The 461,373-nt window shown below is 60.3% G+C and carries 350 protein-coding genes, 2 tRNA genes, 65 pseudogenes and 2 riboswitches (2 of these 419 running past the window's edge); of the genes and pseudogenes, 149 read left to right on the top strand and 268 right to left on the bottom strand.

The annotated features are described in order from the left end of the window. From NLY36_RS22780 to NLY36_RS22770, 3 genes are all read left to right on the top strand, one after another. A protein-coding gene (locus tag NLY36_RS22780; RefSeq protein ID WP_023681878.1) for a glutamine synthetase family protein crosses the window boundary here: on the top strand, positions 1-271 show its end. Its footprint begins 1,166 nt before the window's first position; 271 of the gene's 1,437 nt are visible here — the last part of the coding sequence; its start codon lies beyond the left edge, outside the window; its stop codon occupies positions 269-271. A gap of 134 nt (positions 272-405) precedes the next feature. After that, the gene (locus NLY36_RS22775) at positions 406-1,692 is read left to right on the top strand and encodes an NAD(P)/FAD-dependent oxidoreductase (RefSeq protein ID WP_023697305.1); all 1,287 of its coding nucleotides are present in this window, start codon (positions 406-408) and stop codon (positions 1,690-1,692) included. 275 nt (positions 1,693-1,967) lie between these two features. After that, the gene (locus tag NLY36_RS22770; RefSeq protein WP_023697306.1) at positions 1,968-2,813 is read left to right on the top strand and encodes an SH3 domain-containing protein; all 846 of its coding nucleotides are present in this window, start codon (positions 1,968-1,970) and stop codon (positions 2,811-2,813) included. 21 nt (positions 2,814-2,834) lie between these two features. Here NLY36_RS22770 and NLY36_RS22765 read toward each other — a convergent pair whose 3' ends face one another. The 3 genes from NLY36_RS22765 to NLY36_RS22755 all read right to left on the bottom strand — a co-directional run bounded on the left by NLY36_RS22765 (position 2,835) and on the right by NLY36_RS22755 (position 6,437). Then, positions 2,835-4,130, bottom strand: a complete 1,296-nt coding sequence (locus NLY36_RS22765) for a Mur ligase family protein (protein WP_023697307.1) — start codon at positions 4,128-4,130, stop codon at positions 2,835-2,837. An 84-nt stretch (positions 4,131-4,214) separates the two neighbouring features. After that, entirely contained in the window at positions 4,215-5,510 is a 1,296-nt protein-coding gene (locus NLY36_RS22760; RefSeq protein ID WP_023697308.1) for a Mur ligase family protein, read from the bottom strand. 180 nt (positions 5,511-5,690) lie between these two features. Continuing rightward, on the bottom strand, positions 5,691-6,437 hold the full coding sequence (locus NLY36_RS22755) for an SDR family oxidoreductase (RefSeq protein ID WP_027049416.1): 747 nt from the start codon (positions 6,435-6,437) through the stop codon (positions 5,691-5,693). Positions 6,438-6,758: 321 nt separating this feature from the next. Between NLY36_RS22755 and zwf the strand changes: the two genes are divergently transcribed. The 3 genes from zwf to edd all read left to right on the top strand — a co-directional run bounded on the left by zwf (position 6,759) and on the right by edd (position 10,814). Further along, positions 6,759-8,228: a glucose-6-phosphate dehydrogenase gene (gene zwf, locus NLY36_RS22750; protein WP_023669307.1), complete on the top strand. Its 1,470-nt coding sequence runs from the start codon at positions 6,759-6,761 to the stop codon at positions 8,226-8,228. Next, the gene (gene pgl / locus NLY36_RS22745; protein WP_023697310.1) at positions 8,210-8,926 is read left to right on the top strand and encodes a 6-phosphogluconolactonase; all 717 of its coding nucleotides are present in this window, start codon (positions 8,210-8,212) and stop codon (positions 8,924-8,926) included. The genes zwf and pgl overlap by 19 nt, the downstream gene beginning before the upstream one ends. 64 nt (positions 8,927-8,990) lie before the next feature. Next, a complete protein-coding gene (gene edd / locus NLY36_RS22740; protein ID WP_023697311.1) occupies positions 8,991-10,814 on the top strand; it encodes a phosphogluconate dehydratase in 1,824 nt (607 codons plus the stop codon). 77 nt (positions 10,815-10,891) lie between these two features. Here the strand turns inward: edd and NLY36_RS22735 are convergent, their stop codons facing one another. The 4 genes from NLY36_RS22735 to NLY36_RS22720 form a co-directional block, all read right to left on the bottom strand. Then, a complete protein-coding gene (locus NLY36_RS22735; RefSeq protein WP_023697312.1) occupies positions 10,892-12,556 on the bottom strand; it encodes a vWA domain-containing protein in 1,665 nt (554 codons plus the stop codon). Positions 12,557-12,705: 149 nt separating this feature from the next. Further along, positions 12,706-13,704 (bottom strand): GlxA family transcriptional regulator, encoded by a 999-nt coding sequence (locus NLY36_RS22730; protein WP_032888631.1) that lies wholly within the window; start codon positions 13,702-13,704, stop codon positions 12,706-12,708. A gap of 17 nt (positions 13,705-13,721) precedes the next feature. Next, the gene (gene folD, locus NLY36_RS22725; RefSeq protein WP_023669302.1) at positions 13,722-14,621 is read right to left on the bottom strand and encodes a bifunctional methylenetetrahydrofolate dehydrogenase/methenyltetrahydrofolate cyclohydrolase FolD; all 900 of its coding nucleotides are present in this window, start codon (positions 14,619-14,621) and stop codon (positions 13,722-13,724) included. A 355-nt stretch (positions 14,622-14,976) separates the two neighbouring features. Continuing rightward, positions 14,977-17,265 (bottom strand): GumC family protein, encoded by a 2,289-nt coding sequence (locus NLY36_RS22720; RefSeq protein WP_023692390.1) that lies wholly within the window; start codon positions 17,263-17,265, stop codon positions 14,977-14,979. A gap of 198 nt (positions 17,266-17,463) precedes the next feature. Here NLY36_RS22720 and NLY36_RS22715 point away from each other — a divergent pair, with 198 nt between their 5' ends. Beyond that, positions 17,464-18,759 carry a lipopolysaccharide biosynthesis protein gene (locus NLY36_RS22715; RefSeq protein WP_023669300.1) on the top strand — a complete coding sequence of 432 codons (1,296 nt, stop codon included), beginning with the start codon at positions 17,464-17,466 and terminating at the stop codon, positions 18,757-18,759. On the opposite strand, the gene NLY36_RS22710 is transcribed toward NLY36_RS22715, so the two are convergent. Genes NLY36_RS22710 through NLY36_RS22700 form a run of 3 tightly spaced genes read right to left on the bottom strand, consistent with a single transcriptional unit; the run spans position 18,756 to position 21,639 of the window. Then, the gene (locus tag NLY36_RS22710; RefSeq protein WP_023669299.1) at positions 18,756-19,679 is read right to left on the bottom strand and encodes a DUF6492 family protein; all 924 of its coding nucleotides are present in this window, start codon (positions 19,677-19,679) and stop codon (positions 18,756-18,758) included. The two genes, NLY36_RS22715 and NLY36_RS22710, sit on opposite strands and share 4 nt — an antisense overlap. Further along, the gene (locus NLY36_RS22705) at positions 19,676-20,470 is read right to left on the bottom strand and encodes a WecB/TagA/CpsF family glycosyltransferase (protein WP_023669298.1); all 795 of its coding nucleotides are present in this window, start codon (positions 20,468-20,470) and stop codon (positions 19,676-19,678) included. The genes NLY36_RS22710 and NLY36_RS22705 overlap by 4 nt, the downstream gene beginning before the upstream one ends. Further along, a complete protein-coding gene (locus NLY36_RS22700; protein ID WP_023735747.1) occupies positions 20,467-21,639 on the bottom strand; it encodes a glycosyltransferase family 4 protein in 1,173 nt (390 codons plus the stop codon). Before NLY36_RS22700 ends, NLY36_RS22705 begins: the two co-directional genes overlap by 4 nt. A 173-nt stretch (positions 21,640-21,812) precedes the next feature. On the opposite strand from NLY36_RS22700, the gene NLY36_RS22695 reads away from it, so the two are divergent. The 3 genes from NLY36_RS22695 to proC all read left to right on the top strand — a co-directional run bounded on the left by NLY36_RS22695 (position 21,813) and on the right by proC (position 25,002). Then, positions 21,813-22,811: a glycosyltransferase family 2 protein gene (locus NLY36_RS22695; RefSeq protein WP_023735748.1), complete on the top strand. Its 999-nt coding sequence runs from the start codon at positions 21,813-21,815 to the stop codon at positions 22,809-22,811. Further along, positions 22,780-24,099 carry an O-antigen ligase family protein gene (locus tag NLY36_RS22690; RefSeq protein WP_023735749.1) on the top strand — a complete coding sequence of 440 codons (1,320 nt, stop codon included), beginning with the start codon at positions 22,780-22,782 and terminating at the stop codon, positions 24,097-24,099. The genes NLY36_RS22695 and NLY36_RS22690 overlap by 32 nt, the downstream gene beginning before the upstream one ends. 87 nt (positions 24,100-24,186) lie before the next feature. Next, positions 24,187-25,002 carry a pyrroline-5-carboxylate reductase gene (gene proC, locus NLY36_RS22685; protein ID WP_023735750.1) on the top strand — a complete coding sequence of 272 codons (816 nt, stop codon included), beginning with the start codon at positions 24,187-24,189 and terminating at the stop codon, positions 25,000-25,002. Positions 25,003-25,024: 22 nt separating this feature from the next. Here proC and NLY36_RS22680 read toward each other — a convergent pair whose 3' ends face one another. From NLY36_RS22680 to NLY36_RS22650, 7 genes are all read right to left on the bottom strand, one after another. Beyond that, on the bottom strand, positions 25,025-25,924 hold the full coding sequence (locus NLY36_RS22680) for an MBL fold metallo-hydrolase (RefSeq protein ID WP_023735751.1): 900 nt from the start codon (positions 25,922-25,924) through the stop codon (positions 25,025-25,027). Positions 25,925-26,187: 263 nt separating this feature from the next. Beyond that, positions 26,188-26,580 (bottom strand): type II toxin-antitoxin system VapC family toxin, encoded by a 393-nt coding sequence (locus NLY36_RS22675; RefSeq protein WP_023689346.1) that lies wholly within the window; start codon positions 26,578-26,580, stop codon positions 26,188-26,190. Further along, entirely contained in the window at positions 26,580-26,822 is a 243-nt protein-coding gene (locus tag NLY36_RS22670; protein ID WP_023697316.1) for a type II toxin-antitoxin system VapB family antitoxin, read from the bottom strand. Before NLY36_RS22670 ends, NLY36_RS22675 begins: the two co-directional genes overlap by 1 nt. 72 nt (positions 26,823-26,894) lie before the next feature. Then, the gene (locus NLY36_RS22665) at positions 26,895-28,217 is read right to left on the bottom strand and encodes an NAD(P)H-dependent oxidoreductase (protein ID WP_023689348.1); all 1,323 of its coding nucleotides are present in this window, start codon (positions 28,215-28,217) and stop codon (positions 26,895-26,897) included. Between the two features lie 152 nt (positions 28,218-28,369). Then, complete coding sequence (locus NLY36_RS22660) at positions 28,370-29,764, bottom strand: multicopper oxidase family protein (RefSeq protein ID WP_286461429.1); 1,395 nt, start codon at positions 29,762-29,764, stop codon at positions 28,370-28,372. 182 nt (positions 29,765-29,946) lie between these two features. Beyond that, entirely contained in the window at positions 29,947-33,783 is a 3,837-nt protein-coding gene (locus NLY36_RS22655; RefSeq protein ID WP_023697318.1) for a caspase family protein, read from the bottom strand. Between the two features lie 400 nt (positions 33,784-34,183). After that, positions 34,184-34,258: transfer RNA gene (locus NLY36_RS22650), tRNA-Thr, on the bottom strand. Positions 34,259-34,408: 150 nt separating this feature from the next. Between NLY36_RS22650 and NLY36_RS22645 the strand changes: the two genes are divergently transcribed. The 11 genes from NLY36_RS22645 (at position 34,409) to NLY36_RS22595 (ending at position 42,048) form a co-directional block, all read left to right on the top strand. Beyond that, positions 34,409-34,603, top strand: a complete 195-nt coding sequence (locus tag NLY36_RS22645) for a hypothetical protein (RefSeq protein ID WP_023669287.1) — start codon at positions 34,409-34,411, stop codon at positions 34,601-34,603. 142 nt (positions 34,604-34,745) lie between these two features. Then, complete coding sequence (gene murA / locus NLY36_RS22640) at positions 34,746-36,038, top strand: UDP-N-acetylglucosamine 1-carboxyvinyltransferase (protein WP_023697319.1); 1,293 nt, start codon at positions 34,746-34,748, stop codon at positions 36,036-36,038. Positions 36,039-36,205: 167 nt separating this feature from the next. After that, complete coding sequence (locus NLY36_RS22635; RefSeq protein ID WP_023697320.1) at positions 36,206-36,640, top strand: DUF2948 family protein; 435 nt, start codon at positions 36,206-36,208, stop codon at positions 36,638-36,640. A 134-nt stretch (positions 36,641-36,774) separates the two neighbouring features. Continuing rightward, complete coding sequence (gene hisD / locus NLY36_RS22630; RefSeq protein ID WP_023697321.1) at positions 36,775-38,067, top strand: histidinol dehydrogenase; 1,293 nt, start codon at positions 36,775-36,777, stop codon at positions 38,065-38,067. 6 nt (positions 38,068-38,073) lie between these two features. After that, the gene (locus NLY36_RS22625; protein ID WP_023669283.1) at positions 38,074-38,559 is read left to right on the top strand and encodes a UPF0262 family protein; all 486 of its coding nucleotides are present in this window, start codon (positions 38,074-38,076) and stop codon (positions 38,557-38,559) included. Positions 38,560-38,600: 41 nt separating this feature from the next. Further along, on the top strand, positions 38,601-39,011 hold the full coding sequence (locus tag NLY36_RS22620) for an arsenate-mycothiol transferase ArsC (RefSeq protein ID WP_023669282.1): 411 nt from the start codon (positions 38,601-38,603) through the stop codon (positions 39,009-39,011). 185 nt (positions 39,012-39,196) lie between these two features. Then, entirely contained in the window at positions 39,197-39,415 is a 219-nt protein-coding gene (gene infA, locus NLY36_RS22615) for a translation initiation factor IF-1 (RefSeq protein WP_006200926.1), read from the top strand. A gap of 19 nt (positions 39,416-39,434) precedes the next feature. After that, the gene (locus NLY36_RS22610) at positions 39,435-40,061 is read left to right on the top strand and encodes a Maf-like protein (protein WP_023735752.1); all 627 of its coding nucleotides are present in this window, start codon (positions 39,435-39,437) and stop codon (positions 40,059-40,061) included. Beyond that, a complete protein-coding gene (gene yacG, locus NLY36_RS22605; protein WP_023669280.1) occupies positions 40,058-40,249 on the top strand; it encodes a DNA gyrase inhibitor YacG in 192 nt (63 codons plus the stop codon). Before NLY36_RS22610 ends, yacG begins: the two co-directional genes overlap by 4 nt. A 215-nt stretch (positions 40,250-40,464) precedes the next feature. After that, a tRNA-Phe gene (locus tag NLY36_RS22600) sits at positions 40,465-40,540 on the top strand. Positions 40,541-40,752: 212 nt separating this feature from the next. Next, positions 40,753-42,048: a tyrosine-type recombinase/integrase gene (locus NLY36_RS22595; protein WP_023735753.1), complete on the top strand. Its 1,296-nt coding sequence runs from the start codon at positions 40,753-40,755 to the stop codon at positions 42,046-42,048. A gap of 302 nt (positions 42,049-42,350) precedes the next feature. Here NLY36_RS22595 and NLY36_RS22590 read toward each other — a convergent pair whose 3' ends face one another. Beyond that, positions 42,351-43,712: a type II toxin-antitoxin system HipA family toxin gene (locus NLY36_RS22590; protein WP_050591499.1), complete on the bottom strand. Its 1,362-nt coding sequence runs from the start codon at positions 43,710-43,712 to the stop codon at positions 42,351-42,353. Next, the gene (locus NLY36_RS22585; protein ID WP_023735755.1) at positions 43,713-44,006 is read right to left on the bottom strand and encodes a helix-turn-helix domain-containing protein; all 294 of its coding nucleotides are present in this window, start codon (positions 44,004-44,006) and stop codon (positions 43,713-43,715) included. A gap of 455 nt (positions 44,007-44,461) precedes the next feature. On the opposite strand from NLY36_RS22585, the gene NLY36_RS22580 reads away from it, so the two are divergent. Next, positions 44,462-44,653, top strand: a complete 192-nt coding sequence (locus NLY36_RS22580) for a hypothetical protein (protein WP_156933198.1) — start codon at positions 44,462-44,464, stop codon at positions 44,651-44,653. Between the two features lie 38 nt (positions 44,654-44,691). On the opposite strand, the gene NLY36_RS22575 is transcribed toward NLY36_RS22580, so the two are convergent. The 13 genes from NLY36_RS22575 to NLY36_RS22515 form a co-directional block, all read right to left on the bottom strand. After that, positions 44,692-44,970 (bottom strand): DUF2274 domain-containing protein, encoded by a 279-nt coding sequence (locus tag NLY36_RS22575; RefSeq protein WP_023689356.1) that lies wholly within the window; start codon positions 44,968-44,970, stop codon positions 44,692-44,694. A gap of 13 nt (positions 44,971-44,983) precedes the next feature. After that, on the bottom strand, positions 44,984-46,201 hold the full coding sequence (locus tag NLY36_RS22570; RefSeq protein ID WP_023735756.1) for a TraB/TrbI/VirB10 family type IV secretion system protein: 1,218 nt from the start codon (positions 46,199-46,201) through the stop codon (positions 44,984-44,986). A gap of 10 nt (positions 46,202-46,211) precedes the next feature. Then, positions 46,212-47,240, bottom strand: coding sequence for a P-type conjugative transfer protein TrbG (gene trbG, locus NLY36_RS22565; protein WP_023735757.1), 1,029 nt, complete (start codon positions 47,238-47,240; stop codon positions 46,212-46,214). After that, positions 47,230-47,961, bottom strand: coding sequence for a conjugal transfer protein TrbF (trbF, locus tag NLY36_RS22560; RefSeq protein ID WP_023724108.1), 732 nt, complete (start codon positions 47,959-47,961; stop codon positions 47,230-47,232). The genes trbG and trbF overlap by 11 nt, the downstream gene beginning before the upstream one ends. Further along, positions 47,962-49,284 carry a P-type conjugative transfer protein TrbL gene (gene trbL, locus NLY36_RS22555; RefSeq protein ID WP_023735758.1) on the bottom strand — a complete coding sequence of 441 codons (1,323 nt, stop codon included), beginning with the start codon at positions 49,282-49,284 and terminating at the stop codon, positions 47,962-47,964. It lies immediately after the preceding gene. 37 nt (positions 49,285-49,321) lie between these two features. Next, on the bottom strand, positions 49,322-50,047 hold the full coding sequence (trbJ, locus tag NLY36_RS22550; protein WP_023735759.1) for a P-type conjugative transfer protein TrbJ: 726 nt from the start codon (positions 50,045-50,047) through the stop codon (positions 49,322-49,324). After that, complete coding sequence (trbE, locus tag NLY36_RS22545) at positions 50,044-52,494, bottom strand: conjugal transfer protein TrbE (RefSeq protein ID WP_023735760.1); 2,451 nt, start codon at positions 52,492-52,494, stop codon at positions 50,044-50,046. Before trbE ends, trbJ begins: the two co-directional genes overlap by 4 nt. After that, positions 52,488-52,760, bottom strand: coding sequence for a VirB3 family type IV secretion system protein (locus tag NLY36_RS22540; RefSeq protein ID WP_023735761.1), 273 nt, complete (start codon positions 52,758-52,760; stop codon positions 52,488-52,490). Before NLY36_RS22540 ends, trbE begins: the two co-directional genes overlap by 7 nt. Beyond that, positions 52,760-53,068 carry a TrbC/VirB2 family type IV secretion system protein gene (locus NLY36_RS22535; protein WP_023735762.1) on the bottom strand — a complete coding sequence of 103 codons (309 nt, stop codon included), beginning with the start codon at positions 53,066-53,068 and terminating at the stop codon, positions 52,760-52,762. Before NLY36_RS22535 ends, NLY36_RS22540 begins: the two co-directional genes overlap by 1 nt. Positions 53,069-53,079: 11 nt before the next feature. Then, positions 53,080-54,048, bottom strand: coding sequence for a P-type conjugative transfer ATPase TrbB (gene trbB / locus NLY36_RS22530; protein WP_023735763.1), 969 nt, complete (start codon positions 54,046-54,048; stop codon positions 53,080-53,082). Next, positions 54,045-54,458 (bottom strand): hypothetical protein, encoded by a 414-nt coding sequence (locus NLY36_RS22525; RefSeq protein WP_023735764.1) that lies wholly within the window; start codon positions 54,456-54,458, stop codon positions 54,045-54,047. Before NLY36_RS22525 ends, trbB begins: the two co-directional genes overlap by 4 nt. 120 nt (positions 54,459-54,578) lie before the next feature. Next, entirely contained in the window at positions 54,579-56,609 is a 2,031-nt protein-coding gene (locus NLY36_RS22520) for a conjugal transfer protein TraG (RefSeq protein WP_023735765.1), read from the bottom strand. A gap of 594 nt (positions 56,610-57,203) precedes the next feature. Next, on the bottom strand, positions 57,204-57,494 hold the full coding sequence (locus tag NLY36_RS22515) for a DCL family protein (protein WP_023735767.1): 291 nt from the start codon (positions 57,492-57,494) through the stop codon (positions 57,204-57,206). 70 nt (positions 57,495-57,564) lie between these two features. Between NLY36_RS22515 and NLY36_RS22510 the strand changes: the two genes are divergently transcribed. The 3 genes from NLY36_RS22510 to NLY36_RS22500 are packed head-to-tail and all read left to right on the top strand — an operon-like array spanning position 57,565 to position 62,564. Next, positions 57,565-58,353 carry a hypothetical protein gene (locus NLY36_RS22510; RefSeq protein WP_050591500.1) on the top strand — a complete coding sequence of 263 codons (789 nt, stop codon included), beginning with the start codon at positions 57,565-57,567 and terminating at the stop codon, positions 58,351-58,353. 8 nt (positions 58,354-58,361) lie between these two features. Next, positions 58,362-61,511: a DEAD/DEAH box helicase gene (locus NLY36_RS22505; RefSeq protein ID WP_198020835.1), complete on the top strand. Its 3,150-nt coding sequence runs from the start codon at positions 58,362-58,364 to the stop codon at positions 61,509-61,511. A gap of 12 nt (positions 61,512-61,523) precedes the next feature. Continuing rightward, positions 61,524-62,564 (top strand): AbiJ-NTD4 domain-containing protein, encoded by a 1,041-nt coding sequence (locus NLY36_RS22500; protein WP_023735770.1) that lies wholly within the window; start codon positions 61,524-61,526, stop codon positions 62,562-62,564. A gap of 9 nt (positions 62,565-62,573) precedes the next feature. On the opposite strand, the gene NLY36_RS22495 is transcribed toward NLY36_RS22500, so the two are convergent. Further along, entirely contained in the window at positions 62,574-62,843 is a 270-nt protein-coding gene (locus tag NLY36_RS22495; protein ID WP_023735771.1) for a hypothetical protein, read from the bottom strand. Positions 62,844-64,277: 1,434 nt separating this feature from the next. Here NLY36_RS22495 and NLY36_RS22490 point away from each other — a divergent pair. Further along, on the top strand, positions 64,278-64,832 hold the full coding sequence (locus NLY36_RS22490; RefSeq protein WP_156933199.1) for a hypothetical protein: 555 nt from the start codon (positions 64,278-64,280) through the stop codon (positions 64,830-64,832). A gap of 338 nt (positions 64,833-65,170) precedes the next feature. On the opposite strand, the gene NLY36_RS22485 is transcribed toward NLY36_RS22490, so the two are convergent. The 4 genes and pseudogenes from NLY36_RS22485 to NLY36_RS22465 form a co-directional block, all read right to left on the bottom strand. Further along, positions 65,171-68,467 carry a metallophosphoesterase gene (locus NLY36_RS22485; protein ID WP_023735774.1) on the bottom strand — a complete coding sequence of 1,099 codons (3,297 nt, stop codon included), beginning with the start codon at positions 68,465-68,467 and terminating at the stop codon, positions 65,171-65,173. Between the two features lie 386 nt (positions 68,468-68,853). Next, positions 68,854-69,731 (bottom strand): annotated as a pseudogene (locus NLY36_RS22480) (IS91 family transposase). Continuing rightward, the gene (locus tag NLY36_RS22475; protein WP_348524905.1) at positions 69,653-70,615 is read right to left on the bottom strand and encodes a tyrosine-type recombinase/integrase; all 963 of its coding nucleotides are present in this window, start codon (positions 70,613-70,615) and stop codon (positions 69,653-69,655) included. Before NLY36_RS22475 ends, NLY36_RS22480 begins: the two are co-directional and overlap by 79 nt. A gap of 223 nt (positions 70,616-70,838) precedes the next feature. Further along, entirely contained in the window at positions 70,839-71,132 is a 294-nt protein-coding gene (locus NLY36_RS22465; RefSeq protein ID WP_245260242.1) for a hypothetical protein, read from the bottom strand. Between NLY36_RS22465 and NLY36_RS22460 the strand changes: the two genes are divergently transcribed. Both NLY36_RS22460 and NLY36_RS22455 read left to right on the top strand, forming a co-directional pair. After that, entirely contained in the window at positions 71,101-71,589 is a 489-nt protein-coding gene (locus NLY36_RS22460; RefSeq protein WP_245260230.1) for an E2 ligase fold family C protein, read from the top strand. The two genes, NLY36_RS22465 and NLY36_RS22460, sit on opposite strands and share 32 nt — an antisense overlap. After that, on the top strand, positions 71,471-72,235 hold the full coding sequence (locus NLY36_RS22455; RefSeq protein WP_245260231.1) for a ThiF family adenylyltransferase: 765 nt from the start codon (positions 71,471-71,473) through the stop codon (positions 72,233-72,235). The genes NLY36_RS22460 and NLY36_RS22455 overlap by 119 nt, the downstream gene beginning before the upstream one ends. A 317-nt stretch (positions 72,236-72,552) precedes the next feature. Here NLY36_RS22455 and NLY36_RS22450 read toward each other — a convergent pair whose 3' ends face one another. Together NLY36_RS22450 and NLY36_RS22445 are read right to left on the bottom strand one after the other, a co-directional pair. Next, positions 72,553-73,968 carry a mannose-1-phosphate guanylyltransferase/mannose-6-phosphate isomerase gene (locus tag NLY36_RS22450; RefSeq protein ID WP_023735777.1) on the bottom strand — a complete coding sequence of 472 codons (1,416 nt, stop codon included), beginning with the start codon at positions 73,966-73,968 and terminating at the stop codon, positions 72,553-72,555. Between the two features lie 195 nt (positions 73,969-74,163). Next, on the bottom strand, positions 74,164-75,195 hold the full coding sequence (locus NLY36_RS22445; RefSeq protein WP_023735778.1) for a nodulation protein NodZ: 1,032 nt from the start codon (positions 75,193-75,195) through the stop codon (positions 74,164-74,166). A gap of 973 nt (positions 75,196-76,168) precedes the next feature. Between NLY36_RS22445 and gmd the strand changes: the two genes are divergently transcribed. The 3 genes from gmd to NLY36_RS22430 all read left to right on the top strand — a co-directional run bounded on the left by gmd (position 76,169) and on the right by NLY36_RS22430 (position 79,957). Continuing rightward, positions 76,169-77,239 carry a GDP-mannose 4,6-dehydratase gene (gmd, locus tag NLY36_RS22440; protein ID WP_023692482.1) on the top strand — a complete coding sequence of 357 codons (1,071 nt, stop codon included), beginning with the start codon at positions 76,169-76,171 and terminating at the stop codon, positions 77,237-77,239. Further along, positions 77,239-78,183, top strand: coding sequence for a GDP-L-fucose synthase (gene fcl, locus NLY36_RS22435; protein ID WP_023689384.1), 945 nt, complete (start codon positions 77,239-77,241; stop codon positions 78,181-78,183). Before gmd ends, fcl begins: the two co-directional genes overlap by 1 nt. A 352-nt stretch (positions 78,184-78,535) precedes the next feature. Further along, a complete protein-coding gene (locus NLY36_RS22430) occupies positions 78,536-79,957 on the top strand; it encodes a phosphomannomutase (protein ID WP_023735779.1) in 1,422 nt (473 codons plus the stop codon). Positions 79,958-80,125: 168 nt separating this feature from the next. Here the strand turns inward: NLY36_RS22430 and NLY36_RS22425 are convergent, their stop codons facing one another. From NLY36_RS22425 to pdxR, 4 genes are all read right to left on the bottom strand, one after another. Then, entirely contained in the window at positions 80,126-82,522 is a 2,397-nt protein-coding gene (locus tag NLY36_RS22425; protein ID WP_023735780.1) for a transketolase, read from the bottom strand. Between the two features lie 51 nt (positions 82,523-82,573). After that, a complete protein-coding gene (locus NLY36_RS22420) occupies positions 82,574-83,524 on the bottom strand; it encodes a PDR/VanB family oxidoreductase (RefSeq protein ID WP_023735781.1) in 951 nt (316 codons plus the stop codon). Positions 83,525-83,530: 6 nt separating this feature from the next. After that, complete coding sequence (locus NLY36_RS22415) at positions 83,531-84,022, bottom strand: MOSC domain-containing protein (protein ID WP_023735782.1); 492 nt, start codon at positions 84,020-84,022, stop codon at positions 83,531-83,533. Between the two features lie 159 nt (positions 84,023-84,181). Beyond that, positions 84,182-85,687 carry a MocR-like pyridoxine biosynthesis transcription factor PdxR gene (pdxR, locus tag NLY36_RS22410; protein ID WP_031249775.1) on the bottom strand — a complete coding sequence of 502 codons (1,506 nt, stop codon included), beginning with the start codon at positions 85,685-85,687 and terminating at the stop codon, positions 84,182-84,184. A 74-nt stretch (positions 85,688-85,761) separates the two neighbouring features. Here pdxR and NLY36_RS22405 point away from each other — a divergent pair, with 74 nt between their 5' ends. Further along, on the top strand, positions 85,762-86,994 hold the full coding sequence (locus NLY36_RS22405) for a trans-sulfuration enzyme family protein (protein WP_023672390.1): 1,233 nt from the start codon (positions 85,762-85,764) through the stop codon (positions 86,992-86,994). Positions 86,995-87,046: 52 nt separating this feature from the next. Continuing rightward, on the top strand, positions 87,047-87,949 hold the full coding sequence (locus NLY36_RS22400) for a dihydrodipicolinate synthase family protein (protein ID WP_023735784.1): 903 nt from the start codon (positions 87,047-87,049) through the stop codon (positions 87,947-87,949). Positions 87,950-88,202: 253 nt separating this feature from the next. Here the strand turns inward: NLY36_RS22400 and NLY36_RS22395 are convergent, their stop codons facing one another. Further along, positions 88,203-88,343 (bottom strand): hypothetical protein, encoded by a 141-nt coding sequence (locus NLY36_RS22395; RefSeq protein WP_023689392.1) that lies wholly within the window; start codon positions 88,341-88,343, stop codon positions 88,203-88,205. A gap of 3 nt (positions 88,344-88,346) precedes the next feature. Next, on the bottom strand, positions 88,347-88,727 hold the full coding sequence (locus tag NLY36_RS22390; protein ID WP_023689393.1) for an ATP-dependent DNA ligase: 381 nt from the start codon (positions 88,725-88,727) through the stop codon (positions 88,347-88,349). Positions 88,728-89,118: 391 nt separating this feature from the next. Between NLY36_RS22390 and NLY36_RS22385 the strand changes: the two genes are divergently transcribed. The 3 genes from NLY36_RS22385 to NLY36_RS22375 all read left to right on the top strand — a co-directional run bounded on the left by NLY36_RS22385 (position 89,119) and on the right by NLY36_RS22375 (position 94,995). After that, complete coding sequence (locus tag NLY36_RS22385; RefSeq protein ID WP_023689394.1) at positions 89,119-89,577, top strand: (2Fe-2S)-binding protein; 459 nt, start codon at positions 89,119-89,121, stop codon at positions 89,575-89,577. Positions 89,578-89,580: 3 nt separating this feature from the next. Further along, complete coding sequence (locus NLY36_RS22380; RefSeq protein WP_023735786.1) at positions 89,581-91,791, top strand: xanthine dehydrogenase family protein molybdopterin-binding subunit; 2,211 nt, start codon at positions 89,581-89,583, stop codon at positions 91,789-91,791. Positions 91,792-92,931: 1,140 nt separating this feature from the next. Beyond that, complete coding sequence (locus NLY36_RS22375) at positions 92,932-94,995, top strand: carbamoyltransferase family protein (protein WP_023735787.1); 2,064 nt, start codon at positions 92,932-92,934, stop codon at positions 94,993-94,995. A 181-nt stretch (positions 94,996-95,176) separates the two neighbouring features. On the opposite strand, the pseudogene NLY36_RS22370 reads toward NLY36_RS22375, so the two are convergent. From NLY36_RS22370 to NLY36_RS22360, 3 genes and pseudogenes are all read right to left on the bottom strand, one after another. After that, positions 95,177-95,844 (bottom strand): annotated as a pseudogene (locus tag NLY36_RS22370) (transposase); the annotation flags it as partial. Between the two features lie 816 nt (positions 95,845-96,660). Beyond that, the gene (locus NLY36_RS22365) at positions 96,661-97,299 is read right to left on the bottom strand and encodes an FMN-binding negative transcriptional regulator (protein ID WP_023729033.1); all 639 of its coding nucleotides are present in this window, start codon (positions 97,297-97,299) and stop codon (positions 96,661-96,663) included. 48 nt (positions 97,300-97,347) lie between these two features. After that, positions 97,348-97,992 (bottom strand): helix-turn-helix domain-containing protein, encoded by a 645-nt coding sequence (locus NLY36_RS22360; protein ID WP_023735791.1) that lies wholly within the window; start codon positions 97,990-97,992, stop codon positions 97,348-97,350. A gap of 89 nt (positions 97,993-98,081) precedes the next feature. Here NLY36_RS22360 and NLY36_RS22355 point away from each other — a divergent pair, with 89 nt between their 5' ends. Beyond that, positions 98,082-99,227, top strand: coding sequence for a trans-sulfuration enzyme family protein (locus NLY36_RS22355; protein ID WP_023735792.1), 1,146 nt, complete (start codon positions 98,082-98,084; stop codon positions 99,225-99,227). A gap of 549 nt (positions 99,228-99,776) precedes the next feature. Beyond that, a complete protein-coding gene (locus NLY36_RS22350; protein WP_023735793.1) occupies positions 99,777-101,423 on the top strand; it encodes an MFS transporter in 1,647 nt (548 codons plus the stop codon). A gap of 159 nt (positions 101,424-101,582) precedes the next feature. Here the strand turns inward: NLY36_RS22350 and rlxS are convergent, their stop codons facing one another. The 9 genes from rlxS to NLY36_RS22305 all read right to left on the bottom strand — a co-directional run bounded on the left by rlxS (position 101,583) and on the right by NLY36_RS22305 (position 108,599). Continuing rightward, positions 101,583-103,553 carry a relaxase/mobilization nuclease RlxS gene (rlxS, locus tag NLY36_RS22345; RefSeq protein ID WP_023735794.1) on the bottom strand — a complete coding sequence of 657 codons (1,971 nt, stop codon included), beginning with the start codon at positions 103,551-103,553 and terminating at the stop codon, positions 101,583-101,585. A gap of 185 nt (positions 103,554-103,738) precedes the next feature. After that, positions 103,739-104,245, bottom strand: coding sequence for a lytic transglycosylase domain-containing protein (locus NLY36_RS22340; RefSeq protein ID WP_502882021.1), 507 nt, complete (start codon positions 104,243-104,245; stop codon positions 103,739-103,741). A gap of 167 nt (positions 104,246-104,412) precedes the next feature. Next, positions 104,413-104,961, bottom strand: a complete 549-nt coding sequence (locus tag NLY36_RS22335; RefSeq protein WP_023735796.1) for a S26 family signal peptidase — start codon at positions 104,959-104,961, stop codon at positions 104,413-104,415. Next, positions 104,958-105,227 carry a helix-turn-helix transcriptional regulator gene (locus NLY36_RS22330; RefSeq protein ID WP_023735797.1) on the bottom strand — a complete coding sequence of 90 codons (270 nt, stop codon included), beginning with the start codon at positions 105,225-105,227 and terminating at the stop codon, positions 104,958-104,960. Before NLY36_RS22330 ends, NLY36_RS22335 begins: the two co-directional genes overlap by 4 nt. A 169-nt stretch (positions 105,228-105,396) precedes the next feature. Further along, entirely contained in the window at positions 105,397-105,720 is a 324-nt protein-coding gene (locus tag NLY36_RS22325) for a DUF736 domain-containing protein (RefSeq protein ID WP_023735798.1), read from the bottom strand. A 654-nt stretch (positions 105,721-106,374) separates the two neighbouring features. Further along, entirely contained in the window at positions 106,375-106,590 is a 216-nt protein-coding gene (locus NLY36_RS22320) for a hypothetical protein (protein ID WP_198020838.1), read from the bottom strand. A gap of 83 nt (positions 106,591-106,673) precedes the next feature. After that, on the bottom strand, positions 106,674-106,868 hold the full coding sequence (locus NLY36_RS22315; protein ID WP_023735800.1) for a hypothetical protein: 195 nt from the start codon (positions 106,866-106,868) through the stop codon (positions 106,674-106,676). Next, positions 106,865-107,827 (bottom strand): ArdC family protein, encoded by a 963-nt coding sequence (locus NLY36_RS22310; protein ID WP_023735801.1) that lies wholly within the window; start codon positions 107,825-107,827, stop codon positions 106,865-106,867. Before NLY36_RS22310 ends, NLY36_RS22315 begins: the two co-directional genes overlap by 4 nt. Positions 107,828-108,365: 538 nt before the next feature. After that, complete coding sequence (locus tag NLY36_RS22305) at positions 108,366-108,599, bottom strand: helix-turn-helix domain-containing protein (RefSeq protein WP_023735803.1); 234 nt, start codon at positions 108,597-108,599, stop codon at positions 108,366-108,368. A 104-nt stretch (positions 108,600-108,703) separates the two neighbouring features. On the opposite strand from NLY36_RS22305, the gene NLY36_RS22300 reads away from it, so the two are divergent. Beyond that, positions 108,704-108,985, top strand: a complete 282-nt coding sequence (locus tag NLY36_RS22300; protein WP_081731037.1) for a DNA -binding domain-containing protein — start codon at positions 108,704-108,706, stop codon at positions 108,983-108,985. A gap of 94 nt (positions 108,986-109,079) precedes the next feature. On the opposite strand, the gene NLY36_RS22295 is transcribed toward NLY36_RS22300, so the two are convergent. From NLY36_RS22295 to NLY36_RS22230, 13 genes are all read right to left on the bottom strand, one after another. Further along, on the bottom strand, positions 109,080-110,990 hold the full coding sequence (locus NLY36_RS22295) for a putative bifunctional diguanylate cyclase/phosphodiesterase (RefSeq protein WP_023735805.1): 1,911 nt from the start codon (positions 110,988-110,990) through the stop codon (positions 109,080-109,082). Positions 110,991-111,280: 290 nt separating this feature from the next. Continuing rightward, positions 111,281-112,462 (bottom strand): 5-demethoxyubiquinol-8 5-hydroxylase UbiM, encoded by a 1,182-nt coding sequence (gene ubiM, locus NLY36_RS22290; RefSeq protein WP_023735806.1) that lies wholly within the window; start codon positions 112,460-112,462, stop codon positions 111,281-111,283. Positions 112,463-113,154: 692 nt separating this feature from the next. Then, the gene (locus NLY36_RS22280) at positions 113,155-113,553 is read right to left on the bottom strand and encodes a BON domain-containing protein (protein WP_245260241.1); all 399 of its coding nucleotides are present in this window, start codon (positions 113,551-113,553) and stop codon (positions 113,155-113,157) included. Then, on the bottom strand, positions 113,553-113,732 hold the full coding sequence (locus tag NLY36_RS22275) for a CBS domain-containing protein (RefSeq protein ID WP_286462603.1): 180 nt from the start codon (positions 113,730-113,732) through the stop codon (positions 113,553-113,555). Before NLY36_RS22275 ends, NLY36_RS22280 begins: the two co-directional genes overlap by 1 nt. A gap of 162 nt (positions 113,733-113,894) precedes the next feature. Then, a complete protein-coding gene (ccoS, locus tag NLY36_RS22270; RefSeq protein ID WP_023735807.1) occupies positions 113,895-114,065 on the bottom strand; it encodes a cbb3-type cytochrome oxidase assembly protein CcoS in 171 nt (56 codons plus the stop codon). Next, complete coding sequence (locus NLY36_RS22265; RefSeq protein ID WP_023735808.1) at positions 114,062-116,344, bottom strand: cation-translocating P-type ATPase; 2,283 nt, start codon at positions 116,342-116,344, stop codon at positions 114,062-114,064. Before NLY36_RS22265 ends, ccoS begins: the two co-directional genes overlap by 4 nt. Continuing rightward, on the bottom strand, positions 116,341-116,838 hold the full coding sequence (locus NLY36_RS22260) for a FixH family protein (protein WP_023735809.1): 498 nt from the start codon (positions 116,836-116,838) through the stop codon (positions 116,341-116,343). Before NLY36_RS22260 ends, NLY36_RS22265 begins: the two co-directional genes overlap by 4 nt. Continuing rightward, positions 116,835-118,394, bottom strand: a complete 1,560-nt coding sequence (gene ccoG / locus NLY36_RS22255) for a cytochrome c oxidase accessory protein CcoG (protein WP_023735810.1) — start codon at positions 118,392-118,394, stop codon at positions 116,835-116,837. Before ccoG ends, NLY36_RS22260 begins: the two co-directional genes overlap by 4 nt. A gap of 129 nt (positions 118,395-118,523) precedes the next feature. Continuing rightward, positions 118,524-119,387: a cytochrome-c oxidase, cbb3-type subunit III gene (gene ccoP / locus NLY36_RS22250; protein ID WP_023735811.1), complete on the bottom strand. Its 864-nt coding sequence runs from the start codon at positions 119,385-119,387 to the stop codon at positions 118,524-118,526. A gap of 2 nt (positions 119,388-119,389) precedes the next feature. Further along, on the bottom strand, positions 119,390-119,539 hold the full coding sequence (locus NLY36_RS22245) for a CcoQ/FixQ family Cbb3-type cytochrome c oxidase assembly chaperone (protein WP_023735812.1): 150 nt from the start codon (positions 119,537-119,539) through the stop codon (positions 119,390-119,392). Between the two features lie 11 nt (positions 119,540-119,550). Continuing rightward, positions 119,551-120,282, bottom strand: a complete 732-nt coding sequence (gene ccoO / locus NLY36_RS22240; RefSeq protein WP_023735813.1) for a cytochrome-c oxidase, cbb3-type subunit II — start codon at positions 120,280-120,282, stop codon at positions 119,551-119,553. 11 nt (positions 120,283-120,293) lie between these two features. Further along, positions 120,294-121,904 carry a cytochrome-c oxidase, cbb3-type subunit I gene (ccoN, locus tag NLY36_RS22235; RefSeq protein ID WP_023735814.1) on the bottom strand — a complete coding sequence of 537 codons (1,611 nt, stop codon included), beginning with the start codon at positions 121,902-121,904 and terminating at the stop codon, positions 120,294-120,296. 551 nt (positions 121,905-122,455) lie between these two features. Further along, positions 122,456-123,202: a Crp/Fnr family transcriptional regulator gene (locus NLY36_RS22230; RefSeq protein ID WP_023735815.1), complete on the bottom strand. Its 747-nt coding sequence runs from the start codon at positions 123,200-123,202 to the stop codon at positions 122,456-122,458. 154 nt (positions 123,203-123,356) lie between these two features. On the opposite strand from NLY36_RS22230, the gene hemN (NLY36_RS22225) reads away from it, so the two are divergent. Continuing rightward, positions 123,357-124,706 (top strand): oxygen-independent coproporphyrinogen III oxidase, encoded by a 1,350-nt coding sequence (hemN, locus tag NLY36_RS22225; protein ID WP_023735816.1) that lies wholly within the window; start codon positions 123,357-123,359, stop codon positions 124,704-124,706. A 335-nt stretch (positions 124,707-125,041) separates the two neighbouring features. Here hemN (NLY36_RS22225) and queE read toward each other — a convergent pair whose 3' ends face one another. From queE to queC, 3 genes are read right to left on the bottom strand one after another with little or no spacing between them, the layout of a single operon-like run. After that, the gene (queE, locus tag NLY36_RS22220; protein WP_023735817.1) at positions 125,042-125,776 is read right to left on the bottom strand and encodes a 7-carboxy-7-deazaguanine synthase QueE; all 735 of its coding nucleotides are present in this window, start codon (positions 125,774-125,776) and stop codon (positions 125,042-125,044) included. After that, complete coding sequence (gene queD / locus NLY36_RS22215) at positions 125,773-126,129, bottom strand: 6-carboxytetrahydropterin synthase QueD (protein ID WP_023735818.1); 357 nt, start codon at positions 126,127-126,129, stop codon at positions 125,773-125,775. Before queD ends, queE begins: the two co-directional genes overlap by 4 nt. Then, positions 126,129-126,827 carry a 7-cyano-7-deazaguanine synthase QueC gene (queC, locus tag NLY36_RS22210; protein WP_023735819.1) on the bottom strand — a complete coding sequence of 233 codons (699 nt, stop codon included), beginning with the start codon at positions 126,825-126,827 and terminating at the stop codon, positions 126,129-126,131. The genes queD and queC overlap by 1 nt, the downstream gene beginning before the upstream one ends. 403 nt (positions 126,828-127,230) lie before the next feature. On the opposite strand from queC, the gene NLY36_RS22205 reads away from it, so the two are divergent. Continuing rightward, positions 127,231-127,620: a hypothetical protein gene (locus NLY36_RS22205; RefSeq protein ID WP_023735820.1), complete on the top strand. Its 390-nt coding sequence runs from the start codon at positions 127,231-127,233 to the stop codon at positions 127,618-127,620. A 924-nt stretch (positions 127,621-128,544) separates the two neighbouring features. On the opposite strand, the gene NLY36_RS22200 is transcribed toward NLY36_RS22205, so the two are convergent. The 4 genes and pseudogenes from NLY36_RS22200 to NLY36_RS31825 all read right to left on the bottom strand — a co-directional run bounded on the left by NLY36_RS22200 (position 128,545) and on the right by NLY36_RS31825 (position 132,462). Beyond that, on the bottom strand, positions 128,545-128,799 hold the full coding sequence (locus NLY36_RS22200) for a helix-turn-helix domain-containing protein (RefSeq protein WP_023735822.1): 255 nt from the start codon (positions 128,797-128,799) through the stop codon (positions 128,545-128,547). A 519-nt stretch (positions 128,800-129,318) separates the two neighbouring features. Beyond that, positions 129,319-131,139 carry a glutamine--fructose-6-phosphate transaminase (isomerizing) gene (gene glmS, locus NLY36_RS22195; RefSeq protein ID WP_023735824.1) on the bottom strand — a complete coding sequence of 607 codons (1,821 nt, stop codon included), beginning with the start codon at positions 131,137-131,139 and terminating at the stop codon, positions 129,319-129,321. Between the two features lie 422 nt (positions 131,140-131,561). Further along, on the bottom strand, positions 131,562-131,738 hold the full coding sequence (locus NLY36_RS22190; protein WP_023735825.1) for a methyltransferase domain-containing protein: 177 nt from the start codon (positions 131,736-131,738) through the stop codon (positions 131,562-131,564). A 315-nt stretch (positions 131,739-132,053) separates the two neighbouring features. After that, positions 132,054-132,462, bottom strand: a pseudogene (locus NLY36_RS31825) (nitroreductase family protein). 611 nt (positions 132,463-133,073) lie between these two features. On the opposite strand from NLY36_RS31825, the gene NLY36_RS22180 reads away from it, so the two are divergent. Together NLY36_RS22180 and NLY36_RS22175 are read left to right on the top strand one after the other, a co-directional pair. Next, positions 133,074-133,595 carry a hypothetical protein gene (locus NLY36_RS22180; RefSeq protein WP_156933200.1) on the top strand — a complete coding sequence of 174 codons (522 nt, stop codon included), beginning with the start codon at positions 133,074-133,076 and terminating at the stop codon, positions 133,593-133,595. Next, entirely contained in the window at positions 133,534-133,965 is a 432-nt protein-coding gene (locus tag NLY36_RS22175; RefSeq protein ID WP_286461397.1) for a hypothetical protein, read from the top strand. The genes NLY36_RS22180 and NLY36_RS22175 overlap by 62 nt, the downstream gene beginning before the upstream one ends. A gap of 487 nt (positions 133,966-134,452) precedes the next feature. Here the strand turns inward: NLY36_RS22175 and NLY36_RS22170 are convergent. From NLY36_RS22170 to panB, 7 genes and pseudogenes are all read right to left on the bottom strand, one after another. Continuing rightward, positions 134,453-135,250, bottom strand: a pseudogene (locus NLY36_RS22170) (hypothetical protein); the annotation flags it as partial. A 158-nt stretch (positions 135,251-135,408) separates the two neighbouring features. Then, the gene (locus NLY36_RS22165) at positions 135,409-135,819 is read right to left on the bottom strand and encodes a DUF2285 domain-containing protein (protein WP_023735833.1); all 411 of its coding nucleotides are present in this window, start codon (positions 135,817-135,819) and stop codon (positions 135,409-135,411) included. Positions 135,820-135,877: 58 nt separating this feature from the next. Further along, complete coding sequence (locus NLY36_RS31665) at positions 135,878-136,252, bottom strand: transcriptional regulator domain-containing protein (protein WP_352487474.1); 375 nt, start codon at positions 136,250-136,252, stop codon at positions 135,878-135,880. 22 nt (positions 136,253-136,274) lie between these two features. Continuing rightward, entirely contained in the window at positions 136,275-136,907 is a 633-nt protein-coding gene (locus NLY36_RS22160) for an acyl-homoserine-lactone synthase (protein ID WP_023735834.1), read from the bottom strand. Positions 136,908-137,000: 93 nt separating this feature from the next. Further along, positions 137,001-137,726 (bottom strand): LuxR family transcriptional regulator, encoded by a 726-nt coding sequence (locus tag NLY36_RS22155; protein WP_023735835.1) that lies wholly within the window; start codon positions 137,724-137,726, stop codon positions 137,001-137,003. A 92-nt stretch (positions 137,727-137,818) separates the two neighbouring features. Beyond that, complete coding sequence (gene panC / locus NLY36_RS22150; protein WP_023735836.1) at positions 137,819-138,682, bottom strand: pantoate--beta-alanine ligase; 864 nt, start codon at positions 138,680-138,682, stop codon at positions 137,819-137,821. After that, positions 138,679-139,539 (bottom strand): 3-methyl-2-oxobutanoate hydroxymethyltransferase, encoded by an 861-nt coding sequence (panB, locus tag NLY36_RS22145; protein ID WP_023735837.1) that lies wholly within the window; start codon positions 139,537-139,539, stop codon positions 138,679-138,681. The genes panC and panB overlap by 4 nt, the downstream gene beginning before the upstream one ends. A 169-nt stretch (positions 139,540-139,708) precedes the next feature. On the opposite strand from panB, the gene NLY36_RS22140 reads away from it, so the two are divergent. The 11 genes from NLY36_RS22140 (at position 139,709) to groL (ending at position 151,677) form a co-directional block, all read left to right on the top strand. Beyond that, on the top strand, positions 139,709-140,677 hold the full coding sequence (locus NLY36_RS22140; RefSeq protein WP_023735838.1) for an NUDIX hydrolase: 969 nt from the start codon (positions 139,709-139,711) through the stop codon (positions 140,675-140,677). A gap of 67 nt (positions 140,678-140,744) precedes the next feature. Then, positions 140,745-141,719, top strand: a complete 975-nt coding sequence (gene nadA / locus NLY36_RS22135; protein ID WP_023735839.1) for a quinolinate synthase NadA — start codon at positions 140,745-140,747, stop codon at positions 141,717-141,719. Beyond that, a complete protein-coding gene (locus NLY36_RS22130) occupies positions 141,716-143,257 on the top strand; it encodes an L-aspartate oxidase (RefSeq protein WP_023735840.1) in 1,542 nt (513 codons plus the stop codon). The genes nadA and NLY36_RS22130 overlap by 4 nt, the downstream gene beginning before the upstream one ends. Continuing rightward, a complete protein-coding gene (nadC, locus tag NLY36_RS22125; RefSeq protein ID WP_023735841.1) occupies positions 143,257-144,111 on the top strand; it encodes a carboxylating nicotinate-nucleotide diphosphorylase in 855 nt (284 codons plus the stop codon). Before NLY36_RS22130 ends, nadC begins: the two co-directional genes overlap by 1 nt. A 94-nt stretch (positions 144,112-144,205) precedes the next feature. Then, positions 144,206-145,204, top strand: coding sequence for a biotin synthase BioB (gene bioB / locus NLY36_RS22120; protein ID WP_050591511.1), 999 nt, complete (start codon positions 144,206-144,208; stop codon positions 145,202-145,204). Then, positions 145,201-146,349, top strand: coding sequence for an 8-amino-7-oxononanoate synthase (locus tag NLY36_RS22115; protein ID WP_023735843.1), 1,149 nt, complete (start codon positions 145,201-145,203; stop codon positions 146,347-146,349). Before bioB ends, NLY36_RS22115 begins: the two co-directional genes overlap by 4 nt. Continuing rightward, positions 146,346-146,981: a dethiobiotin synthase gene (gene bioD, locus NLY36_RS22110; RefSeq protein WP_023735844.1), complete on the top strand. Its 636-nt coding sequence runs from the start codon at positions 146,346-146,348 to the stop codon at positions 146,979-146,981. The genes NLY36_RS22115 and bioD overlap by 4 nt, the downstream gene beginning before the upstream one ends. Then, the gene (locus NLY36_RS22105; RefSeq protein ID WP_023735845.1) at positions 146,981-148,246 is read left to right on the top strand and encodes an adenosylmethionine--8-amino-7-oxononanoate transaminase; all 1,266 of its coding nucleotides are present in this window, start codon (positions 146,981-146,983) and stop codon (positions 148,244-148,246) included. Before bioD ends, NLY36_RS22105 begins: the two co-directional genes overlap by 1 nt. Next, a complete protein-coding gene (bioZ, locus tag NLY36_RS22100) occupies positions 148,243-149,226 on the top strand; it encodes a 3-oxopimeloyl-[acyl-carrier-protein] synthase BioZ (protein ID WP_023735846.1) in 984 nt (327 codons plus the stop codon). The genes NLY36_RS22105 and bioZ overlap by 4 nt, the downstream gene beginning before the upstream one ends. Positions 149,227-149,656: 430 nt before the next feature. Next, the gene (gene groES, locus NLY36_RS22095; RefSeq protein ID WP_019863563.1) at positions 149,657-149,953 is read left to right on the top strand and encodes a co-chaperone GroES; all 297 of its coding nucleotides are present in this window, start codon (positions 149,657-149,659) and stop codon (positions 149,951-149,953) included. 65 nt (positions 149,954-150,018) lie between these two features. Next, a complete protein-coding gene (gene groL / locus NLY36_RS22090; RefSeq protein WP_286461394.1) occupies positions 150,019-151,677 on the top strand; it encodes a chaperonin GroEL in 1,659 nt (552 codons plus the stop codon). Positions 151,678-151,688: 11 nt separating this feature from the next. On the opposite strand, the gene NLY36_RS22085 is transcribed toward groL, so the two are convergent. Together NLY36_RS22085 and NLY36_RS22080 are read right to left on the bottom strand one after the other, a co-directional pair. Further along, entirely contained in the window at positions 151,689-151,922 is a 234-nt protein-coding gene (locus tag NLY36_RS22085) for a hypothetical protein (protein ID WP_023736372.1), read from the bottom strand. Positions 151,923-152,182: 260 nt separating this feature from the next. Then, positions 152,183-153,175 carry an IS481 family transposase gene (locus NLY36_RS22080; protein ID WP_286461393.1) on the bottom strand — a complete coding sequence of 331 codons (993 nt, stop codon included), beginning with the start codon at positions 153,173-153,175 and terminating at the stop codon, positions 152,183-152,185. Between the two features lie 300 nt (positions 153,176-153,475). On the opposite strand from NLY36_RS22080, the pseudogene NLY36_RS22075 reads away from it, so the two are divergent. The 4 genes and pseudogenes from NLY36_RS22075 to NLY36_RS22060 form a co-directional block, all read left to right on the top strand. After that, a pseudogene (locus tag NLY36_RS22075) lies at positions 153,476-153,863 on the top strand (DDE-type integrase/transposase/recombinase); the annotation flags it as partial. 1,031 nt (positions 153,864-154,894) lie between these two features. After that, positions 154,895-155,905 carry a PLP-dependent cysteine synthase family protein gene (locus NLY36_RS22070; RefSeq protein ID WP_198020878.1) on the top strand — a complete coding sequence of 337 codons (1,011 nt, stop codon included), beginning with the start codon at positions 154,895-154,897 and terminating at the stop codon, positions 155,903-155,905. Positions 155,906-155,937: 32 nt separating this feature from the next. After that, positions 155,938-156,561, top strand: a complete 624-nt coding sequence (locus NLY36_RS22065; protein WP_023737172.1) for a class I SAM-dependent methyltransferase — start codon at positions 155,938-155,940, stop codon at positions 156,559-156,561. 3 nt (positions 156,562-156,564) lie between these two features. Further along, entirely contained in the window at positions 156,565-157,548 is a 984-nt protein-coding gene (locus NLY36_RS22060; protein WP_084026298.1) for a DMT family transporter, read from the top strand. A 522-nt stretch (positions 157,549-158,070) separates the two neighbouring features. Here NLY36_RS22060 and NLY36_RS22055 read toward each other — a convergent pair. The 6 genes and pseudogenes from NLY36_RS22055 to NLY36_RS22030 form a co-directional block, all read right to left on the bottom strand. Continuing rightward, positions 158,071-158,177, bottom strand: a pseudogene (locus tag NLY36_RS22055) (transposase domain-containing protein); the annotation flags it as partial. 112 nt (positions 158,178-158,289) lie between these two features. After that, a pseudogene (locus tag NLY36_RS22050) lies at positions 158,290-159,289 on the bottom strand (tyrosine-type recombinase/integrase). Next, positions 159,286-159,579 carry a site-specific integrase gene (locus NLY36_RS22045; RefSeq protein WP_023737168.1) on the bottom strand — a complete coding sequence of 98 codons (294 nt, stop codon included), beginning with the start codon at positions 159,577-159,579 and terminating at the stop codon, positions 159,286-159,288. Before NLY36_RS22045 ends, NLY36_RS22050 begins: the two are co-directional and overlap by 4 nt. Positions 159,580-160,742: 1,163 nt before the next feature. Beyond that, positions 160,743-161,270: a GNAT family N-acetyltransferase gene (locus NLY36_RS22040; protein ID WP_050591567.1), complete on the bottom strand. Its 528-nt coding sequence runs from the start codon at positions 161,268-161,270 to the stop codon at positions 160,743-160,745. 34 nt (positions 161,271-161,304) lie between these two features. Next, on the bottom strand, positions 161,305-162,000 hold the full coding sequence (gene hisG / locus NLY36_RS22035) for an ATP phosphoribosyltransferase (RefSeq protein WP_023737166.1): 696 nt from the start codon (positions 161,998-162,000) through the stop codon (positions 161,305-161,307). Then, positions 161,997-163,145 carry an ATP phosphoribosyltransferase regulatory subunit gene (locus tag NLY36_RS22030; RefSeq protein WP_023737165.1) on the bottom strand — a complete coding sequence of 383 codons (1,149 nt, stop codon included), beginning with the start codon at positions 163,143-163,145 and terminating at the stop codon, positions 161,997-161,999. The genes hisG and NLY36_RS22030 overlap by 4 nt, the downstream gene beginning before the upstream one ends. A gap of 584 nt (positions 163,146-163,729) precedes the next feature. Between NLY36_RS22030 and NLY36_RS31820 the strand changes: the two are divergent. Next, positions 163,730-163,925 (top strand): annotated as a pseudogene (locus NLY36_RS31820) (Mu transposase domain-containing protein); the annotation flags it as partial. A gap of 314 nt (positions 163,926-164,239) precedes the next feature. On the opposite strand, the gene NLY36_RS22025 reads toward NLY36_RS31820, so the two are convergent. Then, positions 164,240-165,106 carry an NAD(P)-dependent oxidoreductase gene (locus NLY36_RS22025; RefSeq protein WP_023737163.1) on the bottom strand — a complete coding sequence of 289 codons (867 nt, stop codon included), beginning with the start codon at positions 165,104-165,106 and terminating at the stop codon, positions 164,240-164,242. A 155-nt stretch (positions 165,107-165,261) separates the two neighbouring features. Between NLY36_RS22025 and NLY36_RS22020 the strand changes: the two genes are divergently transcribed. After that, positions 165,262-166,212 carry a LysR family transcriptional regulator gene (locus NLY36_RS22020; RefSeq protein WP_050591566.1) on the top strand — a complete coding sequence of 317 codons (951 nt, stop codon included), beginning with the start codon at positions 165,262-165,264 and terminating at the stop codon, positions 166,210-166,212. Between the two features lie 268 nt (positions 166,213-166,480). Beyond that, a pseudogene (gene argE / locus NLY36_RS31815) lies at positions 166,481-167,611 on the top strand (acetylornithine deacetylase); the annotation flags it as partial. A gap of 397 nt (positions 167,612-168,008) precedes the next feature. Here the strand turns inward: argE and NLY36_RS22010 are convergent. From NLY36_RS22010 to NLY36_RS21970, 9 genes and pseudogenes are all read right to left on the bottom strand, one after another. Next, a pseudogene (locus tag NLY36_RS22010) lies at positions 168,009-168,222 on the bottom strand (DUF1028 domain-containing protein); the annotation flags it as partial. A 7-nt stretch (positions 168,223-168,229) separates the two neighbouring features. Beyond that, positions 168,230-168,996: pseudogene (locus NLY36_RS22005) on the bottom strand (flavin-containing monooxygenase); the annotation flags it as partial. Positions 168,997-169,106: 110 nt separating this feature from the next. Continuing rightward, a pseudogene (locus NLY36_RS22000) lies at positions 169,107-170,248 on the bottom strand (amidohydrolase); the annotation flags it as partial. A gap of 532 nt (positions 170,249-170,780) precedes the next feature. Next, positions 170,781-172,940, bottom strand: a complete 2,160-nt coding sequence (locus NLY36_RS21995) for a dipeptide ABC transporter ATP-binding protein (protein WP_023737154.1) — start codon at positions 172,938-172,940, stop codon at positions 170,781-170,783. A gap of 67 nt (positions 172,941-173,007) precedes the next feature. Then, positions 173,008-174,165: an ABC transporter permease gene (locus NLY36_RS21990; protein ID WP_023737153.1), complete on the bottom strand. Its 1,158-nt coding sequence runs from the start codon at positions 174,163-174,165 to the stop codon at positions 173,008-173,010. A 12-nt stretch (positions 174,166-174,177) separates the two neighbouring features. Beyond that, positions 174,178-175,215 (bottom strand): ABC transporter permease, encoded by a 1,038-nt coding sequence (locus tag NLY36_RS21985; RefSeq protein WP_023737152.1) that lies wholly within the window; start codon positions 175,213-175,215, stop codon positions 174,178-174,180. A gap of 405 nt (positions 175,216-175,620) precedes the next feature. Then, entirely contained in the window at positions 175,621-176,883 is a 1,263-nt protein-coding gene (locus NLY36_RS21980; protein WP_023737151.1) for a M24 family metallopeptidase, read from the bottom strand. Then, positions 176,876-178,516 (bottom strand): ABC transporter substrate-binding protein, encoded by a 1,641-nt coding sequence (locus NLY36_RS21975; RefSeq protein WP_023737150.1) that lies wholly within the window; start codon positions 178,514-178,516, stop codon positions 176,876-176,878. Before NLY36_RS21975 ends, NLY36_RS21980 begins: the two co-directional genes overlap by 8 nt. Before the next feature lie 59 nt (positions 178,517-178,575). Further along, positions 178,576-179,796: a M24 family metallopeptidase gene (locus NLY36_RS21970; RefSeq protein ID WP_050591565.1), complete on the bottom strand. Its 1,221-nt coding sequence runs from the start codon at positions 179,794-179,796 to the stop codon at positions 178,576-178,578. Between the two features lie 60 nt (positions 179,797-179,856). Between NLY36_RS21970 and NLY36_RS21965 the strand changes: the two genes are divergently transcribed. Together NLY36_RS21965 and NLY36_RS21960 are read left to right on the top strand one after the other, a co-directional pair. After that, the gene (locus tag NLY36_RS21965) at positions 179,857-180,450 is read left to right on the top strand and encodes a TetR/AcrR family transcriptional regulator (protein ID WP_023724247.1); all 594 of its coding nucleotides are present in this window, start codon (positions 179,857-179,859) and stop codon (positions 180,448-180,450) included. 564 nt (positions 180,451-181,014) lie between these two features. Further along, complete coding sequence (locus NLY36_RS21960) at positions 181,015-182,319, top strand: M24 family metallopeptidase (RefSeq protein WP_023737148.1); 1,305 nt, start codon at positions 181,015-181,017, stop codon at positions 182,317-182,319. Positions 182,320-182,399: 80 nt separating this feature from the next. Here NLY36_RS21960 and NLY36_RS21955 read toward each other — a convergent pair whose 3' ends face one another. From NLY36_RS21955 to NLY36_RS21885, 15 genes and pseudogenes are all read right to left on the bottom strand, one after another. After that, entirely contained in the window at positions 182,400-182,510 is a 111-nt protein-coding gene (locus tag NLY36_RS21955; RefSeq protein ID WP_280814131.1) for an ATP-binding cassette domain-containing protein, read from the bottom strand. A 306-nt stretch (positions 182,511-182,816) separates the two neighbouring features. Beyond that, positions 182,817-183,513: pseudogene (locus NLY36_RS21950) on the bottom strand (IS6 family transposase). Between the two features lie 178 nt (positions 183,514-183,691). Further along, positions 183,692-184,378 (bottom strand): response regulator, encoded by a 687-nt coding sequence (locus NLY36_RS21945; protein ID WP_023737144.1) that lies wholly within the window; start codon positions 184,376-184,378, stop codon positions 183,692-183,694. A gap of 719 nt (positions 184,379-185,097) precedes the next feature. Then, entirely contained in the window at positions 185,098-186,138 is a 1,041-nt protein-coding gene (gene virB11, locus NLY36_RS21940; protein WP_023737143.1) for a P-type DNA transfer ATPase VirB11, read from the bottom strand. Next, positions 186,122-187,258, bottom strand: coding sequence for a type IV secretion system protein VirB10 (gene virB10, locus NLY36_RS21935; protein WP_031249470.1), 1,137 nt, complete (start codon positions 187,256-187,258; stop codon positions 186,122-186,124). The genes virB11 and virB10 overlap by 17 nt, the downstream gene beginning before the upstream one ends. Beyond that, positions 187,251-188,135 carry a TrbG/VirB9 family P-type conjugative transfer protein gene (locus NLY36_RS21930; RefSeq protein WP_023737141.1) on the bottom strand — a complete coding sequence of 295 codons (885 nt, stop codon included), beginning with the start codon at positions 188,133-188,135 and terminating at the stop codon, positions 187,251-187,253. Before NLY36_RS21930 ends, virB10 begins: the two co-directional genes overlap by 8 nt. Next, positions 188,132-188,845 carry a type IV secretion system protein VirB8 gene (locus NLY36_RS21925; RefSeq protein WP_031214019.1) on the bottom strand — a complete coding sequence of 238 codons (714 nt, stop codon included), beginning with the start codon at positions 188,843-188,845 and terminating at the stop codon, positions 188,132-188,134. Before NLY36_RS21925 ends, NLY36_RS21930 begins: the two co-directional genes overlap by 4 nt. Beyond that, positions 188,842-189,000, bottom strand: coding sequence for a type IV secretion system lipoprotein VirB7 (locus NLY36_RS21920; RefSeq protein ID WP_081731114.1), 159 nt, complete (start codon positions 188,998-189,000; stop codon positions 188,842-188,844). Before NLY36_RS21920 ends, NLY36_RS21925 begins: the two co-directional genes overlap by 4 nt. Positions 189,001-189,027: 27 nt before the next feature. Next, positions 189,028-189,915, bottom strand: coding sequence for a type IV secretion system protein (locus NLY36_RS21915; protein WP_023737139.1), 888 nt, complete (start codon positions 189,913-189,915; stop codon positions 189,028-189,030). Between the two features lie 55 nt (positions 189,916-189,970). Further along, positions 189,971-190,654: a TrbJ/VirB5 family protein gene (locus NLY36_RS21910; RefSeq protein WP_023737138.1), complete on the bottom strand. Its 684-nt coding sequence runs from the start codon at positions 190,652-190,654 to the stop codon at positions 189,971-189,973. A 13-nt stretch (positions 190,655-190,667) separates the two neighbouring features. Then, entirely contained in the window at positions 190,668-193,037 is a 2,370-nt protein-coding gene (gene virB4 / locus NLY36_RS21905) for a type IV secretion/conjugal transfer ATPase VirB4 (RefSeq protein ID WP_023737137.1), read from the bottom strand. Further along, positions 193,037-193,363 carry a type IV secretion system protein VirB3 gene (locus NLY36_RS21900; RefSeq protein WP_023679584.1) on the bottom strand — a complete coding sequence of 109 codons (327 nt, stop codon included), beginning with the start codon at positions 193,361-193,363 and terminating at the stop codon, positions 193,037-193,039. Before NLY36_RS21900 ends, virB4 begins: the two co-directional genes overlap by 1 nt. Next, a complete protein-coding gene (virB2, locus tag NLY36_RS21895; protein WP_023673707.1) occupies positions 193,363-193,668 on the bottom strand; it encodes a pilin major subunit VirB2 in 306 nt (101 codons plus the stop codon). Before virB2 ends, NLY36_RS21900 begins: the two co-directional genes overlap by 1 nt. 74 nt (positions 193,669-193,742) lie before the next feature. After that, positions 193,743-194,528, bottom strand: a complete 786-nt coding sequence (locus NLY36_RS21890) for a type IV secretion system lytic transglycosylase VirB1 (RefSeq protein ID WP_023737136.1) — start codon at positions 194,526-194,528, stop codon at positions 193,743-193,745. Between the two features lie 450 nt (positions 194,529-194,978). Beyond that, positions 194,979-195,194: a hypothetical protein gene (locus NLY36_RS21885; RefSeq protein ID WP_023737135.1), complete on the bottom strand. Its 216-nt coding sequence runs from the start codon at positions 195,192-195,194 to the stop codon at positions 194,979-194,981. A gap of 625 nt (positions 195,195-195,819) precedes the next feature. Between NLY36_RS21885 and virG (NLY36_RS21880) the strand changes: the two genes are divergently transcribed. Next, positions 195,820-196,545 (top strand): two-component system response regulator VirG, encoded by a 726-nt coding sequence (virG, locus tag NLY36_RS21880; protein WP_023685159.1) that lies wholly within the window; start codon positions 195,820-195,822, stop codon positions 196,543-196,545. 693 nt (positions 196,546-197,238) lie between these two features. Here virG (NLY36_RS21880) and virD4 read toward each other — a convergent pair. The 3 genes and pseudogenes from virD4 to NLY36_RS21865 form a co-directional block, all read right to left on the bottom strand. Beyond that, complete coding sequence (gene virD4 / locus NLY36_RS21875) at positions 197,239-198,984, bottom strand: type IV secretion system ATPase VirD4 (protein WP_023766569.1); 1,746 nt, start codon at positions 198,982-198,984, stop codon at positions 197,239-197,241. A gap of 247 nt (positions 198,985-199,231) precedes the next feature. Then, entirely contained in the window at positions 199,232-200,008 is a 777-nt protein-coding gene (locus NLY36_RS21870) for a hypothetical protein (RefSeq protein ID WP_245260339.1), read from the bottom strand. Between the two features lie 301 nt (positions 200,009-200,309). Next, positions 200,310-200,579: pseudogene (locus tag NLY36_RS21865) on the bottom strand (integrase core domain-containing protein); the annotation flags it as partial. A gap of 443 nt (positions 200,580-201,022) precedes the next feature. On the opposite strand from NLY36_RS21865, the gene NLY36_RS21860 reads away from it, so the two are divergent. Continuing rightward, positions 201,023-202,942 (top strand): potassium transporter Kup, encoded by a 1,920-nt coding sequence (locus NLY36_RS21860; protein ID WP_286461387.1) that lies wholly within the window; start codon positions 201,023-201,025, stop codon positions 202,940-202,942. Between the two features lie 127 nt (positions 202,943-203,069). On the opposite strand, the pseudogene NLY36_RS21855 reads toward NLY36_RS21860, so the two are convergent. The 3 genes and pseudogenes from NLY36_RS21855 to NLY36_RS21845 all read right to left on the bottom strand — a co-directional run bounded on the left by NLY36_RS21855 (position 203,070) and on the right by NLY36_RS21845 (position 204,606). Further along, positions 203,070-203,779 (bottom strand): annotated as a pseudogene (locus tag NLY36_RS21855) (IS6 family transposase). A 75-nt stretch (positions 203,780-203,854) separates the two neighbouring features. Further along, positions 203,855-204,106 (bottom strand): annotated as a pseudogene (locus NLY36_RS21850) (DUF1403 family protein); the annotation flags it as partial. A 122-nt stretch (positions 204,107-204,228) separates the two neighbouring features. After that, complete coding sequence (locus tag NLY36_RS21845) at positions 204,229-204,606, bottom strand: hypothetical protein (protein WP_023679574.1); 378 nt, start codon at positions 204,604-204,606, stop codon at positions 204,229-204,231. Between the two features lie 294 nt (positions 204,607-204,900). Here NLY36_RS21845 and NLY36_RS21840 point away from each other — a divergent pair. The 3 genes and pseudogenes from NLY36_RS21840 to NLY36_RS21830 all read left to right on the top strand — a co-directional run bounded on the left by NLY36_RS21840 (position 204,901) and on the right by NLY36_RS21830 (position 206,424). Further along, a pseudogene (locus NLY36_RS21840) lies at positions 204,901-205,631 on the top strand (IS6 family transposase). Then, entirely contained in the window at positions 205,628-205,807 is a 180-nt protein-coding gene (locus NLY36_RS21835) for a hypothetical protein (protein ID WP_031194388.1), read from the top strand. The pseudogene NLY36_RS21840 and the gene NLY36_RS21835 overlap by 4 nt, the downstream one beginning before the upstream one ends. Beyond that, positions 205,807-206,424, top strand: a complete 618-nt coding sequence (locus NLY36_RS21830) for a hypothetical protein (RefSeq protein ID WP_023737119.1) — start codon at positions 205,807-205,809, stop codon at positions 206,422-206,424. Before NLY36_RS21835 ends, NLY36_RS21830 begins: the two co-directional genes overlap by 1 nt. 105 nt (positions 206,425-206,529) lie before the next feature. Here the strand turns inward: NLY36_RS21830 and NLY36_RS21825 are convergent, their stop codons facing one another. After that, the gene (locus NLY36_RS21825) at positions 206,530-206,730 is read right to left on the bottom strand and encodes an acyl carrier protein (protein WP_196813804.1); all 201 of its coding nucleotides are present in this window, start codon (positions 206,728-206,730) and stop codon (positions 206,530-206,532) included. 154 nt (positions 206,731-206,884) lie between these two features. Here NLY36_RS21825 and virG (NLY36_RS21820) point away from each other — a divergent pair, with 154 nt between their 5' ends. Beyond that, complete coding sequence (gene virG, locus NLY36_RS21820; protein ID WP_023685159.1) at positions 206,885-207,610, top strand: two-component system response regulator VirG; 726 nt, start codon at positions 206,885-206,887, stop codon at positions 207,608-207,610. A 152-nt stretch (positions 207,611-207,762) separates the two neighbouring features. On the opposite strand, the gene NLY36_RS21815 is transcribed toward virG (NLY36_RS21820), so the two are convergent. Then, positions 207,763-216,237 (bottom strand): Ulp1 family isopeptidase, encoded by an 8,475-nt coding sequence (locus NLY36_RS21815; protein WP_286461386.1) that lies wholly within the window; start codon positions 216,235-216,237, stop codon positions 207,763-207,765. A gap of 658 nt (positions 216,238-216,895) precedes the next feature. Then, positions 216,896-217,430: pseudogene (locus NLY36_RS31810) on the bottom strand (aldehyde dehydrogenase family protein); the annotation flags it as partial. A gap of 507 nt (positions 217,431-217,937) precedes the next feature. Here NLY36_RS31810 and NLY36_RS21805 point away from each other — a divergent pair. The 3 genes and pseudogenes from NLY36_RS21805 to NLY36_RS21795 all read left to right on the top strand — a co-directional run. Next, positions 217,938-218,296 (top strand): annotated as a pseudogene (locus NLY36_RS21805) (DDE-type integrase/transposase/recombinase); the annotation flags it as partial. Between the two features lie 267 nt (positions 218,297-218,563). Then, positions 218,564-218,941, top strand: a pseudogene (locus NLY36_RS21800) (type IV secretory system conjugative DNA transfer family protein); the annotation flags it as partial. Between the two features lie 641 nt (positions 218,942-219,582). Next, positions 219,583-222,117 carry a two-component system VirA-like sensor kinase gene (locus tag NLY36_RS21795; protein ID WP_031249525.1) on the top strand — a complete coding sequence of 845 codons (2,535 nt, stop codon included), beginning with the start codon at positions 219,583-219,585 and terminating at the stop codon, positions 222,115-222,117. A gap of 855 nt (positions 222,118-222,972) precedes the next feature. Here NLY36_RS21795 and NLY36_RS21790 read toward each other — a convergent pair. Beyond that, positions 222,973-223,593, bottom strand: a pseudogene (locus NLY36_RS21790) (oxygen-independent coproporphyrinogen III oxidase); the annotation flags it as partial. A 909-nt stretch (positions 223,594-224,502) separates the two neighbouring features. After that, entirely contained in the window at positions 224,503-224,661 is a 159-nt protein-coding gene (locus tag NLY36_RS21780; RefSeq protein WP_198020887.1) for a hypothetical protein, read from the bottom strand. Between the two features lie 225 nt (positions 224,662-224,886). Between NLY36_RS21780 and NLY36_RS21775 the strand changes: the two genes are divergently transcribed. Both NLY36_RS21775 and NLY36_RS21770 read left to right on the top strand, forming a co-directional pair. After that, complete coding sequence (locus NLY36_RS21775; protein ID WP_023737288.1) at positions 224,887-225,339, top strand: Fic family protein; 453 nt, start codon at positions 224,887-224,889, stop codon at positions 225,337-225,339. A 23-nt stretch (positions 225,340-225,362) separates the two neighbouring features. Continuing rightward, the gene (locus NLY36_RS21770) at positions 225,363-225,782 is read left to right on the top strand and encodes a Fic family protein (protein WP_023737287.1); all 420 of its coding nucleotides are present in this window, start codon (positions 225,363-225,365) and stop codon (positions 225,780-225,782) included. A gap of 77 nt (positions 225,783-225,859) precedes the next feature. Here the strand turns inward: NLY36_RS21770 and NLY36_RS21765 are convergent, their stop codons facing one another. Then, positions 225,860-227,353 carry an NAD-dependent succinate-semialdehyde dehydrogenase gene (locus tag NLY36_RS21765; protein ID WP_023737286.1) on the bottom strand — a complete coding sequence of 498 codons (1,494 nt, stop codon included), beginning with the start codon at positions 227,351-227,353 and terminating at the stop codon, positions 225,860-225,862. Between the two features lie 123 nt (positions 227,354-227,476). Further along, complete coding sequence (locus NLY36_RS21760; protein ID WP_023747618.1) at positions 227,477-228,856, bottom strand: aminotransferase; 1,380 nt, start codon at positions 228,854-228,856, stop codon at positions 227,477-227,479. A 161-nt stretch (positions 228,857-229,017) separates the two neighbouring features. Here NLY36_RS21760 and NLY36_RS21755 point away from each other — a divergent pair, with 161 nt between their 5' ends. From NLY36_RS21755 to NLY36_RS21740, 4 genes are all read left to right on the top strand, one after another. Further along, entirely contained in the window at positions 229,018-229,836 is an 819-nt protein-coding gene (locus NLY36_RS21755) for a transketolase (RefSeq protein WP_245263162.1), read from the top strand. Next, positions 229,833-230,813 (top strand): transketolase family protein, encoded by a 981-nt coding sequence (locus tag NLY36_RS21750; protein WP_023737064.1) that lies wholly within the window; start codon positions 229,833-229,835, stop codon positions 230,811-230,813. Before NLY36_RS21755 ends, NLY36_RS21750 begins: the two co-directional genes overlap by 4 nt. 33 nt (positions 230,814-230,846) lie before the next feature. Beyond that, positions 230,847-232,160 (top strand): aspartate aminotransferase family protein, encoded by a 1,314-nt coding sequence (locus tag NLY36_RS21745; protein ID WP_023737065.1) that lies wholly within the window; start codon positions 230,847-230,849, stop codon positions 232,158-232,160. Between the two features lie 88 nt (positions 232,161-232,248). After that, entirely contained in the window at positions 232,249-232,932 is a 684-nt protein-coding gene (locus NLY36_RS21740; protein WP_023737066.1) for a GntR family transcriptional regulator, read from the top strand. A gap of 44 nt (positions 232,933-232,976) precedes the next feature. Here NLY36_RS21740 and NLY36_RS21735 read toward each other — a convergent pair whose 3' ends face one another. The 7 genes and pseudogenes from NLY36_RS21735 to NLY36_RS21705 all read right to left on the bottom strand — a co-directional run. Beyond that, a complete protein-coding gene (locus NLY36_RS21735; protein WP_023737067.1) occupies positions 232,977-234,770 on the bottom strand; it encodes a hydantoinase B/oxoprolinase family protein in 1,794 nt (597 codons plus the stop codon). Positions 234,771-234,802: 32 nt separating this feature from the next. Beyond that, the gene (locus tag NLY36_RS21730; RefSeq protein ID WP_023737068.1) at positions 234,803-236,863 is read right to left on the bottom strand and encodes a hydantoinase/oxoprolinase family protein; all 2,061 of its coding nucleotides are present in this window, start codon (positions 236,861-236,863) and stop codon (positions 234,803-234,805) included. 16 nt (positions 236,864-236,879) lie between these two features. Then, the gene (locus tag NLY36_RS21725) at positions 236,880-237,869 is read right to left on the bottom strand and encodes an ABC transporter permease (protein ID WP_031204409.1); all 990 of its coding nucleotides are present in this window, start codon (positions 237,867-237,869) and stop codon (positions 236,880-236,882) included. Beyond that, positions 237,862-238,836, bottom strand: coding sequence for an ABC transporter permease (locus NLY36_RS21720; protein ID WP_023737069.1), 975 nt, complete (start codon positions 238,834-238,836; stop codon positions 237,862-237,864). Before NLY36_RS21720 ends, NLY36_RS21725 begins: the two co-directional genes overlap by 8 nt. Next, on the bottom strand, positions 238,833-240,317 hold the full coding sequence (locus NLY36_RS21715) for a sugar ABC transporter ATP-binding protein (RefSeq protein WP_286461382.1): 1,485 nt from the start codon (positions 240,315-240,317) through the stop codon (positions 238,833-238,835). Before NLY36_RS21715 ends, NLY36_RS21720 begins: the two co-directional genes overlap by 4 nt. A 92-nt stretch (positions 240,318-240,409) precedes the next feature. Beyond that, positions 240,410-241,480 carry a TMAO reductase system periplasmic protein TorT gene (gene torT, locus NLY36_RS21710; protein WP_023707089.1) on the bottom strand — a complete coding sequence of 357 codons (1,071 nt, stop codon included), beginning with the start codon at positions 241,478-241,480 and terminating at the stop codon, positions 240,410-240,412. Positions 241,481-241,955: 475 nt separating this feature from the next. Next, positions 241,956-242,462: pseudogene (locus NLY36_RS21705) on the bottom strand (ISNCY family transposase); the annotation flags it as partial. Between the two features lie 365 nt (positions 242,463-242,827). On the opposite strand from NLY36_RS21705, the gene NLY36_RS21700 reads away from it, so the two are divergent. Continuing rightward, positions 242,828-243,580, top strand: coding sequence for an SDR family NAD(P)-dependent oxidoreductase (locus NLY36_RS21700; protein WP_286461381.1), 753 nt, complete (start codon positions 242,828-242,830; stop codon positions 243,578-243,580). Between the two features lie 11 nt (positions 243,581-243,591). On the opposite strand, the gene NLY36_RS21695 is transcribed toward NLY36_RS21700, so the two are convergent. Further along, positions 243,592-244,260, bottom strand: a complete 669-nt coding sequence (locus NLY36_RS21695) for a GntR family transcriptional regulator (protein ID WP_032904552.1) — start codon at positions 244,258-244,260, stop codon at positions 243,592-243,594. Positions 244,261-245,107: 847 nt separating this feature from the next. On the opposite strand from NLY36_RS21695, the gene hemA (NLY36_RS21690) reads away from it, so the two are divergent. The 8 genes from hemA (NLY36_RS21690) (at position 245,108) to NLY36_RS21655 (ending at position 253,766) form a co-directional block, all read left to right on the top strand. After that, positions 245,108-246,319 (top strand): 5-aminolevulinate synthase, encoded by a 1,212-nt coding sequence (gene hemA / locus NLY36_RS21690; protein WP_023737076.1) that lies wholly within the window; start codon positions 245,108-245,110, stop codon positions 246,317-246,319. Between the two features lie 570 nt (positions 246,320-246,889). After that, positions 246,890-248,194, top strand: coding sequence for an ATP-grasp domain-containing protein (locus tag NLY36_RS21685; protein ID WP_023737077.1), 1,305 nt, complete (start codon positions 246,890-246,892; stop codon positions 248,192-248,194). 223 nt (positions 248,195-248,417) lie between these two features. Next, a riboswitch (TPP riboswitch) is annotated at positions 248,418-248,534 on the top strand. 103 nt (positions 248,535-248,637) lie between these two features. Next, positions 248,638-250,473: a phosphomethylpyrimidine synthase ThiC gene (gene thiC / locus NLY36_RS21680; RefSeq protein WP_023737078.1), complete on the top strand. Its 1,836-nt coding sequence runs from the start codon at positions 248,638-248,640 to the stop codon at positions 250,471-250,473. Then, the gene (gene thiO, locus NLY36_RS21675) at positions 250,470-251,471 is read left to right on the top strand and encodes a glycine oxidase ThiO (protein ID WP_023737079.1); all 1,002 of its coding nucleotides are present in this window, start codon (positions 250,470-250,472) and stop codon (positions 251,469-251,471) included. Before thiC ends, thiO begins: the two co-directional genes overlap by 4 nt. Beyond that, positions 251,440-251,637, top strand: a complete 198-nt coding sequence (gene thiS, locus NLY36_RS21670) for a sulfur carrier protein ThiS (RefSeq protein ID WP_023737080.1) — start codon at positions 251,440-251,442, stop codon at positions 251,635-251,637. Before thiO ends, thiS begins: the two co-directional genes overlap by 32 nt. 1 nt (position 251,638) lies before the next feature. After that, the gene (locus tag NLY36_RS21665) at positions 251,639-252,412 is read left to right on the top strand and encodes a thiazole synthase (RefSeq protein WP_023737081.1); all 774 of its coding nucleotides are present in this window, start codon (positions 251,639-251,641) and stop codon (positions 252,410-252,412) included. Next, positions 252,409-253,014 (top strand): thiamine phosphate synthase, encoded by a 606-nt coding sequence (locus tag NLY36_RS21660; RefSeq protein WP_023737082.1) that lies wholly within the window; start codon positions 252,409-252,411, stop codon positions 253,012-253,014. Before NLY36_RS21665 ends, NLY36_RS21660 begins: the two co-directional genes overlap by 4 nt. Further along, the gene (locus NLY36_RS21655; protein ID WP_023737083.1) at positions 253,005-253,766 is read left to right on the top strand and encodes a hydroxymethylpyrimidine/phosphomethylpyrimidine kinase; all 762 of its coding nucleotides are present in this window, start codon (positions 253,005-253,007) and stop codon (positions 253,764-253,766) included. The genes NLY36_RS21660 and NLY36_RS21655 overlap by 10 nt, the downstream gene beginning before the upstream one ends. Positions 253,767-253,787: 21 nt before the next feature. On the opposite strand, the gene NLY36_RS21650 is transcribed toward NLY36_RS21655, so the two are convergent. The 3 genes from NLY36_RS21650 to NLY36_RS21640 all read right to left on the bottom strand — a co-directional run bounded on the left by NLY36_RS21650 (position 253,788) and on the right by NLY36_RS21640 (position 255,158). After that, positions 253,788-253,961 (bottom strand): hypothetical protein, encoded by a 174-nt coding sequence (locus tag NLY36_RS21650; protein WP_023737084.1) that lies wholly within the window; start codon positions 253,959-253,961, stop codon positions 253,788-253,790. 106 nt (positions 253,962-254,067) lie between these two features. Next, positions 254,068-254,910, bottom strand: coding sequence for a hypothetical protein (locus NLY36_RS21645; protein WP_023737085.1), 843 nt, complete (start codon positions 254,908-254,910; stop codon positions 254,068-254,070). A gap of 23 nt (positions 254,911-254,933) precedes the next feature. Continuing rightward, positions 254,934-255,158, bottom strand: a complete 225-nt coding sequence (locus NLY36_RS21640) for a DUF6471 domain-containing protein (RefSeq protein ID WP_023737086.1) — start codon at positions 255,156-255,158, stop codon at positions 254,934-254,936. Positions 255,159-255,263: 105 nt separating this feature from the next. Here NLY36_RS21640 and NLY36_RS21635 point away from each other — a divergent pair. The 3 genes and pseudogenes from NLY36_RS21635 to NLY36_RS21625 all read left to right on the top strand — a co-directional run bounded on the left by NLY36_RS21635 (position 255,264) and on the right by NLY36_RS21625 (position 257,143). Next, positions 255,264-256,231, top strand: a pseudogene (locus NLY36_RS21635) (IS1595 family transposase). Positions 256,232-256,377: 146 nt separating this feature from the next. Continuing rightward, entirely contained in the window at positions 256,378-256,764 is a 387-nt protein-coding gene (locus tag NLY36_RS21630; protein WP_023737087.1) for a type II toxin-antitoxin system RelE/ParE family toxin, read from the top strand. Beyond that, entirely contained in the window at positions 256,751-257,143 is a 393-nt protein-coding gene (locus tag NLY36_RS21625; protein ID WP_023737088.1) for a helix-turn-helix domain-containing protein, read from the top strand. Before NLY36_RS21630 ends, NLY36_RS21625 begins: the two co-directional genes overlap by 14 nt. Positions 257,144-257,153: 10 nt before the next feature. On the opposite strand, the gene NLY36_RS21620 is transcribed toward NLY36_RS21625, so the two are convergent. Further along, a complete protein-coding gene (locus tag NLY36_RS21620; protein ID WP_084026287.1) occupies positions 257,154-257,384 on the bottom strand; it encodes a VOC family protein in 231 nt (76 codons plus the stop codon). Here NLY36_RS21620 and NLY36_RS21615 point away from each other — a divergent pair. Further along, complete coding sequence (locus NLY36_RS21615; RefSeq protein ID WP_084026288.1) at positions 257,383-257,550, top strand: YegP family protein; 168 nt, start codon at positions 257,383-257,385, stop codon at positions 257,548-257,550. The two genes, NLY36_RS21620 and NLY36_RS21615, sit on opposite strands and share 2 nt — an antisense overlap. Before the next feature lie 85 nt (positions 257,551-257,635). Here the strand turns inward: NLY36_RS21615 and NLY36_RS21610 are convergent, their stop codons facing one another. The 3 genes from NLY36_RS21610 to NLY36_RS31640 form a co-directional block, all read right to left on the bottom strand. Next, a complete protein-coding gene (locus NLY36_RS21610; RefSeq protein ID WP_023737089.1) occupies positions 257,636-258,010 on the bottom strand; it encodes a hypothetical protein in 375 nt (124 codons plus the stop codon). Between the two features lie 378 nt (positions 258,011-258,388). After that, positions 258,389-258,910: a hypothetical protein gene (locus tag NLY36_RS21605; protein WP_023737090.1), complete on the bottom strand. Its 522-nt coding sequence runs from the start codon at positions 258,908-258,910 to the stop codon at positions 258,389-258,391. Positions 258,911-259,323: 413 nt separating this feature from the next. Next, entirely contained in the window at positions 259,324-259,890 is a 567-nt protein-coding gene (locus tag NLY36_RS31640; protein ID WP_348524918.1) for a hypothetical protein, read from the bottom strand. Between the two features lie 501 nt (positions 259,891-260,391). Between NLY36_RS31640 and NLY36_RS21595 the strand changes: the two genes are divergently transcribed. The 4 genes from NLY36_RS21595 (at position 260,392) to NLY36_RS21580 (ending at position 264,203) form a co-directional block, all read left to right on the top strand. Continuing rightward, positions 260,392-260,607, top strand: a complete 216-nt coding sequence (locus NLY36_RS21595) for a hypothetical protein (RefSeq protein ID WP_156933278.1) — start codon at positions 260,392-260,394, stop codon at positions 260,605-260,607. Positions 260,608-260,816: 209 nt separating this feature from the next. Next, on the top strand, positions 260,817-262,472 hold the full coding sequence (locus tag NLY36_RS21590; RefSeq protein ID WP_031249454.1) for an MFS transporter: 1,656 nt from the start codon (positions 260,817-260,819) through the stop codon (positions 262,470-262,472). A gap of 256 nt (positions 262,473-262,728) precedes the next feature. Further along, positions 262,729-263,409: an NAD(P)/FAD-dependent oxidoreductase gene (locus NLY36_RS21585; RefSeq protein WP_156933279.1), complete on the top strand. Its 681-nt coding sequence runs from the start codon at positions 262,729-262,731 to the stop codon at positions 263,407-263,409. A gap of 602 nt (positions 263,410-264,011) precedes the next feature. Next, entirely contained in the window at positions 264,012-264,203 is a 192-nt protein-coding gene (locus tag NLY36_RS21580) for a hypothetical protein (RefSeq protein ID WP_023685615.1), read from the top strand. Positions 264,204-264,379: 176 nt separating this feature from the next. Here the strand turns inward: NLY36_RS21580 and hemN (NLY36_RS21575) are convergent, their stop codons facing one another. Continuing rightward, entirely contained in the window at positions 264,380-265,741 is a 1,362-nt protein-coding gene (gene hemN, locus NLY36_RS21575) for an oxygen-independent coproporphyrinogen III oxidase (RefSeq protein WP_023737094.1), read from the bottom strand. A gap of 1,001 nt (positions 265,742-266,742) precedes the next feature. On the opposite strand from hemN (NLY36_RS21575), the gene NLY36_RS21570 reads away from it, so the two are divergent. From NLY36_RS21570 to NLY36_RS21550, 5 genes and pseudogenes are all read left to right on the top strand, one after another. Further along, on the top strand, positions 266,743-267,900 hold the full coding sequence (locus tag NLY36_RS21570; protein ID WP_023737095.1) for a porin: 1,158 nt from the start codon (positions 266,743-266,745) through the stop codon (positions 267,898-267,900). Between the two features lie 18 nt (positions 267,901-267,918). Beyond that, positions 267,919-268,182, top strand: a pseudogene (locus NLY36_RS21565) (thiazole synthase); the annotation flags it as partial. A gap of 75 nt (positions 268,183-268,257) precedes the next feature. After that, complete coding sequence (locus tag NLY36_RS21560) at positions 268,258-268,524, top strand: beta/alpha barrel domain-containing protein (RefSeq protein ID WP_245260332.1); 267 nt, start codon at positions 268,258-268,260, stop codon at positions 268,522-268,524. A 71-nt stretch (positions 268,525-268,595) separates the two neighbouring features. Continuing rightward, positions 268,596-269,129 (top strand): bifunctional hydroxymethylpyrimidine kinase/phosphomethylpyrimidine kinase, encoded by a 534-nt coding sequence (locus NLY36_RS21555; protein ID WP_245260333.1) that lies wholly within the window; start codon positions 268,596-268,598, stop codon positions 269,127-269,129. Positions 269,130-269,604: 475 nt separating this feature from the next. After that, complete coding sequence (locus NLY36_RS21550; RefSeq protein ID WP_031246656.1) at positions 269,605-270,099, top strand: MaoC family dehydratase; 495 nt, start codon at positions 269,605-269,607, stop codon at positions 270,097-270,099. Positions 270,100-270,895: 796 nt separating this feature from the next. Here NLY36_RS21550 and NLY36_RS21545 read toward each other — a convergent pair. Both NLY36_RS21545 and NLY36_RS21540 read right to left on the bottom strand, forming a co-directional pair. After that, positions 270,896-271,372: a type II toxin-antitoxin system VapC family toxin gene (locus tag NLY36_RS21545; RefSeq protein WP_023737098.1), complete on the bottom strand. Its 477-nt coding sequence runs from the start codon at positions 271,370-271,372 to the stop codon at positions 270,896-270,898. After that, positions 271,369-271,671 carry a hypothetical protein gene (locus tag NLY36_RS21540; RefSeq protein ID WP_023737099.1) on the bottom strand — a complete coding sequence of 101 codons (303 nt, stop codon included), beginning with the start codon at positions 271,669-271,671 and terminating at the stop codon, positions 271,369-271,371. The genes NLY36_RS21545 and NLY36_RS21540 overlap by 4 nt, the downstream gene beginning before the upstream one ends. 397 nt (positions 271,672-272,068) lie before the next feature. Here NLY36_RS21540 and NLY36_RS21535 point away from each other — a divergent pair, with 397 nt between their 5' ends. From NLY36_RS21535 to metE, 7 genes are all read left to right on the top strand, one after another. Then, positions 272,069-272,413: a recombinase family protein gene (locus NLY36_RS21535; RefSeq protein WP_023737101.1), complete on the top strand. Its 345-nt coding sequence runs from the start codon at positions 272,069-272,071 to the stop codon at positions 272,411-272,413. Positions 272,414-272,650: 237 nt separating this feature from the next. Further along, positions 272,651-273,007 (top strand): ArsR/SmtB family transcription factor, encoded by a 357-nt coding sequence (locus tag NLY36_RS21530; RefSeq protein ID WP_084026290.1) that lies wholly within the window; start codon positions 272,651-272,653, stop codon positions 273,005-273,007. A 28-nt stretch (positions 273,008-273,035) separates the two neighbouring features. Further along, positions 273,036-274,373, top strand: coding sequence for a serine hydroxymethyltransferase (gene glyA / locus NLY36_RS21525; RefSeq protein WP_023737102.1), 1,338 nt, complete (start codon positions 273,036-273,038; stop codon positions 274,371-274,373). A gap of 53 nt (positions 274,374-274,426) precedes the next feature. Beyond that, a complete protein-coding gene (gene metK / locus NLY36_RS21520; protein ID WP_023737103.1) occupies positions 274,427-275,599 on the top strand; it encodes a methionine adenosyltransferase in 1,173 nt (390 codons plus the stop codon). A gap of 106 nt (positions 275,600-275,705) precedes the next feature. Further along, the gene (locus tag NLY36_RS21515; RefSeq protein ID WP_023737104.1) at positions 275,706-276,698 is read left to right on the top strand and encodes an adenosine kinase; all 993 of its coding nucleotides are present in this window, start codon (positions 275,706-275,708) and stop codon (positions 276,696-276,698) included. A gap of 1,100 nt (positions 276,699-277,798) precedes the next feature. Beyond that, positions 277,799-279,292 carry an alpha,alpha-trehalose-phosphate synthase (UDP-forming) gene (locus NLY36_RS21510; protein ID WP_084026291.1) on the top strand — a complete coding sequence of 498 codons (1,494 nt, stop codon included), beginning with the start codon at positions 277,799-277,801 and terminating at the stop codon, positions 279,290-279,292. Positions 279,293-279,860: 568 nt separating this feature from the next. Further along, positions 279,861-280,062: riboswitch (cobalamin riboswitch) on the top strand. A gap of 119 nt (positions 280,063-280,181) precedes the next feature. Further along, positions 280,182-282,509: a 5-methyltetrahydropteroyltriglutamate--homocysteine S-methyltransferase gene (gene metE / locus NLY36_RS21505; protein WP_023737106.1), complete on the top strand. Its 2,328-nt coding sequence runs from the start codon at positions 280,182-280,184 to the stop codon at positions 282,507-282,509. 443 nt (positions 282,510-282,952) lie between these two features. Here the strand turns inward: metE and NLY36_RS21500 are convergent, their stop codons facing one another. Further along, positions 282,953-284,008, bottom strand: a complete 1,056-nt coding sequence (locus tag NLY36_RS21500; RefSeq protein ID WP_023737107.1) for a cytochrome-c peroxidase — start codon at positions 284,006-284,008, stop codon at positions 282,953-282,955. A 955-nt stretch (positions 284,009-284,963) separates the two neighbouring features. Between NLY36_RS21500 and NLY36_RS21495 the strand changes: the two genes are divergently transcribed. Next, the gene (locus NLY36_RS21495) at positions 284,964-285,317 is read left to right on the top strand and encodes a hypothetical protein (RefSeq protein ID WP_023737108.1); all 354 of its coding nucleotides are present in this window, start codon (positions 284,964-284,966) and stop codon (positions 285,315-285,317) included. A 137-nt stretch (positions 285,318-285,454) separates the two neighbouring features. Here NLY36_RS21495 and NLY36_RS21490 read toward each other — a convergent pair whose 3' ends face one another. After that, the gene (locus NLY36_RS21490; RefSeq protein WP_084026292.1) at positions 285,455-286,423 is read right to left on the bottom strand and encodes a glycosyltransferase family 10 domain-containing protein; all 969 of its coding nucleotides are present in this window, start codon (positions 286,421-286,423) and stop codon (positions 285,455-285,457) included. A 159-nt stretch (positions 286,424-286,582) separates the two neighbouring features. Then, positions 286,583-287,207 (bottom strand): annotated as a pseudogene (locus NLY36_RS21485) (ISL3 family transposase); the annotation flags it as partial. Between the two features lie 398 nt (positions 287,208-287,605). Between NLY36_RS21485 and NLY36_RS21480 the strand changes: the two are divergent. Next, positions 287,606-288,076: a Ros/MucR family transcriptional regulator gene (locus NLY36_RS21480; RefSeq protein WP_023737111.1), complete on the top strand. Its 471-nt coding sequence runs from the start codon at positions 287,606-287,608 to the stop codon at positions 288,074-288,076. A gap of 218 nt (positions 288,077-288,294) precedes the next feature. On the opposite strand, the gene NLY36_RS21475 is transcribed toward NLY36_RS21480, so the two are convergent. Next, the gene (locus NLY36_RS21475; protein WP_023737112.1) at positions 288,295-288,507 is read right to left on the bottom strand and encodes a cold-shock protein; all 213 of its coding nucleotides are present in this window, start codon (positions 288,505-288,507) and stop codon (positions 288,295-288,297) included. A 345-nt stretch (positions 288,508-288,852) separates the two neighbouring features. Between NLY36_RS21475 and NLY36_RS21470 the strand changes: the two genes are divergently transcribed. The 4 genes from NLY36_RS21470 to NLY36_RS21460 all read left to right on the top strand — a co-directional run bounded on the left by NLY36_RS21470 (position 288,853) and on the right by NLY36_RS21460 (position 292,404). Beyond that, entirely contained in the window at positions 288,853-289,107 is a 255-nt protein-coding gene (locus NLY36_RS21470; protein WP_023671853.1) for a hypothetical protein, read from the top strand. A 1,004-nt stretch (positions 289,108-290,111) separates the two neighbouring features. Beyond that, positions 290,112-290,354, top strand: coding sequence for an insulinase family protein (locus NLY36_RS31805; protein ID WP_023737115.1), 243 nt, complete (start codon positions 290,112-290,114; stop codon positions 290,352-290,354). 52 nt (positions 290,355-290,406) lie between these two features. Beyond that, on the top strand, positions 290,407-290,616 hold the full coding sequence (locus tag NLY36_RS31800; protein ID WP_502882019.1) for a hypothetical protein: 210 nt from the start codon (positions 290,407-290,409) through the stop codon (positions 290,614-290,616). A gap of 330 nt (positions 290,617-290,946) precedes the next feature. Beyond that, positions 290,947-292,404 (top strand): NAD-dependent succinate-semialdehyde dehydrogenase, encoded by a 1,458-nt coding sequence (locus tag NLY36_RS21460; RefSeq protein WP_198020876.1) that lies wholly within the window; start codon positions 290,947-290,949, stop codon positions 292,402-292,404. Positions 292,405-293,095: 691 nt separating this feature from the next. Here the strand turns inward: NLY36_RS21460 and NLY36_RS21455 are convergent. The 8 genes and pseudogenes from NLY36_RS21455 to NLY36_RS21425 all read right to left on the bottom strand — a co-directional run. After that, positions 293,096-294,081, bottom strand: a pseudogene (locus NLY36_RS21455) (IS481 family transposase); the annotation flags it as partial. A gap of 184 nt (positions 294,082-294,265) precedes the next feature. Then, on the bottom strand, positions 294,266-296,269 hold the full coding sequence (locus tag NLY36_RS21450; RefSeq protein WP_023736371.1) for a class I tRNA ligase family protein: 2,004 nt from the start codon (positions 296,267-296,269) through the stop codon (positions 294,266-294,268). A 331-nt stretch (positions 296,270-296,600) separates the two neighbouring features. After that, the gene (locus NLY36_RS21445) at positions 296,601-297,380 is read right to left on the bottom strand and encodes a phytanoyl-CoA dioxygenase family protein (RefSeq protein ID WP_023736370.1); all 780 of its coding nucleotides are present in this window, start codon (positions 297,378-297,380) and stop codon (positions 296,601-296,603) included. Between the two features lie 510 nt (positions 297,381-297,890). Continuing rightward, complete coding sequence (locus NLY36_RS21440) at positions 297,891-299,195, bottom strand: lysine N(6)-hydroxylase/L-ornithine N(5)-oxygenase family protein (RefSeq protein ID WP_023736369.1); 1,305 nt, start codon at positions 299,193-299,195, stop codon at positions 297,891-297,893. Between the two features lie 1,094 nt (positions 299,196-300,289). After that, entirely contained in the window at positions 300,290-300,646 is a 357-nt protein-coding gene (locus NLY36_RS21435; protein WP_023736366.1) for a hypothetical protein, read from the bottom strand. Positions 300,647-301,311: 665 nt separating this feature from the next. After that, the gene (locus NLY36_RS21430; RefSeq protein WP_245260282.1) at positions 301,312-301,821 is read right to left on the bottom strand and encodes an IS110 family RNA-guided transposase; all 510 of its coding nucleotides are present in this window, start codon (positions 301,819-301,821) and stop codon (positions 301,312-301,314) included. Between the two features lie 9 nt (positions 301,822-301,830). After that, on the bottom strand, positions 301,831-302,013 hold the full coding sequence (gene tnpB / locus NLY36_RS31635; RefSeq protein ID WP_353620214.1) for an IS66 family insertion sequence element accessory protein TnpB: 183 nt from the start codon (positions 302,011-302,013) through the stop codon (positions 301,831-301,833). 18 nt (positions 302,014-302,031) lie between these two features. Continuing rightward, positions 302,032-302,385 carry a transposase gene (locus NLY36_RS21425; RefSeq protein WP_198020854.1) on the bottom strand — a complete coding sequence of 118 codons (354 nt, stop codon included), beginning with the start codon at positions 302,383-302,385 and terminating at the stop codon, positions 302,032-302,034. A gap of 409 nt (positions 302,386-302,794) precedes the next feature. Here NLY36_RS21425 and NLY36_RS21420 point away from each other — a divergent pair. The 4 genes and pseudogenes from NLY36_RS21420 to NLY36_RS21405 form a co-directional block, all read left to right on the top strand. After that, positions 302,795-304,837 (top strand): annotated as a pseudogene (locus NLY36_RS21420) (prolyl oligopeptidase family serine peptidase). 170 nt (positions 304,838-305,007) lie between these two features. Then, complete coding sequence (locus NLY36_RS21415) at positions 305,008-305,703, top strand: OmpW/AlkL family protein (protein WP_023736364.1); 696 nt, start codon at positions 305,008-305,010, stop codon at positions 305,701-305,703. Between the two features lie 530 nt (positions 305,704-306,233). Then, complete coding sequence (locus tag NLY36_RS21410) at positions 306,234-306,446, top strand: amino acid kinase family protein (protein WP_023736363.1); 213 nt, start codon at positions 306,234-306,236, stop codon at positions 306,444-306,446. 209 nt (positions 306,447-306,655) lie between these two features. Continuing rightward, positions 306,656-306,870 (top strand): annotated as a pseudogene (locus NLY36_RS21405) (IS21 family transposase); the annotation flags it as partial. Positions 306,871-306,978: 108 nt separating this feature from the next. On the opposite strand, the pseudogene NLY36_RS21400 reads toward NLY36_RS21405, so the two are convergent. Next, positions 306,979-307,169: pseudogene (locus NLY36_RS21400) on the bottom strand (transposase); the annotation flags it as partial. Between the two features lie 99 nt (positions 307,170-307,268). Continuing rightward, a pseudogene (locus tag NLY36_RS21395) lies at positions 307,269-307,715 on the bottom strand (PALP domain-containing protein); the annotation flags it as partial. Here NLY36_RS21395 and NLY36_RS21390 point away from each other — a divergent pair. After that, positions 307,713-308,502 (top strand): annotated as a pseudogene (locus NLY36_RS21390) (IS110 family RNA-guided transposase); the annotation flags it as partial. The pseudogenes NLY36_RS21395 and NLY36_RS21390 overlap by 3 nt on opposite strands. Positions 308,503-308,961: 459 nt before the next feature. Here the strand turns inward: NLY36_RS21390 and NLY36_RS21385 are convergent. The 3 genes and pseudogenes from NLY36_RS21385 to NLY36_RS31795 all read right to left on the bottom strand — a co-directional run bounded on the left by NLY36_RS21385 (position 308,962) and on the right by NLY36_RS31795 (position 318,110). Beyond that, positions 308,962-309,444, bottom strand: a pseudogene (locus tag NLY36_RS21385) (transposase). A 195-nt stretch (positions 309,445-309,639) separates the two neighbouring features. Continuing rightward, complete coding sequence (locus NLY36_RS21380) at positions 309,640-317,235, bottom strand: non-ribosomal peptide synthetase (RefSeq protein WP_286461376.1); 7,596 nt, start codon at positions 317,233-317,235, stop codon at positions 309,640-309,642. Positions 317,236-317,861: 626 nt separating this feature from the next. Continuing rightward, positions 317,862-318,110: a TOBE domain-containing protein gene (locus NLY36_RS31795; protein WP_502882018.1), complete on the bottom strand. Its 249-nt coding sequence runs from the start codon at positions 318,108-318,110 to the stop codon at positions 317,862-317,864. On the opposite strand from NLY36_RS31795, the gene NLY36_RS21370 reads away from it, so the two are divergent. From NLY36_RS21370 to NLY36_RS31625, 3 genes and pseudogenes are all read left to right on the top strand, one after another. After that, entirely contained in the window at positions 318,060-318,974 is a 915-nt protein-coding gene (locus tag NLY36_RS21370; RefSeq protein ID WP_156933286.1) for a mandelate racemase/muconate lactonizing enzyme family protein, read from the top strand. The two genes, NLY36_RS31795 and NLY36_RS21370, sit on opposite strands and share 51 nt — an antisense overlap. Continuing rightward, positions 318,975-319,448 (top strand): annotated as a pseudogene (locus NLY36_RS31630) (SMP-30/gluconolactonase/LRE family protein); the annotation flags it as partial. It abuts the gene before it with no gap. 131 nt (positions 319,449-319,579) lie between these two features. Beyond that, positions 319,580-319,852 (top strand): SMP-30/gluconolactonase/LRE family protein, encoded by a 273-nt coding sequence (locus NLY36_RS31625; RefSeq protein WP_353620111.1) that lies wholly within the window; start codon positions 319,580-319,582, stop codon positions 319,850-319,852. Between the two features lie 335 nt (positions 319,853-320,187). Here NLY36_RS31625 and NLY36_RS21360 read toward each other — a convergent pair whose 3' ends face one another. The 5 genes from NLY36_RS21360 to NLY36_RS21345 form a co-directional block, all read right to left on the bottom strand. After that, complete coding sequence (locus NLY36_RS21360) at positions 320,188-320,802, bottom strand: 4'-phosphopantetheinyl transferase family protein (RefSeq protein ID WP_031249486.1); 615 nt, start codon at positions 320,800-320,802, stop codon at positions 320,188-320,190. 198 nt (positions 320,803-321,000) lie between these two features. Next, complete coding sequence (locus NLY36_RS21355; RefSeq protein ID WP_023737178.1) at positions 321,001-321,597, bottom strand: UPF0149 family protein; 597 nt, start codon at positions 321,595-321,597, stop codon at positions 321,001-321,003. Continuing rightward, positions 321,594-322,265, bottom strand: coding sequence for an IS66 family transposase (tnpC, locus tag NLY36_RS21350; RefSeq protein ID WP_023737177.1), 672 nt, complete (start codon positions 322,263-322,265; stop codon positions 321,594-321,596). Before tnpC ends, NLY36_RS21355 begins: the two co-directional genes overlap by 4 nt. Then, positions 322,265-322,393: a hypothetical protein gene (locus NLY36_RS31620; protein ID WP_084026301.1), complete on the bottom strand. Its 129-nt coding sequence runs from the start codon at positions 322,391-322,393 to the stop codon at positions 322,265-322,267. The genes tnpC and NLY36_RS31620 overlap by 1 nt, the downstream gene beginning before the upstream one ends. 58 nt (positions 322,394-322,451) lie before the next feature. Further along, a complete protein-coding gene (locus NLY36_RS21345; protein ID WP_245260341.1) occupies positions 322,452-322,880 on the bottom strand; it encodes a transposase in 429 nt (142 codons plus the stop codon). A gap of 527 nt (positions 322,881-323,407) precedes the next feature. Between NLY36_RS21345 and NLY36_RS21340 the strand changes: the two are divergent. The 3 pseudogenes from NLY36_RS21340 to NLY36_RS21330 form a co-directional block, all read left to right on the top strand. Beyond that, positions 323,408-323,955, top strand: a pseudogene (locus tag NLY36_RS21340) (transposase); the annotation flags it as partial. 423 nt (positions 323,956-324,378) lie between these two features. Beyond that, positions 324,379-325,333, top strand: a pseudogene (locus NLY36_RS21335) (IS481 family transposase). Positions 325,334-325,371: 38 nt separating this feature from the next. Continuing rightward, positions 325,372-326,324 (top strand): annotated as a pseudogene (locus NLY36_RS21330) (IS1380 family transposase); the annotation flags it as partial. Between the two features lie 1,054 nt (positions 326,325-327,378). Here the strand turns inward: NLY36_RS21330 and NLY36_RS21325 are convergent. The 4 genes and pseudogenes from NLY36_RS21325 to NLY36_RS21310 all read right to left on the bottom strand — a co-directional run. After that, positions 327,379-328,785: an aminotransferase gene (locus NLY36_RS21325; protein ID WP_031249535.1), complete on the bottom strand. Its 1,407-nt coding sequence runs from the start codon at positions 328,783-328,785 to the stop codon at positions 327,379-327,381. A 163-nt stretch (positions 328,786-328,948) separates the two neighbouring features. Then, on the bottom strand, positions 328,949-329,224 hold the full coding sequence (locus NLY36_RS21320) for an Lrp/AsnC ligand binding domain-containing protein (protein WP_023737328.1): 276 nt from the start codon (positions 329,222-329,224) through the stop codon (positions 328,949-328,951). A gap of 485 nt (positions 329,225-329,709) precedes the next feature. Next, positions 329,710-331,046: pseudogene (locus tag NLY36_RS21315) on the bottom strand (IS1380 family transposase). A gap of 135 nt (positions 331,047-331,181) precedes the next feature. Beyond that, positions 331,182-331,352 (bottom strand): annotated as a pseudogene (locus tag NLY36_RS21310) (IS630 family transposase); the annotation flags it as partial. Positions 331,353-331,418: 66 nt separating this feature from the next. Here NLY36_RS21310 and NLY36_RS21305 point away from each other — a divergent pair. Further along, a pseudogene (locus NLY36_RS21305) lies at positions 331,419-332,428 on the top strand (IS110 family RNA-guided transposase). A 73-nt stretch (positions 332,429-332,501) separates the two neighbouring features. Here the strand turns inward: NLY36_RS21305 and NLY36_RS21300 are convergent. The 4 genes and pseudogenes from NLY36_RS21300 to NLY36_RS21285 all read right to left on the bottom strand — a co-directional run bounded on the left by NLY36_RS21300 (position 332,502) and on the right by NLY36_RS21285 (position 335,940). Next, positions 332,502-333,023: a transposase gene (locus NLY36_RS21300; protein ID WP_286462614.1), complete on the bottom strand. Its 522-nt coding sequence runs from the start codon at positions 333,021-333,023 to the stop codon at positions 332,502-332,504. 253 nt (positions 333,024-333,276) lie between these two features. Then, positions 333,277-333,468, bottom strand: a pseudogene (locus NLY36_RS21295) (helix-turn-helix domain-containing protein); the annotation flags it as partial. 406 nt (positions 333,469-333,874) lie between these two features. Beyond that, positions 333,875-335,067, bottom strand: a pseudogene (locus tag NLY36_RS21290) (IS91 family transposase). A gap of 13 nt (positions 335,068-335,080) precedes the next feature. Next, positions 335,081-335,940: pseudogene (locus NLY36_RS21285) on the bottom strand (site-specific integrase). A gap of 581 nt (positions 335,941-336,521) precedes the next feature. Between NLY36_RS21285 and ltrA (NLY36_RS21280) the strand changes: the two are divergent. Further along, positions 336,522-337,391 carry a group II intron reverse transcriptase/maturase gene (gene ltrA, locus NLY36_RS21280; protein WP_023737250.1) on the top strand — a complete coding sequence of 290 codons (870 nt, stop codon included), beginning with the start codon at positions 336,522-336,524 and terminating at the stop codon, positions 337,389-337,391. A 152-nt stretch (positions 337,392-337,543) separates the two neighbouring features. Further along, positions 337,544-337,639 (top strand): annotated as a pseudogene (locus tag NLY36_RS31615) (group II intron maturase-specific domain-containing protein); the annotation flags it as partial. 58 nt (positions 337,640-337,697) lie between these two features. Here the strand turns inward: NLY36_RS31615 and NLY36_RS31610 are convergent. Then, positions 337,698-337,784 (bottom strand): hypothetical protein, encoded by an 87-nt coding sequence (locus NLY36_RS31610; RefSeq protein ID WP_353620213.1) that lies wholly within the window; start codon positions 337,782-337,784, stop codon positions 337,698-337,700. Between the two features lie 40 nt (positions 337,785-337,824). Further along, on the bottom strand, positions 337,825-338,001 hold the full coding sequence (locus NLY36_RS31605; RefSeq protein WP_023737251.1) for an SDR family NAD(P)-dependent oxidoreductase: 177 nt from the start codon (positions 337,999-338,001) through the stop codon (positions 337,825-337,827). A 333-nt stretch (positions 338,002-338,334) separates the two neighbouring features. Here NLY36_RS31605 and NLY36_RS21270 point away from each other — a divergent pair, with 333 nt between their 5' ends. Beyond that, a complete protein-coding gene (locus tag NLY36_RS21270; RefSeq protein ID WP_023737253.1) occupies positions 338,335-338,787 on the top strand; it encodes an acyl-CoA thioesterase in 453 nt (150 codons plus the stop codon). 282 nt (positions 338,788-339,069) lie between these two features. On the opposite strand, the gene NLY36_RS21265 is transcribed toward NLY36_RS21270, so the two are convergent. From NLY36_RS21265 to NLY36_RS21220, 9 genes are all read right to left on the bottom strand, one after another. Beyond that, entirely contained in the window at positions 339,070-339,567 is a 498-nt protein-coding gene (locus tag NLY36_RS21265; protein ID WP_023737254.1) for an Lrp/AsnC family transcriptional regulator, read from the bottom strand. Positions 339,568-340,066: 499 nt separating this feature from the next. Next, positions 340,067-341,611 carry a fumarate hydratase gene (locus tag NLY36_RS21260; RefSeq protein WP_023737255.1) on the bottom strand — a complete coding sequence of 515 codons (1,545 nt, stop codon included), beginning with the start codon at positions 341,609-341,611 and terminating at the stop codon, positions 340,067-340,069. A gap of 6 nt (positions 341,612-341,617) precedes the next feature. Next, positions 341,618-343,051: an NAD-dependent succinate-semialdehyde dehydrogenase gene (locus NLY36_RS21255; protein ID WP_023737256.1), complete on the bottom strand. Its 1,434-nt coding sequence runs from the start codon at positions 343,049-343,051 to the stop codon at positions 341,618-341,620. A gap of 196 nt (positions 343,052-343,247) precedes the next feature. Then, a complete protein-coding gene (locus NLY36_RS21250) occupies positions 343,248-344,174 on the bottom strand; it encodes a LysR family transcriptional regulator (protein WP_031249512.1) in 927 nt (308 codons plus the stop codon). 125 nt (positions 344,175-344,299) lie between these two features. Further along, positions 344,300-345,202 carry an HpcH/HpaI aldolase/citrate lyase family protein gene (locus NLY36_RS21245; RefSeq protein ID WP_023737258.1) on the bottom strand — a complete coding sequence of 301 codons (903 nt, stop codon included), beginning with the start codon at positions 345,200-345,202 and terminating at the stop codon, positions 344,300-344,302. Between the two features lie 133 nt (positions 345,203-345,335). Beyond that, a complete protein-coding gene (locus tag NLY36_RS21240; protein ID WP_023737259.1) occupies positions 345,336-346,487 on the bottom strand; it encodes a CaiB/BaiF CoA transferase family protein in 1,152 nt (383 codons plus the stop codon). Positions 346,488-346,502: 15 nt separating this feature from the next. Further along, positions 346,503-347,753, bottom strand: a complete 1,251-nt coding sequence (locus NLY36_RS21235) for a methylaspartate ammonia-lyase (RefSeq protein WP_023737260.1) — start codon at positions 347,751-347,753, stop codon at positions 346,503-346,505. 572 nt (positions 347,754-348,325) lie between these two features. Next, on the bottom strand, positions 348,326-349,408 hold the full coding sequence (locus NLY36_RS21225) for a M24 family metallopeptidase (RefSeq protein ID WP_031249513.1): 1,083 nt from the start codon (positions 349,406-349,408) through the stop codon (positions 348,326-348,328). A gap of 311 nt (positions 349,409-349,719) precedes the next feature. Further along, a complete protein-coding gene (locus NLY36_RS21220) occupies positions 349,720-350,481 on the bottom strand; it encodes a class I SAM-dependent methyltransferase (RefSeq protein WP_023737279.1) in 762 nt (253 codons plus the stop codon). A gap of 986 nt (positions 350,482-351,467) precedes the next feature. Between NLY36_RS21220 and NLY36_RS21215 the strand changes: the two are divergent. The 4 genes and pseudogenes from NLY36_RS21215 to NLY36_RS21200 all read left to right on the top strand — a co-directional run. Continuing rightward, positions 351,468-351,566: pseudogene (locus NLY36_RS21215) on the top strand (electron transfer flavoprotein subunit beta/FixA family protein); the annotation flags it as partial. Next, positions 351,563-352,336, top strand: a pseudogene (locus NLY36_RS21210) (electron transfer flavoprotein subunit alpha/FixB family protein). The pseudogenes NLY36_RS21215 and NLY36_RS21210, both read left to right, overlap by 4 nt. Before the next feature lie 11 nt (positions 352,337-352,347). Beyond that, on the top strand, positions 352,348-353,202 hold the full coding sequence (purU, locus tag NLY36_RS21205; RefSeq protein ID WP_023737274.1) for a formyltetrahydrofolate deformylase: 855 nt from the start codon (positions 352,348-352,350) through the stop codon (positions 353,200-353,202). 393 nt (positions 353,203-353,595) lie between these two features. Continuing rightward, entirely contained in the window at positions 353,596-354,543 is a 948-nt protein-coding gene (locus NLY36_RS21200) for an IS630 family transposase (RefSeq protein ID WP_031249521.1), read from the top strand. A gap of 73 nt (positions 354,544-354,616) precedes the next feature. Here NLY36_RS21200 and NLY36_RS21195 read toward each other — a convergent pair whose 3' ends face one another. The 17 genes and pseudogenes from NLY36_RS21195 to NLY36_RS21115 all read right to left on the bottom strand — a co-directional run bounded on the left by NLY36_RS21195 (position 354,617) and on the right by NLY36_RS21115 (position 376,156). Then, on the bottom strand, positions 354,617-355,051 hold the full coding sequence (locus NLY36_RS21195; RefSeq protein ID WP_286461375.1) for a hypothetical protein: 435 nt from the start codon (positions 355,049-355,051) through the stop codon (positions 354,617-354,619). Positions 355,052-355,349: 298 nt separating this feature from the next. Continuing rightward, positions 355,350-356,336 carry an ABC transporter permease gene (locus NLY36_RS21190; protein WP_023737270.1) on the bottom strand — a complete coding sequence of 329 codons (987 nt, stop codon included), beginning with the start codon at positions 356,334-356,336 and terminating at the stop codon, positions 355,350-355,352. After that, a complete protein-coding gene (locus NLY36_RS21185) occupies positions 356,329-357,336 on the bottom strand; it encodes an ABC transporter permease (RefSeq protein WP_031249519.1) in 1,008 nt (335 codons plus the stop codon). The genes NLY36_RS21190 and NLY36_RS21185 overlap by 8 nt, the downstream gene beginning before the upstream one ends. Before the next feature lie 83 nt (positions 357,337-357,419). Then, positions 357,420-359,120 (bottom strand): peptide ABC transporter substrate-binding protein, encoded by a 1,701-nt coding sequence (locus NLY36_RS21180; RefSeq protein WP_023737268.1) that lies wholly within the window; start codon positions 359,118-359,120, stop codon positions 357,420-357,422. A gap of 121 nt (positions 359,121-359,241) precedes the next feature. After that, positions 359,242-360,261: an ABC transporter ATP-binding protein gene (locus tag NLY36_RS21175; protein ID WP_023737267.1), complete on the bottom strand. Its 1,020-nt coding sequence runs from the start codon at positions 360,259-360,261 to the stop codon at positions 359,242-359,244. After that, a complete protein-coding gene (locus NLY36_RS21170; RefSeq protein WP_245260348.1) occupies positions 360,251-361,276 on the bottom strand; it encodes an ABC transporter ATP-binding protein in 1,026 nt (341 codons plus the stop codon). The genes NLY36_RS21175 and NLY36_RS21170 overlap by 11 nt, the downstream gene beginning before the upstream one ends. A 418-nt stretch (positions 361,277-361,694) precedes the next feature. After that, complete coding sequence (locus tag NLY36_RS21165; protein WP_286461374.1) at positions 361,695-362,891, bottom strand: IS256 family transposase; 1,197 nt, start codon at positions 362,889-362,891, stop codon at positions 361,695-361,697. 283 nt (positions 362,892-363,174) lie between these two features. Beyond that, positions 363,175-364,516 (bottom strand): annotated as a pseudogene (locus NLY36_RS21160) (IS1380 family transposase). A gap of 660 nt (positions 364,517-365,176) precedes the next feature. Then, positions 365,177-366,259: a M24 family metallopeptidase gene (locus tag NLY36_RS21155; protein WP_031249513.1), complete on the bottom strand. Its 1,083-nt coding sequence runs from the start codon at positions 366,257-366,259 to the stop codon at positions 365,177-365,179. 239 nt (positions 366,260-366,498) lie between these two features. Continuing rightward, the gene (locus NLY36_RS21150) at positions 366,499-367,005 is read right to left on the bottom strand and encodes an aminomethyltransferase family protein (RefSeq protein ID WP_023737307.1); all 507 of its coding nucleotides are present in this window, start codon (positions 367,003-367,005) and stop codon (positions 366,499-366,501) included. Beyond that, positions 366,998-370,036, bottom strand: a complete 3,039-nt coding sequence (locus NLY36_RS21145) for a sarcosine oxidase subunit alpha family protein (RefSeq protein ID WP_023737306.1) — start codon at positions 370,034-370,036, stop codon at positions 366,998-367,000. The genes NLY36_RS21150 and NLY36_RS21145 overlap by 8 nt, the downstream gene beginning before the upstream one ends. After that, positions 370,033-370,299: a sarcosine oxidase subunit delta gene (locus NLY36_RS21140; RefSeq protein ID WP_023737305.1), complete on the bottom strand. Its 267-nt coding sequence runs from the start codon at positions 370,297-370,299 to the stop codon at positions 370,033-370,035. The genes NLY36_RS21145 and NLY36_RS21140 overlap by 4 nt, the downstream gene beginning before the upstream one ends. Before the next feature lie 17 nt (positions 370,300-370,316). Continuing rightward, a complete protein-coding gene (locus NLY36_RS21135) occupies positions 370,317-371,573 on the bottom strand; it encodes a sarcosine oxidase subunit beta family protein (protein WP_023737304.1) in 1,257 nt (418 codons plus the stop codon). Between the two features lie 917 nt (positions 371,574-372,490). After that, positions 372,491-373,671, bottom strand: a pseudogene (locus NLY36_RS21130) (IS1380 family transposase). 38 nt (positions 373,672-373,709) lie between these two features. After that, positions 373,710-374,664 (bottom strand): annotated as a pseudogene (locus NLY36_RS21125) (IS481 family transposase). A gap of 166 nt (positions 374,665-374,830) precedes the next feature. After that, positions 374,831-375,175 (bottom strand): hypothetical protein, encoded by a 345-nt coding sequence (locus tag NLY36_RS21120; protein WP_023737241.1) that lies wholly within the window; start codon positions 375,173-375,175, stop codon positions 374,831-374,833. After that, positions 375,172-376,156: pseudogene (locus NLY36_RS21115) on the bottom strand (IS5 family transposase). Before NLY36_RS21115 ends, NLY36_RS21120 begins: the two are co-directional and overlap by 4 nt. A gap of 207 nt (positions 376,157-376,363) precedes the next feature. On the opposite strand from NLY36_RS21115, the pseudogene NLY36_RS21110 reads away from it, so the two are divergent. Then, positions 376,364-376,860: pseudogene (locus NLY36_RS21110) on the top strand (transposase); the annotation flags it as partial. Between the two features lie 869 nt (positions 376,861-377,729). On the opposite strand, the pseudogene NLY36_RS21105 reads toward NLY36_RS21110, so the two are convergent. The 9 genes and pseudogenes from NLY36_RS21105 to NLY36_RS31790 all read right to left on the bottom strand — a co-directional run. Beyond that, positions 377,730-378,245 (bottom strand): annotated as a pseudogene (locus NLY36_RS21105) (IS66 family transposase); the annotation flags it as partial. A 66-nt stretch (positions 378,246-378,311) separates the two neighbouring features. Then, the gene (gene tnpB, locus NLY36_RS21100) at positions 378,312-378,593 is read right to left on the bottom strand and encodes an IS66 family insertion sequence element accessory protein TnpB (protein ID WP_023737233.1); all 282 of its coding nucleotides are present in this window, start codon (positions 378,591-378,593) and stop codon (positions 378,312-378,314) included. Positions 378,594-378,657: 64 nt separating this feature from the next. Next, positions 378,658-379,005 (bottom strand): IS66-like element accessory protein TnpA, encoded by a 348-nt coding sequence (gene tnpA / locus NLY36_RS21095; RefSeq protein WP_031249506.1) that lies wholly within the window; start codon positions 379,003-379,005, stop codon positions 378,658-378,660. Between the two features lie 361 nt (positions 379,006-379,366). Next, entirely contained in the window at positions 379,367-380,479 is a 1,113-nt protein-coding gene (locus NLY36_RS21090) for a mandelate racemase/muconate lactonizing enzyme family protein (protein ID WP_031249504.1), read from the bottom strand. A 139-nt stretch (positions 380,480-380,618) separates the two neighbouring features. Next, entirely contained in the window at positions 380,619-381,722 is a 1,104-nt protein-coding gene (locus tag NLY36_RS21085; RefSeq protein ID WP_023737230.1) for an ABC transporter ATP-binding protein, read from the bottom strand. A gap of 4 nt (positions 381,723-381,726) precedes the next feature. Beyond that, a complete protein-coding gene (locus NLY36_RS21080; RefSeq protein ID WP_245260345.1) occupies positions 381,727-382,575 on the bottom strand; it encodes an ABC transporter permease in 849 nt (282 codons plus the stop codon). After that, positions 382,562-383,389, bottom strand: coding sequence for an ABC transporter permease (locus NLY36_RS21075; RefSeq protein WP_023737228.1), 828 nt, complete (start codon positions 383,387-383,389; stop codon positions 382,562-382,564). Before NLY36_RS21075 ends, NLY36_RS21080 begins: the two co-directional genes overlap by 14 nt. A gap of 66 nt (positions 383,390-383,455) precedes the next feature. Next, positions 383,456-384,541 (bottom strand): ABC transporter substrate-binding protein, encoded by a 1,086-nt coding sequence (locus NLY36_RS21070; RefSeq protein WP_023737227.1) that lies wholly within the window; start codon positions 384,539-384,541, stop codon positions 383,456-383,458. A 932-nt stretch (positions 384,542-385,473) separates the two neighbouring features. Next, positions 385,474-385,732: pseudogene (locus NLY36_RS31790) on the bottom strand (IS630 family transposase); the annotation flags it as partial. 48 nt (positions 385,733-385,780) lie between these two features. On the opposite strand from NLY36_RS31790, the pseudogene NLY36_RS21060 reads away from it, so the two are divergent. After that, positions 385,781-386,799 (top strand): annotated as a pseudogene (locus tag NLY36_RS21060) (IS110 family RNA-guided transposase). A gap of 194 nt (positions 386,800-386,993) precedes the next feature. Here NLY36_RS21060 and NLY36_RS21055 read toward each other — a convergent pair. The 9 genes and pseudogenes from NLY36_RS21055 to NLY36_RS21015 all read right to left on the bottom strand — a co-directional run bounded on the left by NLY36_RS21055 (position 386,994) and on the right by NLY36_RS21015 (position 400,017). Further along, positions 386,994-388,772, bottom strand: a complete 1,779-nt coding sequence (locus tag NLY36_RS21055) for an ABC transporter permease subunit (protein WP_023737220.1) — start codon at positions 388,770-388,772, stop codon at positions 386,994-386,996. A gap of 22 nt (positions 388,773-388,794) precedes the next feature. Further along, the gene (locus NLY36_RS21050) at positions 388,795-389,862 is read right to left on the bottom strand and encodes an ABC transporter ATP-binding protein (protein WP_502882040.1); all 1,068 of its coding nucleotides are present in this window, start codon (positions 389,860-389,862) and stop codon (positions 388,795-388,797) included. Between the two features lie 189 nt (positions 389,863-390,051). Continuing rightward, a complete protein-coding gene (locus tag NLY36_RS21045) occupies positions 390,052-391,152 on the bottom strand; it encodes an ABC transporter substrate-binding protein (protein ID WP_023737218.1) in 1,101 nt (366 codons plus the stop codon). Between the two features lie 71 nt (positions 391,153-391,223). After that, a complete protein-coding gene (locus tag NLY36_RS21040) occupies positions 391,224-392,393 on the bottom strand; it encodes a M20 aminoacylase family protein (protein ID WP_023737217.1) in 1,170 nt (389 codons plus the stop codon). Between the two features lie 283 nt (positions 392,394-392,676). Then, the gene (locus tag NLY36_RS31785; protein ID WP_023737216.1) at positions 392,677-393,603 is read right to left on the bottom strand and encodes an IS91 family transposase; all 927 of its coding nucleotides are present in this window, start codon (positions 393,601-393,603) and stop codon (positions 392,677-392,679) included. Positions 393,604-393,844: 241 nt separating this feature from the next. Next, on the bottom strand, positions 393,845-394,837 hold the full coding sequence (locus NLY36_RS21030) for a succinylglutamate desuccinylase/aspartoacylase family protein (protein WP_031249500.1): 993 nt from the start codon (positions 394,835-394,837) through the stop codon (positions 393,845-393,847). Positions 394,838-395,413: 576 nt separating this feature from the next. Then, positions 395,414-396,595, bottom strand: a pseudogene (locus NLY36_RS21025) (IS1380 family transposase). A gap of 578 nt (positions 396,596-397,173) precedes the next feature. Then, positions 397,174-398,349 carry a M24 family metallopeptidase gene (locus NLY36_RS21020; RefSeq protein WP_023737056.1) on the bottom strand — a complete coding sequence of 392 codons (1,176 nt, stop codon included), beginning with the start codon at positions 398,347-398,349 and terminating at the stop codon, positions 397,174-397,176. A 468-nt stretch (positions 398,350-398,817) separates the two neighbouring features. After that, entirely contained in the window at positions 398,818-400,017 is a 1,200-nt protein-coding gene (locus tag NLY36_RS21015) for an IS256 family transposase (RefSeq protein ID WP_023737058.1), read from the bottom strand. A gap of 793 nt (positions 400,018-400,810) precedes the next feature. On the opposite strand from NLY36_RS21015, the gene ltrA (NLY36_RS21010) reads away from it, so the two are divergent. After that, positions 400,811-401,689: a group II intron reverse transcriptase/maturase gene (gene ltrA, locus NLY36_RS21010; protein WP_286462591.1), complete on the top strand. Its 879-nt coding sequence runs from the start codon at positions 400,811-400,813 to the stop codon at positions 401,687-401,689. Here ltrA (NLY36_RS21010) and NLY36_RS21005 read toward each other — a convergent pair. The 4 genes and pseudogenes from NLY36_RS21005 to NLY36_RS20990 all read right to left on the bottom strand — a co-directional run. Then, positions 401,679-402,002 (bottom strand): annotated as a pseudogene (locus NLY36_RS21005) (MFS transporter); the annotation flags it as partial. The gene ltrA (NLY36_RS21010) and the pseudogene NLY36_RS21005 sit on opposite strands and share 11 nt — an antisense overlap. Positions 402,003-402,613: 611 nt before the next feature. Next, complete coding sequence (locus NLY36_RS21000; protein ID WP_286461365.1) at positions 402,614-403,993, bottom strand: aminotransferase; 1,380 nt, start codon at positions 403,991-403,993, stop codon at positions 402,614-402,616. Between the two features lie 204 nt (positions 403,994-404,197). Beyond that, complete coding sequence (locus NLY36_RS20995; RefSeq protein ID WP_286461363.1) at positions 404,198-404,554, bottom strand: hypothetical protein; 357 nt, start codon at positions 404,552-404,554, stop codon at positions 404,198-404,200. Positions 404,555-404,608: 54 nt separating this feature from the next. Beyond that, positions 404,609-405,031 carry an SDR family NAD(P)-dependent oxidoreductase gene (locus NLY36_RS20990; RefSeq protein WP_023737332.1) on the bottom strand — a complete coding sequence of 141 codons (423 nt, stop codon included), beginning with the start codon at positions 405,029-405,031 and terminating at the stop codon, positions 404,609-404,611. Positions 405,032-405,410: 379 nt separating this feature from the next. On the opposite strand from NLY36_RS20990, the pseudogene NLY36_RS20985 reads away from it, so the two are divergent. Further along, a pseudogene (locus NLY36_RS20985) lies at positions 405,411-406,161 on the top strand (SDR family NAD(P)-dependent oxidoreductase). Between the two features lie 6 nt (positions 406,162-406,167). On the opposite strand, the gene NLY36_RS20975 reads toward NLY36_RS20985, so the two are convergent. After that, positions 406,168-406,851 (bottom strand): FCD domain-containing protein, encoded by a 684-nt coding sequence (locus NLY36_RS20975; protein ID WP_286461361.1) that lies wholly within the window; start codon positions 406,849-406,851, stop codon positions 406,168-406,170. Between the two features lie 408 nt (positions 406,852-407,259). Between NLY36_RS20975 and hemA (NLY36_RS20970) the strand changes: the two genes are divergently transcribed. Together hemA (NLY36_RS20970) and NLY36_RS20965 are read left to right on the top strand one after the other, a co-directional pair. Further along, entirely contained in the window at positions 407,260-408,471 is a 1,212-nt protein-coding gene (hemA, locus tag NLY36_RS20970) for a 5-aminolevulinate synthase (protein WP_031249533.1), read from the top strand. Positions 408,472-408,818: 347 nt separating this feature from the next. After that, a pseudogene (locus tag NLY36_RS20965) lies at positions 408,819-409,128 on the top strand (IS256 family transposase); the annotation flags it as partial. Here NLY36_RS20965 and NLY36_RS31780 read toward each other — a convergent pair. Continuing rightward, positions 409,126-409,489: pseudogene (locus NLY36_RS31780) on the bottom strand (transposase); the annotation flags it as partial. The pseudogenes NLY36_RS20965 and NLY36_RS31780 sit on opposite strands and share 3 nt — an antisense overlap. A gap of 186 nt (positions 409,490-409,675) precedes the next feature. On the opposite strand from NLY36_RS31780, the gene NLY36_RS20960 reads away from it, so the two are divergent. After that, the gene (locus NLY36_RS20960) at positions 409,676-410,911 is read left to right on the top strand and encodes an ATP-grasp domain-containing protein (RefSeq protein ID WP_023737321.1); all 1,236 of its coding nucleotides are present in this window, start codon (positions 409,676-409,678) and stop codon (positions 410,909-410,911) included. Between the two features lie 591 nt (positions 410,912-411,502). Here NLY36_RS20960 and ltrA (NLY36_RS20955) read toward each other — a convergent pair. Both ltrA (NLY36_RS20955) and NLY36_RS31775 read right to left on the bottom strand, forming a co-directional pair. Further along, the gene (gene ltrA / locus NLY36_RS20955) at positions 411,503-412,993 is read right to left on the bottom strand and encodes a group II intron reverse transcriptase/maturase (protein WP_286461360.1); all 1,491 of its coding nucleotides are present in this window, start codon (positions 412,991-412,993) and stop codon (positions 411,503-411,505) included. 501 nt (positions 412,994-413,494) lie between these two features. Next, positions 413,495-413,725, bottom strand: a pseudogene (locus NLY36_RS31775) (IS110 family RNA-guided transposase); the annotation flags it as partial. A 1,005-nt stretch (positions 413,726-414,730) separates the two neighbouring features. Between NLY36_RS31775 and NLY36_RS20950 the strand changes: the two are divergent. Further along, positions 414,731-416,392 carry a N,N-dimethylformamidase beta subunit family domain-containing protein gene (locus NLY36_RS20950; RefSeq protein ID WP_245260342.1) on the top strand — a complete coding sequence of 554 codons (1,662 nt, stop codon included), beginning with the start codon at positions 414,731-414,733 and terminating at the stop codon, positions 416,390-416,392. Between the two features lie 25 nt (positions 416,393-416,417). Here NLY36_RS20950 and NLY36_RS20945 read toward each other — a convergent pair whose 3' ends face one another. Beyond that, on the bottom strand, positions 416,418-416,777 hold the full coding sequence (locus NLY36_RS20945; protein ID WP_023737195.1) for an FCD domain-containing protein: 360 nt from the start codon (positions 416,775-416,777) through the stop codon (positions 416,418-416,420). Between the two features lie 340 nt (positions 416,778-417,117). Between NLY36_RS20945 and NLY36_RS20940 the strand changes: the two genes are divergently transcribed. Next, on the top strand, positions 417,118-417,927 hold the full coding sequence (locus tag NLY36_RS20940; RefSeq protein WP_023737194.1) for a helix-turn-helix transcriptional regulator: 810 nt from the start codon (positions 417,118-417,120) through the stop codon (positions 417,925-417,927). Between the two features lie 371 nt (positions 417,928-418,298). Here NLY36_RS20940 and NLY36_RS20935 read toward each other — a convergent pair whose 3' ends face one another. The 4 genes and pseudogenes from NLY36_RS20935 to NLY36_RS20920 all read right to left on the bottom strand — a co-directional run bounded on the left by NLY36_RS20935 (position 418,299) and on the right by NLY36_RS20920 (position 422,702). Continuing rightward, a complete protein-coding gene (locus NLY36_RS20935; RefSeq protein WP_023737193.1) occupies positions 418,299-419,132 on the bottom strand; it encodes a 2OG-Fe(II)-dependent halogenase WelO5 family protein in 834 nt (277 codons plus the stop codon). Then, complete coding sequence (ectB, locus tag NLY36_RS20930) at positions 419,125-420,381, bottom strand: diaminobutyrate--2-oxoglutarate transaminase (RefSeq protein WP_023737192.1); 1,257 nt, start codon at positions 420,379-420,381, stop codon at positions 419,125-419,127. The genes NLY36_RS20935 and ectB overlap by 8 nt, the downstream gene beginning before the upstream one ends. Before the next feature lie 947 nt (positions 420,382-421,328). Continuing rightward, positions 421,329-421,598, bottom strand: a pseudogene (locus NLY36_RS20925) (transposase); the annotation flags it as partial. A gap of 140 nt (positions 421,599-421,738) precedes the next feature. Further along, positions 421,739-422,702: pseudogene (locus NLY36_RS20920) on the bottom strand (1-aminocyclopropane-1-carboxylate deaminase). Between the two features lie 104 nt (positions 422,703-422,806). Between NLY36_RS20920 and NLY36_RS20915 the strand changes: the two are divergent. The 3 genes and pseudogenes from NLY36_RS20915 to NLY36_RS31770 all read left to right on the top strand — a co-directional run. Next, the gene (locus NLY36_RS20915; protein WP_023736360.1) at positions 422,807-423,157 is read left to right on the top strand and encodes a transposase; all 351 of its coding nucleotides are present in this window, start codon (positions 422,807-422,809) and stop codon (positions 423,155-423,157) included. An 81-nt stretch (positions 423,158-423,238) separates the two neighbouring features. Continuing rightward, positions 423,239-423,352, top strand: a pseudogene (locus NLY36_RS20910) (IS3 family transposase); the annotation flags it as partial. A gap of 64 nt (positions 423,353-423,416) precedes the next feature. Further along, positions 423,417-423,617: pseudogene (locus tag NLY36_RS31770) on the top strand (integrase core domain-containing protein); the annotation flags it as partial. Positions 423,618-424,139: 522 nt separating this feature from the next. On the opposite strand, the gene NLY36_RS20905 reads toward NLY36_RS31770, so the two are convergent. From NLY36_RS20905 to NLY36_RS20785, 26 genes and pseudogenes are all read right to left on the bottom strand, one after another. Next, a complete protein-coding gene (locus tag NLY36_RS20905; protein WP_245260297.1) occupies positions 424,140-424,244 on the bottom strand; it encodes an exopolysaccharide production repressor protein in 105 nt (34 codons plus the stop codon). A 128-nt stretch (positions 424,245-424,372) separates the two neighbouring features. Continuing rightward, positions 424,373-424,690 (bottom strand): ferredoxin III, nif-specific, encoded by a 318-nt coding sequence (gene fdxB, locus NLY36_RS20900; protein WP_023736356.1) that lies wholly within the window; start codon positions 424,688-424,690, stop codon positions 424,373-424,375. Further along, entirely contained in the window at positions 424,687-424,890 is a 204-nt protein-coding gene (locus tag NLY36_RS20895; RefSeq protein ID WP_023736355.1) for a CCE_0567 family metalloprotein, read from the bottom strand. Before NLY36_RS20895 ends, fdxB begins: the two co-directional genes overlap by 4 nt. Positions 424,891-425,045: 155 nt before the next feature. Next, positions 425,046-426,215: a TlpA disulfide reductase family protein gene (locus tag NLY36_RS20890; RefSeq protein WP_023736354.1), complete on the bottom strand. Its 1,170-nt coding sequence runs from the start codon at positions 426,213-426,215 to the stop codon at positions 425,046-425,048. A 1,324-nt stretch (positions 426,216-427,539) separates the two neighbouring features. Next, on the bottom strand, positions 427,540-428,181 hold the full coding sequence (locus NLY36_RS20885) for a universal stress protein (protein WP_245260281.1): 642 nt from the start codon (positions 428,179-428,181) through the stop codon (positions 427,540-427,542). A gap of 340 nt (positions 428,182-428,521) precedes the next feature. Continuing rightward, complete coding sequence (locus tag NLY36_RS20880) at positions 428,522-429,307, bottom strand: response regulator transcription factor (protein WP_031249271.1); 786 nt, start codon at positions 429,305-429,307, stop codon at positions 428,522-428,524. Positions 429,308-429,334: 27 nt separating this feature from the next. Continuing rightward, on the bottom strand, positions 429,335-429,814 hold the full coding sequence (locus NLY36_RS20875) for a NifX-associated nitrogen fixation protein (protein ID WP_286461357.1): 480 nt from the start codon (positions 429,812-429,814) through the stop codon (positions 429,335-429,337). Positions 429,815-429,831: 17 nt separating this feature from the next. Continuing rightward, positions 429,832-429,930: pseudogene (locus NLY36_RS20870) on the bottom strand (nitrogen fixation protein NifX); the annotation flags it as partial. A gap of 31 nt (positions 429,931-429,961) precedes the next feature. After that, positions 429,962-430,441 (bottom strand): NifX-associated nitrogen fixation protein, encoded by a 480-nt coding sequence (locus NLY36_RS20865; protein WP_286461356.1) that lies wholly within the window; start codon positions 430,439-430,441, stop codon positions 429,962-429,964. Positions 430,442-430,458: 17 nt separating this feature from the next. Continuing rightward, positions 430,459-430,956, bottom strand: coding sequence for a nitrogen fixation protein NifX (nifX, locus tag NLY36_RS20860; protein WP_023736349.1), 498 nt, complete (start codon positions 430,954-430,956; stop codon positions 430,459-430,461). Beyond that, the gene (nifN, locus tag NLY36_RS20855) at positions 430,922-432,304 is read right to left on the bottom strand and encodes a nitrogenase iron-molybdenum cofactor biosynthesis protein NifN (RefSeq protein WP_023736348.1); all 1,383 of its coding nucleotides are present in this window, start codon (positions 432,302-432,304) and stop codon (positions 430,922-430,924) included. Before nifN ends, nifX begins: the two co-directional genes overlap by 35 nt. Positions 432,305-432,313: 9 nt before the next feature. Next, entirely contained in the window at positions 432,314-433,804 is a 1,491-nt protein-coding gene (gene nifE / locus NLY36_RS20850) for a nitrogenase iron-molybdenum cofactor biosynthesis protein NifE (RefSeq protein WP_023736347.1), read from the bottom strand. 56 nt (positions 433,805-433,860) lie between these two features. After that, a complete protein-coding gene (nifK, locus tag NLY36_RS20845; RefSeq protein ID WP_023736346.1) occupies positions 433,861-435,402 on the bottom strand; it encodes a nitrogenase molybdenum-iron protein subunit beta in 1,542 nt (513 codons plus the stop codon). 126 nt (positions 435,403-435,528) lie between these two features. Continuing rightward, positions 435,529-437,031, bottom strand: coding sequence for a nitrogenase molybdenum-iron protein alpha chain (gene nifD, locus NLY36_RS20840; RefSeq protein WP_023736345.1), 1,503 nt, complete (start codon positions 437,029-437,031; stop codon positions 435,529-435,531). 98 nt (positions 437,032-437,129) lie between these two features. Beyond that, positions 437,130-438,023, bottom strand: coding sequence for a nitrogenase iron protein (gene nifH / locus NLY36_RS20835; RefSeq protein WP_023706403.1), 894 nt, complete (start codon positions 438,021-438,023; stop codon positions 437,130-437,132). Positions 438,024-438,496: 473 nt separating this feature from the next. Continuing rightward, the gene (locus NLY36_RS20830) at positions 438,497-439,753 is read right to left on the bottom strand and encodes a type II toxin-antitoxin system HipA family toxin (RefSeq protein ID WP_023736344.1); all 1,257 of its coding nucleotides are present in this window, start codon (positions 439,751-439,753) and stop codon (positions 438,497-438,499) included. Next, positions 439,728-440,054: a helix-turn-helix domain-containing protein gene (locus NLY36_RS20825; protein ID WP_084026245.1), complete on the bottom strand. Its 327-nt coding sequence runs from the start codon at positions 440,052-440,054 to the stop codon at positions 439,728-439,730. Before NLY36_RS20825 ends, NLY36_RS20830 begins: the two co-directional genes overlap by 26 nt. Positions 440,055-440,624: 570 nt before the next feature. After that, on the bottom strand, positions 440,625-441,728 hold the full coding sequence (fni, locus tag NLY36_RS20820) for a type 2 isopentenyl-diphosphate Delta-isomerase (RefSeq protein WP_502882039.1): 1,104 nt from the start codon (positions 441,726-441,728) through the stop codon (positions 440,625-440,627). Between the two features lie 28 nt (positions 441,729-441,756). Next, entirely contained in the window at positions 441,757-442,659 is a 903-nt protein-coding gene (locus NLY36_RS20815) for a terpene synthase family protein (protein WP_023736342.1), read from the bottom strand. Further along, the gene (locus NLY36_RS20810; RefSeq protein WP_023736341.1) at positions 442,656-444,206 is read right to left on the bottom strand and encodes a hypothetical protein; all 1,551 of its coding nucleotides are present in this window, start codon (positions 444,204-444,206) and stop codon (positions 442,656-442,658) included. The genes NLY36_RS20815 and NLY36_RS20810 overlap by 4 nt, the downstream gene beginning before the upstream one ends. 145 nt (positions 444,207-444,351) lie before the next feature. Next, on the bottom strand, positions 444,352-445,341 hold the full coding sequence (locus NLY36_RS20805) for a polyprenyl synthetase family protein (RefSeq protein WP_023736340.1): 990 nt from the start codon (positions 445,339-445,341) through the stop codon (positions 444,352-444,354). Between the two features lie 147 nt (positions 445,342-445,488). Further along, positions 445,489-446,832 carry a cytochrome P450 gene (locus NLY36_RS20800; protein ID WP_023736339.1) on the bottom strand — a complete coding sequence of 448 codons (1,344 nt, stop codon included), beginning with the start codon at positions 446,830-446,832 and terminating at the stop codon, positions 445,489-445,491. Then, positions 446,832-447,674 (bottom strand): SDR family oxidoreductase, encoded by an 843-nt coding sequence (locus NLY36_RS20795; RefSeq protein ID WP_023736338.1) that lies wholly within the window; start codon positions 447,672-447,674, stop codon positions 446,832-446,834. The genes NLY36_RS20800 and NLY36_RS20795 overlap by 1 nt, the downstream gene beginning before the upstream one ends. 168 nt (positions 447,675-447,842) lie before the next feature. Then, positions 447,843-447,968, bottom strand: a pseudogene (locus NLY36_RS31585) (ferredoxin); the annotation flags it as partial. A gap of 1 nt (position 447,969) precedes the next feature. Continuing rightward, a complete protein-coding gene (locus NLY36_RS20790; RefSeq protein ID WP_023736337.1) occupies positions 447,970-449,259 on the bottom strand; it encodes a cytochrome P450 in 1,290 nt (429 codons plus the stop codon). Positions 449,260-449,348: 89 nt separating this feature from the next. After that, positions 449,349-450,551: a cytochrome P450 gene (locus tag NLY36_RS20785; protein ID WP_023736336.1), complete on the bottom strand. Its 1,203-nt coding sequence runs from the start codon at positions 450,549-450,551 to the stop codon at positions 449,349-449,351. A gap of 1,638 nt (positions 450,552-452,189) precedes the next feature. Between NLY36_RS20785 and NLY36_RS20780 the strand changes: the two genes are divergently transcribed. The 3 genes from NLY36_RS20780 to NLY36_RS20770 all read left to right on the top strand — a co-directional run bounded on the left by NLY36_RS20780 (position 452,190) and on the right by NLY36_RS20770 (position 455,504). Next, positions 452,190-452,723 (top strand): peroxiredoxin, encoded by a 534-nt coding sequence (locus NLY36_RS20780; RefSeq protein WP_023736335.1) that lies wholly within the window; start codon positions 452,190-452,192, stop codon positions 452,721-452,723. A gap of 69 nt (positions 452,724-452,792) precedes the next feature. Beyond that, positions 452,793-454,229 (top strand): RNA polymerase factor sigma-54, encoded by a 1,437-nt coding sequence (gene rpoN, locus NLY36_RS20775; protein WP_023736334.1) that lies wholly within the window; start codon positions 452,793-452,795, stop codon positions 454,227-454,229. 57 nt (positions 454,230-454,286) lie between these two features. Beyond that, positions 454,287-455,504 carry an MFS transporter gene (locus tag NLY36_RS20770; RefSeq protein WP_286461352.1) on the top strand — a complete coding sequence of 406 codons (1,218 nt, stop codon included), beginning with the start codon at positions 454,287-454,289 and terminating at the stop codon, positions 455,502-455,504. A 77-nt stretch (positions 455,505-455,581) separates the two neighbouring features. Here NLY36_RS20770 and NLY36_RS20765 read toward each other — a convergent pair whose 3' ends face one another. Next, complete coding sequence (locus NLY36_RS20765; protein ID WP_156933230.1) at positions 455,582-456,004, bottom strand: hypothetical protein; 423 nt, start codon at positions 456,002-456,004, stop codon at positions 455,582-455,584. 70 nt (positions 456,005-456,074) lie between these two features. On the opposite strand from NLY36_RS20765, the gene NLY36_RS20760 reads away from it, so the two are divergent. Together NLY36_RS20760 and NLY36_RS31765 are read left to right on the top strand one after the other, a co-directional pair. Continuing rightward, the gene (locus tag NLY36_RS20760; RefSeq protein WP_245260280.1) at positions 456,075-456,305 is read left to right on the top strand and encodes a type II toxin-antitoxin system RelE/ParE family toxin; all 231 of its coding nucleotides are present in this window, start codon (positions 456,075-456,077) and stop codon (positions 456,303-456,305) included. A gap of 108 nt (positions 456,306-456,413) precedes the next feature. Beyond that, entirely contained in the window at positions 456,414-456,620 is a 207-nt protein-coding gene (locus NLY36_RS31765) for an XRE family transcriptional regulator (RefSeq protein ID WP_023736332.1), read from the top strand. Positions 456,621-456,782: 162 nt separating this feature from the next. Here NLY36_RS31765 and NLY36_RS20750 read toward each other — a convergent pair whose 3' ends face one another. The 4 genes from NLY36_RS20750 to NLY36_RS20735 all read right to left on the bottom strand — a co-directional run. Then, on the bottom strand, positions 456,783-457,700 hold the full coding sequence (locus NLY36_RS20750) for a recombinase zinc ribbon domain-containing protein (protein WP_245260279.1): 918 nt from the start codon (positions 457,698-457,700) through the stop codon (positions 456,783-456,785). Between the two features lie 292 nt (positions 457,701-457,992). Next, positions 457,993-459,507: a DUF6602 domain-containing protein gene (locus NLY36_RS20745; RefSeq protein WP_023736330.1), complete on the bottom strand. Its 1,515-nt coding sequence runs from the start codon at positions 459,505-459,507 to the stop codon at positions 457,993-457,995. A 244-nt stretch (positions 459,508-459,751) separates the two neighbouring features. After that, positions 459,752-460,399: a DUF2971 domain-containing protein gene (locus NLY36_RS20740; protein ID WP_023736329.1), complete on the bottom strand. Its 648-nt coding sequence runs from the start codon at positions 460,397-460,399 to the stop codon at positions 459,752-459,754. Positions 460,400-460,527: 128 nt separating this feature from the next. After that, positions 460,528-461,373, bottom strand: partial view of a CRISPR-associated endonuclease Cas1 gene (locus tag NLY36_RS20735; RefSeq protein WP_023736328.1) — the final stretch only. The gene runs 1,044 nt beyond the window's last position; the window shows 846 of its 1,890 coding nt (coding positions 1,045-1,890); the start codon falls outside the window, past its right edge; the stop codon is at positions 460,528-460,530.

Genomic DNA, 461,373 nt, shown 5'->3' with positions numbered 1-461,373 from the left:
GCTGGCGGCCTCACTTGCCTGCGGGCTGATCGGCATCACCAACAAGATCAAGGCCGAGCCTCCGGTGCTGACCACCGCAAACGCCGATGAGATCGACCTGCCACGCGGCCTGCTCGAAGCCGTCGACCTTTTCGAAGGCGACGAGGAACTATGCGCTCTTCTGGGCAAGTCCTTCGCCGCAACCTATGCAGCGATCAAGCGGGCGGAGTTCGAGACCTTCATGGAAGTGATCAGCCCGTGGGAGCGGGAGTATCTGTTGCTCAACGTGTGAGCGGCGACTTCGTCGTGTGAATGGTGAATAGTGAATGGTGAGTAGTTTCATATTGGATGGATGAGCGCAGACGTCGTGCGTCTCGCAGCCATTCACCATTCACCATTCACCATTCACCATTGGCTGGTGTCCCCATGCCTTACCAATCACCTATCTCCCCCGGTCGCTCCTGGTACGAAGACACAGCCGGACCACGCCCTGAGTACCCTGCCCTGGACGGCGGCCGCAGCTGCGACGTCGTCGTCGTCGGCGGTGGCTTCACCGGGCTGTCGGCGGCCGCTCATTTGGCGAAGGCGGGAGCCGACGTCGTTCTGATCGAGGCGCATCGCTTCGGCGACGGCGCTTCAGGGCGCAATGGCGGCCAGCTCGGCACGGGCCAGCGCGCCTGGGCCGAAGAGATGGAGGCCGAATACGGCTTCTCCCGCGCCAAGGCGCTGTTCGACCTTGCCGAAGAGGCGAAAGCGCACCTGCTCGAATTCGCCGCCGTCAACCAGATCGACATCGACTATATGCCCGGCCAGTTGTCCGTGGCGCACAAGCCGCGTTATCTCAACGACTACAAGGCGCATGCCGAGATCATGGCCAGCCGCTTCAACTATCCGCATATCGCCTTCATGGATGCAAGGGAAACGGCCGAACGGCTGGGCTCCATACGCTACTTCGGCGGCACCCGCGACACCGGCACCGGACACATCCACCCGATGAAGCTGGTGATCGGCACGGCAAAGGTCGCGGCAGCGGCCGGCGCGCACCTGTTCGAGCAGACACTATCGACCGGTGTTACCTCCAGCGGCGGCAAGGTCAGGGTGACGACTTCGAGAGGAACCATCACCGCCCAGAAATGCCTGATCGGTGTAAATGCCTATGGCGGCACGCTCGAGCCGGTGAGTGCCGCGCACATCATGCCCATCGGTTCCTTCATCGGCGCGACGGTGCCGCTGGGCGTCGATTCGAAAGTGCTGCCGGGCGGCGAGGCGGTCGACGATTCGCGTTTCGTCGTGCGTTATTTCCGCAAATCCAGGGATGGAAGGCTGCTGTTCGGCGGGCGCGAGGTCTATGGCGTCAACGATCCGAAGGACATCCATGTCCATATCCGCCGGCAGATAGCCGAGCTTTATCCGGAACTGAGCGATGTCGAGATCACCCATGGCTGGGGCGGCTATGTCGGCATCACCATGCCCAGGAAACCGTTCGTGCGCGAGGTGATGCCCAATGTGATCTCGGCCGGAGGCTATTCCGGCCACGGCGTGATGCTGTCGAACTTCTTCGGCAAGCTCTATGCCCAGACCGTCGCCGGCAACCGCGACAGACTGAAGCTGATCGAGGACCTGAACATCCCGGCTTTTCCCGGCGGCCGGCGATTTAGAACGCCATTATTGTTCTTGGCACTGAACTGGTTTTCCCTGAGGGACCGAATATAGAGAAAGTATCTCATATCGGCCGTGGCTGGTACTGAGCTGATTCTATTGAGCTGTTGGTTGCCGCAGCGAGACGTTGCAGAATCCTTAACAAGAGCGCACAATTCCCCTGAGGGCGCACTGATGCCACAATCAAGGGCAAAGGATGCCGGTTCTGGGCGATTGAACGGGGATTTCTGCGGGCCTGCCCGCTTTGTTGTTGGGACCGATGCCGATCGAATGCCGGGCTGCCGGCGCCGATCGAAAGAACACCGGCTCATCTTTTGGAGGTGGCAAGAGTGAACGAGCCCTTCAGTTTCGGCGCGCCGGAACGTCGGCGCTTCGCCATGCAATTCGGCTATGACATGCGGCCCTCCTTCTGGCAGGGGGTGCGCACGAATTCGCATCTGGTGATCGCCGCGGTCGGCACCGCAGCGCTGCTTGGCGTGGCGGGCATAGCGCTTTGGCTGGCGTTGCCGGCCAGCGACCGGCAAGCGATCGCCAGCACACAGCAGAACGTTCCGACTTTTCCGGTCAAGACGACCAAGATTGCCCCGGTCGCGGCCACGGCTGCCGCGGTAGCGGCGCCACAAGCCGCGCGCAAGGGCGATGCGGTTTCATCGACGGTCGCTGCCGGTGGGGCTGCCATGCCGCCGCTGTCGGCGAACGATCCGCGCTGGACTGCGGCGCAATCCAACAGCGACCCTGCCGCGACGCCATCCGATCAGGCGCCTGCCGAGCAGGCTGCCGCCAAACCGTCTGATGCCGCGGCATTCGAAGAACCGGCGGCGCAGAGCGACGCCACGACGCAGCTGTCAAAGGTCGCTGCTCCCGCCAATGACGACGACGCCGAGACCGCCGCCATACCGACGCCAAAACCGCAACTTCCAAACGAGCAATCTTCCGCCGCAACGGACGATACCCAGGCCAAGGCCAAGCCACAGAAGGTGGCTGCTGCCGCCGGCACCGGACGCATCCTCAGGGCGGTGACAATGCGCAGCGGTCCGCAGAAAAACGCCGCCGCCATGGGGACCGTGCCCGCCAAGTCGTCGGTGCAGGTGATGAGTTGCAAGAAATGGTGCCAGATCGTCTACAACGGCAAGCGCGGCTGGATCTACAAGAGCTACATCAAGACCGGGGATTGACACGCAAGCCGCCAGATCTGGTCAGCCGCCGAGCAACCACCTGAAACGGTGTCTCCTGCGAGCAAGTTTGCGCTTCGCCAGGAAATCCCGCTGTTCCTCGAACGGCACCTCGTAGAGGCCGCACATTTGGCAGCTTTCCGACTTGCGGCATATCGGGACCCAGCATTTGACGTCGTGTGTCCAGGCGAGCGCGATCCTTTCCAGATGAAGGTTGGACGAACTTTTCAGCAGAATCAGTTCTCCTGGGACTGCCGTCCGTTTGATATGATCCGAAACTTCCTTGGCAGTGCGAAGCTCAATGAAACGGCCGCTGTCGCGGTCGGCCTGGCTGGCGCGCGAGCGATGCGCATTGTCGCCGGTATAAATGACCTCATCGGCGATTTCGCGCGCGATGTTGTAGGCGGCGCCGTATTTCCTCGACGAGCCGGCGTAGTCGGATATCTGCCCCAGCACAATGCGCTTGCGAGCACCCTTGGCCTTTGCAATCATCTCCAGAGCAATGTTGAGCGAATGCCAGGGCGCTTTGGCCGTATCGACCAGGAATTTCGGGCCCGCGGATACCTCTTGCACCGTAGAGCGGTTGGGCAGTGGTGCAAACGATGCCGTTCTCGCTACGACTTGCTCTGGCGGGACGCCAAGTTCCAAGGCGGCGGCAACAGCCGCTGCAGTCGGCAGCCAGAATTGCTCGCCGGGAAAAGGCGCTTGAATATTCAGGCTGCCACCGCGCCAATGAAGGGTGAACCGCAGCAATTCCGGATACGCGGCATGCACGTCACTCACGCGGTAGTCTGCCTCGCCGGACTGGCCGAAGGTCGCAATCCGGCATTTCGCGCCAGACGCCATGCCGATCACCAGTGGGTCATCGCAATTGAGAACCGCAAGTCCATCAGGTTGGAGTGCCCCGACCAGCGCCCGCTTCTCTCCCGCCACAGCTTCCAGAGTCTTGAACTTGCCGAAATGCTCCAGACGGATCATCGTAACCACCGCCACACTCGGCTTCAGCATCTGCGCCATGGCGCTGATCGTGCCGAAGTCGGAAGCGCCGGCTTCGAAAACGACGTAATCGACTTTGCCGGCCTTCCTCAGGCGCTTGTAAAGCGTTCGGATGAGCGCAGGCATTGTATTGGCCTGGGCCTGTAGATGCACCTTGCCTTGGGCGGCCAGTATGTGTGCAAGCAGGCTGGTGGATGTGGATTTGCCGGAGCTGCCGGTAATGCCGATGAACGTCGCCTTGTTACGCGCCCGCACCCAGCGCGCCTGCAGCCGTCGCAGCGCCCAGCCCAAGTCCTTGCGAATTTTCAGCAATTCCAGTTTCACACCCCGCCAGCTTTTAGCCAGCCTAATATGCGTCGTGCCAAGTTCCAGAGTCAAACGGGCGCTGGCGTGCTTCAGCCAAAGATTCTAGCGGCCGAGGAGCCGCAGCAGTCTGTGCTTGCGGCGCTTCGATTTTCTCTGCGCCACAAACTCACGGTGCTGCTCAAACGGCACTTCATAGAGGCCGCATTGCTCGCATCCCTCGGTCTTGCCGCATACCGAAACCCAGCACTGGACGTCGTGGGTCCAGGCAAGAGCGACACGCTCGAGGTGCAGATTGGACGAGCTCTTGAGCAGGATCAACTCGTCAGGCTGCGCGGTTTGGGCGATGTAGTCCGACACTTCCCTGGCCGTGCGCAATTCGATGAAGCGGCCGCTGTCGCGATCTGCCTGGTTCGCCTTGGAGCGATGGGCATGATCGCCGGCATAAATCACCTGGTCTGCAATCTCGCGCGCGCTGCTGTAAGCTTGGGCATATCTGTTATTCGAGCCGGAAAAATCCGATAGCTGGCCAAGAACGATACGTTTTCGCCCAAATGTCGATCCGGCTACCATGTCGAAGGCAAGGCTCAGCGAATGCCAGGGCGCCTTTGCGGCATCCACGATGAAGTGGGGGCCACCCGCGGGGACGAGCACCTGGCCGCGATTTTCCAGAGGCTGGAACGTCGCGATCCTGTGCTTGACCATCTGCGCAGGCACGCCCAGCTCAAGAGCGGTTGCCACCGCCGCTGAAGTCGGCAGCCAGAAATGCTCGCCGGGGAACGACGTCTCGATATCGAGCACACCGCCGCGCCAGTGGAGCGAGAACCGCAACGGCTTGGGATAGGAGGCCTCGATATCGCTGACGCGATAATCCGCCTGCTCCGATGTGCCGAATGTGACGGAACGGCAATCGCTCGCCGAGGCCATGCCCATCACAAGAGGGTCATCGGCATTGAGCATCGCGAAGCCGCCCGGCTCCAGCGCCGCGACCAGGGCGCTTTTTTCTCGTGCGACGTTTTCGACAGTCTTGAAACTGGCGCGATGCTCCAGCCGGACCATTGTGACAACAGCCACGTTGGGGCGAAGCAATTCGGCCATGGGCTTCATTGTATCCGGGCCGAATGCAGCAGCCTCGAAGACGACGTAGTCGGTTTTGCCGCCCTTTCCCATTCGCCTGGATAGCGTCGAGACCAACAGTTTCATCGTGTTGGCCAGAACCTGTGTATGGACCGAACCATGACCGGCCAGGATGTGTCCAAGCAGGCTTCCCGCCGTGGTCTTGCCGGAGCTTCCGGTAATGCCGATGAAAATTGCCTTGCTTCGCGCCCGCGCACGCGTGGCCAGGTAAAGCCGCAGCCGCCATCCCAGATCATAGCGACTTTTCTGCTGCCTGATCTTCATCACCCGCCAACACTATCCACGATCCCGTTATGCCTTTCGGGTGATCGAGAAGTCAAACTGGGGTCCGGCATGACGACGTCAACTGTTCGTTCCTCGGCCGGCCGGCGCACCGATGCGAACTCTTGCCGACATTGCTCTGTCTGCCATGCATTGCGAACAGCGAGGTACTTCCCGAATTGCTCAAATGCAGCGGCCGCCGTCGACCTCCAGCGCCACACCGGTGATGAAGGCGGCTTCGTCCGACGCAAGCCAAAGCGCAGCGTTGGCGATATCGAGCGGCGTCGACAGACGGCCGAGCGGTATCGAGGCACGGAATTTCTCGCGGATCTCCGGCGTGTCAGTGCCCATGAATTTCTCCAGCATGCCGGTCTCGCCGGCGACCGGGCAAAGGCAGTTCACGCGGATGTTCTTGGGCGCGAGTTCGACCGCCATCGACTTGGTCGCGGTGATCGCCCAGCCCTTCGAGGCATTGTACCAGGTGAGCCCCGGCCGCGGCCGCAGACCGGCGGTCGAAGCCGTGGTCAGGATGACGCCGCCGCCCTGCCGCTCCATGATCGGCACCACGGCAAGTGCGGCGTGATAGATCGCCTTCATGTTGACTGAAGTGATCAGGTCGAAGGTCGCCTCGTCGACGTCGAGCATGTCGCCATTGCGATGGGTGTAGCCGGCATTGTTGACCATGATATCGATGCGGCCGAAGGCGCTTTTTGCGGCATAGACCATCTCGTCGAATTCGGAACGCTGCGAAACGTCGGTCTGGGTCCAGATCGCGGCCTGGCCGATCTCTGCTGCAACGCGCTCCGCGCCCTTGGCGTTGAGGTCGGCGACGACGACCTTGGCGCCCTCTTCGGCAAAGCGCCTGGCCATGCCTTCGCCGAAACCTGACGCAGCACCCGTGATGACGGCAACCTTGTTTTCCAGACGCATGCTTTTTCCGCTCATTGAAGACCCACCTCGCAAGCGCATTTTCCTTTTTGTTTGATGCGTGTCTGTCTCCCAGAACCGCTTCGCACTTCTGGGCGACACGCATTAGCTTTCGTCACATTCCCGCTTTATGTTGCAGGCGCGAAAGCCCCGGGACCATCGCTTGACGAAAAGCCTCCGGGTGGCAGCCAGTGTCAAGGCACATTTGGAGCGAATCAATATGCAGTGATTTGGCCTCGATGTGACACCATGGCACTGGATAGTTTAAATCGATTAGATTATATCCTGCCGCGTCACAGCGAGCGGCGTCAAAGCGGACAGACCATGACCAGCCAGATCATTCCCGTCGAGCCTTTCGACTTCATCATTTTCGGTGGCACCGGCGACCTGTCGGAACGCAAGCTGCTGCCCTCGCTCTACCACCGCCAGCGCGACCACCAGTTTTCCGAGCCGACCCGCATCATCGGCACCTCGCGCTCCAAGATGAGCGACGAGGAATTCCAGGCTTTCGCCAAGCAGGCGATTTCCCAGCATGTTAAGCCGGCCGACATCGACGCCGAGGAACTCAAGACATTTCTTGCCCGGCTGTCCTACGTATCGGCCGACGCGACGACGGGTGCCGGCTTCGACAAGCTGAAAAAGGCGATCGGCGAAAGCGACCGCATTCGCGCTTTCTATCTGGCGGTTGCGCCGGCGCTGTTCGGCGACATCTCGCACCAGCTGAAAGCCCACAATCTCATCACGCCGAATTCGCGCATCGTGCTGGAGAAGCCGATCGGCCGCGACCTCGATTCGGCGCGCAAGCTCAACGACGTGGTTGGAGACGACTTCCACGAAAGCCAGATCTTCCGCATCGACCACTATCTCGGAAAGGAGACGGTGCAGAATCTGATGGCGCTGCGCTTTGCCAACGCACTCTATGAGCCGCTTTGGAATTCTGCCCATATCGACCATGTGCAGATCACGGTGGCCGAGACCGTCGGTCTTGAAGACCGCGTCACCTACTACGACAAGGCCGGCGCGCTGCGCGACATGGTGCAGAACCACATGCTGCAGCTGCTCTGCCTGGTTGCCATGGAGGCGCCATCGTCGATGGATGCCGATGCCGTGCGCGACGAGAAGCTGAAGGTGCTGCGGGCGCTGAAGCGCATCAACGGCAATGAGGCACCCAAGCACACCGTGCGCGGGCAGTACCGCGCCGGCGCCTCTGCAGGCGGCGCGGTGAAAGGCTATGTCGAAGAACTTGGCAAAGACAGCTCCACCGAGACTTTCGTCGCCATCAAGGCTGAGATCGGCAATTGGCGCTGGGCCGGCGTGCCATTCTATCTCAGGACCGGCAAAAGGCTGGCGACCCGCGTTTCGGAAATCGTCATCGAGTTCAAGCCGATCCCGCATTCGATCTTCGGCGACAGCGCCGGGCCGATCTCAGCCAACCAACTGGTGATCCGGCTGCAGCCCGACGAAGGCGTCAAGCAGTTCATCATGATCAAGGATCCAGGCCCGGGCGGCATGCGGCTGCGCCAGATTCCGCTCGACATGAGCTTTGCAACATCTTTCGACGGCCGCGCGCCGGACGCCTATGAACGGCTAATCATGGATGTTATCCGCGGCAACCAGACGCTGTTCATGCGCCGCGACGAGGTCGAGGCGGCATGGAAGTGGATCGACCCGATCCAGAACGCCTGGGAAAGCGCCAGGCAGGAGGCGCAAGGCTATACGGCCGGCACATGGGGTCCCTCGGCCTCGATTGCGCTGATCGAACGCGACGGGCGGACATGGCACGAAAGCAATTGAGCGAGCCCGTCTACAACTGGAACGGCTTTGCCGGGCGCCAGGATCTGGCGGCAACCCTTGCCGGCAATGTCGCGGCGCGCCTGACCAAGGCCATCGACGAGCGCGGCACGGCCCTGCTTGCCGTTTCCGGCGGCACCACGCCGGCAAAGTTCTTTGCAGCACTTTCGGCCATTCCGATCGCCTGGAACAAGGTGACGGTGACGCTGGTCGACGAACGGTTCGTGCCGGCCTCCTCGCCGCGCTCGAATGCGGGGCTGGTCGCGGCCAACCTGCTGCAGAACAAGGCGGCTGCCGCGCACTTCGTGCCGCTCTACCATGAGGCGGCAAGGATCGAGACCGCCGCGGCGGCCGACGATGCGGCGCTGAAGGCTCTGCCCTGGCCCCTCGATGTCGTCGTGCTCGGCATGGGCGGCGACGGCCACACCGCCTCGTTCTTTCCCGACGCCGAGAATCTACCCGCCTTGCTCGATCCAGCTTCGCGCAGGATCGTGCTGCCGGTGCATGCACCAAGCGGCGGCGAGCCGCGGCTGACTCTATCGATGGCGCGCATCGTCGCCGCCGGCTTCATCGCGCTGCATATCGAAGGCGAGGACAAGCGCACCGCTTTCGAGGATGCGATGGGACCGGGTGCGAAAAAGCCCATCCGCAAAGTCCTCGAAGCGGCACCCACCCCGGTAGAGGTGTTCTGGGCACCCTGATTTCACGCAAAGCAGTCCCGGCAGACGGTGGAGGACGTTCTTCCGGGGCTCGAAAGGACCGACCATGACAGCCAGACGCGACATCGAAGTCATCACGGAACGCATCCGCCAACGCTCGAAAGCCGGCCGCGAGCGCTATCTCGGCCGCATCGCCGAGGCCTCCAGCCGCACCGCCAACCGGGGCGTCCTGTCTTGCGGCAACCTCGCGCATGGCTTTGCCGTCTGCAGCCCGTCTGAAAAGCTGGCGCTCGGCGCCGACAAGGTGCCGAACCTCGGCATCATCACCTCCTACAATGACATGCTGTCGGCGCATCAGCCCTTCGAAACCTTCCCGGCGCTGATCAAGGAAGCCGCGAAGGAAGTTGGCGGCATCGCGCAAGTGGCCGGCGGCGTGCCCGCCATGTGCGACGGCGTGACCCAGGGACAGCCCGGCATGGAGCTGTCGCTGTTTTCGCGCGACGTCATCGCCATGTCCGCGGCGATCGGCCTGTCGCACAACATGTTCGACGCCGCCGTCTATCTCGGCGTCTGCGACAAGATCGTGCCGGGGCTGGTGATCGCGGCTCTCACCTTCGGCCATCTGCCGGCGGTGTTCGTGCCGGCCGGGCCGATGACGACGGGCCTGCCCAACGACGAGAAGGCCAAGGTTCGCCAGCTCTATGCCGAGGGCAAGGCCGGACGCGCAGAACTGCTCGAAGCGGAGTCCAAATCCTATCACGGGCCGGGCACCTGCACGTTCTATGGCACCGCCAATTCCAACCAGATGCTGATGGAGATCATGGGCCTGCATACGCCCGGCGCGTCCTTCGTCAATCCAGGCACGCCGCTGCGCGACGCGCTGACGCGCGAGGCGACCAGGCGAGCCCTGGCGATCACCGCGCTCGGCAACGCCTACACGCCGGTCGGCCGCATGATCGACGAGCGCTCTTTCGTCAATGGCGTCGTCGGCCTGCACGCCACCGGCGGCTCTACCAACCACACCATCCATCTCATCGCCATGGCCGCCGCGGCCGGCATCACGCTTACCTGGCAGGACATTTCCGACCTGTCGGAAGCGGTGCCGCTTCTCGCGCGCGTCTATCCGAACGGGCTTGCCGACGTGAACCATTTCCATGCCGCCGGCGGGCTCGGCTTCCTGATCCGCGAATTGCTCGACGAAGGCATCCTGCATGAGGATGTGCAGACGGTATGGGGCGAAGGCCTGAGGCCCTATGCGGTCGAGGCCCGGCTCGGCGAAGATGGCGGCGTCGTGCGTGAAGCCTCGCCGCTGCAGAGCGGTGACGAGAAGGTGCTGGCGCCGTTCAAGAAGGCCTTCCAGCCGACCGGCGGCCTGAAAGTGCTCGCCGGCAATCTCGGCCACGCCGTCATCAAGACGTCCGCCGTGAAGCCGGAACGCCGCGTCATCGAGGCGCCGGCCAAGGTGTTCGACAGCCAGCAGGGACTGAACGAAGCCTTCAAGGCCGGCACGCTGACCGGCGACTTCATCGCCGTCATCCGCTTCCAGGGCCCAAAGGCAAACGGCATGCCGGAACTGCACAAGCTGACCACCGTGCTCGGCATCCTGCAGGATCGTGGCCAGCGCGTCGCGCTGGTCACGGACGGGCGCATGTCTGGCGCTTCCGGCAAGGTGCCGGCGGCGATCCATGTAACGCCGGAAGCGGTCGAGGAAGGGCCGATCGCCAGGATCCATGACGGCGACATCATCCGGCTCGACGCCGATGCCGGCACGCTGGAAGTGCTGGTGCCGGGGCCCGAGCTCGCGCTGCGCCGCACGGCCGACATTGATCTCATCGGCAACGAGTTCGGTTTCGGCCGCGAGCTGTTCGCCGGTTTCCGCCAGCTGGTCGGCCGCGCCGACCACGGCGCCAGTGCTTTCGGCACGGCCTGAGGCATCATTGCCTATTTTGTAAAAAGGGCGGCTCGAGCTCGGTTTGAGGCCGCCCTTTGGTGAGGGATGGATGGCGATTACGGCTGAACCGTAATCTCGCTCCGTTCGCCGGCCTTGACCGTCACCGGCATTTCCTTGTCATGGCCTTGATCGGGCATGTGGCGGAGGACGACATAGTCACCGGCCGGGATAGTCTGCTGCCAGGTGTCGCCATAGTTCAGGCCGAGCGCCTTGCGGTTGCCCTGGATATCCTTCTTCGACGACAGCACCTCGATCGAATAGGCGCCCGGCGCCGACATCACCAGCACGCCGGCATCGAGCGTCACCTTGACGTCCTTGACGTCGCCAACCTTGACGCTGAAAGGCTGCTCGACGGTTGCGAGCTCAAGCGAGGTGACCGCGACATAATCGTCCGGCGGCAGCCAGAATTTGCTGTCGGGCCCATAGGAGTGGGCGACATCGTCACGCGAGCCGTCGATCTTTTTCTTGGCCTTGACGATCTGGACGCTGATGCCCGAGGAGTCGGCCTTGTCGCCACCTGCAGTGTAGTAGGCGTTGACGGCGGCATGGCCGACGCCGACGACTATGTCTTTTTCCACAGTCTGCCCGGCGGCGAGCTGGATGTTCTCGGTCACCGAGCCGCTGCCGATCGCAACCGTCACCTTCTGCTCACCAGCCGGCACGATGATCCTGGTGTCGCCATAGTGGGTGGTGCTGCCGCCCGGGAAGGCGAAGTCGACATCGGCTTCGTCACTGATCTCGGCGCCCTGGCTTGGCTTTGGATGGATGAGCATGGTGCCGGCGTTCAAGGTGAAGAGCGGCTTGTAGACCTGGCCCGCCTCGATCTTGACCTTCTGTTCCGCCCGAGCTTCGTCGGCGCGCGCGACGACGACATAGTCGCCCGGCTCGAGATTGGCCTCGTAGTTGTTGTACTGGGTGGTGACGGCCTCGCCGTGCGTGCCATCGGCCTTGGCCTTGTAGACCTCCCAGGCATTGCCGTCGGTGATCGGATCGCCGCCTTCGGCCATGACCACGCTCGGGATGAAATTGAATTCGGGCTTTGCCGGTTCAGGGGCTGGAGCTGGGGCTGGCGCCGGTGCGGGTTCAGGTGCCGGAGCCGGCGCGGCGACGGTTTCGACCAGTGCTTCCTGCAGCGCCTTCTCGTCCGAGGCCTGGATATATTTGCCGCCGGTGTTGTCGGCAAGGCAGGCGATCTGCTTGCCCTCGTCAGCGGTCAGGCCGAAGCCGACGACGTCGACTGTGAAATCGACGCCTGAGGCCTCCAGTTCCTTGCCCAGCGCGCACGGGTCACCTTCGCAGGTTTCAAGCCCATCGGTGATGAGGACCACGGTCGCCTTGTCCTCGGTGTATTTCAGAGCTTCGGCCGCCTGCTTGACGGCTGCGGTCAGCGGCGTCTTGCCGAGGAATTTCAGGCTGTCGGCAGCGGCCGAAATGGCGCTAGCCGAGCCGGCTTGCGGCGGCACGATCAGTTCGATGTCGTCGCAGCTGCCCTTTTCGCGGTGGCCATAGGCCATGAAGCCGATCTCGTCGTCGCCCGGGACCGACTGCAGCACGGTCCTCAGCGATTCGCGCGCGATCTCGAGCTTCGGCTTGCCGTCGATCTGGGCCCACATCGAGCCCGAAGCGTCAAGAATGATGATGACCTTGTTGGCGGCAAAGCCGAGCGAAGTCATCGACAAAAGGAGCAGCGCCGCAGCGACGCTCCGCAAAAGTCCCGCCATGGAAATCTCCTTGAGACCGCCCTCTGATCCGCGCCGGAAGCTATTTGACGGCGCGTCCGGGCACAAGCCCCGGAGCGGGTTACGAACGGTTGCCGTGTAACAGGATCGGCGCCGGCCGAGGCCTGTTCCGAGGCCGGCTCAGCACCGCGTCAGTACGTGGTGCGCCGCTCTTCGGAAGGCGGACGGCCGAACTGCAGCCGATAGCTCTGCGCGAAATAGGAGTGCGAGGTAAAGCCGGTGGCAATGGCCACGTCGAGGATCGGCATGTTGGTCTGGCGCAGCAGTTCGCGCGCCCGCTCAAGCCTGAGCCGCATGTAGTAACGACCGGGCGTGACGCTCAAATGGCGCAGGAACAAGCGCTCGACCTGGCGCACCGACAGGCCCGCCGATTTGGCAAGCTGCACGGCTGATAGCGGCTCGTCGAGATGGTCGGCCATCAGTTCGACGATGCGCCTTAGCTTCTCCGACTTGCCGGTCAGGTCGCGCTCCGGCCCGACGCGCTGGCGGTCGCCGGCGGAGCGGATGCGCTCATGCTGGAACTGGTTGGCAACGCCGTTGGCGAGGTTCGAGCCGAAGTCGCCACGCACGATCTCCAGCATCAGGTCGATCGAGGTGGTGCCGCCGGCGCATGTGTAGCGCTTGCGGTCGATCTCGAAGACGTTGCCGGTGCAATTGATGTCGGGAAAGCGCTCGACGAAGCCGGCGCGGTTTTCCCAATGGATGGTGCAGCGATAACCTTCGAGCTGACCGGCTTCGGCCAGGAGGTAAGAGCCCACCGACAGCGCGCCGAGCGCATTGCCGCGCCGGCCCCAGCTGCGCAGCGCCGCCAGCACCTTGCTCTTGCCGGGGAACTCGACCGACAGGCCCACCGACACGAACAGGATATCGACCGGCGGCAAATCGGCGACGGCATAGTCGATCTTGAGCGGCAGGCCGTTGGAGGCCATGACGGGATCGCCGTCGGCCGAGACCGTCGTCCAGCCATAGAAATCGCGGCCGAGCAGGCGGTTGGCCGAGCGGAAGGTATCGATCGCCGCTGCCAACGAAAACATCGAAAACTTGTCGACCAGCAGGAACGCGAATTGCCGGCCCCCTTGAACGGGATCATCCACGACCGGCCGTTCAGAGGGAATAGTAAGGTTCGGCAAAGAAGCTGCTTTCTGGGTCAGAAGGAAGGCCGCTTCAAGCCGGCCGCAAGGTAGGCTGAGGCTAACGTATTGGCCATCAGCATGGCAATGGTCATCGGTCCGACACCGCCGGGCACGGGGGTGATGGCGCCGGCGGCCTTGGCCGCTTCGGCATAGGCTACATCGCCGACGAGGCGGGTTTTGCCTTCGCCTTTCTCGGGTGCGGCAATGCGGTTAATCCCGACATCGATCACGGTGGCGCCGGGTTTGACCCAGTCGCCCTTGATCATTTCGGGCCGGCCGACGGCGGCAACCAGAATGTCGGCTGTGCGGGCCAGCGCCGGCAGATCCTTGGTGCGGCTGTGGGCAATGGTGACGGTGCAGTTGGCGGCAAGCAACAGATTTGCCATCGGCTTGCCGACGATGTTGGAGCGGCCGACGACGACCGCGTTGAGGCCGGAAAGATCCTTGCCGCGCACGCGTTCGATCAAAAGCATGGAGCCAGCCGGCGTGCAGGGCACGAAGGCTGTTTCGAGTTCGCCGGTGCCGAGCTTGCCGACATTGATGAAATGAAAGCCGTCGACATCCTTTTGTGGCGCGATGGCCTGGATGATCTTGCCGGCATCGATATGGGCGGGAAGCGGCAGCTGCACCAGAATGCCGTTGATGGCCGGATCGGCGTTGAGTTCGCCGATGATCTTCAGCAGTGCCGCTTCGGACGTGTCGGCCGGCAGTGTGTGCTGCAGCGAATGAAAGCCGCATTCCTTGGCGGTGCGCGACTTCGACGCGACATAGACCTGGCTTGCCGGATCCTCGCCGACGATGACCACCGCCAAGCCGGGCTGGGCCTTTCCCTTGGCGACCAGGTCCTCGGTCAAGGCCTTGACCTTCTGAACCACGTCTGCGGCGACGATCTTTCCGTCAATCACTTCGGCCATGAACCATCCTCGACATCATTCCAGCCAAGGCGCGGCGCGCGCCTTGAACGTTGCTTCGTGCATGTCGTTGTTCCAAACGTTCCGCCCATTCGGGTAAAGCCCGACGGCAGCGTTTTTTGGGCGCCATGCTGCGCGGCATTGTCACGAAATTTGGCCTAAGCAATCCCGTCAAAGCGCCGTCACATGCCGTAAACTCGAAACCGGCAGCTTTTATTCTGTGCTGACGGGCTCAGAGCGACTCATCCTTTCACGGAAAGGCTGAACCGCTCTATTTCTTGTTTTGACGCAATTCCCAAGGGAAAGCGCGCTACGCGCTTTTCCCGGGAAAACCGTTTCACACTTTTCCTGGAATTGCTCAGAAATAGCGGCGGTGCGAACGGCTTTCGGTGAGTTCGCGCACCGCTTCGCGAAATTCGCGCAGGCTGGCGCGGATATCGTCGATTTGCGCCTGCTGGTCTTCCGGCGCCGCCCCAGCGGGCTGCGGAGAAGACCACGGCCCGGACGCCGCGGGCATCGGCTGAGCCTGCGAATAGGCATAGTCAGCCGGCTGACGAGGCTGCGCGTAGCCAGGCTGCTGCGCAGGGGAATTGGCGTGCGGAACCTCGTTCCGGAAGTCCGGCTGGCGATAGCCCACAGGCTCCTGCACCGGCCTTGTATATTCGGCGGCTGGTTGGGCGCGGTAGGTCTCGACGGGTTCGCCTGACGTCCCGCTACCCGGCGCGGCTTTGCGCATCGCCGAGAACAGTCCGTCGAACAGACCTGGGCTCCGGGCGGGAGCGGCCGCGGTCGGCAACACCGGAGGTGCTGCCGGTGGCGGCGCCACAGGCAGCGGCGCGCGATAGACCTTGTCCTCGACCGGAGGGGGGCGCTCGTCCATTCTGCCGCGCGAACGCGAATTGGCAGCGCCGCGCAGGCTGGCAAAGGCGCCGCGCATGGCGCCGACACCGATGCCCGAAGCAAGCCCGAGCAGCAGGCCGGCCATCGCTATTACAGCCCGCGACGGTCCGTTGGGTTCGAGCGGCGGTTGCGCGGGGGTCATCAGATTGATGTTGGTGGTGTTGATGTTTTGCTGTTCGCCGGTCTCCTTGGCGCGCAGAAGGTACTGTTCGTAGACGGAGCGTTTGGCCGTGGCGTCACGCTCCAGTTCGCGCAGGCTGACCAGATCGCTGTTGACGTCGCCGCTCTGGACCTTTGCCTGAGCCAGGCGGGAAGCGAGATCCTGCTCAAGCTGAACCGAGCGCTTCAAATCGACCTGCAGCGACGAGGCGATGCGGCGCAGTTCGCCTGCGATGCGCTCGCGCGAGCCGTCGAGCTGGGCGTTGAGCGCCTGGTATTCGGGATGACGCGGTCCCAGACGCACGGCGGCGCGGTCGGCCTCCTGCTTCAAAACTGCATATTGCGCGCGCAGTTCGCTCATCGTGTTGGAATTGATTTCTTCCGGCAAGGTGCCGTTGATGACCGAATTGACGTCCAGCGAACGCGCCGACGCGGCCCGGGCATTGAGTTCCAGCGTACGGGCCCGGGTGACTGAGAGCTGCTCGTTGAGCTTCAGCATCTGGTCGTCGCTGATCAGATGGCCCTGCGCGTCGACGAGATCATGCGTGGCCCTGAAATCCTCGACCTTGCGCTCCGCTGTCTCGACATTCTTGCGCAGGTCATCGAGCTTGGCCGTCAGCTGGTCCGTCGCGCGCCCGGCCATCCCGAACTGGTATTGGGCCGCCTCCTGCTGGAAAACGTCCCTGGTCGTATTGGCTATCTTCGCCGATTTGTCGGCGCTTTGAGTGGTGGCGCTGATGGAAACGACAAAGCTCTTGCCGCTGCGCTCAACCGACAGGCTCTTGGCCAGATTGCCGACCGCCAGCGCCTGGCGGCGCACTTCACCGCCGCCGCCAGGGCCATCCTGGCGCGACAGTATCGAGCGAATGAGCGACAGGACGCCAAGGCCGCCAGAGCCCTGTCCGTTGAATTCCGGATCGTCGACGAGATTGAGATCGGCCACGACCTTGTCGAGGACCTTGCCGGATGTCACCATCTTGATGCGGGTTTCGACAACAGCCAGCGCCGCATCGGGCTGCCCGACCGGTTGGGTGAGATCGTTGTCGGAAAGCTTCAGGTCGCCTGGCTCGATGACCATCTGTGTGGTGGCTTCGTATTTCTTCGGTGTCGAAACGGCGACGGCGACGCCGAGCACCGTGCCCAATATCGTAGTCGAGACGATCAGCAACTTGGAACGACTAATGCCGCGGACGACCTGGAGCGGATCGATCAGCGGCTTCCATTCCTGCCCGTCATCGTCGTCGCGGTCCGGTCGCTGCTCGTGGAAAGAGCGGAGCTCATAGGCGGCGTGCTGCTGACGCCGGCCGGAAACAGGCTCCTCACGCGCGCTGGCGGCCGAAACGGGTTCGCCGTCGGCCTGGAACTGCGGCGGCTCGGGCGGTGACGTTGGCGCCGGATTCGACCGCGCCTCGCGTTGCGAGCGGGCTATGCGGTGACGCGTGGCGGCGTCCTCGCGCCATGACGGATCCACCCGGTCACCGATCGAGACCGCCGACGCATCCGCCGCCTCATCGCCGCGCACGGCTTTGCCGAGCGCCAGGAGGGAGCGCTCGCGCCTCCAGTCTTCACGGTTTTCCCTGTCGACCATTGTCTCGAAACTTTACCTTCGACGGCGCAGGAGCGGCGGTCGGCCAATCGTTAAGTCACGCTAAACAGGCATGGGAAACAAAAGGTTAATTTCCTAAGTCTGCAAGTGAAAGTTTCTCGCTTCGCCACGCATTGCCGGGATCTGTAAAATGGCGTCAGAACCGCACGTTAAGCTTTGCGGCTTACGGCTTTCCTCGATATGACGCAGGCCAGCGACATACCGCAAAGGCGGACACTCGCCCGCATCGGCACCTTCCTCGCCGAAAGACGGGGGCTGGTTCGCGACTATCTTTCAGCCATCAGCGGCGCCGGCGGGCGGCTGGTGTTCTCGCTTGCCTATTTCATCGCACTTGCCAACACGCTGTCGATTGCCGAGTTCGGCATGTTCGCCACCGCCTCGGCGGCCGGCGTCATGCTGTCGCGCATCCTCGCTTTCGGCTTCATCTCGGCGCTTTACCGCACAGCCACCATCCGCCCCAATCTGATCGGCACCTTCACCGCCGGCTTCCTTTTGCTTGGCGCCGTGTCCTTACCACTGCTGGCGGCGGCCTCCTGGGGCGTCTACCTGATCTTCTTCGCCAGCACCGTTCCGCTGGCCGTCTTTGCCGCAATCGTCTTTGCAGAGGCGCTTTTGTGGCGGCCGGTCGAGGTGGTGCTGATCGTCAACAACGGGCTCGGCAAATTCGGCCGCGCCGCCGTGCTGTCGATCGTGGCCACGGCGTTCCGCGCGCTGGGCGCCGTGCTGTTCATGCTATCGGGCCAGCACAGCGTCTGGATCTGGTCGTTGTTCTACATCGGCGCCAACGCCGCCTCGCTGCTGCTGGCCTTCGGCTTCTATTATCCACGCCAGCGGCTGAGGCTGCGCACCGAGCTCTATCTCAGGCGGCTTGCCGATTCGATCTATGTTGCAGGAGCCGAAGTGCTGTTCTACCTGCAGTCGGAATTCGACAAGCTGCTCGTGCTGGCGATCGGCGGGCCGCATCTGGCCGGCATCTATGCCATCATCATGCGGCTGGTCGACCTGACGGCAATCCCGATCCGCACCTTCTCGATGATGCTGGTGCAGAGGATGATGCGGGCGCCGGAGCTGTTGTCGCGACTGCGGGTCAAGAGCGGTATCGAAGCCGGCGTGTTCCTGGTGTCGACATTGGCACTGGCCGCACTCGGCATCGTGCTGCATTTCTTCCCCAATGCACTTGGCCGGAATGTCGCCGAGGCGGCGCCCTTGGTGGCGTTGGCAATCGGCGTGCCGGGACTGCGCAACCTGGTCGAATACCAGGCCGAGCTGCTGTTCGCGCGCGGCCAGACCGCGCTCAGGGCGCTCAACCTCGGCCTGCTGGCGGGGCTGAAGGCGGTGCTGTTGACCTATGTGCTGACCACGATTGCCGACACGCCCAGGCTTGTCGTATCGCTCAATGTCGTCTTCCTGCTGCTCTATCTCGCCTCGGCGCTGCTAACCTATTCGGCGCTGCGCAAGCCCGCCAAGGCAATCTAAGCCAATCCGATCAGGCGGCGGATGCGGCCGATATCGGTGCCGATGAAGGATTGCATGCCGATCGCCACCTGCCCCGGTGCCATAGCGGCGACGAAGCTGCGGAATTCGTCATCCGACAGCGCCTCCCCGGTCCAGTGCACGCGGCAGAATTCCTCCGAGCCGTGGAAATGGCCGGCGCCCCCCAGCACATCGTCGACATAGCGGCCATAGATCATGCATTCGGAGAACCGGCGCACTGAAGCGATGACCTCGACCCAGCCGCGCGCGTGCACCTTCTCGATCTCGGCGCACATCGCCGTCACGGTCTGACGGCGCCAGGCGATCAGCGTCGAAATATAGTCGTGGTTCGAAACCTCGGATGCATCGATACCAATCGCCGAGGCCGCATTGCGCGACCAGATGCGATGCTCGTCGTGACCGTCGCTCGACAGCACGCCGTCGCGCCGGAACAGCCGCACCTTGCCGTCGCGCCAGAAGGCGCTCAGATCGAATGGCTTGAGGAAGGCGACGTCGGAATCGCAGAAGACCAGCACGTCTTCTCCAGCATGCGCAGCGATGGCGATGCGGCGCAGCTGCTGCACATGCCAGCCGCGCAGCGGCTGGGTCTTGAGACTGAGCCAGATGCGACGGCGAAAGAGGCTCATCGGATCGTCGAACACACGCAGCCAGCGCGGCAGCAGGTCGCGCTCGTCGACAACGCTGCGGCGGTCGTTTTCCAACTGGCGAAACAGCGCCACGTCGCGGTGCTCGACCAGAATGTAATGATGCGCCAAGCCGGAGACATGGCGGTCGAGGGTCTCGCACAACAGGCGGCAGCGTTCGAAATCCGGCGCATAGCTGGCGGTCACCACCGCCGCCGTCGGCGTTTGCGGCAGGGCACCGGTCTCGGCTGCAGGGCTCGGCACGACGCGGCTGTTCACCGCAACTCTCCGGCGGGCTCGGGCCGACGCGAGAATTTCTGCCTGACGACACGCAGCAGGAACACCGGATTGCCGACGACGTAGCGGCGCCACAGCCGGCCGGGCTCGATGCACAGACGGAACAACCATTCGAGCCTCAGCTGGCGCATCCACAGAGGCGCCCGCGGCACCGTGCCGGAGAGAAAATCGAGCAGCGCGCCGACGGCGATCGGCAGCGTGCAGTGGCGGGCATCGATATGACGGGCGATCCACAATTCCTGGCGCGGCACGCCCATGGCCACAAGCAGCACGTCGGGCCGCAATGCCTCGATGCGATCGACGATCGCCTGCTCTTCGGCGGGGGAGAAATAGCCGTCATGGATGACGACGAATTCGTGCTGCACCGCCAGAGCGGCTAGCCTGACCGACGCCGCCTCGGCGTTGGCGCGGGTGGCGCCAAGCAACCCGACGGTCAGCGGCCTCGCCGATGCCTGCAGAAAGGCCGGAATGAGATCAGTGCCGTTGAGATTGTCCGGGAACGGCGCGCCGTAGAGCAGCTTTGCCGCCAGATCGACGCCAACGCCGTCAGGCAGGATGAGGAAATCGTCGAGCGCCTCGGCAAAGACCGGATCGGTAGAGGCGATGTTGGCGTTGTGAGCGTTGAGAAAACTGACCTTGGTGAAGCGCCGCTCGGCAATCAGACGAGCGAGCAGCGCGATCGCGTCATCCCAGCCGATGGCAAGGACCGAAATGCCAAGGATCGTCTTCAGCGTATCGAGCCCGAAGGCGGCGCGGGCGGTGTGCATGTTCATGCAAACACCTCCTCCCCCACCGACCCGAGCTTTTCCAGGCCGAGCCTGATGGCGGCATCCAGTGCCTTGATCTGCCGGCGGTGAAAGGCGCTGCCATCGACATCCCTGACATCGGCCGCCGCTGCCTCCAGCGCGCCGGCGAAGGCGGCCGGATCGTCGGTGACGAAGCAATTTGCCGGGCGATGATCGATGCCGCGCAGCGAACGGCTGGTGGCGACCGACGGCAGGCCGAGCTCGAAGGTTTCGATGGTCTTGAGCTGAACGCCGCTGCCCGTGGTGCTGATCAGTGGAATGACGGCGGCGCCGCGCACGAAATTCTGGGCGTCGGACACGCGGCCGACAAATTCGACACCGGGATGGGCAGAGGTGATATCCGACGGCATGTTGCCGGCGACCCTGATGCGAAAGCTCCGGCGAAGATGCGGCACGACTTTTTCCAGGAACCAGTCGAGGCCGATGCGGTTCGGCTGCCAGGTCCAAGTGCCGATCAGCGCCGCGTCGCAATCGATGCGGCGCGGCTTGACCGGCTTTGGCGCCGTGGCAGTGGTCACCAGCGGCAGCACCGCCGAGCGGTCGTCGCTGGCAACGCCGAGTGCGGCGCGGTCTTCCTCGGCCAGCGTGAAGACGAAGCGAGCCCGGCGGCAGAGCCGCTCCTCCATGGTCTTGAGCAGCCTGGCCTCGCGGGCAAACAGCAGGCGCTGGAAGCGACTGTTTGCTGCTGCCGCATTCTCTTTGGCCGAACCATGTTCGACATTGTGGGCGACGAAAATCGAGGGACGGTCGGCGAACAGTTTTTCAAAGGCGCCGGCGAACTGCACCGAATTCAGGACATAGCCGTCGAAGGGACCGGCGCGCTCGATCGCGGCACTGACTTCGCTGTCGGAAACCGCGCGCAGCTTCACGGAAGCGAAGGTGAGCCCTGACAGCACCGCCTTGCCAAGCCAGGCGAGCTTCTGCCGCGCCGAGGCGCTTTCCGTGCGCACGTCGACGGCGCCGAGCACGATGGTGTTTTCGGGGTCGCTGGGCGCCTTGCCCGGCCAGATGAAGCCGATGACGGTGAGGCGCACGCCGGCGCGCCGCAAGGCGGCGATGATCGCAGCGTTGGCGATCTCATAGCCCGAAGCGAGAGCGCCGTCGGGCACGATCGATGTGGCGAACAGCAGATGCATCTCACCTATCCAAGCGTCAGCCACTAGCAAAGCTGGGTGAACCCTTGATTAAATCATGCGACGCAACGGCTGAAAGGCGCGGACCGGCAGGCGCCGCTGCGAAAGGTGATTAACGAAACGTTATCGTCGCGGTGTTATCAAAAAGCCAGATTTAAAACATGCGGCTGGAGCGGATGATCCCTTTGCCATCGGACGGTTCGGTATCGATTGCGGGACGCTCTCCGGGGCTCGCCGCAGAGACGATCGAAGCCGTCGTCACGCTGCCGACCTTCATGCGGCCACAACTGCTGCTGGAAACGCTGGCGTCGCTGAAGGCACAGCAAACCAGCCGGCGCTTCGCCGTCATCGTCATCGAAAACGAAGCCAAGGCGCGTGAGGGCGCCAAGGCGGCCGTGCCGCTGTTCGAACGCGACGATATGAAAGGCATGGTCATCATCGCGCACGAGCGGGGCAATTGCAGTGCCTACAATGCCGGCTGGCAGACGGCGATCCTGCATTTTCCGGATTTCCGCCACCTGCTGGTCATCGACGATGACGAGATCGCCGACGCGGACTGGCTGGAGCGCATGTGCAAGACGGCGGAGACGCTTGGCGCCGACATTGTCGGTGGCCCGCAAGTGCCAGTGTTTACCGATCCTGCTCACGCCAAATGGGCCGAGCACCCCGTGTTTGCGCCGCCCTATCGCCAGACTGGACGCGTGGCCGCACTCTATTCCTCTGGCAACCTTCTGGTCGGGCGCAATGTGCTCACCATCATGGGGCCACCCTTCCTCGACCTGCGGTTCAACTTCATGGGCGGCGGCGATTCCGACTTCCTCAGCCGCTCGGCGCAGAAAGGTTTCGTGCTTGGCTGGTGCGCCGAGGCAAAGGTGCGCGAAGGCGTTCCAGCCCGGCGCGTCGAGGCTGACTGGATCCGCGCCCGATCCTTACGCAACGGTGTAATCTCGACGCTGGTCGAAAAGAAGAAGCGCGCCGGCACGCCATTCGCCGGCGCCAAGGTGTTTGCAAAAAGCCTGGCGCTGCTGATAGCCTCGCCCGTGCGCGGCGCAATCAAATTGGCGCGGACAGGATCGCTGTCGACGGCGCTTTACCCCGTCTATGTCTCGCTCGGCCGCGTGCTTGCCGAATTCGGATACGCCAATGAGCAATACAGGCAGCCTGAGAAGAACTGACGAGCTGATGCTGGGCGGCATCGTCACCCGCGACGGCGTGGCGACGGCAATTGCCGCGCTGTTGTTTGCCGTCGTCATCGTGTCGTTCCGGCCGTTTCAACCGGCAGGCGCGGAACTGACCGGCGACGGCGGCGACATCGTCAACCAGCTCGGCTTCAGTTCGCTCGGCGCCATTTCGATCTTCTCACTGCTGACGTTCGCCGACCCCAAGGTGGTGCGCTCGCTGCTCAGCCCGTCCTGGATTCTGATGCTCGGCTTTTTCATGCTTTCGGTCATCAACGCGACCGACCCGTCCTCGGCCATGCGCGCGGCCTTCTTCACGCTGCTTGGCGTTCTGACGATAGCGACGGTCCTGGTGCTGCCGCGCGATGCCGACAGTTTTTCGAAAGTCATCATATTCTGCGCGATCGTCGTTATCGGCCTGTCCTATATCGGCCTCATCGTCTTTCCGCATGAGGCCCTGCATACGGCCGATTCGCAGGAGCCCGAACATGCCGGCCTGTGGCGTGGTGTGTTCGCCCACAAGAACATTGCCGGACCAATCATGGCCTGCTTCAGCTTCGCCGGCCTCTATCTCTTCCGGCGCGGCCAGAAATTCTGGGGCGTGGCGATCTTCGGCGCGGCGATGATCTTCATGCTGCACACCGGATCCAAGACGACGGCCGGCCTAGTGCCGTTCTCGATCCTGATCGTCGTGCTGCCGGGCCTGATCGGCATGCGGTTCGGCACGCCGATCCTGTTTGCACTGGCGATCATTGCGACGGCCATCGGTACCTTAGGCATCGTCTTCATCCCCCCGGTGAAAGAACTGGCGGCCACCTATTTCCCCGACCTCACCTATACCGGGCGCACGACGCTGTGGGAGTTCTCCGGCGAGATGCTGGCGAAGAAGCCCTGGACCGGCTACGGCTATGAAAGCTTCTGGGGCACGCCGCTGCTGCTGAGCCAGGACCAGCCTTTCGACCGGGCCTGGGACATCCGGACCATCGTGCATGGCCATGACGGCTATCTCGACATTGCGGTGCTGATGGGCATCCCGGCGCTGTGCGTTGCCGTCTACACTTTCGTGATCGCGCCGCTGCGCGACTACATGCGCATCCCGCCGCGCAAGGAGAACATCTATCTCGGTGACTTCTTCATGATGGTGGTGCTGTTCACGGCGCTGAACGCTTTCCTCGAAAGCTTCTTCTTCCACCGCGGCGACCCGGTGTGGCTGTTCTTCGTGCTCGGCGCGCTTGGCCTGCGGCAAGTGTCGCTGCGGCCGATCGCGGTGCGCCGGCGACCTTGACCGGCTGGCCTGATCCAGCACCCCTTGAGGGGCTTTCCCGTCTGCCCGCTAGCGTCTAAGGAGAACCCTTGTCTCGGAGGGCTCTCAATGACGATCAGGCTTGTTCTCGCCGGTTGCGGCAATATGGGTTACGCCATGCTTGCGGGCTGGCTGAAATCCGGCAAGCTTGCCCCGCAAGCCGTGTTCGTGGTCGAGCCCACTGCCGAATTGCGCAAGCGCGCCGAGCACCTCGGTTGCAGTGTCGCCGCGGACGCGAACGGGATCCCCGCCGACGCAGAGCCCGACCTCGTCGTCATCGCCGTCAAGCCGCAGGTGATCCGCGACGTCACCGCCGCCTACAAGCGCTTCGGCGACGGCAGGACCACCTTCGTCAGCATCGCCGCGGGCACGCCGGTCGCCACCTTCGAGCACATACTCGGCCATCTCGCGCCTGTTATCCGCTGCATGCCCAACACGCCGGCCGCGATCGGCAAGGGCATGATGGTGGTCTATTCCAACCCGCTGGTGAGCGACGACATCAGGCGTTTCGTTGCCGAGCTGCTGTCGGCGAGCGGTGTGGTGACGACGGTCGACGACGAAGGCCTGATGGACGCGGTGACGGCGGTTTCGGGGTCCGGTCCGGCCTACATCTTCCATTTCATCGAGGCGCTTACGGTTGCAGCCGAGAACGCCGGGCTGCCGACCGAGACCGCCAGGCTGCTTGCCATGCAGACCGTCTATGGCGCTGCTGCACTCGCTGCCGAAAGCGGCGAGGAGCCTGGCGTCCTGCGCCAGCAGGTGACCAGCCCCAACGGAACCACGGCAGCAGCCCTTGCCGTGCTGATGGGCGAGGACCGGCTGACGAAGCTGCTGACCGAGGCGGTGGAAGCCGCGCGGCTGCGGTCGGTGGAATTGGGGAAGTAGCCCAGACGCTCGCGGGGCCGTATCAGCCCCACTTCATCTCACCCTTGGCGACCTTTGCGCCCAGTTCCAGGGACGAGACGTCCAGAAGATCGGGATAGCGCCGCTTCATCGCTGCAATCAGCTCGACGCTGGATTTCGCTTTTTCGGCTTCCTTATTGAAAGCTTCGAGGTAGGCGCGGGTGAATTCCACGGCCGCCAGACCGTCCGGTGCACCGGCTACCTGATGGGACGGCACCACGATGTTGGGTTTGCGGGACGCGATTTCGTTGAGCGCGGCAATCCATTTCTTACGGTCGTCTACGGTTGGCTCGTCGGCAACCCAGACATGTACGCCGGACGAGATCAGCACGCCGCCGAACACCGCTTCAAGGCTGGGCACCCAGAGATACCGCCGGTCTTTCAGATCGGCGACGGTGACGATCTCGATCTTGTTTCCTTCGATTTCAAGTGAGGTAATATCGGAAGCCTCGGGAATGACGACATCCGCCAGGACCTTCGGTCCATTGTCCTTGAGCTGCGGGCCCCAGACATCCAGCTTGGCTTGCACATTGGCCTTGATGGCCGCCACCGTCGCAGCGGCCGCGATGATCTTGGCGCCGGGGAAAGCATCCGCGACGGGACGCAGGCCAAAATAATAGTCAGGGTCGCTGCAACTGACATAGATCGTCGTCAGGGTCTTGCCCGTCGGCTTGATCGCATCCGCGACCGCACGGCCATCGGACAGGGTAAATCCGCCGTCGAGGAGGATGGCTTCTTTTTCCCCGGTCAGCAGCACCGGCGTGCGGCGGAAACCATTCTCGTCAGCCTGAAAATAGGTCCATTCCAGCTTGGCGGCGGCCCTGGCTGCAAAAGCCAGAGGCTGAAGCATGGCAACCATGCCCGTTGCCAGAAGGGTTTTCATCGTCTCGCGTCTTGTCCAAATGGTTTGCAAGATTTCAATCCTCAATGGGGGTTCAGCTGATCGAGATTGGCATCTCGGCATCGTTTGAAAAACCCGGATCAAAAAGACAGACTGTATGAATCGATCATACAATGGCAGCCGATGGTCTGCGTCGTCAGCACGAGCGCAATGATCATGCGCGAGCAGGTCAACAGCCCCATCGCGCGAGCGCGGCAGCATTTGGCCTGCTGGGCGGGACCGGCTGACGAAGCTGCTGGCCGAATCGTAGAACTGGGGGAGTAGGATCAGGCCAGATCGGTGTGGGAAAAGTCTTTCCCTTTGTAGAGCAAGGGCATCCCACAGCTTTTTGCCGAGGCATATGACAGGCAGTCAGCGAGATTGAGCTGAGCCGGGTGGCCGCGACCTTTGCCATAGGTCGAAAAAGCCTGGATCGCGAGCTTGGCATCACCGATTTCGATCGGAACCACCTCGATCTCGGCCTCACGCAGGAAGTCCTCTATCGCCTTTTCGGCGAAGAGCGGCTCCACCACCAACTTCGATGAAAGCCGCATCGCCGCTTCGAGCACGACCAGCGGAGATGTGATCCGTACCGAGGCCTGCCCGATCCGGCGGCTCCAATCGGCGGCGTCTTCCTCTCCGGCGAGGACAGCGATCACCACCGAGGTGTCGATGAACATCAGGAATGTCCCCACATCTCGTCGATCTCATCCTTAGTCAAATCCCTGCCGCCCCTTCCCGCCTTGGCCTTCAGATCGTTCGATATGGCGGCCAGCCGCTCAGCCAGCGGAACTCGTTCACGTTCGCGCTGAAGCTCGGATTCGAGCGCTTCGATCACCGCTTCGGTCAAGGAAATCTTTCGCTTTTCGGCAAGCTGCCGGGCGAGGTCACGGGCGCGCGGGTCTCTGATCTGGAGATTCATTCTGGAAGCCTCCGTTTCGCTGTCACTACAATATAGTGATCTTGTCATGACAAAGCCAGAGAGCTGGCCTGTTCATGCCATCTCAGCCCCGTAGAGCATATCATCCTGCAGCTTCCGCAAAGCGAACAGCCTCGTCGTGCGGTCGGGCGTAGCATTGTCGGCGGTGAGCAGTTCGCCCTTCCTCACCGGTTTCAGCACCTTGCCGCCTTCGAGCAGGCCGACCGGCACTGCGCGATTGGCGCGCGCCTCTTCGACGGTCATGGTCCATGAGCGGTAGCAAGTCTCGCCGATGGCATCGAAGGTCTCGCCCATGGCGAGATCGCGCTTGGCCACCGCGCAGACCTCGGCGACCGGCCTCGGCAGCGGCACCATGTCTGGCCGGCCATAGAGCATGATGCGCGCCGCGGTCAGCGGCACTTCCAGCGAGGTCAGGTGATACGGCCGGAAGAAGCTGTAGTAGGGGCCGTGGCCGATATGCAGATCGTCCATGCGCTCGACGATGCGCGGATGCGTCGCCTCGACGATGACGAAGACGCCCGGCGCCACACCCTTGCCGATCGTGTAGTCGACAACACCCTTCTTCGACAGGATGCCGCCATCGGCGCGCGGTATCAGCACCTTGGCCAGCTGGTCGCGGTCGGCCTTGGGCCCGTGCATGCCCGGCACATCGGGCACCAGCCCGGTGGCGTTGGCGATGGCGCACATCTCGACCATGGTTTTGGAACCGTCGACGAATTCGACCAGCATGCGCGGGTTCATGTTGCGGCGGATCGCTTCCTCGCGATAGTCGTCCGGAACGGCATCGTGGTTGAGCGGGTTGTTCTTGCCCTTGCCAGCCGAGACGATGGTGTAGCCGAGCGCTGAGGCAAACTCGATCAGCTCCATGCAGCTCGACGGCTCGTCGCCGGCGCCGACCGAATAGACGACGCCGAGCCGGTCTGCCTGCTGCTTGAGGTAGCAGCCGATCGTGACGTCGGCCTCGACATTCATCATCACCAGGTGCTTGCCGTGCTCCATCGCCTTCAAGTCGAAATCGGCGGCGACACCAGGCTTGCCGGTGGCGTCGATCACGACGTCGATCAGCGGATTGGTGACCAGCATCTCGTTCGAGGTGATGGCGATTTTCCCGGCCTCGATCGCCGCGGTGACTTTCGAACCCATGTCGGCCTCGACCGCCATCGCCTCGTCGCCATAGGCGATGCGGATGGCGTCGCGCGCCGTGTGCGGACGCCGCGTCGAGATGGCGCAGATCTCGATACCGGGCATCAGCATGCCTTGCGTGACCAGGTCGGTGCCCATTTCGCCGGAGCCGATGACGCCGATGCGCACCGGGCGGCCCTCGGCGGCGCGCCTGGCGAGATCGCGGGCCAGTCCGGTCAGGGCGACATTGGTCATGCAAGCGTGTCCACGGCTTCTTGATTGCAGGCGGGAATAGCAGGGAACGGCCCCGCTTTGCCAACGAAACCAGCGGACGGCGGCAATTTCTCCGGCAACAGGCCCGGCAGGTGAGGCCAACCCCAGTAGAGGCTGATTGACCCGCCTCGGCGTCAAACCACCCTGATATAGCTCGTCATGCCGGTTTTCTGATGTTCGATGATGTGGCAGTGCAGCAGCCAGTCGCCGGGATTATCCGCGACGAAACCGAGCTGAACCTTCTCGTTGGGCTGCATGAGATAGGTGTCGGAGATGACCGGCTGAACCTGGCGTGTCGACGACGACAGCACCTTGAAGCTCATGCCGTGCAGATGCATCGGATGCGATTGCGGCGTCAAATTCTCCATGTCGATGACATAGCTTTTGCCGAGCTTCAGCTCGGCCAAAGGCGCGGTCGGGTCCGGCGTGTCGCCCGGCCACGGTACCTTGTTGATGGCCCAGAAGGAGTAGCCTAGCGTGCCGCATATGCTGTCGCTCGGCACGTTTTCCGCCGTGGCGCTGAGCGAGAGCGCGATGTGTTTCGCGCTGGCGAGATCCACCTCCGGCACCGGGTTGGCCTCCAGCGGTGCGAGGTCTCGCAAATCGCGCTTGAGCGAGCTGCCGGTGGCGCGCAAGGTGGCGAGGACCTTGGGTTTGGTGCCTCTGATGTCGCCCAGGCTGACGATCGCGCCCTCCTGGTCAGGCATGCGGATGGCGAGATCCATACGCTGGCCCGGTCCGAGCAGCAAGGCATCGGGCGCAAAACGCTGCGGCACCGGATTGCCGTCCAGCGCGATGACCGCGGCTTGCGCACCTTCGACGCGAAAGGCGTAGATGCGGGTGACATCGGTGATGGCGACCCGCAGCCGCACCAGCCCGCCGGCCGGCGGGTCGAATTGCGGCTGGTCAAGCCAGTTGGCGGTGCGCACCGTGCCATAGGTGCCGGTTTTCGCGGCATCGCGCGGCCGGAACTGCTGGATGAACTGGGCGTCGTCGCCGAGCCGCCAGTCGCGCAGGTTGACGACGGCTTCGGCGTCGAATTTTGGATCGTTGGGGTTCTCGACCACGATCACGCCGGTGAGGCCATGGCCTATCTGCTCCAGCGTGTTGCAATGCGGGTGATACCAGAAGGTGCCGGCGTCGGGCGGGGTGAAGGCGTAGTCGAAATGATCGCCGGTATAGACGTAGGGCTGAACCAGGAAAGGGACGCCGTCCATCTTGTTTGGAACGCGAATGCCGTGCCAGTGGATCGTCGTCGGATCGTCGATGCCGTTGACGAGGCGGGCGGCGAAAGGCTCGCCCTTTTTCATCTTGAGCACCGGCGGCATTCCGGCCTCTCCATAAGTCAGCACATCGCGGGTCTGGCCGATATCCATGAACCTGGCCTGGATCTTTGCCGTCTTGAGAACCACCGGCTCCGGTGCGGCCGCGGCCCAGCCACCAAGCCTGGCCATCGCTGCAAGGCCAACGCCGCCGACGCCGGCAACCGCAGCCGTTTTCAAAACCCTGCGGCGGGTGAGTGAGGTCATCTGGCGCTCCAACGGAATATGATTACCTGCCGCCCTGAATGACGGGCGGCGACCGGCGCACAAGCCGATACTGCCACATCGCATCTCTGTCACGCCATGGCGAGCCGATGACGTTTGCTTGCGCAACAGCGTGAACGCTGGCGTGCCCACCATTCGCCCGCATCCGGGAGCGCGGGCTCGGATTAATGCAACTCGGCCAGCAACGCCTGTGCCTCGGCGAGGTTCTTTTCGGAACCGGCGGCGAGATCGTCCATCTTACGCTCGCGGAAGACAACGAGCGCGTCCTGGCATGCGGCGATCGCTTCCTGTGCCATCGCCTTGTCCTTGTGGGCGGCGCCCAGATCGACCAGCACGTCGCACAGGCTGTCCTGCGTGAAGGCGACGGCCGGCACCGAATTGATCTTCTTTTGCACGACGATCGCCTCGCGCAGGACCAGCACCGCCTCCTCGAAATGCCCGACATTGTTTTCGGCGCGGCCGGCCATGGTCAAGGCATAGCCCATCTCGTTGCGCGCATTGGCCCAACGTTCGGGATCGCGCTCGCGGCCGATCTGCTCGGCAAGCGCCCGGTTGACGACAATCGCCTCCTCGTACAATTCAGCCGAAGGCTCGCGGGCCGCGATCATGCTCAGCGTCTGCGCGAGACTGGTCTGGTTGGTGATCCAGAGATCGGGATCGCGGGCGATCGTTCGCACCGTGGCGAGGTCGCGGTAGATCTGAGCGGCTCGTTTCAGCTTGCCGACATCGTTCGCCCAGTAACCAAGACTCGACAGCCCGCCGGCGAGATTGTTCTGATTGTTCTCCCAGACAGCCAGCGCATTCTCGCGCGTTACCACGCTGAGCGCTGCGTCATAGGCGGCAATCGCGCGGGTGAGCAACTCGACGTCCTTGCCGTCCGCGGCCATCACCAAGGCATTGCCGATATCGCCCTTGGTGCGCGCCCATTGCATGCGGTCGGGAAAACCGTCGTAGATCCGCGCTGCCCTCTCGAAGCTCTCCACGGCCTTGGCGTAGAACGTGGCGTCGCCACCAATCCGGCCCTGGCTGTAGAGGGCAAAGCCGAGGTCGTAATTGATATTGGCCCACTCCTCCGGGTCGGCGTCCTTGGAGTAGGCGGGGAGCGCGGCTTCCAGCATGTCGGCTGCTTGCGCCAGCAAGTCCAGGTTGGATGTATTGTCGCCCAGGATCGACAGGGTCTGGCCGAGCACGCGCCGCGTTTGGCCGATCTCCGTGACATCACCGCCTTTCGTCTGCCCGTCGAGCGCCGTCCGCAGCGCGTCGACCGATTGCTGCAGCAGTAGATCGTCAGAGGCCAGCTTGCCTGACATCATCAATGCGCAGCCGAGGCGGAATTCCGTCTTGGCCCAATTGGCTGGGTCCTTGTCGCGGGTGCGAACCCTGAGCACCTGACCGTAGACATCGATCGCCTGCCGCAGGGTCGAGATGTCCCCCGCGCGTTCGCCCCAGTTCGATAGCGTGCCTGCAAGGCTGTAGCCGATCGAAGCGAACTCGCCCGGCGCGGCGGTTGCGGTATAGACCTCCCATGCCTGACGATACGCGGTCACCGCCTGAATGTAGTAATCGGTTCCCGTATCGAGATCGCCGAGCGTGTCGTTGACCGATCCCAGATTCTGCTGCAGCGAAGCCCAGTCAAGCGGCAGTTTCTCACGCGGATATTCGGACAGAGCGGCCTGGTACGCGGTGGCTGCCTGCAGCAGCAGTTCCTTGTTCTTCTGCTTGGCGCCGAGGCGCTGCAAGGCGTTGCCGAGCGTCAGCTGGCCGTTGGCCCAGCTCGCCGCGGCGTGCTCGCGCGTCCAAACCGTAAGCGATGCCAGGGCGGCGTCGCGCGCCTGCTCAAGCGTGGCGACATCGCCGTTAATGGTTCCGATCGATTCCAGCGCCGTGCTCAGATTATTCTGGATTGTCGCCCATTGCGCCGGCGCGCGTTCCCTGGTCATTTCGCCGGTCGCCGCCTGATAGGCAGCAACCGCCTGCTGCATGGTCGCGATATCCTTTTCGCGCTCACCGAGGCGGTAGAGCGCAGCACCCAGATTGACCTGGCTCAGCGCCCAGTCGAGCGGCACGCGCTCTCTGTTGTATTCCGTCAATGCCGCACGATGCGCTTCGATTGCGGCGCGAAAACTGTCCGATGTGGTCTGGCGTTCGCCGATCTCGGACAGCACGATGCCGAGATTGTTCTGCGTCGCCGCCCATTCAAGCGGCAGTTTTTTCGACGACTGTACCTCGAGCGCCGAGCGGAAGGCCCCGACTGCCCGCTCAAGCAGTGCCGTCCCGTTCTCGCGCTGGCCGAGCCGCCAGTAGACCGTGCCCAGATTGCCATAGGTCGATGCCCAGTCGTCAGGGTAGGCGTCATGCGTATAGACGGTCAGCGCCTGCTCATAGGCGGCAGCTGCCTTGTCGAGGTTGTCGCGGCCGGCTTCCCGTTCGCCCAAAGTAGCAAGCGTGGCGCCCATATTGTTCTGGGTGGCCGCCCAAAGCAGCGGCAACTTTTCGCGGGTGACATAGGTCAATGCCTGTTCATAGGCTGTCAGGGCCTGGGCGAGATACGCATTGTCGCCGGAGAAGTCCCCTTGTTCCGACAGAGCGTTGGCCTCTGCCGCCTTGTAGTAGAACGCGTCTTCGTCGCTCCATTTGGCAGCCTGCTCGAAGGCCTTGGCGTAATCCTGCGCCGCCTCCTTGAAGTTGAAGGAGATTTCATAAGTCCTGGCACTGCTGGCGAAGACCTTTGCGAATTCCAGCCGCTTTGCCTTCAGCTCGGCCTCGGCCTGGTCGACCGTAGACGAAAGTTCGCCGATGCGGGCCTTGGCCTGCTCGTTGAATTTCTGCGCCGCTTCGAGCGCGCCTTCCTGAACCGCCTGTTCGGCGAGTTTCGATAGCCTGGCAATTTCGGGGTCCGGGTTTTTCAAAGTCTCGCGTTCGGCCAACACGTGTTTCAGCCGTTCGGTCTGGCCACGCAGCAGCTTGTCGAGCTCAGCCGGATCCTTGGGTATGTCGACCCCGAGCGCCTTCAGCATGGCGTAGAGCCCATCCATCGGCACCTTGCCGTCACGCGCTATGGTTTCGATCTGGCGGCGCTCCGGATCGGGTAGCGTCGAGATGGTCAGCAGGAGCTGGCGTCGCTCCCTGAGGATTTCGCCCTCATCACCTTTCGGCGCCTCGGCGGGGGTGCCGAAATAGAGCAGCCGGCGCAGGCTCTCATTGACCCAGGGCCGCTGCTGGCCGTTGGTCTTGAGATAGACCTCCTCGCCGATCATGCGCAGAACGGTGCCGAATTCCTCGCCGCCCACCGTGTCGATGTGGCGCAGGATCGCTGCCGCATAGGGGCTGTTGCCATCGGCCGGACCGTCCAGCGCAACCTTGCCGGGCTCGGCGGCAAAGGCGATGACCTGGCCGAGGCTGTCGTCGACCGAGCCCTTGGCCTCGGCGCCACCTTTCAGGGAAACCACGCCGCGCGTTTCGCCGAGACCGCCGGCGCCGATCGGCTTGCCTTCGTCGCCCGGCGCCAGCTTCAAGAGCGTGCCCGGCGGGAACGGATCGTTGCGGCAGGCGTCCAGCAGAACGATGGTGACCGGCACCTTGGCCTTCAGTTCGGCGACGATGGACGACAGCGGCACCAACTTTTCGCCGGCATTGTCGAGTGCCGAAATATCGGCATCGACAGGGACCAGATAATTCTCGCCGCCGGCTTCGATGCCGTGGCCGGAATAGTAGATGATGGCGACATCGGCGCCCTCGGCATCGTCGACGAAGCCTTCGAGATCGCGCCGCAATTTGCGTGTGTCGCGATTGGTGGCGACATTTGTCTCGAAGCCGAGCTTGTCGAACATCTCCTCGATGGCGCGGGCGTCGTTTTCCGGATTGGGCAGTTTGCCGACATGCTGGTAGTCGGACTGACCGATGATGAGCGCGACGCCTTTCAGCGCCTTCGGCTCTTCAGCCAAAGCGGGGCCAAACGCGCATAGGCACAGCGCCAGTGCCGCAGCGATTGCCGCGCACATGCGCCCTGTCGCACCTGCCGTTCGCCCAAAGAGCATTCTCTACCCCAAAACCCAACGCTATCTTCCGCAGGCGAGATGGCATCATGATGGCCGGCTGATGGCAAGTCCTTGGGCGAGCTGTGTTCTTGTGGTGGATATGCGTACGAGGCGGCTGGCTTTCAGCGTGCGAGCGGTAGTGTTCAGCATGCCGGATACGGCCAGTCCGGCCTGTTCATGAGTTGACAGGTCCGGACTTGTTGAGCAGTCGTCCGGCCCCGTAGAGCCTCTTTCTCTCAATGTTTCCGGGCGAGGGGGCCACGGTTGGATGCGCGGGATTGGCACTTTTGCGTCAGCCGGCTTTTTTGGTCCGCAACGAGACCCCGACTTCGCGACTGCATCTTTTAAATCAAAGGGAATGAACTGGTGCTGCGAGAGAGGATTGAACTCTCGACCTCTCCCTTACCAAGGGAGTGCTCTACCACTGAGCTACCGCAGCCGCTGATGGCGGGGCTTCTGCCATATAGAACCGGCAAGCGCAAGGCGTCTGTGAACGGCTTTGCCAGACAAGTTTCGCTGACACGGCGGCGCCACAATGCTAGCTATCCCTTGAACGGCAGGCCCTGCCAGTTGCGGGCGGGACGGAACGATGGACGAGAAGACAATTCCACCGAAAAAGGCTGATCCGGAAAAAAAGGACGGGACTGACCGCAAGGACCGTCTGGCCGAGCAGCTGCGCGCCAATCTCATGAAGCGCAAGACGCAAGCGCGCTCGCGGCGCACCGGTGATCCTGACCAGCGGCCCGAAGGACTGCCGGCTGCTGAAAAAATGCACAAGGACTGACCGATATCAGCCACACTGGCCGGTCACCTTGGCCAAAGGGGCTCAGAAATCCTATTTCTTGAACCAAGCCGGCCAATGGTCTAGACGGGCCGATACTCAAACTGACGAAAACCGGCCTATCGGGCCGAGGGGACATTCTCTCATGGATCGCATCAGAATTGTCGGCGGCAACAAGCTCGCCGGAAGCATTCCGATTTCGGGCGCGAAAAACGCTGCTTTGCCGCTGATGATCGCCTCGCTGCTCACCGACGACACGCTGACGCTGGAAAACGTGCCGCATCTGGCCGATGTCGAGCAGCTGATCCGCATTCTCGGCAATCACGGCGTCGACTATTCGGTCAACGGCCGCCGCGAGAAGCAGAATGAGGGCTATTCGCGCACCATCAATTTCTCGGCCCGCAACATCGTCGACACGACCGCGCCTTACGAGCTGGTGTCGAAGATGCGGGCGTCGTTCTGGGTGATCGGCCCGCTGCTGGCCCGCATGGGCGAGGCGAAAGTGTCGCTGCCGGGCGGTTGCGCCATCGGCACGCGCCCGGTCGACCTGTTCCTCGAGGGCTTGCAGGCGCTGGGCGCCGACATCGATGTCGACACCGGCTATGTGCTGGCAAAGACCAGGAATGGCCGCCTTGTCGGCAATCGCTATGTGTTCCCGAAAGTCTCCGTCGGCGCCACCCATGTGCTGATGATGGCGGCGGCGCTCGCCAAGGGCGAGACGGTGCTGGAAAACGCCGCCTGCGAGCCCGAAATCGTCAACCTCGCCGAATGCCTCAACGCCATGGGCGCAAAAATTTCCGGCGCCGGCACGCCTGTTATCACCATCGATGGCGTCGAATCGCTGTCGGGCGCGCGAGTGCGCGTCATCCCCGACCGCATCGAGACCGGGACCTATGCCATGGCTGTGGCCATGACCGGCGGCGATGTCGTGCTCGAAGGCGCCCGCCCCGAGCTGCTACAGACCGCGTTGGATGTGATTGCCCAGACCGGTACCGAGATCACGCCGACCAATTCCGGCATTCGCGTCCGGCGCAACGGCGCCGGCATTTCGCCGGTCGACGTAACGACGGCGCCGTTCCCGGCCTTCCCGACCGATCTGCAGGCGCAGTTCATGGGCCTGATGACCATGGCCAAAGGCAAGTCGCGCATCACCGAGACCATCTTTGAAAACCGCTTCATGCATGTGCAGGAACTGGCCCGGCTCGGCGCCCACATCACGCTGTCCGGCCAAACGGCGATCGTCGACGGCGTCTCCAAGCTGAAGGGCGCGCCCGTGATGGCGACCGATCTGCGCGCCTCGGTGTCGCTGGTCATCGCCGGTCTGGCGGCCGAAGGCGAAACGACGGTCAACCGTGTCTACCACCTCGACCGCGGTTTTGAGCGGCTGGAAGAAAAGCTCTCCAATTGCGGCGCGGTGATCGAGCGGATTTCGGCTTGACCGCACGGCAGTTGCTTCAGACAGACAGGCGTCTGGTGCTGCCTTCATTCACCGCCAACACTTCAAACCCGAGGCGCTAGCCTCGGGTTGAATTTGTGTCGCGGTTGCACGGACCGGAAAGACCGCCTAACAGAAGGCTGAAACCAACTTTCAGGTGTGCATTCGGCATGGCAGCCCTCAAACTCATTGCGCTCGACGATCAGGATCTGAGCATCGTCTCGGCTCACGTCCAGGACGCCGTGATGAAGGTCTGGGATCTCGAATACCTGCCTTCGGCCAAGCGTTTCATATTGACCATGAACCGCTTCGTCTGGGAGGCGAAGTCCGGGCTGTTCAGCCAGCACAATGAGCGGCGCCAGGCGGTGTTGCATTTCGACCGCGTGCTCGGCGCCAAGACCAGCGGCATTGCCCGCGATCGGCCGGCCGAGGTGCTGTCGCTTCTGGCAATCAGCTTTATCGAAATCAGCAAGCCGGCCGGCATCGTCGAATTGGTCTTTTCCGGCGGCGGCGCGATCATGCTCGACGTCGAATGCATCGAGGCGCGGCTTGCCGACATAGGCGGCGCCTGGGAAGCCACCTCGCGTCCGGTGCACAGGGTCTAGAGCATGATCCCAAAAAGTGGGTGCCGGTTTTTGTTGGACAAAACGGGAATCGTTTGTCCAGAGATCTTGCTCCAACAAAGGGTTAGATCGTGATGAGATTTCAACCAAGTCTCATCACGATCTAGACGCAGCCGATGGCCATTACGCTTATCCAGTCCGATGCCGGTTTCGAGCAGCGTTTCGCCGCCTTCCTGACCACCAAGCGGGAGGTATCGGAGGACGTCGACACTGCCGTGCGCGCCATCATTGCGCGGGTTCGTGCCGAGGGCGACGCTGCCCTGGTCGACTACACGCTGAAATTCGACAAGGCCGACCTCAATAGCCTCGGCATTGCCGTGTCGAAGGACGACATCGCGCAGGCCTACAAAGACGCCGATCCGCAGACGGTCGATGCGCTCAAGTTCGCGCGCGACCGCATCCGATCCCATCACGAGCGACAAATGCCCAAGGACGATCGCTATACCGATGCCGCCGGGGTCGAGTTGGGTTCGCGCTGGACGGCGATCGAGGCGGTCGGGCTCTATGTGCCGGGCGGCACGGCAAGCTATCCAAGCTCGGTGCTGATGAACGCCGTGCCGGCCAGGGTGGCGGGCGTCGAGCGCATCGTCATCGTCGTGCCGGCGCCGGGCGGCATCATCAATCCGCTGGTGCTGGTGGCAGCCGATATATCAGGCGTTTCGGAGATTTACCGCGTCGGCGGCGCGCAGGCGATTGCCGCCCTTGCCTATGGCACGCAGACGATCCGGCCGGTCGCCAAGATCGTCGGGCCCGGCAATGCCTATGTCGCCGCCGCCAAGCGCCAGGTGTTCGGCACGGTCGGCATCGACATGATCGCCGGACCGTCTGAAGTGCTGGTCGTGGCCGACGGCAGCAACGATCCCGACTGGATTGCCGCTGATCTTCTCGCTCAGGCCGAGCATGACGTGTCGGCGCAGTCGATCCTCATCACCGACGATCCGGCCTTCGGCAAGGCCGTCGAACAGGCGGTCGAGCGGCAGCTGCAGAGCCTGTCGCGCGCCGAGACGGCGGCTGCCAGCTGGCGCGATTTCGGTGCGGTGATCCTGGTGGAGACCATCGAGGCCGCGCTGCCGCTGGTCGACCGCATCGCCGCGGAACATGTGGAACTCGCCATCGACGATGCCGAGGGCTTCCTGGCCAGGATGCGCAATGCGGGTGCTGTGTTTCTGGGACGCCATACGCCCGAAGTCATCGGCGACTATGTCGGCGGCTCCAACCACGTGCTGCCGACGGCGCGTTCGGCGCGCTTCTCTTCGGGCCTGTCGGTGCTCGATTTCGTCAAGCGCACCTCGATCCTGAAGCTCGGGCCGGAGCAGCTGAGAGCACTTGCGCCGGCGGCGATTGCGCTGGCCAAGGCGGAAGGCCTCGACGCGCATGGCCGCTCCGTCGCCATCCGGCTGAACATGTAGGCGGCGATGGCGGACGGCGATCAAACCCGCGCAAGGCTGATCGATGTCGAGCTCGACGAGTCGATCGGCCGTTCGACGCCCGATGTCGAACATGAGCGCGCGGTGGCGATCTTCGACCTGATCGAAGAAAACAGCTTTCAGCCGGTCAATGATGACGGCGCCGGGCCTTATCGGCTGAAGCTCTCGCTGGCCGAATCCCGGCTGGTGTTTGCGGTCGCCCGCGAGGATGGTGCTGATGTCGTCACCCATATCCTGTCGCTGACGCCGCTCAGGCGCATCGTCAAGGACTACTACCTGATCTGCGAAAGCTATTACGACGCCATCCGCTCTTCGACACCGAGCCATATCGAGGCGATCGACATGGGCCGGCGCGGCCTGCACAATGAAGGCTCGCAGACGTTGATGGACCGGCTGGCCGGCAAGATCGACATCGACTTCGACACGGCGCGGCGGCTGTTCACGCTGGTCTGCGTGCTGCACTGGCGGGGTTAGACCTGACTGGGGCGCCCCGCTCGATCCTGTTCTTGTGCGGCATGAACGCCGTGCGCTCACCGATGGCCGAGCAGCTGGCGCGGCGCATGCTGCCGCCGGCCACTTTCGTCGCCTCTGCCGGCGTGCACAGGGGCGAGCGCGATCCGTTCGTCGACGCGGTGCTGGCCGAAGAGGGCCTGACGCTGGGCGAGCGCCAGCCGCGCTCGATGGACGATCTCGAGGACGATTATTTCGACCTGATCGTCACCCTGGCGCCGGAAGCCCACCACGCCGCGCTCGAACTCACCCGCTCGCTTGCCGTCGACGTCGAATACTGGCCGATGCCGGATCCGACCGATGTCGGCGGCAGGCGCGAGCAGATCATGGCCAGCTATCGCGACGTGAGAGAACGGCTGAAAGCGCGCATCAGCCGACGTTTTCTGCTTCCGGAGGTAAAAAACGCGGCGGATTGATGCATGTCGCTCAAAAGCGGTCCCGGTTTTGAGACAACGACATGCATAAAACGAAACCTTGGAGCGCGTCGCATATGACGCGATCTAAGCGTGTTCACAAGCGCACGATTATCATATAGGTTCCGCCGAAATTCCGGCCTGGGCGCTCCAGGGCGCCGGAACTGCAATCCAAGCAAAGGTATCGAATGCCGAAGGAAGAAGTCCTCGAGTTTCCGGGTGTCGTGACGGAATTGTTGCCCAACGCGATGTTCCGGGTGAAGCTCGAAAACGAACACGAGATCATCGCCCATACGGCTGGCCGCATGCGCAAGAACCGCATCCGTGTGCTGACCGGCGACAAGGTCCTGGTCGAGATGACGCCCTATGACCTGACCAAGGGCCGCATCACCTACCGTTTCAAGTAACAGTCCGGCGCGAACCGCGATGAGCATCCTGCAGAAGCTCGTGCTTGCCTCTGGTTCGCCGCGCCGGATCGAACTGTTGCAACAGGCCGGCATCGAGCCGGACCGCGTGCTGCCAGCCGATGTCGACGAAACGCCGCTGCGCGCCGAACATCCGCGCTCGCTGGCCAAGCGGCTGTCGAAGGAAAAGGCCGAGAAGGCGCTGGCCTCGCTGAAAAGCGAGGAAGACTATGCGCTAAGTTTCGTGCTGGCCGCCGATACGGTGGTCGCGGTCGGACGCCGCATCCTGCCCAAGGCCGAGACGCTGGACGACGCCGCCAATTGCCTTGGACTGCTTTCGGGCCGTTCGCACCGGGTCTATTCCGGCATCTGCCTGATTACGCCGGGCGGCAAGCTGCGCCAAAGGCTGGTTGAATCCAGGGTACGCTTCAAGCGGCTTCCACGCGAGGAGATCGACGCCTATGTCGCCTCCGGCGAATGGCGCGGCAAGGCCGGCGGCTATGCCGTCCAGGGTCTCGCCGGTTCGTTCGTCGTCAAGCTGGTCGGCTCCTACACCAACATTGTCGGCCTGCCGCTCTACGAGACGGTGGCGCTGCTTTCGGGCGAAGGCTTCAAGGTCCACACCAGCTGGCATACCGCGCGGCCATGAGCCTGGACGATAAGGTCACACCACTGCGCCCGAAGCGCCCCTGCCCCGAATGCGGCAAGCCGTCGGCGCGCGAGACCTATCCGTTCTGCTCTAAGCGCTGCAAGGACATCGACCTCAACCGCTGGCTGAAGGGCGCCTATGTCATCACCGCGCGGGATGACGAGGACGAGAGCGACGAGCCGAAGTAGGGTTTGGGCGGTGCCGGCCGCGCAATTCCACTTCGCCGACCTTACGCAATTGCTGCTTTGCCGGCGTCGGTATTGTCTGCGACAATTGCCCCGGAAAATCAGCGCTTAGGCGCTGGACAGGCCGGATTCCCGTGCTATAACCCACGCGCTTTCAAGGGGTGCTCCACGGCGCTTTCCTGAAAGTCCGGTCAGGCGATGTCTCGTTTGTCGGCGAGGCCCAGATAGCTCAGTTGGTAGAGCAGCGGACTGAAAATCCGCGTGTCGGTGGTTCGAATCCGCCTCTGGGCACCATCCCCTCTTCTCCCGACACTCCGTTTAGCCGAACCGTCTACGCTGCAGCTTCTGCAAGCGACTGGAATTATTGATCTTTTGCTGTCGCATTGCGCATTTAGGCGTGACAGAGAGCGCTTCGGGCGCATTTGATCCAACGAGGCGGGGGGATGGTATTTCCGTTGGTATTCGACATCCTGATGGTATCGAAACAGCCAAGGGAGACCTGACGAATGGCCCTATCCGACGTGAAATGTCGAAACGCCCGCCCTGCTTCCAAACTCGCGAAATTGTCTGACGGGGGCGGGCTGCAGCTATGGGTACAGCCCACGGGCTCTCGCCTCTGGCGGCTCGCCTACCGCTTTGACGGCAAGCAGAAACTGCTCGCGCTGGGCAGCTATCCCCTTATCTCTCTCGCCGAGGCACGGGAGGCGCGCGATGATGCTAAAAGGCTCCTGCTAGCTGGCGTCGACCCTGGAAAGGAACGCAGCTTGCGGAAGGCCGATTCGGCAAAGGACTCCTTTCGCTCAATCGCGGACGAATATGTTGACAAGTTGAAGAAGGAGGGACGTGCCGACCGGACGATCAGCAAGGTCAAATGGCTGCTCGACTTTGCCTATCCGATAATCGGCGACAAGTGCATTCGGGAGATCGAGCCGGCCAGCATCCTTACCGCCCTCCGTCGCGTGGAGGTTCGCGGTCGGTATGAGTCGGCCAGGCGACTGCGCTCCACCATCGGCAGCGTGTTTCGATACGCGATCGCGACCGCACGCGCCGAGACAGATCCGACCTTCGCCCTCAGAGGCGCACTCATCAGTCCGAAGGTAACGTCTCGCGCCGCGATTACCGATCCGAAGGCCTTGGGCGGTTTGCTGAGGGCGATCCATGCATTTGACGGACAGCCTACAACCCGAGCCGGTCTGAAGCTGATAGCGCTGCTGTTTCCCCGCCCAGGCGAGCTTCGCGCCGCTGAATGGGAAGAGTTCGATTTTGAAAGCTCGGTGTGGACGATCCCTGAAGCACGCATGAAAATGCGACGGCCGCACCGCATACCCCTATCAAAGCAAGCGATCAGCGTCCTGACTTCACTGAGAGAAATCTCTGGTGATGGATCGCTGCTGTTTCCTAGTGTTCGATCGGCTTCGCGTCCGATTTCCGACAATACCCTTAACGCCGCACTGCGTCGTATGGGTTACAGCAAGGAAGAAGCTACCGCGCATGGTTTTCGAGCAACGGCATCAACTCTGCTGAACGAATGCGGCAAGTGGCATCCGGACGCCATAGAGCGGCAGCTGGCCCACATTGAGAACAACGACGTTCGGCGCGCCTACGCCCGGGCAGAGCACTGGGACGAGCGCGTGAAAATGATGCAATGGTGGGCCGACTATCTGGATGAACTCAAGAGCAAAAACCCGCGGGTGATCTCAATCGAGGGACGTCGCAAGCCAACGCGACCATCCACTTTGAACCCAACAGCGGCCGTTCACCAAACGCCGATGCAAATCTCTAACCGCCGGAAATCATACTGACCGTCGAAAAACGCCGAAACTCGCGCCAAATCGTCGGCCCGGAGGATCAACTTTCTCTCCGGGGAATCAATAAGGTTCGTGAATGATGACGGTTGGCCGAGAGCGGACTGGACTGGCCGCTCTTGGGCAACGTTCGGCGGGAAGCTGCCGTTCTGCAGCCGACCCCATTCCCGTCATTCAAGATGCCGGATGGCCGGTTCCGAAACCGGCCATCTACCCGGCCCGGGGCCGCGCTACTAGAGCGAGAATCCCTTGGGCAGTGTGCGGTCCGTCCGTTTCGCCGGCATTAGTCCGTGGATCCGCTATCCCCGCCCGACTTTCACCTCCACAACCTCCAGGGGCTCCGCGGCGGCTTCCTCTCCATAGATCCGGGACAAGCTCTTGATGCGCGTCGCGATCGCGTCGACGAGGCGAGCAACGATCTCATGGATGATCCCCTCTTGGCGAAGCTCTTGGGCGCACTCCGATGCCATATCGGGCATCACCGCGAGCTGATGGCGGATCGTCCGCACCGTGTACTCGGCGCCGACCTTTGCTGAGGACGCACAGCGCCCCCAGTGGCGCGGCATGATCTCGTCGATCGGGTAGACTCTGTCGATCTTCATCGCCAGTTTAAGGTCGCGCATCTCAGCTTGGATCTCTCCCTCGCCGAGGTGCGGCAGAATGGAGGAGATGTCGTAGAGCGGAGCTAGGCGGGCCTCGCCCTGGGCACCGAGCAGCATCGAGTAGTTCTTTGCATGCGCGTCCGTGCCGGCGATGATCCAGTTGAAAACGTTCGCGGCCATGAAGGTCTGACGGTCTTGGACGGGGTCGAGGGAGGCCGACAGCACCTTTTTGGAGATCGTCGTGATACCTGGCCCACCCTGGTTCTCGTACTTTAGCGTCGGCATCACCGACAGGGCCTGGCACATGTCCTCCTGATGGATGCGGATGGTCTTGCCGTCGATGTTGCGGCGGTCGTAGCGCTCGAGAACGATCGCCTTTTCGCCTGCAAAGTCGAGAACCTGGCTGTGTGCAGCGTCCATGCCGAGCTTGCATGCAAGCTGCAGGCAGAAATGCTCGTTCTCAGTATGCCCGTGCAAGTGCGGCAAAGGCGGCTTTAAGATGTGTGTCGTGGGCGTGTCGCCTAGAGGAATACCCCAGCGATTGCTGCCCGTGTCGAAATGGAACGCCGTCTTTGCCTGCGCACCAGCGAGACTGAACTGACCAGGATCGCCGATTCGCCGGGTCGCTGCACCATCCTTGCGCAGATCGCGCAGGCGGTCGCCGATCTGCGCCTCGGTGAGCAACTCCACGTTCTCGCCGCGGGAAATCTGGTCGCCACGCGAAAGGAACTGGACGGCGCCGGCGCAGTCGCGGCCGACATTCTTGAGCAGGGCAAACGGGTTTCGGGCGGAGACCTGGAACCTCTGCGCCCATCTGGCGAGGGTCTGCTCATTATCCGGCAGTAGGCCCCAGAGGAATGCCTCGACGACCTTGCCCTCGTAGGTCCTGGTGATCGTCGGCATGGACAGGGAGAGCGGGATCGCCACCCGGCCTTCCATCCATGCCTCGTGATAGGAGAACGAAAGCTTGCCGCCCTGCAGGTGGTGGAGCCCCCCAACCGGTCTGCCAGCGATATAGACGTCGAGGGTGTCGATCGGGTTCATCATGATCATCGTCATCTAGAGCTTGTAGGGAATCTCGTCGTCGTCATCGTCGACATGCCGTTCATCGGCATTATGATGATGATCAGCCGACGTCGGCGCCGGCGGGATCTGAAAGTCCATCTCCACACCAAGCGTGGTCAGCGCCAGCAGCACGTTGCCGATCTCGGCGCTGGGCTTGCCGTTCTCGATCCACGACACCCACGTCTGCGTCGTGTTGATCATTTTGGCCAAGGCAGCCTGTGACAGGCCGCGCCGGGTGCGGGCCTCCTTGATCAGGATTCCAATGTCGCGAGCTGTTCTGATCTTCATGGCGTATACGATTTCTGTATGAGCTAGCCTGATATAGGCTCGTATATGACGGGCGTCAATATACGTCCCTATATCAATTTAACGCTATATAGGTTCACATATCGGCAACCTTCATATACTAACCTATATAAAATCATTGCGCCACGCAACAATGTGCGATCGACCTTTCGCTACGGTACAATCGAGAATGACCGCTGGTCGAGAACTCAACAACTTGTCGGGGCCGGGAGCGGTCTGGTCCGCTATTCAATTACTGTTGGCGAGAAGCTGTCATTCAGCATCCGGTCTGGCGGCATCGTGACAAGATCGATTTTTTGTCCGAAGAGAACGAGGCCGGCCGCAAGAAAAAGCCACGGCTTTTATGCACTTATTGTCTAGCAGGCTTAGTTGTTCCCCTGAAACTTGAATCTCCCTCAGACTCAGTGTCTTCTCAGGGTAACCGCTGGGAATTAGACATGCCTTCAGGCTCGTTTCAACACCGCGTGTGGCAATGGATTGTCGCGTGCTTTCCGACGCCGGCGCACCTCGATGTACAGGAGCGCAATCATCGCTTCCTTGAAGAGGCGCTCGAACTCGCTCAGGCGAATTCCTGCACAAAGGAGGAGGCACTCGAACTGGTGGAGTACGGACCGGCGGCAACGCGGTAGGATCAAGAACCTAGCGTGCTCCAAAACGACACCAAGCGCTAACCGTTGTCCAGTGTGGAAGATGATTGCCTTCGTGGTTTCTCCGACGCGCCGGCGCCCGGCAGACCTTCCTTTCTGGCCTTGGCAAACGCCCGGTCGCCTTCCAGGAACCCGACCAGCATAAAGGGGATCAGTTCCGCCACCGTTTCGGACTCGCCATAGGTCTCACGGTAAAGTGCGGCATAGTCGTTGAGTGCTTGGCTCAAGTCGGCGCCAACGGTGATGGTGATCTTCGAAGGTGTCCGGTCCGGAAGTTTTCCGAGTTTCAGGTTAGCCATGAAGTCCTCCTGTTCACCCCGTGTATGGCCGCAACACGAGGTCCTTGTGCACGATGACGCGCAACGGCCAACCAGGGCGCACGGTGATCGTGGGTTGGACGTTCAGGTTCTTTTCAGTGATCCGTTGGCCCGCTTGACTGACGTTCTGCTGGGTGGATTCACGAATTGCCTTGACCAAGTCGCTTTCATTTTCCCCAAAGCTCAACTCGGTACCAACCCCCAGCAATGTGGCCACCGCGACGCCCTTGATCAACTGCCAAGTATGGAAATCCACCTTGTCCTCGAGCCCGGCGTAGCCGGCCGCGTCGGTCACGGGCAGATTGTCGATTTCGATCGATGAGCCGTCCGGCATCACAATGCGTTGCCACACCAACAGAGCGCGCCTTTGGCCAAAGGCTACAACGCTATCGTAGGTGCCGATCAGCCGGGAGCCCTGCGGGATGAGCAGGATGCTGCCGGTGACGCTGTCGCGCACATTCTCGGTAACCTGCGCGACGACGAGGCCGGGCAGATCGGAATTGATGCCGGTGATCAGGCTTGCCGCAATCACGCTGCCGGCCATGATCTGATACGGCGAAGCCGGCGTCTGCAGTGCATGCGGGTTGTAGATCCCGCCGGTGTTCCGTTGATCGATGAAATCGAGCTTGCGCTGTTGGTTGTTCTGGTCGCCCTCGGCCGGCGCGACGGAAGCTCGCTGGCCTTCAGTGTCTGGCTGCGGAGACGCCGTCTCGAAAGGTGAACGTCCGCCCTGCCCATTGCCAAAAGCTTCCGTCTGCTGGGGCCGGTTTTCGATGCGGAAGAGGACTTGCGACTCGCGCGCCTCAATCGCTTGTTGTGCAAGCCGCTGCGCCTCGGCGGAAACGTCTTGCCCAGGGGCGATGCCAAGCTGGCGCTGGTGCTCGAGAATAGGACGGCCGAGATCCCCGGGCAGCGGCGGTCCAAGCACCGGAGCCTTCGGCTTGCTCCCGGAATAGTCCTTGGGCAGCGATTCAAGTCCCTCGGCGGTCGGCTTGCGGTCCGTGCTGTAGAGCTCTTCGGCCTGCTGTTTCAGGCGCAATGCGGGTCCCCGCAGCGCCATCATCGTGACGCCAAAAACAGCGCCGGAACCAACAGCAGCGATCGCGACGATTATGCCGCGCCTGAACCGCACCGCTCGGCGGGGCGAGGCTCGCAGCTGCAGCTGTTCGGGATTGAGCTTCGGCGGAGCATTCGGATGGGAAGTATCGGTCATGAGCCTCCCCTCACCTGCCAAAACGCGAAAACAGCGAAACCCGGCGCGGCGGTTGCTGACCGTCGGTTCTCGTAATGCGCACCACCTGCTGCTGTTTGGTGCCCAGCCTTAGCTCGGCCGCAGCAAAGAGGCGATCGACGATGTAGTAGTTGCCGCGCATGCGATAGTTGACGAGCTGGTTGTCCCCGTCGGCTCCGACGATGAAGAGCGGCGGCGCCTCACCTTGGTCGATACGGCGCGGGAATTCGATATAGACCCTGCTGCCATCATCAAAGGCGCGCGTCGGTCTCCACGGTGGCGTGTCGCCGGCGATCGAATAGCGGAAGCGGATGTTTTCGAGTGCTACGTTCGAGGCCGCGGGCATTTCAGCCTCGGCCTGAGCGTTGCGCCGCCGAAGCGCCACGAGTTGGTCTTCGCTGTAGGTCCAGGAGATGGCCGCCATGGCGGTCTTCTCCGTGCTTTGAAGCTGCAGGTGATAGGATCGGCGATCCGTCGTGATGACCAGATTGGTGGCAAGCCCCGGCGCGAATGGCTTCACCAGCACATGAGTGCGCTGGTCATCGCCTGAGCCACTAACGGTGTCACCGATCACCCAACGGACCGTATCGCCGGCTGAGACCGAGGTCAGCTTCTCGCCCCGCTGCAATGAGATATCGGTGACGCGCTCCGGCGCGGCGTAGAGCTGGTAGAGCGCGCCGTCGGCAAAGGGGTAAACCTGCACCGCATTGACATAGCCAAACTTGGTGGGTTGTTGCGTCGCCGCCTTGTTGGCATCGGCGACCTGTTCTTCCGGCGAGCGCTTATCTGGGGCGGGCTTGCCGGGTCCGGGCATCAACTGACCAGGCAACGGTAACGGCTTCGGCACTTCCACGACCTTGACCGGCTTCTCCGGCGCCTTCTCGATCGCGGCTGGTTTGAAGTCCTCGTGGTCATAGGAAATCTGAGGCGGCGGCACTGGCTTCGAGGCACAGGCCGAAAGAACCGCAGCAGACGCCGACAGGATCAAGGCAGCACGAAGCAATGGGGCTCTATTTGTCATTGGCGGGCTCCTTAGGGGAAACGGGGGTTGGCGCGGCGCTGTCGAGCTCGCGCGACCAGTCGATGGCGTTGATGAAGACGCCGAGCGGGTTCTTGCGCAGCTGCTCGGTTGTCCTAGGCGGGCGGATGAGGATGGTGAGGATCCCGATCCAGCGCGTCGTGCTGGCGAGGCTGCCGCGCTCGAACACCTGCTCGGTCCATTTGACCTGGAACGAGCTGTCGGAAGCCCTGACCACGCTGGTCACCTGCACTGACACGCTGCGCGTGCCGATTTGGCCGAAAGGGTCGTTCGCCTTGGCATATTCGTTGAGGAAGAGCGCCGCTCGGTCGGTGGCGAAGTCGTAGGCCGACAGCCAATTCTGCCGCACCAGAACCGCATCGGTGGAAACCGAACGAACATTCTGGATGAAGCGGCTGAGATGCCAGGCGATCTGGGCATCGTCGGGCTGGTAGTTTTGGACTGCCGGCGCGACCGCGTGCGCCTCGCCAAAGCGGTCGACCTCGACGACATAAGGCACGACGCGGCCCTGCATCGACTGCCACAGAAGCCCACCGGAAAGCCCCGTCGTCAGAGCCAGGCAGCCAAAGGCCATGAAGCGCCAGTTCTTGGCCTGGACGCGCGCCGTGCCGATGCGCTCATCCCAGAGTTGGCTGGCCTTCTGGTAGGGTGTTACGGGTTCGGGCGTCTTTCCATAACGCTGAACGGGTCGCTTGAAGAGCATCTAGTCTTCCTTGTCATTGAGGGAGGGATTGGCGCCGCTTCCGCCCCGATCTCCATCGCGCACCGCCTGCGTGGCAGCATTGCGATGGGCGCGTGCGGTCTGTTCGGAACGCAGACGCCTTACCCAGACCGGCGCAGGGTCAGAGGCTGCAGCGGGCGAGGTTCCTGTCTTTGACGCGGTCGGCATGCCGCCGGTCGCGGTCCAGCCGGCATCGCGACCGGCGTCGGCACTACGGCGGAATGGTTCTGCTGCGGATCGCATTCCCCGCATCGCGGCGCCGCTAGCGGCACTCGCAACCCCCTGCAGCCCAGCAGCTACCCCGGACAGCCCGGACTCGGGCGATGTCGCGCGCCCCGTCTGCCAAGCGACGGTGGCAGCGGACCCCATGGCGGTGCCGGCACGGACTGCGGCGAGGCCGCCGCCTGTTGCCATGCGCGCGCCGGCAAACGCAGCGCCTCCGGCAACGAGCGTTGATCCAGCTGCGGCCGCCATTGTTCCAAGTGCCGCGCCGGCTCCAAGCTGCGGCGCGCCGGAAACAAGACCCGAGGCAATCCCGGGGCCGAAAATGCCGAGCCCAAGCAGCGCCAGCGCACCCAGCACCTGAGACATGGCCGCCGCCAGGTCCGGCTCCTGGCCCTGCAGGGCGGAAGCGAACTCGCCAAAGAGCGTGGAGCCGATGCCGACGATGACGGCAAGCACCATCACCTTGATGCCCGACGAAATCACATTGCCGAGCACGCGCTCGGCCAGAAACGCCGAGCGGTTCCAGAGCGCGAAGGGCACCAGGACGAAGCCGGCCAGCGTGGTGAGCTTGAACTCGAGGATGGTGATGAAGAGTTGGATGGAAAGAATGAAGAAGGCGATGAGGACCAGGAACCAGGCCAGAAGCAGCACGAAGATGGTGAGCGCGTTACCGAAGATCTCGGGGAAGCCTACTAGCTGGCTCGCTTGATTAAGGAGCGGCCAGGCGCCCTCGAAGCCGGCCGCGGCAATGCGGCCTGGCCGCAGGAGACTGTCGGCGGGCAGGTTGCCGGCCGATGCGTTTAAGCCGAGACCGGCAAAGGAGCGGTAAATTATGTCGGCGAGGTTCTTGAAATTGTTCAGGACGAAGGCGAAGGCGCCGACATAGAGCACTTTGCGAACAAGCCGGCCAAGAATGTTGGGCTCGCCGCCGAACGCCCAGACCAGGCCCGCGAGCGTGATGTCAATGCCGATCAGAATGGTGGTGAGAAAGGCAACGTCGCCCGAAAGCAGACCGAACCCACTGTCAATGTAGCGGGTAAAGGTCTCCATGAAGCGATCGATGACTCCGAGGTCGTTCATGTCGCCGCCTTCCTCCGTTGTCTTGAAGAACTGCCGATCAGTTGCCGGGATAAGCCGTGCCGGTGCCCAGGAAACGCTTCGTCGTCTCGCGAGCGGCTTCCTCGGACTGCGCCTTGCGCGCCGCATCCTCGGCCTCGGCCCGGAACTGGGTCGCAAGCAGCGTCTGGATCTGCATCTGCTGCTTGGTCGAAAGCGCGATCAGCTGATTGGTGGCCTGGCTTGCCTCGAGGGCACCTGCCGCGCCCTGACTGCGATGGACGAGGTCGGTAAGCAGGTCGCCATCGGCCTGCACGTTCTCGACGATCTGCGACTGCGCGCTCATGGTCTGGCGGAACGCCTGCATGGCGCTCTGCCAGCGCTCGCGCGCGGCGCTCGCCACATCGCTGACCTTGATGGTGGCGTCGTAGCTTTCCGGATATTGCCGGCGCCACTGGTCCTGCAGCTTATCGAGATCGAAGCTCAGGCCGCTCGCCTGGGTCATCAGACCGTCAATCCGTTGGAGCGAGCCGGTAAGCTGGCCCACGGAAGAGAAATCCAGGCGCTGAAGGTTGCGCGCCATGTTCTGCAGCATGGTCGCCTGGTTCTGAAGCGACTGGATTTGGTTGTTGATCTGCTCCAATGCGCGTGCTGCCGACAGCACATTCTGCGTATAGTTGGACGGGTCAAACACGATGAGCGCATAGGCCGGCTGGACGTAGTCAGCCATCGGTTTGGCGATCAGGGAAACGGTGACCAGGCTAGTAAAAAGGCGGCGTCCGATCATGACGATTGCTCCTTGTTAGGTTGAGGAAATTGCTGGAGAAGCTCGGCAGCCCAATCCAGGCCGCGCGCACTGAAGAAACGGGCGGCAAAGCTGCCTCGCCCTTCTTCGGAAAGAATATTGTCGATCAGGGTCTGCGCGGCCGGGTCGGAGGCGCCGCAAAGCGCAAGAGCGATCGGGCCTAGCCCGAGCTCGAAAAGGCGATTGCCGCGGCGCGACTGCAGATAGTAGTGGCGCTTCGGCGTGGCGCGGGCGACCAATTCGATCTGTCGCTCATTAAGACCGAAGCGCTCATAGGCTGCCCGTGCCTGCGGCTCCACCGCACGATCATTGGGGAGAAAAATGCGCTGCGGGCAGCTCTCGATGATTGCGGGTGCGATAGAAGAGCCGGCGATGTCGGCAAGCGACTGCGTCGCGAAGATGACGGAGACGTTTTTCTTACGCAGCACCTTAAGCCATTCGCGGATGCGGGCGGCAAAGAGCGGGTGGTCGAGATAGACCCAGGCCTCGTCGAGCATGAGCAGCGTCGGCCGCCCGTCAAACCGGTCCTCAAGACGATGGAACAGATAGGTGAGCACAGGCAGCACAGCGCCTTGGCTGTGCATCAGCTCCTGGGTCTCGAAACACTGCACATCCGAGATGGCCAGCCGGTCGTCATCGGCATCGAGCAGCCGGCCGAATGGACCGTCGAGCGTGTAGGGCATCAACGCCGATTTGAGCGCATTGGACTGAAGCAGGACCGACAGGCCAGTCAGCGTGCGTTCCTGCGCCGGCGCGGTGGCGAGGCTGGTGAGCGCCGACCAGATTGCCTCCTTCACCTCCGGGGTGACGGTGACATTCTCGTGGGCAATGAGGCCGGCGATCCATTCGGCCGCCCAGCTCTGTGTGGCCGGGTCGTCGATGTGGCGCAGCGGCTGGAAAGCAAGCGCACCATTCGCACCCAACGCATGGTGGTCGCCGCCCATGGCAAGCGCGGCGGCGCGGGCCGAATTGCCTTTGTCGAAGACATAGATTTGCGCGCCAGCGTAGCGCCGGAACTGCAAAGCGATCAGGGCAAGCAGAACCGACTTGCCGGCACCGGTCGGCCCGACAATCAGCATGTGGCCGACATCGCCGATATGGGTCGAAAGCCGAAACGGCGCCGAGCCGCTGGTTTCGGCGAAAAGAAGCGGCGGAGCGTAATCGCCGGTGACCTCGGCAAGATGCTCGTTCTCCGCTGGACCTGCCCACACGGACGACAGCGGCATGAGATGGGCAAGGTTAAGCGTGTGAACGAGCGGCTGGCGAACGTTGGCGTAGACATGACCCGGCAATGAACCAAGCCACGCTTCGACGGCATTGATGCTTTCGCGAATGGTGGTGAAGCCGAGCCCGTTGACGATCCGCTCGACGGCGCGAAGCTTTTCCGCGGCGGCTTTATGGTTCTGATCCCACACCGTCACCGTTGTGGTGAGATAGCCGAAGCCGACATGATCGCCGCCCAATGCCTGCAGTGCTGCATCGGCATCGAGCGCCTTGTTGTCGGCGTCGCTGTCGACGAGAGGCACCGGTTCGTTGGTCACCACCTCGCGCAGAATAGCCGCGATCGATTTGCGCTTGGCAAACCACTGCCGGCGGAGCCGAGTCAGCGTCTTCGTGGCTTCCGCCTTATCGAGTGGAATGAAGCGCGTCACCCAGCGATAGGCGAAATCCTGGTTATTGAGCGCATCGAGGATTCCTGGCCGGGTGACGTTCGGAAAGCCGAGAACTGTCAGCGTGCGCAGATGCTGTTCGCCCAGCATCGGCTCTAGGCCGCCGGTCAGCGGCGCGTCAACCAGGACGCCGTCGAGATACATTGGCGTTTCAGGCACGGCAACGGGATGACGGCGGGTCGAGATCGTGCCGTGCAGGTACGTCAGGGTCTCGGCATCGTCGAGCGCGCGCACCTCGGGCACGAAGCCCGAAAGAAGATCGAGAACGCGGTCAGTCTCGTCTCGGAACCGGGCAAGCTCCTGGCGCCAGTCTCTTTCCCCTCCCAAGTGATGCGAGTCGACGAGAGCACTTTCCGCGCGCGCTTGGCCATCGGGCCCAGGCAGGAAGACCAAGGTCAGATGATAGATGCTCTCGAAATGCGCGACCTTGCCCTCGAAGGCCGCGCGCCGTTCCTCATCGATCAGCCATGAGGCAGCATCGGGAAGGGCCGAGCTCGGATAGCCCAGCGCTTCGATGCGCTCGGCCTCGAAGAACAGCGCCCAGCCAGAGCCGAGCCTTCTCAGCGCATTGTTTGCCCGCGCGCATATGCCGATAAGTTCGGCCTCCGTGGCGCTTTCAAGGTCGGGGCCACGAAACCGCAATGTCCGTTGGAAGCTGCCATCCTTGTTGAGCACGATGCCGGGCGCGACGAGTGCTGCCCAGGGCAGATGGTCGGCAAGCCGGTCGGCTTTGCCGCGGTATTCGGAAAGCTTCAGCATGCAAGCCAGCCCTTCTGACGAAGATGACGGACAAGTACGCTGGCAAAGTCCGGGTCGCGCCGTGCGGCAAAGACCGCGAGCGTGTGGCCGGCGATCCAGAGCACTAGACCGCCAATCCACTGCTGCAGGCCAAGGCCGATTGCGGCGGCCGCGGTGCCGTTAAGGATCGCCACCGCCCGCGGCGCGCCACCGAGCAGGATCGGCTCAGTCAGCGCCCGGTGGACGGGCACCTCGAAGCCTTGGATATGCTTCTCTCCCATGGCCATCAGACGAGCGCCCCGCCACCAAAGGAGAAGAAGGAGAGAAAGAAGCTCGAGGCCGCGAAGGCAATCGACAGGCCAAAGACGATCTGGATCAGCCGGCGGAAACCGCCGGCCGTGTCGCCGAACGCAAGGGTAAGGCCAGTGGTTATGATGATGATCACGGCAACGATCTTGGCCACCGGCCCCTGCACCGATTCCAGGATCTGCTGAAGCGGCTGTTCCCAGGGCATGCCGGAGCCGGCAGCGTGAGCCTGGGCCGTGAGAAGAAGCGCGACGGCGGCGGACGAAAGAAAGCAAATTTTCTTGCGCATGAGATGACCTTTCAAAGCTGCTGGAGTTGCGGAAGAGTGAGCTGGCCAACGGCGTAGTCGCCACTGCCGTCGAGGCCTGTGACCTCGGCAATCGCGTCTATGCGGCGCGACGATCCGCGTCCGGCGATGAAGACAATCAGGTGGACAGCATCGGCGATCAGCCGGCGGGGAACGGTGACGACCGCTTCCTGGGCGAGCTGCTCGATCCGGTAGAGGGCCGAGCGCGCCGAACTGGCGTGGACCGTGGTGATGCCGCCGGGGTGACCGGTGTTCCACGCCTTCAGCATGTCGAGCGCTTCCGCGCCTCTGACTTCGCCGACGATGATGCGGTCGGGCCTCAGCCGTAGGGTCGAGCGTACGAGATCGGCAAGTGTGACGGAGCCCCGCCTCGTCCTCAGCGCAACACAGTCCTTGGCCGCGCATTGCAGCTCGCGGGTGTCCTCAATGAGGATCACCCGCTCATCGCATTCGGCGACTTCTGCCAGAAGAGCATTGGCAAGGGTCGTTTTGCCCGATGATGTGCCGCCGGCGACCAGGATGTTGCGCCGCTCGCGTACCGCCTTCCTCAGGACATCAGCCTGCAGCGGGAGCATGATGCGATCGGCGACATAGTTGGCCAGCGTGTAGAGTTTTGCTGCCGGCTTGCGGATGGCAAAGCATGGCGCCAAGACGATTGGCGGCAACAGGCCCTCGAAACGCTCGCCTGAGGGTAGTTCGGCACTGACGATTGGGTTGTCCGCATGCGCCTCGGCGCGCACGTGAGAGGCAACGAGGCGGACGATGCGTTCGGCCTCGGAAGGATGCATATGCACGCCGGTATCGACCCGGCCTTCTCCCAACCGGTCGAGCCGCAGCGCGCCGTCGGGGTTGACCATCACCTCGATGACGGTCGGATCGGCAAGGGCCTCGGTGATCGCGGGCCCCATGGCTGTGCGCAGCATGGCGCGGCGGCGGTGGTCGGCTGCGGGATGAGAGCTCATCCTTCGCCTCCATTGCCATTGCCATTGCCAAGCGAGCGCGTCCCGGAGGCGATCTGGCGACCGACCTGCTCGACGAATTTGTCAAAGCGCTCTTGGGCAATCGCCTGTGTCGCCCGATCCGGGACCGGCGTGTGGGAATGAAGCGTGATCGAAAAGCGTATGAAGAGTGCGAGGCTCTCCAGGATCACCTCGACATCGGTTCGGATATGGTCGAGGTCGCGGGAAAGACGGTCGAGACGCCTGCCATAACGATTGTCGAGTTCGTTCTCGCCACGCCGCTCGATGAAGGCCTCGACCGCTTTCGCAACGATCGCCGATTTTGTGGTCGACGGGTTGCGGCTGAGCGTTTCCAGCTTCTCGCTTAACGCGGGTTCGAGCAGAAACTGGTGGCGAATGCGATGGGGCTTCATGGGGCTCGTTCCGACTGGCCGGCGCTGATGCGCCGGCGGCGGGAACGAACATCGCCGATATCTGAAAAATCGCTTATGGGCGTTATCTACGCTGAGATACGCCTGAGCTGCGAAAGCGCTTTAGAAGCCGGGGATGATGTCCTTGTCGTCGCCCCTTCCCTCGTTGATACCGTAGGCGCTGGCTGCGGTGGAAACCCGGTCCATGACGCGCTTGTCTGCGAGTGCCTCGGCGTCATCGTCCGCCAGATTGAAGAGGTCGTCTTGATCAGGCTCCTGACAGACGACGACGTGGTCTTCAGGCAGGCCGGGATGACGCTGCTGTTGCACGCCGCCGTCTTCTTCGATTGCCGCGCCGGCGTTTTCGTCATCTGCAGCGAGACGGCGGTCAACACTGCGGACTAGTCCGCTCCAATCGTCGGGGCGCGACGCAGGACAGTCCGCGTACAGACCGTCGCGCAACACCGGCGCCGGCAGCACCCGTTCGGTGAAATTCTGGTCCTCGTAGTAGCGGAGCTTGTTCGCACGGATCGGCGGCAATCCTGATATCAGCACCAGCTCGTCCAAAGGCGGCAATTGCATCACCTCGCCTGGTGTCAAAAGCGGTCGCGCAGTTTCCTGGCGGCTCACCATGACGTGCGAAAGCCAGGGTGCCAGCCGATGGCCGGCATAGTTGCGCATGGATCTGAGTTCCGTCGCTGTACCGAGCGCGTCCGAGATGCGTTTGGCCGTGCGCTCGTCATTGGAAGAAAAGGAAATCCGCACATGGCAATTGTCTAGAATGGCGTTGTTCTCGCCATAGGCCTTGGAGATCTGGTTCAAGGATTGAGCGATCAGATAGGCGCGGATGCCGTAGCCTGCCATGAAGGCAAGCGCGGTCTCGAAGAAATCGAGGCGTCCGAGCGCCGGGAATTCGTCGAGCATCATGAGGAGTTGATGCCTGCGGCTCTTCTTCGGGTCACCCTCCAGGCGCTCAGTCAGCCTGCGGCCGATTTGATTGAGCACCAGTCTCACCAGCGGCTTGGTGCGCGAGATGTCCGACGGCGGCACGACCAGATAGAGCGACATCGGCCGCTCGGCATCCATCAGGTCCGCAATGCGCCAGTCGCAGGTCGATGTTGCCGCGGCCACTGTCGGATCACGATAGAGCCCGAGAAACGACATCGCGGTCGAGAGCACGCCAGAACGCTCATTTTCCGACTTGTTCAGCACCTCGCGCGCTGCGGAGGCCACGACCGGATGGACCTGGGGCTTGTCCGTCGTGCCGAGGTGATTGGTCGTCATCATCCGCTGCAGCGTCGCGGCAAAGGAGCGTTGCGGATCCGACAGGAAGGTGGCGACCCGGGCGAGCGTCTTTTCCTCTTCGGCATAGAGCACATGCAAGATGGCGCCGACCAAGAGTGAGTGACTGGTCTTCTCCCAATGATTGCGCCGCTCGAGCGCACCTTCCGGATCCACCAAGACATCAGCGATGTTCTGGACATCGCGGACCTCGTTCACTTCTTTGCGCACCTCAAGTAGCGGATTGTAGCGTGCTGACCTCGGATCGGTCGGATTGAACAAAAAACAGTACGAGAACTTCGACCGCCAGCCGGCGGTCAGCTGCCAGTTCTCGCCTTTGATGTCGTGAATGACGGCCGAGCCGGTCCAGGAAAGAAGCGTCGGAACAACCAGTCCAACACCCTTGCCCGAGCGCGTGGGAGCAAAGGCCATTACGTGCTCCGGCCCGTCATGGCGAAGATAGCGGTCCTTCAGCTTGCCAAGGAAAACACCGGCTGGTCGAAACAGCCCTGCCTTCTCGATCTCCCAAGACGCGGCCCATCGCGACGAGCCATAAGTGGTGACTAGGCCGCGCTGCCGCGCACGCCAGAGGGAGCCAGCGATGGCGGCCGCGCAGCCCATGAAGCCTGTGGTGGCCGCAAGCATCCCGGCCGTGTCGAAGACCTCGGGCGCGTATGCGTCGAAATGGAACCACCACTCGAACAGTTGCCACGGCTTGTAGATCGGCCATCCGGCTGCGACAAACCATGGGGGTCCGAGTTGCGGCTGATAATCTAAAGTTTGGGCGCACCATTGAGTCGCTGTCCATACGCCGAGAATGACGATGGCGAACACAATGACTATCTGACCGACAAGGAGCTTCGTCGGTGTCATGGGCGCAGCCTCCGAGTTTTGTTAAACGGAAGCAGGATGGAGTGACGTTTCAGAATATTGAAGATACCCAATATACGCGCCCGTGCGATGCAGTGAACGTTGCAGGCTTGGAAGATTGGGGGCGCCAAGAAATTGTCATCGCGAAGGCACGAGCGAATGACTTGTATTGGGCCGTCAGCAGACCGGCAGGCTTTCGGCACGCTAATATGGAAAGCTGCCGTTGAACCTATAATGGGTGCTAGAAAGCTTCGCGCTCCACTCGGTCGTTTTTGGAAAGCTCCGCGAAGTACCGCTCTGCTCTGCTCTGCTCTGCTCTGCTCTGCTCTGCTCTGCTCTGCTCTGCTCTCGAAAAATTAAGCATAGTTTTCCCATTCTTCCCAATATTTTTTCCCATTCGGGCAACCTTAGTTTTCCTACTTGCTGCTACCAATTGACGGCCTTACGGATATCCGGCAACAAGCTGAAAGGATGGGCCGGCTGGCTTGCTGCCTTGTTCGCCGGAGGAATGTGGCACGAATGTCGTGGTGTGCAGGTCGACCCGAATGGACCGAAGCCAGCACTGTATCATGACGGGCAGGACGATAAGCTCGACAGTCAAAGACACTCTTTGTACGAGAAACGCTCGGTCGATCCGTCCGTTCTCACCACCCAGAAGCACTTGGTGCCGTAATCGGCGCTGCGCACCATGAAGTGGTCCACGCCTGAACCTGTCTTGGAGGCGGAATCGGGGTGCCTAGCCAGCAAGGCGCGCAGAAGCGCCTCATCTTCATCCGCGACGCGCTGCCCAGGAGGATACCTCTGCAGCCTCGCCCTGACATGGAGCAGCGCATCGCCCTTCTTGGCGAAATCCCTCCCGGCCAATTGCAATGGTATCGCCTTCGCCATCCGTGCCGCTCAATCCTTTGGTTGCGATTTGCGATCATAAAGAGATAATCAGCGATCGACAGGGGAATCGATGCCGCTCGAACTGAAGATCACCAAGGCCTATCCGAACGATTTGGCCACCGACTGCTGGCGTGGTCTGGTGATAGACGACCATGCCGAGTTCGACTTATATCTGCGCGGCCCGGTCTGGGAGCGCGTTACCGATGCCGCCTTCGAAAAAGAATTCTCCGCTGATTTGGATGCCTTAGCCACGACAGGCATGGCCAGTGACACCCTAAGCGCTCTGCTGGATGCGACCGTCGAGCCGCTGGATTGGGAAATCGGCGAGGCGATGGCCGAATGTCTATTAATGGACGAGCACGGTGCCGTGTGGCCCTGGAACGAGAACCGCGATCGAAAGACGCCGAAGGCGTCGCTGCCCGGCGCCGATATCGTCGGTTTCCTCGGCAGTGGACCGGACAGGGTTTTCCTATTCGGCGAGGTGAAGACTTCGTCGGACAAGGACAATCCGCCCGGCGTCATGGCCGGCAGAGGCGGTCTTGCCCACCAGATCGATGCACTTGCCAATCACAAGGATGCGCAGAACACGCTTCTGAAGTGGTTGTACGCCCGTTGCACAACCGCCGAGCTGATGGCGATGTTCAAGGTCGCAGCGGCGAAATACCTTAGCTCGGGAGGCAAAGACTTCGCCGTCGTGGGCGTGTTACTACGCGACACTCCTGCACATCGCGACGATCTGCGTACCCGGGGCACAGCTCTGGAAGACGGCACCGGCAGCCCACGCATGCGCCTCGATGCCTGGTACACGCCACGTCCTATCGCCGATTGGCTCTCGATCGCCAAGGTGTCGCCAGCATGACATCATGGATGATCCAGGCACTGGGCGACGAACGACGTCGGAGGGTCGATGTCGCTGTTGGCGAACACCTGTTGGCCGATGTCGGCTTCGAGCCCAATGACCAGCCGGAGGACTACAGGTTTACCGCGAACGGCTACGGCCTGGCCGTCCATGCCCTGCTGGGCGATGTAGAAGCCGCTGGCGAATTGCGCGAAACCGCCGAGATGGCATTCGAGGCATCGAGAGCATCGGACGTTCCAAAGAACACCGAAGCACGGGCACTGCATCTGCTACAAGCCGCCTGCTACGGCGTGCTCGGCGATCGCACGCCCGACGTGTCGCGGTATCTGCGCACCCATGCGCTTCCTCCCGAACCGGATGAAGCTGCGAACTGGGGTGCTAGGGTGCGCCAGAGCGTCTATCGACTTTGGCTGCTGGTGCTGCGCAAGGACGGGTGGGCGGATCTGGACGCGGTTCTGGCTGAGATCGTCGGCCTGCGCGAGGCGCAGAAATCCGGAGAGGCACAGTTCTTGGAGACCTCCGATACACCCCGCTCGGATGCATGGCAGCTCATGGCCTCCTATCACCTGTCCAAGGCCGCAGAGCTGCTCGCCACCTATTCGGCCCAAGGTTCGGTGGCTGGCGGGTTCAACATCCGTGAGCAGCTGCAGGCGCAATTCGATCGCAGCCAGATCGCCTGCGAACGAGGCGAACTGATCGGCTTGCACGCCACCGTCCGGCTCCTGTCCGAGACCGCGGAACGGATGGTTGCCAACAGCATCTGGTCAGTCACCAGAGGCGCCAGCGCTCGCATCGCTCGTTTCGTCGAGAGCATGGCTGCGAGGACCAGGGACAAACCCGTCTTCGAGATGCTGCCGCCCCAGCGCATCGCTCTTCGGGATCAGGGACTGATGAATTCGGGCGCGCGTTCGGTGGTCCTCAGTCTGCCGACGTCGAGCGGGAAGACCTTCATCGCCCAGTTCCGTATCCTCCAGGCCCTCAACCAGTTCGAGGCCGAAAGGGGCTGGGTCGCCTATATCGCGCCCACACGCGCCTTGGTGAATCAGGTGTGCGCGAAGCTTCGCCGCGATTTCTCGCCGCTCGGGGTAGTCGTGGAGCGCGTCAGCCCTGCCCTCGACATCGACGGCGTCGAGGCCGAGCTGCTGGCCGACAAGGACCCACGGACGGCTTTCCGCGTGCTGGTCGGAACGCCCGAGAAGATCGACCTCCTGCTGCGCGGCGGCTGGGAGGCCAAGATCGGCCGTCCGTTGACGCTGGTTGTGGTCGACGAGGCGCACAATCTATCGAACAAGGGCCGCGGTCTGCGGCTCGAGCTAATGCTGGCCACGATCAACCGCGAATGCAGAAACTCCCAGTTCCTGCTGATGACGCCTTTCATCGAGAACCGCGGCGAAGTCGCCAGATGGTTGTCGCCGGACAGCTTCGCGGACATGACGGTCGAGTTCAACTGGCGCCCGAACGACAGGGCAATCGTCATCGCACAGCCCTCCAAAGCGGAGCGCGCCGGCGAATACGAGATATCCCTGCAGACCATCCACACATCCAAGTCCACGATAAAGATCGACCACCTCGTTCCGCTCTGCTCGGGGCGAGAGCTGGGCCTGACTTGGTCGCAAGTGCGTCCTTCCCTTTCCAACGTCGCCGCCGTCACCGCCAGCTGCCTCAATCGTCGTGGACCGGTCATCGTTGTCGCCGGAAAGGTCAAGGACACCTGGGGCCTGGCCCGCACGATGGCCAAAGATCCGAAACTGGCCGAAAAGCTGGAGCAGCGGCCTGGATCCAAGGACATGTCCAATATCGATTTCGTCGCAGATTTCGTGGCAGAGGAATTCGGTAGGGATTTCGAACTCATCGGGCTGCTGAAGAAGCGCGTCGGCCTGCATCACACCGGACTGTCTGACGACACGCGCGTCCTGATGGAATGGCTGATGGAGCTGGGCGAGCTCGACACCATGGTCGCCACCACCACCATCGCGCAGGGTCTGAACTTCCCGGTCACCGCAGTGGTGATGGCATCCCACCAATATCCCTATGGCCTCGACATGCCGCCCGAGGACTTCTGGAACTTGGCTGGACGCGCTGGCCGTGCCGACCAATCGGGCACCGGCGTGGTGGCATTGGCCGCGACAACCGACGATAGGGTGGCGCTGCTGTCCGACTATGTCGGACGAAACGTGTCCCACCTGAACTCGACACTGATCGACATGGTGCGCTCCGCCCTGGCCGCCGGATCCCAGCTCGAACTCCACACGCTCTACTACATGAAGGAGTGGTCCGCGTTCCTGCAGTACCTGGCCCACTCGTACCGCCAAATAGACGACCATGCCACGTTCGCCAGCCAGATCGAGCAGGTGCTGCGCGGCAGCTTCGGCTTTCAGAAGCTGCGTCGCGAGGATCAGACCGTGGCGAACAGGCTGGTCGCTGCGGTGACCGACTATGCGGCGATCATCCGAAACCAGCCACTTTCTCTGGTGGACACCACCGGTTTCTCCTGGGAAAGCGTCAGCCGTGCCTTGGCCGGCGCGCGCGCTGCAGGCATCGATTCCAATTCCTGGGATGCGTCGACCCTGTTCACCGCGAACGATCGCACGCTGCAGAACGCCTTCGGCGTCCTTCTTCAGATCCCGGAACTAAAAGCGGAGTTGGCCGAGGTCACTGGCGGCGGACGCGGCAATGGCGACCTTCTCGCCCGCATCGTCAAGGATTGGGTCAACGGTGCTTCGTTGGCCGAAATGGCCAACGAGCATTTCCGGGGGCCCAACGACAGTCCGACCGATGCCATGTCGAAGGCGTGCCGGCTCGTATATGGCAAGATGACCTCCACAGCCTCCTGGGGACTTTCGGCTATCCAGAGCCTGACCATTCGCGACGGGCTCGACAGGATGACAGAAGAGGAGCGGCGCACCTTCCGCAACCTGCCTTCCCGAATCTACTACGGCGTTAATTCCGACATGGCCATCGACCTGCGCCTGATGGGTGTACCGCGCAACGCCGCCCAACCTCTTTCCGACCATCTCTCGAGGCAGAACGTCGGCACCGGCATCAAGTCGATGCGCGCGGCCCTCGAAGGCCTGAGCGATGCCGATTGGCATACTGCGGTGGGTGCCGCCGGGCCGACCTATCAGAAGGCCTGGAAGATATTGGAAGGCCTCGCCTGATTAGGACGCAACATGCTGACCGATACTTTCCACGAACGATACTTCAACCGTGCGATCTGGACCGACCACACCGCAGGAGACGACCGCCTCAATGTGAAGCTCTATCGGGTCATCGCGGAGCGTCTGTTTCCGCCATTCGATTGGCAAGGTGCCTCTATCGCCGCCAACCTACAGCACTGGAAGAACCTGGACAGCAAGCTCAGCATGGAGCTCGGCCGGAAGAACCTCTCCCAGACGTGGGCGGGTTCGGGCAACAGCACCTTCATGCTTTCGCCTGCCCAGATATGCGAGAATTTCATGTGCTCACCGTTCAATCCTAATGTCGACGAAGCCGACGAATTCATGAAGCAGAGGGTCAGCTTCGTTGAGCTGGCACTGCGAGAGAAAGCCGCCGATAACGCCTACAAATCCTCCGAGGCATACGACAAACTGGAGGGTCTGCTTTCGTTCGGTCGATCCGGAGGAGTCAGAATTCCCGGCGACCCCGAGGACGCACGTCGGGCAAGGATCAAGGCTAGGGACGACGAACTCCAGGGTGCGATCAACGAGATCAATGCGCGTTTCGCCGCTGCGCGCAAGCCGCTCAACTACCACAACGGCTTCGTACAGATATCCACCGATGAGGTGATCCAGAAGGTCGTCGAGCAGCCGTTCTGGCAACTTGTCGCCGACCCGAGGTGGACGAACGTCGACACTGACATCAAGCAGGCCATGGACCTGCGGGACAACGGTGGCCGCGACCCGTCCCTGTACGCCGCTAAGGCATTGGAGAGCGTCATCAAAATCCTGTGCAGCAACCTCGGTGCCAGCACGGGTAAGGAGAATGGCGCCCACGCCTATATAGACAATCTCATTAGTGAGCGTAGCGGACGGTTCATCGAAGCATGGGAAGGCGCGCAGTTGAAGTCGTTTTTCACCTCGGTGCGAAACCCGCTAGGCCATGGTCCCGGGGGCGAGCCCATGCCCAAGCTCTCGCCCGCCCAGGAGGATTGGGCCATCGAGTTTGCCATGATTTGGACCAAGAGCCTGATCAATCGGCATAGGTTGAACTGACCGACCCTACTAGATGTGTATCTTGTGTTGGCCGGACGCCGCCACCGGGCCGAGCTTGTCAACTATGTCGGTGGCGAACACCCAACAGGCAAATGCTATCTCCCCGATCCGCTCCGGCTCGACCTTCACGGTCTGGCCCAAATAAAACGTCGTCTTCCGCACTGCGACTTCGACTTTCACGGTCGAAGTCTCCCGAACCGCCATGCCGATCTCGAACGGCCTGACCGCGCCGCTGGCGTCGATGACATCGACCTTCAGGTAGGGCAGTCGGAGGATCATCGTGTTCGTTTCATCGACATCTTGGGGGCCGACAATGCCGCACCGGTGCTCGAGACAATTGCGCAGTTTCTGGAAGGAAGACAGTTCGGGCGTCCATGACAAGGATGCCCGAAGTTCCTTTGGCTACTTTCGCCACAAGCTGAGGGTGCCGCATGCCTGCACGCTGTCGCAATGCTTCCTGCTGTTGACCGGCTGCCGACTGGATCGCGGCCACCACGGCGTCTTCGATATCATCCCCTATTTCGTCGCGGATAGGTCCGGCGATAGCTCGTTGATAAGGTCTAGATGCGTCGCTGCACCTTCGAGCGATTGGCGGACGCCGCGCGCAAGGTCGGCGATGCACATGGCGATCAGCCGGCGATTGATGGATGCTAGATCCTCACGCGCCGTTCGGCCGAGCACGTCCATCTGATGATGCATGCTCGAATGTTGGACAGGTCTGCAGTCTGGATCGCAGGGTATGCCAGGGCGAAGATGCCATAAACCTCTTTGGCCGCCATTTGCGCAGGGACCCCAACGCCCCTCGCGTTTAATGTGATGGTCACCAACGGTGAATATGCACCGGTCATGCTGCTCCCGTGTGATCTTGCGATACTAAACCCTTAAGTTCCGCGCGTTCTTGTTCTTCAGCTGCTTCTACGTCGCATAGTATCTTGTCGATCGTCCAGTTGGCGATGTCAGACAACCTCGACGTCCCTAACCGCCGACCTCGACCAAGAGGACGACGCGCAGCGTGGCGAGATGCCAAAAAGGGTCCAGTCCTCTGCAGCGCTGCCAGGGTCGCCAGCGTGGTGCCGGTTAACCGAACAGGCTGATACGAACCGCTGCGGCGGTGGACGTCCGCTTTTGGGAGCGAGCGAGGCTAGCTAAGCGGCTGGAATCAGGCGCGTTCCCGCCTGGCAGCTTTGGGGCCGTTTCCGGACCGTCAGGTCTAGGCTGCAGTTGTGCACATAGCTGCCGATTGGCTTACGACCTTGTTGCGGACCGTCATGCTAGGCGGTGTATGGTCTTAAAGGTAACGTCGCGCTGACCGGAAAGCTCCAGAGCTTGACGGTTCGATGCGCTGAACCCTGAAGAATTCTTAGAGCGCCCTTGCGTCCATATCGCAGATTTCAACGGCGCTTCGGACGACGCATAGGTCGACGGGCGCTCCAGCTGTCTTTGAGACGAAAGAGTTCCGAGAATTGACCATACCCGATCCCTCGTCCCGGTTTGGGACACGCCGTGACGTCGCGGAGCGCGACGCGGAATGCCTCGCCCACACGGAAGGCACCTCTTAGCATCTCGCGCACACGCGCTCCTTACTGCGCAAGGAATTATGACCGAATGGTCGTGACGGGTTCACGCCTCGGGGCAATGCTCCAGAGCCAGCTCCGCCGGTGGATGCGCCCGAACCCCGAGTAATCTAGGGTAGACATCGGGCAGGAGGATATTATGCGTCGAACTTTAGAAGACGAATTCAATATCATCGAATACGTGCTGGGAGACTCGCGGTGTCGATGCGTTTTGCCTCGCGTGGATCAAATACGAGCGGCAACAACGGAAGATCTGCTCTTTTCTGGTATTCCAAGCCTCGGCGATCGGACCGGATCAGCCTCGTCTGTGCGCCAAGCGCTCGCCAACAAGGGCATAGCCCACACAGGCTTTCGCGGTCGGATACAGCGGCTGACCGGCCTTCGCTTCAAGGACGAATTCGGCGATCGCTATGGGCCGCTCAACGCCGCGCTCGATCACGCTTGGAAAGCCCGCGATAAGATTTTCCACGGCCAGCAAACCGGGCAAGGCTATTCGAGAGAGCAGCTACTCGCAAAGGTCGATAGCATTCGCGAGTGGTGCGGGCTACTCGCAGCGCTCGGGGCTGCCAAATTCGGCTATGATGGCTTTTCTGCCACAAATTCAATGTTCAAGGCAAAGAACGCGGAGCTGACGGCCGCCATCGACAAGGCACTGGGGAAGCTCGGCTGGGAAGCTTTCATTAACCAGCTTTAGTCGTGCACAGGATGAAGACGTTATGGTAGGGAGCAGCCTTTCCACGCTGCGATAATGATGCGTTCATGTAGCGCATTCGGGGAGGCCCTCGATGAGCAGATGTCCTACGTCGGGACGGTGAATGCTGTAATCCTGGAAGCCTCCGGAAGTTTCCAAGGTAACAATTGGACAATCCGACGCTCGGCAATCTGAGGGTGGAGAATGTCCGTCTTCAGAACATCCGTTTTTGCGGTGAACGGCCAGGTTAAGGAGGTTTGCGGCCCACCGGAGACAGTGGACGGTTCGTCCAGATCGCCGCTGCAGCCTTGGCATAGCCTGTCGCCGGCCGCGACCGCCAGTCAGCCTTCGATCGCAAGTGGAGCGCTGGCAGTGGAATGTAAGCGTGCCTTGAAATAGCTTCCGTCACGATTCTCCGGAATTGCACTATTATCTTCCTTGGCTATCGACGCCAGCGAAGAGATGTACTGCTCCTCCTTTTCTCCCACGCCCCTAATCCTCCAGATGAATGAGCTGTTACGGAACAACGCGAAGAGGTTATTCATCTCGCGGCGTCTGGCAAAGCTCTTCCAGAGTGCCCGGTGGCACCTGTCGAAAAGCGAGGGTATCCGTTGGATGAACAGGTACTGGTAGGCCGCGATGAGCCGGGAATGGTCTGCATTCGAAAGCGCTTCGCCGCCCTCGAGGACTTGCTCGGCCAAACTGACCGCGGCCCTCGCCAGGTTGTATATGTCGTCCGAATCCTTCTTTGGGCTCAGCACCTCATTCAAATACCTGTCCGCAACCCCCTTGTCGTCGCTCTCGCTTGCCAACTGAAGTGCCAGATTGTTCGCGACGATATGCGATTTTTTCTTGCGCGCCTCTAGCTGCAGCCTCACGAGTTTGGCCGTGCGCTCCGGGCTTGCCGGCTCGCTCTGGATGATGATCGATCTCGCCTGCAGCTTGTAAGAGTTGTCCTTAGTGGCCTTGAGAAGCTTCTCGGCGTATTCCTTAGCCTTCGGATCTCCGCCGTGAGCCAATGCCAGCGAAAGCCAGAGGGATTCGCGATCTGATCTATCAAACTGTGAGGGGTCCAGCTCTTCCAATATATGGATCGCTCTGGACCGCTCTCCAGTCAGCCGCAGCGCCTGGCCATAGTTGAGCCGAACGCGAGCGACCATATCGTCGGCGACATCGGCCGGTGCCGTGTGCAAGAACGACGAGGAGAATTCGGAAGCACCGTAGTAGTGTGATCCTGAGTTGAGAGCGTCGGCAAAGGCTGCGCTCAGGTGCATCAGCGCGATAATCTCCTCCATGTCGCCGGCCCGCAACGCCGTTTTTAGTAGGCGCAATAGAATAGCCGAAGCATTCGCGATCTCATGGTGCGAACACTTCGGACTGGAATACTTTCGGTCAGGGGGCCAACTAGTGGACCCAGCTCGCCAATTTGAGCCAAAATATAATTCCGCCGCGCGCCTGTTGTGCTGATTGAGAAGCTCTTCGGACATCTGCCCACGCACGACGTCGCGCACCGTGCGGGGAACGGTCAATATCCTGCGGATTTCAGCCTGACTCTGCTGCTCCAGTCCCGGAAGAGTAGAAGTGACTATAAGCGCGCGATGGCGAAGCTCGGTTGCATTGGTGGGATAGAATCCGTTGACCCCGTTGAAACGCTTGATGTGCTCGAATTGAGCTCCATGAGGAAATGTTGCCAGCGCTTGCAACATCTGCAGAGCGCGCTGCAGCATTGGCTGAGTGGCGGCGCCCAAGTCCTCGATCGCTCGCCGGAGACCTTGGGAACCGCTTGAAGGTTCGTTCTCGCCAGTCTCCTGATGGCTCGCGACCAGCTCGGACAAAGTTACGACTTGTAGTGCCTTTAGCGCTTGGTCCACCTGATCAGGAACGCCGCCGGTGATGAGCAGCAATTTGGCAACTGCATCCTGAGCCGCCAGCTCGATGCCGCCTTCTGGACTATTGGCGATGTAGGCTTTGAGATCGGGCTCGTCTAGGGCTCCGATCTTGACCTTCCCGAACTGGCTATTCGCCGGATCAGAACTGGTGCGCAACAGGATTGCTATGCCGGGGCAATAGTCGAGGATGGCTTGGGAAAGCGCCTCTAGCTCTGCCTCTCTAGGCATCGTGCCCTGCACTCGTTCTCCCAGGACTAAATCGTCCAGGAGCAGGACGGCCGCTTCGCCAGTCGCAAGCTCGTCCGATATCTGCTGGATCTTGAAGCCTAGCCTGACCTCGACTTCCTGGGCAAGATCGCTGCCGGCGGACATTTCGCTTAAGTCGAACCGGAACACAGGCCAGTCCGACATCTCATGCATTTGCAGGACGGAAGACACAAACTCGTCCGAACCCAGCCCCCAATCGGCAATGATCCACAATGCGCGCTTTGTCAGCGCGTTGGCAGCAATGTCTTGCTCCTCCTTCCTGACGAAGGCGTGGGGCCCGGGTGGCAGAAGGTGATGCCCGAATCTTGAAAGGAGGTTCGTCTTTTCTGTCCACGCCGTTGCGACGAATGCTTCCTCTCTTGCTGCCTGCGCGACAGCCGAGACGGAACTCACCACCCCAGCGGCTGCGGACTTGATCACTTGCTTGTCAGGTAGTTGCGTCACCGTGCTCTCATTATCGGGCAAGATGAACTCGAAATTGGGAGTGACCCGACCCTGGCCTGATCTCGTGGCTTGGTACGTCCGGGGCCAGATCCTGAGCTGCCGCCCCTTCTCGTTTATGACAAGCGCGCCGGCACTATAGCCGTGGATGCGTTGGGTCCTACCGTCGCCGAAATGCTCCAGGCCAAAAAGGGACGGCGACTGAAATATGGCCACCGGGGACGAGCCCATCTGCGACAGGCTGCTTGAGAGAGGCTCGTGCATGTGACCGAACAAATGGAGATCGAAACGGCCAGGCGGAGCGATCTCCTTCTTCCATGTGTCCAAGCTGCCTGGCGTCAACCACTCTGCCGGTTGATGGGTGACCAGAAGATTGAAGTCGTTTGCGCGGCACCAGCCTTCCGCATCCGGCAGTATCACTGAAAGCTGCTGATGGTCCACGTGCAGATCGCCGGCCTTGTTCTCCTTGCTCAGTTGAAGCCATGTGGAGTTTAGACCGATCAGGCCGAGCTGCCTCTCGTCCTTGGCGAACCTGACGACCTGATCGCCAGGCAGGAAGCCATGGGCCGCATCAACGACGGATATCCCGACCGCGCCAAGCGCTTCGTACCAGGCCTGGTAGTTAGCAAAGGCGCTCCTAATGGTTTCTCGATAGGGACCAGTAGGGTTGTTCAAGAAATCATCGCGGACATTGTGCTTCTTCGACCAGTCCTGCAGCAACATCGCGGACATATCGCTGGCGCTTGGGCGAACGAGGTCATGGTTCCCTGGAACCGCCATGAACTTGGGCGAGCAATCCAAGTCCGTCAACTTTCCGTAGAGTTCCACAAGCGCAGCCGTTGCGCCCTTAAATTCTTCGGCGTCGCCCTTCTGCACTATGTCACCGGAGAAGATCAGGAGATCCCACGGCCCCGACTGACGATGCAACAGAGGAAGGTCGTCGTAGAAATGATGCTTGAGGTTGGCCCAGAGCGGTGCTTGGCCTTTCATGCCGAAATGAAGATCTGACAAATGGAGCCAGCGGAAACTTACGTCAGACATCAATCAGCTATTCAGGTTTTCTCGTGATCCGACTCATCGGCTTAGACAACAGTCTGTCATTAAGCTTTACGCTCCGAAAGTGTCCCGGCAAATAAGTGAGGGATTTGGCTGACGTTCATCCAATGGGGCGATAGGAGGAGCTGCCAATCCGGCGAGGGGTGGTTGAGATTTGCATTTCGGGGTGTGCCAGCGCCTGTCGCGAACTTCCGCATAGAGTGCGAGGGGCATGTCGTGGAAGCGTCTTCCGGGCCAAGTCGCAGAGCCTGTAGCGTTGATTCCGACGGGATTGGTATGCGTTACGACCGGCGCCACGGCAACGTGCACATAGCCTCCCGTTGACCGGCGCCAGCGTGGCGCGGCCGTGTGGACAAACGGTCCATGCCGGGTCATGGGGCGTTCTCCCGGTTCGGCGCCCTTGAGGCAGGCGGTGCACGAGGCTGGCACCACCGTTCGAACCTCTCGATGACGACCATGCGTCCGCCGCAGCAAGGGCAAGGCCGGCGGACGTCAGGCCGGTTCTTCCGAGGTGTCGTCTTGGGACGGCAGATCGACGTTCAGCAGTTCGCGCGCGAGTGCGAGGCTTGCCTTGCGGGCGGAGCTGGCGAGCAGCCCATAGTGACGGATGCGGTGGAACCCACGCGGCAGGACATGGAGCAGGAAGCGGCGGATGAACTCGTCGGCGGCAAGCGTTTGGCGCGATGGCGCTCGACACCATCGCGGCGATAGTCCTTGTAGCGGAAGGTGACTCCAGCCTCGTCGAAGGCGATCAGGCGGCGGTTCGAGATGGCAACCCGGTGCGTGTAGCGCGACAGGTAGGCGAGCACCGCCTTCGGCCCCGCGAACGGCGCCTTGGCGTAGACCACCCAGCGCTTCTTCCGGACGGCAGCAAGCTGGCGCAGGAAGGCGCGTCGCTCGGTGAGGTGCGCCATCGACCCGAAAAAGGTGAGACGGCCGGCATCGTGCAGCGCGACCAGCCGGGTCAGGAACAGTCGGCGGAACAGCGCCCCAAGCACTCGCACCGGGAGGAGGAAGGCCGGGCGCCCTGGCACCTGGGACAGTGCCGGTTACGGCAGCTGTTATAGGCGATCCGCCATTTGCCGCAGTCCGCACAGACTTCGACGTGACCACCCAATGCAGCGGTGCGACACTGTTCGATCGCTGACATCACGTTGAGCTGCTGCAGGCTCAGACGCCCGGCGTGGGAGACCCGGTATCCGGGGCCGGCAGCACTGAAGATATCGGCGACCTCCAGGTCGGCGCGCACCGGTTCAGCCGGACGGCGTTTTGCCTTCCATGAGAGCCATCAGCCGGTCGAGCGACCCTGCGACCGCGTGGATCATCCGGGTCGAGACCTTGGTGTAGAGCGCTGTCGTTTCGAGCTTGCAGTGCCCGAGCAGCACCTGGATGACGCGTATGTCGACATCCTGCTCGAGCAGGTGGGTGGCGCAGCAGCAGAGTATGCGGGCTGACGCGCTTGCGGATCCCGGCGACTTCGGCGGCTTCCTGAACCGCGCGATGGAGTTGCCGCGACGAGATCGGATCGGTGCAACTGCGCCCCGGGAACAGCCAGCCATGCGGAAGCATCACCCCGCGCCGCCTGCCTTCGCGCCACCACAGCCGCAGCAGTTCCAGCAGTTGCGGCGAGAGCATGGCGTTGCGATCCTTGCGTCCCTTGCCTTGTTCGACGCGGATCAGCATGCGTGTGCTGTCGATATCATCGACCTTGAGGTGCGCGACTTCGGACACGCGCAGACCCGCGCCATAGGCGACACCGAGCGCAGCCTTGTACTTGATGCCTGGTGCTGCTTCGAGCAGCCGCGCCGCTTCCTCCACGCTCAGCACATCCGGCAGCTTGCGTGGATGGCGCATGATCACCAGCACACGTGCCAGATCCCGACGCTTCAGCGTCACCAGGAACAGGAACCGCAGTGCCGAGACCGCGCCATTGATCGTCGCAGGGCCGACGCCGCTCTCATGCTGATGCAGCTGGAATCGACGGATGTCCTGTCCCGGGCCGCGCCGTATCGTAGCTCGCCCAGCTAGAGCGGAAAAAGACCGCCTTGTGCTTCGCTTCGCTGTGTTCCTTGGCCGCTCGCCCGACACTGCAACGGCTGCCGCACCCTTCCCATCTTCGGTGTCGAGCAGCATCGCTATCGTAGTAATGCCGCGAGAGATATTGCGGCGTCGGCGTTTCCTCGGGCCTGTGCGCCTCGGCATGGAGGGCGGTTATCTTTCCCATAAAGTCCGCCGAACCGACAACACGGTCACTGTGGAATCCGGATCCTCGAAGAAATCTGGAAAATCTTCCGCCGCATAGGAACGGGTCGTCTTCTGTTCGGAAGATGGGTCGCCACGGGCGCCGAACTCGAGCTTAATTCGCCGAGTGAATGTAGGCCATGCCTTCGTACTCTTCCGCGGCTAGCGCGGTCGGATAATGAAAGTTGATCGTCTGTAGATCGCCTGCGTCGATCTTAACGGACCATTCGCCCTTCGTCGGCTCGCCGAGATGTCCGCCGATTGCGGCGCGTAGCGCCGGCAGCAGCTTCTCTGCGACGTGCATTTCGACATCGCCGACGAGCTCCTCGACAAGCCTGTGTGCCGAGGGCCAGGCGACGCGTGACCTTACGGTCAGGTTGCTTGCCAGACTGTATCCGGTTCTGGCCATAGTCCCCCTGGATATGGTCGCGAGCTCTCAAGCCCAAGCGCTCGAGCGCTTGGCAAAGTCGATCAATCCAAAATTCAGCATCCGGCGTTCCGGCAAGTATGCGACGGTCTGTGTAGCTGCAGGCGCGGTGCACCCATCACTTCGGTGCCCAACGTTTTTCATGGGATCGCAGGGTTGGGCGGCAAAGCTGTCGCGTACGGACCCGGTGGGCTCTGGCTCGAGCTTGCTGCCCTTTGGAGCTGGCGCCGCAAGCTGCTTCGCCGCGGCCAACGTCTTTCGAACCATCTTTGCTTCCCAGCTGACCGGCGCTCGAGCTGGACGAGAACATCGACCTCTCTTTGTGCACCTACAACAAGATTGGCGAAACGCACCTCATTGGGCTCGGCGCGATAGGCCAAGGCTCGCTCTGGGCGCTGGCGAGGCAATCCGGTCTGTCGGGGCGCCTGCATGTAGTTGATCACGAAGCTATCGAACTCTCAAACCTGCAGCGCTACGTGTTGGCAGGTCAGGCGGAGGTCGGCCTCTCTAAGGCGGCCCTAGCAACCCACGCCCTTCGGTCCACCGCCCTTGAGGTCGAGGCGCACCCTATGAAGTGGGCAGAATATGTTGCGCGCCGGGGCGACTGGGTATTCGAACGAGTGGGTGTGGCGCTTGACACCGCCGCCGACCGTCTAGCTGTCCAAGGTGCTCTGCCCCGATGGATCGCGAACGCCTGGACTCAGGAGCAAGATCTAGGCATCTCGCGGCATGGTTTCGATGACGGCCAGGCTTGCCTTTGCTGCATGTACATGCCGACCGGGAAATCCAAGGACGAACACCAACTGGTCGCGGAGGAACTCGGAATGCCGGAAGCACACGAGGAGGTAAAAGCGCTCCTGCAGACCAATACCGGAGTCCCCAATGAGTTCGTAGCTCGGGTGGCTACGGCGATGGCTGTGCCGTTTGAGCCGCTCGCCGCGTTTGTTGGCCAGCCCCTCCGTTCCTTTTATCAGCAGGTTATCTGCGGCGGCCTGGTGTTCCAGCTTAGCGATGGAAGTCGTCTCGTTCGAACTGTGGTTCCGATGGCCTTTCAATCAGCGCTTGCCGGGTTCTCACCTCCATGATCCGAAAGCCAAAGATTCCAGCGGCCGCTGCATCTGCAGCGATGAGGATTTCGTTGCCGCCTACAGGCTGAAATACGGCTGTGCCGTTGAACAGCTGAGCAACGGGTCCGCCTAAAAAGATCTGAAGTCTTCGTTACCGCGGACGGCGCGCTGTCAAGCGCTCACCGATGTTTTCGACCACGATCGAGTGCCTGATGAGAGTGCGGGGCGGATACTATGACACGCTCGGCCCGCTGCTTTGTCAATGTTAGGCCCAGAACCCACGACAGAGATCCTTGAGCGACGGCTCGCCGTTTAACTTTTTTTTGTACTGTTATCTACGTTCGACCATATTGGTCGTCGAAGCGAACGATATCATCCTCGGCGAGATAATCGCCGCTCTGCACTTCAATGATAACCAGGTCAATTCTGCCTGGGTTCTCGAGCCGATGCTTATGGCCGCAGGGGATGTAAGTAGATTCGTTTGTCCCCAGGAACAACTCCTGCTCGCCATTGACGATTTTGGCGGAGCCGCTGACCACGACCCAGTGCTCCGAACGATGATAGTGCATCTGCAGGCTCAACTGGCGACCGGGCTTCACCTCGATGCGTTTGATCTTGAAGCGCTCGCCTTCCTCCAGAACCGTATAGGTACCCCAGGGCCGGTGTACCGTGCTATGGACCAGATGAGCTTCATGTCCCGAAGCCTTGAGGCCCTCGAAGAGCTTTTTAACGTCCTGAACGCGGTCGCGGGATGTGACAAGCAAAGCGTCCGGGGAATCCACGATCACCAGATCGCTTACGCCCACCGTGCCGATGACGCGCTTGTCGGAGCTCACATAGGTGCCGGTCGTGTCGACCATGTGCACATCGCCGCGTATCCTGTTCCCGCTTTCGTCGGGGGCGATCAAATCGGCCATTGCGTTCCAAGATCCGATGTCGTTCCAATCCATGTCGCAGGGAATCACGGCAAGTCTGTTAGTCTTCTCCATGACAGCGTGGTCGAGCGAGATTCGCGGCGCGGAACCGAAATGCTCAGGCGCGAGTTCGATTTTGGCAAAGCCTTGGCATTGACTGGCGCGGCCGTTCTCATAGCTGTCGGCGACGGCCTGGAGCACCTCGGGACAATGCAAAACCATCTCGTCGAGCATGGTTTGCGCACTGAAGCAGAAGATGCCGGCGTTCCAGAAGAAGCGTTGAGACGCGACATAGGCTTTGGCTGTCTCCAGATCCGGTTTTTCAACGAAACGGACGACGTTCTCACCATCTGCTTCGATGTAGCCGAATGCTGTGTCCGGTCTGGTTGGGGTGATGCCCAATGTGGCGATCCGCCCGAGCTTCGCATGTTTCATGGCCAGGCCCATGACGTCTAGAAACGCAGGCAGATTGCCAATCAGGTGATCGGCCGGGAAGACGCACAGGATCGCGTCAGGGCCTTGCGTTGCCCTCGCATGGATCGCGGCTGCAGCCACGGCGGCGGCCGTATCGCGAGGTTCGGGCTCGAGCAGAAAGGTGCGTGGCAGGACCACGGAATCCAGTTCGTCAAATTCGTCCTTGGTCAGGAAGAGGTGGTCCCCGGATGTCACAGCGACGAGTTCCACGACACCTTCTATCGAAGCGGCGCGCAGCACAGTGTGCTGAATGAGAGAATATCCATCCGCTACTTTGAGGAAAGGTTTGGGGTGCGATTGCCTTGAGGCGGGCCATAGCCGCGATCCGGCTCCGCCGCTGATGATCACGGGAATGACTTTCATAACCAACCTCAATCTCGTCTCTGGAGTGATCGCCCGCGTTCTTTCGAGCGTCAGCGTCACGATCGCCGTCGCTCTGGCTTGTCTGCGGCCCCCGCGTAACAGCGAAGTTCTGGCGCGTTGCGGGCGGCGTCAGATGACGACGCTATCGGTAATGTACGACGCCTCCACTGGCGTCGGTGAGAAATGCGCATTCAACTATGCCTGTTGGTTGCGTCTGCCGAATTGCGCAGGTGGCGGGTCATAACTGAGATCAGAGACTTGGCTGTCTTCTATCAAAGTCAAACGACTTGGCTCTTTCAGATCGAATTCAATTACCCGTGGTGCGAAAAGGCGTGCATATCGTGTAAAGGCGCTCGTCGGGGGAAACCGAATTACGGTATCGCAGCGCCCGAGAAGATACATCTCAACGAGGGCGGAAATTCCGCCGTCAATCCCGAGTGCTGCAGTGTGTAAGGGGCCAGCTTGATTGGGTCCGAAGTGCTTCGGGACAGTGAGCAGATCGGGAAACCTGGCCGACAGAAGATCCAGTATCCGCGCGCTGTCCGTGCATAAGAACAGCCGCACAGGCCTGGGGTGCGGTAACGCCTTAGCCTTGTCAATTGCAGCGCACACTTGCCGAACGGCGAGCTCCGGATCGGCCCAGTAGGGCGCATGCTCCATGATGTCTTCACCGTTACCGTGCCGAACATGAATCCCGATGATGCTGTGCCCCTCAAAACGTTCCTGATAAATGGCATCTATGCGGGCTTGAATTTCTGGCCGAGGCTGGACACTCTGGAACACCTGCCGCTCTGCATCCTCATCGCACCGCCACATCAGACAAGCGTCACACACTACTGTGTTCGCTTCGACATCGTGTTCGGCCTGAAAGAGCTCGCCCAACTCATCGCGCTCTTGGAAAATCTGCTCATCTGGCCGGTAAAGGCACTCGATCGCCGGCCTGTTCCACCACTCCGGGAAGAATGGACCAGGGAAGGAAACGTCGTTGATCCGGTCGTCGGAAATAGCCGGCACGCCAGCGATGTCATTGATCGGCTGGAAGAACACCGGAAACGCATTTGTGAAGGGTTGGTCGAGGTAGCAGGCCCCCCGCCAGTCGATGACTAGAGTTCGTCCCGACCGCTGCGCGTAGCGCCAAGCGGCCGCCAATGACCACAGACAATCACCGAACCCCGTACGCCTCCGAGAGACGACGAACCGGCGCTTTTCCAATCCACTAACATGCATTTTCGGAAATCTCGTTCAGAGAGGAGGTTGCCCGGTTTGGTATCCTTAGTCGACACGTAGACCCTGACGCCGGGCGCTTGGCAGAGGCCGGGCCATAGGGCAGAAGAGCTCACTCAGCACTGCCCACTAATCCCGTGACGCTCGCACAGCTTGAAGCCGATGCCCTCGCTTCCGGTTCCGCCTTCTCTACTGGGCCTCCGCGGCATATGTAAAATCTATTGAGTGGATGCCGGCCATCCATGTGTTGGATGCCATGATGAAGGGGCTCGGCTGACGCGGGCCCGGCCAATAGAGCCGAAACAGCCGGGAAACGCTGCGACACTGCCTGCCGGAGCAAATCGTTCCGTCGACGCCATACGCCAAGGGTTCAAGGCTGCATACAGCAACCGGTACCGGGCGAGATGAGGTCGACAGCTCGACGCGCCTGGAACCAGCTGATCGACAGAATCTGCAGTCTGCTCCCAAAGTTCTGCACGACCTGTGCCGGATGCTGTGGTGAGGGCTCGCGGCCACGAACGTCGTCCTCGCCCCGAACGGAAGCTCGCGCCTACGACTCCGGGCCGGCGATGCGCCCCCGCTGCTCGGTCGGACCATCCATTCTGTGGATGCACTTTATCCAAACAATCGATTTCACTGATCCAAACAATTCCCATTAGAAGACGCTGAAGCAAGAAAGAAAGGCGTCCTCACTCGCTGATGGATGAGCAAATCAGCTGCAAGGTGCTGGGAGTACATGTCGCTCACGGCGTGAGCTGAGCGGCACTCAGACCGCATGTACGAAGCCGACAGGTTAGCGGCGCAACTCTATTTTGCTGTGACTCCAAGCAAGAGGTGTGCTCGGCTGGCGGACTGTCAATGACGAGCTTCGCGCCGCATCTGTCGAAGTGCTCCATAGCGCACGGGGCTGGCCGCACATTCTGTCGGCCTGGCGAGCCGGAGCCGAAACTTTAAACTTTAATAGGGCAGGAATAGAATGGGCGATAGCAGGAAAGTTGCTCTTATTACGGGCATAACTGGACAGGATGGTGCCTATCTTGCCCGTCTTCTTCTCAAAAAAGGCTACATCGTTCATGGGATTAAGCGACGTTCCTCTTCCTTCAACACGGGTCGTATCGAAGACCTCTACCAAGACCCGCACGAATCCGATCCGCGCCTGATCTTGCATTACGGTGACCTCACTGATTCGACTAACCTCATCCGCGTGGTTCAGGAATCTCAGCCAGACGAAATTTACAACTTGGCTGCTCAGAGCCATGTGCAGGTGTCGTTCGAAACACCTGAGTACACAGCGAACGCGGACGGTATCGGTACATTGCGACTTCTTGAGGCGATTCGCCTCCTCGGTCTGACGGACAAGACCCGCTTCTATCAAGCCTCGACTTCGGAGCTATACGGCCTCGTGCAGTCCGTACCGCAGAACGAAACGACGCCCTTTTATCCGCGCAGCCCTTACGCCGCCGCCAAGCTCTACGCCTACTGGATGGTCGTCAATTATCGCGAGGGCTATGGTATGCACGCTTCCAACGGCATTCTTTTTAATCACGAAAGCCCCCTTCGTGGCGAAACTTTTGTGACGCGCAAGATCAGCCGCGCTGCCGCTGCTATCTACCTGGGCAAGCAGGACAAGCTTTATCTCGGCAATCTCGATGCTCAACGCGATTGGGGCCATGCGCGTGAGTACGTGCGAGGTATGTGGATGATGATACAGCAGGATCAACCGGATGATTACGTGCTGGCTACGGGCAAAACGACTCCTGTCCGCCAATTCGTCGAGTGGGCTTTCGAAGATATCGGCGTCGAGATCGAATGGCGTGGCAAGGGTGTCGGCGAAAAGGGCTATGATGTAGCGAGCGGCAGATGCCTAGTCCAAGTGGACCCACGCTACTTCCGCCCCACGGAAGTCGATCTTCTCCTGGGTGACGCTACCAAGGCGAAGGAGAAGCTCGGCTGGGTGCATGAGACATCCGTGCGCGAGCTTGCTGCGGAAATGGTACGCGAAGACCTGAAGGTCATGCAGACATCTGTAGTCATGAAGGAAGCGTAATGTATGATCTGAACGGAAAAACCGTGTGGGTCGCTGGCCACAAAGGTATGGTGGGCAGCGCTGTTGTACGCCGACTCGCGTCTGAAGACTGCAAAGTTGTGGCCGCCCCTCGGGGAGAGCTAGACCTCAAGCGACAGACCGAAGTTGAAAACTTCGTGGCAGTGATGAAACCGGACGCTATCATTATGGCGGCGGCAAAGGTAGGTGGTATTCTCGCGAACGCCACCTATCCGGTCGACTTTCTTTACGACAATCTGATGATCGAGGCCAATATCTTCGCGGCAGCCCACGAAAACAATGTCGACCGCGTCCTCTTCCTCGGCTCGTCTTGCATCTATCCGAAGATGGCACCACAGCCCATTCCTGAAAGCGCGCTTTTGACCGGGCCACTAGAGCGCACCAACGAATGCTACGCCGTCGCCAAGATCACCGGCATCAAAATGGCTCAAGCCTATCGCCAGCAATACGGCCGCGACTACATCTCCGCTATGCCGACGAATCTCTACGGGCCAGGCGACAATTATGACTTGCAGTCAAGCCACGTCATCCCAGCGCTGATCCGGAAAGCGCATGAAGCTAAGCTCATAAGTGATAAGCAAATCACCATCTGGGGCACGGGCACACCACGTCGGGAATTCATGCACGTCGACGACTGCGCCGACGCATTAGTCTTCCTTCTGAAGAACTACTCTGACCATGATCACGTCAATCTCGGCTGCGGACAGGACATCACGATCCTAGAGCTGACTAGAATGATCTGCCGTGTAGTCGGATTTACCGGGGAGATCGCGCATGATCACTCTAGACCTGACGGTACACCGCGAAAGCTGATGAGCGTCGACAAGCTGCGCACTTTGGGATGGGCAGCAAAGATCACTCTCATGGAAGGCATCGAGAGTGTCTATCATGCATTTCTAAACGGGAGCTACACCGAACGGCGATAGATAAGAGGATTTGCTGCGTCTCAGGCCTGTACGCGCTTTCGGGACCCAGAGCTAATGTAGACTGAGACAATCACTCGATGGCGATAGCGCTCATGTGAGCCAGCCGCGAGGAGCCCCGCCGGACCCGGACCCCATCCGCTCCAACCTCGTCGCCGTGAAGGTCACGGTGCGCTGCCCACGCCGACGCCGACTGCGTCAATCCTCACAAGGGTAACCGTCGATAACCGAACGCGTCTACGGTAACCGAATGTACTTCTTGTTCTCGTCCGAGGGATCTGTCGATGGGCATTCCGGACGAGCCAAAGTTTGAGCATGTTACCTTCAAAACCCGGTTAGCAACGTCGGATTTGGTATGAAATTCGGAACAAGTGGATTACGGGGCCTGGCGACAGAATTGGCAGGAGCCGCCTCTGCCCTATATGCAACGGCATTCGCGACATTCCTGCTGGAATCCGGCCTGGCCAGAATTGGCGACGAGATACTCATAGGGCGCGACTTTCGCGCCTCGAGTCCGGCCATCGCCGCCGTCTGTGCGGCGGCACTGTCCGCGCTCGGCTTCATCGTAGTCGATTGCGGCGCAGTCCCCACCCCTGCCCTGGCACTGTATGCTCAGGCGCGTAAGAGTGGTTGTTTGATGATCACAGGCTCGCACATTCCGGCCGACCGTAATGGAATAAAATTCTATCGACCCGACGGTGAGATCGACAAGGGTGATGAGCGGGAGATAACGCGCATCGCCTTGCAGTTGGAGAAGCGCGGATACGTCCTTGAAGGTGCTGTTGCACGTCGGCAGCACCGGGAGGCCGAATGCAAGGCCTTTTTCATGGCGCGCAATCGAAAGCTTATGGAGATTAATGCTCTAAAGGGCTTAACGGTGGGCGTATATCAGCACAGCACAGTCGCGCGCGATCTCTTAGTTGACATTCTCTCATATCACTGTGCGACGGTCGTAACCCTGGGACGTTCGGAAGGTTTCATTCCTGTCGACACTGAAGCGGTCTCTGACGAGACTGCTCAACAGTTCAAGCTCTGGGCCAAAGAGCATCGGCTTGATGCGGTCGTCTCGGCAGATGGCGATGGTGACCGCCCACTGGTAGCTGACGACCACGGAGACCCCCTTCGCGGTGATTTGTTAGGCCTGATTACGGCGAACTTCCTGCAAGCGAAGGCAGTCGTCACGCCGGTCACATCAAACTCTGGTATCGAGACCGCAGGTTCTTTTAAAGTCGTGCGTACCAAGGTTGGATCGCCATTTGTTATTGCTGCCATGCTCGATTTGGTTGCGTCGGGTCACGAGCGCGTGGTTGGTTTCGAAGCAAACGGTGGTTTGTTGACCGGCACGGACTTTGACCCGAACGGAACTAAACTGACAGCGCTACCTACACGCGACAGTTTTCTCCCCATCCTTGCGGCACTTTCCCTTGTTAGTACAAGTGGGCAGCCACTGTCGGAGATTGGCAGTTCCTTTCAATTGCCGGCAGCGGCGGCGGATCGCTTGGAAAATTTTTCCGTCGAAAGCAGCACTCGCCTCATGACATACCTTCGTACAGCGGAAACTAACATCGCCGCCTTCGTCGGGTCGATAGGAGTGGTAAGCAAGGTTAGCGATGTTGACGGACTTCGTATCACTCTCGCGGATAAGCGTGTCTTGCATTTGCGTCCATCCGGAAATGCCCCGGAAATGCGGTGCTACGTCGAAGCCGAAAATCGGGAGGACGCGGAGCTTTTGCTCCGGACTGGATTGGATCGAATTCGTAATTGGACGCAAGGCTAAATAAAAGCCGCCTCCCTGCGTATTCCAGGTGACCCTGGGGGTCGCACAAGCTACTCAAGCGCGATCAGAACGTCCACAGTGTCCCGGCCCTGTCCGCTTTGAAGCAAACCGGAACGCCCGTGGAAACAGCCGATCCGTACCAGCCACGGAGCATCCGGTAGCTCATGGTCAAGGCAGCGCCTTCCGGTAGCGAACAGCCGGTCCCGCACTCACCGCCTGTGCCGCATGTACGATGGCGTTGGTGTCCAGGCCGTGGTGACGGTATAGGTCCGCAATAGTCCCCGTCTGGCCGAACTGCTCGACCCCGAGCGCCTTCACGCGATGCCCGTTAACCCCACCGAGCCACGCGAGCGTCGCCGGGTGGCCGTCGATCACGGTGACGATGCCGCAGTCACGCGATAGCGGCGCGAGCAGCCGCTCGATATGACTCAGGGCGCCAATCGCGCCACGCTGCCGGGCACGTTCCGCCGCCTGCCAGCCCGCATTAAGCCGGTCCGCGGAGGTGATCGCGAGCAGCCCGACATCGCGCCGGTCCTCCGCCAGAAGACCCGTCGCGGCAATCGCCTCCGGCGCGACGACGCCTTGATAAGCAATGACGACACTCGCGTTGGGCCCAGGCGGACGCAGCCAATAGGCGCCATTGACGATGTCCCGCGCGAGCGCCGGGTTCATGTCGCGCGGCGGCTGCTCGAGCGGCCGGGTTGACAGGCGAAGATAGACCGATCCTCCGGTCTGATCACGCAGCCACGTCGTCTCATCCGGATCCCCCTCGCCATTACGTTGCATGTAATCGAAGGCAAAGCGCATGATCACGGACAGTTCGTCGACGAAGGCCGGTTCGAAGGCGCAAAGCCCATCCTGCGCCATGCCGATCAATGGGGTGCCGATCGACTGGTGTGCTCCGCCCTCGGGCGCTAGCGTCACGCCCGAGGGCGTTGCGACCAGCATGAAGCGCGCATCCTGATAGCAGGCGTAGTTTAGCTGGTCGGCCGATCGGTAGATGAAGGGATCATAGACTGTCCCGATCGGCAGCAGGCGCACGCCATTGATCGAGTGCGAGAGACCGAGCGCCCCGAGCATGATCATCAGGTTCGACTCGGCGATCCCGAGCTCGAGGTGCTGCCCCTTCGGCCCAAATTCCCAGGTAAAGGTCGACGGAATGCGTTCGGCCTTGAAGGTGTCCGCCATGGTCTCCCGGGCGAAAAGGCCGCGCCGGTTGACCCAGCCACCGAGATTGGTCGAGACCGTCACATCGGGCGAGGTGGTGACAATGCGATCGGCAAGCAGACTGCGCTCGCGTGCGATGTCGTTCAGGATCTGTCCGAACCCCATCTGGGTCGAGAGCGGCTTGCCGGGCTGCCCCGGTGACGGAAGGGTTTCAGGCACCGGCACCGACGGCGCAGACAGCCTCCTACGCCCCTCACTGAAGAACGGCGCCTTTGCGAAGAAGGCGTCAAGTTCCGCTTCCGGCAAGGTGGCGGCCGCCCATTTGTCCCACTCCTCACCCCGCTTTACGCCCATTTGCAGGCGGTAGTCTTCCATCTGCGTGGGCGTCATCTGCCCCGCGTGGTTGTCCTTGTGTCCGGCAAGCGGCAGACCGTAGCCCTTGATGGTGTAACAGATGAAGCAGACGGGACGGTCATGCCTGGACGCCGCCTCGAAGGCTTCGAGGAGGCTCGGCATGTCATGCCCGCCAAGGTTCGTCATCAACGCCTGCAACTCGTCGTCGGAGCGGCGTTCGATCAGAGTGGTGACCGGCCCTTGGTCTCCGATCTCGTCGAGCAGCCGCTTGCGCCAGGCAGCACCCCCTTGGAAGGTCAGCGCCGAATAGAGCTGGTTCGGACAGCGCTCTATCCACTCGAGCAGCTTCTCGCCCCCCGGCTCGGCAAAGGCAGCCTCTTGCAGAGCCCCGTGGCGCAGGACCATCACGTCCCAGCCGAAGTTGCGAAAAATCTGCTCGAACCGCTGCCAGAGGCCCTCCCGGATCACGGCGTCGAGCGACTGGCGATTGTAGTCGACCACCCACCAGCAGTTCCTGAGCCCGTGCTTCCAGCCTTCGATCAGGGCCTCGTAGATGTTGCCCTCATCCATCTCGGCGTCGCCGATCAGGCTGACCATTCGGCCCTCGGCACGCTCCTTCATCCAGCCGTGACCCGAGACGTAGTCCTGCACCAGCGACGAGAACAGCGTCTGAGCAACGCCGAGACCCACCGACCCGGTCGAGAAGTCGACATCGTCGACATCCTTCGTCCGCGAAGGGTAGCTCTGCGCGCCCTTGTAGCCGCGGAAGTTCATGAGCTTTTCGTGCGTCTGGTTGCCCGCCAGATACTGAAGTGCATGGAAGATCGGCGCCGCATGGGGTTTGACCGCCACTCGATCCTGCGGGCGCAGGACCGAACCGTAGAGCGCGGTCATGATGGTACTCAGCGACGCGGACGAGGCCTGATGCCCCCCGACCTTGATCTCATCGCCCTCGCGGACGTGGTTGGCGTGGTGGATCGTCCAGGCTGCGAGCCAGGAGACGCAGCGCTCGATCTCGTGCAGATATTCCAGTTTCCTCGTCATTCAGTTTCCCGCAAATCAGCTGCCGGTCTCACAGGACCCCCGCCCAAATGGTCAAAGATCGAGTTTCAACACACCTGTCGCGCGCGACACACAGGGGATGAAGCGGTGGTCGCGTGCCTCTTTGGACAGGACGGCATCCCGATGGATCGGCTGTCCCGCCAGCATTGCGCATTCGCAGGTCCCGCACACCCCGTTCTCACACGAGGCCATCAACGGCACACCGGCCGCACGCAAGGCGGCCAGTGCCGTGGTCTCAGCCGAAACCTCAATCACCCTGCCCGCACGGAGTTCTATGACGAATGGTTCCGGTGGCGCGCCATCAAACTCGGGAGGCTGGAAAGTTTCGAAATGAACCGTGCCCTCGGGCCAGGGTTCAGCCGCCCGCCCCACGGCGGCCATGAATCCGGGCGGCCCGCAATAGTAAACCTGAGCCTCGGCCGAACGGTTCGCCAGCAGCGCGGCGATGTCCTGGCGGGTCGCCGGCTCGTCGTCGAAATGGATCCGCACATTGCCGCCAGGAAGATCGCTCCCGATCGCCGCCAAGAGTGGGGTGAGCGCCCGGCTGCGGGTGAAATAGTGCAACTCGAAGGGCTTGGCCTGCCGGGTGAGCGCGCGCGCCATGGCCAGAATCGGGGTGATCCCGATTCCCCCTGCCAGCAGCAAAGTCGGCCCCTCGCCTGGCTTGAGCGCAAAATGGTTGCGTGGCGCGGAGACAGGCAGTGTGGAACCGACGGCAATGGTTTCGTGGATCCACGCCGAGCCGCCACGGCCGTCATTCTCGCGCTTCACCGCGATGGTGTAGCGGCCAAGCTCGGTCGGGTCGCCGCAAAGTGAATACTGACGCACCTTCCCTTCAGGCAGATGGACGTCGACGTGAGAACCCGCTTCGAACGCCGGCAGCACAGGTTTGCGTGGGTGTTTCAGGTCGATGACCAGCACCTCGCCCGGCTCCTTGCGGGCGGCGGTCACGGTCAGCTTCATGATGATGCGCGGCGAGGCCATGGCGTTTCACTCGTCGATGGGCAAGATCAGATCACCGGGGCGGATCACGCCCCCGACCTCGATTGTGCAGTTCAGGCCGGAGCGGTTCAGAAGCCCCTCGTAGAGACCCGGAAGCCCGAGCAACTCCTCGATATACTTGCACGGCACATTCATCCGGGCGGCCCTGAGAATCGTTTCCCCGACCCGGAAGCGTTTGCCGACAAGATGGCTAAGCGGAACGCCTCGTGTCGTCAGATTGCGCCGGTGATCTTCGGGTCCGAGCTTGGCCTTGAAGCCCGGAATCCTGGGCTCGCCCTTCGCGATGGCGTCCAGAACTTCAGCTTCGATCAATGTCACCTCCCGAACGTCGGGACGCGCCGAATAGGTCCCCGTCCCCAGGTAGTAGCGGTCTCCGACAATGCCTTGGCCGGCAATAAGCTGCGCCTGCGCCAGCTCCTCCATTTCATAGGAGGCGGCAGGCGCGATATGGACGTGAAGCAGCTTTCCTCGCCAGGTCATCATCGCTCTCGGAAATTCGTCTCGTGGAAACCTGCTGCAAAACTGGCCTGATCAACAGCGCCAGTTGCATGGCATTTTCCCGGTCCAGTTGGCTGTTTGGAAAGAAATACGGCGGGCCCTCGGACCGTTTTCAGCGCCAGCTTTCGGCGTCGCCCCGTCTCAGTTGTTCCGCGCCGGCATCGCGTCTTGCACCTGCTTGACAACCTCTCGCAGGACCTCAACGCCCTTCCCGATCTGCCGAATGCTCAAGGCGGCATAGCCCATGACAAGTCCGACGCGATCGGTGCGGCCTTGGTCCGATGGCCGTTCGTAGAGCGGCGAGATCAGGTGTAGCCCCAGGCCAGCGTCGCGGGCGGATTCGACCAAGGCCGTTTCCCGCGATCGTGGCAGGTCATTGAACCAAACCGCGACGTGCAGTCCCGCATCTGCTCCCTGGACAGTGATGCGATCCCCGAAGCTGTGCTGCAAGGCACCCAACAACGTTTCCCGACGCTCGCCGTTCAGCCTGCGCACACGGCGCACATGGCTTTCGTAGCCGCCGCTCTCGATCAACGATGCCAGCGCTTCCTGTTCAGCGACCGGCGAATGCCGGTCTGCGAATTGTTTGGCGGTTGCGAAGACCTCCTGCAATTCGGGCGGGACGACGAGGTAGCCGATGCGCAGCATCGGCGAGAGCGTTTTGGAGATCGTGCCGAGGTAGATGACAGCCCCGTGGTCCTCGAGACTGTGCAGCGGAGGGACCGGATTGATGTCGTAGCGATATTCGCTGTCGTAGTCGTCCTCGATCACATAGGCGTTGTTGTGCCGCGCCCATTTCAGAAGCTGATGGCGGCGCGCGATCGGCATGACGCCGCCAAGCGGAAACTGATGCGATGGCGTCACATACGCCAGTCGTGCTCCGATCCCCGCCAGCAACTCGGTCCTCATCCCGTCTTCGTCCACGATGACCGGGATGGGTGAGGCACCCGTACTGGCAAAGACCTGACGCGCCATCCTGTAGCACGGATCCTCGATGACGAAACGGTCGGCGGGATCGAGAAGCAGGCGCGCGCACAGATCAAGGCCCTGCTGCGAACCGTTCACAACTATGATCTGGTCGAGGTCGCAGCTCAGGGTCCGGGCGCGCCAGAGATAGCCCTGAAGCGCCTGGCGAAGCCGGCGCGAGCCGCGAGGATCGTCATAGGCAAGACGCAGCGGGCGCTGCCCCATCGCCTCGTTCATCGCGCGTTTCCAGACCAATGAAGGGAAATCCGACGGCGCGAGGTCGCCATAGCGGAACTCGACCTTCAGCCCAGTCGGCAGATAATCTGGCCAGGGTGACGTCGCGCGCAGCCGCTCGCCATATGCGGACAGGTGGATCGGGCCGACCCGTTGCGCGTGAGTGCGCCCCGTCCCATGGCCCATCAACGAAGACGCAACGCGAGGTCGTGCGCCTTGACGGACTTCGATGAAACCCTCCGCAGCCAGTTGCTCATAGGCGACCGTCACCGTGGTTCGCGAAACGCCGAGGTCATTTGCCAGGGCCCGGGAGGATGGCAACTGACTGCCGGTTTCGTAGACGCCGCCGAGGATTTGCTCGCGAAGGGCTTCGTATATCTGGCGTGCACCCATCGCGTGCGAGCGCGCTGCAGACCCGGCACTTGAAGACTGGACCATCTCTTTCATCGCCAACTGGATATTTCACATTGGCCAGGTTGCCGTCAATCTTTCGGAACCCCAAGAGAGATCGCAGAGGCCGAATGACCAGCTCCCATCAATCCGAAACCGATGCTCCCACGGGGTCGCTCAACCGCACCAGCCCCGGATTTGCCACCCGGGCGATCCATCATGGCTACGATCCGGCCGGCTTTTCCAATGCCGTCCAGCCGCCAGTGTTCCTGACGTCAACCTATGGGTTCGAAAGCGTGGCAGCAAACGATGCCGCCGCCGCCCTTGGTGGACGGCTCTATGCGCGCGAATACAATCCCACGACCGAGATCCTCGAGCAGCGGCTCGCGAATCTGGAAGGAGCCGAGGCGGGGCTGGTTGTTGCCTCGGGGATGGCGGCCTTCGGCACTCTGATCCTGTCGCTCCTGTCCCAGGGCGATGAACTCATCGTCCACAAGACGCTTTATGCGAACACGCTTGCCATGGTCGAACAGGCGGTCCCCCGCTTCGGCATCAAGGTCGTCGCGGTCGATCTGTCAGATCCCCAAAATCTCGATGCCGCGATCACCGAGCGGACGCGGCTGGTTTTCTTCGAGACGCCGGTGAATCCGCTGAGCCGCATCGTCGATATCTCTGCCATTGCCAAGCGCGCCCACGCGCGCGGTGTGAAGGTTGCCGTGGACAGCACCTTCGCCTCGCCCGCGCTCCAGCGACCGCTTGAGCACGGGGCGGACATCGTGCTCCATTCGCTGACCAAGTACATCAATGGTCATGGCGATGCGCTTGGCGGGGCGCTTCTCGGCGACGCCCAAACGCTCCGTACGCTGCATGAAACGGGCCTGCGCTACATCACCGGCGCAGCGCTCTCGCCCATGTCAGCTTTCCTGATCCTGCGCGGTCTGAAGACGCTGACGCTGCGTATGGAACGGCACAGCGCCACGGCCCTTGCGGTGGCTCGGGCGCTGGAAGCGCACCCGGCGGTGGCATTTGTGAGTTATCCGTTCCTCGACTCGCACCCTGATCAGGTGACGGCGCGAAAACAGATGTCCAACGGATCGGGCATGTTGGCCTTTGGCCTCCACGCTGGATACGAAGGAGCGCGCCGGATGATGGACCGGCTCAACCTGATCATTCGCGCCGTCAGCCTCGGCGATGCCGACAGCCTCATCTATCATCCAGCAAGCCTCACCCGTGCTCGGCAGCCGATCCGCAAGGATGCCCATTTGGCCGATGGAGTCGGCGAGGATCTCATGCGTCTCTCGGTGGGGCTTGAAGACGCTGATGACCTGATCGCCGATCTGCGGCGGGCTTTGGACGTCTTGTAATGACCTGGCGTGCGGCCATCTCTGCGCTCACACATAGATCTGGAGCCTTGCCATGGCATTCCTGAGCGGTCTTTCCGCGTTCCCCATCACCCCGACCAATCGTGACGGCCGCGTCGATAGCGTTGCCCTGCGCAGGCTGATTGCTCGGCTTGGCATTGCTCAGGTCGATTCCATCGGTCTTCTCGGCAGCACCGGCACATACATCTATCTGTCGCGCGAGCAACGGCGGCGGGCGCTCTCCGAGACCTTGGATCAAACGGCGGGGCAAATGCCGGTCGTGGTGGGTGTGGGCGCGCTGCGCACCGATGAAGCCGTGGGGCTCGCGCAAGACGCCAAGGCCCTTGGAGCAGCTGCGGGTTTGCTTGCCGCCGCCTCCTACACCCCGCTTACTGATGACGAGGTGTTCGAACATTTCTCCACTGTGGCGCGCGAAAGTGGCCTGCCGATCGTCGTCTACGACAATCCAGGAACGACGCATTTCCATTTCAGTCCACCCCTTGTCAGCCGCCTGGCAAAGGTGGCTGGGATTGTCGCCATCAAGAATCCGACAGACAAAAGCGATGCGATCAAGAACCACCTGACCGCCCAGAGGCGCACACTGCCGGAAGGGTTCTCGATTGGCTACAGCGGCGACTGGAACGCCGCCGAGGCCATGATCGCCGGCGCCGACACATGGTACAGCGTCCTTGCGGGCATCCTGCCCGAGGTCTGCATGACGATCGTCACAGCGGCGCAACAGGGCGATGCGGCCGAAGCGCGACGGATCAATGCCGCGCTGGTCCCGATCTGGAGCCTCTTCAAGGAGTTCTCGAGCCTTCGCGTCGTCCATGCACTCGCTGAATTGCTCGACGTTTGCAGTGCCGAACCCCCGCGTCCCATCCTGCCTCTGCCCCCAGCAGCGAAGCGCCAGATCGCCGCCGCGTTGAAAGGTTTGCCATCGGATGCCAGCCGGTGAACAGCAAACCCCGTTCGGCAAGTGAAAGGAAGTGCATGTATTTACCCGCTCATTTCGAGAATTGATCGAAAACAACGCACTCGGCGTGCTGATAGCCATGGCTGGAGCGGTCTCGACGCCAATCACACCCCTTCGAACTCGACAATCGACTGCGGAGGTACAGACTGCGCAGGGCACTCCGCCCATGCCGCACCGTTCGCCTTCAAATTAGGAATCGGTGGTTTGTCCATTTGAATGGCATCGAGCCGGCGCTTTACTCCGGCCCGGTGCGCGCATTGAAGCCGGTGCCAATGCCGCCGGCGAACACCAGATTTCCGTCCTCGACATTCGCCAGAGCACGCTTCCCGACCGCCGTAACTGTTGCCGGGTTCGCAGCCGATGACGATGAACTCATCACTCAGCACGCATTTTGTCTCACCCATTCTTGGCGCCGGCCGGATCGATATGGACTGACACGCAGCTTGGAGACGATGCCGTCGAGGCCGAACTGGCAGACTTGCGCGAGAATGTCGCTGCCGCCGCTGATCTCGTCGCTCAGAACGATGCCGTTTGGGCGGCGTCTCAGCAGGTTAACTAGCGCTTTGCGCCGATCGACGAGTGGCCGATCGCGAAGACCCTCGCCGTCGATCTTGAGCAGGTCGAAGCCGGCAAGCATGGTCCTGACGTCTCCCGCCGCGGCCAAGAACCCGCTGAAGACTGGGAATGCGCGACAAGCCTTCTGGTCAACGACGAACGCCTCACCGTCTATTATCGCGTCCGAGGCGCCGAGCTCGGCCACCGCCCGGGACGATAGTCGGAAACCTGAGGGTCCAGTCGTGGAGGTTGCGGGTCGAGGTAGGCCCCCATCGATAGTCGTCCCATTTCATTTCGTGTAGCCAATCAGGGCCCTGCCGGACGCGGCCGACCAGCGGTCGATGTTCGCGACGACCCGAATGTCCAGTCTCGTGTAACTCAGCCTAAAGCGGCCTGTCCGCCCAAAAAATGACATTCAGTTGCCTCCAGCCTTTCGACACGACCCACTTCACGATCTCGTAACTCGCCAACCTAGCGGCTTGTTGCTTGAGCTGCGCGTTCCTAGGGTGTGGTCGCTAGGCCTCAGCAACAAGAGCTGGTTGCCAGGCGGGCGGAGGCTCAACGAGATAGCCAGCTCAGGACAAGGAGAGCAAGCAATGGTCGCTTTTACCCTCAATGGCGAGGCGCGAACACTCGACGTCGATCCAGAGATGCCGCTGCTCTGGGCGGTCCGTGACGTCATCGGACTCACGGGAACGAAATTCGGTTGCGGGCTTGCCCAGTGCGGCGCTTGCACGGTTCACGTTAACGGCATGCCGACGCGCTCGTGCCAGACCGCAGTCGGCGACATCGAAGGAGCCTCGATCACCACCATTGAGGGTGTGTCGGGCAAGATAGGCGAAACGGTCCAGGCCGTGTGGGCCGAGTTCGACGTACCTCAATGCGGCTATTGCCAGTCTGGCCAGATCATGTCGGCCGTGGCCCTCCTTACAGAAACGCCTAAGCCGACGGACGATGATATTGATTCGGCGATGAGCGGCAATCTCTGCCGCTGCGCCACCTATCATCGCATCCGCGCGGCCATCCACGAGACCGCCAACCGGCTGGAGACTTGAGGCATGTCGCAGTTTCTCTCGAAGCATAACTCCGTGCGGCCCACGCGCCGCCGGTTCCTCGTCGGCGCGGGCGTCACCACCGCTGGCCTCGCCGTGGGCTACCGGCTAGTGCTGGCGGCGTCCGACATCGCACAAACGACTACTGCAAAGGTTCAGGCGAACCCCTTCCAGACCTATGTCGAGATCACAAAGGAGAACCGGATCATCATCTACTCCTCGCAGTTCGAGATGGGACAAGGCTCCTATTTCGGCATCGCCACCCTGGTTATGGAAGAGCTCGACGGCGACTGGGCGCAGGTGGACGTGGTCGGCGGATATGGCAATACCGCGCTCTACGGCAATGTCGCCTGGGGCGGGGCCGCACAGGTAACTGGTGGCTCCACGTCGATGAGTTCGTCGTGGGAACGCTACCGCAAGGCGGGTGCTGCCGCACGGGCCTTGCTGGTGGCGGCCGCGGCGCAGCGGTGGGATGTGCCAGCCGGCGAGATCAAAGTCGCTTCCGGGGTCGTGTCGCACGCCTCAGGGATGCAGGCGCGCTACGGTGACCTGGCTGAAGCCGCAGCGGGAATGCCGGTTCCCGACGACGTGCCGCTAAAGCCGCGCGACAAGTGGGCCCAGATCGGATCGGACAGCCTCAAGCGCTACGATTCCGCCGGCAAGACCAACGGCGCGCAGACCTACACGATCGACCTCATGATGGAGGGACTCCAGACGGCCGTTATGATCCATCCGCCGAAGTTCGGCGCCGAGATCGAGAGCTTCGACGCAACCAAGGCCAAGGCACTCGACGGCATTGTCGATGTCGTCCAGACGCCGCGAGGCATTGCCGTGGTTGGCAGGGACACCTGGACGGCGCTGAAGGGCCGCGACCTCGTGGAGGTGACCTGGAACGAGGAGAAGGCCGAAGAGCGCGGCACGGCCGAGATCATGGCCGAATACAACAAGGCAGCAGACGATCTGGGCGCGGCCACCGCGCGCGACGACGGTAACACTCCCGCAGCGTTCGCCAGTGCTGAGAAAATCATCGAGGGGCACTACGAATTCCCCTATCTTGTCCATGCTTCGATCGAGCCACTCAACGCGGCCGCCCGAATCAACGAAGACGGCACCATCGACGTCTGGGGCGGACACCAGATGCCCGACCTTTATCAGGCGGCTGCCGCTCAGGTAGGCGGCACCACGCCGGACAAGGTGAGGCTGCACGTGATGAAGACCGGCGGCAGTTTCGGCCGCCGCGCGGTCTTGGATGCAGATGTCATCATCGAAGCTGTTTCCACAGCGCGTGCACTGGGACGCGGCAAGCCAGTGAAGGTGCAGTGGACCCGCGAGAATGACATGCGGGGTGGGCGGTACCGGCCGGCCTATGTGCACGCAGTCAAGGCGGGGCTCGACAAGAAAGGCAATGTCGTCGCTCTCCATGACCACATCGTGGGCCAATCGGTCTTGGGCGGTTCGACCTCTGCGGCGATGATCAAGAACGGCATCGATCCAACCTCCGTAGAGGGCGCCACCAACCTGCCCTATGCGATCCCGAACCTGAAGGTCGAGCTGACCACCACGGACGTGAACATCCCGGTGCTGTGGTGGCGTTCGGTAGGCTCCACCCACACCGCTTACGCGGTGGAAACCCTGATCGATGAGCTCGCCGCCGCTGCGAACCGTGATCCGGTCGACTTCCGCTTGTCAATGCTCGGTCACCATCCACGGCATGCCGCCGTGCTTAAAGTGGCTGCTGAGAAGGCAGGCTGGGACAAGCCTCTGCCGGAAGGCCGTTTCCGCGGCGTGGCCCTGCATGAAAGCCTCTCGACCTATGTCGCCGATGTGGTGGAGATCACCCTCAACGATGAAAATGGTTTCAAGGTCGACCGCGTCGTCTGCGCGGTAGATTGCGGCACCGCGATAAATCCTGACCAGGCTCGCGCTCAGATGGAGGGCGGTATCGGATTCGGGCTAGGCGCGATCCTCCAGGAGGAGCTGACCCTGAAGGGCGGTGTCGTAGACCAAGAGAACTACGATACCTATACACCGCTCAGGATCGAGCAGATGCCGCGAGTCGAGGTGCACATTGTGCCGTCCGAGGAGCCGCCCACGGGAGTTGGTGAGCCAGGTGTGCCGCCGATCGGCCCGGCCGTCGCCAACGCGCTACGGGCGGCGACGGGCAAGACTATCCGCAAGCTGCCGATTATAAAGAACATGTCAGGAATGACACCATGAAACAGCCGCGATGAAGATCGCGCCGTTTTCGAACGCCTCCTGACAGGCGCTCATTTCCATGGGTCAAATTCCGGCGGCTGCCCGCTCCAATAGCCGGTTTGGAGACGGCACCCCGTGTTCTGAACGACCACAGACGGGCCTTGGCGCCGGTTCCACTGAAGAACCGCTTTCGAGACGCAAATGCGTCCACTCCATTGAAGAGCACAACCGTATAGCACCAGGAAGGCTAGCTACCTCCATCGCTTCGGAGACCCAGGAACCCTCAGAAAACCGAACCTCCCGAGCTCAGAGGCGCTCGTGATCACAATCGCGCTGGTGCGTGGATCATTGTTCAAGGGTTTGCCGATAGGCAGGCGAGATGGCCGATCGACATGATCTTCGCCCGATGCCCTACAAACACAATGCCAGCCGCTGTCACGGAGTCGCGAAGACGAAGGCAATGAGGGTCGACGCCGATACTCGTCGTTTGGTTGACAGAGCGCTTGGAATGCCATGCGCTTCACATCGGAGTAGCCATCCGGGAAGCCTGAAGCGCTTTGAAAACGCATGTGCTGCGGCTGTTATTCATAGCGTGGATGACTTTGATCAAAACAATCGATTTCATCACTCTTCCGGAATCGTGCATGGACAAAAAAGAGCCTCACGCACCAATCACACGCTGCTCTATCGCGTGACGAAAGCTGCCTTAGGAACAATCCAAAGGAGAAAATCTTCGATGCGCCCTGACGTGCAGTGGAGGTCGTGCCGAGAAAGTGAGTTGCAACTGGCCGACAATGTCGGGCGGTGCGACCATGGTCGCTTCGGAGAATGAAATCGGGCCAGTTCACGGGGGCGGTACTGTTATTCGTCGACGGCCGCCCTTCCCAAGACAGGCGGCATCGCAAGTTGGTTCTGCCGATGAAAACAACATCGCCGGATACATGTCAGCAGCCGCTCAGGATTGGATGATCCAGCCAAGCTCTCGGCGTGATGGCACCGTAGGCGTCACAGTCGAAGCATCTCATTGATCGTTTATGAGGCTTTCTTCGATGCCGCTGATGCCTGACGGGCGGTCGCAGCTGCAGGCGACAACACGGCCTATTTAGTTGGAAACAGTCGAGGTAAGCCAATTTGGCTTCCCGTTACTATCTGGAGAAAGAAATGCTGTGCCTAGGAATCAGCGGCGGACTTGACCAAGTCCATGAAAACCGATTCGAGCGTCCGAACGCCTTTATGCACGATGGCGCCGCGGTGCTCGTCCGAGACGGAAAGGTGATAGCCGCCGTAGAAGAGGAACGCCTCAATCGAATCAAGCACTCGAACAAGCTGCCAAGTGGTTCGATTCAATACTGTCTCTCGACGGCCGGGGTTCAGCTCAGCGACATCGATCGTGTCGCGGTCTACGCCAGCGAGCCCTATGCCAACGCCATGCTTGAAGGTATGTCCGCTTCCCAACCGGACATTCTCTCCACTCCGTTGGATGCTAAAATGTTGGTGCAGAACCTGTTAGCGCGTGAGTTCGGCACTAAGTTGGACAGTTCGCGTATTTCATTCGTAGGTCATCATCAGGCGCACGCCGTGAGCGCCTTTGCAATGTCGGGCTTCGAACAAAGTCTCATTCTAGCGATTGATGGCTGTGGTGATTTCCTGTCGGGCCTTGTGGCGATAGGGTCTGGCACAGAAATTACGCAAATCGAGGCTTTCCCGGAGGACAATTCTCTTGGGCTGTTTTATCTCGAGACGATCCGCTGTCTCGGCTACGGCATGTTCGACGAGTATAAGGTAATGGGACTCGCGCCCTATGGCGACCCCGCTCCCTATCGCGAGCTCTTCGAGCAGTTCTACGAGCTCTCCGCCAACGGTGGCTACCGTGTTCACCTCGACCGCATCGGTCCGGCGTTGCTCCGCAACATCGAGATCAGGCGAAAGGGAATGCCTTTCACCCAGCAGCATCGAGATGTGAGTGCGTCACTGCAGGAAGCGCTTGAGCGGATCGTGTTCCACATTCTCCGGCACCACCGTGAGGCCACCGGCATGAAGCGGTTGTGTCTGGCGGGAGGGGTAGCCCACAACTGCACGATGAACGGCAAGCTGCTGTATTCAGGGCTTTTCGAAGACATCTTCGTGCAACCCGCGTCTCACGACGCTGGCTGCGCATTGGGAGCTGCGCTGATAGTCTCTAACGAGATGGGCCGCCCCGCGCCGCGTGAGCGACTGCAGGAGGTCTATTGGGGTCCTGATCTCGGGAGCGACCGCGCCGTGGAACAGGAACTGAATGCATGGTCCGGACATCTCGAGGTTGAGCGCTCTTATGACGTAGCGAGCAGTGCAGCCCACTGGATCACCAACGGCGCCGTGATCGGCTGGGTGCAGGGTCGTTCGGAGTTTGGGCCACGTGCGCTGGGCAACCGCAGCATTCTTGCCGACCCTCGGCCCGCTGCAAACAAGGACCGGATCAATGCCATGGTCAAGAAGCGCGAAGGCTATAGGCCTTTCGCACCATCTGTGCTGGAAGAGGATGCGAGCGAATTTTTCGACCTCCCGGACGGTAAACACGAATTTCCATTCATGAATTTCGTCGTTCGCGTGCGTGACTCAAAGCGCGCCTTGTTGGGTGCCATTACGCACGTCGACGGTACGGCTCGGCTGCAAACAGTATCGCGCGATGCCAACCCCGCTTACTGGGAGGTCATCAATGCGTTCAAGAAGCGGACAGGCACTCCAATTCTGCTCAATACGTCCTTTAACAACAATGCTGAACCGATCGTGGATACGGTTGCAGACGCGATTGCCACATTTTTGACGACAGAGCTGGATGGACTTGTGGTCGGGCCCTTCCTGGTAAAAAAACGGGCTGCAACGCTGCAGGATTGGACTGCGCTTTCGATTTCATTGCCTCCCTCAGTCTCCCTCCATCAAACCCGTGCTTACACAGCGCGAGATCATCAGGAGACTGTCTGCGAGATTATTCCGAACCACTCCAGCATTGACAGTGTGCGAATTTCAAACGACCTGTTTAATCTGCTGATGCGGATTGAGGGCGAAGCCGTGTTAAGCGATCACCTCAATATAATTGCGCCGGATCAGGCTGAGCATGAAGCTCTGATGGAGGACCTGCGAAGACTGTGGGAGCAGCGCCTGGTTCGGCTGCATCCCTCACAAGCTGCTCGGATGGATCATGGGTCCGAGCAAACGCCGGACCAGCCTAATAGGCTATCAATGTGATAGAGATGCCGCTCAAGCTCGGCCTCAATAGTGTTCATCGACCCCGCCTGCGAGCTCACCGCTGTGATTAGGGGGGTCGAGGTCGCCCTGGTCAGTATCCTTAGGAATGCTGAATGGGTCGTGTGCTTGCTGTGAGTTTTCGGGAGGTTGTCCATTCAGACCGAACCGGGGAGACTGGGTTGGAAAGGCGGGTCTGGCCTCGATATTGACCGGACTTCTGTGTCGAGAGGTCCAGCCCGCAGAACTTTAAAAACTGGCGATGATGACCTAAGCGGCGAGGATCGCCGACTTCGGCAATGACGGTCAATGCCTTGATCGGTCCGATGCCCGGGATTTGTCGCAGGAGCTGATAATCCTGGCTGTGCCGCAGCAGATCGTCGGCCTGTGCTTCGATCTCATTGCGTTGCCGGATCAGGCTGCGTGCTTCGTCAATGACCATCCGGAACATGCGAACGGCAGGCGCATCAAGTGGCAGCGGCAATCCGATCGATGGGCGCGCCGTCTCGAACATCCATCAGAATCTCGTCTTGCTGACCTTGCGGCCGACGACATCCCAAGCTGCTGCCACAAACTCCTCCTTCGTCAGCGCCGTGATGCTTGCTGGGGTCGAAAAGGCATCGAGGAAGGCAAAGAACCGATCGCTGCGGCTGTTCCCCCGGAAGCGATCGATCTCGGGAAAATACAGCGGCAGGTAGTTGTCAGGATGCGGTGCTGGATCTCGGTCTAGGCCCTGGCGATCGCTTCATGTGTCTTCGACAGTTCCTGCACGTCGTTGATGCCGGCTCGCAGCGGATCATGGTAGACCTGCGTCGCCTGGATCCTGAGCATGTGTAGGATCACCTGGGCATCGATCTTCTTGCCGAATATGACGCCGAAGGCGTTAAGAAGCCCAGGCATCTGTTCTCGATTTTGCCTACTAGGCTGACGAGAAGGTCGCGTGCCGACAGCAGCACCCGCACGACACAGGTGCCGTGGCTCTTGGTGCGAACCTGCTTAAACCATCCGGCCGTCCGATCTGGCAAGGCCCGCCGCTCGTGGGGGCCCGATTTGTCCGGCATCATCGAGAGGGCGGCGCTTGACACGATCGGAAGTCCGCGCTTCGTTAACTCGTTCCAGAGCCAGACCGCAAGCGGTCACGGCTCCATGCCGATCCGCTCCGTCTCCGCAGTTCCACAGTCCCGCCCGCATCTCCCGGTCGGGCCCGGGTAGCCATTGCGCTGCAAGGCGGGTCTGATCGCTACGGCGGCGCCCGCCACCATCTCCATCATCGGTTCGGCGACATAGCCAATCATCTCCCGTAAGAGAAGTGCTTTCAGGCAAGTTCCGCAGGTTCAAGGAGATCGTTGACGGCGCCGCCACTTGGGAGCTGCGTCGAGTGCATGGTCGAGCTTGCCGCCCAAGGTACGTGGCTTCGAAACGCGTGGAATGCGCCTCATTCAAGACCGGTAGCGGATGGTCGCCGACATACAACGGGGCGCAGGCGACTGAAACGAACCCGTCGGCCGCTACGGAGCAATCCTGCCGCCTGACCAGGCGCGTGGGAAAGTATCACAACGGTGACCACAGCGTCGCTTGAGGCCGTCAAAAGCTATTGCCGTGCGTCAAGGCGGGCTAGGTGACCCGTCGGAAGCCGGCACCAGCGGCTTTGTCGGGACAAGACACATGCTATTGGGATTTGGCCGCCGCAGCCGCGAGCATCGCTTCTCCCATCGCAATGGCCCCTTGGGCACGCAGCATTTCACCAGGGTTCTGAATGTCGCGCACCTCTTTGTTCTGGCTGAGTTTTGATTTTCCAACCAGGCCGGTGATCTCGATCTCCAGGGCGACGATTGCCTTGACCATCGTGTCGATGAAGTCCCTCGGCGCGTCGCCCATCTTCCATGGGACCGGCTGGGAGGTTTCTTGCATATGAGTGAGCTTCGCCACGTTGCGGCGCACATACCGCTCATCATCCCGGACAGTGATGCGTCCGTGGGCATGGACGACGAGATAGTTCCACGTCGGCACCTGCTTGTGGAATTCATGCTTGCTTGGATACCAGTTCGGCGAGATGTAAGCGTCGGCCGCACGGAAGATTACGAGAACCTCATCGCCATTGGCGACTTCCTCCCAGACTGGATTCTTGCGGGCAACATGGCAATTGAGGACGCCCTTGTCTCCCTTCGAGCGGTCGAGCTCAAAGGGGACGTGGTTCGCGTCGAGGATGCCTTTGCTGTGGGTGACCAGGATACCGAGCGGGTGTCTCTCGATAAGCTCGAACAGGGCGTTCTGATCGGGGACGGCAAAATGTGGCGGAACGTACAACGCTAAATCTCCTGTCGTGAATGGCGGCTGTTAGTGATCGGCGAAATCTTACGGAACGGGCCCCTGAATCTTCGCTGCCGTCGACGAGTGCCCCGGATCTCGATGTCCACTACGCTCAAGCACCGCCATCGTGAAGTGGGCGGGCACATCAGATGCCGCCGCATATGAGTGCGGTTGGTCAGTGACAAGCCGCGCACTCTCGCCTTCGCTTAATATTACCACATGGGCACCTACCACAACGCTCAGGGCACCCTGACTGACCGAGATCAGCTCGCGCGTATCCGGACTATGAGCGTCCGCGGAAAACACGTCGCCCGGCATAATGACCCAGCTCCACAATTCGAACATCGTGCGCCCCGAGGTCGATGAATGAAGTTGTGCAAAGCTTCCCTTGGCGCTTGTCCAAAGTGTCCTTGTCTCTGTCCGCTCAATAGGAAGGCGAACTGTGGAAGCCTCGTCATTCAGCAAATCGGCCACGGAGAGCGAAAACGCCGCCGCCAGTCGGCAAAGTATGCCGATACTAGGGTTCGCCTTGCCTTGCTCCAGCGAGACGACGGTTCCTTTGGACAAGCCGCTCAGTTTTGCCAGTCGATCCAGGGTCAGATTTTGGTCGCGCCTCAAGTCTCGGATTCGAACCGCTATAGCTTTGCCAAGCACCTGCTCGGAACCCATCGCTGTCGTAACATCGGTCATTATATTGACTTAGGACCTCGGCTCACCTATTGTGGTCAGTATAATGACCAGGCCGAAATTGCAACTGCCCGTTAGGAAGGAAATGACCGATGCGTTTTGAGACGAAGGCGATCCACTGCGGCCGAGGGGTCGACGAGTCCACGGGGGCCGTATCCATGCCGCTGCACACCAGCACGACGTTCGAACGCGGTGTCAACGGGTCGTTTCCGTCCGGCTTCGAATACACAAGGGATGGAAATCCTACACGCAATGCGTTCGAGGCGGCCATGGCGATGCTTGAGGGAGGGGAAGACGGCATCGCCTTCGCTTCGGGCATGGCCGCAATCGCTGCAGTTTTCGAGAGCCATCCGTCGGCGGGTCGGATCGTTCTGCCGGATGACATGTATTTCGGCATTCGTTCGCTGATCGAAGAGACCGACATTGGGTCTCGCTTCGACTTTGCCCCAGTCGACATGCGCGATTTGGACGCTTTGCGCGCCGCGGTGACATCGAAGCGGACTGGCCTCGTCTGGATCGAGACGCCGTCAAACCCGATGATCCGCGTTGTCGACATTGCGGCCATCTGCGCAATCGCGCACGAGGCCGGTGCCTTGGCGGTGGTGGACAACACCTGGGCCACCCCAGTGCTTCAACTGCCACTCGAAATCGGGGCAGACGCGGTAATGCACTCGGCGACAAAGTACATTGGCGGCCACTCGGATTTGATGGCCGGAGTAGTCATTGTCCCAAACGCGTCACCCCTCGGTCGCCCATTGCGGATGGTCCAGAAACACAAGGGCAGCGTTGCAGCGCCCTTCGACTGTTGGCTGGCGTTGCGGGGCCTGCAGACATTGCCGGTCCGCATGCGCGCCCATTGCGAAGGCGCCCAGAAAGTGGCCGAGGCCCTGGCGTCTCATCCGCGCGTCGAAAAAGTGCTCTTTCCTGGTCTGCAAACTGATCCGGGACACGATCTTGCTACGCGGCAAATGAGCCATTACGGAGCGATGCTATCCTTTATCGTCGAGGGCGGAGCCGATGCTGCAATGGCCGTGGCCGGCCGCCTGAAGATTGTTGTCCGGGCGACAAGCCTTGGCGGGACGCATTCTCTGATAGAGCATCGCGCATCCGTTGAAGGTGCGAAGTCCAAAGCGCCAGGCGGATTGCTGCGAATTTCTGTAGGGCTTGAACATCCTCAGGACATTATCGATGACCTGATGCAGGCCCTAGGCGAAACCTGCAAAGCGGGAGTCCAATGACGCGTGCAAGAACTCTGGCGCCGCTTTATGTGGCTGCTGGCGCAGCCGACGATCGGCAGAACAATGTTCCTGCTGAGCAGAACGCACGTCCTCTGGTGAACCGCTATCGCCGTGTCGCATCGTCTCGGGCGCGTGGTCGCATGGGTGATGAACGTCTTCGGGTTTCTGGACGATGGCCACGCGCTCGACCGGAAGCGGAAATACCCAGATTTGCCGTTGACCTACTGCTGCTCGACCTCGTCGGAGATCGCGTTCAACAGATGGGATGGATGTGCTGGCACTACGGCAGTTTGACAAGCCGGCCATCGGGGCGCTAGCACCGTCCAAAGCCAAGAGTCGCAGGGCAGAACCGACCGCACCAAGCGGGCTGCGGGACTCATCAGCTAACGGCCAGGTTGGTACCTCAACGCGCATCAGCACCGTGGATGCGACATTGTCCTTGTTGCGAGCGCGATCTCGGAACTTCGTTGTGACGCAGTCTGTGCAGAGAGCGCACCGCTGGTAAGCAAAATGAGCGGAAGAACGACACCCAGTGGAGGTGAAGAAGTGATGCGGCGTCAAGATCCTCCGCGCTTTGCGGCAAACACACTGATCCCTCTTCACAACCCGGTCTTTCGTTCTATCTGGACAGCCACGCAGATATCCAGCCTTGGCTGGCTGGTGCAGAGCGTGGCTATAAGCTGGCTCATGGCCACGATTTCAGCCTCCGATCTGATGGTTGCGCTCGTACAGGCTGCATCGACACTGCCCGCGTTCTTCTTGTCGATCCTTGCTGGAGCCATTGCAGACAGCTTCAGCCGCCGTGGCGTGATGCTTGCCGGACACTGCCTGATCGCACTGGCATCCACGGCGCTGGCACTCTCTGTGGGACTGGGCTTTGCTAGTCCATGGCTAATCCTGGGACTGAGTTTCTTGGCCGGATGCGGCTTTGCCTTGAACGATCCAGCCTGGCACGCCTCGGTCGGCGATATCCTGGAAAAGCGCGACATACCCGCTGCAGTGACGCTGATGTCGGTGGGGTACAACGTGGTTCGCAGCATAGGACCGGCGCTGGGCGGTGTAATCTTAGCTTTGCTGGGCCCCCTTACGGCTTTCGCCCTCGCTGCGCTAAGTGACCTGGTCCCGTTGAGCGCTGTTCTGCGCTCACAATGGCAAGTTCGCTCTTCGCCTCTTCCGCGCGAGCGGATGACTACGGCCATTCATGATGGCATGCGATTCACGGCGATATCCTCAGAGATCAGAGTGGCGATCGTGCGTGCAACCCTGTTCGGGCTATCAAGCATCTCGATCCTTGCTTTGCTCCCCCTCCTGGTTCGCGACCAGCTGGCGGGAGGGCCAATTGTGTACGGCGTGCTATTGGCCGGCTTCGGCACAGGCGCCTTCATCGCCGGCATTGGCAGCAGCTACTTGAGACGCATCACGTCCCAGAACCGATTGATCACGCTCGCATCCGTTGCTTGCGCAACGTGCTGCCTTTTGATGGCCCTCACATCGTCGGTGGCTGTGGCGGCGATCGCGCTTGCAATCGGTGGCGCTGGCTGGGTTGTCACCTGGACCGGAACCGACGTGTGTGTGCAGTTGGCAAGCCCAAGGTGGGTCGTTGGTCGCACCCTGTCCATCTATTACGCCCTGACCTACGGCGGCATGGCAGCGGGTAGCTGGATCTGGGGTGCTGTCGCGCAGTACTATTCGCTGACGTGGGCTTTGGAAGGTGCTGCAGCGGCACTGTTGCTGGTCGCGGCTGTGGGAAAGCTATTGCCGGTGCGGCTATGGGAGGAATCGGATCAAGCGGCCGTCGACTTCAGGCCACCAGAACTGGCCCTCCCTTTGAAGCCCAGGAGCGGTCCGATCGTGATCAAGATGGAGTACTCGATACTCGAGGAGAGTATCGATGAATTTCTGAGCTGCATGCGCGAAAGGCGGCGCGTTCAGAGCCGCGCCGGTGCGCGGGACTGGACCCTCCAGCGCGACCTTCAGAAGTCGACGCTTTGGACCGAGACATTCCGCACGCCGACATGGACGGACTATCTTCGTCTAAACCATCGGCTAACGGTGAATGACAGGGAGGTAGGCGAGCGCCTTGCCGCTCTGCACATGGGTGATTCTCCGCCTCGCATCTCACTTTCCATCGAGCGGTCGACAAGCCCCGCCTCCGACAGCCAAGTCCAGCCTGTGCCTTTTGTATCGCGCCCGTGAGAAAACCAAGGCTTGTCTGGGCTTGGACACGGAACGAGCTAGTCCTTAATGCAGAACACTGACTCTCCGCCAAATGAATGCTGCGAGCAAGCAGCAGGCGGAGGAACTCCGTCTGGGCTGAGTATGTGTTTCAACGCGGACAAATAAATTGTAGCCAGTTCACGAAACGCCGGGCCCGCTCCTCTGGCGTCCGATCGTCCAGGAAATCCCCTCGGCGCGCACCACGCCAGACACCTCCTTACCGATATGATGCTCAAGCACCGGCCGCCAAGGCACCAGCGTGAACTCGCGCGATTTCTCGATGACACCGTATTTTCCGCCGGCGAGCTCGACGCAGCGGCGCAGCGTTCCGTCTATTCGATTGCCATGCTGCGCTTCAGAATACGAGAGCCCGAGTTCGTCCGAGAGCTGACTGGCAACACGGTTCAGCTCTCGTTGGCGCAGCATTGAAAGCATGTTGGCGCGATAGATGACCCGATCCTGCGCATCATGGGCAAGACCTTGCGCGATCAGCCACTGCTGTCGGCGGGCCTGGACCTGACGTACTTCGCGACCGAAGCCAGAGTCGCGCAAGGACTCAGGGTGGGCTGATACCAGCTCCTGGTCGATCCAGGTGGCGCCGTCGAAGCCTACTTGGCTCTCCAGCGGCATTGATGAGAGCTTGTCAACGACAACAGGCTGGGCCCTCGCTCGCTGACGCTCGTAATCCGCGACGCGGTTGAGATGGTCGGGCGCGACTGTCCATGTGCCGTCCGGCTCGCGCTCGACGCCACCGGTCGCACGGCGGATCGCCTCCAGTCGCCGCACGTGCGTTTCGGCAAAGCGTTCGGTGGCCGAGTGGTCATGCTTGAGATGTATATCGATGCTGTAGCGCCCGTCGTTGACCGTGGCGATGCCGGCAATTGTGCGGTCGACTTTTCTTGGCCCGGTGTCCCTCGGCCTGACCCGCACTATGCAGCCCTCTGGTGTCGGTTGGGCGGCCTCGCCTTTGCCGATATCAAAATAGTGGCTTTTGCCGTCCACGCCGTCGACGACGAGGTAATGGCGGTCAGTCATTTCGTCGGCCAGCCCGCGCCCGACGACACGTCCGACCACGGTTTGAGCCGACCCGTCGCATCGATCGTGGATAAGATGGTCGGCGGCACTGCGGACGAGCCCCTTGCCGGTCAGCTCGCGATGGATGGTCTTGACGATGTCGCCGCGCGCGCCGATGCGGCGTAGCGTGGCTTCGAGCTCATCCTCCAGGCGCCAGCGACCGGCAGGCATCTCCTCGGCGAGGCCCATCCGCTCGAGCTTGCGCAGGCGGCCCTGGTGCAGCGTCTGGCGAAAGGTGTCTCGGCTGGCCAGTGAGACACACCCCTCATCGTCGCGCATGCGCATCAGCTGCCGGTCGATGCTGGTGAAGCGTTCCTGCTCCATCTCCTGGCGCAAGCGCTGCTCGATCTCGCGGTCGGTGCGCGGGCCAAGGTCGAGGCTAACCAGTTCGGCTGCGCGCTCGCGCAAGCCAGAGGAGATGTAGTCCCGCGCTATGACGAGGTTTTCGCCGTGATTGTCCCTGCCGCGCACGATGATGTGGGTGTGGGGATGGCCGGTGTTGAAATGGTCGACGGCCACCCAGTCTAGCCTGGTGCCGAGGTCTTCTTCCATTTGCGCCATGAGGCGACGGGTGAGCGGCTTCAGGTCATCATACTCGATACCGTCTTCAGGGGCGACGATGAAGCGGAACTGATGACGGTCACCGTTCGCGCGATCGAGAAAGGCCCTGCCGTCCGCGCGGTCATTGTCGGCAGCGTAGAGCTCGCCACGCTCGCCTTCCCGGGTGACGCCGTCGCGCTGGAGGTAGCGGAGGTGCGCACGAGCCCCGTCGACTCCCTTGCCGGCCAGCTTGACGATGCGTGCCTTGACGACTGCGCGCCGCTGCCGAAACGCCGCGTGGCGGTCGCGCGCTCTAAGAACGGCGGCAGCGGCCCCGCCGCGCCCCACCCGGCTTCCGATGAAGCGGCTGCCACGTCCGCTCCTGCCGCCTGCTCGGTTGACCGCGGCCTGCACCTGGCCAGCGTAGCGTTTGCCCGCCTTCGAGCCGCGCGAGCCAATTTTGCCGAGCTTCGGCGTGAATTCGTTATCCTGCATGCGGCCTCCGATGAACCAGCAGCAAAATCAGAAGCTTGCCCGCCACACCCTCCTGGACTCGGAGGCAACCTCCGGGGAAAACGATGTGCAGACAGACACTTCGCCGCCTCCAGGAGGCGCTGCCTTTATCTTGCCTTCCGCCGACCTGCCTCCCTGCCCCGCCCGAACCACGGTAGCCGCTGCCCTCACCTGCGATCCGGCCGGCCTGACCTTGCTCGCTCCGATCCGAGCGGCACCAGGAGTTGGCCATTCGGGCCGGTCACGGAAACACCGTTTCGGAGAAAAAACAGCGACTGCCCGGACGGGATTCCCGGCGCGCTTTTGGAACGGGATTTGCCGGTGAGCGCGTCCATATCGGCGGCCGAAATGCCCGCCGCCTTGATCTCTTCCAGATACGAAACCGTCTCGCTGGGCAGCGGTCGCCCGCGCTGCAAATGCTGCTCGTAGCGCTTCGGCCCGGCGTTATAGGCTGCAAACAGGCCTGGAAATCCGAAGCGGTCATACATGGCGCGCAGATAGGCAGTGCCTGCCAGAATGTTGTCGCGAGGGTCGTGCGGGACGGCTCCCAGGCCAAGCTCTGCGCGCAACTCCTCGTAGGTGGCTGGCATCACCTGCATGAGGCCAATGGCGCCGGCGCTCGACGTGACCGGCCGCCCATTGAGCGTCGTCTGCCCCCGGCTTTCGGCATCCATGACGGCATAAATCCAGGTCTGTGGAATGCTGAAACGCCGGCTTGCTTCGGCTACGAAGGGCTGCCATCTTGCAAGCTGCGGACTATGGGAGATGACGACCGGCTTCGTGTTGGTCGCGGCGGAACAGGAGCATGGTGCGAGACACGCCATGCTCAGCATAAGGAGGGTCACTCGGTCCATAGCGGCACGAGCCTCCCGATGATGTTTTCGGCCGGCACCGGCCCGAAATAGCGGCTGTCGAACGAACGATCTTTATCGCTGCCGAGCAGGAAAACCTCGGCGGCGGCGAGTTTTCGGCATGCATTCCACCAAGGCAGCGGACGGTGCTGCGTGTCGGTTGCAAGCCGGCGCGCGGCTATCTCGCCGCCGATGATGATGGCGTCGCCGAAGGTGCAGACATGCTCGCCGGGCAGCGCCGCAAGGCGCTTGATCAGCGGCACGTTGCTGGGCAGATAGAAGCGTTCGGCGGCGAGATCGGCGACCGGTCTTGGTGGGCGGACGAGTACGAGATCACCACGAGCGGGCGATCCGGATGCGACGCGATAGAGGCCGACCGGCGCACTCGCCGAGGCGTTCCAGACCAGCCAGGGCGATGGTTTGCCGAAGGCGGCGAAGCCGATCAGGCCAAGGCCGATTGTGGCAACGACGATCGTCTTGCGGGCTCGAATGCGCCGCAGATGGCTGCCGATCAGACGGATGGTGGGACGCCGGCTCATGAGCGGCCTCCCTCACCGGCCGAGCCGGATTCGTGCGCGCCATCCTCGGGCGCGGTCTCCTGCGCGTGCCCCTTCGACCAGTCGTCGAGTTCGTCGATGTGATAGCGGACATAGCGGCCGTGCTTGCGGAATTGTGGGCCACCGCCTTTGAGGCGCATCTTCTCCAGCGTGCGCTGGGACAGCCCGATATAGAAGGCCGCCTGCGCGGTGTTGAGAAACGGACTGCCCTTCTTGGCGCGGGCTGCGCGTTCGTTTTCGTCGTCCATGATGATCCTCGGTTCGTTACGGGCAAGCGAGGCGAGGATCGGCGAGCGAGATCGTTTTGGGGACGGGCGAAGAGTGGGGGGCGAGTTTTCGCCGCCCCTTCGGCGGCCTCACGGGTCCTGAGAGAGGCCCTGCGCCGGTGGGCGGCGCAGGGCTTTGCGGGTCGGCCGGTCAGTCGACCGGGTTCCAGATGATGGCGTAAGTGTCGTCGTCATCCTGGCCGGCGGCGCGGCCCAGATTGGCGTAGAGCTTGCGCGGGCCAAACTCGGGGGCCGCAATCGACAGGCTCACATAGTCCTTGCCGGAGGTCTCGCCGGTGCGGATCCAGGCCGCACCCACTTCGACCCCTTGCGTCAGCACCCGGTAGTCCGGATGGGTGTCGGCGCTCTTTGCCTGATTGGGCACGATGTCGATGTCGGCGCGGACGCTGAGCGTCTTGAGCTGGCCCTTGTAGCCGCCGTTTTCCTGTTTGGTCACGTATCCGATTGCGGTCATTTTCAGTCTCCTCTTGGTGCTCGCAGGGGACCATTCCCCTGCGATGGCGGACCGTGATGGGCGCGTCCGGACCGCCGGAACCGGCACGGCCGCAGCGCCAGCGGAGGACCCGAGCGGGGAGTTTTTTTGAAGCGAAGCGGCGCGAGGAAGCCGCCGCAGGCGGCGGGGAAAAAAGCTGCCGGCGAGGGTTTCGAGCGGGCCGGATCCGCCCATAGGTCGTCAAGCCAGGCGCAGGGGAATGGTCCCTGAGACACAATGGAGACAGGTTGCGCGATCGGGAGCACAATAAGCAGGCGGCAATATGCGGGGGGCCGGCGGCGCGGGCTCTCTCGGCAATCGGATTGGCAATTGGACCCACGCGCCTAGCGCCTCAGCAAGCAATCCGGGGCGGTGCGGGGCTGCCGAAATGGGGGCGAATTGGCGTTGGAATTTATCGCACGCGGCACTGGCTCGGCAAGACGATCAATCGGAGCCGGCGCGGCCCGGAGCGGCGCGCGCGTCCTTAGCGGCAGTACTCGAGAAAACGCCGCTCGGGCCCTGATCGACTATTCGCCACGAACAGCGACTGCTTCCTTGCGCACAGATCGGCGAATAGGAAGGCCTCGCGGCTGGGCAGCTTTCGGCCGGGAATTTGATCCAGCGTGCAGCCAGGCCTCAACTTGAGGCGGCGGCCATTCTCGCCACCAGGAAGCCGCGGACCTCCCAGGCGAAACTGCTGTCCGCGCCATGCTTGCCGCCGATCTCGGCGAGCATCGAAACGGCGATTTCCTTGTCGCGCAAGCGATCGAAACGCCATTGTCCGGTTGCCGCCATATGCCGACGACGCGCACGATATTGTCGTCGCCAAGCGCCCACCTTGCGCGCGAACATGCCGGCGGCAGCAAGGGGTCGCGATTGCCGCCGGCCACCACCGGGCAGGCCAACAGCTTGTGCCGCATTTGCCGAATGCGGCGTCAGGCTTGCAGCCGGCAAGGCTGGCAGTCACTGTCTCGTTGGCTGCGCGCTGCGACCCGGGGCGCACCTTGGCGATGCAGATCGGCATAGTTCTGCATCGGGGCGGGTGAGTCCCGGGCGCCGTCGGGAATGGGCATCTCCTCGCTATCCGGCGTCGGCTCGGTCGTGGCCAGTTGAGCATCGGGCATCGTCATGCCGCAGTCCCTTCTTGCGCCTCGCCTTCCGCATCGGCCTGAAGGCCAAGCAGGAAATCGGCGGCCTTCGAGGCGAGGCTGGCGGCACGGAAAATGGCGCGGTTGTCCTCGCGCAGCACCTTCAGCCATGAGCCGATGTAATCGGCGTGACGCACGGTCGGCTCGATGCCGAGATTGCTGCAGACGAAGGCGGCAGTGATTTCGGCGACCAATTCTTCACGCGCGTAAGCCTTGGAGCCGAAGGAGCCGGAGAGGTCGCGACCAAGCCGCGTCGGGTGGCCGGTCCAGTGGCCAAGCTCGTGAAAGCAGGTCCGGTAATAGTCGATCTGCTGATGGAACGCCGGCTGCGGCGGCACCTGAATGTGGTCGCTGCCCGGCATGTAGAAAGCGCGATCGCCGCCGACCCTGAAATCCGCACCACTGGCGCGAATCAGCGTTTCGGCCTGCGGCACGATCTCGCACTGAGGCAGCGGCTCGGCGGGGGCATGGAGGTGTTCCGGAAGATTGTCGCACTGCGCGACATTAAAGACGGTAAAGCGCTTCAGAAAAGGCACGGCCTGTGGTGCATCGCCCTCGTGGCGTGCGCGCTCCTTCTCGTCCTTGGGGACAAAGCGGTCGGCATGCACGATGGTCGTGCCGCGCTCGCCTTTCCTGACATTGCCGCCCAGGGCAAGCGCCTGCCGGAAGGTCAGCCAATTCTGGCTGGGATAGCTGCGCTCGATGACGGCGCCCCACAGGATGAGGATATTGATGCCGGAATAGCTGCGCCCCGTGGACGCATTCCTCGGCAGGCCGAGGCCTGCTTTTGCGCTGCCCCATGGCTTGACCCATGGCACGGTACCGCGCTCCAGCTCGGCAATGATGCGGTCGGTGATCTCCTGATAGAGGCTGGCGCCCGGGCGCCTGCCCTTGCCTGCGCCAGCCTCTCCGCTGGTGGTACGCTTGCTGTTTGCACGCATGTGTTATCCTCCGCTCACCAATCGCCGCGCCTTTCCCCGGAAGCGGGGTGGGCGGCGAGTCGCGACCGGAAGGGCCCGCCCAGTAGGCGGACCGCATCCGAAGGACCGTAACGAAGAGGAGGACCCTGAGCGGCACGCGAAGGGTTGCGGGCTGCCGCAGCGGGTCTAGAAGGGAGTGCCGCCCGCCCCGCGCCACCGGGAAAGGCCAACAGACAAACCGCGCCGCCCGCAAGGGCGGCGGCCGTCACAGCCCGAAGGGCTGCCCACGCCAAGGGGCGAAGCCGAATGGCCGAGACCGCCTGAGCTTGCCGAAGAAAAGCGGGCTCGGTTCACGAGCACCTGGTGCGCGTCGTCAGGCGCGCGGGCGCGCGCCAAGTTTTTTCGCACATGGTCAGGCGGCGCAGTTGCGTCGAGGAACCCGACGGCATCGGCGCCGTGCGCGCGGCTTCCTCCGAAAACCAGCGCTCGCCTTTCAACAAATTGAGGCATTGTCCTAGACAATATTCCTGTCCGGATCATGATAGATGCGGCGCGCCCGCTAGGACCGGAGGCTGGACAGAATCTCGCACGGATCAGCGTCAATGGCCGCAGTTATGTCGAGAAACTCGATGACGTCGAGACGCCGCTCTGCGCCCTCGTACTTGGCCACGAAGGATTGGGGACGACCAAGCTTGTCAGCCAGCTGCTCCTGGGTCAGGCCTTTGGCCTTGCGCAGCGAAACCAGCTGGGCCAGAAACCGCTGGTGGCGGGGCGATCGAAGGGATTTGGGCATGGAGGCGAACCGGTCGGGTAAAGACCGGATCAGCGACTAATCCCGGTTTCGGATTATCCCATTTTGGGATATACTGCGTGCGCTCACAGGCGAGGTTCGCAGGCATGAATGGACCAATGGGAACAGATGAGACTCGAAGCTCAACTTTGAGCGATGAAGTCCCCTGGTCGGAGAACCTCACGAGCTACGACAGGGAGCATTTCACGATCTACCTGCGGATCCTGGATGCCTGCGCCGACAATGCCAGCGAAAAGGAGATGGCCGAGCGCATTCTCGGCATCGACCCGTCCATTGACCCGGTCCGCGCCCGCAAAGCTCTTCGCAGCCATATCGACCGTGCGAACTGGATGGTGACGACCGGCTACAAGGAACTGTTCGCCGGCTGATGCACAACGCCCACTGCCACGTGTTTCGAGCAGGCAAGTCTCTGTAGCCAAATTCGGCAGCGCACGGCCGCGACAGCCGGCGCGGCGGGAGCGGTCACAACTGGTTCGCGTGCTGTTTGACTGCCATTTCCAGTGCTTGCATCGACGGCACAGCCTTGGAGAAGAGGAAGCCCTGAGCGGTTCGGCAGCCAAGCTTGTGCAGGGTTTGCCGATCCGCCTCTGTTTCGACGCCCTCGGCCATGACCTCGATCCCGAGCATGTCACCGAGTTCGATGACCGATTTGACAAGCAGTCGGTCCTCTCGGGACTTGGCCAGGCCGCGAATGAAGCCCTGGTCTATTTTCACCTTGCGTATCCGACGGTCCTTGAGAGATGCCAAGGTAGAAAAGCCGGTGCCGAAGTCATCGAGCGCGATGGAAATACCGGCATGTGAAAGCCGTCCGAGCTTTTCATCCACTCTGTCCGGGTCCACCGGCGATTCTTCGGTAATCTCGATTTCGAACATCGTCGCAGGCAGGCCTCTTGCCGCCAGACCATCCAGAACCATGTCGTCGATATCGCCGGCTTCCAGTTCGCGAGGGGAAACATTCATCGCCACACGAATGTCACGACAGTCAGCTTTCACCAAGCCGTCGATAAAAGCACAACAGTCGGCGAATACGGTTTGCGTCAGCAGCTGAAGCATTCCGGTTTCGCGTGCGGCCGTGATGATTTCGGGTGGAGAGATGGCACCATGCGTCGGATGGGACCATCTCAGCAAGGCTTCAAAACCGACCACGGTCTCGGTTTCGAGTTTCACGATCGGCTGGAACCAAGGTTGCAATTGTCCCGTCTTTATCGCCGAATGAAGATCCCGTTCGATCGACTGGCGACGTTGCAGTTCCCTGTCGAGTTCGGCATCGAACAGGCAAAATTCGTTCCTGCCATGGCGCTTGGCCGTATACAGGGCGATATCCGCCCGCAACAACATTTCAGTCAGGCTCGGCGTCTGCGCCAAGTATATCCCTATCGATGCCCCGACCCGAACGGACGCGACCTCGATATAGGGGCGAGCAATTTTGGCTATGATATTGGAGGCGAGATCACTGGCAGAAAGCGAAGCTCTCGTTGAGGGAAAAACCAGCACGAATTCATCGCCGCCGATACGAGCGAGCGTTGAGCCTTCGGGTGCTTCCTGCTCTATGCGGCGGGCGATCATGACAAGCAGTTCATCACCGGTCCTGTGACCGTAGGTGTCATTGACAGATTTGAAGCCGTCCAGATCAATCAGCATTGCCACGAAGGGGCCATCCGCGGTCTTGAACCGACCGATGGCGTGTTCAAGGCCCCGCCTGTTGAGAAGGGCGGTCAGATGGTCCTCCCTGGAGTTGCGCTCCATTTCCGACGCAAATCGCTCTGCCTCATGTCTCAGGCGGCTTGCTTCGCGGAAGCGCGCCTGCCCAACAAACGAAGCTCGGACCAAGCCGCCCATGAAGAGCAGAACGGTGAAAGCCAGAATGTAGCGTTCAAAATTGCCTTTCGCCAAAAGGCACGCCACCGTGATGAGGAGTGGAGGTGTGATGAAGCTGGTCGCCGCCGCGGCATACGAACTGCCATATGTAACCGCACCAGCTGAAATGCCCGCCAGTATGACCAGATGCATCGGTGCTTGTGGTGTTGTGTATCCAACAGTCAGCACGGCCGGGAAGGACCATGCAAACCCTGCCAGAAGGGCAAGGACGCCAAACATGCGAAGGCGCGGCAAAACGCCAAGCAAATCCTGATGGCGCCCCGTTTCCTTTAGCTGAAAACGGGCGAGTGCAAGCCGGGCGGCATTTAGCGCATTGACGACCAGGAACCAGCTGGCAGCGGCGAAGCCGCCGCCAGAAAGGGCCTGCACCGCGCAAATCAGGCCTGACAGGATCGCGCTTATCGGCATCGACACGAAGAGCCCGGCCCTCAGGTCAGCAAGCTGATCCTGACGGATTTTGGCCTCCAGCGATTCTTCTTCCTTTAGGGGTGCCATGAATGGACCAGCTTGCTTGCGTCGTTGTTCGCGAGGACCAAATCTATGCAAGCCCACTGAAGGACGGGTTAACTACCCAGCGAGGGTAACCAGTGCGCTCACCATGCTTCGGGTCACACCTTTGGCTTGCATTGCGGAATCATCAAGGCTTCGCCCGCGCGCGTGCCTTGATCCGAATCATGCCATGAGGCAACGTCACCAGGAAGCAGCCGTGCCCGCGACGACGCGCGCCAGCAAGACAAGGAAGCCTCGCCGAGACAGCGTTCCAGAGCGGCAGCGCTCTGTGCGATTCACCGCCTGAGCATGGCCGAAATGCCATGGCGGACAAAGGGAAGATGTTGGGCAAAGCGGAGCGCAGCATGTCTTGCAAGCCGTGCCGCCGGGTGCTCGCTTGAGTAGAGACCGACAAGCATGTTGGTGGCATGATAGAGCGGCCCCGCCGACAGCCGCAGCCGGCTTTCGTATCTGCCGAGCATGTCGGGATCGGCAATGTCGCGGCGGGCGCGACATGCTGTCAGTATTTTATGAGCGAGTTGCTTCTGGCCGCTGAGGCCGATGTTAAAGCCATGCGCGGTCACCGGGTGCATGCCGATGGCAGCGTCGCCGATCAGTGCCGCACTCGGAGCCGAGAACTTGTGCGCCCAGGTCGTGACCAGCGGATAGGCATGGCGGGTGCTTGCCAGGGTCATCTGCCCGAGGCGTCCTCGACACCTGTTCATCAATTCCATGCGGAACAATTCGTCATCGAGAGCAGACAGTCTGTCGGCCTCGCTTGAGCGCAAAGTCAGAAGCAGCGACGACACGCCTTCCATGAGCGGCAACATCGCTATGGTCTGATGGTGGTCGAACCATTCGACCGCGATCTGGTGATGGACGCGCTCGTGCCTCACTCGGCAAATCAGCATGGAGTGGCCAAGCGGATGGATGGTGGCGCCAATGCCGAGCAGGTCGCGCATCGCGGACAAACGCGAATCCGCTGCTACGAGCAGCCGAGCGGCCAATTGCCTGCCATCAGAAAGCGTTATGACCGCCTCGTCTTCGCTATTTGTTGCATTGACGACCGAGTTGCCGCACAGGAGCCGGGCATGATCCTGGCAGTGGACAATTTTGAACAGGGCATCGCGGATCCGACAATTTGGGACCAGAAATCCGAGTGGTTCCCCAGATCCGCTGGGGCCATCGAAGCTCAGGGCGAAAGGGCTGGATCCGTTGAGCACGCGCGCGCCATGAAGCGGTGATTTGTCCGATGCGGGGATGGCATCCCAGGCGCCGAGCTCGCGAAGGATTCTCACTGATGCGTGGGTCAGCGCGATCTCGCGACCGTCGAAAGCCGGATTCGCCAGGCTGTCGAGCGACTGCCGTTCAACCACTGCCACCTTGAGTCGGCTCCAGGCGAGCGATGCTGCGAAGGCAAGTCCGACCGGCCCAGCTCCGACGACAATGATGTCGAATTTGTCGACATAGCCGGCCATCAGCGTGCCGCCATAGCGGCTATCTTCGATACGAAGCGCTCTTGAAGCATCGCAATCACCCACGGTTTGCCGCTCATCTCCCCAACTCGATAGACATGCGTTCTCCGTTGGAAGCCTGGTCAATGAAACCATGCCGATGAAGAGATAACGCTGATCTGGATCAACCAGGCTCGACAAACCCGGCAGCGGCGGGTTCACGGTCGAGTGGTCGATTGCCGTGAAAACGTCTGCATGTCTGGGCATTCTGAATGGTCGGCTTCCCAATCGCGTGCCCCTCCTGGCCAAAGGTTCGGCAACGTATTGTGGCTGATCCGTTCTTCGCACGCGCGCCTCGCGGGCAATCGCCAGCAAAGATTCGGTCGACTGACGACCAGCATCCGCACAGTCGTTGGCGCCGCCAACCGGTTCAGCCTCGCGGCTCTTCCCGATCGATAAGGACCCGCTCGGCGGAGCCGTCGAGATCTTTGTATTGGCCGCTCTACAAGATCCACCGGAAGCCCCGGTCCAAGCCCCACCAAAACAGGCAGCGGCCATCGCATTTCCGTCAGGACGGGCGTCTTGCTGCCGACAGCGTGCTCTCCGACCATAACGCGCTAGACGCCGAAGGAACTCGCCGACGGCCTCATGTCCAAATGATGTGGGAAGGGAGCAAACCAAAGGGACTCTGCTTGGCGTCCCCGCTTTTTTCGCAGCTATGAAACCATCACTGAGAACGGATCCGTACTGAGGAGGAGGCGGTCCTTGACTTGCCCGACGCCGGCAACCTTCTCGGCCGCAACGATCGCTGCCTTCCGCTGACGCTCGTCGACAATCGCCCCCTTCAGTTCGACAAGGCCGTCGCTGACCCTCACATCGATCACGTCACCACCGCTCCAGGTTTGTGGCTGCAGTTCGGCAAGGATAGCCTTGCGGATCAGTTCGTCATCGGGTGGCGTGGTGCCCTGTTTCGACATGGCGCGGATCAGGACAAGCAGCAAATCAGTTCGCGTGATGATGCCGACGACCCTTTCCCGATCGACAATCGGGACATTGTTGATGCGGTGTTGCATCATGAGGTCGACAGGAGGCGCCGAGATGACGTGTGTGGTCATCACCTGATGGATAATCCGTCCATTCGAGCGCACACATAGTCATTGGCGGTTGTGCCCGGGCCAAGATCAAGCTCCAGCCAGCGCGGACGCACACGCTGGGTTCCGAGTTCCTCTCGGCGCAAGAAGTCGCTTTTGCTTACAATGCCAACCAAGGTGCCGTCGCTGGTCGTTACCGGCAGGCAGCTGACTTTGCTTCAAAGCATGACCGCTTCGGCGATCGTCGCGTTCGCATGCGTCGTGATGACTGGCTTTGTCATTAAGGATTCGGCTTGCATCCTCACCCTCCTGATCTTTCGTCGGACGACGATAGGACATCCCGACCCGCGGCGCGTTGATCTGAGTCACGTGGAACCAGTGGCATTCTCCGCGCCGTCGTCGCTGTCGATGAGAATGCGCTCCGCCGCGCCATCGAGATCCTCGTACTGGCCGCTTCTCAACGCCCAAAGGAAGCCGGACAGGCCGAGTGAGCCGAGGAATAGCGCTACGGGGATGAGGTAGACGAGCGTCGTCATGACGATTGAGCCAAGGCGCCGGCCCGCGCGGGCCTGTCTTGCCGCGCAATTGCGGACGACGCACCCGTTGCGAAGCCTTGCAGACGCATGGCATTTCCAACCACGAGCAATGACGAGGCTGACATCGCGACCGCGGCGATAAGAGGCGTAACATGGCCCAGAATGGCGATCGGCACGGCAACAGCATTATAAACGATCGCAATTGTTATGTTCTGTCGGATCAGGGTTCCCGCCTTGCGCGATACGTCAACAGCCAGCGGGACCGCCAAGAGGCTTTCGCGCAGGACAACGAAGTCGGCTGCATTGCGGCCAATGTCGGCGGCGGTGGCGGGTGCGATCGAGACATGCGCAGCGCTCAGCGCCGGCGTATCGTTGAGCCCGTCGCCAACCATCAGAACCTTGTGCCCGTCCCTCGCCAGCGTCTCGATGCGTTCAACCTTGCCGGACGGCAGCAGGCAGGGAACGAAATCATCGACACCAAGCCCGTCCGCAACCTCGGCGCAGGCTTTCGCGGTGTCGCCCGACAGCATCTCCACGCACATACCAGCGTTGTGCAGTTGATCGATGGCTGCCCTGGCGTCGACGCGCAGCGCATCCTCGAAATCGAAGGTCGCGACAATGATCCCGTCTTTCGTCAGAACCGTCCCGCCATAGCCATGTCTGCCTTCGCGGCCGGTGCGGGCTTTCCATCCTCCGCGTCGACCCAGCCGCCAGGTGCTACCGGCGGCAGCGGCTTCGATGCCGAATCCCGGCTGCTCGGTGACGGCATCGAATTTGTGCTGCCCGCCAAGGCGGGCAAAGCCGGCTATGGCCTTTGAAAACGGGTGACGCGAGTGCGCAGCCATGTCTCCCGCGATTGCCAGCATGGCCGGATCAATCGAGTCCGCATTGACCAGCCGGGGCTGGCCGAGGGTGAGCGTTCCGGTCTTGTCGAACACCGCTCTATCAATCGTCGCCAGGCGCTCCATGGCCGAACCGTCCTTGACCATGATGCCGTTCTCGAACAGGCGCCGCGCCGCGACCACCTGGACGATCGGTACGGCGAGGCCGAGCGCGCACGGGCATGTGATGATGAGAACGGCAATGGCGATGGTTATCGCCCGGTGCCAGTCACCGGTCGCCGCCATCCAGCCAAGGAACGTCGCGAAGGCTGTGAGATGAACCACCGGGGCATAGAGCGCTGAAACACGATCGGCGATCCGGCGATAATGCGCGCGGCCGCCCTCTGCGGCTTCCATGAGCCGAACCATTTCCGCCAGAAACGAATCTTTCGCGGCGGCTGTCGCCTCGATCGTCAGCGGGCCGGTTAGGTTGAGGATACCGGCCTGAACGGCTTCGCCTGCTGCAACGCTTCGAGGCGTGCTCTCGCCGGAAACCAACGAGCAGTCCAGATCCGAGGCCCCTTGAATGATCTTGCCGTCGACGGGGATTCTCTCGCCGGCAGCGATCAACAGCAGCATGCCGGGTTCGATCTCGCCAACCGGCAGATAGTCGCGTGCACCATCGCCGCGCAGCACCATGGCGCCACGTGCGGCCAACTGGGACAGGCCTTTCACGGCGGTCCGGGCACGTTCGCGCATGACATGATCCAACGTGCGGCCGATCAACAGGAAGAACAGCAGCGACACCGATGCGTCGAAATAGGCGTGGTCGCCATGGGTGATCGTCTCATAGAGGCTCATGGCGTATGCCAGCGACACCCCGACCGCGATCGGCACGTCCATGTTCATGCGACCGTGGCGCAACGCATTCCAGGCCGAGCGGAAGAAGATGCCGCCGGCGAAGGCTAGTGCAGGGATGGCGATAAGCGCCGAGACCCAGTGGAACAGGTCGCGGGTAGCGCCTTCGGCTCCGGACCAGACCGAGACCGAAAGCAGCATGATGTTGCCCGCCGCAAAGCCCGCAACAGCGACGGCGCGGATGAGCTCCGAGAGCGTCTTGTCCTTTGTATCGGTGTCGGCTTCGAACAGATGTGTCTGGTAGCCCAGGCGTCCGAGGATAGCGACGAATGGCGGAACGTCGTCGCCGCGCCAGCGGATAGACACCCGCCTCGTTGACAGGTTGACGCGGGCGGCTTCGACATGATCGAGCTTTCCCAATGCCGTCTCGATAGTCTGAATGCAGGCACCGCAGCGAACGGCCGGTATCGAAAGCTCGGTCTGATGAAGGTCGTCGCCAAGTGATCGGCTCGCCAGCTTGATTTCCTGGCTGGACGGCAGGGCCGAGGTCACGCTGACCATATCCAGCGCCATTTCAGCACCCGGCGTACAACAGCTCATTGCAGCGCTCCATGGGAAATCACGATCCTGCGCACGTCGCGATACGGTTTATCCAGGCCGGCATCGGCGTCGACTTCGACGATCCAGACACCATCCTTCGGCAAATGCTGGGCGGCGAATTCCTGACCCGAGGCGAGGACGAGCTTGATGGATTCATCCTCTTTTTCGTAAGCGGGATGGCGAAACAGCGCCTTCACGCTATGCAAGGGAACCGGTTTGCCGGCGGCGTCGATGAGGCCGTAGCGGACTTCACCCGATGCGATGGTCAGCTTGCCGGTCCAGCCGAGGGCTGCCTGCGCCCGCCCTTCCTCGGCCTTCCTGTTGAACTGCTGGCTCGCCACATAGGTGTTTTCGACGACCAGGCCGGTCCAGCTCGTGTTGGCAAGCGTCGCCATGGTCAGATTGACCGCGATGACCACACCGAAAAAGGCCAGGATGATGGCCAACATGTGCCTGCCGGTGAATTCGCGGGTTTTTTGTGTTCTGGCGCTCATCTGGCAGTCTCCGGCGCGTTGAAGGTGGCGGTGTACTCGTTCGACTCGAAGCTGGCTCTGTCCTCGACGCGGAACTTGAAGGTCTGTGCCGGAGCGCGGATCTGGTCCGCCGGCTGGCGAACGAAGACCCTCAGCATTTTCAGGCGGTCGGGTTCGACCGGAATGGCGAAGGAACGGCCTGCGGGGATGTCGTCGCCGACGACGACGATGTCAGCGCCTTCAAGGCCCTGCATGGTTACGACGATCGTCCTCGGCTCGGGGATCATGTTGAGCAGCTTGACGGTGTAGCCGTTGCGGATCGAGCCGTCGGAGAGCGTCACGAATTGTGGATTGCGGTCGTGCAGGACATTGATTTCGAGCCGGTCGCGCGTCAGCAGCGAGTAGAGGAGGCCCAGGCCGATCAGCGACCACATAGCCATGTAGACATAGGTGCGTGGCCGAAAGATCTTGCGGATGTGGAAATGCGCCACTCTGTCCGAAAACAGGCCGTCATCCGTCCTGACCAGCGCCGGATTGACTGAGCTGGACCCGCCTGCAGTCGCCAGCATCATGTTGGCGTTGTAGTCGGAGAGCGTCGCATAGGCGATCAGCCCACGCTCCTTCCCGAGCTTGTCCATGACGCCGTCACAGGCGTCGATGCAGAGCGCGCAAGTGATGCATTCGAGCTGCTGGCCATAGCGAATGTCGATCCCCATCGGGCAGACCGCGACACAGGCATTGCAGTCGACGCAGTCGCCGACGGACTGCCCTGCAGCTTGCACCTTCTTCGCATGACGCCAACGCGGTTCGCCGCGCCAGTCATTGTAGGTGACGGTGAGCGAACTTTCATCGAGCATGGCTGCCTGGATGCGCGGCCATGGGCACATATAGGTGCAGACCTGCTCGCGCATCAGCCCGCCGAACGTGTAGGTCGTTGCCGTCAGCACGGCGACGGTGATGTAGGCGACGGGGGCTGCCGTGCCGGTGAAGAGTTCGCCAAGCAGGCTGGGCGCGTCACCGAAATAAAAGATCCACGCGCCGCCCGTCAGCGCGCCTATGGCCAGCCAAATGGCGTGTTTCGATACCCGCAGCACAAGCTTGCGGGGAGTCCAGAGACCGGCATCAAGCTTGATACGAGCGTTGCGGTCACCCTCGATGGCTCGCTCGACGACCAGGAACAGATCGACCCATACGGTCTGCGGGCATGTGTAGCCACACCAGGCACGGCCGACAGTCGAGGTGATCAGGAAAAGACCGACGCCGGCCATGACCAGAAGGCCGGCGACATAGTAGAATTCCTGCGGCCATATCTCGATGAAGAAGAAATAGAAACGCCGGTTGGCGACATCGAGCAGCACGGCCTGGTTCGGGCTAAACGAGCCCCGATCCCAGCGCAGCCACGGCGTCAGATAGTAGATGCCGAGCGTGACCGCCATCACCAGCCATTTGAACTGGCGAAAGCTGCCCGAGGCCCGCTTCGGGAAGATCTTCTTGCGCGCGGCGTACATTGGCTGACGCACCTTGGCGGAGTCGACCGGCGTGGGTTCGATCCTTTCTATTTGCGAGTTATCAAGCACGAGAAGCTCCAGTCACCAGCGACGATTTCGCCGGAAACCGACTCATCGGTTCTGGATGATGCCGAGGCCCGGCTTGCGCCGGGCCTCGTCGCTTGGCGGGAGGGGGAGGACGAGAATAGGCTTCTGCTCCTATTCTCCGCCGCCAAGCGAATGGATGTAGACCGCCAGTTCCTTGACCTTGGTCTCGCCGAGGCGCGCGCCCCAGGCCGGCATCACGCCCTGTTTCGGCGCGGTGACCTGGGCGGCGATGGCCGCTTCGCCTGACGCGTAGAGCCAGATGGCGTCGGTCAGATCTGGAGCGCCGAGTTCCTTGTTGCCTTTTGCATTGTCGCCGTGACAGGCCACGCAATTTTCGGCGAAGACCTTGGCGCCGGGCGCGACCAACGATTGATCCCCGACAGTGCCGGACAGGCTGGCAACGTAGGTGCTGACCTGTTTGATCTGATCGGCGGTGATGATGTCGCCAAAGGCCGGCATTTCCGACAGGCGCGTAGCCGGGTCGGAGGCGAAGCGGATGCCATGAGCGATCGTCTGCTGGATCTGGTCCACCTCGCCGCCCCACAGCCAGTCGTCGTCATTTAGGTTCGGAAAGCCCTTGGACCCTTGGGCGCCAGAACCGTGGCACTGCACGCAATTGACCTTGAACGCGGCGGCGCCGGCAGCGACGGCGAATTCGCGCAGCGTGTCATCCGCAGCAATCTCCGAAACACTTTTCGACTCTATTGCGGCGACATATTTGCCCTTTGCCGCTTCGGCCGCGGACAACTCGTTCTTGACTTCGTTGCGGCTGGAATAGCCAAGTACGCCCTTTGTCGCGGAGTGCAACAGCGGCCATGCCGGGTAGGCAATTGTGTAACCGATCGCCCAGACTATGGTCATGTAGAAGGTGATGACCCACCAGCGCGGGAGCGGGTTGTTGAGCTCGCGAATGCCGTCCCACTCATGACCGGTCGTCGAGATGCCGGAAACCTCGTCAATGTGATCGCTGCTCATGATCAGTCCTCCTTCAGAGGAATTTGAGCTGCTTCGCCGGCTTGCCTGCGGCTGCCGGGGCGAAGTGCAAAGGCAACGGATCCGATGAAGAAAAGAGCGATGGCAAGCAGGCCCCAGCTGTCAGCAAACTCCCGCATGAAATTGTACGTCATCGCCATTGTCCTCAGCGGTAGCCGGCGGTCTCATCGTAGTTCTTGAAATCGACAAGCGTGCCGAGCATCTGGAGATAAGAAACCAGGGCGTCCATTTCGGTGACTTGCTGCGGATCACCGTCGAAATCGCCGATCCTGGCCTTGGGGTAGCGGGCCTCGAGGCCGGACGTGTCGGCATTGGGATCAGCCTGCGCCATCAAATCAGCATTGGCGTTAGCGACCATGTCGTCGGAGTAGGGAACGCCGACGCGCCTGTTGGCAACCAGATGCGTCGAGAAATCCTTCACCGCGATCGGCGTATCCTTCAGAAAGCCATAGCTCGGCATGATGGATTCCGGCACCACGGAACGAGGGTCCGTGAGGTGCTCGACATGCCAAAGATTTGAGTAGCGATCGCCAACCCGAGCGAGGTCCGGTCCGGTGCGCTTCGATCCCCACTGGAAGGGATGATCATACATCGACTCGGCCGCCAGGCTGTAATGCCCATAGCGCTCGACCTCGTCACGGAACGGGCGGATCATCTGGCTATGGCAGAGATAGCATCCCTCACGCACATAGATGTTGCGCCCGACGAGTTCGAGCGGCGAGTAGGGCCGCATGCCTTCGACCTTCTCGATCGTGTTGTCGAGATAGAAGAGCGGCGCGATCTCGACGATGCCGCCGATTGTCACGACCAGCAGCGACCCGAGGAGAAGAAGTGTAGCGTTCTTCTCGATGACCGCGTGTCTGTTCATCAACCTCATTTTCTGTCTCATCATCGCGCAAGCTGGAGGGCGGGAACGGAGCCGGGCATCGGATCCTCCTCGCGCCGGTAGCCAAGGATGGTCATGGCGATGTTCCACGCCATGATCAGGGCGCCGGAAAGGTACATGGCTCCGCCGATGGCGCGCATGATGTAGTAGGGGTGCATGGCGGCCACGGTTTCGGCGAAGGAGTAGACCAGGAAGCCCTGCTCGTCGTATTCGCGCCACATCAGGCCCTGCATGATGCCGGACACCCACATGACCGACGCGTAGACAACGATGCCAAGCGTCGCCAGCCAGAAGTGCCAGGTAACGAGGCGCAGCGAGTAGAGCCGTTCACGGTTCCACAGCTTCGGCACCATGTAATAAAGCGCGCCGAACGAGATCATGCCGACCCAGCCGAGTGCGCCCGAATGGACGTGTCCGATGGTCCAGTCGGTATAGTGCGACAGCGAGTTGACCGTCTTGATCGACATCATCGGGCCCTCGAAGGTGGACATGCCGTAGAAGGCGATGGCCATCACCATCATGCGGATGATCGGATCGGTGCGGAGCTTGTCCCAGGCGCCCGACAGCGTCATCAGGCCATTGATCATGCCGCCCCATGACGGCATCCACAGCATGATCGAGAACACCATGCCGAGCGTCTGCGCCCAATCGGGCAAGGCGGTGTAGTGCAAATGATGGGGTCCAGCCCAGATGTAGAGAAAGATGATTGCCCAGAAATGGACGATCGACAGCCGGTAGGAATAGACCGGCCGGTTCGCCTGCTTGGGCACGAAATAATACATCATGCCGAGAAAGCCGGCGGTCAGAAAGAAGCCCACGGCGTTGTGGCCATACCACCATTGCGTCAGAGCGTCCTGGACCCCGGAGAAAGCCGAATAGCTCTTCGAGCCCAGGAAGGAGGCGGGCATGGAGAGGTTGTTGACCACATGCAGCATCGCGATGGTGACGATGAAGGACAGATAGAACCAGTTGGCGACGTAGATATGCGGTTCCTTGCGCTTCAGGATCGTGCCGAGGAACAGGATGAGATAGGCGACCCAGACGATGGTCAGCCAGATGTCCACATACCATTCGGGCTCGGCGTATTCGCGGCTCTCGGTGATGCCGAGCAGGTATCCGGTTGCGGCCATGACGATGAAGAGCTGGTAGCCCCAGAACACGAACCAGCCGAGATCGCCGCCGAACAGCCGGGCGCGGCAGGTGCGTTGCACGACGTATAGTGACGTGCAAAGCAATGCGTTGCCGCCGAAAGCGAAGACGACTCCCGACGTGTGAAGCGGGCGCAGGCGACCGAAGTTGAACCAGGGCTGGATGTTGAGATCGGGGTAGGCAAGCTGCAGCGCGATGACCACGCCGACCAGCATGCCGACGACACCCCAAAACATGGTGGCGATGGCGCCGTAGCGGATTGGACCGTCCATGTAAGCGGACGGGTCGATCGGAGCGGCAGGCTTGAACTCAGTGTTGCGCAACAGGATCGCAGTGAAGCCAGCCAAGGCGAAGAACAAGACCCACATATGCTGGCGAAAGGGTTCATCCACCCCAGCGCCAGCGGCCACCAAAGCCGCGAATGCGAACAGGCTTAGAAGCACGATTTCTTTGCCGAATTTCATCGCAAGCCCCGATTTCCAATTCCGGCGGATGCCAAACCGCGGTGCCTTATTGCGCAGCCGTCGCCTGCTCGCCCTGATCCATGTCAGAGCCGCACCATTTTGCTTCGAGCAGCATCGAGTTCGGTGCGATCAGACTGTGTCGAATGTGGAAGTGCAGCACCGGCCGACGGTTTATGGACAGGCCCGGCGTCCCCAGTCGGGGCCCGGGTAGGAGGCGACCGCGGGCGTGTGGGGAAGCGCACCTTCTGTGACGCTGGTAAGCAGGCCGATGCCTTACCGAACGTCGATCGTTTCAATGCCTTGGAACAGCCAGCGCCAGCGTTGCGCTGCCTTCGCGACATTTATAGTTTGGGGAGACGGCGATTTTCGCCTGCGTATGAGGCATATTGACTTCGGCCAAGTGTGGATGCTTCGCCGACGAGCCGAAACGCAACTGGCGTATACGATCGGATGGAGAACGGGCTGTCGCTACGCGATGTCTTCTGAGCCCAACGCGAGCATGCCCTGCCCCGAATGAAGTAAGTGGCGTGGGCCATGCAGCTCCGTGTCATTCAAACGGCTATTGCGCCTCGGCCGCCGCAGCGCCGTTCCAGCCGGCTCATGCTGTCCACGGTGACGCGGCGGTTGTTCTCGATCCGAATCACGCCGTCCATTCTCAGGCTGGTCAGCTGACGGCTCACGGTCTCGTTTGTGATGCCAAGGAAATCAGATATGTCGGCACGCGTCATCGGCAGCTCGAAGCATGCCGACATAGCCGCCGGGTCAACATTGGAGTCGATGTTCCGGGCAATCATGAGGAGAAAGCTCGCCACCTTCTCTGGTGCGGTCTTGCGCCCCAGAGTCACCATCCATTCGCGGGCCTCGTCAAGTTCGTTCAGCGCCTGCTTGAGCAGGCGATGCACAAATTCGGGTGACTGCTTCATCATCCGTTCGATGGCCGCTCTCGGAAACGAGCACAGCGAGACAGCTGTTGCCGCTTCCGCATTGATCGCACTTTTCATCTTGAAGGGCCGTCCCAGAAAATCCGGCGCGAACTGGAGACCGACGATCTGCTGGCGGCCGTCCGAAAGGCTCTTCGTGAGCTTCACCACGCCTGAAAGCACGTTTGAATAACAGTCCACCGCCTCGGCGTCGCCGATCAGTTCGACCCCCGGCTCGATATTGTGCCGCGACGACGTCTTGGCGAGCTGAGCCAAATCGTCTGGCTCGAGCGCGCCACAGACACCGCGGCGCCGTGCCTCGCAAGGCAGGCAAAGAACGGGAATGCCGGAACTGTGAATATCCTGCCGTAATGTCATTCGATCGCTCTACCGGTCCAGTGCGGGCAGGATAGCAATCCACGGTAGAAAAATCCTTGCGGCAGTTTGTCCGTGCTGAAGGTTGATCGAAATCAGGGCTTAGGCTCATCCAAGCATCCACAGTTCGGGCGACGCAAACACGGTGGACCACGACATGCGACAAAAGCTAGCTGCCAGATTTGGCGAGAACGTCCCGCGCTATACCAGTTATCCGACTGCGCCCCATTTCCATGCGGGCGTCGATGCCGTCGTTTACCGAGGCTGGTTGGAGGCGCTCGAAGGTGGTGACGAGATATCGCTTTACCTGCATATTCCCTATTGCGACAGGCTCTGCTGGTTCTGCGCGTGCCATACCAAACAGACCCGCCACTACGAGCCGGTGGCCGCTTATCTGCGCTCGCTGTATGCGGAGATCGCCACGGTTGGCGGCCTTGTTACCGGCAAGGGCCGAGTTCGCGCGGTTTATTTCGGCGGCGGTTCCCCGACGATGCTGGAACCTGAGGATATAGTGGCGCTGGGAAGCCTCCTGCGCAACAGCTTCGCCTTTCTTCCCGGCGCCAAGATCAGCGTTGAAATCGAACCCAATGATATGGACGATGCCCGCCTCGATGCGCTTGCCGAAATCGGCACGACCCGTGCGAGCCTCGGCGTCCAGGACTTCGATCCGAAGGTTCAGAAGGCAATCAACCGCGAGCAGAGCTTTTTGCAGACCAAAGCGGTAGTCGACGGTGTTCGTTCGCGCGGCGTCGAATCGGTCAATCTAGACCTGCTCTACGGCTTGCCGCACCAGACGAGGGAGAGCGTCTCCTCCACCGTCGCGCAGGCGCTGACCTTGGAACCCGACAGGATAGCGCTTTTTGGCTACGCCCATGTGCCGTGGTTCAAGAAACATCAGACCATGATAGACGAGGCATGGCTGCCCGGTCCCGCGGAGAGATTTGCTCAATTGCAACTGGCGGCGCGGGCGATCGTGGACCAGGGGTACGAAGCAATCGGCCTCGACCATTTCGCCAAACCCGGCGATGCCCTGGCCCTTGCCGCCCGCGCCGGAACACTGCACCGGAACTTTCAGGGTTACACCGACGATTGCTGCGAAACCTTGATTGGGCTAGGCCCATCGTCCATCAGCCAGTTTCGGCAGGGCTATGCGCAGAACATGCCTTCGACCAGCGAATATCGATGCACGGTTGATGACGGCGGGCTGGCCGCTGTTCGGGGTATCGCACTTTCCAACGACGACCGCGTTCGCGGCTGGATCATCGAACGTTTGATGTGCGACTTCGCCTTCTCGGCCATCGATCTGGTGGAACGCTTCGGCGAGGCCGGCCAGAGGCTCCTCCTTCAGTCAAGTTCCATGGCCCTCCACGATCCGGTTCGATTGCTTGAACTTGATGGCGACAGATTCGTTGTGCCGGCTGAAAGTCGCCCTTTCGTCCGAAGCATCGCGGCCAGGTTCGACAAATATTTCGAAACCGGAACGGCCAGGCACTCGGCGGCAGTCTGAGCACCGCAGAGGAACGGTCATGGCTCTCACTCGATCGTGAACCGATTGCGATCGTTTTCCACTGTTGACCGGCGACCGTCGGCCGAGACGGTTCGAAGCGGACCAGACGCGTCTTGGCATGGCGACGATGTCGCCCGCTCATGCCCTGCCTGTGAGATCATGGTTGTCGGCGACAGCTCCCTTCGACCTTGCAAGGAGAATGCAAGGTGCCGTGCAAGCGGCTGACAACACTTGGGCCGGTGGCAGAAGTCCGCAAGCACCCCGGCAGCGCGGTCAACGTTGAACCACCCGTTCACCCGAATATGCCGGTGCAGTTCCGGTGGAAAGGGCTTGGCCTAGACGGCTCTCTTGTTACCCCAGAGCATAACGTGCAGCTGCGGTAGCACGCGGGCTTCGAACCATTTGTCGCGGGTCACGCTGTCAACCAGCCACTCCATGCGCTTCAATATTCCGTCAAGGTCGACGGGCGCGTCATCATTTGCCGGGTGTGGCGGCGTGTGATTGCCGGGTTGCAGATAGATCGGAAGTTGCGGAAATTGCGCAGCGGCGTCTTTCGCGTAGGCGTAGTCCCTTTCGTCGAAAACAATGAGCTTGAGCACGATTTGGGGCTTGCCTTGTGCCGCCTGGAGGCACGCCTCGACAGCGGCCCAATCTGTCGTCATTTGGCTTGACGGCGGCTTTGGGCTGAGGATCAGCACGTCAAGGTGCGCAAACCAGTCCCTGGCAAGCGAACCTTGGGTTTCCAGCGCAAAACGGTAACCGTCACCATGGCCTCGGTCGATGAGCGCGCCGAGCGGCTGGATGGCCGGATTGCCGCCTGACAGTGACACCATAAGCGGGCGGCCACCGGAAAGCGCAAGCACATTTTTCCACACCGCGCCGACGGACATCATCTCCCATTCATGGCGGAATTGATTGTCCACAGCATGCAGGCTGTCGCACCAGGAACAGCGAAAGTCACACCCGCCGGTTCTGACGAAGATCGTCGGCAAACCTATGAGCACGCCCTCGCCCTGGATCGTCGGCCCGAAAATCTCGCTAACGCGGATTGCGGGATGCGTATTGGTCATGGCCGGTATTCCGCCCAGGTTTTCGGCGTTTCGCTCACCCGCACGGCCGCGGTTTCGCTCAGGCGTGCCTTGCACCAGTCGTAGAAATGTCTGGCCAGATATTCCGCCGTGACTTGCTCGTGTCCCAGCACGTCGTTGAGATGTCGGTGGTCGAAGCTCTCGTCGATGTAGCGTTTGAATGGCGCCAAATCGTGGTAGTCGCGCACGAAGCCGTGATCGTCCAGTCCATTCGCTGAAAGCTCCACTTCGACGATGTAGTTATGTCCGTGCAGGCGCGCGCATTGGTGATCGGGTGGCAATGAGGTGAGCTGATGCGAGGCTGAGAAGTGGAATTCCTTGGTGATGCGGAACATTACGCGGTGGTCCTTCGCAGCGCTCCGAGCCAGAAGTCGGAGTCCTCGTACTCGGTTGGGTCCGGGTGCCCAGCGATGTGGAACCCCTCACGCCGCTCGACGCAGGTCCCGCACCTCCCGCAATGACGCTCGGCGCCCTTGTAACAGGACCAGGTCTGCGCAAAGGGCGTGCCGTATGTGGCTCCATCCCTAACAATGTCCGCCTTCGTCAGGTTCACATAGGGTGCATAAAGGCGAATCTGCGCGTAGCCGTCGAGCGCGTGGTCCTGCATCATCTGGAAAGCATCGATGAAGGCCGGACGGCAATCGGGATAGACAATATGATCCCCACCATGCACGGCCGTCGCCACCGCGTCAGCGTCTTGCGCTGCGGCGAGGCCGAAGGCAATGGCCAACATGATGGCGTTCCGGTTGGGCACCACCGTTACCTTCATCGTATCTTCGGCATAGTGCCCATCGGGCACGTCCACATTGTCGGTCAGCGCGGAGCCGGAAAGGCCGCCGCCGATCTCGTGGATGTCGATGATTCGCTGCGGGACGCCCAGGCGCTCCGCGCAAAGGGTGGCGAAGCCCAATTCCTTCCTATGCCGTTGGCCGTAATCGAACGATAGCAGGCCGGTAAGCTGGTGCTCCGCTGCCACCTTGTGAGCAAGAGTAACGGAATCCAATCCGCCGGAGCAGACGACGAGAGTCTTCATCGTTGGGTCCTTGTTTTAACCGGGTAGGCTGCGACCGGAGATTTCTCTGCGCTCCAGTACTTCAGGAAAACCATTTTGTGAAGTGAACGGAGACCAGTTTCGTGCGCTTGCGTGCGGTGCGCAAAACGCCCTCGCGGTGAGCTGCAAGGACACGGACTGATGAGACGTCACGCTTCAGCGGAATGCTCAAGCGGCCGCTGCTCGCGGACAAAGTTCTCGACGAGCAGAGCCTGGCGGTTCCGAGCGCCGAGGGACGACACTGCAACGGTTGCAGGGTACAAGGAGCCCGGATGGCTTGCCGCAAAGATGACCGGCAAACCCTGAATAACCGGTGATGAGCCGACATCTGTGAACAAGCGGTGTGGTCGATTGCAATCACCCATGTCTTGCGCACAGGTACCTTATGTCAGTGGATGAACTGAACTTGATGGTTTTACAGATGGCAGTCGAAAGCGTCCGCTCGCTCTCGTTGAGCTTCGCTGAAAAAGCCGCCGAGATAGCCACCAGGAGCCGCGGAATCCTGCTTTTCGACGTGCGGATCGACGGTGACGCGCAGGTCCAGCGGGTCGCAGCCATCCGATATCACGGCGGCCAATTCGGCGTGCTGGCGTTGGATGTACACGGCCTAGTTACCCACTATTGCATCGTTAACGGTATGTTCTCACATTACATTGCGTCCTTGGAGAGCTGGCACAGGATGCCCCTGTCGATGCAGGCCAAGATGGATGCCAACGGCAATGCCCGTCTCTTCGTAGCCGCGTTGCGGGATGCCGGACATATGCTGGGCACCTAGCATTGGGCGAGAATGCATCTGTGAATTTTGCATGTGCGTCACTGCGATGGCGCCGGCATGATCGTCATGCTCCAAAACGGCTGCGGCCCCCGCGAAGCGGTCGCCGCGATGATGGTGATCAACGGCGTTGCATCGATGCGAGCGTAGACAGAGGTCTCCTCCTGGCATCGAGCGCATGCAAGGAGCTACGCAAGCGCAGCTGCATCAAGTATTTTGAAGGGACGACCTCATGCATGGAGCTTGCGCTGCATACGGGCGGCGCGAGCCGCGTTGCCATCCAGCAGAGAGGGTGCTTGCGGTACTCTCAATGACCCGAGATCGCAAATGGACGTGGGTAAGCACCAGAACTGCAACACCCATGGTGGTCCGCTGGACTCGCTGGAGGAAGCACAAGGTGTCGGCGGGCAGAGCGCAGCGAGTGCCTACCTCGATCTTTCTAGAAGCGCGCCGGCAGCCTGGGCGGGGGGGCTTGGGGTTAGACTGCCGGCGCACGCCACTCACGAAGAGCGGCCCCTTTTCGTGGTTCGAACACCCATAGTCAACCCGGAAACGTCAGGATGCCCGCCATGTTATTTTCAGAGCGGCGCGATGCCGGCCATGTTGGCCGATTCAGCCTAGGAGTAGCCACTCTCGTAGGCCGAGTTGATGCTCAAGCGCCAGCATCGCCTCGCCGAACTACCAAGAGTTCGCCGTTACAATCCTTCGTCGCGAGCCGATGCCCTCGTGCACGTTTCGTAGCACTCCGGGCGGCTATATCGCGTTGTTGTTCGCGAGCCCATGTGAAGGGTTCCTGCATCGGAAAGTTGACGAGATTCTCTTGGCGGTACTGCGCCAGAGGCATCCCAACGGAATCAGCGTCTACAATCAGCCGCAAGCTTCACATCACAAGAGCGGTAGTCCACCCATTGCGGATCATCCGACTGATCAGGCGGCGTCCGAAATGTGCGACTCTGCCTCAAGGATTCCCACAGGTATGGAAAGCGATCTCGCTATCCGATCCCGATATCCCTTGTTGTACCTCAGACCTCGCTCGATGTTTTGAATTTCCTCAGCGGCAAGCCCGCTCGCGACCGTCAGGTCCTCGATCGAATACCCAAGGTGCTCACGATAAGCGCGGACGATGTGGGTCCCCTGCGACATAGCCGTCAAGACTGGTTCGGGAATGCGCGAATCGTTCATAAACATCTCCAAGAACATGGGAGCTCCCTCGGGAGATACCCCCCGGCGGCGCAGACCAAGCAAATCAAAAAATGGACGTCCATTCAGCCGGACCGGCCTCATCCATGGAATGGGCCGCCTGAATTAGGAGCTGGGTCGGAATATGGCGGCTCACCTCCTTCTAATCAAGAAAGCCAACGGCGAGAATTATTCGCGAAGGATCGCAGGTCGGATGCGCTACAGCCGATCAGGCCATCTCAGGAGGGGGCCCTGGAACTCTGAACACCAACTCGAACTCCCGGTACGGACACTGCTTCCTTCGGCCAATCTCCACCGGCGGGGGAGCGAAAGACCCACTCTTGAAAGCCCCCGGCTGCGTGCTGACGTCGGCTCTAGGAAGCTCGATCGCCCTGTGCCCCGATCGACCGGCCGAAAAAAGGGATTCCAAATTCCAGCAAACACTGGTCATCTGGTTTTCATCCGGATCCAGACAAAGGGTAGCTTTCCATCGAGAGCTTCGCCATCTGTACAGGTTCACAATCATTCGACCGTGACCGATTTTGCGAGATTGCGCGGCTGGTCTACATCTGTCCCCATGAAGAGCGCCGTGTGGTAGGCAAGAAGCTGTATCGGCAGCGAGAAGATCATTGGCGCGATAATCTCGTCGACTACCGGCAGCACGAGCGTGTGCATGGTGTTGAGTTTCGATGCGGCTGCCCCATTTTTATCGGTGATGAGGATAATCCGCCCTCCACGGGCAGCCACTTCCTGCATGTTGGAGACGGTCTTGTCGAAAAAGCGGTCATGGGGCGCGATGACGATCACCGGCATGTTCTCATCTATCAATGCAATTGGCCCGTGCTTCAATTCACCCGCTGCATAGCCTTCGGCATGGATGTAGGAAATCTCCTTGAGCTTCAGCGCTCCTTCCATCGCTAGCGGGAAACTGGTGCCACGGCCGAGATACAGGACGTCACGACACTTTGACAGTTCGCGCGACAAGAACTCGATCTCCGGCTGGATGCTGTTGAGTACCTGGCCCATGACGCGCGGCAATTCGGCGAGGCTCCTGACGAGTGCCTGCAGCTCGCCTTCGGGGACGGTCCCGCGGGCTCTGGCGGCGCTGATGGCGAGTGCGGCTAGAACGGCAAGCTGGCAGGTAAAAGCCTTGGTAGAGGCGACGCCGATCTCCGGTCCGGCAAGGATCGGGAAGACCGTATCGGCCTCCCGAGCGATGGTCGATTCGCAGGCATTGACGATAGCGCCAATTTTCAGCCCACGCTCCTTGCAGTACCTCAACGATGCAAGCGTATCGGCGGTTTCGCCGGACTGCGAAATGAAAAGAGCCGCGGACTGCGGCGGCAAAGGGATCTCGCGGTAACGGAATTCAGACGCAACGTCGATTTCAACCGTCAGGCGCGCATAGCGCTCGAACCAGTATTTTCCGATCAGTCCGGCCAGATAGGCGGTCCCGCAGGCAGAGATCGCCAAGCTCGGAACCTTGGCGAAATCGATGCCAGGAACCATGTCGCGACCCTCTATGATGTTGATGTAACGACGAAGAGCATGGGCGACGACCTCGGGCTGCTCGTATATTTCCTTCTCCATGAAATGGCGATGGCTGCCCTTGTTGGCCAGATCGGCCGCGGCCGTGGAGATATGGCGCGGACGCTCGACGGGATGGCCGTCGATATCGAAGATATGGGCGCCCGAATTGCCGACAATGGCCCAGTCGCCGTCCATGAGATAGGTAATTTCATTGGTGAAGGGCGCAAGAGCGATCGCGTCGGAGCCCAGGAACATCTCGCCGTCGCCGTGACCGATCGCCAGCGGTGGTCCGTTGCGAGCCGCCGTGATGGTCGACGGTTCATCTTCGAAGAGGATGGCAAGCGCATAGGCGCCCCTGACGCGTTTCAGCATGGCACGCGTGGCCTCTTGCGGCCTCATGCCCTCGCGGCGGTATCTTGCCAAGAGATGCCCAACGACCTCGGTGTCGGTGTCGGTCTGGAACTCGGCGCCATCCGCCGCCAATTCGTCCTTCAGCTCGGTGAAATTCTCGATGATGCCGTTATGGACGACGGCGACACCGTCGGTAAAGTGCGGGTGCGCATTGCGTTCCGTCGAGGCCCCGTGGGTTGCCCAACGCGTGTGGCCGATGCCGACTTTGCCGCTCAGCGGCTCTTCCTTCAGTCGCCTCTCGAGATTGACGAGCTTGCCCTCGGCGCGCCGGCGGTGCAAGGCACCGTCGATGATCGTCGCAACGCCGGCGGAATCATAGCCGCGATATTCCAAACCCTTCAACGCGCCGATCAACCGATCCGACACCGCCTGTTGCCCAACGATGCCAACAATCCCGCACATGTTCGTCTCCGCATTTTTGCAGGCAGCATCAGCCCACGCGAGACGGATACCCATCCGGCCGCTTTAAGTGGCGGCCTTGTAGTAGTATTCCATGATATTGGTACAATTGATTGTAGTGATCACTACCATCCACCCCATGGATAGGTCGGCTGCTGTGGGGACCTAAAGTTCTATTCGCGCCTGACGCTCTTATGAGAATCCCAGACTCACCCGCGGCAAGATCACGGCCTCAGAAACGGCCAGCAGGCCTTGGACAGTGGACGGACGACCGGCCTGCGAGCCCTAGTCAGGCAGTCCGGCATGTAGAAGCATTGTGCCGCCGACTTCGGCATCGGCGATGGTCTGTCTCGGCGACAGCCTGAGTTCGCTTCGCGGGCCGCGCGGCTCGCCCAGGACCGTCGTCGTCTCGCGCGGCGCCGGTGTCAGTTGACGATGGCATAATGCCCGCCGGGGGCGAGCGCCTCGCGCACGGCACGTGCCAGCCGCGGTCGGTCCGGGGCGCCATGGAAAGCGTTGGCCATGAAGACGAGGTCGACGGGGCGTGACACCAGAGTAGCGAGTTCATAGGCGTCGCCGGCGACGAATTCGCAATTGGTCACGCCGGCGCCGGTAGCGGCGCTGCGTGGCCTCCAGCTGGTCGGCGTCGATGTCTATGGCGACGACATGGCGGGCGACCGTGGCGATCGGCACAGCCGTCGCCGCAGCAGAGGTCGACCACCTCCATGCCCGGCTTCAGCCCGGTTGCCGCCAGCGCCATCTTCGCTGCGGTCCGGTTTGTCAGTGCTCTTTCCTGGCCTTGGCAAGAACACGAACTTCGGCTTCGGTCCGGAATGGCAATGTACCCCGATGGCGAAGGGCGACCCGATCTGCGTCAAGCTCATCGCCAGGGAAGAGACGAAGTGATGGGCACCCCCCTACCGCTGATTACCACCGGCGGCCGCCTCGCGTTCCAAGGTGGGCATGTCGTGCTCCTCGCAGGCTAGCCGAGGCAGAAATAACCGATCAGCGTCCACTCGGGCGGCGTGTCGAGAATCTCGGCCATCTCGGTCGCATCGAGGATCGACACCCAGCCCATGCCGATGCCTTCCCGCCGGCATGGTTATGCGACCGAGCCCAAGGAAGCGCCAGGGCTGGCTGAGGCCAATGGAGGGCGCAATGCTGGCGAGCTCGAGCAGCCGTTCCAGCTTGCCCTCCGGCAGAGCCGTCGGCTCGAAGCGCCGCACATCCCTGCCAGCGCAGCAGCGTGATCAGCCCGGCGCGAAAATCGTCGGCGAAATCGGGAGGTGACGGTCCGACAAGCGCGCCATGCGGCCCTAACCGCAAACGATAGAAAAATGTTTCCTGGTGGGCGGCGCTATTACGATGCAATCCAGCAAACCAGTTTCGATCAGCTCGCACGGCGGTGAATCATGTGCCAGGCCTTTGCTAATGCGCCATTGACACTCAGGCGCACCCGTATCGCTCACCAGGCCTCGGAATGCGGAGAACGTCGGCCTAGAACGCGGCGACGGCGACAGGCGTCTCAGCTTGCATATACTCGTTCCTGCCGCACCGCCTGTAACTCATTTTGCTTCCGACCACGTCGGCCTCGACGTCCCCGAAGGTTCCCCAGGTCATTCGGCAGATACCATCGTCTGACGTCATAGCGCCGGACCAGCACCAGCTGCCCAATTTCATGGGCATTGCTGAGCTTCCAGTCGCCCTCAGTTTCGCCTTCCACCAGTGTCAGGCATCACCCAATTGGGACTCATCCCTCTCACAGTCAATTCGCGGTTGACTTATTTGTCTCGGGCGAAGTGCGACAGCTGCTCGTATCCAGCAGCGTGAGCGATAGTTGATCAAATGCTGCCAATGAGTTTTGATACTGCAATCTTTAGACAGCCGCCTACCATGAATGTGCCATCGCGTTTCGGCGATCGAAGGAGCGAAGCCGGGTGTCCAGTCGTCATTACATATTCCCGGAGAACAGCGAACCTCTGCGGCTATCGCGGCGGCTTGTAGAGGGAATGATCTTCGGAAAGGACGCTCTCCCGCAATACGCCGGCACACGCCAGCGGGTCGTCTCGGTGATAGTTGAGAACGAAGGCACCGCGCCGAATCGGATTCTAGATGCCCGAGGAGCCTATTGGGTTTTCGATGCTGCGGGCGATATCCGAAAAGGCCTCACACGGTCGACTAGCGACATTATGAGCGCCACCTTCAATGATTCCGACAACAAGGGAACGGTGGTGGCACTTCAGCCAAAGCTCTCCAAGAAGAGGGCTGAGGAGGAGCACCGCTGGGTAGTGGGCAAGGCCGAACTCGACAGGATTGCCGCAGACATCTGGCCGAAGGTGAAGTCGGACAAGATTAGATCCGCGCAGGGGGTTTCGGTGAAGCGACCGCCGCTTACCTATGATGCTCGGCACGCACTCGGCTACCGCAAATCTGTGGAAGATTTCACACGCAGTAGCTGAACTTAAGGAGCCTAGCCTGAAGGGCTTTGCCCATGAGGCTCGTTCGAGAGGTGCCGACCGCCCGGAGCACGAACTTCTCTACCAAGCCATCGCCCAGTTGGCAGATCAGCGACTCGAAATTCTGCGACGTCGCAGGACCGGGAAAGGCGTCTGGTATGCCATAGTGGGCGTAATAAAATGGAACGGCGACCACGTAGGCCAGAGCGTAGCCAGGTTCCACGAGAAGTGCGAAGGAAAGCGTTCAGCGGTCGTCGCGGCGAGAAAGCTTCTCGCCGAACATGCCGGTGAATTCGCGGAAAATATGACTGTGGAGGCCGAAGTGCTGACTGACCTTGAATGGCAGGGCAGGCTCCCTGAAGTGGAAGATTGAGGGTCGCGCCATGGCGGGCTACTTGATTTCGGTGTCGCAGATGCGTGGCCAAAGACCGACACATACTGCCAGGCATATGCATCTGCGGACGGGTTTGACTTTTGATATTGGGATAGGCAGGAAGGAAGGTCGCTTGCTGTACAGACGAGCTTATCGGCGAGGTCGGGAATCCTAGTACCGGTCAATGGTAGTGCATCCACAGCAGTCTGATTTCGACAGCCGTCGTCGAGCCGGAGTGAGCACCGGGGCAAAATCAAATGCTTCGGGCAAAAGCAGATGGACATCATTGGAGTGCAACACGAACGCGGCAAAGCTGCGCAGGTGATCATGGGCGGGCGATGGTAGCCTTCAAGGCCGACAAGCGGCAAACGCTCTGGGATCGTGTGCAGGGCAAGGTCGGCGGCCCGGTTCCGAAGTGACGTAAGGAAGACAAGGCCGAGGGGCTGAAGCTCGACTGGTCGGCCGGGTCAAGACCCTTGGGCTAAGCGAAGCTGCGACACGTCTCTTGCGCGGGATGGCCGACGACAAGCGTAAGTTGGTGCTTGAGGGCGCGGCGATTATGGCTGCCGCGGACATAGACATGCGGACCGGTCCCCTCGTCGACAGGCACCAGATAGAAAAAGAACTTCGGCATCCGCCAATCATCCAGGTCGAAGTGGTATTTGCCGAGCGAAGCCAGGTTCTTGTCGGCGTCCGACGCCTGGCCGGTCGGGAAGCTCCACCAGACGCGCGTTGTGATCAGCGTCGCCTGGCCGCCGAGATAGTGCGCCGCGATATCCACGAGCAGCGGATCATTTTGGATGGCAACGGCCGAGTTACAGCCCAGAATGCGCTCGAAATAATGACCGCTGAGCAACGGACGGCCAAACCGCGCCTCAGCCTCCGCATGCTCCGCCGGCATGAATTCGAGTCGGCGATCGAAATTGCCGAAACAAGGTGTGCACCTGGCGAATGCGGCTACATCTTCAGCCACCAGTGTTGGCAGGACGAGGCCGGGAAAAAGCCCATCCATCCGCAGCGCGTCGACAACGTCCTGGCAATTGATACCGGCAAACATCGTGTCCTGGGCTCTTTGCGACCTTCGGACCGGCTTTGCACCACGCCAGTGCATTCTCCGTGCCGGCATGGTGCGCGCCAACATGAACATTGGCAGCCACGCCGGGTTCTCGCGAATATCCGACAGGTAGGTCGGAATGCGTACGGCTATGCGACGCAGCATGCTGCCGTTTCGCGCGATCGTCTCAAGGCTTGCCGCGCCGGCTTTGTCGGGGTTCATAACGGTCATCGGGATCCTCAAGGCATGAATGCACTCATCGACGAAGGTTGGGTCCCAGTGCTTCGCCGCGCCGGAAGAACTAGGCGCTTGCCACGTTTTGTACAACGCACAATTGCACTCAGAAATGGAGGTTGCGCGTTCGAATAAGACAATCGCAACCACCCCAATTACCTCAGGAACTGTCTGTAGCCGCCGCCCATCAGGTAGCGGCCACGTTGGATGGCGCGACGTACCTGATCGCGAAGATGGCCACCTGGATGACGCCAATCTTCTTCGACGCGGCGTGTCCCGAACAAGGCAATGGCGACCTCCTGATGAGATGCTCCGGCAAGCGAGCCGTCCAAAGCCTGGAGTACGATACGCAGACGCGCTCCGCGGTGTTCCGGCGGAAAGCAAGCAGTTGACAGGCGGGCGCAACCATTGACGTGGTTCAAGAACTGAAGGGCAGCGACATGGAACTTGAGGTGCTGCGGCTGAACGATCGCGTCGACATATAGCCGCAACGGGCGGAGGACGGACGCACCGGAAACGGCGATCTGCAGACTCCGGCAGTTCTCCCTCAGCAGCACGTGCTGCACGCCCGCAGCTGTCAGCAGGATGTCCTTGCAGCATGAGAGCGAAGAAAGGTGAAGCGGTTCAAAATCGTGGTCGAGCCCAAGCGGCTCCGCGGCCGCTCGTAGAATACAGGCGCAATCGCGCGGATCCCAAAAGACCCTTGCCGATGTAGCGTCCGAAAGTGGCGCGTCGGCGAAAAAGAAGGCTCCATTGTCTTAGGAGAGCTGATCCTGTCGTCAACTCGATTATCTGCATGTCGCCTTGGGGTCCGACAATGCAGGCGGACGGTGCCATTTTGGCGTGGTCGCGCTGGAATTGTGGATTGCGCCGAAGAAACTCCCAGGCCCAGCCAGTGCGTGGCAATCGTCTGGCATAGTGGTAAGCGTCGTGGCGACGCCAGTCCGGCCAGCATACAAGGCCGACCGTCGCTTCCTTGGACAGACCAGCATCCTTCATGGCTCAGGTGTCCACTATGGCGCTATGCCGACGGGCCTACAACCGGTTGCCACAGTACCGGTCCAATCAGACGTCCCCTGCTGCGGATGCGCAAAAGGCTCGCGTGGGAAATCTCGAGAAACCCAGCCACCGCCTGCGTTTTGCCGACGCACTTGGGTTCTCCGATGCGCGACAATGGCCACGTAGCCAGGCGGAGGATCCGCTCCATGCGCGTATCCGTCACCGTTACTATCCGGGTCAGATCCTTGGCCAAGCCGAACTCGATCATGCCCGCGAAGAGCTCGTAGGTCGCCTGGGCCAGCCCGCCCGCAGCCTTGGGCGCCGACGGAGGAAGATCGAGCGCGAAACGACTGCTCTCCCATATGTCGGTGGTCGAGGGCACGACGTCAGCACCCAGCAGCACCGGGAAGGTGTCGCGCAACATTGTGGGTCCGGTGCTGGGCAGAAGACGCACGCAACCGCGAATTCGCCAGTCGGATCCTTTGAGGAGCAGATAGACGGGCTTCAGAGCATCAAACGAATCGGATTCCATCTGGTCTTCGGTATCAACTTCCCAATCGAGCCTTTCCTTGAACACCCGAAACCTGAGCCCGTGCATCTCTTTGAGTTCGCCTGCAAACTCGTTGTAAAAGTCTGGTGTTATCAGTTGCATCATGGTCGCCTCCATGTGGGATGTGTTCCCGCCATCGAAGGGCAAAGCTGACAGCGATGCAGCCTGTAGAGGTTTACAGGTATCGTGGCTGAAGAATCAGGATCTCGTCTGGCCGGAGGCAGCCATGCGTGCAACGGCCTGGTTGATCGTTCGAACGCCAAACTTTGCCTTGGCGTTTTCCAAGTGAAAAGTCACGGTGCGCTTTGAGACGCCGAGAAGCTGGCTGATATCCCAAGCCGACTTGCCGCGCGCTGCCCATTTCAGGCACTCGAACTCCCGCGGGGTGAGCGTTACACCATCCACCACGCGATCATCGGCGAGCCTGCGCCGGACATGGATATGAAAGTTGATGGCCACCAGCTGCAATGCTTTTTCGTAACGTGCCAGTGACCGCAACAGAAGCGGACGGGACTCGTCGGAAGCAAAGGTCAGGGCAGCAAACCGGCCGAGATGATCATGCATGGACATCGTCAGGCCGCCGCAGATGCCAAACTCAGCCGCACTCTCCAGAATTTGTTGCTGCGAATTCGGCAGACAGTGTCGAGCGCGGTCCACACCCCAATCGAATGTATCCCAGCCTTGCAGCCCGCGCAGGATGACCGGATCAAGACTGTGGTACCGCTGTTGCAGATAACGTGATGTCCAGGATGAAGGATAGTTTGAAATCAATTGGGGGGCGTCGCCGGAGGCCGACGGGTAAGTGAAATAGGCGAATAGCGGGAAGTCGAAGCCGGCTGCAGCGGAGGCCATTGCCTCACAGAGATCGGCAGCATCAACACTTGCAGACAGTTGCTCGACGAAGTTCTCAAACACGCGATGCATTTGCCCTGTGCGTAACCTCCGTTCGCTCAATGCCAGGCAGAGACCTTGTTTTAAACGATCCCGGACGGATACAGCGCGTGCCGAGAACGTGGCTAATCTGTTGAACCAATCCGAAATAGTCTGACGTTGTCTATGAGACGTGTGCCGCCGAGCCAGGCCGCCGCAAGCAACCGTGCCGGTCGATCAAGGCTTGTCATCGGGTGCAGATCTGCCTCTTCGCGAAGTTCCAGGTATTCGACCTCGCTATAGCCTGCAGCCAGAATTGCTGCGCGAGATTCTGCAAGCGTTGGCAGGACGGGTGAGCCGCGCCCAAGCTGCTCAGCCGTCTTGAGCAGGACCGATGATAGCTTGGGAGCAACAGCGCGTTGCGCTGGCGAGAGCCGCACATTGCGCGATGATAGCGCAAGACCGTCGGCTTCACGGACTGTCGGACAGGCAACAATGGTGATTGGAATATCCAGATCCCGGGCCATGCGCCTGACCAGGTGAATTTGCTGAAAGTCCTTTTCGCCAAAGAAGCCGAAGTCAGCGCTGGTCTGCAGGAAGAGCTTGGCGACGACGGTCGCCACGCCATCGAAATGTCCCGGCCGGAAGGCACCGCACAGGCCCTCGCTGACACCGGACACCGAAACGGTGGTGGCGAAGCCCGCCGGATACATCTCCTCTGCATCTGGCGCATAAAGCAGGTGCGCGCCAACCGGTGCCAGCTTGGCGGCATCCTCGTCCTCGGTGCGCGGATACGCGGCAAGATCGGCCTGGCTATTGAATTGCTTCGGGTTGACGAAGAGCGTCACGATCACACGGTCTGCTTTCTTGAGTGCAGCGCGCACCAGGCTGAGATGGCCCTCATGCAGGACGCCCATCGTTGGCACCACGGCAATCCTCACGCCCTCGCGGCGCCATGCGGCGACGATTTCGCGAAGCTGGTCAACGCTCCTGACGATCGGCACGCTCACGCTGCTTCTCCGCTCTTGGTGGCGTCCGTGTCGGCGGGCTTGGGCGCATCGGCAAACACGTGCTTGGCGGCCGGAAACTGGCGCTCCTTCACCTCGTGCGCATAGGAAGCGATTGCAGCCGCAGCCGCCTCCCCCAGTTCAGCATAGCGCTTGACGAACTTGGGTCGGAAGTCGCCGAAGAGGCCCAGCATGTCGTTGACGACGAGAAGCTGGCCGTCACAGGCTGCCGAGGCACCGATGCCAATGGTCGGGGCCGCCACCTCCCCGGTGATCCGGCGGGCGAGCGCTTCAGGAACCTTTTCCAGGACGACCGCAAAGGCGCCCGCTTCGCTCACCGCAATTGCGTCGCGCCTGATGCGCTCGGCATCCCCGCCCCTGCCCTGCACGCGGTAGCCACCGATGGCGTTGATGGCCTGCGGCGTCAAGCCGACATGAGCCTTGACGGGCACGCCGCGTGCGGCGAGGAAGCCGATCGTCTCTGCCATCGTTTCGCCGCCTTCGAGCTTGACGGCAGTGCAGCCGGTCTCCGACATGACGCGCGCAGCATTTCGGAAAGCCTGCTCTGGGCTTTCCTCGTAGGAACCGAACGGCAGGTCGACCACCATCAGCGCCTGCTTGATGCCACGGCGCACCGCCTGGCCGTGCGTGATCATCATCTCCAGCGTGACACCGAGCGTCGAGGGCAGGCCGTGGAGAACCATGCCGACGCTGTCGCCGACGAGCACCACATCACAATGGGGATCGACAAGCCGGGCGACTGGGGTGGTGTAGGCGGTAAGGCAGACGAGCGGCGTCCCACCTTTGCGCGAACGAATATCCGGCGGTGTGATCGCCTTGGTATCACCAAACGCGCTCAATGGATCCTCCTTCCCCTACGTTACCGCGGGTGTCGCCTTTCGCACATTTTTGTGCAGGTGCGAAGAGCTAAAAAATGGCCGTGCAGCTGTGGGGTGTTGACGTGCCGACAGGCGCGCTTACACTAAATCGATTAAGGTGCCCCCCGAGCTGGCAGACCAATTCGCGAACATGGACGATCAGGCAATACGACTCAGGAAAGACAGAGCCGCCGTGAATGCCGACGACGTCAAAGTGGACCTGATCGCCTTTGTGGTCGCCGTAAACGACAGTGAACCCTGTGTGCTCACCATCGGCCAGGCGGACACCTTGCCCTCCGGTCCCTTTGCGCTTGAGCACCGATCGCTGCAATCCGGCTTGAGGGGGTGGGTCGAGCAGCAGACCGGCCATCGGCTGGGGTACATTGAGCAACTCTACACGTTCGCTGATCGGGATCGCATCGGCGCCGAGCGCCAGCAGCGCGTCATCTCCATCAGCTATCTTGCATTGACCCGCAAGGAACAGGCAGCGGGCCCGCCCAAGTGCGGATGGCAGAGTTGGTATGAATATTTTCCATGGGAGGACCATCGCTCCGGCACGCCTCCGGTCGTGCTGGATGTTCTACGACCACGCCTGATTGAATGGGCAAACGGCGTCCGCGATGCGGCCACGCGACGTGAACGCTGGCAGCGGGCGACGATAGCCTTTGGCTTCGACGACCGCCTTTGGAACGAGGAACTCACGCTGCAACGCTATGAGTTAGTTTACGAAGCAGGCTTGGTCCAAGAGGCCGTAAGAGGGCGGGACGGGGCGCCCCCTCCGCTGGTGCCCAGCAAGTCCATGGTCGCCGATCATCGCCGCATCGTGGCGACCGGCATTGCGCGGCTGCGCTCCAAGATCAAATACCGGCCGGTCGTCTTTGAGCTGATGCCGACGGTCTTCACGCTTTTGCAGCTGCAGCGAACCGTGGAGGCGCTCGCCGGCAGGCTCATCCACAAGCCGAACTTTCGCCGACTGATCGAACAGCAGGAACTGGTCGAGGAGACCGGAGAGGCCACCACTGAGACCGGCGGCCGGCCAGCGAAGCTTTTCCGTTTCCGCCACGCCGTTCTCGACGATAGGCTCATCGCCGGGACAAAATTGCCGCTGGCGCGGGGTTGACATCCCTTATACTCACAGCAAGTATATGCTGGTTATTTTCAATTAGAGTATAAGCGGGAGGGGGTTGATGAGCGCCATGCTGCCTGCGGCCGCGTTGCTCTACGAGCGCGTCCGGCGAGTGATCCCGCCGATCGAATGGCCGGCTTTCGTCGACGATATCGAGGCGATCCTTGCACTGAAGCGCGAGCGCAACGCCATCATCCTGGCGCACAACTATCAGACGCCCGAGATTTCCCATTGCGTGGCCGACATCGTCGGCGACAGCTTGGCATTAGCCCGCACGGCTGCGACGATCGAGGCGCAAGTCATCGTGCTGGCCGGCGTCCATTTCATGGCCGAAACGGCCAAGCTCCTTAATCCGGACAAGACCGTGCTCATTCCGGATCTCAGCGCCGGTTGCTCGTTGGCGGAATCAATCACGGCAGAAGACGTGCGCTTGATGCGCCAGCGTTATCCCGGCGTTCCGATCATTACTTATGTAAACACGTCGGCCGAAGTGAAAGCCGAGTCGGATATCTGCTGTACATCCGGCAACGCCAAGGCGGTCGTCGAATCCCTGGGGGTTCTCCGGGTGATCATGTTGCCGGACGAATATCTGGCCCAGAATATCGCCGCCCAGACCGATGTGCAGATCATCGCCTGGAAAGGGCATTGCGAGGTGCATGAGCGCTTTACACCGGCCGACATCCGCGAGTTGCGCGAAAGCCATCCCGGCGTGGTCGTGCTCGCCCATCCCGAATGCCCGCCCGGCGTCGTGGCTGAAGCAGATTTTTCTGGCTCGACGGCTGCCATGTCCGACTATGTCGACAGGCAAAGGCCGCCACGTGTCGTGCTAATGACGGAATGCTCGATGAGCGACAACGTCGCGTTAGCGCACCCAGAGGTCGAGTTCATCCGGCCCTGCAATTTGTGCCCGCACATGAAGCGGATCACGCTTGCCAACATCCGCACGGCGCTCGAGCAGAACCACCATGTCGTAACCATCGAACCCGGGATCGCCGGGCGCGCGCGGCTTGCGGTCGAACGGATGCTGGCAGTTTGAGCGCCGACCTCCGCAGCTTCTTCGGGCGTCCCATCATCATCGGCGGCGGCATCGCCGGACTGATGACCGCGCTTCAACTGTCGCCGGAGCCGGTGCTTCTTCTGTCAAGGTCGCTGCTGGGAGCTGACAATTCGAGCACCTGGGCACAGGGGGGTCTGGCTGCAAGTTTCGGCGAAGACGACGATCCGGCAATGCACCTGGCCGATACGCTTGCTGCCGGGGATGGTCTCTGCGACAGAGACGTGGCGAGCCGCATCCTCCAAGCCGCGCCCAAGGCGATAGAGGGGCTTGCGGCCTTTGGGGTTCCCTTTGACCGCACGCCGAAAGGATCACTGTGCCTCGGATTGGAGGCCGCACACAGCCGACGTCGCATCGTTCATGCGCATGGGGACGGCACCGGGCGTGAGATCATGCGTGCCCTGATCGCGGCTGTGCGTTCCACTCCGTCGATAGTTGTCGTGGAGGGCGTGGAAGCGCGCCGGCTGGCCGTGCGAGAGAATGCGATCCGGGGCGTCTGGGCGAGCTGTTCGATCGGACCTTTCTTCTTCGGCTCACGGCGGGTCGTCCTCGCCACCGGTGGCATCGGGGGACTGTTTCTCGACACCACGAACCCTTGGGGAAGTTGCGGACAAGGCCTTGCACTTGCGGCCCGCGCTGGAGCTGTCCTAGCCGACCTCGAATTCATCCAGTTCCACCCGACCGCGCTTGACGGCCCGGAACGCCCTATGGCGCTGGTCAGCGAGGCTGTCCGAGGCGAAGGTGCTGCCCTGATCGATGAAACCGGCCAGGCTTTTCTCCAGAGCGTGCCAGGGGCGGAACTTGCGCCTCGCGATGTCTTGGCCCGGGCCGTGTGGAACCATCTTGCGGACGGCCACCGTGTTTTTCTCGACGCCCGACAACGGCCTGGCCCGGCATTCGCTCGACATTTCCCGACAATCGCATCAGCCTGTCGTGGAGCGGGCATCAATCCCGCCCGCGATCTCATCCCCATTCGGCCGGCCCAACACTACCACATGGGTGGCGTTGCCGTGGACAGCTCCGGCAGAACCTCCGTCAAGGGGCTGTGGGCCTGCGGTGAAGTCGCTTCGACAGGACTGCATGGCGCCAACAGGCTCGCCAGCAATTCCTTGACAGAAGCCATCGTGTGCGCCCGCTGGGTCGCTGAAAGTGTCGCCGGGGCGCCTGCGCGCAGAACAAGGCCTGCGTTTGCCAACGTTTACCCACCGCCCGCTCCCATACCCGTGCGTGTTTTCCTGTCGCGCGCACTCGGCATCGTCCGGGATGGTGAAGGTTTGAAAGCAGCCACACGTGCCTTATTGCCGCTCGCGGAAAGCAAGGACGCGGCCTCGGATCCGGCGGCTGTCGGGCTAATGATCGCGGTTGCCGCCTTGTTGCGCGAAGAAAGCCGCGGCGCTCATTACCGGACAGATTTTCCTCATCATGCGACTGCCGCCCGACGGTCCGAAATCACCCTCGAAGCCGCCTTGGCTACAGCGCGGGGACTCGGACACTCGCCAAGTCTCGAAGGGCCGAAGTGATGACACTTTCACCGCTACCCACGGTCGTGCTTGAGCCGCTTGTACGGGCAGCTCTTCTTGAAGATCTTGGCAGAGCCGGCGACTTGACCACGCAGGCCATCGTCCCGAAGGAATACCAAGCGGGAACCGTGTTGGTGGCGCGACAGTCCGGAGTTGTCGCCGGCCTCGATCTGGCGATGCTCGCTTTCGGCTTGATTGATCCTGCTGTCGAAATCTCGGTGGAGCGCGCAGACGGCTGCAATGTCGTGGATGGAGAGATCATTGCATCAGTGGTTGGCCCGGCCCGGGCCATTCTCACAGCCGAAAGGACGGCACTCAATTTTTTGTGCCATCTGAGCGGCATCGCCACGGCAACGGCATCGATCGTCGCTGCGGTTCGTGGGTATGGCGCGAAGATCGTCTGCACCCGCAAGACGACGCCCGGATTGCGGGCAGTCGAAAAGTATGCCGTGCGCGCAGGTGGCGGGTCCAATCACCGCTTCGGTCTGGACGATGCAATTTTGATCAAGGACAACCACATCGCCATCGCAGGCGGCGTCCGCCCAGTGCTCGAGCGAGCACGAAGAGCGGCCGGTCATCTCGTCAAGATCGAAGTCGAGGTCGATACTCTGGCCCAGTTGGAGGAGGTACTTGGCTTCGCTCCCGATGCGGTTCTGCTCGACAACATGTCCCTCCCCGATCTTCGCCGCGCCGTCGCAATGGTCGGTGGCCGCGCTATCACCGAGGCTTCTGGCGGGATCACGTCCCATACAGCGCGGGCGGTTGCCGCGACCGGCGTTGATCTGATTTCGGTCGGCCGACTCATCCACAGCGCGCCGATCCTGGATATCGGCCTCGACCATCGGGGCTCATGATTGTCTGAGTCAGGATTGGGTCAACTGTCCTCTCCGATCGTCAACAGTCAGATAGCAAAGACCCCGCAAGACAGACCGGAGGAACAGCATGGACATGCAAACGGCAAGTTCAACGCAGACATCGCCACAGGCTCAATCCCCTGACCCCGGAGCGTGGACCCTGGAGAAGGCTCAGGCACTTTACCATGCCCCCTTCAACAATCTCCTCTTCCTGGCGCAAACGGTGCACCGCCAGAATTTCGATCCAAACAAGGTCCAGCTCAGCCGGCTGCTCAGCATCAAGACGGGAGGATGCCCGGAGGATTGTGGCTATTGCAGCCAGTCGGCGCGTCACGAAACCGGCCTGAAGGCGTCGAAGCTGATGGAGGTCCGGCGCGTCATCGCCGAGGCGACCAAGGCGCGTGATGCCGGCGCCACGCGTTATTGCATGGGCGCGGCCTGGCGAAACCCCAAGGCGCGCGACATGGATGCGGTGGTGGCGATGGTCGAAGGCGTCAAGGCGCTGGGCATGGAGACCTGCATGACGCTCGGCATGCTCGATCTTGAGCAAGCCGCTCGACTGAAGCAAGCGGGCCTCGACTACTACAACCACAACATCGATACGTCGGAACGCTACTACAGCGAGATCATCAGCACGCGCGGCTATGCCGAGCGGCTCGACACGCTTGAGCAGGTTCGTCGATCCGGCATCAAGGTCTGCTGCGGCGGCATTATCGGCATGGGCGAGGAGCCGGTGGACCGGATCGACATGTTGGTGACGCTGGCCAATCTGCCGGAACATCCGCAAAGCGTTCCGATCAACATGCTGATTCCGATCGCCGGCACGCCGCTTGCCGATGCCAAGCCCATTGAGCCGATCGAATTCGTGCGCGTGATCGCGCTGGCGCGCATCATGATGCCGAAATCGCATATCCGTCTCTCCGCCGGCCGTATGGCCATGACCGACGAGATGCAGGCGCTGTGCTTTTTTGCCGGCGCCAACTCGATTTTCGTCGGCGACACGCTGCTGACGGCGGACAATCCCGGTGAGGACAAGGATACCCTGCTGTTCCGGCGCCTTGGCATCGAGCCGATGGAACTCGAAGCGCAATGAACGGGGCGCCGCTTGCCAGTTATGATGCGACCTTGAAGAGGCTGGCGCGCAAGGACCGGCTGCGGACGCTTTCGCCCCGCGCCGGGCTGGACTTCTCGTCGAACGACTATCTCGGGCTGGCCTCGTCCAGGAGACTTGGCGATGCTGTTGTGGCGGCGATTGCGCGGGGCACGCCGGTTGGCGCCACCGGGTCGCGGCTGTTGCGCGGCAATGCACCGGAACACGAGCAGCTCGAGGCAGACGCGGCGGCATTCTTTGGAGCCGACCGCGCGCTGTTCTTCGGCAGCGGCTACATCGCCAACTTCGCTCTGCTGAGTGCCCTGCCGCAGAAAGGCGATCTTTTGGTTCTCGATGAGCTCGCCCATGCCAGCATGCATGAGGGTGCGCAGGCCGGGCGCGCACAGTTCGTGCTGGCTGCGCACAACGATGCCACCGCTGTTGAGGATGCGATCACACGTTGGCGCGCCGCAGGCGGCATGGGATGCGTCTGGATCGCGGTGGAAAGCCTTTACAGCATGGATGGCGACTGCGCGCCTTTGGAGAGCCTGGTCGCGCTTGCCGATCGGCACGGCGCATTCATCGTCATTGACGAGGCGCATTCGACCGGCGTCTGGGGACCGGACGGCCGGGGGCTTGCCGCCGCTTTCGAGGGCCGCGACAACATCGTCGCGCTCCACACCTGCGGCAAGGCGCTCGGCGCATCTGGTGGGCTCGTGACCGGGCCGAGGACACTGTGCGAGTATCTGATCAACCGTTGCCGGCCATTCATCTACGCCACCGCGCCATCGCCGCTGATGGCAGTGGCAGTGCGCGAAGCACTCGCAATGCTCGCCGACGAGCCTATGCGGCGTGTTCAGCTGCATGAACGCGTTGCCCTCGCCGGCCGCCAGCTGGCCGAGCGCTGCGGCGTGATACCCAGCGGCTCGCAGATCCAGCCCCTCGTAATCGGCCATGTCAGGCGCACCATGGCAGTGGCGGCGCGCCTGCAGGCCCGCGGCTTCGACATACGCGGTATTCGTCCTCCGACCGTGCGCACGTCGCGGCTGCGCATCTCACTGACGCTCAATATCGGCGAAGCCGACATTTCCGCCATGGTCGAGGCGCTGGTCGAGGTGTTGGCCCAAAGATTGCCGGAGGCGATATGACCCAACGCATCGTCATCACCGGAACCGACACGGGAGTTGGCAAGACCGTGTTTGCGGCTGGGCTCGCCGGTTTGCTCGACGGCTTTTACTGGAAACCGGTGCAATCGGGCCTCGACGGCGAGACCGACAGCGAGGTGGTCGCGCGGCTTGCCGGCTTGCCCTCAGAGCGCGTGCTGCCGGAAGCCTACCGCTTGCGGAGCCCGCTGTCGCCGCATCGTTCGGCCGAGATCGACGGCGTGGCGATCAAGGCTGCCGATCTTGCTTTTCCCGTGCTACCGACGCCGCTCGTCATCGAAGGCTCCGGCGGCCTGATGGTGCCGCTTAACCGGCGCACAAGGCTCATCGACATCTTCGCTGAATGGCGGCTGCCCGTCATTCTGTGCGCCCGCACCACGCTCGGCACCATCAACCACACCTTGCTCTCGATCGAGGCGCTCCGCGCCCGATCCATCCCGTTGGCCGGCATCGCTTTCATCGGCGATGAGATGGCCGATACGCAACGGACCATCGTGGAATTCAGCGGTGCGCCGCAGCTCGGCAGGCTGCCGCACCTCGATCTGCTGACGGGCAAGACACTGAGGGACGCAATGATTGCCGGCTTCGCCTTCGCCTCGATTACTGGAGGTGACTGATGTCGCAGTCTCATGTGTGGCATCCCTTCACCCAGCACGCGCTCGAGCCTGCGATCCCAGAAATCGTCCGGACTGAAGGCGCCTATCTCCGCAGGGCGGACGGCGCCCGCATCCTGGACGCCATCTCCTCCTGGTGGGTCGTCACACATGGCCACCGCCATCCCCGCATCATGAAGGCAATCGAGACAACCGCGTCGAGCCTCGACCAGATTATCTTTGCGGGCTTCACGCACGAGCCGGCAGAGCGCTTGGCCAAGGCGCTTGTCGGCCTCGCTCCCGCTGGACTCGACTGGGTGTTCTATTCCGACAGTGGCTCGACCTCGGTCGAAGTAGCGCTGAAGATGGCACTCAGTTATTTCCGCAACATCGGCGCCCCACGCTCGCGCATCGTCGTCATGGATCACAGCTATCATGGCGACACGATCGGCACGATGAGCGTCGGTGCGCGTGGCGTGTTCAACGCCGCCTACGAACCCTTGCTGTTCGAGGTCGACACCATCCCCTTTCCGGCAGCGGGGCGCGAGCAGGAGACGCTGGATCGTTTAGAGGCTGTGACCCGCGATCGACGAGCCGCAGCCTTAATCGTCGAGCCGCTGGTGCTGGGCGCCGGCGGCATGCTGATGTATCCGGCTTCAGTTCTGGCCGAATTGAAGAAGATCACTGAGGCCTCCGGCACGCTGCTGATCGCCGACGAAGTGATGACCGGCTGGGGGCGGACCGGAACCATGTTCGCCTGCGAGCAGGCATCGATCTCTCCAGATATCCTGTGCACCTCGAAAGGCCTGACCGGCGGCGCCATCCCGCTGGCCGTAACGCTTGCCACCGATGCCATCTTCCAGGCTCATTATTCCGAGGGCCGGAAGAAGACGTTTTTCCATTCGAGCTCGTACACTGCCAACCCGATTGCCTGCGCGGCAGCACTTGCCAATGTCGAGATCTGGCGGGACGAGCCGGTGGCCGAGCGCATTGCGGCCTTGAGCGCAATGCAGGCCACCGGGCTTCGACGCTTTCGCGACAACAGCTTCTTCACCGACTGCCGGGCGACCGGCACGATCGCGGCGCTCGACCTGCGAACCGGTTCCGCAGGTTATCTCGCCGAGATCGGACCGAAACTGCGCGCTTTCTTCCTCGAGCGAGGGCTACTTGTGCGCCCGCTCGGCAATGTCCTCTACCTTCTGCCACCCTATTGCATCACCGGCGACGAGCTCGAGCGCCTCTATGACGCCATTGAGGAGGCGGGCGAACGCTTCGGGTCCAGGCCGTGAGCAAGTCGTCGCGCATTCTCGGGTTTGGCCATCATGCGCCTGGGCGAAAGGTGGCGAATGACGAAATCGAGAGCAATCTCGGTCTTGATCCAGGCTGGATCGAAAGGCGTACCGGGATACGGTCGCGCTTCTGGGCAACCGACGAAGACACGCTGTCTGGTCTTGCTGCGCAGGCCGGCGACATGGCGCTGGCGAACGCCGGTATTGCGCGCCACGACATCGGTCTGCTGTTGCTTGCCACCTCGACGCCCGACCATCTTCTGCCGCCCAGCGCGCCGCTGGTCGCACACAAGCTTGGCCTTGGCCGCGCAGGCGCGGTGGATCTGACCGGCGCCTGCGCCGGCTTCATCTACGCGCTCATGTTCGCGGACGGATTTACCCGCCTGCACGGCAAAGCGAGCCTTGTTATCGCCGCCAACATCCTCAGCCGCCGCATCAATCCAGCCGAGCGCGCAAGCTCGGTCCTGTTTGCCGATGCCGCCGGCGCCCTGGTGATCGGTCAGTGCGATGATGCTGATCGGGGCATTCTCGGTGCCTCGGTGGATTCGGACGGCTCGCGATACGGGCTGATCCAGATTCCCGCAGGAGGAAGCAACAAGCCGTTCCACGGTGACCTCGATCTCGCGCAAACCCGAATGAGGATGACGGACGGCCGCGAAGTGTTCGCAATGGCCGTGGAGATGATGACCGATTGCTCGACAAGCGCTCTAGCCGCTGCCGGAGTGCGGCCACACGATCTCGGCCGGTTCGTGCCGCATCAGGCCAATACTCGGATTTTCGACGCGGTCGGGAGGAACCTCGGCATCGCGGACCAAGCAATTGTCAAGACGATTGCCGAATACGGCAACTCTTCGGCCGGGACGATCCCGCTGTCGCTCTCGCTCGCCAACCAGACGGAGCCATTCCAGCGTGGAGAGAAAATCCTTCTGTCGGCGGCGGGTGCGGGTCTCAGCGGCGGCGCTCTCGTGGTTGGAATCTAGCCGGCCGGCTCACGCGCGCAGGACTGGTCATGAATGGCAATAGGGCAACAGAACCAATGCCAAAATGGCCTTCTGAAGCTCGACATGACCGAGCTGACGCAGCACGACCCCGTGCGAGCCTCTGGATGAGATCAAATGCATCACCCGTTGCATCATTCGTGCCATCTGAATAAAGCTCAAATACAAAGGGTGAGCCGCCCCATATATGTCTGATACCCGACATTGTTCACACAAAAGGCTCGATGCTTACACGCTCTTTGCTCTCTTCTCTTTGCTGTCTGCTCTTTTCTCTTTGCTCTTTGCTCTTCCGTCTTGACTAGCAGGAGCATGCGGCTTATCTCATTGCCGCGTTAGCACTCGCTTCCGCTGAGTGCTAAGCACGCTCCGGCAACGGAGAACCGTTCAACATCCGCACCAAGGACATCCAAAAATGGCAAAGTCGAATTTCCGGCCGCTGCATGACCGCGTGGTCGTTCGCCGGGTCGAATCCGAATCCAAGACCGCCGGCGGGATCATCATCCCGGATACGGCGAAGGAAAAGCCGCAGGAAGGCGAGATCATCGCTGTCGGCTCCGGCGCTCGTGACGAAGCTGGCAAGCTGGTCCCGCTGGACGTCAAGGCCGGCGACCGCATCCTGTTCGGCAAGTGGTCGGGCACCGAAGTCAAGCTCAATGGCGAAGACCTTCTGATCATGAAGGAATCCGACATTATGGGCATCATCGGCTGATTATCGGCCTCACCGTCAACTGAATTCCCGGGCTTGAATCGCAAGCCCCTGCCAGGAGCTAAAAAATGGCTGCTAAAGACGTAAAATTCTCCCGCGACGCCCGCGAGCGCATGCTTCACGGCATCAACATCCTCGCCGACGCGGTGAAGGTGACCCTCGGCCCCAAGGGCCGCAACGTCGTCATCGACAAGTCGTTCGGCGCACCGCGCATCACCAAGGACGGCGTCACCGTCGCCAAGGAAATCGAACTTTCCGACAAGTTCGAAAACATGGGCGCGCAGATGATCCGCGAAGTTGCTTCGAAGACCAACGACATCGCCGGTGACGGCACCACGACGGCGACCGTCCTGGCGCAGTCGATCGTCCAGGAAGGCAACAAGGCCGTTGCCGCCGGCATGAACCCGATGGACCTGAAGCGCGGCATCGATCTGGCCGTGACCGAAGTCGTCGAGGCGCTCGGCAAGGCTGCCAAGAAGATCAAGACCTCCGAGGAAGTTGCCCAGGTCGGCACGATCGCCGGCAATGGCGACGAATCTGTCGGCAAGATGATCGCCGAAGCGATGCAGAAGGTCGGCAACGAAGGCGTCATCACGGTTGAGGAAGCCAAGACCGCCGAGACCGAACTCGAAGTCGTCGAAGGCATGCAGTTCGACCGCGGCTATCTCTCGCCGTACTTCGTCACCAACGCCGACAAGATGGTTGCCGAGCTCGAGGACGTCTACATCCTCCTGCACGAGAAGAAGCTGTCCAACCTCCAGGCCATGCTGCCGGTCCTCGAAGCCGTCGTGCAGACCTCCAAGCCGCTGCTCATCATCTCGGAAGACGTCGAAGGCGAGGCTCTGGCCACGCTGGTCGTCAACAAGCTGCGTGGCGGCCTTAAGATCGCCGCCGTCAAGGCGCCGGGCTTCGGTGATCGCCGCAAGGCCATGCTGGAAGACATCGCCATCCTCACCGGTGGCCAGGTCATCTCGGAAGACCTCGGCATCAAGCTCGAGAATGTCGGCCTCAACATGCTCGGCCGCGCCAAGAAGGTGTCGATCTCCAAGGAGAACACCACCATCGTCGACGGCGCGGGCAAGAAGGCCGAGATCCAGGGCCGCGTTGCCCAGATCAAGCAGCAGATCGAAGAGACCACGTCGGACTACGACAAGGAGAAGCTGCAGGAACGTCTGGCCAAGCTCGCCGGCGGCGTTGCGGTGATCCGCGTCGGCGGCGCGACGGAAGTCGAAGTCAAGGAAAAGAAGGACCGCGTCGATGACGCCCTCAACGCGACCCGCGCGGCCGTGGAAGAAGGCATCGTTGCTGGCGGCGGCGTCGCTCTCCTGCGCGCTTCGGCCGACATCAAGGTCACCGGCGTCAATGCCGACCAGGCCGCCGGCATCAACATCGTTCGTCGTGCGCTGCAGGCTCCGGCCCGCCAGATCGCGGCCAACGCCGGTGCTGAAGCTTCGATCGTTGCCGGCAAGATCCTTGAGAACAAGGGCTTGACCTACGGCTACAACGCCCAGACCGGCGAGTATGGCGACATGATCGCCATGGGCATCGTCGACCCGGTCAAGGTCGTTCGTACCGCTCTCCAGGACGCGGCTTCGGTCGCCGGCCTGCTGGTCACCACCGAAGCCATGATCGCGGAGGCTCCGAAGAAGGAGTCGGCTGGCGGCGGCGGCATGCCTGGTGGTATGCCCGGCGGCGGCATGGGCGGTATGGGCGGTATGGATTTTTAATCCAGCCCCTATCAACTTACAGCGGAAAGGGCGGCAGCAATGCCGCCCTTTCCTTGTGTGCCGAACATGATCGACACCTTGGAGTGCGTCCCGAGGATCTCGTTCGAGCCTTGCGCACCAACGCACATGGAGGAAAAACGCTCGGCCAGACGGTTCGCTGACACGACCGTTTCGTCCACCGAATCCGTTGTGGAGACGGTCGCATCTGGCTTTTCGGCCGGCGAAGCTGACACGTTGACCGGCAAGCTGGCTCGATCGGATGCGTCACTTGCCACCGACAGTTGCCGAGCGTTCCCGAGGGCTTTGCACGCGAGACAGCACTGGGCGCCTCAGCGCCGAAGGTTCGCGCCAGTACGTTCGCCACGTCCGAAGCCCGCCGGTACAGCAGTGGACGCACGTGAATGTTTGCCGTCGCCTGCGACGCACTATCCAGTTTGAGGACCGCCTGGCGGCTGCTTGAGAGCCGCAGGATCTTCTGCCACGACCAGGATACCATTCAGTCGCTCTAGATGTTTAGTCCCGGCATTTGCTGGAGCGGATCGAGTTTGAAGCGTTCCGGTTGTGACGCCCACGCCTTGCAGATGAACTCGTAGGGCGTAAGGCCTTTGAGGGTCTTGAGCCTGCGACCGAAGTTGTAGGCCGAGGTGAAGTCGGCAAGGTGCTGGCGGAGTTGGTCGTGGCTCTCGTAATAGAAACGCCTGACGGTTGCATCCTTGATAGTCCGGTTCATCCTCTCGACCTGGCCGTTGGTCCACGGATGCCTTGCCTCGGTCGTTCGGTGCTCGATGTCGTTCGTGGCGCAAGCGTATTCGAAGGCATGGGCCCAGAAGCGTTCGCCGTTTGCGATGGCCTCCTTGATCAATGGCACGGCCGAACCGCCGGCGCCGGGCGTCGTGAACTGGATACCGTTGTCGGTGAGGACAGTGTGGATCTTGTAGGGCACGGCCGCGATCAGGCGCAGTAGGAAGTCTCTCGATATGGCGGTGGTGGCCTTCTCATGCAGTTCGACGAAGGCGAATTTCGAGGTGCGGTCGATAGCGACGAACATGTGCAGCTTGCCCTGTTCTGTGCGCACCTCGGCGACGTCGATGTGGAAGTAGCCGATCGGATAGCTCTTGAACTTCTTCTTCGCCGGCTTGTCGCCTTCTACGTCCGGCAGGCGGCTGATGCCGTGGCGCTGCAGGCAGCGATGCAGTGATGAGCGCGTCAGGTGTGGGATCGTCGGTTGTAAGGCATAGAGGCAGTCATCGAGTGGCAACAGAGTGTAGCGCCGGAAGGCGACTATGACGGCCTCCTCCTCGGGCAAGAGCACTGTCGCTCTAGGCTCTCTCGGACCGGTCGGCAAATCTGCCACCGAGGTCCGTTCCCGCCATTTGGCAACAGTCTTTTGGTTGATCCCGTAGCGCTTCGCCAGCGCCCTCAGGCTCTCTTGACTATGCTGTATCGCTCGACGGACCGCCTCTGTCGTCGTGGCGCTCCCATGAAGAACCTGGCCCATAGCGCATCCCTTGATTCGGAGGACAAGGATGCCCCATCAAAATCTGGGATCAAACATCTAGCGCCGCAAATTGGACAATCCTTCCTTCTTGCCCATTCCGCGTAAACAACAAACCGACAGCAGGACCGGCCGCGATTGGCGCGCCAAGTCTATGGCGGCAGCATGGCAACTTTGTTTAAAATCCAGCGATTTGTAGGCGGGCGTCCAGCAAACGGCCGTCAGCATCAACCGCACTCTCAGGCATCGGCACGGTGGTATCGCATTGATTGAGGGGTAAGGAGTTGTGGCAGCAGCGCGCCTATGACAGTGAGTGCACCGACCTACAAGAACCACCGCTGTCCGATCGAATCGTAGCCCGCGTTGTCTGGCTCTACTTCCCCTTCAATCTGAGCTTGCGCGAGGTCGAGGAAATGTTGCGTGATCGCGGATCCGTCGTTTCCTACGAGACCATCCGCCTATGGTGCCGAAAGCACGGCCCTGGTTATGCGCGCCGCATACGCCGCAAGGCGCCGACGAAAGATGATATCTGGCACCTCGGTGATGTCGTGGTGCGCATCAACGGTCAGAAATGCTGGTTGTGGATAGCGGTTGATCATGACGTCGTCCAGACGCCGCAACACCAGGGCCGCGAGGCGTCTGCTGACGCGACTTCTACGAAGCAGGGCTGCCCCCAACCCGTATGATCACCCGATGGCCTTGAAGGTTGGCTGCGCGAGAGGTTGATTCCGCATCGCCGCAATGCGGACATGGTGCGCCAGGACTTTTTGACCGAGCAAGGCGTGGCAGTTGGCCCGCGAACGCTGCAACGTGCCGTACAGCCGTATCGCGTTGTGCTTCAAACATTATGTCGGGAATCGGACCACGCGAGATCAACTGTTGGTGTGCGAAACGGCTCGCATTCCGCTCTGACCGGGCGAGCCGGGACGCCTCAGGCTGGCACGACGTTTGCTTGATGAGGGCTGGACCGGGACATCGGTTCATTAACGAGAGGAAGTGATGCATGACCGGTGTTGCCGCAGCGTTTCTATGCCCTTCAAGCAATTTAGGGGCGACGGCTTATGATCGGCTCAAGCACATGGTCCCGAAACTTGCACATCGTGGGCAGGCGGGAGTCAGTGTTGCCGCTTTCACGCAGAAGGACGGTATTCGATATGCGAGAGCGCCTCAATCATCATGGGATTCACTGCGGATTGAGCACTATGAACAGGATTCCACTTTTAGGCCCCATGTTGCAATCGCCCATCTCCATAGCCAATGTGACCGAATCAACGATGACCGCGACGTTCAACCAAGTCACAAGAATGCGGGGACCAGCCGCCACCTGGCAAACGCTTTGGATGGAGCGTTGGTCAACGGCAGCGAGCTCAGGGAAGAATTGCCTGCCCAGGGCCACACGCCAGACGACGACACACGTGCTGAGCTCTTGCTCAACTTGATTGACCGCTCTTTGAAGACTATCGGCTGTACGGTCCGCTCATCGACTGCGAAAACATCTTTCGCGACATTGACGGTCGTATCGATGGCGCGATCACCGCGCTTCTCCTGGATGAGACGGAAAATCTGGTTGCATACCGTAATCGATGTGGTTTGCGACCCTGGAAACTATGCAAGTGGACGACGGGTTCTTGCTCTTTGCTTCAGAAATTGTGCGTTTGTGGGTCAGGGGAAGCCACCCAGTGAATCCACAGGTGGAATGCAACGGTTAAAATGGAGACGGTCGTGACGAATGCACAAGAAAAAGCCGGGGCCCACGCTCCGCGCGCGCCCATCCCATCGAAAGAAATAGCCGGCCTTATCGGAAATACACCGCTTGTAAGAATAGGAAGTCTTACTGGCCATGTATCTCACAATCTTTGGGCAAAATGTGAATTTATGAACCCGACGGGTTCCGTAAAGGATCGGGCCGCAATTGCGATGATCCGAGCAGCAGAGCAAGCCCGGCAAATAGTGCCCCATGCATCGGTCCTGGTCGAGGCAACGGCAGGAAATACAGGAGTTGGATTAGCAGCAGTTGCCGGGTCACAATACCGCTTGAAGTGTGTTCTTACTGATAAATTTGGTCCGGACAAAGTCAACTTGTTGCAAGCGTGGGGCGCCGAAGTAATAATCTGCCCGTCTAACGTGGACCATTCCGACCCACAGTTCTGGCTAAATACGGCGCAATCATTGGGCAACGAAGACCATCATTTTTATATTGATCAATTCCGCAACCCGGCTAACCCCGAAGCACACTATCGCACTACGGGTCCTGAGATTTGGGAACAAACATCCGGGAAAATTGACGCGGTCGTCGCAGGCTTCGGTACGGGGGGCACTCTGATGGGAGTAGCTCGTTTTTTGAAAGAAAGAAGGCCGGAAATAAGGATCATAATTGCTGATCCAATTGGCAGTATTCTGAGATGTCCGCCGGAAGAACTCACTCCAAAACCATACCTCGTGGAAGGAATTGGAAGCTCCTTTTTTCCTACATTGTTTGACCCAACGCTTGTCGATCAAGTCATCAGCGTGTCCGACGTGGAGTCGTTTGAAATGTGCATTAGATTGGCGCGGCAGGAGGGGCTCTTCGTCGGAGGCTCTGCCGGGTGCGCGGTTGCGGCTGCTGTTAAGTACCTTTCCTGTTTGTCTAACCGACCCGCTAATGTTGTGACTATTCTACCGGATGGTGGTGACAGATATATTTCCACGATATATTCGCCAAAATGGCGACAGGAGAAATGCCAAATGATCTAGACCAAGCGCCCTGGCCTTTTTGAGGAAAATTAATGGTGAATGTTGTAGAAAAACTTAACCGGTGGTATGACGAAGGTCATTACTACTACCTCGACTCAGATGAGGCGCGGATTCTGTATATGCACGCGGGTAAGATTATCTCGGATAGCAGTTGTAAGAAGGTCCTTGATATCGGCGCCCATCACGGAAACGTAGTTCCTCATCTTAACCACGAAACGTTGGAGAAATACCTTGGTATAGATATTTGTTCTAGAGCAGTTGAGGAGGGGGCAAAAAGATACTCCAGCGACCGAAGGATTAATTTTTCTGTGGTGGACTGGAATGATGTTGACAAGATTAGTAATCTTGGTGCGTTCGACGCGTTGTACCTCAGCGGCGTTCTTTTCTATATTCCTGAACCGAAAGACGATTTCATTGAATCTATGGTTCGGGCGACCGGTGCGCGATTAGTGGTAATTCAGGATCTGGCCATCACGGATCTAACTGGCATTCGCCAAGCTCGCGAGGCTTTTTACGACGAGGGCTATTTTATAGACTTCGACTTTCCTCCCACTGAGTGGGGATCTGAATGGCGGGAGAGGTTCGAATGGAACAAGGATTGGAGCGTTAACATCCTTAAGGAACGAACGCTTCTGGCTTTCAATACTCAGGTGTGACTCGTGCTACCTGCGCAGCGCACAACAGAAGGGTCGATCGTAGACCCGCGGGCTGGCTTTAATGGGTATCTCCTTAGCCTGGTAACGGCCACCATCTTTGCCGGCAGCACGATTGCTGCGAAGTTCGTATCAGCGTCATTAGATCCAATATCTATCATTCTACTACGGTCGCTCATTGCACTGGTTGTTCTGTCGGCTTTGGTTACTATGAAAGGTTTGAAAGCAATAGCGGTTGCGCCAAGAGACCTCTTGCCCATGATGGCACTTGGCGCGACTGGGATCGTTGGATACGCCTACTTCTCACTGCTTAGTCTTGAAAGCACCACGGTGGCTAATGTCGCCATAATTTCCTCCCTGAGCCCCGCCATAACAGCAATCGTGGCCGCCATTCTCATGAATGAGCGGTTATCGGCAACTGATTATGTTGGTGGCCTTTTGTCGTGTGGCGGCGCTCTGTTGCTACTGTTTAAGGGAGACTGGGAGCGCATCAGCGCACTTAGGTTGAGTGATGGTGATTACTTGATGCTGATTGCCGTGTGCTGCTCTGTCACAAATGGGCTTGTTGCCAGCGCCTTAAGCCGCCGATATCTCCCGATTACATTGACTTTTTACATGACGTTGACGGCTTGTGGTATTTTGATACCGATAGCAGACTGGTCGGATGTGCCCGCAGCTAAGTCCTCATTTGCGGAACTGTGGCTAGTAATACTGTTCATGGGTGTTGTGTCGTCATCATTGGGGTACTGGCTTTTTAACGTCACGGTTTCGTCCGTTGGTCCGACGCGGGCATCATGTTATGTATACAGCTCGTCCCCGGTGATTTCCTCTATGCTTGGAAAATGGTTGTATGGCGACGCGATTACGACACTGTCCGTTGTGAGCAGCGCTGTCATTGCGACTGGTTTGTATCTCATGGTACATGACAAACAGGCACCTCAGGGGGGGATGGTGCCGGGGTCAGCGGAACGGGATCGCGATCCACCTTGAAGGGTGGGGCGTGGCCGCCATAGGCATCAGCTACAGAATACCTGGGGAAATATCGACGCTCGCGCCCGTGCGACCTGTCGCTCAAGAGAGAGTGGATGGAATTACGCAAACATCCGGTAGGGCTTCCGATTACCCGCATAGTCGGCGGGCCTATTGCCGCGCATGAATCTGCCGTGATTCTGTCTGTTACCCGAATCACGGAGGCGTCACGGATGCGAGACACGACGATCAGGAGCGAAGCCGCTTGGCAGGAGGAAGACCTTTCTGCCGCGGGCCTTCCCGACAAGCGTCTGGCCCGTCGACTGCAACGGTTACTGGGATCAGATGTCAGCTGCGCCGGGCAAGCCAATCCCGGCGGCCTGCGGCGACTGGGCGCCGGCGAGGCGTCTATTGCTTTTTTGACAATGCGCGTGTGACCGAACATAGCGTTTTGGCTGGCCATTTCGCCGCCACCACGGCGCCCGTTGCGGCGAGCGAAGGTCCGATGTGGTAAGCGGGTAGCTGATGCCGTTCAGCGCTGTCGTTGCAAGGCATGAGCGCCTCTCAATATCGCTGTTTGGCCAGCCATTGGCGATGCGCTCGAGGGTCTGGGTGAGCCAGGGGCGCGGATCGACCTGGTTCATCCTGGCGGCTTATGCCGACCGCCGAAGCCGAGCGCCTCTTCCGACCATGGCGGTATGAAGCGCTTTGCCCGCCATTTCGACCGAGAATCGTCGTTGACACTCGGCATAGTTCTCATGCTCAAAGGGCGTTCAGGAATTCAAGAAGTCGGTCGTTTGGCCGAAATCGTTCGGCCTTTGCGCGTTCGTATGGCTTCAACTTGCCAAGTGCGGATTCCTTCAGCTCAAGATGTGCGTGAAGATAGGTCAGCGTCGTTTCCATCGCCTCATGGCCAAGCCATACGGCGATGACCGAACAATCGACGCCCGCCTGCAGCAGCTCCATGGCAGCGCTGTGCCTCAAAACATGAGGCGACACCCGCTTCGAGCGGAGGATGACGCAGTGTTCGCGAGCGTTGGCGACATGTCTGATCAGCAGCGCCTGCACGCCGTCGGCGCTCAGCCTGCCGCCGTGCATGTTCGGAAAGAGAGCCGTTGCGCCCCGTTTCCTGGGCTCGTTGAGCCAGCCCCGAAGGGCTTGCTGTGCAACCTTGGTGAGCGGCTTCGCTCCTTGCGGCCCTTGCCAACGCATCGCACGTGGGCACCGTGCCCCAGCATGACCGAGTCCCGGTTGAGATCGATGATCTCCGAGACCCGCAGGCCTGTTTGCGCGGCCAGCAACAGCAGAGTGTAATCACGCCGTCCCAGCCATGTGCTGCGATCGGACAGGCCAGGATCGCTTCAATCTCGGGCCTGGTGAGAAACTGAAGCTGTCGCTTGTCGCATCGCTTGCTCGGGATCGCGAGCACGCGTTGAATCTGAGCGCTATGGGCCGGCTCCTCGAACGACGCATATCTGAAGAAAGACCGAATGGCTGTGAGGCGGAGGTTCCGGGTCCTCACTGAGGCGGACCGCAGTGTCTCGAGGTAGTCCTCTAGAAATGCGCCGATGAAAGGCGCGTCCAAATCCCGCAGTGTCAACTGCGTCGGAGACCTGCCAAGGCGTGTCTGCGCGAATGCAAACAGGAGCCGGAAGGTGTCGCGATATGAGGCCATGGTGTTGGAGCTTACGCCTCGATGTCGCATGAGCCGATCGGTGAACCACCGCTCGATCAGCACGGCTAAATCCCTCGAGGCCCTCATGAGCGAACCTCCCACCGCTCATCCAGCAGTCGCGCAGCATGGGTCATTAGCTCCGGCGCGGCGGATAGATACCAGTAGGTGTCGCGAACATTGGCGTGGCCGAGAAAGGTCGAGAGGACCGGCAGTTCCCGCTCGACATCTTCGCCCGCACGATACCAGTTGGTCAGGGCCTGGACGGCGAAACGGTGACGAAGATCGTGAACCCGCGGACCATTGCGCTGTCCCCGCTGCCGCAGACCGATCTGTCGCGACAGCTGCCAGAACACCCGGTGCACGTATTGGTGCAGCAATCTGCCGCCCTGCTGCGAGATCGACGTCGTCTCGGCGCAGGTCCAGCGCTTCGGAACCGGCGACCGCTATCAATCCGAACAGGCAATGATATGTCCAGCGACGGAGGGAGTTGGCCGGCGGCAGCGCCAGTGCCGCCGCCAGAAGCGCCGTGATCTCAGCATCCGTATAGATGTAGGGCTTTGCCCGCCGCGCCGGCGGCACAGCGTCTTGAGGTGGCACTTCCGTCATGGTCAGGTGGATGGACCAACTCGGTTGTCGGCCGATCAACGTCACCCACTTCATTGCCAACGCCGTGGTGGTGGTCTCGGCGCCACGAGCCTCCATGAAGGTGACGAAATCCGACAACCGTCGAGCAGGGCCATGATAGTTGTATCCCAGTCCCGGCGCATGCCACATAGCGCTCGAGCGCTGTTCGAAGACGTTGGACACCTCCCGGCCAGGGCAGGCTCAGTTCGCGCAGCTTCTCGATGTCGCGCTTGGCATAGATCCTTGTGCTGTCGATGCTCCGGTGACGAAGCAACTGGCCGATCTCGGCAAAGCTGGCCCCGACCGCAGCAGGTCGGTCGCAAGGCTGTGGGGGAAGAGGTGCGCGCCGTGGTGCGCATAGCCGTGAATACCCGCCCGCTCGAGGGCCTCCTTCGCGATCACGGTGAAGCCGGTCGCCCATGCCGGATGTAGGCGACGATAGCTGCACCGACGTCGTGGCGTAGCGGCATCGAAAAAATAGGGTCCCGATTCCGTGGTCATTGACAGTGATGAGCGTTGACGGTCTTGGTGAAGCCGAGGAGCTTACAGAGTGAATTTCTATGTCTGCGCCTACGCCTGATGATAGAAGTTCCATGTCCTTTAGGCGGTCCCGAACCGGCGGGAGGCAGATTGCCGATTTTGCCCGGCTGCGCGCGGCTGTAGATAAATTCGGTCGTGTCGGCTACAAGGCCGGGCAGCTCAACGCGCTCACCTACGGGGTGCTGATGCATTCGAGCCTGGCCGTCACCCCCTCACCGCACACCCCTCGGTCTGACGGCGGTGAAGTTCTGGAAGGGAAGCCCGCGCTCCAGCGGCACACAATCCTACCCGCGTGCCGGTCGAGAGAGGGAGAGCTACCGAGTGGCCATCCACGCTCCGTAGTAGGCAGCGTCTACTACTCCACATCTCTTTGGGGTCAATGGCGTTTTATGGAACAAGCCATCCACAGCTCGTCATAGTACCTCTCACCCACTTTCAAGGCCCTTCGTTCGAGGCCGTATTTCCTAAATCCATAGTAGGTGTAGAGACGAATGGCTGCTTCGTTGGATGCGACCACCGTGAGGTGGACTTCTTCTATCATTCCTCGCGCCTTATCTAATAAGTGCTCGACCAAAGCTGCAGCTAGTCCTGATCCTCGCGCCCTGGGGCGGACATACATGCCCCAAAGAACGCCTTTGTGCCGTTGCTTCAGCGCATGGTGGAAGCCGAGAGCAGCAATTCCCACAAGTTGACCACTTTCCGTGGAACCAGCCACTATGATATTCTGCTCTAACTGCTCCACGAACCAAGCCAGGGGTTTTTCCGCCTCTTCTTCCCACGATGAGCCAAATGCATTTGGATGATTTTTAAGTCCTTCGAGGCGCAGTTCCCGGAACGCTTCGGCATCTGAAGCGCTTAGACGACGAAGTGGAAAGGAAGAAATTTTGGTAGGCATCTGATCCATTTTGTGGCCTCTGGATAAGGGGATTAAGGCGGTGTTAGGGAGAGCTTAGCTTTCTCGCAAACTCCCAGATTACCCTCTTGTCTGCTTCCGGTCGCTCAATCCGCGAAACCACAAGGCATGCTTCCGACCGCAGAATGACTCCATCCTCGAGTACCTTTAGATGGTTAGCCCGAAGCGTCGCTCCCGTCGTCATGATGTCGACGATCACGTCGGCGGAGCCCCTCGCCAGCGTGCCTTCCGTCGCCCCGGGGCTCTCAACTATCCTGTAGACTTGGATGCCGTGCTGTTTGCTAAAGAACTGCTGTGTGAGCCGCCGATATTTCGTCGCGATCCGAAGTCGCCGGCCGTGACGATACCGAAAATCCGCCGCAACATCGTCAAGATCTGCCATCGTTTGTACATCAAGCCAGACATCGGGAACGGCAACAACGACATCAGCGTTCCCAAAGCCAAGCCGCGCGACAATCTCCATCGATCCATTCCAATCGGTCCAGCTTTCAAAAAAGAGATCCTCACCGGTGATGCCGAGATCGATCCCTCCCCGCCCGAGTTCGACCGCTATTTCGCGAGCCGAGAGGAATAGCACGCGGACATCATCACGGCCATCAAGGCGCGCCAGGTATTTGCGTCCGTCGCCGTCCTGGATAACCGGCAGGTCGGCACTTGCAAGTGCCTCCAGTGCCTGTTCCTTCAGCCGACCTTTCGAGGGAAGCGACAATAAAACCGTCACGCGATCGACTGCCCCAAACTCTGGATCCGGTCGAGCCAAACGGAGAAGCCGACGCCTCGGACCGGCCGTGGGGCGCCCAGGAGCGCGAGCAGCTGATCGTAACGCCCGCCGTCCAACAACGGCTGGTCGATTTCTGGCACGGAAATCTGGAAAGCGAGACCCGTATAGCAGTCGAGCGGCCGACCGTATCCAGCATCATAAATCATATGGCTCGGTAAGCAGTGGTTCGCAATTGCTTCAGCCCTCGCGGCGAAGCAGTCGAGCGCGGCTCCAAGCATCAGCCCTTTCTCCTTGGCGAAGTCGGCTAATTCGCTAGGAGCTCGTTCGAACGGAACCCGTATCAAAAGGAACGTCTTCAGGGCATCGAAAGTGGCTTGTGGTAGGGTCACGCGCGCAAGCTCGGCCTTCTCTATGTGGCGCCTTGCAATCTCCTCGGGCGTGCGTCCAACGGCCGGCGAAATTCCGACAAGCTCCATAGCTGCAGCGATATGAGCCGTCAGCCCCTTCAAGTGGCTGCAGACTACAAAGGGCGTAAGCGAATCCCCGAACTCCTTCTTGGGCATGGATTTTGCAAAATCCGCGAGCACCAGGTTAAGCTGATCCGGCATTCCAAAGACTCGTACCAACCGCCTCTCCCAGATGGGCGGCAGGCCAAGCCCTGCGAGCACTGCCTCGAAGATCGTCTGGTCTCCGATTGTCACTGCAAGCTCTTGACCCGGCAGCAACTGTTCTAGCAATGCATATGCGTCCGCGATCAACCGCGCATCAGTCGCTGCAATATCCGTGTTGCCGAGATCCTCAAGGCCGGCCAGGAATTCGCTGTTGGTTTTCTTGCACTGCCGGAAGATTTCTCCGAGATAGGCGCGGCGCCGCGGGGCTGACACTCTGGTTTTGATGTAGTCAAGACAGGTCGGAAGCCTGAATTCGTGCCTCAGACACAGCGTCTCGCCAGCGTCGCTCCCCGTGAGGAAAATGCGGCCCCGTAAGCCCTCGCCCGCAATGTCCAAGAACGGGTCGGCCGGCTGAATCAGCGGCACATCAATTATGTCGGCGCCGCAGGTTGCAAAAAAACGCAGAATGGCGTGCGCGAAGGAGCAATAATTGAAACCCGCGGGCATGCTGCCATCAGCCACGACGCGTGACATGTGTTCGCATAGAAGCGGGCCGAGCGGTTCCACGGGCGACGACTTTTTTGCTAGACATGATCATAGAACAATCTTTCCAGTTCGCGGCATGTTTGCGGAAAACGCGCATGTATCGTGCCAAGGGGAAAACATATCAAAACAACATAGTTTCTCTCCTTCTGCTGTGTCGCATGTCCGACATCAACGGATCGGGATAGGGGCACCTGGCGAGGCTGCCCCTCCCACCAGAAAGCGGTACATGATCGAGGATACTTCCGGCCCACCGGCTGCAGACACCAACGCCACCGACTGTGAGGACGCGCCGGGCGGCGATCTGATTGGCCCATTGCCAGTGCAACACTTCATCGCCTCGGGACAACGCAGCCCGCAGCCTGGCGCGCGCCCTACACGTGAACCCCAGGCTTGCGCTTCAAGACCTGCGAGGAATTGAGCGCCCGGCTGCAGTTCGAGGACGAAGGCGGCCAAGATGTCGAATACCGCAGCGCCTTTGAGAGATTTTATCCGGTGCCGGCCTCGGTGTCGAACACATGCACGGTGCGGCATCGAGACAATACTCGGCGTAGTCGACGGCAGTCGGCCGCCCGGTCGAGGTCATTGCCTATGTCGGCAAGATCGTCATCCGCCAGGACGGCGTGCTTGTCGCGAACATACCCGCTGCTTCGGGCGCGGCCAGACGATGTATGATCCCTGGCATTACGTCCCTGTGCTGCCCGCAAACCTGGTGCCTTGCGCAATGGCGCGCTGTCCCAGAACCGGGCCCTGCCGTCGGCGATAGTGCGTAACCCGACGCAGAGCTCTGGCCGAATAAATTCGAGGGCATGTGCCATTTGTAAACTTTTCCCGCCCGGCACACTCGGTGGCTTTCTGCACCCGGTGGCTGTGCGTTCACCTTCTACTGTGCTTGGACTCGCGGCGAAAGGGTAACCAGAACGGCCCAAAAAGCTGACGTTTCGAAGGCAGAGGATCTCGTCCTGGCCACAGCCAGTGAATTCTCCTACTGATGTTCCTTTGAATTTCTCGCGACCTTGAGGACAGCAAGGTCAAGGACAAGCAGCCTCGCGACCGTTTCGATATGGACTGCTTGTCTGCATCGCCTACTTTTCCCAATGAGGAATCCAATCGCCTTGGAGGCGCATCGAGAGGCCGGCGTCATCCTCGATGCGCTTGGCAACATGGAGTTCCGCTGCGCCTGCACCATAGCGGCTTGCAGCGAGGGCGAAAGCACCTTCGGCGGCAGTTGTCATAGGCATGGCCGCGCGGACATTGCGGTTGAGTTCCTGAATTAGACGCAGGTCCTTGAGGCAGAGCTCGAGGGAAAACGACGGGTCGTAATGTCCAGCGAAAATGGATGGCGCGTCATGGCGTACAACGAAACTATCGCCGACGCTGTTCTGAATCGCGCCCCAGAGGGTGCCGAGTTCGACGCCGTTAGCGATGCCCGTCGCGAAGCCTTCACCAATCGCTGCCGCGGCGATGAACCAGAGCTGGTTGGTGACGAGCTTGACGACATTGCCAGTGCCAAGCATACCGCAGTGGATTACCATTCCGAGGTTCTTCAGGACCGGTTCCACACGACCGAACGACGCATTGTCGCCACCAACGAACAGCGTCAGTCTTCCGTTCCGGGCGCCATCAACCGCTCCGGTTACAGGAGCGTCCACAACACTGACACCTTCGGGTGCTTCGGCCGCGAGGCGAATCACTAGGTCCTTCCGGTTTGTCGTCAAGTCGATCCAGATACTGCCCAGCTCCAAGTTTTGAAGGGCTCCATTCTCTCCTGCCATTACGGTCTCGACGTGATCCGGCCTTGGAAGTGACGTAAGGAAGATTTGCGCCCCGGCGGCGCATTCCCGAGCCGAAGACGCGGCTTTGGCTCCTCCGGCGACCACTTTGTCCAGGGCGTCCTGATTGAGGTCGAAAGCGATCACAGAATGTCCGGCCGCCAAAAGCCGGAGACACATGGGTCCCCCCATATTTCCGAGGCCAACGAAACCGATGTGTGGCAGTGAAGTCATGTGTATGTCCTATGGATGCTAGGTTGATTTGGTTGTACGTTAAGACGGTTCGCAGGCCTGTAAACCACAGAAAATCTCACGCTTATGAGTAACCAGCAGTTATGAAAAAGTACCGTGTCAGTCTGCCGCCGCTTGATACATTGATCTTTTTTGAAGCGGCTTATCGGGCGGGAAGTTTCACAAACAGCGCCGGTGAGTTGAACGTCTCCCAGGCTGCGGTGAGCAAGCGCATCAGGCAGCTCGAGGACTGGATGGGCGAGTGCCTGTTCGTCCGGGACGGCAGGCGACTTTTGCCGACCCCGCTCGGTGATAAGCTGTTCCAGACCACGAGTATGACCCTGGAGTTCCTCCAGCTAGGAGTCGGCGCGTTGCGCGAAGAAGCGCAGCGGCCACTGTCCATCGGAGCCAACACCGCTGTCGGCATGTTCTGGCTGACGCCTCATCTCCGCGACTTCGGGCTTTCCCAACATGCCTGCCCGACGCGGCTGATCACGTCAGACAACCCGCAAGACCTCTTTAATGACGGTAATGATCTTACAGTGACCTATGGCGACGGTGTCCTACCTGGGCGAAACCCCATTCTGCTATTTGATGAGGAATTGACACCTGTTGCAGCACCGAAGGTAGCAAGACAATTCGGTGACGACCTCCGGACGATCCAGGATATCCCACCTTCCCATAGGCCGAAGTTGTTGAATTGCGGCCGAGCATCTCCGGACTGGGTGGACTGGCGCGTGTGGTTCCAAGGACTGTCCTTCAGCGGTTTTGAAAAGTGGCCCGTGGAGACCCTGTCGACCTACTCGCAGACGATCGGCGAAGCGATCAAGGGCAAAGGAATTGCTCTGGGTAGCGTGTGGCTGCTGCGCGCCGAACTAAAGGCAGAAAGCCTCCAGCGTGTGGGCCGTGACGTCCTCCTCTCAGGTAGAGGGTACTACGTCTCTCACAGCGATCGCTCAATTCTGCCTGACGGTGCGAAGCACCTGGTTGACTATCTCACCGCTGCGGCGCAGCTGGCTCGGAATGAGCGAAACAAGATCACGAGCGATGCGTAGCCCGCGAAGCCGCCAGAACCCGAACGCGAAGATCGACCGACGAAGCTTTCGACAGGTCCGCCGCCTCATCCGACAGACAGCACGGATGATTAGGAATCCCTCTCGATTCAACAGTTGGGCGAACGCTTTCGGACATGCCCAAATCAATCTAATGGAGAGCGGCATCTGCTGTTTAAGCTGAGACGAAATCTCGGATGAATCAAATCCGACGCCGGCTCTTTGCCGCGACTGGTGCTAGATAGCGGCGGGTCAAACAAAGGTTCCAATCGTGGACAGCATCGAAATTCTACGAAAACTAATTTCCTTTCCGACCGTCAGCCGAGATTCGAACCTCGAGCTGATCGGCTATATCGGGGAATTGCTTGATGCGCACGGCATCCCCTTCAAGCTCATTCAGGACGAGGACCGGAGAAAGGCCAACCTCATTGCCACCGTCGGACCGACGCGACGCGCAGGCATCATGCTGTCGGGCCATACAGACGTCGTCCCGGTCGACGGCCAGAATTGGAGCGTGCCGCCTTTCGAGATGACGGAGCGGACGGACGCCTTCACGGTCGTGGTGCTGCCGACATGAAAGGGTTCATTGCCTCCGCGTTGGCAGCCTCGCTGCGCGCATCCAAGATGGAGTTGAACACCCCCTTTACCTTGCGCTTTCCTATGACGAGGAGGTCGGCTGTCTCGGAGTGCGCAGCCTGATTCAAATGCTGGCGTCGACTCCCGTCCGGCCCCTACTCTGCATCGTCGGCGAACCGACCGGCATGGCGGTAGCGACCGGACACAAGGGCAAGATCGCGGCGCGCGCCGCCTGCGTCGGACGGGAGGGCCATTCGGCGCTCGCTCCGCTCGCCCTAAACGGCCATTCACATGGGCTGCGACTTCGTAACCGCCCTTCGTGCAGAGCAGGACCGCCTTGCAAAGAAAGGCGGCCGGGACGGCGACTACGACATTCCCTATTCAACTGTTCATGTGGGCAAGATGAAACCGGGAGTCGCCTTGAACATCGTCCCCAATCTATGCCACGTCGATTTCGAGATCCGCACCGTCGCCACCGACGATCCCGAGCGCATCATGGCGAGGCTGCAGCATGCGGCCGCGATGATTGTCGAGAGCGCCGCGAGGACGGCGCCTGAAGTAGATCGATATTGACATCGTCAACGCCTACCCGGGCCTCGACACGCCCGGTGCTTCGGACGCTGTTCAATTTGTCAAGTCGCTGATCGGAGCCAACAGCACGATCAAGGTCGCCTTCGGCACCGAGGGGGGCCTGTTCGACCGCGACCTCGCCCTGCCGACCGTGATCTGCGGACCTGGATCGATGGCTCAGGGCCACAAGCCGGATGAATTCGTCACGATCGAACAGAAACCAAAAGAGGTGTGCGACGCGCATCAGGACGCGCTGGGTTGGTGCGCTACTGGACGCCGACCTCGAAGCTACGGCGCGCCGCGGCAACCGCGAATCGATCCGCTCATCGCGCAGGAAGCGACCTTGGCGAGCGTTTCCCCTGTTGGCGATTAACGCTTGCGAAGGTCTGACGGGATGGGACGCAACGAATTTGTCGTCTATGAAGGCCTTACCCCGAAACTGGATCGCCGCCGCCTTGCTGATCCAGTACTTGTGGCTGAGCTCGCTCATGTCCCGCTCTCAGACTACTCTTGTCTATTCGTCGCCCGGAACTCCGTAGCTCGGCGCATCGGACCACAAGTTCGAGCAGGTAGTGTGCTGAGAGTTCTGCAAATTCGCTGAGAGGGGGCGGTCATGGCAGGCTGGTGATTGTTCACGTCACCTGATTCCTCGGTCCAGTCGTTACGCAGGTCCGCGACGGGCCATGACACGTCACGCACCAGCTTCATGCCGGCAGAGCGGACTGGCCCGGCCTCCCCGCCGGCATGAAGCGCGGCGCGCATCGAGGCGATCAGCCGGTCGCCTAGGTGACCCTCTGAGCCAAGAAAGGCGCCGACCATGGCTTTCGGAACCTTGTCGTTGGCAAGCAGGTTGCCGCCGCAGGCGACGGCCTATGCCGACCAGCGTAAGCCCCTGCGCGGCAAGGCGGCGGGAATCGATTGTCTCACCGCCGCGCGCGCCGCTGACGGCGATCGTCACATGTTCCGTGCCGGGTCCCGGGGTTTCGAGGTCCCATTTGCCGGGAACGCCCAGCCACCAGCAGAAGTCGCGGCCGCGATAGGCGCGCGACGGGCGATCATGCGGGCCGACCGAAAGATATACGCGCTTGCCAAGCGCGCTGGAGTTCGTCCGCGATCTGAACGCCCGAGGATCCCGCGCCGACCACCAGCACCGCGCCTTTCGGCAGTTGTTCAGGGTTGCGGTATGCGCTGGAATGGATTTGCAGCATGCCTGCATTCCCAGGGACGACGGGCGGAATGACGGTATCTGGAAAGGTCCAATGCTGTTGGCTTTGATCACGCCGCCCGACGTCTCGACGCGGAATCCGGACCGCCCGACATTTCTTTGCACGAGCTTGACCTCCACGCCGCAGCGGATGGGCGCATTGATCTGCTTTGCATAAGCGACAAAATTGTCAGCGACCTCCTCCTTGGCGGCAAAGCATTGGGACCGGTTGCGGGAAATCCATGCCTGGAAACCGGTCATGCCAAGCCGGGCCATTGGCAACCAGGGAGTCCCACCGCTGCGAGCGCCAGCGTTCGGCAATCCGGCCGCGTTCAAGGACCAGATGAGGGACCCCGCACTTGCTCAGGTGCTCGCTCATAGCCACTCCCGCTTGACCGGCGCCTACGACAAGCGTTGTCCACTTTTTTAACAGACATATCTGCGTCCTTTTCTGGCTACCCAGTTTTCTGCAATGCGGCGGCGGCTGATTCTCGATTCCCGCTGAAAACCTTCGCTCCTGACGTCGGCGTGCGTCGCCGGTTCTCTCAGACGCCAGCAGCGTTTCAGCAAGCTTGACGCAGTAGGAGATCCCGTGTGGGATCGCCTCTCGTTGAAATCATAGGTCGGATTGTGCAGCCGGCAGTATCGCCGTCGCCGATGAAATTGAGGGCGCCCGGACGAGCAAGCAGCATGTAGGAAAAGTCCTCGCTGCCCATGATCGGATCGATCGCAACATTGACCTTGCCGTCCAAGGCGACCTTTGCCGCGGCGGCGGGCCCTTGACCGGTTTCCACAGGATGGTTGAGCGTAACGGGATGGTTGCGGCCATACCATACGTCGACTCGCGCCATCAGCGCCGGCGATGCTCTCGGCGATCCGGCGAACCCGCTGCTCGCCAGTATCGCGCACCCCTTGGGTCAGCGCTCGCAGCGTTCCGGCGAGGACCGGCAGTTCAGGGATGACGTTATGCGCAAAACCGGCATTGAACTTCGTCACAGAGACGACCACCGAGGCCAGAGGGTCGACCATTCGCTCGGCGATCGTCTGCGGGGCGTTAACGATCTGGTCGCCGATCGCGATCGAGTCAATTGTCTTGTGCGGGTTAAACCGCTTGGCCACCGCGGCCCTTGATCGTAATGGTAAATTCGTCGGCGGATGTCATGATTGGGCCAACGCGGCTGCCGAACTGGCCGACAGGCATGCCCGGCATGTATGCATGCCATAGACCTCCTCTATGAACGAAGCGCTCCATTGTGCCGTCCTTCAACATCTCGTTGCCGCCCCCGCCGCGTTCCTCAGCTGGCTAAAAGATGAGGGCGAGGCTGCCTGCGAATTTGCGCGTTTCCGAAGGTATTGCGCCGCGCCGAGTAGCATGGCCGAGTGGCCATGGCCCGCAGGCATGCATCTTGCCGGGTGTAGTCGAGGTCCAGGGCTTGCCGCTCGTCTCGGGGATCGCAGGGCGTCGATATCGGCCCTGAGTCCGATGGTGTGGCCGGGGCCGAGACTGACCCGAATGACGCCGGTTCGTCCGTGACCAGTCACGATGTCGTCGACGCCGAAACCCTTGAGCTTCCTTTCGACGAAGGCTGCAGTATTTTCCACCGCGAGGATCTCCGGGTTCTGGCGGAGGTGGCGCCGCCACTCGGTCAATTCGCTCTGGAGTTCGGTGGCATGGTTCGAAATTGGCACAGTATATCCCTGTCAATGTTTTGATAGATAGCTTGGCAGCCAAACGAATGAGCTTGCCATCTCTTCCTTAAGTTGCATCAATCGTTGTCAGCTATTCACTACTCGAAGTAGTCGGATGACGACCTGCACGTGCGCGATCTTCATGCCCGTCGGCCGGCGTGGCAAATTAGGATTTCAAGCTGGTGTGTATCAACATCAAGGATGACCCCCTCGCCCTCAACGAAGAAAGATGGTGTGGTTCGCAACGTTTGTATCAAACCAAGTTCGAACCCCATTAATTGCAAGAACGCGGAGCATGGATCGGAGGCGGTGTGCGGTTGGTACGTCCTGTCTCATTTCACTCCTTCTCGCTTCGCGGAAGTTCGTCTCGGTCATGGGTTTGGTTGTAGTGCCCTGCCGGTGGGGAGGGGCACCCGGCAGGGCGCGCCGCGCTTAAGTTGCGCCCAGAGTTGCCGACGTAACAGCGTGGAGGGCTGTAGAGACGTCGACACGGCCGCACAGCAGCTGGCGCAAACACGACCGCAAATTGATCCTATCCCGATCCCGCCTCTCTCACCCCCGCGTCATCGACGGGCTTAGGATTGAGTTTGATAACCGGCTCCATCACTGCGAAGACCGCGTCCGGTAGGTGGCATTTGATATCATGGCCACCGGGCAGCTTTCGGATGGGCGGAACCTCGCGCTCACAGATATCTCTGGGAACCAGATGCTTGCGCGGACAGCGCGTCTGGAAGGGGCAGCCGCTCGGGGGATCCATAGCCGAGGGAATGTCGCCTTCGAGCACGATGTGCTTCTTGACAACGCTCGTGTCGGCAATCGGGATCGCCGACAGCAACGCCTCGGTATAGGGATGGTACGGCGGGAAAAAAATCTGGTCGGTGGTGCCCTGCTCGACGATGTGGCCGAGATACATGACCACCACGCGATCGGCGATGTAGCGCACCACGCTGAGATCGTGACTGATGAACAGCATCGTCGTGTTCGACTTGCGCTGGATCTCCATCAGAAGTTCGGTGACCGCCGCCTGGACGGAGACGTCGAGCGCCGAAACCGGCTCGTCGGCGACGACGACCTTGGCCTGGCCGGCGAAGGCACGCGCGACGCCGATGCGCTGCTTCTGCCCGCCCGAGAGCTGTCGCGGCATGCGTTCGGCGAAAGCGCGTGGCAGCTTGACGAGGTCGAGCAGTTCCAGCATGCGCTGCTTGCGGTCGCTGGCCGTCTTGCCGATCTTAAACTTTTCCAGCGTTCTGACGATCTGCGACCCCACCGAATGGCTCGGGTTCAGCGTATCGAACGGGTTCTGGAACACCATCTGGATCGACGCAACCGTAGCGACGTCGCGGTCCTCAATACCGGTCGACTGGATTTCCTTGTTGCCGAGTAGCACCTTGCCCGAAGTCGCCGTTTCGAGACCGAGCAGAACCTTGGCCAGTGTCGATTTTCCGCAACCGCTTTCGCCGACGATGGCGACGGTTTCGGATTCGCGCGCCTCGAAGCTGATCGTCTCGTTGGCCTTGACGACGCGGCCCTCGCGACCGGCGCCAAAGACCTCGTTGCCGCCGACGCGGTAGTATTTCCTGAGGTCCTTGATCTTGAGCACCGTCGCACCCGGCTTGACCGGCTCGTGCTTCTTTTCGGCACCGGGCGGAAGAGCCGCCCAGTCGATCTCGTTGAAGCGCACACAGCGGCTGAAATGCCCGTCATGGTCGGCGACCGGGATCATCGGGATCTCGTCGGCGTTGCAAAGTCCTTCGACGAAGTGGTGGCAGCGCGGGCCGAAATTGCAGCCCTTGGGCCGCTCATGCGGCAGCGGCAATTGCCCCGGGATGGAGATCAGCGGCCGCGAATTCTTGTCGGCGCCGGGCAGCGGGATCGAGCGGAACAGGCCCTGCGTATAGGGATGGCGCATCCGGTCGAAGACGTCCTTGATCTTGCCGGTCTCGACCGCTTCGCCCGAATACATCACCGTAATGCGGTCGCAGGTCTCCAGGATGAGGCCCAGATTGTGCGACACGAAGATCATCGACGTGCCGAACTTCTCGCCCAGCCCCTTGACTAGTTGGACGATGCCGGCCTCCACCGTCACGTCGAGCGCGGTCGTCGGCTCGTCGAGCAGAAGCAGCGCCGGCTTCGACAGCAGCGCCATGGCAATGACGATGCGCTGCTGCTGGCCGCCCGAGAGCTGGTGCGGATAGGAACGCATCATGCGCTCGGGATCAGGCAGCTTGACCGCGCGCACCATGTCAAGCGCGCGTTTATGGGCCTCTTCCTTCGACACCTTGTCGTGGATCAGCGGCACTTCCATCAATTGCTGGCCGACCTTCATCGCCGGGTTCAGGCTCGCCATCGGCTCCTGGTAGATCATCGCGATCTTGTTGCCGCGAATGGAGCGCAACTCCTCGTCGGAGAGCTCGCCCATGTCCTTGCCCTGGAACTTGATCTTGCCGCCGACGATCTTCCCGATGTTGGAGAGGTCGCGCATGATGCCGAGCGACACGGTCGACTTGCCGCAGCCGGATTCGCCGACGATGCCCATCGCCTCGCCGGGCATGACGGTGCAGGAAAAATCCATGACCGCCGGGATCTCGCCCTTGCGGGTGAAGAAGGAGATCGACAGGTTCTCGATCTCGATGATCGGCGCGTTGGCCGGCCCATTGGTTGGCGTGGCGGGATTTCGAACTGCCTCGTTCATGGGTCGCTCCAATCCTGGTTCTTCCAGGCCTGTTTCTATCAGGCGCATCGGGTCGAAACCCGCGAGATCAGTCTTTCATCGATTGTTCGCGCAGCGAGTCGGCGAGCAGGTTCAAGCCCAGCACGAACGACATCAGTGCGATCGTCGGCGGCAACGCCGGGTGGATGAAGGAGCGCAGCAGGCGGCTGGCGTCCTTGATCGCAGTGCCCCAGTCCGGACTTTCCGGCGCCAGGCCAAGGCCGAAATAACCGAGCGTGCCGAGCAGGATCGTGGTGTAGCCGATGCGCAGGCAGGCGTCGACGATCAGTGGCCCGCGCGCATTGGGCAGGATCTCCCATAGCATGATGTACCAGGGCGATTCACCGCGCGTCTGCGCCGCCGCCACATAGTCACGCGTCTTGATGTCCATCACCAAGCCACGCACGATGCGGAACACGCCGGGGCTGGACGCGAACACCACCGCCACGAAGATATTGAGCTGGTTGGGGTCGATATGCACGATCTTCAGCGGATCGGCGTCGAAGACCAGGCCGGCATAGATCCAGCCGCCGAGGATCAGGGTGATGCCGAGCAGGATGTAGAGCCGGTCGGGCCGGTTTTTGTAGCGGGTCCAGAACAGCACGCTGAAGAAGATGATCGGGAACAGGAAGAAGACGCCGGCCATGCCATAAGGGATCGGCGTGTCCATGATGCCCGGCGTCACCAAAAGGTAGAACAGCAGGATCACAGGGAAGGCCAGCACGAGATTGGCCAGGAACGACAGCACGGTGTCGATCTTGCCGCCGTAGTAGCCGGCGGGCAGGCCGAGCGTGATGCCGACCATCAGCGCGAAGCCGGTTGCCGCAGGCGCGATGATCAGCACGATCTGGCTGCCATAGACCATGCGCGAAAACACGTCGCGCGCCAGCTTGTCGCCGCCGAACAGATAGGTCAGCCCCGATTTCGGTTCGACGGCGCCCGGCAGCGCATCCTTCATGATCGGCACCTGGGCGAGCGGATCGAAGGGCGCGACGGTCGCGGCGAAGATTGCCGTGAACAGCCAGAACAGGCAGATGCCGACACCGACTATGCCGACGCCGCTGTCGAACAGCTGGCCGTAGAGGCCGAGCCTTTTCTTGTAGGTGAAGCTCAAGCCGAGCACGACGGCTAGCGCTGCCCAAACCGGCCATAAGCGGGCGATGACGCCTGCGAAGACCTGGCAACCGCCTGTATATTCAATCCCCATCCCCGGCGTCTCCTACTGCATCCTGATGCGCGGATTGAGATAAGCATAGCCGATGTCGGAGATCAGTTGAGTCAACAGCACTATGAAGACCGATACTAGTGAGCAGGCAAGAAGGAGGTCGATGTCGTTGTTGCTCGCCGCCTCGACGAGCGTGTAGCCGAAGCCCTGATAGCGGAACATCACCTCAACGATGACGACGCCTGTAAGCAGCCACGGAAACTGCAGCATGATGATCGTAAAGGGCGCGATCAGCGCGTTGCGCAACGCATGCTTGATGACCACACCGCCGAAGCTCAGCCCTTTCAGCCGCGCGGTTCGAATATACTGCTGCGTCATCACCTCGACCATGGAGGCCCGCGTCATGCGCGCAATGTAGCCGGTGCCGTAGATCCCCATGGTCATCACCGGCAGCGCGAAATTGTAGAAGGTCACCCCCTGGGTCGCCGTGCTCGCGGCCGACCCGTTAAGCCAACCTAGCCAGGAGGCGAACACCACGGTAAAGATGATTCCGGAGACATATTCCGGGGTCGCGGTGGTCGTTATCGAGACGATGGAAAGGCCCCGATCCACGCGCGAACCCTCGCGCATTCCTGCCAGAACGCCTATCAGCAGCGACACCGGCACCATGGTCGCCATCACCCAGAGCATCAGGATCCCGGTGGCGCTCAGCGCGGGAAACAGCTTGTCCGCGACCTTCATGCGGAACTTGGTCGAGCAGCCGAAATCGCCCTGAAGGACGCCCGAATAGGCTGGCTTGGCAGCTTCCTTGCAGAAGGAGAAGCGCGGCACGACCCCGCCCGTTTCGGGATGGTTGTTCTGCCGCTTCGGCCAGATGCCGATCCACTGCGCATAGCGCTCCAAGATCGGTTCGCGGTAGCCGTTGCGCGCCAACCAGCTTTCCAGATGCCCGGCGCTGGCGCGCATCTCGGTCTGGCTGATCGCCAGCTTTTTCAGATTGGGCTCAAGGTTGACGAGGTAAAATACTGCCACCGTCAAGCACAGCATTGTCAGGGCCATGACCCCGAAACGGCGCAGGATGAAATTCTGCACGGCATCCTCCCTTTTCGTGCCTCAGTTTGGCGTTAGCTCGCACTGCGCATACGCCGGCGATTTCCAGCCCGCAGCCAAAGGCACTCACGCATAGTGTGCGTCTTCATAAGGAATCCAGCATCACCGTTGCTGTTGCTTCGATCTCTCGATTCAACTCCGCGCACGAACGCAGGATCATTGGGATCGATCGAGATGCTGGCGCCTATCAGCCCATTTCTCTGGGCACTTGTCGAAACCGAAGCGGCCCTGCCAAAATGTGATCACCACGTCGCACTACGACGCGAGTGCTCGAATGCGTTCCGTACCTCGGCGCCTTTTTGAAGCAAGATCTACTCGGACTGAGAGGGTTCTCGCAAAAGACGGTCAGTTTGTCGCGCGGCTTCAGGAGGTTGAGCGCCTTGCAGCCTACCAATGATCATCCTCGAACGGGTAGTGCGAAAGCAGCTCGATACCAGACTTCGTAATCAGGACTTGCTGTTCAAGCTTCACGCCTTCGCGACCTCCGACAGCTCCTATGTAACTTTCGACGCACACGACCATGTTCTCTTCAAAAAAGCCTTCATATCCGGCCGCCTCCCAATCTTGCAGATAGTAGACCACTGGGTATTCGACACCCAGTCCGGCCCCATGGATCAGTTCAGCATAGCGATTGGGGACGTAGATTTCGGGCATTTTCCAGGCAGTTTCTGAGAACTCGCGAAAGCTTACGCCGGGCCTCAGCAGCGCCATATTGTATTCAAGCTGCTCGCGCGCCAATCCATAGATGGTGCGCTGCTCGTTTGTGGGTTTGTTATCTCCGACAATCCATGCTCGCGAGATATCAACGAAGATGCCATGCCGACCGATCAGGTCCGTATCGAACGTCATGAAATCGCCGGCTTCCATGACCCGATCCGAGGTCTCTTGAAGCCAAGGATTGGTGCGGGGTCCTGAGGTTAGGAGCCGTGTTTCCATGTACTCTCCGCCATGCGCGATATTCTCGCGCGAGAGCGCGGCGAGCATATCGGACTCGCGCCTGCCCGGCGCCATGGATTTTCTCATGTTCCCCATCGCCACTTCGCCCGCTGCCACGGCATCACGGATTGCATTGATTTCTTCGCCCGATTTTATGGACCGCGCGCGTTCGAGATAGGGCTTGGCATCGACGACAGGGATGCCAAGCCGCTGGAGTGCCTCAAACGGAAGGATGTCCATGCGGTCGATTGCCAGACGCCCACGCTTCCCGGCCTGATGGGTGAAGAGGGCGGCCACTTCATCGGCCCAGCGGCCAGCTTGCTCTTCGGACCTCTCGCCAGCCGCAAAGAAGTCCCATGACGTGGCTGGGCGGATTTCGTCGATCGTTTCTAGGTGCCCGGAAAGATGCTCGCAGCGACTATAGTCAAACAATACTACGGGGCCTGATGTGGACACAAACGCGTACCGGCATGCGTTGTGCATTGTCCACACCTGCATGTTGCGGCTACCGGTTGCGTAGCGAACGTTGATCGGATCGAACAGGATCGCAGCACCCACATCCGCGGCATCAAGGATACCCCTTAGTCGTTTGAGCCTGTAAGTGCGGATCGCTCTTTCGTCCGCAGGTGTAAGCGCGTGTTGGGCCAAACGAGTAGCGTCTCGTTGGGCGAGGTTCGTCTCGATTTCGAGAGAGACCCTACTCATATCATGCATCAATCCACACCTTCCCGAAATCGTGCTGGGCAGTGGGATGCCGGCCATGGTTTTTCACCGTGGCTCGGGCATGGCTGTAGACCTTGCACCAGTAAGGTTGGATGATGATCCCGGAGTCCTGCAGTATTTTCTCAATATCCTTCATCACCGATTGCCGCTGGCCCGCATCGGCAATCGAAAGCGCCTGCGTGAGCTTTCGGTCGAACTCAGGATCCGACCATGCGGTCTCATTCCACGCTTCCCCTGTTCTGTAGGCGAGGGCCAACGTCTGGACGCCGAGCGGACGCATGTTCCAAAGCGTCATAGAGAGAGGGTATTTAGTCCAGTCGTTCCAGAAGGTCGAGCCTGGCAGAACCGTGCGCTTGACTTTGATGCCAGCCTCGCGAAGCTGCGCGGCGATCGCATCGCCGGTGTTCTTGTGCCAGTCCTCGTCGACCGTGATCAGGTCGTGCTCGAAATCCGCCTGCCCGGCTTCGGCCATCAGAGCCTTGGCCTTCTCCATGTCGCGGGCGACCTTGGGCAACTTGGCATATTCGGGATGGATCGGGCAGACATGATGGTTTTCGGCTACCGATCCGGCATTGTTATAGCCAAGCTGAAGTACGGAATTGTTGTCGACCGCGTGTTGCAAGGCGGTTCGCACGCGCTGATCGTCATAGGGCTTTTGTAACACGTTGGTGCGAGCCACCAATGTTCTGGCCGTAAGCACTTCCGAGGTAACCAGTCCAAGTTTCTCAAAAATTGATACAAAGTCGGGCGAGGTATCGAAGTTGGCGTCGATTTCATCGCTTTCGAACGCGCTCGTGACCGCAGAAAGGTCCGTGCCGTAGTCGATGAACTCGATCCTATCCAGATAGGAATCGCCATTCCACCACCTGCCATCTTCTCGACGCTTGAGAACGGCACGGTCGCCGACGTTCCATTCCACTAGCTCAAAGGGACCAGTACCGATTGGCTTCGATACGAAGTCTCTTCCGGTCTGGTCGAAGCTTCTGTGGACGATAAGAGCCGTGTACTCGGCCATACCAGCAATGATGGTGATATCAGGCGAGCCCAGCTTGAGACGCAGCGTGTGTTCGTCCAGCCGTTCAATCGCTCCGTTGCGCAATTTTCCGGCCTTGCCATCAATGAGCGAAGCCATATTGCCGGCCATTGCATTGCCTTCTATTGATTTATCGCACCACCGCGTAATATTAAATATTACATCATCGACCGTGAATTCGTCGCCGTTGTTCCATTTGACGCCCTTGCGTACATGTAGAACATACTCAGTCGCATCGTCATTCACTTCCCAGGACTCAAGTAGATACGGCTTGAAGACAAAATCACGCGTGTATTGGACGAGAGGTTCGATCACTTGGCGCTGGACATTGCTGATCTCGGACCAGTCGGAACTTACCGGGTCCTTGGATGGCTTGATCGACATTGCCACCCGGAGAACGCCTCCCTTCTTCGGTTCTTGCGCCAGCGCCGGAGCGGGCAGCGCGAGCCCCAGCATACCGTATGCGCCAGCCAAAGAAGCACCGAATGTGCTTGCTACCGCGAGGAACTCTCGTCGGTCGATGCCAGCGCTTAGACCGAGCGCGGCGATGTTTTCAGGGAAATTGTCACTTCCACTCCGAGACAAAGTCATGATCGATTCTCCTCCCGTTCATTCTCAAACCAGATTTGCTGCGGTCGAATAGACGACCTTTAGGCTAAGCATCGTTCATCGAAGGGAGTCCTGCTGAGCAGTTCACAACCATCCGACGTGATTACAAGTTGCTCCTCTAACTTGACCCCCACAGTTCCGCCTGCCTTTCCCGCGTAGGCTTCTGCGCAAATGACCATGCCCGGCTGCAGGAGCATCTCCGGATAGGGCATGCGCTCAATTTCGTCTCGCTGACAAAGGAGCGGGAACTCGATCTGCACACCGGCACCATGGCCGATCGCCTCCTGGTGGTCGCGATACGGCTCGGGAATCAAAAAACACTGTTCGGCCAATTCACGAAAACTGATGCCAGGCCGGAAAACCTCGATGTTATGCTGCAGTGTGTCATAGGCGACGCGATAAGCTTCCCGCTGATCCGCGTTTGGCCGGTCGCCGCAAAGGTAGGCGCGAGAGATGTCGCCTACGTAGCCGAACGGGCCCACCATGTCGGTATCGAAGACAACGAGATCCCCGTCTTCGATCACCTTCTCGCTTGCTGTTTGATACCAGGGATTGGTGCGCTGCCCAGATGACAGGAGTTGCGTCTCGATCCATTCGCCGCCCTGTTCGATGTTGGTTTGATGCAGCACCGACCACAACTGCTGCTCAGTAACTCCTGGACGAATTTTTTCGCGGATCCGGCGGGCACCAAGATCGGCGACGTCTACTGCCGCCTGGAGACACTTTATCTCGTCGGCGCACTTAATAAGGCGGGCGCGGGCCATAAGCCCGTCTCCGTCGAATACTTGGATACCTCGGTTGGCTAATGCGAGACAGGCGGTAGGTACTAGACTGTCAACCGCAAGCCGCTGGCTGCCGCCGCACAACTCGGCAAGCAGGCCCATCATCTGGTCGCACCATTTCCCGATCCACTCGTCTTTGGCATTCAACCTGTAAAAGGTAGCAAGCGATATCGACGGTCGGATGTCCCCGACGAACGCGTAATCATCCGCGGACAGGGGACATGTATCCAGCCCATATTCAAACAGTATCGGCAGGCCCGTCGCAGGGACGAACGCGTACCGAACAGGCGTATAAAAGGTCCAGATGAGATTGGCATTCGAGATGTCCGTCGCGTAACGGATGTTCTGCGGTTCGAACAGCAAGGCAGCGCCGAAGTCATTCTCCTGCAACTGCGCCTGAATACGGGATAGGCGATAGCGTCGTAGCTCGTTAAAATCTATTGAATGCGAAGCGGTTTCCTTGATTGACGCTTTGTTCACGGCCGATCCTGTGCGATAGAGGTTAGGAACCAGAGGAAGTAGAGTGATCGCTCTACCATTATGATGCGAAACACGAAAGTCAAGATCGCTTCGGCGGCAAATCAACTTTTTTCTCAGCGTGGTTTTGCCGAGCCCGGAGTCGAGGCAATTCGCAAGGCGGCGGATGTCAGCATCCGGACACTGTACAAGCACTTCCCTTCCAGGGAGGACATGGTCGTGGGGGCATTAGCGTTTCGCCATTTTGAGTATTTGGCTCACTTGCGCGACGGCATGCCGTCCGAACCCGGTGAGCGCGCAATCATTCATTTTTTTGATCGGGTCGGAGATTGGATGGCGCACACCGCTGTTCGTGGGTGTCTCTTCGTGCAGGCCGTTGCATCGCACCCGGACAGCGTCGCGATCCAGCGAGAGGTTCAAAGGAACAAGCAGGAAGTAAGACTTGAAATCGCGTCCCGGCTTCCCGCCGACCGTCAATCACTTCTTACCTCACTGTTTCTGCTCCACGAGGGCACGACCGCGGCTGCCACAAGTCTAGGCTCAAAGGACGCATGCACACATGCTGTTCAGGTCGTCAGGCATCTGTTCGCAACGGCTTCCGATCAGTCCACCGACACCGGGAACAGCCAAAGCAAGTCAGCCGTCGGCAAGTCTTAGGTATCCACCATCCGACAAGCGCTGCCTGCTTGGCGAGAGCGGTAACTTCTCTGGATGGGGACGAATTGTTCGCACCGCCTGATCAAAAGATGCGAGGGATGGACGATTTTCCGCAGCAGCGATCTTGACTTTTGTGTTTCGCGTCATAAAAGTAGAGCGATAACTATACTCTTCGCGCAGGATCGGCCGTGAACAAGACAACGCCAAAGAGGCGACGGCACGATCCAGCGATCCACGTGAACTTCGACGGATTGCCTCTCACGAATGAATCCCAATTTGCAGCAGAGTCATATTGGTGCTGCCATTTCTGGGTCGACATGACAACCAATGATCCCCAGTCCGTACAGAAGTTGTACAAAGAGGTTGAGGACAAGGACGCGCTATGCTCGACACCCCGGTGATCGGTGCCGTCGGTGGCCGTCGGCCGGGGGGGCGAACTCGGTTTTTTTGCTGGCGGGAACAACGCATCCCTGAGGCGGCAAGTAGACTCCGAACACCAAACAACGCATGTGGCTTTTCTACTATCTGCCAAGTTTGCTACAAACAAGCGTCTGGAGATACATTATGCCGAATGAAGCGGATATTCTCGAGGAGACGCTTCTGAGCTTCTTGCGGCGCAATGAGAGCTCTTCTGCCTACATTCTGGCGAAACGAACGCCTGGCATTGCGCTCGAAGACACCCGAACGCAAGTAGATCTCACCAAACTTCGCCGTTACCGACTCGACCGTCTCCAGAGTCAGCTCAAGAAGGCAGATTGTGCCGCGGCCCTACTAAATGACCCCATCAATGTCCGATACGCCACAGGAACGCGCAACATGGCCGTGTGGCTATTGCACAACCAAGGTCGTTACTGCTTCGTTCCAGCGGAAGGAGACGTTACTCTCTTTGAATACCCTAGCATGAATTGCCTCCCTATGGCACGCGGGATCGAGGTCATTGGAGACATTCGCCCGGCGAAAGCTTGGTCGTATTTCTTCGCGGGAGAACATCAAGAAGACAACTGCAGGGCATGGGCCGATGAAATAGTGAAGCTATTTCGAACCATTGCTGGTGAAAACAAAAGGCTGGCTGTCGATCGCCTCGATCCGCTCGGCACCAATGCGCTGGAAGCCCGGGGCCTTTCCCTCTCAGACGGACAGGCCCTTTGCGAGAAGGCAAGATCGATAAAGTCTTCGGAAGAGATCACGTGCATGACCATCGCGATGTCCGCCTGTGAGATTGGTATGGCCCGAATGCGGGAGGCTCTCAAACCAGGCATATCAGAAAACCAGCTTTGGGCATTGCTGCATCACGCTAATATCGAGTTCGGCGGCGAATGGATCGAAACAAGACTCCTTAGTTCGGGCGGGCGCACCAATCCGTGGTTTCAGGAAGCAAGCGACCGCCTCATTAGGCCTGGAGACCTCGTCAGTTTCGACACGGACATGATCGGCCCCTTCGGCTACTGTTGTGACGTCTCACGAACTTTTTTCTGCGGGCCGGGACAACCCACTGAAGAACAACGGCTCCTATACAGCCTCGCAATGGAACAAATACATCACAATCTGCGACTGATAGTCCCAGGCACCGCATTTCGCGAGATTGGTGAGAAGGCATGGAAGGTTCCTCAGCGTTACAGCGCGCAAAGATATGCAAGTATTGCGCACGGCGTCGGCCTCAGCGATGAATGGCCGGTGATCTCCCATCGTGACTCGGGCCGGGCGGTTCAGGAGGGAGTGCTCTTGCCAGGGATGACCATCTGCTTGGAAAGCTACATTGGGGAGGCCGACGGCGCTGAAGGTGTAAAGCTAGAGCAGCAAGTCCTAGTGACGGAAACCGGACACCAATTGCTCAGTACATTCCCCTTTGAAGACGCGCTTTGCACATGAGCAGTTTTTCGGGTGATCGTCCACAAGACCGAAGACAACTTCCTCATCTGCTACATCGACCAGTCTCGTCGAGGAGCAAGTTACCTGGGCTGCATCGCCAAGGCACGCGCAAGCGCCCGGCGCTGCTGTTGCCCGCTGGAAAGCTGGCTCGGGTAGGCATTTGCTTTGGTGTGTAGGCGGAAGTGAGCCAACTACTGAACGCGAGTGAGGCGGCCTCCTTCTTCGGCAACCCTACGATCCTGGGTGCCAGCGCAACATTTTCGAGCTGTTAGATGAGGAAATGCATTGTATTGCTGAAAGACAATACCGATGTCCGTCGAAGCTTGCTGAGGTCGGTTTTGGGTCGTTTACCTGAGTACCATCAACTCTGATACTGCCCGCTTGGACAAGCTCGTTGCTCTTATGGGTGCTGCATGCATAATATCCCTGAGAGGTTTCCAGCAGGTTCTGTCGCAAACCGGGAAATGGGGTTGTGAACGGCCATTTCGGCCTGTCCGTCAGGCAGCGAGGATATCGAATTGCTCAGCGATCGACAGACTGGGATTGTAGGCATACCTCGCCTGTCGCTTGCGCATCATGTGGATCATCTCGATGCCGGAGAGGATAACCACGGCGCTCGCATCGACTTGAAGCAGAGCATGGATCGAATGCGGCGCTTGATACGCCGGTGATCCTGTTCGATCCGATCGTTGAGATACCGGCTATTGCGGATGCGGATCGGCTTCAGCGGTCGCCGCGATCGCTGCCGCAGCCGGCTTTCAGCGTCGCAGGAAAGGATCGCTTCTTAATTGGTCTGGCTGCCGGCGATGACGATGCGCTCCGGCGGGCCATGGCGCGTCAGCGCTTTGCGGAGCAAGCGTTTGGCCACCACCAGGTCACGTTTTTCGCTGAAGAACAACTCGACCGTGTCGCCGAGGCTGTCGATGGCGCGGTAGAGATACATCCATGGCCGCGGACCTTGATGTACGTCTCGTCCATATGCCACTTGCTGCCGACCACACGCTTGCGCCGGTTGAAGCGCTCCAGCAGCTACGGCGAGAAGTGGGCGACCCAGCGATGCACGGTGGAATGGGCGATCTTCAAGCCGCATTCGGCCATCATCTCTTCCAGATCGCGCAGGCTCAGAGTGTAGGCCAGGTACCAGCGCACGCACAGCAGGATCACCGACTGGTCGAAATGGCGGCCGCTGAACATCACGTGCTCCTCCACAGCTGAGGAGTGTTTCTTGCCATGCTCCGCTTACCAAAAGGTTTGCGACAGAGCTGTTCGAACCGCATGCCGACACCATCGTCAAGGGCGGCCGCGATGTCGATTATGGCCACAAGCTCAACCTGACGACGGGCAGGCAGTCTGTTCTTTCAATTTAGACCAACTATGCGGATGCCGCCTCAGTCAATTCAAGAAGGTAACCAATGCCGCGCACGGTCGTGATCCGTGGCGTTGCACCTGACCTACTCAGGTGTCCACGTAAGCGATAGATTCCGACTTCAAGCGCGTTGGCAGATACCTCGTCGTTGAACGAATAGAGGTGATCTTCCAACTGCGCACGAGGCACGATGCGGCCTGCACGGATAAGCAGATGCTCTAAAATACATAGTTCGCGGCGTGCGATCTTCAGAGGATGACCCGAGACGGAAACCTGTCGGCCGATCGGATCGAAATTGAGATTGCCAAATACAACGATGGGTTCGGTCACCTGTGTCGACCGGCGCAGAATGGCTCTCATTCTGGCGATGAGCTCATCCAAAGAGACGGGCTTGAGCAGAAAATCGTCCGCGCCACCGTTGAAAATTGCAATTCGCTTCTCGAGATCGTCGATGCTACTCATAATGAGGGTTGGAACTGAATGCCCGTCGCTCCTTAGCTGTCTCAGCCAGCCCAAGCCATCGCCATCTGGCAGAGCCAACTCCAGCAGGAGAATTTCATAGGTTGCGCAACAGAATGCCCTCGACGCCTGTTCCAGGTTGCCAACTACATCAACGGCAAAACCGCTATCCCCGAGCGCAGCTCGCACGGCGCGCGTAAGATCCACGTGATGATCAATGAGCAGCGTTCGCATTTCACGTCCTATCAAGGTAGGACAGGTCACCGTCCGCTGTAAGACCGGGGCGACAGCAGAAGTCGCGCAACTCTTCGTAGTGTTCGTAACGCTCTTTCCGATGGGTGATCGCGGGAGAATGCAAGCCGCACGCCTGCAATAGTCGGGGATGGAACACGTGAAGACCTGTTGACGGGCTGAAACCGTCGGTCGGCCAGCCCACAATGCCACCGACTCTGCCTGCGATTTCTCTGCGCATCGATCCTCCTATATGGGTTGCGTCGCAAACTCCAGCTGAGGTCGCAAGGGCAGGTTGCGGCTTTGTTCATTGAGAGGACCCCCTAGAGGCAATACCGGGAGGATTCCCTGTATAGCACTTCCCGATTTACCAACCGGTCATTCCGAACCACGTTCGGCGGCTTTGAAGACGCTCATTGAGCGCGGCTAAGTAAATCAAGGGTACGACCTGCCGGGTGTCGATGCCGCTTTTGAGCAGGCATCGGCACCAGCTCGCTGAGCGTCGCCCGCGCAATTCAGCGGACGCGCTCGATACACCCAGTCGAATCGTGCCGCAGCTTGCCGCGCCGACAGGGCGGCCGAAGAGTTCAGGCTTGTGACCGAAGGCTACGCCCAGTCGTCCTCCCATTATCAACCTCGGTCAAATCAAAGTGACGTTGAATCTGAACAAGTTGCGCCATCATATCACAAACCGACTTACCGATCCCCGACGTGCTCTAGCCTTAGTGCTTGTTAAGAAGATCGGCTACTGTCTCTCCGCGTCGCCGGGCATCGGCGGCGAGCCACACCTCCCCCACCTCATACACGTCGCCGTGGGTACGAAACGGCACAATGACGTCAATGGCAGCCGACAGCAGGTCAAGAAGCGTGTGGTCTTCCACAGCAGCTCCTTGCGGGCTGCTCTTGACGAGTGAAAAGAGCTTTTTAAAGCCTTGGACCGGATCCGCCCCATGAATCGTCGATATTGATCCCGCATGGCCGGAGACGACTTCGCTAAGGTAGGCCCAAGCAGCATCATCGCGCATCTCGCCAAGCAATATTCGATCAGGGCGCATGCGCAAGCTGGCTTGCAACAGTTGCTCGGCTGTCACCGCACCTACGCCTGCTCGGTCCTTCGGATAGAGTAACCGGACATGATTCTCGTGCGGGATTGCAAGTTCGAGCGTGTCCTCGATACTTATCAGCCTCTCTTGCGGGGGTATAGCGTTGATCAAAGTCTTGCTCATTGTCGTTTTGCCGCTACCAGTAGGTCCGCAAAGCAGCATCGTAAGCCGCCCGCAAACGCACGCTCGCAAAAATTGCTCCAAGTCACCATGGTCGTAGTGCTGAAGAATCGTTTCGTCCTGCCGCTCTTGGCGCTCCTTTCGTGACCGCCATTGATTCCAACGCGAGTATTCGTAGCGAGAAGAAACTTCCTTGAGTTCGGTCACACGACTTGAGGGACGCCGTATGGTCAGGCTTATTGTTCCTGAGGGAACAGCGGGCGGCAAACAGATCTGCAGCCGCTCTCCGTTCGGCAGCTCAGTCGCACAGAGGGGGCTTTGCGGTCCGACATCTTGCTTGCGCAGCGCTCCAGCGAGGATCGCGATGTCCTCCAGATCGTCATAAGATAGCGGTAGCGGATGTTTCGTGAAAACGCCGGCCTGTCGGACAAAGGCTTCCCCAGGCCGGTTGATAGCGACCTCTTCGGTCCTTGGCTCCTCAAGCCATTTCAGAACAGGGTTGAGAAGCAAACGCAATTGAGGGTCAGCCTCCGGTCGCATTGTTGTCTCTCCGGCGTTGGCGATGTTGGGGGGGGGCTGGCGCCACGGCGGTCGCTCTAAGATCGTATACATCTGAGAAATCGAGGTCCCGAGCCACAAAGATGGATACAGCATCTCCCTGGTTTTTCTTCAGAGTTGGCGGAACGTTGATCGTTGCTCTAAGGGTCGTCTCAACGGCTTGTCCGGCGTTGCTCTGGAAGCTGTTGATACCGCTTCCTCCACCTGAGCTGCCAGCGTATTGACCGGCGGCCTGAAACGCGCCTTGAATGACGCTCATGAGCATTGCTCCGCCAAAGCGCTGCCAGAAGTGATTATCCACCGTGCCAGGCATTCCGGAGCGGCCGAGCTCGTCAGCGCCCGGCGATGCTAGCGAAACGAGGGCATGGTCAGGCGTTTCGATGCGCGTCCACAGCACGAAGACACGCGCATCCCCCTGTTGGAGACCACGCTGGATCTCGCCAATCACGGTCGTCCCGCGATCCAAAAGCACCACGTTGTTGGTGGCGCCGCGGACGTCTTTAGGTAAGACGCACTTCACATAACCCGGTAAATTTGTGTCGACTGCCGTTTGCAAAATGCAGGGGATGATCGTTCCTTGAGTAATCACGAGATCAGGGTGCGGCAAAAGTGTGGCCCGGCTTGGCTCCTGTATATCTGGCTTCAATCGCGCCGACAGATCGCCAGCGTCTGAAATCTCATCCGAGGTCACGGGAGCATCCCTATGGTTGTCTTCGCTCCGCTGACCGTCGTTGGGCATTTTACTGCTGCCACTGTAGGCGAAAATTGGTGTTTCCTCCGGCGGCGGATCAGCTGAAGTCGGCGTGGATGGCGCAGGATCTCCTGCCTGCGCCGCCTGTACGGCTGCTGGAACTTCGGGAGCAATCTCAATCGGCACGGGGCGGAATGGTTCGGCGTCGGCGACAATTGGAGGTTTTGGCTGAGTTGGTTCGTCTTGTGTGCTGGTACGACCTCCGAGCCAGATGAGTGATAGAGATGAGATGAGAACAAGAGCAGCGACGGCCAACTTCTGCAATCCCGAAACATGCCGGCGGGCCGGCTCCGAGACCATCGATCCGGAGGCATGGACATCATGTCCCGACTGTGGGCCGGTTTCATTCATCGGCCGAGCCTTTCAAAACGCGCCACACGTCGGGTGTCACTGTACCGGTCCCTGGCGCTCGTCCCACAGGGTCATAAGCCCTGTTGAAAATGGACAAGACCGTATTGCCATCTCTCAGACGCCATTCCCGGGCGACTGCGGATACTTCAACATAGTCCCCTTTGACCGTGTAATTGGCAGCGGCTTCCTTGCCGTCGGGATTGATAATGTAGAGGGAGGGTATGCGGGAATTGCTTGCGAAGCCAAATACGGTGGTAAAGCCATTATCGAAAACTTCCAGCGGCGACAGCGATCGATCACCCTTTGCGACGTAGTGAAAATTGCTTTCGTCCGGACTGGTAGTTGCGGCGGGCCGATTCAACAAATCCTGAACTCTCTCGTCGCGCAGCACTTTCGCCCGGGCCTGACCAAGAATCGAGCGCCTTTCTGCGTCCTTTCTCCGAGCAGCAGCCTCATCAGCAGGATAGGTGAACTGCACACTGTAGTATAGGTCAGGTTGCTGCTCATCGAGTTTTGGCATCGCTCTCGTTGAAATACTGAAGACGTATCTCCGTGTACCGGACTCACTCTCGGCCAGCACGATGACCGGCTGCGGCGGGAGCATCCGGCTAGCCTTAAAAAAGAGATAGTTGGCGCGCGGGAGCGCAGCCAGGTCTTTGCTATTGGAAACGGCCACGGCTGCGACTGTCTCGTTGGCCGCGAATGTGACAACCAGCGTTGCCCCCACTGCGGTAGACAGGCGCACCACTTCGTCAGGACGGTAAGCCAGGTAGCGCATGCGCGCATCATGCTTGCCGGCAAGTGGTGTGTCTTCCGCGGACGCTTCCATCGTTAAGAAGAGTGAACAGACCAGCGCGAGAAACGCTCTTTTTGTCATGGCTGCACATAGCCCAGGTTCGATACGCTATCTTCCGAGCTTTGATAGGAAGTGATGAGTAGACCTCCCGGATTGGTGAGCCTCGATTGCCCAGGCAGACCCGTCAAGCGCTCGTAGCGGATGGTAGCTGTCCAGGTGGTCACTATCGGCATCTGCCCATCGACAACAAGCGTACGTTTGTAACGGATCTGTTGAACGTCCGGACTGATGTCGTTTGAAGAAATATGCCCGACCTCGAGCTTGCCGCGCTTGCCGACCGTGACTTGCGGCGAGGTGGGATTCGGATAGTTGAAGAAATCTTGATATTGCTGTCGCACAGCCGGCGCGCTGAAACTGGATACGAGGTCATAGGCGTATTGGGCCGTATCTGCTGTGTACCCCTCGCGCAGGCGTACATATTCCCACAGCGAAGCATTTATGACGGCTCGGTCTTGGGTTGCCGGCAGTCGAGACACTGACACTTCGCTGTCGACGGTCCCATCCGGCCGGACCCAGAGGAACACAGGTACGAGCTTGGCCAACGGGACCATGGCAGCGATGGTAAATGCCTGGGCAACATTTCCTAGGACCGCCGCTGCGGCAAAGGCGATCAGGGCCTTTGACAGGCGCCGCGCAGACTTCGCTCGTGACGTTTGAAACGCTTCCACCTTCTTATAGTGGGCGGCTAGCGTTTCTCTCTCCACCAGAAGGGCATGTTCAGGAAATTTCACTTTGGCTCTTCCGCGCATTCGACCTGAAGATCCTCAGGGGTGGTTTCCCATTGTCCCACGTTCAGTTGGAATGGGGCACCCGCGCACGTCGCAAGCCCATGGCTCGTCTTGCAGGCGGCCAAAGCGAGGATTGACAGAAGTAGGCAATATTTCATGTTTTTGGCACCGAGCTTGTCGATTGATTAACCACCCGCCGTTTTGGCAAAGTGGCGATTGAGGCTGTTAAGAGGTCGGTTCGCACCTCCCCAAGAGCCGCCGGCGATGCTGCTGGCGATCGTCGGAAGCGCGACGATCAGAGCGTCACCAGCTAGGAAAAGCATGTCGAGCTCGTAAAGCCCGATGATCTTGGCTGCTGTCGTGCCCGAAAATTTGATCATCAAAAGCATGGCTGCCAGCGAGACTGCTTCGGCAGCGATTACTATCGTTGCAACGATGTTGAGGAGGAGAAGCAGCAGCCCGTACGAGAGCAGTTGGCCGATCCATCTGGTGGCTATGTCTCGAGTGTGATCAAAAAGGTAGCCTACAAGGACCAGGGGGCCGATCGTCAAGAGCACCTTCGTCAGAATTCCAACGGCATCGTAGATCTCGAACGCTGTCCACAGCGCGCCGTAGAAAATCCATTGCGCTCCCTCGAAAGCAAGTATGTCCTGGCCGTTCATAGGCCCAATTTCGGAAGCAATCAGCTGAAAGACATACTGGCTTGAAGCAAACATGAGATCGAGCTTCTGGGGGATTCCGATGAAGGGCAAGTCGCTGCCACTGATGTCGTGAGCCAACCTCGGAATCGTTTCGTCGAAAAGCGCTTCAATGTACTGCTGATAGTTGGCCTGCCCTAAGATAAGGGCGACGACAATCGACACCATGATTACGCGCGAGATACCCCCGCGCGCATCGACTTGACCACGCATGACCAGACAGCCTTGGATTATTATCCAGAGCGTGACACACGCAACCAGAGGCGCACTGACCGCCGCTTGGACGTTTTCAAGCACTTTGTGCAGCCCGGACGTGAAGGCCCCATGAAAGATCGTGTGTATAGTCGTGAATGGCGCGGGAATTTTGAAATTCATGGCGTGAGCCTGATGTGTCCCTGATCAGCGCAGCTGAGCCTGATGAACTCAGCGTTCACGGGAGGAGGTCAAAAATGCGAGCGGTGTCCCGATGTTCGCGACGCTGCGTGGCGGCCTCCTCAGCGGCGTGAAGGCTCCCTTGTGCAGTGGCCATAGTCAGCAGACTCGTGGCCTGGGCATTTTGGATCATCGCATCGTGAATCTGCTTGAGGACCAGACCGTTGGTCACGGTGGCCTGCATAATATTTCCCGAGCGGGAAAGCTGACCAAGCGTGCCGGCGTTATCCTTAAGGCGCTTGTCCATCATGCCCAAAGTGTCGGCTGCAATAGCTGCGGCATTGGCGGCCCCAGCGATTTGTCCCTTTAACAGTTTCGCTTCTGAATCGTCGCCCGTGACTATCCGATTTGGGTCCTCCGCAATGTTACGGGCGATAATCGAAGCTGGCGCCCGAGCATCAAACATCTGCTCCTCCAGCTTATTGCTCGACGGGTAATGATTTCCTTGGTTCAGTGAGCTTAGCACTCCCGTGACAGCGAATGACGAGGTTAGCATTGTCACCATTTCGATCGTCGTAGCGAGCGTCTCGATTGACCTCTCAAGGATCGCCGCATTGGAAATCGCTGTTAAGGTCGATTGTGTTTCTGTTACAGGGTCGGTGACGATCCATTGCGACCGGGCCTGTCCGTGAAGCAGAAGGGAAGCAGCAAGGGTCGTTACTGCAAGTTTGGCAAGTTTCATGAATATTCCTCCGTCAGTCTTGAACTTCATGGTACCGGGCCATGAACTTGTCGAGCCACCCACTTGGGGCGTCTCCGTGCTGGTTGCGAAGCTGGTCGGCAAAGCGCACTGTGTTGGCCCGCCCCGAGAGTACGGCTACGTACTCGCGCATCTGCCCAAGATCGAATTCGCAAACAATACTCCCGCTATCGCGCTTGAGCAAAAACTTGCGGCTGCCGATTGCCATTCCCTGGCGGATTGCCTCGAACTCCTGCGCAGTGCACTTCAAGCCATCGACATACGCAGAGCGGTCCGCCGTCGGTGATGGGTAGAAAATTTTCGTCATACATTGCGCAACGAGACTAGCTCCGAGAGGCGATTCCAGAACGTGTTCAGGCTGCTGCGTTGCGAGTATCAACATGCCGTTGTTTTTGCGGACCGTGAGCAAGAACTTGTCGATAACGGCCGAGAATTGGGGGTTGAGTAGATAGAATCGAAATTCGTCGCAGCTCATCACGAACCGACGACCATCGACGATAGCGCCCACTCGATGCAGAAGGTATGCGGCGGCCGGTGCACAGACCTCCTCATATTCCAGGAGCTGCGTCATGTCGAAGCCCGTAATGGAGGCATCCAGCCTTACTTCGTCCACGTCGCCGTCAAAGGCCCATCCAAGCGCCCCCCCTCTACACCACCGCTGCAGCCGTGCTCCTGCGCCCTCGGAGGGGCTGTGCAATAGGAACTCGCGCAGGCCCGCAAGTGAGCGCATAGGGGGTTCGAACGAAAGCTGACGAACAATGCCGCGTTCCAGCCGACGGCTTTCCTCCGGCGAGATCGGACCACGGCCGTCACTCTCGATCAGGGCCATCAACCACTCGCGCAGAAAGTCCCGAGAGGCGGAGGTGTTGTCCAGTCCACGCAGAGGGGCCAAGCCGCTCGGAGCGCCTCTGCGCAACGCAAGATATGTCCCTCCCGTGGCTCGCACCAGCAGTTCACCACCCCGATCCTTGTCGAAGAAGACGATCGCACCATTGCGATCGACCAAGCTTTGCTCAAGCATCGCGAGGACAAAGGTCATCAGCGTCGTCTTGCCTTTGCCAACGGGCCCGAATATTGCCGTCATGCCGACGTCATTCTCATGGGGGATGTAGTCGAAAGAAGTTCCACCGTTTGTGCGAAAGCGCGCAACAGCATTGCCCCAGTGGCCGGAACTGGAACCGCTTGGGAAGTTCTCAAATGAGACGAGCCCGGCAAAATTGTGTGAGGTGATCGCCCCCGGGCGCGTGCGCCACCTGTTGTTCCCCGGAAGTTGGGACCAATATGCGGCCTCCATGCCGATGCCCTCTTGGACGATAACGGCGCCCGCGTCGGCCAGCCGCGCGCGGGCACTTGCTGCGCGATCTGCAAGGCTATTGAGGCTGTCGGCATAGACGCACAGGCTCAGATGATGCGAACCCATCACGAATTCGTTGCTTGCCAGTGCGTCCTCTGCCTCGGCAAGTTCATTGATCTGGGTGAGAGCCTTGTCGCCGGCACTCGTCATCTGGCTGGACTTAAGGCTTAGTTTGGCATGAGCTTGCGGGCGAGTGAGGAAGGAAAAGCTCTGGCTCAGGACAAGCGGGAAGTTGGCGGACAGCAAGGAATTTAGCATGCCCGGCCGCGTCGTCGCCGGATATTCACGGAACGAAAACAATGATCCGACGGAGCTATCCCCGGGCCTTCGAATCTCAAGCGCCCGCTTCCCGCAGATGACCTGGTCAGTGTAGATCGAGGCGCCAAGTGAGCCGGTAACCATCGGAACCGGAAGAAACCGGCAAGTCATCATGAGCCGAAGCGCCTCGCCGATTTCCGTGAAGAGCACGTTGCCTTTCTCACGAATACCCAACCGGCGCAGACCGTAACCGCCGAGTGCGCCAGCAATGATGTGCCAGAGGTCTTCCAGGCTCCGCATTTGGGTGGCTAGATCGTGCTCATTCCGTCTGCGGGACTTGGCAATCCGCAAGCCGATCTTGCCGATTGCGGTGCGGGGGGACACGATCAAAGTGAGGAAGTGATCGTTGCGAAAGAGCTTTCCCGACAGCACACGACGCTCGTAGGCCTCGCTCAGACTGCCAGCGAATGCACTTTGAAACCGGCGCGGCGCCGGCGCCGGCACATCGTTGTGTCTCACAAGATGAGCGTATATCGAGACATTGTCATCGGCGATGTTGCGCAAGAGAGTGTTGAACGCGCGGCAGCGCGAGTTGCGCATCTCAGCGTCTTCCAAATCAAAGGGCACACCGTTCACATGTGCCATGGCCATGATCGATCCGTCTTCCAGAAGGACAACCTGATCGCTTACGTGACCAACATACGGAAGGTAGATCTCGCCAGACCTCTCGGTCCGGCCGCTGGCGCCGAACATTACACCATTCCTCTTCCGCGTTTCGGCACTCTGATCGGATTGGCGCTGACGCTTGCGCCTCCCCAGACCGGCCCGTCCACGCTTCTGCCGGCCGTCTGCAAATAGAGCAGCACGACGCTTGCCGCGTTATAGTCACGCTCAACAACCAGCCGTGCTCCGAACCAGAGTGGCGCGAGAACGATTTCGTAGAGCGGGTTCTGAAGGATAATGATAACAAGCCCAGCCAACATCATGAGCAATCCGGCCAGCGTCAGCGGCACCCCCAGAAACAGTGCGGGGCGCGTCGCCGCCACATAGAGGGTGCTCACTTCCAACCGGTCGCTCATCAGCCACCGCCTATGAGCGCCTTGCCCAGGAAGCTGGCCCCGAACATGATGACGATCCCTCCAACGACACCCGCAACCAGGCCAAGTGAAGCACGACCGAACATCCAAGAGATACCGATGGCTACGAGCCCGAGCACGGCCAGTGATTGTCCAAAGGGGCCAAGTATGAACGTGCAGATATTCTGGACCATCTTGGCAGGATCCGTCCCTCCGGTCACCTGAGCCGCGGCTGGCCCGCTGTAGAAGACCGTCCACGCCGCGCCTGCAGCAGCGGCCGGTACATATTCAGCCGCCATGCGCAGCATGGAAAAAGGCGAAGGAACACGCGTTTTAAGCGCACGAAGTATCTTGAGTGGCGTCATCATTGCATCTCCATGTTTCAATCGAATACGAGTTTGTTCGGGTTCGAGGGTTCCCGTGCTTTCGCAGCCTGGCTGCCTGTCGGATCGGAGGGATCGGCCCCGGAGCGGTCTGGCTGATACGAGCCCCAGATGTCCCAAGAATCTTGGTTGGGCTGCTTCTTTCTATTGGCCTGTTGGCTCTGCTGGAGCAGAGGCGGCACGGCTTTCCGACCGGGTGCCTCAAGGTGCGGCACATCTCGAGCAGTCGGCTCCAGCGTTCTCTCAAGGAGACTTGAGATGTCCTTTGCGGCCGACTCGACCTTGCGTACATAACCGTTGGCGAAGCCATGCGTGACGTCGCCCGTGTTATAGGCCGAGATGGCACGGCGAAGCGCCAGTTGCTGTGCCACAGCAGTGGTGCCGCCGGCATACCGGCTTTCAAGCAGGTGGGCGGCAGCCGAAAGCGAGGCGCAGGGCTCGAAAGCCCTTTCCGGCGTGAGATTGAGCATGGCAAAGTTCTTGCTGTTTATCTGCATCAATCCAACATCGACAGAATGTTGTGCTTCGAGGCGTTCCTTGATGCCCCGCGTGGCTTCCAGGTGGTTTATCCAGCGAAGCTGCTCACCTGTGGTGTTGTCATGAGCCACCAGCGTTTCAAAGCCACTTTCAATCTTGGCAATCGCGGCGAGGGTGGACGGCGCAACCCAGGGGGCGCATTTGCGCGACAGGCTGCGGAACTCACGCGGAGAAAGTGGCGCGGGCTCGGCTGGGAGTGACATGGATGTCATCAGGACGATGGCCAGCGGCCAAGCTGCAATAAACATTCCCTATCACCTACCTTTCCAAGCCGCCGGACGGGTTCTGGCCCTGTCCGGCACGCGCTTATCGGGGAGGTTTGTTACTGTGTGATGTTCAAGTTCAGCTTTTCGGTTTCAATTGAAGCAAAGACCGGTTTCGTATCAGCGTGGGTGAGCATCTTGCGCATGCGTGGGTGGCGCGGGCCCGATCAGCCAGCGACATCCGGAGCATCTTGGTACAATGACTCCTGTACAGGATTGCTCGTCCCGGCCGTCCGTTGCTCCTGGAGTGTGGGCCGCGACTTTGGCGTCATGGATGGTACTTCTGTCAGCGCCAAGCCAAGGACAAAATGGGGAGCTTGGCGGGCTTGTTCAGGCTCGGGATCACCGTGGGGAATCGACTACGGCGATAAAGCGGCCCAACTTTGCCGGTATGCTGCCGGTCCTTAAAGAGCAGCCATGCGCGGCCCTGCACACTCAGATCATTGCTTGAGACGCGAGCTCGTCCGCGAAGCTGGCTCGAAGGCGCAAATCCGCGGCGGCGAGGGTCAACTGGGAAGACGTGGCGGCGCAGCCCATCCTGGTGCGAGCCTCGTTCAGCTGTTCGGCCGCCGCCGCCAAAGGGTGGATCATGCACAGTCCCATCGGCAGATAACGCACGTCATTGACGCAGTCCGACGGCGCAATGGACAAGCATAGTGACACGCTCAAGATGGAGGAGTTGCAGTAACTGAGAAATGTTAGCCCGGACGTTCACCGCAACCGGCGACCTGCCGGTCGCCCGAACAGCATTTGAGGCCGCCGGCCACCTTGGACGAAGCCGGCTTGGCAGGAGACATACTATTTGGCACAAGGCCGCTGCAGCGAATCACGGTCTTCTTCCGCCGACCGCCTCTCTGATCAAGCCAAACGCCGCGCTGCTCAACCATGTCCGAGCTGGATCCACGAGCCGCAGGATATCGAGATGATCCAGGTCCGCAAACTCCAGGATGACGAGGATGCAAGGGCACGGCAGGAAACTTGGCATCCATGAGGTCGAACTCGAGTGATATTGGCAGGCCTGCACCAACGGGGGAGCTCGAAGCGAAAAAGCGAAGGACCACACGGCAGGGTCATGTCGGCGCTTGGACCTGTCTGGTGGCCACGGGCTGCCTTGGTGCGGTCAATTCGCTGGGGATGAAAAGAACAGGACGAGCACGGCCTCACATTGGCCGCACGCAACGGCGAGTGGTATCAAGGAGCAGCTGTTCTGGGTCGGTGCCCCAGGGTTGCTCGGCAACAGGTTTAGACAAGGGGATTCAAGATTGAAGGTGTGCCGTTGAAACATGTTCTTGTCATTGACGATGATGCCGCAATGCGGCGCCTCATCGCCGAGTATCTCACGATGCATGCCCTGAAGGTAACCGCAGTCCACGATAGCAAGCAGTTTGACTATGTTCTTTCACGTGAGCCAGTCGATCTCGTGGTTGTTGACCTTAACCTAGGCCGGGAGGATGGACTTGCGATCGTCCGCAATCTGGCGACAAAATCGGATGTTCCTATCATAGTGATCAGCGGCGACCGGCTTGATGAGGCGGAAAAAGTGGTTGCACTGGAGCTCGGCGCAACCGATTTCATTCCCAAGCCTTTCGGGATGCGCGAATTCTTGGCCCGCATTCGAGTAGCGCTACGCCAGCGCATTTCTAGTCCGCGAACCAGAGAGCAGCGCTCATTTCGCTTTGGGGCCTGGAAGCTCAGCGTGAAGCAGCGGCGACTGATCTGTGCGGAGCGTGGCGAGGTCAAGCTTACCGCATGTGAGTTCAATCTCTTGATCGCATTTCTGGAGAACCCCCGCAACGTGCTATCCAGAGAACGGCTTTTGCTCGCGAGCCGTGTGCGTGGAGAAGAGGTGTACGATCGAAGTATCGATGTCCTAATCATGCGCTTGCGCCGAAAGCTGGAGGCTGATGCGGCCAACCCTCGCCTGGTCAAAACATCCCGTGGCGCAGGCTACTTCTTCAACGCTGACGTAGATGTTAGCTACGGAGGCACGTTGGCCGCGTGACAGTGAGCTATGCTGGAGATTGGGGTGACGAGGCTGATCAAGCCTTCCAACAGTACCAGCCTGATCAATTACGGCGAGAGCTACCGGTCTGGAGATCGCATCAGCCCCTCTCTGGATAGGCACGCGGCCGCCTGAATTGCCGATTTCGCTCAGCTGCTGCTGAATGGCGACGGCTTGCGGCGTATTCAGGGCCCTATGCGTCTGCGCTGGCCACAACAGCGCTGTGGAATGTTCATTGTTGGGACGACTCACTCGGGTGGCAGGTGGTTGCCCTGGTCAAGCGCATCCGGCGAGGGGCGGATCTGCTGTTGGCTGGCAGCCAAGACTGGGGGCGGCGGCCCGAACTCCGGCGTCCCAGAGCTTGCGAAAGCCTCCGACACGCTTCCCTTGAGGTCATCCCGTCCAGCGGGCATCCCTGGGTTGCTGAAAAAAGACGAGGCGGCTTGATGATCCTGCCCTCGCTGAAGCACCTCGCGAAACCCCCTGTTCCAGTCGCATAAGCTCCTCTGGTTTGGTTGGCGGCTCGTCAGCTCGACCATCGAACAGCGGCCGGAGCGCCTCGGACACGTGCTGCTCAAAGCCCACTCGCCGGGCCTGGACCGCTTGCCCGTCTTCCAAGCCGGCGTCCTGCACCTGCGACAAAGCTGTTACACGGGATGGATTACTATTTCGCGGGTTCATACTAGCCTCACATCAAACTGTATCGTCAAAGTCCTGCGCCAATTCACACAGCGGGTCATCGAGTTGAGATTCTGCGGAGAGCGCCTCCTCTGCTCCCGTCAAGGGCGCCGGCTCCGGGAGGGCGCCTGTCTGGCTTTCAAAGATGCGTTTCAGAATGCGATCCGAAAAATATCGCACCTTCCTCAATTTTAATGGTGGCAGACCTTTGATGAGAACAATCTCGTAGTCGTCATCGAGCAGCCGAACCTGTTCGGGACGCAATAGCGGTGCACCTTGATGTGAATTCTGAATGGTCCAGTCGAACGTTCGCGCCTGGCTGTGGGAAATCGATTTGGCTTCAAACGTGTATTCACCGATGGCCTTGGAAATGTAGTTCGGAGTCTCGTCATCAGCCGTGGCCATGAACACTTGCAGTCCGGTATTGCTGAGAAAATTCTGCTTGCCAGCCTCTCCATAAGCCCCCGTCAGTGCCGAAAGGCTTTGGATGATGAGCATGAAACGCCCCTTGTAGCCCGCGATAGTCGTGATTGCGGTCTCGATCGCTTCCAGCTTACCCAAGTGCTTGAACTCGTCGAGCAGGAAGAGAACCTCGTGCTTTTCATCCCGGCGGGCCAGCGACCGCTGCAGAATTGAAACGATTTGCTGAAAAAACAAGCGTATCAGAGGCGCGATCACCTCAAGGTCGTTCGGACCAACGCAAAGATAGATGCACGTTCTGCGACGGCGAAGATCATAGACCGAAAAGTCCGAGCGACTTGTGGCCGCCTTTACAGCGGGATCCGCCCACAGGTTGAGCCCGCCATCGCCGAGCACGGAAGTGTAGGAGGTTAGGATTTTCGTATCGTTCCCCGCCATGTCGTCGAAGATGCGTTGTGCCTCTTTGTTCTGGGTCTCCATGGCGAGTCGCGCGAAGAGCTTAAACTTCTCCCCCGGCTGGGCGAAGAGGTCATAGACGGCGCCGATTGTTGGCGTGCCCCGCTCGATGCAGGCAAGGATTCCCGCGACAAAGATATCTCGCGCGCCGCTGACGAAACCTTCCGCGCCCTCCCCCTTGGCCGTAATCAGGTTTGCGGCCAAGCGGCGGGCTTCGGTGAATTGCTGCTGTGGAGGCAACGCTATAAGATCCAACAGCGGATTGTAGCAGTTTGTGCGCCGCTCCGAATCCAGCGGCGCGAATTTAAACACGTCGTCACCTGCGGCTTTGCGCGCCCTCGAGGTGAGCTCAAAGAGCTCCCCCTTGACGTCCAGAGCTATCACCGAGCCTTTGAATGTAAGTAGCGTTGGAATGACTATGCCGACGCCCTTGCCAGCGCGGGTCGGTGCAACGATGAGGCTGTGAGGCTGCTCGCCATTGGTCAGGTAGTAGCCAGGCCAGAAAGGGCCACTTGTCTTCCCAAACACCGGCCCTGTCACGCCACGGTATCGTCGCAGATATCCCGTGCGTCGCATTTCATCCACTCGAGCCCAACGAGCCGTCCCGTGGTGTTCGAGCTTGCGGCGCAATACGATCTGCTGAATCAGCAAGACGACCGCGGACGTCGAGAGCACGATAGCCGCGCCCCGATAGAAAACGGGGGTTGCGAAACCCAAATAGAAGGGCGTCTCAAACCAAAAGGCACGGACATCAAACGCCATCAGAGCCTCGCCGCTGCCGCCGTGGCGGAAGGTTGCGTAAAGACTTGCCGCACAGAAGCCCACGGCGAGTGAGCACGCGATGCTAATGGCTATGTTGGGGGGCGTCGTTTTTGTTGAAAGCATTGTTCCATTGCCGGATTAGCCGTAGCTAATGCTGCGCGTGCTTCAGAGACCGAACCGGCGTCGCGCGATGTCGCCGCTCGACAGATCGATGCCGCAGCGGGTGGTGCGATGCTTGCAGCGCATCACCCGGCAGACGTGGTTTTTGAAAGTTACACTAAGCAGGTACGTCAACGGCCAGCGAATTGGAAACGGCAAGGCCGTAAACGGAATTCGGGAGAGAAAGCGTCACTGTACCATGGCCGAGACCTCAACGGCCGGAGCGATCTCTGCTTCTGGTGGCCTCCATTAGGTCCTCTCGGGCGTGATTGAAGGCGTGGTTTATGGACCGCCCGATTTGAGCACCCCGCTGCAGCTGTTCATACGAGGTTTGCGGGCCTACTGTATCACGGACTGCAGCCTCAATACCTGCTATGTGGCCGTCCAGATTCGCACTCCGTTCCTCTGCTGCATGCTGCGGCGGCGGCATGTGCGGCAAGATGTCTTGCATGCCGGGAAAAACTGAGTGAGCTTGGGCCTGTTGGTTTGCGTCTAACTGTTGATACATGTTGAGAATAGCATTGGATGCCATCATCCTGACATTGCCATCCGGATCAGAAGAAGCCAATCCAATGGCCTGATCAAGAATGCGAGATTTGTTTTCGTCAGTAAACTTACTGAAGTGTGGCGCAACGTAATAAGCTCCGAGAGCTTGCGACGGCGGATCCATGTTGCCAATGCGATTAACAATAGCATCTTGCAGCCCTGGCGTTAGGTAATCGCCTAGATTACTGGCCGCTCCGACTTTCTGCAATGCTATGTCATCCGTGCTGTACCCCAATTCGGCTGTTAATGTCGCGGCCAGATCGATGGCTGATCGTCCAAGACGATTGGTCCGCCTTTCAAATCTCGCGAGGTCAGTTTCTGGCCCGGGTTGAGTGCCCCGAACGGCTGTTCGCTCGTGCGTCCCGAGGCCTTTGAAGCCCCCAAGATTTCGCGCTGTATCGCGCGGGTTAGCGGTTACCAGCCGTTCTGCAACATCGCTCAATGGCCCCTCTGGAACGTCACGGAGGCTACTGCTCCCCACGCCTTGAGATGATCTTGCAGCTGCACGTGCCCGTTTGTTATCGCGATCCATTGCTCGCCTCCAAAGTAGTTATTCTACCCAATGAGGTTACCACCAAAGCTTGACCTGCTAAACCGATATGATGTTACAGTTGTAGTATGGCAAAGGGTTCCCAGCTCTGTGGGTCTGCCAAGTGCCCGTCCAAGCCGAAGAAAATACGATGAAGCTGGCATCAAATGCGATGTGAACTGCCCCGGGCATTCCGGTGGCCGTTTCGTTTGAGTCACGCGGCTATGGCTGGTTCATCCAACATGCCGTAGTAGCGTTCCTCGGCTTCGGCCGGCGGGATGTTGCCGATGGGCTCCAGCAGCCAGCGATTGTTGAAGCAGTCGACCCATTCGAGCGTGGCGAACTCGACGGCCTCGAATGAGCGCCAGGGTCCGCGTCGATGGATCACCTCGGCCTTGTAAAGACCGTTGATCGTTTCCGCGAGAGCATTATCGAAAGAGTCGCCGACACTGCCCACTGCGGGTTCGACGCCGGCCTCCGCAAGCGCTCGGTGTATTGAATGCCGAACCCTAGAGAATCAGCCCTCAGAGCCTTTGGTAATAGACCGACCCCTCGCACCTGTTTGGGCTGGGTGTACAAGTCAGGTTTTCATCAGGTTGGACGAGTATGTCTGGCAGCCAGAGCGCGACCACTTCCGTGCCCGCCCGCTCGTCTGGCAGACACACAAAGGAGAAAGACATGCCGTCAGCTACAAGCAGCGCCATCGTTTCCTGCCGCAGATCATCGCCCATCCGGTCTGGCCCTCCTTCAGGTCCCCTTGGCCTGTGTCTCGTCGAGGAAATGGCCCGGGAGCGGGATCGTGGTTTCGTATGAGACAATCCGCCGGTGCGGCAACAAATGCGGTCCGCATACGGAGCCATTACGTCGCGGCACTTGATATTGCAGTGCAGCAAAGGTAGAGGGCCGCCCCTTATCGGAGTGTCGTCCATGGTCCTTACCAATACTGGTAGCGAGGCAGAACCCGTCGAACAGTCGAGCCATCCGGCAATCGAACAGCAAAGCCCCGAGGTGCTGATGCTAGGCGCGCTCGGCGTTGTCTATGGCGATATTGGCACCAGCCCGATCTACGCGTTCCGTGAGGCGCTGGTGGCGTCGTCGGGCGGCAATGTCGCCGAGCGCGGCGATATCCTCGGCGTTTTGTCATTGATCATCTGGTCGCTGACGATCATCGTCACCATCAAGTACATCATGTTCGTGCTGCGCGCCGATAACGGCGGCGAGGGCGGCGTGCTGTCGCTGATGGCGCTGGCGCGCGGCAGTTTCCCCAAGCGCTCGGCGCTGATGCTCGGCATCGGCATCGTCGGGGCATCGCTTTTCTTCGGTGATGCCGTCATCACACCGGCGATATCGGTGCTGTCGGCGGTTGAGGGCATGAATGTCGTCACGCCGACCTTCCAGCCCTATGTCGTGCCGCTGACACTGGTCATTCTTACCATGGTGTTTGCGGTGCAGCGCTTCGGCACGGGCGGGGTAGGATTGGTGTTCGGCCCGGTGACGGCGGTGTGGTTCCTGGCAATTGGCCTTTCCGGGCTCAACCACATCATCGCCGATCCGGAAATCCTGTGGGCGATCAGCCCGCACTACATCGTCGCGTTTCTGATCAATTCGCCCGACGTCGCTTTCGTGACCATCGGCGCCATCTTCCTCGCCGTCACCGGCGCCGAAGCACTCTATGCCGATCTCGGCCATTTCGGCCGCAAGCCGATCGTGCTGGCCTGGCTGGCGATCGTGTTTCCCTGCCTGCTGCTCAATTATGCCGGGCAAGGCGCCTTCGTGCTGGCCAAGAATGGCGTCGTCGGCCATCCATTCTTCGAGATGAACGAAGGCTGGACGCTGATCCCGATGGTCGTGCTGGCGACGGCCGCGACTGTCATCGCCAGCCAGGCGGTCATCTCCGGCGCCTTCTCGCTGACCCGGCAGGCGGTGCAGCTCAATATGCTGCCGCGCCTGGAAATCCTGCACACCTCGGAGAAGCAGTCGGGCCAGATCTACATGCCGCGCGTCAATCTGTTGCTGGCGCTGGCGGTGATGCTGCTGGTCGTCGGTTTCGGCGAATCGAGCAAGCTCGCCTCCGCCTATGGCATCTCGGTGACCGGCAACATGCTGGTGACGACGGTGCTGCTGTTCGTCGTCATGACCCGGATCTGGAAATGGCGGCTGTGGGTGGCGGTCGCCATGACGGCGCTGTTCGGCTTCATCGATGTCGGCTTTTTTGCCTCCAACATCGTCAAAGTGTTCGAGGGTGGCTGGGCTTCGCTGGCGGTGGCCTTCACCATTGTGCTGGCTATGTGGACCTGGGTGCGCGGCAGCCGCTATCTGTTCGACAAGACCCGCCGCAACGAAATCCCGCTCGATTTCCTCGCCGGCAATCTCCTGAAGAAAAAGCCGCAGCTGGTGTCCGGCACCGCGGTGTTCCTGACGAGCGATCCACTCAGCGCGCCAACCGCGCTGATGCACAGCCTGAAGCACTACAAGGTGCTGCACGAGCAGAACGTCATCCTTTCGGTGGTGACCGCGCCGCAACCGGTGGTGCCCGACAGCGACCGGGTCAAGATGGAGACGGTCAACGAGCTGTTCATGCGGGTGACGCTGACCTTCGGCTACATGGAGCAGCCGAACATCCCGCGCGCGCTGGCGATCTGCCGCAAGCAAGGCTGGAAGTTCGACATCATGACGACCTCGTTCTTCCTGTCACGGCGTTCGCTCAAGGCCTCGCCCAATTCCGGCATGCCGGTGTGGCAGGACCGGTTGTTCATCGGCCTGGCGCGTACGGCGGCCGACGCGACGGAGTACTTCCAGATCCCGACCGGACGCGTCGTCGAGATCGGAACGCAAGTGACGATTTAGGGCATGCCGCGGTTGAGAAGAATCGGTGCTGTCACATTGATTGAGCGGTAAGGAAATTCAGGTAGCAGCGCGCCCGGCACTGTAAGTTTCAGCGGCTTGATGCAGCGATAGCTGGCCGGGACGGCTGTCACGCTGTGGCGACACACGCGATTTTGTTCCAGATTTGCATGGGGCGTTACGCAGGTCTCGATGTTGAGCCGATGACAGCGCATTGCAGGGAAAGTGAGCAGGTCGGCAATCGGATCATGGATGGAAACGAACCGCTGAAGCTGGCGTGCCGACTTGAAGCGTTTCATGATCCTTTCGCGTCGTCGGGTCGGCTGGTGCGAATTTTCCGCTCGATTATTCAGGCCTGTGTGCGACCGGTGTTCGACGCCGGGCATGAGGTCGCGCATGGCGGCATCATAGGATCGGAGCTTGTCGGTGATCATGATCCGTGGTGTCCGCCCTTGAGCTTTCAGCAACTTGCGCATCAGACGCTTTGCCGCCTTGGCATTTCGGCGGCTTTGTACCAGCACTTCGAGGACGAAGCCGTCCTGATCGACGGCACGCCGGAGCCACTGCTTCTTGCCACTGATAGCCACGACACATTCGTCGAGATGCCATTTATCGCCCAGGCAGCCGGCTGATATTGATCTCCTGGGCGGAATGCCGTCCGAATTTCTCCGCGCAGCTTCGAACGGTCTGATGCGTGACGATGATGCCGCGGGCCGCCAGCATGTCCTCAACCATGCGCAGGCTGAGCGGAAAGCGAAAGTAGAGCCATACCGCGTGCGCAATGATCTCGGCGGGAAAGCGGTGGCGACCATAGAGCGGATCACGAGCAACTTCTGACATGGCCCAATGTACGCACATCTTCATAAGCTGTCGGTTGACTTTACGATGCCGCGCCAAGCGAGCAGCATCCGGCCGGCGGGGCCGACCCCGTCTCCCGGCCGTGAGCAGAACGGCATCGCGCAGGTGCCGCTTCATCCTCGACCGGCCAGCCTGCTTTGCCGTTACCGCCGCCGCCGAAAGCGCCAGGCGTTGCCGCCAGGCGCCGATCCGCCGGCAGCGGTTCGTTTCCACCGATGATCCGAGTGCCAACCAGTTCCACTTTCCCCCAATACCTGCGTAACGCCGCCATGCAAATCTGGAACAAAATCGCGTATGTCGCCGCAGCATGACAGCCGTCCCGACCAGCTATCGCTGCATCAATACGCTGATATCTTTACAGTGCCCGCACGCCTCTCGCGCGCCAACGGCCAGTCGGGTGTCGCGAATGAGGCGCGCTGAAGCCATCCGGCTCAGCCGATCATGGCGCTTCGGTTGCCGGGTTCGAGGTCGTGGCCTCTGCCGCTGCGCGATTCTAGCATTTGCGCCTTGGAGAGCTCTGCTTCAGCCTCGGCGAGGCATGGCTCGGCTGCGGTTCTCTGCCGCAGAAGGTCCGATTGCGAATTCTTGACGTTGTCACGACGTAGGCGAGCGGCCTTGGCGAACGTCGGATAAGCGAAATGATTGACATCGGAGATGCCGGCCTTCGTTTCCTCGGCGTTTAACTGGAAGTCCAGTTCTCGCGCCATGCGTTCGAAATCGGCAATCATGATGTCTAGCTGGTGCAACTGTCGCCGCTTCTCATTCACCTGAAATTGCTTCAGTCGGACCAGATTACCTCGTGGCTTCATGACTCGGTACTCCGGTACCCATTTCGTCCAATCAAACCGCTCTCTCCCCTTAACGTTAGGCCTACAGCGACTCTCACGTTTTCTGCTGCGAGCGGAAACATATTTTCCAAAATCCTTGGCCGATGGCTATGAGTTCAATGGCATCGACAAGCATGCGAGCGGGGGACTTAAGGGGCGGTAAAAAAAGGCGGAATAGGGCGATTTTCACAATGTCTGCATTGAACGCGTTGAGACCTGCGGCGGGCTTGACACACAAAGCAATCGTCAAGATTTGCGACATGGACGCCGGGGGGCATGAATACGCCCGCCGTCAGCTACACGCCCCCCGATTTCCGCCGCCTATTATCGCCCACGCGGTCTGGCTTTATTTCCGGTTTCCGCTGAGCCTGCGCCTGGTTGAGGAAATGCTGCTGGAACGCGGCATCGTGGTTTCGTATGAGACAAGTCGCCGGTGGGGCATCAAGTTCGGGCTGGACTGCGCTCGCTGCTTGCGCCGCAAGCCGCCGTGCCGGAATGACGTCTGGTACCTGAACGAAGTGGTCGTCACCATCGCCCGGCAAAAAGCTTTGGTTGTGGCGCACCGTCGACCAGGATGGATATGTGCTGGACGAAATCGTGCAAAACCGCCGCAACACCAAGGCCGCCAAGCGCTTGCTGACGCGGCTGTTGAAGAAGCAGGGGCTCGCGCCGAAGCGCATGATCACCGACTAGCTGCGCTCGTATGGAGCGGCAAAGCGACAGGTGATGCCGGACGTCAAGCACCGGTCGCACAAGGGGTTGAACAACGGAGCGGAGAATTCCCATGTGCCGCCGCGAAAACGGGAGCGGATGATGCAGGGGTCCGATCGCCGAGAGGCCTGCAACGCTTCGTCTCGACCTTGTCAGCCCTCCGCAACCTCTTCGTCCCGCCCCGCCCCAAACGTTCTGCTCTCGCCATACATGTTCATCGCCTCAGCGCGATGGCGCTGGTGATATCACGACGCGTTTGTACCGCTCGACCTACGCCACAGGTGCCGACGCTGTGACGAGCTTCGTCGGTCGCGTGTCGAGTGACGGCACCGGGGACAATTATCGTCGACCGCAGTCCATTGCCCAGACCAAGGCGCTTCTCGGCGTCGGCACGATGGCAAATCGCAGCGTCACGATCTCGGCCGCTGCCCCTTCTGGCGGCGTGGACGGTGATTTCTGGGTGCAGCCGTAATGGCCCTTTACGTCAAAGCCTCCGGGGTCTGGGGGGCGGCCAGCGCCGTCTGGGTGAAAATCTCAAGCCTCTGGACCAAGGCTCGACAGGTCTATGTGCGCAGCTCGGGCGTCTGGGAGAAAATGTTCCCGATAGATCTGGTCTTCAATGGCACTCACGAAGACTCGACTGCCACGACCGTTTACACCCACACCAGCATTCCGCTTCTTGTCGCGCCACACGCTAATCGTCGTGTCATCGTGACAACTGAGACCACTGACACCGAAAGTGCAGTGACCGTCAACAGTATGACGATTGGGGGTGTGGCTGCCACCCTTCTCGCTCAGGTGGAAAGCATCTTCAATTCTGGTGTGGTCTATCTGTCAGTGTGGTCAGCCCTCGTGCCAACCGGTACGACGGCAACGATCGTGACCACGTATAGTGAGAGCGTGTTCCGTGACTACATGTCGGTCTATACGACCACCGATTGGGATGGTGTGGTGGGCACTGTTGCCTCTGACAACAATTCAACGGGTGGCCTGACAACGACCGTCAGCATTGGTGCCCTGGGCGCAGCGATCGCAATTGCGGGCAACGCCACCAAGGGGGCATCGGCACTGCGACATGGACCGGGCTGACCCAACAGTTCTCAAACACACCAGTCACGGATACAAACCACAGCGGAGCAATGGCCATAGCTACCGCCGCCCAAGCTGCCCTCACCGTAACCTGTGCCTACAGCACTACTCCAGCACTTGCCGCACTGCTGGTGGTTCCGCGGTGCGCAACTCCTGACTGGCGACGGCGTCGGCGACATGCCTTACGGACTCGTATTGCCAGAGCTTGTAATCGTCGACAAACCAGCCAAGTCGGCTCTCGATCGCCGTAGCAAGCTCGTTATAGTCGAGGCTGTCGAGGCCGAGATCCCGCATTCTGGTTGTCATCGAGACCTCTACTTTTTCGGCAACTAGAGCGTTGAGGGTTTTGAGAACCAGTTGTTCAATTTCAAGTAATGTCATCACTAATACATGCCTTTTGATTGCAGATTCAGGTAATGCAACCCTGATCGGGGCCCAACCCCCAAAACGAGGTGTGCCGTTGAAACATGTTCTTGTCATTGACGATGATGCCGCAATGCGGCGCCTCATCGCCGAGTATCTCACGATGCATGCCCTGAAGGTAACCGCAGTCCACGATAGCAAGCAGTTTGACTATGTTCTTTCACGTGAGCCAGTCGATCTCGTGGTTGTTGACCTTAACCTAGGCCGGGAGGATGGACTTGCGATCGTCCGCAATCTGGCGACAAAATCGGATGTTCCTATCATAGTGATCAGCGGCGACCGGCTTGATGAGGCGGAAAAAGTGGTTGCACTGGAGCTCGGCGCAACCGATTTCATTCCCAAGCCTTTCGGGATGCGCGAATTCTTGGCCCGCATTCGAGTAGCGCTACGCCAGCGCATTTCTAGTCCGCGAACCAGAGAGCAGCGCTCATTTCGCTTTGGGGCCTGGAAGCTCAGCGTGAAGCAGCGGCGACTGATCTGTGCGGAGCGTGGCGAGGTCAAGCTTACCGCATGTGAGTTCAATCTCTTGATCGCATTTCTGGAGAACCCCCGCAACGTGCTATCCAGAGAACGGCTTTTGCTCGCGAGCCGTGTGCGTGGAGAAGAGGTGTACGATCGAAGTATCGATGTCCTAATCATGCGCTTGCGCCGAAAGCTGGAGGCTGATGCGGCCAACCCTCGCCTGGTCAAAACATCCCGTGGCGCAGGCTACTTCTTCAACGCTGACGTAGATGTTAGCTACGGAGGCACGTTGGCCGCGTGACAGTGAGCTATGCTGGAGATTGGGGTGACGAGGCTGATCAAGCCTTCCAACAGTACCAGCCTGATCAATTACGGCGAGAGCTACCGGTCCGGAGATCGCATCAGCGCCTCTGTCGTCAAGAGAGCTGTTCTGCTTGACCCCAGCCATGGAGCTCAACGCCCCGCGTCGGAGCGCTCCCTGCTTCTGAAGGAAGCCACTAGGTCCGCTCGGGCTTGATCGGAGGCTTGGCTGATGGACGTCGTGGTTGCTTCGCTCAGTTGCCGCCCCATGGCGCGGCTTTGCGGATTATCAGTCCTCTGCCTCTTCGCCGGTCTCAACAGCGCTGTGGAATGTTCATTGTTTATGATGACGCCCCCGCTGTTCACGAGGTTGCTCCTGTCAAGTGTACTCGTCAGTCCGTCCTGGGCCTCGCGCTTCTTGCCCAAGTGCCGTTCAAACGGCGCTGGCGCGACTTGTTGAGCTCGAGAGATGGGTCCCTGCTCTCCTGCGTGGCCATGAGCTTGTGCCGCGGTCTGCGCAGCGGCGTCCCCAATGGCACGAGCCTCCATGCCGACTGCGTCTTCCGGACGAGCAGCAAGGGCAATTTCGCGCCCGAGTGCGAACTTCCGGACATGAGTTAGTGCACTGATTTCAGCGGTTTTCATATAGCGCTTGGCATCTTCATCCAGCGACCGCTCGTGAAGCCGATCCGCAATCCCCGGCTTTTTGTTTTCAACCAGGCATTGACTGAAACGTCTAAGAGCAGACCCATAGACCTCAACGGTACGGGGTTTCGGCCCGGTCGGCGCTGCCTCGTACGCTTTGATGAGAGCCGCTGTGTACTCTCTGATGAGCACGGCGTCGGCAGGGTGGGGATTCAGGGCCGGGCGGCCCACCACTGGCGCTCCGCCCGCCCACGTCTTGAGACGACCCAGTGACCCAGCCACGGCCGAGGGGCCGCCACCCCAGATCTCGTACTCCTTGCGATCCCGATCCAGCGACTCCTCGTGAAGCCGATCCGCAATCCCCGGCTTGTTATTTTCAACGAGCCAATGACCAAAGCCGAAAAGAATATCTACATGGCGCTTGACCGTGATCTCCCCGACCTTACCGGCATAGAGTGCTGACCTCAGCCCTTCGACAAGGGTCGCATCGTTGGAATAAAGAGGACCCTTGTCGGGACCGGAGACCACTTTTGGGCGATCTGGCTGCACCGCCGCCGGCACAGAACGAGCATGGTCACGCAACTCGGACGGTGCGGGGGGATTCAGATCAACCACTGACGAATCCGGCGCATGATGATGGCGCGCCGTTGAGTGACCCGGCTGCAGCACCGAGGCACCCAGCATCGACCCACTGCCTCCGGCGTACGGCGCCGCGGCGTGTTCTTGTCCGCTCCCTTGCATCATGGGCTGCGCTTCCCATGGCAATGCACCCACTTGATGGGTGGGGGCCTGCATCAGCACGCGAGCGCCTGAATTGCCGATCTCGCTCAGCTGCGGCTCAGTGGCAACGTCCTGCAGACGACTGTTCGGGGTCCTTTGCCTCTTCGCTGGTCTCAACTCCGCTGTATCATGCTCACGGTTGATGAGGACCTCCTCGCTTGGTAGCTGGTTGCTCCTGTCCTGTGCTGCGATCCGCTCGTCCGGCGCGCGCTGGTCGCCGTCGCGCCAGCTCAGGGGACGAAAGGACCCTGCGGGATCCGAGGCTTGGTGATGGGGCCCAGTTGGCACGAAAGACGATGCCAGTACAGCGTCGTCTTCATTAGCTTTCCCAGGGGGGAGATACTCTGGCCAACTGTATTCCTCCTGCGGCCCGCTGTGCTGCGCAGCGGCGTCCCCCTTGCTCTCAAGACTTTGAAATTTAAATGGGTCCCCGGGAGCAACGTCTGGCGCTGACTGGCCGAGCCGCTTGATCTGCTGGTGAAACGTCCCAACGGGGCTTTCCTTAACCGCGTCTCGGGCCTGTCGGTCCATGAGTTCAAAGTTCGTGAGATTATTTGCCGTTCCGAATGTATCGTCACCCCTGAGGCGGGTTTGTAGTGCCTGCCGATTGACGACGAGGTTGTTGAGGTTCAGGTCATCTGGCTGCGATTGCAATCGCCCAACCAGCGCCCGCGTGCCGTCCACCACGTAGACTCCGCAATCCACCACGTTGCTCTGCTGGGCGATGCGGGATACGCCCACGCGGGTCTCCAGGCTGGCGCCCAGATTTTCTGCGAGCTCTTTTGCAAGCGGGTCATGCCATCCGTTGTAGGAGTCATAATGATAGGCAACCGGCCGTTCCCGGTCGCTGCGATCAACGAACAGCAGCGACCAATGTTTGCCGCGCTCCTCACGAGTCGTACCGGCATCGCTCACTGGCACGAACAGGAAGTCGGCTGTGTCGTTGCCGTTCTTATGGACGATGCGCTGGAATGCGCTTAGCATGACGCTCTTGGAGCCCAAGCGCAGATGATAATTGGCTACGAGGGGATCCACGAACCGCGTCCGGGCGGCGAGATCTGGATTGTTCCCCTGCAACTCCTGCTCCAGGAGTTGGTAATCCCTCTGGATATGTTCGTCGCCTAGCCATTCCAATGCGCCGAGCACCCGCCCGTCTTTAGCTTTCCCAGGGGGCCTCTCTGGCCGACCCAATGCCTCCTGCGGCCCGCTGCGCTGCGCAGCGGCGTCCCCAATGGCACGAGCCTCCATGCCGACTGCGTCTTCCGGACGAGCAGCAAGGGCAATTTCGCGCCCGGGTGCGAACTTCCGGAGATGAGCTAGTGCACTGATCCTCCGGTTACCACCGGAGTTCACATAGCGCTTGGCATCTTCATCCAGCGACCCCTCGTGAAGCCGATCCGCAATCCCCGGCTTTTTGTTTTCATGCAGGTATTCACTGAAACGTATAAGAGTAGATCCATAGACCTGAATGGTACCGCGATTCGGCCCGGTCGCAGGCGCTTCTTTGTACTCTTTGATGAGAGCCGCTGTGTAATCTCTGATGAGCGCGGCGTCGGCAGGGTAGGGATTCCGGACAGGGCGGTCGACCACTGGCGCTCCGCCCGCCAACGTCTTGAGACGACCCAGTGCTCTAGCCACGATCGAGGGGCCACCCCTGCTCTCGTACTCCGAGGGGCCACCCCTGCTCTCGTACTCCTTGCGATCCTGATCCAGCGACGATTCGTCAAGCCGAGCAGCAAATCCCGGCCTGTTATTGTCAAAGAGCCAACGACCAAAGCCGAGAAGAGAATTTACATGGCGCTTGACCGTGCTCTCCTTGACCTTACCCGCGTAAGCTGACCTCAGCCCTTCGACAACGGTCGCATCGTTGGAATAGAGGGGACCCTTGTCGCGACCGGAGACCCCTATTGGAGGATCTGGCTGCACCGCCGCCGGCACAGAACGAGCATGGTCACGCAACTCGGACGGTGCGGGGGGATTCAGATCAACCACTGACGAATCCGGCGCATGATGATGGCGCGCCGTTGAGTGACCCGGCTGCAGCACCGAGGCACCCAGCATCGACCCACTGCCTCCGGCGTACGGCGCCGCGGCGTGTTCTTGTCCGCTCCCTTGCATCATGGGCTGCGCTTCCCATGGCAATGCACCCACTTGATGGGTGGGGGCCTGCATCAGCACGCGAGCGCCTGAATTGCCGATCTCGCTCAGCTGCGGCTCAGTGGCAACGTCCTGCAGACGACTGTTCGGGGTCCTTTGCCTCTTCGCTGGTCTCAACTCCGCTGTATCATGCTCACGGTTGATGAGGACCTCCTCGCTTGGTAGCTGGTTGCTCCTGTCCTGTGCTGCGATCCGCTCGTCCGGCGCGCGCTGGTCGCCGTCGCGCCAGATCAGGGGACGAAAGGACCCTGCGGGATCCGAGGCTTGGTGATGGGGCCCAGTTGGCACGAAAGGCAATGGCAGAACAGCGTCGTCTTCATTAGCTTTCCCAGGGAGCTCGCGCCCGAGTTCGGACTTCCGGAGATGAGCTAGTGCACTGATCCCACCGGAGTTGTTATAGCGCTTGGCATCTTCATCCAGCGACCCCTCGTGAAGCCGAGCCGCAATCCCCGGCTTTTTGTTTTCAACCAGGTATTCACTGAAACGTCTAGGAGCAGATCCATAGGTCTGAATGGTAGCGGGATTCGGCCCGGTCGGCGCTGCCTTGTACTCTTTGATGGGAGCCGCTGTGTAATCTCTGATGAGCGCGGCGTCGGCAGGGTCGGGATTATTCAGGACAGCGGCGCGGTCCAGCACTGGCGCTCCGCCCGCCCACGTCTTGAGATGACCCACTGCTCTAGCCACGTCCGAGGAGCCACTCTTGCTCTCGTACTCCTTGAGATCCGGATCCAGCGACTCCTCGTGAAGCCGAGCAGCAAATCCCGGCCTGTTATTATCAAAGAGCCAACGACCAAAGCCGAGAAGAGAATTTACATGGCGCTTGACCGTGCTCTCCAATGCTGACCTCAGCCCTTCGACAATGGTCGCATCGTTGGAATAGAGAGGACCCTTGTCGCGACCGGAGACCCCTATTGGAGGATCTGGCTGCACCGCCGGCGGCACAGAACGAGCAGGGTCACGCAACTCGGACGGTGCGGGGGGATTCAGATCAACCACTGACGAATCCGGCGCATCATGATGGCGCGCCGTTGAGTGACCCGGCTGCAGCACCGAGGCACCTAGCCTCGACCCACTGTCTCCGGCGTAGGGCGCCGCGGCGTGTTCTTGTCCGCTCCCTTGCACCATGAGTTGCGCCTCCCATGGCGATGTATCCACTTGAGGGCCGGGATCATGCACTGGTTCGTCCATTTGCTTTTGCAACCGAGCCCACCTTTCGGCCACCGCGGCCTCGCCAACCGCGGAGGGCGTCTCCTCAGCCCTGGCGAACGCTGGCCCGGCAGGCGCCGCCGGCACAGAACGAGCATGGTCACGCAACTCGAACGGTGCGGGGGGATTCAGATCAACCACTGACGAATCGCGCGCCGTTGAGTGACCCGGCTGCAGCACCGAGGCACCCAGCATCGACCCACTGCCTCCGGCGTAGGGCGCCGCGGCGTGTTCTTGTCCGCTCCCTTGCGTCATGAGTTGCGCCTCCCATGGCGATCGTAGAAGGTCCGCGTGCGGAATCGAGTCGAAATATCCCGACAAATCAGCGTCGACCTTCTGCTTTTGCAACCGAGCCCACCTTTCGGCCACCGCGGCCTCGCCAACCGCGGAGGACGTCTCCTCAGCCCTGGCGAACGCTGGCCCGGCAGGCGCCGGCGGCACAGAACGAGCAGGGTCACGCAACTCGGACGGTGAGGGGGGATTCAGATCAACCACTGACGAATCCGGCGCATGATGATGGCGCGCCGTTGAGTGATCCGGCTGCAGCACCGAGGCCCCCAGCATCGACCCACTGCCTCCGGCGTAGGGCGCCGCGGCGTGTTCTTGTCCGCTCCCTTGCACCATGAGTTGCGCCTCCCATGGCGATGTATCCACTTGAGGGCCGGGATCATGCACTGGTTCGTCCATTTGCTTTTGCAACCGAGCCCACCTTGCGGCCTCCGCGGCCTCGCCAACCGCGGAGGGCGTCTCCTCAGCCCTGGCGAACGCTGGCCCGGCAGGCGCCGCCGGCACAGAACGAGCATGGTCACGCAACTCGAACGGTGCGGGGGGATTCAGATCAACCACTGACGAATCGCGCGCCGTTGAGTGACCCGGCTGCAGCACCGAGGCACCCAGCATCGACCCACTGCCTCCGGTATGCGGTGCCAGGTGCTCGTCCCCCAGCATCATGGGCTGCGCCTCCCATGCCAATGCACCCACTTGATGGGTGGGGGCCTGCATCAGCACGCGAGCGCCTGAATTGCCGATCTCGCTCAGCTGCTTAGCTTTCCCAGGGGGCTTCTCTGGCCGACCCAATGCCTTCTGCGGCCCGCTGTGCTGCGCAGCGGCGTCCCCAATGGCACGAGCCTCCATGCCGACTGCGTCTTCCGGACGAGCAGCAAGGGCAATTTCGCGCCCGAGTGCGGCGTACGGCGGGAACTTCCGGAGATGAGCTAGTGCACTGATCCACCGGTTACCACTGGAGTCCAAATAACGCCTGGCATCTTCATCCAGCGACCCCTCGTAAAGCCGAGCCGCAATCCCCGGCCTGTTGTTTTCATGCAGGTATTGACTGAAACGTCTAAGAGTAGCCGCATAGTCCTGAGTGGTTTTGGGATTCGGCCCCGTCGCAGGCGCTCCCTTGTACTCTTTGATGAGAGCCGCTTTGTACTCTTTGATGAGCACGGCGTCGGCAGGGTCGGGATTCAGGGCAGCGCGGCCCACCATTGGCGCTCCGCCCGCCGACTCTTTGAGACGACCCAGTGCTCTAGCCACGTTCGAGGAGCCACTCTCGCGCTGGTACTCCTTGAGATCCTGATCCAGCAACGGATCGTCAAGCCGAGTAGCAAATCCCGGCTTGTTATTATCAAAGAGCCAACGACCAAAGCCGAGAAGAGAATTTACATGGTCCGTGACCGTGCGCTCCCCGACCTTACCGGCATAGAGTGCTGACCGCAGCCCTTCGACAACGGTCGCATCGTTGGAATAAAGAGGACGCTTGTCGCGACCGGAGACCACTACTGGAGGATCTGGCTGCACCGCCGCCGGCATAGAACGAGCATGGTCACGCAACTCGAACGGTGCGGGGGGATTCAGATCAACCACTGACGAATCCGGCGCATGATGATGGCGTGTTTCCCCGGGAACAACGTCCCGTACGAACACCGAGTCTGGGTTGCCTTGGTCCGGCGCGACTGGAGCCAGGGCTCTGTCGTGCAACGCTCGCGCTGACTGGCCGAGCCGCTTGATCCGCTGGTGAAACGTCCCAACGGGGCTTTCCTTAACCGCGTCTCGCGCCTGTCGGTCCATGAGTTCAAAGTTCGTGAGATAATTTGCCGTTCCAGATGTATCGTCACCCATGAGTCGGGTTTGTAGTGCCTGCCGATTGACGACGAGGTTGTTGAGGTTCAGGTCTGGCAGGTCTGGCAGGTCTGGCTGCCATCTTTGCAATCGCCCAACCAGCGCCCGCGTGCCGTCCACCACGTAGACTCCGCAATCCCACTCGTTGCTCTGCTGGGCGATGCGGGGTAAGTCCACGCGGGTCTCCAGGCTGGCGCCCAGCCTTTCTGCGAGGTGTTTTGCAAGCTTGTCATGCCATCCGCTGACGGAGTCATAATGATAGGCAACCGGCCGTTCCCGGTCGCTGCGATCAACGAACAGCAGCGACCAATGTTTGCCGCGCTCCGCAAGAGTCTTACCGCCATCGCTCACTGGCACGAACAGGAAGTCGGCTGTGTCGTTACCGTTCTGATTATGGACGATGCGCTGGAATGCGCTTAGCTTGTCGCTCTCGGAGCCCAAGCGCAGATGATAATTGGCTACGAGGGGATCCACGAACCGCGTCCGGGCGGCGAGTTCTGGATTGTTCCCCTGCAACTCCTGCTCCAGGAGCTGGTAATCCCTGTGGATATGTTCGTCGCCTAGCAATTGCAATGCGCCGAGCACCCGCCCGCTGGGGTCGCCGAAAACACCCAAAAACCCTTCGACCGCGGGGGACATCCCCTCAGGAAAGAGCTCTGGCGAGGCGGAATTCCCCGCCCGCAAGCTGGGAGGAGCGAATTCCGGTGGCCTCAGTGGCACCTCCTCGCTTGGTAGCAGGTTGCTCCTGTCCTGTGCAGCGATCCGCTCGTCCGGCGCGCGCTGGTCGCCGTCGCGCCAGATCAGGGGACGAAAGGACTCTGCGGGATCCGAGGCTTGGTGATGGTGCCCAGTTGGTACGAAAGACGATGGCAGAACAGCGGCGTCTTCATTAGCTTCCCCAGGGAGCTTCTCTGGCCGACCCAATGCCTTCTGCGGCCCGCTGTGCTGCGCAGCGGCGTCCCCAATGGCACGAGCCTCCATGCCGAGTGCGTCTTCCGGACGAGCAGCAAGGGCAATTTCGCGCCCGAGTGCGGCGGACGGCAGGAACTTCCGGAGTTGAGCTAGTGCAATGATCCTCCGGTCACCACTGGAGGCCTTATAGCGCTTGGCATCTTCATCCAGCGACTCCTCGTGAAGCCGAGCCGCAATCCCCGGCTTGTTGTTTTCAACCAGGTATTCACTGAAACGTCTAAGAGTAGCTCCATAGTCGTGAATGGTTTGGCGATTCGGCCCGGTCGCAGGCGCTCCCTTGTACTCTTTGATGAGAGCCGCTTTGTACTCTTTGATGAGCACGGCGTCGGCAGGGTCGGGATTCAGGACAGCGCGGCCCACCATTGGCACTCCGCCCGCCGACTCTCTGAGACGACGCAGTGCCACAGCCACAGTCGAGGAGCCACCACTGCTCTCGTACTCCTTGAGATCTTCATCCAGCGACTCCTCGTGAAGCCGAGCAGCAAATCCCGGCTTGTTATTTTTAAAGAGCCAACGACCAAAGCCGTAAAGAGAATTTACATGGCGCTTGACCGTTTCCTCCTTGGCCTTACCCGCGTAGAGTGACCTCAGCCCTTCGACAACGGTCGCATCGTTGGAATAAAGAGGACGCTTGCAGCCGCGACCGTCGGAGACCACTACTGGAGGATCTGGCTGCACCGCCGCCGGCACGGGGGAACGAGCATGGTCACGCAACTCGAACGGTGCGGAAGGATTCAGATCACCCACTGACGAATCCGGCGCATGATGATGGCGCGCCGTTGAGTGACCCGGCTGCAGCACCGAGGCACCTAGCATCGACCCACTGCCTCCGGCGTACGGCGCCGCGGCGTGTTCTTGTCCGCTCCCTTGCATCATGGGCTGCGCTTCCCATGGGGCCGCGCCTTCGATGAGGCTCAGGTCTCCGTGAGACGGATGAGGATGGAACGGGTCTGGCAGAGCCGGAACGCCGGGGGCGGGAATTTGGGCAGCGGCTTGGCGCGCCTCGCCCGAGCGCTGCTCAAAGCCCTCTTGCCCGGCCTGTGCCGCTTGCTCTTGAGATGCCGGGGGCTGCACCTGCCGCCAACCTGTTACATTGGATAGGTCAAATTTGTGCCGGGTCACGTTAGCCTCACGTCCACAGATCAGCTGAGCAACCTACTCGGGCATACTTACGAGAAGCTGACGAGGTCCGCGGTCCCGGAGCGGGTAGGCCTAATTTTCTGCGCGCCGATTGCGCTGGCGCGACGTAGCCCGGCCTTTTGCCAGCTCGGCAGCTACGGCTCGCAAAGAGCGTCGTAAGGCTTGCGGAGCCGCCCCTCAGCTCCCGTCGAGGAGCAATCCACAATTCACATATTTGGAGATGGCTCGCTGGTTTACCGGTCTGCGAGCCCTGCAAGCCCATGCTTCAGATGCCGCCCGTGCAGAGGTATTTCATTTCGAGGTAGTCCTCGAGGCAATGGCGGGAACCCTCCCGCCCGATGCCGGACTGCTTCACTCGGCCGAAAGGCGCGGCTTCCGACGACATGCGTCCCGTGTTCATACCACTATGCCATATTCCAAGGCCTCGGCGACACGCCAAACACGCTTCCGTTTGAGGCACAAATGTGGGGGAAGGCCGTAGATCGTGTCGTTGGCCTCATGCACGACCTATCCGCATCGTCGAAGCAATCACAGGCGCCAGCCGCCCGAATGTCTCTTTCTTGCGCGATGGTCATCTCGCTGGAGACCGGACCGATAGTTCGACGTGCCATTCGCGCGATGCGTTTGCCCCCGCATCGATTCTGCGGCCTTTCGCGACGGCATGGGATTCGATTTTGGCCAGAGCCTGCCTGTCGATCAGCGCACCGATCGCCACTCCGGAGCAAAGCCCTCGCCAACGATAAGTGGCGGACTTTCTCCACGAACTCTCGACAAACACCTTCGTGAACGCCTGACTGGACGGGGGTAGCCATGCCGAACAGGTCGCATAACCACGCCATCGTTCGGCGACTGCAGCCGCGAAGCGTCTCGAACACATCGGCTCGATGCGGTTGCGTCCAGAATGCATCAGCGAGCGGCGGGAGTCTTCGCTATATTCGCCCCCGACATCCCGAAGTCCACCAGCTTGCCTGCCAAAAAGGGGTGTTGCATGAATAAACCCGCTTTCGTCGCCGTCAGCCGCGTGCCCAGGAAGGACGACAGTCTCCATAGCAAGAATGCGAGATGATCATCGTATTCAGCGGCAGCGTGCCGGCGAAATTGGGTGTTCGGCAAGCCAAATAGCGCGATGCAGAAGGATGGTGAGGATTTCGCGTCCGCCACTGCGATGCATAGAGCCACCCTTCGCAACCGACCAGCGCAACAAAGCTCGTTATGCGGCGCGTAGGTTCGTAGACGCTTATCCAGTATCGAGATAACAAGGCCGCTGCGCAGGAACGAACTCTGAGAGCGCACCCTGCGAGAGGTTGCGCTTGCTGACGCGGCTGTGGAAGAAGCAGGGGCTCGCGCCGAAGCGCATGATCACCGACTAGCTTCGCTCGTATGGAGCGGCAAAGCGACAGATGATGCCGGACGTCGAGCACCGGTCGCACAAGGGGTTGAACAACAGAGCGGAGAATTCCCATGTGCCGCCGCGAAAACGGGAGCGGATGATGCAGGGGTCCGATCGCCGGGAGGCCTGCAACGCTTCGTCTCGACCTTGTCAGCCCTCCGCAACCTCTTCGTCCCCCGCCCCAAACGTTCTGCTCTCGCCATACATGTTCATCGCTTGCAAGCCATCGCCGAATGGAAGGCCGTGACTGGAACGCCCGCAACAATGGATTGCTAACGGCGAACTCATGCTGGTCGGCAAGGCGATACTGGCTGGAGCATCAACTCGGCCGACGAGAGTGGCCACACCATCCTAGACAGGATCGGCCGATATGCCCGGCATCGCCGCTCTGCAAAAAGCACAGCGGGCATCCAGACGTTGCCGGGTTGACTATGGGTGTCCGAACCGCGAAAAGAGGCCGCTCTTTATGAGTGGCGTGCGCTGGCAGTCTAACCCCAAGCCCCCCGCCCGGGCTGCCGGCGCGCTTCTAGGAACATCGAGGTAGATGACGAGACTCCGAACTACATTTCCAAAGCTATCGGTGGATTCACATTTCAAGCCCAATCGATTTCCTACAGCCAGGCGCGAACGTTCGATTGGAACATTCAGAATTCACATCAAGGTGCACCGCTATTGCGTCCCGAACAGGTTCGGCTGCTCGATGACGACTACGAGATTGTTCTCATCAAAGGTCTGCCACCATTAAAATTGAGGAAGGTGCGATATTTTTCGGATCGCATTCTGAAACGCATCTTTGAAAGCCAGACAGGCGCCCTCCCGGAGCCGGCGCCCTTGACGGGAGCAGAGGAGGCGCTCTCCGCAGAATCTCAACTCGATGACCCGCTGTGTGAATTGGCGCAGGACTTTGACGATACAGTTTGATGTGAGGCTAGTATGAACCCGCGAAATAGTAATCCATCCCGTGTAACAGCTTTGTCGCAGGTGCAGGACGCCGGCTTGGAAGACGGGCAAGCGGTCCAGGCCCGGCGAGTGGGCTTTGAGCAGCACGTGTCCGAGGCGCTCCGGCCGCTGTTCGATGGTCGAGCTGACGAGCCGCCTACCGGTCCAGAGGAGCTTCTGCGACTGGAAAAGGGGTTTCGCGAGGTGCTTCAGCGAGGGCAGGATCATCAAGCCGCCTCGTCTTTTTTCAGCGATCCAAGGATGCCCGCTGGACGGGATGACCCCAAGGGAAGCGTGTCGGACGCTTTCGCAGCAGCCGGCTCTAGGCACGCCGTAGTTGAGGCCGCCGCCCCGCCAGTGTTAGCTGCCAGCCAACAGCAGATCCGGCCCTCGCCAGTTGCGTTTGACCGGCCGGTATCATCCTCGGCTGCTGCAGGCGTGCGCTTGTATGCCCCTTCGATGATCTCTCGGAAGACCAGTTCCGAAAACTGCGATCAGTTGCCCGCCTTGTGCTGCCGCCTCGCCGTCGAGGTCGAAACGCCCGCGAATCAATGGAAGGTCAGCGGGCCATGGGGGCAGAGTGCAACGGTGTCTACACCGCCTGTTTGAGGGGAGAGGTACACTTGGCTTTCCTGTTCCAGCAGCATCCGGCCGCACACCGACGCGATGGGGAGCTAGAATTCAACTCGGACCTTCGCAAGGCACGCACCGCGGCTCAAACGCCGTTCGTTTGGGAAAAATGGCTCAGTACCGACAAAGCTTCTGTAATGGCCCTAGTGGCCTCGGTTGCGCTCTTGGTCGCGATACAGTGGCAAGACCCCCAGATCAACGAGGCGGTCCTAAGCGAACTGCGGACGATTCAGATCAACTACGCATTGCTCCAGCGAGACGTCGCCCGCGCCGACATGGTATTGGACTTCCGTTCCGTTGCTTCTACCGGGCAAGCATTAAAAAGGAACCTTCAAAACTACCAACGCCTTGTTGAGATTTCGCCCAATGAGAGCTCCGGGGTGCACTCCAGGTTGGTTGCACAGCTCAAAAAGTCCCTCGAAAACACAGAAGCTGCCATCTCGAACTCGGCCGCGCAAAATGAGCTTCTGCAAAGCTCTCTCGTACGCTTTGCTCGCTCGGCTAATCGCCTTTGGGGGGGAGTGTCGAACAGGCCTGAATTTTCCAATCTGATCCTTCAATTTTCGGCCAGCCCGGGATTCAGCCTCGCATTACAAATCGATCAGTCTCTCCGCCGACTTCCTCCTAGCCAGGACCAAGTCACGGAGGATGTTGCCCGCGAGGGCCGCGCTATCCTGTCCTCAATGTTGAGGTTGGACCGCGCTGTCAATCGGATCCCATCCTTCGACACGTTCGCCAAGGCTGCCGAATTGGAGCGAGAACATCTGAAAGCCTACAGCTTCGCCAGCGCGCAAGCGCAGCGTACACGGCTTTTCTTTGGCTTGGTGTCCATATGCCTCTGCTTGTTTGCGACCATTCGAGCCTCCACGCTGCATGTGCGGACGAACCGGTTGGAAAGGCGGTTAGAGCTTGAAGCGGCGATGAGTGAGATCGAAGCTTGTTTCATCGACAGTCAAGCAACGAAGGCTTCGCGGCGCTTCTCCACCGAAGCGGCGCTTAGACTCATTCAATGCGTTTTCGATGCGGATCAATGCGCGCTTGCTCTGGTGGATCCGAGTATCAGCAGGAATACCGAGTACTTTGTCGCGAACAAGCGCATGCGCGTCTGGAACGCCACGCTAATCCATGAAGTCGTCTCACTTGTACACCCGGAACAGCCAGTGTTTCGCGTCGTTCCGGCGTCGGAAGTGGTTCGGACTGCCGTAGGCACTACCGGTGTTTGTCAAATTGTTGGTTGCCGGGCCTCCGATCAGCAGGCTGCGGTTTGTATCCTTGTTTTTGAAGGAGATCGCTCACCACCCTCCACAGACGACCTCCTGGTTCTGGCGAGCGCTACTGTGCGTTTAGGCAACCATCTTGAAATGCAACGTGTACACACGGAACGTAACCTTTTTGAGAGTCGATGGGAGCATGCGGAAAGGCTGACGGCTGTCGGCACAATCGCAAGCGGCGTTACACATGAATTCAATAATGTTCTAGGAGCAATAGTCGGCTACGCAGAGATGGCTAAAGGTCTTGTGCGTCGCCCCTCGAGAATTCGGGGCCACATCGGCCAAATTATCTTGGCCAGCAACCGAGCCAAACTGATTATTGATCAAATTTTGTCACTAAGCCGAAATCGGAAGCGCGTGACGATGCCTTTCGACGTCTCGGAGAGTGTAATGGATCTCGCGCCATTGCTGCGGGTTACACTTCGTGCGGATGTTCAGTTGAACTTCAAGATCAACGAGTGGCAAACGGTGATCGAGGGCAGCCCGACCGAGATACAGCAGATCCTTATGAATCTATGCAAGAACGCGTCGGAGGCTCTCTTGAATCAGGGCCGTGTCGAGATTAGCGTTTCTCGCGCTCACGTCTGTCAAACGAAGCCCGTGGCTAAGGGCACCTTGAAACCGGGAGATTACGTTCTCCTCTCCATCAGCGACGATGGCCAAGGAATCGCAAGTTCGGTGCTTCCGCATATCTTTGAGCCCTTTTTTACCACGCGCTCTCGCGTCGGCGGGACCGGACTGGGTCTTGCTGCAGTGGACCGCCATGTGAGCGCGCTCGCAGGATGCCTTGACGTCACCTCGGCTGTTGGCCGAGGTACACGCTTCGATCTCTACTTACCGGCCTGCGCTGAGGAGCAGGTCAGAGCTGATAGCGCTTTCGGCCCATGCGATGGATCACTTGGCAACGGAGAAATCATTGCAGTCGTTGACCCCGATCCAGCAGCGTTGGAGATCTACAAGGATAAGATCGCCGCGCTGGGTTATAAGCCGGTCGGCTTCGCGACCTTCGAGAGTCTTTGCGACTGGATCGAGAGCGGGAAGGCAGCCGACCTCCTAATTTTCGATAAAGCGACTTTCCTCGGGCCAGGACAGCCCGAAGCCGTACGTACCACCCTGATGACGGTGCCCATCATCGTCGTTGGTGGAAGCGACCCCATGCCGATCACATCTGGTAATCAGACCTTCGTCCTTTGGCTAGCCAAACCGGTCTCGTCCAGGACGATGGAGCATGCAATTCGTAGGATGATAATGGCATGATGCCGCCGACGCGCTCAGGATACCGAGCTATCGAGGCAGTCGGAGGCGGAGCCGGCTGGGATCCAGCAAATACAAGAGCGTCGGACGATCTCTGCGCACCCGGCTCATGGCGAGTTCCCCTCGAACACTGTCGTCGGCTTCCGCTCAAGGAAGGCTCCCCGACCACGGCAAACCTGCCGCCGTGCTCGTGACCGTCAAGGACAAGTCGCCGCGCGATGGGGTCTGCGGGCCTCCATCCTTGACAAGTCACTGCGCGCTGGCGGCGACAGGCGACGGGTAATATAAGGTCGGGACGAGGAGATGGTCGCCAATCGGTCACGCAAGATGGTTGACGAAATGACTCGAGAGCAAAGCTTGACAATCATCGCCCCATTCACGCCAGACTTCTCCTGTGCGTTCATCATCGGCCACGGCTCCTCGCTGCCCCGACAAGGCTATCGCCGCCCGGCCGGGCAAGCGATATCCCAGGTTCCGACGTGTTCCTTTCATGCTTGATGGACCTAGGCCCCGGCAGGCATGTGGCTGGGTTCTCGGTCGCGGATCTGTGGGCAAGCACGGGGTAAGCGACGGCTCGACCCACCATTGGGAAGGCCGGCTTCGGCACGGAGGTGCGGCCTCGGCGTTGAGAGGCATCGGATCGGGTGTAGCAGGACTTTCGAACTAACTGCCGACAACACACTGGATAGGCCGTTCTCGTCGTTCGGTCCAGTTCACCAACGCCTATGTCGACATTTTACGGCGCTTCACTACTAACCGGGCACCGCACGATGGCAGCTCGTTCTCTCCGGCAAAAGGTACTCCCTGTGTTAGCTTCCGTGTTGTGTGCTTGCCCTCAACTGCGGGATACGTAAGGCCATCCCTAAAAGCATCGAATGCGGCAGCAACAGCGCGAATCCCAAAGCGATGCTCCCGCCGTACGCGGACAAGACCGTTTTCGAAGTCCACTATTCCGTCCTTGGCCAGCATCGCCAAACGCTCATCTGAACCGCGAAGACGGATCGGATCAGATCCGTGGGCGACACAGATTGCCGGCACGTCAGCCTCGAAATCGCACATTAATCGCTCGATGATTGCGGCTCGCACGCGGTCGTCGTCTGTGAGGCGATGGCCCTTCGATGTCGCCAGTCGGCCAACTGCGATGTGCTGGATGTAGATATCCCGTGTAACTTCGTTTTGAACGTACCCCTGGCCGATGCGGCCGATAGCCGACGCGCCGAAACCGATCAGGGTTCTGCAGGTATCGGCAGAGCAGCCCAACGAGTTACGTCGCAGGCGACCGGTTTCCTGTGCCAGCGCGAGCTCGTCGTGCGGCAAGGCGAAAAGGTCGAGCCCGATCTCCCGGTAGCCGGCGGCAACCAGCGTCACGGCGACAGCCGCATGCTGTTCAGCGCGGGCAGCGCTGGCAAGCCGGTCGGGGCGCATGGCGACCGCTGCCCTCGCCGTCTCGACCCACGACACCACCGTTTGACGCGGCAGGCGTCCCATGGTGATAACAAACCACCTTGCCGCTGAGCTCGCCTGTGTCTTTGCGTTATGCCAGTCCGTTCCGCTTAGATGTCTTGGCCGTTCCCGCCGAGACCTCACGCGCACCGTTTTGTTCCCACCATCCCTCCCCGTCAGCTCCGCCTGGGAAATTCTGCCAGCTTGCCGGATCCGACGAGATAATGCAGCGCTGGGACGGACTTTGCTCGCCAGCTAGCGACCGTGGTGATCTCTGCCAAAAGGACGAGGCCATGAACGCGATCGGCGCTAACGGTGGGCGTTTGTATAAGCCTTGGGGTGGGAACTGGGCCTTCTATGCTGGCGCCACATACAAGCTCAACGAGACAACTTCGTTCTACCTTCGGCTCTCCCGGTGACCAGCTCTCAGTAGCGTCGCGGCAAACGTTGCCTAGGGGCTTCTTTTCGATTTCACAGCTACGGCGACTCCAAACTCAGCAGTCGGCAAGATGGAAGCTTCCAACGGGAACTGCCCAATGCGAACAAGAAGAGCAGTGTCGGCAGTAATCCTGCGCTTCGAACGCTCATCCTAACGCCGTGAAGCGTTGAGCTCCGAGGTTGGGCAGACCAAGCCCGCAACACGCTCCAAGAGAACGGCGCATAGAAGCCATACGAGATTGCAGCCTAGCCTTCGGGGCCGGACGTTTTTTCATATCAGACCGGTGGGGATGAAGCCTGCCATCCAGCACCCGGTCAGTTTCAGGTCAAACTTGAACTCCCAGTCGGGTCAGAACGCGATCAACTGGCAGTCCGACGCACTTAAAAATGACAAATGGATCGCCTGCTTTTGGGCCATCCATGGGGAATTCGGGCGCGAGAGAACAAGCTCACACAGCATAAGCGAAGCTCCAGGCGAATCTTGCGCTGGCCGAGGCAGAACCATGTTTAAAGCTGCCTGTTTTCCACCTCGAACCTGTCTGAGTCCGGCCGATCGTCATAGATCGGCCAAAGCATCGGCCAGATGGCTCCCCCAACTACGGTTTGTGCATAGTTGTCAGTACGATAGGCCTGCCGAACATCGGCCATGATCATCATCGGCAGCATCGATTTGTGTCCAAGCCTGGCGACGTCGGCTGTTTTGGGCAAAAGCCTGCACTCGCCGTACCGCAGCCAACCTCGCCCATCTCGTGCGCATCATGAACACCTACTACAGCAACCTGATCGAAGGCCACGATACGCGCCCGCGCGACATCGAACGGGCGCTGGTCGGAATTTCGATCGAGACGAGAACGCCGCAATCTGCAGCTCGAGGCGGCCGCGCACGTTCGCGTGCAAGCCGAGATCGACCGCCTGGCTGCCGATGGGCAGTTGCCGGAACCGGCATCGGTAGGTTTTCTTCGATGGCTGCACGCGGAATTCTATCGCGATGCCGAAGCGCCCATGCTGACCATCAAGGGTGCCGGCCGTGAGTTCGTCATGGCGCCAGGTGAGTGGCGATCGAAGCCAGAGCATGACGTCGCCATCGGCCGGCATGAACCGCCTTCGAGCGATCGCGTCAACGATTTCATGCAATACTTTGCCATGCGTTATCGCTTCGATAAGCTGGGCAAGGCCGGACGCATCCTGACCATTCCTGCCGCGCATCACCGCTTCAACTACATTCACCCGTTTCCGGACGGCAACGGACGCGTCAGCCGATTGATGAGCCACGCCATGGCCCTCAGGCCGGGGTCGCCGCGCACGGGCTGTGGTCGATCTCACGAGGCTTGGCACGTGGCGTGAAAAGCCGAACGGATTACAAGAGCATGATGGATCATGCCGATATGCCCCGCCAGGGTGATCTCGACGGACGTGGCAACCTCTCCGAACGCGCACTCGGCGATTTTACCTTATGGTTCCTGCAGGCGTGTATCGATCAGGTGAGCTTCATGACCGGACTGTTCGATCTCGACACGTTGGCCAAGCGGCTGTATCGGCATGTGGAGCGCAGTGGTCTGAAGCCCGAAGCCGGCCGCCTCGTGGAGGAAGCGCTCACGCGCGGTGAGTTTGACCGCGGCGAGGCATCCCGTATTAGCGGACTACCCGAACGTACGGCGCGTCGAGTGTTCAATGACGTAATCGCGCTCGGACTATTGGCGTCGGAAACGCCAAAGGGCCCAGTGTCCCTACGCTTTCCGGCGGACGCTCTGGACGCGCTGTTTCCGAAGCTTTTTCCGGAAACGTAAGAGCATAGGGCGCTCACGATCTTAGGTCACTTCTCCTCGGAACCGGAAAGATTTTCACCGGATCACCCGCGGGTTCGTCATTCCGCGTTCTGAGACGCGGGAAAAGCCGGCGCACTAGAGCCGAGGCCGCCGATGCAGACATATTTGGTATCGAGGTAATCTTCGATGCCCTGATGTCCGCCTTCCTTGCCGAGGCCGGATTCCTTGACGCCGCCGAAGGGTGCCTCCGGCGTGGTGATGAGGCCTTCATTGACGCCGACCATGCCGTATTTCAGCCCTTCCATGACGCGGAAGGCGCGGCCGAGATCGCCTGTGTAGAAGTAGCAGGCGAGGCCGAATTCGGTGTCGTTGGCAAGTGCTATCGCCTCCTCTTCGGTCTCGAACTTGAACACCGGTGCGACCGGGCCAAATATCTCTTCCTTCATGAAGCGCATCTTGGGTGTCGCGTTGGCAATGACGGTCGGCTGGAAGAACGAACCGCCGAGTGCATGGCGCTTGCCGCCGGCGACGATCTTGCCGCCCTTGGATGTGGCGTCGGCGATCAGTTCTTCGACCTTCTCGACCGCCTTTTCGTCGATCAGCGGCCCCTGCTGCACGCCGTCCTCGAGGCCGGAGCCGACCTTCAGCCCATTGCTGGCGGCAGCGAGCTTCTCGACGAACTTGTCATAGACACCAGCCTGGACAAGGAAGCGGTTGGTGCAGACGCAGGTCTGGCCGGAATTGCGATACTTGGCGGTGATCGCGCCGGCGACCGCACGCTCGAGGTCAGCGTCGTCGAAGACGATGAACGGCGCGTTGCCGCCGAGTTCCATCGACACTTTCTTGACTGTGACCGACGACTTCTGGATGAGAAGCTTGCCGACTTCGGTCGATCCGGTGAAGGTGATCTTCGACACCAGCGGATTGGCGCAGATCTCGTCGCCGATCTCGCTTGCCGAACCGGTCAGGATGTTGACGACACCCTTGGGGAAGCCGACCTCCTCTGCGAGCGCACCCCAGGCGAGGCCCGAATATGGTGTCTGCGAGGCCGGCTTGACCACTGCGGTGCAGCCGGCGGCGAGCGCCGGGCCGAGCTTGCGGGCCAGCATCGAGGACGGGAAATTCCACGGCGTGATGGCGGCGATGACGCCGACCGGCTCCTTGGTCACCAGGATGCGGCGGTCCGCCCATGGCGAAGGCACGACATCGCCATAGGTGCGGCGACCTTCCTCGGCGAACCACAATATGTAGGCCGCGGCAGAGCCGATCTCGCCCTTCGATTCGAACAGCGACTTGCCCTGTTCGATGGTCAGCAGTTCGGCCAGCACGTCCTGATTGTCCATCATCGCGTCATGCAGCTTGCGCAGCAGCTTCGAGCGCTCGAGCGCGGTCGTCTTGCGCCAGGTCTTGAAAGCTTCTGCGGCGGCTTCGATGGCGCGGCGGGTCTCGGCCCTGCCCGACTTCGGCACGGTGCCGATCTTGAGACCGGTGGCCGGGTTGTTGACGTCGACCGTCAGTCCGCTGTCGGCCTGCACCCACTCGCCGTTGATGAGATTGGCCTGGCGCATGAAATGGCTGGTTTTCTGAAGCATGGTCTGGCCTCCGTTCGGATAAGACAATCAGGATCCTGTATGCTGGCTGCGGCTCGCGCTTGCCCAAGCGCCTTTCGCGCGGCCGGCCCCTCCAGCGACGTCTCGCCGCCTCGCCGGGCGGGTTCATGCCGACTGGTCAGTCCGCGCATGGGCCGCCGCGGTCTCATCAAGAGCCGCGCGAATGCCATCAACCATGTAATCGATCTCTTTAGGGGCGATGACGTAGGGCGGGCAGATTGCCAGCACGTCGCCCATGTTGCGGATCATGACTCCGTGCTCGCGGCACCGCCGCTCGACATCGGTGCCAATTCGCAGCTCCGGCGCAAAGGCGCGACGGGTGGCGCGATCCTCGACGATCTGGATCCCCGCTATAAAACCGCGGCCGCGGACCTCGCCGACCAGTGTATGGTCGTTGAGCGCGTCCGCGAGCGCTGCATGCAGATAATCGCCGAGACGGCGCGCCTGGCTCACGAGATCGATCTCGCGGTAGATCCTGATCGCCTCGGCGGCGACGGCGGCTGTCACCGGATGGCCGGAATAGGTGAAACCGTGGCCGAACACGCCGACCTTGTGGGCCTCGTCGGCGACGCACTGGTAGACCTTGTCGGAGATAATGACGCCGCCAATGGGCAGATGACCGGATGAAAGCCCCTTGGCGACCGACAGCATGTCCGGTTCCATGCCAAAAGTCTGGCTGCCGAACCAATTTCCGGTGCGTCCGAAACCGCAGACCACCTCGTCGGACAGCATCAGGATGTCGTATTTGCGCAGCACCGCCTGAACCTTTGGAAAATAATTCTCCGGCGGTACCAGCACGCCGCCGGCGCCCATGACTGGCTCTGCGATCATCGCGGCAATCGTCTCTGGCCCCTCCGCCAGGATCAGGGCCTCGAGTTCCTGGGCCAGGCGCGTGGCGTAGTCATGCTCCGCCTCGCCCGGCAGACCGTCGAGATAGTGGAACGGCCGCGCGGCGAATATGACGGGAAGCGGCGGCAGGTTGAAGGACTTGTGCATGTGCGGCAGCCCACTCAGCGCCGCGCCCATGATCGTACTGCCGTGGAAGGCGCCAAACCTGCTGATGATCTTGCGTTTCTCCGGACGTCCCCGCGCGGCCTGGTAATACCAGGCGAGCTTGACCATCGTGTCATTGGCTTCCGAACCGGAGCCGACCAGAAAGACGCGCGCGTGGTCGAACGGCGCCAACGCGGTAAGCTGTTCAACGAGTTCGACGGTGGGCTCATTCGAGCGGTGATTGAAGGTGTGATAGACGGCGAGCTTGCGCATCTGGCGGTCAGCAGCGGCGGCCAGCCGGCTGTCGCTGAAGCCGAGCGAGGCACACCAGAGTCCGCCCATGCCCTCGATATAGCGGTTGCCCGCGTCATCCGTGACGGTCGCGCCTTCGCCGGCCACGATCGTCAACGGACCATGATCCTCATGCAGGCGTGGATCCGTTTGGGAATGAAAGTGCCTGGCCATGTCCAGCACGCGCGATTCGTTGTTCATCAAAATTCTCCTTGCGACCAGATAGGCGGTTGCTTCGGCGAGGAATATCTTATAACTTATAAGTTGTCGAGAAAAAATGATCCCGAGAGTGACGTCCAATGGCCAACGCACCCACTCCTTCAAACAACACCCTGCCACCCGACGCGGAGCGGATCGCCCTGTTGCGCGACAGGGCAGAGTTCGTCCGGCTCGAGACGCTGCGCCTCATCCAGATCGCCAAGGTGGGCCACTATTCGTCGGTGTTCTCCTGCGCGGAAATATTCGCCACGCTCTACTACGATGCGATGCGGCTGAGGCGCGGCGAGCCGCAATGGCCGGATCGCGACCGCTTCCTGATGGGCAAGGGACATGCCGCGGTCGGCCTTTACCCGCTGCTGGTCGACTGGGGCTTCTTCTCCAAGGACGTCCTCGATGGCTACACCCGGCTCGGCAATCCGCTTGGCGATCATCCCGACATGCGCAAGGTGCCCGGCGTCGATTTCAGCTCCGGCTCGATCGGCCATGCCCTGTCCGGCGGCCTCGGCATGGTGCTTGGCGGCCGTGCGGCCAACCGGCGCTTCGATGTCTATGTCCTGCTCGGTGACGGCGAGATGCAGGAGGGCCAGGTCTGGGAAGCGGCGCTCTCCGCCGCCCACCATAAGGCCGGCAATCTGATCGCCATCGTCGACCGCAACGGATACCAGCTCGACGGGCAGGTCGACGACATCATCGGCATCGAACCGTTGGCCGACAAATGGGCGGCGTTCGGCTGGCAGGTGCACGAGGTCGATGGGCACGACGTCGTCGCTCTCGCGACGCTGCTGCGACAGTTGAAGGCCGAGGCAGACCGCACCCGGCCCGTCTGCATCATTGCCAAGACCTCCAAAGGCAAGGGCGTTGGTTACATGGAAACCGAACCCGGCTGGCATCTGGGCTATCTCGCGCCATCGGACGAGGCCTTGGCCGCCGAAGAGATCAAGCGTGGAGGCAAAACACAATGAACGGCCCGATCGATACCAACTCCTGGCAGTACCGCCAGATCAACGCGCGTGCGCCTGGCCTGAGTTACCTGGCCAACGCGCTCATTGAGCTGGTCGAAGACGGTTATCCGGTCGTGGCCGGTACGGCCGACCTTCAATATTCCAACGGGCTGGTGCGGTTCGCGCAACGCTTTCCCGAACGCTTCACGCAATTTGGCATTTCCGAGCAGAACATGGTTTCGGCTGCTGCCGGCATGGCCAGCACCGGCGCCATGCCGTTCGTCGCTACATTCGCTTCTTTCCTGGCGCTGCTGTGCTGCGAACAGATCAGAACCGACGTCGCCTATTCGGCGCTGCCGGTGCGGCTGATCGGTCATCATGCCGGTATTTCACTCGGCTTCTACGGCACCTCCCACCATGCGACGGAAGATCTTGCCATCATGCGAAGCATCGCCGACCTCACGGTCGTCGCGCCGGCTGACGGCCCGCAACTGGCGGCCGCCGTCAAGGCGTCTGTCAATCATGCCCAGCCAATCTACTTCCGCATTGGCCGCGGCCAGGAACCGCTGGTCTATGAAGACGACGGCGTCGACTTCCAGTTCGGCAAGGCGATCGTTCACGGCGAAGGATCGGACCTGACCATCATCGCCTGTGGCTCGATGGTCCATCCCTCAAGGGAGGCTTACCGCTCGCTGCGCGCGGCGGGCAAATCCGTCGGACTGATCGACATGCATACGGTGAAGCCAATGGATACGAAGGCAGTGCTCTCGGCCGCGGCTCACTCCCGCTTCATTCTAACCATCGAGGAACACAATATCCTGGGCGGTCTGGGCGGCGCCGTGGCGGAAATCCTGGCGGAGGCGGGCAGCCCGGCACGGTTGATACGCCATGGCATCCGCGACGAATACAGCCTGATTGCGCCGCCAACGCATCTCTACAAGCACTACCGGCTGGACGCGGCGGGAATCGAGGCCACCGTTCTTGAAGCCCTCGGCTGAGCCGGCGGACCATAGCCATGCACGGACATTCCGATGACCGATCAGAATAACACCGCCCGACTCATCGAGCGCGCCGGTGCGGTGATGCCGGGCGGATTGCTCAGCCCGAGCCGCAGGCTCGGCGCGCCGCATGTATTTGCCCGGGCGCAGGGTGCGTTTCTCTACGACGTCGATGGACACCAGTACACCGACTTCCACTGCGGCTTCGGCGCCAATGTGCTTGGCCACTGTCATCCGGCGGTGCGTGAACGCATCGCTGCGGTCTCCCAGGACATCGATCTTGTCGGCGCGGGAACGATGCGGCTAGAGATCGAGGTGGCGGAGGCGCTGGTCGACTGCATCCCTTGCGCGGATCTCGTCGCCTTCTGCAATTCCGGATCGGAGGCGACCTATCACGCCCTGCGCCTTGCCCGTGCCGCCACCGGTCGCAAGCGCATCATCAAGTTCCAAGGCGGCTATCATGGCTGGCACGACTATGTCGCCATGAACGTACAGTCGCACGCGCAGGCGATCGGCAAGTACGATCCCATCAGTGCTGGCATCCTCGAGGATGCCGCCCGTCACACCATCGTGCTGCCTTACAACGATGCCGGCGCCGTCGAGGATTATCTCAAGGCCAATCCCGGCGATGTCGCGGCGATCATCATCGAGCCAATCGCTCACAATATGGGGTCGGTGATCGCGACGGATGTTTTCCTGCGCGAGCTGCGTCGCCTGACCAGCGATCATGGTGTCGTGCTGATCTTCGACGAGGTCATCACCGGCTTTCGCCACGCGCTCGGCGGCTATCAGTCGATCGCCGACGTCACGCCTGATCTCGCGACCTTCGGCAAGGCGGCCTCCTCAGGCTATCCCGTTGGCGTGGTGGCCGGTCGTCGCGATCTCATGGCGCTCGTCGGCCGGACCGGGGAAGGATCCGTGTTCATGGGCGGTACTTTCAACGGCACGCCGTCGACGCTCGCCGCCATGCAGGCGACGATCGAGGAGCTGTCGAAACCAGGCTTCTACGACCGCCTGTTTGCCCTCGGCGCTTTCATGCGCACGCAGCTGGATGGCATTATCGATCGCCTCGGCCTGCCCGCGCAGAGCGCCGGGTTTGGCTCGGTCTGGCTGATCTATTTCCTCAGCGGTCCTTACCGCGACTACCAGGACTTGCTGGGCAACGACGATGTTTTCGATCTTGCGTTCCGCAGAGAGATGGTGGCGAACCGGCTGATCGGCCAGCCGCTTCCGCTCAAGCGTCTCTACCTGTCAGGGAGCCATGACCGGGCGACAGTCGAGAAATCGCTGGATATCATCGAGACAATCCTGCGCAAGCTCTCCGCTGGGAAACCCGCCAGCTCCTAGCCATGTTTCGCAACGGACTTATAGGATATAAGAGCGTCTCGCACTATCCGTTGTCGATTCGGTGCGGCCAAGATTGCAGCGGTGGACCATGAGCACGATGCAGCCAATCGAGCAAGGCAGTCTGTCGGCGAGAACTTATATCTCGCTGCGCGAAGCCCTGATCGCCGGCAATTTCCGGCCCGGCGAAAGACTGTTGATGCAGGATCTGGCGCAACGGCTGGGCACCAGCGTCACGCCTGTGCGCGAGGCCTGTTTCAGGCTCGTCAGCGAGCAGGCGCTGGAACTGCGGTCAGGGCGGTTCATCACCGTTCCAGAGCTGACCCGGTCGCGTTACTGGCAGGTCCGGCTCATTCGCATCGCGCTCGAGGGACTAGCGGCCGAACTCGCCGTTGAGCATGTTTCGGAGAAGGACATTGCAAAACTGGTCGAGATCCATCGCGATTTCGTGGCCGGCGAAACGTCCGGCGATGCTGACCGCGCCCGTCGCGCCAATCGTGAATTCCACTTCGGGGTCTACCGCCTGTCCAAGATGGATATGCTGATCGCCCAGATCGAAAGCCTGTGGGTCTCGATGGGCCCTATCCTTAACGTGTATTATCTGCAGGCCGAGAACGATTACATCGGCGCGGAGGAGCACGAGACGCTGATCGAAGCGTTCCGGACCCGCAACAAGAAGGTGGCGCGTAAGGCGATCGAACGCGACATCGTGCGCGGTGGCATGAACCTGTTGCGGTATTTCGACGAGCAGGACGCGGCCGCCAAGCGGGCGTGATCGAAGCCGCCGGTCATTTGCTGGCGACCTCTCTTCGCGCTGGCTCAGGCCGCCCGAAGGCGCGCGGTGGCATCCTGGTCGACAACCCAGACGCCCTGCTCGGCGTCCAGCACCAGGGCAACCTTGTAGGACTTGCGAGCCGCTTCGCTTGTTAGCCAGCCGCGGCCAACGCTGGCCGCGACACGGCGGACATCGCGCTTGGTCGGGTCGCCGTAGCCGCCGCCGCCACAGGCAACGAACTCGATGCGCTCGCCGGCGCGGCACGCCTCCTCATGGAAGGCCGGCAATTCCACCAGCTTGCCATCCGTGCCGCGCTTGGCACTGCGACTTGCTTTGGCGTCACCGCCGCCCAGCACGCCACGCGGCGGAAAGGTTGTGCCATCGGCCGAGTAGACCAGTGTCATCTCGTGGTCGACGGGATAGAAGACACCGCCCACCGCGGGAGCGCCCTCGAACTCGCCAATGCCTTGGGTACCCGCCACCACGCCGCGCGATTCAATGATGATGGGATACATGGATTCGTCCACCTCCACGGAATCCAGCGCGATCAGGCCGCCATTCGCCGGCCCGCAATATGTCAACCAGCCGTCATAGCCGTGACGCGCGCCGCCGCCGGCGTAGCCAATGAAGACCTGGTTGACGTAGGGCTGCCCGTCCTTGAACGGATCCTTGCCCGAAATCACCCCGATCCCCGCCGGCAGGTGCGAGCCGCTCTCGGCCTGGCCATAGGGTTCTCCCATCGTCGAGAACACGCAATTGCCGGCGATGATCAACCGGTCGTTGACATTGGTGGTCGCCACCGAGGTGCCTACGGGGTAGCGGGGTTTGCCAACCACGCTTCCCTCCCGCATCAACACCTTGATCCGGCTCTTGGCGCCCTCGTTGTGCGGGATGCCGTCGTCGAGATTGTTGAAGACGCCAATGCGGCACGAGCCCGTGCAGGTGTTTTCCGACAGGTTGAGACCGCCAGGGACGTTATCCATGTTGTCACGCACGTCGACCGTGATCTCGCCGGCTTCAGGGTCGACATCGATGGTGATCCGGACCGGGATCCCCTCCTCCGCCACGCCGGGGACCGGGTCATGGCGGACCTCGTAGGAGAACTTGCCCTTCGGCAATTTGGCGATCTCGGCCATGGCGCGACGCGCACCGTAGTCGAACCAGTCCTCGACGAAATCCAGCAGCGTGTCGCGGCCGTATTTTTCAAGCAGTTCCAAGAGACGGCGTCGACCGGTCCTGCAGGCGCCGATCTGGGCTCGCACGTCGCCCAGCCAGATGTCTGGAACACGGTTGCGCATCATGCCGATGCGCAGGATGTCCTGCTTCTCCCGGTGCTGTTCGACCACACGCACGCAGGGAAAGTGGATCCCTTCCTCATAAACGTTCTTGGCAAATGGCAGATATGTCGAAGGTGTCGGCGCGCCAGTATCGGCGTGATGGGAAAGCGCCACGGCCCAGAACAGCGGCTTGCCGTCGAAAAAGATCGGCATCGCCATGATCAGGTCGGCATGATGGGTGCCGCCCGTGTATGGGCAGTTGTTGAGGAAGATGTCGCCGTCGGCGATATCGTCGAACAACTCCGTTATCGGACGGGTCGCCAGATCCATCGACATGACGTGGATCGGCAGCGCGTCCTCGGTGGAAACCAGGCGGTGATCATAGGTCAGGATCGCACAGCTCAGGTCGCGGGCGTTCTTGATCACCGCTGAGCGGCTGGCCCGCATCACGACCAGCGTCATTTCCCGCACCACCGCCTCGAACCGGCTTTTGAGAACCGACATCAGGAACGGATCGACGCGGCGCGTTGGCGTCTCCAGGCGAATGACAGGTGAATTCATTTTACGATGCCTTGTTCGGGAAGGTTTGAGTCTCAATCGACTGTCACGACAATGTTGCCTTGCGGGTCGACGCGCCCGCGGTGTCCGTCCTTGAGGAAGGCGGTGAACGTCGTCGCCTCCACCAGGCATGGCCCATCAAGCGCCGCCCCCGCGCCCAGCTGGTCCATGTCGTAGACAGGCAGAGAGCTCGTCCGCCGGGTTTCGTGCAAATAAGCTGGCCGATGGGTCTTGGCGACCGGCGCCGTCGCCTGGTCGGCTAGCCTGAAGTCCCTCCAGGCGTCCTGATTGGCCCGCTTGCCCACCGCGCGCAGCTTCCAGTTGGTGAATTCGACGACGTCGCGGTCGGATCTGATTGAATAAATGCGTTCGTGCATCTGATGAAACGCTTCGACGAGACTTGGGAGTTTTTCCGCTTCGAGGCGCGCCTCATTGGCCTCGAAATGGACCTCGATTTCCCAGGACTGGTACTCGTAGCGACCAAGAAAGGAGAACTCGAAACGCCGGAGATCTGGCTCAACGCCGGCCTGTTCGAGGAATGCCTCGCCCGACACCTTCAACCGCGCCAGGATGTCGGAGACGCCCGCGGCGTCGAAGCGCCGGGTCGAGGTCAGGAAAACCGCGCTTTCCTCGCGCGTGATATCCGAGATCAACCCGCCGAACGCGCTCAGCCCGGCCATGAAGCGCGGGATCATGTAGCGTTTCAAGCCCAATATGTCGGCCATCTCGGCGATGTGGATGGCGGTCGCGCCGCCGCCGCAGACAAAGAAACTGTCGCGTGGGTTTATGCCCTCGCGAATGGTGATTTCCTCGATGGCCCCGACCATGTTGTGGTTGCTGGTGGTCTGGATGGCGTAAGCCGCGTCGAGCAGCGGGATGCCGAGCCGCGTCGCGATGCTCGCGACCGCTTTCTCGGCCAGATCGCGGCTGATCTTGATCCGGCCGCCGAGAAAATAATCCGGGTCAATGATGCCGAGCACGACATTGGCGTCGGTGACCGTCGGCGCGGTGCCGCCCGCTCCGTAGCATGCCGGCCCCGGCCGCGCGCCAGCGCTTTGCGGCCCGACACGAAGCAGGCCACCATCGTCGACCCAGGCAATCGACCCGCCGCCGGCGCCAACCGATCTCACATCGACTTTCGCGATCCCCAGCGAGTCGTCGTGGATCATGCTGTCCGGGGTGACGATGATCTGGTGGTCACGCAAAGCCGAGACGTCGAAGGTGGTGCCGCCCATGTCACCGACGATGACGTTGGCTTCGTCGCTCAGCGCCAGCGCGGCCATCGGCGCCAGCGTCGGCCCCGACATGACGCTGTAGATTGGCCGCCGCAGCATCTCGGCGGGAGGCATCATTCCACCGACGCAGTTGGCGAGCAGCAGCTCGCCCTGGAAACCCGCCTGCGAAAGTGCTTGCCGCAAGTCCTCGATGTAGGTGCGCACGATCGGATTGATCGACGCGTCGATAGCGGCCGCGATGATGCGCTTGTACTCGCGCGACATCGGATTGACTTCATGGCTAAGCGTGACCGGGATCTCCGGCCATGCCTGCGCGATGATATCGCGCACCGTTGTTTCATGGATGGGATTGACGACCGACCAAAGCAGACCGACCGCTATCGCTTCGACCCCATAGCGCCGGAAGTCGGCTATCGCCGCCTCGACATCGGATCTCGACAGAGGCGTGAGCTCCCGCCCGCGCGCATCGACGCGGCCCCGCGCCGTCTTCGTCAGGTGGCGCGGGACATAGGGCTCGGGATAGTCGAGCCGCCACTGGAAGGCGCCCTTGCGCGGCCCCTCGCGCAGGACGAGGATGTCCTGATGTCCTTCGTTGAGGATCAATCCGACCTTGACGGTCTTGCGCTCGACCAGCGCGTTGGTCGAGACGGTCGAGCCGTGTACGATCAAGTCGATCTTGGTCATGAACGTCGCGGGATCGAGCCCGTATCCGGCCGCCGCCACGTGCAGCACGTTGATGAATCCCTTCTCGAATTCGCCGGGCGTGGTGGGCGATTTGAAGATCGAGATTTTCCCACCGGGCTCGGAAATCAGGCAATCGGTGAAGGTTCCGCCGATGTCGATGCAGACTTGATAAGCCATTTAAGGTCCGAAGCTGTTAGCGTTTCTTGTAATCGCGGCCCAGTATCAGGCTGGCCAGAATGATGAGGCCCAAAAGAACCTGCTGCAGATAGCCGTCGACCTGCATGAGGTTCATGGCGTTGGAAATGACCGTGATGAACAGGGCACCGAGCAGAGCCGCGGTGACGCCTCCCTCTCCGCCGGTGAGGCGCACGCCACCGACCACCGCCGCCGCTATCGATTCCAGGGTCAGGTTGCCGCCGAGATTGGGCTCGCCCGATCCGGTCCGCGCGGTGAGCAGCATGGCGCCAATCGCGGCCAGCAGCGAGCAGACCACGTAGTCGATCGCAACGACGCGTCCGGTGCGAACGCCCGCCGCCTTCGCCGCGCGAGGGTTGGCGCCGATGAGATACAGGCCGCGCCCGAACACGGTGAAGCGCAGGACCAGGAACAGCAGTGCGAAACACAGCGCGGCGAACAGGATGGGCACCGGAATGCCGATCAGCCGTCCCTCCGCCAAGGCGTCCGTGAAGGCTTCGGGAACGCCCGGCACGGGAAAGCCGCCGCTGACGGTTGACGCCAGTGCCATGACAATGTTGGCCATGCCAAGCGTCGTCACCAGTGGATTGATGCCGATACCGGCGATGAGGACGCCGTTCAGCCCGCCGATCAGCAGCCCGACGCCAAGGCCAGCGGCGATCCCCCACAGGATGGGCATATCGCCGCTTCCGGTCATCACCATCGCCGATATGACGCTGACGAGCGAGACGGTGAAGCCAAGCGACAGGTCGAAGCCGCGCGTCAGCAGCACCATGGTCTGCGCCATGGCAAACAGTGCGAGATAACTCGTCTGGATCGCGATGTTCCAGAGATTGCCGCTTGAAACAATGCGCGGGTCGAGCAGACCGAGACCCAGCAGGGCCAGGAATACGAGCCCCGGCAGCTTGGCCTGCGACGCGAACTGGCGGATGTCCGGGCGAGCGCGGTCAAGAACAACCGGAGCCGCCATGTCTGGACGATCAGACATTGGCCCGCCTCCCCTGAACAATTCGGTCGAAAGCCAGTGCGCCGATGAGCACCGAACCCAGCACCAGCGTCTGGAATTTGCTGTCGATCTGCGTGAGGTTCATCGCATTGGCGATGATCGCCAGGCACAGCGCCGCCATGGCGACGTTCTCGGCGCGGCCTGAGCCGCCGCGCAATGAAACGCCGCCGATCACCGCCGCTGCGATCGTCTCCAGTCCGAGCGTCCCGCCGATCGTCGACTGGCCGGAACCGATACGGGCGGTGATCAGCACGCCGGTGAGTGCGGCCAGGAGACCGGAGAGCACATAGGCGGTAATTAACACACGGTGTGTGCGCACTCCCGACAATCGGGCGGCGCCGACGTTGCCGCCGACGGCGTAGAAGTGGCGCCCGAGCGCGGTCCGACGCTGCAGAATGATGGCGATGGCGATCACCACGATCGCCAGCAGCAAGACCGGCGGCAGGCCAAGCACCTGCCCTCGCCCGATGGCATAGACGAAGGCGTCGGAAACGCCATAGATCGGGATACCCTGCGTGTAATAGAGCGTAAGTCCCGCGACGATCGACAACGATGCCAATGTCACCATGAAAGGTGATAGGGAAAGGCGCGCCACCAGCGTGCCGTTTACCAGGCCAACACAGGCGCCGCTGGCCAAGGCCAGCGCTACCGGCATCAGCAGCTGGAGCCCATGCGCGTCGGGCATCGCGGCCATCGCCGCGGCCGTGACCACGGACGCCAAGGCCATGGTGGCGCCGACCGACAGATCAAAACCGCCGGTGGTCATGACGATCATCTGGCCGATCGCCGGAACCGCCAGGAAGGAGAAATTGCGCAGGACGTTGAGGATGTTCAGGCGGTTCAGAAAACGCGGTTCGATGATCGCGGCCGCGGCCGCAACCGCGACCAGAAGCAGGATGACGATCCCGCCGGTTTCCACAAAACGGCGCCGCAGCGTGTCAGGGCTCATGCTGCCTCCGTGGCGCCGGTTTCGGCGTCGAAATAGTGACGCAGCACAGTGGCCTCGGTGATGCCGTCGGCTTTGAGTTCGGCGACTATGCGCCCTTCGCGCATGACATAGACGCGGTTGGTCAGGTGAACGAGCTCTGGCAGTTCGGACGATGACAGCAGAATGGCCGCGCCATTCTCGACCAGGCTTTTCATAAGCCTGTAGACCTCGCTTTTGGCGCCCACGTCGATGCCGACCGTCGGTTCATCGAAAATATGGACCGAGACAGGACGCATCAGACCGCGCGCCAGCACGAGTTTCTGCTGGTTTCCTCCCGAAAACGACGACGCCGCGCGTTCCGGCGCCATCGGTCGTAGACCCAGTGTCTTCAACGGCGCGGCTATCGCCCGGCGCTCGCGCCAGAACTTGAGCAGTCCGGCCTGGGACAGTCTCGGGTCGTCGAGCGCGGCCATGGTCACATTCTCGCGGCCTGGCCGGCCAAGCGCCAGTCCCTCGGCGCCGCGATCGGCCGGGTAGTAACAAAGTCCAGCACGCAACATGCTGTGCGGCACTGGCGCTCTGACCACCTCGCCATGGAGTTCGATCTCACCGGACGTCACACGCTCCAGGCCGAACACGGCTCGGCAAAGTTCGCTACGACCGCAGCCAACCAGGCCCGCCAGGCCGACGATTTCGCCAGCTCTGACCACGATGGAGGCATCGGATAGGGTGCCGGAGACACTGATCCCCCTGGTCGCCAGCACGATTTCGGCGGGGCGATGGCTGATTGATGGATAAAGTCGTTCGACCGGCTGGCCGACCATCTTCTCGATCAGGGTCGCGTCCGATGCCGCGGCGATGGCCACTGTGTCGATCTTGCGCCCTCCTCGCAAGACCGTGACACGGTCCGCGAGCCGACGGATCTCGGCCATGCGATGCGACACATAGATGATGCCGACGCCCCGCGCCTTGAGGCCCGCGATTGCGGCGAACAGTTTTTCCGCTTCACCGTCGGTAAGCGACGCGGTCGGTTCGTCGAGGATGAGTATCTTGGCATCCGAAAGCATGCCCTTGGCAATCTCGACCATCTGCTTTTGCGCCCGGGTCAGCGTTTCGATCTTGCTGTCCAGCTCGACGTGAAAGCCAACGTCGCGGAAGCGTTCTTCCGCGCGGGCACGCATCGCGCGCCGATTTAGGAAAAGCCTTCCCTTGATCTCGCGTCCAAGAAACAGGTTCTCCTCGACCGTGAGGTCGGGGACAAGACTGAATTCCTGGAACACAGCCGCCACCCCGGCATCGCGGGATTTCTGTGGGGTCAGCGCGGAAACGGTTTGGCCGTCGATACGGCAAGAGCCTTCGGTCCAGCCGTAGGTTCCCGCTATCAGATTGATGAGCGTCGACTTTCCGGCGCCGTTTTCGCCGAGAAGGGCATGGACCTCACCGCTCAGCAGCGTGAAATCGACGCCGTCAAGCGCCACCACCCCCCCGAAACGCTTCGTCATACCCGTAAGTTCAAGCATCGCTGACACCACCGAACTCGAAGCAAAACGGGCGGCAGGCCAAGGCCGAGGTCTACCGCCCATCGAAGATGCGACTATTGTACCGAAAATTCAGGCTTCCACCCATCGGGCGCGAAAATCTGCGTCGGGTCGATTTTGTCGACGTTGTCCTTGGTCACGATACCCGGCGCGACCAGCAGAACCTTCTCATAGTCCTTCTTTTCCAAGGCGCGCACCGCGAGGTCGACGCTGATGCGGCCCATCATCACCGGATACTCGGCGGCAAAGCCAAGCACCTTGCCTTCCTTGACCAGCTTCAGCATCGTCTGGTTCTCGTAAGACGACATGATCACGACATCGTCGCGGCCAGCGTCGGCGACGGCGCTGACGGCCGCTTCCGCCGCAGCAGCCCCGCCCCAGATGACATTGAGATCCGGATAGGTCTGCAGGGCGTCCTCGACGAGGCGCAGGCTTTGCGGAACGCCGGGCTCACCATAGAGCTCGGCCGCGAGCTTGATGTTGCCGGTTTTGATGCTGTCGCGAAAGCCCGCCATATAGCTCTCCGCCCAACCCGATCCCTGCGGACCCGGCAGGCCGATTGCGGTCGTCTTTTTGTCGCCGAGATACTTCTTGAGGTACTCACCCTCCTGAAAACCCTTCTGGTAGGTATCGGGCGTGATGCGCGCGGTGATCGGAGTTTCCAGGATGGGATTGGCGACGGCGATCTGGACAAGACCCTTGGCGTCGCCCTCCTTCAGCTTGGCCGCCAGGCCGGCTTCCGAGATGGCGGCGACGAGGATGCCCTGGGCACCGGATGCGACGCAATCGTCATATTGCGACAGCTGCTTGGGCAGCGCGTCATAGCCGCCAGCCTGCAGGACCGTCACTTTGACACCCAGGCGCTTTGCTTCCTCAACGATACCGTAGTCGACCGAGACCCAGTAGCTGTCCTTGAGGTGCGGAAACAAGACGCAAAGGTTCCAAGGCTTCTCGGCCTTTTCCAGCGGCACATAGTCGAGTGCCTCGACTTTTTTCAGATCGCCGCCCTTGGCCGAGTTGATCTTGAAGGGCCACCAATCCTTGGCCTGGGCGGCGTTGGGCAGGACGGCCACGCCGGTGACGAAAGCCGCCGCGAGGATGGATCGGAAAGCGTGATTCTTGGTCATGTGATTCCCCATTTTCGTGTGTTCCCGGGTCCGGAGCCGGCGATTTCGCCGGCTCCGCGGTCTGCCTTGGGAGCAGAGGCTTGCTGGCGGATCGTAGTACCGTCTAGGCGAGTCCGCCTTCAGGGCCATCCGCGCCGTTGTTCATTTTCACAGTGCTACCGTACTACTTATAAGTTATAAGTCAATAGGGTTTTCATTAGCCGGTGCTCAGCCGGGAAGGTGTCTTCAATCGCGGTTTCGCTGCCTCGACCGGGATCACAATCCATTTGACGAAAGACGAGGTCGGAGACAGCAGCCATGCAACTGGCCTCGGCGATGTGGGCTTCCTCGCGACCGACCGGTATGCGGCTTGTCGATCGAGTTGCCTGACATCAAGCGCCGGCGAATAACTCAAAGCCATCAGCGTGGCCTTCGAATACAGAGCCATTGGTCAGCAGCCGCACTTCGCTAGCGACCAAATCGTCTAGGGTCTTTAGGGAGGAGATGTGCCCAGTGCATTCGCGTGCTGCAACAGCCGCGCTGAACCGCACGGCAGCGTGCCATAACACGCTGCGGTCGGATGATTGTTGAAATGACGGTTCCCCGCGCACGACCGTGCGGCTTTCCAACTTCTCTCGTCTGGCGCTTGCCAGCCTGAGTTCTTCCTAGAGGTCGGCGCCCGGATTGCGGGTGTTGTCTTGCGACATCATTCTCCCGGCAGCCGGGCAAAGGCCCGCAACGTGGAGGCTTCTAAATGGAACGCGGGTTCCCGATGCTTAGTGGGTGGTGCTGCTTGAGCAGGGGCAGGGCAGCACAGCCTCCGCCGGCAAGCCGTCGCGGCCCGTTCCCTTGATAGCGTGCCGGCGCAAGTCCCGCGTCACCAGGCTCGCAAATCGCGATGCACGTCCAGCCATTGCGACATGGTTTTGCCAGCTGAGAGGGCCGATCCCGTGTGCGGCGAACAGTCGAAACACTGATTGGTCGGTGTGCGTTCTTGGCGTATTGTGCAGCACTTCTGGCATTACTGGCCTTGCGGGGATGACGAGTCGGTCATGCGACAGTATGGATGTCCCTATCGGAATAGCCGGTCCGCCTTATCGGTCGTCACACCCGCATATCGCTCCGCTTCTAGGGAAACCCCATCACGCGAGGAAAGACATGGCCACATGCGCAGTATCGCCAATCTAGCCGTTGGGCCGACGGCCCGGCGCTTGGGCCAGTCCACCGGCTTTAACCTGCGTCACAACTTGATCCACTGATCCTAGGTGACGACAACGTTGTTCGTCATGATTTGATGGGGCGGGGATTGGCCCAAAAGCGAGCCCCCCAAACTGTGCGGTTGCCAAATACGTAATGGAGTGAATTGGAATGATCATCGTAACAGGCGCCACGCACGGGATTGGGCGGGCCTGCGTGGAGAAACTTGCGTCTGCCGGTTCCAGAGTGGTGGCGACCGGCCGAGATGCAGAAGCGGGCGCGGCGCTCGAACGCGCCAATCACGGTGTCACGTTCGTTGCCGGTGACATCATCCGTGAAGACGATTGCCGCCGTGTCGTCGACCGTGCGCTTGAACTTGGCAACGGCCGGCTCGCCGGGCTCGTGAACAATGCCGGCATGTCGAAGCGCATTGCCTTCGCCACCGCCACCCAGGACGATTGGGATGAGGTCCTTGCGGTTAATGCACGCAGCGTCTTTTTCTTCATCCGTCATGCGCTGGACGGCTTGCGGCTCGGGAGGGGTTCAGTCGTCAACATGGCCAGCATCGCCGGAAAGACGGGCGAAGAAGGGCTCGCTGCCTACTGCGCCTCAAAGGCCGCGGTCATCGGGCTGACGCAGGCACTCGCGCTGGAGTTCGGCGAGGAGATCCGCTTCAACGCTGTTTGCCCCGGCCAGATCGAAACACGCATGATGGGCAACATCATAAGCGATGCACTGCGCAAGAAGCAGCTCGAACTGCGGATCCCTGCCAACCGCTTCGGTGCCCCTGAAGAGATCGCTGATGTGGTCGCTTGGTTACTTTCGAATCAATCGAGCTATGTCAACGGCACGGTGGTGACTGTAGACGGCGGGGAAACAGCCGGCCTGCGCACACCCCGCGTCGCGCAGATCGATGGTGCTTAGGGCAATTCAGCTCAGCCGGAGCCGCGCTCGTCGAAATAGCGCAGAAAACCATGTGAGCCTCGCTGGATGTCGTTCTCGATCGCCTCGCGGGCCCTCTTCCTGTCGCCAGCCCTCAAGGCCTCGATGAGATGGTCATGTTCTTCCGCGCCGGTGTACCCGCGCGGAATTTCCCGATCGTAAACGTTAAGGATTGGACCCATCGAGGCCCACATGCTTTCGATCTGTCCGATCAGCATCGGCATACGCGACAGGCGGTAGACGCCGAAGTGGAAAGCGCGATTGGAGGATCGCGCTTCCTTGATGTTACCGGCCTTATGGCTCTCTACAAATGAGGCGCGGAAGGTCTCAAGCTGTTCGAGATCGGCGGGGGCAAAATGGTCGGCAGCGTGTTCTGCCGCAAGCCCTTCAAGTGCCACGCGGATCAGCTTGATCTGAATGTAGCGGGCGCGGCTGAGGTCTGGCACCGCGGCGAACCTGCCGGAGCGCAACTCGAGCGCCTGCTCGCTGACGAGCCGCAGACAGGCTTCGCGCACCGGCGTAATGCTGGTTCCGAGCTGCTCGGCAAGATCCTGCATAAGGAGACGATCGCCCGGCGCGAAATTGCCGATGATCAAGCCATCCCGCACCTTGCTGTAAATCCGCGCGGACAGGCTGCCCATCTCCTCGGGCTGCATCTTCATAGGGCCCATGGGACTCCCCTCGTCTGTGCTGCAGCTCTACGGAAATGTCGATTGACGCGTTTCACTACGTTTATAAGTTATAATCGCTGCCTATATTTTGTTATTCAGCGGCAGACAAGTACGTGCACGTTAATTGTCTGCAGCAAACATGTCCGTTTCATAATATTTGTGAAAATTTTGTTTCATAAAAAAAACAAGGAGACCCTTCTTTTCCGATTCTGACAATGGAATGTGACGACAAAAAAGGCGCGATCTCATCTGCGTGGCATGAGTTGGTGTGCGAGAGATGATGACATCTGAAGGAGCCGGGAAGCTTACATGTCAATTTCCAGTCTGATGGGCAGAAATTTCCGATTCTGAGGCGACTCCGAACCGGCTGGACCGACGATGACGTCGGCACCGTCAAGATGATCCGGCAGGCCAGCACGTCCAAAAGCTGCGTATGGCGTTTGCAGAGCGTTTCGCCGCAGAAGGGCTTCAAGGGCTGTTGCGCGACAAGACGCGGCCCTCGCGCATTGCGGCTCTCGGGCCCGAAAGCCCGCCGAGCGCAGCTCTGACAAGGCCGCGACAGGAATTGAACGACGACTGGCCAGAATTATGAATCCCTTGCGACACTATGCAATTTCAGACATTTCAGTAACAAATAGATTTAACATTCTCTTCACTTGCACTTTGGGGCGCGTTACCCGATTAGCTGGAGCGGCCGAAACCCCCGCAGGATCAAGCGCGTAGTCGAAATCCAATCTTGCTGGTGCTTGTCGAGGGATGCGACGCGATGGGCCGGCGCAGGTGCGCTGTGAAGCAGCACTGAGCGCGCCGAAAAACGGCTTCCCAACAGGAGATTGATTTGGATTATGTGCAGTATTTCGCCGGAAGAATCGAGCAACTCAAAGGCCGTGGCGGGTATCGTGAATTTGCCGATCTGGAGCGTCAGTCTGGCAACTTCCCAAAGGCCTGGCTCAATAGGCCCGACGGCCGAAAAGAGATAACCATTTGGTGCACTAATGATTATCTCGGTATGGGGCAGCACCCCAAAGTGCTATCGGCAATGAAGCGCGCCATCGATGCCAACGGCGCAGGATCGGGAGGATCCCGCAACATTGGTGGCACCAACCATTACCACGTGTTGCTCGAGCGGGAGCTTGCAGATTTCCACAATAAGGAAGCAGGATTGATTTTTGTTTCCGGCTTCAGCTCAAACGATTCATCCTTGAGTACATTGGCATCTTTGATGCCGGACACAATTATTTTTTCTGACGAGCACAACCACGCTTCAATTATTAGTGGATGCCGCAACAGCCGGGCCGAAAAGCGCGTCTTCCGGCATAACGACGTTGCGCATTTGCGGGAGCTTCTGCGCAGTGTAAATCCTGCAAGACCCAAGATCATTGTTTTTGAATCGGTATATTCAATGGACGGTGACATTTCACCGATCAAAGATATCTGTGACATGGCGGACGAATTTGGCGCAATGACGTTTCTGGATGAAGTTCATGCATCGGGAATGTACGGTCCGAAAGGCGCCGGCATTGCCGCGGAACTTGGCATCATGGATCGTCCAACCATCATCGAAGGGACGCTAGGTAAGGCGTTCGGCTCGATGGGGGGTTATGTGACCGGACCTGCCTCCATTGTTGACAGCATACGAAGCTTCTCGATCGGTTTCATTTTCACCACGGCGCTTGCGCCAGCGCTGGCGGCTGGTGCGCTGGCAGCGCTGCGCCATCTTCGCGATTCAGATTCAGAACGAATTGATCTGCACCGGAAAACGAAACTTTTAATCGGATTGCTGAAAGAGGCGGGCATCCCCGTCATGCCGACCCGAAGCCACATCATTCCTGTGCTTATTGGTGATCCATTCCGTTGCAAGGAAGCGTCCCGCCAGCTTCTGGATCAGCATGGAATATACGTTCAGCCAATTCTGGCGCCGAGTGTTCCGGTGGGAACCGAGCGGTTCAGGGTGACGGTTACGCCTGCCCATAGTACGACAGATATTCGGACGTTCGTCGATGCGCTCAGGCAGGTTCTGCTGCGGGACAATCTTGGCAAGGCTGCCTAATGTAAATGCTGGGAACGACAGGGCGCGCAGCCTCAGACCTGATTATATCAGCCGGGCTCGCCGAGGTGGAAGCGGCGGTCAGCGATCCGGTTCTGACGCCCGATCGCATCTTCGAATGTCATCGGAAAGCAGTTCCGTAACCCGCAATGACAGCTTTCGCGATCTTAAATGATGTGACTCCATAATTGAATGGGGCCGTTTGACGGCTCGCAGCTTACACATCGGGCCGGTTCCAGATTCAGGGCTCACCATGAGCCAGTATGACCAGAGCGCATGTTCTTGTGCTGCGAGTTTGATGTGGCTTGGCGTGCCCTACCCGAGGGGCAGGTCACGCCCAGGCCCACGGGATCACACACCAACCCCAGCTAACCTGGTTTGAACGGAGCAAGCCTCCGACGCCGCCCTAATCAACAACGCTGCAACAGATCCTTCAAATCAATTTACAAGATTTTTACAAGCGTCAGTCGTTGACAATGGTACGGCACCGCGAGTCTGAGGTCCGGCACGGCCATAAAAGTGACGCCGGTACCCTCGGACCGCCGCCAGCACGCAACATCGGGATTAACAGCAATGGTAAGAAGAAGAGCGCTCATATTGGTCGAAGGCCATAGGGGTACTGGTCAGCTATACGTCCAAGCGGCTCAGTGTCTTGGTCTTCATCCAATTACTCTGACGGCTGATCCACCTCGGTACGACTATCTTTCGGCGGAAAACGTTGAGGCAATCCGTGTCGACACTGGCAATCTCGAAGCGTTGGTCCGCGAATGTTCGCGGCTGCGTGCTACCCACGACATTGCTGGCATTACTGGCTTTGCCGGGGACCATGAATCGATCTATGCGACAGTTGGCAAGCTTTGCCGGCATTTCGATCTACCGGGACCGAACCCTGAATCGATTGAACGAAGCTGCGACAAATTCAAGCAACGCCAACTCCTCGCGCAGGCCGGCGTTCCAATACCGGCCTATCGGTTGGCAACGAATGCGGCGGAGGTAGAAAGCTCGGCTGCAGAGATCGGCCTGCCCGTGATTCTTAAGCCGGCAGTAGGCAGCGGCAGCATCGGTGTCCGATTGTGCCGCAGCCTCGAAGACGTAGCCGAACATACGACTTATCTATTGGGCGGAAAGCACATATGGCGGTCTACACCGAAAATACTCGTCGAAGAATTCGCACAGGGCCCGTTCTATAGCATTAATGTTATGGGGAATGAGGTCGTTGCGATTTGCGCCAATGACTTTGGTCCCCTCCCCCATTTCGTCATACGTGAGGTGACGTATCCGGCCCTGCTAACCGATCAGGAGCGTGAGCGCATCGCCGATGTTTCGCTGAGCTGTTTGCGGGCTCTCGGCCTTGGCTGGGGGCCAACTAACGTTGAACTCCGGTGCACGAAACGCGGTCCAGTTGTCATTGAAGTCAATCCGCGTCTTAGTGGCGCGCCCGACCCTCAACTGGTCCAGTTAGCTTACGGTGTCGACCTCGTCGCCGAGCACATCAAGCTTGTCATTGGCGAGGAATGGGATCTGCGCAAAAAGCATTCGCATACCGCGGCCGCGCGATTCCTGCTTCCTGATCAAGATGGCACCCTGGACTGGATTGGTGGCGACACTCAGGCAGCTGCTATATCCGGTGTGGCCGAGGTCAAATTGAATGTTGAACCCAAGACACCGATCGTCAGGAAGGGGGATTTCCGAGACTGGATTGGACATGTCATTGCCACTTCACCCAGCCGTGCTGAAACCGAGGGCGCCCTTCAGCGAGCGGTCGCCTTGATCGATTGGTCGATCACCCCTTTTCCGGCGACAATAGGAGGTGATCGAGAGCACGATGTTTGTGGGGCGTTCGGGCGTCCCACCAGTTCTGTTCCGATCAGGCATTGACGGCTTAAGATCCTTGAAACGCAGCAGTTCCGTCTACGTCAATGTCACATCAAGTTTGACGAGGCAAATGCAGCTTTGGCCACACCTGCCCTATCTCCCGCGGAACTTCTCCGCGACCCGTGGCGAGGCCGTCGGCCCAATTTGGCCCCAATTTGATTGCCGCCCACCGCCGCCGCAGGACGAACACGCGCTTGACAAGACAACCCCGGCCCGTTCAACTTGAGGCATTCACCAGGGGAGTCCCGGCAAGGGGCTGAGATACTGCTGGCTTTCGCGGCGCAGTGACCCGTTGAACCTGATCCAGTTCATACTGGCGTAGGGACGGTGCAAGCGCTCTGCGGGAGTTCACGCCCGAGGTCCTGTTTCGGCAGGTCGACAGAAGCGTCTTTTCATCCTTCCGGCACAGAACTGGGTCTCCAATGCATGAGCAAAGGAGCCTCAAGATGAATGCCCTCACCCCAGCCGTCTCAACGGGACCGCTGCCTGCTTCGCGTAAGATCCACAAGCCCGGTGCCATCCACCCGCAGATCCGGGTGCCGATGCGCGAAATCTCCGTCCATCCGACAGCCGGCGAACCGCCCGTCACCGTCTACGACCCGTCGGGCTCCTATACCGATCCGGCTGTCGAAACCAGCATCCAAAAAGGCCTGGCCCGGCTTCGCCACGAATGGATCTTGGCGCGCGGCGATGTCCAGGACTGTGACGGCCGCCACGTCCGGCCGGAGGACAACGGATTCGCGACGGGCGAACGCCTGACGCCAGAATTTCCCATCCGCCACCGACCGCTCAGAGCCAAAGCAGGCAAGGCGGTGACGCAGCTTGCCTATGCACGCGCCGGCATCATCACACCCGAAATGGAGTTCGTCGCCATCCGCGAGAACCTTGGTCGCGAGATCCTGCACGGCAAGGTTGAGCGCGACGGCGAGGCTTTCGGCGCGATGCTGCCCGATTTCGTCACGCCCGAATTCGTCCGCGACGAGGTGGCGCGCGGACGGGCGATCATTCCCGCCAACATCAACCATCCCGAAAGCGAGCCGATGATCATCGGCCGCAATTTCCTGGTGAAGATCAACGCCAATATCGGCAACTCCGCTGTCACCTCCTCGATGGCCGAGGAGGTTGAAAAGATGGTCTGGGCGATTCGCTGGGGCGCCGATACGGTGATGGACCTGTCGACCGGCCGCAACATTCACAACATCCGGGACTGGATCGTGCGCAACGCACCGGTGCCGATCGGCACGGTGCCACTCTACCAGGCGCTCGAGAAGGTTGGCGGCATTGCCGAGGATCTGACCTGGGAGGTGTACCGCGACACGCTGATCGAACAGGCCGAGCAGGGCGTCGACTATTTCACCATCCACGCCGGCGTGCGGCTGCATTATATCCCGCTGACCGTCGACCGGGTCACGGGTATCGTCTCGCGCGGCGGGTCGATCATGGCCAAGTGGTGCCTGCACCATCACCGGGAAAGCTTCCTCTACGAGCATTTCGCGGAAATCTGCGACATCGCCAGAGCCTACGACGTATCCTTTTCGCTCGGCGACGGCCTTCGTCCGGGCTCGATCGCCGATGCCAACGACGCGGCGCAGTTCGCCGAGTTGGAGACGCTCGGCGAGTTGACGCAGATCGCCTGGGCGAAGGATTGCCAGGTGATGATCGAGGGGCCTGGCCACGTGCCGATGCACAAAATCAAGGCGAACATGGACAAGCAACTCGCCGTCTGCGGCGAGGCGCCGTTCTATACGCTTGGACCGCTGACGACCGACATCGCGCCGGGCTATGACCACATCACCTCAGGCATTGGCGCCGCGATGATCGGCTGGTTCGGCACCGCCATGCTCTGCTACGTCACGCCCAAGGAGCATCTCGGCCTTCCCGATCGCAACGACGTCAAGATCGGCGTGATCACCTACAAGATCGCCGCCCACGCCGCCGACCTGGCGAAGGGCCATCCGGCAGCGAAAGTCAGGGATGATGCGCTTTCCCGCGCGCGCTTCGAGTTCCGCTGGGAGGACCAGTTCAACCTGTCGCTCGATCCGGAAACGGCGCGGTCCTTCCACGACCAGACTTTGCCCAAGGAAGCGCACAAGGTGGCGCATTTCTGCTCGATGTGCGGACCGAAATTCTGCTCGATGCGTATCTCTCACGACATCCGTGCCGAGGCGCAGAAAGAGGGCATGGCGGCGATGGCGGCGAAATACCGCGAGGGCGGTGATCTCTACCTGCCGGCGGACGAGACCGGCGCACCGCTCATACCTCAGCCACGTGAGCCATCATGAAGGTCTTGGTCAAAGGAGCGGGCGTTGCTGGCCTCACCGCCGCCTTCGAGTTCGCCGCACGCGGCGCGGCGGTTACCGTTGCCGAGACAAGGCCTGCCCTTGGGGGCAATGCGTCGTGGTTCGCCGGTGGCATGTTGGCGCCGTGGTGCGAGCGTGAAAGCGCCGAGCAGCCGGTGCTGGATCTCGGAAGCGACGCCGCCGACTGGTGGGACGCCGCAACGCCAGGCTTGGTAGCACGACGGGGAACGCTGGTCTTGGCCGCGCCGCGCGATGCGGGCGAGCTCGACCGGTTCGCCAGCCGCACGACGGGCTATCGGCGTGTCGAGGAAGATGAAATTGCGCTCCTGGAACCCGACCTCGCCGGCCGCTTCCGGCGTGGATTGCTCTTCCCCGACGAGGCTCACCTCGACCCACGCCAGGCGATGGCGGCACTTCATGACAAGCTCGCGGCCACGGGGGTCGAGTTCCGCTTCGGCGCCGACGCCCGGCCTGTTTCGGGTTTCGCCCGTCAGATAGACTGCATGGGAATGGCAGCGGCCTATGACAGGTTGCGTGGCGTTCGCGGCGAAATGCTGATTCTTCGTACGCCTGATGTCTCGCTGTCGCGGCCGGTCCGTTTGCTGCATCCGCGCTTTCCGCTTTATGCCGTGCCGCGCACCGATCACCGTTTCATGGTTGGTGCGACGATGATTGAAAGCCAGTCCGCCGGACCAATCACGGCGCGCTCCATGATGGAGCTTCTGGGTACCGCCTATGCCCTCCACCCGGCCTTTGGCGAGGCCGAGATCGTTGAAACCGGTGTCGGCGTCCGCCCAGCCTTTCCCGACAATTTGCCGCGCGTCGAAACGAACGGTGAAATCATCGCGATCAACGGGCTCTATCGTCACGGTTTTCTCCTGGCTCCCGCCATGGCGCGCCAGGCTGCCGACCTGGTTTTCAGTCAAGACAGAACCAAGGAGCTTGCTCATGAAACTGATGGTCAACGGCGAAGCGCATGAGGTTGCCGCCACCACGCTGGCCGGGCTGCTTGCCGCGCTTGACTACGAGGGCGATTGGCTGGCGACGGCCGTCAACAACGACCTCGTGCACAAAGCCAACCGGGCGGAATTCCAATTGAACGACGGCGACCGGATAGAAATCCTCTCGCCCATGCAGGGAGGCTAGCATGTTCGACCTTCTTGGAACGACGCTTCCCTCCCGACTGCTTCTCGGCACGGCTCAATATCCTTCGCCGGCCATCCTTGCCGATGCGGTCAGGGCATCGGGCACGGCGGTGGTGACCGTCTCGTTGCGCCGTGAGATGGCAGGCGGCAGGGCCGGCGAAAAATTCTGGTCGTTGATCCGATCGCTCGGCGTCAAAATCCTGCCCAACACTGCTGGCTGCCACTCCGTCAAGGAAGCTGTCACGACCGCGAAGATGGCGCGAGAAGTCTTCGGCACGAGCTGGATCAAGCTCGAAGTGATCGGCAACCATGACACGCTGCAGCCGGATGTTTTCGGTCTGGTCGAAGCCGCCCGCATCCTGTGCGAGGACGGTTTTGCTGTATTCCCCTATACCACAGATGACCTTGTCGTCGCCGAGCGGCTGCTGGAGGCGGGCTGCAAGGTCTTGATGCCCTGGTGTGCACCGATCGGTTCCGCCCTCGGGCCGGTCAACATTCCGGCGCTGCGCTCGATGCGCGCACATTTCCCTGAGGTACCTCTGATTGTGGATGCAGGGCTTGGGCGGCCGTCACACGCGGCGACTGTCATGGAACTCGGCTTTGATGCCGTTCTCCTGAACACCGCGGTTGCCAAGGCGGTCGATCCGGTCGGCATGGCGCGCGCGTTCGGCAAGGCGGTCGAGGCCGGTCGTGAAGCTTTCAGCTCGGGAATGCTCGAACCGCGCGACGTCGCCATGCCATCGACACCGACCATCGGCAGGGCAGTATTTTCATGAAGCTCGATCCCTTCTACCTGATCGTCGACAGCGCTGCCTGCATCGAACGGCTGGTGCCGCTCGGCGTCAAGCTGGTGCAGCTGCGCATCAAGGATAGGGACGAGGCCACGCTGCGGACGGAAATCCGCCGCGCGAACGGCGTCTGCGCGGTCCATGGTTGCCAACTGATCGTCAACGACTATTGGCGGCTCGCAATTGAGGAAGGCTGCGACTTTGTCCATCTCGGCCAAGAGGATTTGGCCGCGGCCGACCTGCTGGCGATTAAGTACGCCGGATTGAAGCTCGGGCTTTCCACGCACGATCATCTCGAACTGGAAACGGCCATCGCTGCCGAGCCCGACTATATCGCACTCGGCCCCATCTATCCCACCATCCTGAAGAAGATGAAGTGGGCGCCGCAAGGGCTCGAACGGATCGGCGAATGGAAGCGCCGGGTCGCGCCGATCCCGTTGGTCGCCGTTGGCGGCCTCAACCCTGATCGGCTCGACGGCGTTTTCGAGGTTGGCGCAGACAGCGCGGCAGTGGTGACCGACATCACGTTGAATGCCGATCCCGAAGCGCGCACGCGGCAATGGATCGAAAAGACAAAGCCATGGCGCTAGGGCGGGAACCGCATGTGCTCGTGGTCGGCGGTTCGGACTCCAGCGGCGGAGCCGGAATAGCACGGGATATCGAGACGATCTCTTCCATTGGCGTGCGCACCTGCCTTGCTGTCACCGCGCTAACGGTGCAGACGCACCATGCGGTCATGGAAATCCACTCTATGCAACCCGGTCTGGTGGCCGGTCAGATGCGTGCGGGGTTGCAGGCCAACAAAGTGGCGGCCATCAAGATCGGGATGCTCGCCACGGTCGAGATCGTCATTGCGGTTGCCGGAGTGCTGCGCGAAAATCCGCAGGTCCCGGCAGTGCTCGACCCGGTGCTGGCGTCGACGTCAGGCCGGGCGCTCCTGGAAGCCGGCGCCATCGCCGCCCTGAAATGGGATCTGATGCCATTTTGCCGTCTGGTCACCCCCAATCTCTTCGAGCTGGCACTCCTTGTTGGCTCGGAGCGGGCAGTGGATGAGGACGGCGTAGTGTGGCAAGGCCAAGAATTGCTGGCGGCCGGCGCGCGGGCTCTGCTGATCAAGGGCGGCCATGCAACGGGACCGCAATCAACCGATATTCTGTTGCGCCCCGATCACGAACCAGTCCGCTTTGACACGCCGCGTCTTGCCGCATCGATGCGCGGGACGGGCTGCATGCTGGCCAGCTCGATTGCGGCACATCTGGCGAAGGCGCAATCAATCGAGTACGCCGTGCGCCAGGGCAAGCTCTTTGTGTTAGAAAAGCTTCGGAAAACCCCAGCCGAATAGCCGTAGAGCCGGCTCAAGCGTTCAGCGGCTGACGCTGAAATGGAAGCCGTAGCCCTCCTGCCCTTTTTTCACAGGGCGTGACGGGATGAGGCCGCTTTGCAGATCGGAATTCAGCGGCGCCGAGACAAGCTGCCCTGCCAGGCCGGGAAAGTAACGGGACTCTTCCTGCGGCGAAGCGCACTGCCAGTCAGGCATGGGGATGCACTTGTGCGGTCTTATGTAGCAAACGCACCAAACCCGATGGGCGGGTAGGTGCGCCATGTTGATGATTGGCGCTTTCCTGGGAGCGGCGCTCTGCGGTTCAATCGGCGTTGAAGTCCCCGTCGATTCCCTTTTGGAAACGAAGTTCGTCCGCCGGTGTGTCCCCGTATCCGGGGCCGTAGCCCATGTTGCCCGGCATGTCCGCTCTGACAAGGTCGATAACACCCCCGGTTTGATGGCGCTCATCGGATACGACCAGCCAATAATGGACGCAGATTGCCAAACGCAATGGCGTTGGCGTCTTCTCTTCCCAGACGTCTCGCTGGAAATTCGCCGAAATGGCGTCCGTTATGGATTTCTCGATAGTAATATGGTGGACTTGGTAGGTGCTTTTGCCGGGGAAAATGCTGGCCCCGAGGTTCTTCGACATATGCTTACTCTGGGCATACATTTCGGTCAGAAGAGTATCCCGGCGGTCGTGAAAAGCCACAAATTTGGCAGTTATCCATACGCCTTTGGCCAACGTTCTGCCGATATTTTTGACGGTGAACCTGACCGCCATTTTCCCCTGCCTCTTTTCGCGGTCCCACTTAAGCGGGGAAACAATCTCAATTCCTTCTATTTCGATCCAAGCCCTTTGGTCAGCAATGAACGTTTGGCGGGAAAGCTGGTTGGCCTCGACGGCGGCGGCGGTTGCTTGCCGGTTCAATTCAAGGGTGCTTCTGACCAGCCACACGGCCCAAGTGCTAACGCCTACGCTGAAGAGAGCGGAGAACGCTGCGACCCACTGTGCGTACGTGTCAGACGGCGTAGTGTAGGTTTTCCAGAAGCCGGGCGGCTCGACTGGCTTCTGGTTCCCGCCGTTTGTCTGTTCGGTGTGTTGCTGTCGATTCTTGCTATCGGCTGGATCACGAAACCCCGGAACGGTCCAGACGACGAACAAAAGCGCAATCCCAAGGCCAATGACTAGGCCAAGTGCAACGTCTGCGAACCTATTGCGCTGAGACACTGAAGTAGAAACGCCGCCGTGAATTTGCCCCGAGAGAGCTTATTCCGCACGTTTACCTCTTTCTCGTCAACGCCAATCGCATTCAGCTTTTCAACGAGCTGCGAATAGGTGACGCCTTTCCGCTTCAATTCGGCTTTCAGGAGGTTTGCCGCTAGGGCTTCATAGTCGGTCTTTTCTGCCATACGTATCGCCTTTGTTAGAAAAGGTATCGTTTTTGATACATATGCCCTTGTGTGGGATACGTCAACGCGCTACCTACGTTACATAGGTAACGGAAACAGTACGTCATGGCACAACATTTCCTCCTTTCCGCCGAAAGCCGCACCCTCTCTCTCAAGGAGATTTACAAGGGTGGCGAGGAAAAGGCTTACGACACGTTCAAGCACCTTCGCTGGGCTTCGACGCAAGGCGAGCCGGTTTGCCCGAAATGCGGATGCCTGGATCATTACGACATTCCGACCCGTCGCAAGTTCAAGTGCGCCGCTTGCGGTGCGCAGTTCTCCGTCACGTCCGGCTCAATCTTCGCTTCGCGCAAGCTGTCGTTTGTCGATCTGTTGGCCGCGATCTGCCTGTTCGTCAACGGCGCGAAGGGCATGTCGGCGGTCCAGTTCTCCCGCGATCTGGACGTTCAATACAAGACCGCCTTCGTGCTGGCTCACAAGCTGCGCGAAGCCCTGTCGGCTGAAACCAAGAACGAAACCCTTCAAGGCGAAGTCGAGATCGACGGCGCTTACTGTTCGGCGGCGTGGTGCGCCATGAGAACCGCGTAGAGGACCGCAAGGACCGCCGCATGAAGGAGAACCAGTCAGACCGCCGCCGCGTTGTGATCGCCCTGCGCGAGCGCGCTGGCCGCACCTTGACGTTCATCCGTCAACGCGAAGCCGAAGGCGTCGAGATCGCCCGCGCTCGCATGCTGGCCGGGACCAAGCTGTTTGCGGACGAGGCGAGCCATTGGGACGCTTTGGAGGCTGATTACGCTTCGACCCGTATCAACCACTCGGCAAGCTACAGCGACGGCCACGGCAAGCATACGAACGTGGTGGAAAGCTATTTCAGCCGCCTTCGCCGCATGGTCGCCGGCCAGCACCACCACGTTTCGCACCGCTACCTCTACCAGTACGCCAACCATGCCGCATTGCTGGAAGACCATCGTCGCCGGTCAAATGGCGGCAACGCTTTCGCCTTGCTCGGTGGCGCGCTCAATCATTCTGTGAGTCGCGTATGGGCGGGCTATTGGCAGCGCAGCGTCGCTTGACTTCGATATGCTAGTTCTGGCATAAACGCGAAGCGCGAGATATTCTCGCGTTTGTGTGCGGGGGCAGATTCGCCGCCATTAAACGTAAGGGGACACGTACATGATAAAGAAAGCAATTTTGAAAAATAGAACAACGGGGACGTTAAATGACAAGGCAGGTTCTCTATATCGCATCAAGTGAGAAAGATCTGAAGCAGTTCCCAATTGAAGTAAAACAGGAGGTTGTGTTCGCACTTAGAGTTGCACAGGACGGCGGCAAATCTCGCTACGCAGTCCCGATGGTGGGTTTTAACGGCGCATCAGTGCCGGAGATAATCCTGAACCATAATGGTGACGCCTACAGAGCCGTTTATACCGTTCGCTTCAAAGAGGCAGTGTATGTCCTGCACGCTTTTATGAAGAAATCTAAGGTGGGCAGTGTGACTCCACGTGCGGATATGAACCTGATCCGCCGCAGGCTGAAAGAAGCCGAGGCGCATTATCAGAGGTATTTCGTGAGGAAGATCGAGAGGCAGCAAAATGGTGACACGTAGAGGAGATGAAAAGGTCGTTGAAAGTTCAGGTGACGTCTACCGTGATATGGGGATTGAACTTACCCCAGAGGAGACACTGAAGGTCGAACTGGCACTTGAATTTACTCGCATCGTGAATGATCGAGATTACACCCAGCGCGAGGTTGCGACCATAATTGGAGCTGACCAATCCAAGGTCTCAAACATTTTGAGAGGAAAGATCAAGGATTTTTCCATAGAGCGCCTACTTCGTTTTCTGCTGGCTTTGGGGACGGATTTTGATGTCCACCTATCGCCAACCAAGAACGAGGGGAAGATCGTTTCCATATCGAAGGAGGCTCGGGAGAAACCCAGAGAAGGTAGCGTGAGGGTTTATGCAAACGCGGCTGGTTGCCGATAGCTAGAACTGGCTACCCAAATAATCGGCGGACAATTTTCCGAAGTAGTCCGCCGGTCGGAATGTGGACAGTCGCTTGGATTTCGCCCTTATAGCGAGCCCAAGTGAGAGATTTGATGCGCTCTTTCGCCTCTTGTGGCGAACTCGCCTTGATCTCAATTCCCCATTCCGCGCCCTCGTGCCGGTACTCGAACAGGTACCGGTTGTAACTGCTGTCTGAACCAGAAAAGGACGTATCAGACATGTACTTCCACCTCTATCGAGACGTGAACGGTCAATACCGTTGGACACTCTATGCGGGGAACAACCGCAAGATCGCCAACGCTGGCGAAGGCTACCATAACCGGCTTGATTGCATAGCTGCCATCAATCTGGTCAAGGGTTCGGGGCCAGCACCCATTCGCGAGTAACTGACCCCGATTGGTTAACGGTGAAATTAACCTTGGCCCCGTTCGCGCGGGGCCTTTTTTAATAATAGGGCAGCTCGGTTAGGAATCAATTACCACGTTCGTCGCAGCATGGGAATCCGCCTTGTCTGTTCCCTGCCTTCCGCCTTCGCCAGCCCTTTGCCGTCTTGATGTTGTTCATGAGCGGCTTAACCAGCGCGGCATCCCATCCCTTCGCCCCGACGATCCGCGTTGCGGTTTCGCGGTTTGACGCGCTGCCGTCCGCTTCGTGCTTCAAGATCAGACTATAAAGCTCACCCTTGCGGAATCGGCTTGGCCTACGCCGTAGCGGCACGATCTGCGCCGGATCGCCCTTGTAGCCAAGGATCAACAGCACCGCGTCTATGTGCTGTAGCTGGTGAGCCAGGTCCGCACCCTTGAACCGGATCGCCCCGGAAATCTCGGATCGCTTCGCCACCAGCATATTGATGGCGTGTTCGTGTCGGGTTGAACGGACTATGGGCGCTACTCTTGGCATCCCCGGATTTTATGGGAACCCACCCTTTAAGTCGTGCAGGAAGTTGGTGCGTTTGCTACATAAGACCGGGCACATCCATGTCGGCGCATTCGTGCCGCGATGCGGCCCAAGAAAGAAGAGCGTACAAAACGGAAGCACCGAAATGCCCGCCAGCGGGACCAAGTCAGATCGGTGCAGGAGAAAGACCGTGGCCCTGAGACCGGCTCAACAGGGCGGCCGTAGGAGCATCAGCAACGCGCCGCCGTCAGGCGGGATGCGGAACGGACGGCTCCCGCGAAGGGCGCCGTTCTCTTTGAGCTGCGACCCTGGTGAGCGCCTTCGTGCCTAAAGCTGTGCCGTCGGGCTAAGCTTCAGCTTAAGATCGTTCTGAAAAGCCGAACATGGTTCGTCGAGGTAACCCTTGAGGGAAGGATCCTTGTCGGGTTCCCTGTTTTTCGACAAAATCGCCCTGCAGAATTTATATTGCGATTTGGCGGCATCGCACTGCTGGGTGTCCGCCTTGTAGCAAGCGTGGACCAAAACGGCTCCCACGTAATCATGCTGGACGTTGTTGGAAGAAAGGTGGGTCTGAATGTCTTGGAGAATGGCAACTCCATGGGACATCCCATCTGCTCCGGAGTAGGTCATTACGAGTTGACCGGGTCGTTCAAAGCCGCTTACCGAGCCGCTCCCTGCAACGTTCTCGTAGGTGCCAGACAAATCCGGGGCCGACGTGAATGTCACCTCGAAGGGGTGCCCCAGGCCGACGGGGGTGACATCCGTAAAGTCGGGACCGTAGTACACCGAGAGATACCACTCGCCCTCTGTAAGAGCGTTGGGGGCTTGCCCGAGCCCAAGGCGCTGCATGCTCTTGTCGATGACAGTCCGAACGACGTTGGACGTGCCCTGCTGGATCCTTCGCCGAAGCCGGTCCAGATGAAGGCGCCTACGGCCAACACAGCCACACCCAGCAGGCCGAACCTCGCACCTGTTGACTTCGTTTCACGCCCGGGATCGATTTCCGGCTGGTCCTGCATCCGCCCCCCGCAACGCTCGTCGGGAACAACTTGGGACCCGATTATGGGCCCCAAGGGATCGGTCAGCAGGCTTCCAGATGAACTTTCTTCTTCATGTGCATTCCTCCTCGACTCAAGGGCACTTGCCGTGCGGAGCCGAACACACGCAGTATGGAGATGATAACCCGATTGCGGCTTTCAAGTGTCCTCGCATCCCCCGAGGGCGCCACCTGATCTCTCGGGCAACCTTGTTCGGCGCCGCAGTTATTGAGGCGGCCGGCTTGGAAGCAGTTCCTTATGGCCCTCATGCATAAACCAGAGCACCCGTTTGAGATGACTGCGAAGGGCCTTACGGGCGCGGATTGGCTCTTTGACCGGATCGATACCCAGTACATCCAGCGCCATCTCCTCTTCGCTGGCACTGTCGGCGCAAGCGTCCATGAGCTTCAAATAGAGCTCGAAATGCTTGTCATCATATGCGGTTAGGCTTTCCGACCAGGGGACTTCCGTTGCAATGGTTGGATCAGGCATTGGGCGCGATCTGCTTTTCATCCATGTCTCGCTTTGGCGATGAACCAGGCCGCCGTTCCAATTCAGAATATCTCCATCTAGCGCACTTTCAACCGTTCTCGGCCTTCTTCGGACAGTGCCCAATCGTTGCATATGGTCGTGGGTTCCGAATTGGCGCGCGGCTGCTCGCGACCAATACATCCTCAACTTGGCGAGGCGATGTAACGCCGGCTGAACCAGAATGGCGCGGCTATTGAGCATCGCCGATTGGATCGAACCTCTTATTTTAGCTTCGTGATAATCTTGTCTGGATGCTTGCAAGCGTCCATCATGCCGCCGTCCATACGCTTAAGGATCTCGCCCATCACCGTACGAGCAGCAAACATTTCCAAACTCGATCTTGCAACTTGAGGCTTTGTGTTACTGCATAGCTGCATTGCACAAAGTGTGTTTGCGCATTGCACAACTTTTAGCCATTAAGCTTACAGCTGATGCACGCGATGGTTTCCTCCCTTTCCATCGTATCAGCTGTTCCCCTCTGAAGGTTTTGACTTTACATACCTCGGTGTTCCGATGGCCCTTTTTTTGGCGGTCGCCACGTCGTTAATTGGAACGCGGCTCGATCGCCGGTTCAGCCATCAGGCTTTGGAACCCGTTCTGCCCGGCCGACCCCTCCCGACAACAGTCTGACCTTCGCCAGCCTTCTACGGGCAAGCGTTCGCGCCAAAAGTTCAAAGCCGCGTCCGTAACATTCGACGATGAAAGCCAATGTCATCAGGTCGAGCAGAAACTCGTCGATCGCATGTGTGAGCGCATCCGACTTTGTCCGAACTGAAGGAGCAGGGCGCGCGCGTCTTCGATCGCGGCCTGGCAATCGTCTGCATCTATCAGGGAACTGATCCTGTCAAAGATCTGCAAGCGTCCTCACTTTTCGGAAGCCACACTCAGCATCGAACGCCGCTGATGAGTGAGTTTCCAACAAATGAACAGGGTAACGTTTCGCGAAAAATCGCTCGGCAGCGCGTCGAACGAGCATGATGCCTCAAATGACATGTGAATTCCGGCTCACCAACATGTCGTCGAAGGCGAGTGAGCCGGCCCATTTCTGCGTCCCGGCCGCCTGACAACTGGTCAGGAGGAACTGTGGCCACATCGTCGGAGGCAAATGGGCCATCTATTCTTAAGCCGCCACGGTTCAGCCTAGATTACATGGGAAGCGACAATAACGGAAAGAAAAGGTTCGCAAAATGAGTAGGGTGGCTGGATTAAACGAAGATTTGGCTGCACCAACGACCTTTGGGCCACTTCTGCAGCCCACCTTTCGTTCGATCTGGCTCGCCACGCAGGTTTCAAGCCTCGGCTGGTTGATGCAGACTGTCGCCATCAGCTGGCTGATGGCAACGATCTCGACTTCCGATCTGATGGTTGCGTTGGTTCAGGCTTCATCGAACCTGCCCGCTTTCGTCTTGTCCGTTTTTGCCGGAGCTCTCGCCGACAATTTCAGCCGGCGCAGGGTGATGTTCGCCGGTCGGTGCCTTATGGTGACTGCCTCCGCGATGCTGACCGCATCGGTGGCGCTGGGCTTTGTCAGTCCGTGGATGATCCTCGGCTTCAGCTTCTTGATCGCAAGCGGCGGTGCTCTCAACGATCCGGCCTGGCAAGCGTCGGTTGGCGATATTGTGGATCGACGAGATATTCCCGCTGCCGTCACCCTGCTTTCTGTTGGATTCAATACCGTCCGGACTGTGGGCCCGGCGCTCGGCGGCATTGTAGTTGCCTCGTTTGGCCTTATGGCGGCATTCGCGGTGACCACGCTCACCTATTTCGTACCCTTGGCCACTATTTGGCGCTGCAAGTGGAAGGTTCGTTCTTCCCCTCTTCCACGCGAGTCGATGAGGACGGCGATCTATGACGGGCTGCGCTTCACGGCGATGTCATCGGAAATCAAGGCCGCGATCGCGCGCGGAACCCTCTTTGGCTTGGCGAGCATCGCCATACTCGCGCTGCTGCCGGTGGTTGTCCGCGATCAGCTGGGAGGAGGCCCGCTCGCCTATGGCGCGCTCATGGCCGGCTTCGGGACCGGAGCCGTCTTCGCTGGCCTCTCCAACAGCCTGTTCAGACGGAGCTTGTCGCAGGAGCGGCTGATGAGGCTCTCCTGCGTCGCCTGCGCGGCGTGCTCACTTTCCCTGGCACTGACAACTTCGATCGGGGTGGCGGCAATTGCACTCGCTTTGGGCGGCGCGGGTTGGGTCACCGCCTGGTCAGGGGTCGGTGTGAGCGTGCAGCTGGCAAGCCCGCGCTGGGTCGTGGGGCGCACCATCTCGATCTACTATGCTTTGATAGATGGTGGCATCGCGCTCGGCAGCTGGGTGTGGGGCACGGTGGCCGAAAACCATTCGCTGGCCCTGGCGCTGGAGGGTTCCGCTGCCTCCCTGATGTTCGTCGCTGCAGCCGGCGTTCTGTTTCCTCTTCGCGAGCGCCGCGACTCCGAGCCCGATCCTCTGGAGGAATTCGATGCCCCGGCTGTCGCTCTCAATCTGAAGCCGAGAAGCGGCCCGATCGTGGTCAAGGTCGAATATCTGATAGCCGAGAGAAATCTCGAGGCTTTCCTCGACCTCATGCGGCAGCGGCGTCATGTACACAGCCGGGTCGGTGCTCGGAATTGGACGCTCCAGCGGAACTTGCAGAAGCCTATGCATTGGACGGAAACGTTCCGCACGCCGACCTGGACGGACTACCTTCGCCTCAATCATCGTCTGACGGAAGTGGACAAGGAACTGGACGAGCGTGTCTTCCAGTTGCACGCGGGAGAGGAAGCGCCTCAGATGACACTTTCCATCGAGCGACCGACAAGCTCGGCCCGTAAGCCCGAGCACTCAGCTTTTCGCCATCCCCGTCATTGAAGCCCGGCCGGCACAGAAAACGCAATTCTTGTATATCGCGCTCAAACCGGTGCGGGAGACGGACAATCCACCAAAATTCGATGATGGGTGGCAGAGAAGAACCCCAGGCTGAGAGTGCGACCGATCGGTCCCCACGGTGAAGCGGAGCCTGGGGCTACAGCGGCACGCGACTATTGCCGCGTGTCACCTTTTGAATTTAAAGTCTTCCTCAGTCCGCCTCGCTGATCCGGGCCAACGCTATCTTGAGGTTGGCATTTTGTCCCGCCAGCTCGCTGAGACGATCACGTTCGGCGGCGACCACATCCGGACTGGCGTTGGCAACGATGCACCCGCGCGGAGCGTGCTGTTGCTGGAAGCAGGAAGGCATGATCGGCCAAAGCCGGGAGAGGTGCTGCCGGCAGTAGCGAACGGGCTGCTGCGTCAGCTTGGTGTCTGGACACCGTTCGCCGAGGCCGGCTTCGTTGAAAATCGTGCGCTTGTTTCGGTGTGGGCCAATGAAGTTCCCAGCGAGCGGCACGGCATGTTTTCCGCTCAAGGTGCCGGCTGGCAGCTCGACCGGACGCGATTCGACCGGCTGATGGTGCAGGCGGCCAAGGCGGCAGGTGTGGACACGCGGTTTGGCTCGGCCGTGGGTTCGGCAGTGCGCGACGATCAAGGCTGGCTGCTCAAGCTGGCCGATGAAGCTATCGTTGCCCGCGCACGTGGTTTGGGCGACCGGTCGCAGTTGGAGGCCGGCGCGATGTTTCGGCGCCAAGCTCACCATGCACGGACATCTTGCCGCCTACACACGCTTTTTCGACCGCGCACCGGGCGATTGCAGCATGGTCGTCGAGGCGCGTCCCGAAGGCTGGTGGTACAGCGCCGACTTGCGCGTGCCTCACCGATCCGGATCTGGGCAGCGAACTGCGCAAAGCCGGACATTGGTACCGCGCTTTAGCCGCAACGCAGTCCATCGCGCCGCTCGTGCCGCCCAACGCAATCGAGACCGCCAGCATGATCAAGGCGGCGGGAACCGCAACGATCGATCCCGCCGCCGGTGACCGCTGGGTCGCGGCGGGCGACTGCCTGTTCTGTGCCGATCCACTGTCATCACGCGGGATCGTGCATGCACTCCGCTCAGGGATCCTGGCGGCCTACGCGGCATCGGACATGCTGGACGGGCGTGGCGATTCGCCTGCGCCCGCTATGCAAAATCGCCACACGCGGCTTTGCCGATTAGCTCCCGGCGCTGGCTACCCACTATGCAGCCGCCGCGCGATGGGACACGCCTTTCTCGCAGCGGCGGCGCAGCCATGTCTTCCACGCGTATAGCATCGAAGGAGGGAGGTCAGAGGTGGTCTCGGGACGGGGTGCTCGGCATTTATGAACCGACCGAGCGCCAGCGAGTGGTCGTCGGCGGGCTCAATGGCGGCATCAGGTCAGGGAACTCGACCTCCATGATCATCTCCGATTTAATTCAAATTTGTCTGTATATATTGACGATTGCACTACCTTCACCTCGTAGACGGCAATGCGGGCGGGTAGAGAGGGTTCTATGATATGATAAGCGATTTTTCCGCCGCCCGAGTGCATTTAGATCGAGCGTATGACTACCTTTGTGGGGATGACCCGATGAGTCAAAGGGGCCGCGAAGCCTTGGACCTGCTAATTGAGGCGGTTGCCGTCGAAGAGTTCAAGCAGCCACGCCAAAGCGCTGAGGTGCTAAGGTTTCCGATCGGGCGCCGCTGCTGAGGTAATCTCCACGGCCGCCATGTAGCCTCGCGGGTGAGGCGCTCACGGCAGGGACTCGCCGCCCCGTGAGGGCCCGGAACGAACGCATTGGCAAACGGAAAGCCCACTTGCCAGACCAGCGCCCGGCCGGCGTGGCAAGTAGGCCGGCGGTTCCAAGCGGAGACATTGATGCCGGACTATGTCGTGCTTTGCATCGCATTAAGCTGCTGCGGGATATACGTAACGCCATCCCTAAAAACATCGAATGCGGCAGCGACAGCGCGAATCCCAAAGCGATGCTCCCGCCGTACGCGGACAAAGCCGTTTTCGAAGTCCACTATCCCGTCCTTGGCCAGCATGGCCAAGCGCTCAGCCGAATCGCGAAGACGGATCGGACCAAATCCGTGGGCGACACAGATTGCCGGCACGTCAGCCTCGAAATCGCACATTAATCGCTCGATAATTGCGGCTCGCACGCGGTCGTCGTCTGTGAGGCGATGGCCCTTCGATGTCGCCAGTCGGCCAGCTGCGATGTGCCGGATGTAGGAATCCCGTGTAACTTCGTTTTGAACGTATCCTTGGCCGATGCGGCCGATAGCCGACGCGCCGAAACCGATCAGGGTTCTGCAGGTATCGGCCGAGTAGCCCAACGAGTTACGTCGCAGGCGACCTGTTTCCTGTGCCAGCGCGAGCTCGTCGTCCGGCAAGGCGAAATGGTCGAGCCCGATCTGTCGGTAGCCGGCGGCAATCAGCGTCACGGTGACAGCCGCATACTGTTCAGCGCGGGCAGCGCTGTCGGGAAGAAATTCCGCCTCGATGAGGCGCTGATTCTTTATTTGGGATGGGATGTGCGAGTAGCCGAACAAGGCAAGCCGGTCGGGGCGCATGGCGACCGCCGCCCTCACTGTTTCGACGCACGACTCCACCGTTTGACGCGGCAGGCCGTAGATGAGGTCGAAGTTGATGCGGCTTACTCCATGCCGGCGCAGCACTTCCACGGCAGCCGACGTCTGGGCCTCGCTCTGGATTCGGTTGATCGCTTTTTGAACAATGGGATCGAAGCTCTGTACGCCCAGGCTCGCGCGGTTCACGCCGGCCGCTCCCAAGCCTTCCGCCATCTCGGGCGTGAGCGTGCGTGGATCGATCTCGATGGCGACCGTAGCTGTTTTCGAGATGGCGAAGCGGCATCGCAGGAACTCCATCAGAGCGAGGAACTCGGCTGGTCCGATGAGAGACGGCGTTCCGCCGCCGAAATGTATGTCGCTCACGGGCAACGTCTTCGGCACTCGCTCCGAAACCAGACGGATCTCGTCACGCAGCGCCGCCAGATAGTTGAGGATGGGCGCATCACGGCGGGTGATGGTGGTTGGGAAGCCGCAATACCAGCAGGCTGATCGGCAGAACGGAACGTGCAGATAGAGTGACACCGGATCATCAGCCGGCAGGTTCCTGAGCCATTCCTCATAAGCCTCGGCGCCGACCGCCCCGGAGAACTCCGACACAGCCGGATAGATAGTGTACCAAGGCAGCCGGGCCTCTCGAAATTTCGTGGTCTGCAACGGTCACCGTCCCATGCTGATAACATCCAACCTTACCGCTGTGCTCGCCTGCGTCTTTGCGCTATGTCAGTCCGTTCCGCTTTGGGCTCGAAATTTTTTAGCAATGGGCGCCGTTCAGTCTTGGCTGGACAGCGATGGTCTGAGCGCACTCGGTCAGCGTGGTGTTCCCGCCGCAACCCTCACGCGCACCGTTTTGTTCCACCGTACCTTCCCTTCATCTGCGCGTGGGAGATTCTTCTGAGCGCAGATGCCGCATCCGACGAGACAATACGGTGTTGGGACCAGACTTTGCTCGCCAGCTAGCGCCGCCCCATAGTGATCTCTGCCATCTCGATGAGCTCGTTGTGTGAATTGCTGGCAAGAAGCATTAGCTGTGGCGCGCCGCTTTCAGGACGAGAACCTGCTCGACGCGACCGTCAGGTCCGCCGCACTGCCAAGGCTAGCGCCTACTGATTCAGTGGTGCAAGGCTGCGGCGCGTGGTTATCGACCATCAGCTCGCCAAAGTGACGGCGTCGTACCGGGCGGTGGCCGCCGCATGATGCCTCAACGGCGGGGCTCACAGCAAACAATGCCGTCGCCATTAAGCCAAACTGTCGCGAAGCGAACAGACGAGCCGTAGCCGAAAGATTTGCCGTTCCTGCTTGGGTGGATCCGCAAGGCAAAAAGAACGGAAGCGGGAACCAAGGTCCGCCCGCACATTTGAGCTTCAAGCCGCAGCTGGGTCGTCAGGATGGTACGTTATTTGCAGTAGTACCCTTTGTAAGGCCACCGCGGAGGTGAAAAGGGGTGATTGTATAAAAATGTTGTATGACCGTCCGGGAGTGATAACTGCTTAATATATGTGACAACAAGTCTCAGTCACATTCTAAATTCTCCTGAGTATTAGCACGCCAGGTGCAGCAACACTCCTAGAATTCAGCTTGATGCGCTATCAATCGTTTGCTTAGCAAAAATCATTTACCGGTCTCGATTCCTTTTACTATTTAGACGGAGATCAACAATGACCATTGGGAGCCTCCTCCTCGGCTCAACTGCGGCACTGGTCGCCGTTTCCGACGCTCGCGCCGTGATCATCGTCCCCGAGCCTGATCCGACTGAGTACGTCAAGATCTGCGACGTCTACGGCTCGGGCTACGTCTACATTTCAGGCACCGAGACCTGCCTGCGCATCGGCGGCTATCTCAGCTACTACGTGGGCTTGGGCGATGTCGGATTGTTTTACCACGCAAGAACCTCAGATGTGAGGACTGGTGAGGATCAGGGTACATGGCAAAACAACACGCGCTTCACACTGAAAGCTTGGGCCGGCCAGGAGACCGAACTCGGCACGTTGAAGACCTACACCGAAACCCGCGTGAATTTCGGTAACCGCCACACTTCGGTTTCGGACAGTTCTCGGTCCTATGCCTTCAACGGAGACAGCATCTTGACTTTCGCCTGGATTCAGCTTGGTGGCCTCCGAGTTGGTAAGGACTGGTCGGCCTTCGACATGTTTATTGGCGGCGCGGGTGACGTACTCAACCAGACACCGGTTCCGTACGGCGCTTTGGATACCAATGTGGTCCAGTACTACTTCGACGCCGCGAACGGCTTTTCCGCCGTGGTTTCGCTCGAAGAAGGCTCAGGCGCGGTCGGCACAATCGACAACTACGCTCCGCACATAGTCGGCGGCTTGAAATACACACATGGCTGGGGAGCGATCACCGGCGTTGCTGGTTATGATAGCAACTACGAATCGGTAGCCGCCAAGGTCCGTGTCGACATCAATGTCACCAACGAACTGTTGCTGTTCGGAATGTTCGGCTACGGTTCCAATGGCAAGCTCAACGACGACTCCATGAACGCGATCGACGCTCATGGTCGCGGCTTCTATAAGATTTGGGGCGGGAACTGGGCTTTCTGGGCTGGCGCCGCTTACGAGGTCAACGAGACAACTTCGTTCAACCTTCAGCTCTCGGGTGATCAGCTCAAGAACTATGGTGTCGCTGCGAACGTCGCCTATGCGCTTCTTCCAGATTTCACAGTTACGGCTGAACTCGACTATGACCGCTACGGAGGCTCCGCCGTCGGAAAGGTGAAAGCTTCCGAAGTGAACTGGACCAATGCCAACAAGAAGAGCAGTGTCGGCGGTATCCTGCGTTTCGAACGCTCATTCTAATGCGATGAAGCGTTGAGCTCCGAGGTCCAGTTGATGCGCGGACATTTCCCCTACATTCCGTTGATTGTGGATCCACGGCTCGGACGGCCGTCGTACGCGGCGACCGTCATGGAGCTCAGGTTTGACGCCGTGCTCCTGAACACGGCGGTCCCGAGGGCGGCCGATCCGGTCGGCATGGCGCGTGCGTTCGGCAAAGCGGTCGATGCCGGTCGTGAAGCTTTCAGCTCGGGAATGCTCGAACCGAGCTACCCACCGACGATCGGCAGGGCCGTCTTCTCATGAAGTCGTGGACGTGCCGGCGGGATTGACCGGCTGGTGCCGCTCGGCGTGAGTCTGGTGCAGCTCCGGATAAAGGATATGGACGAGAAAGGACTGCAGACGGAAATCCGCTGCGCGAACGACGCCTGCGCGGTCCATGGTTGCCAAGTGAGCGTCAACGACTATTGGCGCACGGCAATCGAGGAAGGCTGCGACTCGTCCATCTTGGTCAAAAGGATTTGGCTGCCGCCGATGCTGACGATGAAATACGCCGGATTGAAGCTCGGCCTTTCGATCCACGATCACACCGTACTGCGCCAGTGGCCGAGCCGGAGTATGTGGCGCTCGGCCAGTCTATCCAACTAGCCTAAGATGAATGGGCGTCGCAAGGGCTCGAGCGGATCAGCGAGTGGAAGCACCAGGTCGCGCCGATCCCATTGGTCTCCATCGACGGCCTCAACCTGACCGGCTCGAAGGCGTTTTTCGAGGCTGGCGCCGAAAGCGCAGCCGTGGTCACCGACCTTGCGCTGAACGACGCCCCAGAAGCGCGCACGCGAGAATGGATCGAAAGTCAGAACAATAGCGCTGGGGCGAGAACCGCATCTGCTCGTTGTTGTCGGGTCAGATTCCCGCGGTGGGGCTGGAATTGCCCGCGGATCGAGACGATCGCTTGCCTTGACGTGCGCACCTGCCTTGCTGTCAGCGCGCTGACGGTGCAAACCCATCAAGACGCCTTGGAAATCCAAGTTACGCAACCCGGTCTGGTGGCGGATCAGATGCGCGCTGCGCTTCAGGCTAACAGAGTGGCCGGCACCAAGGTTGGCATGCTCGCAACAGCTGAGATCATCGTCGCTGCGGTTGCCGCTGTGCTGCGCGAATATCGGGCGCATATCGACAGTCCAGATCCGGTGCTGGCTTCCACGTCAGGCGAGCGCTTCTTGAAGCAAGCGCCATCCCGCATCATGAAGTAGCATCTGATGCCGCTTGCCGTGTCGACACCCAATGTCATTGAACTGGCGCTGCTTGCCGGCTCACAGCTAGCGGCCAATGAGGTCGGCGCGCTTCAAGAAGGACCACAAGCCATCCCGTCTGCTGGACTACTCCTCCACCATTCGAGACACGGATGGTTCCTATCCAGACAATTGATTTTATCAATCTGCGACAATACCGCATAGCGGCGCCGGCGGAATGATCACCGGTAGCAAGACGAGCTGTTTTCAGTGGCCTGCAGGACGCGCACCGCGACCGAGGTACAAGCCAGCTCGTCTGCAGCCATGTTCGGATCGGCCCGCATCGGTGCGGGATTGCCGGCGGAACGCTCTATTCGTGCAGCTGTGACGGCAGTCATCTCACCGGGGCCATCCTGCCGATGGATGGCCGGCAGTCGGTGCAGCATGGGCTGACACTGTTCACGGAATGAAGCCGCTCGCGCTTCGGACGTTTGAAATGGAGGACATTAGCTTGGAACCGATCAGTCTCGACGAGCTTCTGGCCAGCGTCGGCAAGGAAGTCGGCGTGTCGCCGTGGCGGGTGGTCTCGCAGCGGATGATCGACCAGTTCGCCGAGTCCACCGATGACCACCAGTTCATCCACTGCGATCCGGAGCGCGCCAAGCGCGAGACGCCGTTCGGCGGCACCATCGCACATGGCTTCCTGTCGCTTTCGCTTTTGTCGGCGATGACTTTCGAGACCATGCGGCCGCTCGAAAACTGCAAGATGGGTGTCAACTATGGCTTCGAATCGCTGCGCTTCCTGGCGCCGGTGAAAACCGGATCGCGCATCCGCACCCGTTTCGTACTGGCCGACATCAAGGTCAGGCCGTCGGGCTGGGTGCAGACGGCGCTGGGCGTGACGATTGAGATCGAGGGCTCGAAAAAGCCGGCGCTGACCGCGCGCTGGTTGACGCTGACGCTGATCAAACGCCAGCCGGAGGCGGCCTGAATTGCTCAACGAGCGTCAGCAGAGACGATCTTCACGTGCCGGGGCGATGTAGGCGACCAGTGCGCACCGATCGACAACGCGGCCACGGGGGTCGGCTAGATAGAGTGGCAGGAATGCCTAATCGGGGCTCCGTCTCGGAAGGGGCGTCGATGTATCGGAAGCGCTTCGGCTTTCGGCGCTGCATTCCTTCTTCACGAAGGTCCATGGAGAATTCCCGACCACGGGGTCGACAGATCGGCTTGTGATCGGAGTGGGCAGATCCTCCCCGACTGAATCTGCCAATAGAGTTATCGAGTCAACCGGGTCGAACTTGAGGTCGCGGGTGTCGCTGATCGGCTGCTCGTCGAGCTCGAGAGCTGCCAGCCAAAGGCAGAACACGGCGATGCCAAGAGCTCCGCAGTTGATGTGGACGCCCAGAGAGTACAGACCGACGAGTACCCGGCGGGCGAACTTGCTATTGGTAGCGCGCCAGACCAGTCGCGAGAAAGCCTCGATGAGAAGGCCCCCGAGCCGCACGCGGGATCGACTACAGTGGCGTTTGGCCAGAGGCCTTCGTAGACAAGATCGAGTGTAAGATGGACGAGCTCGACACGCGTATCGCGCAGTCCCTGCGATCGCGCCTTGTCCGCGGCGCTCGTGCGTGCGAACTGTTGGTAGATCGAGCTGACTAGATGAACCGGGATGGCATTAAAGCGGAACTGGAAGAGACGTCCCTGGCCGAACTAAGCAAGATCAATCCAGCCATCGCTAGAGGTAGGCGAACACGAGACGTTCGGACTCCGTGCCGCTGAAATCCTCAAATTAAATCGGCCGGACCGTTGGAGCTATCATCACCCGCTTGGCTTCCAGAGCTACGGAGCGGGTTGATTATCTGAACGTCCTCGAAGTCCTTTTCATTGTCGGTCACTACGACACACTCGTTGGCTTCAGCTATAGCGGCAATGATTGTGTCTAGGGCGCTCCGCGAACGGCCTCTGGCTTTGCCGTTGGCCATCAGCCGCGCCCACACGAGGCCAGCTTTCTCGTCGAACGATAGCACGCGGCCAGCGAACAGCGCTGGCGGGCCTTCGGAGCCGTCGAACCAAGTTTCAAGGCTGCTGCGCTTTTTCCCCTTCGGCTTCTCTAGGATGCCTCGGCGAATTTCGGCGACAGTAAGCGAAGCAATGAAGAGGTCTTCGTCCTTCTGCGCGCCCATCCAGGCCAGCAACGAGCCCGAAGGCTCCGGCTTTATGACGTTGCTGATGATATTGGTATGAAGAAGGTAGCGCGTCACAGGTCGATCTTGCGCCCCTCTTCGCGCGGCCGGCTGAGGTCGAGACTGGAGCCAACCAGAGGCGAGCGACGCAACGCGGCGAGAATGCTGCCCGCTTTCGGTGGCTCACCCGCCACGGCTTGCTGTATGGTCCGACGAAGCTGTCGGGCATCCGGCCCGCTCTCCGTTAATTTTCGGGCAAGAGTTCGCAGTAGATCGCGGTCTGCGTCGAACGCCTGGATCTCGAACCGCGCGATGCCGCGCTCAGCCAGGCGAGAGCGATAATTCTCGATCGCTCTCTTCTGTGCAGTGTTGCCCATCGCGTGCCTCCGTTCTCTATCCGGATATATAGCCATGGCTTCTTCGGAGCACAAGGTGCCCCGTCATCGGCCAGCACTGGCTCCTGCGCGACGCGCGTTATTGATCACAAGAATTTCCATCTTGTCGAAGCACTGTGACTTGGCATCATTGTCGCGAAACGGAGTATTTCGCGTCAGGACAGGAACGCGATCATAGCGCGACCGAAACGTGCAACAGCCGAAAAGCTCGTGTGGTCGCCGGCGCGGCCCACGAATCGGCTGTGCCTGCGTCGCCGAAGCCCGATCGACGCTTCGTCAATCTGGTCCGGCTGCTGGCGCGACAGGCCGCACGGGATTTCGTTCAAGCCGAAACGGATAGCCAAACGCGAGACCGCGTCCCGGAGTAAGGGGCCGCCTCGTGAAGGTCGCGCTTGGCGCTCGCTACTCAACTGACAATCACCGAGACGCCTCGATCGAGGATCAGTTGCAGCTCTGCTGCTTGCGTGCTGAAAAGCAAGGCTGGACAGTCGTCGACAGCAATACCCACCGCGCGATCTGCGGCGCGTCGCTGTTGCGTCCCGGCCTTCAGGAGCTGATCAGCGATGCGATGCAGGGCAAATTCCTGATCGTGCTCGCAGAGGCGATGGATCGCCTGACCATGACCGCTGCAAACCGGGAGCAGGCCAGGCTGGGCAAACGTTGCAACAGATCCTTCAAGGAAATTCATAGACTCTTAGCAACTCCGGCTCGCTGTGAATGGTAGGCTTATTGCAACGTCTGAGGTCAGTGGTTCCAAACCGTGGCCCCGCTTATCTTCGACTCGCCGAACTGCTTGCAATTTCGGCTAAAGGCAAGAAGAGCGCCCATTTGTTTGTTCGACACAGGATATCGACGGTCGTCACGGCCACCGAGATTTGTCCGGTCGTTGGACAACCTTCGAAATCTGCAACTTCTGTGGAGAACGCGAAATGAGAAATTCGGTAGGACGTGGTCCTGAGCCATGATGACACTGGTTAGTCGCCTACGCATGGCAGCGCATCCTGACCGCCTTCGAATCCTGGGCCTTTGTGCGCATGCGGACCTAACTGTCTGCGAGCTAGCGGAGATTCTGGGCGTGTGTCGAGAGCGGGTTGCGCGACACGTCCGGCTGCTCGCCAGAGCCGACTTTCTTTGCTGCAACGAACAGCCTCCGTGGCGCTCGTACCATCTCAACGCAGGATCCAACGACGGCGGGCTGGTTCAATTATTGGTCGATCTCCTGCCCCATCGCGACGGCTATCATAAACAGGACCTGCAGCGGCTCGAAGCGGTACGAGACACGCGGCCGAAGGGGACCGCGTGCTTGATCGTGAAATAGGTCAATCCAATTGGAGCGCGAAGCTACCATGGACAACTCCGCCGACGGCACGATCGCACAGCCCAACACCTACGGGCGGTCTTCCTTGGCCGCAGTTGATTGCCGCGTTCACGAGCTGCTTCTGAGACAGGAGCGGCAGGAGCGAACGACGCTTAAGCTCATCGCCTCGGAGAACTTTGCGTCCTCGGCCGTGCTGGAAGCGAACGGCTCGATTTTCACGAACAAGTACGCCGAGGGGTACCCCGGTGCGCGCTACTACGCTGGAAACGAGATCGTTGATGAGCTTGAGAATCTAGCCATTGAGCGCCTGAAAACACTATTTGGCAGCGAGCATGCCAACGTGCAGCCTTATTCCGGCTCGCCGGCCAACCAGGCTGTCTATCGTGCGCTTTTGAGTCCCGGTGACATAGTCATGGGCTTGCCCCTTCCGGAAGGGGGCCATCTGACTCATGGTTGGGCCATCAACTTTTCCGGAACTGACTATCAACGCGTGCCCTATGGACTAGATGAAAAGACACAGCAGATTGACTATGACCGCTTGCGCGAGACAGCCAAGCGGGAACGGCCGCGGCTCATTTGGGTCGGCGGAACTGCTTACCCGCGTGTCTTTGACTACGCGGCAATGGCAGAAATCGCCCTGGAAGCGAACTCCTATCTCGTAGCCGACATTGCGCACATCAGCGGCCTGATTGCCGCGGGAGCGCACCCGAATCCCGTGGGCCATTGCGACGTGGTCAGCAGCACGTCCCACAAGTCGATCCGCGGTCCCCGCGGTGGCTTCATTTTGTCAAGGAACGAAGATCGCTATCAGGCCCTGTATCATACGAAGAGCAAATACAATCTCGCCAGACGAATAGACCGGGCGGTCTTCCCTCACCTGCAAGGCGGGCCTCACATGAATGCCATCGCTGCGCTAGCGGTTGCCTTGCACGAAGCCGCGAACCCGTCCTTCCGAAGCTACGGCCAACAGACGGTCAAGAATGCCAAGGCTCTGGCACATGCACTGCTTGAGCGAGGTTATGACCTGGTGACCGGGGGGACGGACAATCACATGCTGATCCTTGATCTTCGCAATCGGCCACTATCGGGCAAGGCCTATGCCGAGCGACTAGCAAAGGCAGGAATCATCACAAACTTTAATATGGTGCCTGGCGACCCGCGGGATCCGGCGGTCACAAGCGGAATTCGCCTGGGGGCACCAGCAGTGACGTCAATGGGCATGCGCGATGTGGAAATGGAGCAAATTGCTGGCTTCATTGACTCCGTCCTCCAGCGGCCAGACGACGAAGATCTCCATGCCTGCGTGCGAAGAGACGTTGCCGACTTGTGCGCTGCGTTCGAGGTCCCGGGCATCTCCGACAAGTAAGGTGGGCCAAGCAAAATGCCCATACCACATCCAACACCCGAAGCGAGGTATTCATGGCTAGGCAGTTCGTGTTCTCTTCCGAATCGGTTGGCGCGGGGCACCCGGATAAGTTGGCCGACAACATCTCGGATGCCATCCTCGATGCCATCCTCCGCACAGATCCCAAGGCGCGCGTCGCCTGTGAAGCGTTGGTAAAATCAGGGATAGTCGTTCTGGCTGGCGAGATTACCAGCGATGCCCAGGTGGATTACAGCCAAGTTGCGCGCGATACGATTCTCGACATTGGGTACGACGACGAGGCCGTCGGCTTCGACGGCCGGCGTTGCTCCGTCGTCCATGCCCTCACCGAGCAGTCGCCCGACATCAGCCAAGGCGTTGACGAGGGAAGAGGGCAAGACCTCCAGCAGGGAGCGGGAGATCAGGGCCTCATGTTCGGCTACGCATGCCGCGAAACCGATACCCTGATGCCTTTGCCGATCCAGCTCGCTCATCGCTTGACGAAACGGCAGGCGTATGTCCGGAAGGCACAGCTTGGCTGGTTGCGTCCTGACATGAAATCCCAAGTCTCAGTGCGCTATGAGGGGTTGCGCCCGGTCGCCCTGGATACCATCGTCGTGTCGACGCAACATGACGAGCAGGTCTCGCAAGAGACTGTCCGCGAGGGCGTCATTGAGGAAATCATAAAGCCTGTCCTGCCGACCCACCTGGAGACGGAAGGCATCAGAATTCTGGTCAACCCGACGGGGCGGTTCGTAGTCGGCGGGCCGCGCGGCGACTGTGGTCTCACGGGACGCAAGATCATCGTCGATTCCTATGGCGGGATGGGTCGTCATGGCGGCGGCGCCTTCTCGGGCAAGGACCCGTCCAAGGTTGACCGCTCAGCTGCCTATGCAGCCCGCTATGTCGCAAAGAACATCGTCGCTAGCGGACTTGCGGACGTGTGCGAGGTGCAGCTTGCTTACGCAATCGGCGTGGCCAGTCCGGTTTCCGTCATGGTCAACACGTCGGGGACAGCCAGGGTTGAGGAAAGCAGGATCGAGCGCCTCATTCTTGAGTTGTTCGATCTCAGACCGAAAGGCATTATCAAGATGCTTGATCTCTTACGCCCTATATACCGCAATACAGCGACCTATGGCCATTTCGGCCGTGAAGAGCCTGATTTCACCTGGGAGAAGACAGACAGGGCGGACGAATTGCGTCGCGAGGCAGGACTCGCCGCCCCGTGAGAGCCGCCGGCGAACGGATTGGCAAGCGGAAAGCCCATTCCCACCGGGCGGACCCGCGCCTGGCAGGTGGCGAGAAGCCGGCTCGGGTTTTTTGGCGGAGATTTTGATGCCGGATTATGACGTGCTTTGCATCGGCAATGCCATTGTCGACATCATCGCCCAGTGCGACGAGGAATTCCTCCAGACCAACGGCATCATCAAGGGCGCGATGAACCTCATCGACACAAGGCGCGCCGAACTGCTCTACAGCCGCATGGGTCCGGCGATCGAGGCGTCCGGCGGCAGCGCCGGCAACACGGCGGCCGGTATCGCCAGGTTCGGCGGCCGCGCCGCCTTCTTCGGCAAGGTCTCCAGCGATGCGCTGGGCGAAATCTACGCGCACGACATCCATGCGCAGGGCGTCGCCTTCGACACCACGCCGCTCAAGGGTGAGCCGCCGACGGCGCGTTCGATGATCTTCGTCACCCCCGACGGCGAACGCTCGATGAACACCTATCTCGGCGCCTGCGTCGAGCTCGGCCCGGAGGATGTCGAGGCCGACAAGGCGTCTGGCGCCAAGGTCACCTATTTCGAAGGCTATCTGTGGGATCCGCCGCGCGCCAAGGAAGCAATCCGGCAGACGGCGAAGCTGGCGCACGCGGCAGGCCGAGAAGTCTCCATGACACTGTCGGATTCGTTTTGCGTCGACCGCTACCGCGACGAGTTCCTCGACCTGATGCGCTCGGGCACGGTCGACATCGTCTTTGCCAACAGCCACGAGATCAAGTCGCTCTACCAGACCTCGTCCTTCGACGAGGCGCTGGCCCAGATCCGCAAGGACTGCAAGATCGCCGCCGTCACACGCTCGGAAAAAGGCTCGGTGATCGTGCGCGGCGACGAGACCGTGGTCATCGAGGCGACCGCCATCAAGGAACTGGTCGACACGACGGGAGCCGGCGATCTCTACGCCGCCGGTTTCCTGCATGGCTACACGCAGGGCCGCAACCTCAAGACCTGCGGCGACCTTGGCTCACTGGCGGCCGGCCTGGTGATCCAGCAGATCGGCCCAAGGCCAAGGCAGAATTTGCGCCGCGAGGCGGAACGGGCTGGGTTGCTGTAGATGCGCGGGCAACTAACCAGCTGCCCAACCGACGCGATCATCGCAGTGGCGGAACTGTGTCAAAGCTCGCTGATAACGACAGCCATTCGCTTCGGAGAACTGACCGATGCTGCTGCCGTGAAGCTCGCTGGAAGGGGGTGCAAGGCGGGCATGCCTTGACGGCATTCACCGTCATCGAGATCGCCACCGGCATTTTCCAGAAGCTCAGCTTGGGGAAGGCCAGTAAGGTTCCTGAGGTAACGGAGAACTCGCGGCGTCCGTCGGAGCACTTGACTTGCGATCACGTCCCACGATGCCGAATGCGGGCAGACTGGTTAGCCATTGGTCTGGGACCAGCGGAATTGGCAGCAAGGCTTCATCTTCGTCATCTCGACGAGGCGCCGGATATGAAGCCCGGCATTCCGCGGATATTAGGAAGTGCTCGCCTAGCTGGTATTTCACACATCCGAACCTAGGCATCGCGGTCTGGCTTCCACGATTTTGGGATCGTCGAGGGCAACGAGGAAGGGATTGCGATAAAAACGGACCCTGACGGGCGGAAAGGGACTATCCCGCCCTCTCCGATCTCCGTGTCAAAGCTCTTCGGCAGACGCAGAATCGCATCACGGGCCGGGCAGCCTTGGCGGCAGCGACATAGTTTCAGTTCATTTCAACAGGTGCTGGCGCCTACTGGGTGTATCTCTTATCCGAACAATCGACAATTACCGCAAGCACGGTCCGCTCGATCGCGTCGCCAGCTATTTTTCGCGATAAGCAGGTTCTTGAGGGCGCCGAAGCGGAAACACGACAATCCGTCGCCATTTGCTCCCACGCTCGTCAGATTCTCGTCAGCAGGGGGTGTGCCAATTTGGAATTCCAGTTGCTCCATCTGGGGGAAATATTCAACGGAGGCATGAAATGGATGCATTGAACAACGCCAACTCGCCGCGCCGGAACCTCACATGGCAAACTGGGGCTGTTCGCGAACTAATCACTTTTGAACAACCCATGAGAGACTTGCCACAGGAGCCAGAACAACAAGCCGAAGTTGGCCCGTCCCGTCCTGTTGTCTCAGCCGCAGACCAGCGCTTCAACACGGCGGCCCAGCAGCCACATAGGAGTTGCTTATCGCAATTTCCAATCGCGGTGCGACTGTCAATTCTGATCAGCCCAAGACAGGCGGGCTTTCGGCGGCCCTGGAGTGCGTTGTGGAGCGTTCCGGCGCGGTCTGGGTAGGTTTTTCCGAGCATCTGGGCGACGGCGATAAGCAACAGGTGCCCCTCGTACAGCGTGGCAACGGTCAAATCGGGTGGCTCGCTGGGCCGGCAGCGGACTATCCTCGGTACTATCAAGGTTTTGCAAATTCAATATTGTGGCCGGCGCTCCACTCGCTGCCGGACCGGATCTCAGGCTCGGAAGAGGATTATAAAAGTTATCGCGACGTCAATGCCTTCATGGCGCGCGCGGTGTCCGAATTGGGAGATAACGCAGTCTACTGGGTTCATGACTATCATTTCCTGCCGCTCGGCGCTGATTTGCACAGACTCGGTATTGACCGGCCGATCGGCCATTTCCTGCATACGCCATGGCCCGAGTCTGACACGATGGAGCGCGTGCCCAATTCTGGCGAGCTAATGAAATGTATGCTCGAGTATGATCTGCTCGGTTTCCAGACCGACCGTGATGTGAGCAATTTCCTCGCCTGTGTCCAATCTCATTTGGGGCTGGAGAGCAAGGACGGGGTCGTTTTCTCGGACCATGGCCAGACGCAATGCCAAAAGTTTCCTATAGGTATCGATCCGAAGCAATTCGAACAGTGTGCCGCAGATTCGCTTGAGGCGCAGAAAGCCTACATTTCGCAGTTGAAACTTGGCGGAGCAAAGCTAGTTATCGGCGTCGATCGGCTCGACTACACCAAGGGCATCGACAATCGGATTAAAGCTTTCGATCTGCTGGCAGTCGAGCCGCAACGTGTCTCGCTCTTGCAAATCGCAACTCCCTCACGTGGCGACATCCAAGCGTACAGCGAATATCGGCGCGACGTCGAAAGACTCGTCAATCAAGTCAACAACCGGCATGGCACGGACGAGTGGATGCCGATTATCTATGAGAACAGGTCGTTCACCCAAGCTGAGATAGCGGGTCTTTACAGAGCCGCGCGTGTTTGCGTTGTGACGCCGTTGCGCGATGGCATGAATCTTGTGGCGAAAGAATACATTGCTGCACAAGATCCGAGCGACCCTGGCGTTCTGGTGTTATCGAAGTTTGCCGGCGCGGCCGAAGACTTCGGCGAGGACGCCCTGCTGGTAAATCCGAGGCTCTCCGACGAGATAGCTACCGCGATCTCAAGAGCGGCCAGCATGCCGCGCGAAGAACGCATCCAACGCTGGCGGAGGATGATGGACAAACTTGAAGCGTATACGATCCACCATTGGTCAGCGGACTTCGTTCGGCAACTGGACAGCAGCCGGGTTAAGGTCCCTGCGGATCACTTCCACTATGTTGGCTTGGGCTGGATCAGCGAGGCCCAAATGCCTTCGTATCGGACCGAGCCAGAATTGCACACCGCGCTGACGCGTGCACTGGATAAAAACTGGGTCCTGCCGATCGTATGATGCAGAATATGAAGCACGCGAGCTTTGCCTGCATTTGCGCATCCCTCAATGCCGAGCGCTTGGAGAGAGAGATACTTATCCTGACCGCCTGAATGCGGCTTAAGCGGCTTATCGGGACCACAGTCGGGCTTTGCATCAGACCCTTGAGCCAGGCTCCGTCAGTGTGGTCTTTTGCCGCCGAGCGGAGTCATCACGATTGCCTAGTCACCCGTGATGACGACTGGCGTGCCAATTCCCCTCGGACCACGGTTTGGCGCTCACTCCGAGAAAACCGCTTCTACCACGCACGCACGGCTTGCGGCCGCATCGTTAAACATCGCCACCAATGCGATCTTCTGCATTCTAATGACGTTGTAACGCGCTTGAAGTCTTGTCCGAAATCCTTCATCGGCGACCTGCGAGGGATGTCGCAGCCCGACAGGGATCCATTAGTTGGACTATGGTGGCAGCGGAGCAGCGCCGCCAATGGGCGACTGAATATTTCACAATGTTAGACAAGCGTAAAAGCGAAATCACATAACGACATAAACATTTCGTTATGCGTCATTGACAAAAGAGCGGACTGCTGTGATTGTCTGCGTGTCGTGGTTCTCGCGTGCGGCGCTGCCGCAGCGGAGCTAAGAGGGAAGCCGGTGCAATGCCGGCGCTGCCCCCGCAACTGTTAGCGGCGAGCCAACCCCACTCATGTCACTGAGGCGAATACCCTCAGGAAGACGGGTAGAGGCTATGACCCCGCGAGCCAGGAGACCTGCCACGGCGAATTACGTCCACGGGCGGGGTGTCTCGGTGGCCGCTGCAAGCCGGCGTTCGTGCCGGCCTGCTAGCGCCTTCCTTGTCATCGACGCCCCAACCATCGGGGTATGACATGACTGACTCTCAGGAAATTCCTATAGCAACGCTCGGCGTGCCGCGCTTCGGTCGTCGGCGAGAACTGAAATTCGCGCTTGAAAGCTACTGGTCCGGAACATCGTCCGCTGGCGACCTTCTCACGACGTCGAAGGCGCTCCGTGCCGCTAGCTGGGAAGAGCAGCGCGATCGCGGCGTGTCGAAAATCCCGTCGAACGACTTCTCGCTTTACGACCATGTGCTCGACACCGGAGCCATGGTCGGGGCCGTTCCATCCCGTTACGGCTGGAATAGCGGCGAGGTCCCACTTGACATCTACTTCGCAATGGCGCGCGGCAACCAGGGTCAGACGGAGGATTGTGGACACGCTGGTCACCAGGAGGAGGCTCATGGACCTGGTGTAACCGCGATGGAAATGACCAAGTGGTTTGACACCAACTACCACTACATTGTGCCGGAACTCGATGATGATCAGACGTTCGCCCTCTCGTCATCGAAGCCGGTCGATTACTTCCTCGAGGCTAAAGCTCTCGGCATTCACACACGCCCAGTCATCCTTGGACCCATCACCTTCCTCAAGCTGGCGAAATCGCCTGCCGAGGGGTTCGGTCCCATCGCGCTCCTACCGCGGCTGCTGCCCGTTTACGAGCAAGTCCTGCAGAAGCTGAAGCTGTCGGGAGCCGACTGGGTGCAGATCGATGAGCCAGCGCTTGTCCTCGATCTGAACCCGAACGAACGAGCTGCGTTCGAATTCGCCTATGGCCAGCTGTCGAAAGCCGCGCCCGAGCTGAAGATCATGCTGGCTACGTATTTTGGGTCGCTGGGAGACAATCTCGAAACCGCGGTTTCTCTGCCCCTGGCCGGGCTGCATATTGATCTCGTGCGCGCTCCCGAGCAGCTGGAAACGGTGGGTCGGCTCGCTCCGAAGGATCTGGTGCTCTCGCTTGGCTTGATCGATGGCCGCAACGTCTGGCGTGCGAACCTGCCCGCCATTCTCGACCGCATCAAACCGATCGTCGCCGGCTGGCCCTTGGACCGCGTCGAGATCGCGCCTTCTTGCTCGATGCTGCATGTGCCGATTGATCTGCGCATGGAGACGGAACTCGACGCCGACATCAGGTCGTGGCTCGCCTTCGCGGCCCAGAAGACCGACGAGCTGGTCTTGCTGGCCCGGGCCCTGTCCCAAGGCAGGGATGCGGTGGCAGGCGCGTTGAAAGCGTCTGCCGAGGCTGCCGCCACGCGCGTGACATCCACGAGGATCCATGACCCGCTTGTTCAGGGGCGGATCGCTAGCATTGAGGACAGCGCGAAGCGACGAGAGAGCGCTTTTGGCGAGCGCTCCAGAGTCCAAGCCGGCTCACTCGGGCTGCCGCCGTTCCCGACGACGACCATCGGGTCCTTCCCGCAGACGCCGCAGGTACGCAAGGCGCGGGCCGCTCATGCGAAGGGCCAGCTGAGCTATGTCGACTATGAGACGTTCCTGAAGAAGGAGATCGAGGCTGCAATTCGCTGGCAGGAAGAGATCGGGCTGGACGTGCTGGTGCACGGTGAGTTCGAGCGAAACGACATGGTACAGCATTTCGGCGAGCAGTTGTCCGGCTTCGCGCTCACCCAGCATGCCTGGGTACAAAGCTATGGGTCGCGCTACGTGCGTCCCCCCATCATTTTCGGCGACGTATCGAGGCGCAACCCGATGACAGTGCGCTGGTGGCAATTCGCCCAGTCGCTTACGGAAAAGCCCGTGAAGGGAATGCTCACAGGCCCAGTCACCATTCTCAATTGGTCTTTTGTTCGCGACGACGTACCCCGCTCCGAAGCCTGCCGCCAGATCGCGCTCGCCATCCGCGACGAAGTGAGGGATCTCGAAAGGTCCGGCGCAAGGATGGTCCAGATCGATGAGGCCGCGTTTCGCGAAGGATTGCCACTGCGCCAATCTGACTGGAAAGTCTATCTCGACTGGGCTGTCGAATGCTTCCGGATCGCTTCAACGGGTGTAAAGGACGCGACTCAAATTCATACCCACATGTGCTATTCGGAGTTCAACGAGATCATTCACGCGATCGCTGAAATGGATGCGGATGTCATTTCGATTGAGACGTCGCGCTCGAAGATGGAACTGTTGGACGCCTTCACGAGCTCCAAATATCCGAACGAAATCGGTCCCGGCGTTTATGATATTCACTCACCACGCGTCCCGGAAGCCGGCGAGATTTCGGACTTAGTCATGCTTGCCCGCGAGCGACTGTCCGACGGCCAACTGTGGATAAACCCGGACTGTGGCCTCAAAACACGCAAATGGGAGGAGGTCCGCCCTGCCCTCATGAACATGGTCGCTGCGGCGCGCGCGCTCCGGCAGAAAGTGCAGGCGTGAGGCTTCTCTTCCTCACCGTGTGGGGAGTTGCCGGCTGGCGGACGTCGGCCGGGAATATGCCAACCCGATCACACTCTTGGAATAAGCCACTCGGCGAAAATGTGCAATTTGCCTTCGGCACGTGTCCTCATCCCGCAGAAATATGAATGTGACACTACGCTATAGTATTGGTCCTTGGGAACATACAGGCCCCGCGCCTCGAACAAATCGTACACACGTCGTTTCTCAAAGTAGACTGCTTGGCATGTTCGCCCAGGCGGCGACAATATATGGTGCTGCGCGTCTGTCCGCTTCCCCAGCTGATTCGCGCAGACTACGGGCGAGGTGGCAGGTTTCGGGTATTGCTAGCCACCCGCCAATTCGGAGATGGATGTGGCAATTCGTGTGGCCCAAGTAAAAGCCGCAATCATTTTCGATTGCGACGTCCGCAGCCAGTTGGCCCTTTATTTTCCTGAGATCTGCGTTACAGGCCGGGGCGTTGTCGCCGTTTCGGAGGGTAAGATGGGATAGGCGACCTCGGGTGCCTCTCCGGTCAGCGAGTTGAGGAAGGCAACAAGCAGGTCAACTTCTTCGTCCGCCAGTACTACGCCAAGCTGGGTGGTCCCCATGATGGCGACGGCCTGTTTCAGATCCCAAACCTTGCCCGAATGAAAGTATGGCGCGGTGAGTGCAACGTTGCGCAGCGGCGCCACGCGGAAAACATAGTAGTCATCGGCTGCATTGGTGACCGCAAATCGGCCCTTGTCTTTGTCCGGCAGGACCTCGGCGCTGGGCTGTTCCACGAGGCCGAATGGGAAATAGGCTTGCCCACCAACGTTGATGCCGGCATGGCAGGACGAGCAGCCTTTGTCCATGAAAAGCGCCAGGCCCTGTTTCTGTTCGGAAGTCATGGCAAGCTCATCACCATTCAGGAAGCTGTCGAACGGGGCCGGTGTGACCAGTGTCGCCTCGAAGGCTTCGATCGCCTTGGCGAAGTTGTCGAAGGTGACCCGATCGGCTTCAGCCGGAAAAGCTGCATCGAACCACTCGACATATTGCGGCATGGACTTGAGCGTGGCGATGACTTGGTCCGGTGTATTGGCCATTTCGATGCCGGCTTGGACCGGTCCCTTCGCCTGAGCCTTCAGGTCTGCGGCACGACCATCCCAGAACTGAGCGATGTTGAAGACAGCGTTCAGTACAGTCGGCGCGTTGCGCTGTCCCTTCTGCCAACCATGGCCGATCGAGGTTTCGTGATTGTCGTCGCCGCCGGTGGCCAGGTTGTGGCACGAGTTGCACGACAAGACGCCTGACGCCGAGACGCGTGGATCGAAGAACAGTGCCTTGCCGAGAGCGATCTTTTCCGGGGTGATCGGGTTGTTGGCGACTGTCGGCGTGGTGGATGGCAAAGCCCTGAAGGTGGCCAATGCCGTATCTCTGAGGTCGGTGGGGATCGAATCCGCAGCAAAGGCGGTGGGTGCCAGCAAGGTGACAGCCATCGTTCTGAATAGGATTTTCATAAATGGTCTTCCTGCGTCGTGCACGCAGCCACTATGCGATCTGCGGCTCATGAACGCCCTGAGCTAGATCAGTTGAGGGAGAGGATCGGGGTCTGGCACCCGTTTTCGCGGCGGAGCTGGGACCCTCTTGGAAGTGATCGCTGTTGTCGATTGGACTTCAGGGAGGAGGAGTATCCCTGCTCGGCAACCGGTTGGATGTAGCAAAGCACGCACTGAGTGCGCTTCGTAGATTCGGTCACTGCGATCTTCCAGCCATCGTTGAGAAAGTCGATAGCATCTGCAAGACTTGGCAATCTCTTGCACCATGTGCGCTGCACGCCTTGCGAAAAGTGAGCTTCTGAAACCTCAGGGTTCATTCGTTCCTCCTGACCTGCTGATTGCGTGAATCGGCCTTATCGACACCCGCGGACTGCACATTGTGGTGTCACCAGCGATGGCGGTCTCAATACCTAAGCAGCAACGGTCTATGCGACAGTATGGATGTCCTGTCGGAATAGCCGGTTCGCCTTATCGACGTCACACCGGCATATAGCTCCGCTTCTACGAACATCCCATCACGCGAGGAAAGACATGGCCAACACGCGCAGTATCGCCAATCTAGCCCTTGTGTCGGCGCGGCGCTTGAGCAGGTCCACCGGCTGTAAGTGCCTCACACCTTGATCCACAGATCCTAGGCGATGACCACGTTGTCGTCATCATTTGACGGACGCGGGGCATTGGCCCATAAGCGAGCCACCGCAAACTGTGCGGTTGCCAATGCGTAATGATGTGAATTGGAATGATCTTCGGTTTGCGAAACACGCACGTCCGACGCAGCTTGCGTTGACAGAGGCGGTTTTACGCGCAATAGCACTTCCGCCGGCCTATTTTTGTGGAGTTCAATTGTGGTTCGGCCAAGGGAGCTGGGCGCCGGACCGGCCCCGTGTAAACCTCATCAAAGAGAGAGAGACCCTGCATGGAAGAATTCTTACCGCGCATCGCCACTGGTGCCGGCATCGGCCCGGCTCTCGCAGAGAAGGGCGTTGGGTTAATGCTGGGTTTCCTGCAAAGCCACGCGGCCGACGGTCCCGTTGCGCGCATGATCGAGGCCATTCCGGGAGCTTCGGAATTAGTAGCGAAGTATCATGGCGACGACCCAGAGGGTGGCGGCCTTATGGGGCTTGGCCAGCAATTGATGAGTGAGGGTCTCAGCATGGCAAAGATCGCCGGCCTCGCCAACGAGACGATCGCCTGCGCCAAGGAACATGCCGGCGACGAACTCGTGGACGAGGTCCTCAATTCCGTTCCTGGCCTTCCCCAGTTCGTCTGATCAGCGGCAGCCGGGGGCGCATGACCTCGTGCGCCCGTGCCGGCCCGTCTGCGCAGCAGGCATTCTCCGCCGAGCATTCCGTACCGATCTCGCCAGACCACCGACCGCCGGGCACGCGAAGCGAGCGTTGGAGTACTTCATTCGTCTATTCCAAAATCGACCTCAGGCGAATCGATGTGTATAATTTCCGGCGGTAAGGGTTTATCCTGAACGCTTTCGATGAAGCTCGCGAGATAAGCAAACGTATTGTATTTCTCGAGGACCAACCGCTTCGCCTCTCTTATTGCGCCGCGACGTTCCTTCCAGAGGTCCGAGTTGATGATTTCTTGAATTTTTGGGATTACGTTCTTGTCCTCTGGGTCAATCAGAACCATAGAGTCCGAAGGGAAGAACCTCGTGATTGCAGGGCTGCCGTAATAGATCGGCATTGTTTCAGCAACGAAGCAGTCCATAAGCTTCTCTGTAAAATAGTAATCAGCACGAGTATTCTCGAACGCTATACTGTAACGGTAAGGTGCGAGTGCGTTCCATTTATCTCCAATCAGCCGAAAACCTCGGCCGAACAGGTCAAAATCGAGCTCCTTTCTCAGCCGTTCCAGAAACGCCAGCCGATATCGATGTCCTTTAAGCAGGGCGATGTCACTGGTAATCCATGAGAGCCGAAGCGGCTTATCCACGACTTCGCTGACCAGAAGTTGGTCATATGTCTTGTTTACAGACCAAGACCGAGTGATAGGTGGAGACAAAACGAATCGGCGCGCTGCATTCTGCCGAGCAGCCAGCTCTGCGTCACACGTCAGGACGATAGTATTTTTCCCCTGCCCTTCATGAAACGCGCGATGAGCTTTCGTCGGCGGTTCGCCGATTGCAAAAATTGTCCTGTTTGGGCTCGCCTCGATATCAACAGGGAGCCCAAAAAGAGAAGCAGAGTTAAAGACGATATGCCAATCGGGCACGAAGGATGTCGTGCGAACAAAAGCGACATTGTTCCAGATTCCACTCCCCTTTGGAGTGAGATGGTGGATTGCATCATCCAAAACGCCCCAAGAATCTAGACATGTAGCAACAATGGGCGCCGGGCGTTCCGTCAACAATTTGGCCGACAAAGCAGTTCCACTCCCTCACTCGTGAAGGTACTCAATGGCCATTCAGGATTGCGGTAACATTGGGCAGCATAAACCTTCCGGGACCCGCTGTCGAGGCAATTGTCGCTTTGCACTTGACCAGGTTCTTCCTCGCTTTGTGCGGTGATCGGGCCGGCTGAGTGGCAGCATGCGTGCCCAAAGGAGTTCGCAGCCCGCTCTGCCTACATCGTACGTTTAATCGTCTTCAGGCGGTTGCAGCCCTTTCGCCTGCCGTTGCTCGATAGTTCAATGGCATCGCGAACGGCGTCAACGTCACGGCGTAGGACCCTACCGAAACGCGGGATGGCGACGAACCCGGAGTTGACGCCACGTCGATCGAAGTGTCGAGCTTGCCCAATTCACAGGCCCCGCAAAATGCCGCGGAAGCGCATGGCAAGCCTGCGCATAGTGGCAAACTCATGTGACCCCTGCTTCAGGACGTCGACCTTTGTGGCCTGGTTGATCGTCAGCACATCCCGAGGCTTCGTGCAGAGGGCCGGGGCCACTACCGGCGAGATCAGACGGCCGGTCGCGGGATTCCGTATGGGACAGCGTCGTCTGGCAGGTTGACGCGTATGATTGAAGCAGGCGACGCACTGTCCTTGCCCGGCCTCTCGGCACGGCGCCAGCTTGCGAGAAGCCGCTCCAGATTCGAGAAGCTGCCCGTGTCGCCGCGCTGTTAATCGTGGAACAGGTGTCGTCCGCAGCGATTGCCGTCTCTCGAGGACCGGCAAAGAAACGCCTCGAAATACATTGATGTCCTTGGTTACCAGCGGCGGTTCCCAGCCCCTTGGAAGAGCGGCTCACCGGGCGATGAACTTACATTTGGCCATTGCCAATGAACGTCCATCGTCCTGACGCCCACCAGCAAGCGATCACGATCCCTCGATTTCACAGTGCAAAGAAGTAAAGGGGGACACAAATAGCGCGCTTAGCCTCGACTACTAGCAACTTCGGCGCAAAGTTACAGCCGGGACGCGCCACGCACCACGGCAGGGTCGCCAACAACGAGTGGCTCAGCGGTCACGACGGGAAATATGGCGCATCGATGTCGCTTCTGGACGAGCATTGGCAATAACGCTGTCGAGACATTGTTGCTTTCAGCGGCAACCGGCCCTATGAAGCGACGCTTCGCTGACTATGTTTCACCGCCTGGAGAGTTTCATGACAGAAGAAGCCGGAAAAAACGTCGACACCCTCATTGAGCTTGCCGCCGATGTCGTGTCGGCCTATGTCTCCAACAATCCGATCCCGGTGGGGGATCTCCCTGCCCTCATCGGCCAAGTGCATGCGGCTCTGACAGCGACGGCCGGAGGTGTCTCTGCGCAAGAGCCGGTTGCCCTTACGCCTGCAGTCCCGATCAGGAAATCGGTGACACCGGACTACATCATCTCCCTTGAGGACGGGAAGAAATTCAAATCGCTAAAGCGCCATCTGTCGACCCACTATGGGCTGACGCCGGATGGATATCGGGCCAAATGGGGCCTGCCGGCGGATTATCCCATGGTCGCGCCGAACTACGCCGCGGCGCGCTCGACATTGGCCAAGACGATGGGGCTCGGCCGCAAACCGAAGGCGCCGGAAGCGCCGGAGCCTGCGCCGACGAAGCGAACCCGCAAGAAGGTCGCGGCTTGATTTCGGCAATCGAGATTCGTTCTGGAGCGTTGCAGCCATCGGCTTAATCTGCGCGTCATATAAAAAGGCGGGGCCAACCCCGCCTTCCTTTCAAACAACCTTGTTTCATGAGGAATTCGCGACCCTGCAGCAATCTGCTGCCCTCAGTTTTTGCTCGGTCCCATCGAGCGGCCGTGAGGACTTATGTGCTTACTCTTGCCAGGACGCAGGAGAAAATTTTAACCAGCTTTGCTGAGGCTGCCAGCGGAGGACTTGCCCGTGCGGCGATCCTGCTCGATCTCATAGTTGATCTTCTGGCCGTCAACGAGGGTCGAGAGGCCCGCGCGTTCGACAGCGGAAATGTGGACGAAAACATCCGGACCGCCATTGTCGGGCTGGATAAATCCAAACCCCTTGGTGCTGTTGAACCACTTTACCGTTCCAGTCGGCATATACTTGTTCCTTCTTTTACAATGCAACGTGGGCAGGCCATTAGGCCTGTCCGAGTCATAGCCGAGAGTTGGGCGCAGCAAAAAGCGAAAAATTGTTAAGCCCCGATCAGCTGGCGCACTCCTTTGTGGGCGTAGCCGCCAGCAAGCACTGTCCTACACTACCGCTTGAGCGTGGCCGGAAGCGCACAATTTCTTCCAACGCTCCTCAGCGCCACGTCGATGGCTCGGGTTTGGAGGCGCGGGACGTAAGGCCGACCGCTGCTCGTGCCGCCAGGTCAAAGGCCGGGTAGTTCACGGAGCTGCCTTCGTGCATAACACCTTGGGAGCGCCTTAAGGAGTTTCGTGTTGGATTGTTTCAAGAGGGTCGAGGGGTTGATCGATGCGACCAGCGTGGAAGCGATCGATAGCGCGCGCGTTTTGCTGGACCAGTTCAAGGGCAAGTCAGAAACAATCGCCCAAGCGATTGACGACTTCCTGCTTGATTTCATGACCTTGCTGTTTGTGGTAGAAGCCACCCGCGAGCAGTTCCACAATCCGGCGAGGCGGTTAGCGCGCATCAGATTGAGCAAGGTCAGGCTGTTACTCACGCGATGCTCTTGACCTAAGCGACCACTCCGCCAGGCATGCATTTGCAGCCGAGCGCACCAGGCGGTATTTTACGCACATGAAATCAATCGCGACCGCTAAATTCTGCTGTTTGGTGCCCAGGGACGACGGCAAGCGCGGACAGCTTCCGTGCTGCTGTCCTGCAGCGGCAAATGTGCTGCATGCCTCCATCCAAGGCGAGCTCGACGTTTGTTTCTTACGTGACCAAGGTCCCGCGAAAACACTCCCCTTCCCGCAGCAACTCATCACGTTCAACGGCCTCGCGGCAGGCCATCACGCCAGAAGAGAGCAACGGCATCGTTTTTCCCGCCCAGTCCTACGACCTCGTTTTCCAGCGCCTCGCGAATGTCGACACCCGCCGTTTTTTTCAGGTCCGTCTTCGCGCGCGAGCTGGCTCCGCGCCCACTTAGCTACGCTGCTCACGTCTCTACCCCTCAGCACCGCTCGGTCTGACTGTCGAGACATCGGTCCGCTGGAGCGACAACATTTCAATTCTGACCGTCGGTGCAGCGGCCTTCGAAGCGCGTCCAGTACCCCTCCCCGGCAGCGCGCCTAATCGTCTTCCGAAGGAAGAAGATATTCTCAGTCGTGCTCGCGTCGCCTTCAGCCCTGTTCAATCGCCCACAATGTCGGATGCGCAACATGGCAGAGCCCGATTTGTCAACAGCCTCCAATGGTTTTCTGATCTGGCACCGTGCATGCCTGGTCGTCCGCAAGACGTCGCGGACCAAGGAAAATCCCTCCAATGGCCACCTCCCCAAGAACACCGCCGCAGGTCTCCTGGGTCCATCCGAAGGTGAGGCTCGAGTGAGCCCTGGGCCCATGATTCATCTGACTCGGCGCTGCCCGCCGATCCTCCCACGGGGAGGCGAAGACGCAGCGCGTTCATTAAAAAGAGGAACAAATCACTTTTGCCTCGAACCCTTTGCCTTGCCAAACGCAGCCATCGATCGCCCCCCTAGCTGCGCAAGGCGTTCACTGCCACCGCCCTAGCCCTGGTGACGACAGCTCCGGCTCTGGCCGCCACCGACGGCGGCAAGATCGCGGATTTCCTGCTCGGCAATGGCATGCGTCGACATCCCCGATCACCGCGCGCCAATCGTGACTCATATGGTCTGGTACAAGGTCGGCAGCGCCGACGAGCACCCGGCAAACCCGGACTTGCCCATTTCCTCGAGCGTCTGATCTTCAAAGCGACCACCAACCGCGCCAACAGCGAGTTCACCGAGCCGTCCAAGTGAGTGGCGGCTACAATAACGCCCTCACCGCCTCTGACTCGTTTTGGGCGAGATGATGGGCTTCGAGGCCGATCGCATGTTCAACCTCATCCTCAACGAGGATGTTATCAAGACCGAGCGAAATGTGATCCTGGAGGAGCGCCGTTGGCGCAGAGAGACGAACCCACAGGGTCTGCTGGACGAGGAGGTCAACACGACATTGCGGCCAAATCAGCCCTACCGCATTTCCGGTCAAACGGCTGGATGCGAGAGATGGAAAAGCTGAACGGCACCGACGCATTCACGATCTACAACAAATATTGCCGACCGAACGACGCGGTGGCCGGCACGTAGAACCAGGCGCTGGCCGCGAAGACCTATGGCAGGGTTGTGCGCGGGCCGGACCTGCCCGCGCGCAACCGCCGGTCGAGCCCGGCTAGTAGAACCGCGACTCATCTTCTAGCGAATTCAGGTATTCTCCCTTTCCAGTTGGCAACCGTGGTCTGCTAGCTGTCTGGCCGAGGTCCTATGAGGAGCTTGGAAGTCCGGACTACACACCGAACCTGCTATATACGCCTGGCGTTGAGGAGGAAACCGATTGCCCCTGTGCCCGCCGATGATCCGTCACCTGAGATCCCCTGACCTGTTTGGACCCATCGATCGCCTGCCGGCACTTGGCACGCGGATTAGAGAGCGGACATTCGAGGTCCTCAACCCGTCGACCGGCGAAGTGCTGGCAGAACTACCTGACATGGGAGTCGAAGAGACATGCGCTGGAATCGAGAAGGCCTATGTCGCGCAGCCTGGATGGGCAGGGTTTACCGCACGTGAGCGCAGCGATGTTCTATGGCGATGGCATGAGTTGATCATCGACCACACCGACGATCTCGCTGCAATTCTCACCGCGGAGATGGGCAAGCCGCTTGCCGAGGCCAAATCGGAGATATCGCATGCTGCGGCGTATCTGCAATGGTACGCCGAGGAGGCAAATCGCGTCTATGGCGAGACGATCTCCGCACCATCGACGGACCGCCGAATGCTGGTGATCAAGCAGCCCATCGGGGTGGTCGGCACGATAACCCCATGGAATTTCCCGGCCTCGATGGTGGCGCGCAAAATCTCGCCAGCCTTGGCGGCGGGCTGCACGATTGTCCTCAAGCCCGCTGAACAGACGCCGCTCGTGGCTGGAGCAATGTTCGCCCTCGCCCATCAGGCAGGCTTCCCCGAAGGCGTCGTCAACCTGATCTATGCGTCCGAAGGTCACGCGGTCGGCCGCGAACTTTGCACAAATCCCAAGGTCCGCAAGATCAGCTTCACCGGCTCTACTGAGATCGGGCGCTTACTTATGCGCCAGTGCTCGGACCAGATCAAAAAAGTCAGCCTAGAGCTCGGCGGCAATGCACCCTTCATCGTTTTCGATGATGCCGATATCGATGCCGCGGTTGACGGTGCGATCCAGGCGAAGTACCGCAATGCCGGCCAGACCTGCGTTTCAGCGAACCGCCTTTACGTCCAGTCGGGCGTTCACGACGAGTTCGTCGAGAAATTCGTGGAACGGGCTCGCCAACTTCAAGTTGGTGACGGTTTCGCGCCCGGAGTGGACATCGGACCCCTCATCGACAAGCAGGCTTTGGCCAAGATTGAATCCCATATTGCCGATGCCGTAACTAAAGGCGGCGCAATCCGATGCGGGGGCAAACGCCTCGGCACGAATGGCACGTTTTTCCAACCAACGGTCCTGACCGGTGTCACCAGCGAGATGACCGTCGCGCGAGAAGAGACATTCGGGCCGCTCGCACCGATTATTCGCTTCAAAGATGCGGATCAGGTCGTCCGCGATGCCAATGAAACGATCTACGGCCTCGCGGCCTATTTTTATGCCACGAACCTGAAGCGTGTCTGGCGTGTCGCCGAGGCCTTGGAATATGGAATGGTCGGGGTAAATACCGGCCGGATGTCTTCGGAAGCGGCGCCGTTCGGTGGGATAAAACAGTCCGGCATCGGGCGGGAGGGATCCCGCCATGGCCTCGAGGACTACCTCGAAATGAAATATCTCTGCATGGGCGGTATCTGAAGCATCGGCTTGCAGGTTCACAGACGGGGCACCTAGCGAGCGATGTCCAAACATGTGAATTGTAGAATCGCTCCTCGATTGGGAACTGAGGGGCGGTCCGCACCCGAGCAAACACCCAATCCTGAGGAGCCCCCTAAAATAGCTGGATGTATCTCTCGACGAGACAAGCGTCTGCATTTTCGGCGAAGACGGCGCGCATGCGACGGAGGATACGCTTGCGATTTGGCGGCCCTCGCCGACTATCCTCAGGCGACGGGTTCGTTGCGCGGTCTGGTCGGAAGCTTGTGCACCAAGCCATCGTCAACGCTGATTGAGCAATATCCGGCTTCAGGGGCAGAATTTGGACCTGCTCCATTCTATCAGTAGCTCAGCTGTTCTTCGGCTGACTGCCGCGCCGGTACACGCTCGCACAGAATCGAAGGTACCATCACGCGGCATTCGCATCCACACTGGTGATCGGCGCACGGTCCAAGGCGCGCCAGGTTGACCAAGCGGGTCGAACCGAATGACAGCATTGACCGGCTGGAGGACGGAAATCCCGATGCCGAAGAGGTTGGTCAGCCCAGTCGAGCCCACACGCATTTTCGGCACGAACAGCAAGGGCTGGGAAGCGATCAGCCGAGCGGTCCTTGAAGGCGGGCCAGGGTTGTTTGACGACGCGTTGGGTCAGGTCAGCTAATCTAGAATAGATGTTTAGTCCCGGCATTTGCTGGAGCGGATCGAGTTTGAAGCGTTCCGGTTGTGACGCCCACGCCTTGCAGATGAACTCGTAGGGCGTAAGGCCTTTGAGGGTCTTGAGCCTGCGACCGAAGTTGTAGGCCGAGATGAAGTCGGCAAGGTGCTGGCGGAGTTGGTCGTGGCTCTCGTAATAGAAACGCCTGACGGTTGCATCCTTGATAGTCCGGTTCATCCTCTCGACCTGGCCGTTGGTCCACGGATGCCTTGCCTTGGTCGTTCGGTGCTCGATGTCGTTCGTGGCGCAAGCGTATTCGAAGGCATGGGCCCAGAAGCGTTCGCCGTTTGCGATGGCCTCCTTGATCAATGGCACGGCCGAACCGCCGGCGCCGGGCGTCGTGAACTGGATACCGTTGTCGGTGAGGACAGTGTGGATCTTGTAGGGCACGGCCGCGATCAGGCGCAGTAGGAAGTCTCTCGATATGGCGGTGGTGGCCTTCTCATGCAGTTCGACGAAGGCGAATTTCGAGGTGCGGTCGATAGCGACGAACATGTGCAGCTTGCCCTGTTCTGTGCGCACCTCGGCGACGTCGATGTGGAAGTAGCCGATCGGATAGCTCTTGAACTTCTTCTTCGCCGGCTTGTCGCCTTCTACGTCCGGCAGGCGGCTGATGCCGTGGCGCTGCAGGCAGCGATGCAGTGATGAGCGCGTCAGGTGTGGGATCGTCGGTTGTAAGGCATAGAGGCAGTCATCGAGTGGCAACAGAGTGTAGCGCCGGAAGGCGACTATGACGGCCTCCTCCTCGGGCAAGAGCACTGTCGCTCTAGGCTCTCTCGGACCGGTCGGCAAATCTGCCACCGAGGTCCGTTCCCGCCATTTGGCAACAGTCTTTTGGTTGATCCCGTAGCGCTTCGCCAGCGCCCTCAGGCTCTCTTGACTTGCTGTATCGCTCGACGGACCGCCTCTGTCGTCGTGGCGCTCCCATGAAGAACCTGGCCCATAGCGCATCCCTTGATTCGGAGGACAAGGATGCCCCATCAAAATCTGGGATCAAACATCTAGGCTCTACCGTTCAGAGCGGCTTCCCTCGCCAGTGACAACGAGTCAAGATATTTGGCATCGTCGGCTTTGATTGCCGCGCAGATCTGGTCGAGATGGGGACAGCTCACTGGTGCACCTTTGGGCTCATAGTGTTTCCTCGTCGTCGAGATGAGGATTGCCGGATTTGGCGTAGAACACCAACACGGGTCCGAGATCAAAGCGCGTCCCGGGCGCAAGGCGCTGGACGGACCGGGGCCATGTTTCGGTTGAGGCGCCATCGATGCCTCGCGCCAGCGTTTTGGCGAAGCGGGGCATCAGCGGAGCGAGTGTCGGTGCCAGGATCGCAGCGGCCGTCGTCTGAAGGGCTAGCGAAGTCCGATTGCGGGCAGGATAGAAACGTCGCGCCGCCGCAAAGTCTCGCGCCCCGCGGTAGATAACGCAATCGCGCACGAATTCGCAGACCTGAGTGGCCGCGCGCCGAACCGAGAAGCCTTCGTCCGAATAGGCGCGCTCCATCGCAGCGCGATGGATCTCTATGCGAGCAAAGAAGGCGCGGTCGACCGGGCTCCAGTCGCCTGCATCGGGTACACGGCAGGCAAAATCCTGCTTGATTTCCTGGTTCAACGCCTCAAGCCAGTTCAGCCAGATGCTATGGAACACCTCTTTCTCGGTGCGGCGCAGCGCGTCCAGCGTGAAATCCGTCCGCTCACCTTCCGGGCGTGTCAGGCCCAAATGAAGGCGCACGACGTCGACTGTCTTTGGGCTCAGAACCTCCTTGCCCCAGACCGCATGGCGGCAGCTGGTTGAGAACTTCTTGCCGTTGAGCAGGTAGAACTCGTTGACGTGATAGCGAATGCGTGGCGTCCAGTGGGAGAAGACCTCGGCGTAAAGAGCCGGGTAGAGTAGCGCGTGGTAGAACGAATTGTCGAAGCCGAAGAAGTGGACAATCTGCCAGTCGTTGCCGGGCATCTCCGCCTTCCAGTCGCGACCCATCGAGCGGCCGAGCGCCTGGATGTTGTACAGAAAACCGAATGCCATCTCCGGCCACACCCAGATCACCTGCCCCGGGAACCCCTCGGCCGGCAGGCCCCAGTCCGAGGGGTGGGTAACGGGCACTGAAAAGTCGCCGCGTTGGCGTAGGCGCGCGAAGAGATCCAAGATCCGTAGCGGGACGCCCGACGCCCTTAGATGCCGGTCGATATTGTCGTAGCATTGGTCCATGGCAAGTTCCGGACGGCGGACGGAGCCGACCAGCGGCGCCTCGGCAGACTGCCGTGATTGGGCTGCACGCAGGTCGTGGCAAAGGTTTGGGGCGCCGCAGTCCTCGCAGATGTTGCCACCCGCGGACCCGCCGCAATCGGGGCAGAGGCCGCTTACATCCGGTTCGTAAAGATAACGGCCTGTCACGGCATCGAAAAGCGCAGGGCTCTGGCGTAGATCTATCGCCGTGCTGCTCAGAAGACTGCGGAAACAGGCGGCTTGAAACTCCCCGTAATCGTCATCGCCCGTCGTGAGTTGGAAGCTGTGGACCGCACAATCGAAAAGTGCAAGCGTGGCGCGAATCTCGTCGGCATAGTAGCGCGCCACGTTTGCCGGCGTCGATTGATCGGCATCAGCGCGCGCGGCGACGTAGCTTTGAAAATCATCGCTCCCAGTCAGATGATAGGCTTCGACCCCTTTCATGCGCAGGAAGCGCGTGTAGACGTCGGCGCCAAAATAGGGGCCGGAAAGATGCCCCAGATGCAGATCGCCATTGGGCGTCGGCGGCGTGGAGAAGACGAAAGTCGGCCCGCGGGGAGCCGTGAGCTTTGCAGCGACATGATGAGCGGCGTCGTCGTCTCGCCAGTAGACATCGACGAAATTTAGGTCTTCGTCCCCATGGTTGCGCAGCACATGCGCTTCAAAAGGGTGGAACACAACGACGTCACCCGCCTCGACCGAAATTTCCCCACGGTCGGTCGTGACCCTGCCCGCGCCAGACAGGACCACGAAGGCTTCGATTTCGTCGTGCCGATGGGGCTCGGATGTGACGCCGGGTCCAACCTTTCCCAATGAAAATCCCGTGCGAGCGCTGCCCGTTCCAAGCGTGGCCATGTCGATACCGAACGCCCGCGACAGCTCCGTTCGACAAAACGAGTACTTGCGCATGACAACGAACCTAACCTGTTGAAGCAGTGGGATTTCGGCTGCCAACGCAACAGCCTCCCGTGCAATTCGTGGAGAGAAACGGTAGCCCGACCCGTTGACGGTGCCAGGATAGTGCAGCTCTGGGCCGGCAAGCGGGCGAGCAAGGGGGGCACTGGTCGGGCTGTAGGCGCACAGAAGACCGCCTGCGACCACCTCCGCAATCCACGTGCCAAAGCGTCGTAACGGGCTGCGGTCGATGCTCCGCGAGCCCGCAAATCAGACGGCCATACGGTCCGCGCATTTTTGAGCGGTCGATCAGTCGTGTGCATGCCTCCGCCTGGCCTGCGTGAGCTCAATCGCGATAGAAGATGCCATTTGGCGGCTTGAGATTGTCGAGATCGGCCACTTTGCCCTCGGGCGGGTTAAGGGCGCGCTTAAGCACGTTATATTGAGCGCGGGTCGGCCCGCCGGTTGAGGCACGCTGGAACACCAAGTAGAGTGTCCGCCGAGAACGATTGCTTTTGTTCGGTCGTGAGTAGTGCGGTGCGTAATCGTCGAAGATGAAGATGTCGCCAGCCTTCCATACTACGGGTTCCCAGGAGAACTTTTCGGCAACTTGAGGATAGATCACCCCACCGGCATCCATAGGAAACACCCCCTTTTCGTGGTTGCCGGGGCTGAAAAAAAGCCCGCCGTTTTCCGGGTCGGAGTCGTCGACGCCTATGGCAACCACCGCATGGACCATTCGGTCGGGGAGTTTGTGTGGAATGTGATAAATGTCCTGATGCGGGAGATAGCCGCCGCTGTCTGGATAGTGGAAAATCAGCAACTCCTTGAGCCTGCGCGAAGCTTCGCCAAGCAAATCCTCGACCGCTGACTTTATGCGCTGATCTTCTAAGAGCAAACGGCGCAATGGATCATGGAAGTCGAGAAAATTCTCGATCTTGGAGGTGATCTTTCGATCATCCGTCGTCTTCTCGAACCACATGAGCCATTTATCATCACTGACATCCCAGCGTGACATATCTTCGATAAAAGTAGAGATATTTTCCTGATCTGCTGGAGTGAAGAACCGTTCGAGCCTGACGTATCCGTCCTTCTGCCACTTTTCTCTTTGTGCATCAGTCAACATGCGAAAAGCCTCCTGTTGGAAAAACTAGTTTGGTCAGACATCCCAGTTGGGTCGGTCGGGCGCGGATCAAGTTGCGGGTCCACGGAGACGGAACTCACGTGATGTGGGACGGCGATGCTAAGTGCGTTCCGCTCCGGCGGATATTGTCCGCAGAAGCTCGGCGCGAGATAGCCTATGTCAGGCTCAGCCGGATCCAGGGGTTGTGTAAATTGGGCCGTATCAATCGCTTCACCCGGTCCAACCACGACACGCATTGCTAAAGGCCCGCGCCATCCGCTAACTGCCGACCCAGCCATGGCCGCCAAGACCACGGCGCTCTTTCGAGTGAGCGACCTGGTACGGTGTTGGAAACCGTAGGGGAAATGCACGCCCCCAGAGTGATGCGATGCGCCGCTTGGTCGAAGGGCTTGGTCGGTCACGATCATATCGGAGAAGACTCCGGCCTTCGCCGCAGCGGAGGCGGACATCGTTGCCAGTATGCTGGACCGCTGATGATCAAAAGTGGACGAGTCATATCCCGCTGCCCATTTCTTCGGCTGCGGGGTCGGGCCAGCTCTCGATCGAGGTATGGGTAACGAAGCCAGGATGCTCGAGGTTCGCGCATGGCGCGCGCCCAAGAAGGCTATCGAGGATGCGGCGCGCGCGCCAGGCCAGCAAGCTTAGGTTCGGATCGGCCAGGCCGCGCTGCCCGAGGCTCGCATTTTGTACGAAGATGCGTCTGTCACACGGTCCGTCCCAGCTCACCGAAAAATCCTCGCGAATAGCTAATTCATTGTCGATCTGCTCCAAGCGGCTCATGATCGGTTGCAACAAGCTTGGGACGGCGTTCTCGTAGCCGGTAGCCAGGATGACGATGTCAGCCGTGACTTCTTCGACATCGTCCATGCCATGCTGCAGGGTCAGCCTGTGACCCGGTCCGGCGTTAATGCAGTGCGAGACGGTGCAGCCCGGCCGCAGTGTGATGTCGCATCGGTTTGGCTCGAAAAATGCGTGGCGGTACAGCGCCTGATAGATCGCGCGCAACGTGCTTTCTGAAATGCCGTCCGAAGCAAGCACGAAACGTCGCAGGAGCAGCTTACGCTGCGACTCGCTCATCGCCGCGAAGCGATCCGAAAAGCAGGGCATGAACAACTCGTTTGTGAACGGGCTGTTGTCCAGAGGCAGATAGTTTTCGCGCTGCGAGACCCAAGTGATCGAGGCAGGCCGCCGTTCGTTCGGCAGGCCGACAAGGTGCAACATCACCTCGGCTCCCGACTGGCCTCCGCCGACCACGCAGACATGCTTTCTCCGGACCTCAGGGTGGATGTGCAGTAAAACCGATGCGTGGAACAGGTTGCGCCCAATCCAGCCCTGAAATTGAGGCGGAATCTGCGCCTGCTTGCCAATGCCGACCACAACGTTTCTGGCGCCGAGAACCGCCTTATCCGTCCGCACCTGAAACTCGCCGTCAAAGCAGATTTCGCGCACTGTCTCGCCGCCACGCACAAGTGGGTTCCTGTGGAAGATCCAGTTCAGGTATTGTTCGAACTCCACTCTGAGCACGGCTTCGAACTGTGCGTTCAGGAAGTGATACAGACGCCCGTTCTCGTGCAGGAAGTTTACGAAAGTGTAGGCTGATCGCGGATTCACTAGAGTGACCAGGTCCTTGAAGTGGCTGACCTGGAGCTCCGAGGAATCGAATGCGATGCCTGGATGCCAGCGGAAGTCGACCTGCCGATCCAGGAACACTGCCCCTTTCCCAACTTGCTCGTGTATCTGACACGCAAGGCTCAAATTGGACGGGCCAGCACCGATCCCAACGCAAGATAAATCCACCTGCTTCCTCCTATAGCGTCTTCCCACTAGACGGCTTGGCGAATATCGGCCATAGCCATTAGCCTCCGCTCACGAACTTCGAGCCCCAGTCCCGACCGGGCTTGCGAGAATTTGTCCTGCGCGTTCGGGTCTTCGCATGTAGACCCGCGCATCCCAGCGCGGTAACAATCGACGGGTCATGCCGGCGACGTGGGGCAACGACGTTTGTCCTTTCCGCCCGTCTGGATGCCCCCCTCGCCGTCACGCGAGGAGCTTTCCAGGCCCACTAAGGTGTTTGAAGCCGGCGCAATCGCCTGCCTCGACCATGACGCGCCGGCCTTTCGGCGGCTTGATGGCAGGCGAGAGCGAGGTTTCACTGCGGCGACGGCATTTTCGGTGCGCATGATCATGGACGACGTCTCGCTGATGCGTTCGCAGAGTCCCATGCATGGGCCGTGCCAGAGAAGGAAATTTTATTAAACAAAGGGTTGGCGGATTTACGATCCTGTCGGAAATCCGACATTGGGGGGGGACGCCTCACTGCGGCGCCCGATTTGCAATCGATGTCGCCTTATTCCGATAGCTAATCGGGCACCTTCTGCACCAGAATACTTCTCTTGTGGAGACCTGCACGAAGTCTTCATGAACAGACAGTGCAGAACCTTGCGTCTCTGCCGGACAGAGTACCCGCACGATCGGCATCTGTTCCCCGCCGACCAGCCGACCGCGTGGCAAAAATTGAGAGCGGCGAAGCTTGCGCTAACGGCCACATTTCTCCGGTATTTCAGCGATGCATTCCTCGATACGCTTCAGGCGGCACTTCGCATTGCGAAGTTCATGTCCGGCTTCGAAACGCCGATGGCGCCCCTGAGGTGTAATCGCCAGGAGATCGCGCTCCGAATCGGTCTTCCTGGCAACACCCTAAAAGCTATGCGGGTTATGCCACCGAGACGTAATTTCCGGCAGGCCCACGCTCTAAACATCCGCTAATGCATCTAGAGAAAGCGTTCTTCGGGAAGAAGGCTGACGCTGCTTGGGGGAAAGCACTAGGAACCGTCGGATCTGACGCGTCGCGTCGGCCGATTGCGGCAGCTCCAAAGCGCAGGGACAGGCCGTCAAGCGCCGGGCAGCGTGCCCTTCATCGACATTGCGAAGACATCGAGCAGGATGGCCAGCCCGACGCCGCACGCGGTCAGGATAAGGCCGGCCATGAAGATGCGGTTGGCGCGTTCGTAGATGGGTCGGCGCAACGAACTCATGTCGAGTAGCAGGGACAGCGCCCGCAACTGCAACGTGATGCCGACCAGGATCGGCACAACGGCGAACAGGTCGTAGAGCCGCCATGGCATGGGGTTCGCCGCCCAATGCGTGACGAAGCCGAGCGAAAAGGCAAGCAGAATGCCGACGACGGTGATTGTGCCGTTGCGAAAAATCGTCTCGATCAGCTCTTCCTTCGGATCGTGTTCGTCCAAGCGTCCCTCCTCTCACTCAGCAGTTGCAGGCCTTTGCACGGTCGACGTAGGCTCTCGGGAAATCCCTGTACATCGCCGCCAACTAGTCAAGGGCCGAGGACCGAAGCCGCGATGCAAACGTTTTTGGTTGCGCTGCCCTCATCACTTTCTGGGGCGCCATCGGCCTTTGCCGCGAAGTGAACGATGGAAGCGCCGTCTGCCACGGGTGCTGCGCTCAGAGCGGCAGGGTCAAGGGCGTCATTTCAGCTGGAGTGTCTACAATGAAATAAAAAAAGCTGAATGGCACTCTAGGTGTTGGTCCCGAGCTTTGATGATTTATTTTCTTCCGAATGGAAGGAGGCACTATGGGCCAGGTTCTACACGGCAGCGCCACGACGACAGAGGCAGTCCGTCGTGCAATACAAAATAGTCATGTCTGGACGGCGCCCGCTGATCAAGGGTTTGTTTTCAGCGATGGGATGGTCGCGGGTGCGGTCATGTCTCCGGCCTGTTGCTGGGGTCTTGTGACTTCTGGCCCTGATGGTATCCGCTGATCCTTTGGCCTGATCAAGAGAGCGAGCTCGAAGCTCCGACTATGCTGCAGGCTTTCAGGATCTGTCCTCGTCTGTTCCCATCACGTCATTGTCACCCTCGATTCCGGTTAGCGGCCTTTGCCGATGCTGTTGTTACGCCGGTGTGCCGGCATAGTATGTTGCGTCGCGCATAAGTGCGAAGACGATACGGGCGAGCTTGTTGGCGGTCGTCACGGCGACAAGCTTGAAGGGCTTGGTCTCCATCAGGCGATCCGCCCGGTTTCCCAACGCATCGCCGGAACGCTTGCGATGGAACAGAACGGCATGAGCGCCGACTACGAGCAGCTTGCGCAAATGTCGGTTACCCATCGTGGAGACGCGTCCCAGCCGTTCCTTTCCGCCGGAGGAGTTTTGCCGTGGCGTGAGCCCTAAGAAGGCGGCGAATTCGCGCGAACCTGAGAAGGTGGAGATATCCTGGATGCTCGCCGCAAGCGCGGAAGCAGTAATGGGGCCGATGCCGCGAACGGTCATCAGACGGCGTGCCATTTCATCAGTCTTGGCAAGGGCCAGAATAGCCTGATCGCTCTGCCTGATCTCGGCATCAAGTCCGCTCAGTTGGCGCACCAACGGCAACAGTGCCGAACGCACGGTCGCCGGGATCATTCGTTGCCCTCAATGACGAGGGCAAAGGCAAACCCCAGACCCGTCCCACCAAACGATCTTTACCCTGTCAGCTCTTTTGGCGCGGTAGACGTAAAGCGCGCAGTTGAAAAGGTCCGAGCTGGCATCGCGCACCAGTGCCAGAAGGCCGTCGGGACCTTTTCTAAAATCGACCGGATGGCTGGCGACCAACACCTTCACGCCCGGCCGGAATCATGCCTGGCGGACCGCGCGAATAATCCTGGCCAAATGATCCTGGCCGACATCGGCGCCAGCCCGAATGACCACATCGCCCCAACAGATCTCCACCGTTGAAGACGCCGCTTGGGTGACCTCGACAAAGCCAATTCGATCCGCATCCCGCTGCGGCGTCACCGCACCGCTCTTGATCGCCTTGCGCCGCCAGCCGAACAGGTGCGAGGTCACCACTCCAGCCTCTCGCGCGATCGCCGACACATAGGCGCCCCGCTTCAGCGTCGCCTCGATCAGAGCCGTGCCTTCGCTTGCGCCGACCAGCGCCGCAGACGCTGCTGGCTTGCCTCCGGTTCGGAACCGCCTCAAGAACATGGAAACTTCTATCATCAGACATAGGCGCAGACATAGAAATTGACGCCGCAAGCTCCTCGCTCCTTCAGTGTCATCATCTCTCACCCATCATCTGATGCCGCGCCAGATGGGATTGGCTCCGCGCTTACACTAGATCGATCAGGCGCCTACCGTCGCAGTCATTGTCGGAACTACGACGATGTCGGACATAAGACACAGCGCTATCAAAGTGATCGTATTGTTCTGAAAACGTTTTCCTGGTTGGCACGACACATGCAAGTCCTATGCGCAAACGCACTGCCGCGCCGCACCAACTGAGAAGACCTCATCCCATGATCACGCTCGCCGAGCATGCGGTCGCCGCCGCAAACACTGAGCTTTCCCGAGCGGAAGGAAGCCTTTGCGCGGTCATTCTTCAGGTTGTACTGACATGATCGCGTTCGATTTCCGTCCAACTCTGAATGCTCCCGACGATGATGCCTATCTTTGGCTTGGAGATATAGAAGGCGAACGGGCACTCGACTGGACCGCCAGCCAGTCGGCCAGGACACTGGGGCACTTTGGTGGAACGCAATTCGAGCGCGACCGCGCCGCCCTCACAGCGATTTTCGACCGTCCGGACAAAACTCCCCAGATCAAGCGCAAGGGTCATTACCTCTACAATTTCTGGCAAGATGCCCGCAACCGGCGCGGACTGTGGCGCCGGAGCACCCTTGCCGCCTACATGAAGGCGGATCCCCAATGGGAGGCACTGCTCGATCTGGACGCCGTCGCCGTTAGCGACGGAGAGGACTGGATCTGGGGCGTGTCGATCGAGCCGGAGAGACGCGAAAGAGCCGTTCTGCGCCTGTCGCGCGGCGGAAGCGATGCGGTCGTGCATCGCGAATTCGATCTGAAGCCTCTTAGCTTCGTCGCCGACGGTTTCACCCTCGCGGATGCCAAGGGCGGGGTTAATTGGCTCGACCCTGACCCGCTTCTGCTTTCTAGTGCGTTTGGTGATGGCATGGCCACGCGCTCCGGCTACGCGCGCACCGTGCGGCTGTGGAAGCGTGGCGCGGATCCGCTCACCTCAGCGGTAATCTTCGAGGCCGATTCCGAATCCCCCGGCGTATCTGGTCATTTGGACCGTACTGCCGGGAGCGACCGCCTTTGGTTCATCGAGACGCCGGCCTTCTTCGAAATGATAGGTCATATCGGCGACAGGAGCGGGCCGAAGATACAGATGGACCTCCCATGGGACGCCCGCTGGAATGGATTCGGCGACTGGCTGGGGGTAAGGCCGCGCAAGCCGTGGACGGTGGGAGGGGCGACCCATGCCGCCGACGCGCTGATCGGCATCTCGCTTTCCTCGTTCATCGCCGGCGAGCCCAGTCTTGCCGCCCTCTTTGAATCAGGCGACAGGCGCTCCTTGCAGTCATTCTTCTGGAATGACGGGAAGCTCATCATTTCCTACCTCGTCAACCTCGTTCCGCATTTCGAGATGTTCACCTCCAGCCGCCAGGAATGGACGCGCCGAGCCCTGGACACCGTGCCCGCCGAAGGGACTGTTCACCTCTGCTCATTCGATGCGGAACGTCACCAGACCAATGGAGAGGTCCTCGTTTCGGCTCAAGACCCGATCACGCCGCCGCAGCTTTTTCTGATCGACCTCAATGCCGCGCCACCTCTCAGCGCCCCAGTGATCCTGAGGCGCAGCCCGGAGCATTTCGACGCATCCGGACTGGTGGTCACGCGCCACGAGGCAGTCTCGACCGATGGGGAGATGATCCCCTATACGCAGGTCGGCCCGGCGAGCGGGAACGGAGATGCCCCGGTTTATTTCACCGCCCACGGTGGGTTCGGCGTATCGGTCCTGCCCTACTACAACTCCTCGATCGGCAAGCTGTCGTTAGAACGCGGCGGCACGTGCGTGGTCGCCAACATCCGGGGCGGCGGCGAGTTCGGCAGCCGTTGGCACGACGCCGGGCGCAGACAGGGCAAACGCCTGGCCCATGACGATTTCGCCGCTGTTGCCACCGACCTGGTGCGAAGGGGCATTACGCGGCCGAGGCGGATTGCCGCCGAGGGCGCCTCAAATGGCGGCCTCCTAATCGCCAATCATTTCGGCGCACTGTTTAGCACAATCCCACTTACCGACATGCATCGCTACACCAAGCTTTTGGCGGGTGCGAGCTGGATTGACGAATATGGCGATCCTGACAAGCCGGACGATTGGACTTTCCTGAAGGAAAACTCCGCCTATCACGCCGCGGCGCCGGGACAGCCCTATCCGCCTATCCCGCTCGCCACCACGGAGCGGGACGACCGCGTCCATCCGGGCCACGCGCGTAAGATGGCCGCGAAGCTCTCGGCTATCCGGCCGCGCGGGCGGGCACGGCTACGGCAAGGACAACCTGGAGCGGACCGCGTTCATTGCGCTGGGTACAATTTCCTTCGCAGTTCGATCGGCTGGCAAACCGATATCGGTCGATAGGTGACCGGTGCCAACACGAGCAACATTTCAATAGGGAGTACAGATTGCTGATCACGAGCACGGTGCAAATATGTGTGCACAGTCACGCAGTTGCTCCGTTAATCTCAAGCAATTCCAACAGGGTTTTTCATAGTGCAATCGATCATTTCTGAAGAGCAAGGAGAGATATCATGGCGAGAAAGCAAACGGGCGTGGCGCGGGGAGCAACAGCGGCCATCGTCCTGATACTGGCGGGACAGCAGGCCGTCGCGGCCGACCTTGCGCAAGGCGCGAGCGACCCGCAGGCGGGAGCCGCGGTCACGGAATGGCCAAGCCCTTGGCAGGTCCGCCTGCGCGCGTTGGGGGTCATCACTGAGGATTCGGGCTACGTTAATACGGTGCCCGGCTCCGGTCTTTCCTATTCGGACACGGTGGTTCCGGAACTCGATATCTCGTATTTCTTCACGGACAACATCGCCGCCGAACTCATACTCGGCACCACCTATGCCAACATCGAGGGCCAAGGAGCGATCGGCGGGCTGGGCAATATCGGCAAGGTTTGGCTGCTGCCACCCACGCTCACATTGCAGTATCATTTTACCGATTTCGGCGCGTTCAAGCCTTATGTCGGCGCCGGCGTGAACTACACGATCTTCTATAACCAGGATGCCGGCAGCGCCGATGCTCTCAAGATTAAGAATACGTTCGGCACCGCGCTGCAGGTCGGCTTCGACTACATGGTGGATCAGCACTGGGGCGTCAACTTCGACGTGAAGAAGCTCTTCCTGAAGCCAGACTTCGACGTCACGGTGGACGGCGCGAAGCTGACGGGGAAGGCCGCTCTCGATCCCTGGTTGATAGGCGCAGGTGTCACCTACCGCTTCTGACAACGGAAGGCGAATGCCGGTTGTTGAAGCCCCGACCACGAAGTAAGCGCTCGTCTGGGCAGCCGATACGAATAATGAAGGGCGCCTCGTGCGCCCTTATATCTCCAAAGCCGTGACGCTCAGGAAAGGTGAGATTGGAGAGACGTGTCTTCACTTCTAGTGCAGCAACACTCAACGGCAGCACCATTAAGCCCGATCCGATTGCTTTCGGCTCGCCGGCTGATAGTGAAGGCCGATGCAGAAACCGGAGAGATACGCGGTCCTTGGCTTCAGACGCTAATAGAGGATGCGTCCGATTTTTCGCGCGCGGGCAGCAGGTGATCATCGTCGCCTCTGGTGCTGTCGCGGTCGGCTCAAGTCACTTCAACCAATCTGGACAGATCTCTGCGAGTTGAGAGAAGCAAACGGCCGCCGCTATCGGTCAGGTTCTACTCATGCGTACCTATGAACAGAGTTTCAAACGCCATGGTTTTGGCGTTGGGCAAATACTATTGACCGCGAAGATATAGACGATCAGTATCGCCGCCTGAATGCAGCTTTCAACCCTTCAACAACTTCTCAAAGTTGGCGCCGTACCCATAATCAACGAGAACGACACGACCGCTACGGCGGAGCTCTGTTTTGGCGACAATGACCGGCTAGCGGCACGGGTCGCGCAGATGGTAAACGTTGTCGTTCTGCTTTCCAACGTAGATGACTCTTCTCGGAAAACCCACACGATAACCCCGCAGCCCGCCTGGTGACAGAGGTTAGATGCATGACTCCCGGATAGAGGCAATGGCGGGTCATTCCCTGGCTCGCCACAGTTCGGGTGTCATGGTGACAAAGTTGATGGCAGCAAGGATTGCCACGGACGCGGGCTGTGAAATGTCATTGCAAGCGGTAACAAATCTTACCCGCTCGCGGCCATTGAGAACGGTGGGCCATCAACATGGTTCCTTCCGCTCGCTAAAGCCGGCCGATCCGCCATGTCGGCAAACGCCGCCTCGAACTGTTCGAGGAGATCGTGCGAGCAGCCTTGAGGCCGCTGCCGGTGGCACCGTTCGAATAACGTCTAATGGAAGGTGGCCAAGCGCATCCCAATTACCACGTCGAGGTCGACAAGGCTTTCTTCCGCATCGGCTGATCGGCCGCACCATCCAGGTCCGCCTCACCCATCCGGTGGTCCGAAGAGCCGTGGCGTTCTGGGTGGCGACCATGGAGGCTTTCGGCGCTCCACCAGCTGTTGTTGCCGGACGGCCGTGCAAACGGGCAGATGTGCGGCGCGATCCGCCAACCCGCGAACTCAACGAGGAAGTCCTTCCAGGCCGAGCGGCTCTCGCGATTGGCCGTCTCGACGGCCAGGATCTGGAGCGTTCCGTCGCAGTCGGTGCCGACCGCGATCGGCACCGTTCGCTCATGACGATGCCGGTTTCGCGCACCTTCTCGTAGCGGGCGTCGGAAATGAGGAAGGCAAACGGCTGTTGCCATTTCAGCGTCGCGCGGCCAATTCGAAGACTCTGAAATCTCCATCTGATCGATAAGTGCATCCGTCTTGTGGATGCATTGGATTAAAACAATCGGTTTTACGAACAACAGTGGACATGAAAAGACCTCGCTTCGGCGGCGCCTACAGGAGGTCTCTCGCCGTGCGAGATGCTGTAACCGTTGGTCGCCGGCGCGCCGCCGAGAGATGCGCGTAGAGGACCCTCGACCACCGGAAAGAAGCCCTTCTGGACGAGGTCGATCATTCCTTGCATCGATTTGCCCTCATAAACGGGATCGGTAATCATACCCTCGAGCCGCGCACACATTCGGATGGCCTCCTTCGTTTCCTCGGACGGGATGCCATAACGCGGGTATGCGTGGTCCTCGAGCAACACCACGTCATCCTCGACGGGTTCCGTTCAGAGATCGACGAGCTCCGATGTATGTTGGGCAATCTTTAGCACCTGCGCCTTGGTTTTGGTGGGGGTGGCAGAGGCATCGATACCGACTACATTGCGCTGTTGACCGTCCTTGGGGAATCCGAGACCCGGCACACCAAGGCCTTCCTGAAGGCCCAGCCAAACAAGTCCGATCGCATTGACGCCCGCGGCATTGCGCAGATGATGCGGGTCAATCTGTTTCGCCCGGTGCATGTGAAGACCCTGACGAGCCAGAAGCGCCGGGCGTTGCTGACGGCGCGCAACCTCCTACAGGAAAAGGCCATTGCCGTCGAGAACGACATCCGCGGCTTGCTGCGCAATTTCGGGCTCAAGGTCGGCAAAGTCGGCCCAGCCGGCTTCGCGGAGCGCATCCGCGAGCTCACCGACGGCATGCCCGATCTGGGCCGAGATCATCGAACCGCTGCTCGAGGCACGCGCCAAGCTGCGCCAGAATTTTGCCGCCCTGCACCGCAAGGTTTTGACCATCGTCCGGGTGACGAGAATTGCCGCCGGCTGATGTCGATTCCCGGTGTCGGCCCGGTCGTGGCGCTGGCCTACACCGCCACGATCGACATGCCGGGCCGCTTCCGGAACTCCAAGGTGGTCGGGGCGATTTTGGGCTTGACGCCGGTGCTCAACGAGTCGGCGAGAGCCGCCGCATCGTCGGATCTCGCTGTGCGGCGATCGCATGATGCGAACGCTGCTCTACGAGGCCGCGCAGACCCTGCTGACGCGGGTGACGAAATGGTCCTGGCTGAAGGCCTGGACGATGAACGTCGCCAAGCGGCGCGGCCAACAGAAGGCCGTTTTCGCGCTCGCCCGTCGGTTGGCGGTGATCATGCACCGGATCTGGCGCGACGGCACGCAGTTCCGCTGGACCAGGACTGAAATCATGCCAGTCGCCGGCTGTCCTCGTCCCGACCAGCGTCAGCATGCCGCCGTGCTCGTGCCCGTCAAGGGCCAAGTCGCTGCGCGATGGGTCCTTCGGTCCCCACCCTTGACGATCACTGCGCGCGGCGGGAAGCGCCGAAGCAAAGGTCGGGACGAGGACGAAGGAGATAGTCGCCCCATCGGCCGAACAAGGAGATAGAGATAATCATCGCCCCCGATGGAAGGTGACACAGTTCCACTTGCCGGTGGAAAGCCGTCCTTCGCGGGACGAGGATGAGGTGAGTTCGTAGTTCGGAAGTACCGATCGCGCTGGGCATCAGGACGCGGTAACAGATTGTTCCACCCCATTCTTCTGAATCCCCATGGAGGGCAGGGCCAGAGCGCCGATCACGAAGAGAAGCAAGGCCCCGCGAATGACGTGCAATGCCGGTGAGGCGGAAAGCTCGAAAAGCGCTTGACCTCAACACGCCGAATAGAGAAGCCGGAACTGATTGGCCGTCGCTCTTGTGCAGGATGTGCGGTCGGCGGCGAGATGCGTCTTCCAGGACTTAATGTGGTTCTCGGCCGCGCCGGCAGTAGAGATCCTCGTAGAGCCCCTTGGCCTTTCCGCCGGCAAGATTGGGGACGATGAAGCGGCTGTCGGCACCTTGGGCGCCGACCTTGACGCGGGCGATGAGTGCTCGACGCGGCTTCAACTGGCGGCGCCGTCCAGGAATTCCTTGAACCGGCGGACCTTGTTCGTCTTCGCCGAGGCTTCAAAACGCGCCAGCGAGCGGGCTTCCAGGTCCGCGACATGCTTGCGTAGGGTCGTGGTAGGCGCCACGCCAAGGATGAAGTCGACATCGTCAGCGCGACACCAGTCGATGATCCGCGGACTGCAATAGTGGCTGTCGGCCCGGATCAGGATTCGGGTGCTCGGCCAGATGCTCTGGATCGCCCGCACCAGGCGCACAAAATCCGGCTTCAGAGATCGTGCATACCATCGCCGAGCCAAACGAAAAGAGTCCGTTTGTCGGGTGTAGGTTGGCGCCCATATCTATTCAGTTGGATGCTCTCATCGCCTCCCGCGGTAAGGAGCAAGCAAGTCGATGGGAGGTAAGAGTTGGGGCGGGGGCAAGCGCGTCATCGTCACCTCTTCTTAGCGTGTGTTGTCGGCGAAACTATTTAAGGCTCTTGATAACATGCGTGCCAGCACTTTGCGATTTTCTCGGTTTCCCACCATCGTGTTGTGATTGCCTGGAACTGGAACTGCATGGATGGCCGTCGCACTTAAAATTCGGTCCCAGCCGCGCATGAGCGATCTTGCCTCTGGGCCAATTGAGCTCTCGCCCAGTCGCACACGACGGCTGGGGAAAGGATCAGCTGCATAAAACTGATGAATCTCAATTGGCAGGGACGGAACTTGATACGACTGCAGCGCCCTATGAAATTGGGCGGTTCTTTCAAACATCAGAATGTCATCGTGGAGATCACGATCCGGAGGTATCGCCTCGATTTTCTGTGCCTTTTCAAGCAGCTGAGCAATTGAACATTGTCCAGCAAAGCGGTCCAACACTTCGAAGCTCTCATCATCCAAGGATTCGAAACGGTCCAATACCATATTTCGGAGGATCTGAGAGGGGGATATGCTCGATCGATTTGCAAATAGCGTAACATCGATGAACGCCATGAAAGACACGGCTTCATCCAGACCCAGTAAGCGCTGGGCTATGGCGTAAGCCAAGATGCCACCCGAGCAGTATCCTGCAAAGCGGTATGGACCTTGCGGCTGAATCTCTTTGATTGCCAGGATGACCGTGTCAGCAATCGCTTCAAGGGTCAATGAACGAGCTTCATCGGAAGACGGCCATGGCAAAGCATAGACGGGACAGTCTATGTTCATTTCCTTTACCAAACTGATGACGTAGGAACAATCGCCCCAACCGTCGGGAACAAAGAAGAGCGGCGGTTGAGATCCCGTCGCACGAACGGGTAGAATGCCAGGTCTATGACGGTGAAAGTCAATCTCGACCCTCGATGCAAGCTCCTTCAGGACAGGAGCATGAAAGAGATCAGCCGCGCTAAACTTCAGTCCAAGATCTGATGCTCGGCTGAGTAGCTGCACCGCCAAGAGCGAGTGTCCGCCGAGTTCGAAGAAGTGGTCATGGCGTCCGACCCGCTCGACACCCAGAAGCTCCGCCCAGATCTGCGCCAGCGCCGTCTCGACCGCGCCGCGCGGCGCCTCATAGGCCGCCCGCGCATGGGCGTCGTCGGCCGGCGCCGGCAGCGCCTTGCGGTCGAGCTTGCCGTTCGGCGTCAGCGGCAGCGCCTCGATCCGCACGTACGCAGCCGGCACCATGTAGTCCGGCAGCCGCCCGCTCACATGCGCGCGCAAGGCGGCGGCAAGCCCGCCTCCATCGTCCTCGTCCGAGCCGGCATTGGGTCCACACACCACATAGGCGACAAGCTGCTTCTCGCCGGCGCGGTCCTCGTGCGCCACTACCGCCGCCTCACGCACCCGGTCGTGCTCACAAAGCCGCGCGGCGATCTCGCCCGGCTCGATGCGGAAGCCGCGGATCTTCACCTGGTCGTCATTGCGGCCGAGGAACTCCAGATTGCCGTCCGGCAGATAACGCGCCAGGTCGCCGGTCCGGTACATCCGCGCGCCTGCCCCATCGCTGAACGGATCGGCCAGAAACCGCTCCGCCGTCAGCTCGGGGCGGTTCAGGTAGCCACGCGCAACGCCTGCCCCGCCAATGTAAAGCTCACCCACCACCCCAAACGGCACGGGCGCACCTTGACCGTCCAGAAGATACACCCGCGTGTTCGCTATCGGACGCCCGATCGGGACAACTGGCCTGTCTAATCCAGCGGAATACACCCAGGCTGTCGCGTCAATCGTTGCCTCACTAGGCCCATAGAGATTGACAAGTGGCCGCGATGCCAATTGCAGCCATTTAGCTACATGCTCATTCCGGAGCGGCTCTCCGCCGCAGAATGTGTAACGTAAACTACGGACTTGCTTGGGATGAACATCATCACCCGTTGTCAATGCCGAAAGCAGCGACGGAACCAACTGAAGTACTGTCACCCGATACTTATTTACTATATCCAGAATTGTTCGGACATCTAATTGGCTGTCGAAGGGGAGAAGAGTTAATTGGGCCCCAATCGACAAGGATGTCCATAGCTCCCAAACCGCGGCATCAAAAGAGGGGGAGGTTCGCTGCAAGAAAATGTCGTGGGCAGCAAGTCGGAATCGATCCGCCTGCCAAGTTGTGTGATTCACCACTCCCCGGTGCTCGACCATGACGCCCTTTGGGGTTCCGGTTGAGCCTGAGGTGTAGATCACATAGGCGAGATGGCGCGCGGTGAGGCCAAGGGTGCGCGGGTCCGGGTTCGAGGCCGGCAACTCGGCCCAGGCCGGGGTCGCCGTATCCAGTTCGACCACGCTCACATCGGCCAGTGCCTCGGCGCCGAGTGCTGCGCGGCCGGCCGCATCGGCCAGCAGCAGGTGCGGCGTGGCATCGTCGAGAATCTGCCGCAGCCGCTGGAACGGATACGCCGGGTCCAGCGGCAGATAGGCACCCCCCGCCTTCAGGATCGCCAAAAGTCCCACCACCATCGCCAGGCTCCGCTCCAGGCAGATCGCCACCGGCTGGTCCGGCTTCACACCCAGTGCGATCAGATGATGCGCCAGCCGGTTGGCCCGCGCGTTGAGCTCGCCATAGCTCAGCCGCTCGTCCTCATGGACCAGCGCAACCGCCTCCGGCGCTTGGCGCACCTGCGCTTCGAACAGCTCGTGGATGCACCGCTCCGACGGATAGGCCGCCGCCGTCCGGTTCAATTCCTCAAAAAGATAGGCCCGCTCGTCGGTCGGCAGGATGCTCAGGTTACGCACCGGCGTATTGGGGGCATGCTCCAGTGCCCCTGCCAGTTGCCCGAGCACGTGCTGCATGTAGCCGCAGACCCGATCCGCAGAGATTGGCTCCGCCACCTGCGCCGTCAGGCCGAGCGCCTCGCCATAATCCTCCACCGACAGGGTCAGCGGATAGTTGGTGCGTTCCTCGCCGCCCAGCCATTCCACGCCCGACAGGACATCATCCGGTCCGGAGCCTGACATGGCCGCCGGCGTGTTGTGGCGGTAGTTCAATAGCGCGCTGAACAGCGGCGCCGGCGCCGCAACGCCGCTGCAGCGTTGCGCCAGCGCCAGCGAGGCATGCTCGTGCGCCAGCAGCTCCGCCAGCCGCGCATGTGTGGCCCGAACGCTCTCCTCGATCCCCGTCCCGTCCAGATCCAGACGCAATGGCAGGGTGTTCATGAACAGGCCCATCGCCCGGTCGGCGCCCGCACCGCCATGCATGCGGCCAAACAGCACCGTGCCGAACACCACCTGCTCTCGCCCGCTGCTGCGCGCCACCACCTGCCCCCAGGCCAGATGGCACAGGCTGGCCAGGCTCACCCCAAGCCGCCGCGCCTGTTCCCGCAGCCGATCGTTGAGCGCCTGCGGCAGCATCCGATGCGCCTCGCCGACACCGCTGCCGTCGCCGCGGACCTCGCTCAGCCCGAACGGCATGGTCGGCTCATCGATGTCCGCCAGCAGACCCCGGAAGAACTGCTCATGCGCCTTGGCATCAACCCCCATGCGCGCCTGCGCCACCAGATTGCGGAACGGCTGCGGCGTGCCCAGCTCATGCCCTCGGCCCCCCAGCACCGCCTCGACCTCGGAATGTAGCACCTCCGACGTCGTGTGATCCCCGATCAGATGATGGTGCAAGCTCAACAGCAGCCAACGGTCACTATCTGGTTCGACGGCGATCACGAACCGCATCAATGGCGCCCGGCCGAGATCAATACGATGCTGACGTGGGTCGAAACGGCGCTTCAACTGCTCATGGCCAGGACCACCATCTGCATCCAGCTCAACCTCGACCACATCCAGCGGTGCAGTGCGCCAGACCACCTGCGCCGGGTTGGACAGCCCCTCCCAGACAAAGGCCGTACGCAGGATGTCGTGCCGATCCACTACCTGCTGAACCGCACCAAGATAGCGCTCCAACAGGTCATGGTCGGCGAACGCCATCTGCGACACCAGCAGGTAGGGATCGCCCCGGCTGGCCAGCAGATGATGGAACAGGATGCCGTCCTGCAGCGGCGACAAGCCATAAATGTCCTGGATGTTGCCGATGCCACCGGGCACCGTGCCGACGATCCGGTCGATCTCCGGCTGGGCCAACTCAATGAGCGGCAGCATCTGCGGCGTAATCGCCGTACTGTGCTCGGTGATCAGGTTGGCAGGGACCGCCACCTCATGATGGCTGCCCAAGCCTGCGGCAAGATCGGCAAGCACCGGCCTGGCGAACAGGGTGCGCACCTCCACCCCAAGCGACAGCCGCCGCAGACGCTCCATCAGTTGAACCGCCAAGAGCGAGTGGCCGCCGAGCTCGAAGAAGTGGTCGTGGCGGCCGACCCGCTCGAGGCCGAGCAGCTCTTGCCAGTTCCGGGCCAGCAGCGTCTCGACCTCGCCCTGCGGCGCTTCATAGGCCGCCCGCGCATAGGCGTCGTCGGCCGGCGCCGGCAGCGCCTTGCGGTCCAGTTTGCCATTCGGCGTCAGCGGCAGCGCCGATAGCCGCACGAACGCCGACGGCACCATGTAGTCCGGCAGCCGCCCGCTCACATGCGCGCGCAAGGGGCCGGCAAGCCCGCCTCCGTCGTCATCGTCCGAGCCGGCCTCGGGTCCACACACGACATAGGCGACAAGATGCTTGTCGCCGGCGCGGTCCTGGCGCGCTACCACCACCGCCTCGCGCACCCAGGCGTGCTCGATGAGCCGCGCCGCGATCTCGCCCGGCTCGATGCGGAAGCCGCGGATCTTCACCTGGTCGTCGTTGCGGCCCAGAAACTCCAGATTGCCGTCCGGCAGATAGCGCGCCAGGTCGCCGGTCCGGTACATCCGGGCGCCTTCCACAAAGGGACTGGCGATGAACCGCTCCGCCGTCAGATCGGGACGGTTCAGGTAGCCACGCGCAACCCCCGCCCCGCCGATGTAAAGCTCACCCACCGCCCCGAACGGAACGGGCGCACCATGCCCGTCCAACAGGTACACCTGCGTGTTCGCAATCGGACGGCCAATCGGGATCGAGGCCATACCCTCGACAGATTGGGATATCTCGAATGTGGCACATCCAACCGTTGCTTCTGTCGGACCAAAATGATTAATCAGACGCACGCTCGGGAAACGCTCTTGCCAAAACTGCATGTCTGCCGGAACTAAGGCCTCGCCCCCGACCATGAGCGCTCTTGCCGGAGCCGGTCCATTGTGGGCTTCAAGTCGTTTGTTCAGCATGCTTAGATGCGAAGGCGTCAGCTTGATCAGATCATAGGTCTGACCATCCTCTACAGCACCAATCCAGTCTATTAGAATGCGGAGCCTGGCGCCCGCCAACAGAGGCCCGAACAAAGTCGTAATGCTGCCGTCAAAGCTAAACGACATCAGCATCAGCGAGCCGTTCGCAGCTCGTTCGTAATGGCGGCGATCCGACCAATGCAAATAGTTCACCAGACTGCCATGCTCGACCATGACGCCCTTTGGGGTTCCGGTTGAGCCGGAGGTGTAGATGACATAGGCGAGATGGCGCGCGGTGAGGCCAAGGGCGTGCGGGTCCGGGTTCAAGGCGGGCAGCCCGGCCCAGGTCGGGGTCGCCGTCTCCAGATCGATCGCCGTCACATCGGCCAGCGCCTCGGCGCCCAGTGCTGCGCGTCCGGCCGAATCGGCCAGCAGCAGCCGCGGCGCCGCATCCTCGAGAACCTGCTGCAGCCGCGCGCAGGGATAAGCCGGGTCCAGCGGCAGATAGGCACCGCCCGCCTTGAGGATCGCCAAAAGCCCCACCACCATGGCTGGGCTGCGCTCCAGGCAGATCGCTACCGGCTGGTCCGGCCTGACCCCGAGCCCGATCAGATGGTGCGCCAGCCGGTTGGCCCGCGCGTTGAGCTCGCCATAGCTCAACCGCTCGTCCTCGCAGACCAGCGCCACCGCCTCCGGCGCTTTATGCACCTGCGCCTCGAACAGCTCATGGATGCACCGCTCCGACGGATAGGCCGCCGCCGTCCGGTTCAGCTCCTCCAGCAGATAGGTCCGCTCCTCGGCCGGCAGCAGTTCAATCCGACCGACCGGCTGGCCTGCATCGGTCGTCACACCATATAACAAAGTTTGCAAATGCTGTGTCATACGGCCGATTTGCTTCGGCGCTAGTCGACTTGCATCAAACTGCCATCGAAAGCTCCCATCCTGAACGCAGACCTCAAACGTCAGCAAATCGCCGCATAGGCGTGCCCCAGCACCTTGGCTCGACGTCAAATCGCCAGCGACAGAACAGCTGTCTGTCGTGATTGTGAGGCCAAGCGGCCAGGGCTGGTGCGACCGTAGCGGCTCCACACCTCGCACTGTGGGCCAGCGCGCGATAAGATCCCGCGCAAAGCTACCGCGCTCCCTCAGCTGAGCGCATTCGGCTGCCACCATTTTGCGTATTTCTTCAAAATCATGTGCAAGATCAATGGTAACTTCCATCGGCGCGACAGAGGCGATAAGCACCTCCATCGCTTTAGAGCCAACTTGCGATCTATCCGATGCGGGCGTCCATCCCAGTTGAAGCTCTTTTTCTCCCGTGATGCGGGCGAGATAGATCAGCCAAGCCGTTACCAAGCATTCCGTGCGATCATGTGGCGACAGCTTAGCTAAAGCACTTGGAATGAACCACGAACTGGATTGCCATCTGGGCGGCGCCTCAGCGACGGACGACGACAGGAAAGGAAGTTGCAATATTTTAAACTGCTCTAGCCGCCGTCGCCAAAAATCCTCCCGAGGCGCCAGCAATTCATGGGTGGCAGTTATGCTCTGCGCCTCTTCATCGCTCAAAATTGGCAGACGATCACCTTCATTCAGATTGGAATGCCTGGCGAGGTCCCGCGCGTCCAGCGCCTGACCATCGGAGCTGCCAAAGCAAACCTCAACATCCTGCGTACCCGTCGCCACCCGCCAGTGGCTGGAGTGGATTTCAAGCAGGCAACCTGCCGGAAAGCCCGAGCGTTGTAGCACCTCCAGGCGTCTGACTGTGACAACCCCATCGCCTACGAGAGCCTTGGGCAGACACAATGGATTGGGATGATATGGCCCAAAGTCTAGGGCACGCGTCATCGCTGACAAATCTTGCGCGGATCGATCCCATCGCAGACAGCCTGCCGCATCTGGGCGTCGACGTCTCGGAAAATAGCTTCTGTTCACCAGCGCCTGCGGATAAGCAATAAGCTTCCCGCTCTTGAGGCCAGTTAAAAGCTCGCGGAAACCCTCGACAGCGGCCTCATAACATTTGAGGTTCAGGGTCAGTGCCGTATCGGTAGGCGCAATCAGCACTTGGCGCTGGACCACCACGTCACCCGTATCAACACCATCATCGATACGATGCCACGTGATGGCATATTCGGTCTCTTGCGCCAGCAGCGCCCAGGACGTCGCGTGCGTTCCCGCATATCGTGGCAATGGACCGTCGTGGTAGTTGAAAGCACCTTGACGCACAGTTCCAAACACGTCCGGTGGCAGTATGAACGGATTGGCAACGGAGAGTATCCAATCCACCGGCTCGGTCTTCAAAAGAGAGGAGAGCTCTTCAACACTCGCCATGCGGGGGATCTTGGCGCGCGCCGCCCACTCTGCGAATATGGCATCGCCACACAGGGCCGCACCAATGACGTGGCCCATCTCAATTGCCAGCTGAGCGCAGCTGATAGCAAGCGTACCACTGCCAACAAAGACGCTGGAGGAGATTGATCGGGCTGCAGGTTGCCTATCCCGACCGCCTGGTTCGCAAGCGCCTCCGCGCACTGGAGAAGACCGATATGCCATCTTCACCCCTCCAGCAGTCCACCCAGTAGGCCGGGCAGTGCCCGCCCCAGGCGCCGCGGCACGTAGCGGCCCAAACTAATCACACTGGTTCGGATTTGCTCGGGGGTAACCGCGCCCACAGTCGCTTGTGTAATATGGCGTGCACTGACGGTAACGAAACTCTTGCGCGGAGCCACATCTTCCCAAAGTGCCCGGCAAGCCCCCACGGCTCCAAATATCGTCTCCGGCAGCATCGCAGCCGCCACCTTAACCTGGTCTGAGTTTCCAGTGAGCCTGATCATCGGACGACTTCTCCTCAGTCTGTGCGCCTTGTAGAGGAGTACGCATGTACCATGCCAAAGGAGAAATCGTTCTCAACCAATATGATAGCCTAACACTGCTATGTTGCTTATCCGACATCGTCGGACATAGGACGATTGAGCGCTGTCAATCGTCCGTTCAATTGCGGATCGCTGTCAAGCATCTGCCGCGGCGTTAACAACTTAACTCGCGTTCAGGGATTTGCAGCATAGAGCTTGTGCCGCAAGCAGCACAGCCGAAACGATGTCTGGCACCTGGACGAGGTCGTCATCACCATCGCCGGCAGGATCCTCACCGAGCTTCGCAAAGATCTGTGTCTCGGAGCCGGTCGGCTCCAGCACCGAAACAATTGCCGGCAAGCCGTCGGGCGCGACGTTGATATGCTCGGGACGTATGCCGTAGACGACCGGCTGCTCTATGGCCAATTGCACCGCAGCGGCACCGGGGGCATCAACACCCTCGCATTGGGCGCGATCGACATCGCGCTTTGGGATATTTCGGCCAAGTGGTACAACGTTCCATTACACCGTCTGCTCGTCGCGCGGCGCGAAAGCATCCGCACCTATGGCAGTGGCATTGACCTCTTCCTCGACAGCGACGCTCTTCTCGACCAGGTAGATAAGTTCCTGGCGCAGGGGCACAATGCGGTGAAGATAAAAATCGGTCGGGACGCCGCGGAAGAAGATCTCGACCGTATCGTAGCCGTGAAGAAACTGATCGGCCCCACGCGACGACTGTTCGTCGATGCTAATCAGCGCTGGAATGTCGCCGACTGCATGATCCGACTGCAGAAACTCGCGACGTTCGATCTTGGCTGGATCGAAGAGCCTCTCCATGCCGAGGATATTCGCGGTCACGCCGACCTACGCGGCTTCGTAGCGCTGCCCATTGCGGTCGGCGAGAGCCTATATACGCGGCATCAGTTTGCCGATTATCTCCAGGCCAACGCCGTCGACATCGTCCAAGCGGACGTATGCCGCGTCGGAGGTATCAGCGAGTGGCTGAAGATCGCCAATCTGTCAGCGTCCTTCCACCGCACCATGGCGCCCCACTACATGTCCGAACTCTCCGTCGCATTGATGTGTGCAATCGACAAGGCGGACATTCTCGAATGCGTGCACGGCGGGAGCCTCTCCGAAATGGGCGTACTTCAGGCGGAACTTCGCCTGGAGAACGGAGTGGCCTCTCCATTTGAAACACCCGGACCTGGGGTGGTGTTCGATCACGAAAAACTCGAACCCTTCGCTGTCGATCCTGCCGAACTTCGGACCCGGAATATGCAGAGCGCAAAGTGAATGCGGCTCCATCACGCGCGCGCGGCGTTCGATTGCCACAACCTCCTCGGCGAAGGATGCAACTGGAACGCATTGGACCAGAGCCTTTGGTGGACTGACATTGAAGGAAAGTGCGTGTTCCGCTGGGACGACAACGGGAAAGTTGCGGCTGTGCGGCAGCTTCCCAGTCGTGCGGCGTTCGTCTTTCCACGCGCGCGTGATGGCTTCGTGCTCGGCTTTCCTAAGTCTATAGTCATCACGGACCCAACCTTCACCGACTTCTCCCAAGTCGCCGAAATCGAGCCGCATCTTGCGCAAACCCGTGTCAACGAGGCCGCGATCGACCCCTACGGTGGGATCGTCTTGGGCACATACAATGAACAGACCCGTGAGCCAGTCGGAGGCGTCTATCGCATTGCGTCCAATGGCGAGGTCATTAAACTCTTCAGCGGCGTAGCGGCCGCCAACGGACTGGCATTTTCGCCCGACGGCCGGATCATGTACTTCACCGACACAACGGAAGGCACCATCCGGCGTTTCGCCGTGGCTCCGCAATTTGCGGGTCTTGCCGAGATAGGCCCGCTGGCAGCCCGAACATTGCCCCCGGATCGCCTGATGGTGCCACCGTGGACATTGAAGGGGGCTACTGGAGCGCCAGGCTACGAGGCGGCTGTGTCGTCCGTATCGATCGAAACGGCCACCTCACAGATCGCGTGGATATGCCGACTATGGCGCCGACCTGTGTGGCACTTGGCGGCGAAGATCTGAGAGCACTGTTCATAACCTCACGGCGAGCCAGGCAATCGTCTGATGAACTTCTTCGATTTCCCGAGTCCGGCAACCTCTTCCGCGTTGAGGTTGGTCAGGCTGGTCGAAGGCCCTTCAGTTGCAGAGTCTAGCTCTGGGCTGATCGCAGTCGAGTGATCGACTGCCGCGCAACCACCCCAGGACGCGGTCTGGGTCCGTGCATGGATCTACAGACCCTGTGCGCGGATTTCTCTCTGTTCTTTCCAAGGAGACTTGCGTGGGAGGTCTGCTCGCCACCCATTGCAGAAACCCATTGCGGGCTTTTGGACATTATGTCTTAACTTGGCCTCCCTAGCTCGCGCTTAGATGTTCTAGGCAAGCCGTGCAATATCAATGGATCGAAACATTCGAGGGAACGCGGCGACACGAATTGTATGACATCTACAGGAAGGAGTGGTGGACTGATGGCTACTGAGCAGAGTTTAGCTTACATCCGCTCTGGCAGCGAATATGCTAAGCCGATTACATTATCGGAAGTATGTAACTCCAATAAAAATGTGCAATTTGACCTCGGAACATATCCAAGTCGGGTGTGAATATCGATTTCAACATCCTGGAATTCAAGAAAAGCCATATATAGTGGAAAGTAGGCTTTATACACGGCCTCCTTCAAAACAAACAGATCTCGCCGCTGGAGCAGCCGTAAGCCGTACATCCGTTGCTCGCGCGGGGTAGCAATCATTTCGATTAAGTCCTCCGGCAGAGGTTCATTAGGTTCTATGTCGATACCAAGCGCTGCAACCCTTCTCTTCTCTGCAATGGCAGCTGCTGCTACTGTACCGTGATGAGCCAAAGATCCAACAATGCCGGCTGGCCATGTCGGAACACCAGAATGTGTCTTTGGAATAGGCGTCGGTGGAAATCCCAGTTCGCCAAGAAGTGTCCGAGCAATTATTCTAGCGGCACCGCTTTGGCGACGGAGTTTGGCAACAGCGTGTCCTAGTACGGCAACTTCGGAAGAAAGCAAGGCGTCCTCGTCGGCGCGTTCTATCGGACGAATGCCGATGAGGATGTTCTCTTGATCAGACGGGATAATCTCCACCTATTGGCTCCTTTGCGGCTTTTGGAAATATGAAACAGAAATCAACGGCTGGCGCAGCTTTTAGGGCTCGCGCGCCGATCATATTGTAGCATTTTAGGCTGCATTCCTCTCTATAGATTGGTAAGCGGTGCGCCAAGGCACCTTTCCCGAAATCGACTTGATGGTTAGATCGCTCGTTGGTCGGCCCGCCGGCGCCGATCACTGCGGATCGTAGTGGGTGACGTAGTGGGGTTCGCGGAGGGCGGGGATGACGAGGGCGATGTCTTTGTACGCCTGGTGCTCGATGAAGCGCGCGGTCTCGGGCCCCGGCCTGGGCTTGCCGAGGACGGGCCTGCCCTTTTTGTCGACGCAGTAGATCAGGATCGGCAGCAGCAGGCCGTGGTTGGGGCTGTTGAGGTCGAGTAGCGATTTCCATTTTTTGATGTTGAAATTGATGGCCGCGTAGAACCCCTGGCACCACGGCCGCGGGTCGATGCCGCCGCTGGGCTTGGTAGCGAATCGGGGCGCATAATCCTGCGGTCTGTCGAAGAGCGTCTCGTTGATCCGGTTGTGGATCCTGGCGACGCTGGCAAACACGGCGTGATCGGTTGCAGAGCCTTTGGCCAGGACGTCGCGCCGCAACCCCATGAGCGGACACATCCAGTCTTGCGGGTCGCGAACCGCGGCCCGGTGACCGCCGCGGTTACGAAGCCATAAAGCGCCGACATCGTCGCACCAGCGGGCGGGGTTGGTCTTGACGGCCATCCAGGCCTCCAGCGCCTCGTCCGACAGCGCCATGTCATCGATCGCGCTCATGCCCCCAACGGGAGCGGCATCGCTTGGCGGCGTGCCCAGTTCCACGGCATCAGCTCATCCCATCGCGAGGCTGGCCAGTCGTTCTGGATGCGCTCGGTGACATCGGCCATGTAGGCTTCGGCATCGACGCCGCAGAGCTTGCAGGTCTCGATGATGCTGAGCACGACCGCGGACCGCTCCGCCGCGGCGAAGCTGCCCGAGAAAAGCCAGTTGCGCCTTCCGATCGTAAATCCACGAATGGCCCGCTCCGCGATGAGGTTGTCGGGCTCGAGTTGGCCATCGTAGAGGAAGCGATTGAACGCGCGCCATCGGTTGGTGCCATAGGCGAAGGCCTTGGCGATATCGGCATGGCGCGACAAACCCTTGCCCTGGCGCATGAGCTGTCGTCGCAGCGCGAGGACCAGTGGTCGGGTTCGCCTTCGTCGTGCGGCCAATCGCTCGGCGGGCGGCAGCCCCCGTATCTCTTCCTCGATCCGGTAGATCGCCTGGATACCGGCCATGGCCGTCGTGCTGAGTTCGGTCGGCTGGCTGTCGTGAACGTCGAATATCTTGCGGCGCAGATGGGCCAGGCAGGCAGCTTCTCGAATTGCGCCACCCTTGTAGATCTGGTTATAGCCGCTGAATCCGTCGGCCTGGAGTGTGCCAGCAAATCCGGCGAGCTCGCTCATCACGCTCTCGCCAGCGCGGCCCATGGTGGCACGATACCAGGCGATCGGCGGCTACTTCGAGCCCGATGCGGGTCGAGCGCGAGCACCTGCTGCACCATCCGCGCCAGGCTGTTGATCCCGCGGCGCATATCGGTCTCACCGCAGCACAAGTAAATCCGGTCGGTCGGCACCACCGTGATCACCTGGTCAACTCCGCCAGTACGATACGCAGCGCCGTCGGATCGACGGTCCCGTCGATCCGCAATCGCGCGCCGTTCGGAAAGGCCACGACGATTCTGCGGCCGGGTCCGGGCAATCGGCGACGGGCCGCTCGACCTCGGGCAGATCGTTCACTTCGATCCGCGCGAAAGTTGCCATCGCCTGATCGGCCTCGAGCTCGCCACCGGCCATCTGCTTGCGCCAGGCATAAAGCTGTGACGGAGCTACGCCGAACGCTTCCGCGACCTCCGTCACCGACGAACCCGCCGCGCTCGCCAGGTCGACCAACGCGCGCTTCTTCGTGCAACTCCACAGCCTCCGCTGCCGCACGCGCCCGGGCACCGCTGCACAATCTTCGGCCGGCGCGCCGCGGCTGATCTCGGCAACCATATCGCCCCTCGCATGTTCCAATGTCATGGGGCGAAAGCTCCATGTTCATCAGCCTATTGCAAGGTGCCTTGGCGCACCGCTTACATAGATTGTTTAATTGCACCTCAATGAAATCGGATTCAGTGCGACATGCCAATAGCGCATGACTCTGGTTAGAGCATCCGCAATACCGCTCCCCGGTAGTCAATGGTGCCTATCCAGAGGACGGGTCGGGCGGAGACGTCGCTCATTCGACGCTCTCTACCATCGTTGGCGTAAGATCACCGAATAGGCCTTCCAGAATCTCGCCCAATGTGTTGCAAGGCAACGAAAGCGGAGCCTGGAACGTCAAAGTGATTTTTTCGGCTCGGCGGCAGCACCCCGGTTTTGTCGGGAGTGCCCTCCTGTAATTCGGATCATGCGTGCTCGAGTCAACGCCTAGACTAGCTAGCCCGTCTTATGTACGACGACCGGTCTGAGATGTTGTCGAATGTGGCGAATGTCGCCTAAGCGATTGATTTGGCGAGGATTCTGGTTGCCAACCCTGCCACGGCGTCTCGCGAGCCACACCCGCCATGACCGACGATACGTTGCTCCCGCTCTCATTTCCAGCCGTTGGACGCAAGAAGATCACTGCGTTTGACGGCGGACGCATCACCAGGGATGGTGACGTCATGCTTTTGGCCGCGGCCAGCGACGCCTGCAACTGGCCGACAGCCTGGCCGCTGCGATGCACGATCCGCGCTACCCACGGCGGGTGACACACGCCATGGCCGACATTCTGCGCGCCCGCATCTTGCGATCGCATGCGGCTATGAAGATGCCAACGATCTCGACCGACCGCGCACCGACCCAGCCTTTAAGCTCGCCTGCGGGCGGCTGCCCGGCAGCGGGATTGATCTGTGCTCGCAGCCGACGCGCTCGCGCCTGGAGAACCTACCCGACCTGCGCACCGTCATCCGGCTCGGCTGGGTGATGGTCGATCTGTGGCTGTCGAGCTATGCCGCGCCCCCAAAGCGTGACGCTCGACATCGACGACACGGTTGATGTCGTTCACGGCCATCAGCAGCTCTCGCTCTTCAATGCCCATTACGACGAGCGCTGCTTCCTGCCGATCCACTTAGACAACCAAGTTCGCTGTGAGTTTCACTGCTTGAGTTTTGCAGGGTATCCTGCGAGCTCGCACACGAGATCAATCAGGCGCTTACGGTTGCAGTCATTGTCGGATCTTCGACGATGTCGGACATGCGACACAGCGCTATCAGGGGGACGCATTGTTCTGAAACGATTTTCCTAGTTGGCACGACACATGCAGTCCTATGCGCAAACGCACTGCCGCGCCGCACCAACTGACAAGACCTCATCCCATGATCACGCTAGCCCGTCTTATGCACGACGATGGGGCTTTGAGGCTGGCGGATGTAGCTTAAGCGATTGATTGGCGTAGGATTCGGTTGCTTAGGTGTGAGCTTTCAGGAGGTTGTCCATTCGGACCGGACCGAGGAGACTGGAGTTACCAGGCTTCAGCATCCATCGGAGGGTCCGAATGAACATCCACAAGAATGCCCGTCTCACGCCGCTACGTCGAGAGGAGATGGCGCTGTCGGTGATAGAAGGCGGTTTTTCCAAAGCCCATGCGGCGCGCGTCTATGGCGTGTCGGCCAAGATCGTGGCGCGCTGGGTCGAGCGTTATAAGGCCGAGGGGCGGGCCGGTATGGTCGACCGTTCCTCGCGGCCTGCCCATATGCCACAGGTCACCGGCGCGTCGATTGCCAAGCGCATCGCAGCCTTGCGCCGCCAGCGGCTGACCGGCAAGCATATCGCCATGGAGGTCGGTGTCTCGCCCGCCACCGTTAGCCGGGTTCTCAAGCGTGCCGGGCTGTCACGGCTAAGGGATATCGAGCCGGCCGAACCGATCCGACGCTACGAGCGCGAGCATCCCGGCGAGATGATCCATATCGACATCAAGAAGCTCGGCCGCTTCAGCCAGGTCGGCCATCGCATCACCGGCGATCCTCAAAAAGGCAAGTCGCGCGGCGCCGGCTGGGAGTTCGTCCATGTCTGCATCGACGATGCTTCCCGCATCGCCTTCTCGCAAATTCTGGCCGACGAGAAGAAGGAGAGCGCCATCGCCTTCCTCAAGGCAGCGGTGGCCTACTATGCCAGCCTCGGCGTCGCGATAGCGCGTGTCATGACCGACAACGGCTCCTGCTACAGATCCAAGGCCTTCGCCAAGGCCTGCCGCGATCTCGGCCTCAAGCATGTCAGGACAAGACCCTATACGCCCAAGACCAATGGCAAGGCCGAGCCGCTTCATCCAGACGGCGCTGCGCGAATGGGCTTATGCCGTCGCCTATCCGACTTCAAATCACCGTGCCGCCGAACTGCCAATCTGGCTACACAGATACAATTGGCATCGCCCGCATGGCAGCCTAAAGTCCAAACCACCTATCAGTCGCCTCGATCTAAACCGGGACAACCTGTTGAGGCTCCACACTTAGGCCAACCCTTCCACCGCATCTCGCGAGCCACACCCGCCATGACCGTGGATACGTTGCTGCCGCTGTCTTTTCCAGCCGTCGGACGCAAGAAGGTCACAGCTGCGTTTGACGGCGGACGCATCACCTCGGATGGCGGCGTCATGCTTTTGGCCGCGGCCGAGCGACGCCTGCAACTGGCCGACAGGCTGGCCGCTGCGATCCACGATCCGCGCGATCCAGCGCGCGTGACGCACGCTATGGCCGACATCCTGCGTGCCCGCATCTTTGCCATCGCCTGCGGCTACGAGGATGCCAACGATCTCGACCGGCTGCGCACCGATCCGGCCTTCAAGCTCGCCTGCGGGCGGCTGCCCGACAGCGGGATTGATCTGTGCTCGCAGCCGACCTGTTCGCGGCTGGAGAACCTGCCCGACCTCAGGACCGTCATCCGGCTCGGCTGGGTGCTGGTCGATCTGTGGCTGTCGAGCTATGCCGCGCCGCCGAAAAGCGTCACGCTCGACATCGATGATACGCTGGATGTCGTTCACGGCCATCAGCAGCTCTCGCTCTTCAACGCCCACTACGACGAGCGTTGCTTCCTGCCGATCCACATCTACGACGCCGCGACAGGACGTCCGGTCGCGATGATCCTGCGTCCTGGCAAGACCCCGACGGGCAAGGAGATCCGCGGCCATCTGCGCCGTCTCGTGCGCCGCATCCGCGCGCGCTGGCCGACCACCCGCATCCTGATCCGTGGCGACAGCCATTACGGCCGGGCGCAAGTCATGGCCTGGTGCGAGAACAATGCGATCGACTACCTCTTCGGCCTACCCGGCAACAAGGTTCTGCAGCGGCTCGTCGACGAGAGCGCCGACGACATCCGCAGGGCCGTCTTGTCCTGCACACCGCCGCATACTGGTTAATGCTCACCTGCGCGAGGCGGTGCCCACGACCCATCATCTGCGGCAACGCCGAGTTCGCTACGCTGCGGCTCAGGCTGCTCAAGCTCGGCGGCCCTTTCGCCGGTCAGTCGTGGGCAAGAGGCCGGCACGCAACCTTCTACCCGGTCCTCGAAACCGCGCGAGCTCGTGAGGGTCTTAACGCGTTAGGAAGTCGATCTCGTAGCCGCCATTACCTCGCACCTTCCGTCGAGCCTCCCTCAAGAAGCAGTAGCGCAGGTCGCGCCTTGCATGCAGGTCTCGGCGAAGTCCTCGTAGCAGCCTGGTGTAATCAGCTGGATAATCAAAGCCTCCTCGGAGGAGAAAATTCCCCGGAAGGGGAAGCTTTGTGTTGGCGCAGCCTGTCCAGTTGCATAGGTCAGAAACGTTAGCGATGCGAGGATTTTGGACTGGCGAGACGCGCAACCAACTGGCTTCTGATCCCTTACGCCGAGCTTCCCGCGGGCGTTTTCGAGAGGAAACGCGGCCGTGCACCGCGTGATCCAAAGGATGCAGCAGATCTCCCAGGCCATGCTGCCCATTGCAGGCACTCGTATTCGCGCGCCGCCAAAGGCACCCCGTCGACCATCCGTTCAGCGGACAGTTTTCGCCGGACAAAAATGTGCAACAGGTCTAACGTATGGGAGATGGTCGTCATAACGGTCCGCGACGAGGAAATGCTGTTCGCGCCTTTCAGCGCCAAAGGGTCAAACCGCAAAATGCTCTGGAGAACGATAATTGGGATCGTCACACCAGGAAATGCCGAACTGGGCCGCTTCGTCAAAGACCATCGGCTCCGCTTCTGATGACTCATACCCGGTAGTGCAGAGCCCCACCGAATGGGCATCCGCCGAAGCGGGCACGCACCGATAACGGGATCGACGCGCTGGTACTGGTGCTCAAGACAACGCGCTGTTGCTTGCAGGTGGCAGGTGATCGACATCAAGCTTTTCAATATTGATCATACTGTTCTTATCAATGTCCATTTACTGGCGAGATGCAGTAAACCTGCAACGCCTCAGAAATGCGCCCTGCCGGCGGGGAGGTGCACCGGCAGGGCTCGCCGCCCGCAGCCAAATGGGAGGACCGACAGCAGCGGCAAAAAATGCTGGTTGGCGCCCGCAAGAATTATACTGCGCCTTCTGCCTTTAAAGCGCGGAACGTCGTGTCAACTGATCTCGCCGTGGCGTCGACGATGATGTCCACCTGGTCCCTGGTGATGATCAGTGGCGGGGCAAAGCCGAGGATATCGGCATGCGGCATGGCCCGGCCGATGACCCCATTCTCAAGCAGAGCAGCGGCGGCACGCGCTCCGACCTGCATCTCGGGCTCAAAAGGTACGCGCGCTTTGGGATCCCGCATCATCTCTACAGCGGACAGGATCCCGACGCCGCGAACTTCGCCGACGATAGGATGTCCCTCCAGTTCGGCTTTCATGCGGGAAAGCCAATAGGGCCCGATATCCTGGACATGTTCCAGGATGTTTCTTTCCTTAAGGACTTTGATGTTGGCGAGTGCGGCCGCCGCGCAAAGCGTATGACCGGAATATGTCCAGCCATGGCCCAGAGCTCCGTGCTTCTCCGTTCCTTCTTCCAGGACCTTCCAGACGCGGTCGCCGATAATTGACCCGGAGATGGGGAGGTAGGCGGAACTGACGCCCTTGGCGATGGTAACGAAATCTGGACGCATGCCATAGAGGTGGGAACCGAATTTCTCACCGGTTCGCGCGAAGCCGCAGACCACTTCATCGGCGATTAGAAGGATATCGTACTTGTCGAGCACCGCTTGAATGGCGGTCCAGTATCCCTTTGGGGGAGGAACAATCCCGCCGGTCCCAAGTACAGGCTCCCCGATAAAGGCTGCAACCGTCTCCAGACCTTCGGCGAGGATAAGGGCTTCAAGTTCATCTGCACAGCGCTTGGAGAAGGCTTCCTCAGTTTCGCCCTCATGCGCCTGGCGATAGTAATGCGGCGTCGTTGTATGGCGCACCAGGTTCAAAGGCAGGTCGAAAAACTTGTGAAAAAACGGTAGGCCCGTCAGGCTACCGGTGACCAGCCCGGAACCGTGATAACCGCGATGCCGCGAGATGATCTTCTTCTTTTCGGGGCGACCCAGAATGTTGTTGTAGTACCAGACGAGTTTGATGTTGGTTTCATTCGCATCGGACCCGGACAAGCCAAAATAGACCCTTTGCATGTTCTGCCCGAAGTATTCGACCACGGCCTCCGCCAAACGGGCAACGGGCTCCGTGCCTTGGCTGGCATAGACATGAGCGAACGGCAATTCATGCGCCTGCTTGGCAATGGCGTCGGCGATCTCCTTGCATCCATATCCCATGTTGACGCAGTAGAGCCCGCCGAAACCGTCGAGACTTTTGCGGCCCTCCGTATCCCAAATGTAGACACCGTCTGCACCGGCCATTATTCGGTTTGGCGTCTCACCGCGACTGTGCTTTGCCAAGTGCGTCGACGGATGAAAGACAAAGCTCCGATCCTTCTCTTGAACTTGCGCTGTTCCCAGATTGGTTAGGCTCATCGCCCCTCTCCTCTTCATCGCTCTGCGGAAAACACTCGGTCAGCCGCTCGTCAAGGTGTGATTATACCGACGGACACACCTCGGCTTCCACGGGAATGCGCATCCTCGACCGACGAATGCACGGAACGTGCGTCAATCTCCGTGGAAAACACCGGCTTGGAACTCACCGTTGTCTTGAAGCCGACAACGGGATCGGCGAATTGGATTTCACGGATTTGGTCACGATAAGGCTATAGTATTGATCGATCCCGAGGCCTACCTGCCGCAGGCCTTCCATGAAATCCTGATACGCAGCCATAGAAGGTGCTGCTACGCGCATCAGGTAATCGATCCGCCCGCCGATAGCCCAGCAGTCCAAAACTTCGGGGGTGGCGTGAATCGCGGTCTCGAAATGTCGTTGGTCCTCGAGACGGTGACGATCCAGAACGACCTCCACCATGACGAAGATCGCGCCCCCGGTGAGGGATGGACTGAGCCAAATATAACACCCTTCAATAGCCCCTCCAGTTTCGAGTATGTGGGGCCGCGGCGAGCAAGCCGACGCCGAGAGATGAACGCGTTTCGCAAGCTCGCTTTCGATATCCGACCGTCTGCTTGCAGCTCGGACAGAATGTCCCAAGCGCGTACTGTGTTGAGTTTCGACTTCATGGCCTTGCCGGCTGAATTATGGCTTTACGTTTAGGCTGTTTTTGGGTCTGTGCCAATTGCCTCGATGGCGCGGCGTGCCAACTCAGCGTTGCGTTCCTCGCAGGCGGTGCAGGCGTGGGCCTAGCCCGTCTTATTCATGACGGATCTGGGTTTGTTTGCCGCTGAGCGGCGGACAGGTGGCGGCTCGGCGTCTTTTTCACCGCGGCTGTGTCTGGACTTGTGAACGCGCTGGAGGGTGGAAGCTGTGTGGTTCGGCGGAGCCCGCTGCCCCGGCGGTCATGGTCCTGCCGGTAGCAGATTGCTGGCGATCGCCCGGAACAGACTTGCCTCGGGACAGGCGGCGGCGAAGGCCAGGCGGATGCGCGAGACGGTTTCGATGACGCGGGCGCCGAGCTTGAGCAGCCTGAGCCGCAGCGTAGCGAACTCGGCGTTGCGCAGATGATGGGTCGTGGGCACCGCCTCGCGCAGGTGAGCATTAACCAGTATGCGGCGGTGTGCAGGACAAGACGGCCCTGATTGGCAATCGGTGAGCGGCAGGAGGTGCGGTCGGAGGCGAGTTGGCTCTTGTGCATCTTGATCAGGTTTTCGGCCTGGCCGCGGGCGCAGTAGATCACGTCGTAGATGTGCTCGGCGGAGCCTTTGTCGAGATTGGTGACGACGAAGCGGATGTCGAGGCCGAGGGTGGTTGCCTCGATGCGAGCGCAGGTGCGGGGCCTTCCAGGACTTCGCCTTGTAGCGGGTCTCGGCATAGCCGCGCAGCACAGACTTGCGCTCGAGCGCGCGGCGGGTGCGGATGTCGTCGGCGCTCTCGTCGACGAGCCGCTGCAGAACCTTGTTGCCGGGTAGGCCGAAGAGGTAGTCGATCGCATTGTTCTCGCACCAGGCCATGACTTGCGCCCGGCCGTAATGGCTGTCGCCACGGATCAGGATGCGGGTGGTCGGCCAGCGCGCGCGGATGCGGCGCACGAGACGGCGCAGATGGCCGCGGATCTCCTTGCCCGTCGGGGTCTTGCCAGGACGCAGGATCATCGCGACCGGACGTCCTGTCGCGGCGTCGTAGATGTGGATCGGCAGGAAGCAACGCTCGTCGTAGTGGGCGTTGAAGAGCGAGAGCTGCTGATGGCCGTGAACGACATCCAGCGTATCATCGATGTCGAGCGTGACGCTTTTCGGCGGCGCGGCATAGCTCGACAGCCACAGATCGACCAGCACCCAGCCGAGCCGGATGACGGTCCTGAGGTCGGGCAGGTTCTCCAGCCGCGAACAGGTCGGCTGCGAGCACAGATCAATCCCGCTGTCGGGCAGCCGCCCGCAGGCGAGCTTGAAGGCCGGATCGGTGCGCAGCCGGTCGAGATCGTTGGCATCCTCGTAGCCGCAGGCGATGGCAAAGATGCGGGCACGCAGGATGTCGGCCATAGCGTGCGTCACGCGCGCTGGATCGCGCGGATCGTGGATCGCAGCGGCCAGCCTGTCGCCAGTTGCAGGCGTCGCTCGGCCGCGGCCAAAAGCATGACGCCGCCATCCGAGGTGATGCGTCCGCCGTCAAACGCAGCTGTGACCTTCTTGCGTCCGACGGCTGGAAAAGACAGCGGCAGCAACGTATCCACGGTCATGGCGGGTGTGGCTCGCGAGATGCGGTGGAAGGGTTGGCCTAAGCAACCGAATCCTACGCCAAATCAATCGCTTAAGCTACATCCGCCAGCCTCAAAGCCCCATCGTGGCATAAGACGGGCTAGAGCGTCGGACTTTCATGTGAGTCCATATCCTGCGGCAGCGAAGTAGTTTCTGCATTCTGTTGGAGAGAAAAGATTGCAGATATCGCCAATTGCCTGCCACAGGGCGTCGATGGTTCTGATGGCCTTTGCGCGCAGGTGCGCCTTGAGCTTGGCGAAGGCCATTTCGATTGATGGTGTGGATGGCTCCTGCTCTCGGCGTCGCATTGCGCCATAGTCGGGCTGTCATTGTCCCGTTTGGAGGAGCCATCCATGTCAGAGCTTGCCACAGTCGGTATCGACCTCGCAAAGAGTGTCTTCCAGGTTCATGGTGCAGACGAGAACGGTCGGGTTCTCGTGCGCCGCCAGCTTCGCCGCAGCCAGTTGCTCGCGTTTTTCCAGAAGCGTCCGCGATGCCTGATCGGCATGGAGGCTTGCGCAGGCTCTCACGACTGGGGACGCAGACTTCAGCAGATGGGACATGACGTCCGTCTGATGCCGCCGTCCTATGTGAAGCCATACGTAAAGCGCGGGAAGACGCATGCCGCAGACGCGGCCGCCATCTGTGAAGCCGTGACACGCCCGTCCATGCGGTTTGTCGCCATCAAGAGCGAAGCCTGCTCGTCGGTTCTGGTTCTTCACCGCACGCGGGACTCTCTGGTTCGCCAACGCACGCAGATCGGCAACGCTATCCGAGCACACATGACGGAGTTCGGCGTCATAGCGGCAAAGGGCGCACAGAACGTCGATCGATTGAAGGAACAACTGAATCTGCTGCCGGAAGTGGCCCGGATGCCGTGAGTTTGCTCTTCGATCAGTTGGCTGAGACGAACAAGCGGATCGAGCGGTTGACCGATGAGATCGAAGAGACCTACGAACAAAGCGAGACAAGCCAGCGTCTGGCTACGATCCCTGGTGTGGGGATGCTGACGGCGACGATCATCGCGGCGACGACGCCGGATGTCGACAATTTTGATTGCGCGAGAGACTATGCGGCGTGGCTCGGCCTCACGCCCAAACCGCACTCCACCGGAGGCAAGCAGAGGGTGGGCCGGATCTCGAAGATGGGCAACCGTTATATCCGACGTTTGCTGTATCTGGGCGCCATGGCGCAGATCATGCTTAGACGTAGGCTCAAGCGCGAGCCGGGATCGGATTGGCTATCAAGCATGTTGAACCGGAAGAAGGCGAAGGTCGTCGCCATCGTTTTAGCACATCGCATGGCAAGAACAATCTTCGCCGTCCTTAGGGACGGATCGCGTTACGAGCCGCAGGCAGCCTGACAGGCTCTCGGAATGGTCAGGGCAAAGTGAGGTGATGGCGAACAAACGGAGACGAAGAACCAGGACACCCCGATCAATCCGAAGCGCCTCGATCGCGCTCGATTGAGTGGGACCTGTTCTCCAAGCGGATATTCATCAGGGCGCGCAGCGATCCCGTTGCACATTCAGACGCCGTATACATGGCCGCAACCGACCTGTTCACCAAATCCGATCCGACACCCTTGACCCGCAGGAGCCATCCATACACGGGTTGAGATCTGGGCTGTAAGGCGGCAGGAAGAGCAGCCATGCACCTCTGGCCCGGATGGCCTTCTCGGCGGCCGGGCTCTTGTGGGCAGCGAGATTGTCGAGGATGCACATCGCCCTTTGCCAGCGTCGGAGCGAGTTGCGTTTCGACATAGGTCTCGAAGATGCGCCGGTTCATCGGCGTGTCGACCACGAAAGGGGCGGTGAGCCCATGGCAGCGCAGCCCGGCGATGAAGGTCTGCGTCTTCCAATGTCCGAACGGTGCCTTTGAGCGCAGCCGTTGGCCCTTCAGGCAGCGGCCGCGCAAGCGCGTCATCTTCGTGGTGGTTCCGGTTTCGTCGATGAACACGCCGATGTTTCTCAAGCCGCATCCGCGGCTGGCGTTTGGCCCGCCACTCTTGCCGCGCCTTGCTGATGTCGGGACGATCTTGCTCGCTGGCCAGCAGCGTTTTTTTGAAGCGATAGCCGTTCCTGATGAGCCAGCGCGAGATCGAGGCAGGAGCGACCTGGACGCCTGCAGCAGCGGCCGGTTCGGCGGCAAGCTCCGGCATGGTGATGTCATCCTTCGCGGCCACGCGGCCAAGCAGGAACGCACGATGCGGGTCGAGCTTGGAATGGCGGCGACCACCGCTGGCCTTGGGCGCCAAGCTCTCGGTCTTTCGATAGTTCCTCATCAGGATCACGACGAACGAAACCGACACCCCAAAATGTGCCGCCGCCGCATGCCGTGAGTGACCAGCCTCGACAAACCGCACCACACGTTCACGCAAATCGAGCGAATAGGGCTTGGGCATGGCAAATCACCTCCATAGGGAAGTGAATCACAAACCCAACATCGGCGGAATCTGGAGGCTTCTCTGAGGTCCGCATGCTCGACGGAGCGACCCGGCTGATTGTCGGACCTCATTGCAAGCCGGATTGAGCGAAGCTGCGGGTCGGTCTGGCGCTATGGGGATTGTAGCCTGGAGGAGCGGTCGGGATTGTCTTCGCCAGGCCGATGAACGGCGTTCGCGATTCGACCACAGCGATGGACAGCATGGCGGAAGGCAAAACCATGATGGCGTGAGCCGTCAGACAGGCAGCAATGGCCTCTATCGCCGGGCTGGCTGCTTGCGGCTTTGTGCGGTGGGACAAAAGTCTGGGTGCCGGCGCACATGGCGACGGGTGCCGAACCAGATGATGTGGAAGCACCCGGCGTGATCATGAGGTGTCATTCCAGAAGGGGTTCGGCGGCGGCGCTTGCCCGCACCGCCAGGTGGCGAGCGTGACCATCGGCCCTCCGCAGCATGGGCAGCGATGCGTCAACGCCAGGCGCTCGGCGGCGACAGCCGCGCTTTCGGCACTCGGTTCGAGATTATTCTGCTGCTGGCTGGTCAGCAGTCGGCGGCACAGGCCGAGCTTGGGGCGCGATGACCGTTGGCGAGGAAGCCGTAGTGGCGGATGCGGTGGAAGCCGTCGGGCAGCGTGTGCAGGAGGAAGCGGCGGATGAACTCATGGGCATCGAGCGCCATGACCTTCGTCCTGGCGCCATGACGATAATCCCGCCAGCGGAACGCGACGCGATCGTCGGCCATGTTGATCAGCCGGGAATTGGCGATGGCGACGCGGTGGGTGTAGCGGCCGAGATAGGCCAGCACCTGTTGCGGCCCGCCGAAGGGTGGCTTGGCGTAAACGACCCATTCGAGGCGACGGACTTCAGCGAGCAAGCGGGCGAAGGCATCGGGCTTTGCCAGGTGGGCGAGATCGCCGAAGAAGCCCAGCCGGCCCGCATCATGGGCCACTCGCAGTTCCTCCAGGAAGCGGCGGCGAAACAGGCGCGACAGCACGCGCACGGGTAAAAAGAATCCCGGCCTGCACGAGATCCAGCGTGTGCCGTCGGGCGAGACGCCACCGCCCGGCACGATGCAATGCAGGTGGGGATGGTAGGTGAGAGTTTGGCCCCAGCTGTGCAGCACTGCGATGAGGCCTATCTCGGCGCCGAGATTCCTGGGATCGGCGGCGATCGTGCGCAGTGTCTCGGCCGCCACCTTGAACAGGATCGTGTAGACCGCCGTCTTGTTGTGGAAGGCGATCGCGGCGATATCGGCCGGCAGAGTGAACACCATGTGGAAGTAGGCTACCGGAACAAGCTCGGCCTGCCGCGCGGCGAGCCATTCCCGGCAGGCTTGCCCTTGGCATCTTGGGCAATGCCGGTTGCGGCAGGAATTATAGGCCACGCGGATCGTCCCGCAGGAGCGGCAACCCTCGACATGGCCGCCAAGCTCGGCTGTCCGGCACAGTTCGATGGCGCTCATCACACGCCGTTCGACGCGCCCGAGACGGCCGTCATGGGCCTGTCGATACGCCTCGCCATGGCGGCGGAAGATATCCGCCACCTCCAGTCTCGCCGGCATCGGCGGGACCGGATCAGCCCGGCGGCACGACTTCGACGTTCAGCCAGTCGAGCGGGCTCGTCGTGCGCCGGATGAGGCCGTTCGAGACCCTGGTGTAGCGCGCCGTGCTCGACAGGTTGTTGTGGCCGAGCAGAACCTGGATGATGCGGATGTCGGTGCCGTTCTCCAGAAGATGCGTGGCGAAGCTGTGCCTGAGCGTGTGGACCGTCACCCGCTTGTCGATGCCGGCGGCCGCACGCGCCGAGCGACAGGCCGAATACAACACCTTGCACATCGATAAGGCGATCGGCACCGCGCCCGGGAAACAGCCAGTCCTGCGGCTTCGCCAGCCGCCAGTAAATCCGCAGGATGCGCAGAAGCTGCGCCGACAACATCACGGTGCAGTCCTTGCCGCCCTTGCCGTGCTCGATCCGGATCACGCCGCGTCCGCTGTCGATGTCGCCGACCTTCAGCCCCACGGTCTCCGAAGCGCGAAGGCCCGCAGCGTAGGCCGTGGTCAAGGCCGTCCGCGTCTTCAGGCTCGGCACCGCCTAAAGAAAGCGGACAACCTCGTCGGCGCTCAGCACGACCGGCAGCGTGCGCGGCGCGCGGCATAAACGATCCGTTCCGGAATCTCGGCGTGGCCGAGCGTCACACCGTAGAAGGCCCGCAGTGCGCACACCGTCTGGTTCAGCGCAGGCCACGAGATCCCCGTGGAGACCAGATGCACCTGGAAAGCGCGGACGTCTTCAAGGCCAAGCCGGTCCGGAGAGCGTCCGAAATGGCGGGAAACTTCGCCACCGCGTGTACGTAGGATCGTTGCGTGGCCGGCGACAGATTGCGGATCGTCATGTCCTCGATCATGCGCCGACGAAGTGGGCTCAACTCGACCATCTCATTGCTCCTGTTCTCGAGATTGCGCTTCAACAGCCGCAATCCTTCAAAACAGAAGCGTCTTCCGCAAACCCTCGCACCAAATGCCGCGGCAGCGGCTTCGTTGTGTGCCCAGCATGTTCAACCGCTTGGGGGTGAAAGTCCCCTAGGCAACCTGATGGAGGTGAAGGCTTAGCAAAGCGCAAGGGCATTACCGCGAGGTGGTGTCTGAAGGAAGCGTGGAGCAAAGCCGCGACCTGACGAACACAAACTGGATATGAGGCATCCCTGGCCGGACGGGCGGGCAACGTATCGCGAAGTCCATATCCATCAAGGGGCAGGGCTGTAGATCCGGCAGGTGCGCGGGGAAGGCGATTGAACTTACCTGGGGAGGCCTGCGTCATGTTCCGACTTCGGAACTGAGGGAACCGCAAGGTGACCTGATCATGACGCAGGAGTCAGCAGAGAGCGTAGTAGGTGATGCTGTCGGCAAGGCTAGTGAGGCACTCCAAGGCTGAAAGGCGGAGCAAACGGATAGGCCGAGCCGGAAACGATGACCGAAGGCCCGAACGATTGGAAGTGGCAAATAGGACTGGCAACTCATGAGTGGAAGGCGGCCGAAGACCCAGTATTCACTGGCCCTGGAACCGAGGGACCGGGGTGAAGCCCCTGTCAGCGGTTACCAAGGCGCCGAACCACTCGTGGCGAAGTCGGCACCCGAAAGCCCGGCTTGGACAGAACAGCTAATGGAGACGGTATGTAGCCGAGAGAATCTGGAAACAGCGTGGAAACGCGTTGGAAGCAACAAGGGTGGTCCAGCCGTGGATGGGATGACCATCGATGAGGAGGGCTACCTGCGTGAGCACTGGCCAAGCATTCGGTCTCGATTGCTCGAGGGAACCTATCAGCCGCAGCCGGTCAAGCGGGTCGAAATCCCCAAGCCGGATGGCGGGGTCAGAAAGCTCGGCGTGCCTTGCGTCGTCGACAGACTGATCCAGCAAGCCCTGCTGCAGGTCCTCCAAGAGCAGTGGGACCCGACGTTCTCGGAGCACAGCTACGGCTTCCGCCCGGGACGCTCTGCCCATCAGGCAGTAGCCCAAGCGCAATGCTACATTGCCGAGGGCTACAGCTACGTGGTTGACCTCGACCTCGAAAGATTTTTCGACCGGGTCAATCACGACAGCCTGATGGCGCGCGTTGCCGCGAGGGTGTCCGATAAGCGTGCGCTCAAACTCATCCGAGCATTCCTCAATGCGGGGGTGATGGAGGATGGCCTGGTCCGTCCGGTGGACGAGGGGACCCCGCAAGGCGGCCCACTCTCGCCCCTCCTAAGCAACCTCCTGCTCGACGACCTCGACAAGGAACTGGCCCGACGTGGTCACCGCTTCTGCCGTTACGCGGACGACTGCAACATCTATGTTCGCAGCCACCGCGCCGGCGAACGGGTCATGGCTTCTGTAAGCCGGTTCTGACCAAGAAGCTGCGGCTGAAGGTCAACGAGGCGAAGAGCGCGGTGGCGCGACCGGAGGAGCGGAAGTTCCTGGGGTTCAGCATCTCTAATGACGGGAGCGAGCGGCGCATTGCGCCGAAGGCCCTCGACAAATTCGAGACGCTGATCCGGGACATGACACGCCGGACACGGGGGATCAGTCTGCCGCAGTTGATCAAGGAGCTGAAGCCATACCTCATCGGATGGCGCGGTTACTTCGGCTTCTGCCAGACCCCACGGGTGCTTACGAACTTGGAAGCGTGGATCCGCCGAAGACTACGCATGTATCTCAATCTTTGGCCAGCGCCTTGGTCAACCCCACCACGGCAAACTTGGAGGCGACATAGGCCGCCCGATCACATCCGACCGCATGCACGATCGAAGACGAAATGTTTGTGACGGCCCCTCCCCCAGCTTTACGCAAGGTACGGGATCCCAGCTCGGGTGACTACAAAATGGCCGCTGTCGTTAACTGCCATAGTGCCCGCAAAATCAACTTCCGAGACAGCCTCAGGTGCTCCGACTGGTCCAGCAATGCCCACGTTGTTTAGCAGAATGTCGAGTCCTCCCAATGCCGCGGTGCCCACCTCCATCACCGCTGCCAGTCCATCCATATCAGCAAGGTCGCAAACCGCAGCCAATAATCCTCCTGCTCGGGCCCGGCCGTAACGATGGCACGCTTACCGGCTAGCTCCAGTTCCATATCTACCTCAATGCTTTGTCCAACGAAGCAGATCATGCTGAGCTAGAAATTCTTCCGAATGCAGCCCGAGTACCCCGGAATTTACCTCAGATGACACAGATAAGTTGGATTTCCTATGTGCACAGATTAAACTAATGAGAAGCTGCCGCTTGGCGCGTCTTGTTCAAAGCGTTATCAGACCGGCACTGTAATCTGCTAAGACCACACGAGATTGGGCAAATAGATGGATGCGACCCGAAAATTCGCAACAATGGTGACCGACGATCTTATCGACGAATATGGGCACATGAATATGGTGCACTATCTGGGAGCGTTCAGTAGAGCTGCGGATGTACGGCTGGACACTGCGATACGTCTAAGTCCGGATGGCTCGATGATCTCTGGCCTCGCCACCGCCGAAGCGCGGGTCGCTTACAAGAAAGAAGCGATGCGCGGCGACGATTTGCTCCTCACTACTTGGATAGCCGACCTTGACGAAAAGCGAGTCCATGTCGCGCAAGCGATGGTGGGTGGCGACGGAACGTTACTCTCGACAGTTGGACAGCTTTTCCTGCGCCGCGTAGAACCATTCTTGCCGGATGTGATGGCCGAGCTTGGACGCCGTGTCGAGGCGGACAGTGGTACATTCGATCCGGGCATTGTCAGTCGCCGAATGGGCACACCGAGAATAGTATGAACTTACCTGATCGTCGTCAGTCTGTGTCGGCGGCACCTTCATTCGTGTTTGTGAGGAACGATCAAATCTGAGACGGCTTCGACATGACGATTTCAGAGGTTGCGCTTAAATCCAGCGATCACGAGCAAGCGGCGGGTTCGAGGTGTCCACCGGCTCCGTTGGCAGGCGTGATGATGTCCTTCGGCGGAGGACACTCAGCCAGCCGCCTCTTTAGCAATTAGTATACCGGGAAACACCTCTCGAGTTTTGCGGGAATCCCGTGGAAACCAAGGCTTCGGTGATTTACCGTTGCCTTAGAGCGGACAAGGGGATCGGTGAATTTGATTTCACTGGTTTCGTCACTACAAGGCTGTAGTATTGATCAATGCCCAAGCCTGCCTGTAGCAGTCCTTCCATAAAATCCTGATACGCAGCCATGGAAGGAGATGAAACGCGCATCATATAATCGATCCGCCCCCCGATAGCCCAGCAGTCCAGGATTTCCGGAATCTCTTGGATCGCAGTCTCGAAGTGTCGTTGATCCTCGAGACGATGGCGATCCAGAACCACCTCCACCATTATAGAGATGATGCCCCCGATGAGGGCTGGACTGAGTCGCGCGTAGAACCCCTCAATGATCCCTGCGGCTTGGAGCACACGGAGCCGCTCCGAACAGGCCGACGCCGAAAGGTGAACACGGTTTGCGAGCTCGCTTTTCGAAATCCGACCATCTGACTGGATCTCTGAAAGAATCCGGAGGTCCCAAGCGTCTAATCGCACAGGATCGGGTTTCGACTTCATGACCTTTTGCTCTCAAGTGGTGGTCGACAGCGCAATTAGTGCCAACCAATTCTATCATTAATTGAAGCGAGCGAATGTAGTGGACATTATCCGTCCTCGGCTTGCCACACTTCAGTGCGAGGGTGTCGAAAGTCAGGTGAATGAGGCGATCGAAGCAGAGGGATGTAGAACAGTTCGGCTATTGCACCTCCCCTAACCGGGCGTTGACGCATTTGGAGAGGGGTCATCGCCTGTCGGCGGCGACCTATCGTAAATAGACAGCGCATTTCTTGGAATCTCCGGTGCGAGACCTGATTGGCACCCTCGACAGCACCCGAGCATCGATCGTATGGACGGCAAGTCGATGCAATGTTTACATCCGAGCATTTGGCATCGAGAGCGACTTGAAGGCTTTTCTTATATGGCTCGCCGAGGAGCTGAAACACAAAATGCCGCTTGGGTTACCGATTCGGCCCAAAATTCGGTGCGGGAGTCTGGCCGGATCGCGCAGCCGGGAAGTTCAAACGCCGATGCTGCGGGCGATGCTGTCGGCCGCCATCCGCTTGCGCCACTCAATCGGACCGGAATTGTGAATGGAGTTTCCCTCAACATCGACAGCCATGATCACCGGCATGTCCTGAACCTCGAATTCATAGATCGCTTCCATGCCCAAGTCTTCAAAAGCAACGATCCGTGCCGCCTTGATCGACTTTGAAATCAGGTACGCAGCGCCACCCACTGCGATGAGATAGGGCGTTCTGTGTCTCACAATCGACTCGATGGCCGCCGGCGCTCTCTCCGCTTTGCCGACCATCGCATATAGCCCAGTCTCGGCGAGCATCTTTTCAGTAAAACCGTCCATGCGGCTGGAGGTTGTCGGGCCAGCTGGCCCGACAATCTCATCCCTCACGGCGCGGACCGGTCCGACGTAGTACATCACGCGTCCCTGCAGGTCGACCGGAAGCGGCTTGCCGGCATCGAGCAGGTCGACCATTCGCTTGTGGGCGGCGTCACGGCCCGTCAGCATCTTTCCGGACAAAAGAAGGGTTTCTCCGCAGCGCCACGATGCCATCTCTTCCTTCGTGAGCCCATCGAGATTGACCCGACGGACGCCGGTTGTGTGCAAATCGTCATGACCGATCTGAGGCCATTCGGAAATGTCGGGCGGTTCAAGCGTGACGGGTCCCGAGCCGTCCAAGGTAAACTTCAGGTGCCGGTTGGCGGCGCATTGCGGAATAAGCGCCACGGGCTTGGACGCGGCGTGGGTAGGATAGGTTGCAACCTTGACGTCCACGACTGTTGTCAGGCCGCCGAGGCCCTGAGCGCCGATGCCCAGCGCGTTAATCCGCTCATAAAGCTCAATCCGCAGTGCCTCCTCCGGGCTTGACGGCCCCCTAGCGATTAGTTCCGACATGTCGATTGGCTCGTTCATGGCCTCCTTGGCTAGCAGCATCGCCTTTTCAGCGCTGCCACCGATGCCGACCGAGATCAGGCCAGGGGGGCACCATCCGCTGCCAAGGGTCGAAACAGTGTCGACTACCCAGTCAGCAACGGACGCGCTGGGGTTCAGGGTGGTGAAACGCGCCTTGTTTTCCGATCCGCCCCCTTTTGCTGCGATGGTGATCTCAATCTGGTTGCCTTGCACAAGGTCGACGTGGATGACCGCCGGCGTGTTGTCGCGGGTGTTGATCCGCCCGGCGAGCGGATCCGAGACAACCGATGGTCTAAGGGGATTGTCGGGGTCGAGATATGCGCGACGGACGCCTTCATTCACGAGGTCTGCGAAGCTAGACGTTGACTGGATGCGGACGCCCATGCCGACCTTTGCAAAGACCACCACAAGACCGGTGTCCTGGCAGATCGGGCGCCGTCCGAAGGCCGCCATGCGAGAGTTCAGCAAAATCTGCCCGATGGCGTTCTTCGCCGCCGGGCTCTGCTCGCGCGCGTATGCCTGCGAAAGGTATCGGATGTAGTCGGGGGGGTGGTAGTACGAGATGTACTGAAGGGCGTCGGCGACGCTCTTTGTGATATCCTTGCCGGCAATGGTCCGTGTTTTTTTATTCACCGAATCTCATCCGAATGACCCAAGCCCGTTGACCAGTTTCAGGCTTTGGAAGCTCCGCAGCCCCTGCTCGCCCCCCTCATATCCATAGCCGCTCTGTTTGACGCCCCCACATGGTGCATCTGCGGAAACCCCTTTCAGGTAATTTACACTGATCGCGCCTGCCGAAAGGCCGCCGATCAGCGCCCGTTTCGCATCGCTGGCGCCGGTGAAGAAGTAGGCAGCCAAGCCATACTCGGTGGCGTTGGCTTCTTCGATCGCCTCCTCGATCGTGTCGAACGGCGCTACGGTGAGGATCGGCCCGAACGGCTCGTCATGAAGCACTTTCGCATCCTTTGGCACCCCTGTCAGGATGGTTGGCGGCCAGTAAAAACCCGGTTGGTCGAGGCGGGTGCCGCCGGTTTCGATGCGGGCGCCGCGGTCGACCGCATCCTCGATCAGACGCTCCATGGCCTCGATTCGCCGCGCGTTCGCCATTGGGCCCATCTCCGTCGCCGGATCGTCCGGTGGGCCGATCTTGATCTTGCGAGCGGCTTCCGTCATCCGGGACAGAAATTCCTCGTAGAGGTTCCGCGCGACGAGGATCCTGCTGGGCGCATTGCAGCTTTGACCCGCGCACTCGAACTTGTATTCCGTGATTGCCGGTATGGCTTTTGCAAGGTCCGCGTCCTCGCATACAACGACCGGGGAGTGCCCACCGAGTTCGAGGATGCACTGCTGCAAGTTATTCGCGGCGAGCTTGGCGAGCTGTTTTCCAACCTCGGTAGAGCCCGTGAAAGTTAAGACCTTAACGATCGGCGAGCTGAGGAAATGCCGGGATATTTGCACCGGAACGCCAAAGACGAGATTGACCACGCCGTCCGGAATACCCGCTTGTCGCAAGGCTTCTACGAAATGGACAGCCGCGCTTGGTGTCTCTTCAGCCCCTTTGAGGATCACCGGGCAGCCTGCCCCCAAAGCAGGGGCGAGCTTGCGGGCGATGAGAACGGCGGGATAGTTCCAAGGCGTAAAGGCAGCAACAACGCCAAGGGGCTCCGGGATGATCATCCGGTTCGGGCCCATCGGGATCGGGGCCGACAGCTCTTCAGCGTGGGTGCCATTCCACTCCAGAGTTTCGACAGCGCGCGCGTACTCGCCTGTCGCTTCGGCAATCGTCTTTCCCTGTTCGGCCGACAAATCCTTCGCTGCGTCTCCCACCTTCGTGGCAAGGATCCTGGCGGCCGCCACAAGGATCTCGCCGCGCTCTTTTGAAGGCCGTGAGGACCAAGCCCGGCGGCTTCGCTCTGCAGAAGCGAGGGCCTCATCCAAATCCGACACCGAAGCCGCGGCCACCGAGCCAAATACCTTCTCCGTCGCCGGATTGATCACCGGCAGAGTATTTCCGTCACTACCGGCTCGCCACCTGCCATTGATGAAAAGCTGATAGCTCGTGGCGTTGGACATCGTATGCTCCGCTTGACTGTATTCCTGCCAGTGCGAGACCAGCCGATATCCGGACCATGGGCTCGCTTCTCTGCAGTTTCATCGCGATAGTCACGCCCGGTCAAATATGGAATATCGACCAAAACCATCTCGAATACAGATTGATACGGCTCAGGCAGTCTCGGAGGAGCACCTGGAACTTGGTTTGAAGGATGGCCTAAACCCGGTCCGGAGCCGTGGCCGACCAGTGCCTGCTCTCGATCAATGTCCTGACGACCTTGGGGATCAGCTTGCGGATCGCAGAGACGGCTGGAGAGCGGTCGTCTCTCGGGTTGACGGCAAGGACAACGGAACGGGTGATCACTGGATCAATGATCTTAACCGTTCGGACTTGACCTTGAGACGCCTCTTTCTGAATGGCTGACGGGGTAAGAATAGAATAGACCTTTCCTTCCATGACCATATTGATGATCGTAGAAAGGGAGTCGACTTCGAATCTGACGTCCAGCACACAACCGTGTTGCGCAACGACATCAGCCACCGAACGCCTGACATTGTTGTTGCGCATTGGAACCGCCAGCGGGAACGCATGCAAGTCGGCGAGCGGTATCGACTCTTCGAGAGGCGGTCCACCCGGCGGCACCACCAAACAAAATTCTTCGCGGGCCAGCACCGTCATTTGCCCCACACTCTCGGCAGTGCGGTAAAGGACAGCCAGATTGAAGCGGCCAGCAGCCATCCACTCCTCCAGCGGTCCCGTCATGCCCTCGATCATCTTAAGCGAAATCCTCGGCAATTCGCTTCTTACCGATTCAAGCAGGGGACCGCTAAGGACGCGAGCGGCTCCGGACGGGATGCCTATTGTCACCTCTCCGGAAGGAGCAGCCACCGAATTGGTCAGTTCGGCCTCAGTGAGCTGAATTTCCTTCAGAATGATCCGCGCCCGCTCAAGCAGCTTGTCCCCGGAAGCCGTGACGCTGACACCGGTCCTATCGCGAACCAGAAGCTGGGTACCGAATCCTTCCTCCATTTGACGCACATGCAGGCTTAGCGCGCTTTGAGCAACGTTGAGGCTCGCAGCTGCCTTCGTGAAACTGCCGGCTTCGACGACGCCGACAAAGTATCTTAACTGCCTGATGTCCACGATGAACAAATCCAACCGGGGCATGATCCCCAGTGCTTCATATCTATCTCGAAACGAGATGGCAGGCAAGTCACAAAACTGTTGCACCAGTTCGAAAACAGCCTGTCCGGCCGCTGACTAATGGCTCAGTTATTGCTGGCGAGAGCCAGGATCTCGTGGGCGCGCCGCACCACTGGCGGATCAACCATCTTACCATTAGACGAGAATGCGGACAGTCCCCGCCTGGCGGCATCGTTTTCGGCAGCGACCACACTGCGGGCCCACTCGAGTTCCTGTGCGCTTGGCAAGAAAGCCTCATTGAATATGGCCACCTGTGTCGGATGGATCGCCAAAGCTCCGGCAAAGCCAAGCCGCCGCGCATGCACCGCAGCTTCACGAAGTTTATCACTGTCCGAGAACTCGCCGATGCTCCCTACGAAGCCCAGCGGGAGCAATCCGGCAGCACGGGCAGCGAACAGCACGGCAAGGTTCGGGGCTAAGAGCAGATCAAATTCCGGAGCGCCGCCAACAGCGGCACTGAAGTCTTCAGGACCAAGCGCCATTGCGACCATCCTGGGATGCGCCGACGCAATGGCCACGAGCCTTTGCAAGGCGCCCGGGGTCTCGATCTGTGCAAGGAACCGGATGCGTCCCTGCGCAAGATTTCTTTCTCGTTCAAGTTCCGATACCGCATTCGCGATCTCTGATACCCACTCTGCCGAGTCCGTCTTGGGCAGAACCAGTGCGTCAACACCTTCAATTACGGCTGCATCGAGATCGGCCGCCAAGGCGCGCAAACCTCGATTCACGCGGACCAAAACAGATGCGCCGTTGCGGCCCACCTTTGCCACGGACGCTGGAAGCTGCCGCCGTGCCTCGCCCTTGTGATCCTGGGGAACGGAGTCTTCGAGGTCGAGTATAACGCCATCTGCCCCGCGCTCATGAGCCGCCTCCACAAAGCGCGGAACATGAGTGGGAACGAAGAGCAGGGATCTCCAGCGGGGTACAGACATCGCGCTTTCAACGGCCGGAATGGTGTCCTTGATCATGGAGTCGCCTCTGCGCTCGATTTTAGCGAGGGTGGTGGCAGTGAGCTCGCTGGGCGACCGATGCGCTGAGATGACCCGAGGTATGCACGCTCTCTGTAAGTCGCGAGCGCACTCACCTTACCGAGACGCGCGCTCACGCTGACGCGGCTTTTGTGCGCAAGCCAGCTAGAACCTCCTCGCGGACAGCCTCGGTATGGGCGCCGAGAGCCGGAACTGGGCGCAGCGAGGGGCCCTCAGAGTTGAAGATCGCGGCCGGCGCTATCGCCTCGACGGTTCCTTCGGGTGTGCCAACTTGCACCCTGCGAATGTGTGGATGCCTTGAAACATCCGCCACTTCGTTCAGTCGGCCATATGCCAAGCCTGCGGCCTCAAGCTCCTGCATTGCTTCGTGGCAGGATAGTTCTGAAAACCGCCGTTCAATGATCTCATCAAGTTGCGCACGATGACCTAGGCGCTCCATGTTATCGGCAAAACCAGGTGCGCGTGTGAGCGCCGGCTGCTTTAGGAATTTCTCGCAGAAATTCACCCATTCTCGGTCATTCTGAACCGAAAAAATGACCTCTTTGCCATCGGCACAACGATAGGCGCCATACGGCACCAGCGACGGGTGTTTCACGCCCGCGCGTACCGTGTGATAGCTGCTATAGTCGTTTTGCAGAACCGGCACGTTCATCCAGTCGGCGACGGCATCGAACAGTGACACCTGGATGCTTGTCCCTTCGCCGGTGACCTCGCGGTGATACAGCGCTTGAAGAATGGCGCTATGCGCTGTCATGCCCGCCGAGATGTCGCAAACCGAAACCCCTACACGCGCGGGTCCTTGTTGGTTGCCAGTGATCGCGCATAGACCTGTTTCGGCCTGGACGATGAGATCATAAGCCTTCAAATGGGAATACGGCCCTTTCTCCCCGAAACCCGAGATGTCGCAGGTGATCAGCCGCGGAAATCGGCGACGCAGATCGGCAGACGCGAAACCCAGTTTTTCGATGCTGCCCGGCTTCAGGTTCTGGATAAAGACGTCAGTATTGGCAATTAGCGTGTTCAGGACGGTGCGGTCCGCCTCCAACCTCAGGTCAAGACAAACTGACTCCTTACCCCGGTTGAGCCAGACGAAGTAAGCGCTCTGTCCCCGCACCAACTTGTCGTAGTTGCGGGCAAAGTCCCCTTCTGGCCTTTCCACCTTGATGACACGTGCGCCGGCGTCAGCAAGACGAGACGATGCATAAGGCGCGGCCACGGCCTGCTCCACGGCTACGACAGTGATCCCCTCAAGAGAGTTCTGCATGCGACACCGTACTTTTCATCCAACATTTTCGGTATGAGCTCGACGATGGTTCAGCATCGCCAGCAATCGGTTCTGTTCGTTCCCGACGATGGAAAATGCCTCGTCGACACCCATTCCGGGCTTTGCAAGCATCATGTCGGCCTGGGTTGCAACGGATACGTGGACAGAAGCTTGGGCGGAGAGATCTGTCTCGGTACAGCTTCCTCCGACATACGCTCCGACCTTGTTTTCCTTGCAAAGGAGAACCGCACGCGCCGTGTCGGCAAGTGAGCCGACATCGGGCGTCTTGATTTGAACGAGATGCGTGGCCTTGGCTTCGGCAAAGAGCCGAATATCCTCAAGCGTATTGCATCTCTCATCCACGACAATGCGAGCGCTGGAACCCCGGTTGTCTAAAATCGATACGATCTTGGCGTAGTTCTCAATTTGAGCTTGCGTCGAACCAAAATCCGCCGGGGATTCGATGTTGAGCGTGAAATCCGGGACGGTATCTGCAACCTTGCAGATAAAGTCGGCGATGCGTTGCGGCTCCAGGCCGATTTCCTGGCCGATCCAGCCATACACATCGAAATGAAGCACCGGATGATACCCCAGGCGGCCGATTTGGCGCGTACGCGTTGCAACCCACTTCACGAACTCCATGAACGTTTGGCCGTCGACGCCGAATTTCTGCCCTGCGTTGACCAGGCCGTGGGGAAGCACATCCACAGCCTTCAAAATCATTTTGTCCACATTGACTTCGCGGGCATCGCCGCTCTGGCAGTAAATTGGAACCCTGCGCGTGGGCAGCGGCAGGCCAAATTCACTGCATATTATCTCCGCCATCGTCTTGCGGTGAAGATGGGCCGCCGCGCGAAGGAGAGCCTGGCTGACGCCGTACTCAACAGCCAAAGGTAGCCGCTTATGCTCTAAAGGCTCGAAGACCTTCGCGCAGGCACCAAGGTAGTGAAACGCGTCAACATCAAGAAGCCGTATCACGATCTGCGACGTCAGATCCGAGATTCGATCGGCGTCGAACAAAGGATCGCGTCCGCCAGCACCAGAGTACTGGACGCTCATCATATCGCCCCAGACAGCCGTGTCGTCGGTAAGAACCAGCCCGACGCTAAGCGAAGATGCTGGAACGCGAATAGCTTTGAAGCCGGGCGTGACGGGTTCGCCCACATAGATGAAACCGTCCTGCGGGACGCCGGCCCTGATCGCAACTTGGTCGTCATAGAAAAATGCACCATTGCCAGGCGCAAGGAGGACGTCTTTGATCTGCACTTGCTTGTCTCGATTTCTGCCGGACTATGTTGACGGGCGGATGCAGTACGAACTGCTGGACGCCAAGTATGCGCGATATGGCCTTCAGGTCGCCAATATAATCTCCCGGATGGTGCCATCGCGTTTCCAGATGGCGGCGGCTGGGATGTGCTCGGGGACGAGATGGGCATGCTCCCTTAGGCAGGTAGCTGCGATCTTGATGACGACGGCATGCCGGAGCAGCCGGGCCGCACATCCGTCTGCGACTGGATTTCGACAGCCACACTTTGGCACATTGCGATGCCGGGAGCGGAGGCCGCCACCACATCAGGTCAGCCGTTGTAGAGGTCTTCCTCGGCCCGTAGACGGGTTGCACATGGACCCAGGGCCACGACTGCGGTCAGCAACGGGCAGCCTGCCCCGTGTATCGGTCGGCAGCAATGGCTCAAGCCGCGCAAATTGTTGCTCGCTAAGTCAGAAATAGTCCCGATTCATCAACGGCCGCCTTTCGGCAGCCGTGAACCAATCTCTCCCCCTGAGCAAACCCTTTGCCAGCCCATCGTATTGGACGCCGGCATTGCAATCCTGAAAAGTCAGCAATTTACCAGCAGGTCGCGGGACATGCTGCTTAGCGACTTCGCGCCATTCTCGGTCACTCGGACAGTCTCACTGAAGACGTAGCCGTCCTCCTTCTCAAAAATGCCGATGAGGACGTGGAAGGTCATGTTGGGTTCAATCACGGTGTCGTCGTCCTCCTGGAAGCTGATTCCGCTGTCGACCCAACCGTGGCCGATGGAATAGCCGCTCCTGGATTCCTTACGCACGCCGTATGGATTAAAGGCGCGCTGGAACGCTTGCGAAACTTCAGAGCACGTTACTCCGGGCCGTATCGTTTCGACCTCTGCGAGAAAGCCGTCCAAAGCGGCTTGATGTAAGTGCTGAGCCCGAGCGGTCGGCTCCCCCAAAAATACCGTCCGTGACAAGGCGCAGACATAGCGGTGTCGGAAGGCGCCAATTTCGATATTAGTCTGACAGCCCATCTTATAGCTTGCGTCGGACCACGAAAGATGCGGCGCGTTGGCGGGAGAGCCAACCGGCATATACGGAAATTGGCAAACACCCCCGGGGATTTCCGGAGTTCCCTTGATCAAAGCATGCGTTACCGCCGCCCCTACGTCGCATTCGCGCGCGCCTAGTGCAATCTCCAGCCGGCCCACCTGCATGGCCCTATCAACAATCTTGCCGGCTTGCTCCATGTACGCAAGCTCAGCTGGTGATTTTACCTTCTTCAGCTTAGCAATCATCCCATCGGCATCGATGAACTTCGATGAGTCCAGGCTGTTACCGAGGGCGGCATGGTCTTTCACTCCAAACGTCTTGGCCGTCAGTTCGACCCCGATTCGGCTCGACTTAGTGCGCTCGCGGATTAGATCGCCAATCGGCTCCCATGCCGTCCGTTGGCTCGATCCAATGTACTTTTCGGGATAACTGAGGATGCGTGATTCCGGCAGGTACGATGTGGGCGTTGCACACAAAGTGTCCATTTCGCGCACGATCAGCCACGGATCTTCCTCTTCTTGACACACGAGAGCGAGCTGCGGAACGTAATCCGAGTATCCGTCATAGCCGGTGAGATAGTTCATATTATTCTCGTCCATGACAAGCAGCGCGTCCATTCCACGCGCCGCCATTTGCTGTCGCAGCCGAGCAGTGCGCTCGCGGTATTCCTGCTGACTAAATCCAGGTACGCGTCCCTGTTGACTAGATGTAGGCATAAGCAGCTTTCTCCTATCTTTGGTTAAATGTCGATCGCAGGAGGCTATTGGCTTACCTTCTCGAAAGCCTAATATTGGCTAACGCGCAAAGTCCCCAAAAAACCATGAGTTTAGCCGAAATCCTTTAAGATGCGGCGTCTAACGAGGGATTTCGCCGCTGGCCTGCTAATGGTTTTTCGGGCACGCAGTGCAGCTAGGTTATGCCGTTGATATTATTTGTACGCGACAACCAAGAGGCGCGCGCTATCGGATGTAAACGCTCCACCTTCCTCCCCATAAGCTTCAACAGTCTCGAATCCCGCGCTTCGCAACATGCGAACATATTCAGAAAACCCATACTGCTTGTAAGAAAGGTGCGTTCGTCTGACGAGTCCATCGCGGACGATAATCCTTTCGAGGTTCTCGCGATCGGTTAGCACATCGTTGTTATATATATCGATTCGTACGTCGTCGTTACGCTGCGCAACGGAACACACGGGAAACTCGTGGCGCAGGGACTCGAAGCGATTGGGGTTATCGATTAGCAGACGCCCGCCCTTTCGAAGTGAAGAAGCGGCTTCCCGAAGAACTCTCTCATTATCCGCGTCATCGAAATAGCCAAAGGTCGTGTACCACAGAAAAGCCGCGTCGAATCGATCTCGCCAGGGAAGTGAGCGCATGTCGCCCAGAACATATTCGACAACTAGTCCGCGTTCGGCCGCATCCGCTTCGGCTTTTTTTAGGAGGATCGCGGACCTATCCAGTCCCGTTACCCGTGCTCCTTTTTCCGCCAATCGGTTGGAAATCCGACCATATCCGCACCCGAGTTCAAGAACTGAGCTGCCTTGTGTAAGTGAAAGAAGCTTCCGAATTACTCCCACTTGTTGGTCACTTGCCTTTGGCAAATTTACCGCATCCCCAAAATAGACGTAATCTTCGCTGAAGTATGAATCAAGTTCTGATAAAGAAGACTTCTTGCCAATATCATAATTCATATGTTTTCTCCTTCTGCTTTTCTGCCCGTTTTAGGTCCTTTGCCGACATTCATCGAGTTTTGCATATTGCATATGGAGAAGGATAGTTAAAGAAAATATTTGTGAAATTTGTTTATATACTTGTTAAGATTTTTGCGACGGTCGTTGGCCATGCCGCGTTGAATTGTATCGTGGGCCGACGTGGGGGTCTCTCGGGGCACTGCTGCGGCCTTCTCTCCGGCTGGGCGCTATACACACCGTCGCCATCTCCAAGAACCGCCTAATCGAGAACGGCTCGGTTCATTTCCGCTATTGGCAATCCCAACCGGGCGCAAAAGCTCGCCCGTTGCCGCGACCTGCTCGGCATGCCGGCGCCGGCGGCTGCCTTAGCCGAAAAAAGGACTAGACCACGACCGCACCGAAGCGCTCACAAAGGCTTTGTCTCAGGAAGTGTCCAGCCGGTACCAGGGGCAGATAATCCTCATCGAAATATTCGGCGGCGTCACGACAGGCATGCCATAGCAAAGGATACATGGCAGAAGGCGTTAGCCTCCTTCTTCGCCGCATCGGACCGACTCGGTTGGGCGCAAACGGGCCGGGCCTAGGTCCAAGGAACATTGGCGTATGACTTGCGGGCTGAATAAAAGTGCGGCGATGGAAAGGCTCACATAGTCCTTGGTCTCACCGGTGCGGATCCAGCCGGCGCTAGCCATCTCAAAACGCGATTGCACCGTCCGGAACATTATATTGGCGGAGCCAAAGCCAAGTGGCAGATACTCGGCGCGTAGCGGATCGAATTGCATCCGCCTTCAACGCCGTCCGAAAGAATGAGCGAAGTGAAGGAGAAGTGAAGAGAAGATCAAAGACGTTCTCCTCGTGCCTAGCTATGGAGCATTCTTCTATCGGGTCGACACAGTGCACCACGGCTTCATTTATGCTGTCGAACCGATAACGCCCGGGTTCACGTCAACTCGCGTTCCGGGGTCTTCGCCGAGGTCAAGGCTCAGCTCAAGTCCGAGGAGGCTGGCGGCCGCAAGGCCGGCGTCAAGGTCAAGACGGCGGCGGAACTTGTTGAAAAGCTCAAGAACGAAGCCGGCGCGCTCTGAGATTTGGGAAGGAACAGACAGATGGCTATTCTTCTCGTTGCCGGCACGACAACCAGACCCTTTCCGACCAAACCGCGAAGGCACTCACTGCCGCGCTTGAAATCGGTTCCGAACTTGAAATCGGTTCCGAAGTTGACGTGCTGGTCGCCGGGAGGTGCGCGAAAGCCGCCGATGCCGCCGCAAAGCTCAAGGGCATGTGCAAGGTGCTGCTCGCCGAGGGCCATGAGATTTGGTCGCGCCGGCGGCCACCATGGGCAGGAACGTGATCCCGCGGGTCGCCACCTCCTGGTCGTCATGGAGGTGTCCGAGACCATCGCCGTGGTTTCGCCCGACACCTTCAAGCGGCCGATCCTTGCCAGCAACGCCATCCAGGCCGTGCAGTCGACCTATCCATGGAAGGTCATTGCCGTACGGGCGGCGGCTTCTTTTCCGTTAGCTCCCAAGGCAATTCGACTGTCCGTCGAGCATGTCTCGGCGGCAGCCGACCCCGGCCTCTCCAGCTTCGTTGAGAAACGGCTCCAGAAGGTTTCCCTGTCGACGCCGGCCATGCGCCAAACGACTGGCAGGTCGGCCAGAACGGCAAGGTCATGGCACCTGATGTTTGCATTGCGGTCGGCATCTCCTGCGCCATTCAGCACCTTGCGGGCATGATGGCTTCAAAGGAAATCATCGCCATCAACAAGGACGAGGGATCGCCAATCCTCCAGGTCGCCGAGGCGCATCGCCAGCGACCTTTCGTCATACTGCCTGAGCTTTCCAGATCGATTTGACCCGAGGTACAATGTCTCAACTCCAGATTCTAACTCTAACCTGCGATGACAGCCCCGGCATTGTCGCGGCCGTCGCAACCGGACTGACTGCGCTCGGTGCCAACATTGCCGAGAGCAGCCAATTCTGGGACCGCACCAGCAATCGCTTCTTCATGCGTCTGGCCGTTGAAGGAGACGAGTCGCTTTCGAGCGCGTCAATCGAGCGTGCGCTCGGACCGGCGATTGAGCGCTTCAGTTTGCGGGTTCACACCGTCGATGCGCGCCGCAGGCCGAAGATCATCATAATGGTGTCGAAATTCGATCATGCGATGCTTCATCTGCTTTACCAAATCAAGGTCGGTTGGCTGAACGCGGACGTGGTTGCGATCGTTTCTAACCACGAAGATAGCCGTGGGGTCGCCGAGCGGGAGGGCTTCGCCTATCATTACTGGCCGGTATGCAAGGACACTAAGACCGAGCAGGAAAATAAGCTTCTGAGTCTTGTGCGCGAGACTGCCGCGGACCTCTTGATCCTGGCCCGGTACATGCAAGTTCTGTCTGACGACATGTCAACTCGCCTGTTCGGCAAGGTGATAAACATCCATCATTCCTTCCTTCCCTCCTTCAAAGGCGCAAAGCCGTATCATCAGGCCTACGAGCGAGGAGTGAAGCTTATCGGGGCGACTGCGCATTACGTGACGCCCAACCTCGACGAGGGTCCCATCATAGATCAGGAGACTGAGCGCGTAACGCATACGATGAACGCGGAGGATTTCATCGCGACGGGCCGCGATATTGAAAGCCGCGTCCTTGCACGGGCCGTCAAGCTGCATCTGGAGCGGCGGATCATGCTCAACGGAAATAAAACAATCGTATTCTCAAATTAACCGAGACGCCGCGATGAGAACCGCATGGGAATCAGCGGCAAGAGCGGCTTGCGGTCTCGAAAACGATTATGGGTCCGCGTCCTACTGGCTCAGCTGTAGCCGGTTTTTATGGGTGATGCAGACAAACACGATCCTGCAGAGGGTACCCAGCGTCTGCGGCTGGATCGTGGTCTGCCTTTTGGGCTTCTCGTCACTGCGCGTGGCATCCGTCCCAGATTAATCGCCGCCAATCGGAAGCCCGGCCGATGATCGATGCTGCTGCATGCCGGCGTATCGTATTGCACTACGCCGGCATCGTATCCTAGAGCGATTCCTATTTTGAGAGAATCGTAGGATTCCCAAAGCCGGATGTTTGTGATTCAAGATGCTGGCTGGATTGGAGGCCAGCATCTGATGACGCGAGCGCTTTCAAATGATCTTCGTGAGCGTGCAGTAGCGGCGGTTGGCGACGGGGAGACCTGCCGTGCGGTTGCCTCGCGCTTTGGCGTTGCGGTTTCCTCTGTAGTGAAGTGGTCGCAGCGTTACCGTGCCACTGGCTCGGTGGCGCCGGGCAAGATGGGCGGACATCGCAAGCGCGTCCTTGAGCCGCATCGGGCCTTCATTATGGAGCGGCTTAATCAGACCTCTGAACTGACGCTGCGTCGGCTGAAGGACGAGCTGGATGCTCGCGGGGTCAAGGTCTCGCACAATACGGTGTGGCTGTTCCTGCGCCGCGAAGGCCTGAGCTTCAAAAAAACTCTGTTCGCCCTTGAGCAGGCGCGTGCCGATATTGCCCGCAGGCGCCAGCGATGGCGCTCTTGGCAAAGCGGTCTCGATCCACAGTGCCTGGTCTTCATCGATGAGACCTGGATCAAGACCAACATGGCTCCACTGCGAGGTTGGGGGCCGAAAGGCAAACGGCTGCGCGGCTTGGCTCCACACGGCCACTGGCGCACGCTGACCTTCCTCGGTGCACTACGCTGGGACCGGCTCGCAGCACCTTGCGTCTTCGACGGACCGATCAACGGCCAATGCTTCCGTGCTTATGTCGAGCAGCAGCTCATCACCGTGCTGAAGCCCGGCGACATCGTGGTCATGGATAACCTGGGAAGCCATAAGTCGGCGGCCATCAGGCAGACGATCAAAGCTGCCGGCGCCAGGCTTTGGTATCTGCCGCCCTACTCGCCGGACCTCAATCCGATCGAGCAGGCCTTCGCCAAGATCAAACACTGGATGCGACAAGCTCAGAAACGCACCGTCGAGGACACGTGGCGCCACATCGGCCACCTCGTCGAAACCATCGAGGCAGCCGAATGCAAGAACTACTTCGAAAACGCAGGCTACGCTTCCGTCAAAATATGAAACGCTCTAAAAAGTGAGCAATTTACCAGCAGGTCACGGGACATGCTGCTCAGCAAGTTCGCGCCGTTCTCGGTCAGTCGGACAATCTCACCGAAGATGTAGCGGTCATCCTTCTCACCTTGTTCGGCAGAGGCCCGCCCAGCATCCTATTCAGTATCACCTCAAATTGTGCCATCGCGCCGTCCAAGCCTGGAATTGCAGGGCGGCCAAGTGCATTGCCTACATAGCCGCTGCGCTTGCCCGCCATGCGGCTGAGCCCGAGGTCGTCGAGCGTCGTCCTGCCGTCGATCTCCGGCCCAGCGACTTGGCCTTTCTCGAGGCGCAAGGCGCCCAGAGCCTCGACGCCGTAAGGCTTCTGGCTGAAAGGCGTGCCGGCCTCGATCAACCGGGACCATACCTCGTCCCCCACACTCGCGCCGGCATAAATCTCGTAAGCTAGCTCGCCGGAAAAGCTGAGGCGAATGATGCGCAGGGGCCTTTCGAGATAGCTCTCTTCAAGCAGCCCCATATGCGGCCTCGCCTCATTGGAGACGTCGAAATTGGATCTCGCAACTCTTCGGACCGGCCACCGACATCGCCGCCCATCCGTTGGTGACCGAAGTTACCGAAACGCGCAGACCCGGCCAGGCGATATCGAGCAGGAATTCGAGCCGGGACATCGCCTCCGCGGCCTTCGCCGGTCAAGGCACGCGCCGCGTCTGGTCCGGCGGCCTCGCACCAGCCGCATCTCGGCGACATAGGCCTCGCTCACGTCGCAGCCGGAAGCGCGTTCTTCTCGTCGTATAATTTCAGGTACCAAACGTGCATCATCGCCGCAGTCGCGGATCGAGGGCATCTCTGAGACCGTCGCCGACATAGGCGACGCTGAGTACGGTAAGCGAAATCGCAATGCCCGGCCACAGCACTAGCTGCGGGTTATCCTGAATGTACTCGATTCCGTCAAAGAGGAGCCGCCCCCAAGTCGGGAAATCCGGCGGAAAACCGAGGCCAAGAAACGACAGTAAGCTTTCCGAAATCACGGCATCGGCTATTTGGAGAGTGCTTGAGACAATGATCGGCGACATGATGTTGGGCAGCACATGACGACGGATAATCCGGCGCGGCGGCGCGCCGATGCTGCGTGATGCCAACACGAATTCGCGCCGCTTGACGGCCAGAACTTCGCCGCGAACGACGCGCGCAGTTTGCATCCAACTCGTCAGTCCGATCGCCGACACGATGAGGATGAAATTCCCCATCTCGACTCCGGGAATGTTCGCCACCGCGTCGCGGAACAGCATCACTGTGATCAAAAGCAGTGGCAGCACCGGCAATGACAGAAAGAGATCAGTGAGCCGCATCAGCGGGCCATCAAGGGATTTGAAATAGCCGGCAACGACACCGACAAGAGTGCCGAGAAAAATCGAAATGACCATCGCCGTCAGGCCGACGGCGATCGATATGCGACCGCCTGTCATCGTCCGCGCAAGCAGATCGCGCCCAAGCTGGTCGGTGCCCAACGGATGGGCCCAGCTTGGTCCCGCGTTCAAAGTCCTGAAGTCGATATAAGTGGGACTTACCCGCCAAACGAAGGGGCCGAAGACGACACCGAGGACAAGCAGGAAGAAGACTGCGGCCCCGGCGAGGGCGCCCTTGTGGGCCTTGAACTGGTCCCACACGTCCCACCACTGATTGCGCGACGGCGTTGCGAGCAACACAAGGTCCACGCCGGCGATGGGATAGAAAGTTCGTGTTTGCGAAACCAGCGCCTCGGCGACTTCTTTCGGTTCGTTGTCGCGAAGCAGCTTAGTCATAGCGAATCCTGGGATCGAGCAAGCCGTAGAGCAGATCGGCGATCAGGTTGAAGACGACGATTAGCACTGCGAAGATGAAGGCCAATGTCTGCACCATCGGCACGTCGTTGGCGTATATGGCAGTAATCAGAAGCTGGCCGATTCCGTTTACCTTGAATATCTGTTCGGTGACGATGGCGCCGCCGAAAACGCTAGGCAGGCCAAGCGCGACTACGGTCACGACGGGGATCATGGAATTGCGTAACACGTGGATGAACACGACCGCGGCCTCGCCCATGCCCTTGGCGCGAGCCGTGCGAACATAGTCCTGGTTGAGATTGTCGAGCATTGACGAGCGTAGATAGCGGGTGATGGAGGCGGTGGTCTGAACCGCCACCACCATCACTGGCATGGCCATCTGCCGAAGCTGCTCCATGAAACTGCTCCAGCTGTTGACGACGAGATTGGTATTGTAGATGGTCGGAAGCCAGTCGAAATAAACGGCGAAAATCAGGATTGCCAGAACGCCTGAGAAGAAGGGCGGCACGGCAAGGCCGAGCATCGAAAGGAAAGTGCCGATCTGATCGAACACAGAATATTGTTTGTAGGCTGATACGATACCGATCGGCAGAGCAATAAGCATCCCGACTATATAGGCCAGGCCAACGACTAAAAGCGTCTGCGGAAGGCGCTCGGCGATGACGCTGAAGACCGGGCCGCGCGATTGCCAGGAGATAATGCGCTGCATACCGTCCGAAAAATGCGTCCCGAACAGAACGTCGAAGCCATGCAGCGGCTCGATTACGAAGAAGAGCTTCAGCCAAAGCAAATACTGCACGATCAGCGGCTCGTCGATGCCAAGAGCGGCGCGAATGTTCGCGCGCACTTCAGGTGGAATGGTAGGTGGCAACTGCGATAGCGGATCGCCTGGCGCCATTTTGAGCAGCGAGAATATCACGAGGCTGATCAAGAACAGCATCGGGACCGCGATAAGCATTCGTCGGATGGCATAGTTAAGCATGCGTCGGACCTATTGCTGCCGGCCGGGGCGATAATGCCAGGACATGGAAAGCCAAGCGCCCTTACAAGAACGCGCAGGTAATCTTACTTTTTGCGATACCAGTCCTGAGCGTTCCACAACTCAGAATCCCATGCGTTCATGGCGGAACCGCCCAGCGTGTTGGAGAGCCCCGAGACGTTGGCGCGCCAGACCAGCGGCATGATCGCGTAACTGTCTGCGAGCACGGTATCGAGCTTCTTCACTATCTCGCTGCGCTTCTTGATGTCAGCAGTACGGCCGAGTTCTGTCACTAGCGTCTCGTAGTCCTTGTCGCAGTAGCGAGGCATGTTCCAGCCTTGCCACTGGTTGTCCGGCCCCGGAACTTGGCTGCAGGTGAAGGTTTTTACATATGAGCCAAGATCGGTACCGCTAGCGTAGTTGGTCCACATCTGGACGTCGGCATAGAACCTCTGGGCTGTGTTCGGACTAGTTGAATCGCTGCCGAACAAGACAGAAGTGTCGAGGCTCTTTAATTCAACGTCGACGCCGATCTCGCGCCACCACTGCTTAATGATCGCCTGGAACTGGTTGCGTATCGAGTTGGTCGTCGTCACGAAGGTGAGCTTCAGCTTCTTGCCGTCCTTCTCCCGGATTCCATCGGGACCCGGGTTCCAGCCCGCCTCATCAAGAAGCTTCACGGCACCCGGAATATCCTGCTTCAGGCACTCCGTATTGCCGGCGGCGAAGTTTGCCGGCGCCGGAATCCAGTCACAAGTGGGCTTACCCATCGAGCCGTAGCCGATCTCGCTCAACTTCGCGCGGTCTAGTGCCATCGACAAAGCCTCGCGCACGCGAACATCGCTTAGGATCGGGTTTGGATGCTTGGCCGTCGAACGCTCGTCCGGCGGGAGACTGGGCGAGGGATCGGTCAGGTTCATGAAGAGGGTTTCGACCCACGTCCCGTAGGACGAGAGCACCTTGCCCTTGCCCGCTTTCGCCATTTTGCTCAGCACGTCCGGAGCGAGCTGCACGTTTAAGGCATAGTCATATTCGCCCGTCTGCAGCACTGCACGGGCCGCCCCGAGCGCATCGCCCCCGCCCTTGTAGTTGACCTCGGCGACAGCGGGCTTGTTCGAATCCCGGTAGTTCGGGTTGGCCTTAAGCTGGATCGCGTCACTCGGCTTGAAGTTGGTGACGACAAACGGCCCAGTGCCGACCGGATAGAAATTGGCTTGCGTGCAGGTCGGGGCCTTGGCGCCGAGGCAATCGGTGAACTGCCTGGCCTGGATGATTGGAGAGCTCGCGCTGACAAAGAGAGTATAGGGGACTGCTGTCGGCTCTTTGAAGGCTACTTCGACGGTCAGGTCTTCCAGCGCCTCGACCTTGTCGACGCCCTCGAATCTAAAAAGTTGGGTGCAGCCGCCCTTTGGGTCCATGCAGTAGTTTGCGGTGAAGACCACGTCCTTCGCGGTAACGGGCGTGCCATCCGACCATTTTAGACCAGGCTTCAGTGTCCAGGTGATCGACTTCAGATCCTTCGAGACGCCGCCGTTCTCAATGGTCGGGATATCCGCCGCAAGCCGCGGGAAAAGCTCGCCGTTCTCGTCATAGCCGGCTAACGGCTCGAGCACCAGCGAGGCAGGAATGGTGTCATTGTCGCTTCCCGAGAGGTAAGGATTCATCATCGACGGTGCCTGCCAATTCAGGATGTTGACGGCGCCGTCTGCGCCGCGTTCGGCAAATGCAGACGTAACCAGTAGGGTCACTATGGCCCCCGCTACTAGAAAGGGTTTCAATCCAGACATGTTGTTTTCCTCGTTTTTAACCTCGGCATGGCTTATTCCGGCCTTGTTGCCCACGCCAAATCCGTCATCTTGCGATCGCGGACGCGCGAGCCTTCCTGCGAGGGATCTCGCTTCCCCTGCTTCACTCGGCCCTATGGCAAGCGACCCATCGGTCGCCGGCCACCTTTCGCCAAGCTGGTTGCTCTGACGCGCACCGGTCGAACGCGACCGGGCAGCGGGTACGAAATCGACACCCCGAAGGCGGATTGGCCGGGCTCGGCACATCGCCCGCCAGGACGATGCGCTGGCGCGCACGTTCGACGCCCGGATCCGGCACCGGGACCGCAGAGAGCAACGCCTTCGTGTAGGGATGCATTGGGTCTTTGTAGATGAGGGCGCGGGGGCCGAGCTCCATCACCTTGCCCAGATACATCACCGCCACATCGTCACAAAGGTGACGGACCATTGAAAGATCGTGGCTGATAAAGAGGTATGTTAGCGAGAACTGTTCCTGAAAATCTTTGAGGAGATTGACCACCTGGGCTTGGATGGAGACATCCAAGGCGGCGATAGGCTCATCGCAGACAATGAAGTCCGGATTGAGCGCGAGCGCCCTGGCGATCCCAATGCGCTGGCGCTGGCCGCCAGAAAATTCGTGCGGATAGCGGTTGGCGAACCTCGGATTGAGACCGACGGAATCGAGCAACTCGCGAATCCGCCTTTCCTTTTCCCTGCCTTTCAGTACGCCGTGCTCGTTCAGCGGTTCGGCAACAATGGAGCCGACGGTCATGCGCGGATTGAGACATGCCTGCGGATCCTGGAAGATCATCTGCATGCGCGGGCGGATCCGGCGCAGTTTGTTGCCTTCCAGATGCGTGATGTCTTCGCCATCAAACACGATGCGGCCCCCGGTAATGTCGCAAAGGCGCAAGATGGCACGCCCTGTGGTCGACTTGCCGCAGCCGCTCTCGCCCACAAGCCCGAGCGTCTGGCCGCGCCTGACTTCCAGATTTACGCCGTCCAGCGCTCTGATGGCGCCAGCCTGGCGCCCGAAGACACCCTGATGGGTCGGGTAGTGCACGGCCAGGTCACTGACGCGGAGCAGGACGTCGTCCCGGCCAGGCTGTGCGTCTCTGGTGAGGATACTTGGCTCAGACATCATCGCGCGGCCTCTGCTCGGTCACGTCCCACCAGCAGGCAGCTTCGTGACCTTCTCGCACCGGCATCAGGGGCGGCCTCTCGACGCGGCAGCGATCGAAAACATGCGGACACCGTGGTGCGAAGGGGCAGCTCGTCGGAAAGGCGGTAAAGTGTGGCGGCTGGCCGACGACACTCTTCAATCGCTCCTGTCCCGCCTGGTCGGGTCTCGGCAACGTCTCCATAAGCGCGCGCGTATAGGGATGACGGGGATTTGCGTAGAGATCGTCGACAGGGGCGCACTCGACAATGAGTCCGCCGTACATGACCATCACCCGATCGGCGATCCCGGCCACCACACCGAGATCATGCGTAATCCAGATGATGCTCATGCCGATTTCCTGGCGGAGCTTCTTGACGAGTTCCAGGATCTGGGCCTGGATCGTTACGTCAAGCGCCGTCGTCGGCTCATCGGCGATGAGAACTTTTGGCTCGCAGGCAAGTGCAATAGCGATCATCACCCGCTGGCGCATCCCGCCGGAGAACTGGTGGGGATAGTCGTTTATCCTGTCCTGTGGCGAGGGTATGCCGACCCGGGAGAGAAGCTCGATCGCACGCTTGCGCGCCTCGCTACGGCTGAGAACGAAATGCTTCCGCAACGGCTCCATCAGCTGGTAGCCGACCGTCAAGACCGGGTTGAGCGACGTCATCGGATCCTGGAAGATGAACCCAACCTCGCCGCCACGGACCTTACGCATTTCGCTCGGGTCGAGCGACAAAAGATCCCGGTACCCGAGACGCACCCTTCCAGACACGATTTCGGCGGGCGGCGACGGCAGAAGCTTCATGAGCGACATCATCGTAACGCTCTTGCCAGAACCGCTTTCACCGACAACGCCCAGCAGCTCGCCGGGCTGCAGTTCAAAGCTGATGCCGTTAACGGCGTGGATCGTGGTGCCGCGGGTCCTGAAAACAATCCGCAGATCCGACACCTGCAAGACCGGCGCGTCGTTTATTCTGCGCGATGTCGGCTCCACCAAAGCTACCCCCCTCGGGTTCACCGAACACCCTCCACCTGAACCCGGATTGCTCGGCCCGTCTCGTATCAAGCTGTACCGCGCGTGTTTCACGCTGAACAGGCAACTGAAGCAATAGTTAACCCTCCCCTTTTCTTTCCGATTATTGGCGGGGCTTTCCTTTCGATTATGGCGCGATGAGCGAACTTCATTCGCGTCTTCCATTGACCATCAACAGACGGGCGACCTGAGTCAATTGCAGCTTTTATATTGTCGTCATCTAAAAGCGAGATGGGTCGAGCCTATCGGATAAGCGCGATTAGGGTGTGGGGAGGTGAGCGTGCCGCTGGTGCGGTTCGCTCTTGATGATTGCGGTCGAGCTCGTCGCGGATGGGGGGTTGTGTGCGTCAAGTTCTGCAAAATGGGGCGGCCATGATGCTGGTCATGCGGCTTGGCGCAGAGCGAGCTTCTTGTGCTCGCGCAGGTCGTCCATGTTGAGGTATCGGTTGGCCTCCATCCAGTTTTCTTTGGTCTCGACGGCCAAGGCCCTGACCAGGCGCAGGCAGCTTTCGGCGTTTGGGAAGATGCGCACGACATAGGTGCGCCGGCGGATTTCCTCGTTGAGCCGTTCGAGCATGTTGGTGGACTTTAGATGCTTGTGGTGCTGTCTCGGCAGCCTGAAGAAGGTCAGGGTTTGTCCGATCGCGTCCTCGGCCCAGCCTGTCAGGCGCGGATAGCGTGCCGACCATTTGGCAAGCCATGCGGCAAGATCAGCCCTGGCCTCTGCGAGATCGCGCCGGTCGTAGAGCCAGCGCAATTCCTGCAGGCAGTCGTCGCCGTGCTTCCTCGGCAGATGATCGAGCGCGTTCCTGAGGAAGTGCACGTAGCAGCGTTGCCAGGCGGCTTCGGGGATCACCTCGCCGATCGCTGCCACCAGGCCGGCGGGATCGTCGGACACGACCAACTCAACGCCCTTGAGGCCGCGCGCCTTGAGGCCGACGAGGAAGTCCCTCCAGGCCGAGCGGCTCTCGCGATTGACCATCTCCACGGCCAGGATCTGGCGCCTTCCGTCCCAGTCGATACCGACCGCGATCAGCACCGCCTGGCTCATGACAACACCGGCTTCACGCACCTTCTCGTAGCGCGCATCGAGGATGAGGTAAGGAAACGGCTCTTGAAGGGGGCGCCTAGCAAAGGCAGCGAGGCTCTCGTCCAGCCGCTTGTTGATGGCCGAGATCGACGAGGCCGAGAAGGCATGGCCGCACAGTTCTTCCGTGATCGCCTTCACCTTGCGGGTCGACACGCCCTGGACATACATCTCGGCCAGCGTCGCCACCAAGGCCCGCTCGGAACTCTGGTAGCGCTCGAACAGCTCGGTGGAGAAGCGCCCGGCACGGTCCTGCGGAACCCGCAGCTCGAGCTTGCCGACGCGCGTCACAAGGATGCGGCCGTAATAGCCCGAGCGATAGCCAAGCCCTTCGGGCGTGCGCTCGCTCTTCGAGGCACCCAGCGCCTCGTCCATCTCGGCTTCAAGCACCTCCTGCATCACCGCACGGAGCACTTCGTGCAATCCATCCGGGTTCGAAAGCAAAATGTCTTTGACGGCAGCGCTGGCGGTCTTAACTTCAGTCTTGGTCATGGTGGCGTTCCTTCGCGGGAATCGGTGACGTGAACAATCACCAGCCTGCCATGACCGCCCCCTCTCAGCGAATTTGCAGAACTCTCAGCACACTACCTGATGGGGGTGAGCTTCCTCGGCTTCGTTTCTAGCCCGTCTTATTCATGACGGATCTGGGTTTGTTTGCCGCTGAGCGGCGGACAGGTGGCGGCTCGGCGTCTTTTTCACCGCGGCTGTGTCTGGACTTGTGAACGCGCTGGAGGGTGGAAGCTGTGTGGTTCGGCGGGGCCCGCTGCCCCGGCGGTCATGGTCCTGCCGGTAGCAGATTGCTGGCGATCGCCCGGAACAGACTTGCCTCGGGACAGGCGGCGGCGAAGGCCAGGCGGATGCGCGAGACGGTTTCGATGACGCGGGCGCCGAGCTTGAGCAGCCTGAGCCGCAGCGTAGCGAACTCGGCGTTGCGCAGATGATGGGTCGTGGGCACCGCCTCGCGCAGGTGAGCATTAACCAGTATGCGGCGGTGTGCAGGACAAGACGGCCCTGATTGGCAATCGGTGAGCGGCAGGAGGTGCGGTCGGAGGCGAGTTGGCTCTTGTGCATCTTGATCAGGTTTTCGGCCTGGCCGCGGGCGCAGTAGATCACGTCGTAGATGTGCTCGGCGGAGCCTTTGTCGAGATTGGTGACGACGAAGCGGATGTCGAGGCCGAGGGTGGTTGCCTCGATGCGAGCGCAGGTGCGGCGTTCGGCCTTCCAGGACTTCGCCTTGTAGCGGGTCTCGGCATAGCCGCGCAGCACAGACTTGCGCTCGAGCGCGCGGCGGGTGCGGATGTCGTCGGCGCTCTCGTCGACGAGCCGCTGCAGAACCTTGTTGCCGGGTAGGCCGAAGAGGTAGTCGATCGCATTGTTCTCGCACCAGGCCATGACTTGCGCCCGGCCGTAATGGCTGTCGCCACGGATCAGGATGCGGGTGGTCGGCCAGCGCGCGCGGATGCGGCGCACGAGACGGCGCAGATGGCCGCGGATCTCCTTGCCCGTCGGGGTCTTGCCAGGACGCAGGATCATCGCGACCGGACGTCCTGTCGCGGCGTCGTAGATGTGGATCGGCAGGAAGCAACGCTCGTCGTAGTGGGCGTTGAAGAGCGAGAGCTGCTGATGGCCGTGAACGACATCCAGCGTATCATCGATGTCGAGCGTGACGCTTTTCGGCGGCGCGGCATAGCTCGACAGCCACAGATCGACCAGCACCCAGCCGAGCCGGATGACGGTCCTGAGGTCGGGCAGGTTCTCCAGCCGCGAACAGGTCGGCTGCGAGCACAGATCAATCCCGCTGTCGGGCAGCCGCCCGCAGGCGAGCTTGAAGGCCGGATCGGTGCGCAGCCGGTCGAGATCGTTGGCATCCTCGTAGCCGCAGGCGATGGCAAAGATCCGGGCACGCAGGATGTCGGCCATAGCGTGCGTCACGCGCGCTGGATCGCGCGGATCGTGGATCGCAGCGGCCAGCCTGTCGCCAGTTGCAGGCGTCGCTCGGCCGCGGCCAAAAGCATGACGCCGCCATCCGAGGTGATGCGTCCGCCGTCAAACGCAGCTGTGACCTTCTTGCGTCCGACGGCTGGAAAAGACAGCGGCAGCAACGTATCCACGGTCATGGCGGGTGTGGCTCGCGAGATGCGGTGGAAGGGTTGGCCTAAGCAACCGAATCCTACGCCAAATCAATCGCTTAGCTACATCCGCCAGCCTCAAAGCCCCATCGTCGTGCATAAGACGGGCTAGTGACAAGCGTCAGCGATCGATCAGTTCATCGATCGCCTTATCGGACGCTGAGCGTCTTGGGCTGGCACTTGCATGCAGCATTTCCTGCTTGGTCACGTAGCCGATCGCGATCACTTTCCCGTCACTTCTTCGCTGTCGCGGGGGCACGATCCCCCGCGAGGCCGACCGTGACGGGACGCGTCCGGGCCGGCCGAACCGCTAGGCCGCATCGGCAGCCAAGGACGCGAGCGGGCTCCTGTGAAGCGAAGCAGCGCGAGGACGCCGCCGCAGGAGCGGGAAAAAGAGCAGGCGACGACGTTTCAGGGTGGGCCGGAACCGCTGTAGTCGCATCAGCAGGTCCAGATCTCTGCCTGCACCACGACGCCGAGCCAAGGGCAGTGGTCGGCTCGGCCACCCACTAGCCGTGTCTTGTTGAACGCTTCCTCAAAAAGGTCGCCCGCGCGAAACAAGTGTTAGACGCACAACCAGCACAGCTTGGTGATGTTACATGCCGGCGCAACGTATTGGCGCTACGCCGGCATTGCAATCCTGAAAAGTCAGCAATTTACCAGCAGGTCGCGGGACATGCTGCTTAGCGACTTCGCGCCATTCTCGGTCACTCGGACAGTCTCACTGAAGACGTAGCCGTCCTCCTTCTCAAAAATGCCGATGAGGACGTGGAAGGTCATGTTGGGTTCAATCACGGTGTCGTCGTCCTCCTGGAAGCTGATTCCGCTGTCGACCCAACCGTGGCCGATGGAATAGCCGCTCCTGGATTCCTTACGCACGCCGTATGGATTAAAGGCGCGCTGGAACGCTTGCGAAACTTCAGAGCACGTTACTCCGGGCCGTATCGTTTCGACCTCTGCGAGAAAGCCGTCCAAAGCGGCTTGATGTAAGTGCTGAGCCCGAGCGGTCGGCTCCCCCAAAAATACCGTCCGTGACAAGGCGCAGACATAGCGGTGTCGGAAGGCGCCAATTTCGATATTAGTCTGACAGCCCATCTTATAGCTTGCGTCGGACCACGAAAGATGCGGCGCGTTGGCGGGAGAGCCAACCGGCATATACGGAAATTGGCAAACACCCCCGGGGATTTCCGGAGTTCCCTTGATCAAAGCATGCGTTACCGCCGCCCCTACGTCGCATTCGCGCGCGCCTAGTGCAATCTCCAGCCGGCCCACCTGCATGGCCCTATCAACAATCTTGCCGGCTTGCTCCATGTACGCAAGCTCAGCTGGTGATTTTACCTTCTTCAGCTTAGCAATCATCCCATCGGCATCGATGAACTTCGATGAGTCCAGGCTGTTACCGAGGGCGGCATGGTCTTTCACTCCAAACGTCTTGGCCGTCAGTTCGACCCCGATTCGGCTCGACTTAGTGCGCTCGCGGATTAGATCGCCAATCGGCTCCCATGCCGTCCGTTGGCTCGATCCAATGTACTTTTCGGGATAACTGAGGATGCGTGATTCCGGCAGGTACGATGTGGGCGTTGCACACAAAGTGTCCATTTCGCGCACGATCAGCCACGGATCTTCCTCTTCTTGACACACGAGAGCGAGCTGCGGAACGTAATCCGAGTATCCGTCATAGCCGGTGAGATAGTTCATATTATTCTCGTCCATGACAAGCAGCGCGTCCATTCCACGCGCCGCCATTTGCTGTCGCAGCCGAGCAGTGCGCTCGCGGTATTCCTGCTGACTAAATCCAGGTACGCGTCCCTGTTGACTAGATGTAGGCATAAGCAGCTTTCTCCTATCTTTGGTTAAATGTCGATCGCAGGAGGCGATCAATTGGTTTTGCTTTCTTAAAAGGCGCCCTGAACCGCGATCGTACATTTGGCTAGGTGGGTAGGCCACGTCGCCCGGTTCGAGGCGGTAAGTCAGGTAGCGGCCGCGGAGGCGTCGGCAATCCACTCCATCAGGCCCTTGCTGAGGCTGCGCGGGACGAGGAGGTCGCATTCGAACCCGCTCCTGCGCAGCAGCAGCACCGGCATGCGATCGAGACCCGTCTGGACTGCCCGTCCATCTCCCAGTGTCTCCCAATCCGCCGCGACACACCGCTCCAGCACCTGTTTGAGGCCCCTGCCGGACAGCCGGAGCCGAATCCTGCCCTCGCCGAGTTGGAGTGCGCAGCCGAGTTCCGCGTCGATGTCGAGAACAGGCGGCGGGCCGTCGCAAAGCAGCCAAAACCGACGCGGCGCAATCCGAATGACGAGCTCATCGTCATGACGAGCAGTGTCGCCGACCTTGTTGGGCAGAGGCCCGCCCAGCATCCTATTCAGTACCACCTCAAATTGTGCCATCGCGCCATCCCAGCCCTCGAGTTGGAGGATAGAGCAGTCATAAGCCGCCATCTCGAACCCGGCCATGTTCGAACCATCAGCCATGCAGCCGCTCTCCCTTCGGGTCCAGGAATATAGGCGAGACTATCCGGGCCCGAACCGTCTGGCCCTTCATGGGATAAGTTGCGACGATCTCGGTGCCCTCCTCCGCGGCATTCCGGGCAAGCAGTCCCAGCCCGACCCACGCGTCCAGCGTGGGGCTGTAGGTCACCGAGGTGATGCGGCCGAGACCGTGGCCATGGATCGGCTCGCCAGGCCTGAACAGGATCGAGCCGCCGCGCAATGGCTTGCCCGGCTCGAGGCTGCGCAGCCCGACTAGCCGCGGGCGCGCCGGGTCGCTGAAGGCTTCGCGGCGGCCAAGCACCTCGCCCACATAGCCGCTGCGCTTGCCCGCCATGCGGCTGAGCCCGAGGTCGTCGAGCGTCGTCCTGCCGTCGATCTCCGGTCCCGCGACATGCCCCTTCTCGACGCGCAGGGCGCCCAGGGCCTCGACGCCGTAAGGCTTCTGGCCAAAAGGCGCGCCGGCCTCTATTAGCCGGCACCACACCTCCTTGCCCCCCCTCGCGCCGGCATAGATCTCGTAAGCCCGCTCGCCGGAAAAGCTGAGGCGGATGATGCGCAAGGGCCAGCCGTTATACTTTGCCTCGATCAGTCCCATATGCGGCAGCGCCGCGTTGGAGACGTCGAGGTCGGGAAACGCGGCGGCGAGGATATCGCGGCTCTTCGGACCGGCAACCGACATCGCAGCCCATTCGTCGCTGACCGAGGTCACCGACACGCGCAGGTCTGGCCAGGCGGTGTCGAGCAGGAATTCGAGCCGGGCCATTACGTCCGCGGCGTTCGCGGTCGATGTCGTCATAAGAAAGTGCCGCTCGCCGAGTCGGGTCGTTGTGCCATCGTCGAAGACGATGCCGTCGTCGCGCAGCATGATGCCGTAGCGCGCGCGGCCGATCGCCAGCTTGGCAAACCCATTGACATAGACGCGGTCGAGGAAGTTGGCGGCGTCCGGCCCTTGTATGTCGATCTTGCCGAGCGTGGAGATGTCCATCAGCCCTGCCGCCTTGCGCACCATCCGCATCTCCGCGACATAGGCCTCGTCCACATCGCGGCCGGAAGCAAGGTAGAACCAGGGCCGTATCCAGGCGCCGGTCTCAAGCATCTGCGCGCCGTTGGCGACATGCCAGTCATGCATTGGCGTGCGCCGGAACGGCTTGTGAAGATGGCTCTGGCTGCGCCCAGCCAGCGCACCAACGGCAACTGGGGTATAGGGAGGCCGAAATGTAGTCGTGCCAAGGTCCGGAACCGCCATCCCGCGCAGACCGGCCATGGCGGAAATCGCGCTGAGATTGCTTGTCTTGCCCTGATCGGTGCCCATCCCAAGCGTCGTATAGCGCTTCAGATGCTCGACCGACTCATACCCCTCACGATGCGCCAGCGCGACGTCACTTACGGTTACGTCCATCTGCAGGTCGATAAAGGCCTTGCCTTTGGCAAGTTCCGCCTTTGGGTTCCCGAACCCCCTCTGCGCCGATCGAAGGGGGAAACTATGCTCCGGCCGCCTAGCCTGGCTACCATCCTTTCCCTCCACGAAGTGAGGCGCAACGAGCGGGCTATCATTAGGTCCAGCGTCGTCGAGGCTAAAGGGCGGCTGGACTGATTTCGTTGCGCCGCAGAACGCAGCTGCCTCTGCCCCCGCGCTATGCCCCTCCTCGATGGCGCCGGCTGTGATGAAGCCTCCTGTCATAGCACCGGCCACGAACTGCCCCGCTCCGAGCTTTCCGGGAACGAAAGCGTTTATGTCCTCGCGATATAGGGGCCTCACCCCAAGATGGGAGGTCAGATGCACCGTCGGCGACCAACCGCCCGAGAGCACGACCAGGTCGCATTCCAGCGTAATCGTACCGCCCGGTTCGGAAAGCGTAACAGCGCGTACGGCATAACGCCCCAATGCATTGGAGATCAGCGATTTCCTGCGGACGGCAATGCCCCAGTGGCGCGCCTGTTCCAAAAGTTCATGTGTCGGTTCCGCGCGGCTGTCGGCTATTGTCACTTCGGCCCGGGCTGCCGCAAGGTCAAAGGCTGCGGAATAGGCGCTGTCGTTGTCGGTTGCGACCATCACTCTCGTACCCGCAAGTACGGCAAAGCGGTTCAGATAGGTCCGCGCCGCGGAGGCCAGCATGATGCCGGGCCGATCATTGTTGGTGAAGGTAAGCGGCCGCTCGATCGAGCCCGTAGCGTAGACGATCGTTTTCGCCCGCAAAAGCGCCATTATCTGGCGCGCCTCGCCTTTCGCCGGATCGGTGGTTGCTGAGCCGTGCCGCTCCACCAGCCCGAGCACATTGCTGTCATAGGCACCGAACGCGGTGGTGCGCGTCATCATCGAAACATTCGACATGTCGGCGAGCCGTGCGAGCGTCACGGAAAGCCAGGCCCGGGCCTCGCCGTCCGCCGGCTCCGACAAAAGACAGCCCCCCGCCACAAAATCCTGCTCAACGAGAACCACCCTGGCGCCCGCCTCGCCCGCAGCAAGCGCGGCCGAAAGTCCCGCCGGGCCGGCCCCGATCACCGCCACATCGGCGAACAGATGACGGATTTCGTAGCGGTCAGGATCGGGCTCTATCCCCGCGCGGCCGAGCCCCGCCGCCTTGCGGATGAAGTGCTCGTAAAACATCCAGGCCCGCCGGGTCGGACCCATGAAGGTCTTGTAGTAGAAGCCCGCCGACAGGAACGGCGAGAACAAGCCGTTGATGCCTTGAACGTCGAACTTGAGAGATGGCCAGCGGTTCTGGCTTTCGGCAACCAGGCCGTCCGCCAGTTCCACCGTGGTCGCCGGCAGATTCGGTTCGCGCCGCCCGCCGGTTCCCAAAGTCATGAGCGCATTCGGCTCCTCGGGCCCGGCCGAATAGATTCCGCGCGGGCGGTGATACTTGAAACTGCGGCCGACGAGGCTCACGCCGTTCGCCAGCAGCGCCGACGCGAGCGTGTCGCCGCGGAAACCAGCCATCGCCTTCCCGTCGAAGGTGAACGCAACCGGCTGCGAACGATCAATCAGCCCGCCTTCGTTGAGCCGCCTCATGCGCGCGCCTCCCGTGCGGACCGCGCCAAGGAAATCTCGTGGTTGCGTGTATCGCGCCCGACCACCAACCATTGACGGCAGCCCATCACGTGCTGCCAGTACTCGCGATGCGGGCCGGCCGGGTTCTCGCGCACGAAGACGTAACGGTACCAGGCCTCGAAATCCGCGTCGTCGTGGACAGGACGGATGACCGACGCGTCACCACCGTAGCGGAACTCGTCGTGGTCGCGCAGACCGCAGTAGGGACATTCGATGCGTAGCATGGTCTTGGGTCTCTCGGTTATTGCAGCCAGGCGAACGGCCCGACGCCGGCCTCGTCGATCGCGCGGCCGGTGCGGAAACGGTCCAGGCTGTAGCCGGCGCTGAGCGGATGCGCCTTTCCGGTGGCGATGGTATGCGCGAAGCACCATCCTGAGGCCGGCGTGGCCTTGAAGCCGCCATAGCACCAGCCACCGTTTAGGTAGAGCCCGTCGACTGGCGTTGGGCAGATGATGGGGCTGGCGTCCGGCGTCATGTCCATCACCCCGCCCCAGTGGCGCAAAATGCGCAGGCGAGAAATGCAGGGCATTAGCGCGACTGCCGCCTCCGCGACTTCGCGGACCATCCCGAGATTGCCGCGCTGAGCATAAGAATTATAGCCGTCGAGACCGCCGCCGAAGACCAGGCCACCCTTGTCGGACTGGCTGACGTAGAAATGCTCGGTGCCGTGGGCGACGATCTGGTGGACAAGGGGCTTGATCGGCTCCGTCACGAAAGCCTGCAGGACATGGCTCTCGATCGGCAGGTCGAGGCCGGCCTTCCGGCCGAGGACCGATGTGTGACCCGCCACCGCAAGCCCTACTTTCCCGGCCCCAATCCGGCCCTTCGTGGTCTCCACGCCGACGATGCGCTCGCCGTCACGGACGAAACCCGTCACCTCGCAGCCCTGGATGATGTCGACGCCATGGGCGTCGGCGGCGCGCGCGTAGCCCCAGGCCACCGCGTCATGACGTGCCGTGCCGGCGCGGCCCTGCAAGATCGCGCCATGGATCGGAGAACGCGCCGTTTCAGAAAAATCGAGGTAGGGGACGAGCCGCCGCACCTCGTCGCGGTCGAGAATGTCGGCGTCGATGCCGTTCAGCCGCATGATATTGGCGCGGTGGCCGAAGCCATCGAGCTGGTCGGCCGAATGGGCCGTGATGAGCATGCCGCGCTGCGAGAACATGACATTGAAATTCAGCGCCTGCGACATGCCTTCCCAGAGCTTCATCGAGAACTCGTAGAACTGGGTGTTGCCGTCGAGCAGGTAGTTAGAGCGAATGACAGTGGTGTTGCGGCCGACATTGCCGCCGCCGACGTAGCCCTTCTCTAGCACGGCGACGTTGCGTATGCCGTGGTTCTCGGCGAGGTAGAATGCAGCCGCGAGGCCGTGCCCGCCGCCGCCTACAATGATAACATCATAGGCCGGCTTCGGATCGGGAGAGCGCCAGGCGCGCCGCCAGCACCTGTCGCCAGCAAGGCCATTGCGTAGGATGGAGAAAACCGAATAGCCGCGCATACGGTTCCCTTATTTTGACGAAGAAGAGGCGGGCCAAGTTGCAGAAGGTTTCCGCACCTTGCTCAATGATACGGGAGTGTTCAGAGATTGCGATGCCCGGAACGGAAAGAGCCCTGTGTCGCAGTCGAGGAAGGGTAAGATTGCGCGGAATGGCTCCAGAGTGGGGGGTCCGTCACCGACGCCAGAAAGCTCCATCGCGCTGCCATGTCTTGCGACAGCGCGACCCTGGGAGTCAGAATGGACGGGGTTTGGCATTCCGTGTTGTCCCTCCCAGAGCAACAATGACAGTTCAAAAAAAGCGGATTTATGTGAACCCGGTCGCTTCGGTTCACCAAAATAGACGAAGTCGTCCTGTATCAGACCTGTCCGGATCCCCATGGTCGTCATAGAAAGTGCCTCAAATTAACTCTGCGCCGCGGGACTGATGTAGATGGAACGCGCGTGAACTATGCGCCACTTGGCGTTGGATGCGCCAACATAGAGTCGCGAATGGTACCATCGCGTTTTCAGATGACAGGAGGCGTAGCCTCTTGGGATGCGCTCGCGTCGAAAGGTGGACGGCCGCTTAACCGCTGCCATTTCCGTTTCTAATACGATTCACAAGTCGACGCGAAGGTCAGAGTCTGCGCCGTAGGAAGATCAAGAAAACGTCGTTCGGCACGGCGGTCGGAAGCGGCAATTGGCGCGCGAATATGTAGAACGGGCGCTCGTTGGCGCCCGAGTACTGCGTGCATGCGGGTGAACGGGAGAGCAATATCTACTAGCCCGTCTTATTCATGACGGATCTGGGTTTGTTTGCCGCTGAGCGGCGGACAGGTGGGCGGCTCGGCGTCTTTTTCACCGCGGCTGTGTCTGGACTTGTGAACGCGCTGGAGGGTGGAAGCTGTGTGGTTCGGCGGGGCCCGCTGCCCCGGCGGTCATGGTCCTGCCGGTAGCAGATTGCCTGGCGATCGCCCGGAACAGACTTGCCTCGGGACAGGCGGCGGCGAAGGCCAGGCGGATGCGCGAGACGGTTTCGATGACGCGGGCGCCGAGCTTGAGCAGCCTGAGCCGCAGCGTATCAGGTTTTCGGCCTGGCCGCGGGCGCAGTAGATCACGTCGTAGATGTGCTCGGCGGAGCCTTTGTCGAGATTGGTGACGACGAAGCGGATGTCGAGGCCGAGGGTGGTTGCCTCGATGCGAGCGCAGGTGCGGCGTTCGGCCTTCCAGGACTTTTTGTAGCGGGTCTCGGCATAGCCGCGCAGCACAGACTTGCGCTCGAGCGCGCGGCGGGTGCGGATGTCGTCGGCGCTCTCGTCGACGAGCCGCTGCAGAACCTTGTTGCCGGGTAGGCCGAAGAGGTAGTCGATCGCATTGTTCTCGCACCAGGCCATGACTTGCGCCCGGCCGTAATGGCTGTCGCCACGGATCAGGATGCGGGTGGTCGGCCAGCGCGCGCGGATGCGGCGCACGAGACGGCGCAGATGGTCGCGGATCTCCTTGCCCGTCGGGGTCTTGCCAGGACGCAGGATCATCGCGACCGGACGTCCTGTCGCGGCGTCGTAGATGTGGATCGGCAGGAAGCAACGCTCGTCGTAGTGGGCGTTGAAGAGCGAGAGCTGCTGATGGCCGTGAACGACATCCAGCGTATCATCGATGTCGAGCGTGACGCTTTTCGGCGGCGCGGCATAGCTCGACAGCCACAGATCGACCAGCACCCAGCCGAGCCGGATGACGGTCCTGAGGTCGGGCAGGTTCTCCAGCCGCGAACAGGTCGGCTGCGAGCACAGATCAATCCCGCTGTCGGGCAGCCGCCCGCAGGCGAGCTTGAAGGCCGGATCGGTGCGCAGCCGGTCGAGATCGTTGGCATCCTCGTAGCCGCAGGCGATGGCAAAGATGCGGGCACGCAGGATGTCGGCCATAGCGTGCGTCACGCGCGCTGGATCGCGCGGATCGTGGATCGCAGCGGCCAGCCTGTCGCCAGTTGCAGGCGTCGCTCGGCCGCGGCCAAAAGCATGACGCCGCCATCCGAGGTGATGCGTCCGCCGTCAAACGCAGCTGTGACCTTCTTGCGTCCGACGGCTGGAAAAGACAGCGGCAGCAACGTATCCTCGGTCATGGCGGGTGTGGCTCGCGAGATGCGGTGGAAGGGTTGGCCTAAGTGTGGAGCCTCAACAGGTTGTCCCGGTTTAGATCGAGGCGACTGATAGGTGGTTTGGACTTTAGGCTGCCATGCGGGCGATGCCAATTGTATCTGTGTAGCCAGATTGGCAGTTCGGCGGCACGGTGATTTGAAGTCGGATAGGCGACGGCATAAGCCCATTCGCGCAGCGCCGTCTGGATGAAGCGGCTCGGCCTTGCCATTGGTCTTGGGCGTATAGGGTCTTGTCCTGACATGCTTGAGGCCGAGATCGCGGCAGGCCTTGGCGAAGGCCTTGGATCTGTAGCAGGAGCCGTTGTCGGTCATGACACGCGCTATCGCGACGCCGAGGCTGGCATAGTAGGCCACCGCTGCCTTGAGGAAGGCGATGGCGCTCTCCTTCTTCTCGTCGGCCAGAATTTGCGAGAAGGCGATGCGGGAAGCATCGTCGATGCAGACATGGACGAACTCCCAGCCGGCGCCGCGCGACTTGCCTTTTTGAGGATCGCCGGTGATGCGATGGCCGACCTGGCTGAAGCGGCCGAGCTTCTTGATGTCGATATGGATCATCTCGCCGGGATGCTCGCGCTCGTAGCGTCGGATCGGTTCGGCCGGCTCGATATCCCTTAGCCGTGACAGCCCGGCACGCTTGAGAACCCGGCTAACGGTGGCGGGCGAGACACCGACCTCCATGGCGATATGCTTGCCGGTCAGCCGCTGGCGGCGCAAGGCTGCGATGCGCTTGGCAATCGACGCGCCGGTGACCTGTGGCATATGGGCAGGCCGCGAGGAACGGTCGACCATACCGGCCCGCCCCTCGGCCTTATAACGCTCGACCCAGCGCGCCACGATCTTGGCCGACACGCCATAGACGCGCGCCGCATGGGCTTTGGAAAAACCGCCTTCTATCACCGACAGCGCCATCTCCTCTCGACGTAGCGGCGTGAGACGGGCATTCTTGTGGATGTTCATTCGGACCCTCCGATGGATGCTGAAGCCTGGTAACTCCAGTCTCCTCGGTCCGGTCCGAATGGACAACCTCCTGAAAGCTCACACCTAAGCAACCGAATCCTACGCCAATCAATCGCTTAAGCTACATCCGCCAGCCTCAAAGCCCCATCGTCGTGCATAAGACGGGCTAGCAGGCTGTTGAAGAAGTCTGACGTATTGCCTTGAGAATGGCCTCGTCGCCATTGTGGTGGGCGAATGTGATCTCGATTGAGCCGTCGTCGAGCAATTTGGCATGGCCATCGCCTGTGACTTCGTCCATCTCGTCAAATCCGCCCCATGTGAAGTGAACTATCGAAGGGCTGTAGCTCAGATCGAGGCCGGCTTGCAGGGCGCCAAAGGCGATCTCGCCGTTGTTGTCGGGTCCGATGGTGATGGTTGCGGGTCCACCGAGGTTCAGATAGCCGCGATCCCACAGATCGGCTTCGATGATCCGCCAGCGGCCGATCAGTTGGCAGCCCGCGGGGGCGGTCACGTCGACACCGCTAGCAGCTTCGGTAGCCGTACCAGATCGTAGGCGGCGGCGCTGAAGGTGAATGCCCATCCGACGTGGTCGCGGCCGCGCAACTTCGTCTTCTCTTGCCCGGCAACCGTCTTGATCCATCCGAACGCCTCCTCGATGCGCTTGCGGTGCGCTGGCTGACGGCATAGCCGCCGTGCCGCGTCGTGCGCCCGTCGATCGCCGAACGACGGCCGTTGGTGTTCTGCGCCACGTGCGGCGTCACCTTCATCGATCGCAACTCGTTGATGAAGTCCTGCGCATCGTAGGCCTTGTCGGCGCCGAGCGTGATTGTTTGCGGACGGTCGGCGCGCGGCTCGATCATGTGCAGGGCCGCCACCCGTTCGGCATGTCCGTCGGCCAGCGTCAGGCAAGCATCGACCAGCAGGCCGTGGCGGTTCTCCATCAGCCCATGCCCGATGAAGCAAAGCTTCGTGTCCTTGCCTTTACCCTTGCGGTAGAGCCTGGCGTCAGGATCGGTGGTCGAGGCATGCGTATCGTTCGACCGCTTCTGGTCATGAAAGTCTGCGTCCGTATTGCGCCTGCCGGCGGCTCGCCCGAGCCATCCTTCGATGCTTCGCCCGAGCCGTCCTTCGGCTTGACGCTCTTCATCGAAGCCCAGGCCCCGATCAGCGTGCCGTCGACCGAGAAGTGATCCGTGGACAGGAGCTTCTTGACCTTGGGCTGGGCCAGCACGGCCGCCAGGAACTTCGCCGCGATGTCGCTCTCCGAGCGGACCGAATTGAACGCCTGCAAAAGCATCGCCCGCAACAGCTTCTCCGACGGGATCGATGGCCGTCCGATCGGCGAATACAGCGCCGCGAACTCACGCTCCAGCGCCGACAGGGTTTCATTCACGATCGTCCGGATCGCCCGCAATGGATGATTGCGCCGAACCCGGACTTCAAGGTCCACGTAGCTGAACAGTTCGCCAGTTCGATCGTCGCCGCCGCGCACTCGTCACCTCTGAATCCCTTCGGAGCCAGTGAATCACCGCTGTGATCCGGTGGCGAGTGCCTTTTTCAACAGCCTGCTAGATGCCATAATGGCCGGCGCTCCTCGCATAGCCAGGTGGCTGTCCCTCAGAGTGATGATGCTGAATGGGGTCCGATTGTCTCGGCCCAAGCATCGAACGAGGGACAACCATAAACTAATTATGCAGGGATTGATGTAAAACTGGGCAGCGTTTGCGTGGTGGATTCATCGGGCAAGATCGTGCGAGAGTCGAAGGTGAGCCTGAGTTGCTGTTGTAGCATTTTGCCGATCTGGGATTGCCCGTCATCCGCGTCGGTCTTGAGGCCGGCCCATTGTCGCAGTGGTTGCGCCAGGGTCTGGTCAACGCCGACTTTGAGGTGGTGTTGCTGGAGACACGGCATGTGAAGACGGCACTGTCGGCAATGCCGGTGAAGGTCGCAAGCATGCTCGCGGGATCGCCCAGTTGCTGCGCATGGGCTGGTACTGTCCTACGCACGCCAAATCTGCAGATGCCCCGGGACGTGCGGGCCCTACTAGTCGGCCGCAAGCTGTTGCAGGCCAAGCTGCTCGACGTCGAACTCAGCATACGCAGAATCCTACGTGGTTACGGGCTCAAGGTTGGCGAGGTGAGCCGGGGGCGTTTCGAGGCGCGCATTCGCGATCTCATCGAGGACCATGACATGCTTGCGACGGCTTCGGCAAATCATGATGGCATGATGTGGCAGTCTTGGTGCTGAGCACGGACAGAAGCATGATCCCAGCCGCGTGATGATCACTCGAAGGGACTTGACGAGTAAGGGCCCTCTACAGAAGCTCTATTGCACCGCGCAGGACCTGGCACCAGCTCCCTTCCACCTGTGTATTCAGACGAACAGGCTGGCATATGACCCTGTTGGTCGCGTTTTCGCCAACCGGCGGAGCCTTGGGCGAGACATCATCGCATTAAGGTTCGATCAGGACGAGACGACTTGGCTGTAGGTAAAGTTTACCGCCCCCAATACTTGCCGCCCGTGGGCAAGCAGAACCGCTACAGTCCGCAGGTTCTGACTTACATCCAACCGCTGAAAGGGGATCCGCCGCTCGGAGCCGATCGACTGGAAGCTAGTAGCCGCTTGCGATCGACGATCTTTCCGGGGCGGTCCAGAAGCTCGGCTGGTACGGCCGGCGCTGGAACGCGGAGCTGTACCACAAGGTCACTAAGTCCCGCCTGCCCTGCCGAGGAGGCGAGGCTCGAGACCGCAGAGAGGCCCACGAAGCCCATTGCCCTCAGCTCGGTAATCAGCTGGCGCATATTCTTCGTCACTGTGGCGGCGGGCCTCGCCAAGCGAGACGCCGCGCCCGACAGGGTTCTCACCTTCGCCGAGATCACGGCGCTCGACCAGATTGACCCGTCCCGAACGCGACCGCGTCTCCAGCGGCGCACATTCGCCGCTTACCTGTCGCGAATCGTCATCTCTCCCGCAAACATGGCCGTCCGCCGCGGCATAATCCGCTTGCGCGACATCGCCTTCGGCATCTCTATTGGATCCAGCGATGATGTGTCGGACTCACCGTGCTGGATCACCTTCCATTGCCGCGGCACCACCTCCAGCGTCTCGGTGATATCCTCACCCAGCTTGCGCAGCCGATGACCGCCGCAGCAGTGGCAAGCGGTCGGCGCCGGCTCGACCACGCGTTCGCGCGGCAGATGCTCGGGAAATGGCTGGCGCGTCGGTCGCTTGCACACATAAGGTGCCACCTCGGTGGTCCGGGCCGCTGCCTGTTCGGCGGCGATCTCGTCTTCCGTCGCCGTGCTCTCAATTTCTTCGAAGGTGAGCTCCATCTGGTCGTGCAGGCGGGCTGAGCGTTCAGAACTCTGACCATGCATCGCCCGCTGCAGCTTGCGGATCGTCAGATCCTGATGTGCGATCAGCGCCGCATCATCCGATGCCTTGGCCCTGGCGGCCGCCAGTTCGGCCTCGACCAGCGCAGCGCGCGCAGCCTCGTCTTCGGCCCTGGCCAGCGCCGCGGTCAGCGCTGCTCTCAGTGCGCCGATATCGTCCGGAACAGCATCCAGGGCGGCGGCAACCATGTCCTGGAGTGAATCATAAAACGCGTCCGCTGACTCGCGGAAAATGGCGCAAACTCAAAGAAAAACTCAGCCCGCGCGCTGCGGTCTGAACGTGTGGCGCGGGTTGCGCCAATCGATCCCGTCGAGCCTGTAGGCGAGCTGCGCCGGTGATATGGAAACCGTGCCGTCCGCCGGCGACGGCCATAGAAACCGGCCCTTCTCGAGCCGTTTTGCATACAGCGACATGCCGAGCCCATCATGCCAGATAATCTTGATCAGATTGCCGCTGCGGCCGCGGAAGACATAAAGATCGCCGGCATGCGGATCCCGACCCAACGTCTCCTGAACCTGCAGAGCGAGGCCTTGCATCCGCGACGCATATCGGTCCGGCCGACCGCCAACCAGATCCGCACCTGCCTCGGGAACGGGATCATCAAACGCCCAGCGCCTTCACCATCGCCGCCGCCAGTGTCGGCGGCGTGGTCAGCGGAATCCGCAGCCGCACCTTGCCGGCGATCTCCAGCTCGATCACCGCTGGGGGCGCCGCCGGCACCGAAACGGCGACAGGCTCATCGGGAACCACGACAACTTCGGCAAAGCCCGTCTCGCGGGCTCTCAGCGTGCGGCGCCACTTATAGATCAGGCTGGTCGCGACATCGTACTGACGCGCTACCGCCGCCACCGTGGACCCGGGCGCCAATGCCGCGGCCAGTATCCGGCACTCATCCTTTTCACGCCAACGACGACGCTCAGGCCCGGTCAATAACGTCACATGGCTCATGCTGTGCTGCTAACTACGCTCGTAAGGGCGACCTTAAGAGCGCAGCTTCGCTACCGTGCCATGCTCGCGCAAGGCGGCCTTAGCCGGAGGCGTACGACTCACCGGACGGTTGCCTCTTAAAGTCGAACACGCTTGCGTCGGCATTTCTCGCTGCTGGCCCGCTGTGTCCCCAGTTCCGCTGAGGATAGGTGTTTTGCCACCCTATTCAGGCGCTCACAGTTATAAGCGTTTAGTTAAGATGACGTCCCGACAAGCGTGGGCGGGAGACACCAGCCATACTTGCAGCAGCAATTCACGGGTTCAGGCTCCAAATCACCATTGCTGTATCGAGCCGGCCAAAAGGTCAAGGATGACCTCACCATCAATCCCTGCCGCCGTACATAGCTATTGGATCGCCGAGGCTGCCGGGTAAGGGTTCTTGGCCAAGTCCGGGCCGATCCGAGGCTTCCACCACTCCTACGCCCCCCTGCATCCGGAATGGTGCATCCGTAAATGCGTCGTTAAGGCCACGTGATAACGGATCGTAAACAGAATGGCGCAGCTCCTTCGGGGTGGACTGAGCCAAACCGTAAATAGCTCCCTGAACTATCCCCGTTCCCCCCACATCCTGAATGGTCATTGGAATCCCTGCCGTCACACACATGTCACGCGCGCGGCGGGCCTTTGTCAGACCACCCACTCTCGAGATCTTGATATTGATTAAGTCTGCGGCACTATCTGCGATAATCCGCATCACCATCTCAGGCGAGTCAACGATTTCGTCGAGGATCATTGGATGATCCGTCCGATGTCTCACCGCGAGGCAGTCCTCGTATGAAGAACAAGGCTGCTCTATATAGACGTCAAGATCGCGAATTTGTCGCATTACGCGAAGGGCTTGATCCCGTGTCCACCCGCGGTTGCAGTCGGCGTAGTATTCCTCACCCGGTCGGGCATGTTCAAAGATTGCCCGCATTTTTGACACATCGTGCGCGACATCGCCGCCCAACTTTAATGACATACGACGGTATCCCTTCTCACGGAAAGCCGCGGTCTCTGCCAACAACTCTTCAATTGACCCCTGGGGGTCGCACATAAGATCTAATCCACCTTCGAACCTTCCGCCGAGAAGATCGCACAGCGGCATTCCAGTTGCTTTGCCGAGAATATCCCAACAAGCCATGTCGATTGGCGATTTACCGTATGGGTGGCCGTACAAGAAATGGTCCATCAGATAGTTGATTCGATCGGTCTGGAGCGGATTTTCTCCAATGAGGTGAGGAGCTAATTCGGCAATGGCCGCTATGGCGCCCTTTGCGAACGCCGGCAGATAGTTCCCTCCCATCGTTTCGACTTCGCCCCATCCGACGATCGCGGCGTCAGTCTCGATTGCTACAATAGTGCTGTCGATAGATGTCCATGTGCGACCACGTGATAGGCTGTACGGTGGACAAGGCGTCAATATCCCAAAAACTGATATGCGAGTTATTTTCATTAGAAATTATCTCCTTGATTGCTCGCCTGGATGCGTTAACTGCGAGCAAAGACATGATCCCTCGCGCAAGCCGCATGCCGGAGCATGTGCCCGCGACAAAAAAAATCCAATCTCAGTTGCAACCGACCTTCCTCCACCTTCACATATGCCCTCCAGCCTGAAACAAGAGCACATCTGACGCTGAAAAATGGGCGTGAACGGGTTGCCCCGCTACAAATCCCGGAGTTTTCCCGACATTCTTGCGGACTGCCAGCAATCTGCCCCTCCCTGGAAGATCGACGACCACATGCATGTCCGCGCCCAGCGGTGCCACGTCGAGCACAACACCCATCAGGACATTGCATTCTGCGTCTTGAGCTACTTCACTCGCCGCCCCGCCCGTGAGCGTTATGTTTTCCGGTCTGACACATAGATCAGCATGGTCGTATTGATTGGATGGCGGAGTTCTTGCGTGGATCTCAATTCCTTCGCTTGTGACATAGATGCTGACGCCCTCGCTCGATCTGCCGCGCCTTGATCCATGAAACCAGTTGGACCTCCCGACGAACTCGGCGACGAATTTGTCAGTGGGCTCCGCGTATATCTGCGTCGGCGATCCACGCTGAACGATTTTCCCCCCCCGCATGACAACGACTTCGTCGCCCAAGCTTAGAGCTTCCTCCTGATCGTGGGTGACAACGATGGTGGTTGCGCCGACCGACCGAAGGATCTCCTTCAACTCAATGCGCAGTTCTAGGCGAAGCTTCGCGTCAAGTGCAGATAAAGGCTCGTCCAAAAGAACAATCTGGGGGTCTGTTGCAAGCGCTCGCGCAAGCGCGACGCGCTGCTGCTGTCCGCCGCTTAGCTGGCTCGGATATCTGGCCTCCATGCCGCCCAATTGAACAAGCGACATCATCTGTTCGACACGAGAGGGTATTTCGGATTTCGGCGTTCCTCGATACCGCATTCCGTAGGCGACATTCTGAGCCACGGTCATGTGAGGGAACAGCGCGTAATCTTGGAATAGCAGTCCGACGTTGCGTTCATAGGGCTTCAAGTGGCCAACATTATCGCCGGAGATTTCCACGGTCCCGCGGTCAGGCGACGTGAAACCTGCAATGATGCGGAGAGTAGTTGTCTTGCCGCAGCCGCTCGGCCCCAGAAGCGAAAGCACCTTTCCCTTCTCGATCTTCAATGACACGGCATCGACGGCAGTGAATTGGCCGTACCTTTTGGAGACGTCTTTCAGTTCCAGAACATTCATTTAATCAAGCCTTATAGATGCCTTGACCGATTGCTCGCTCAAGGCCGATTACGCGGTCAAGAACTATAAGTAAAGCTAGGGTCAGGACCATTAAGAGGACTGCGGCCGCCGCAATCGTGAGATCCAACTTGGACCTCATTAAACTGATTAATGCAACGGGTAACGTGTAAGTACTGTAGTCACACAAAAATATACTTATCGCGACGTCATCCATAGAGAAGGCAAATGCAAAAATCGCGCCAGCGGAAATGCTACTCTTGGCGAGAGGCAAGGTAATCGTGAAGAATGCCTGTCGCGCGTTAGCGCCGAGGCTCAACGCCGCCTCGCCCAGCGTTTCGCTTATGCCAGTAAGTCCAATCAATGACATTCTTATGGTGTATGGCAATGCAATAATCAAGTGCCCGACAAGCAGTCTAGAAAAGGTCGGAAGGAGGTCAAAAACAGAAAAGAACAGGAGTAAGCCGAACCCGATAATCACCCCTGGTATCACAAGAGGTGACAAGAATATGGTGGTTGCTACGTCACGCGATCGCGGGGACATTCGGCTGATCGCCACCGCCGCCGATGCGCCAATCGCCGTCGCAAGGACCGTCGTCGCAATTGCCAGCAGCAAGCTGGTCTGGAACCCGGACCACAAGTAACCATTATTATTAAAAAGCCGGTCAAACCATTTCATCGACAGGCTCGGAGGAGGAAATTGGCCCATAAAATCGCGCCCGTCGAATGCCATGGACACGGTAACAATCACGGGGAACAGGAGGAATATTGCTGTTATCCCGATAATCGCCATTACACAAAAAACGAGCAGAGCATCTGCATTTCTCTTGCTGAGCATTTTTTCACTGCCGGTCAAATGATGTGGCGATTCTGGACAAGACAAAAATCAGGAGCAAAGAAAGAACCAACATAATAATCGAGATTGCCGCTCCACTCGGGTAATTCGCAACTTCGCCGAAGCGGCTGTAGATAAGATTTGATATAAATAGCACGCGCCCTCGGCCCAGGATCAACGGGACAACGAAGGCGCTCACGCCAATCGTCATCGATACCAGAAACGCAGAGACAAGTCCGCGGATGCACAATGGCAACGTTATCGTGATATGAGTCTTGGCTGCCGATGCGCCAAGGGACTGAGCCGCTTCTGCGAGGCGCGGGTTGAGACTTTGTATGGCCCCGATCAAAACCAGGATCGACGTTGGTATTGCGTATTGGAGCAACCCCGCGATGACCACGAAATCAATGTACAGATAGCTATTGGTACTTATCCCTGCGGCGGACATGATCCGCGCGAATATCCCGACGGAGCCGAAGGTCAAATCAATTGAATAAACACGAACCAGGGCGCTGAGGAACAAGAGGCCGATGAGGGCTGAAATTGCCGCCTTTCTGACTCGCGGCGATGCACGCCTGGCAACGCAATATGCAATCGGAAAGGCAATGAGAGTGGCGAGGGCTGCCGCGCAGAAGGCCAGGAGATAAGTCTGAATAAAGTACCGCGCATAGACCGGGAGAAAGAGCTGCGTATAGTTCTCCACGGTAAGCGGAGCTCCCTCCTTCGAGCCAATCCGACCTGGCTCGAAGAGGCGAAAGCTCTGATCAAACACCGCCAACATCGGCAGCACAAGGAATAGGAGCATTGATGCCACTGCGGGGAATAGCAGTAGCATTTGGGCTCTTGTACTCCTCATCCACTCTCTCCGGCTTTGGTTTCATTTCGGGCAGCGCGTTTCAGATTAAAGAAGCGGCATGACCTCCTGCTCCCATCGCTTCATCCACGCATCGGCCTGCTCGGAAACATAAGTCCAGTCTGGAATGTAGGTATACCGGTCCATTTCCTCGCTGTTGAAAAACATAGGCCTCACTTCGTTCGACGTGGTCGCTTTTATATTTACAGGGATGCCCGAAATGCTGCGGTTGAAATCCTCGTTGTTTTCTGCATTGATCGCAAAGTTTGCGAATTTGAACGCCGCATCAGCACGCTCTCCTTTGAGTATGCACCATCCCTCCTGGTAGAGGAACGTCCGGAATCCTGACTCCGGATCCATTTTGGCTAGGTATTTGATCTTGAAGGCGCGCCCTATCTCGATCGCGCTGGTACCGCTCATAAAGGTTATGCAAGTTTCGCCGGAGGTGATGGAATTCGTGATATCACTATCGTCGGTAGCCACGCGGCCGATATTTCCGCTGCGCGCCAGTTCTTTCACAAAGTCCCAAGCCGGCTCCATGTTCCGCTCGTCACCACCTTTGTGAAGCGCGAGCGCAACCATCTGCAGATTGGAGTTGTTATTCGGCGCCGGAAAACAAACTTTCCCTGCCAGCCGAGGGTCCAAGAGGTCATCAATCTTGGTAATCTCAAATGGAGTATTATCTTCCCGATAAAACCAGAAGATCGACGATATAGTGCGGGGTATGTTTATGATGTTCCCCGCACCATCCTTGATCAGCAGCTTTTTCGGGATATCGGCCAAATTCGGCACTTTCTCCTCCGTGACCGGCTCTGCCCAGCCTTCCCGGGCGATTGCTTGCATCGAAAGATCCCACCCCGCAACAAGGTCTATGCCAGGGGTCGGCCATGTAGCCTTGATCTTTGGCAGAATAAGTGCAGCCCCGCCGGAATACAGTTGCCAGTTAATCTTGACATCAGACTGTTTGGCCGCGATTTTCTGGATGTTATCGATGTAACTTCCGCCCCATTCAGTGGCCGTGATTGTGTCGGCGGCATACGCCCTGTTTGCCACCAACGAGCCGAGAGTACCTATGGCCGTAGCCGCCGCTGCATCTTTCAGCAATTTGCGTCGTGACACTGGATTCTTAAACATGTCATTGCTCCCCTTTGTTATTTTTTCGTGGTGGAATGAAAGCGCCGTCACACCCGGCTGAAAAGCATAATTTCGATATTGCGGCCATCTGGAATTCAGATAGTCGAGCCGACGCGAACAAGGAACTCGCCGCCGCCGCCGGCAGCTGTGCTTCCAAACGTTGTCCTGCTGTCAAAATCCCCGACATTGGTCATCATCTCTCCCAGCTGGGTGGCGAGAAGATTGATGACGTTTACGCCCCTCCGGCGCCTCCAGCATGGCTGTTGCCGGCGCGAGGAAATGCACATGGGAATCGGCCGCGACCCAGCCCTCTTCACGCCAATGAAGCACCTTCTCGAGCTCAACGGCAATAAACTCAGTTTCTCGATTGATGCGAAACTTTCTTCGGATCTGCTTGACTTCAAATCCCCTCTTGATCTCCAGGCAATTCGATCGTCGTTTGTCCTGAGATGTAGGTCGACAGATGCAGGCCTTTCCAATTGCCCGGTGTTGTAGTTCTTGAACCATCGCGGGTTGCAGTTTCCATTTGCCAGAGCAAGGTACTCACCTGCGGCACCGTGCACGTTAGGCTTTACGGGACGGGCTTATTCGTTCCCTGCTCAACGACACGAAGGAGTACATACTGGTTCGCTGGCATAATGCCCTGCAGCATCGGTTCGTTCTGCGGGGCATCGTTTTCAAGATCACAAGCCGGGATAGTTCTATCGCCGATAAGGTGTCCGATTGCAGGTTTTGGCGGTCTTTTCCCAGTTCCCGTCCGGATTAATGGATCAACTAACCGCAGGGTGGCTGAGATACCTGGCCGAGACCGAGTTTTATTTGACTGAACAGGCCATGCTCGTCGAGCCGCCGGATCGCAGCTCATTCCGGATGCCATCAGCAGCAACGCTTTCTTGCGTTTTTCGCAGACGAGTGGCATTGAACGCACGGCAGCGCAGCCCGGCGATGAAGGTCTGCGTCTTCCAATGTCCGAACGGTGCCTTTGAGCGCAGCCGTTGGCCTTTCAGGCAGCGGCCGCGCAGGCGCGTCATCTTCGTAGTGGTTCCGGTTTTCGTCAATGAACACCAGCCGGTGCGGCTCAAGCCGCATCCGCGGCCGGCGCTTGGCCTGTCACTCCTGCCGCGCGTTGCTGATGTCGGGACGATCTTGCTCGCTGGCCAGCAGCGTTTTATGGAATGGCCCGCCCCTCCTGAGAAGCATCGGCTAGGATGCCAGTTGTGGAGCAGAAAGGAGCGAGCCATGAACATTGCTATCCTCGGAATCGATCTGGGCAAGAAACCTGTGCAGCGTGGTTGGCGTCGACGAGACCGGCGCTGTCGTGCTGCGCCGACGCATGCGTCATCAGACGATCGTGCAGTATGCGTCGGGACTGCCGCGTTGCGTGATGGCGATGGAGGCGTGCTGCGGTGCGCACCATCTCGGACGCATTCTCCAGGCGCAGGGCCACGAGATCCGGCTGATGTCACCAGAGTATGTGCGGCCCACGTGAAGGCTCAGAAGAACGATGATCGGGACGCGGAGGCGATCGCCGAGGCGGCATCGCGCCCGACGATGCGGTTCGTGGAGTTGAAAAGCTAGGACCAGCTCGACCTGCAGACACTGCACCGGGTGCGGTCGGACTGGTGAACGCGCGCAAGACGCTGATCAACCAATTGCGGGCGATCCTGCTGGAGCGCGGCCATGTCATCGCCAAGGGGCCGCAACGGCTCGACCGAGCACTCGACGAAATGCTCGCCGCGGACGATCTGGAAATTACCAGTCGGATGCGCGCGCCGGTCATCGAGATGCGTAACGAATGGCGGGAACTCGATCAACGAATCGAGGCGCTGAACGCCGAATTCAAGGATATTGAAGGATCATGTCCGCGCGCACGAAGCGGCCCGGCGCCTGATTGCCATCCCCGGCATCGGCGTGCTCAACGCCACCGCGCTCACGGCGGCGATCGGCGATGGCAGCGCCTTCGGTCGGGGTCGTGACCTTGCCGCTTGGCTCGGACTGGTGCCCAGACAGGTGAGCACTGGCGGCAGACCGAAGTTGCTGGGCATCACCAAGCGCGGCAACAAATATCTGCGCACGCAGTTCATCCACGGCGCGCGGGCTGCCATCACTGGCCAGGAGCGCGACGCCGCTCGGCCAATGGCTGCGGTCTTCTAGCGCGGGCCCATCGCAATGTGACCGTCGTGGCGCTCGCCGCGAAGCTGGCGCGCATCGCGTGGGCGACACTACGACGCAAGGATGTGTCGCAAACTTTTCGGTAACTCGACTGCGGCATGACAGCTCTTCGATTTTCGGGGAGCGCTCAATGTTCAAATTGCCGAGCAATTCGAAATGCTCACCGCCTGGCCGATGCTCCCAGGCGACGCTCTTCCCGTCCACATCCCGGAATTGCGACAGAGCCTCAGGAGCGGCTTCACGCTACAGTCTACCCACCTCTGACACTGAAGGCGCTATCTCAAGCTGCAGCTGCTGGACCCGCGCGCTGAAGGCTAGGCGTCGATCGCCACCCCGCGACGTAGAGGACGATTAGACAGAGTACCGGGATGAGGATCAGTAGCGACGACACAGCGGCAATTGTAGGATCGATCTGGTTGCGAATATTCTCCCACATCTTCAATGGCAGCGTGCGGATCGAGAACCCAGCTACCAGCGATGTGACGACTACCTCATCGAAAGAGGCGAGGAACGCGAACACGGCGCCACCAATAATACCAGGCCTGATCAAAGGCAACGTTACCCTAATGAAAGTCCGCAAAGGATTTGCCCGCATGCTCATGGCAGCCCGTTCCAGCGCGGGATCGAAATTCGCCAGCGTGGCGGACACGATCACGACGACATAACCGATGGCGCCGATGGTATGCGCAAAGACAATGCCGATCATCGAGCCGAGCAGCCCGAGTTTGAGCAGCCCGAGATAGGTCGCTATTCCCACGACGATGACCGGAAATGTGATCGGCGTCAGGATCACCATAGTCAAGAAAGTGCGCGGCCGCGGAAGACTGCGATTGAGGCCGTAAGCCGCAAGCGTGCCGAGGATGGTGGATAGGATAGTAGTCACAATGCCTATCTGGATGCTGGTCCAGGCGGCGCCATACCAGGAGGGATCGCTGAAGAACGCGCGATACCACTGCAGTGAAAGGCCTGGGGGGGGAAATTGCAAAAACTGTCCCGCGCTGAACGACATGATGACGACGAGCAGTTCTGGAACCAGCAAGTAGAAAACAACCAACACTAGGAATATAATGCCGACCATCTTCGACCAATTGCTTTTACCGGCGGCTTGGTAGAGATGCATCGTCCAACGTTTCGCCCGACGGGGAGTAAAAATCTCGTCTAGATGGCGTTTAAACCCGCCGAAAACCGGCAGTCGATTGGCCCAAGACTTCCGCGCAGGTTGCGCCGCTCGTCCCTGTGTACCAGAAAGATCAAGCCCAAACGTGGAGAGAACGATGATAGCGACCGCCAGGAGGATAAAGGCCGATGCGGCGACACGCCCCATGTCAAAGAAAGTATGGACCTGCGACGCGATGAAGGTGGAGAGCATGGCGTCGCCCAACCCGCCAAGGGCTGCGGGCGTGATGTAGAAGCCGAGGCAGATCACAAAGACCAACAGACAGCCGCTGCGCACGCCCGGCATGCTGAGCGGGAAGAATACCAGCCAGAAGGCGGTGAACGGCCGCGCCCCCATGCTGCGGGCGGCCGCCATGAGGGACTTATCGATACCCATCATGACGCTAACCAGCGCCAGGATCATCATCGGCAGCATGATGTGTACCATACCGATGTACAAGGCTAAGCGGTTATAGATGAGTTGGAGAGGACTCGAGATCAGTCCAAGTTCGAGCAGCAGGTTGTTGATCAAGCCATTGTCGCCGAGGATCACGATCCAGGCATAGGTGCGCGCTAGCAGACTGGTCAGGTAGGGGATGACGACGACCAGGATGAGAGCCATGCGCAGCCTCTTCGATGCCGCCACGATCAGATAGGCCGTAGGGTAGCCGACGAGGAGGCAGATAGCCGTGGCTAACCCGCTGATCTCGAGTGTCTGGTAGAGCACACGGACATTCGCCGGCTGGCTGAAAAACGACTGGTAGTTGGTGAGCGAGAAGGCCGGCGCTTTGAGGCTGGTCAGGAAGAGCAGGATGATCGGAATGCCGAATACGACGAGCAGCACGGCGAGGGCGGGGCCAGTGAGCATTAAGGGCATTCGGCCCAGTTTCTGAAACGTCTTCATCCCGATTCCCCCTTTCGGCGCCTCACGCACTGACAAAGCGAACGTCTGAGCGCAACCAGTCGAGGCGTACCTCATCGCCAGCTCGAAAGATCTGTTGGCCGGCGCCAACGTGTTCGCGCACAATCAGCACACTGTTCCCGGCGCGCACATAGTATTTCCGCAACGGGCCGGCATAAATCATGTCTGCGACAGTGCCGGCGATAGATTGTCTTTGGTCAGAGTCGGCTCGCGTTGGAGCCGCGCGACCGGCGACGCAGATGCGTTCTGGCCGAAGCATCGCAACGGCACCCGAGGGCGGCACGGCATCGGATTCAACTTTGAATCCGCAATTTTCGAGGATGTTGGCCTCGCCCAGAAAATTCGCCACGAACTGCGTCGCAGGCCGGTCATAGAGAGCCTCTGGTGCACCGGTTTGCTCGATTCGACCGTCGCGCATGACGACGATGCGGTCCGACAGCGTCAGCGCCTCCTCCTGGTCGTGCGTGACGCATACAGTGGTTTTGGCAAACTCTCGGTGCAGGCTCTTGATCTCGCCCTGCATCTGCTCACGAAGATTGCGGTCAAGGGCGCCCAGTGGCTCGTCGAGCAGGAGGATCGGCGGATCGGCTATCAGCGCTCGCGCAAGCGCTACGCGCTGCTGCTGGCCCCCGCTTAGTTGCGATGGCATCCGGCCGCCATAATCCTTAAGGTGGACGCGCTCAAGCATTCGATCGACATGCGTTGCCCTCTCGGCGGCCCTGACGCCGCGCATTTCGAGTGGGAATTGCAGATTCCGGCGCACTGTGAGGTGCGGAAACAGTGCATAGCTCTGAAAGACGATGCCCTGGTCGCGCCGGTAGGACGGCACCGAGGCGACCGACTTCCCACCAATCAGGATGTCTCCTTCAGTAGGCTCTACGAATCCGGCGAGCAGCATCAACGCAGTGGTCTTCCCCGAACCGCTTGGCCCTAGAATAGTCAAAAACTCGCCGCAACGAACCTCAAGTGACAAATCCTTGACCGCAGCGACCGCCCCATACATCTTGGTCACGTTGCAGAACTCAATCTGCGCCTGAGCCGAACTCATTTTCAATGCTTCATCCTTGGCCATTGGCAGGGTAATGCTTTTGAGATGCAAGGTCATGATTGATCCTCCAACACGCGACACGAAAGCGGCTGCTTGGCACATTGCTTCGACATAGCAGGGTGCTGGCCGAGGCGGCTCAATCCATTTCTCAGTCAGGCCATTTCTCAGTCAGGAAAGGCGACCGTCTGGCCGCCTTCCCCAAACACTCGGTGATCACTGAAGAATCCACTCGTTCCAACGCTGGATAAGCCGCTCGACGTTTGTCACGCCGTCTGATCCTGCCGTAGCGTACCACTTGGCGTCCATCACTATGCTAGACTTCAGGTAATCAGGGTGGCTGGCGAATTTTCGTCCGACATCGTCTGGCAGCAGTTTATAGGCATTTCGGTTCGCCGGGCCATAAGGAATGAGCTTTGCAAATGCAGCCTGCCTGTCGGCGCGGGTGATGAATTCAATGAATTTCTGTGCGTTCTGCAGATTTTTGGTGCCCTTTGGGATACCCCAGCTTTCCCAAGTCACTTTTTGTTGGTTTCGATTGGCCTCAATCGGCGCGCCTTGGTCCATCAATGCAATCGCTCGGCCGTCGTAGGATTGCGCAAGGTCGACAACCTTGTCGTGCAGCAATTGCTGGTTCTCGGACCCGGTAACAAACCATTTGCGGATATGCGGCTTGATCTTGTCCAAGCTCGCGAAAGCTCGGTCGATATCCAAGGGATAGAGGGCATCAGCAGGCACACCATCCGCCAGCAGAGCTTCCTCCCACGGGCCGGATCCGTCCACGCCCGAGGACATCGCACGAACCCCGGGATACTTGCTGACATCCCAAAATTCTGCCCAAGTGGCCGGCCGCGGTTTGCCAGTTGGGAACTTCTCGGTATTGTAAACCATACACAGCGCGTAGACGATCGACCCAACACTATACGGAGTCCTGGTGAACTCTACAATCGCATCCAACTCATCCTTCTTGTAGATTGAGTAATCGATCTTCTCCAGGAGACCCTTCTCAGGAGCTTTGAAAGTTGTGGCCGCGTCCACGGGGATCACATCCACCGAAACGCTATTGGTCGACACCATTAGCTCAAGCGTGGCTGCGGGGACCTCTTCAGCGACCGGGGTCACTTTAATTCCCGTCTCGGCTTCGAAAGGCTTTACATAGGCTTCGATACACGCCTTTGCGTAATCGCCACCATTGAGAGCGACGCTCAGTTCGCCCGAGGACTGAGCAGCAGCGCGGCGGGACTGGTAAGACATCGCACCTACCGCGATAGCGGATGCTCCATGCATGAAACGTCTGCGGTTTATTGACATGCTCATTGTTCGTTCCTCCTCAATATCCCGTCGCTGGACAGGATTCCGTTTTTGTTTCGCAATTCAGTCGTACGGCTTTAGTCACGGGCCGCCAGCGTCGTATCGACCAGGTTCACCCAATAGCCGATGCCATAGGGCAGGGCTTCGTCATTGAAGTCATACGCCGGGTTGTGCAATGCAGCGGTCGGGCCATTGCCGAGCTCAATATAAGATCCGGGCCGCGCCTCAAGCATGTAAGCGAAATCCTCACCTCCCATGCTGGGTCGCAGCCTATCGTTAACGGACTCAGATCCGACGAGACCGCATGCCGCCTTTATCGCCACACTAGTTGCTTCCGTGTGGTTTACCATGCAGGGTTCGAGCCGCCGATGCTTAAACTCGATTTCCGCGCCGTATCCTTGCGCTATGCCTTCGGCGCATTTCCTGATCTGTCGTTCAGCATATTCCCTGAGCTCAGATGCGAGGGACCGCACGGTCCCGGATATCCTAACATATTCTGGTATAATGTTGTATGCCGTGCCGGCTTCTAGCTTGGTGACAGAAATAACGAGGGACTCGAGCGGGTCCGTGCCCCGCGAGATCAAAGTCTGGAGGCCGAGGACGATTTGTGCGGCTATAACGATTGGATCGATGGTCTGATGCGGACTGGCTGCGTGCCCACCCCTGCCCTTCACGACTATGTCGAACTCATCAAGAGCGGCAGCGGTAGGGCCATCGCAAATCGCGAACTTGCCAACTTCTAGGCCCGGCGAGTTGTGCATCCCAAAAACCTGGGAAATCTCGAACCGCTCCATGATGCCTTCCTGGACCATCCTTTGGCCGCCCAGTCCATCTTCTTCCGCCGGCTGAAAGATCAGGGCCACGGAGCCCTTGAAGTTGCGCGTCTTTGCCAAATATTTCGCCGCCCCTAGCAGCATGGCCGTGTGACCGTCATGGCCGCACGCGTGCATCTTGCCCGGTACTTGCGAAGACCAGGGCTTGCTCGAGGCTTCTCGGATCGGCAGGGCGTCCATGTCGGCTCTCAGCCCGATCGTCGGTCCGTCTCCGCCTTCGCCCTGAATGATTGCGACAATACCGGTTTCCGCGATTCCCGTTTCGATATGATTGATGCCGAATGAAGCTAGTTTCTCGGCCACGAAACTAGCTGTGTTATGTACTCCATAACCGAGCTCGGGATTCTGGTGGAGGTAGCGGCGCCACTCGGTTGCCTCACCCTGCAAATCCCGGAAAGTCTGAACGCTGTGCATCTATTGTTCCCAAATTATTGGCGAGGCGACTTTGCGCATTCATCAAAATCAATCGTCCAGCGCCTTCCGTCAAATGCAGTTTGTATATCGGCCTCATCTAGGACCAAGATGGCTGTCTGAGTAGTCACAGGGAATGATGCGGGGGTCATTGCGTCCGTCGACGCTGATGCCTCGATGCTGGGGCGGTATCCTGTCGTCATGAGGTATCTGGCTGCGGTCGTGACGGCCCAGTGCGCCATCGCGCCAGCGTTGCGGTGATGCGCAGAATGCCGCCACAGCAGGGTCAGACCGTTGGGTCAAAGCGCGGGAGCAGCTTGGTGGTCTCGCCGGCTGCGGCGGTCGGAGCGAGCTTCATCGCCACCAGGAGTTGCCGGATGATGGCGAGTCGGGTCGGCGGCATCCATTGGCGAGGAAGCCATAGCCGGTGGGTATAGCGGTCGAGATAGGCGAGGACTTGCACGGGCGAGCTGAACGGCGGCTTGGCATAGACGATCCCGTTCTTGCGACGAAGCTGCCGGATCGCGGCCATGAAGGCATGGGCCTGACCGAGCCCGTCGAGCGTGCCGGAGAAGCGCAGTCGCCACCCGCATAGGCCATAGGCCGCCTGGAGCAGCTCGAGGAACAGCCGCCGGAATAGGCGGGAGAGGACATGGATGGGCAGGAAGAAGCGTGGCCGGCAGCTGAACCAGCCCCATCGGGAGAGAGGGCGCCGCCGGGGACGAGGCAATGGATGTGCGGATGATGGGTGAGCGCCTGGCCCATGTGTGAACAATGGCCAGGAACCCGATCTTACCGCCGAGGGCCGCGGATCGGCGGCGATGGTCTTGAGTGTTGCGGCGACGGCGTCGAACAGAATGGCATAGACGACTGCCTTATTGTGAAAGGCGATCTCGGCGACTTCGGCCGGCACCGTGAACACGACGTGGAAGTAATGCACCGGCAGCAGATCGGCCCGACTGTCGGCGAGCCACCGTTCGCGCGTCGCGTTCTGACACTTAGGACAATGCCGGTTGCGGCAGGAGTCATAGGAGACGCGGGCACGCGCGCAGTCCTCACAGGCCTCGACATGACCGCCAAGCGCCTCAGTCCGCCAGAGCTCGATCGCGGACATGGCGCGACGCTCGACGCGGTCGAGATGGCCGTCATGGGCAACACGATAGGCATGACCATGGCGACGGAAGATATCCGCCACCTCCAGCTCGGAGCGCATCGCTGGGCTCAGGCGGGCGACACCACCTCCAGCGTCAGCGGTCGAGCGGGCTCTGCGTCCTGGCAATCGTGCCTGTTGCCACATGGGTATAGCGCGCCGTCGTCGAGAGGTTTGTTGCGCCGACGAAGCAGACTTCGTCGCGCACAGTGGGGCTTCTTCCAGCTCACTAATCTAAGAGGCACCGGCATCTTATCTCCTCTTCCTGCTGATGCAGTTTAGGAGTTCAATGCGTATCCGACACTCAGAGTTTGAGCGGTCGCGCAACGAGCGCTACTTCTTCGTTGGCGTCGACATGCGCCCCCGATGCTATGGCCAAGACAATGGACGTTTCAGGCGCGCGGATATCGATGGACTCAGCGGCCAGCGAATCTATCGAATGCAGGATACCTATGAGATCTCCCTGCTTCACTTCGTCCAGCACCGAGCAGAGAGGTTCGAAGATGCCCGGCGCAGGCGATTTCAGCTCATCGGATGGACGCGTTTCGAGCGTTTGGCCGAACTTCTGTTGACGGAAAGTTGGATACTCGGCTTTTCCCTCGACCAGCCCGAGCGCGATGAGCGCGTTGCGCACTCCAGCCTCGTAGATCGCGAGATTGTCCGCGCCGACCGTGCCGCCACCGAATTCAGTGCAAACAAATACCTTACCCTGGTTTTGGGCCGTAATATCAAACATTCCAGCCGTGTCGTTGTGTTGCCACACCAACGTCAAGGGCAATTTGAACGCTTCCGCCATTCTCACCGTCCTGGCCATGAGATCGGGATCGGCAATGGGGTGCGTCGTGGCCGCCGGTGGAAACTCCCACGTTGGTCCGAAGCTGTGCAGATCAAATACGGTGTCGGCCATTGGCAACAATACGCGCGAAACCGCATCCGCGATTCGTTCGGTCACTGACCCGTCGGCGCGGCCTGGAAAGACGCGATTGAGATTCAACCCGTCGAGCGGAGTATTGCGGCTCCAGGCTTGCACGGCCAATGGATTGAGCACCGGTAGGACGATGACCCTTCCACAGGCTTGCGCGTCTGGCAGCCACTTAATAAGCCGTCGCGCGACAATTGGCCCCTCCAATTCGTTGCCATGATTTCCACCGGTGACAAGAAGACGCGGTCCCTCTCCTTTATTGAGACTGAAGACCGGGAGCGAAAGCTCCCCATGGTCGGCACCTCCTGGGACGACCAGATGCCCCCTGCTCACGCCGGGCGTATCGAGATCAAACGTAAGATGTGCTTCGCTCATTGTTCAGCCTAATTTTGAGTATTCGCGCGACCTTGGCGCAGGTTTGCGTTTGTTCGCTCTGCAAGTATGCGCCAACCTATCGTCAATTCGCCAATATAATGTCCCGGACGGTGCCATCGCGTTTTCAGATGGCCAGCGCCTGCTATGCTAAACTGCCGCTGCTCCGACGTTCCCAAGAAAGAACTGGAACCGTGGAAATAAGGGCCTCCCTTCCACTAGGACCACCAGCGCGCTTGCCCGCCCACACGGCCCCGCGCTTGCTGGTGAAGAGTAGACGCACGTGCGTTGGGATCGTCGGAGTGATGAACGCGCTGGCGCAATAAATCTGACACGATGCCAATCACGCGGCAATGAAGGCCAACCTCGCCTGTTGCTTACGCATAATGCGAACCATTTCGATGGCGTTAGGATGATCGCGGTTAGCCCGTCTTATTCATGACGGATCTGGGTTTGTTTGCCGCTGAGCGGCGGACAGGTGGGCGGCTCGGCGTCTTTTTCACCGCGGCTGTGTCTGGACTTGTGAACGCGCTGGAGGGTGGAAGCTGTGTGGTTCGGCGGGGCCCGCTGCCCCGGCGGTCATGGTCCTGCCGGTAGCAGATTGCCTGGCGATCGCCCGGAACAGACTTGCCTCGGGACAGGCGGCGGCGAAGGCCAGGCGGATGCGCGAGACGGTTTCGATGACGCGGGCGCCGAGCTTGAGCAGCCTGAGCCGCAGCGTATCAGGTTTTCGGCCTGGCCGCGGGCGCAGTAGATCACGTCGTAGATGTGCTCGGCGGAGCCTTTGTCGAGATTGGTGACGACGAAGCGGATGTCGAGGCCGAGGGTGGTTGCCTCGATGCGAGCGCAGGTGCGGCGTTCGGCCTTCCAGGACTTTTTGTAGCGGGTCTCGGCATAGCCGCGCAGCACAGACTTGCGCTCGAGCGCGCGGCGGGTGCGGATGTCGTCGGCGCTCTCGTCGACGAGCCGCTGCAGAACCTTGTTGCCGGGTAGGCCGAAGAGGTAGTCGATCGCATTGTTCTCGCACCAGGCCATGACTTGCGCCCGGCCGTAATGGCTGTCGCCACGGATCAGGATGCGGGTGGTCGGCCAGCGCGCGCGGATGCGGCGCACGAGACGGCGCAGATGGCCGCGGATCTCCTTGCCCGTCGGGGTCTTGCCAGGACGCAGGATCATCGCGACCGGACGTCCTGTCGCGGCGTCGTAGATGTGGATCGGCAGGAAGCAACGCTCGTCGTAGTGGGCGTTGAAGAGCGAGAGCTGCTGATGGCCGTGAACGACATCCAGCGTATCATCGATGTCGAGCGTGACGCTTTTCGGCGGCGCGGCATAGCTCGACAGCCACAGATCGACCAGCACCCAGCCGAGCCGGATGACGGTCCTGAGGTCGGGCAGGTTCTCCAGCCGCGAACAGGTCGGCTGCGAGCACAGATCAATCCCGCTGTCGGGCAGCCGCCCGCAGGCGAGCTTGAAGGCCGGATCGGTGCGCAGCCGGTCGAGATCGTTGGCATCCTCGTAGCCGCAGGCGATGGCAAAGATGCGGGCACGCAGGATGTCGGCCATAGCGTGCGTCACGCGCGCTGGATCGCGCGGATCGTGGATCGCAGCGGCCAGCCTGTCGGCCAGTTGCAGGCGTCGCTCGGCCGCGGCCAAAAGCATGACGCCGCCATCCGAGGTGATGCGTCCGCCGTCAAACGCAGCTGTGACCTTCTTGCGTCCGACGGCTGGAAAAGACAGCGGCAGCAACGTATCCACGGTCATGGCGGGTGTGGCTCGCGAGATGCGGTGGAAGGGTTGGCCTAAGCAACCGAATCCTACGCCAAATCAATCGCTTAAGCTACATCCGCCAGCCTCAAAGCCCCATCGTCGTGCATAAGACGGGTTAGCTGCAGGCAGCTCGTTCAAACCATGTTCGAACAGGCCCGAGGATGCCGAACCAGCGGGCCTCCTGATCGAACTCGCAATCGACGGCACGCTCTCAGGCCTGTTCCGGCAGCAAAGTGGTAGGCAGTGCTTCATCGCGACACGACTTGCTTAGGTGTCATGCACGATAGAGCGTGTGCGGTGTGCGGCTCAGTACTTCCCCACCACGCTCTGTCACCAGGACCCGAATCCTACGCCAAATCAATCGCTTAAGCTACATCCGCCAGCCTCAAAGCCCCATCGTCGTGCATAAGACGGGTTAGCTGCAGGCAGCTCGTTCAAACCATGTTCGAACAGGCCCGAGGATGCCGAACCAGCGGGCCTCCTGATCGAACTCGCAATCGACGGCACGCTTCAGGCCTGTCCGGCAGCAAAGTGGTAGGCAGTGCTTCATCGCGACACGACTTGCTTAGGTGTCATGCACGATAGAGCGTGTGCGGTGTGCGGCTCAGTACTTCCCCACCACGCTCTGTCACCAGGACGTGGGCGCCGGCGCCAAATAGGTAGCCGTTTTCGCTGCGCAATATATTTGGCATGTGCAATGTCATGCCGGCCTGAAGGACATCCTCAACGCCTGGCTCTAAGCTCAGGTCACCGCGTTCAGTCCAATTCATTCCGGTTTGGTATCCGGTTCGTTGGCGAAAGACTCCTTGCCGCTCAGATCTCTTCAGCACCTCGTGACCCGCAGCGTCCACCGCCGCCGCGGTCGTACCCGGCTTGATCGCCGCAACGAGTGTTTCGATGACCTCCTCGGCCAGCTCGTGCAGGGATTCGGTCTCCGGATGTCGGCCAAGCACGGCGCACCGGACCATTCCAACTGTGTACCCGTGCTTCGATGCGCCGACTTCTAAAAAGGCTGGCTCGTTATTATTGATTGGATGATGCGTTGGGGGACCATGCGGCAACTTCGTCCGCTCCCCGAACAGAATCGTAGGCGGAGCCATTCCGACTTCTCCGCCAACGTTGCCGGCATCAGCTTGGATCGCCGCCGCCATGGTCCCCGCCATTTCCAATTCGGTAACACCTACCCGCAGGGAGCTCTGGAAGGTTCTCAATGCCAAGTCGGTCATGCGCATCGCGTCGCGCATGCACTGGAGTTCCAGCTCGCTCTTCACCGCGGCCACCGAGGAAACCAGCCGAGTCGCATCCGCGATCTTCAAATCGGGAAGCTGCACCTGAAGCGCACTGACATCGGCCGGTGCGAGGTTCCAGCAACCAAGCTCAAATCCGACCCGCTTGCTCTGCAGCCCATACCGTCGAAGGACGTCGGCGCAAACCGTCCCGAAATCGGGCTGATGGGTATATGTAACGATTTCGTCAATGCAACTATAGGCACGAACTGCGTGCTCATCGTATTCTCGAACGACATATGTCGGCGGCCGACCCGGCACCAAAATCAGTGGAAACGGCGCGAAGTATCCGCCACTTCCATCATATCCGCTAAGATACCGAAGATGGCCATGCGCACTTACCACAAGTGCGTCGAGCCTCGCGCTGACCATGGCCTCCAACACCTTAAGCTGCCTCCGCTCGTATTCTGATCTCGGGAAAGGGACGCCCGTCACAGGAATCGCTGAGGATACCGTCGTCATATCTCACCTCAATGAAATGTCATGTTGACGGTTCGATTGCGCAAACGGTACGCACCGGACCGAAGTTCGAAGCTGTCGCTGCTCCGCGTCTTTGTTTCCGTCAGACGATCCGTCTTAGCGGTTTGCGTCAAATGCAGTTTTTATATTGTCGTCATCTAGCGGCGAGATGTAGCTAAGGCACGGCGATATAAAAACTGCATTTGACGCATGCCGACCAGTAATTGGATCGTGTCGCGCCAAGTGATTTAGCTCGGCGGAAACGATCGGTCGGAGCAATGAGCAGGGCGGCGGACGCAGACGAGGATTCAATTTCGCCAGCGACGTTTGCGCCGCTCAGGAATCCGACGTTTCGCTCGATGATCTTGTTTTCCAAGTTCAGAATGTAAGTGCTACCGCCTGGATCGTGCACCATGGCGTGGTGTAGGTAACGGCATTGGTCGCCGTGCTCTCCGGCAAGGGCCGGACTGATCAGCGCGCCACTGCCGGCAGGCTGATGAGCGGATCATCGCTCATCTGGCTGATGGTCTCAAGGGTCATGTAGCGCGCCCGCTGCACGGCCCATTCATCATTCTGTTCGAGCAGGAGGGCGCCGACGAGACGGACTATGGCATCGTCATCGGGGAAGATGCCGACCACCTCGGTCCTGCGCTTGACCTCGCCGTTGAGGCGCTCGATCGGGTTGGTGCTATGCAGCTTGGCACGGTGCTCCTTGGGGAAGGTCATGTAGGCAAGCACGTCGCGCTCGGCGTCGTCCATGATGGTGGCGAGCTTGGGCACCTTCGGCCGGATCTGGTCGGCAACGGCGCGCCATTGGGTGCTGGCGGCCTCGGCCGTCTCCTGGGCGAAGGCGGTGGCGATGAAGGCCGAGGCGACGCGGCGGCCGCTCTTGCCGGCATGCGCCAGCACGTTCCTCATGAAATGGACCCGGCAGCGCTGCCATGTCGCGCACAGCACCTTGGTGACGGCCGCCTTGATGCCTTCATGGGCATCGGAAACGACGAGCTTGACGCCGCGCAGGCCGCGGCGGGTCAGCTTGCGCAAAAACTCCGTCCAGATCGGCTCGGCCTCAGACGTGCCGACCTCCATGCCCAGCACTTCGCGCCGGCCGTCTGCATTGACACCGACGGCGATGATGACGGCGACCGAGACGATGCGGCCGCCGCGGCGCACCTTCAGGTAGGTGGCATCGATCCACAGATAGGGCCAGTCGCCCTCGATGGGCCTGTCGAGGAAGGCCTTCACCTTGCCGTCGATCTCCTCGCACAGCCGGCTGACCTGGCTCTTGGAGACGCCGCTCATGCCCATCGCCTTGACCAGGTCGTCGACCGAGCGCGTCGAAATACCCTGGACGTAGGCCTCCTGGATGACGGCGATCAGCGCCTTCTCGGCCATGCGCCGCGGCTCAAGGAAGCTCGGGAAGTAAGAGCCCTTCCTGAGCTTGGGGATGCGCAGCTCGACGGTGCCGGCCCGCGTCTCCCAGTCTCTGTCGCGGTAGCCGTTGCGCTGGACAAGCCGCAGTGGGTTCTTCTCGCCATGGGCCGCGCCGGTGGCGGCGCCCACCTCCAGCTCCATCAGCCGCTCGGCGGCAAAGCCGATCATCTCGCGCAGGATATCGGTATCGGGGGTCTTCTCTACGAGCGTGCGCAGGTTCATCATGTCGTTGGTCATCGGTGGTTCCTCGAATCAGGTTGTGTCAGCAACCCAACCCTACCGAAGAACATCGATGACCGCCGCTACGCCGCTCGCTCGCTACCGCGCTAGTAACGGCGCGCTCGCGAGCGGCTTCGCTGCCGCCCGACCTACACCACGCGGTGGGAGTACGTCATGCCAAGCTGATAATTGCTTGTGGGTGCAAGTCCCATCCGGCCAAAGCCGTAGCGGGCAAGCCGGGACCGAGTCTTGCGGGCGTCGCGGCAACGCGGGGTCTGAAGTGTAGACAGGAGCCATGCGGGGTGCGGGAATGAGCCTCGAAAGGTGGATGTTCGCGGAGGCCGAGTGTGTTCCCTAGTCACGAAGGCAATATGAGCATCGTCGTTACGCGAGACGTTGCCGCTCCGTCGGGGTCGATGGCCGGATCACGCATGGAAGGTAATCATCGGAACATGAGAGGCCCGACCGGGTCCGCTGGATTGGTCTCCAGCGGGGGACAGCAGCAAGGTACTGCCAGAGCTGCCGTCCGAGCTGAGGTCGGGAGTCGGACTGGTTCATAGTACCCGTGAAGCCGTCGAAGGAAACGAGGCGAGTGGAGGGAAGGGACCAGCCTGAGGGGAGCCTGCGCGAGGAAGCCAAGGTCCGGACACAGAGCCGGGTTGCCTTGCCGCTGAACCTTGAGCGGGTGAACGCGGCGGCCAAGCAGGCTGCCCAAACCCGGTTCACGGCCCTGCTGCATCACGTCGACGAAGAAGCCCTTTACCGGGCGTTTCGGCGACAGAAGCGACAGGCGAGTGCTGGGGTCGATGGGATGACCGTGGCTAAGTACGAAGAGGGGCTGACGGATAACATCCGTGATCTCTGGGAACCGGTCCACACCGATCGCTACCGGCCACAGCCGGTGCGGCGGGTCTACATTCCCAAAGCCGATGGCGGTAAACGGCCTCTCGGGGTGCCGGCGCTGGAAGACAAGATCGTCCAAAGCGCGGTGGCCGAGGTGCTGAGTGCTGTCTACGAGGTCGACTTCCTGGGGTTCTCCTACGGGTTTCGGCCGGGGCGGAGCCCCCACATGGCGCTTGATGCCCTGCATACAGCGATCATGAGCCAACGTGTGAACTGGGTGCTCGATGCCGACATTCGCAGCTTCTTCGACTCGGTCGACCACGAGTGGCTGCTGCGGATGGTGGCGCACAGGATCGCTGATCCTCGTATCCTACGGCTCATTGGGCTGTGGTTGCGGGCTGGCGTCCTTGAGAGCGGCGAGAAGCAAGAGACGGACAGGGGTACCCCGCAAGGGGCGGGCATCAGCCCGCTCCTCGCCAATATCTTCCTGCACTACATCCTCGATCTTTGGGCCCACCAATGGCGTCGTCGCCATGCATACGGTCGCGTTGTGATCGTGCGTTACGCTGACGACTTCGTCATGGGCTTTGAGAAGAAGGCCGATGCAGAGGAGATGCTGTTGGCCCTCAAGGCGCGGCTGGCCGGCTTTGGCCTGACTCTCCACGAGGACAAGACGCGGTTGATCGAGTTTGGGCGGTTCGCGGCCCTTTCACGACAGCGGCGTGGCGAGCGGCGACCCGAGACCTTCGCCTTTCTGGGCTTCACCCACTACTGCGGGCGGACCCGGGATGGCCGGTTCATCGTGAAGCACAAGACGGAAGGGAAACGCCTGACGCGCAAGCAGTGAGCATCGCAGAGGCTATCACCATAAGGCAGCGGCCGGCGATCATGACCCGGCGCCGACTGTAATTGTCAGCGAGAACCCCGGCGAAGACGGACAAAATGAAAGCGGGCAGGTTCGATGAAGCCTGCACCAGCGCAACCATCAGATCGGAAGACGAAATCGTTGCCATCAGCCAGCTGATGGCAACAGTCTGCATCAGCCAGCCGAGGGAGGAGACTTGAGAGGCCAACCAGATCGAGCGAAACGTCGGATTCCTGAGCGGCGCAAACGTCGCTGGCGAAATTGAATCCTCGTCTGCGTCCGCCGCCCTGCTCATTGCTCCGACCGATCGTTTCCGCCGAGCTAAATCACTTGGCGCGACACGATCCAATTACTGGTCGGATGCGTCAAATGCAGTCTTTGTATTATGGTCATCTAGCAGCGAGATGGCCCCGGGGGGGACAATCGACCACAACAGTGACGCGATACGCAATCTTCAAGGGTGTTATCGAGTAATGCTAAGGGATGAACTTCAAAAACTGCTGGAACGCACCCGTTTTGACCGGACAGGCAGCGTAGGCGATGACGCATAGGCTTGCGCCTATGTTTATAACTACGACTTCCGATCCGTTCTTGCATCCGCCGCGTGTTGAAGGGATCAACTCAGTGCAGCGCCGCACGACAACCGAGAAGGCCGCCTGGTCGATTCCCGAGATTAGAGTACGAGCGCCTGCCTAAAGGGGACATTTCATCCGAACAAATCAAACACAGGTACCAGGCGCAACGTCGTCCTTCCGCCCCGGGCGAAGGCGCGATCGGCAATCGCATGATCCAAAGGGCCGTGTAGCTGACGCTTTCAGCCAGCGGAAGAAACCGGCAACGGAGCAGCCGGCGTCGTCGCCGATCGCGCTTTGGCGAGATCGCGATGATGTGCTTGGCAAACGCGACTCATGCCACATGACCGACCCGGGAATTGCCAGCAGCGGCGCCGTCGAGTGCCGAACGAATGCCGTCGACTAACGCGTCGATCTCTCTTTCGGTGATTATGTAGGGGGGGCAGATTGCCAGCACGTCGCCCATGTTGCGGATCATGACTCCGTGCTCGCGGCACCGCCGCTCGACATCGGTGCCAATTCGCAGCTCCGGCGCAAAGGCGCGACGGGTGGCGCGATCCTCGACGATCTGGATCCCCGCTATAAAACCGCGGCCGCGGACCTCGCCGACCAGTGTATGGTCGTTGAGCGCGTCCGCGAGCGCTGCATGCAGATAATCGCCGAGACGGCGCGCCTGGCTCACGAGATCGATCTCGCGGTAGATCCTGATCGCCTCGGCGGCGACGGCGGCTGTCACCGGATGGCCGGAATAGGTGAAACCGTGGCCGAACACGCCGACCTTGTGGGCCTCGTCGGCGACGCACTGGTAGACCTTGTCGGAGATAATGACGCCGCCAATGGGCAGATGACCGGATGAAAGCCCCTTGGCGACCGACAGCATGTCCGGTTCCATGCCAAAAGTCTGGCTGCCGAACCAATTTCCGGTGCGTCCGAAACCGCAGACCACCTCGTCGGACAGCATCAGGATGTCGTATTTGCGCAGCACCGCCTGAACCTTTGGAAAATAATTCTCCGGCGGTACCAGCACGCCGCCGGCGCCCATGACTGGCTCTGCGATCATCGCGGCAATCGTCTCTGGCCCCTCCGCCAGGATCAGGGCCTCGAGTTCCTGGGCCAGGCGCGTGGCGTAGTCATGCTCCGCCTCGCCCGGCAGACCGTCGAGATAGTGGAACGGCCGCGCGGCGAATATGACGGGAAGCGGCGGCAGGTTGAAGGACTTGTGCATGTGCGGCAGTCCACTCAGCGCCGCGCCCATGATCGTACTGCCGTGGAAGGCGCCAAACCTGCTGATGATCTTGCGTTTCTCCGGACGTCCCCGCGCGGCCTGGTAATACCAGGCGAGCTTGACCATCGTGTCATTGGCTTCCGAACCGGAGCCGACCAGAAAAACGCGCGCGTTGTCGAACGGCGCCAACGCGGTAAGCTGTTCGACGAGTTCGACGGTGGGCTCATTCGAGCGGTGATTGAAGGTGTGGTAGACGGCGAGCTTGCGCATCTGGCGGTCAGCCGCGGCGGCCAGCCGGCTGTCGCTGAAGCCGAGCGAGGCACACCAGAGTCCGCCCATGCCCTCGATATAGCGGTTGCCCGCGTCATCCGTGACGGTCGCGCCTTCGCCGGCCACGATCGTCAACGGACCATGATCCTCATGCAGGCGTGGATCCGTTTGGGAATGAAAGTGCCTGGCCATGTCCAGCACGCGCAATTCGTTGTTCATCAAAATTCTCCTTGCGACCAGATAGGCGGTTGCTTCGGCGAGGCATATCTTATAACTTATAAGTTGTCGAGAAAAAAGATCCCGAGAGTGAAGCCCAATGGCCAACCCGCCCACTCCTTCAAACAACGCCCTGCCCCCCCGACGCGGAGCGGATCGCCCTGTTGCGCGACAGGGCAGAGTTCGTCCGGCTCGAGACGCTGCGCCTCATCCAGATCGCCAAGGTGGGCCACTATTCGTCGGTGTTCTCCTGCGCGCTCGCAGACCCAGGGTCTTCAACGGCGCGGCTATTGCCCGGCGCTCGCGCCACGATTTCAGCAGTCCGCCCTGGGACAGTCTCGGATCGTCGAGCGCGGCCATGGTCACATTCTCGCGGCCTGGCCGGCCAAGCGCCAGTCCCTCGGCGCCGCGATCGGCCGGGTAGTAACAAAGTCCGGCACGCAACATGCTGTGCGGCACTGGCGCTCGAACCACCGCGCCATGCAGTTCGATCTCACCGGACGTCACCCGCTCCAAGCCGAACACGGCAAATCTCTCTGCTTCCAATCCGCCGTCAGCCGGCATCACGATCCCCTTGACGAAAGACGAGGCCGGAGACAGCAGCCATGCCTCGCTGATCTACAGCGCCAGCGAATAAGCCAGGGCGATCAGCCAGGCCGAATAGATGGCAAGCCCTTGCTCCCCCATTAGCCCGGCAACCGAAGACATCATGACGACGGAGCCGCGCGCCGCGCAAAGTCGTGCCAGTGTCACGCGTGTGAATGTGAACATGAATGCCGAGCGCGCATTCACAGTCATGATCTCATCCCAGCCGTCTAGGGTTGCACACGAGAAGTCGCCCCGCCCCGTCATTCGTGCATTGTTGACGAGCCCGTCGATCTTCCCCCGGCCAAAGTCCAGCGCGGCATCGACGACCGCCCGGCAGCCCGCTTCTTCGCGCGCATCGCAGGCGATGAGACGTGCATCGGCAAAGAAAGACAGTCCTCCGACTGGGCCCGATTGCGTAACGCGGCTCGGAGATTCGGGCCTGATCAAGCTCACATACGGTCGCCACTCGAGACGGCTGCACCAACATCCCGCTTGCGGCGGCAAGGACCCCGGAGGACAAGACCAGTCTTGAGGTCGAGCAATGTCGCTGCCGCGGTTTCGGCGACTTCGGTTGTCAATAGGGCGTCGCGCTCGGCCTCTATCTGCTTGATCTGGGCGAGCAACAATTCGAGCCGATCGAACTCGCGGCGGATCTGCGCCTTCTCATCATGCGCAGTATCGCCAACCTAGCCGTTCTGTCGACGGCGCGGCGCTTGAGCGCCGTCGTCCACGTTGCTAATCATCATTTCCATCGTTTTGATGTGGTGCATTGGCCCAGAAGCGAGCCGCCGCAAATCGTGCGGTTGCCAATACGTAATGGAGTGAAATTGGAATGATCATCGTAACAGGTGCCACGCACGGGATAGGGCGGGCCTGCGTGGAGAAACTTGCGTCTGCCGGTTCCAGAGTGGTGGCGACCGGCCGAGATGCAGAAGCGGGCGCGACGCTCGAACGCGCCAATCACGGCGTCACGTTCGTGGCCGGTGACGTCATCCGTGAAGACCATTGCCGCCGTGTCATTGACCGCGCGCTTGAACTTGGCGACGGCCGGCTCGCGGGCCTCGTGAACAATGCCGGCATGTCGAAGCGCATTGCCTTCGCCTCCGCCACCCAGGACGATTGGGATGAGGTCCTGGCGGTTAATGCACGTAGCGCCTTTTTCTTCATCCGTCATGCGCTGGACGGCTTGCGGCATGGGAGGGGTTCAGTTGTCAACATGGCCAGCATCGCCGGAAAGACGGGCGAAGAAGGGCTCGCTGCCTACTGCGCCTCGAAGGCCGCGGTCATCGGGCTGACGCAGGCACTCGCGCTGGAGTTCGGCGAGGAGATCCGCTTCAACGCTGTCTGCCCCGGCCAGATCGAAACACGCATGATGGGCAACATCAAGCGATGCACTGCGCAAGAAGCAGCTCGAACTGCGGATCCCTGCCAACCGCTTCGGTGCCCCTGAAGAGATCGCTGATGTCGTCGCTTGGTTACTTTCGAGTCAATCGAGCTATGTCAACGGCACGGTGGTGACTGTAGACGGCGGAGAAACAGCCGGCCTGCGCACACCGCGCGTCGCGCAGATCGATGGTGCTTAGGGCAACTCAGCTCAGCCGGAGCCGCGCTCGTCGAAATAGCGCAGAAAACCATGTGAGCCTCGCTGGATGTCGTTCTCGATCGCTTCGCGGGCCCTCTTCCTGTCGCCAGCCCTCAAGGGCCTCGATGAGATGGTCATGTTCTTCCGCGCCGGTGTACCCGCGCGGAATTTCCCGATCGTAAACGTTTAGGATTGGACCCATCGAGGCCCACATGCTTTCGATCTGTCCGATCAGCATCGGCATACGCGACAGGCGGTAGACGCCGAAGTGGAAAGCGCGATTGGAGGATCGCGCTTCCTTGATGTTACCGGCCTTATTGCTCTCTACAAATGAGGCGCGGAAGGTCTCAAGCTGTTCGAGATCGGCGGGGGCAAAATGGTCGGCAGCGTGTTCTGCCGCAAGCCCTTCAAGTGCCACGCGGATCAGCTTGATCTGAATGTAGCGGGCGCGGCTGAGGTCTGGCACCGCGGCGAACCTGCCGGAGCGCAACTCGAGCGCCTGCTCGCTGACGAGCCGCAGACAGGCTTCGCGTACCGGCGTAATGCTGGTTCCGAGCTGCTCTGCAAGATCCTGCATGAGGAGGCGATCGCCCGGTGCGAAATTGCCGATGATCAGGCCTTCCCGCACCTTGTTGTAAATCCGGGCGGACAGGCTACCCACCTCACCGGGCTGCATCTCCATAACGCCCATGGGAATTCTCCTCGTCTCTATTCGGGGGCCGGGGTTCCAACAAGGGCTGAAGAAAGCGACCCCCCAGGTCAATGTCGAAATCGTCACGCTGTCCGATCAGGCGGGCGGAGGTTGAAACGCAGGCATTCACGCGCGCGGAGCCATCCGGCATCCTACAATTTTTAACTTTTATTTTTTTGTGACGAGTAATTTAACAATACGAACGTTTATTTTACTTGAATTTTATGGATTATTATTCAACTAATTCTTATTATTCAACTAATTATGGCGGCCCAACCCGGGCAAGCGGGTTGGCCGAAATCCAATTTGCTGGTGTTTGTTGAGGATGCGACGGGCGTTGGCGGCGTGCACGCACATGTGAAGCAGCTCTCAGCGCGCCGAAAAACGGTTCCCCAACAGGAGATTGACATGGACTACGTGCAATATTTCGCCGAACGTATCGAACAACTCAAAGGCAGCGGCGACTATCGTGAATTTGCCGATCTGGAGCGTCAGTCTGGCAACTTCCCTAAGGCCTGGCTCAATGGGCCTGACGGCCGAAAAGAGATAACCATTTGGTGCACTAACGATTATCTCGGCATGGGGCAGCACCCCAAAGTGCTGTCGGCGATGAAGCGCGCCATCGATGCCAACGGCGCAGGATCGGGTGGATCCCGCAGCATTGGTGGCACCAACCATTATCATGTCTTGCTGGAGCGGGAGCTTGCGGATTTTCACGATAAGGAAGCAGGATTGATTTTTGTTTCCGGCTTCAGCTCGAACGATTCATCATTGAGTACATTAGCATCGTTGATGCCGAACACAGTTACTTTTTCCGACGCACACAACCATGCCTCGATTATCAGTGGATGCCGCAACAGCCGGGCGGAAAAGCGCGTCTTCCGGCATAACGATGTTGCGCATTTGCGGGAACTTCTGGGCAGTGTAGATCCTGCAAGACCCAAGATCGTTGTTTTTGAATCGGTATATTCAATGGACGGTGACATTTCGCCGATCAAAGAGATCTGTGACGTAGCGGACGAATTTGGCGCAATGACGTTTCTGGATGAAGTTCATGCGTCGGGAATGTACGGTCCGAAAGGCGCCGGCATTGCCGCGGAACGTGGCATCATGAGTCGTCCAACCATCATCGAAGGGACGCTTGGTAAAGCGTTCGGCTCGATGGGCGGTTATGTGACCGGACCGGCCTCCATTGTTGACAGCATACGAAGCTTCTCGACTGGTTTTATTTTCACCACGGCGCTTGCGCCGGCGGTGGCGGCGGGTGCGCTGGCTGCGCTCCGCCATCTTCGCGGTTCAGATTCAGAACGAATTGCTCTGCGCCGGCAAACGAACCTTTTGATCGGCTTGCTGAAAGAGGCGGGCATCCCGGTCATGCCGACTGAAAGCCACATCATTCCTGTGCTGATCGGTGATCCATTCCGTTGTAAGGAAGCGTCCCGTCAGCTTTTGGATCAGCATGGAATATACGTTCAGCCAATTCTGGTGCCGAGTGTTCCAGCGGGAACCGAGCGGTTCAGGGTGACGGTTACGCCTGCCCATAGTACGACAGATATTCGTACGTTCGTCGATGCGCTCAGGCAGGTTCTACTGCGGGACAATCTTGGCAAGGGTGCCTGAGGCGAAAATGCAGAGGATGATAGCACGGCGCAGCCTCAGACCTGACGGTGCCAGCCGGACAGACCCCAGTGGTTGAGCGCATTTTGAAGAATAGACCTCGGAGCGCACCCACAGTGTTACGGCGATGGCGGCGTCCATCCCGTCGATGAGATGCTGGATGTCGTATGCCATTAAAGAGCTGATATCCGCCAGTACCTCTGCACAGAGGATTTGACGGGTTGGGTGGGTTGAAGAGTGGGCAGGCTGTTGATGAGCTATGGCGGTAGCTGGGTGATGACGGTTTGAGGAAGGCAGCGATCGAGGCGGGTCACAAAGCCTGCCAGAACCTCCCGAAGGAGCGATACGCCATGAAGACTGATGGCACCGTTTTTACTTTTCAACATCGAAACGACTTCGACGCTCCCCTGAGGTCGGTTCTGCGCGATGGCGCACGTCGGCTTCTGACCCAAGCGGTTGAGGCGGAAGCGGATGCGTTCCTGTCTGCGATGCAGGACGAACGGCTTGCCGATGGCCGCGCGCGTGTGGTGCGACACGGCCATGGTCCGGAAGGTACGATCCAGACGCGGATCGCCCAGTTCCGGTAGGCGTGCCAAGCTGCGCGACCGTGGTAGCGGCGAAGCAAGCGAGACGGGTGGCGATCGCAGCACCTTCACCGCCTACAGCGATCTCCGGGGCGATGGAAGTCCGCGGGCCTTCAGGCCGACTAGCAACTCGCGCAAACTCTGGGTGACCTCACACACACCACATGGAGGCCGATCGATCCTTCTGACCTTCCGGCGTCTGCGCCAATGACGACCAGCACGCAGGCCGCATCGTCCTCCATGGGTGCAGATAGCCCGTCTGTCCAGATAAAGACGTAGCGGCGGGCCGAGAGGTCGCGGCGCTGCCAGCGACCATAGTCCGCAGTCCCTCCTCTTTCAGCCGGCCGATCACCGAGGGCGACAGGTTTGGGCGCGTTCTTGCCGAGCAGCGCCGCACTGCTCCTGGCATCGAGGCTCTTCGTCCGCCGCGCCAATTTCGTGCGACACCGCCGGTAACCAAAGCGTTGCAACAAATCCTTCAAATCAATTTACAAGATCTTTACGACCGCCAGTCGTTGACAATGGTACGTTCACCGCAAGTCTGAGGTCAGGCACGGCTGAAAAAGTCGATACCGATTTACGCTCGGACCGCCGCACAACACGCAACATCGGAAGTAACAGCAATGGTAAGAAGAGCCCTCATCTTGGTTGAAGGTCATAGTGGTATTGGTCTGCTATACATCCAAGCAGCTCAACGTCTTGGTCTTCATCCAATTACTCTGTCGGCCGATCCATCTCGGTACGACTATCTTGCGACAGAAGGAATTGAGGCAATCCGTGTTGATACTGACAATCTCGATGCGCTGATCCGCGAATGTTCCCGGCTACGTGCGACCTATGACATTGCTGGCATCACAGGCTTTTCGGGCGTCGACGAGTCGGTCTATGCGACAGTTGGCAAGCTTTGCCGGCATTTCGATCTACCGGGACCGAACCCTGAATCGACTGAACGAAGCTGCGACAAATTCAATCAACGCCAGCTCCTCGCGCAGGCCGGCGTTCCAATACCTGCTTATCGGTTGGCAACGAACGCGACGGAGGTAGAAAGCTCGGGTGCGGAGATCGGCCTGCCCGTGATTCTTAAGCCAGCAGTAGGCAGCGGCAGCATCGGTGTCCGATTGTGCCGCAGCGTCGAAGACGTAGCCGAACATACGACCTATCTGTTGGGCGGAAAGCACATATGGCGGTCTACGCCGAAAATACTCGTCGAAGAATTCGCACAGGGCCCGTTCTATAGCACTAATATTATGGGAAATGAGGTCGTTGGGATTTGCGCCAATGACTTTGGTCCCCTCCCGCATTTCGTCATTCGTGAGGTGACCTATCCGGCCCTGCTGACTGACGAGGAGCGTGAGCGCATCGCCGATGTTTCGCTGAGCTGTTTGCGAGCTCTCGGCATTGGCTGGGGGCCAACGAACATTGAACTCCGGTGGACGAAGCGTGGCCCGGTCGTCATTGAAGTCAATCCGCGCCTTGGGGGCATGCCCGATCCTCAACTGGTTCAATTGGCTTACGGTCTCGATCTCGTCACCGAGCACATCAAGCTTGTCATTGGCGAGGAATGGAACCTGCGCAAAAGGCATTCGCATACTGCGGCCGCGCGGTTCCTGCTTCCCGATCAAGATGGCATCCTCGACTGGATCGGTGGCGACACTCAAGCGGCTGCTATACCAGGTGTCGCCGAGGTCAAATTAAATGTTGAACCCAAGACGCTGATCGTCAGGAAGGGCGATTTCCGAGATCGGATCGGACATGTCATTGCCACTTCACCCAGCCTTACTGAAACGGAGGGTGCCCTTCAGCGCGCCGTCGACTTGATCGATTGGTCGATCACCCCTTTTCCGGCCGTTGGTGAATAACATGTCTATCCCTATGCTATGTCGGCAAGGACGACAACGTGGCAAAGAGTGGTGCGAGAGAATGGGAATGCCGCCGCGAGGTCCTTACATTCGTCTCTCCTCATTGGCCGTCGACCGCTCGGCCCGAGACGATATATTGCGTCTACAATACATTTCCGCTGCTCTTCACGCGAAGCTCAAATAACTTGCCTGCGATCTGCTGCGTCGGCCCTAATCCAGAACGGCATTCTGGTAATGGAGTGCGTGGGGTTGGAGTTGGCGGAGCGTTGGGGGGATTGGACGGGAGGTGCTTTCACCCAAGCGTCCACGCGCCATATCTCCGTGTATCGCCGAGCGGCAACTTCAAGTTGACAAGAGGCTGAAACTGCCTGCGCCACGGTCATACGGATCGAGACGGGTTCATTCCTTCTGTTCCGGCCGGTGATAGGCCGTGTCGGTTTGGTTAGCGCATTCCCATACATTCGCATCCGATCGGTACAACGGTGAAACGGGCTCCAAGAGGCGGCCGACACCTTCATCGGACACTCGTACTCTCAACAGAACGGGCAACCTTCGACCGCAGGATCATGCGGCCAGGGCCGAAACCAATAGTCAAGAGGTGCGGTCGTGGTCGAGTAGCTCAGCCATTCGGCTTTCGCCCTCACAGATCCGGGCGGGCGGATTTCCCGCACCCGGCTCTTCCCGAGGGTAACCCGCGTCATATCCGTGCCTGCGCCCAAGTTCGAGTGATGCGCGGAGTTGGCAGGGGGAAAGGCGCGCCGTCAGGGTCTCGAACTCCGACCAGCCCATGCGCCGGCTTTTCTGGCTGCGCCGTCTCAGACACCGTAGCCATATCCGGCGCATTTGCCGATGGAATCCGTTGAGCGCTGGGTAGTTGTGCGGCCTGCCGTAGTATCCGTATTGTCCACGCAGAACGGCGGCGAACCACCTGTGCTGCGCAGCCATTGGCGCATGCATGAGCCGCCAGGCATCCTGGCGCAGCGCCGTCAGCTTGCGCGTCAGGCGTTTCCCTTCCGTCTTGTGCTTCACGATGAACCGGCCATCCCGGGTCCGCCCGCAGTAGTGGGTGAAGCCCAGAAAGGCGAAGGTCTCGGGTCGCCGCTCGCCACGCCGCTGTCGTGAAAGGGCCGCGAACCGCCCAAACTCGATCAACCGCGTCTTGTCCTCGTGGAGAGTCAGGCCAAAGCCGGCCAGCCGCGCCTTGAGGGCCAACAGCATCTCCTCTGCATCGGCCTTCTTCTCAAAGCCCATGACGAAGTCGTCAGCGTAACGCACGATCACAACGCGACCGTATGCATGGCGACGACGCCATTGGTGGGCCCAAAGATCGAGGATGTAGTGCAGGAAGATATTGGCGAGGAGCGGGCTGATGCCCGCCCCTTGCGGGGTACCCCTGTCCGTCTCTTGCTTCTCGCCGCTCTCAAGGACGCCAGCCCGCAACCACAGCCCAATGAGCCGTAGGATACGAGGATCAGCGATCCTGTGCGCCACCATCCGCAGCAGCCACTCGTGGTCGACCGAGTCGAAGAAGCTGCGAATGTCGGCATCGAGCACCCAGTTCACACGTTGGCTCATGATCGCTGTATGCAGGGCATCAAGCGCCATGTGGGGGCTCCGCCCCGGCCGAAACCCGTAGGAGAACCCCAGGAAGTCGACCTCGTAGACAGCACTCAGCACCTCGGCCACCGCGCTTTGGACGATCTTGTCTTCCAGCGCCGGCACCCCGAGAGGCCGTTTACCGCCATCGGCTTTGGGAATGTAGACCCGCCGCACCGGCTGTGGCCGGTAGCGATCGGTGTGGACCGGTTCCCAGAGATCACGGATGTTATCCGTCAGCCCCTCTTCGTACTTAGCCACGGTCATCCCATCGACCCCAGCACTCGCCTGTCGCTTCTGTCGCCGAAACGCCCGGTAAAGGGCTTCTTCGTCGACGTGATGCAGCAGGGCCGTGAACCGGGTTTGGGCAGCCTGCTTGGCCGCCGCGTTCACCCGCTCAAGGTTCAGCGGCAAGGCAACCCGGCTCTGTGTCCGGACCTTGGCTTCCTCGCGCAGGCTCCCCTCAGGCTGGTCCCTTCCCTCCACTCGCCTCGTTTCCTTCGACGGCTTCACGGGTACTATGAACCAGTCCGACTCCCGACCTCAGCTCGGACGGCAGCTCTGGCAGTACCTTGCTGCTGTCCCCCGCTGGAGACCAATCCAGCGGACCCGGTCGGGCCTCTCATGTTCCGATGATTACCTTCCATGCGTGATCCGGCCATCGACCCCGACGGAGCGGCAACGTCTCGCGTAACGACGATGCTCATATTGCCTTCGTGACTAGGGAACACACTCGGCCTCCGCGAACATCCACCTTTCGAGGCTCATTCCCGCACCCCGCATGGCTCCTGTCTACACTTCAGACCCCGCGTTGCCGCGACGCCCGCAAGACTCGGTCCCGGCTTGCCCGCTACGGCTTTGGCCGGATGGGACTTGCACCCACAAGCAATTATCAGCTTGGCATGACGTACTCCCACCGCGTGGTGTAGGTCGGGCGGCAGCGAAGCCGCTCGCGAGCGCGCCGTTACTAGCGCGGTAGATGCTATGGGCGGCGGCGAGCGCTACTCCCGTCGGGATCTCGCCGGTCGTGACAAGTCGCCAGAAGGCAATCAGTAGCTTGCGCCCCAAAGCCACGATCATTGTCTTGCGCGTACCGCCACGGCCATCGGCCGTTCTCGCGCAGTGCGCCAGCGCGCTGTTCTTTTGGAATTGGAGGAACCGCCAAGCCAATAGGATCATGCCGTAGCGGACGCGAGCGTTGCCGGCCCGCGCAAGACCTGCGCAGCCAGAAAAGCCGGCGCATGGGCTGGTCGGAGTTCGAGACCCTGACGGCGCGCGTTTCCCCCTGCCAACTCCGCGCATCACTCGAACTTGGGCGCAGGCACGGATATGACGCGGGTTACCCTCGGGAAGAGCCGGGGGCGGGAAATCCGCCCGCCCGGCTCTGTGAGGGCGAAAGCCGAATGGCTGAGCTACTCGACCACGATCAGAGGTGCTGCTTGGTCATGCTTCGAGCTCAGCATTAGGACTTACTTATGTTCCGCTTGGAGATCGGTGACATAGGACGGGGTGGCCGCTGCCGTGTTCAGCGCGGCGAAACTCGCTCGCACTATTATCCGGGTGACATACGCCAGCATTGGATACTACGCGTGCCTCCCTCCTCGTTCTTTTGCGGTCTGGCGAGCTTGGGAAAACACTACCCGAAAACGGGACAATCCGCGCATCACTGCTCGTCTGATTTCCTCTTAGCTTCGGCGCGACCGCCGCTTAAGAGCAATCGCTTTGCCTCGGGCGACCGGCTTTCTCGTCAGAACCAGTTGGAAAGAACGATTATGGTCGACGGTCGTCTACGGCCCGAGATTCGCGGCGGCCGGGCCATGCGGGCTCGCGTCTTCGCAGCCGCATCGTGTCGTAGTAGCGCGCGGCGAAGATCTCCGCGCATGATGAAGACCGAGGTGTTAGTGGCCCACCTTTGCGATGGAGCAGGCGAATCGTCTCGAGACGGACGAACATTGCCCGCTCCGTGAGATGTTCGACGTGTTCGTCTGAGATCGAACCGGTCGATCTCCCGCCTACGAGTTCTGTGTTGCGTTGCATCTATCCTCCGAAAGTCGAGGTAGAGCGCATTTAAGCGAATTCCACACATGGCGACGTGTTGACAATCGATAACTTATAAGATCGATGTTATCGAAGCATGCCCGGCGGGTCGTGGGTATCCTGCGTCGAACGCCCAGAGAGCGCCGATACTTTCTGAACCAGCCCCTGCAGCGAAGCCAGCATCCAATGGAACACGGACAAACCGATGAGACGTGGCGTCCCGAATATGGGTCGTTCAATGGGGGTCCGAAGCGGTCGATCCCGTGGCACGGCGACGGCAGCTGGATGAACGCTCACCGCTTCGAGATCCCGCGTGACGACCCCCAATGGCCGGATGTCTATACCTACACCGACAAGATATCCTACGCGCCTGGAGAAGAAGTCCGCTTTCATGGCAGCACCAGCGCCCCGCGCTGGTCGTTGTTGATCTACAAAGACGGCGCGCAGCCCCTTCTCGTCCATCGTGCCGACAACCTGCTTGGCGTGCACAGCCCGACCTCGAAGACCGCCTACCGCGATGGCTGCGACTGGCCGGTGGCGGCGACATGGACTTTGCCGAGCGATTTGCGGTCAGGGTTCTATCGTGTTGTGTCGATCTGCGCCCGGCCGGGCGGCGACCGTTTCGTTCAGCATCATTTCTTCGTGGTGCGTCCCGTCGCTGCGGATCCGAGCCGGATTCTCGTTCTGCTGCCAACTGCGACCTGGACTGCCTATAATGATTGGGGCGGCGCCAATCATTATACCGGGACCGCGGACACAGCGACCGGCTCTTCACCGGTGCTCAGCCTGTTGCGCCCGTGGACTAGGGGCATGGTGTGGTTGCCGCCGGGGGCCCCGCGCATCTGCTCGAATCCGCGCAGGGACCGCTCCGCTCCCACCTATCCGCAGAAGGACTGGGCGGTGGGCAACGGCTTCAGCCTGTATTACGCCGCCGCCGGATGGGCCCAGTTCGACCGGCACTTCGTCATGTGGGCGGAAGCCAATGGCTTCCATCTCGATTTCGTGACGCAGACGGATTTGCACAATCGCCCCGAACTTCTTGATGGCTACCGGCTCGTCGCCATTGCCGGACATGACGAATATTGGTCGACGCCGATGCGCCTGGCAATCGACTCGTTCGTCGAACGTGGCGGCCGGGTAGCTCGCTTCGGCGCCAATTTCATGTGGCAGATACGGCTGGAAGGCGGCGCCACGCAGATCTGCTACAAATATCATGCGCACCAGAATGATCCGGTAGCGAACACCGCGGACCATCACCTGCTCACCTCGTCATGGGAGGATCCCGCCCTCGGCTGGCCCGGCGCCAAGACGTTCGGGCTCAACGGGTCGCAGGGCGCCTATGCCTCATGGGGCGGCTTCACGCCCAAAGGTTCCCGCGGGTTCACTGTCTATCGACCGGATCATTGGGCTTTCGGTGGCACGGAACTCTCTTACGGTGACGTGTTCGGCAGCGAGGCCAGCATCTTCGCCTATGAAGTGGACGGCGCTGACTACACCTTCCGCAACGGCTTGCCTTTCCCGACAGGCTTGGACGGCGTTCCCGAGAACGTTCAGATCCTGGCGATGGCGCCCGCTGTTCTGGCCGAAGCCAGATGGACGCTCGAGGGCGGCCGATATTATGTCGGCGACGCCGACCACGACTATTTCCAGGCGCTGCTTGGTGGCACCGAAGATCCGGAAGCGCCGCCGCAACGTTATGGTTCCGGCATGATGGCTTATCTCGAGAAGGGCGAGGGCGCCGTGTTCAACGCCGGCACCTGCGAATGGGTGATGGGCCTGACCCGCAACGAGCCGGACACCATACGTATCACCCGCAACGTGCTGAGCCGCTTCCTCGCTGAAGAATGACCAAAGGGGTGCCTCTGTTTGAAAGCTACTTCGCCTGTGTGCTCAGGAAGCGGATGATGCTGTCTCCGCTGCGCAGCAGATCGCGCTCGATCGCGACCCTGGGACCCTCGCCGTCCTTTCGTGCAAGTGCGTGTATCAGGTGGATATGCTCCTCCGCAGCGACATAGTCGTTGACGATCTCGGAATAGAAAACGTTCAGGATGGGCCCCATCGAGACCCAAAGGCTCTCGATGGGGCCGACCAGCATGTCCATGCCGGACGATTGGTAGCCGGCAAAATGAAACTCGCGATTGTGGACGATCGCCTCGCGCCCGCGCTTGGCCCGGTCGGCCTCGGTGAACAAGGCATGCTTCTCGCGAAGCATGTCGAGATTGGCCGGCGACATGTTCAACCGCCAACCGCACCGCAAGCCCTTCGAGCGACACTCGGATCGTCCGAATTTCGAGGTATCGAGAGAGAGTGAAGTCGGGAACAGTGACACACCGCCCCGACCGCAATTCCAGGCCGCGCTCGCTGACGAGCCGCGTCCGCATGACACGACCTTAAGCATAACTTCAAGTTAAAATAACATTTCCAGTCGCCATGAGATGGTAGAGCTGTGTAGATGCCGGGCTGCCGAGACGGCGCGCAGAGCGCCGAAGATGGCGCGCAGAGACGCAGCGCTACAATCGGCAGCTTTGTGCGCCAGTGACAACGTCCAGTACAAATGCTGAGGAGCCCAGCCTATGGAACGCCGGCGGATGACTGCCAGAGTATCCGATTTTTTGGTCCACGCGACGCATTTCCCTGAGGCTGCTAGGGGAGCGTTCGCGATCGAGTTCGACCGATTTGTCGACCAGACTGATGGCATTGCTCAATCCGAGCGGTTGTTCGACCTGTTATCTGCGTTTGCCCTGAATTTTGATTGCCCGTGGATCGCCTATGACTCTCTTGCACCCCAAAAAGGTTTAAAGTCGGCCCAACGCGATCCGGCGGTCATACTGAATTTTCCTGATGAATGGCAGAAGCGCTATTTCGAAATGGGATACGACAGGATAGACCCCATCATCAAAACGAGTCGAACGCGAGCAGGCGCCTTTCGATGGAGCGAGGTATACGACGACGTAAGCACGACTGAAGACGAACGGCGCGTTTTCGACGAGGCTGCAACGTTCGGCTTAAGGTCAGGCGTTAGCGTTCCATTGCACGGCCCGGACGGCAGCTTTGCGATCATGAGCTTTGCTCAAGCCTGGGATGGCGAATTCCAAAATAGAACAATTGCGTACTTGCAACTTGCGGCGCTACATTTCCACCTGAAAGTTGCAAAGTTCGATAATTCGGGCGCCATCGAGGAGATGCCTAACCTTTCTCTACGAGAAAAAGAGTGTATTCTGTGGACGGCAAAAGGGAAATCCTCGTGGGAAATAGGAAAAATTTTAGGCATATCTGGAAACACCGCTAATTTCCATATAAAAAATGTAATGCGAAAAATGGATACTTCTAGCAGAACGGCTGCAGCTACAAAAGCCGTGCAGTTCGGAATTGTCGAAATGTAAAAAGTGGCTCCGCGATCTTGACGTCAGTTGTGCTAAGAGAGTTTCTTTATATATTTTTCTTAGCTGGGGAAGTAATTTCCGGAAAACGTCTAAGGTTAGAAGCGGCACACACATAGGCATGTAGGTGCCTGTTCGGGGTGTACCGAGGGATCCATTGCCTGCGATCACCCGAAGTTGATTTGGCGGTTGCTTCTCGTCGCTCAATCATTTGTGGGCGCGTGTCCGCCCCCCCCCGGGAACAATGGAACGTTGGGAGCTGGCAACATTCGGGAAACATCCGGAGGGTTTGTGGCTAAACGGCCTCCGCCATCACAATGGGGCGACAGCTTCACTGTCGGCGGAATTCGGCCAGTAGCTGCGGCAGGGAACGTTTAGGTCCACCAGAGAACAAGATCCGGCCGCGCAAACCCGAAAAAGCTGTTCAGCACCAGGCGGCGCTTTCCGTTGCCTGATTGTCGGGTGACCCCGTGAATGAAACCGCCATCAATTAGGGCCATATCCCCGGCCTTGAACTGGAATTCGCGACAAGGAATGGCCTCGAGATAAGCTGCCGAATAAGGATACCCCGTGGTCTCCACACCCTGCGACTTTCGATCCGCGACTGTCGGCTTATGGCTCCAGAGCCGCAGATTGCCACCTTCCTCGGCCATGCTGGGATAGAAGTTGAGCGCTGCGACGGTGTTGTTCGCCACCGCAGAAAGCTCGTAATCGTTCCCAGCACATAACACTTGAGCGAGATCGTCGTGGGGCTCCAAGGAAAATGTGCCGCTGCCAGACCAACTAAGAGCGCGACAAACATTAGCCTGACCCTGTTCCGAACGGGCCAGCCGCAATTCAATGCCCTGACCGTGAAGCTCGCGCTTCAACGCGTCGAATAATGCTCGGACCGGGTCAACCAAATTCTCAAAAAGGGCGTCAACGAACGGTCGCGCAGTTTCCGCCTCCGCAAAATAGGTGGCTGCATCATTCCTGTAGTGAGATGAACCGACATATTGTCCGGGAACGCCATCGTTGCGCTCCTTGAGACCGGGACTGCCACTGAAGTTCGCGGTAATCTCCTCGGCTATTTCGGTACTGAAAGCTTGCCTGATGTGAAGACCGGTGATCTCACCTTTCAACACTGAGATGATCTCCTCAGTGCTGATCGAGCCGGTTCGTTCTCTGATCGCAAGAGGCGAGATGGCTGGCGCTTGTTGCTTAGTCACTGGCTTGCTCCTGTAGTGCGTGATCAAGGATGGCGATGCCATGGTCGAGTTCGTCATCGGTGATGGTTATCGGCGGAAGGACTTTGATGACGTCGCGATTTGGCCCTGAAGATTCGATCAGCAGGCCGTTTTCGAACGCGAGATCGTGCACACGGCCGACAACGGCCTGCGAACGGCACTTGAGGCCGGCCATGAGACCGCGGCCGCGCTTTTGTTCAATGTACTTGGGAAACTTCGCAACGAGCCGGTCAAGGTGTCCTTGCAGCTTGACGGCTGTCCGCTCGACGCCTGCAGTAAACTGCCTGTCGGACCACAGTTTGCACATGGCCCCTGCGGTCACGAAGGCGAAATTGTTGCCTCTGAAGGTCCCGCTATGTTCTCCGGGATTCCATATATCTATGTCGGGGCGGATCAACACAATTGAGAATGGACTACCTGAACCGCTTAGGGACTTTGAAAGGCACACGATGTCGGGTTCGATTTTTGCGAACTCGAAGGAGAGGAAATCGCCCGTTCGTCCTGCGCCTGCCTGAATGTCGTCGACGATCAAAACAACGCCGTGTTTACGGCAAATGCGCTGAATCTCTGTGAGCCAAGCTGCGGATGCGGCGTTCATGCCGCCTTCTGCCTGGATGGTCTCCAGGATGATTGCGGCGGGCTTTTCTATACCGCTCCCTGGATCGCCCAAAACCCAGTCGATGTAGCTGGCGGAATCGAAAGCTTGGTTCGGATATCCGTCATAGGGGACGCGGACCACATCGTGGCGAGCAACGCCGCCCAGTTCCCTGGTTGACGCTGAACCTGACACCGCCAGGGAGCCGAGTGACATGCCGTGGAACGCATTTGTGAAGGCCATGACGCTCGAGCGACCGGTATATTTTCGTGCCAGGGCCAGCGCCGCTTCGTTGGCATTGGTGCCGGTCGGCCCGGGAAACTGTATCTTGTAGGAAAGGCCTCTGGGCTTCAGGATCGAATCCACAAACACTTCAATGAATTCACGCTTTGCCGATGTATACATGTCAAGCGATAGAAGAATGTTCTGGCCAACGAGATATTCGATTGCTGGTGCAATAATATTCTGGTTGTTATGTCCAAAGTTGAGTGCGCCGGACCCTACGAGGAAATCGATATATGTGTTACCGGTCTCGTCCCAGATTGTCGCCCCGAGGGCCTTCGTAAAGACTGTGGGAAATGACCGCCCGTAGCGACGAACGTTAGACTCATGAGCCGTAAAAACGTCAGTGTTCATTTTCGGGTTCCCTCTGCATGTGGGCGTCGCGTTCAACGAGAGATTGATTAAATGCGCTTGGTTGGTCGGCGGTTGTTCTTCAGTTTCACCTAGAAGATCAGAACAGTCTTGACGGAACTTTGGACGATCGGTGGCTTCCGACAAATCTCTTTTGTAATGCCGACATACTCCTCAAAAGTTTCGCCACAATGGAGGCCGGACTTGCGCGGCAGCTCAACTGCTGTACAGACGCACTTCGAAACCTCCCGCTTCGAAACCTCCACCGTCGTCACGTTGCTCTGCATGCCGATATTCTCTCGGTCAATGCGTTAGAACGAACTCGGTTCTAGAGTTTTCGGGCAGTCGTCGATACTATGGCATCTGGTAGTTGACGCACCTGCTTGTGGTCCACGAAAGCGCCTGCCAATCAATCAAATCATAGCTTGGAGCCAGCAGCGGCGGCTCATGTGTGACAGGCGCTTCCACCATGCAGCAAGCATTTCCATGCCTTGGAGCGCGCACACCGTACGCATACAGCAGACCCTTACAACGGCCTCGGCAAGCAGAGCCCCTATCGCGATCTTAGACGGCTAGAGTCTACAAGGCGCATTGACCAATCACCGCCAGGAGCGTGAGGACGACGTGTATGGACCGCTCCCAAGGCGAAATTGAACATAACGGCAGACACGGTGCTTGCGGTCGTGTATCCGGCCTCACATGGTGATTCTCCAGTCAATGTTTTTCCATGGGTGTAATCCGAGGTGAGCTCTCTTCCTGCAGGGCCTGCCTGCTAACCTCACATCCGGGGGGATGATATCCCACCCACTGTGCCGCATTTGGGACGGGAGAGCTCCAAAGGAACGGCACCACTCTGTGAAGACGGCACTGAAGCACCACGCCGGACAACGGACGTTCCCCCGGTCACCGGGCTGCTTTGCCGTCGCAGAGCTGCCCGATCTCGATATTCATTATACGGCGGGCTTCATGATCGCTCCCTCGGGTACGGCACCATCGACGGCGAAGCGCCACAGAGCGATCAGCAACTTGCGAGCGAGGGCGACCACTATGACCTTGCGGACGCGGCGGCCAGTAGAGCCGGTGCGTTCCCGGAACCAGGCGACCTGGGCAGCACCAGGCTGGTAGCGTTGCCAGAGCCAGGCCAGCTCCACCATCACCGTTCGAAGCCGCCGGTTCCCGGCCTTTCCGATCCCTTGCTCGCGTTCCACCCCACCACTGTTGCCTCCGCACGCACGGGACGGCCGCGCGACCGCCTCAGAATGCTGGCATCCTCTGGGCCAGAGAGCCGGCTAAGCGGCCTCGACGAACTTTGAGCGCATGGCCGGCACGGCAGGACGGCGTAGTCGAAATCTGTCGAGCGTCAGCCGTTGCGGAAGGTATAGCCATAACCGTTGATCGCCGGCGCGCCGCCGAGATGCGCGTAGAGGACCCTCGACCACCGGAAAGAAGCCCTTCTGGACGAGGTCGATCATCCCTTGCATCGATTTGCCCTCATAAACGGGATCGGTAATCATACCCTCGAGCCGCGCACACATTCGGATGGCCTCCTTCGTTTCCTCGGACGGGATGCCATAACGCGGGTATGCGTGGTCCTCGAGCAACACCACGTCATCCTCGACGGGTTCCGTTCAGAGATCGACGAGCTCCGATGTATGTTGGGCAATCTTTAGCACCTGCGCCTTGGTTTTGGTGGGGGCGGCAGAGGCATCGATACCGACTACATTGCGCTGTTGACCGTCCTTGGCGAATCCGACGAGCATGCCGGCATGCGTTGAACCGGTCACCGCGCAAACGACGATGTAGTCGAAGGCAAACCCAAGCTGTTTCTCCTGAGCCCGCACTTCCTCCGCGAACCCCACATAGCCGAGGCCGCCATTCGGGTGAACAGACGCCCCGGCAGGTATTGCATAGGGCCTGCCGCCCCTTGCCTTGACCTCGTAAAGCGCCTTTTCCCAACTGCGGCGGATACTGATGTCAAAGCCCTCGTCGACCAGATGCACCTCTGCTCCCATGATGCGGCTCAAGAGAATATTGCCGACCCGGTCGTAGACGGCATCCTCATGGGGTACCCAGCTCTCCTGAACCAAGAGACATTTCATGCCGATCTTGGCGGCGACCGCGGCGACCATGCGGGTGTGGTTGGACTGCACGCCCCCGATGGTGACGAGCGTATCGGCATCTGACGCGATCGCGTCGGGAATGATGTACTCGAACTTGCGCAGCTTGTTTCCGCCAAACGCGAGACCGGAGTTGCAGTCCTCGCGTTTGGCGTAAATTTCCACCTTTCCTCCTAGATGTTTGCCGAGGCGATCGAGCTTCTCGATGGGTGTGGGTCCAAAGGTGAGCGGATTGGAGTGCGCCCCTCGGACCGGACAGGATGAACAAGCAGAATTGACTTGGAAGCCGGGCTTTCGAAGGATGGAAGCCCATGGTGACTTATCGCACGCACAGCATCGAGTTCAAACGTCAGGTAGTGCAGGAGTTCCTGTCCGGCGAGACGCTGCATGGTCTCGCCAAGCGGCACGAACTGCCGCGTAACCTGATCCGCATCTGGGTTCAGAAATACGAGGCCGGCTCCTTCGACGAAGACGTGCCGGCGGCCGACACGATGCAGACCTATGAGGCGCGGATCGCAGCGCTGGAGCGGCTGGTAGGCCGGCAAGCCTTGGAAATTGAGTTTCTAAAGGGGGCTCTGAAAAGCGCACCACGTCCGAGAAGCGGGACTACATCCGTGATCACCGGCCCGGCGGTGTCTCCATCGCTGAAGGATGCCGGCTGATGGGGATCGCGCGATCAACCTACTACGATCAGCCCGAAAGTCGTCCAGACGATGGGTGAGATCTCCGACAGCTTCGAAGCTTACGGCTATCGCCGCATGCAGGCGGCGCTGCGGCAGCGCGGCATCGTCGTCAACCACAAGAAGGTCAGACGGTTGATGCGCGAGCACGATTTGCAGCCCAGGATCAGGCGGCGCTTACTCCGAAACCACCGGCTTCCGACAGGCCCGGAGACGCCTGCTTCGACGCCGGCTTCCTCACTCGATGGGCCGGCGCGGCAATCCCTACGATAATGCGAAAGCGGAAAGATTCATGAAGACGATGAAGGTCGAAGCCGTCTATCCGATGGCCTACGAAACCTTCGCCGACGTCGCTGAGGACCTTCCCCGCTTCATTGATGAGGTTTACAACACCCGCCGATTGCACTCAGCGCTCGGCTATCTCAGCCCGCAACAGTTCGAGGACCAACACGCCCGGCAAGATGGTCAAAACTGCGGCTTGACCCTGTCCGGTCCGAGGGGCGCACTCCAGATAGCGTTCGAACTTTTTCCAGCATGTTCTCTCCAGCAACACGTGATTGAGCTGAACCAGCTCCCCCTCGCTCATGGGCTTTTAATTTGGAGCCAGCTGCGTCGTCGGACGTCGCGGAAGGCTCCCATTTTCTTTCCAGCGCCGCGTTCGTCATCGAGACACCCGCATGGATGGCGTGCTGCTACGGCTATTATGTGCCAACCGAACCCAAACAGCTGGATTCACGCTAGACGGGCCAGGATGCGGCCACCTCTGCCCATTTCAAGCACACCAATGCTTGGACGGTCAGCTCGATGTCCCTGGTTATCCAAATTGGCGTAGATTTCCCATGGATCACGACGCCTCACCGGGGCAGGGAAATGCCGGGCCAAGCTGAGGCACATCTGAAGATTCATTCCTCACCTCGTCATGGTCTGTCGGCTGGGATCGAACTTCCTTGCAACCACCGAAATCCTAAGCCCTTTGGCCAGCTCGGCTAACCAAGCCAGACCGCCAGATCAGAAAGAGCACGCTTGCGAAATACGCCAGCTGAAGGAGCAGCGAACAAGCCAGCGTCATGACGACTACTGTGCCGACGGAATGAGAAGCGATGTAGATAGTCAGTGCGGTGCTGCACAGCACCAGCCCCAGGACGCGGCAAAACATTCTAAAGGGCAACGGCGTTCTCCTGGTTTTGTCTCCTCAGATCATGCTCCGACCTGGTCGGCCGCAACATGGGTCTGGCAGTTCTTCGGGCAGACGCGGGCGCAGGCTCCGCAGCCAATGCAGCGGCCGGGATGGTCGACGACCATGATCATGCGATTGAGCTCGCCATCGAAATCGTCGTCTTCGCCGTCGCAGGCGCCGAGGATTTCACCCGCGTCATCGACGCCGTAAAGATGCATGACCTCGCGCGAGCAGACTTTGAAACAGCGGCCGCAGCCGATGCAGGTCGTGCCGTCTATAGCGGTGAGATATTCCGGCATCCATCCGGAGCCGTCGCGGGTGGTGAATGTGCTCCTCATCGTAACTTCTTCATGGCAGCGAGCTCTCTCCTGGCACCATCCAACTCGGCAAAAACGGCCGACGCTCCCTCGGCAACTTCCTCTATCTCCGTCCATTTTCCCGGGAGATCCTCTGCAAGGTCGCGCAATTTCATCTTGGCAATTGCCGCGCGCAGCTGAAGCTTTCGGACTTTCGTTCCCATCTCATCCAGCTTTGACATAGATCCTTCCTCGAAATCGGTGTCTTCACGCCCGTGCCACGTCGCGATAGGCTTCAGTGGCTGCAGTCGCATCCCGCAATGCGGGAGGCCATGAAGATTGGAGCCTCGATCCTGCTGCAAACGATCGACCAGGTGCTGCATGGACCTCCTTGCAATTACCCTTTTTTATCTTTCTTCCTCGGCCGACCGCGCTTTGGCACCTTCGGGAAACTGTTTTGCGCAGCGGCAAAGAGAGCGCCGCAACAAGCCTTCGCACCCCTGTACTTGGCGAGGGCCTGCAGCAAATCCGGCAGATGCTGCTCTTTCAATTCGGCCGGGATAGGCTCCGGACCGTCCAGCGACGTCAGTGCCAGTTCGACCAACTCGATCGCGCGATCATTGTTGCCGTTCTCGTGATAGTACCGGGCGACAGCCGGATAAGACCGGTACTTAGGGCTGTCGCCTTGCGGGGGATTCAGCGCCAGGATGTGTTCGGACAGCTCCTTGCCCATCGCGAAGCGCTCAGCAGGGGGAAGGCGCGAATGGTCATTGGCCGGATGGAAAAGTTGGTCTAGCGCCGAAACCATCCAATCCTCGGAATTTTTGTCGATCGCGTCGCGAACCAACTGGCGCATCACGGGCAAGCCGGTCCACATGTCTTGTATTTTGTGAAGCAACAGATGTGCATGGGCCAGGCGGAAATTGAGGTCGTCCGGCATCGAGGCAATGCCCTCTTCGATCGCCCAGAGCGCCGTCTTCCAATCTTCCAGCTTCACCGCCGCCCAGAACCTGTCATCGATCGGCTTCTTCAGCGTTTGTTCGAGCGCCAGGGGTTCGCTTGTGGCGATCCGCTCCTGATCGGCCGCTTTCGCTTTGTTGCTGGTAGGCCAGCTGCCGTTGAGCACTTTCGGCAAAACCTCACCGAGTTGGCTCGGATGACCGATAAAGGCGATGCAGCCGTCCCGGTCGACCACGAACGAGGTCGGAACCCCGACGCAAAAGCTGGGTTCCCTCCAAAGCTTCTTCATTTCGCCTGTGACGTCGAACGCAATCCGATGATTCAGATCCGGGCACTTTTCGGCCAACCACGCGTCCAACTTGGTCCGGGCCTCGACGGCCGTTGGAGCGTCTTCATCAGCCGCGATCCAGACGACCTCAAGTCCGCTGTCCTTGTATTTCTCCTGTAGCTGCATCAGCTCGAGCATCTCCGCCGCACATAGTTCGCACCACGTTGCCCAAAATTCGATAATATAGACTTTGCCGGGCTGGAAGTCCGCAAGGGGCTCGCCACGCAGCCAGTCCTCCACTTTGATCGAAGGAGCCGGTGACCCCATCCGCAACATCATCTTGCCCTCCAAAGCTGTCGCCAAAGGTTGCGTGATCTTATGCGCAAGCTTGTTCCCCTTTGAGACGGGGCACGAGGGTTCAACGAAGGGAGAGCATTGTTCGTCTTGCGCATCTGCGTGCAGTCAGCCTTCACTCAGTGTTGCTGAATCTCAATTCGCAAAGGCCGTGCCAACGCGCTCAGCCGTGCGGTAAATGCTTGATTATGCTTTGAAAAATTTCTGTGGCGCCCAAGATCGCCGGTTGTATTGGACGCGACATATTTTCCGCCACTGTCAGGTCTTGGACACGCATCACCCGCTTCCCGTCGGCGCAGAAGCGTGGCCACCGACGTCTCGACATATAGGGACCAACAGATGCATGACCGCGTTGGCTGCCGCCAGCCTCGTCATCATCGTCCGCCTCAAGCTTTGCTTGAGCTTCTTGTCGTTCGGTCGCTCAAGTGGTAGCGCAACGCCATTGCGATTGCAGGCGCCGCTCCATCCGAGCATCGCCTCTGCCCTACCTCTTCCGCTTTGCGCTTGAATTCCTGCTGGCGACGCAGGAGTTCTTCACGACGACGCCGGTTATGTCCGGCTGCGGGTCGCGAGTACCGTTATCGCCAGATGATGATCGTGGGGAAGAGGGCCAGGATGAGTGCCGGCCTGTGCCGGGCCGGTGACTCTCCCGGATCCTACTTTTGTTGTTCTGTGTCCCTGTGCGCAGGCCCTACAGGGACCACCTGGTGCGAATGTGAGCGTTGTCGGAATTTGGCCCGCCTGAAGGCCGCTAGGTCGCCACGCGATGGGCCAAGGCAGACTGAAAACGCCGAAGATGCGGCCGCCCTCGCCGCTGACGGCTACCATCCCAGGCGATGCTACGTGATTGATGCCACCGTTCGCGCCGAGGGCCGGCAAGAGCCCGACCGCCGGACTCGAAGGTCGGTGCGTTGGCCGCTGCACGGTCGTTGCCGTGTTCCGTTCCCGGCCAGTGGTGAGGGAAATCGTGATAACGCTAGTACGAAGAGGCAATGGTCCGAACGCGGCCTGCCGCGCTGAAACGACTCTCTTTCTCGACCTGACGCCGGCTCGAGTATCTGTGTTTGAGCGCATTGAGGACGCCTGGGCTTCTGCCCGGCCGTTTGTCTGCGCGTTACGGGTTGTCTCGGCGAGCAGACACCGAGCGCGTTAGAGGCGTCCGGGGAATGTGCTTCGCGACGGCGCTTCCAAGTTGCTCATGAGCTTCGCGAAACCTGCTCGTTTGCGGCGACCTTCCTCCGACTTCGCATCAGGGTAGGTGACCAGGGGAGTAGAGCTTGGAACAGCATCGGTGCTACTTCAGAACCCGTCAGCGGGCCAAAAACAGCGGCAAAGGCGTGCCAACTATCCATCTTATCACGCTACCGGAGAGCCGCTCACGCAACCGGCGGCTGCCATAAGCGCCCATGACGATCACGTCGGCAGACGTGTCGATTGCATGCTGCGCTAGCACCTTGGCCACCGGTTTGCCGCGGCTCGCCAGCCGGTCGATCCAAACCCGAGCACCGTGCCGAGTGAGATAGGCAGCGATGTCGGCTCCCGGCTCGGCGCCGTTTCCGGTGCAGGTCGCCTCCGGATCGACGACTGCGACACGAACTTCCTCAGCACCGGCTAGCAGATGCAGCGCTTCTCGAATCGAACGGGACGCCTCGACTCGCGAATCCCAGCCGACCAGCACGCGCCGTGGAGACAGAGTCGCCTCAGCGCCCTCCGGTAAGACAAGCACCGGCTTTCCCGTGTCGAACAAGCTGCCGTTGATAACAAGGGGTCCGAGACTAGTCTCGTTGAGAAGTGCGGGGCCGACGATTGTCAGGTCGGTGCAGAGCGCCCGCTGTCGCACCGCGTCACCGACGCCAGCCTTGTCGCAGTGTTCGGTGTCGACATCATAGCAGCGCCACGTGGCTCTCAGCACTTTGTGAATTTCCCTGCATGTCTTTTCCAGGTTGGCCATCTCCTGTGAAAATTGTTCCCGTGCGGCAATGTGGTGTGTGCGATATCTAGACCACTCGGGGATGCCACCGCCCAACGGCGGAGGGGACCCAATAAGCGGAGGCGACATCAGGAGCGGCGGAGGCGATATAATTAGTACGGAAAGATACGCGCCGACCTCGGCGCACAAGCGAGCAGCTATTGCGACGTCCTGATCGGAATGGTCAGCTCCCGTCACACTGAGTATTTTCTTGAAGGCCATCTGACTGCTTCCCCCTTAGATGTCGGGCCCGTAGCGCGTTTCGAACCGCAAGACTTGCCTTCCAACGAAGTCGGAGAGTGGCACACCATCCGTTCGCGATTCAGTCGTCAAGCTTCTCGAGCGAGTAGCCGGCAGACCTGACAGTACGAATGACGCTACCTGGCGAGGCAGCCTTCAGCGCCTTTCTGATCCGGCTGATATGGACGTCGACAGTGCGTTCACCGACATGGATATTGTCCGGCCAGGCCGCGTCGATCAGCTCGTCTCGGCTGAAGACCTTGCCGGGAGCCTCAAGAAATTGCCGCAGCAGGTTGAATTCGAGAGGTCCGAGGTGGATGTCGTGGCCATTGCCGCGAACTCGGTGGGCATCGAGCTTCATCTCAAGGCTGCCGCAGCAGAGCCAGCTGCCATTTTCGATCCCGTTTGAACCCGGCTTCGGTAGCGCCAGCTTCGTGCGTAGATAGTCGAGCAGCATCGCCGGCGTGAAGGGCCGCACAAAGCTCTCGTCAATACCTGCCTTCAAGAGATCGAGCTGCTGGTTTTCGGCGCCGGGCGCGATCAGCGCAATAACCAGCAGGCCTCTGTTCCGGAACTCCGCCTTGAGCTGGGCACAGATGGTAGACCCTGTCGAGCTTGCCGGCTGGCAGTCCAGCACCACGGCCTGCGGCTCCCGTTCACTGGCTAATGCCAGCGCTTCCTCCACGCTTCTGGCCAGTTCAATCCTGAAGCCATCCACCCCCAGAATGTGGCTGTAGTACAGATACAACTCCGCATCTTGCGAACAGATCAGTACCCCTGGCTTCATCAGCGCTACCCCAAGAACCATATCGGCCTGGACCGCCTCAATTGAGAGGGCTGGCCACCGAATGTCCTCAAGACCTGACATGATCCCCTCGATCAAAAGTCGGTTGCATCACGCCCGCGCCACCTCGGGATGAGCCTCAATGGCTGCGGTGGCATCGCCGGCCAGTTTGGTACCGGCCGCGGCGGGCTTCCAGAACGTCTCGAAACCGAACCGGTGGACGTCGCGCAGGGTCTTTGACAGAACGACCAACCGCCCGGCTGTGAAGAGCACGCGCCCGAAGCCCTCATGGCTCATCTCCATCATCGGCGATGCCATCAGGCCCGTGCGCTCTTCAATCGCAAGCCCGACGGCGGTGTAGAACTTATCGAGCCTCCACAGCACGTCCGGATCGGGATCGCCGATGATTGGAATTGCACGGCGCTGTTCCCTGGTGATGATGAAGTCGCCCAGCAGCTCGGGGTCCGATTTGCCTTCCCATGACCCGTGGGAATCATTGGCACGGATCAACCGCACGAGGCATTTGACGAACGGGGTGGCAAGGGCCGCCTCGTCCTCGGTGGCGGCAGGGCTAACAGCGGCTTCAAACATTTCGCCCACTCCTCATTTCAGCTTTCGTCCTCGAAGGAGGGTTTCGGTTCAGCGACACCTGCCTGCGCCAGCACCTTGCGCAGCCAAGGGGGAGGACACGTCCTGAGCATCACCTGACATGATCCCCTCGATCGAAAGTCGGTTGCATCACGCCCGCGCCACCTCGGGATGAGCCTCAATGGCTGCGGTGGCATCGCCGGCCAGTTTGGTACCGGCCGCGGCGAGCTTCCAGAACGTCTCGAAACCGAACCGGTGGACGTCGCGCAGGGTCTTTGACAGAACGACCAACCGCCCGGCTGTGAAGAGCACGCGCCCGAAGCCCTCATGGCTCATCTCCATCATCGGCGATGCCATCAGGCCCGTGCGCTCCTCAATCGCAAGCCCGACGGCGGTGTAGAACTTATCGAGCCTCCACAGCACGTCCGGATCGGGATCGCCGATGATTGGAATTGCACGGCGCTGTTCCCTGGTGATGATGAAGTCGCCCAGCAGCTCGGGGTCCGATTTGCCTTCCCATGACCCGTGGGAATCATTGGCACGGATCAACCGCACGAGGCATTTGACGAACGGGGTGGCAAGGGCCGCCTCGTCCTCGGTGGCGGCAGGGCTAACAGCGGCTTCAAACATTTCGCTCACTCCTCATTTCAGCCCTCGTCCTCGAAGGAGGGTTTCTGTTCAGCGACACCTGCCTGCGCCAGCACCTTGCGCAGCCAAGGGGGAGGACACGTCCTGAGCATCATCTGCGTGCGCAACAGCACCTCTTGGATGGTCTGGGGCTGCGGGACTTTGATCGGATGGATCTTTGCGGAAACAAGTTTGGCTGCCGAAGGTCCGCCGATCGCCAGACAAAACAGGAGATGACAGCCCTTCAGCGCCTCCACCTTCGGGGTGATGCGGTCATCGCCCTCAGTTCGGTGCTTCCCGCTCTCGTCGGAAACGTCATCGAAGGCCACGGCTTCGACGAGCTTCCACTCCTCGCGCATCACGTCGTAGACAGCAAAGCGCCTGGCCGAGCCGAAATGGGCGTTGATGTTCTTCATGTCCTGCGTGGCCATTGCCACGCGCAATGCGCCGGCTTGGCGTTCCGGCGTCGGTGCGTGAACCTCGTCAGTGACGAGCGAGAGGCGACGGACGGAGCTCATCTGGCATTTCTCGCTTACGGAGTGGATCAAGCGCCTCAGGCGTCGCCGCGCGCCGGTTGGCTTCGAAAATGTTGGCAACCTCGAAGATCAGGTCGCGGGTCCCCTGGTAGAGGATTGTGAGCTTGTGCTGGGCCCCGAGCCGGTCGAAGATCGGGAAGCCGACCCGCATGAGCGGAATGCCGAGGCGCTGCGCCGCCTGGCGGCCGTGGGAATGAGTAACGAGAAGATTAGCGCCGGCGCCAAGCGCTTCCAAATCGCCGAGATCGCCGATTTGAACCGACTGCGCCGGCACTTCCTCCAGAATTTTCGATATAGCGGCCGTTGTGACCGCCGCCGCGATTTCGGAGCCCATTCCGATGAAGAAGCTCGCGAGTTGGTAGAGTTGGTCTGGTTCAGCAGCGATCGCAATTTTCTTGCCTCCAAAGTGGAAATGTCCGTCGAGCAACGCGTCCTGCAACTGCGCCCGCCGACGGCGCACCTCAGCCGGCGCCGCCTCGCCCGAAACTGCGGACAGCAGCGAGACGAACCGGTCGGCGTCCCTCAATCCAGTCAGCGACCGGAACAGCACGTAAGGCACGCCGGTCAACCTCTGCAGCAGCTCGGCCGGGCGGCGCATATGCTCCCCGATCGCGACGCATTGCACAGCCATGCCAAGCTCGCGGATATCCTCGACGCTGGTGCCGCCATAGGTGGTCGTGACCCAGCGGTCGGGCACCGCACCGTCGAGCGAGCCGGAGATGTCCGGCAGAATCACCGGCTTCAGTCCAAAGCTTTCAACCATCTCACGCAAATGCTCGATGTCAGCCACAGTGAGGTTCCAGCCAGGCAGGATCACGATTTTCTTCGACTGCCGCGCCTGCTCGCCGGGCCGCGTAATCCTTTCGATCATAGCGGTGACAGCCTTGGCCCAGCCCTCTTCGATCGCGCCGTCGAAATCCGGTGTGTTGGCTAGCACCACCTCCGTACCCGCGAGTTCTTCCATGCGCTTGAGCCTGATATTGGCGATATCTCCTGCGCAGTCTTCGCCCCGGGTTTCCACCAGCGCCGTGGTGCAGACCCCGATCAGCGTTGGCTTTGTGCGGGCCTTGAGATTGAGGATCGCCTCTTCCAGATGGTCTGCCCCGCCGAGGATCGTCGCCACCTCGTCCATCGCCGTCGTCTGCAAGGGGATCGCTTCCTTGAAATGTCGCACGAAGAGCACGAGCGCGAAGCTGGTGCACCCTTGGCTGCCGTGGAACAACGGCATCGCGCCCTCGACGCCAAGAAAGGCCAAGGCGGCACCCAGCGGCTGCGATGACTTCAGCGGATTGACCGCCGCCGCTTGGGTCTGGGGAAGGATGCGGACCATCGGCTTTCCTCAACACTCGCCGAAATCGTCGGCTGTCGTGCCGGCGAATTCCTGGACAGCATGCAAGGTCACGGTATCGCTTCTCGTGCGCGGCCGTTCCTCCCTTACCGCAGGCTGGCAATCCCATGGTGCCGGCTCCCGCACCTGCGCCCAGATCGGATTGTGAATGGCGATGTCGATCTGGCGTACGAGTTCCACCATGCCGTCATAGCCGGCGTAAGGGTGTTGGCGCTCCTGGTTGATATCGAGCCAGGGTGTCTTGGCCTTCAGAGCGACGAATTGCGTGCGCCCGCCTGATAGCAGGATATCGGCCTTGTGTTCGGAGAGCATGGCGTAAAGCTCGCGCGCTGCCATCTGCTCGAATATATGGTTGTCGTCCTTGAGGATCTGCTTGACCCGCTCTTTGTCTTCGACGGTCGACTTCTTGACAGAGGTGCCGACGATCTCGATCCCGATCTCCATCAGCGCATGGACGACCGACCAGGACTTCACACCGCCGGTGTTGAGCAGCACGCGCTTGCCTTCGAGCCTCGGCCGGTAGGCGGCTAGCTTCTTCCAGGCGATCGCCTCTTCCTCTGCAATCAATACCTCGGTACGGCCGAGGATCTCCGGATCGGCACCCTTCTTCACGAGCAGCTGAGATATTTGTCGGAGCGCTTCAGACGTGGCGCTGATGCCGTAGAAGGAGCCCTCGAAAAACGGGATGCCCCAGCGCTTCTCCATCTTGCGGGCGAGATTGATGAGCGCGGCCGAGCACACCATCATAGCCGCCTGGGCGCGGTGCGCGCCGGCAATGTCGACGTAACGTGCGTCACCCGGAATGCAGGCGCGCACCCGGATCCCGAGCCGATCCAGCAGCGGCTTCACCAGCCAGAATTCGCCGGAGAGGTTGAATTCGCCAAGGATGTTGATGTCGTAAGGACCGGCATCGTCGGGCTCGGCCGTGCCGATGACATGCTGGAGCAACGCCTCGCCGGCAAGCTTGTTGCCAAGATTCTTGGAGCCGACGAAGCCCGGCGCATTGACCGGCACAACGGCCAAGCCGAACTTTTCCGCCGCGCGCTTGCAGACAGCCTCGATGTCGTCGCCGATCAGCGCCGTCACGCAGGTCGAATAGACGAAGATCGCCGGCGGCCCATACGCTTCCTTGATCTCCCGGATCGCTTTGAAGAGCTTCCGCTCGCCCTGCCCCATCACAACATTGAGTTCGGTGAGGTCGGTCGTGAAGCTTGTGCGCCACAGCGTTGGCCCGGACGAAGCCGCACCGCGGTTGTCCCAGGAATTGCCCTCGCAGGCGAGCGGCCCATGGACCAGGTGTGCGACGTCGGTGATCGGCTGCAGTACGATCTTGGCGCCATCGAAGGCACAGCCACCGGCCGCCGCTCCGGGGGTCAGTGGCTTCGAACAGCCCTTTTTGCGCGCCTTGGCAACCTTGTCGCGGTTCTGCTCGCAGGCGGGCTCATTGAAGACATCCTGGATTTTGGCTCTGAGCGAGGACATTGCGTCGGTCTCCAAAGTCCCTCGGGAAGACGATCGGCCAAAGCCGACCGTCAAGCTTAGCGGGTGAGGTCATACGAATAGTCCGTCACGCCCGTCTCGCTTGTCTCGCGATCGAGCTTGTCGAAGATCTTGTCCAGGATTGTCGTCAGTACGCGCAGCCCGCCTTGGTAGCCCATCAGCGCAAACCGATGGTGATGGTGGCGATCGAAGATCGGAAACGTCAGCCGGATCAGCGGCGTGCCCGTGTCGCGCTCCAGATACTTGCCATAGGAGTTGCCGATCAGCAGGTCCACCGGCTCGGTGAAGAGCAGCGAGCGCAATGCCCAGAGGTCCTTGCCCCCCCAGACTTGAGCACCCTTGCCGAAGGGCGATGATGCAAGCAGCTCCTTCAACTCTGCTTCCCACGCCGAGGTGCCGTTGGTGGCGAGGCAATGGGTCGGCTCGCCGCCCGTTTCCATGATGAAGCGGGCCATGCCGTAGACAAAGTCTGGATCGCCGTAGATGGCGTATTTCTTGCCGTGGAGCCAGGATTGGCTGTCCGCCATGGCGTCAACAAGTCGGCCGCGCTCCAGGCGGATTGCCTCGGGGATTTGCTTGCCGGAAATCGCGGAGACCTCCATCAGGAAGTCGTCGGTCGCCTGGACGCCGAGCGGGTAATGGAACGAGGCCGTCGCCTGCCCTACCCCCTGGCAATACTCGAGTGTTTTTCGGGTGTTGTAATGCTGTAGCGAAAATGTAGCCTCGGCGTTGAGTGCCTTCCTCACGTCTTCGATCTTCGTGCCGCCGTCATACATGCGGTATTCGCCGTCCGACGGCGTGTCGAACTGGTCAGAGGCGTCTTGGATCAAGGTATAGGACGCGCCTATCAGGTCGAGCAGGCGCTTGAGTTCCCGGTTGTTGCCAACACAGAATCCGTCGAAGCCCGGAATGACGTTGATGGTCGCCTCGGCTTCCGTTCGCTCCTCGCCTTTCCAGAAATGCTCCAAAATCCCCTTGAGCGTGACGTCGTAGCCATCGACATGACTGCCGACGAAGGCCGGCGTATGGGCGAAGGGGACGTCGAAGTCGCGCGGGACCGAGCCTTCGTCCTTGGCGTTCTCGATGAAGCTGTGCAGGTCATCGCCAATGACCTCCGCCATACAAGTGGTCGAGACGGCGATCATCTTCGGGTCGTAGAGTTGGTACGTGTTGGCGAGCCCATCGACCATGTTCTTCAGGCCGCCGAACACTGCCGCGTCCTCGGTCATCGAGGAGGAAACCGCCGAAGCAGGCTCCTTGAAATGGCGCGATAGGTGCGAGCGGTAGTAGGCCACGCAGCCCTGGCTGCCGTGGACGAAGGACATGGTTCGCTCGAAGCCTGCGGCCGCGAACACCGCGCCGAGCGGCTGGCAGGCCTTGGCGGGGTTCACGACAAGCGCTTCGCGAGCAAGGTTCTTTTCGCGGTATTCCCACGTCTTGGTGAATTCGCCTTGGTCGGTAACGATCTGGTCCGGGTGCGGACATTCGAAATTCAGCCTCTTCTCGGCGAGCATCTGCCTGTATTCCGGTTCGCGGAACAGGGGCGCGTGGTCGAGAACTTTTTCAGCCGACTGCGGCATGGGTGGTTACCTCTTTTCCACCTGGCCCGCCATACGGCGGCACAGGGACGTCGAAACGTTTTCAGGTCTCCCGCGGACAAAGGCCACAGGCGTTCACGGCCTCCCGGCTTCCGGGAGGCCAGGTTTTCATTCGGCTGCGATCGCCGCCGACGGCTCGGCTTTTTTCTTCCAGGGGGCGTCGTAGAGGTTCCAGACCGGGTTGTTGATGGCCAGATCCATATCGCGGGCGAAGATGGCGAAGCCGTCGTAGCCGTGATACGGGCCGGAATAATCCCAGGAATGCATTTGACGGAATGGTATGCCCATCTTCTGGACCGGGTACTTCTCTTTGATGCCGGAGCCCACGAGATCAGGACGGATCCCCTCGATGAACTTCTCCAGCTCGTAGCCAGTCACGTCGTCATAGATCAGGGTGCCCTTCTTCACGTAGTGGCCGGTGCGCTGATAGTCGTCGTTATGGCCAAATTCGTAGCCAGTGCCGACGATCACCATGCCCAGGTCCTCATATGCCGTGACGACGTGACGGGGGCGCAGCCCGCCGACATAGAGCATCACCGTCCTGCCTTCGAGGCGCGGCCGGTACTTGGCGATTACGGCATCGACCAAGGGCCGGTATTTGGCGATGACCACCTCGGCCTTGGCCTCGATTTCCGGCCCGAAGTGCTTGGCTATCTTGCGCAGAGAGGCTTCAGTCTGGGAGGGGCCGAAGAAATTGTACTCCATCCAGGCGATGCCATACTTTTCCTCCATGTGCCGGCAGATGTAGTTCATCGACCTGTAGCAATGGATGAGATTTAGCTTCGCCTTTGGCGCCCGCTCTATTTCGGCCAGCGTAGCGTCGCCCGACCAGTTGCCGACCACGCGCAGGCCCATCTCCTCAAGCAGGATGCGCGAAGCCCAAGCGTCGCCGCCGATATTGTAGTCGCCGACCACGTTGACATCGTACGGGCCGGCCTCGAACTCCACTTCCTTCTTCTCGAACACCCAGTCGCGGATCGCGTCGTTGGCGATGTGGTGGCCGAGGGATTGCGAGACGCCGCGGAAGCCCTCGCAGCGCACCGGCACGATTGTCTTCTCGTGCTCCTTGGCCTTGTTGCGGGACACAGCTTCGGTGTCGTCGCCAATCAGGCCGATCGGGCATTCGGATTGCACAGTCATGCCCTTGTTCAGCGGAAACAGTTCCTCGATCTCGTCGATGATCCGTTCGAGCTTCTTGTCGCCGCCGAAAACAATGTCCTTCTCCTGGAAATCGGAGGTGAACTGCATCGTGACGAACGTGTCGATGCCGGTCGTGCCGACGTAGTAGTTGCGGCGTTGAGACCAGGAATATTGCCCGCAGCCGACCGGCCCGTGCGAGATATGGACCATATCCTTGACTGGACCCCACACCACGCCTTTCGAGCCGGCATACGCGCAGCCGCGAATCGTCATCACGCCGGGGATTGACTTGATGTTCGATTTGACATCGCATTCGGAAAGGACCTCGCTTTCCTCGCCAGCCTCGTCGCCGCTCTTTGCGACGCTGAGGTGCTTTTTGCGGCGCTTCGCCGACTTGTCAGGATATTGCGACAGCACCTCCTCGATAAGCTTCGCATGGAGGGCACCGTCATTCTCATATTCCAGGCTCATGGGACCCCTTTCAAGGTTCAGGGTGACGCCTCACAGACGAGGCGCCGTTCTTTGAAAGGCGCACCAGGTCAGGCGGCGCCTCATGTCGGCAGCGGTCGCTACTGTGCGGCCGCCTTGGCCGCTTCCTTGACTTGAAGCTCGGCAAGCATCTGCTCGTCCGTCTTCATGATGCCGAAGTCGAGCAGCATGTCCTCGAGCTCCTCCATGGTGATCGGGGTGGGGATGGTGCCCTGGCCCGAATTCCCATGGATCTTCTCGGCCAGCGCCCTGTATTCCCCGGCCTGCTTGGAATCCGGCGCATATTGGATCACAGACATCTTCCTGAGCTCGGCGTGCTGGACGATGTTGTCGCGCGGCACGAAGTGGATAAGCTTGGAATTGAGCCTGGAAGCCAGCGCTTCGGCGAGGTCGAGCTCGCGGTCGGTTTGGCGCTCGTTGCAAATCAGGCCGCCGAGCCGCACGCCGCCCGAATGGGCATATTTCAGGATGCCCTTGGCGATGTTATTGGCGGCATAGAGCGCCATCATCTCGCCGGACATGACGATATAGATTTCCTGGGCCTTGTTCTCGCGGATCGGCATCGCGAAACCGCCACACACCACATCCCCGAGCACGTCGTAGGAGACATAGTCGACATCGTCGTAGGCGCCGTTCTCCTCGAGGAAGTTGATCGAGGTGATCACGCCGCGGCCGGCGCAGCCGACACCTGGCTCGGGTCCGCCCGACTCCACGCATTTGATGCCTTTGTAGCCGACCTTGAGCACGTCCGCGAGTTCCAGGTCTTCCACCGAACCTTCCTCTGCCGCGAGATGCAGGACCGTATCCTGCGCCTTCGCGTTCAGGATCAGGCGGGTGGAGTCGGCTTTGGGGTCGCAGCCGACGATGAGGATTCTCTGCCCGAGGTCGACAAGGGCGGCGAGCGTATTTTGGGAGGTGGTGGACTTGCCGATGCCGCCCTTGCCGTAAAAGGCGATCTGACGCAAACCTGACATGTAGCTTTCCTTCCTTCGTTCCCATTCATCGCGGCTGCCGCGACTTGAATGCCGGTCGGGCAGCTGTAGCCGCCTCGCACCTAAGGATCTCAAGACTCATGCCAATTTGGCTGATCAAACCGAAGAATAATTTCATGGTTTCTTTTCAGGGGTTTAGCTTGAGTTCCAAGAAAGGATCGTCGGAACAGCCCGTGTAGCGGACGCGACATTGGCGACACAAAGCGTCGGATCGCGATCCTCAGTCACCGCATTTTGAACCGCATCGTTATGTTGAAGTGGACGAACAGCATCTCAACCTACTTGCGGGAAGCTGCTAAACTTTCTGTGCCCGCGAGCTGACGTGCTTCGTCTCGCGTGTCCTCGTCGAGACTGCGTAGAATCCTGCGCGCGACGCTGGCATACCATCGTCCGCGGCCACTCATCCGGTGCCAGGGCGGATAGTCCGTTAGATCAGCAACTCGAGGGGTCTCGGCTCACTTGTCGGCACAGGAGTTCAGTATCGGCGTCATCGCCTTCACATGTTCGTCGATCCGCTCGAGCACTTTCGCTGCGACGACATCACGCTCAGGCAGATGCCACCAGTGTTCGTTGACGAGTTTGACCGTCTCGACCACTGCCTTCAGGACTGCTGGCTCCGGAAGCCGTGCACGGTTCGCAAATGCTTTCCATCGCGGTGCTGCTAGCGCCTTGAACGAGCGCTCTCCTCCAAGCGACAGCGCCATGGCGTCGGCGGGAATATATGGCACGGTGGACAGGACGTCGTAGATTGGTGCAAGCGCCGGCTTGTCGCCCTTACCTGGATAGATCAAAGACCAGTTCTTCAGGTGCATGTCGCCATTGCCGGTGATGACGGTCAGTGCCAGGCGGCGGACGAACTCGAGAGCCGCCGTAGGCGAGACGGCCACGCCAAGAGCCAAGGCTATGTCGTGATAAGCAGCTCCCTCATATTTGCGCGAGGGGTAGACACCGAAGACCTGAGCGAAATCCTCGATGTGTATCCTCTCGCCACCGGCGCCGCGATCGAAGCGTTTGACGAGAAGGACCTTGCCTTCCGACAGCGTATTGAATTCTTCGGGAACGCCCTCAAAATCGGACTTCTCGACCAGTTCGCATTCAGGAACCTGCATGCCGATTGCTGCGGCCAGCGCCAGGTTGGCGAATTCGTTCTCGGAAACGCCCGGAAAGGCCGTCGAAGGGAACTTGGCAATGTACCGGCCCTGCTCGTCGTCCATCGGCAAGGTAAGGCCGCCGCCTTTTCCAATGTTCTTCATGACCGACAGCTTCATCTGCACGCCGGCAAGCGAGAACCGTGCCTTGGGCTGATCCTTTGAAGCATCCTGCGAAACCGCTATCGCGCCGTCACTGGGCAACGCCCGTACGGCTCCCGGCAGATCGGCGCCTAATGCCGCTAAAAGGTCGAAGTCATTGCCTGGCCGCACATTGCCTTCGTGGTGCCTTTCCATCGCCTCGCGCAATTTCTCCTCCGGCAGGAGGTTCGCGAAAAAAGCGGGCAAGGCGCTTGCCACAGGCTTCGGATCTTTCCGCAATCCTCCCGTCGCTGCCCGGAACGACAGGCTGAGAACCGGAAAGCCGCCCGTCGCGCGGTAGGCCTCATCGAAGTTGAATGCATTGAAATCGCCCGGCGTCCTGACGATTGTGCCGATCTTCACTGCGTTCAAGAGCACGTCCAGCGACGGGATCGTCTTAGGTGCGCGAAATACTGGGGCCATGATCGTCATCGTCAGGTTGAGAAACAAAGGCCGGTCGATCGCCATCATCATGCGGACGCAATAGAGCCTGGACAGCCGGCACCATGACTTGCGGAACCAGCATCATTTCCAGACCGAGCGCGCGAGCGATATTCATGAGCGTTGTTGCACGCGCGGCTGCGGCTCCCTTTTCGATGTCGCGATATCGGGGACGGGATATACCCGCCAAATCAGCGACCTGCTCTTGCGTCATCGCAGCGGCCAGCCTCGCCTGCCTGAAAAGCCCACCGATTTCGCGTAGAATTTCCGATTGAGGGTCCATATGATACGTAAACGTTCCATTCCAACGCTGGATGATATGGCAAAGTATCTTATCCAGTGATGGAGTCAACACGTTATGATCTGTTCCCATATCATGCATCAGCCTTATGATACGTAAAGAGATCAATCCTCCTGCATTTGGCGCCCCCGACGGTGGACGCCGTCCGAAGCTGACGCCCGATCAGCGCTCCGAAATCACCGGAATGTTAAATCAAGGGGTCCGGCGGCTGAAATCGCTCGTCTCTTCTCGTTCATACGGCCGGCCGCGCTGACTGGGGTCAATGTGATCGCCACTCCTTGATCGCAATGGCCTTGTACCATCTGCTCCTGCCGGTCTCCCGCCGCACCTGGTGTTCCGACCCTTTTAGGGGCTTCTCGCTCTGCGTGACCGGTCACCCTGATCAAGCATCGACTTAGCCGTCGAATACCGCTTTACTCTCGGCTGTCCGTTAGGGGCATGGCGGGGTGCCTCCCCGATCACGAAGCAGCCCCCGAACACAGCGCGAAAATCCCCCGCTTCCGAGACTTTCTGAAGACTAGGCTCCCGCCGCACGTACGGGCGGCGCCGGCATCAACCGGCGGGCAGGTGCGCCGAGGGCAACAAGCGCGCCTGACGCAACGCCGCCAGATCAGCCGAGCCGGTGCAGAAGCAGGCGACGGCCAACTGGCGGATGACGATCTCGAAATGCGCGACAACCGCCTCGGTGGATACCGTAGCGGCGCGCAGCACGCCGGCTGCCTGCCCGGCGATGTCCGCGCCCAAGCGGATGGCCTTGGCCACGTCGACGCCGTCGCTGATCCCGCCCGACGCGATCAGCTTCACCGCTGGCAGGGCCCGACGGACCGCCTGCACGCTGGCCGGGGTCGCAATCCCCCAATCCGCGAATGCCATTGCCACTGCGCGGTCGGCGGCATCGGGGGCGCGCTCGCCCTCCACCGCGGCCCAGCTGGTGCCGCCGGCGCCGGCGACATCGATCACCGCCACGCCCGCCTCGACGAGCGCACAGGCCACCGAGGCGGACAGGCCCGACCCCACTTCCTTCGCCACGATCGGCACGCCCACGCTGCGCGCGGCGCGAGCGATCTGCGCCAGGACGCCGCGCCAGTCGCGGTCGCCCTCCGGCTGTACTGCTTCCTGCAGCGGATTGAGATGGACGATGAGTCCATCGGCCTCCAGTGCATCCACCGCCCGGCGCGCGAGGTCCAGGCCGTCGGGCTGGCGCAGTTGCGCGGCGCCGATATTGGCCAGCAAGGGAACGTCTGGGGCCAGGCGGCGCAGCGCGCGCGTCAGCCCCTGGGAGTTGCGGGATTGCAGGCTCACGCGCTGCGAACCGACGCACATGGCGATCCCCAAGGCTTGCGCTGCCTCGCTCAGATGGCGGTTAATGGCCTCGGCGCGTGGCATGCCGCCGGTCATGGAGCTGATCAGCAGAGGCGCGCGCATGGTCTTGCCCAGCAGCGAGGCGCTGAGGTCGATCTGCGTCAGGTCCAACTCGGGCAATGCACAGTGTTCGAAACGAATGTACTCCCAGCCAGCGGCCTTGGCCCGTGCCGTTCGCCGATCCAGCACGATGTCCAGGTGGTCGTCCTTGCGCCGGCTCAGGTTGGTGTCGCTGATGCTCGCTCCTTCCGCGTCATCGGGCGAGGGCGTTGCGTCGGATCGGACCGACGGCAGCGCGCGGACGCCGCCGTCTCCCGCGCGTTCAGGCCGGCGCACGCTCGCCTCCGCCCGCAGCGTCGCTGCGGTAGCGACTGGTTGAGGTCTCGTAGTACTGCGCGCGGATGGCCGCCATGGCCTCGATCAACGGTCCCCACGGCGCGGGAAAGCGTTCTTGCGCCATCACCCGGTGCAGCATGCGTGTGTGGCCGGCCAACTCGTCCTTGAGGAACTCCACCACAGGCATGGCGGGATAGCGCTGCAGCAGCAGGATCGCCGCGTTGTCGGCCTCGCCGGCCGATCTATCCTTTTCGCGTCCATGCAGGTCGTTCTGCAAGCGCCCTATCGCGGAGATGAGCCGCAGGACCTGGCGAAACGCCGGACGCGCGCGCAAGGTCGCCATGTCCAGCCCCCACAGCAACGACAGGCAACAGAACACGTTCGTGTAGGCGATCGAATCGATGCCGTTGTGCAGGTACTCGGCGTAGGACCAGCGTTCCGCCACTGCCGCCTGCGCGTGTCCGGCGCGCAACGCCGCGCAGTAGCACCGGGTATCGTCGAGAAGCTGAGCATAGTCGCGACGATCGTAGGCGAGCGCGGCGAGCGAAGCGCGCAGCACAGCACAGCCCTCGAATCCGGAAAGCGCGCACGGCACGCCCTGCCCCAGCGCCTGCTCCACCGCGGCGAGCTGCTCCGGCGCGATCAAGCCAAGGTCGTTGCAATCGTCGAGCCAGAACAGCAGCGCCAGTTCGCGATAGAACGCCACGATCAGCGTTTCGTCCTGCGGATCGCGGCCGGTGCGGGCGCTGGTGTTGCGCAGGCTCGGGTGGATGCGCTGCAGGATGTACTGGCCGCCCCTGACCGCTTCCACGGCATGCTCGTGGGCGAACCCGGTCAGGGAACGCCCCCACTCCAGCACCTGCTGCAGCGCGCGTTCGGTCTGGATCATGGCGCCGCTCCTGCTCCCTCGGCCAGGACGCGCCGCCCCCAACGAAGCGCCAGCCACAACCCGGCGAGTTCGGCCACGCGCACCACCCGGGTGGGGCAATACAGTTCCTTGCCGATCCACAGCGGCGTCTGCGGCAATGCATGCGCCGCATGGCGGGCGAGCATCCACTCCAGCGCACGCGCCACCGCCTGCGCGATGCGCCGGCGCCCTGTCGGCTCTTCGCTCCCGTCCATCACGTGCAACGCGAACAGCGCATAGGCGGTTTCCTCGAATGTGGACGCGCGACCGGCGCCCCAGCCGCCGTCATCGCGCTGCGCCTGCAGCAGCGCTGTCAGCGCGCGCTCGTCGCGCCACTGGGGCTTGCCTTGCGCGAGCGCAGCAATCGCATGCGCGGTGGGATACAGCCACGAAACGTGCCATTTTTCGTTGTCCCATAGACCATGAGGGTTGCGATTGGCCTCGACGTAGGCGCTGGTGCCGGCGGCGGGCTTTCCCAACATTCGCAACGCATGCAGGGCATGGATGTTGGTCGACACCGAGGCATTGCGCTCGCCGGGGAAGGTGACGAACAGCTCGCCGGTTTCGAAATGGCGCAACGCATCGACCGCGGGGTCGCGGCCTGCAAGGCGAAGGACGCACAACGCAACGGCGGTGTCGTCCGCATCGGCCGCGAAGTGCAAGGCAGGGCCCAGACCGCGCGCTCCGAGGCGGGCGTCGAGTTGCGCGATGATCACTTGCACCGCCTCGGCGAGCGCGGGATGCGCGAACAGACCGGCCAGATGCAGGGTGTACAGCGACCAGCATGGCTCGAACACATTGATCGGCCAGACGTTGGGAACGACACCTTCGATGCCGGTGCGCGTTGCCCGCGATGCCGCCTGCAGATACCCGTCGGTGCGCCCGACGTGCGGCGTTCTTCCCTGTGTCACGGCGTGCGCACGCCACGCGGCGGTGGCCGCTGGACTGATGCCAATGCTGCCGTCGTCGTCCGGGCATGCGGTGGCCGGCGACGTCCCCCAGGCTTCCCAGGAGTGCAGCAACGGATGGCCGCTCGGCAACGTCGCAACTGCCCCCAGCTTGGCCAGGCGTGCTTGCCGCAACGGCAACAGCGCCGGGTGGCGCGGAAACGCCACGCCACCCAGCAAGGATGCGGCCTCGTCGCACAACTGCGGCAGGATCAGCTCCGCGCCGATGGGCGCGTCTTCCGGCACCGCATGCGCGTAGGGATCGGGCTGGCGCTCGAGGAACCGGGTTGCAGCGTGGACTGCGTCGGCAGCGCCAGGAAGAGGATCGGCACGCTGCAATGCCAGCAACGCCGCCCAGGTAGGCGCATGGCGAAACAGCGGGAAGTCCGCACTTCCCCATCCGCCATCGGCCTGTTGCTGCGCGATGAGCCACGCGTATGCGTCGTGCCGACCGGTGACGTTGCCGTCGAACTGCAGAGCTCGCGCCGTGTCGTAGACGGACGGACCGACGCTGCCGCCGTCGCTCATCTCGCTCAGCAAGTGACGCAATTCGGAAAGGATCTGTTCGGACAGCGCGTTCACGCGGGATGTTCCTTCTGCAGAGGGCTAACGAGAACAGAAACGGGCAGACGCCGCGCACGTCGCTGCCGACACGGACACAGTGCAGCATGCAGCGCCCGCCGGCCGATCGCACCAGCACAGGGGCGAGTCCTTACGGATGGGCCGCTCATGCGTATGGCGCGGACAGATAGACGTTGGCCCGCTGCAGCATCTGCGCCAACCCTTCCGCACGCGGCCCCAGAGGGGCGATGGCGTCCCCGGCGTCGTGCAACAAGTACAGGGCGAACTGGCGCGCAGCCTGCAACCCCATGATCGACGCGCAGGTCGGCTTCTGCGCCGCCGCGTCCTTACCGGGGGTCTTGCCAAGAGTCGCGGTATCCGCCGTCGCGTCGAGAATGTCGTCGGCCACCTGCAACGCCAGGCCAAAACAGGCGGTATAGCGATCGAGCGCAGCATACAGCGCAGCGTGCGCGGCATCCTCCGCGATGGAGTATAGCGCGCCCATGCGAACCGACGCGCGCACTAGCGCTCCGGTTTTCATCCCGTGCATCGCCAGGATCCTGTCCAGCCCGGCGTGCTTTCCGACCAGCGACAGATCCATCGCCTGCCCGCCTGCGGCACCCTCCGCGGACACCGCCTGCGCCAGTTCGCGCACGAGCGCGATACGATTGTCGCCCGGCGCATCCAGGCTCGCCAGCGTCAGGAAGGCGTGGGCCTGCAGCGCATCGCCGACCAGGATCGCAGTGGCTTCGCCGAACTTTACGTGCACGGTCGGAAGGCCGCGGCGAAGCACGTCGTCGTCCATCGCGGGCAGGTCGTCGTGGACCAGGGTACAGGCGTGCATCATCTCGATGGCGGCGCCGACGTCGTCGAGCATGTGCGCCGGCGTGCCCGCCAGCGCGCCGGCAGCCAGACAGAGCAAGGCTCTGGTGCGCTTCCCGCCATGCAAGGTGGCGTAGCGCATGGCTGCCATCAGCTCTGTCTTACCGTCGTCTTCGGCGCAGAGCAGACGCGCCAGCGCCTGTTCGACCCGCTTTGCGCCGTCCTGCATCCAGATCTCCGGGAGCAGCCCGCCAGAGGCGCCGCGCGCCTGCGCGCCCAATCCGCCGAATGCGGAAACGCCTATTCGGTCGCGTGGAGTGGAACCGGTCTGCATGTTGTTGATGTCCTTGTAGCTGAGACGGCCACGGCGAGCGCAAGCCGTCACGGTGTTGCCGGCGTCACACGAGTGCGTGCGCTGAGTGCCGCAATGCCGCGTCCCGCCGGCGCCGCTGCCTTGCCACACAGCGCATGCGATGCCAGCTCATGAAAAGCCTATTCGAATTTTCATTGACGGATGTGCGGTCGGGTAATAGCGCCGGCCCTTTTCGACGTCGCTCAGCAACTGCGGCCGCACCCCGGCCTTGTGCATGGTCAGCGCCAAGGCGATGCAGAACTGCACCATTTCCAACCATACCAGGTGGTAGCCGATGCAGACGTGTGGGCCGGTACCGAACTGCAGCATGTCCACGGGCCGGATCGGCTCCGTGCGTTGCAACCACCGCGCCAGGCGGAACTGATCAGGCGCCTCGTGCAGCAGCGCCGAGGTCGAGAAATGCAGCAGCGGGATGCATAGATGGGTGCCCGCGGGAATGCGCCGCTGGCCGAGTTGCAATTCCTGCAGCGCGCGACGCGGCAGGAGCGTGGTCGCCGGATGCAGGCGCAGTGTCTCGCGAAACAGCGCCTCGGCGACCGGACACTGCGCCAGGTCCGCGTGCCGGGTCGGCACGGCGCCCACGCGTTGCGCCTCCTCGACCAGGGCGTCCCACAGCACAGGCTGCCGCGCCAGCTCGATCACGATCCAGGCCATCGTCGAGGCAGTGGTGTCGTGACCGGCAAGCAGCAGCAAGCGAATATTCGCGACCAGGACGTCATCGGAGAGCGGACCGTCGCTGCTGTCAAAAGCGCTCACCATGTCGTTGATGAACCCGGTGCGCGCGGCATGCGCGCGCGCATCGCGGACGAACCGGCGCAACTGCGCGTCGATCCAGTCGCGGGCGGAGCGGCCGCGCCGCAAAGGCAATCCGGGCAGGTCGACCGGTGGCGCGATGATCAACTGCAGCAATTGCCGGTACTTGCGATGCCATCCCGGCAGGTCCTGCGCGGGGATTCCCATGAGGCTGAAGATGAGCTTCAGCATCAGGTCGCCGGTCTCGCGCAGGATGGTTACCTCGCCGCGGGCGCGCCACGCCTGCACCCGCGCCTGGATGACCGGCGCGAACAGGTCGCCGATCCCGGCCTGGGTCAGCCCCTTGGGCAAGAACGCTGCCTTGATGGCATCGCGCGCCTGCCGGTGCGCGCCGCCGTCCAGGGCAACCAACGTTCCGCCAAGCAATTCGGGCGCGATCTCTTCGATCAGCGCCGAGGACACGTCCTTGTGCTTGAGCAGAGAGAATGCGTCCGGATCCACACAGGTCATCAGATGTCCGGCAGGGCCGAAATCCAGCCAGAAGTGGCTGCCCAGCGTGCGTTGCGCGCGCCGCAGCAGGCGCGGCAGGTCGCAGACAATGGCGGGAAGATGCCCGACCAGGGGGAAAGCGCCAGGCATGACCGGGATGTCGCATCGCAGCCGGTGCCGACGGTTGAGTGGATTGAGCAGCATGTCCATCAGCAGCGCGCCGCCGCCGCCGATTCGGTGTCGCCTGCAGGGCGCGCGGCGCAGCTGTTGCCACCGTCGGCATATGTCGGCACATGCGCCAGCATGCCGCCGTCGATGCACACGAGCTGGCCGGTGATGAACGCAGCATCGTCGGAGAGCAGGAACGCCACCAGCGCGGCCACATCCTCGGGGCGGCCGACGCGCTGCAGGAGCTGGTGCCGGCGCAGATGCCGTTGCATGCACTCGTCCAGCTTGGCGAGGAGACGCTCGGTCATGATAAGACCCGGCGCAACCGCGTTGCAGCGGATCTGAGAGTGACCGTACTGGGTGGCGAGCGAGGCCGACAGCATGTTCATCGCCGCCTTCGACGCGGCGTAGGACGTCTGCGCCGTGTCACCGCTGAGCCCCTGGCACGACGACATGTTGACGATCGCGCCACCGCCGCGGGCGATCATCCGTGGGATGGCCTGCCGGCAGCAGAGCAGCGTGCCGCGCAGATTGGTCGCCATGGTCTGGTCCCATACCGCCAGGTCCAGGTCGAGGATGGCGCGGTCGCGCGGGGTCAGATGCATGGCGCTCGCATTGTTCACCAGCAGGTCGACCCCCCCGAAGTGCCGCTCCGCCGTCTCGAACAGCGCTGCCACCGCCTGCTCATCGGCGATATCCATGGCTATGGGCAGCGCGTGGCCTGCTTCGGCCGCGATCTGCGCGGTGCAGGCGATGGCCGCCGAGCCATCAATGTCGGCCACCACCACTCTGCCGCCCCCGCGCGCGATGGCGAGAGCGCATGCCTTGCCGATGCCGGCGCCGGCGCCGGTCACCACGGCCACCTTGCCTTCAAACCGTCCCATCGTGTCTCCTGAATTGCATTGGTCTTTCGCAGCATGCCGCTCGGCCTCCACCGGAGAAGGCGCAGGGTCGGCGCTGGCGCGCTCGTCATGGCCAGCGTCGCTTTCGATGACACGAATGGCTGCGACCGGGCACTGGTTGGCCGCAAGCCGCACGGCGGCGTGCAGCGCCTGCGGGACCGTCGCCACGCACACTTCGGCCACCCCATCCGGTTCGCGCTGGCGAAAGGCGCCCGGCAGCGTCAGCACGCACTGCCCCGTCGTTCCGCACAGATCCTGATCGACCACGACGCGCATCTCAGCCCTCCTGCCCATGCAGCCGCACCGGCAGGGCGCGGAACGTCCTAAGGAACGCGGAGGGCTCCCGGGTCGGCTGCTCGGCCAATGCCAGCGTGGGGAAGCGCGCCTGGATCCGCGGCAGGCTCTCGGCCAACTGCACCCGGGCCAGTTGCGCACCAAGGCAGAAGTGGATCCCATGGCCGAAGGTCAGCATGATCTTCCCGTCGATCGACATGCCAGGACTGGTGCCGTAGAACCGCACGGGATCGAAGCGATCGGGATCGGCGAAGGCGTCCGGGTCGCGATTGCCGGCCGCGATCAGAACGCGCACGTCCGCGTTCTTCGGGATCACCACGCCGCCCAGTTCGATGTCGCGCTGGGCGATACGCGGAATGGAGCTGAACATGGCGGGCGCCTCATAGCGCAGGGCTTCTTCGACGAAAGCCTTCACCCCCACGGCATCGCCCTGCAGCCAGTGCCGCTGTTCGGGATACGCCAGCATCGCCAGGACCGCATGGCCGATGGCCGCGGCAGTGGTGGCGAAGCCGCCCAGCAGCATGCCCCAAAGCATGCTGATCAATTCCGCATCCGACAGCGTCTCGGCATCGTCGTCGTGTGCGCCGACCAGCATTGACACGATGTCGTGGCGGGAATCGGTGCGCTTGCGCTGTATGAGGTCGCCGAAGTAGGCCTGCACCCTGGCGCTGGCCGCGTCCCCCGCGGCGAGTTGGGGATCGCTGGCGTGCGGGCTCAGGCCTTCCAGAATGGCGCTGATGCCGGCGACGAGCCCGAACATGTCGTCCCGGGGCATGCCGAACAGTTCGCCGAAAACCAGCATGGGCAAGGCCAGCGCGAATTCCTGATGCAGGTCCACTGCCTCCCCGCGCTCCAGTGCGGGCGCCATGCCGTCCAGGCGCGCTGCGACAATGCGAGCGATGGTCGGCCTCAGCTTGTCGATCTGGCCGATGGTGAAATCGCGCGAGATCAGCCGGCGCAGACGCGTATGCGTTGGTGGTTCCTTCATCGCTAAAGTGGACGCCAGCAAACTTAGCGACAGGCTGGTCGCCGCCCGCGGGAAATAGCGCGCCAGTTCGCCTGGCGCCGGCCCCCGAAAAGCATCGCCCGTTGCCTTGAGCGCCCAGTAGATGTCGGCGTGGCGGCTCAACAGAAAGAGGCCCGACGCCGCGCGATGTACCGGATCGTGCTCGCGCAACCACCGCATGAATGGATACGGGTCCTGAATGCACCCTGGCGACGCCAGTTCGGCGAAGGCGTCCCGGCATGCTGCCATGGTTTCTTGCACGTCCATCTTGGTCACCTCGGCTGGCTGATCTGATCGGCGCGCGGCAGGCGCGCCGGCAATTCGAGAACATCGCGATTCCTGGTGGCATCCGCGCATCACCAGAGCACCGGGAACTCCTCGAACCCGCCAGTGATGATCTCCTTGCGCAACTTCAGTTCTTCGGGCGCCACGGCCAGGCGCAGCGCGGGAAAGCGCTGGAAGATCGAACCGAACACCGCCTTGAGTTCCAGCCTGGCCAGCGCCAAGCCGATGCAGTTGTGCGGCCCGTAGGAGAACGCCAGGTGCGGGTTTTCGTCACGTCCGATGTCGAAGATTTCCGGGTCGTCGAAATGGCGCTGATCGAAGGACGTCGCCGGCAGGCCGACCAGCACCTTGCTCTCCGCGGGAACATGCACGCCCGCGATGGTCACGTCGGTCCTCGGATAGCGCATGATGCCGTCCCAGCCGGCGCCGGGCGGGTACATGCGCAGGATTTCCTCTACCGCCTTGTCCACCAGGGATGGATCGCCGACCAGGCGTTCGCGCTGTTGCGGATGGCGGAACATGGCCAGCAGGCCGAATTCGATCTGCGCCACGGTGCTCTCGTGCCCCGCCACCAGCATGCCCGCCGCCAGGCCGATCGCCTCTTCCTCGGTCGCCTTGCCCTGGTCGACCGCCGCGAGCAGATCCGTCAGCACGTTGTCGCCCGGATCCTGGCGCTTGTCCCGCATCTTGCCGCGAATGTAGGCGCGGAGTTCTTCCCAGGCCAAGCGCGACGCGGTTCGCGGGCCGCTTTCATGCTGATGCGTCATCACCTCGTCGGACAGCCCGGCGAAAAAGGCGTGATCCTCGTAGAGCACGCCCATCAGCGCGCCGATGACCATGGCCGGAAGCGGAAAGGAGAGGTGGCGCCGCAGATCGGCGGGCTGGGGCTGGGCCGCCAGCGTCTCGAACAACTGCGCGGCGATCGCCTCGACCTGCTGCGCGAGCAGCTTCACCCTGCCGTTGCTGAAGGCCGGCGCCACGATCGTGCGTAACCGCGTATGCTCGCCCCCCTCGTGCGAGACCAGCCATCCTGGCGAACCGAGAATCACCGAATCCGGGGTGAATGCCGCCGGCGGCATTCCCGCGGGCCGGAACGCCGCGTCGGACAACACCGCCTTGGCCTCGTCATAGCCTGTCACCCACCAGCCTTCGTGCCCGGACGGGAAGCGCACGCGGTGGATCGGACCGTTGGCCCGCAGCGCCAACATCTCGGGCGAGGGCTCAATGTGATCGACGCGCCACATCGGCAGCGTCGGCAAAGGTTGTTCGGACATGGGTGGCACTTCACTCTATAAGCGATGGAAGGGCGGAAGGTGACCGGCGGGCGCTGCGGCAGCGAAGACCTAAGACGGCGTATAGACGACGTCGTCCGGAGGCAGACCGATTATCAAGATCGGCTAACGCGTAACTGTCTAGGCACATCGCGCGGCGAGATGCAGAACATTATCCTGTACCTTCGAGGTCAGGATAAAGTCCGTGTGGTGGGCCTTTGACTCGCCGCCGGCCAAGATTTCCTGCGCAAGCGTCGACAAGGGCGGCGAGCTGTTGGGTAAGGGCTTTCGCCGAGGCCCCCTGCCCAGAGACGCTATCCGACGCAGATTTGACATTTTGCTTTTCTTTCTTCGTTCCATTCGTGTCATCCACGAAATGAAAGTCGGTCGGCGGCTCCCGGCCCGCAACGAAGGTGCTTCAAATCTCGTGCCAATTTGGCCGCAGCAGAAAAAAATCGTGGCAGCTTCTCAGCGGCTTAGCCTGAGGCCAGAGAAGAGCTAGGCGAAATAAGCCGGTGTCGCGGGCCAACAAAGGCGACGGAACAGTGTCGGACAGAACGCCTCGGGCGACCTTTAGGTCGGGCCTGCGACATTCTGGTCCAGTTTCGAACATAAGAGGGCGGCAAACAGACACGATTGGGGAATTCGATCCTCACGGCGCCTAGGCGCTTGCCCAAGAGCGCGCGCTCATGTTGCTGCGACAGGCGCGTGTTCGCGATAGCCGTGCTGCGCACCCATGAACGCTAGCGGCACACGCTACGACTGGAGTGCCCGCCAGCCTCAGGTGGTGCATCGGCTCGGCTTCCGGTTCTTCTTTGCCCAGCCGGGGCTGAAGCGCCGAATATCCGCACCATACAGCATCGTTGTTGCCTATGTGACGAGGCGGCATAGCGCGCTCCCGGTCTTCTAAGACACGGCCTCCGAGAAGAAGGGGGCGGTCCAACAGCACCTCTATTTGAAATGGCACGCCGCTTGCTGCTCCTGGTTAGAGCACCATCAAATTACGATGAAAGCGACTTGCACCATGCCCGACGCGCGAAGCTCTAGACAGTGGCCTGAGGAGACGGTGCCCGTTCCCGCTGAACATCGGGACATCGTCTCCTCCGGAAGGCCGTTCTCGGTGGCCGCTTTGCGCATGGCTGGTCCGATGCCGGCACGCCAACACGGGCCGCTCGCGCAAATGCCGTTTACCGGTTCTGTTCAGCATGGGAGTGCCCAAGGGCCCCGTCAAAGGGTCACCCAAGCCAAGGCCGGCGGGTCACTGCCATATATCGACAACACGCTGAACCAGTCCAGTGACCCGAGTCTGCGTGAAGTGACATTTCAGGTCGCCACATGCTTGCGATATTGGCTACTTCCGGCCGCTATCCCTTTTCCCCGGGCACGATCGCGGGTGACCGATCCCGCTTCCGGCGCCATAGCCGTGGAAAGCAAGCGGCTCGACGGTCTCCAGCTCGCCCAGATCGATTGCGTTCGCGTGGCCAAGACCAGCCGCCAAGACGTTCCCATACGTCGGGATGGAAAAGGAAGTTGCGAGCCGCCGAGGCCCTCATTCCGTGCCCGAGCATACGAGCCTTTGCTCGGAATTGCGCCAGCCTATGCCAGAATTCAACGGCAGTTTTCTTCTTTAGGAGCAACTTGATGACAGTTCAAAAGAAAGTTCCCTTCGTCACCTTTCTCACGCGCGTTCACGATAAGTCAGTCCAGGGGCCAAATCCATATCGCTGGGAAGAAAAGACATCTGACGATTACTTTGCCGGCAAGCGGGTCATCCTGTTCTCGCTGCCTGGCGCCTTCACGCCGACCTGCTCGACCTACCAATTGCCCAAGTTCGAAGAGCTCTATGATGAGTTTGAGAAGGAGGGAATTGACGCGATTTACTGCCTCTCAGTCAACGACGCCTTCGTCATGAATGCGTGGGGGAAGTCCTTGGGCCTGAAGCAGGTCGAGCTCATTCCCGATGGCTCAGGCGAGTTCACACGCAAAATGGGCATGCTGGTCGCCAAGGATAATCTCGGCTTCGGGATGCGCTCCTGGCGCTACGCCGCCCTGATCAACAATGGCGTGGTGGAGCACTGGTTCGAGGAGGAAGGTTTCTCCGACAACTGCGAGGCCGACCCGTATGGCGTCTCGTCCCCGCAAAACGTTCTCGAAACGCTGAAAGCCGCCGCTTGACCTAGAAAACGTCTCACTGGTGCCATTGCCGGTCCCAAGAGGCTCCTCGACAGGATTATCGCGCTCACCATGCAATCCTCAGCAAGCCTGCTTCAGCGCCAGAAGCAATCCATGGTGGCATCGCCTCAACTCATTGAGTCGATTCGCTTGCTGCAACTGGCGCATACTGAACTGCATCAGTTCGTGGAGCGGGAAATTGAGAAGAACCCGCTCTTGGAATCTGCATCAAGCGATGGCGGGCCTTTTGACGACGTTTCGATTTCGGGAGCGGATCAGCCTGTCGGCCCTGGCGCAAACGCCGTTGAAGGACCGACCGGGGCAAGTTCGCCTGAACGGCTCGGGCAATGGAAATCACTTCGCAACACGACCAACAACCCGCCCGGCAATGGCCCTTCCCTCGACGAGTTTGCCACCCTCGCCGAAACATTGCACGACCATGTCGCTCGTCAGATCGCCCTCACTGCGTTCAGACCACAGGAGCGGCTGATCGCTGGCCAGCTTGCCGCCGATCTGGAAGACACTGGCTATCTTCGGGCAAACCTTTTGGAGCTGGCCGAGAGCCTGAATGTCCATGAGGCTGTTGTGGAACGGGTTCTCGGAACCTTGCAGCAATTTGATCCACCGGGAGTTTTTGCGCGAAGTCTCAGAGAATGCCTCGAGATTCAGTTGCGCCAGCGAAATCGGCTCGACCCGGCAATGGCAGCTTTGGTTGCCCATCTTGAAATGCTTGCGCGACGCGATTTTGAGGCGCTGAAGCAGCATTGCGGCGTCGATGAAGAAGACCTTCTCGACATGATGCATGAAATTCGGGCGCTCGATCCCAAGCCTGGGAACAGATTCGAATCCGGTGCGTCTGAATCAATCATACCCGACGTCTGGGTCACGCCCTCGCCGCAAGGCGGGTGGCAGATCGAACTTGATCCCGCCACGCTGCCAAAGCTGCTGATCAACCAAACCTACTATGCCGAAGTCACACGTCAAACTGCCCAAAATTCGAAAGATCAAGCATTTCTCGACGAATGCTTGCAAAACGCGAACTGGCTAATCCGCAGCCTCGATCAGCGCGCCAAGACGATTGTTAAGGTTGCGGCTGAAATCGTGCGTCAGCAGGATGCCTTTTTGGAACATGGCGTCGCCCACCTGCGGCCTCTCAATCTTAGAACCGTCGCTGACGCGATCGGCGTGCACGAGTCGACGGTAAGCCGGGTGACCTCGAACAAGTACATGCTTACCCCGCGCGGAGTCTTTGAACTGAAGTATTTTTTCACCGTCGCGATCGCGTCCTGCCAAGGCGGCGATGCGCACTCCGCCGAAGCTGTCCGGCATCGGATCAAAGCGATCATTGCCGCAGAATCTCCCGGCGACGTGCTTTCCGATGAGGACATCGCTGTCCGGCTGAAGGAAACCGGTATCGATGTTGCGCGCCGCACCGTCACGAAATATCGCGAAGCAATGAACATCCCCTCCTCCGTGCAACGCCGCCGGGAAATGCGCTTGTGTTTTTAGATTTGGGTCAAGGTAGCCAACATCACGTTGCATTGCATCAAAGTGGAGACTTCGTTCATGACCCGATCCGCAGCAGGCGTCATGGACGCTGTTCTGCACGACCCAGAAAAGCCCGTCCCACCGTCTGGTCCCGCATGGGGTGCCGTCGTTTCGCTTGCCTTGGGCACCTTCGGGCTGGTCACGGCAGAGTTTCTGCCTGTCAGCCTGCTCACGCCCCTCGCGCATGATCTCAGTATCAGCGAGGGAGCGGCTGGACAGGCGATGACGGCGACAGCTATCGTCGGGGCGATCTCGGCGCCGACGGTGGCCATCATCACAAAGCGCCTGGACCGCAGGACCGTCATGTGGGCGATGACGCTGCTGCTGATCCTGTCCGACCTTCTGGCGGCCGGCGCGTGGTCGCTGGCGGTTCTCCTGACTGCACGCGTCGTGCTCGGCATAGCGCTCGGAGGCTTCTGGTCGATGTCGGCAGCACTGGCGATGCGGCTCGTTCCAAGCCACCTCCTGGCGCGCGCTATGTCGATCATCCTCACCGGCGTTTCGGTGGCTACCGTTTGCGCAGCTCCAATCGGAGCTTATGTCGGCGATATCTGGGGATGGCGAAGCGCCTTCATACTCGCCGCAGTCGGCGGCGCGGCTACACTGCTGGTGCAACTCATAACCATTCCGAGACTGCCTCCGATTGGAGTGGCTAGCTTCCGCAGCCTGCTGGATGTAGCCAAGATTCCGATGGTCAAAATTGCGCTTTTGGTCGTCCTGCTGGTCGCTTCCGGCCACTTCGCCGGAATCACCTATATCCGCGCCTTCCTCGAGAAGATTCCCGCGCTTGATGTAGAAACGATCTCGCTTGTGTTGCTTGCTTTTGGCATCGGCGGATTCTTCGGCAATTTGGCCGGCGGGCTTCTGGCCGAGTACAGTCTCAAGGCAGTCGCGGCCCTTGCACCGCTGCTCATAGCGATATCCGCTGTTTCGCTGCTGACGGCGGGAGCATCGGCCTTGGCCTCGGCGATTGCTGTTGACGCGTGGGGGTTTGCCTTCGGCGCGGTGCCAGTGGGATTGCAGACGTGGATGGTACGGAGGGCCGTTCCCGAGCAGGCCCAAAGCGCCGGTGTGCTGCTGGTCACAGTATTCCAAGTGGCAATCGCTGCCGGCGCGATTTTCGGCGGACTATTGGTGGACAATGCCGGGGTTACCAGTGCCATTGCCTACAGTGCTGTTGCCACGTTCGTCGCTGCCCTCATAGTGTTCCTGCTCGGCCCGAAGCGCGAAACCTAGACCTCCTGGCAGAAGAGGCCTCAGCAGCGCAGCGGGACGAGAGATGCGATGCACGGCGCGCGCGGTCCTCCGCACGATTACGAATGGACCAGCGCAAGCACCTCGCCGGCTTCACCTCCGGGCCACCTGACCTTCGCCGCCAGACATGCGAACCTCGCCGGCACCGGTTTCCATTTGGCGACGGTGAGCGCTGCCGGCGCGATGGGACCGTTGCTGGCGGTCATATCCTTCACGACAAGCCGGCATTCTGGGCAAGCGACAGCTACGCGCCGGCCATGCCCGTCAGAACGCCGGTGACGATGCCGCTCCATAGCGCAGACAGGTCGCGAATTGCCAGTCGTGCCAGCGGCGGCCGGATGATCGTCGGCCGCGCGTACCTTGTTTCGGCCGCAGTTATCGTTCGGCAGCTTGATGATGTTGTTGACCACTAGCCCAGGAGCTATATGGCTTGGGAAGTCGTTTTTGGCGATGAGTTCGATGGGGAGTTCGAGGCGTTGCACTAGACAGTCCAAGATGAGCTATTGGCCTCGGCTAGGCTGCTCGGTGTGTTCGCGACCGCATGCGGATACCTTGAATGACTCGTCGTTCGCGAACATGAAAGAACTTCGCTTCGACGCTGATGATGGTGTCTGGCGGGTTGCGTTCGCATTCGACCGGAAGCGGAAGGCGATCCTGCTCATCGCCGGCGATAAGTCGGGCGTGAGTGAGAAGCGCTTCTATAAAAGTCTGATCGTCAAGGCGGACAAGCGCTGTCAAGGGCATCTCGACCGTTTGGCGGCGGCGAAGAAGGAGAAGAAGTGATGGGACGCAAGCTTGACGACCTAATCGCTGCGCTCCCCGAGGATCGTCGGGAGCGGGTCGACGCGCGTTTCGAAGAGTTAAGGGGAGAAGTCGAGAGTCTCGGCGATTTTGCGGCGTGCCGCTGGAAAGGCTCAGGCCGAAATCGCTTCGGTCCTCAAGATCAAGCAGCCTTCGGTCTCGAAGATCGAGAAACAAGCCGACATGTACTTGTCTACACTTAAAAGCTGCGTCGAGGCGATCGGGGGGCAACTCGAACTCGTCGTTCGCCTTCCCTCGATCCCGGAACGCATTGACACTCGCCAACTGCCGACCTGATCGAACGACTTTATAGCAGCCGAGCAAAGCCGATCAACGGCGGCGTGGTGTGCCTTCATCTTACCCGATCTGGGCTGCTTAAGAAGCCGCTCCTTTGTCATTGGACACTTCCTCCATAAACCACAAATAGCAGTTAGCCAGCAGAGTTCCCGAATCGGCCAGTCAAACCGAAGAGATGAACGAACGGCAAGGTTCGGGAGCGAGAATGGTTGCGGTGAACGACCGATAAGAGGGCGCATAGAGGACGTACAGCACGTGAACTCTCGGAGGTCTGCGCTGACGTGCACGAACGGGCGAGCGCGCGCGAAAAAGTCGAAACCTTCTCAAATTTTTCCCAATGCCGAATCTAATGTCCCAATTTCCGTCATAAGCACATGCAATTCGGGCTGAGGCGCGATCCAGAAAAGTTCGAAATGCTTCCAGGAACCCCAGCCAAATTGGATGTCCTTTGGACGAGACGGACCTTCGTGGGTGCTGGTTCGACAGAGCCGCAGTCGTTTCGGCAAGCAAATCAAACGGTTGTCGAAAGACAGCGCGAACCTCCCCGTCGTCCCAGGTGCAGTTCGACAGCAGCAGATTCAGAAGCCGTTTCTTCTCACCTGGAGCCTGCCGAGCGAACAGTTGGCGGGCGTTGCGCGCCAACTCCAGCAAGCGCACGCCATCCTCCATGTATGATTCCTCGGCCTCGCCATGCCGCTCGATCTCACGGAGTAGGCGCGTCTGCTCGACCCGCCATTGCGCTGACATTCGATCGTAGAAGGCGCTGTCGATGCGCCCGTCGAGCTTGTCCAGGTACATTGCCTGAAGCCGATCCTCGAGGCGCTTGTATTCCTTCTGGCACCGCAGGATCGCCTGTTCCTGTTCCTTCCGCTCATCGGCGTGGCTGGCTTTGAGCGCGTCGCGGACCCAATCCAGCACCTCCTCATCGAAATGGAGTTTGTCCAGCAAGGCGCCAAAGGTCTCTTCCAGGATCTCCTCGCGGACATACTTGCGGCGGCACTCGGCATAGCCGCCGCGGCCATTGTCGCTGTGGCCCGTGCAGTGGTAGTAGACGTATTTGCCCTTTTTGATCTCGGCCACTACCGCGCAACCGCATCTGGCACAGGTCATCAGGCCACCGAAGGCGAATTCATAGCCGTAAGAGTGGATAGCTGTCTGTTGAGATGCAAGAAGCACACATCATGCAGCGCTGTCAGCGATAGCTGAGCATTCTCGCAGCATGAACGCGAACGACACAGTCGAGCAGTCGCGGCAACGCTTGACAGAGATCGAGCGGGACGTCGCCCGTGCGAGACGCGCGCAAGAGAAAGTGCCGAAACGACGGTCGGCAGATAGAATAGGCCGCTGACCAAAGCATAGCCTCCGTTTAAGCCTAGCTTTCTGGCAGTGGCCTTTCAGCCGGAGCGCCTTCGGCTGTGGCGCTTTTGGGACCCGACGTTGCGGGTTCTTCATTCAGTCGAGGGGTGCGGTTCAGCTGCCTAAATAAACCGTTGGCGATGTCGTCCTTGCCGATCTTGCCTTGCCGGAAGTCCTGAACCCGCTGCACATAGGTCCTTGCGCCATCAGGATCGAACAAGGCTTCCATCCCGGGCAGCGCGGTGCGTGGGCGCCATGGATTCTCATAGATCGGGCCTAAATCATTCAGATTCATGGTGTTGAGAAGCGGATCAAATAACCGGATCGCGTCTGACTTCGCCACCGACGATAGATCGAGATGGGAGAGCAGGCCGCCGAGGAAGAAAGCTGTCTTGGTGTCGCCGGGCCAACTGCTCACCACTCCGGAAAGGATGGGTTGCGGGAATAGGGATTCGTCTTCGGGGATTTTGTAGGTTTCCCGCACGAACAGCTTTTGTGGGACACACACCATGTTCACACCCGCATACATGTACCAGTGCTCGCGCTCCCGGATTTTGTCTGGGTCTCTACTGCGATAGAAGTGCCGCATCCGATCTGCCACAGCCGCATCGCTCACGTAGTCTGCTTCGTAGGCGAAAATGCCTTTGAACACGGGAACGGCGGTCTGGCTTATCCTGAAGGTGTCCCAGAGGATCTCCATCGCCTCGTCCAGGGCATTCGTGTTCAGGGTGGTCTTGACCTCAATGACACCGCGCACGGCGGCTCGGGGGACCACGACAACATCACCTTCTCTGAACAACGGGACAAACTCAGCCGCATCCCAGACGAGGATATCAAGCTGCCTTGGGCAGGACTCAATGAAGCCTGTGCTCACCTCATAGCGGCGGGGGACAATCTGGCGCAAAAGGGCGCGTAACATCTCCTCGCGATAGCTTCCCACTGTGCCGGTATGCTGGATGAGAAGGTCAACGCGGCGACTCTTGATAAGCAATTCGTCGGCGAAGGTTGCTAGATAGTCGATCCGCGAGAAATGCTCGGAAACCATTGACGAGAGGCTGTACAGGACAACCCCACCCTTATTGATCGTTGCGGCTCCGGAGCCTTGCGCGATCATCATGCGCAACGCATCATCGATGAGGTCGTGCGCTAAACTTGAGTTCTCCTTTAGCCTGCGGGTCAGCTCGTCCAGAGGCAGACGGCGACCATCCGCATCGCGCAGAACATCAAGGGTTGCCGACTTGATGGCGAAGTACGGCCTCCGATCAAAAGGCAGCCGGCGTCCGCCCAAATTGCCTATCAGCGCATTGATTTTGATCTGCCCCGAATATTCGGAGACAGGTACGTCTAAGGGGGGTCCAAGGAGTTCTTCTGCAGTCCGCCCGGGCAGCCAGATGCGCAATACTCCCTGGCGATCACCGATTATCCCGCCTCGGACGTGATCCCACGGATGGTCACGGTCGAACACGCAATCGCCATGTGCGAGTTCAGGCAAGACCTGCTGTCCTTTTGGCGGAGCTTCAACATCGGCCATGCGATCCCACAACCCCTTTTGATTTCGGCCGGATCGATCGCCCGACACTCTTGGCCTTTATGCCACGGCCACCCTGGGCGAAGAAGGCTGGCACGCCACAGCAAATACGCAAGGTCTAATCGTGTTGAAGAACGCGGTCGTCCTGCCCGCGCGATTGATCAGCAGCGCCTGCTGCCTTCCGACGGTATGACAGGGCTGCAAGACGGCAACTATTAACAGCGCAGTCGATGCGGCCCACCTGGCTTTATGGCGCGGTCGGCGGCGGCGCCACACGCCCTGTAAGCTTCTGCCATGGCTTGTTGTCGATGAGTGTCGACCGATAAATCAGCAGTCCACTGCATCCCGGAATTGACTTCAATGTCTTTTTGACCGGTTCGGCCAATGCCGGCGCCAGCCAAGGGCTGAGGTTGATGCGTTTTATGGCCGAGAGCGCGATTGGGACGGGAAATGCCGGCATTTCCACGTCGGCGTTTACATACACCGCCCGGTACTCCTTCTCATCGCCATAGGGCCACCGCTTGGTGAACGGCAAGATTTCTAGATCAACCTCTTGCATCGAGTTTGCATTCGCCACCAGTTCGTAGTTCACGTACCGATGGGTGACGCCTTCGGCATTATTGAACGCTGCCAGGAGCTCCTCGCGGTCGAACTCGATACAGACTCCATCCGCCCCGCGGGAGAAGACCTGCCAGTGGTGGTAGGTCTCCTCTCTGTCCGCAATGCAGATCGCGAGTACCGTTTTGACGTCCTTGATCCGCTTGTACTCGGACATGAAGTAGGAGTCGTTCCGATCATCCCAGGTGTCAGGGCTGAGGAGAGTCAGGCAGCGGTTGTGGAGGATGTGAAGGGCCGACGCCAGGTTCGTATAACGTCTCAAGTTGCGTTCGGTCATCGCGCCATCCCCCTATTTTCGTTTCAAATTTTGGTGCGCGGCTGTCAGATAAATCGACAGGCGCGACGCCATAGACCTAAACAGCCTGTTTGCAGCGGAGCTGCTCGGAACAACTTTGCCATATAACATCACTTGAGATCGTGCGGCGTCTTCCGGAGCGCTTGAACTCGGGCGACGACGATCAGGTACTCGGTACTAGATCCAGCGGGCGTTTTTCGCTCTACGGTTATTCGCTCCGAAATATGCTGCTGGTGCCCTTTCCTGTCCGTGAGATCGAGGACCAAAAGAAATCCAAAGCGGACACCGGTCGTGAGATAGCCAGTCGCCTGTCCGGCGTAGCGCTTGGACAAGGCTGCGTTGTCTGGAACGTTGTCGTCCTTCTTGACCTCGACAATCGTCTTCACACCGCGGAATTGAACGTCGATGTCGGCGCGACCACCACCGCGGTCGCGCGCCTCGGCCTGAAAGGTGGGCGCTCCCCCGGTCTGCAGGAACTTCAGAAAATCCAGCTGAAGGTCATGCTCCACCGGGAGCTTGCCGCTTCTCACGAATAAATAGGCGGCAGCAGGATCGGTGCTGACACCGATGTTCGACCGGGCGTCCAAAAATTTCAGCAATAGGCCGACCAATGACTCCACGAGCATCCGTGCGTCGAGGAAGTTCGAATAGTCCGGTTGTGCCGAAAACTGCTTGATTACCTGTTGCCAAAGGTCGGCGACCAGAACGTTGGCGTCGGCATGCATGCGCAGTTCCGAAACACCCATCTGTGCCACAGCTTCGCTGAAGCCGGCATCTTCTAGTACCTCGACCAGCCGGCTAGTGGTCGTGGCGTCGAAAGGGCGGCGATAAAGCGTGTCCTCCATCGTCCCCTTGAGGGTCTCGCGCAGCTCGAAGACAGCCCCGGCTTTCCCGTGGTCGGTGTTGACCTGCAACCACTCGTCCAGCGCTTGCAGGTAGTACCTGCGTTCGCGCAG

It is taken from the genome of Mesorhizobium sp. C399B (assembly GCF_030323185.1).
Lineage (GTDB): Bacteria > Pseudomonadota > Alphaproteobacteria > Rhizobiales > Rhizobiaceae > Mesorhizobium.
This window is presented reverse-complemented; position numbering and strand designations above follow the sequence as displayed.

Coding starts and splice junctions, on each gene's coding strand:
- NLY36_RS22775 (WP_023697305.1), top strand. CDS start 406: ATGCCTTACCAATCACCTATCTCCCCCGGTCGCTCCTGGTACGAAGAC.
- NLY36_RS22760 (WP_023697308.1), bottom strand. CDS start 5,510: ATGAAGATCAGGCAGCAGAAAAGTCGCTATGATCTGGGATGGCGGCTG.
- NLY36_RS22755 (WP_027049416.1), bottom strand. CDS start 6,437: ATGCGTCTGGAAAACAAGGTTGCCGTCATCACGGGTGCTGCGTCAGGT.
- zwf (WP_023669307.1), top strand. CDS start 6,759: ATGACCAGCCAGATCATTCCCGTCGAGCCTTTCGACTTCATCATTTTC.
- pgl (WP_023697310.1), top strand. CDS start 8,210: ATGGCACGAAAGCAATTGAGCGAGCCCGTCTACAACTGGAACGGCTTT.
- edd (WP_023697311.1), top strand. CDS start 8,991: ATGACAGCCAGACGCGACATCGAAGTCATCACGGAACGCATCCGCCAA.
- NLY36_RS22735 (WP_023697312.1), bottom strand. CDS start 12,556: ATGGCGGGACTTTTGCGGAGCGTCGCTGCGGCGCTGCTCCTTTTGTCG.
- folD (WP_023669302.1), bottom strand. CDS start 14,621: ATGGCCGAAGTGATTGACGGAAAGATCGTCGCCGCAGACGTGGTTCAG.
- NLY36_RS22720 (WP_023692390.1), bottom strand. CDS start 17,265: ATGGTCGACAGGGAAAACCGTGAAGACTGGAGGCGCGAGCGCTCCCTC.
- NLY36_RS22715 (WP_023669300.1), top strand. CDS start 17,464: ATGACGCAGGCCAGCGACATACCGCAAAGGCGGACACTCGCCCGCATC.
- NLY36_RS22705 (WP_023669298.1), bottom strand. CDS start 20,470: ATGAACATGCACACCGCCCGCGCCGCCTTCGGGCTCGATACGCTGAAG.
- NLY36_RS22700 (WP_023735747.1), bottom strand. CDS start 21,639: ATGCATCTGCTGTTCGCCACATCGATCGTGCCCGACGGCGCTCTCGCT.
- NLY36_RS22695 (WP_023735748.1), top strand. CDS start 21,813: ATGATCCCTTTGCCATCGGACGGTTCGGTATCGATTGCGGGACGCTCT.
- NLY36_RS22690 (WP_023735749.1), top strand. CDS start 22,780: ATGAGCAATACAGGCAGCCTGAGAAGAACTGACGAGCTGATGCTGGGC.
- proC (WP_023735750.1), top strand. CDS start 24,187: ATGACGATCAGGCTTGTTCTCGCCGGTTGCGGCAATATGGGTTACGCC.
- NLY36_RS22675 (WP_023689346.1), bottom strand. CDS start 26,580: ATGTTCATCGACACCTCGGTGGTGATCGCTGTCCTCGCCGGAGAGGAA.
- NLY36_RS22670 (WP_023697316.1), bottom strand. CDS start 26,822: ATGAATCTCCAGATCAGAGACCCGCGCGCCCGTGACCTCGCCCGGCAG.
- NLY36_RS22665 (WP_023689348.1), bottom strand. CDS start 28,217: ATGACCAATGTCGCCCTGACCGGACTGGCCCGCGATCTCGCCAGGCGC.
- NLY36_RS22660 (WP_286461429.1), bottom strand. CDS start 29,764: ATGACCTCACTCACCCGCCGCAGGGTTTTGAAAACGGCTGCGGTTGCC.
- NLY36_RS22655 (WP_023697318.1), bottom strand. CDS start 33,783: ATGTGCGCGGCAATCGCTGCGGCACTGGCGCTGTGCCTATGCGCGTTT.
- NLY36_RS22645 (WP_023669287.1), top strand. CDS start 34,409: ATGGACGAGAAGACAATTCCACCGAAAAAGGCTGATCCGGAAAAAAAG.
- murA (WP_023697319.1), top strand. CDS start 34,746: ATGGATCGCATCAGAATTGTCGGCGGCAACAAGCTCGCCGGAAGCATT.
- NLY36_RS22635 (WP_023697320.1), top strand. CDS start 36,206: ATGGCAGCCCTCAAACTCATTGCGCTCGACGATCAGGATCTGAGCATC.
- hisD (WP_023697321.1), top strand. CDS start 36,775: ATGGCCATTACGCTTATCCAGTCCGATGCCGGTTTCGAGCAGCGTTTC.
- NLY36_RS22625 (WP_023669283.1), top strand. CDS start 38,074: ATGGCGGACGGCGATCAAACCCGCGCAAGGCTGATCGATGTCGAGCTC.
- NLY36_RS22620 (WP_023669282.1), top strand. CDS start 38,601: ATGAACGCCGTGCGCTCACCGATGGCCGAGCAGCTGGCGCGGCGCATG.
- infA (WP_006200926.1), top strand. CDS start 39,197: ATGCCGAAGGAAGAAGTCCTCGAGTTTCCGGGTGTCGTGACGGAATTG.
- NLY36_RS22610 (WP_023735752.1), top strand. CDS start 39,435: ATGAGCATCCTGCAGAAGCTCGTGCTTGCCTCTGGTTCGCCGCGCCGG.
- yacG (WP_023669280.1), top strand. CDS start 40,058: ATGAGCCTGGACGATAAGGTCACACCACTGCGCCCGAAGCGCCCCTGC.
- NLY36_RS22595 (WP_023735753.1), top strand. CDS start 40,753: ATGGCCCTATCCGACGTGAAATGTCGAAACGCCCGCCCTGCTTCCAAA.
- NLY36_RS22590 (WP_050591499.1), bottom strand. CDS start 43,712: ATGACGATGATCATGATGAACCCGATCGACACCCTCGACGTCTATATC.
- NLY36_RS22585 (WP_023735755.1), bottom strand. CDS start 44,006: ATGAAGATCAGAACAGCTCGCGACATTGGAATCCTGATCAAGGAGGCC.
- NLY36_RS22580 (WP_156933198.1), top strand. CDS start 44,462: ATGCCTTCAGGCTCGTTTCAACACCGCGTGTGGCAATGGATTGTCGCG.
- NLY36_RS22575 (WP_023689356.1), bottom strand. CDS start 44,970: ATGGCTAACCTGAAACTCGGAAAACTTCCGGACCGGACACCTTCGAAG.
- NLY36_RS22570 (WP_023735756.1), bottom strand. CDS start 46,201: ATGACCGATACTTCCCATCCGAATGCTCCGCCGAAGCTCAATCCCGAA.
- trbG (WP_023735757.1), bottom strand. CDS start 47,240: ATGACAAATAGAGCCCCATTGCTTCGTGCTGCCTTGATCCTGTCGGCG.
- trbF (WP_023724108.1), bottom strand. CDS start 47,961: ATGCTCTTCAAGCGACCCGTTCAGCGTTATGGAAAGACGCCCGAACCC.
- trbL (WP_023735758.1), bottom strand. CDS start 49,284: ATGAACGACCTCGGAGTCATCGATCGCTTCATGGAGACCTTTACCCGC.
- trbJ (WP_023735759.1), bottom strand. CDS start 50,047: ATGATCGGACGCCGCCTTTTTACTAGCCTGGTCACCGTTTCCCTGATC.
- trbE (WP_023735760.1), bottom strand. CDS start 52,494: ATGCTGAAGCTTTCCGAATACCGCGGCAAAGCCGACCGGCTTGCCGAC.
- NLY36_RS22540 (WP_023735761.1), bottom strand. CDS start 52,760: ATGGCCATGGGAGAGAAGCATATCCAAGGCTTCGAGGTGCCCGTCCAC.
- NLY36_RS22535 (WP_023735762.1), bottom strand. CDS start 53,068: ATGCGCAAGAAAATTTGCTTTCTTTCGTCCGCCGCCGTCGCGCTTCTT.
- trbB (WP_023735763.1), bottom strand. CDS start 54,048: ATGAGCTCTCATCCCGCAGCCGACCACCGCCGCCGCGCCATGCTGCGC.
- NLY36_RS22525 (WP_023735764.1), bottom strand. CDS start 54,458: ATGAAGCCCCATCGCATTCGCCACCAGTTTCTGCTCGAACCCGCGTTA.
- NLY36_RS22520 (WP_023735765.1), bottom strand. CDS start 56,609: ATGACACCGACGAAGCTCCTTGTCGGTCAGATAGTCATTGTGTTCGCC.
- NLY36_RS22515 (WP_023735767.1), bottom strand. CDS start 57,494: ATGGCGAAGGCGATACCATTGCAATTGGCCGGGAGGGATTTCGCCAAG.
- NLY36_RS22510 (WP_050591500.1), top strand. CDS start 57,565: ATGCCGCTCGAACTGAAGATCACCAAGGCCTATCCGAACGATTTGGCC.
- NLY36_RS22505 (WP_198020835.1), top strand. CDS start 58,362: ATGATCCAGGCACTGGGCGACGAACGACGTCGGAGGGTCGATGTCGCT.
- NLY36_RS22500 (WP_023735770.1), top strand. CDS start 61,524: ATGCTGACCGATACTTTCCACGAACGATACTTCAACCGTGCGATCTGG.
- NLY36_RS22495 (WP_023735771.1), bottom strand. CDS start 62,843: ATGATCCTCCGACTGCCCTACCTGAAGGTCGATGTCATCGACGCCAGC.
- NLY36_RS22490 (WP_156933199.1), top strand. CDS start 64,278: ATGCGTCGAACTTTAGAAGACGAATTCAATATCATCGAATACGTGCTG.
- NLY36_RS22485 (WP_023735774.1), bottom strand. CDS start 68,467: ATGTCTGACGTAAGTTTCCGCTGGCTCCATTTGTCAGATCTTCATTTC.
- NLY36_RS22475 (WP_348524905.1), bottom strand. CDS start 70,615: ATGCTGCTCGACACCGAAGATGGGAAGGGTGCGGCAGCCGTTGCAGTG.
- NLY36_RS22465 (WP_245260242.1), bottom strand. CDS start 71,132: ATGGCCAGAACCGGATACAGTCTGGCAAGCAACCTGACCGTAAGGTCA.
- NLY36_RS22450 (WP_023735777.1), bottom strand. CDS start 73,968: ATGAAAGTCATTCCCGTGATCATCAGCGGCGGAGCCGGATCGCGGCTA.
- NLY36_RS22445 (WP_023735778.1), bottom strand. CDS start 75,195: ATGCATGTTAGTGGATTGGAAAAGCGCCGGTTCGTCGTCTCTCGGAGG.
- gmd (WP_023692482.1), top strand. CDS start 76,169: ATGGGCGATAGCAGGAAAGTTGCTCTTATTACGGGCATAACTGGACAG.
- fcl (WP_023689384.1), top strand. CDS start 77,239: ATGTATGATCTGAACGGAAAAACCGTGTGGGTCGCTGGCCACAAAGGT.
- NLY36_RS22430 (WP_023735779.1), top strand. CDS start 78,536: ATGAAATTCGGAACAAGTGGATTACGGGGCCTGGCGACAGAATTGGCA.
- NLY36_RS22425 (WP_023735780.1), bottom strand. CDS start 82,522: ATGACGAGGAAACTGGAATATCTGCACGAGATCGAGCGCTGCGTCTCC.
- NLY36_RS22420 (WP_023735781.1), bottom strand. CDS start 83,524: ATGGCCTCGCCGCGCATCATCATGAAGCTGACCGTGACCGCCGCCCGC.
- NLY36_RS22415 (WP_023735782.1), bottom strand. CDS start 84,022: ATGACCTGGCGAGGAAAGCTGCTTCACGTCCATATCGCGCCTGCCGCC.
- pdxR (WP_031249775.1), bottom strand. CDS start 85,687: ATGAAAGAGATGGTCCAGTCTTCAAGTGCCGGGTCTGCAGCGCGCTCG.
- NLY36_RS22405 (WP_023672390.1), top strand. CDS start 85,762: ATGACCAGCTCCCATCAATCCGAAACCGATGCTCCCACGGGGTCGCTC.
- NLY36_RS22400 (WP_023735784.1), top strand. CDS start 87,047: ATGGCATTCCTGAGCGGTCTTTCCGCGTTCCCCATCACCCCGACCAAT.
- NLY36_RS22395 (WP_023689392.1), bottom strand. CDS start 88,343: ATGAGTTCATCGTCATCGGCTGCGAACCCGGCAACAGTTACGGCGGTC.
- NLY36_RS22385 (WP_023689394.1), top strand. CDS start 89,119: ATGGTCGCTTTTACCCTCAATGGCGAGGCGCGAACACTCGACGTCGAT.
- NLY36_RS22380 (WP_023735786.1), top strand. CDS start 89,581: ATGTCGCAGTTTCTCTCGAAGCATAACTCCGTGCGGCCCACGCGCCGC.
- NLY36_RS22375 (WP_023735787.1), top strand. CDS start 92,932: ATGCTGTGCCTAGGAATCAGCGGCGGACTTGACCAAGTCCATGAAAAC.
- NLY36_RS22360 (WP_023735791.1), bottom strand. CDS start 97,992: ATGACCGATGTTACGACAGCGATGGGTTCCGAGCAGGTGCTTGGCAAA.
- NLY36_RS22355 (WP_023735792.1), top strand. CDS start 98,082: ATGCGTTTTGAGACGAAGGCGATCCACTGCGGCCGAGGGGTCGACGAG.
- NLY36_RS22350 (WP_023735793.1), top strand. CDS start 99,777: ATGCGGCGTCAAGATCCTCCGCGCTTTGCGGCAAACACACTGATCCCT.
- rlxS (WP_023735794.1), bottom strand. CDS start 103,553: ATGCAGGATAACGAATTCACGCCGAAGCTCGGCAAAATTGGCTCGCGC.
- NLY36_RS22340 (WP_502882021.1), bottom strand. CDS start 104,245: ATGGATGCCGAAAGCCGGGGGCAGACGACGCTCAATGGGCGGCCGGTC.
- NLY36_RS22335 (WP_023735796.1), bottom strand. CDS start 104,961: ATGAGCCGGCGTCCCACCATCCGTCTGATCGGCAGCCATCTGCGGCGC.
- NLY36_RS22330 (WP_023735797.1), bottom strand. CDS start 105,227: ATGGACGACGAAAACGAACGCGCAGCCCGCGCCAAGAAGGGCAGTCCG.
- NLY36_RS22325 (WP_023735798.1), bottom strand. CDS start 105,720: ATGACCGCAATCGGATACGTGACCAAACAGGAAAACGGCGGCTACAAG.
- NLY36_RS22320 (WP_198020838.1), bottom strand. CDS start 106,590: ATGTTCGCGCGCAAGGTGGGCGCTTGGCGACGACAATATCGTGCGCGT.
- NLY36_RS22315 (WP_023735800.1), bottom strand. CDS start 106,868: ATGACGATGCCCGATGCTCAACTGGCCACGACCGAGCCGACGCCGGAT.
- NLY36_RS22310 (WP_023735801.1), bottom strand. CDS start 107,827: ATGCGTGCAAACAGCAAGCGTACCACCAGCGGAGAGGCTGGCGCAGGC.
- NLY36_RS22305 (WP_023735803.1), bottom strand. CDS start 108,599: ATGCCCAAATCCCTTCGATCGCCCCGCCACCAGCGGTTTCTGGCCCAG.
- NLY36_RS22300 (WP_081731037.1), top strand. CDS start 108,704: ATGAATGGACCAATGGGAACAGATGAGACTCGAAGCTCAACTTTGAGC.
- NLY36_RS22295 (WP_023735805.1), bottom strand. CDS start 110,990: ATGGCACCCCTAAAGGAAGAAGAATCGCTGGAGGCCAAAATCCGTCAG.
- ubiM (WP_023735806.1), bottom strand. CDS start 112,462: ATGGCCGGCTATGTCGACAAATTCGACATCATTGTCGTCGGAGCTGGG.
- NLY36_RS22280 (WP_245260241.1), bottom strand. CDS start 113,553: ATGACCACACACGTCATCTCGGCGCCTCCTGTCGACCTCATGATGCAA.
- ccoS (WP_023735807.1), bottom strand. CDS start 114,065: ATGACGACGCTCGTCTACCTCATCCCCGTAGCGCTATTCCTCGGCTCA.
- NLY36_RS22265 (WP_023735808.1), bottom strand. CDS start 116,344: ATGAGCTGTTGTACGCCGGGTGCTGAAATGGCGCTGGATATGGTCAGC.
- NLY36_RS22260 (WP_023735809.1), bottom strand. CDS start 116,838: ATGAGCGCCAGAACACAAAAAACCCGCGAATTCACCGGCAGGCACATG.
- ccoP (WP_023735811.1), bottom strand. CDS start 119,387: ATGAGCAGCGATCACATTGACGAGGTTTCCGGCATCTCGACGACCGGT.
- NLY36_RS22245 (WP_023735812.1), bottom strand. CDS start 119,539: ATGACGTACAATTTCATGCGGGAGTTTGCTGACAGCTGGGGCCTGCTT.
- ccoO (WP_023735813.1), bottom strand. CDS start 120,282: ATGAGGTTGATGAACAGACACGCGGTCATCGAGAAGAACGCTACACTT.
- ccoN (WP_023735814.1), bottom strand. CDS start 121,904: ATGAAATTCGGCAAAGAAATCGTGCTTCTAAGCCTGTTCGCATTCGCG.
- NLY36_RS22230 (WP_023735815.1), bottom strand. CDS start 123,202: ATGACATTACGGCAGGATATTCACAGTTCCGGCATTCCCGTTCTTTGC.
- hemN (WP_023735816.1), top strand. CDS start 123,357: ATGCGACAAAAGCTAGCTGCCAGATTTGGCGAGAACGTCCCGCGCTAT.
- queE (WP_023735817.1), bottom strand. CDS start 125,776: ATGACCAATACGCATCCCGCAATCCGCGTTAGCGAGATTTTCGGGCCG.
- queD (WP_023735818.1), bottom strand. CDS start 126,129: ATGTTCCGCATCACCAAGGAATTCCACTTCTCAGCCTCGCATCAGCTC.
- queC (WP_023735819.1), bottom strand. CDS start 126,827: ATGAAGACTCTCGTCGTCTGCTCCGGCGGATTGGATTCCGTTACTCTT.
- NLY36_RS22205 (WP_023735820.1), top strand. CDS start 127,231: ATGTCAGTGGATGAACTGAACTTGATGGTTTTACAGATGGCAGTCGAA.
- NLY36_RS22200 (WP_023735822.1), bottom strand. CDS start 128,799: ATGAACGATTCGCGCATTCCCGAACCAGTCTTGACGGCTATGTCGCAG.
- glmS (WP_023735824.1), bottom strand. CDS start 131,139: ATGTGCGGGATTGTTGGCATCGTTGGGCAACAGGCGGTGTCGGATCGG.
- NLY36_RS22175 (WP_286461397.1), top strand. CDS start 133,534: ATGATGCTCGGCACGCACTCGGCTACCGCAAATCTGTGGAAGATTTCA.
- NLY36_RS31665 (WP_352487474.1), bottom strand. CDS start 136,252: ATGAAGGATGCTGGTCTGTCCAAGGAAGCGACGGTCGGCCTTGTATGC.
- NLY36_RS22160 (WP_023735834.1), bottom strand. CDS start 136,907: ATGATGCAACTGATAACACCAGACTTTTACAACGAGTTTGCAGGCGAA.
- NLY36_RS22155 (WP_023735835.1), bottom strand. CDS start 137,726: ATGCATCGCGTGTTTGAGAACTTCGTCGAGCAACTGTCTGCAAGTGTT.
- NLY36_RS22140 (WP_023735838.1), top strand. CDS start 139,709: ATGGACGATCAGGCAATACGACTCAGGAAAGACAGAGCCGCCGTGAAT.
- nadA (WP_023735839.1), top strand. CDS start 140,745: ATGAGCGCCATGCTGCCTGCGGCCGCGTTGCTCTACGAGCGCGTCCGG.
- nadC (WP_023735841.1), top strand. CDS start 143,257: ATGACACTTTCACCGCTACCCACGGTCGTGCTTGAGCCGCTTGTACGG.
- bioB (WP_050591511.1), top strand. CDS start 144,206: ATGCAAACGGCAAGTTCAACGCAGACATCGCCACAGGCTCAATCCCCT.
- NLY36_RS22115 (WP_023735843.1), top strand. CDS start 145,201: ATGAACGGGGCGCCGCTTGCCAGTTATGATGCGACCTTGAAGAGGCTG.
- bioD (WP_023735844.1), top strand. CDS start 146,346: ATGACCCAACGCATCGTCATCACCGGAACCGACACGGGAGTTGGCAAG.
- NLY36_RS22105 (WP_023735845.1), top strand. CDS start 146,981: ATGTCGCAGTCTCATGTGTGGCATCCCTTCACCCAGCACGCGCTCGAG.
- groES (WP_019863563.1), top strand. CDS start 149,657: ATGGCAAAGTCGAATTTCCGGCCGCTGCATGACCGCGTGGTCGTTCGC.
- groL (WP_286461394.1), top strand. CDS start 150,019: ATGGCTGCTAAAGACGTAAAATTCTCCCGCGACGCCCGCGAGCGCATG.
- NLY36_RS22080 (WP_286461393.1), bottom strand. CDS start 153,175: ATGGGCCAGGTTCTTCATGGGAGCGCCACGACGACAGAGGCGGTCCGT.
- NLY36_RS22065 (WP_023737172.1), top strand. CDS start 155,938: ATGGTGAATGTTGTAGAAAAACTTAACCGGTGGTATGACGAAGGTCAT.
- NLY36_RS22040 (WP_050591567.1), bottom strand. CDS start 161,270: ATGGATCAGATGCCTACCAAAATTTCTTCCTTTCCACTTCGTCGTCTA.
- NLY36_RS22030 (WP_023737165.1), bottom strand. CDS start 163,145: ATGTCACGCGTCGTGGCTGATGGCAGCATGCCCGCGGGTTTCAATTAT.
- NLY36_RS22025 (WP_023737163.1), bottom strand. CDS start 165,106: ATGTGTCTCCGGCTTTTGGCGGCCGGACATTCTGTGATCGCTTTCGAC.
- NLY36_RS22020 (WP_050591566.1), top strand. CDS start 165,262: ATGAAAAAGTACCGTGTCAGTCTGCCGCCGCTTGATACATTGATCTTT.
- NLY36_RS21995 (WP_023737154.1), bottom strand. CDS start 172,940: ATGAACGAGGCAGTTCGAAATCCCGCCACGCCAACCAATGGGCCGGCC.
- NLY36_RS21990 (WP_023737153.1), bottom strand. CDS start 174,165: ATGGGGATTGAATATACAGGCGGTTGCCAGGTCTTCGCAGGCGTCATC.
- NLY36_RS21980 (WP_023737151.1), bottom strand. CDS start 176,883: ATGCATGATATGAGTAGGGTCTCTCTCGAAATCGAGACGAACCTCGCC.
- NLY36_RS21975 (WP_023737150.1), bottom strand. CDS start 178,516: ATGACTTTGTCTCGGAGTGGAAGTGACAATTTCCCTGAAAACATCGCC.
- NLY36_RS21965 (WP_023724247.1), top strand. CDS start 179,857: ATGATGCGAAACACGAAAGTCAAGATCGCTTCGGCGGCAAATCAACTT.
- NLY36_RS21960 (WP_023737148.1), top strand. CDS start 181,015: ATGCCGAATGAAGCGGATATTCTCGAGGAGACGCTTCTGAGCTTCTTG.
- NLY36_RS21945 (WP_023737144.1), bottom strand. CDS start 184,378: ATGCGAACGCTGCTCATTGATCATCACGTGGATCTTACGCGCGCCGTG.
- virB11 (WP_023737143.1), bottom strand. CDS start 186,138: ATGCGACCGGAGGCTGACCCTCAATTGCGTTTGCTTCTCAACCCTGTT.
- virB10 (WP_031249470.1), bottom strand. CDS start 187,258: ATGAATGAAACCGGCCCACAGTCGGGACATGATGTCCATGCCTCCGGA.
- NLY36_RS21930 (WP_023737141.1), bottom strand. CDS start 188,135: ATGACAAAAAGAGCGTTTCTCGCGCTGGTCTGTTCACTCTTCTTAACG.
- NLY36_RS21920 (WP_081731114.1), bottom strand. CDS start 189,000: ATGAAATATTGCCTACTTCTGTCAATCCTCGCTTTGGCCGCCTGCAAG.
- NLY36_RS21915 (WP_023737139.1), bottom strand. CDS start 189,915: ATGAATTTCAAAATTCCCGCGCCATTCACGACTATACACACGATCTTT.
- NLY36_RS21910 (WP_023737138.1), bottom strand. CDS start 190,654: ATGAAACTTGCCAAACTTGCAGTAACGACCCTTGCTGCTTCCCTTCTG.
- virB4 (WP_023737137.1), bottom strand. CDS start 193,037: ATGTTCGGCGCCAGCGGCCGGACCGAGAGGTCTGGCGAGATCTACCTT.
- NLY36_RS21900 (WP_023679584.1), bottom strand. CDS start 193,363: ATGAGCGACCGGTTGGAAGTGAGCACCCTCTATGTGGCGGCGACGCGC.
- virB2 (WP_023673707.1), bottom strand. CDS start 193,668: ATGCTGCGCATGGCGGCTGAATATGTACCGGCCGCTGCTGCAGGCGCG.
- NLY36_RS21890 (WP_023737136.1), bottom strand. CDS start 194,528: ATGTTTATTGCAGCTTGGCCGCTGGCCATCGTCCTGATGACATCCATG.
- virD4 (WP_023766569.1), bottom strand. CDS start 198,984: ATGCTTTCAACAAAAACGACGCCCCCCAACATAGCCATTAGCATCGCG.
- NLY36_RS21860 (WP_286461387.1), top strand. CDS start 201,023: ATGGTCCTTACCAATACTGGTAGCGAGGCAGAACCCGTCGAACAGTCG.
- NLY36_RS21845 (WP_023679574.1), bottom strand. CDS start 204,606: ATGAAGCCACGAGGTAATCTGGTCCGACTGAAGCAATTTCAGGTGAAT.
- NLY36_RS21830 (WP_023737119.1), top strand. CDS start 205,807: ATGGCCCTTTACGTCAAAGCCTCCGGGGTCTGGGGGGCGGCCAGCGCC.
- NLY36_RS21825 (WP_196813804.1), bottom strand. CDS start 206,730: ATGACAACCAGAATGCGGGATCTCGGCCTCGACAGCCTCGACTATAAC.
- NLY36_RS21780 (WP_198020887.1), bottom strand. CDS start 224,661: ATGCTGCCGATGATGATCATGGCCGATGTTCGGCAGGCCTATCGTACT.
- NLY36_RS21770 (WP_023737287.1), top strand. CDS start 225,363: ATGATGGATCATGCCGATATGCCCCGCCAGGGTGATCTCGACGGACGT.
- NLY36_RS21765 (WP_023737286.1), bottom strand. CDS start 227,353: ATGCTTCAGAAAACCAGCCATTTCATGCGCCAGGCCAATCTCATCAAC.
- NLY36_RS21760 (WP_023747618.1), bottom strand. CDS start 228,856: ATGAACAACGAATCGCGCGTGCTGGACATGGCCAGGCACTTTCATTCC.
- NLY36_RS21750 (WP_023737064.1), top strand. CDS start 229,833: ATGAACGGCCCGATCGATACCAACTCCTGGCAGTACCGCCAGATCAAC.
- NLY36_RS21745 (WP_023737065.1), top strand. CDS start 230,847: ATGACCGATCAGAATAACACCGCCCGACTCATCGAGCGCGCCGGTGCG.
- NLY36_RS21740 (WP_023737066.1), top strand. CDS start 232,249: ATGAGCACGATGCAGCCAATCGAGCAAGGCAGTCTGTCGGCGAGAACT.
- NLY36_RS21735 (WP_023737067.1), bottom strand. CDS start 234,770: ATGAATTCACCTGTCATTCGCCTGGAGACGCCAACGCGCCGCGTCGAT.
- NLY36_RS21730 (WP_023737068.1), bottom strand. CDS start 236,863: ATGGCTTATCAAGTCTGCATCGACATCGGCGGAACCTTCACCGATTGC.
- NLY36_RS21725 (WP_031204409.1), bottom strand. CDS start 237,869: ATGTCTGATCGTCCAGACATGGCGGCTCCGGTTGTTCTTGACCGCGCT.
- NLY36_RS21720 (WP_023737069.1), bottom strand. CDS start 238,836: ATGAGCCCTGACACGCTGCGGCGCCGTTTTGTGGAAACCGGCGGGATC.
- NLY36_RS21715 (WP_286461382.1), bottom strand. CDS start 240,317: ATGACGAAGCGTTTCGGGGGGGTGGTGGCGCTTGACGGCGTCGATTTC.
- torT (WP_023707089.1), bottom strand. CDS start 241,480: ATGACCAAGAATCACGCTTTCCGATCCATCCTCGCGGCGGCTTTCGTC.
- NLY36_RS21700 (WP_286461381.1), top strand. CDS start 242,828: ATGATCATCGTAACAGGCGCCACGCACGGGATTGGGCGGGCCTGCGTG.
- NLY36_RS21695 (WP_032904552.1), bottom strand. CDS start 244,260: ATGAAGATGCAGCCCGAGGAGATGGGCAGCCTGTCCGCGCGGATTTAC.
- NLY36_RS21685 (WP_023737077.1), top strand. CDS start 246,890: ATGGTAAGAAGAAGAGCGCTCATATTGGTCGAAGGCCATAGGGGTACT.
- thiC (WP_023737078.1), top strand. CDS start 248,638: ATGAATGCCCTCACCCCAGCCGTCTCAACGGGACCGCTGCCTGCTTCG.
- thiO (WP_023737079.1), top strand. CDS start 250,470: ATGAAGGTCTTGGTCAAAGGAGCGGGCGTTGCTGGCCTCACCGCCGCC.
- thiS (WP_023737080.1), top strand. CDS start 251,440: ATGAAACTGATGGTCAACGGCGAAGCGCATGAGGTTGCCGCCACCACG.
- NLY36_RS21665 (WP_023737081.1), top strand. CDS start 251,639: ATGTTCGACCTTCTTGGAACGACGCTTCCCTCCCGACTGCTTCTCGGC.
- NLY36_RS21660 (WP_023737082.1), top strand. CDS start 252,409: ATGAAGCTCGATCCCTTCTACCTGATCGTCGACAGCGCTGCCTGCATC.
- NLY36_RS21655 (WP_023737083.1), top strand. CDS start 253,005: ATGGCGCTAGGGCGGGAACCGCATGTGCTCGTGGTCGGCGGTTCGGAC.
- NLY36_RS21650 (WP_023737084.1), bottom strand. CDS start 253,961: ATGCCTGACTGGCAGTGCGCTTCGCCGCAGGAAGAGTCCCGTTACTTT.
- NLY36_RS21640 (WP_023737086.1), bottom strand. CDS start 255,158: ATGGCAGAAAAGACCGACTATGAAGCCCTAGCGGCAAACCTCCTGAAA.
- NLY36_RS21630 (WP_023737087.1), top strand. CDS start 256,378: ATGACAAGGCAGGTTCTCTATATCGCATCAAGTGAGAAAGATCTGAAG.
- NLY36_RS21625 (WP_023737088.1), top strand. CDS start 256,751: ATGGTGACACGTAGAGGAGATGAAAAGGTCGTTGAAAGTTCAGGTGAC.
- NLY36_RS21615 (WP_084026288.1), top strand. CDS start 257,383: ATGTACTTCCACCTCTATCGAGACGTGAACGGTCAATACCGTTGGACA.
- NLY36_RS21620 (WP_084026287.1), bottom strand. CDS start 257,384: ATGTCTGATACGTCCTTTTCTGGTTCAGACAGCAGTTACAACCGGTAC.
- NLY36_RS21610 (WP_023737089.1), bottom strand. CDS start 258,010: ATGCTGGTGGCGAAGCGATCCGAGATTTCCGGGGCGATCCGGTTCAAG.
- NLY36_RS21605 (WP_023737090.1), bottom strand. CDS start 258,910: ATGCAGCGCCTTGGGCTCGGGCAAGCCCCCAACGCTCTTACAGAGGGC.
- NLY36_RS21590 (WP_031249454.1), top strand. CDS start 260,817: ATGAGTAGGGTGGCTGGATTAAACGAAGATTTGGCTGCACCAACGACC.
- NLY36_RS21580 (WP_023685615.1), top strand. CDS start 264,012: ATGATAAGCGATTTTTCCGCCGCCCGAGTGCATTTAGATCGAGCGTAT.
- NLY36_RS21570 (WP_023737095.1), top strand. CDS start 266,743: ATGACCATTGGGAGCCTCCTCCTCGGCTCAACTGCGGCACTGGTCGCC.
- NLY36_RS21560 (WP_245260332.1), top strand. CDS start 268,258: ATGGACGAGAAAGGACTGCAGACGGAAATCCGCTGCGCGAACGACGCC.
- NLY36_RS21550 (WP_031246656.1), top strand. CDS start 269,605: ATGGAGGACATTAGCTTGGAACCGATCAGTCTCGACGAGCTTCTGGCC.
- NLY36_RS21540 (WP_023737099.1), bottom strand. CDS start 271,671: ATGGGCAACACTGCACAGAAGAGAGCGATCGAGAATTATCGCTCTCGC.
- NLY36_RS21530 (WP_084026290.1), top strand. CDS start 272,651: ATGATGACACTGGTTAGTCGCCTACGCATGGCAGCGCATCCTGACCGC.
- glyA (WP_023737102.1), top strand. CDS start 273,036: ATGGACAACTCCGCCGACGGCACGATCGCACAGCCCAACACCTACGGG.
- metK (WP_023737103.1), top strand. CDS start 274,427: ATGGCTAGGCAGTTCGTGTTCTCTTCCGAATCGGTTGGCGCGGGGCAC.
- NLY36_RS21515 (WP_023737104.1), top strand. CDS start 275,706: ATGCCGGATTATGACGTGCTTTGCATCGGCAATGCCATTGTCGACATC.
- NLY36_RS21500 (WP_023737107.1), bottom strand. CDS start 284,008: ATGAAAATCCTATTCAGAACGATGGCTGTCACCTTGCTGGCACCCACC.
- NLY36_RS21495 (WP_023737108.1), top strand. CDS start 284,964: ATGGAAGAATTCTTACCGCGCATCGCCACTGGTGCCGGCATCGGCCCG.
- NLY36_RS21480 (WP_023737111.1), top strand. CDS start 287,606: ATGACAGAAGAAGCCGGAAAAAACGTCGACACCCTCATTGAGCTTGCC.
- NLY36_RS21475 (WP_023737112.1), bottom strand. CDS start 288,507: ATGCCGACTGGAACGGTAAAGTGGTTCAACAGCACCAAGGGGTTTGGA.
- NLY36_RS31800 (WP_502882019.1), top strand. CDS start 290,407: ATGGGCTTCGAGGCCGATCGCATGTTCAACCTCATCCTCAACGAGGAT.
- NLY36_RS21460 (WP_198020876.1), top strand. CDS start 290,947: ATGATCCGTCACCTGAGATCCCCTGACCTGTTTGGACCCATCGATCGC.
- NLY36_RS21450 (WP_023736371.1), bottom strand. CDS start 296,269: ATGCGCAAGTACTCGTTTTGTCGAACGGAGCTGTCGCGGGCGTTCGGT.
- NLY36_RS21445 (WP_023736370.1), bottom strand. CDS start 297,380: ATGTTGACTGATGCACAAAGAGAAAAGTGGCAGAAGGACGGATACGTC.
- NLY36_RS21430 (WP_245260282.1), bottom strand. CDS start 301,821: ATGATCCCGGCGACCGTGCGTTCGGCACTGTTGCCGTTGGTGCGCCAA.
- NLY36_RS21425 (WP_198020854.1), bottom strand. CDS start 302,385: ATGTTCTTGAGGCGGTTCCGAACCGGAGGCAAGCCAGCAGCGTCTGCG.
- NLY36_RS21415 (WP_023736364.1), top strand. CDS start 305,008: ATGGCGAGAAAGCAAACGGGCGTGGCGCGGGGAGCAACAGCGGCCATC.
- NLY36_RS21410 (WP_023736363.1), top strand. CDS start 306,234: ATGCAGCTTTCAACCCTTCAACAACTTCTCAAAGTTGGCGCCGTACCC.
- NLY36_RS21380 (WP_286461376.1), bottom strand. CDS start 317,235: ATGGGCCACGTCATTGGTGCGGCCCTGTGTGGCGATGCCATATTCGCA.
- NLY36_RS21370 (WP_156933286.1), top strand. CDS start 318,060: ATGCTCGGGACGTATGCCGTAGACGACCGGCTGCTCTATGGCCAATTG.
- NLY36_RS21355 (WP_023737178.1), bottom strand. CDS start 321,597: ATGAGCGCGATCGATGACATGGCGCTGTCGGACGAGGCGCTGGAGGCC.
- tnpC (WP_023737177.1), bottom strand. CDS start 322,265: ATGAGCGAGCTCGCCGGATTTGCTGGCACACTCCAGGCCGACGGATTC.
- NLY36_RS31620 (WP_084026301.1), bottom strand. CDS start 322,393: ATGCGCCGCGGGATCAACAGCCTGGCGCGGATGGTGCAGCAGGTGCTC.
- NLY36_RS21345 (WP_245260341.1), bottom strand. CDS start 322,880: ATGACATTGGAACATGCGAGGGGCGATATGGTTGCCGAGATCAGCCGC.
- NLY36_RS21325 (WP_031249535.1), bottom strand. CDS start 328,785: ATGAGCCTAACCAATCTGGGAACAGCGCAAGTTCAAGAGAAGGATCGG.
- NLY36_RS21320 (WP_023737328.1), bottom strand. CDS start 329,224: ATGGTGGAGGTCGTTCTGGATCGTCACCGTCTCGAGGACCAACGACAT.
- ltrA (WP_023737250.1), top strand. CDS start 336,522: ATGAGTGGAAGGCGGCCGAAGACCCAGTATTCACTGGCCCTGGAACCG.
- NLY36_RS31605 (WP_023737251.1), bottom strand. CDS start 338,001: ATGGAGGTGGGCACCGCGGCATTGGGAGGACTCGACATTCTGCTAAAC.
- NLY36_RS21270 (WP_023737253.1), top strand. CDS start 338,335: ATGGATGCGACCCGAAAATTCGCAACAATGGTGACCGACGATCTTATC.
- NLY36_RS21265 (WP_023737254.1), bottom strand. CDS start 339,567: ATGAAGTCGAAACCCGATCCTGTGCGATTAGACGCTTGGGACCTCCGG.
- NLY36_RS21255 (WP_023737256.1), bottom strand. CDS start 343,051: ATGTCCAACGCCACGAGCTATCAGCTTTTCATCAATGGCAGGTGGCGA.
- NLY36_RS21245 (WP_023737258.1), bottom strand. CDS start 345,202: ATGATCAAGGACACCATTCCGGCCGTTGAAAGCGCGATGTCTGTACCC.
- NLY36_RS21240 (WP_023737259.1), bottom strand. CDS start 346,487: ATGCAGAACTCTCTTGAGGGGATCACTGTCGTAGCCGTGGAGCAGGCC.
- NLY36_RS21225 (WP_031249513.1), bottom strand. CDS start 349,408: ATGGACGCGCTGCTTGTCATGGACGAGAATAATATGAACTATCTCACC.
- NLY36_RS21220 (WP_023737279.1), bottom strand. CDS start 350,481: ATGAATTATGATATTGGCAAGAAGTCTTCTTTATCAGAACTTGATTCA.
- purU (WP_023737274.1), top strand. CDS start 352,348: ATGTCTCAACTCCAGATTCTAACTCTAACCTGCGATGACAGCCCCGGC.
- NLY36_RS21200 (WP_031249521.1), top strand. CDS start 353,596: ATGACGCGAGCGCTTTCAAATGATCTTCGTGAGCGTGCAGTAGCGGCG.
- NLY36_RS21195 (WP_286461375.1), bottom strand. CDS start 355,051: ATGGGGCTGCTTGAAGAGAGCTATCTCGAAAGGCCCCTGCGCATCATT.
- NLY36_RS21190 (WP_023737270.1), bottom strand. CDS start 356,336: ATGACTAAGCTGCTTCGCGACAACGAACCGAAAGAAGTCGCCGAGGCG.
- NLY36_RS21185 (WP_031249519.1), bottom strand. CDS start 357,336: ATGCTTAACTATGCCATCCGACGAATGCTTATCGCGGTCCCGATGCTG.
- NLY36_RS21180 (WP_023737268.1), bottom strand. CDS start 359,120: ATGTCTGGATTGAAACCCTTTCTAGTAGCGGGGGCCATAGTGACCCTA.
- NLY36_RS21175 (WP_023737267.1), bottom strand. CDS start 360,261: ATGATGTCTGAGCCAAGTATCCTCACCAGAGACGCACAGCCTGGCCGG.
- NLY36_RS21165 (WP_286461374.1), bottom strand. CDS start 362,891: ATGACCAAGACTGAAGTTAAGACCGCCAGCGCTGCCGTCAAAGACATT.
- NLY36_RS21155 (WP_031249513.1), bottom strand. CDS start 366,259: ATGGACGCGCTGCTTGTCATGGACGAGAATAATATGAACTATCTCACC.
- NLY36_RS21150 (WP_023737307.1), bottom strand. CDS start 367,005: ATGGCTGATGGTTCGAACATGGCCGGGTTCGAGATGGCGGCTTATGAC.
- NLY36_RS21145 (WP_023737306.1), bottom strand. CDS start 370,036: ATGAGGCGGCTCAACGAAGGCGGGCTGATTGATCGTTCGCAGCCGGTT.
- NLY36_RS21140 (WP_023737305.1), bottom strand. CDS start 370,299: ATGCTACGCATCGAATGTCCCTACTGCGGTCTGCGCGACCACGACGAG.
- NLY36_RS21135 (WP_023737304.1), bottom strand. CDS start 371,573: ATGCGCGGCTATTCGGTTTTCTCCATCCTACGCAATGGCCTTGCTGGC.
- tnpB (WP_023737233.1), bottom strand. CDS start 378,593: ATGCAAGGCCTCGCTCTGCAGGTTCAGGAGACGTTGGGTCGGGATCCG.
- tnpA (WP_031249506.1), bottom strand. CDS start 379,005: ATGAGCCATGTGACGTTATTGACCGGGCCTGAGCGTCGTCGTTGGCGT.
- NLY36_RS21090 (WP_031249504.1), bottom strand. CDS start 380,479: ATGAAAATAACTCGCATATCAGTTTTTGGGATATTGACGCCTTGTCCA.
- NLY36_RS21085 (WP_023737230.1), bottom strand. CDS start 381,722: ATGAATGTTCTGGAACTGAAAGACGTCTCCAAAAGGTACGGCCAATTC.
- NLY36_RS21075 (WP_023737228.1), bottom strand. CDS start 383,389: ATGCTACTGCTATTCCCCGCAGTGGCATCAATGCTCCTATTCCTTGTG.
- NLY36_RS21070 (WP_023737227.1), bottom strand. CDS start 384,541: ATGTTTAAGAATCCAGTGTCACGACGCAAATTGCTGAAAGATGCAGCG.
- NLY36_RS21055 (WP_023737220.1), bottom strand. CDS start 388,772: ATGAAGACGTTTCAGAAACTGGGCCGAATGCCCTTAATGCTCACTGGC.
- NLY36_RS21050 (WP_502882040.1), bottom strand. CDS start 389,862: ATGGCCAAGGATGAAGCATTGAAAATGAGTTCGGCTCAGGCGCAGATT.
- NLY36_RS21045 (WP_023737218.1), bottom strand. CDS start 391,152: ATGAGCATGTCAATAAACCGCAGACGTTTCATGCATGGAGCATCCGCT.
- NLY36_RS21040 (WP_023737217.1), bottom strand. CDS start 392,393: ATGCACAGCGTTCAGACTTTCCGGGATTTGCAGGGTGAGGCAACCGAG.
- NLY36_RS31785 (WP_023737216.1), bottom strand. CDS start 393,603: ATGCGCTCCGAGCTGGAGGTGGCGGATATCTTCCGTCGCCATGGTCAT.
- NLY36_RS21030 (WP_031249500.1), bottom strand. CDS start 394,837: ATGAGCGAAGCACATCTTACGTTTGATCTCGATACGCCCGGCGTGAGC.
- NLY36_RS21020 (WP_023737056.1), bottom strand. CDS start 398,349: ATGACGACGGTATCCTCAGCGATTCCTGTGACGGGCGTCCCTTTCCCG.
- NLY36_RS21015 (WP_023737058.1), bottom strand. CDS start 400,017: ATGACCAACGACATGATGAACCTGCGCACGCTCGTAGAGAAGACCCCC.
- ltrA (WP_286462591.1), top strand. CDS start 400,811: ATGACCGTGGCTAAGTACGAAGAGGGGCTGACGGATAACATCCGTGAT.
- NLY36_RS21000 (WP_286461365.1), bottom strand. CDS start 403,993: ATGAACAACGAATTGCGCGTGCTGGACATGGCCAGGCACTTTCATTCC.
- NLY36_RS20995 (WP_286461363.1), bottom strand. CDS start 404,554: ATGCCGGCTGACGGCGGATTGGAAGCAGAGAGATTTGCCGTGTTCGGC.
- NLY36_RS20975 (WP_286461361.1), bottom strand. CDS start 406,851: ATGGGCGTTATGGAGATGCAGCCCGGTGAGGTGGGTAGCCTGTCCGCC.
- hemA (WP_031249533.1), top strand. CDS start 407,260: ATGGACTACGTGCAATATTTCGCCGAACGTATCGAACAACTCAAAGGC.
- NLY36_RS20960 (WP_023737321.1), top strand. CDS start 409,676: ATGGTAAGAAGAGCCCTCATCTTGGTTGAAGGTCATAGTGGTATTGGT.
- NLY36_RS20950 (WP_245260342.1), top strand. CDS start 414,731: ATGGAACACGGACAAACCGATGAGACGTGGCGTCCCGAATATGGGTCG.
- NLY36_RS20945 (WP_023737195.1), bottom strand. CDS start 416,777: ATGTCGCCGGCCAATCTCGACATGCTTCGCGAGAAGCATGCCTTGTTC.
- NLY36_RS20940 (WP_023737194.1), top strand. CDS start 417,118: ATGGAACGCCGGCGGATGACTGCCAGAGTATCCGATTTTTTGGTCCAC.
- ectB (WP_023737192.1), bottom strand. CDS start 420,381: ATGAACACTGACGTTTTTACGGCTCATGAGTCTAACGTTCGTCGCTAC.
- NLY36_RS20915 (WP_023736360.1), top strand. CDS start 422,807: ATGGTGACTTATCGCACGCACAGCATCGAGTTCAAACGTCAGGTAGTG.
- NLY36_RS20905 (WP_245260297.1), bottom strand. CDS start 424,244: ATGACGCTGGCTTGTTCGCTGCTCCTTCAGCTGGCGTATTTCGCAAGC.
- fdxB (WP_023736356.1), bottom strand. CDS start 424,690: ATGAGGAGCACATTCACCACCCGCGACGGCTCCGGATGGATGCCGGAA.
- NLY36_RS20895 (WP_023736355.1), bottom strand. CDS start 424,890: ATGTCAAAGCTGGATGAGATGGGAACGAAAGTCCGAAAGCTTCAGCTG.
- NLY36_RS20890 (WP_023736354.1), bottom strand. CDS start 426,215: ATGATGTTGCGGATGGGGTCACCGGCTCCTTCGATCAAAGTGGAGGAC.
- NLY36_RS20885 (WP_245260281.1), bottom strand. CDS start 428,181: ATGGCCAACCTGGAAAAGACATGCAGGGAAATTCACAAAGTGCTGAGA.
- NLY36_RS20880 (WP_031249271.1), bottom strand. CDS start 429,307: ATGTCAGGTCTTGAGGACATTCGGTGGCCAGCCCTCTCAATTGAGGCG.
- NLY36_RS20875 (WP_286461357.1), bottom strand. CDS start 429,814: ATGTTTGAAGCCGCTGTTAGCCCTGCCGCCACCGAGGACGAGGCGGCC.
- NLY36_RS20865 (WP_286461356.1), bottom strand. CDS start 430,441: ATGTTTGAAGCCGCTGTTAGCCCTGCCGCCACCGAGGACGAGGCGGCC.
- nifX (WP_023736349.1), bottom strand. CDS start 430,956: ATGAGCTCCGTCCGTCGCCTCTCGCTCGTCACTGACGAGGTTCACGCA.
- nifN (WP_023736348.1), bottom strand. CDS start 432,304: ATGGTCCGCATCCTTCCCCAGACCCAAGCGGCGGCGGTCAATCCGCTG.
- nifE (WP_023736347.1), bottom strand. CDS start 433,804: ATGTCCTCGCTCAGAGCCAAAATCCAGGATGTCTTCAATGAGCCCGCC.
- nifK (WP_023736346.1), bottom strand. CDS start 435,402: ATGCCGCAGTCGGCTGAAAAAGTTCTCGACCACGCGCCCCTGTTCCGC.
- nifD (WP_023736345.1), bottom strand. CDS start 437,031: ATGAGCCTGGAATATGAGAATGACGGTGCCCTCCATGCGAAGCTTATC.
- nifH (WP_023706403.1), bottom strand. CDS start 438,023: ATGTCAGGTTTGCGTCAGATCGCCTTTTACGGCAAGGGCGGCATCGGC.
- NLY36_RS20830 (WP_023736344.1), bottom strand. CDS start 439,753: ATGGCCCCAGTATTTCGCGCACCTAAGACGATCCCGTCGCTGGACGTG.
- NLY36_RS20825 (WP_084026245.1), bottom strand. CDS start 440,054: ATGGACCCTCAATCGGAAATTCTACGCGAAATCGGTGGGCTTTTCAGG.
- NLY36_RS20815 (WP_023736342.1), bottom strand. CDS start 442,659: ATGATCCAGACCGAACGCGCGCTGCAGCAGGTGCTGGAGTGGGGGCGT.
- NLY36_RS20805 (WP_023736340.1), bottom strand. CDS start 445,341: ATGCAGACCGGTTCCACTCCACGCGACCGAATAGGCGTTTCCGCATTC.
- NLY36_RS20800 (WP_023736339.1), bottom strand. CDS start 446,832: ATGGACATGCTGCTCAATCCACTCAACCGTCGGCACCGGCTGCGATGC.
- NLY36_RS20795 (WP_023736338.1), bottom strand. CDS start 447,674: ATGGGACGGTTTGAAGGCAAGGTGGCCGTGGTGACCGGCGCCGGCGCC.
- NLY36_RS20790 (WP_023736337.1), bottom strand. CDS start 449,259: ATGGACGTGCAAGAAACCATGGCAGCATGCCGGGACGCCTTCGCCGAA.
- NLY36_RS20785 (WP_023736336.1), bottom strand. CDS start 450,551: ATGTCCGAACAACCTTTGCCGACGCTGCCGATGTGGCGCGTCGATCAC.
- NLY36_RS20780 (WP_023736335.1), top strand. CDS start 452,190: ATGACAGTTCAAAAGAAAGTTCCCTTCGTCACCTTTCTCACGCGCGTT.
- rpoN (WP_023736334.1), top strand. CDS start 452,793: ATGCAATCCTCAGCAAGCCTGCTTCAGCGCCAGAAGCAATCCATGGTG.
- NLY36_RS20770 (WP_286461352.1), top strand. CDS start 454,287: ATGACCCGATCCGCAGCAGGCGTCATGGACGCTGTTCTGCACGACCCA.
- NLY36_RS20745 (WP_023736330.1), bottom strand. CDS start 459,507: ATGGCCGATGTTGAAGCTCCGCCAAAAGGACAGCAGGTCTTGCCTGAA.
- NLY36_RS20740 (WP_023736329.1), bottom strand. CDS start 460,399: ATGACCGAACGCAACTTGAGACGTTATACGAACCTGGCGTCGGCCCTT.